The organism is Streptomyces sp. 11x1, from assembly GCF_032598905.1.
GTDB lineage: Bacteria > Actinomycetota > Actinomycetes > Streptomycetales > Streptomycetaceae > Streptomyces.
Genome location: NZ_CP122458.1, coordinates 965,097 through 1,426,469, shown reverse-complemented (window position 1 = coordinate 1,426,469; position 461,373 = coordinate 965,097). Strand labels below are relative to the sequence as shown.

331 protein-coding genes, 3 tRNA genes, 17 pseudogenes and 2 riboswitches (2 of these 353 running past the window's edge) are annotated in these 461,373 nt (G+C 71.8%); of the genes and pseudogenes, 194 read left to right on the top strand and 157 right to left on the bottom strand.

The genetic code is table 11. The annotated features are described in order from the left end of the window. Positions 1 to 1,139: the 3' portion of an APC family permease gene (locus P8T65_RS06400; RefSeq protein ID WP_316724398.1), read on the top strand. It extends 340 nt beyond the left edge of the window; 1,139 of the gene's 1,479 nt are visible here — the last part of the coding sequence; its start codon lies off the left edge, out of view; the stop codon is at positions 1,137 to 1,139. 68 nt (positions 1,140 to 1,207) lie between these two features. Next, positions 1,208 to 3,121, top strand: coding sequence for a primary-amine oxidase (locus tag P8T65_RS06395; RefSeq protein WP_316724397.1), 1,914 nt, complete (start codon positions 1,208 to 1,210; stop codon positions 3,119 to 3,121). A 27-nt stretch (positions 3,122 to 3,148) separates the two neighbouring features. Here the strand turns inward: P8T65_RS06395 and P8T65_RS06390 are convergent, their stop codons facing one another. Next, the gene (locus tag P8T65_RS06390; protein WP_316724396.1) at positions 3,149 to 3,856 is read right to left on the bottom strand and encodes a helix-turn-helix domain-containing protein; all 708 of its coding nucleotides are present in this window, start codon (positions 3,854 to 3,856) and stop codon (positions 3,149 to 3,151) included. A gap of 140 nt (positions 3,857 to 3,996) precedes the next feature. On the opposite strand from P8T65_RS06390, the gene P8T65_RS06385 reads away from it, so the two are divergent. Together P8T65_RS06385 and wrbA are read left to right on the top strand one after the other, a co-directional pair. Then, positions 3,997 to 5,496 carry an aldehyde dehydrogenase family protein gene (locus P8T65_RS06385; RefSeq protein WP_316724395.1) on the top strand — a complete coding sequence of 500 codons (1,500 nt, stop codon included), beginning with the start codon at positions 3,997 to 3,999 and terminating at the stop codon, positions 5,494 to 5,496. A 92-nt stretch (positions 5,497 to 5,588) separates the two neighbouring features. Beyond that, entirely contained in the window at positions 5,589 to 6,194 is a 606-nt protein-coding gene (wrbA, locus tag P8T65_RS06380; protein WP_230213850.1) for an NAD(P)H:quinone oxidoreductase, read from the top strand. A gap of 129 nt (positions 6,195 to 6,323) precedes the next feature. On the opposite strand, the pseudogene P8T65_RS06375 reads toward wrbA, so the two are convergent. The 3 genes and pseudogenes from P8T65_RS06375 to P8T65_RS06365 all read right to left on the bottom strand — a co-directional run. Beyond that, positions 6,324 to 6,543: pseudogene (locus tag P8T65_RS06375) on the bottom strand (TerD-family protein); the annotation flags it as partial. A gap of 165 nt (positions 6,544 to 6,708) precedes the next feature. Then, entirely contained in the window at positions 6,709 to 7,329 is a 621-nt protein-coding gene (locus tag P8T65_RS06370; RefSeq protein WP_316724394.1) for a TetR family transcriptional regulator C-terminal domain-containing protein, read from the bottom strand. A 68-nt stretch (positions 7,330 to 7,397) separates the two neighbouring features. Beyond that, the gene (locus P8T65_RS06365; RefSeq protein WP_316724393.1) at positions 7,398 to 8,579 is read right to left on the bottom strand and encodes a Glu/Leu/Phe/Val dehydrogenase dimerization domain-containing protein; all 1,182 of its coding nucleotides are present in this window, start codon (positions 8,577 to 8,579) and stop codon (positions 7,398 to 7,400) included. Between the two features lie 131 nt (positions 8,580 to 8,710). Between P8T65_RS06365 and P8T65_RS06360 the strand changes: the two genes are divergently transcribed. From P8T65_RS06360 to P8T65_RS06315, 10 genes are all read left to right on the top strand, one after another. Next, entirely contained in the window at positions 8,711 to 9,889 is a 1,179-nt protein-coding gene (locus P8T65_RS06360) for an MBL fold metallo-hydrolase (RefSeq protein ID WP_316724391.1), read from the top strand. 386 nt (positions 9,890 to 10,275) lie between these two features. Next, complete coding sequence (locus P8T65_RS06355; protein WP_316724390.1) at positions 10,276 to 12,591, top strand: ATP-binding protein; 2,316 nt, start codon at positions 10,276 to 10,278, stop codon at positions 12,589 to 12,591. A gap of 83 nt (positions 12,592 to 12,674) precedes the next feature. Next, positions 12,675 to 13,106: a roadblock/LC7 domain-containing protein gene (locus P8T65_RS06350; protein ID WP_184902050.1), complete on the top strand. Its 432-nt coding sequence runs from the start codon at positions 12,675 to 12,677 to the stop codon at positions 13,104 to 13,106. A gap of 2 nt (positions 13,107 to 13,108) precedes the next feature. Next, entirely contained in the window at positions 13,109 to 13,480 is a 372-nt protein-coding gene (locus P8T65_RS06345; RefSeq protein ID WP_239760658.1) for a DUF742 domain-containing protein, read from the top strand. Continuing rightward, a complete protein-coding gene (locus tag P8T65_RS06340; RefSeq protein ID WP_045556838.1) occupies positions 13,458 to 14,057 on the top strand; it encodes an ATP/GTP-binding protein in 600 nt (199 codons plus the stop codon). Before P8T65_RS06345 ends, P8T65_RS06340 begins: the two co-directional genes overlap by 23 nt. Further along, positions 14,054 to 14,611, top strand: a complete 558-nt coding sequence (locus tag P8T65_RS06335; RefSeq protein ID WP_316724388.1) for a GAF domain-containing protein — start codon at positions 14,054 to 14,056, stop codon at positions 14,609 to 14,611. Before P8T65_RS06340 ends, P8T65_RS06335 begins: the two co-directional genes overlap by 4 nt. A gap of 216 nt (positions 14,612 to 14,827) precedes the next feature. Continuing rightward, positions 14,828 to 15,856 (top strand): L-threonine 3-dehydrogenase, encoded by a 1,029-nt coding sequence (gene tdh / locus P8T65_RS06330; protein ID WP_316724387.1) that lies wholly within the window; start codon positions 14,828 to 14,830, stop codon positions 15,854 to 15,856. Positions 15,857 to 15,906: 50 nt separating this feature from the next. Further along, positions 15,907 to 17,106: a glycine C-acetyltransferase gene (locus P8T65_RS06325; RefSeq protein ID WP_316724386.1), complete on the top strand. Its 1,200-nt coding sequence runs from the start codon at positions 15,907 to 15,909 to the stop codon at positions 17,104 to 17,106. 82 nt (positions 17,107 to 17,188) lie between these two features. Beyond that, entirely contained in the window at positions 17,189 to 18,088 is a 900-nt protein-coding gene (locus P8T65_RS06320; protein ID WP_184902062.1) for a LysR family transcriptional regulator, read from the top strand. 107 nt (positions 18,089 to 18,195) lie between these two features. After that, positions 18,196 to 18,555: an MmcQ/YjbR family DNA-binding protein gene (locus P8T65_RS06315; protein ID WP_184902064.1), complete on the top strand. Its 360-nt coding sequence runs from the start codon at positions 18,196 to 18,198 to the stop codon at positions 18,553 to 18,555. Positions 18,556 to 18,582: 27 nt separating this feature from the next. Here the strand turns inward: P8T65_RS06315 and P8T65_RS06310 are convergent. Together P8T65_RS06310 and P8T65_RS06305 are read right to left on the bottom strand one after the other, a co-directional pair. Continuing rightward, positions 18,583 to 19,493, bottom strand: a pseudogene (locus tag P8T65_RS06310) (transketolase). Positions 19,494 to 19,586: 93 nt separating this feature from the next. Then, positions 19,587 to 20,158 (bottom strand): annotated as a pseudogene (locus P8T65_RS06305) (transketolase); the annotation flags it as partial. 122 nt (positions 20,159 to 20,280) lie between these two features. Between P8T65_RS06305 and P8T65_RS06300 the strand changes: the two are divergent. After that, a tRNA-Pro gene (locus tag P8T65_RS06300) sits at positions 20,281 to 20,354 on the top strand. A 206-nt stretch (positions 20,355 to 20,560) separates the two neighbouring features. Here the strand turns inward: P8T65_RS06300 and P8T65_RS06295 are convergent. After that, positions 20,561 to 20,941, bottom strand: a pseudogene (locus P8T65_RS06295) (zinc-binding dehydrogenase); the annotation flags it as partial. Positions 20,942 to 21,162: 221 nt separating this feature from the next. Here P8T65_RS06295 and P8T65_RS06290 point away from each other — a divergent pair. Next, positions 21,163 to 21,813: a TetR/AcrR family transcriptional regulator C-terminal domain-containing protein gene (locus P8T65_RS06290; RefSeq protein ID WP_316724385.1), complete on the top strand. Its 651-nt coding sequence runs from the start codon at positions 21,163 to 21,165 to the stop codon at positions 21,811 to 21,813. A gap of 146 nt (positions 21,814 to 21,959) precedes the next feature. Beyond that, a complete protein-coding gene (locus tag P8T65_RS06285; protein WP_316724383.1) occupies positions 21,960 to 22,949 on the top strand; it encodes an NAD(P)-dependent alcohol dehydrogenase in 990 nt (329 codons plus the stop codon). Positions 22,950 to 22,999: 50 nt separating this feature from the next. Here P8T65_RS06285 and P8T65_RS06280 read toward each other — a convergent pair whose 3' ends face one another. Together P8T65_RS06280 and P8T65_RS06275 are read right to left on the bottom strand one after the other, a co-directional pair. After that, positions 23,000 to 23,854, bottom strand: coding sequence for a peptidoglycan recognition family protein (locus P8T65_RS06280; protein ID WP_316724382.1), 855 nt, complete (start codon positions 23,852 to 23,854; stop codon positions 23,000 to 23,002). Between the two features lie 39 nt (positions 23,855 to 23,893). Then, positions 23,894 to 24,292 carry a peptidoglycan-binding domain-containing protein gene (locus P8T65_RS06275; protein ID WP_316724381.1) on the bottom strand — a complete coding sequence of 133 codons (399 nt, stop codon included), beginning with the start codon at positions 24,290 to 24,292 and terminating at the stop codon, positions 23,894 to 23,896. A 375-nt stretch (positions 24,293 to 24,667) separates the two neighbouring features. Here P8T65_RS06275 and P8T65_RS06270 point away from each other — a divergent pair, with 375 nt between their 5' ends. Continuing rightward, complete coding sequence (locus P8T65_RS06270; RefSeq protein ID WP_316724380.1) at positions 24,668 to 26,128, top strand: tetratricopeptide repeat protein; 1,461 nt, start codon at positions 24,668 to 24,670, stop codon at positions 26,126 to 26,128. A 79-nt stretch (positions 26,129 to 26,207) separates the two neighbouring features. On the opposite strand, the gene P8T65_RS06265 is transcribed toward P8T65_RS06270, so the two are convergent. The 7 genes from P8T65_RS06265 to P8T65_RS06235 form a co-directional block, all read right to left on the bottom strand. Continuing rightward, positions 26,208 to 26,735 carry an NUDIX hydrolase family protein gene (locus tag P8T65_RS06265; RefSeq protein ID WP_184902079.1) on the bottom strand — a complete coding sequence of 176 codons (528 nt, stop codon included), beginning with the start codon at positions 26,733 to 26,735 and terminating at the stop codon, positions 26,208 to 26,210. 123 nt (positions 26,736 to 26,858) lie between these two features. Then, complete coding sequence (locus P8T65_RS06260) at positions 26,859 to 27,542, bottom strand: GntR family transcriptional regulator (RefSeq protein ID WP_316724379.1); 684 nt, start codon at positions 27,540 to 27,542, stop codon at positions 26,859 to 26,861. A 10-nt stretch (positions 27,543 to 27,552) separates the two neighbouring features. Continuing rightward, a complete protein-coding gene (locus P8T65_RS06255) occupies positions 27,553 to 28,554 on the bottom strand; it encodes a proline racemase family protein (RefSeq protein WP_316724378.1) in 1,002 nt (333 codons plus the stop codon). 25 nt (positions 28,555 to 28,579) lie between these two features. Further along, positions 28,580 to 29,476 (bottom strand): dihydrodipicolinate synthase family protein, encoded by an 897-nt coding sequence (locus P8T65_RS06250; protein WP_316724377.1) that lies wholly within the window; start codon positions 29,474 to 29,476, stop codon positions 28,580 to 28,582. Positions 29,477 to 29,640: 164 nt separating this feature from the next. Then, positions 29,641 to 31,083 (bottom strand): NAD(P)/FAD-dependent oxidoreductase, encoded by a 1,443-nt coding sequence (locus P8T65_RS06245; RefSeq protein ID WP_316724376.1) that lies wholly within the window; start codon positions 31,081 to 31,083, stop codon positions 29,641 to 29,643. Then, complete coding sequence (locus tag P8T65_RS06240; protein WP_316724375.1) at positions 31,073 to 31,372, bottom strand: (2Fe-2S)-binding protein; 300 nt, start codon at positions 31,370 to 31,372, stop codon at positions 31,073 to 31,075. The genes P8T65_RS06245 and P8T65_RS06240 overlap by 11 nt, the downstream gene beginning before the upstream one ends. Then, the gene (locus tag P8T65_RS06235; RefSeq protein WP_316724374.1) at positions 31,369 to 32,535 is read right to left on the bottom strand and encodes an FAD-binding oxidoreductase; all 1,167 of its coding nucleotides are present in this window, start codon (positions 32,533 to 32,535) and stop codon (positions 31,369 to 31,371) included. Before P8T65_RS06235 ends, P8T65_RS06240 begins: the two co-directional genes overlap by 4 nt. A 684-nt stretch (positions 32,536 to 33,219) precedes the next feature. Here P8T65_RS06235 and P8T65_RS06230 point away from each other — a divergent pair. After that, a complete protein-coding gene (locus tag P8T65_RS06230) occupies positions 33,220 to 34,653 on the top strand; it encodes a glycoside hydrolase family 43 protein (RefSeq protein WP_316724373.1) in 1,434 nt (477 codons plus the stop codon). Positions 34,654 to 34,938: 285 nt separating this feature from the next. On the opposite strand, the gene P8T65_RS06225 is transcribed toward P8T65_RS06230, so the two are convergent. Further along, complete coding sequence (locus tag P8T65_RS06225) at positions 34,939 to 35,265, bottom strand: hypothetical protein (RefSeq protein WP_316724372.1); 327 nt, start codon at positions 35,263 to 35,265, stop codon at positions 34,939 to 34,941. Between the two features lie 392 nt (positions 35,266 to 35,657). Here P8T65_RS06225 and P8T65_RS06220 point away from each other — a divergent pair, with 392 nt between their 5' ends. Both P8T65_RS06220 and P8T65_RS06215 read left to right on the top strand, forming a co-directional pair. Then, the gene (locus P8T65_RS06220) at positions 35,658 to 37,523 is read left to right on the top strand and encodes a glycoside hydrolase family 15 protein (protein WP_316724371.1); all 1,866 of its coding nucleotides are present in this window, start codon (positions 35,658 to 35,660) and stop codon (positions 37,521 to 37,523) included. Positions 37,524 to 37,854: 331 nt separating this feature from the next. Further along, a pseudogene (locus P8T65_RS06215) lies at positions 37,855 to 38,536 on the top strand (glutathione S-transferase C-terminal domain-containing protein); the annotation flags it as partial. 194 nt (positions 38,537 to 38,730) lie between these two features. Here the strand turns inward: P8T65_RS06215 and P8T65_RS06210 are convergent. Genes P8T65_RS06210 through P8T65_RS06200 form a run of 3 tightly spaced genes read right to left on the bottom strand, consistent with a single transcriptional unit; the run spans position 38,731 to position 40,354 of the window. Next, complete coding sequence (locus P8T65_RS06210) at positions 38,731 to 39,213, bottom strand: DNA starvation/stationary phase protection protein (RefSeq protein ID WP_316724370.1); 483 nt, start codon at positions 39,211 to 39,213, stop codon at positions 38,731 to 38,733. Between the two features lie 14 nt (positions 39,214 to 39,227). Then, positions 39,228 to 39,503 (bottom strand): WhiB family transcriptional regulator, encoded by a 276-nt coding sequence (locus P8T65_RS06205; protein ID WP_316724369.1) that lies wholly within the window; start codon positions 39,501 to 39,503, stop codon positions 39,228 to 39,230. Between the two features lie 41 nt (positions 39,504 to 39,544). Next, positions 39,545 to 40,354 carry an alpha/beta hydrolase gene (locus P8T65_RS06200; protein ID WP_316724368.1) on the bottom strand — a complete coding sequence of 270 codons (810 nt, stop codon included), beginning with the start codon at positions 40,352 to 40,354 and terminating at the stop codon, positions 39,545 to 39,547. Positions 40,355 to 40,517: 163 nt separating this feature from the next. On the opposite strand from P8T65_RS06200, the gene P8T65_RS06195 reads away from it, so the two are divergent. Continuing rightward, complete coding sequence (locus tag P8T65_RS06195) at positions 40,518 to 41,291, top strand: sulfite exporter TauE/SafE family protein (protein WP_316724367.1); 774 nt, start codon at positions 40,518 to 40,520, stop codon at positions 41,289 to 41,291. A gap of 41 nt (positions 41,292 to 41,332) precedes the next feature. Here P8T65_RS06195 and P8T65_RS06190 read toward each other — a convergent pair whose 3' ends face one another. Then, positions 41,333 to 41,848, bottom strand: a complete 516-nt coding sequence (locus P8T65_RS06190; RefSeq protein WP_316724366.1) for a DUF309 domain-containing protein — start codon at positions 41,846 to 41,848, stop codon at positions 41,333 to 41,335. 99 nt (positions 41,849 to 41,947) lie between these two features. On the opposite strand from P8T65_RS06190, the gene P8T65_RS06185 reads away from it, so the two are divergent. Continuing rightward, positions 41,948 to 42,021 (top strand) — tRNA-Pro (locus P8T65_RS06185). A 212-nt stretch (positions 42,022 to 42,233) separates the two neighbouring features. Here the strand turns inward: P8T65_RS06185 and P8T65_RS06180 are convergent. The 13 genes from P8T65_RS06180 to P8T65_RS06120 all read right to left on the bottom strand — a co-directional run bounded on the left by P8T65_RS06180 (position 42,234) and on the right by P8T65_RS06120 (position 63,024). Continuing rightward, on the bottom strand, positions 42,234 to 43,055 hold the full coding sequence (locus P8T65_RS06180) for an NAD-dependent epimerase/dehydratase family protein (RefSeq protein ID WP_316731501.1): 822 nt from the start codon (positions 43,053 to 43,055) through the stop codon (positions 42,234 to 42,236). A gap of 127 nt (positions 43,056 to 43,182) precedes the next feature. Next, positions 43,183 to 43,341, bottom strand: a complete 159-nt coding sequence (locus P8T65_RS06175; RefSeq protein WP_316731958.1) for a hypothetical protein — start codon at positions 43,339 to 43,341, stop codon at positions 43,183 to 43,185. Positions 43,342 to 43,760: 419 nt separating this feature from the next. Beyond that, entirely contained in the window at positions 43,761 to 43,967 is a 207-nt protein-coding gene (locus P8T65_RS06170; protein WP_316724365.1) for a hypothetical protein, read from the bottom strand. Positions 43,968 to 44,036: 69 nt separating this feature from the next. Continuing rightward, positions 44,037 to 45,284, bottom strand: coding sequence for an aromatic ring-hydroxylating dioxygenase subunit alpha (locus P8T65_RS06165; protein ID WP_316724364.1), 1,248 nt, complete (start codon positions 45,282 to 45,284; stop codon positions 44,037 to 44,039). 47 nt (positions 45,285 to 45,331) lie between these two features. Continuing rightward, a complete protein-coding gene (locus P8T65_RS06160) occupies positions 45,332 to 48,031 on the bottom strand; it encodes a PEP/pyruvate-binding domain-containing protein (protein ID WP_316724363.1) in 2,700 nt (899 codons plus the stop codon). A 22-nt stretch (positions 48,032 to 48,053) separates the two neighbouring features. Next, positions 48,054 to 49,145, bottom strand: a complete 1,092-nt coding sequence (locus P8T65_RS06155) for a class I SAM-dependent methyltransferase (protein ID WP_316724362.1) — start codon at positions 49,143 to 49,145, stop codon at positions 48,054 to 48,056. Continuing rightward, positions 49,133 to 50,026 carry an alpha/beta fold hydrolase gene (locus P8T65_RS06150; RefSeq protein WP_316724361.1) on the bottom strand — a complete coding sequence of 298 codons (894 nt, stop codon included), beginning with the start codon at positions 50,024 to 50,026 and terminating at the stop codon, positions 49,133 to 49,135. The genes P8T65_RS06155 and P8T65_RS06150 overlap by 13 nt, the downstream gene beginning before the upstream one ends. Further along, positions 50,013 to 51,077: an NAD-dependent epimerase/dehydratase family protein gene (locus tag P8T65_RS06145; RefSeq protein WP_316724360.1), complete on the bottom strand. Its 1,065-nt coding sequence runs from the start codon at positions 51,075 to 51,077 to the stop codon at positions 50,013 to 50,015. The genes P8T65_RS06150 and P8T65_RS06145 overlap by 14 nt, the downstream gene beginning before the upstream one ends. A 3-nt stretch (positions 51,078 to 51,080) precedes the next feature. Further along, a complete protein-coding gene (locus tag P8T65_RS06140) occupies positions 51,081 to 58,175 on the bottom strand; it encodes an aminotransferase class I/II-fold pyridoxal phosphate-dependent enzyme (protein WP_316724359.1) in 7,095 nt (2,364 codons plus the stop codon). Positions 58,176 to 58,196: 21 nt separating this feature from the next. Beyond that, on the bottom strand, positions 58,197 to 59,819 hold the full coding sequence (locus P8T65_RS06135) for a D-alanine--poly(phosphoribitol) ligase (RefSeq protein ID WP_316724358.1): 1,623 nt from the start codon (positions 59,817 to 59,819) through the stop codon (positions 58,197 to 58,199). After that, a complete protein-coding gene (locus P8T65_RS06130; RefSeq protein ID WP_316724357.1) occupies positions 59,816 to 61,687 on the bottom strand; it encodes an aminotransferase class I/II-fold pyridoxal phosphate-dependent enzyme in 1,872 nt (623 codons plus the stop codon). The genes P8T65_RS06135 and P8T65_RS06130 overlap by 4 nt, the downstream gene beginning before the upstream one ends. Then, positions 61,684 to 61,947: an acyl carrier protein gene (locus tag P8T65_RS06125; protein ID WP_316724356.1), complete on the bottom strand. Its 264-nt coding sequence runs from the start codon at positions 61,945 to 61,947 to the stop codon at positions 61,684 to 61,686. Before P8T65_RS06125 ends, P8T65_RS06130 begins: the two co-directional genes overlap by 4 nt. Positions 61,948 to 62,004: 57 nt before the next feature. After that, positions 62,005 to 63,024, bottom strand: a complete 1,020-nt coding sequence (locus P8T65_RS06120) for a beta-ketoacyl-ACP synthase III (protein WP_316724355.1) — start codon at positions 63,022 to 63,024, stop codon at positions 62,005 to 62,007. 425 nt (positions 63,025 to 63,449) lie between these two features. On the opposite strand from P8T65_RS06120, the gene P8T65_RS06115 reads away from it, so the two are divergent. From P8T65_RS06115 to P8T65_RS06090, 6 genes are all read left to right on the top strand, one after another. Next, positions 63,450 to 63,692: a phosphopantetheine-binding protein gene (locus P8T65_RS06115; RefSeq protein WP_316724354.1), complete on the top strand. Its 243-nt coding sequence runs from the start codon at positions 63,450 to 63,452 to the stop codon at positions 63,690 to 63,692. Continuing rightward, a complete protein-coding gene (locus tag P8T65_RS06110) occupies positions 63,689 to 64,915 on the top strand; it encodes a beta-ketoacyl-[acyl-carrier-protein] synthase family protein (protein ID WP_316724353.1) in 1,227 nt (408 codons plus the stop codon). Before P8T65_RS06115 ends, P8T65_RS06110 begins: the two co-directional genes overlap by 4 nt. A gap of 50 nt (positions 64,916 to 64,965) precedes the next feature. Then, a complete protein-coding gene (locus P8T65_RS06105; RefSeq protein WP_316724352.1) occupies positions 64,966 to 65,856 on the top strand; it encodes a DUF6206 family protein in 891 nt (296 codons plus the stop codon). Beyond that, on the top strand, positions 65,843 to 66,652 hold the full coding sequence (locus tag P8T65_RS06100) for a 4'-phosphopantetheinyl transferase superfamily protein (protein WP_316724351.1): 810 nt from the start codon (positions 65,843 to 65,845) through the stop codon (positions 66,650 to 66,652). Before P8T65_RS06105 ends, P8T65_RS06100 begins: the two co-directional genes overlap by 14 nt. Before the next feature lie 32 nt (positions 66,653 to 66,684). Next, entirely contained in the window at positions 66,685 to 67,869 is a 1,185-nt protein-coding gene (locus P8T65_RS06095) for a RedV protein (RefSeq protein WP_316724350.1), read from the top strand. Between the two features lie 232 nt (positions 67,870 to 68,101). Continuing rightward, a complete protein-coding gene (locus P8T65_RS06090) occupies positions 68,102 to 68,758 on the top strand; it encodes a response regulator transcription factor (protein ID WP_215458148.1) in 657 nt (218 codons plus the stop codon). Between the two features lie 72 nt (positions 68,759 to 68,830). Here P8T65_RS06090 and P8T65_RS06085 read toward each other — a convergent pair whose 3' ends face one another. The 4 genes from P8T65_RS06085 to P8T65_RS06070 all read right to left on the bottom strand — a co-directional run bounded on the left by P8T65_RS06085 (position 68,831) and on the right by P8T65_RS06070 (position 73,999). Further along, the gene (locus P8T65_RS06085; RefSeq protein WP_316724349.1) at positions 68,831 to 69,166 is read right to left on the bottom strand and encodes a RedY protein; all 336 of its coding nucleotides are present in this window, start codon (positions 69,164 to 69,166) and stop codon (positions 68,831 to 68,833) included. Positions 69,167 to 69,185: 19 nt separating this feature from the next. Further along, complete coding sequence (gene redW / locus P8T65_RS06080) at positions 69,186 to 70,358, bottom strand: L-prolyl-[peptidyl-carrier protein] dehydrogenase (protein ID WP_316724348.1); 1,173 nt, start codon at positions 70,356 to 70,358, stop codon at positions 69,186 to 69,188. Then, positions 70,355 to 73,138: a polyketide synthase gene (locus tag P8T65_RS06075; RefSeq protein WP_316724347.1), complete on the bottom strand. Its 2,784-nt coding sequence runs from the start codon at positions 73,136 to 73,138 to the stop codon at positions 70,355 to 70,357. Before P8T65_RS06075 ends, redW begins: the two co-directional genes overlap by 4 nt. Positions 73,139 to 73,276: 138 nt before the next feature. Continuing rightward, a complete protein-coding gene (locus P8T65_RS06070) occupies positions 73,277 to 73,999 on the bottom strand; it encodes a BTAD domain-containing putative transcriptional regulator (RefSeq protein WP_316724346.1) in 723 nt (240 codons plus the stop codon). A 255-nt stretch (positions 74,000 to 74,254) separates the two neighbouring features. Here P8T65_RS06070 and P8T65_RS47200 point away from each other — a divergent pair, with 255 nt between their 5' ends. Further along, positions 74,255 to 74,863 (top strand): hypothetical protein, encoded by a 609-nt coding sequence (locus tag P8T65_RS47200; RefSeq protein ID WP_399102990.1) that lies wholly within the window; start codon positions 74,255 to 74,257, stop codon positions 74,861 to 74,863. Here P8T65_RS47200 and P8T65_RS06060 read toward each other — a convergent pair. From P8T65_RS06060 to P8T65_RS06050, 3 genes are all read right to left on the bottom strand, one after another. After that, a complete protein-coding gene (locus P8T65_RS06060) occupies positions 74,835 to 77,609 on the bottom strand; it encodes an AAA family ATPase (protein WP_316724345.1) in 2,775 nt (924 codons plus the stop codon). The two genes, P8T65_RS47200 and P8T65_RS06060, sit on opposite strands and share 29 nt — an antisense overlap. An 84-nt stretch (positions 77,610 to 77,693) precedes the next feature. After that, a complete protein-coding gene (locus P8T65_RS06055; protein ID WP_399098424.1) occupies positions 77,694 to 78,797 on the bottom strand; it encodes an arylcarboxylate reductase in 1,104 nt (367 codons plus the stop codon). Beyond that, entirely contained in the window at positions 78,794 to 79,756 is a 963-nt protein-coding gene (locus P8T65_RS06050) for an ACP S-malonyltransferase (RefSeq protein ID WP_316724344.1), read from the bottom strand. The genes P8T65_RS06055 and P8T65_RS06050 overlap by 4 nt, the downstream gene beginning before the upstream one ends. A 263-nt stretch (positions 79,757 to 80,019) precedes the next feature. On the opposite strand from P8T65_RS06050, the gene P8T65_RS06045 reads away from it, so the two are divergent. From P8T65_RS06045 to P8T65_RS05960, 17 genes and pseudogenes are all read left to right on the top strand, one after another. Next, a complete protein-coding gene (locus P8T65_RS06045) occupies positions 80,020 to 97,446 on the top strand; it encodes a type I polyketide synthase (protein WP_316724343.1) in 17,427 nt (5,808 codons plus the stop codon). Positions 97,447 to 97,460: 14 nt separating this feature from the next. Next, positions 97,461 to 112,475 (top strand): type I polyketide synthase, encoded by a 15,015-nt coding sequence (locus tag P8T65_RS06040; protein ID WP_316724342.1) that lies wholly within the window; start codon positions 97,461 to 97,463, stop codon positions 112,473 to 112,475. A gap of 81 nt (positions 112,476 to 112,556) precedes the next feature. After that, positions 112,557 to 124,310: an SDR family NAD(P)-dependent oxidoreductase gene (locus tag P8T65_RS06035; RefSeq protein WP_316724341.1), complete on the top strand. Its 11,754-nt coding sequence runs from the start codon at positions 112,557 to 112,559 to the stop codon at positions 124,308 to 124,310. 49 nt (positions 124,311 to 124,359) lie between these two features. Continuing rightward, on the top strand, positions 124,360 to 139,302 hold the full coding sequence (locus P8T65_RS06030; protein WP_316724340.1) for a type I polyketide synthase: 14,943 nt from the start codon (positions 124,360 to 124,362) through the stop codon (positions 139,300 to 139,302). Between the two features lie 36 nt (positions 139,303 to 139,338). Then, positions 139,339 to 145,500, top strand: a complete 6,162-nt coding sequence (locus P8T65_RS06020) for a type I polyketide synthase (protein ID WP_399098420.1) — start codon at positions 139,339 to 139,341, stop codon at positions 145,498 to 145,500. Then, positions 145,487 to 146,374, top strand: a complete 888-nt coding sequence (locus P8T65_RS06015; protein WP_399098418.1) for a 3-hydroxyacyl-CoA dehydrogenase family protein — start codon at positions 145,487 to 145,489, stop codon at positions 146,372 to 146,374. Before P8T65_RS06020 ends, P8T65_RS06015 begins: the two co-directional genes overlap by 14 nt. Beyond that, positions 146,371 to 146,649, top strand: a complete 279-nt coding sequence (locus P8T65_RS06010; protein WP_316724338.1) for an acyl carrier protein — start codon at positions 146,371 to 146,373, stop codon at positions 146,647 to 146,649. Before P8T65_RS06015 ends, P8T65_RS06010 begins: the two co-directional genes overlap by 4 nt. Further along, the gene (locus tag P8T65_RS06005) at positions 146,642 to 147,757 is read left to right on the top strand and encodes an acyl-CoA dehydrogenase family protein (protein WP_316724337.1); all 1,116 of its coding nucleotides are present in this window, start codon (positions 146,642 to 146,644) and stop codon (positions 147,755 to 147,757) included. The genes P8T65_RS06010 and P8T65_RS06005 overlap by 8 nt, the downstream gene beginning before the upstream one ends. Continuing rightward, entirely contained in the window at positions 147,754 to 148,932 is a 1,179-nt protein-coding gene (locus P8T65_RS06000) for an HAD-IIIC family phosphatase (RefSeq protein WP_316724336.1), read from the top strand. Before P8T65_RS06005 ends, P8T65_RS06000 begins: the two co-directional genes overlap by 4 nt. Before the next feature lie 312 nt (positions 148,933 to 149,244). Then, positions 149,245 to 150,498 (top strand): glycosyltransferase, encoded by a 1,254-nt coding sequence (locus P8T65_RS05995; protein WP_316724335.1) that lies wholly within the window; start codon positions 149,245 to 149,247, stop codon positions 150,496 to 150,498. Positions 150,499 to 150,853: 355 nt separating this feature from the next. After that, complete coding sequence (locus tag P8T65_RS05990) at positions 150,854 to 152,356, top strand: NDP-hexose 2,3-dehydratase family protein (protein WP_316724334.1); 1,503 nt, start codon at positions 150,854 to 150,856, stop codon at positions 152,354 to 152,356. Continuing rightward, positions 152,356 to 153,405: a Gfo/Idh/MocA family oxidoreductase gene (locus P8T65_RS05985; protein ID WP_316724333.1), complete on the top strand. Its 1,050-nt coding sequence runs from the start codon at positions 152,356 to 152,358 to the stop codon at positions 153,403 to 153,405. The genes P8T65_RS05990 and P8T65_RS05985 overlap by 1 nt, the downstream gene beginning before the upstream one ends. Next, positions 153,405 to 154,148 (top strand): NAD-dependent epimerase/dehydratase family protein, encoded by a 744-nt coding sequence (locus P8T65_RS05980; protein WP_316724332.1) that lies wholly within the window; start codon positions 153,405 to 153,407, stop codon positions 154,146 to 154,148. The genes P8T65_RS05985 and P8T65_RS05980 overlap by 1 nt, the downstream gene beginning before the upstream one ends. A gap of 407 nt (positions 154,149 to 154,555) precedes the next feature. After that, on the top strand, positions 154,556 to 156,508 hold the full coding sequence (locus P8T65_RS05975) for a carbamoyltransferase C-terminal domain-containing protein (RefSeq protein ID WP_316724331.1): 1,953 nt from the start codon (positions 154,556 to 154,558) through the stop codon (positions 156,506 to 156,508). Between the two features lie 474 nt (positions 156,509 to 156,982). Further along, the gene (rfbA, locus tag P8T65_RS05970) at positions 156,983 to 157,891 is read left to right on the top strand and encodes a glucose-1-phosphate thymidylyltransferase RfbA (RefSeq protein ID WP_316724330.1); all 909 of its coding nucleotides are present in this window, start codon (positions 156,983 to 156,985) and stop codon (positions 157,889 to 157,891) included. After that, positions 157,888 to 158,868 (top strand): dTDP-glucose 4,6-dehydratase, encoded by a 981-nt coding sequence (gene rfbB / locus P8T65_RS05965; protein ID WP_316724329.1) that lies wholly within the window; start codon positions 157,888 to 157,890, stop codon positions 158,866 to 158,868. The genes rfbA and rfbB overlap by 4 nt, the downstream gene beginning before the upstream one ends. 252 nt (positions 158,869 to 159,120) lie before the next feature. Then, a pseudogene (locus P8T65_RS05960) lies at positions 159,121 to 159,282 on the top strand (IS30 family transposase); the annotation flags it as partial. A gap of 43 nt (positions 159,283 to 159,325) precedes the next feature. Here the strand turns inward: P8T65_RS05960 and P8T65_RS05955 are convergent. From P8T65_RS05955 to P8T65_RS05945, 3 genes are all read right to left on the bottom strand, one after another. Continuing rightward, a complete protein-coding gene (locus P8T65_RS05955) occupies positions 159,326 to 159,994 on the bottom strand; it encodes a class I SAM-dependent methyltransferase (protein ID WP_316724328.1) in 669 nt (222 codons plus the stop codon). 117 nt (positions 159,995 to 160,111) lie between these two features. Next, positions 160,112 to 160,435 (bottom strand): hypothetical protein, encoded by a 324-nt coding sequence (locus P8T65_RS05950; protein ID WP_316724327.1) that lies wholly within the window; start codon positions 160,433 to 160,435, stop codon positions 160,112 to 160,114. 20 nt (positions 160,436 to 160,455) lie between these two features. Beyond that, a complete protein-coding gene (locus P8T65_RS05945) occupies positions 160,456 to 161,241 on the bottom strand; it encodes an alpha/beta fold hydrolase (protein WP_316724326.1) in 786 nt (261 codons plus the stop codon). Between the two features lie 203 nt (positions 161,242 to 161,444). Here P8T65_RS05945 and P8T65_RS05940 point away from each other — a divergent pair, with 203 nt between their 5' ends. The 5 genes from P8T65_RS05940 (at position 161,445) to P8T65_RS05920 (ending at position 167,644) form a co-directional block, all read left to right on the top strand. Continuing rightward, entirely contained in the window at positions 161,445 to 162,269 is an 825-nt protein-coding gene (locus P8T65_RS05940) for a metallophosphoesterase family protein (protein ID WP_399098412.1), read from the top strand. Then, the gene (locus P8T65_RS05935; RefSeq protein WP_316724324.1) at positions 162,266 to 162,946 is read left to right on the top strand and encodes a 4'-phosphopantetheinyl transferase superfamily protein; all 681 of its coding nucleotides are present in this window, start codon (positions 162,266 to 162,268) and stop codon (positions 162,944 to 162,946) included. Before P8T65_RS05940 ends, P8T65_RS05935 begins: the two co-directional genes overlap by 4 nt. Before the next feature lie 171 nt (positions 162,947 to 163,117). Then, complete coding sequence (locus P8T65_RS05930) at positions 163,118 to 165,166, top strand: BTAD domain-containing putative transcriptional regulator (RefSeq protein WP_316724323.1); 2,049 nt, start codon at positions 163,118 to 163,120, stop codon at positions 165,164 to 165,166. Positions 165,167 to 165,395: 229 nt separating this feature from the next. Then, on the top strand, positions 165,396 to 166,784 hold the full coding sequence (ccrA, locus tag P8T65_RS05925) for a crotonyl-CoA carboxylase/reductase (RefSeq protein ID WP_316724322.1): 1,389 nt from the start codon (positions 165,396 to 165,398) through the stop codon (positions 166,782 to 166,784). Beyond that, on the top strand, positions 166,781 to 167,644 hold the full coding sequence (locus tag P8T65_RS05920; protein WP_316724321.1) for a 3-hydroxybutyryl-CoA dehydrogenase: 864 nt from the start codon (positions 166,781 to 166,783) through the stop codon (positions 167,642 to 167,644). Before ccrA ends, P8T65_RS05920 begins: the two co-directional genes overlap by 4 nt. Here the strand turns inward: P8T65_RS05920 and P8T65_RS05915 are convergent. After that, positions 167,632 to 168,982: pseudogene (locus P8T65_RS05915) on the bottom strand (ABC transporter ATP-binding protein); the annotation flags it as partial. The gene P8T65_RS05920 and the pseudogene P8T65_RS05915 overlap by 13 nt on opposite strands. A 383-nt stretch (positions 168,983 to 169,365) precedes the next feature. Here P8T65_RS05915 and P8T65_RS05905 point away from each other — a divergent pair. Beyond that, positions 169,366 to 170,751: a DUF5685 family protein gene (locus P8T65_RS05905; protein WP_316724318.1), complete on the top strand. Its 1,386-nt coding sequence runs from the start codon at positions 169,366 to 169,368 to the stop codon at positions 170,749 to 170,751. Between the two features lie 47 nt (positions 170,752 to 170,798). On the opposite strand, the gene P8T65_RS05900 is transcribed toward P8T65_RS05905, so the two are convergent. Together P8T65_RS05900 and P8T65_RS05895 are read right to left on the bottom strand one after the other, a co-directional pair. Then, positions 170,799 to 171,650, bottom strand: coding sequence for a YhjD/YihY/BrkB family envelope integrity protein (locus tag P8T65_RS05900; RefSeq protein WP_316724317.1), 852 nt, complete (start codon positions 171,648 to 171,650; stop codon positions 170,799 to 170,801). Between the two features lie 7 nt (positions 171,651 to 171,657). After that, positions 171,658 to 172,524: an oxygenase MpaB family protein gene (locus P8T65_RS05895; protein ID WP_316724316.1), complete on the bottom strand. Its 867-nt coding sequence runs from the start codon at positions 172,522 to 172,524 to the stop codon at positions 171,658 to 171,660. A gap of 148 nt (positions 172,525 to 172,672) precedes the next feature. Here P8T65_RS05895 and P8T65_RS05890 point away from each other — a divergent pair, with 148 nt between their 5' ends. From P8T65_RS05890 to P8T65_RS05880, 3 genes are all read left to right on the top strand, one after another. After that, positions 172,673 to 173,365, top strand: a complete 693-nt coding sequence (locus P8T65_RS05890) for a class I SAM-dependent methyltransferase (RefSeq protein ID WP_316724315.1) — start codon at positions 172,673 to 172,675, stop codon at positions 173,363 to 173,365. A 106-nt stretch (positions 173,366 to 173,471) separates the two neighbouring features. Beyond that, positions 173,472 to 174,569, top strand: a complete 1,098-nt coding sequence (locus tag P8T65_RS05885) for a hypothetical protein (protein WP_316724314.1) — start codon at positions 173,472 to 173,474, stop codon at positions 174,567 to 174,569. 2 nt (positions 174,570 to 174,571) lie between these two features. Continuing rightward, positions 174,572 to 175,681: a hypothetical protein gene (locus P8T65_RS05880; RefSeq protein ID WP_316724313.1), complete on the top strand. Its 1,110-nt coding sequence runs from the start codon at positions 174,572 to 174,574 to the stop codon at positions 175,679 to 175,681. Between the two features lie 19 nt (positions 175,682 to 175,700). Here the strand turns inward: P8T65_RS05880 and P8T65_RS05875 are convergent, their stop codons facing one another. Continuing rightward, positions 175,701 to 176,552: a class II glutamine amidotransferase gene (locus P8T65_RS05875; protein ID WP_316724312.1), complete on the bottom strand. Its 852-nt coding sequence runs from the start codon at positions 176,550 to 176,552 to the stop codon at positions 175,701 to 175,703. A gap of 192 nt (positions 176,553 to 176,744) precedes the next feature. Then, positions 176,745 to 178,595, bottom strand: a complete 1,851-nt coding sequence (locus P8T65_RS05870; protein WP_399098407.1) for a helix-turn-helix domain-containing protein — start codon at positions 178,593 to 178,595, stop codon at positions 176,745 to 176,747. 182 nt (positions 178,596 to 178,777) lie between these two features. Between P8T65_RS05870 and P8T65_RS05865 the strand changes: the two genes are divergently transcribed. The 10 genes from P8T65_RS05865 to P8T65_RS05820 all read left to right on the top strand — a co-directional run bounded on the left by P8T65_RS05865 (position 178,778) and on the right by P8T65_RS05820 (position 188,577). Further along, positions 178,778 to 180,556 carry an FAD-dependent monooxygenase gene (locus P8T65_RS05865; protein WP_316724311.1) on the top strand — a complete coding sequence of 593 codons (1,779 nt, stop codon included), beginning with the start codon at positions 178,778 to 178,780 and terminating at the stop codon, positions 180,554 to 180,556. An 18-nt stretch (positions 180,557 to 180,574) separates the two neighbouring features. Next, positions 180,575 to 181,471: a dioxygenase gene (locus P8T65_RS05860; RefSeq protein WP_316724310.1), complete on the top strand. Its 897-nt coding sequence runs from the start codon at positions 180,575 to 180,577 to the stop codon at positions 181,469 to 181,471. A 5-nt stretch (positions 181,472 to 181,476) separates the two neighbouring features. After that, positions 181,477 to 182,544 (top strand): maleylacetate reductase, encoded by a 1,068-nt coding sequence (locus tag P8T65_RS05855; protein WP_316731497.1) that lies wholly within the window; start codon positions 181,477 to 181,479, stop codon positions 182,542 to 182,544. A gap of 69 nt (positions 182,545 to 182,613) precedes the next feature. Next, positions 182,614 to 183,525: a YceI family protein gene (locus tag P8T65_RS05850; RefSeq protein WP_316731496.1), complete on the top strand. Its 912-nt coding sequence runs from the start codon at positions 182,614 to 182,616 to the stop codon at positions 183,523 to 183,525. Positions 183,526 to 183,589: 64 nt separating this feature from the next. Further along, positions 183,590 to 183,766, top strand: a complete 177-nt coding sequence (locus P8T65_RS05845) for a hypothetical protein (RefSeq protein WP_399098404.1) — start codon at positions 183,590 to 183,592, stop codon at positions 183,764 to 183,766. A 47-nt stretch (positions 183,767 to 183,813) separates the two neighbouring features. Next, positions 183,814 to 183,887: transfer RNA gene (locus P8T65_RS05840), tRNA-Pro, on the top strand. A gap of 208 nt (positions 183,888 to 184,095) precedes the next feature. Continuing rightward, positions 184,096 to 185,424: an ABC transporter substrate-binding protein gene (locus P8T65_RS05835; protein ID WP_316724309.1), complete on the top strand. Its 1,329-nt coding sequence runs from the start codon at positions 184,096 to 184,098 to the stop codon at positions 185,422 to 185,424. Positions 185,425 to 185,494: 70 nt separating this feature from the next. Beyond that, positions 185,495 to 186,454 (top strand): sugar ABC transporter permease, encoded by a 960-nt coding sequence (locus P8T65_RS05830; RefSeq protein ID WP_316724308.1) that lies wholly within the window; start codon positions 185,495 to 185,497, stop codon positions 186,452 to 186,454. Further along, positions 186,454 to 187,287 (top strand): carbohydrate ABC transporter permease, encoded by an 834-nt coding sequence (locus P8T65_RS05825; protein ID WP_184902218.1) that lies wholly within the window; start codon positions 186,454 to 186,456, stop codon positions 187,285 to 187,287. Before P8T65_RS05830 ends, P8T65_RS05825 begins: the two co-directional genes overlap by 1 nt. A gap of 96 nt (positions 187,288 to 187,383) precedes the next feature. Further along, entirely contained in the window at positions 187,384 to 188,577 is a 1,194-nt protein-coding gene (locus tag P8T65_RS05820) for a sn-glycerol-3-phosphate ABC transporter ATP-binding protein UgpC (RefSeq protein WP_316724307.1), read from the top strand. Positions 188,578 to 188,654: 77 nt separating this feature from the next. On the opposite strand, the gene P8T65_RS05815 is transcribed toward P8T65_RS05820, so the two are convergent. Together P8T65_RS05815 and P8T65_RS05810 are read right to left on the bottom strand one after the other, a co-directional pair. After that, positions 188,655 to 189,542: a peptidoglycan-binding protein gene (locus tag P8T65_RS05815; protein ID WP_316731495.1), complete on the bottom strand. Its 888-nt coding sequence runs from the start codon at positions 189,540 to 189,542 to the stop codon at positions 188,655 to 188,657. Between the two features lie 189 nt (positions 189,543 to 189,731). Continuing rightward, positions 189,732 to 189,935, bottom strand: a pseudogene (locus P8T65_RS05810) (helix-turn-helix domain-containing protein); the annotation flags it as partial. Positions 189,936 to 190,203: 268 nt separating this feature from the next. Between P8T65_RS05810 and P8T65_RS05805 the strand changes: the two are divergent. Continuing rightward, positions 190,204 to 190,746, top strand: a complete 543-nt coding sequence (locus P8T65_RS05805) for a peptidoglycan-binding domain-containing protein (protein WP_316724306.1) — start codon at positions 190,204 to 190,206, stop codon at positions 190,744 to 190,746. Positions 190,747 to 190,802: 56 nt separating this feature from the next. Here the strand turns inward: P8T65_RS05805 and P8T65_RS05800 are convergent, their stop codons facing one another. Then, entirely contained in the window at positions 190,803 to 191,837 is a 1,035-nt protein-coding gene (locus P8T65_RS05800) for a glycoside hydrolase family 43 protein (RefSeq protein ID WP_399098401.1), read from the bottom strand. 112 nt (positions 191,838 to 191,949) lie between these two features. On the opposite strand from P8T65_RS05800, the gene P8T65_RS05795 reads away from it, so the two are divergent. Continuing rightward, a complete protein-coding gene (locus tag P8T65_RS05795; RefSeq protein ID WP_316724305.1) occupies positions 191,950 to 192,933 on the top strand; it encodes an aldo/keto reductase in 984 nt (327 codons plus the stop codon). Positions 192,934 to 193,143: 210 nt separating this feature from the next. On the opposite strand, the gene P8T65_RS05790 is transcribed toward P8T65_RS05795, so the two are convergent. Then, positions 193,144 to 193,623, bottom strand: coding sequence for a transcriptional regulator, SarA/Rot family (locus P8T65_RS05790; protein ID WP_316724304.1), 480 nt, complete (start codon positions 193,621 to 193,623; stop codon positions 193,144 to 193,146). A gap of 225 nt (positions 193,624 to 193,848) precedes the next feature. On the opposite strand from P8T65_RS05790, the gene P8T65_RS05785 reads away from it, so the two are divergent. Next, positions 193,849 to 194,817: an alpha/beta hydrolase gene (locus P8T65_RS05785; RefSeq protein WP_316724303.1), complete on the top strand. Its 969-nt coding sequence runs from the start codon at positions 193,849 to 193,851 to the stop codon at positions 194,815 to 194,817. Positions 194,818 to 194,920: 103 nt separating this feature from the next. On the opposite strand, the gene P8T65_RS05780 is transcribed toward P8T65_RS05785, so the two are convergent. The 3 genes from P8T65_RS05780 to P8T65_RS05770 all read right to left on the bottom strand — a co-directional run bounded on the left by P8T65_RS05780 (position 194,921) and on the right by P8T65_RS05770 (position 199,659). Then, positions 194,921 to 197,140, bottom strand: coding sequence for an NADP-dependent isocitrate dehydrogenase (locus tag P8T65_RS05780; RefSeq protein WP_316724302.1), 2,220 nt, complete (start codon positions 197,138 to 197,140; stop codon positions 194,921 to 194,923). Between the two features lie 205 nt (positions 197,141 to 197,345). After that, on the bottom strand, positions 197,346 to 198,428 hold the full coding sequence (locus P8T65_RS05775) for a mechanosensitive ion channel family protein (RefSeq protein WP_316724301.1): 1,083 nt from the start codon (positions 198,426 to 198,428) through the stop codon (positions 197,346 to 197,348). Positions 198,429 to 198,696: 268 nt separating this feature from the next. After that, a complete protein-coding gene (locus P8T65_RS05770) occupies positions 198,697 to 199,659 on the bottom strand; it encodes a lysylphosphatidylglycerol synthase transmembrane domain-containing protein (RefSeq protein ID WP_316724300.1) in 963 nt (320 codons plus the stop codon). A 149-nt stretch (positions 199,660 to 199,808) separates the two neighbouring features. Between P8T65_RS05770 and P8T65_RS05765 the strand changes: the two genes are divergently transcribed. Both P8T65_RS05765 and P8T65_RS05760 read left to right on the top strand, forming a co-directional pair. After that, complete coding sequence (locus tag P8T65_RS05765) at positions 199,809 to 201,707, top strand: ABC transporter ATP-binding protein (protein ID WP_316731493.1); 1,899 nt, start codon at positions 199,809 to 199,811, stop codon at positions 201,705 to 201,707. A 52-nt stretch (positions 201,708 to 201,759) separates the two neighbouring features. Continuing rightward, entirely contained in the window at positions 201,760 to 203,037 is a 1,278-nt protein-coding gene (locus P8T65_RS05760) for an IS701 family transposase (protein ID WP_316723451.1), read from the top strand. 301 nt (positions 203,038 to 203,338) lie between these two features. On the opposite strand, the gene P8T65_RS05755 is transcribed toward P8T65_RS05760, so the two are convergent. The 6 genes from P8T65_RS05755 to P8T65_RS05730 all read right to left on the bottom strand — a co-directional run bounded on the left by P8T65_RS05755 (position 203,339) and on the right by P8T65_RS05730 (position 207,187). Next, a complete protein-coding gene (locus tag P8T65_RS05755) occupies positions 203,339 to 204,028 on the bottom strand; it encodes a DUF6766 family protein (RefSeq protein ID WP_316724299.1) in 690 nt (229 codons plus the stop codon). Positions 204,029 to 204,115: 87 nt separating this feature from the next. Then, positions 204,116 to 204,379 carry a hypothetical protein gene (locus P8T65_RS05750; RefSeq protein ID WP_316724298.1) on the bottom strand — a complete coding sequence of 88 codons (264 nt, stop codon included), beginning with the start codon at positions 204,377 to 204,379 and terminating at the stop codon, positions 204,116 to 204,118. Positions 204,380 to 204,656: 277 nt separating this feature from the next. After that, entirely contained in the window at positions 204,657 to 205,412 is a 756-nt protein-coding gene (locus P8T65_RS05745) for a metallophosphoesterase (RefSeq protein ID WP_316724297.1), read from the bottom strand. Continuing rightward, positions 205,409 to 205,855 carry a BON domain-containing protein gene (locus P8T65_RS05740; RefSeq protein WP_316724296.1) on the bottom strand — a complete coding sequence of 149 codons (447 nt, stop codon included), beginning with the start codon at positions 205,853 to 205,855 and terminating at the stop codon, positions 205,409 to 205,411. Before P8T65_RS05740 ends, P8T65_RS05745 begins: the two co-directional genes overlap by 4 nt. After that, positions 205,839 to 206,456, bottom strand: a complete 618-nt coding sequence (locus tag P8T65_RS05735) for a nucleotidyltransferase family protein (RefSeq protein ID WP_230222395.1) — start codon at positions 206,454 to 206,456, stop codon at positions 205,839 to 205,841. Before P8T65_RS05735 ends, P8T65_RS05740 begins: the two co-directional genes overlap by 17 nt. A 203-nt stretch (positions 206,457 to 206,659) precedes the next feature. Further along, positions 206,660 to 207,187 (bottom strand): beta/gamma crystallin domain-containing protein, encoded by a 528-nt coding sequence (locus P8T65_RS05730; RefSeq protein WP_316724295.1) that lies wholly within the window; start codon positions 207,185 to 207,187, stop codon positions 206,660 to 206,662. Positions 207,188 to 207,477: 290 nt separating this feature from the next. On the opposite strand from P8T65_RS05730, the gene P8T65_RS05725 reads away from it, so the two are divergent. After that, a complete protein-coding gene (locus P8T65_RS05725; RefSeq protein WP_316731492.1) occupies positions 207,478 to 207,741 on the top strand; it encodes an SHOCT domain-containing protein in 264 nt (87 codons plus the stop codon). 52 nt (positions 207,742 to 207,793) lie between these two features. Here P8T65_RS05725 and P8T65_RS05720 read toward each other — a convergent pair whose 3' ends face one another. Together P8T65_RS05720 and P8T65_RS05715 are read right to left on the bottom strand one after the other, a co-directional pair. Then, complete coding sequence (locus tag P8T65_RS05720; RefSeq protein WP_316724294.1) at positions 207,794 to 207,991, bottom strand: hypothetical protein; 198 nt, start codon at positions 207,989 to 207,991, stop codon at positions 207,794 to 207,796. Continuing rightward, positions 207,988 to 208,566, bottom strand: coding sequence for a hypothetical protein (locus P8T65_RS05715; protein ID WP_316724293.1), 579 nt, complete (start codon positions 208,564 to 208,566; stop codon positions 207,988 to 207,990). The genes P8T65_RS05720 and P8T65_RS05715 overlap by 4 nt, the downstream gene beginning before the upstream one ends. Before the next feature lie 627 nt (positions 208,567 to 209,193). Here P8T65_RS05715 and P8T65_RS05710 point away from each other — a divergent pair. Both P8T65_RS05710 and P8T65_RS05705 read left to right on the top strand, forming a co-directional pair. Beyond that, positions 209,194 to 212,034 (top strand): carbohydrate-binding protein, encoded by a 2,841-nt coding sequence (locus tag P8T65_RS05710; RefSeq protein ID WP_316724292.1) that lies wholly within the window; start codon positions 209,194 to 209,196, stop codon positions 212,032 to 212,034. Between the two features lie 29 nt (positions 212,035 to 212,063). Further along, a complete protein-coding gene (locus tag P8T65_RS05705) occupies positions 212,064 to 213,770 on the top strand; it encodes a ThuA domain-containing protein (RefSeq protein ID WP_316724291.1) in 1,707 nt (568 codons plus the stop codon). 184 nt (positions 213,771 to 213,954) lie between these two features. Here the strand turns inward: P8T65_RS05705 and P8T65_RS47195 are convergent, their stop codons facing one another. The 4 genes from P8T65_RS47195 to P8T65_RS05690 form a co-directional block, all read right to left on the bottom strand. Continuing rightward, a complete protein-coding gene (locus P8T65_RS47195; RefSeq protein ID WP_399098394.1) occupies positions 213,955 to 214,071 on the bottom strand; it encodes an RICIN domain-containing protein in 117 nt (38 codons plus the stop codon). A 206-nt stretch (positions 214,072 to 214,277) separates the two neighbouring features. Further along, positions 214,278 to 215,603 (bottom strand): ricin-type beta-trefoil lectin domain protein, encoded by a 1,326-nt coding sequence (locus P8T65_RS05700; RefSeq protein WP_316724290.1) that lies wholly within the window; start codon positions 215,601 to 215,603, stop codon positions 214,278 to 214,280. Positions 215,604 to 215,636: 33 nt separating this feature from the next. Further along, complete coding sequence (locus P8T65_RS05695) at positions 215,637 to 217,118, bottom strand: arabinofuranosidase catalytic domain-containing protein (RefSeq protein ID WP_316724289.1); 1,482 nt, start codon at positions 217,116 to 217,118, stop codon at positions 215,637 to 215,639. Positions 217,119 to 217,190: 72 nt separating this feature from the next. Beyond that, the gene (locus tag P8T65_RS05690) at positions 217,191 to 220,739 is read right to left on the bottom strand and encodes a ThuA domain-containing protein (RefSeq protein WP_316724288.1); all 3,549 of its coding nucleotides are present in this window, start codon (positions 220,737 to 220,739) and stop codon (positions 217,191 to 217,193) included. 584 nt (positions 220,740 to 221,323) lie between these two features. Between P8T65_RS05690 and P8T65_RS05685 the strand changes: the two genes are divergently transcribed. The 6 genes from P8T65_RS05685 (at position 221,324) to P8T65_RS05660 (ending at position 229,292) form a co-directional block, all read left to right on the top strand. Then, on the top strand, positions 221,324 to 222,835 hold the full coding sequence (locus P8T65_RS05685) for a sugar ABC transporter ATP-binding protein (protein WP_316724287.1): 1,512 nt from the start codon (positions 221,324 to 221,326) through the stop codon (positions 222,833 to 222,835). Next, positions 222,832 to 223,803, top strand: a complete 972-nt coding sequence (locus P8T65_RS05680; protein WP_316724286.1) for an ABC transporter permease — start codon at positions 222,832 to 222,834, stop codon at positions 223,801 to 223,803. Before P8T65_RS05685 ends, P8T65_RS05680 begins: the two co-directional genes overlap by 4 nt. Position 223,804: 1 nt before the next feature. Next, on the top strand, positions 223,805 to 224,776 hold the full coding sequence (locus P8T65_RS05675) for an ABC transporter permease (protein ID WP_316724285.1): 972 nt from the start codon (positions 223,805 to 223,807) through the stop codon (positions 224,774 to 224,776). Positions 224,777 to 224,798: 22 nt separating this feature from the next. Continuing rightward, positions 224,799 to 225,971: a substrate-binding domain-containing protein gene (locus P8T65_RS05670; protein WP_316731491.1), complete on the top strand. Its 1,173-nt coding sequence runs from the start codon at positions 224,799 to 224,801 to the stop codon at positions 225,969 to 225,971. 4 nt (positions 225,972 to 225,975) lie between these two features. Continuing rightward, on the top strand, positions 225,976 to 226,854 hold the full coding sequence (locus P8T65_RS05665) for a sugar phosphate isomerase/epimerase family protein (RefSeq protein ID WP_316724284.1): 879 nt from the start codon (positions 225,976 to 225,978) through the stop codon (positions 226,852 to 226,854). A gap of 137 nt (positions 226,855 to 226,991) precedes the next feature. After that, positions 226,992 to 229,292, top strand: coding sequence for a ricin-type beta-trefoil lectin domain protein (locus P8T65_RS05660; RefSeq protein WP_399102984.1), 2,301 nt, complete (start codon positions 226,992 to 226,994; stop codon positions 229,290 to 229,292). Positions 229,293 to 229,399: 107 nt separating this feature from the next. Here P8T65_RS05660 and P8T65_RS05655 read toward each other — a convergent pair whose 3' ends face one another. Beyond that, a complete protein-coding gene (locus P8T65_RS05655) occupies positions 229,400 to 230,170 on the bottom strand; it encodes a FadR/GntR family transcriptional regulator (RefSeq protein WP_316724283.1) in 771 nt (256 codons plus the stop codon). Between the two features lie 159 nt (positions 230,171 to 230,329). On the opposite strand from P8T65_RS05655, the gene P8T65_RS05650 reads away from it, so the two are divergent. The 12 genes and pseudogenes from P8T65_RS05650 to P8T65_RS05595 all read left to right on the top strand — a co-directional run bounded on the left by P8T65_RS05650 (position 230,330) and on the right by P8T65_RS05595 (position 244,877). Then, a complete protein-coding gene (locus P8T65_RS05650; RefSeq protein WP_316724282.1) occupies positions 230,330 to 231,601 on the top strand; it encodes an extracellular solute-binding protein in 1,272 nt (423 codons plus the stop codon). Between the two features lie 184 nt (positions 231,602 to 231,785). Further along, entirely contained in the window at positions 231,786 to 232,586 is an 801-nt protein-coding gene (locus P8T65_RS05645) for a sugar ABC transporter permease (protein ID WP_316731489.1), read from the top strand. Then, positions 232,586 to 233,413, top strand: coding sequence for a carbohydrate ABC transporter permease (locus P8T65_RS05640; RefSeq protein WP_316724281.1), 828 nt, complete (start codon positions 232,586 to 232,588; stop codon positions 233,411 to 233,413). The genes P8T65_RS05645 and P8T65_RS05640 overlap by 1 nt, the downstream gene beginning before the upstream one ends. Positions 233,414 to 233,416: 3 nt before the next feature. Then, positions 233,417 to 234,619: a mandelate racemase/muconate lactonizing enzyme family protein gene (locus P8T65_RS05635; protein ID WP_316724280.1), complete on the top strand. Its 1,203-nt coding sequence runs from the start codon at positions 233,417 to 233,419 to the stop codon at positions 234,617 to 234,619. Beyond that, on the top strand, positions 234,616 to 234,873 hold the full coding sequence (locus P8T65_RS05630) for an SDR family oxidoreductase (protein ID WP_399098389.1): 258 nt from the start codon (positions 234,616 to 234,618) through the stop codon (positions 234,871 to 234,873). Before P8T65_RS05635 ends, P8T65_RS05630 begins: the two co-directional genes overlap by 4 nt. A 115-nt stretch (positions 234,874 to 234,988) precedes the next feature. Next, positions 234,989 to 235,978, top strand: coding sequence for a sigma-70 family RNA polymerase sigma factor (locus P8T65_RS05625; protein ID WP_316724279.1), 990 nt, complete (start codon positions 234,989 to 234,991; stop codon positions 235,976 to 235,978). 430 nt (positions 235,979 to 236,408) lie between these two features. Continuing rightward, positions 236,409 to 237,890 carry a ricin-type beta-trefoil lectin domain protein gene (locus tag P8T65_RS05620; protein WP_316724278.1) on the top strand — a complete coding sequence of 494 codons (1,482 nt, stop codon included), beginning with the start codon at positions 236,409 to 236,411 and terminating at the stop codon, positions 237,888 to 237,890. 224 nt (positions 237,891 to 238,114) lie between these two features. After that, entirely contained in the window at positions 238,115 to 241,036 is a 2,922-nt protein-coding gene (locus P8T65_RS05615) for a glycosyl hydrolase family 95 catalytic domain-containing protein (protein WP_316724277.1), read from the top strand. Beyond that, the gene (locus P8T65_RS05610) at positions 241,033 to 242,352 is read left to right on the top strand and encodes a ricin-type beta-trefoil lectin domain protein (protein WP_316724276.1); all 1,320 of its coding nucleotides are present in this window, start codon (positions 241,033 to 241,035) and stop codon (positions 242,350 to 242,352) included. Before P8T65_RS05615 ends, P8T65_RS05610 begins: the two co-directional genes overlap by 4 nt. A gap of 279 nt (positions 242,353 to 242,631) precedes the next feature. Continuing rightward, on the top strand, positions 242,632 to 243,543 hold the full coding sequence (locus tag P8T65_RS05605; protein WP_316724275.1) for a universal stress protein: 912 nt from the start codon (positions 242,632 to 242,634) through the stop codon (positions 243,541 to 243,543). Positions 243,544 to 243,593: 50 nt separating this feature from the next. Next, positions 243,594 to 243,887: pseudogene (locus P8T65_RS05600) on the top strand (universal stress protein); the annotation flags it as partial. Between the two features lie 102 nt (positions 243,888 to 243,989). Further along, positions 243,990 to 244,877, top strand: coding sequence for a universal stress protein (locus P8T65_RS05595; RefSeq protein ID WP_316731488.1), 888 nt, complete (start codon positions 243,990 to 243,992; stop codon positions 244,875 to 244,877). 462 nt (positions 244,878 to 245,339) lie between these two features. On the opposite strand, the gene P8T65_RS05590 is transcribed toward P8T65_RS05595, so the two are convergent. Next, the gene (locus P8T65_RS05590; RefSeq protein ID WP_316724274.1) at positions 245,340 to 245,501 is read right to left on the bottom strand and encodes a hypothetical protein; all 162 of its coding nucleotides are present in this window, start codon (positions 245,499 to 245,501) and stop codon (positions 245,340 to 245,342) included. 95 nt (positions 245,502 to 245,596) lie between these two features. Between P8T65_RS05590 and P8T65_RS05585 the strand changes: the two genes are divergently transcribed. From P8T65_RS05585 to P8T65_RS05565, 5 genes are all read left to right on the top strand, one after another. After that, positions 245,597 to 247,207 carry an ISL3 family transposase gene (locus P8T65_RS05585; protein WP_316724273.1) on the top strand — a complete coding sequence of 537 codons (1,611 nt, stop codon included), beginning with the start codon at positions 245,597 to 245,599 and terminating at the stop codon, positions 247,205 to 247,207. A 333-nt stretch (positions 247,208 to 247,540) separates the two neighbouring features. Then, the gene (locus P8T65_RS05580) at positions 247,541 to 248,422 is read left to right on the top strand and encodes a universal stress protein (protein ID WP_316731487.1); all 882 of its coding nucleotides are present in this window, start codon (positions 247,541 to 247,543) and stop codon (positions 248,420 to 248,422) included. 2 nt (positions 248,423 to 248,424) lie between these two features. Beyond that, positions 248,425 to 251,343, top strand: coding sequence for a cation-translocating P-type ATPase (locus P8T65_RS05575; RefSeq protein WP_316724272.1), 2,919 nt, complete (start codon positions 248,425 to 248,427; stop codon positions 251,341 to 251,343). Between the two features lie 311 nt (positions 251,344 to 251,654). Next, complete coding sequence (panD, locus tag P8T65_RS05570) at positions 251,655 to 252,074, top strand: aspartate 1-decarboxylase (protein ID WP_184902292.1); 420 nt, start codon at positions 251,655 to 251,657, stop codon at positions 252,072 to 252,074. Positions 252,075 to 252,146: 72 nt separating this feature from the next. Further along, positions 252,147 to 252,491: a GNAT family N-acetyltransferase gene (locus tag P8T65_RS05565; RefSeq protein ID WP_316724271.1), complete on the top strand. Its 345-nt coding sequence runs from the start codon at positions 252,147 to 252,149 to the stop codon at positions 252,489 to 252,491. A gap of 507 nt (positions 252,492 to 252,998) precedes the next feature. Here the strand turns inward: P8T65_RS05565 and gndA are convergent. After that, entirely contained in the window at positions 252,999 to 254,438 is a 1,440-nt protein-coding gene (gndA, locus tag P8T65_RS05555) for an NADP-dependent phosphogluconate dehydrogenase (RefSeq protein ID WP_316724270.1), read from the bottom strand. A 335-nt stretch (positions 254,439 to 254,773) separates the two neighbouring features. On the opposite strand from gndA, the gene P8T65_RS05550 reads away from it, so the two are divergent. After that, entirely contained in the window at positions 254,774 to 255,919 is a 1,146-nt protein-coding gene (locus tag P8T65_RS05550; protein ID WP_316724269.1) for a transglycosylase family protein, read from the top strand. Positions 255,920 to 255,952: 33 nt separating this feature from the next. Here the strand turns inward: P8T65_RS05550 and P8T65_RS05545 are convergent, their stop codons facing one another. Continuing rightward, positions 255,953 to 257,134 (bottom strand): DMT family transporter, encoded by a 1,182-nt coding sequence (locus tag P8T65_RS05545; protein WP_316724268.1) that lies wholly within the window; start codon positions 257,132 to 257,134, stop codon positions 255,953 to 255,955. A gap of 228 nt (positions 257,135 to 257,362) precedes the next feature. On the opposite strand from P8T65_RS05545, the gene P8T65_RS05540 reads away from it, so the two are divergent. From P8T65_RS05540 to P8T65_RS05520, 5 genes are all read left to right on the top strand, one after another. Continuing rightward, positions 257,363 to 258,103, top strand: coding sequence for a (2Fe-2S)-binding protein (locus tag P8T65_RS05540; protein ID WP_316724267.1), 741 nt, complete (start codon positions 257,363 to 257,365; stop codon positions 258,101 to 258,103). 96 nt (positions 258,104 to 258,199) lie between these two features. Next, positions 258,200 to 259,351: a glycogen synthase gene (glgA, locus tag P8T65_RS05535; RefSeq protein WP_316724266.1), complete on the top strand. Its 1,152-nt coding sequence runs from the start codon at positions 258,200 to 258,202 to the stop codon at positions 259,349 to 259,351. A 55-nt stretch (positions 259,352 to 259,406) separates the two neighbouring features. Further along, entirely contained in the window at positions 259,407 to 260,627 is a 1,221-nt protein-coding gene (gene glgC / locus P8T65_RS05530; protein ID WP_230222519.1) for a glucose-1-phosphate adenylyltransferase, read from the top strand. Positions 260,628 to 260,827: 200 nt separating this feature from the next. Further along, positions 260,828 to 262,174 carry a wax ester/triacylglycerol synthase family O-acyltransferase gene (locus tag P8T65_RS05525; protein WP_316724265.1) on the top strand — a complete coding sequence of 449 codons (1,347 nt, stop codon included), beginning with the start codon at positions 260,828 to 260,830 and terminating at the stop codon, positions 262,172 to 262,174. A gap of 305 nt (positions 262,175 to 262,479) precedes the next feature. Continuing rightward, complete coding sequence (locus tag P8T65_RS05520; protein WP_316724264.1) at positions 262,480 to 263,982, top strand: SDR family NAD(P)-dependent oxidoreductase; 1,503 nt, start codon at positions 262,480 to 262,482, stop codon at positions 263,980 to 263,982. Here the strand turns inward: P8T65_RS05520 and P8T65_RS05515 are convergent. Next, positions 263,961 to 264,458, bottom strand: coding sequence for a hypothetical protein (locus tag P8T65_RS05515; RefSeq protein WP_316724263.1), 498 nt, complete (start codon positions 264,456 to 264,458; stop codon positions 263,961 to 263,963). The genes P8T65_RS05520 and P8T65_RS05515 overlap by 22 nt on opposite strands. Before the next feature lie 495 nt (positions 264,459 to 264,953). On the opposite strand from P8T65_RS05515, the gene P8T65_RS05510 reads away from it, so the two are divergent. Further along, positions 264,954 to 265,127 carry a hypothetical protein gene (locus tag P8T65_RS05510; protein WP_316724262.1) on the top strand — a complete coding sequence of 58 codons (174 nt, stop codon included), beginning with the start codon at positions 264,954 to 264,956 and terminating at the stop codon, positions 265,125 to 265,127. A gap of 49 nt (positions 265,128 to 265,176) precedes the next feature. Next, positions 265,177 to 265,659: a GNAT family N-acetyltransferase gene (locus tag P8T65_RS05505; protein WP_316724260.1), complete on the top strand. Its 483-nt coding sequence runs from the start codon at positions 265,177 to 265,179 to the stop codon at positions 265,657 to 265,659. Positions 265,660 to 265,714: 55 nt separating this feature from the next. On the opposite strand, the gene P8T65_RS05500 is transcribed toward P8T65_RS05505, so the two are convergent. Then, the gene (locus P8T65_RS05500; RefSeq protein ID WP_316724259.1) at positions 265,715 to 267,091 is read right to left on the bottom strand and encodes an amidase; all 1,377 of its coding nucleotides are present in this window, start codon (positions 267,089 to 267,091) and stop codon (positions 265,715 to 265,717) included. Positions 267,092 to 267,238: 147 nt separating this feature from the next. Beyond that, positions 267,239 to 268,663, bottom strand: coding sequence for a lipase maturation factor family protein (locus tag P8T65_RS05495; protein WP_316724258.1), 1,425 nt, complete (start codon positions 268,661 to 268,663; stop codon positions 267,239 to 267,241). Between the two features lie 88 nt (positions 268,664 to 268,751). Here P8T65_RS05495 and P8T65_RS05490 point away from each other — a divergent pair, with 88 nt between their 5' ends. Together P8T65_RS05490 and P8T65_RS05485 are read left to right on the top strand one after the other, a co-directional pair. Then, complete coding sequence (locus P8T65_RS05490) at positions 268,752 to 270,842, top strand: SpoIIE family protein phosphatase (protein WP_316724257.1); 2,091 nt, start codon at positions 268,752 to 268,754, stop codon at positions 270,840 to 270,842. Between the two features lie 256 nt (positions 270,843 to 271,098). Continuing rightward, the gene (locus tag P8T65_RS05485; RefSeq protein WP_316724256.1) at positions 271,099 to 271,968 is read left to right on the top strand and encodes a DNA-formamidopyrimidine glycosylase family protein; all 870 of its coding nucleotides are present in this window, start codon (positions 271,099 to 271,101) and stop codon (positions 271,966 to 271,968) included. A gap of 84 nt (positions 271,969 to 272,052) precedes the next feature. Here P8T65_RS05485 and P8T65_RS05480 read toward each other — a convergent pair whose 3' ends face one another. The 4 genes from P8T65_RS05480 to P8T65_RS05465 all read right to left on the bottom strand — a co-directional run bounded on the left by P8T65_RS05480 (position 272,053) and on the right by P8T65_RS05465 (position 274,720). Beyond that, on the bottom strand, positions 272,053 to 272,712 hold the full coding sequence (locus tag P8T65_RS05480) for a hypothetical protein (RefSeq protein ID WP_184902321.1): 660 nt from the start codon (positions 272,710 to 272,712) through the stop codon (positions 272,053 to 272,055). Positions 272,713 to 272,916: 204 nt separating this feature from the next. Next, positions 272,917 to 273,429, bottom strand: coding sequence for a hypothetical protein (locus tag P8T65_RS05475; protein ID WP_316724255.1), 513 nt, complete (start codon positions 273,427 to 273,429; stop codon positions 272,917 to 272,919). Positions 273,430 to 273,584: 155 nt separating this feature from the next. Next, positions 273,585 to 274,130: a sigma-70 family RNA polymerase sigma factor gene (locus tag P8T65_RS05470; RefSeq protein ID WP_230222548.1), complete on the bottom strand. Its 546-nt coding sequence runs from the start codon at positions 274,128 to 274,130 to the stop codon at positions 273,585 to 273,587. 128 nt (positions 274,131 to 274,258) lie between these two features. Further along, positions 274,259 to 274,720, bottom strand: a complete 462-nt coding sequence (locus tag P8T65_RS05465) for a universal stress protein (RefSeq protein WP_316724254.1) — start codon at positions 274,718 to 274,720, stop codon at positions 274,259 to 274,261. Between the two features lie 146 nt (positions 274,721 to 274,866). Here P8T65_RS05465 and P8T65_RS05460 point away from each other — a divergent pair, with 146 nt between their 5' ends. Next, positions 274,867 to 275,757 carry a polysaccharide deacetylase family protein gene (locus tag P8T65_RS05460; protein ID WP_316724253.1) on the top strand — a complete coding sequence of 297 codons (891 nt, stop codon included), beginning with the start codon at positions 274,867 to 274,869 and terminating at the stop codon, positions 275,755 to 275,757. 57 nt (positions 275,758 to 275,814) lie between these two features. On the opposite strand, the gene P8T65_RS05455 is transcribed toward P8T65_RS05460, so the two are convergent. Beyond that, on the bottom strand, positions 275,815 to 276,486 hold the full coding sequence (locus P8T65_RS05455) for a class F sortase (protein WP_316724252.1): 672 nt from the start codon (positions 276,484 to 276,486) through the stop codon (positions 275,815 to 275,817). A gap of 345 nt (positions 276,487 to 276,831) precedes the next feature. On the opposite strand from P8T65_RS05455, the gene P8T65_RS05450 reads away from it, so the two are divergent. Further along, the gene (locus P8T65_RS05450) at positions 276,832 to 277,323 is read left to right on the top strand and encodes a hypothetical protein (RefSeq protein ID WP_316724251.1); all 492 of its coding nucleotides are present in this window, start codon (positions 276,832 to 276,834) and stop codon (positions 277,321 to 277,323) included. A 122-nt stretch (positions 277,324 to 277,445) separates the two neighbouring features. Here the strand turns inward: P8T65_RS05450 and P8T65_RS05445 are convergent, their stop codons facing one another. The 3 genes from P8T65_RS05445 to P8T65_RS05435 all read right to left on the bottom strand — a co-directional run bounded on the left by P8T65_RS05445 (position 277,446) and on the right by P8T65_RS05435 (position 279,116). Continuing rightward, positions 277,446 to 277,964, bottom strand: a complete 519-nt coding sequence (locus P8T65_RS05445) for a hypothetical protein (protein WP_316724250.1) — start codon at positions 277,962 to 277,964, stop codon at positions 277,446 to 277,448. A 242-nt stretch (positions 277,965 to 278,206) separates the two neighbouring features. Further along, complete coding sequence (locus tag P8T65_RS05440) at positions 278,207 to 278,971, bottom strand: hypothetical protein (protein ID WP_316724249.1); 765 nt, start codon at positions 278,969 to 278,971, stop codon at positions 278,207 to 278,209. Between the two features lie 16 nt (positions 278,972 to 278,987). Next, positions 278,988 to 279,116: a hypothetical protein gene (locus tag P8T65_RS05435; RefSeq protein WP_316724248.1), complete on the bottom strand. Its 129-nt coding sequence runs from the start codon at positions 279,114 to 279,116 to the stop codon at positions 278,988 to 278,990. A gap of 754 nt (positions 279,117 to 279,870) precedes the next feature. Between P8T65_RS05435 and P8T65_RS05430 the strand changes: the two genes are divergently transcribed. The 3 genes from P8T65_RS05430 (at position 279,871) to P8T65_RS05420 (ending at position 284,096) form a co-directional block, all read left to right on the top strand. After that, positions 279,871 to 280,884: an SCO0930 family lipoprotein gene (locus P8T65_RS05430; RefSeq protein WP_230222564.1), complete on the top strand. Its 1,014-nt coding sequence runs from the start codon at positions 279,871 to 279,873 to the stop codon at positions 280,882 to 280,884. A gap of 258 nt (positions 280,885 to 281,142) precedes the next feature. Next, on the top strand, positions 281,143 to 281,955 hold the full coding sequence (locus P8T65_RS05425; protein WP_316724247.1) for an SAM-dependent methyltransferase: 813 nt from the start codon (positions 281,143 to 281,145) through the stop codon (positions 281,953 to 281,955). Beyond that, on the top strand, positions 281,952 to 284,096 hold the full coding sequence (locus tag P8T65_RS05420) for an EAL domain-containing protein (RefSeq protein WP_316724246.1): 2,145 nt from the start codon (positions 281,952 to 281,954) through the stop codon (positions 284,094 to 284,096). The genes P8T65_RS05425 and P8T65_RS05420 overlap by 4 nt, the downstream gene beginning before the upstream one ends. Before the next feature lie 146 nt (positions 284,097 to 284,242). On the opposite strand, the gene P8T65_RS05415 is transcribed toward P8T65_RS05420, so the two are convergent. Continuing rightward, positions 284,243 to 285,127, bottom strand: a complete 885-nt coding sequence (locus P8T65_RS05415) for a LysR family transcriptional regulator (RefSeq protein WP_184902347.1) — start codon at positions 285,125 to 285,127, stop codon at positions 284,243 to 284,245. A gap of 147 nt (positions 285,128 to 285,274) precedes the next feature. Between P8T65_RS05415 and P8T65_RS05410 the strand changes: the two genes are divergently transcribed. The 6 genes from P8T65_RS05410 to P8T65_RS05385 all read left to right on the top strand — a co-directional run bounded on the left by P8T65_RS05410 (position 285,275) and on the right by P8T65_RS05385 (position 291,671). Then, entirely contained in the window at positions 285,275 to 285,946 is a 672-nt protein-coding gene (locus P8T65_RS05410; RefSeq protein WP_316731486.1) for a succinate dehydrogenase, read from the top strand. A gap of 2 nt (positions 285,947 to 285,948) precedes the next feature. Beyond that, the gene (locus P8T65_RS05405) at positions 285,949 to 287,907 is read left to right on the top strand and encodes a fumarate reductase/succinate dehydrogenase flavoprotein subunit (RefSeq protein ID WP_316724245.1); all 1,959 of its coding nucleotides are present in this window, start codon (positions 285,949 to 285,951) and stop codon (positions 287,905 to 287,907) included. After that, entirely contained in the window at positions 287,904 to 288,653 is a 750-nt protein-coding gene (locus tag P8T65_RS05400) for a succinate dehydrogenase/fumarate reductase iron-sulfur subunit (RefSeq protein WP_316724244.1), read from the top strand. The genes P8T65_RS05405 and P8T65_RS05400 overlap by 4 nt, the downstream gene beginning before the upstream one ends. Before the next feature lie 197 nt (positions 288,654 to 288,850). Continuing rightward, positions 288,851 to 289,876: a hypothetical protein gene (locus P8T65_RS05395; RefSeq protein WP_316724243.1), complete on the top strand. Its 1,026-nt coding sequence runs from the start codon at positions 288,851 to 288,853 to the stop codon at positions 289,874 to 289,876. 156 nt (positions 289,877 to 290,032) lie between these two features. Then, complete coding sequence (locus P8T65_RS05390; RefSeq protein WP_316724242.1) at positions 290,033 to 290,803, top strand: GNAT family N-acyltransferase; 771 nt, start codon at positions 290,033 to 290,035, stop codon at positions 290,801 to 290,803. A gap of 4 nt (positions 290,804 to 290,807) precedes the next feature. After that, positions 290,808 to 291,671 carry a lysophospholipid acyltransferase family protein gene (locus P8T65_RS05385; protein ID WP_316724241.1) on the top strand — a complete coding sequence of 288 codons (864 nt, stop codon included), beginning with the start codon at positions 290,808 to 290,810 and terminating at the stop codon, positions 291,669 to 291,671. Here P8T65_RS05385 and P8T65_RS05380 read toward each other — a convergent pair. The 6 genes from P8T65_RS05380 to P8T65_RS05355 form a co-directional block, all read right to left on the bottom strand. After that, the gene (locus P8T65_RS05380) at positions 291,635 to 292,645 is read right to left on the bottom strand and encodes an LLM class flavin-dependent oxidoreductase (RefSeq protein ID WP_316724240.1); all 1,011 of its coding nucleotides are present in this window, start codon (positions 292,643 to 292,645) and stop codon (positions 291,635 to 291,637) included. The genes P8T65_RS05385 and P8T65_RS05380 overlap by 37 nt on opposite strands. A 234-nt stretch (positions 292,646 to 292,879) precedes the next feature. Next, positions 292,880 to 298,078 (bottom strand): family 43 glycosylhydrolase, encoded by a 5,199-nt coding sequence (locus P8T65_RS05375; RefSeq protein ID WP_316724239.1) that lies wholly within the window; start codon positions 298,076 to 298,078, stop codon positions 292,880 to 292,882. A 247-nt stretch (positions 298,079 to 298,325) separates the two neighbouring features. Beyond that, positions 298,326 to 299,285 carry a GNAT family N-acetyltransferase gene (locus P8T65_RS05370; protein WP_316724238.1) on the bottom strand — a complete coding sequence of 320 codons (960 nt, stop codon included), beginning with the start codon at positions 299,283 to 299,285 and terminating at the stop codon, positions 298,326 to 298,328. Between the two features lie 263 nt (positions 299,286 to 299,548). Beyond that, positions 299,549 to 300,271, bottom strand: coding sequence for an FAD:protein FMN transferase (locus tag P8T65_RS05365; protein WP_316724237.1), 723 nt, complete (start codon positions 300,269 to 300,271; stop codon positions 299,549 to 299,551). 4 nt (positions 300,272 to 300,275) lie between these two features. Continuing rightward, positions 300,276 to 301,004 (bottom strand): FMN-binding protein, encoded by a 729-nt coding sequence (locus P8T65_RS05360; RefSeq protein WP_316724236.1) that lies wholly within the window; start codon positions 301,002 to 301,004, stop codon positions 300,276 to 300,278. 27 nt (positions 301,005 to 301,031) lie between these two features. Next, positions 301,032 to 302,375 carry a ferredoxin reductase family protein gene (locus P8T65_RS05355; RefSeq protein ID WP_316724235.1) on the bottom strand — a complete coding sequence of 448 codons (1,344 nt, stop codon included), beginning with the start codon at positions 302,373 to 302,375 and terminating at the stop codon, positions 301,032 to 301,034. Positions 302,376 to 302,522: 147 nt separating this feature from the next. Here P8T65_RS05355 and P8T65_RS05350 point away from each other — a divergent pair, with 147 nt between their 5' ends. The 3 genes and pseudogenes from P8T65_RS05350 to P8T65_RS05340 form a co-directional block, all read left to right on the top strand. Beyond that, positions 302,523 to 303,212 carry a response regulator transcription factor gene (locus P8T65_RS05350; RefSeq protein WP_316724234.1) on the top strand — a complete coding sequence of 230 codons (690 nt, stop codon included), beginning with the start codon at positions 302,523 to 302,525 and terminating at the stop codon, positions 303,210 to 303,212. Beyond that, complete coding sequence (locus tag P8T65_RS05345; RefSeq protein WP_316724233.1) at positions 303,209 to 304,669, top strand: HAMP domain-containing sensor histidine kinase; 1,461 nt, start codon at positions 303,209 to 303,211, stop codon at positions 304,667 to 304,669. The genes P8T65_RS05350 and P8T65_RS05345 overlap by 4 nt, the downstream gene beginning before the upstream one ends. A 395-nt stretch (positions 304,670 to 305,064) precedes the next feature. Then, a pseudogene (locus P8T65_RS05340) lies at positions 305,065 to 305,244 on the top strand (DNA-binding response regulator); the annotation flags it as partial. 59 nt (positions 305,245 to 305,303) lie between these two features. Here P8T65_RS05340 and P8T65_RS05335 read toward each other — a convergent pair. Together P8T65_RS05335 and P8T65_RS05330 are read right to left on the bottom strand one after the other, a co-directional pair. Next, on the bottom strand, positions 305,304 to 306,761 hold the full coding sequence (locus P8T65_RS05335; protein ID WP_316724232.1) for a DUF1996 domain-containing protein: 1,458 nt from the start codon (positions 306,759 to 306,761) through the stop codon (positions 305,304 to 305,306). Between the two features lie 586 nt (positions 306,762 to 307,347). Continuing rightward, positions 307,348 to 308,115 (bottom strand): SDR family NAD(P)-dependent oxidoreductase, encoded by a 768-nt coding sequence (locus tag P8T65_RS05330; RefSeq protein WP_316724231.1) that lies wholly within the window; start codon positions 308,113 to 308,115, stop codon positions 307,348 to 307,350. 260 nt (positions 308,116 to 308,375) lie between these two features. Between P8T65_RS05330 and P8T65_RS05325 the strand changes: the two genes are divergently transcribed. The 9 genes from P8T65_RS05325 (at position 308,376) to P8T65_RS05285 (ending at position 316,342) form a co-directional block, all read left to right on the top strand. Beyond that, positions 308,376 to 309,215: an SDR family oxidoreductase gene (locus tag P8T65_RS05325; RefSeq protein WP_316724230.1), complete on the top strand. Its 840-nt coding sequence runs from the start codon at positions 308,376 to 308,378 to the stop codon at positions 309,213 to 309,215. Between the two features lie 122 nt (positions 309,216 to 309,337). Next, positions 309,338 to 311,185: an NAD(P)/FAD-dependent oxidoreductase gene (locus P8T65_RS05320; RefSeq protein ID WP_316724229.1), complete on the top strand. Its 1,848-nt coding sequence runs from the start codon at positions 309,338 to 309,340 to the stop codon at positions 311,183 to 311,185. Positions 311,186 to 311,202: 17 nt separating this feature from the next. Beyond that, positions 311,203 to 311,580 carry an EamA family transporter gene (locus P8T65_RS05315; RefSeq protein WP_399098371.1) on the top strand — a complete coding sequence of 126 codons (378 nt, stop codon included), beginning with the start codon at positions 311,203 to 311,205 and terminating at the stop codon, positions 311,578 to 311,580. A gap of 98 nt (positions 311,581 to 311,678) precedes the next feature. Beyond that, entirely contained in the window at positions 311,679 to 311,945 is a 267-nt protein-coding gene (locus tag P8T65_RS05310; protein ID WP_316724228.1) for a hypothetical protein, read from the top strand. 87 nt (positions 311,946 to 312,032) lie between these two features. Beyond that, positions 312,033 to 312,683 carry a GntR family transcriptional regulator gene (locus P8T65_RS05305; RefSeq protein ID WP_316724227.1) on the top strand — a complete coding sequence of 217 codons (651 nt, stop codon included), beginning with the start codon at positions 312,033 to 312,035 and terminating at the stop codon, positions 312,681 to 312,683. Between the two features lie 80 nt (positions 312,684 to 312,763). Beyond that, entirely contained in the window at positions 312,764 to 313,519 is a 756-nt protein-coding gene (locus P8T65_RS05300; protein WP_316724226.1) for a PIG-L deacetylase family protein, read from the top strand. Further along, a complete protein-coding gene (locus tag P8T65_RS05295) occupies positions 313,519 to 314,229 on the top strand; it encodes a 4-carboxy-4-hydroxy-2-oxoadipate aldolase/oxaloacetate decarboxylase (RefSeq protein ID WP_316724225.1) in 711 nt (236 codons plus the stop codon). The genes P8T65_RS05300 and P8T65_RS05295 overlap by 1 nt, the downstream gene beginning before the upstream one ends. Before the next feature lie 67 nt (positions 314,230 to 314,296). After that, positions 314,297 to 315,355, top strand: coding sequence for a 4-oxalomesaconate tautomerase (locus P8T65_RS05290; protein ID WP_399102978.1), 1,059 nt, complete (start codon positions 314,297 to 314,299; stop codon positions 315,353 to 315,355). Positions 315,356 to 315,391: 36 nt separating this feature from the next. Continuing rightward, positions 315,392 to 316,342 (top strand): catechol 2,3-dioxygenase, encoded by a 951-nt coding sequence (locus P8T65_RS05285; protein ID WP_316724223.1) that lies wholly within the window; start codon positions 315,392 to 315,394, stop codon positions 316,340 to 316,342. 107 nt (positions 316,343 to 316,449) lie between these two features. Here the strand turns inward: P8T65_RS05285 and P8T65_RS05280 are convergent, their stop codons facing one another. Further along, the gene (locus P8T65_RS05280) at positions 316,450 to 317,406 is read right to left on the bottom strand and encodes an alpha/beta hydrolase fold domain-containing protein (protein WP_316724222.1); all 957 of its coding nucleotides are present in this window, start codon (positions 317,404 to 317,406) and stop codon (positions 316,450 to 316,452) included. Between the two features lie 84 nt (positions 317,407 to 317,490). Between P8T65_RS05280 and P8T65_RS05275 the strand changes: the two genes are divergently transcribed. Beyond that, positions 317,491 to 318,000 (top strand): MarR family transcriptional regulator, encoded by a 510-nt coding sequence (locus tag P8T65_RS05275; protein WP_316724221.1) that lies wholly within the window; start codon positions 317,491 to 317,493, stop codon positions 317,998 to 318,000. A 210-nt stretch (positions 318,001 to 318,210) separates the two neighbouring features. On the opposite strand, the gene P8T65_RS05270 is transcribed toward P8T65_RS05275, so the two are convergent. After that, positions 318,211 to 319,308 carry an FAD-dependent oxidoreductase gene (locus tag P8T65_RS05270; protein ID WP_316724220.1) on the bottom strand — a complete coding sequence of 366 codons (1,098 nt, stop codon included), beginning with the start codon at positions 319,306 to 319,308 and terminating at the stop codon, positions 318,211 to 318,213. A gap of 137 nt (positions 319,309 to 319,445) precedes the next feature. Here P8T65_RS05270 and P8T65_RS05265 point away from each other — a divergent pair, with 137 nt between their 5' ends. Next, on the top strand, positions 319,446 to 319,934 hold the full coding sequence (locus P8T65_RS05265; RefSeq protein ID WP_316724219.1) for an HAD family acid phosphatase: 489 nt from the start codon (positions 319,446 to 319,448) through the stop codon (positions 319,932 to 319,934). A gap of 21 nt (positions 319,935 to 319,955) precedes the next feature. On the opposite strand, the gene P8T65_RS05260 is transcribed toward P8T65_RS05265, so the two are convergent. From P8T65_RS05260 to egtA, 5 genes are all read right to left on the bottom strand, one after another. Then, entirely contained in the window at positions 319,956 to 320,171 is a 216-nt protein-coding gene (locus P8T65_RS05260) for a dodecin (RefSeq protein WP_184902405.1), read from the bottom strand. A gap of 236 nt (positions 320,172 to 320,407) precedes the next feature. After that, positions 320,408 to 321,370 carry an L-histidine N(alpha)-methyltransferase gene (gene egtD, locus P8T65_RS05255; RefSeq protein ID WP_316724218.1) on the bottom strand — a complete coding sequence of 321 codons (963 nt, stop codon included), beginning with the start codon at positions 321,368 to 321,370 and terminating at the stop codon, positions 320,408 to 320,410. Next, positions 321,367 to 322,176: an ergothioneine biosynthesis protein EgtC gene (gene egtC / locus P8T65_RS05250; protein WP_316724217.1), complete on the bottom strand. Its 810-nt coding sequence runs from the start codon at positions 322,174 to 322,176 to the stop codon at positions 321,367 to 321,369. The genes egtD and egtC overlap by 4 nt, the downstream gene beginning before the upstream one ends. Beyond that, complete coding sequence (gene egtB, locus P8T65_RS05245) at positions 322,176 to 323,522, bottom strand: ergothioneine biosynthesis protein EgtB (RefSeq protein WP_316724216.1); 1,347 nt, start codon at positions 323,520 to 323,522, stop codon at positions 322,176 to 322,178. The genes egtC and egtB overlap by 1 nt, the downstream gene beginning before the upstream one ends. Further along, entirely contained in the window at positions 323,519 to 324,793 is a 1,275-nt protein-coding gene (egtA, locus tag P8T65_RS05240) for an ergothioneine biosynthesis glutamate--cysteine ligase EgtA (protein WP_316724215.1), read from the bottom strand. Before egtA ends, egtB begins: the two co-directional genes overlap by 4 nt. Positions 324,794 to 325,101: 308 nt before the next feature. Between egtA and P8T65_RS05235 the strand changes: the two genes are divergently transcribed. Next, on the top strand, positions 325,102 to 325,995 hold the full coding sequence (locus tag P8T65_RS05235; protein WP_316724214.1) for a TIGR02452 family protein: 894 nt from the start codon (positions 325,102 to 325,104) through the stop codon (positions 325,993 to 325,995). Here the strand turns inward: P8T65_RS05235 and P8T65_RS05230 are convergent. From P8T65_RS05230 to P8T65_RS05205, 6 genes are all read right to left on the bottom strand, one after another. Then, positions 325,992 to 326,438 (bottom strand): type II toxin-antitoxin system PemK/MazF family toxin, encoded by a 447-nt coding sequence (locus P8T65_RS05230; protein ID WP_316724213.1) that lies wholly within the window; start codon positions 326,436 to 326,438, stop codon positions 325,992 to 325,994. The genes P8T65_RS05235 and P8T65_RS05230 overlap by 4 nt on opposite strands. A 133-nt stretch (positions 326,439 to 326,571) precedes the next feature. Then, entirely contained in the window at positions 326,572 to 327,984 is a 1,413-nt protein-coding gene (locus P8T65_RS05225) for an SPFH domain-containing protein (protein WP_316724212.1), read from the bottom strand. Between the two features lie 160 nt (positions 327,985 to 328,144). Further along, positions 328,145 to 328,369, bottom strand: coding sequence for a hypothetical protein (locus P8T65_RS05220; RefSeq protein WP_033528430.1), 225 nt, complete (start codon positions 328,367 to 328,369; stop codon positions 328,145 to 328,147). A gap of 34 nt (positions 328,370 to 328,403) precedes the next feature. Then, the gene (locus P8T65_RS05215; protein WP_316724211.1) at positions 328,404 to 329,828 is read right to left on the bottom strand and encodes an amidase; all 1,425 of its coding nucleotides are present in this window, start codon (positions 329,826 to 329,828) and stop codon (positions 328,404 to 328,406) included. A 151-nt stretch (positions 329,829 to 329,979) separates the two neighbouring features. After that, positions 329,980 to 331,017: a helix-turn-helix domain-containing protein gene (locus P8T65_RS05210; RefSeq protein WP_316724209.1), complete on the bottom strand. Its 1,038-nt coding sequence runs from the start codon at positions 331,015 to 331,017 to the stop codon at positions 329,980 to 329,982. A gap of 183 nt (positions 331,018 to 331,200) precedes the next feature. Beyond that, positions 331,201 to 332,208, bottom strand: a complete 1,008-nt coding sequence (locus P8T65_RS05205) for an alpha/beta hydrolase (RefSeq protein WP_316724208.1) — start codon at positions 332,206 to 332,208, stop codon at positions 331,201 to 331,203. A gap of 503 nt (positions 332,209 to 332,711) precedes the next feature. Between P8T65_RS05205 and P8T65_RS05200 the strand changes: the two genes are divergently transcribed. Beyond that, on the top strand, positions 332,712 to 333,746 hold the full coding sequence (locus P8T65_RS05200; protein ID WP_316724207.1) for a LacI family DNA-binding transcriptional regulator: 1,035 nt from the start codon (positions 332,712 to 332,714) through the stop codon (positions 333,744 to 333,746). A gap of 36 nt (positions 333,747 to 333,782) precedes the next feature. Here the strand turns inward: P8T65_RS05200 and trxA are convergent, their stop codons facing one another. Beyond that, positions 333,783 to 334,169, bottom strand: coding sequence for a thioredoxin (gene trxA, locus P8T65_RS05195; RefSeq protein WP_184902431.1), 387 nt, complete (start codon positions 334,167 to 334,169; stop codon positions 333,783 to 333,785). 130 nt (positions 334,170 to 334,299) lie between these two features. Here trxA and P8T65_RS05190 point away from each other — a divergent pair, with 130 nt between their 5' ends. The 4 genes from P8T65_RS05190 (at position 334,300) to P8T65_RS05175 (ending at position 341,176) form a co-directional block, all read left to right on the top strand. Beyond that, positions 334,300 to 335,766, top strand: a complete 1,467-nt coding sequence (locus P8T65_RS05190; RefSeq protein ID WP_316724206.1) for an NAD(P)/FAD-dependent oxidoreductase — start codon at positions 334,300 to 334,302, stop codon at positions 335,764 to 335,766. 854 nt (positions 335,767 to 336,620) lie between these two features. Next, positions 336,621 to 336,887 (top strand): AbfB domain-containing protein, encoded by a 267-nt coding sequence (locus P8T65_RS05185; RefSeq protein WP_316731485.1) that lies wholly within the window; start codon positions 336,621 to 336,623, stop codon positions 336,885 to 336,887. Positions 336,888 to 336,930: 43 nt separating this feature from the next. Continuing rightward, positions 336,931 to 339,237 carry a beta-L-arabinofuranosidase domain-containing protein gene (locus P8T65_RS05180; RefSeq protein ID WP_316724205.1) on the top strand — a complete coding sequence of 769 codons (2,307 nt, stop codon included), beginning with the start codon at positions 336,931 to 336,933 and terminating at the stop codon, positions 339,235 to 339,237. A 292-nt stretch (positions 339,238 to 339,529) separates the two neighbouring features. Beyond that, positions 339,530 to 341,176, top strand: coding sequence for a ricin-type beta-trefoil lectin domain protein (locus P8T65_RS05175; RefSeq protein ID WP_316724204.1), 1,647 nt, complete (start codon positions 339,530 to 339,532; stop codon positions 341,174 to 341,176). Positions 341,177 to 341,377: 201 nt separating this feature from the next. On the opposite strand, the gene P8T65_RS05170 is transcribed toward P8T65_RS05175, so the two are convergent. After that, a complete protein-coding gene (locus tag P8T65_RS05170) occupies positions 341,378 to 342,037 on the bottom strand; it encodes a peptide deformylase (RefSeq protein ID WP_316724203.1) in 660 nt (219 codons plus the stop codon). Positions 342,038 to 342,234: 197 nt separating this feature from the next. Between P8T65_RS05170 and P8T65_RS05165 the strand changes: the two genes are divergently transcribed. Then, positions 342,235 to 343,644 carry a PepSY domain-containing protein gene (locus tag P8T65_RS05165; RefSeq protein ID WP_316724202.1) on the top strand — a complete coding sequence of 470 codons (1,410 nt, stop codon included), beginning with the start codon at positions 342,235 to 342,237 and terminating at the stop codon, positions 343,642 to 343,644. Between the two features lie 9 nt (positions 343,645 to 343,653). On the opposite strand, the gene P8T65_RS05160 is transcribed toward P8T65_RS05165, so the two are convergent. Further along, on the bottom strand, positions 343,654 to 344,103 hold the full coding sequence (locus P8T65_RS05160) for a MarR family transcriptional regulator (protein WP_316724201.1): 450 nt from the start codon (positions 344,101 to 344,103) through the stop codon (positions 343,654 to 343,656). Then, positions 344,100 to 344,615, bottom strand: a complete 516-nt coding sequence (locus P8T65_RS05155; RefSeq protein WP_316724200.1) for a MarR family transcriptional regulator — start codon at positions 344,613 to 344,615, stop codon at positions 344,100 to 344,102. The genes P8T65_RS05160 and P8T65_RS05155 overlap by 4 nt, the downstream gene beginning before the upstream one ends. 155 nt (positions 344,616 to 344,770) lie before the next feature. Here P8T65_RS05155 and P8T65_RS05150 point away from each other — a divergent pair, with 155 nt between their 5' ends. The 11 genes and pseudogenes from P8T65_RS05150 to P8T65_RS05100 form a co-directional block, all read left to right on the top strand. Further along, positions 344,771 to 345,736, top strand: a complete 966-nt coding sequence (locus P8T65_RS05150) for a pirin family protein (protein ID WP_316724199.1) — start codon at positions 344,771 to 344,773, stop codon at positions 345,734 to 345,736. Between the two features lie 625 nt (positions 345,737 to 346,361). Continuing rightward, the gene (locus P8T65_RS05145; RefSeq protein ID WP_316724198.1) at positions 346,362 to 347,585 is read left to right on the top strand and encodes a cation:proton antiporter; all 1,224 of its coding nucleotides are present in this window, start codon (positions 346,362 to 346,364) and stop codon (positions 347,583 to 347,585) included. Positions 347,586 to 348,307: 722 nt separating this feature from the next. Next, positions 348,308 to 349,387: a TerC family protein gene (locus P8T65_RS05140; protein WP_316731484.1), complete on the top strand. Its 1,080-nt coding sequence runs from the start codon at positions 348,308 to 348,310 to the stop codon at positions 349,385 to 349,387. Between the two features lie 773 nt (positions 349,388 to 350,160). Further along, positions 350,161 to 350,367, top strand: coding sequence for a DUF2180 family protein (locus tag P8T65_RS05135; protein WP_316724197.1), 207 nt, complete (start codon positions 350,161 to 350,163; stop codon positions 350,365 to 350,367). 77 nt (positions 350,368 to 350,444) lie between these two features. Then, positions 350,445 to 352,394, top strand: coding sequence for an NAD-binding protein (locus P8T65_RS05130; protein WP_316724196.1), 1,950 nt, complete (start codon positions 350,445 to 350,447; stop codon positions 352,392 to 352,394). 206 nt (positions 352,395 to 352,600) lie between these two features. Beyond that, on the top strand, positions 352,601 to 353,116 hold the full coding sequence (locus P8T65_RS05125; protein WP_316724195.1) for a hypothetical protein: 516 nt from the start codon (positions 352,601 to 352,603) through the stop codon (positions 353,114 to 353,116). A gap of 119 nt (positions 353,117 to 353,235) precedes the next feature. Continuing rightward, positions 353,236 to 354,669 carry an SPFH domain-containing protein gene (locus tag P8T65_RS05120; protein ID WP_316724194.1) on the top strand — a complete coding sequence of 478 codons (1,434 nt, stop codon included), beginning with the start codon at positions 353,236 to 353,238 and terminating at the stop codon, positions 354,667 to 354,669. Between the two features lie 144 nt (positions 354,670 to 354,813). Continuing rightward, entirely contained in the window at positions 354,814 to 355,167 is a 354-nt protein-coding gene (locus tag P8T65_RS05115) for a hypothetical protein (RefSeq protein WP_316724193.1), read from the top strand. 436 nt (positions 355,168 to 355,603) lie between these two features. After that, positions 355,604 to 356,482, top strand: a complete 879-nt coding sequence (locus P8T65_RS05110; RefSeq protein WP_316724192.1) for a hypothetical protein — start codon at positions 355,604 to 355,606, stop codon at positions 356,480 to 356,482. 21 nt (positions 356,483 to 356,503) lie between these two features. Further along, complete coding sequence (locus P8T65_RS47190; protein ID WP_399098356.1) at positions 356,504 to 356,800, top strand: hypothetical protein; 297 nt, start codon at positions 356,504 to 356,506, stop codon at positions 356,798 to 356,800. Next, positions 356,718 to 356,972, top strand: a pseudogene (locus P8T65_RS05100) (FG-GAP repeat protein); the annotation flags it as partial. The gene P8T65_RS47190 and the pseudogene P8T65_RS05100, both read left to right, overlap by 83 nt. Positions 356,973 to 357,026: 54 nt before the next feature. On the opposite strand, the pseudogene P8T65_RS05095 reads toward P8T65_RS05100, so the two are convergent. Beyond that, positions 357,027 to 357,431: pseudogene (locus tag P8T65_RS05095) on the bottom strand (thiamine pyrophosphate-dependent enzyme); the annotation flags it as partial. A 282-nt stretch (positions 357,432 to 357,713) separates the two neighbouring features. Between P8T65_RS05095 and P8T65_RS05090 the strand changes: the two are divergent. Beyond that, positions 357,714 to 358,385 (top strand): response regulator transcription factor, encoded by a 672-nt coding sequence (locus tag P8T65_RS05090; RefSeq protein WP_316724191.1) that lies wholly within the window; start codon positions 357,714 to 357,716, stop codon positions 358,383 to 358,385. Further along, positions 358,382 to 359,491, top strand: coding sequence for a histidine kinase (locus P8T65_RS05085; protein WP_184902514.1), 1,110 nt, complete (start codon positions 358,382 to 358,384; stop codon positions 359,489 to 359,491). Before P8T65_RS05090 ends, P8T65_RS05085 begins: the two co-directional genes overlap by 4 nt. Positions 359,492 to 359,995: 504 nt before the next feature. On the opposite strand, the pseudogene P8T65_RS05080 reads toward P8T65_RS05085, so the two are convergent. Then, positions 359,996 to 361,791 (bottom strand): annotated as a pseudogene (locus P8T65_RS05080) (ABC transporter ATP-binding protein). A gap of 76 nt (positions 361,792 to 361,867) precedes the next feature. Then, on the bottom strand, positions 361,868 to 362,083 hold the full coding sequence (locus P8T65_RS05075) for a hypothetical protein (protein ID WP_316724190.1): 216 nt from the start codon (positions 362,081 to 362,083) through the stop codon (positions 361,868 to 361,870). Positions 362,084 to 362,296: 213 nt separating this feature from the next. Here P8T65_RS05075 and P8T65_RS05070 point away from each other — a divergent pair, with 213 nt between their 5' ends. Beyond that, entirely contained in the window at positions 362,297 to 363,565 is a 1,269-nt protein-coding gene (locus tag P8T65_RS05070; protein WP_316724189.1) for a DUF418 domain-containing protein, read from the top strand. Positions 363,566 to 364,031: 466 nt separating this feature from the next. Here the strand turns inward: P8T65_RS05070 and P8T65_RS05065 are convergent, their stop codons facing one another. Both P8T65_RS05065 and P8T65_RS05060 read right to left on the bottom strand, forming a co-directional pair. Beyond that, positions 364,032 to 364,724 carry an SIMPL domain-containing protein gene (locus P8T65_RS05065; protein ID WP_316724188.1) on the bottom strand — a complete coding sequence of 231 codons (693 nt, stop codon included), beginning with the start codon at positions 364,722 to 364,724 and terminating at the stop codon, positions 364,032 to 364,034. Between the two features lie 4 nt (positions 364,725 to 364,728). Continuing rightward, positions 364,729 to 365,172 (bottom strand): hypothetical protein, encoded by a 444-nt coding sequence (locus tag P8T65_RS05060; protein ID WP_316724187.1) that lies wholly within the window; start codon positions 365,170 to 365,172, stop codon positions 364,729 to 364,731. A gap of 237 nt (positions 365,173 to 365,409) precedes the next feature. Here P8T65_RS05060 and P8T65_RS05055 point away from each other — a divergent pair, with 237 nt between their 5' ends. The 5 genes from P8T65_RS05055 to P8T65_RS05035 all read left to right on the top strand — a co-directional run bounded on the left by P8T65_RS05055 (position 365,410) and on the right by P8T65_RS05035 (position 371,656). After that, positions 365,410 to 366,264, top strand: coding sequence for a helix-turn-helix transcriptional regulator (locus P8T65_RS05055; protein ID WP_316724186.1), 855 nt, complete (start codon positions 365,410 to 365,412; stop codon positions 366,262 to 366,264). Between the two features lie 307 nt (positions 366,265 to 366,571). Beyond that, on the top strand, positions 366,572 to 367,195 hold the full coding sequence (locus tag P8T65_RS05050; RefSeq protein ID WP_399098352.1) for a (2Fe-2S)-binding protein: 624 nt from the start codon (positions 366,572 to 366,574) through the stop codon (positions 367,193 to 367,195). Then, the gene (locus P8T65_RS05045; RefSeq protein ID WP_316724185.1) at positions 367,195 to 368,172 is read left to right on the top strand and encodes a xanthine dehydrogenase family protein subunit M; all 978 of its coding nucleotides are present in this window, start codon (positions 367,195 to 367,197) and stop codon (positions 368,170 to 368,172) included. The genes P8T65_RS05050 and P8T65_RS05045 overlap by 1 nt, the downstream gene beginning before the upstream one ends. 66 nt (positions 368,173 to 368,238) lie before the next feature. Further along, on the top strand, positions 368,239 to 369,384 hold the full coding sequence (locus tag P8T65_RS05040; protein WP_316724184.1) for an XdhC/CoxI family protein: 1,146 nt from the start codon (positions 368,239 to 368,241) through the stop codon (positions 369,382 to 369,384). A gap of 10 nt (positions 369,385 to 369,394) precedes the next feature. Further along, a complete protein-coding gene (locus tag P8T65_RS05035; protein WP_316724183.1) occupies positions 369,395 to 371,656 on the top strand; it encodes a xanthine dehydrogenase family protein molybdopterin-binding subunit in 2,262 nt (753 codons plus the stop codon). A gap of 531 nt (positions 371,657 to 372,187) precedes the next feature. Here P8T65_RS05035 and P8T65_RS05030 read toward each other — a convergent pair. Then, positions 372,188 to 373,132, bottom strand: a complete 945-nt coding sequence (locus P8T65_RS05030) for an SDR family oxidoreductase (protein WP_316724182.1) — start codon at positions 373,130 to 373,132, stop codon at positions 372,188 to 372,190. Positions 373,133 to 373,217: 85 nt separating this feature from the next. Further along, positions 373,218 to 374,171 carry a LysR family transcriptional regulator gene (locus P8T65_RS05025; RefSeq protein WP_316724181.1) on the bottom strand — a complete coding sequence of 318 codons (954 nt, stop codon included), beginning with the start codon at positions 374,169 to 374,171 and terminating at the stop codon, positions 373,218 to 373,220. 171 nt (positions 374,172 to 374,342) lie between these two features. On the opposite strand from P8T65_RS05025, the gene P8T65_RS05020 reads away from it, so the two are divergent. Both P8T65_RS05020 and P8T65_RS05015 read left to right on the top strand, forming a co-directional pair. Next, entirely contained in the window at positions 374,343 to 375,464 is a 1,122-nt protein-coding gene (locus tag P8T65_RS05020; RefSeq protein WP_316724180.1) for a PrpF domain-containing protein, read from the top strand. A gap of 108 nt (positions 375,465 to 375,572) precedes the next feature. Beyond that, positions 375,573 to 376,826, top strand: coding sequence for an SLC13 family permease (locus P8T65_RS05015; protein WP_316724179.1), 1,254 nt, complete (start codon positions 375,573 to 375,575; stop codon positions 376,824 to 376,826). A 35-nt stretch (positions 376,827 to 376,861) separates the two neighbouring features. On the opposite strand, the gene P8T65_RS05010 is transcribed toward P8T65_RS05015, so the two are convergent. Together P8T65_RS05010 and P8T65_RS05005 are read right to left on the bottom strand one after the other, a co-directional pair. Then, positions 376,862 to 378,814: an RICIN domain-containing protein gene (locus P8T65_RS05010; protein ID WP_316724178.1), complete on the bottom strand. Its 1,953-nt coding sequence runs from the start codon at positions 378,812 to 378,814 to the stop codon at positions 376,862 to 376,864. A gap of 305 nt (positions 378,815 to 379,119) precedes the next feature. Further along, positions 379,120 to 381,771 carry an RICIN domain-containing protein gene (locus P8T65_RS05005; RefSeq protein WP_316724177.1) on the bottom strand — a complete coding sequence of 884 codons (2,652 nt, stop codon included), beginning with the start codon at positions 381,769 to 381,771 and terminating at the stop codon, positions 379,120 to 379,122. A 404-nt stretch (positions 381,772 to 382,175) separates the two neighbouring features. On the opposite strand from P8T65_RS05005, the gene P8T65_RS05000 reads away from it, so the two are divergent. Further along, positions 382,176 to 383,597: a non-reducing end alpha-L-arabinofuranosidase family hydrolase gene (locus P8T65_RS05000; RefSeq protein ID WP_316724176.1), complete on the top strand. Its 1,422-nt coding sequence runs from the start codon at positions 382,176 to 382,178 to the stop codon at positions 383,595 to 383,597. Positions 383,598 to 384,436: 839 nt separating this feature from the next. Here P8T65_RS05000 and P8T65_RS04995 read toward each other — a convergent pair. Both P8T65_RS04995 and P8T65_RS47185 read right to left on the bottom strand, forming a co-directional pair. Then, positions 384,437 to 384,841, bottom strand: coding sequence for a type II toxin-antitoxin system PemK/MazF family toxin (locus tag P8T65_RS04995; protein ID WP_316724175.1), 405 nt, complete (start codon positions 384,839 to 384,841; stop codon positions 384,437 to 384,439). Between the two features lie 133 nt (positions 384,842 to 384,974). After that, the gene (locus P8T65_RS47185) at positions 384,975 to 385,157 is read right to left on the bottom strand and encodes a hypothetical protein (protein WP_399098347.1); all 183 of its coding nucleotides are present in this window, start codon (positions 385,155 to 385,157) and stop codon (positions 384,975 to 384,977) included. A gap of 72 nt (positions 385,158 to 385,229) precedes the next feature. Here P8T65_RS47185 and P8T65_RS04985 point away from each other — a divergent pair, with 72 nt between their 5' ends. The 4 genes from P8T65_RS04985 (at position 385,230) to P8T65_RS04970 (ending at position 388,160) form a co-directional block, all read left to right on the top strand. Beyond that, positions 385,230 to 385,625 carry a MerR family transcriptional regulator gene (locus P8T65_RS04985; RefSeq protein ID WP_316731482.1) on the top strand — a complete coding sequence of 132 codons (396 nt, stop codon included), beginning with the start codon at positions 385,230 to 385,232 and terminating at the stop codon, positions 385,623 to 385,625. 106 nt (positions 385,626 to 385,731) lie between these two features. Further along, the gene (locus P8T65_RS04980) at positions 385,732 to 386,655 is read left to right on the top strand and encodes an NADP-dependent oxidoreductase (protein ID WP_316724174.1); all 924 of its coding nucleotides are present in this window, start codon (positions 385,732 to 385,734) and stop codon (positions 386,653 to 386,655) included. A 194-nt stretch (positions 386,656 to 386,849) separates the two neighbouring features. After that, complete coding sequence (locus P8T65_RS04975; protein WP_316731481.1) at positions 386,850 to 387,389, top strand: GNAT family N-acetyltransferase; 540 nt, start codon at positions 386,850 to 386,852, stop codon at positions 387,387 to 387,389. Positions 387,390 to 387,524: 135 nt separating this feature from the next. After that, the gene (locus P8T65_RS04970) at positions 387,525 to 388,160 is read left to right on the top strand and encodes a TetR/AcrR family transcriptional regulator (protein WP_316724173.1); all 636 of its coding nucleotides are present in this window, start codon (positions 387,525 to 387,527) and stop codon (positions 388,158 to 388,160) included. Between the two features lie 2 nt (positions 388,161 to 388,162). Here the strand turns inward: P8T65_RS04970 and P8T65_RS04965 are convergent, their stop codons facing one another. The 6 genes from P8T65_RS04965 to P8T65_RS04935 form a co-directional block, all read right to left on the bottom strand. Continuing rightward, on the bottom strand, positions 388,163 to 388,345 hold the full coding sequence (locus P8T65_RS04965; RefSeq protein WP_316724172.1) for a hypothetical protein: 183 nt from the start codon (positions 388,343 to 388,345) through the stop codon (positions 388,163 to 388,165). Further along, positions 388,317 to 389,234, bottom strand: a complete 918-nt coding sequence (locus P8T65_RS47180) for an LmeA family phospholipid-binding protein (RefSeq protein ID WP_399098344.1) — start codon at positions 389,232 to 389,234, stop codon at positions 388,317 to 388,319. The genes P8T65_RS04965 and P8T65_RS47180 overlap by 29 nt, the downstream gene beginning before the upstream one ends. 107 nt (positions 389,235 to 389,341) lie before the next feature. Beyond that, on the bottom strand, positions 389,342 to 389,968 hold the full coding sequence (locus tag P8T65_RS04950) for a helix-turn-helix domain-containing protein (protein ID WP_316724171.1): 627 nt from the start codon (positions 389,966 to 389,968) through the stop codon (positions 389,342 to 389,344). 459 nt (positions 389,969 to 390,427) lie between these two features. Then, positions 390,428 to 391,330 carry a geranyl diphosphate 2-C-methyltransferase gene (locus P8T65_RS04945; protein WP_316724170.1) on the bottom strand — a complete coding sequence of 301 codons (903 nt, stop codon included), beginning with the start codon at positions 391,328 to 391,330 and terminating at the stop codon, positions 390,428 to 390,430. Positions 391,331 to 391,350: 20 nt separating this feature from the next. Beyond that, complete coding sequence (locus tag P8T65_RS04940; protein ID WP_316724169.1) at positions 391,351 to 392,709, bottom strand: family 2 encapsulin nanocompartment cargo protein terpene cyclase; 1,359 nt, start codon at positions 392,707 to 392,709, stop codon at positions 391,351 to 391,353. 172 nt (positions 392,710 to 392,881) lie between these two features. After that, complete coding sequence (locus P8T65_RS04935) at positions 392,882 to 394,297, bottom strand: family 2B encapsulin nanocompartment shell protein (RefSeq protein WP_316724168.1); 1,416 nt, start codon at positions 394,295 to 394,297, stop codon at positions 392,882 to 392,884. Between the two features lie 398 nt (positions 394,298 to 394,695). Here P8T65_RS04935 and P8T65_RS04930 point away from each other — a divergent pair, with 398 nt between their 5' ends. The 4 genes from P8T65_RS04930 to cobM all read left to right on the top strand — a co-directional run bounded on the left by P8T65_RS04930 (position 394,696) and on the right by cobM (position 401,096). Continuing rightward, entirely contained in the window at positions 394,696 to 396,489 is a 1,794-nt protein-coding gene (locus P8T65_RS04930) for a VanW family protein (protein ID WP_316731479.1), read from the top strand. A gap of 362 nt (positions 396,490 to 396,851) precedes the next feature. Then, positions 396,852 to 398,933, top strand: coding sequence for a SpoIIE family protein phosphatase (locus P8T65_RS04925; protein ID WP_316724167.1), 2,082 nt, complete (start codon positions 396,852 to 396,854; stop codon positions 398,931 to 398,933). 121 nt (positions 398,934 to 399,054) lie between these two features. Further along, a complete protein-coding gene (gene cbiE / locus P8T65_RS04920) occupies positions 399,055 to 400,350 on the top strand; it encodes a precorrin-6y C5,15-methyltransferase (decarboxylating) subunit CbiE (RefSeq protein ID WP_316724166.1) in 1,296 nt (431 codons plus the stop codon). Beyond that, entirely contained in the window at positions 400,347 to 401,096 is a 750-nt protein-coding gene (gene cobM / locus P8T65_RS04915; protein ID WP_316724165.1) for a precorrin-4 C(11)-methyltransferase, read from the top strand. The genes cbiE and cobM overlap by 4 nt, the downstream gene beginning before the upstream one ends. A 187-nt stretch (positions 401,097 to 401,283) precedes the next feature. Here cobM and P8T65_RS04910 read toward each other — a convergent pair whose 3' ends face one another. Continuing rightward, the gene (locus P8T65_RS04910; protein ID WP_316724164.1) at positions 401,284 to 402,435 is read right to left on the bottom strand and encodes a cobalt-precorrin-5B (C(1))-methyltransferase; all 1,152 of its coding nucleotides are present in this window, start codon (positions 402,433 to 402,435) and stop codon (positions 401,284 to 401,286) included. Between the two features lie 18 nt (positions 402,436 to 402,453). Here P8T65_RS04910 and P8T65_RS04905 point away from each other — a divergent pair, with 18 nt between their 5' ends. Continuing rightward, positions 402,454 to 403,236 (top strand): cobalt-precorrin-6A reductase, encoded by a 783-nt coding sequence (locus tag P8T65_RS04905; protein ID WP_316724163.1) that lies wholly within the window; start codon positions 402,454 to 402,456, stop codon positions 403,234 to 403,236. A 157-nt stretch (positions 403,237 to 403,393) separates the two neighbouring features. On the opposite strand, the gene P8T65_RS04900 is transcribed toward P8T65_RS04905, so the two are convergent. From P8T65_RS04900 to cobG, 3 genes are all read right to left on the bottom strand, one after another. Further along, on the bottom strand, positions 403,394 to 404,884 hold the full coding sequence (locus tag P8T65_RS04900) for a precorrin-2 C(20)-methyltransferase (protein ID WP_316724162.1): 1,491 nt from the start codon (positions 404,882 to 404,884) through the stop codon (positions 403,394 to 403,396). After that, the gene (locus P8T65_RS04895; protein WP_230222843.1) at positions 404,881 to 405,513 is read right to left on the bottom strand and encodes a precorrin-8X methylmutase; all 633 of its coding nucleotides are present in this window, start codon (positions 405,511 to 405,513) and stop codon (positions 404,881 to 404,883) included. The genes P8T65_RS04900 and P8T65_RS04895 overlap by 4 nt, the downstream gene beginning before the upstream one ends. Before the next feature lie 120 nt (positions 405,514 to 405,633). Further along, a complete protein-coding gene (gene cobG / locus P8T65_RS04890; RefSeq protein ID WP_399102973.1) occupies positions 405,634 to 406,953 on the bottom strand; it encodes a precorrin-3B synthase in 1,320 nt (439 codons plus the stop codon). Between the two features lie 80 nt (positions 406,954 to 407,033). Further along, positions 407,034 to 407,175: riboswitch (cobalamin riboswitch) on the top strand. 69 nt (positions 407,176 to 407,244) lie between these two features. Between cobG and cobN the strand changes: the two genes are divergently transcribed. Next, positions 407,245 to 410,877 (top strand): cobaltochelatase subunit CobN, encoded by a 3,633-nt coding sequence (gene cobN, locus P8T65_RS04885; RefSeq protein ID WP_316724160.1) that lies wholly within the window; start codon positions 407,245 to 407,247, stop codon positions 410,875 to 410,877. A gap of 72 nt (positions 410,878 to 410,949) precedes the next feature. Here the strand turns inward: cobN and P8T65_RS04880 are convergent. Beyond that, a pseudogene (locus P8T65_RS04880) lies at positions 410,950 to 411,099 on the bottom strand (sugar phosphate isomerase/epimerase); the annotation flags it as partial. 142 nt (positions 411,100 to 411,241) lie between these two features. On the opposite strand from P8T65_RS04880, the gene P8T65_RS04875 reads away from it, so the two are divergent. Further along, positions 411,242 to 412,108: an AraC family transcriptional regulator gene (locus P8T65_RS04875; protein ID WP_316731478.1), complete on the top strand. Its 867-nt coding sequence runs from the start codon at positions 411,242 to 411,244 to the stop codon at positions 412,106 to 412,108. An 84-nt stretch (positions 412,109 to 412,192) separates the two neighbouring features. Further along, positions 412,193 to 412,420, top strand: coding sequence for a hypothetical protein (locus P8T65_RS04870; protein WP_316724159.1), 228 nt, complete (start codon positions 412,193 to 412,195; stop codon positions 412,418 to 412,420). A gap of 55 nt (positions 412,421 to 412,475) precedes the next feature. Here P8T65_RS04870 and P8T65_RS04865 read toward each other — a convergent pair whose 3' ends face one another. The 4 genes from P8T65_RS04865 to P8T65_RS04850 form a co-directional block, all read right to left on the bottom strand. Then, positions 412,476 to 413,273 carry an ABC transporter ATP-binding protein gene (locus tag P8T65_RS04865; RefSeq protein ID WP_316724158.1) on the bottom strand — a complete coding sequence of 266 codons (798 nt, stop codon included), beginning with the start codon at positions 413,271 to 413,273 and terminating at the stop codon, positions 412,476 to 412,478. Beyond that, entirely contained in the window at positions 413,270 to 414,397 is a 1,128-nt protein-coding gene (locus tag P8T65_RS04860; protein WP_316724157.1) for an iron chelate uptake ABC transporter family permease subunit, read from the bottom strand. The genes P8T65_RS04865 and P8T65_RS04860 overlap by 4 nt, the downstream gene beginning before the upstream one ends. After that, on the bottom strand, positions 414,394 to 415,446 hold the full coding sequence (locus P8T65_RS04855) for an ABC transporter substrate-binding protein (protein ID WP_316724156.1): 1,053 nt from the start codon (positions 415,444 to 415,446) through the stop codon (positions 414,394 to 414,396). Before P8T65_RS04855 ends, P8T65_RS04860 begins: the two co-directional genes overlap by 4 nt. 67 nt (positions 415,447 to 415,513) lie before the next feature. Further along, positions 415,514 to 415,700: riboswitch (cobalamin riboswitch) on the bottom strand. A gap of 45 nt (positions 415,701 to 415,745) precedes the next feature. After that, complete coding sequence (locus P8T65_RS04850; protein WP_316724155.1) at positions 415,746 to 416,411, bottom strand: DUF6215 domain-containing protein; 666 nt, start codon at positions 416,409 to 416,411, stop codon at positions 415,746 to 415,748. A gap of 361 nt (positions 416,412 to 416,772) precedes the next feature. Between P8T65_RS04850 and P8T65_RS04845 the strand changes: the two genes are divergently transcribed. Beyond that, on the top strand, positions 416,773 to 417,792 hold the full coding sequence (locus tag P8T65_RS04845; RefSeq protein ID WP_316724154.1) for a Gfo/Idh/MocA family oxidoreductase: 1,020 nt from the start codon (positions 416,773 to 416,775) through the stop codon (positions 417,790 to 417,792). Positions 417,793 to 417,982: 190 nt separating this feature from the next. Then, on the top strand, positions 417,983 to 420,199 hold the full coding sequence (locus tag P8T65_RS04840; protein WP_316724153.1) for an alpha-L-fucosidase: 2,217 nt from the start codon (positions 417,983 to 417,985) through the stop codon (positions 420,197 to 420,199). Positions 420,200 to 420,206: 7 nt separating this feature from the next. Here the strand turns inward: P8T65_RS04840 and P8T65_RS04835 are convergent, their stop codons facing one another. Together P8T65_RS04835 and P8T65_RS04830 are read right to left on the bottom strand one after the other, a co-directional pair. Then, the gene (locus tag P8T65_RS04835; protein ID WP_316724152.1) at positions 420,207 to 421,247 is read right to left on the bottom strand and encodes an L-idonate 5-dehydrogenase; all 1,041 of its coding nucleotides are present in this window, start codon (positions 421,245 to 421,247) and stop codon (positions 420,207 to 420,209) included. A gap of 26 nt (positions 421,248 to 421,273) precedes the next feature. Beyond that, positions 421,274 to 421,615: pseudogene (locus P8T65_RS04830) on the bottom strand (SDR family oxidoreductase); the annotation flags it as partial. A gap of 211 nt (positions 421,616 to 421,826) precedes the next feature. On the opposite strand from P8T65_RS04830, the gene P8T65_RS04825 reads away from it, so the two are divergent. Next, a complete protein-coding gene (locus P8T65_RS04825; protein ID WP_316724151.1) occupies positions 421,827 to 422,603 on the top strand; it encodes an SDR family oxidoreductase in 777 nt (258 codons plus the stop codon). Positions 422,604 to 422,901: 298 nt separating this feature from the next. Here P8T65_RS04825 and katG read toward each other — a convergent pair whose 3' ends face one another. The 4 genes from katG to P8T65_RS04800 all read right to left on the bottom strand — a co-directional run bounded on the left by katG (position 422,902) and on the right by P8T65_RS04800 (position 426,557). Continuing rightward, complete coding sequence (katG, locus tag P8T65_RS04815; RefSeq protein ID WP_316724150.1) at positions 422,902 to 425,115, bottom strand: catalase/peroxidase HPI; 2,214 nt, start codon at positions 425,113 to 425,115, stop codon at positions 422,902 to 422,904. A 24-nt stretch (positions 425,116 to 425,139) separates the two neighbouring features. After that, positions 425,140 to 425,583, bottom strand: coding sequence for a Fur family transcriptional regulator (locus tag P8T65_RS04810; protein WP_184902585.1), 444 nt, complete (start codon positions 425,581 to 425,583; stop codon positions 425,140 to 425,142). A gap of 137 nt (positions 425,584 to 425,720) precedes the next feature. Next, positions 425,721 to 425,870: a hypothetical protein gene (locus P8T65_RS04805; RefSeq protein WP_316724149.1), complete on the bottom strand. Its 150-nt coding sequence runs from the start codon at positions 425,868 to 425,870 to the stop codon at positions 425,721 to 425,723. 30 nt (positions 425,871 to 425,900) lie between these two features. Then, positions 425,901 to 426,557 (bottom strand): hypothetical protein, encoded by a 657-nt coding sequence (locus P8T65_RS04800; RefSeq protein WP_316724148.1) that lies wholly within the window; start codon positions 426,555 to 426,557, stop codon positions 425,901 to 425,903. A 100-nt stretch (positions 426,558 to 426,657) separates the two neighbouring features. On the opposite strand from P8T65_RS04800, the pseudogene P8T65_RS04795 reads away from it, so the two are divergent. Continuing rightward, positions 426,658 to 427,089, top strand: a pseudogene (locus tag P8T65_RS04795) (uracil-DNA glycosylase family protein); the annotation flags it as partial. A gap of 126 nt (positions 427,090 to 427,215) precedes the next feature. On the opposite strand, the gene P8T65_RS04790 reads toward P8T65_RS04795, so the two are convergent. The 6 genes from P8T65_RS04790 to rhaI form a co-directional block, all read right to left on the bottom strand. Continuing rightward, positions 427,216 to 427,875, bottom strand: a complete 660-nt coding sequence (locus tag P8T65_RS04790) for a lactate utilization protein C (protein ID WP_316724147.1) — start codon at positions 427,873 to 427,875, stop codon at positions 427,216 to 427,218. Beyond that, positions 427,872 to 429,350, bottom strand: coding sequence for a LutB/LldF family L-lactate oxidation iron-sulfur protein (locus P8T65_RS04785; protein ID WP_316724146.1), 1,479 nt, complete (start codon positions 429,348 to 429,350; stop codon positions 427,872 to 427,874). The genes P8T65_RS04790 and P8T65_RS04785 overlap by 4 nt, the downstream gene beginning before the upstream one ends. Continuing rightward, complete coding sequence (locus P8T65_RS04780) at positions 429,347 to 430,102, bottom strand: (Fe-S)-binding protein (RefSeq protein ID WP_316724145.1); 756 nt, start codon at positions 430,100 to 430,102, stop codon at positions 429,347 to 429,349. Before P8T65_RS04780 ends, P8T65_RS04785 begins: the two co-directional genes overlap by 4 nt. A 163-nt stretch (positions 430,103 to 430,265) precedes the next feature. Then, a complete protein-coding gene (locus P8T65_RS04775) occupies positions 430,266 to 431,759 on the bottom strand; it encodes a rhamnulokinase family protein (RefSeq protein ID WP_316724144.1) in 1,494 nt (497 codons plus the stop codon). Continuing rightward, positions 431,756 to 433,795 (bottom strand): bifunctional aldolase/short-chain dehydrogenase, encoded by a 2,040-nt coding sequence (locus P8T65_RS04770; RefSeq protein WP_316724143.1) that lies wholly within the window; start codon positions 433,793 to 433,795, stop codon positions 431,756 to 431,758. Before P8T65_RS04770 ends, P8T65_RS04775 begins: the two co-directional genes overlap by 4 nt. Positions 433,796 to 434,065: 270 nt before the next feature. Beyond that, positions 434,066 to 435,226 carry an L-rhamnose isomerase gene (rhaI, locus tag P8T65_RS04765; RefSeq protein WP_316724142.1) on the bottom strand — a complete coding sequence of 387 codons (1,161 nt, stop codon included), beginning with the start codon at positions 435,224 to 435,226 and terminating at the stop codon, positions 434,066 to 434,068. Between the two features lie 258 nt (positions 435,227 to 435,484). Between rhaI and P8T65_RS04760 the strand changes: the two genes are divergently transcribed. The 11 genes from P8T65_RS04760 (at position 435,485) to P8T65_RS04710 (ending at position 446,901) form a co-directional block, all read left to right on the top strand. Next, the gene (locus P8T65_RS04760; protein ID WP_230222944.1) at positions 435,485 to 437,002 is read left to right on the top strand and encodes a sugar ABC transporter ATP-binding protein; all 1,518 of its coding nucleotides are present in this window, start codon (positions 435,485 to 435,487) and stop codon (positions 437,000 to 437,002) included. Further along, the gene (locus P8T65_RS04755; protein WP_316724141.1) at positions 436,999 to 438,039 is read left to right on the top strand and encodes an ABC transporter permease; all 1,041 of its coding nucleotides are present in this window, start codon (positions 436,999 to 437,001) and stop codon (positions 438,037 to 438,039) included. The genes P8T65_RS04760 and P8T65_RS04755 overlap by 4 nt, the downstream gene beginning before the upstream one ends. After that, positions 438,032 to 439,063, top strand: coding sequence for an ABC transporter permease (locus P8T65_RS04750; protein WP_316724140.1), 1,032 nt, complete (start codon positions 438,032 to 438,034; stop codon positions 439,061 to 439,063). The genes P8T65_RS04755 and P8T65_RS04750 overlap by 8 nt, the downstream gene beginning before the upstream one ends. 68 nt (positions 439,064 to 439,131) lie before the next feature. Beyond that, entirely contained in the window at positions 439,132 to 440,214 is a 1,083-nt protein-coding gene (gene rhaS / locus P8T65_RS04745; RefSeq protein WP_316724139.1) for a rhamnose ABC transporter substrate-binding protein, read from the top strand. A gap of 51 nt (positions 440,215 to 440,265) precedes the next feature. After that, entirely contained in the window at positions 440,266 to 440,586 is a 321-nt protein-coding gene (locus P8T65_RS04740; RefSeq protein WP_030043960.1) for an L-rhamnose mutarotase, read from the top strand. 81 nt (positions 440,587 to 440,667) lie between these two features. After that, entirely contained in the window at positions 440,668 to 442,092 is a 1,425-nt protein-coding gene (locus tag P8T65_RS04735) for a BNR repeat-containing protein (RefSeq protein ID WP_316724138.1), read from the top strand. Positions 442,093 to 442,227: 135 nt separating this feature from the next. After that, positions 442,228 to 443,253: a LacI family DNA-binding transcriptional regulator gene (locus P8T65_RS04730; RefSeq protein ID WP_316724137.1), complete on the top strand. Its 1,026-nt coding sequence runs from the start codon at positions 442,228 to 442,230 to the stop codon at positions 443,251 to 443,253. A gap of 145 nt (positions 443,254 to 443,398) precedes the next feature. Continuing rightward, on the top strand, positions 443,399 to 444,700 hold the full coding sequence (locus tag P8T65_RS04725) for an alpha/beta fold hydrolase (RefSeq protein ID WP_316724136.1): 1,302 nt from the start codon (positions 443,399 to 443,401) through the stop codon (positions 444,698 to 444,700). A 36-nt stretch (positions 444,701 to 444,736) separates the two neighbouring features. Then, positions 444,737 to 445,240, top strand: coding sequence for a GNAT family N-acetyltransferase (locus tag P8T65_RS04720; RefSeq protein WP_316724135.1), 504 nt, complete (start codon positions 444,737 to 444,739; stop codon positions 445,238 to 445,240). A 9-nt stretch (positions 445,241 to 445,249) separates the two neighbouring features. After that, positions 445,250 to 446,002 (top strand): PIG-L deacetylase family protein, encoded by a 753-nt coding sequence (locus P8T65_RS04715; RefSeq protein WP_316724134.1) that lies wholly within the window; start codon positions 445,250 to 445,252, stop codon positions 446,000 to 446,002. Between the two features lie 59 nt (positions 446,003 to 446,061). Next, positions 446,062 to 446,901: a pentapeptide repeat-containing protein gene (locus P8T65_RS04710; RefSeq protein ID WP_316724133.1), complete on the top strand. Its 840-nt coding sequence runs from the start codon at positions 446,062 to 446,064 to the stop codon at positions 446,899 to 446,901. Here P8T65_RS04710 and P8T65_RS04705 read toward each other — a convergent pair. Continuing rightward, positions 446,869 to 448,431, bottom strand: coding sequence for a cytochrome P450 (locus tag P8T65_RS04705; protein ID WP_316724132.1), 1,563 nt, complete (start codon positions 448,429 to 448,431; stop codon positions 446,869 to 446,871). The genes P8T65_RS04710 and P8T65_RS04705 overlap by 33 nt on opposite strands. Positions 448,432 to 448,548: 117 nt before the next feature. Between P8T65_RS04705 and P8T65_RS04700 the strand changes: the two genes are divergently transcribed. Together P8T65_RS04700 and P8T65_RS04695 are read left to right on the top strand one after the other, a co-directional pair. Beyond that, positions 448,549 to 449,157 carry a TetR/AcrR family transcriptional regulator gene (locus P8T65_RS04700; protein WP_316724131.1) on the top strand — a complete coding sequence of 203 codons (609 nt, stop codon included), beginning with the start codon at positions 448,549 to 448,551 and terminating at the stop codon, positions 449,155 to 449,157. A 163-nt stretch (positions 449,158 to 449,320) separates the two neighbouring features. Continuing rightward, the gene (locus P8T65_RS04695) at positions 449,321 to 450,046 is read left to right on the top strand and encodes a DUF2470 domain-containing protein (protein WP_316724130.1); all 726 of its coding nucleotides are present in this window, start codon (positions 449,321 to 449,323) and stop codon (positions 450,044 to 450,046) included. Here the strand turns inward: P8T65_RS04695 and P8T65_RS04690 are convergent. From P8T65_RS04690 to P8T65_RS04675, 4 genes are all read right to left on the bottom strand, one after another. Further along, complete coding sequence (locus P8T65_RS04690; RefSeq protein WP_316724129.1) at positions 450,014 to 451,267, bottom strand: lactonase family protein; 1,254 nt, start codon at positions 451,265 to 451,267, stop codon at positions 450,014 to 450,016. The two genes, P8T65_RS04695 and P8T65_RS04690, sit on opposite strands and share 33 nt — an antisense overlap. 156 nt (positions 451,268 to 451,423) lie before the next feature. After that, positions 451,424 to 452,611, bottom strand: coding sequence for a GyrI-like domain-containing protein (locus P8T65_RS04685; protein WP_316724128.1), 1,188 nt, complete (start codon positions 452,609 to 452,611; stop codon positions 451,424 to 451,426). A gap of 44 nt (positions 452,612 to 452,655) precedes the next feature. Continuing rightward, a complete protein-coding gene (locus P8T65_RS04680) occupies positions 452,656 to 453,912 on the bottom strand; it encodes an aromatic acid exporter family protein (protein ID WP_316724127.1) in 1,257 nt (418 codons plus the stop codon). Between the two features lie 105 nt (positions 453,913 to 454,017). After that, positions 454,018 to 454,512 (bottom strand): FBP domain-containing protein, encoded by a 495-nt coding sequence (locus P8T65_RS04675; protein ID WP_316724126.1) that lies wholly within the window; start codon positions 454,510 to 454,512, stop codon positions 454,018 to 454,020. Between the two features lie 177 nt (positions 454,513 to 454,689). Between P8T65_RS04675 and P8T65_RS04670 the strand changes: the two are divergent. The 3 genes and pseudogenes from P8T65_RS04670 to P8T65_RS04660 form a co-directional block, all read left to right on the top strand. Then, positions 454,690 to 454,949, top strand: a pseudogene (locus P8T65_RS04670) (hypothetical protein); the annotation flags it as partial. Between the two features lie 68 nt (positions 454,950 to 455,017). Further along, positions 455,018 to 456,052 carry an aminoglycoside phosphotransferase family protein gene (locus P8T65_RS04665; protein ID WP_316724125.1) on the top strand — a complete coding sequence of 345 codons (1,035 nt, stop codon included), beginning with the start codon at positions 455,018 to 455,020 and terminating at the stop codon, positions 456,050 to 456,052. An 81-nt stretch (positions 456,053 to 456,133) separates the two neighbouring features. Then, a complete protein-coding gene (locus tag P8T65_RS04660; protein ID WP_316724124.1) occupies positions 456,134 to 456,394 on the top strand; it encodes a hypothetical protein in 261 nt (86 codons plus the stop codon). A gap of 124 nt (positions 456,395 to 456,518) precedes the next feature. On the opposite strand, the gene P8T65_RS04655 is transcribed toward P8T65_RS04660, so the two are convergent. The 3 genes from P8T65_RS04655 to P8T65_RS04645 all read right to left on the bottom strand — a co-directional run bounded on the left by P8T65_RS04655 (position 456,519) and on the right by P8T65_RS04645 (position 459,899). Beyond that, on the bottom strand, positions 456,519 to 457,547 hold the full coding sequence (locus P8T65_RS04655) for an SDR family oxidoreductase (protein WP_316724123.1): 1,029 nt from the start codon (positions 457,545 to 457,547) through the stop codon (positions 456,519 to 456,521). 531 nt (positions 457,548 to 458,078) lie between these two features. Continuing rightward, positions 458,079 to 458,744, bottom strand: a complete 666-nt coding sequence (locus P8T65_RS04650) for an HAD family hydrolase (protein ID WP_316724122.1) — start codon at positions 458,742 to 458,744, stop codon at positions 458,079 to 458,081. Between the two features lie 111 nt (positions 458,745 to 458,855). Beyond that, the gene (locus P8T65_RS04645; RefSeq protein WP_316724121.1) at positions 458,856 to 459,899 is read right to left on the bottom strand and encodes a PHP domain-containing protein; all 1,044 of its coding nucleotides are present in this window, start codon (positions 459,897 to 459,899) and stop codon (positions 458,856 to 458,858) included. 139 nt (positions 459,900 to 460,038) lie between these two features. Between P8T65_RS04645 and P8T65_RS04640 the strand changes: the two genes are divergently transcribed. Beyond that, positions 460,039 to 460,275 (top strand): hypothetical protein, encoded by a 237-nt coding sequence (locus tag P8T65_RS04640; RefSeq protein WP_184902644.1) that lies wholly within the window; start codon positions 460,039 to 460,041, stop codon positions 460,273 to 460,275. Here the strand turns inward: P8T65_RS04640 and P8T65_RS04635 are convergent. Next, positions 460,256 to 460,975, bottom strand: a complete 720-nt coding sequence (locus P8T65_RS04635) for a VanZ family protein (RefSeq protein ID WP_316724120.1) — start codon at positions 460,973 to 460,975, stop codon at positions 460,256 to 460,258. The two genes, P8T65_RS04640 and P8T65_RS04635, sit on opposite strands and share 20 nt — an antisense overlap. Positions 460,976 to 461,267: 292 nt before the next feature. Continuing rightward, on the bottom strand, positions 461,268 to 461,373 hold the end of the coding sequence (locus P8T65_RS04630; protein ID WP_184902648.1) for a DUF4230 domain-containing protein. It continues 551 nt past the right edge of the window; only the last 106 of its 657 coding nucleotides appear in the window; its start codon lies off the right edge, out of view; its stop codon occupies positions 461,268 to 461,270.

The following is a 461,373-nucleotide window of genomic DNA, read 5'->3' as shown; positions in this document are numbered from 1 at the left end:
CGTCGACCTTCCTCGTGCTGGGCGGACTCACCCAGACCTGGCTCCTCAACTCGCTCTCCGTCGACGTGCCGTGGTGGCCCCTGTCGCTGGGCTACGCCGCCCTCGTCGTCGCCCTTCTCGTGGTCGGCGTCCAGGTGTCCATCCGGGCGCAGCTCTTCCTCGCCCTGGTCACCATGGTCGTCGTCCTTGTGTTCTCCCTGGTCATCGTCTTCCGGGTCGGCGGCAGCAGCCAGGGCCTGTCCGTCGAACCCTTCGACCCGTTCTCGGTGGGAGGTCTGGACCTCCTCTACGGCGTGCTCTACGGCATCAACATGTTCATCGGGTTCGAGTCGGCGGCCAACCTGGCCGAGGAGACCGAGAACCCCAGGCGCCACGTGCCCCGCGCGGTCATGTGGTCGATCAGCATCGTCGGGGTCTACTACCTGATCGTGGCGTACGCGCAGGCTCTGGGCTTCGGCCTCGACGCGCAGGCGTGGAAGGACAGCGTCTTCCCGCTGGAGGCCCTGGCCTCCGGCAAGGAGTACGGGTCCGACGGCTTCGGGACCTTCATGGGGATCCTGATCATCTTCGACGTCCTCGCGGTGGCGATCGGTGTCGGCGTCGCGTCCAGCAGGGGGATGCTCTCCATGGCCCGCAGCGGCCGACTGCCCTCGGAGCTGGCGAAGTTGCATCGCCGGTTCCTCACCCCCGTATGGGGCTGCGCCCTGTTGGGTGTGTTCGCTTGTGTGGCCATCGTCGCCGTCCGTGTCGGCGACGGCATCTTCCCGCGCGAGACCGCTCAGCCCGGTGTCCTGCAACCGCAGTGGTCGCCGGCGTTCACCTGGATGGCCGGCTTCGGCGGCACCGGCCTCGCGCTCATGTACATGATCGTCGCCGCACTCGGCGTGAAGGGCCTGTGGCCGTACGTCAACCGTGCCAAGCTCCTCGTCGCCGGCAGCGTAGGGGCCCTGGTGGCGGCAGGCGCGGTGTTCGGCGCCGTCTACAAGGCGCAGAGCCCCCTCGACACCGTTCCCTGGGCCCTTCTCGCCTGGGTGGCACTCGGCGCGGTGTGGTCCTTCTTCATCCACGGAAGGTCCTCCCGGCAGGGAGGCGTCGCCGACGAGCCGGCGCGCAGATCGAGTGAGGTGACCACAGGATGACGGCGCCCGCATCCGCCACCCCGCCCCATCCCGCGCATCCAACCCCCCGACCGGCAGGAGGAACGGCAGTGACCACCACGACGTCGCACCCGTACGATCCGCTCAGCTCCAAGGAGACGGAGCAGGCGGTCGGCGTGGTGCGCGCCGCTCAGGCGGAGCGGACCGCGATCAGGTTCCCGCTGATCCGGCTGGACCTTCCCGACAAGCAACAGGTACGGGAGTACGACCCCGCGCAGCCGATTCCCCGGGTGGCCTTCCTCGTCGTCTACGACCCCGAGGCCGGCGCCATGTTCGAGGCGCGGGTCGATCTCACCGACGACAGCCTGGTCTCCTGGGAACATCTCCCCGGCAGGCAGCCCCCCATCATGATCGACGAGCTGATGGCACTCGACGAGATCATCAAGAACGACCAGGCCGCGGTGGAGGCCCTGGTACGGCACGGTGTCGACGATCTCTCGCAGGTGCAGTTCGACCCCTGGTCGACCGGCACGTTGCCGATCGAGGGGGTGGACGCACGACGACGAGTGATCCGGGCGACCGCGTACGTCCGCCACTTCACCGAGGACAACGGCTACGCCAGGCCCGTCGGGAACCTCGTCTTCGTCATCGACGGCGACGCCCGTTCGGTGGCGGCCATCCAGGAGGGGGATCCGCTGCCGCTTCCGCCGGAGAGCGGGAACTACGACCCGGCCAGTGTCGGTCCGTTGCGCGACGACCTCCGCCCCATCGAGATCACCCAGCCCGAAGGCCCCTCCTTCACGGTGTCCGGCCATGTGATCGAGTGGCAGCGGTGGCGGCTGCACGCCCACATCGACGTGGTGGAGGGGCTCGTCATCAGCGATGTCTCCTACCAGGACGACGGGCGCCGACGCCCGATCCTGCACCGGGCCGGCATCAGCGAGATGGTGGTGCCCTATGGCGACACCAGCGACGACTTCTTCTTCCGGAACGTCTTCGACGCGGGTGAGTACAGCCTGGGCAAGACGGTCGGTTCGCTCAGTCTCGGCTGCGACTGCCTCGGCGAGATCCGGTATCTCGACGCCGTGCTCTCCGACGAGTCGGGCACCGCGCACACCGTCACCAACGCCATCTGCCTCCACGAGGAGGACTACGGGATCCTCTGGAAGCACTGGGACTTCCGCTACGTCCCGCAGGCGGAGGTCAGGCGTTCCCGGCGGCTGGTCGTGTCGTCGATCCACACGATCGGCAACTACGAGTACGGCTTCTTCTGGTACTTCTACCTCGACGGGACGATCCAGTTCGAGGCCAAGCTGACCGGTATCGTGCAGACCCGGGCCGTCGCCCCCGGCGAGAAACCCGCCTACGGCACGCTCGTGGCGCCCCAGCTGGACGCGCCCAACCACCAGCACCTGTTCAACATGCGCCTGGACATGGAGGTCGACGGGCCACGCAACACGGTGGTGGAGGTCGACGCGGTGGGTCTGCCGATGGGGCCGGACAACCCGTACGGAAACGCGATCGTCGCCCGCCGGACCGAGATCACCAACGAACGCGACGGCCGCCGCATGTGCGACCCGTTCACCGCACGCACCTGGAAGATCACCAACCCCGGCGTACGCAACCGCTTCGACGAGCCGGTCGCCTACAAGCTGGTGCCCTTCGTGGGGCCGACCCTGCTGGCCGCCCCCGAGAGCGATCTGGCGCGGCGCGCCGAGTTCGCGCGGGCGCACCTGTGGGTGACCCGGTACAGCCCGGACGAACTGCACGCGGCCGGCGACTACCCCAACCAGCACCCCGGTGACGGCATCGGCACCTGGATCCGGCAGGAGCGTGATCTCGTCGACACGGACGTGGTGTTGTGGCACACCTTCGGCACCTCGCACCTGCCACGCCCGGAGGACTGGCCCATCATGCCCTGCGACTACGTCGGATTCGCGCTGAAGCCGGTCGGATTCTTCGACCGCAACCCCTCGCTGGACGTACCGCCCCCGCCGGGGCACGGGAGGACGCACTGCCACTGACCGGGGCGGCCGCGGGGTCGGGGGGTGTCAGCGCCCGACGGCCTCGGGGCCGGCTGTGCCGACCAGCTGCGTCGCGGCGGTCCCGGCCGCCTCCGTCACCAGATGCGGGACCCGGTCGTCGACGAGCTTGAGGCCGAGCTGCACCACTCCGAGGCTCGCCGTCGACCAGTCCGAGACCCGGATGGGGGCGGCGATGCCGATCGCGCCCTCCTGGATCGAGCCCACGCTGACCGCGTAGCCCCGGCGGCGGGCCTCGCGGACGTGCTCGGTGTCCGCCTCGGAGTCCGGCCGGCCGGCGAGGATGGCGATGCCGTCCGCGCCGACGGTCAGGGCGTGCCGGGCGCCCTCCCGCATGGCGAGGTGCATGGTCGAGTTCGGTGGTTCCGCCGTCAGCAGGATCAGGGCCTGGTCGCCGTCGGCGACACTCAGCAGTGCCGTGCTGTTGGTCTGCTCGCTGAGCCGTCGCAGGATCGGCAGGACGGTGGCCTGCAGCCGTGGTTTGAGCTGTCCGGCCAGTTCGGCCACACCGAATCCGAGGATGTACCGGGTGCCGAGGCGGGCGACGAGGTTGTGCGCCTCCAGAGTGCGCAGAAGACGGTAGACGGCCGCCCGGGCGATCGTCAGCTGCTCGGCGAGCTCCGCCGCCGTGAGGCCGTCGGCGTTGCGTGCGAGCAGCGACAGCACCGTCAGCCCGCGGTCAAGAGTCAGGGACGTTTCCCCGCCGGTCGCCGCCACGATCTTCTCTCTCCTCCTGCTACCGAGTGCCGCACATCATGTCACGGCGCCGGGAACGGCTCGGTGACGCCGACCCCTTGACCCGGCGTCACCCTCTCCCTATGGTTTCGAATATCGTCCTCATAGAACGGTAATCGTACATGCTCATGCGCGCAGAGGCCGAACGGCTGGTCACCACCGTTCCCACGGAGCCCTACCTCGCCGGGCGATGGGACAGCAGTCAGAGCACCGAAACCTTCGACGTGATCGACCCGGTCACCGAACGCCGGCTCACCACCGTGGCCGCGGCGGGGGCCCGTGAAGTGGAACGGGCCGTGTCGCACGCCCGGACCGCGATGGACGAGGGAGAGTGGGGGAGGACCGAAGGAAGCGTCAGGGCGGTCCTGCTGCACCGCCTGGCCGACCTGATCGAGGCCCGGAGCGAGGAGTTCGCGACGCTGGAGTCGCTGGACATCGGCAAGCCCGGTTTCGAACCGCGGGCGATCGACCTCCCCCAGACGATCCAGACGTTCCGGTACTTCGCCGGCTGGGCCGACAAGGTGGAGGGCCGCTCAGTCCCGACGTCCTCCTACATGGGACGGCCCACACACAGCTACACCGTCCGCGAGCCGGTCGGGGTCGTCGCGGCCATCACGCCCTGGAATTCACCGACGATGATCGGGGCGTGGAAGATCGCGCCCGCGCTCGCCGCGGGCTGCGCCGTCGTCCTCAAGCCTCCGGAGGACGCGCCCCTCACCTCCCTCCTCCTCGCGTCGCTGATCGAGGAGGCAGGCTTCCCGGCCGGGGCGTTCAGCGTCCTTCCCGGACTCGGCGCGGTGACGGGGCAGGCGCTCATCGACCACCCCGGCGTGGACAAGATCTCCTTCACCGGCAGCCCCGAGACGGGACACAAGGTGGCTCTGGCCGCCGCGAAGGGGTTCCGGCGCACGACCCTGGAACTCGGCGGAAAGAGTCCCCAGATCGTCTTTGCCGACGCGGATCTCGACGAGGCCGCGCAAGGGGTGACGGTCGGCATCTTCGCCAACCAGGGCGAGGTGTGCGCCGCGGGCAGCCGCATCCTGGTCGCTCGTTCCGTGTACGACGAGTTCCTGGAGCGCCTGGTGGAGCGGGCCCGTGCCACCAAGGTCGGCGACCCGTTCGACGAGGGCACCACGATGGGCGCGCTGATCAACGCCCGGCAGCTGGGCAGGGTCTCCGAGTACATCGCGGCCGGGGTCGACGAGGGCGCCCGCCTGATCACCGGGGGCGGCCGGCCGCACTCCAGGGGCTTCTTCGTCGAGCCGACCCTGTTCGCCGACGTGGACAACGCCATGATGATCGCCCGGAGGGAGATCTTCGGGCCCGTGGGCGCCGTGATCCCGTTCGACACGGAGTCCGACGCGATCACAATGGCCAACGACAGCGACTACGCGCTGGCCGCCACCCTGTGGACCGCCGATGTCAGCCGGGCCCATGTGGTCGCTCGTCAGGTGAAGGCGGGTGCCGTCGCGATCAACGGCTGGGCGCCGCTCGACCCCCGCGTGCCCTGGGGCGGTTCCCGGCTCAGTGGCCAGGGGCGGGAACTGGGCTGGGCCGGCATCGAGGCCAACACCGAGGAGAAGACGGTCACGGCCGTCCTCTCGTACACGCCCGACAAGTGAGAGCGCGCTCCTCCGCGCGCCTTCCCCTGACCGTCCGCCCTGTCACCGTCGACCGCCCTGTGGTCGTCCACTGCCTCCAGGAGGGGTTCTCCGTGTCAGCTCATGTCTTGGTCGTGTACTACAGCGCGACGGGGTCCGTGCATCGGCTCGCGCGAGCGGTGGCCGAAGGCGCCGAGTCGTCCGGTGCCGAGGTGCGGCTGCGCAGGGTCGCCGAACTCGCGCCCGACGAGGCGATCGCGGCGAATCCGGACTGGGCGGCGCATCACCGGGAGACGGAGTCGACCGTTGAGGTGGCCGAGCTCGCCGATCTGGAGTGGGCCGACGGATACGCCTTCGGCACCCCTACGCGGTACGGCGCTCCTGCGGCGCAGCTGAAGCAGTTCATCGACACCGCCGGAAGTCTCTGGCAGGAGGGGAAGCTGGCGGACAAGCCGGTGACGGCCTTCGTCTCCTCGGCGGAGCGGCATGGCGGCCAGGAGTCGACGATCCTGTCCCTGAACAACGTCTTCTACCACTGGGGCGCGGTCATCGTCCCGCTCGGCTACACGGACGACGCCGTCTACGCGTCGGGCGGCAACCCGTACGGAACGTCATGGCCCGCCGGCTTCCCCTCGATTCTCCCGGACGAGACGGCGCTGGCCTGCGCCCGCTTCCAGGGCGCCCGGCTGGCCCGGTTCACGACCCTACTGGCGGGCTGACCCCGCCCACGGCCCCCGGGCGGTGGTCCGACCTTCCGCAGCGGGGCCCGTCCCGCCCTGAAGGCGCAGCCGCTCCCCGGCCACGGCTGCCCCGGCCCGACAGCGCCTGCAACGCTGTGTGGCCCCTCACTGGCTGTGCCGGGACATGTTGATGGAGCCGTCCGGTGAGCGGCTGTCGAAGTGGACGACGTACACCGGCCGCCCGTGGGGCGCGTCCGCCGAGTACGTCGTGGCGATGATGTCGAGATGATGAGGTGACTGATTCCAGGGGACTCGGGTCCCACTTGAGCCGCACTTCGGCCTTCCTCACGCCCCGGCTGTCGCTCACCGGATTGCAGCCTTTCCCCATGCCGGGCCATCGCGGGCCGACCCCTCATGGTCAAGTATGGCTCTCGGTCGACCTGTTGAAGCCCTGTGCGGCACGTTCCTTCGGGCTCCGTGGGCGGCGTTCTGTCCGTTGTGGTTCCTCGCGCAGTTCCCCGGGCCCCTTGCGGGGCACGGGTGTTCGCCGTGTTCAGCGGGGCGCCGTCGTCAATGAGTCGGGGTCCAGGCCCAGTTCGTGGGCCAGGGCCCGGTCGGCCCATTCCTGGGCCCTGGTGCGGGAGACGGCTCCTTCGTAGGAGGTCATCTGCACCGCCAGGCCGTCCAGGAGAGCGGTGAGGCGAAGGGCGGACGCCGTGGGGTCCGGGCAGTGGAACTCCTCGGCGGCCACACCCGCCTCGATGACCTCGGTGAGAGCCGCCTTCCACTGGCGGTCCAGATCGCGGGTGACCTCGCGCAGCGCGGGGTCGCGCAGGGACGCGGCCCACCCCTCGATCCACAGCCGCCAGCCCTTGGCCTGGCCGGTGGGGGCGTACCAGCGGACGGCCGCCCTCAGGCGGCGCAGGGCCGTGGTGCGGCGGCCCAGGAGCTTGCGGAGGTGGGCCAGGTCGTCCTCGGCGGCATGGCGGAAGGCCTCGGCCACCAGGCGTTCCTTGGTGGAGAAGTGGTAGAGGACCAGGGCGTTGCTCACCCCGAGGACGGCGGCCACGTCGGCGATCCGTACCGCCGCGACGCCCCGCTCCTCGATCTGTTCGATGGCGGCCCGGAGCAGCTCCGCACGCCGCTCGGCCACGCTCAACCGCACCCTGCCCACGTGGCAACCCTACCCAGGCCTCCGAGTGCCGCCGCAGGCTTCGAGCCACGCCGGCGCGGGCGGGGACGTCAGCGGTGCCAGCCGAAGCGGTCCGTGATCGCCGGGACGCGGTCGGCTGCGATGGCGTGGGCGGCGGCGCGGGGCGTGATGCCCTCGGTCTCGGCCCGGGTGAGCATCAGGTCGACGAGGGCGCGCATGGAACGGCGGGTGTGCGTGAACGCCTCGTCGGCGGTGGGGCCGATGTCGCCGAAGAGGGTCCACCACCACCAGGCGTTCGTACCGGAGTTGACCACCACGTCGGGCAGCATGGTCACACCGCGGGAGGTGAGCGCCTCCTCGGCCTCGGGCAGCACGGGCATGTTGGCCGCCTCGACGATCAGCCGGGCGGTGACGAGGTGGTGGTTGGTGGTGTCGATCGCGTAGGAGACGGCCGCGGGGACGAGCACGTCGGCCTCGGTGGCCACCCAGGCGTCGGCGGGGGTCTCCCGGTCGCTGGGCCGCAGCGCGGCGCGGTCGATCGTGCCGTACGGGTCGCGCGCGGCGAGCAGGGCCTCGACGTCCAGTCCGGCGGGGTTGGTGACGGTGCCCTTGATGTCGGCGACCGCGACGACCGTGAGGCCGGCGCGGGCGAGGAAGCGGGCGGTGGCGCCGCCCATGGTGCCCAGGCCCTGCACGGCGACCCGGGTCCCGGCGTGCGGCGTACCGGTCCGGTCGAGGGCGGTGAGCACGGACTCGGCGACACCGCAGCCGCCCACCAGTTCGTCGAGGCCGATGCCGTCCACCTGGACGGCGAAGGCGTCCGCGAGGCGTCGCCGGGCCGATCCCTCGTCGTCCAGGAGGGGGTACACCGCCTGGACCGTCGACACCAGGCCCGCCTCGCCGGCCGCGCGGTCCACCAGGTCCTGGGCGAGACCGAGGTCCTCGCCCGTGGTCCAGAAGCTCTCGATGTACGGGCGCATCGCGCGCAGGTAGCGCACCAGGACGCCGTAGGCCTCCGGGTCCCGGGGGTCGCAGTCGATGCCGCCCTTGGCGCCGCCGAGCGGGACGTACCGGCCCTCGGGGGCGTAGTGCAGTGCTTCCTTCATGGTCATGCCGCGCGCGAGCCCGGCGACCTCGTCCAGCGTGCAGCCGGGGCGCATCCGCAGGCCACCGCTGCAGACCCCGCGCACCAGCCGGTCCACGACCAGGAAGCCCCGTCGGCCCGTTACGTGGTCGGTCCAGGTGAGCGACATGAAAGGGCTGATGGTCATGGGGCTCCCCGGGAACAAAAGGATCTACTGAATAGTTGGTCAGTATTGCATCGCGCGGGGACAATCGGACCCGGCGCGGTCGGAGGGGCGGACCATAATGGGATGCCTGAGCGAATCCACCTGGAGGTGCCGTGTCCGGTTCCGGATCCCGTTCTCTGAGCTCGGGGCTGCGCGCAGTGCGGCCCGCCGCCTTCGGCGCGGATCCGAGCGGCGCCCGATTGGAGCGGATCCGCAGATCCCCGCATTTCGCGAACGGGGTCTTCGTGAACCCCGACGGCGCCCAGGTCCGCCCCTCCGGGGGTGCCGCCGTGGAAATGGCGAAGAGCTACTTCCGCAAGGACGAGAGGGTGCGGCGGGCCCCGGCGGGGCTGATCCCCGTGCACTCCACGACCCTCGCCGACGTGGCCAGGCCCCCGGCGAGCGGGCTGCGGACCACCTGGATGGGACATTCCAGCGTGCTCGCCGAGATCGACGGCCACCGGGTGCTCTTCGACCCGGTCTGGGGTGAGCGCTGCTCCCCGTTCGCCTTCGCCGGGCCCAAGCGGCTGCACCCCGTGCCGGTGCCGCTGGCCGCGCTCGGCCCGGTCGACGTCGTCGTCATCTCGCACGACCACTACGACCACCTCGACATGCCCTCGATCAAGGAATTGGCGGGCACGGACACGCTCTTCGCCGTGCCCCTGGGCGTCGGCGCCCATCTGGAGCACTGGGGGGTCTCCGCGGACCGGATCCGCGAGCTGGACTGGCACGAGGACACCAAGGTCGGCGGCCTCACCCTGACCGCGACCCCGGCGCGGCATTTCTGCGGCAGGGGCCTGCGCAACACCCAGCACACGCTCTGGGCCTCCTGGGTCGTCGCCGGTGAGGAGCACCGGATCTACCACAGCGGCGACACCGGGTACTTCGAGGGCTTCAAGGACATCGGCGCCGCGCACGGCCCGTTCGACCTCACCATGATCCAGGTGGGTGCCTATTCGGAGTATTGGCCCGACATCCACATGACCCCCGACGAGGGACTGCGGACCCACCTCGACCTGCAGGGCGGCGAGCCCGGCGGGGTGATGATGCCGATCCACTGGGCGACGTTCAACCTGGCGATGCACGCCTGGGCCGAGCCGGGCGAGCGCATGATGTGGGCCACCCACGACGCGGGGGTCACGATGGCCGCGCCGCGGCCGGGGGAGCCGTTCGAGCCGAAGAACACCCCGCCGGTGGATCCGTGGTGGCGCGCGGTCTCCCAGCAGCCGGTCGGCGGCTGGGCCGCCTGGCCCCCGGTGGGGGAGCGGCTGGACCTGGTGGCGGAGGGCTGAGAATCCGGTCGGGAATTCTCCCGACAGGGTGATTTTTCGATGGACGCAGAGGGCCGGGGAGCACTGTGCTCCCCGGCCCTCTGCGTCTCTTACCGACCCATTCTGAGCGACTCTGATCGAAATTCGAGCGGAAAAGGAATCCGACAGGAACAAGCCTCCGAAGAATTATCGGACTTTCGCGCGAAGCCTCATACCAGAGCGGGACGCATTACGGCGGTCTTTGTCAACTGCGCACCGCACATGACGCGTTGGCGACTACTGTGAGTTGCCGTCGGGCGACGCTGTGCCGAATTCTTCGACTCTCGCGACCGACACGCGAGGGCGCACGCCCGAGTCGCCCGGACGCGGCACCCCCCACACCCAGACGGACCAGTACGAGGACGCTGATGTCTCACCTTCGCGCACCGGCCGCCCGCGCAGACCGCCGTGAGGGCGGGCGGCACGGGCGATCGGCCACCCGCGCCGCCGTCCCCTCACTGCCCGAGATCCACATACGGCCACAGCTGGTGCGCCTCGCGGTCCTGCCCCCCACCGCGGTCGCCCTCAGCGCCTGCGCCGCCGTCCTCTTCACCTTCCGCGCCGGCGGCGCCCGCCCCAGCCTCACTCTGTGGGCGGTCCTCGCCGGAGCCGCCGCCGTGGCCCTCGCCGGCATCGCGATCGGCGCCGTGGCCGCCGGGCGCACCGCCAAGTCCGTCCGCGAACGGCTGGGCGCCCTGCGTGAGGCCAGCAGCAAGGGCGAGGACGACCTGCGCTCCCTGGTCGACGCGCTCCGGCGCGGCGACCAGCCGCCCGCGCGCGGGCCCCGCGTCAGAACCGCCGCCGGCGCCGACGACTTCGAGCCGCTCGCCGCCGACCTCGCCCGCGCCCACGACAGCGCCGTCACCGCCGTCGTCCAGGCCTCCCAGCTCTCCAGCCACGCCGGCAGCGAACAGAAGCTCGAAGTCTTCGTGAACCTGGCCCGCCGACTCCAGTCCCTCGTCCAGCGCGAGATCTCCATCCTCGACGACCTGGAGAACGAGATCGAGGACCCGGACCTGCTCAAGGGCCTCTTCCACGTCGACCACCTCGCCACCCGCATCCGCCGTCACGCCGAGAACCTCGCCGTCCTCGGCGGTGCCGTCTCCCGCCGCCAGTGGAGCAACCCCGTCTCCATGACCGAGGTGCTGCGCTCCGCGATCGCCGAGGTCGAGCAGTACTCCCGGGTCAAGCTGGTGCCCCCCGTCGACGGCACCCTGCGCGGGCACGCCGTCGCCGACGTCATCCACCTCCTCGCCGAGCTCGTCGAGAACGCCACGGTCTTCTCCGCCCCGCACACCCAGGTCCTGCTCCGCGCCAATCTCGTCACCTCCGGCCTCGCCGTCGAGGTCGAGGACCGCGGTCTCGGTATGCCCGTCACCGAGCAGAACAAGATGAACGCCCTGCTCGCCGACCCTGACCAGGTAAACGTCGCCAGCCTCCTCCAGGACGGCCGCATCGGACTCTTCGTCGTCTCCCAGCTGGCCCGCCGCCACGGCATCCAGGTCCGCCTCCAGAGCAACATCTACGGTGGCGTCCAGGCCGCGTTCGTCGTCCCTCAGGGCCTCCTCGGCGGCGAACCCGACGACCTGCCGCACACCCACGCCGTCCCCGAGCAGAGCACCGGCACGCGCAGGCCCGCCGGGCCCCACCAGGCACCGGCCACCCCGCCCCAGCGGGCGTCCGCACCCGGCCCCGCCGACCGTCCGACGGCCGGCGGCCCCGCCCGCGCCGCCGACGCGCACGAGCGATCCGGCCGCCCGGCCCCCGCGCAGCCCGCACGTCCCGAGACCGGCCACCGCGCGGCGCCGAGCCCCGCACGCGCCACCGTGCCCCGACAACAGGGCCCCGGCCGGGGCGGCGTCCGGCAGGGCTCGGGCAGAAGCGGCACCGGACCGACCCCGCTGCCGGTACGCGGCGCCCGGGAGGACCGGCCCAACCCGGCCGAGGCCGTGCCCGGCATCCGCCCGGACGACCGGGGGACGGTCGCGGACAACGCCGGCACACCCCCGACCCCCCGGGTCGGCGGCGCCGTCCGCGGGACCATGGGCAAGCCCCAGCTGCCCCGCCGCCGCGCCCAGCAGCACATCGTGCCCCAGCTGCGCGGCGGCCCCGCGCCCACGCCCCGGCAGGACCCCGACCACTACATCGGCCACGACCCCGGGCTGATGGCCGCCTTCCAGCGCGGCATCGGACTCGCCGAGGCACGCCAGATGGAGAGCTCGGACTGGGACACCTCCACCCTGGACACGCCGCAGGTGGACATCGCCACTCCCACCGACTTCGGTTCCCGCGCGGACAGCGCTTCGCCCGCCGACTTCACCTCCCGCGCGGACATCGCTTCCCGCCCCGACTTCGCTTCGCGCGCGGACGTCGCCGCCCCGGGCGACTTCGCGTCCCCCGCGGACTTCTCACCGCCCGCCCCCGACGCCGCGTCCCGGATCGACACGGGACAGACGCGCACAGTCTCGAACACCGGCTACCCAGTCCCGGCCCCGCACGACGGCACGGGCGGCGCCGACGCACTCCACAGGGAGCTGGCCCACATGGACGCACCCCACAAGGACGCCGCGCAACCCCTGGGCGGACACCCCAGGGGCGGCGCCCCCATAGCCGTACCGCCGTCCGCCCTCGACGCGGCACACGACCTCACACCCCGGCAGGACGGGAGCACACCGGCCGGATGACCACCCCCCTCACCACCCCCACCACCACGGCCCCCACCCCCTGCGCTCCCGCAGACCAACGCACCCCAAGGAGTCGATCCACCATGGCGAGCGATGCGCCGACCGGCCATGTATCCGACCTCGACTGGCTGATGAGCGGCCTCGTCCAGCGTGTACCGCACACCACGAGCGCGGTGCTGCTCTCCTGTGACGGGCTGGTGAAGTCGGTCCACGGCCTGGACCCGGACAGCGCCGACCACATGGCGGCCCTGGCCTCCGGCCTGTACTCCCTCGGACGCAGCGCGGGCGTCCGCTTCGGCGACGGCGGCGACGTCCGCCAGGTCGTCGTCGAACTCGCCTCGACCCTGCTGTTCGTCTCCACGGCCGGTTCCGGCACCTGCCTCGCCGTGCTCGCCGGACGCGAGGCCGACGCCGCCGTCCTCGGCTACGAGATGGCGATGCTGGTCAAGAGCGTCCGCCCGTACCTGGTCACCCAGCCCCGGCAAGCCGTCGAACCCTCCGCGATGAGGCCTTGACCGTGCCCGCGGCCGGCGACGGACCCTTGTACGACGACGCCGCCGGGCGTCTGGTGCGCCCCTACACCGTCATCAACGGCCGGACCCGGCCGACCACCGCGCTCGATCTCCTCTCACAGGTGATGGCCACCGGGGCGACCCCCCTCGGCTATCTGGGCCCCGAGCACGCGACCGCACTCGACCTGTGCCGGGCACCCGTCTCGGTCGCCGAGATCGCCGCCCACCTCAAGTTGCCGGCGACGGTCACCAAGGTGCTGCTGTCCGACCTCGTCGACTGCGGAGCCCTCACCACCAAGCCCCCGGTTTTCCACCACAACCCGACAGACCGGTCTCTTCTGGAGGCAGTGCTCGATGGACTACGACGACAGCTCTGACCCCTTCCCCACCGCACTCAAGATCCTGGTGGCGGGAGGGTTCGGGGTCGGCAAGACGACCTTCGTCGGCGCGGTGAGCGAGATCGCGCCGCTGAGCACGGAGGAACTGCTCACCACCGTGAGCGCCGCGACCGACAATCTCGACGGCATCGAGAACAAGGTCGAGACGACCGTCGCGATGGACTTCGGCCGCATCACCCTGGACCCGCGCCATGTGCTCTATCTGTTCGGCACCCCCGGACAGCAACGGTTCTGGTTCATGTGGGACGAACTCTCCGAGGGCGCCCTCGGCGCGGTCATCCTCGCCGACACGCGCCGCCTGGAGGACTGCTTCGCCGCCGTCGACTTCTTCGAGCAACGCGGCCTCGGCTTCATCGTCGCCATCAACGAGTTCGACGGCTCCTACCGCTACGACGCCGACGAGGTGCGCGCGGCCCTCGACCTCGACCCGGAGATCCCCGTCGTCTGCTGCGACGCCCGGATCTCCAGCTCGGGCGTCCAGACCCTGCTCACCCTCGTCCGGCACCTCCTCGCCCACACCCCGGCGCAGCTGCCGAGCCACGGAGCCCACACGTGACGTACGACCCGCCGCGTCCGGTCGGACGGCTGCTGCTCACCCCCGACGACCCGGGCGCCCCCGAGCGCGTGGCGCGGCTGCGGATGCTGGGGATCGGCGCCTACGTCGAACCGGAGTTCGACGCCTTCGCGGACCGGCTCGCGGAGGTCGCCGCGGTGCCGTACGCGACGGTCAACTTCATCGACGAGGAACGACAGTTCTTCGCCGGCCTGCATGTGTCGGCGCAGCCCACGGCGGACACCACGGTGCTCGGTGTCGATCGTCGTCTCGCCCGCGACCACGGGTTCTGCCCCTATGTGGTGGTGCGCCGCAAGGGGCTCGTCCTCGAAGACGTCCGCGAGTACCCGAAGTTCGCCGGCAACCCCGTCGTCGACGACCACGGCATCCGCTCCTACCTCGGCGCCCCCCTCCTCGACCGTACGGGCATAGCCCTCGGCACGGTCTGTGTCATGGACGTCCAGCCGCGCTCATGGGGCACGGCGGGTCTGGAGACCATCAAGGCGATGGCCGCGCAGCTCGCCGCCCGGATCGAGGGACGGGAGGCGTTTCCGTAACGCCCGAGGGGAGGGCACTTCATGGCGGATCGGCGGTGCGGTCCACGGCGGATCGCTGCCGCGGGTGTGAAGGAAAGCTGCGGCGGAGCTTAAGAAAAGCTCGATGGACCCGGGGTATCGGTGTGCGGCAGATTGATCGGCGATTCCACCCCTCTCCCCGGTACGGGTCCGTTCGTCATGGGCCGTACCGGGGGCGCACCCACAGGAGCCGTAGCGTTGAAGGCGCTGGTCAAGGAGAAGGCGGAGCCCGGGCTGTGGCTCGTCGACGTCCCGGAGCCCGAGATCGGCCCCGGTGACGTCCTGATCAAGGTCCTGCGGACCGGGATCTGCGGCACCGACCTGCACATCCGGTCCTGGGACGGCTGGGCCCGGCAGACCATCCGCACCCCGCTCGTGGCCGGCCACGAGTTCGTCGGTGAGGTCGTGGAGACCGGCGGTGCCGTCACCGACATCCGGGTCGGCGACCGGGTCAGCGGCGAGGGCCACCTGGTGTGCGGCAAGTGCCGCAACTGTCTCGCAGGCCGCCGCCACCTGTGCCGGGCCACCGTCGGCCTCGGCGTCGGACGCGACGGCGCGTTCGCCGAGTACGTGGCCCTGCCGGCGAGCAACGTCTGGGTGCACCGCGTCCCCGTCGACCTCGACGTGGCCGCGATCTTCGACCCGTTCGGCAACGCCGTGCACACCGCGCTCTCCTTCCCGCTGGTCGGCGAGGACGTCCTGATCACCGGGGCGGGCCCCATCGGGCTGATGGCCGCCGCCGTCGCCCGGCACGCCGGGGCCCGCCATGTCGTGGTCACGGACGTCAGCGAGGACCGGCTGGAACTCGCCCGCAAGATCGGGGTCAGCCTCGCGCTCGACGTGCGGGAGTCGACCATCGCCGACGGCCAGCGGGCCCTCGGTCTGCGGGAGGGCTTCGACATAGGTCTGGAGATGTCCGGCAACCCCGCCGCGATGCGCGACATGATCGCCAACATGACGCACGGCGGCCGGATCGCCATGCTCGGACTGCCGTCCGAGGAGTTCGCAGTCGACTGGGCCCGCATCGTCACCTCCATGATCACCATCAAGGGGATCTACGGCCGGGAGATGTTCGAGACCTGGTACGCGATGACGGTCCTCCTGGAGGGCGGCCTCGACCTGGCCCCCGTCATCACCGGCCGCTACGGCTACCGCGACCACGAGGCGGCGTTCGCGGACGCGGCGAGTGGTGCCGGCGGCAAGGTCATCCTTGATTGGACTGCGTGAGCCACCGGCTTCCGGACCGCGTAGTCACCTGCTTCTTCTAGGAGTTCACGATGTTCGACTCCGTGCGCGACGACCTGCGCACCACCCTCGACGAGATCCGTGCCGCCGGGCTGCACAAGCCCGAGCGCGTCATCGGCACCCCGCAGTCGGCGACCGTGGCGGTCACCGCCGGCGGCCGTCCCGGTGAGGTCCTCAACTTCTGCGCCAACAACTACCTCGGCCTCGCCGACCACCCCGAGGTGATCGCCGCCGCCCACGAGGCCCTCGACCGCTGGGGCTACGGCATGGCCTCCGTGCGCTTCATCTGCGGCACCCAGGAGGTGCACAAGGAACTGGAGGCGCGACTGTCGGCGTTCCTCGGCCAGGAGGACACGATCCTCTACTCCTCCTGCTTCGACGCCAACGGCGGCGTCTTCGAGACCCTGCTCGGCCCCGAGGACGCGGTGATCTCCGACGCCCTCAACCACGCCTCGATCATCGACGGCATCCGGCTCTCCAAGGCCCGCCGCTTCCGCTACGCCAACCGTGATCTGGCCGACCTGGAACGCCAGTTGAAGGAGGCCACCGAGGGCGGCGCCCGCCGGAAGCTGATCGTCACCGACGGCGTGTTCTCCATGGACGGCTATGTGGCCCCGCTCCGCGAGATCTGTGACCTCGCCGACCGCCACGACGCCATGGTCATGGTCGACGACTCCCACGCCGTCGGCTTCACCGGCCCCGGCGGCCGCGGCACCCCCGAGCTGCACGGCGTCATGGACCGCGTCGACATCATCACCGGCACCCTCGGCAAGGCCCTCGGCGGCGCCTCCGGCGGCTATGTCGCCGCCCGCGCCGAGATCGTCGCCCTGCTGCGCCAGCGCTCCCGCCCGTACCTCTTCTCCAACACCCTCGCGCCGGTGATCGCGGCGGCCTCCCTGAAGGTGCTCGACCTCCTGGAGTCGGCCGACGACCTGCGCGTCCGTCTCGCCGAGAACACGGCGCTGTTCCGCCGCCGCATGACCGAGGAGGGCTTCGACATCCTCCCCGGCGACCACCCGATCGCCCCCGTCATGATCGGCGACGCGGCGAAGGCGGGGCGCCTGGCGGAGCTGCTCCTGGAACGTGGCGTCTACGTGATCGGTTTCTCCTACCCGGTCGTCCCGCAGGGCCAGGCCCGCATCCGCGTCCAGCTCTCCGCCGCGCACTCGACGGCGGACGTGCACCGGGCGGTGGACGCGTTCGTGGCGGCACGGGCGGAGCTGGAGACCTGAGCGGAGCGAAGCGGGTCGGCCGGGGCGGGGGCCCGATGCGGGCGGCTCCGGGGTAAAGCGGGCATTTGAGAGAATCGATCCCATGATCGAAGCGCGGCGGCTCCACATCCTTCGTGCGGTGGCCGACCACCGTACGGTGACGGCGGCTGCCGCCGCGCTGTATCTGACGCCCTCCGCCGTCTCCCAGCAGCTCACGGCCCTGGAACAGGAGACGGGACACCGTCTGGTCGAACGGGGTGCCAAAGGCGTACGGCTGACCCCGGCCGGCGAGATCCTGCTCGGCCACACCAACGCCGTGCTCGCCCGGCTGGAACTGGCGGCGGCGGAACTGGCCGCGTACAGCTCGGGCGAGGCCGGCACCGTCACCGTCGCCTCCTTCGCCACCGGGATCGCCCAGGTCGTGGCACCCGCGCTGGCCCGTCTCGCCGTGTCCGCGCCCGGCATCAGCCTGCGCGTTCAGGATGCCGAGGGCGACGCGAGCCTGCCGATGGTCCTGGACCGGCAGGTCGACATCGCCGTGGCCGTCGAGTACCGGGGCGCGCCGGCCGCCGACGACCCCCGCCTGACGCACGTCGCGCTGTACGCCGAGCCGTTCGACGCGGTCGTGCCCGTGGGCCACCGTCTCGCCGACTCGGCCGAGGTGCCGCTCGCCGAACTGGCCAAGGACCCCTGGATCGGCCCCTACCCCGGCAACCCGTGTCATGACGTCGTCGTCCTGGCCTGCGAGAACGCCGGCTTCCAGCCCCGTCTCGAACACTCCTCCGACGACTTCCGCGCCGTGGTCGCCCTCGCCTCCGCCGACGCGGGAGTAGCCCTCGTGCCCCGCTCCGCGCTGCGCGGCACGGACCTCACGGGTGTCGTCGTACGCCCCGTCGACGGCGTGGCCCCCACCCGCCGGGTCTTCGCCGCCGTGCGCCGTGGCGCGGAGGGGCACCCGCTGATCCGGCCGGTGCTGGAAGCGCTGGGGGAGGCGGCCGGGTGAGCGGGAGCGTTCTCCAGGCGGCGGACCCGCACGGGGCGCTGCGGCCGACGTCGATCTACTACAAGCGGCCTCGGTGAGTGTCAGTGGTCACCGCTACCGTGCGTTCCATGCCCGATGCTGAAGACGTACGACGAGTCGCCCTCTCCCTGCCCGACAGTACGGAGAAGATCGCCTGGAGCATGCCCACGTTCCGGGTGGCGGGGAAGATGTTCGCGACGCTGCCGGAGGACGAGACGTCCATGGCCGTGCGGTGCCCCAAGGTCGAGCGGGACGAGCTGGTCCTCGCCGAGCCCGGCAAGTTCTGGATCGCCGACCACGAGGCCGGGTTCGCCTGGGTGAGGGTGCGACTCTCCGCCCTGGAGGACGAGGCCGAGCTGCGCGACGTCCTCGCCGACTCCTGGCGCCAGTCGGCACCGACCCGACTCCTCGACGCCCACCCCGAGTTGGGGCTCCCGGCCGCCGACTGAGCTGCCCGGGCCCGCCCGTGCCGCTACCTACCGCAGGAACCCCGTGATCCGCTCCCGCAGCGAGGCCGCGTCCAACCCGTGCGCGGCCACGTGCTCATCGAGCTGCCCGTAGCGGCGCAGCTCTCGCCGACCCACCCCCAGCCCGAGGACCCGGTGCGGCACTTGAGCGAGCGCGTCGTTGGCGGCAGCCCTCGTCGTGCCCGCCAGGTAGGGCTCGACGAGGACGACGTCCGTCCCCGCCGAGTCGGTGGCCCGGCGCAACGCGGCCGAGTCGAACGGGCGCACGGTCGACGCGTACAGCACCGTCGCATCGAGCCCCTCGGTCGCCGCGAGGACGGCGTCGAGCATGGGCCCGACGGCGACGGCGACGACGACCCCGCGGCGCCCTCCCGCACGGTGCGGAACCGCTGTCCGTCCACCGCGAGCGCCGACCCGTTGGACTGCGCGGACAGCCGTACGTACACCTTGTCGTCCTTGCCCTCGCCCGCGCCGACCGCGTGCCGGATCAGCGTCTCGGCCTCGTCGGGGTGCCCCGGTACGTGCACGGTCCACCCGTCGAGTGTGTGCAGGACGGCCACGTCGCCGGGTGCCATGTGGGTGAAGCCGCCCGCGGGCCAGTCGTGGGTCGCGGCGGCGCTGACCAGCACCGCGCCCACGTCCTGGTGCCCCAGATCCAGTTTCACCTGCTCGAAGGGCCGTTCCACGAGGAAGCTCGCGAAGGTGTGCACCACGGGCCGCATCCCGGCCAGCGCCAGGCCCGCGCCCGCGCCGATCAGCAGTTGCTCCCGGATGCCGACGTTGATCACCCGGTCCGGATGGCGGCGCGCGGCCTCCACGAAGCCGTCCCGGCCGATCTCGGCGAGAACCACCGTGACCCGGGGGTCCTCGTCGAGCAGACCGGAGACGACGGTGGCGAGGCGATCACGCATGGTGTTCATGAGGTCGTGCGTCCTTCCAGGGTGGTTGCGGAACTCTTGGGGTCGCGTCGGGTCGGGGCGCGTCGGGCTGGGCTCAGGCGGTCGGGCCTTGATTCAGGCGTTCTTCGGCTCGACACGGGCCACCACGGCCCGGGGCCGCCCCGGGTGCGGCGCGGTGAAGGCGGCGTGCAGCGCCTCGTGGTCGCGCCCGTCCACGGTTTCGGTGGACCAGCCCGCCACCTCGAACCGCGCGGCGATACCGCCGGGCAGCGCGTGACCGGCGGAGGAGTTGTCGATCACGACGGTGTGGAGCCGGTCGAGGCCGGCGGGACCGGCGTACGCGATCGCCTCGTGATTGCTGCCCTCGTCCAGCTCCGCGTCCCCGATCAGCACCCACACGGCCGGGGCGAGCCGTCCCTGGGCCCGCAGCCCGAGCGCCGTCCCGATCGCGATCGGCAGGCCGTGACGAGCGACCCGCTGCCGATCTCCGCGCCCGGCACCGGCACCCGGTCCGGGTGGTGGCCGAGCGGCGAGTCGTAGGAACCGAAGCCGGGCAGCCAGTCGACCGGCACGAAGCCCTTCGCGGCGAGTACCGCGTAGTACGCCATCGGCCCGTGCCCCTTCGACAGCAGGAACCGGTCCCGGTCCCGGTCCTCCGGCCGCCCCGGCCCCACCCGCAGCACCCGGCCGGGGGTGCGAGGGTGCCTCCCCTCCCTCGCGGCGAAAAACGCGTGCGCGACCACCGGCCCGAGTGCGGTATTGTTTCCGTGCACGTTCAGCCAGGGGAAACCCCAGGTCAGACGGGCACCGGGACGTGGCGCAGCTTGGTAGCGCACTTGACTGGGGGTCAAGGGGTCGCAGGTTCAAATCCTGTCGTCCCGACTCGAGAGAGTCGTAGGTGGAGGGGCTGTACCGGAGTGATCCGGTACAGACCCTTCCGCGTATCGCCCGGCGGCCGGGCCCGTACGGCCGCCGCGACGTTCACCAGCTGCCACGCGACGTCGGGCTCGGCCTGGCCGCGTCGAGACCGTCGCGCTCGCGCACGACGGGACGCTCGCCGTCACGCCGTGCTCGGTCCCGGTCCGTCAGAGCCGCGGGCCGGTCAGGTCGCCGTTCGCCGTGGTGGCCCACGGCCAGCAGACGGCCACCTGGCTGTCCACGTTGAGCATGGTGAACACCGCGTCGGTGACCGTACCGCCGAGGTTGTCGAAGTAGCGGTCGACCCTGTCGGGGGCGGCGAGCAGCAGCGCCTGCCGTACCTTCTCCGCGTCGTCGGCCCGGTCGTGGAGCACCACCTCGTCGAAGCCGAGCTCCCGCAGGTACTCGGCCTTGCCCGGCGAGGAGGTCGTGCCGACGATCCGCCCGGCACCCGCCCGCCGGGCCAGCCGGCCCACCGGCGAGCCGACCGCGCCGGACGCGCCGCTGATCACCACGGTGACGCCGGGGCGCACGGCCAGGAACCTAATCAGAAACGGGCGAAGTCATCCGATAAGCGGCAGTGGAAATCCCGCCGGAGAGTGAGCAGATTCGGCCACCGGGTTCAATGGTGCGATCATCCGTCGGCCAGAGTGGGGGCGCTGTACCGTCGACGACGGGAAGGCGGTGCCTCCGGGCGGCGACCTCGCCCGTACGAGAGGGGATCGTGGAGACGAGCACGCCGGCGGGCTCCGCCGCACAGTCGCGAACGCCCTTGAGCAGAGGGCGCGTTCTGGGTGCCGCTGTCGCCCTGGCCGACGAGGGCGGGGTCGACGCGCTGAGCATGCGCAAGATCGCCCAGGCGCTCGGCGTCGTGCCCATGGCGCTCTACAAGCACGTGGCGAACAAGAACGAGTTGCTGGACGGCATGATCGACGTCCTCGTCGCCGAGATCGACCCGCCGGTCGCCGACGTCGCCTGGAAGACCGCCATCCGCAGCCGGGTCCTCTCGGCCCGCCGCATGCTGCTGCGCCACCCGTGGGCGCCCGAGGTGATCGAGTCGCGCATCAAGGCACGGACCACTCCCACGCCCGCGGTCATGGAGTATCTGGACTCGATGATCGGGATCTTCCGGGCCGGGGGTTTCCCGATCGACCTGACGCATCACGCGATGCACGTCATGGGCAGCCGCCTGCTGGGTTTCTCCCAGGAGTTGTTCGAGGACTCCTCCGGCCGCGAGCCCGACCCGGACGCCCTGCCGCCCGAGGAGATGGCCGTGCGCTACCCGCACATCGCCGCGTTGGCCGCGGCGGTCGTCCACGACCGCGATTCGGTCGTCGGCTCGGGCTGTGACGACCAGTTCGAGTTCGAGTTCGCGCTGGACCTGACGCTGGACGGCCTGGAACGACTCCTCGGCGCGCGCTGATCGGGCGACGAACGCCCTGGCTTTCCACGGGACTTGCCGCGAGCTCGACTGAACCGCCCCCTTGACGGGTGTACGGCGTACACCTACTTTGCCCTTGAAGAGGTGTACGCCGTACACCTGGTGGTGGCGAGGTGAGGGGGAGACCGATGAAGGCGATCGTCCAGGAGCGGTTCGGCCCGCCTGACGTCCTGCGACTGGCGGACATCGACCGTCCGGAGGTCGGAGCCGACGGGGTGTTGGTGCGGATGCGCGCCGCCGCGCTCAACCCGTACGACTGGCACATGCTGCGTGGCGACCCTTACGTGGCGCGGCTGTCGGGAGTCGTCGGGCTGACGCGGCCGAAGTGCCGGGTGGCCGGGATCGACGCCGCGGGCGTGGTCGAGGCGGTCGGCGACGGCGTGCGCGGGCTCCGGCCCGGCGACGAGGTCATGGGATTCTGCCCCGGCTCCTTCGCCGAATTCGCGTGCGCCAGGGCGGACTTCCTGGTCCGCAAGCCCGCGAACCTCACGTTCGAGCAGGCCGCGGCCGTACCGATGGGGGCGGTGACCGCCCTGCGCGGCATCCGGACCGTAGGTCGGGTGCGGGCCGGGCAGCGGGTGCTGGTCAACGGGGCGGGCGGTGGCGTGGGTACGTTCGCCGTACAGATCGCCGTCGCCCTGGGGGCCGAGGTGACCGGGGTGTGCAGCGCCCGCAACATCGATCTCGTGCGCTCGCTGGGCGCCGCGCACGCCGTCGACTACGCCCGGGAGGACTTCACCGGCGCACGTACGCGGTACGACGTGATCCTGGACAACGTGGGCAACCACCAGCTGGCGCGTCTGCGCCGGGCGCTCACGCCTGCGGGGACCCTGGTCGCCAACGGTGGCGGCTCGCCCGGCCATGTGTTCGGTGCGATGGGCTCCATGCTGCGCCGGGGTGTGGCCGACCTGTTCACCCGCCGACGGCTTCGGCCCATCCTGCCCTCGCCCCCGTCCGGCCCGGTCCACGACGACCTGCTCGCCGTCACCGCGCTCATCGGGACCGGTGAACTCACCCCGGTCGTCGACCGGACGTACCCCCTGGCCGACACGGCCGAGGGTGTACGTCATGTGGAGCGGGGCCACGCCCGGGGAAAGGCGGTGATCACCGTGCGGTGAGCGTCCCCTCGACCGACCGTGCGGCCTACGGTGCGAGCGGGCCGACCGTGTCACCCCATCAGGGCCGCCACGTCCGAGCGGATCGCCGGTAGCTGGGAGTGCAGTACGCCGCCGGGGCAGTCGGTGGCCACCCAGTCGCGGTGGCCGGAGATGGCGGGGCCGTCCCACATGACGCCGCTGACGGGGTTGACGTAGACCACCTTCTGCTGAAGGGGGTTGATGGAGTGCCGTGTGGCGAGTTCCGCCAGCAGTTGGACGAGCGCGCCGCGCGCGGCGGCCGTGGGCGCGACGGCGCTGAACGTCCCCAGCAGGGCGATCCCGACGTTCCCCGTGTTGTACGTGCTGATGTGGGCGCCGGTGACCAGCCGTCCCGCCGCGTTGTGCGCGGGGTCCCCGTCGGTGCCGGACCACCGTCCTTCGTAGACCCGTCCGTCCGCGTCGATGAGGTAGTGGTAGCCGATGTCGCCCCAGCCCTGACCGACCGTCTGGTCGCGGTAGATCGTGCGGACCCGGGCCGCGGGGTTGGCCTCGCCGTTCGCGCTGCCGGTGTGGTGCACGGACAGGGTCTGTACCGGGTGGTAGTCGGGCGGCCAGGTCTCGCTGCCGTCCGCGCCGAAGCGCAGGCTCTCGTCCGCGCCCCAGGACTGCCGGGACAGCAGGACGTAGGCGGCGGAGCGGGAGCCGGCGGACGGGGAGCCGGCCGTGGGGGAGCCCGCCGCCGCGGCCGGGCGGGAGACGGCTCCCGTCACGGCGACGGCGCCGAGGGCCCCCAGCAGCGCGCGCCTGGGTAACGCGCCGAAGGTGGCGGGCGCGCCGGGCGAGGCGGAGGAGGCTGGGGAGTTGGTGGAGCCGCAGGAGGCTGTGGGGTCGGTGGAGTCGGACGGAGACGTGTGCCTCGGATGCATGGCTGTCCTTCCGGAGCGGCGGTGGCCGGCGAGTGGGGGTCAGGGCAGGTCGAGGTCGCAGACATAGCCCGAGCTGTTCGCCCAGGAGCGGAGCAGGGGCCAGGTGACCGGGCCGATGGCTCCGTCGTCGTCGATGCCGGCGCACTGCTGGAAACGTACGGTCGCCAGGCGCGTGTTGGGTCCGAACCTGCCGTCGACCGTCAGGTTGTCGCCCGACATGGAGAGGTTCAGATAACACTGCCCGAGCATGACCGCGGACGGGCTCGTCGTGTCGACGTCGCCCTGGACGATCTCCGGAGGGGGCCAGCTCGTGTCCCAGTAACCGCCGCAGTGGTCGGCGGCCGTGGGCGCGGCACTCGCGGCCCGGACCCCGTCGATCCCCCCGGCCAGCAGCACGGCCGTGGCGGCGACGACCACCGCGATCCTGTTGCTTCTCATACGGATGTCACTCCAGACGTCGGTACGCGCATACGGAGTCGTTCCGGTGTGACTCGATGGTGCCGGTGGTGCGCGACGGCTGTCACGCTCGTTCGACCCTGCCGAAAAGACGCAGGCGGGGGTGGGTGGCGGGCGGAGAAACGGAGGCAATGGTTCCAAGTCCCCGCGAGGGGAGGGGAGGGGTGCACAGGGCGCCACATCCGGCGCGCGGTGGTGATCCGGGGCGTGTCGGGGGTGCGCGGTGGACTGGGCGGTGGCTGGTCGGTTGGATGGGGACCCGGGCTGTGCCGCGGTGTCGTCGCCGACGACCGCGGTCCGGCCGACGACACTCACACTCGATACGCGACACCCGACACGCGCCGGAGATGAGCTGCGATGGTGAACGACCGGTACGGAAACCGCCTCCACGAGTGCGACGTCGAGGGAGCGGGGCATCTGGACCGGGCCGTGGAGGGGCTGTTGTTCTTCCGGCCGGATTTCCCGACCGCCGTCGCGGACGCCGTGGCGGCGTGCCCCGGATCGCCGCTGGCCCAGGCGTTCGCGGCGTATCTGGGGGTGCTGGGCACCGAGTCCCGGGATGCCGAGGAGGCGGGCCGTCGGTTCCGGGAGTTCAGCGCCGGGCTGGACCATGCGGCGCTGCCCCGGCGGGAGCGGATGCACATGGCCGCGGCGGGAGCCTGGCTCGACGGCGATCTGGGTCTGGCCGGTCGGATCCTGGAGGACCTGGTCGTGGAGTGCCCGCGTGATCCGCTCGCCCTGGCGGTGGGCCACCAGCTCGACTTCTTCACGGGGGACGCCACGCGGCTGCGGGACCGGATCGGCGGAGCCCTGCCGGCGTGGGACACGGACGACCCCCACCGCGGGCCGCTCCTGGGCATGTACGCGTTCGGCCTGGAGGAGTCGGGCCACTACGACCGGGCCGATGAGGTGGCCCGTGCCGCCGTCGAGCGGAACCCCCGTGACATCTGGGCCATCCACGCCGTCGTCCATGTGCACGAGATGCGGGGCCGGTTCGCCGAGGGGCTCGACTTCCTCGACGCTCGCCTCGACGACTGGGCGAGCGGCAGCCTGCTGACGGTGCACAGCTGGTGGCACTACGCCCTGTACGCGCTGGAGGCGGGCGACACCGCCACGGCCCTGCGGATCTACGACGCCGTGCTGCACCACGAGAACTCGTCCGGGTTCGTCATGGAACTCCTCGACGCCGCCTCGCTGTTGTGGCGGTTCCTCCTGGACGGCGTGGACCAGGAGGCCCGTTGGCGGTCACTGGCCGACGCGTGGGCCGCGCGCGAGGACCCGCCGTTCTACGCCTTCAACGACGTGCACGCCGTCATGGCGTTCGCGGGAGCCGGGCGGCTGGACACCGCGGACGAGTTCGTCGCCGACCGGCGGCGCTGGCTGCGGGCGGCCCAGGAGGACGGGCGGCCCCGCACCAACCGCGCGATGACCGCCGAGATCGGGCTGCCGGTGTGCGAGGCGCTGGTGGCGTTCGCCCGTGCGGACCACGCGACGGTGGTGGACCTCCTGTGGCCGATCCGCCGCCGACTGCACACCTTCGGCGGCAGCCACGCCCAGCGGGACGTGGTCCAGCGGACCCTGCTGGAGGCGGCCCTCCGCGCGCGCCGGGACGACCTGGCCCGGCTCCTGCTCGGCGAACGCACCGGTCTGAGCCCGCACAGCCCCTACAACTGGCTCGGCCGGGCCCGTCTCGCCGAGGCCCTCGGGGAAGCGGGCCGCGCCGCCGTCGCCCGCGCCACGGCGACCGAACTGGCGGCCCCCGCCGCGGCGAGGCTCAGCGGGAACCCGCACGCCGCCTACCTCGGACCGAAACCCTGAGCCCCGGCCGGTGCCACCCGCCTTCCGTGCCGCCCCCGCCCCGTCAGGGCGGACAGCCCGGTCAGGGCGGGCATCCGTGTCAGGACAGGCAGCCCACATGCGCCAGGGCCTGCTTCAGGAGGACGCCCTGGCCGCCCGGCATCTCGCTCTGGACGGAGGCCGACGCCGCGTCCTGGGGGCTGAACCACACCAGGTCGAGCGCGTCCTGCCGGGGTCGGCAGTCACCGGCCACCGGGACGATGTAGGCGAGGGAGACCGCGTGCTGCCGCGGGTCGTGGAACGGGGTGATGCCCTGCGTCGGGAAGTACTCCGCGATCGTGAAGGGCTGGAGGGCGGACGGGACACGGGGCAGCGCCACCGGACCGAGGTCCTTCTCCAGGTGACGCAGGAGTGCGTCCCGGACCCGCTCGTGGTGCATCACGCGGCCGGAGACCAGATTGCGGCTGACCGTCCCGTCCGGGCCGATGCGCAGCAGCAGCCCGATGCTGGTGACTTCGCCGCTGTCGTCGACGCGCACGGGCACGGCCTCGACGTACAGGATCGGCATCCGGGCGCGCGCCGACTCGAGCTCGTCGGACGGCAGCCAGCCGGGCGTGGTTTCGGTCATGTCAGACATTGGCCGATCATACTTTCAACGTCAGTCGAAGCGCGCGTCGCTCCGATCACACCTGTCAGAGATGCCCCGGCTGCTCCGCCCGCATGCGCGGCGCGGACGATCAGGCGCGGACGTTCAGTCGTGCGCGGCCCACAGCCCGCGCACATGACCGAGGTGGCGGGTCATCACCGCGCGTACGGCCTCCTCGTCGCGGGCGAGCAGCGCGTCCAGCAACTCCAGGTGCTCCTGCGCCGAGGACAACAGCCGGCCCGACTCGGCGAGTGCGGTCAGGCCGTAGAGGCGGGCGCGTTTGCGCAGGTCACCCACGACCTCGACGAGGTGCGCGTTGCCCGCGAGGGCGAGCAGGCCGAGATGGAAGCGGGTGTCGGCTTCGACGTACGCGATGAGGTCCCCGGCGGCCGCGGCGGCCACGATCTCCCGGGCGGCGGGCCGCAGCGCCTCCAGGGAGATCTGGTCGGCGGTCCGGGTCAGGCCGGCCGTGGTCGGGATCTCGATGAGCGAGCGGACATGCGTGTACTCGTCCAGCTGCTTCTCGGTGACGGCGGTGACCCGGAACCCTTTGTTGGGCACGGGGTCGACCAGCCCCTCCTTGGCCAGATCCAGCATGGCCTCCCGCACCGGCGTCGCCGAGACACCGAAGCGGCCGGCGAGCGCGGGCGCGGAGTACACCTCGCCCGGCCGCAGCTCACCGGCGATCAGCGCGGCCCGCAAGGCGTCGGCGACGCGCTCGCGGTAGCTGCTCTTCTTGCCGCCGAGCACCGGCAGGGCGGGGCCGGCGGCGGGGGCTGACAGGGCCATCGCACCTCTCCTAGAGGACGAACCCGGCCGGGAACGGGTCGGTCGGGTCGAGCAGATACTGTGCCGTGCCGGTGATCCAGGCGCGGCCGGTGAAGCTTGGCAGTACGGCGGGCACACCCGCCACCTCGGTCTCGCCGAGCAGTCTGCCGGTGAAGTGGGTGCCGATGAAGGACTCGTTCACGAACTCGGTGTGCAGGGGGAGTTCACCACGCGCGTGGAGCTGCGCCATGCGCGCGCTGGTGCCCGTGCCGCAGGGGGAGCGGTCGAACCAGCCGGGGTGGATGGCCATCGCGTGCCGCGAGTGCCGGGCGGTGGCGCCCGGGGCGTACAGGTGGACGTGGTGGACGCCGTGGATCGACGGGTCCTCCGGGTGCACGGGCTCCCCTTCGGCGTTGATGGCCTCCATCAGGTCCAGGCCCGCCCGCAGGATGTCGTCCTTGCGGTCGCGGTCGAAGGGCAGGCCGAACTGCTCCAGCGGCAGGATCGCGTAGAAGTTGCCGCCGTACGCGAGGTCGTAGGTCACCGTCCGGCCGTCGGCCAGCGTGGCCTTGCGGTCGAGGCCGACGGAGAACGACGGCACGTTCCGCAGGGTGACCGCCTTCGCCGCGCCGTCCTCCACCGCCACCTCGGCCACGACGAGGCCCCCCGGGGTGTCGAGGCGGATGGTGGTGACCGGTTCGACGACCTCGACCATGCCGGTCTCCACCAGCACGGTCGCCACGCCGATCGTGCCGTGACCGCACATGGGCAGATAGCCGGAGACCTCGATGTAGACGACGCCCCAGTCGCAGTCCGGGCGGGCCGGCGGCTGGAGGATCGCGCCGCTCATCGCCGCGTGCCCGCGCGGCTCGTTCATCAGCAACTGCTTGACGTCGTCGCGGTGTTCACGGAACCACAGGCGGCGTTCGTTCATGGTCGCGCCGGGGATCGTGCCGATCCCGCCGGTGATCACCCGGGTGGGCATGCCCTCGGTGTGCGAGTCGACGGCGTGCAGGACGAGTTTGCTGCGCATGACCGGCCCTCCCTTTCTGCTGTGGTTACGCGAGCCCCGCCGCGACGGCCTTCTCGGTGGCCGCGCGGATCACGGCCTCCTGCTCCGGCAGCAGTTCCACGCGCGGCGGACGGCAGCGTCCTCCGGGCCGGCCCACGATGTCCATCGACAGCTTGATCGCCTGCACGAACTCGACCTTGGAGTCCCAGCGCAGCAACGGGTGCAACTGCGCGTAGAGGTCCTTGGCGGTGGCGAGGTCGCCGTCCACCGCCGCGTGGTACAGCTCCACCGTCGCTGCGGGCAGCGCGTTCGGGTAGCCGGCCACCCAGCCCTTGGCGCCGGCCAGCGCCAGCTCCAGCAGGACGTCGTCCGCGCCGATCAACAGATCGAGGTCCGGAGCGAGTTCGGCGAGCTGGTAGGCCCGGCGGACGTCGCCGGAGAACTCCTTCACGGCCCTGATGTACCCCTCGCCGTGCAGCTTGGCGAGCAGTTCGGGGACGAGGTCGACCTTGGTGTCGATGGGGTTGTTGTACGCCACGACCGGGACGCCGGCCTTCGATACCTCGGCGTAGTGCGCGAGCACGGACCGCTCGTCGGCGCGGTAGGCGTTCGGCGGCAGCAGCATCACCGCCGCGCAGCCCGCGTCCCGCGCCTGCTCGGCCCAGCGCCGGGACTCGGCGGACCCGTACGCGGCGACACCCGGCATCACCCGCGCGCCGCCGATCGCGGCGACGGCCGTCTCGACGACCTTGGCGCGCTCCTCGGGCGTCAGCACCTGGTACTCGCCGAGCGAGCCGTTCGGTACGACACCGTCACAGCCGTTCTCGACGAGCCAGGCGCAGTGCTCGGCGTACGCGTCGTGGTCGACGGAGAGATCGTCGCGGAGGGGGAGCGCGGTGGCGACGAGGACGCCGCGCCAGGGACGGTTCTCGGTGGTGGCCATGAGTGGGATGCCCTCTCCATGAGGTGTGACATATCACTGGTGTGCGGTGGTGCGGTGGTGCGGTGGTGCGGTGGTGCGGTGGTGCGGTGGTGCGGTGGTCGGGTCGGGTCAGGTCCGACGAGGGGCGTCGGTGATGGGGCGCGCGTGCGCGTGTCGCGCGGGGCTCAGGGCGGGGCGCCGCCGTCGGAGTCCTCCCCGTTCTCGCCCGCCCGCGCCAGTACGCCCAACGGCACCGGCTGGGCGAACGGCCTTCGGGCGACGCCCGGTTCGCACCCGGCGATCCCCGCGACGGCGGGCCCGCACATCCGGCCCTGGCACCAGCCCATCCCGGCTCGGGTGAGCAGCTTCACCGTCCGGACGTCCCCGGCGCCCAGTTCCGCGACGGCCTGGCGGACGGCTCCGGCGTCGACCTCCTCGCACCGGCAGACGACCGTGTCGTCCGTGACCTGCTCGGTCCAGTGCGCCGGCGGGACGTACACGGAGTCGAGCACGGCGAAGAACTCCCGCAGTGCGGCACGGGACTTGGCGGCACCCGCCCACGCGGCCGGGTCCGGCACCCGCCCCCGGAGGCGGTCGGCGGCCGACCGTCCGGCGATGTGCCCCTCCGCGAGGGAGAGGACCGCGCCGCCGATCCCGGTGGTCTCGCCCGCCGCCCAGACGCCCGGCACATCGGTGCGCTGCTCCTCGTCGACCCACACACGTGGGCCGGTGGACTCGATCCGGCAGCCGAGCGCCTCGGCGAGGTCGGTGTGCGGGAGCAGGCCGTGCCCGACGGCGAGCGCGTCGCAGGGGACGCGCCGGCCCGTCCCGCGCCGGACCCGGCCCTCGGCGTCGAGCGCGGCGACGGTCACGGCCTCCAACCGGTCAGCGCCGTGCGCCTCGACGACGGTGTGCCGGACGAGGGTCCGTACCCGGCGGCGCAGCAACTCGACCGCGTACCCGGCCCCTTCGGCGAGTTTGTCAGCGCGGCCGGCCAGCGCCCCGGCCCGTCGTGCCAGGGCCTTGGGGTCGGCGGACTCCACCAGCGCGGCCACCGTGACTCCCGCCGCCGCGAGCCCGGTCGCCACCGGCAGCAGCAAAGGGCCGGTCCCGGCGACGACCGCCGTACGACCCGACACCGCGAGCGTGCCCTTCAGCATGGCCTGCGCGCCCCCGGCGGTGACCACGCCCGGCAGGGTCCAGCCGGGGAAGGGCAGCACCTTCTCGTAGCTTCCGGTCGCGAGCAGGACGGCGTCCGCGCGCACCTCCACGGGCCGCTCCCGGTCGGGCCCGAGCAGCGCGTGCACGGTGAAGCGCCCAGGGCCCTCGGAGCGCCGCTCCACGCACCACACATGGTGGTCCGGGAGGTGGGTGACGCGTCCGGCGGCCACCTCCCGGGCGAGGCCGTCGCGCAGCCGCTGCCAGGTGCGCCACTGATGGTGCAGGGCCTGCGGGCGCCGGGCGCCGAGCCCGGCCGAGGGCTGCCGGTAGAACTGGCCGCCGGCTGCCCGTCCGGCGTCGACCACGGTGACCCGCACGCCTCGACTCGCCGCCGCCAGGGCCGCGGCGAGGCCCGCGGGGCCGGCGCCGACGATCGCCAGCCGGGGCGGCCCGGGTTCAGTGCTCATGGCCGGTGCCCTCCTGGGTGCGGATCGCGTCGCCCGGCCGGACCGGAACCAGACAAGCCCGTTGATTGGGGCGCTCGTTGACGGTGACCAGGCAGTCGAAGCAGACACCGATGCCGCAGAAGATCCCGCGCGGTCGCCCCGCGCCCCTCGTGCTGCGCCAGGACGTCACGCCGGCGGCCCAGAGCGTGGCCGCGACCGTCTGGCCCGGCAGTGCCTCCAGCTCACGCCCGTCGAGGGTGACGGTGAAGGCGGGCCCCGGTTCCGCCCGGGCCAGTTCCCGTGGGTTCACGCCACGTCCCCCTCGTGCTCCGCGAACCGGTCCGGGCGGAACGGCGCGAGATCCAGCTCGGGCGTCCCGCCCCCGAGCACCTGGGCGATCAGTTGCCCGGTCCCGGTGGCGAGCCCGATCCCGGCACCCTCGTGCCCGCAGGCGTGGAACAGGCCCGGCACCCGCGGGTCCGGCCCGATCGCGGGCAGATGGTCCGGCATGTAGGGCCGGAAGCCGACGTACGTCCGCATCGCGCGCACCTCCTCCAGGAACGGGAACAGCCGGGTGGCGCCTGCCGCCAGGGCCCGTACGACGGGGAGCGAGAACGACCGGTCGAAGCCGACCCGTTCGCGGCTCGCGCCGATCAGCACGGGTCCGGCGGCCGTGCCCTCCACCACGGGGGAGGTCTGGAGCGCCGCCGAGTCGCTGGCCACGTCGGCCACGTAGTCGGCGGCGTACACCTTGTGCCGCACCATCGGCGGCAGCGGTTCGGTGACCAGCACGAAGCCGCGCCGGGGGAGGACCGGCAGGCGCACGTCGGCGAGTGCGGCCAGTTCGCCGCCCCAGGTGCCGGCGGCGTTCACCACCGCGGGGGCGTGGACGTCTCCCCGATCGGTCCGCACGCCGCGCACGGCACCGGACCGTGTGCGCAGCACCTCGGTGACGGTCCTGCCGGTGAACAGCCGGGCCCCGGAGGCCCGTACGAGGTGGGCGGCGGCCAGGGTGGGCATGACCTGGGCGTCCTGGGGGTAGTGGATGCCGCCCGCGAGGCCGGGTGCCAAGTAGGGTTCCAGATCGGCCAGTTGTGCGTCGGTGACGGTGAACGCCGCCACCCCGGCCGCGCGTTGCCCGGCGGCGAACCGCTCCAGCGCGGCCAGGTCCTCCGGCGCGGACGCCACGACGACCCCACCCTTGGCCTCGTACTCGAACGCCTTTCCCAGACCCGGCTCGGCGGCCAGCTCGGCCCACAGGCGGTTGGACAGCAGTGCGAGTTCGAGCTCGGGTCCGGGTTCCTTGTCGGAGACCAGGATGTTGCCCTCGCCGGCGCCGGTCGTGCCGCCGGCCACCGGGCCGCGGTCCATCACGACGACGTCCAGACCCGCACGGGACGCGTACAGGGCGCAGGCCGCGCCCACCATTCCCGCGCCCACCACCACGACGTCGCAGGTCAGTCGCTCGGTCACGCCAGTACTATGTCACATGGTGCTGTGGGGCGGTATGCCCCGGCAACGGGTCCCGGCCGCCGATGAGTGAGCAGTCGATTTCCCTGGTGGGCGGCGCCATGTCGCCCATCGCCCTCGCCTTCGGCGTCCTGGAGGCCACCGACGGTCCGGCCTGGCCGGCCGCGGTCACCACTGCGGCCCTGGTCAGGATGGTTGCGGCGCTACTTCTTGGCGGAGGTGTCGCGGACCGCCACCTGCGCGACACCGTTCTCCGCCTTACCGGCTCGGGTGCCGGCCTCACCCAGGCAGGCGTCGCCTGCGTGCCGCGTCCGCGGCCTGGGACGAGCCGGCGGGCAGGACGGCGGCCGCGACCTACGCCAGCAGCGCGGCGAGCGGTATGTCGAAAGTATTGACGCGTCCAGTTCCCCCCATTTAACGTCTGCCCGATCCTGCGAACATCGTTCGATTTTTCGGACAACCGACGTCGCTCGGAAGGATTGGCTACGAGGCGTCCCCCCCCGGCCGAAGGACCGCAGAAGCAGAAGTCCCACGAGAACAGCACGCCGGCACAGCACTGCCTTCCGCGTCGGGCGGTGACCGCGCCCGTCCCGCCGACGCCGAGAGCGCGCTACCGCCACCACCCCCGCTGGGGGCACCCGCAGAAGGCACCCGCAGAAGGCACCCGCAGAAAGACAGGAAACGTACATGCGCACGCTTCTCTCCCGGCTGCCGGCGCTACTGGTCGCCGCCTGCCTCCTCTTCACAGGCCAAGTCCTGGCCGCACCCGACCGGGCAGCCGCAGCCGACCCCGGCTACCTGATGGTGCACTTCACCGGGGAGGGCGCGACCAACCAGCAGATGTACCTCTCGCACAGCGCGGACGGCGTGCACTGGAACGACCTCAACGGCGGCGGCATGGTCCTGCGCTCCACGGTCGGTACGAAGGGCGTGCGCGACCCCGCACTGGTGAGATCCCCCGACGGCAGCAAGTACTGGATCATCGCGACCGACCTGTGCATCGCCTGTGGGCAGACCTGGAGTCAGTCCATCAACAACGGCAGCCGCAACCTCGTCGTGTGGGAGTCCACCGACCTGGTCACCTGGTCAAAGCCGTGGCTGCTCAACGTCGCCGGCGCGATCCCCGACGGCCGCAACGCGTGGGCACCCGAAGCCATCTGGAACCCCGAGACCAACGACTACGTCCTGTACTGGGCCACCAACGTCCCCTTCAACGGCGCCACAAAGCACCGCATCTTCTACGCCCGCACCAGCGACTTCCGCACCATCAGCACCCCGCAGATCTACATCGACCGCCCCGGCACCCAGGAGATCATCGACACCCAGATCATCGAGGTTCCGGCCGGCGTCGGGAACTACCGCTACGTGCGGGCCTCCGGCGACGGCCAGATCACCCTGGAGGGCAGCAACTCCATCCTCGGGACGTGGACCAGGCTCGGTGACCTCTCCGGCATCGGTCTGACCGGGTCGATGGTCGAGGGCCCGATGTGGATGAAGTTCAACGGCACCAACAAGTGGGCGCTCTACCTCGACCAGTACGCCACCAACCGCGGCTACATGCCGGTCACCACGACCGACCCGTCCAACCCCGCCGCCTACCAGCAGTTGGCGTCGACCAGCTACAACATGGGCGGCACCAAGAAGCGCCACGGCTGGATCATGAACCTCACGGCCGCCGAGGAGAGCCGCGTACTCGCCCGCTGGCCCAACACGCCGGCGCAGCGGCTCCAGTCGTTCAACTTCCAGGACCGCTACGTACACCACACCAACTTCGACGTGCGTATCGATCCGAACGTCAGCCCCGTCGAGGACTCCCAGTTCCGGCTGCGGCCCGGCCTGGCCGGCACCGGCACCGTCTCCTTCGAGTCGGTGAACCACCCCGGCTACTTCCTGCGGCACTTCAACTACGACTTCCAGCTCGTGCACAACGACGGCAGCAGCCAGTTCGCCGCGGACGCGACCTTCCGGCAGGTCGCCGGGCTCGCAGACTCCACCTGGTCGTCGTTCCAGTCGTACAACCACCCCGACCGCTACATCCGCCACTACGCCTACCAGTTGCGACTCGACCCGATCACCACCGCGACCGGGCGCAGTGACGCCACCTTCCGCGTGACGAGCTGACCCGACACCGACAGGGATGCCGGCGTCTCCAGGGAGAGCGCCGGCTCCTTCCGGAGGAATCCTGGCATCCGTACGGGCAGCCGGGAGTGTTGGGATGCGATGGTGCGCCGGGGCCTCGCAGTGGAAGCCCAGCATCGCTTGGGGCACCGCCAGGGTCACCAGTTCGGCATCGGTCAGGCGCGGCGGACGCCCACGCCACCGCAGGCTCTGGCTCTTCAAACGGTCATCGTCTCCCCGGCCGCCGCCTCAGCGTCACGGCGGGGAGCGTAGCGGCCGGAGCGGCGATCAGAGCCCGAGCCCCTGCACCATCTCGTCCACGACCACCTGGCAGCGGGGCAAGGGCCGCCGGTCCCTTCGGGCCGGTGCCGCGTCGTCACCGGAGGCCCGGTCGGCTCGGTCGGCCCGGTCCGTTCGGTCCGTTCGGTCGGTCCGGTCCGTCGGGACCGTGGGCGCCGCCACCGGGATCTCCCGCAGCCACTGCCGTACGACCGCCACGGGCAGGCCGTGGCGGTGCGCGGCCTCCCGCGCCGTGATCCTGCCGGAGAGGACGTCCGCGAGGGTACGGATCCGCTCGGTGGGGGAGATCTCCGAGGCTTTCGCGGAAGCGTTCAAGAGCCGGTCCTTTCCGTGGACGTCCACCCATGTCGCGGTCGAGCCGCCGGTGCTTCGTACGTGCTGCCGGTGCTCCGTACATGCCGCCGGCGCTCGACCGTGGTGCGACGGGACTCCGTACGCGGTGCGCGGTGCTCGGAACAGGGTCGTGTGCAGCTTCCGGCCGTGCGGGGGCGCGGTCCTTGCCGTCGCGTGGCCCGCGACCGTCCGGCAGGTGAAGACCCTCGGTCACCCCCCACCGCCCGCCCCACGCCCGGTCACCCTTCCGGCCGAGTACCTGGCTGGACCCTCGGTACTCCTCCCGCGCGCAAGTCCGCCACGACGGGAACCCGCGGGAACTCGAACGCCCCACCCCGCATGCCGCGCGCCCTCGGCCCCCCGACACTGACCCCATGCCAGGACAGCCCAGCCGCATCGAGGACTACGCCCTCATCGGCGACCTCCTCAGCGCCGCCCTCGTGGGCAAGGACGGCAGCATCGACTGGCTCTGCCTCCCCCGCTTCGACTCGCCCGCCTGCTTCGCCGCCCTGCTCGGCGACGAGGACAACGGACGCTGGCGCATCGCCCCCGCCGACGAGAACGGCCCCTACGCCCGCCGCCGCTACCGGGACGACACGGCGATCCTGGAGACGGAGTGGGAGACCACCGCCGGCCAGGTCCTGGTCACCGACTTCATGCCGTGCCGCAAGACCGGCGCCCCCAGTGTCGTACGCATCGTCGAAGGTCTCTCCGGAACCGTCGACATGCGGATGGACCTGCGGCTCCGCTTCGACTACGGCCGGGTCCTGCCCTGGATGCGCCGCCGCGGCGGCGCGCTGACGGGCACCGCCGGACCCGAGTCGGTGTGGCTGCGCACCCCCGTGCGGCCGGTCGGCCACGGCACGGCCCACACCGCCGTGTTCCCGGTCGCGGCGGGCGAACGGATCCCCTTCGTGCTGACCTGGCACCCCTCCCACCTGTCCGCACCACACCCGGTGGACCCCTTCGAGGCACTGCGCAGCACCGAGTCGTACTGGCGCCGCTGGCTGCGCAGGCTCACCTACGACGGGCCCTACCGTGACGCCGTCGCCCGCTCCCTGATCACGCTCAAGGCCCTGACGTACCAGCCGACCGGCGGCATCGTCGCCGCGCCGACCACCTCCCTGCCGGAGGAGATCGGCGGCGTACGGAACTGGGACTACCGGTTCTGCTGGCTGCGGGACGCGGGCATGACGCTGGAGGCCTTGCTGCGCAGCGGTTTCAAGGCCGAGGCCGACGCCTGGCGCGCCTGGCTGGAGCGGGCTGTGGCGGGGCGGCCCGAGGACGTGCAGATCATGTACGGCATCGCGGGGGAGCGGCGCCTCACCGAGTGGGAGGTCGACTGGCTGCCGGGCTACGAGGGGTCGCGCCCGGTCCGGATCGGCAACGCCGCCGCCGGGCAGCAGCAGCTCGACGTGCCAGGTGAGGTGATGGACGCGATCCATCTGTCGATCGGCTGCGGGCTGCGCCCCCGCAAGCATCTGGTGTCGCTCCAGGCGGTGTTCCTGGAGCACCTGGAGCGGGCCTGGACCGAGCCCGACCAGGGGCTGTGGGAGATGCGCGGCGCCCCCCGTCACTACACGCACTCCAAGGTGATGTGCTGGGTCGCCTTCGACCGGGCGGTCCGGCTGGCGGAGGCGCACGGCCGGCCCGGTCCGGTGGAGAGATGGCGCGAGGTCCGTGACCGTATCCACCGTGAGGTCTGCGAGCGGGCCTACGACCCGGAGCGGAACACCTTCACCCAGTCGTACGGCTCCCGGGAGCTCGACGCCGCGCTGCTGCAGATCCCGCAGACCGGGTTCCTGCCGCCGGACGACCCGCGGGTGATCGGCACCGTCGAGGCCGTGCAGCGCGAACTCCTCTCGGACGGGCTGGTGGCCCGTTACTCGGCGGGTGCCGCCGACTCGCCGGACGGCCTCGTCGGTGGCGAGGGCGCCTTCCTCGCCTGCTCCTTCTGGCTCGCGGACGCCCTGCTGGTGATCGGCCGGGAGGACGAGGCCCGCGCGCTGTACGAACGGCTGCTGGAACTACGCAACGACGTCGGACTGCTCGCCGAGGAGTACGACCCCCGTGCCCGCCGCCAACTCGGCAACTTCCCACAGGCGTTCACCCACGTCCCGCTGATCCGGGTCGCCTACGAACTCGACCTGCACGCCCCGCACGCCCGCCGCGAGGACCCGAGGAAACCCCAGGATGTCCACTCCTCGGACGACGCGAACAATTCCCGGGCAGCCTCTTGACGCGAGGCGTGGGCGGCCCCCACTCCAGGTGGGGTATTTCCTAGTGAACGGGTAGGGAATGATGGGGCGTCTGGAGCCGGTGGTCACTCGTGTGCCGCGCACGCGCCGGCAGCCCCTTCTGCTGACCTCCCGCCTCCCTATCGATCTGCTGCGCGTCTGCAGCGCAGGAAGCCCCTCTCCGATCTGACCGGGTCGACCGAGCCGACCCGCGTCGAGCCGAGTCGCCGACGTGGCACGCCACAGCGCGCGCGTCCGTGTACTCGCGTCACCACCGCTTTCTCGCGTCGTCGCGTCACCGCGCCGCCACGCACCAGAACCCCCGGGGAGACACATGTCCGCCATGCCCGTCCACGCCCTGAACGCCGTCCCGTCGCCGCGGCTCCCTGCCCTCCTTCCGGGGCAGGATCGGCTACGACGCGCGCAGTGGCCACTACGCCGTGCCGCGCCGCTACCGGCTCCATCTCTCGCTCTCCTGTCCGGGCGCCCTGTGCATCGCCGTCGTCCACAGCCTCCTCGGGCTCGCGGACGTCTGTCCCGTGACCCTCCTGCCCGCCGTGCCCGACGGTCCGGACGGCGAACACTCCGCGCTGCGCCCGCTGTACGAGGCGAGCGCCCACCGCTACCCCGGAGCGGCCGTGGCGCGCGTGCTCAGCGACGACTGGTCCGGACGAACGTCAGCACCCATGCCCCCGACATCATGCGCGACCTCGCCCGTCGCTTCGGCGCCGACCGCCCCACGCTCTACCCGGAGGGTGCGGAGGCGGAGACCGAGGGGCTCACGCGCCTCTGCGAGCAAGGCATGGACGGGGCGGCGCAGCGCGCCGGACGGGCCGACGCCGACGACCTCGAACGCCGTGACGCGCTCGGCTCCCTGCTGCGCACCCTGCGCTCCGGAGGCCCGGCTCGCCGGGCAGGAGTATGTACTCGGTGATCAACTCTCCGTCGCCGACGTCGAGTTGTGGGTGGCTCTGGTGCGGCTCGACACCGTGCACCGCTGGCACCTGGATGCCTCCGGCCGCGCGACACCACGGGACACTACGGGACACGCGACATGCGACGCGCCGGGCCGCCGGAGCCCCCGACCGCTGCGAGGCGGTCGGGGGCTCCGGCGGCCCGCGGTCCTCGACGGGGCACTGGTGTGCCCGACGTCGTATGTCGGATGTCGGGCGTCGTACCCGATGTCAGTCCTTGCGGTCGGTCCACACGGTCAGTCCTCGCGCGGCCAGTTCTCGGCCTCGAACATCCAGCGCTGCTTCTCCAACTCGTAGGTGAGCGAGATCAGCAGGTCCTGGGTGACCTTGTCGGCCTCCTCGGCCGCGTCGATCCGCTTCCGCAGCCGCCCGATCGCTTCCTCCAGCGCCCCCACCAGCAGCCGTACGACCTCGGTGTCCCGCAGCCAGCCCTCCTTCGGCTCCCGCAGATCGAACCGTGCCGCGACGGTCTCCGGTCGGCCGTCCGGGGAGACCCCGAGCGCGGCGGCGCGTTCGGCGACCTGATCGGCGTAGGACCGTGTCGTGGACACCACCTCGTCGAGCTGCAGGTGGATCGAACGGAACCTCGGCCCCACGATGTTCCAATGGGCCTGCTTGCCGATCAGTGAGAGCCCCAGCAGATCCACCAGGCTCTCCTGCAGCGCGTCGCCCGCGATCCGGCGGGCGGGCTCGGGCAGCGTGCTCCTCACCACCGTCATCTACGCGTCACTCCTCATCGCTTCGTACCGGCGAGAGCCTCGTGCCGGGCGGCGTCGGCGCTCCCGGTTCTGCGGAGCAGGTCGGTGCGTTCCTCCTCGCCCATGCCGCCCCACACGCCGGCCGTCTGCCCGTTGCCGAGCGCCCACATGAGGCACTCGCGGCGCACCGGGCAGCGGCCACAGACACGTTTGGCGGCGGCGACGTCGTCGAGCGCCGGTCCTGTGGTGCCCACGGGGAAGAACAGGTCGGGGTCCTCTCCCACGCAGGCCGCTCTCCGCAACCACTCCATGCGGGGCCGGGTGCCCAGCGCGGAGGACGGAAAACGCGGGTTCAGCTACCCAGCACGCCGTCCACGAACTCCGTGACGTCCGCGAGCACTTCGCTCCGGTTCGTCTCGTTGAACACCTCGTGCCGGGCGCCCGGGTAGACGCGCTCGGTCCACTCGGTCCCGCGCAGCTCCTCGATCCCCGTACGGCTGCCGGGCAGCGGCACGATCCGGTCGTCGTCGCCGTGCAGCCACAGCAGCGGGAGCGGACCGATGGACCCGCCCTTCGAGATCGCCTCCAATGTGCGGTCGATCGCCTCCAGCGTCGGCCGCTTGAACGGGCCGTGCCACACCAGCGGATCGTTCGCGTACGCGGCGCCGACGGCCATGTCCCGCGACAGCAGCTTCGGGTCGAGCGGCACCTCGGGGACCCGGGGCGGCGTGAGCAGCGCCCGCAGGGGCCCCCAGATCCCGATCAGCGGCCCGGACAGGACGAGCGCCGCGAGTCCGGAGCCGTAGCGCTGGGCGTACCGCGCGCCGATCAGACCGCCCATGGAGTGACCGATCAGCACCACCGGCAGCCCCGGGTACGCGGCCCGCGCCAGCACCTCCACGGCGTGCACATCGGAGACCACGTCCTCGAAGTCCTCGATCAGCACCCGCTCGCCCGCCGACCTGCCGTGCCCCAGATGATCGGGACCGAACACCACCGCGCCGTGCCGCACCAGGGCGTCGGCCACATGCTCGTAGCGGCCGATGTGCTCCCCGTACCCGTGCACCAGGAGCACGACGTACCGCGCGCTCTCGCACGGCCACTCCCGCGCGGTGACACCGCCCCGCGTACCGGCGAAGCTGTGCTCGCGCGAGTCGGCCATGACTCCTCCAACTACGTCGGTGAAGGTACCCGGGGGATCTTGCCAGCCCGTCGGACGATGGTCCATGGGCCGTCCGGGGCCAAAGCGCCGAGCCGGGCGGCAGGGCCGACTGGCGAGACGGTTCTGCCGCGCGCCGATAGGTGCGCATAGCATCGGTCCCCGCATGAACACGATGACTCTCTGGCACCTGTCCACGGCCGGGTTCGCGGCCCTCGCCTTCGCGGCCCTGCTCGTCGGCTTCTCGAAGACCGCCGTGAGCGGTGCCAACACGGTCAGCCTCGCGATCTTCGCCGCCGTGCTGCCCGCGCGCGCCTCGACGGGCGTCCTCCTGCCGATCCTGATCGTCGGCGACGTCCTCGCGGTGCTCACCTACCGCAGGCACGCCCACTGGCCCACCCTGTGGAAGCTCTTCCCGGCGGTCGGCGCCGGTGTGCTCCTCGGCACGCTGTTCCTGGTCTGGGCCGACGACCAGGTCGTCCGCACCTCCATCGGCGCGATCCTGCTGCTGATGACGGCCGTCACCATCTGGCGCCGCCGTACGGTCGACAAGGACGACGAACCCGACGCGATCACCACCCGCGCGGGCCGCGTCAAGGCCCGCTCGTACGGCGTACTCGGCGGTTTCACCACCATGGTCGCCAACGCCGGCGGCCCCGTGATGTCGATGTACCTGCTCTCGGCGGGCTTCCGGAAGCTCGGCTTCCTCGGCACGTCGGCGTTCTTCTTCCTCATCGTCAACGTCTCCAAGGTCCCGTTCAGCGTGGGTCTCGGACTCATCGACGCGCACTCGCTGCTGCTGGACGCCGCGCTCGCCCTGTTCGTCGTCCCCGGCGCGTTCCTCGGCAAGTGGGCGGTGAACCGCATCAACCAGAGGCTGTTCGAGCAGCTGGTGATTGCGGCGACGATCGTGGGCGGCCTGCAACTACTGCTCCGCTGAGCCCTTCGCCCCGTACCGCGCCGAGTCCGGGGCCTGCGCTGTCAGCCCCGCAACCGCGGCGCCCACGCCTCCGCGTCGACCGCGGCCCCCTCCCGCTCCACGACATCGGCCAGCCGCCGGGCCCACGCGCCCACCCCGGCCAGATCGACGCCGTACGGATGCGACCGCCCGCTCCCGGCGCCCCATTCCTCCACGGCACCGGCGCCGCGCCGCAGCAGCCGTGCACCGCCCTTGACGTTCCCGCGCGCCGAGTGCGTGAGCCCCACCGCGAGCTGGGCGAGGCCACGCCACAGCGCCCGCTCCTCGTCGGGGCCGGACTTCCAGGCGTCCTCGAAGACCTCGTGCGCATGGAACGGCTTCCCCGCGTCCAGCAGCGCCTGCGCCTCGGCGACCGTCCGCTCGGGGTCCCGCACCACCCCCTCGGGCTGCCGCTCCACACCCGGCGCCCCGTACGGCAACGGGCGCCCCAACCCGTCCCGGGGCCGCGCGCTCCGCGCCCGCCCCTCCTCGTCCCGGTCCCGCTCCGGCGCCGTCCCGTCCTCCGCTGTCCCGCTCATGCCCCGATTGTCCCTCGCCGCTCACCGGCCACCGGGCAGTGGCCGACGTACGGTAAAGTTCTCAGTGCGCGATCACGCGGTTCTCCGCGGACAGCGCACCGGGACGTGGCGCAGCTTGGTAGCGCACTTGACTGGGGGTCAAGGGGTCGCAGGTTCAAATCCTGTCGTCCCGACTTTACGAAGTCGCGGATCAGGGGCCGTTTCAGAGGAGATCTGAAACGGCCCCTTGATCATTTTTGGGGAACGGTTGGGGGCCAGCGCACTTGACGGTGCTGAAGCGCACCTTGACCCGGTCAAGGTGCGCCAAACGGTCCGTTGACGTGCGCCGGCGTTCTCGCTCCACCCGCCTCAGGCGCCGCTCAGCCGGGGCTCTCTCCGGCGGTTCTCACGGGAGAGCGCGGGCGGAGTGGGGCAGGCCGGAGGCGGTCTCGCGGAACCAGGCCACAGTGTGCTTGAGACCGGCCTCGACGGAAACGGACGGCTCCCAGGCGAGTTCCCGTCGGGCCAGGGAGATGTCGGGACGGCGCAGATCCGGGTCGTCCTCGGGGCGGTCGACGAACACCAGGGGAGATGTGGAACCGGTGAGTTCCCTGAGTAGAGTGGCCACCTCCAGGACGGTGAGTTCCTCGGGGTTTCCCAGGTTCACGGGTCCGGCGACATCCGACCGGAGCATACGAACGATCCCCGACACCAGATCGTCCACATAGCAGAGGGGCCTGGTCTGCGTACCGCGGCCGGTGATCGTCATGGGCTCGCCGGAAAGTGCCTGAGTGATGAAGGCGGGAATCGCGCGGCCGTCATCCCGCCGCATTCTGGGGCCGAATGTGTTGAAGATGCGGATGATGGCAGTGTCGACTCCGTGCGTGCGGCGGTATGCCATGGTGAGTGCTTCGGAGAAACGCTTGGATTCGTCGTACACGCTGCGCGGTCCGACCGGGTTGGTGTGCCCCCAGTAACTCTCGGGCTGCGGATGGACCTGCGGATTTCCGTACGTTTCGCTGGTGGACGCGAACAGGAAGCGAGCCTTGTAGTCCGCCAGGGATGCCGGGGAAGCGAGGTGGAGCACCGCGTCGACCGGACCGGATATGTCACAGCTCTCCGCCACGTCGAGCGACTCCACCTGGAGTCTTCCGGAGGAGAGGGAAGACTTCAGATTCTCCCTGCGCCCGGAGCTGAAATTGTCGACGCAGACCACTTCCGTGCCCAGGCCGGTGACATAGTCGCACAGGTGTGATCCGATGAACCCGGCGCCACGGTAATGACTATCCGACTGAATCCCATTGCCCCACTTCCGGTCATCACATTGGTTCCATGAGCGGCCACCGTAAAGATGCTCAATGGCCTCCGCTCGGTGAAGGGGCAGAACCGGTCTGATAAGCGGCGGCCTGCAGACCGTAGAGTTCCGCGTAGTGGCCGCCCGATGACATCAGTTCCTCGTGCGTGCCGACCTCCACCAAGTGTGAGCCGTCGAGAACGGCGATGAGGTCGGCCATCCTGGTCACCCATCTGGAGGAACTGGCGGCCTGGAAGCCGGTCGAGGAGGAACAGCGGTGCGGCAGCGATTCCTGGCAATGGCAGGACACCATCCGCGAGCTCAGGCGCAAGGGCGCACGATGTCGTGCCGTGACAGGCCCTGGCGGGTCGGCCTCTTGACCCGGCGGCGACCGTTGGACGCGCGTCACGGACATGCCCCATGGGGACCAGTTGGGGACCGGACGGTGTCCGCGCACCTGAACGGTACGCGCGGCGCCGTACGCCACGCTCCTTGATTTCTCGCCGTATGTGCAGACAAAAAAGGATGACCCCTGCTCCTGGGGGTCAAGGGGGCGCAGGTTCGAATCCTGTCGTCCCGACTCGATGGAGTCGTAGGTCAGGGCCGGTTTCGGAGGCATCCGAAACCGGCCCTCGATCGTCAAGCGGCGAGGTCACTGGAGTGGCCTGGAATCCGGCAACTCGACTCCATGGAACCCGGATCGACGCCGTCGGCGAGGCCGAGCCCGGTGCGGAGAATCTCCTGCCATGCCGCTCCCAGCCTGGCCGCGCCGCAGCCGGACGAGAACGCCCGGGCCGCGCCGCGCGCCTGCGGCATGTCGTCGATCGGTACTTCGTCTTCTGTCACGCTCGCCGTTCCCCTCGTCTGTGTGCGCGGAAGGCGGCGCCGCGGCGGCCCCTGGCGGGCGGGGTGGGCTCACCCTGCCGCGGCACCGGACCAGGTCTCGACCTCGTCGCTCGGGGGCACGGTGGGGGCGGAGTTACCGTTGAGCTTGCCGTTGCCGTTGCCGTTGCCGTTGCCGTTGCCGTTGGCAGAGGACGGCGCGTCCCGTACGTCCAGGTCCTCGGCCATGTCCATCCCGCCGACCATGCCGTCGCCGGTGTCGTGGACCGTCTCCTGGCGGCGCTCCCCGGCCTCCCGCAGCAGCCGGGCGCGGGTCTTGATGAACTTGGCGTTCATCTCGTCCACCGGGATGAACTTGTTGACGCCGCCGCCGCTGATCCGGGGCTCCTGCTTCGCCATGATCTTGAAGTCCTGCGGGTCCTGGACGAACTTCTCCAGGTACACCTGGAGTGTGGACATCAGGCGCCGCAGCGCCGGCAGTCGCAGGATCGGCTTCAGTTGCGGGAACTCGTAGACGCGGAAGATGTGCTGGGTGTGTTCCTCGTCCACCGGCATGAACCAGGACGTCGTCTCGAACGCCTCGGTCTGCACGTGCACCATGCAGGGGAACGAGAACGTGATGACGTAGTGGATGCTCTTGCTCGGATCGTCCTCCTGGCCGTGGTCGAACGAGTACCGGAACGTCATTCCGTCGTCGTCCGTCTCCACATGATGGTTGTGGATCATGGTGGCCTTGAGGAAGTTCTGCTTCCCGTCCAGGCCGAACTTGCGCAGCGTCCCGTACAGGAAGTTGAAGTCCAGGTAGTTCAGCCAGTGATCCCGGTGCACATAGGTCACGTGGTAGAACTCCTGGACGCTCTCGATGTACCGCGTGTAGTGGACCGGCTTCTCCCACGAGATCGTGGAGTAGAGGCCCTCGTGCTCCCGGATCTCGCGGGGCGCGATGATGTCCGGACGCTCGTCCGCCGGGCGGTCGTCGCCCCACCACATCCAGATCAGGCCGTGACGCTCCTGTACCGGGTACGAACGGATCTTGAGCGACCCGGGTATACGGGCGTTCCTGCCCATCGCCGGGGTCAGCGTGCACGTGCCCTCGGAGTTGAACAGGAAGCCGTGGTACGGGCACTCGACCGCGTTGCCCTTCAGACGGCCGTCACCCAGGTCGGCCCCTTTGTGCGGGCACCGTGCGTCCTGGACGACGACGTTGCCGTCCATGTCCCGCCACAGCACCAGCTGCATGCCGAGGCGGCGCAGGCTCGTGGGCTTCTTCGTGTTGACATCCGTGGATATGGCGATCGGGTACCACAGGTCGGGGATCATCCGTCTCTCCTGTCTCGGGTGCGTTGTCTCCTGGTGCAGAACCGCCCTCAGGGGCCCGCGGGTTCGACGACCTCCACCGTTCCGGCGTCGCCGTCGACGGCGATGAGGTCGCCGGTGTGGATGATCTGAGTCGCGTGCTTGGTGTTGACCACCGACGGAACGTTGAACTCCCGCGCGACGATCGAGCTGTGCGAGAGCATCGAGCCGATGTCGGTGACGACACCGCCGGCGATGGCGAACAGCGGGGTCCAGGTCGCGTCCGTGAAGCCGGTCACGAGGATCTCCCCCGCCTCGAACTCGTCCGCCTGCCAGACCAGGTCCTCCACGATGCGGGCCCGGCCCACCACGCGTCCGGGGCTGGAGCCGAGGCCCTCCAGGCGCGCACCGTCCGGCGCCCGCCGCACCGCCGTGGCGGGGTCGTGGTGGCCGATGAAGGTGAGCGGCGGTTCCGGGAGCCGCTTGTGGTACTCGTGCACGCGGCGTGCCTCCTCGATCCGGGCACGAGCGAAGGCTGCCGTCTCCGTGGCGTCACCGGCGAGATAGTCGCGTACGTCCTCGAAGTCGAGGTACATGACCTCGTCCAGCGAGGTCAGCACGCCGGCCTCCACCAGTCGGCGCCCGACCTCGTAGACCACGCTCCGGACCAGCCAGATCGACGTGATCATCGACATCCGGGTCGCTTCGCGCAGTTCACTCGTCCCCTCGTACAGGGAGATGACGCCCTCCAGCACCCTCCTCTTCAGGAACGGCAGACGGTCCAGCACGTCGCGGGAGTCGTCGTGGTAGCCGCTGCTGCGCTGCATGAGGTCATCGGCGGAGAAGCCGTCGGCGGCGTAGCGGCGGATCATCTGGAACAGGTACGAGGGGTCGTCCACCCAGCGCGGATGGGTCAACTCCATCTCCTGGGGGCCACGGGTGCCGTTGGCGCGCAGGAAGGACTCCATGTGCAGGTCCCAGTAGGCCCGGCCCTCCTCGTCCGCGCGCAACGTGGCTTCCAGGGTGCCCAGCGGCTCCTGCTCGATGATCTTCAGGACCCGAGGCGACTCCTTGGCGGCCTGGGCGAGGGACCAGATCTCCTTGGCGCATCCGACGGTTCGCAGGTTCGACATGTCCGTCTTGACGCGGTTCTGGAGGTTGGCGCCGTCCGTGCCCAGCCAGAGCGAGCACAGCTCGGTCAGCACGCCGTAGAACCCGAACGCGTTGATGTAGTACGGCATGTAGCCCACGTGCATGTCATGGAAGTAGCCGAGCCGCCGGTTCAGTTCCATGTGCAGTTCGCGGCGTGTCATCCGGGTCAGGTCCAGGCCGCGGGCCCGGTCGAACTCGTACAGGCGGGAGGCGACCATCTCCTTGGACCGGGGCTGTGCCCGGGCCATCTCGGTGGCGGTGGTGCGCACCCAGAAGGCGAGCGACAGGAGGTCCTGCGTGCCGGACGGGAAACTGCCGAAGGGGTTTTCGTAGCCCGTGGTGTCGAGTTCCTCGCTCACGAAGCGGTTGGTGAAACGGCTCTGGTCGCGGGTGGGCAGCGCCTGCTGCATCACGTAGGCGCTGTAGGAGATGTTGAGGTAGACGTGCCCCTGGACGTAGCCCATGGGCAGATCGGGGTCACCGGTGGTGCGCACGCCGAGCGCGGCCGTGCAGTCCAGGTGGACGTGCTGCTGGTAGTACTTGGCGAAACTCACTCCCAGCGGTGTCATCAGACCGACGAAGATCTCGCCGATGTCCATGCGCGACCACAGGGTGCCCTGCTCGATGGGGTCCGGCTGCGGCGTGACGTACGTGCCGGGCGCGGCCCGATCCGCCTTCTTGCGGGTGGTGACGGGGCGGGCCTGGAAGACGTGGAAGGCGCCGTCGCGCATGCCCCACTCGATGTCCTGCTCGTGGCCGTAGTGCTCGCGCACTCGCAGGGCCAGGCGCGTCAGTTCGGCCAGCTGGTCATGGGTCAGGCAGGGTGCGTGGCGCGCGGTGCCCTCGACCTTGGTCACGCCGATACGGCCGGGGGCGATCGGGGCGCACTTGGTGACCTTGTGGCGCACCCGCTCCTCGACGACCTCCAGGGTGCGGTCGTCCACGACGAAGTAGTCGCTGGAGACCCGGCCCGCGACCAGCCCTTCCCCGAGGCCGACGCACGCCTCGATCACGATCCGGTGCTCGCGCGCGCTGACCGGGTCGACGGTGAACAGGACGCCACTGACGTCGGTGTGCACCATCTCCTGCACCACCACCGCGATGGAGCCCGGCAGTTCTCCTTCCTCCCGGTAGGCGGCGGCCCGGTCGGACCACAGGGACGCCCAGCACTGCCGGACCGCGTCCAGGAGGTCCTCGTCGCCCGCCACGTCGAGGACCGTGTCGTGCTGGCCGGCGAAGGACTGGACGGTGGAGTCCTCCTTCTGCGCGGAGGAGCGCACCGCCACCCGGGGCCGCCCCAGGGCGGCGTACGCGGCGAGCACGGCTTCGGCGATCGGGGCGGGCACCGGTGTGGCGAGGACCAGTTCGCGGGCGGTGCGGCTGTCCACGCCGGACAGCGCGCGGGCCAGGCCCGTCTCGTCGAGGAAGGCGTCGAACAGTTCCGTGGTGAGGCAGAAGGCAGGCGGCACCGGAAGGCCGGCGGCCGTCAGTTCGGCGAGCCGGGCCGCCTTGCCACCGAGGACGTCGAGGACGTCGGGGAGGGCGGCGGGCTCGGAGCCGAGCAGCACGATCCGCTCGGACAAGGGCGTGGAATCCGTGTCGGGCGCGTGAACGGTCATGGTGAGATCTCCTGGACGACGATCAGGGCTGCACGGGACGGACGCTGGTGCCCACGAAGGCCCGGAACTGCTCGCCCGGGATGAGCCGGGTGGCCTCCACGTCGACGAAGCCGGCCTGCTCCATCTGCTCGACGAGTTCGTTCTCGACGGGAAGCGGGCCGCCGAAGTCGGCGTTGGCGAACCAGAGGTTCAGCACCTCCAGGCCGATGTTGCCGCCCTGGCAGCTCGTCGTGAGCAGCAGCTTGCCGTTCGGGGCGAGCAGCGAACGGACCCGGCGCAGTACCGCGGTCCGCTCGGCGACCGGGAAGTAGTAGATGTTGTTGTGCAGGGTCACGAGGTCGAACTGGGGCTCCAGTTCGAGGGTGCGCAGATCGGCCTGCCGGGTCTCCACACGGTCGGAAAGACCCCACTCGGCCATGTTCGCGGCCGCCTGGTCGGCGACGTCCTGCTGCAGGTCGACGGCGAGGGCGGTCAGCCGTGGGTTGAGTCGCGCGGCGTGACGCACGTAGACGCCGCTGCCGCAGCCGACCTCCAGCAGCCGCACGGGCAGGGCACGGTCGAGGTTCCTGGAGACGGCCTCCTCCACGAAGGGCTGCACGACCCGGGTGGAGCGGGCGATGACGGCGCCGTCCTGGTCCCCGAGGCTGAAGCGCCGCCCGTCGCGCGGCATGACGGGGCCGTCGAGCAGCGCGGGCACGTGGAAGCGGGTGACCTCCTCCAGCATGGCGGCTGTCGCGTCGTTCCCGGGCCTGGCCAGGGCCCGGGCCGGCACGCTGCCGAGCCGGTAGCAGCCGTCGACCGTGGTGCGCAGGTCGCCGAGCCGGACGCCCAGGTCGAGCCAGGCCCGCAGGCGGTCCCTCTCCTGCGGCGGCACCCCCAGCCAGTCGGCGAGCGAGACCACGTCGCAGGGGCGGTGGGCGAGACGGGCGAGCACGCCGGAGCCGGCGGCGGAAGCGAGGAAGGAGACCCGGTAGACGGGCTCGACGACGCCCTTGGACAGGGCGAGCAGCAGCGGCAGCCGCGGATTGCCGAGCAGCCTGGCGACCGTGAGGATGTCGGTGAGCGGGTCCCCCACTCGCTGGTAGGCGTTCTTGGCGAGGCTCAATATGCCCATGCTGAGTTCCTTGACGGGGTGAGGGGCCGCGCGGCGCAGCCGGGGCCGGGGCCGGAGGGGGTTCTGCCGAGCTCGGCCCGCACCTCGCGCAGCAGCACGGAGCGCGCGGGACCGTTGAGGAAGAAGTGACCGCCCGGCAGGTGGCGGCGCAGGAACGATCCGGAGGTGTACGGGCGCCAGGCCTCCACGTCGGACTCCGGGGCCAGCTGGTCCTCGGCTCCGGAGAAGGCCGTCACCGGGCACGGCAGCGGAGGGCGCGGCTGCCAGCGGTAGCCGTCGCAGGCGCGCAGATCCGCGCGGAGCGTCGGCAGCCGCTGGCGGAAGTAGGCGCCGCCGACCGACGGTTCGGGGCCGAGGCCGCCGAGGTCCGCGACGAACCGGAACAGCTCGTCGTCGCTCAGACCGTGGTCCGCGCGGTTCCCGTACAGGTGCGGGGCGCGGCTGCCGGAGACGAACAGGTGCCGTGGTGCGGCCGCGCCTCCGCGGCGCAACGCACAGGCCACCTCGTAGGCGAGCAGCGCTCCCATGCTGTGTCCGAACAGGGAGTAGTCGCAGGGAAGAAAGCGGTCCGCCACGGCTCCGGCGACGGCCTCGCTCAGCTGCCGCATCGAGGTGTACGGCCGTTCGCGCAGGCGCAGCCCGCGGCCCGGCAGCTGCACCGGCACCACCCGGCCCCGCCAGCCGAGGGTGGTGAGCTCCCGCTGCCAGCCGCGGTAGACCGACGCGGTGCCGCCCGCGTAGGACAGGCAGATCAGGTACGGCCCGTTGTCCGGACCCCCGTCGTGGGAAGCGGGCCCGGACGCTTCGGCGGTGTGGCCGGCCCGGGAGCCGAAGGCGGGAAACCAGCCGGTCCCGCCCGCGTGCGCCTCAGCGGGCGACATGGCGGCGCCCTTCGTCCGAGTCGAGCCACGTGAGGGTGCGGCGCATGCCCTCCGCGAAGTCCACCTCGCTCTTGAAGCCGAAGTCCTCCTGCGCACGGCCGATTCCGTACGACTGGTCGCGGTCGAAGAGGTGGACGGCGTGCCGGGTCAGCACCGGCCTGGACGTGACGCCCAGCAGGCCGTACAGCCGTTCCGAGACGACCGCGACGGCGGTGGCCAGCGGCGTCGGCAGACTCAGCTTCGGCTTGCCGCTGCCCAGCCCCTCGGCGAGCGCCTCGACGAACTCGCGCCAGGTGGTCCGCTCCGGATCGCGCAGGTTGTAGGCGCGGCCCACGGTCCGCTGCGACAGCGCCGCCGCGATCATCGCGTCGACCGCGTTGTCCACGTAGAGCAGGCCGGCGGGAACCTCGCCCTTCCTGATGTAGATCATCTGGTTCTTCAGCAGCAGACCGGCGATCTCGATCACGAAGTCCTTGCTGGCGGGCCCGTAGATGGACACCGGCCGGACGATCGTCACCGGCACGCCGGTGGCTTCGGACGTCTCCAGGACCGCGCGCTCACCGAGGATCTTGCTCCGGTTGTACGGCAGTCCGATGTCGTGCGGGGGCGCGCTCTCGTCGCAGGGCCTTCTCGGGTAGCCGTACACGTCGGTGGTGCTGACGTGCAGGACGCGGGCCACGGATCCGGCGTGGTGCGCGGCCTCCACGACATTTCGCGGTCCCTCGACGTTGGCGCGGCGGAACTCCTCCCAGGGGCCCCAGTCCGCCGACATTCCGGCGCAGTTGTAGACGTGGGTGACGCCGGCGGTGGCCCGGCGCAGACTGTCGGCGTCCTCCAGGGAGCCGGTGACCACATCGTCGGCGGTCTCGGCGAAGGGCGAGCGGTCGCTGCCGGAGCGGGCGAGGACCCGGACCCGGTGCCCACGCTCGGCCAGCCTGCGGACGAGATGACGGCCGAGGAAGCCGCCGGCTCCGGTGACCAGCACGTCGGGCGTGTGGCCGGAAGCGGGTGCCTCGGGGGCGGTGGCGGACTCGTTGCTGTTCGAGGTCATGGATCACACCAGAAGGTCGAGGGAGAGTTCGAGGTCGGCTTCGCTGTGCTCGGCGTTCACGAAGAAACGCAGCCGGGACCGGTCGCGGGGCACGGCCGGGTAGCCGATGGGCATCACGTTCACGCCTTTGCCCAGGAGGGTGTTGGACAGGGCGATGGTCCGCTCCCAGTCCCCGGTGATCACGGGGATGACCGCGGAGGCCCGCGAGACCCCGATGTCCAGGCCGCGGGCGCGGGCCTCGGTGCGGAAGAACTCGGCGAGCTCCCGGACCCGCGCCACCCGCTCCGGCTCGTCGCGCAGCACCCGGATCGCTTCCAGCGCGGCCGCCGTGTTGGCCGGTGAGATACCGGTGCTGAAGATGTGCAGCGGCGCGGTGTACCTGAGGTAGTCGACGAGCGGGGCGCGGCCCGCGATGTACCCGCCGAGGCTGCCGATGGCCTTGCTGAGCGTGCCCATCCACAGCTCGACATCGGCGGGGTCGCTGTCCCAGTGCTCGCCGATGCCACGGCCGGTGCGGCCGAGCACGCCGAGCGAGTGCGCCTCGTCGATCATCAGCAGTGCCCGGTGACGCCGCTTCACCTCGATGAAGCGCGGCAGGTCGGGGATGTCACCGTCCTGGCTGTAGGCGCCCTCGATGACGACGAGCGCCCGGCGGTACTCGCCGCGCGCGGTGGCGAGGATCCGGTCGAGCGTCTCCCAGTCGTTGTGCGGGAAGGGGCGGCGCCGCGCGCCGGACAGCATCGCGCCGCGCACCGTGCTGTCGTGGATCCACTCGTCGTGCACGATCAGGTCCTCGGGGCCGAACAGATGGCCGACCGTGGCCACGTTCGTGGCATGGCCGCCGGCGAAGACGACCGCGTCCTCGGTGCCGAGGAACGAGGCGATCTCGGCCTGGAGTTCGTGGTGCAGCGGGGTCTCGCCGAACAGCAGCGGGGTCGCCGAACTGGAGGTGCCGTACCGGTCGATGGCCGCCCGCGCCGCCTCCCGCACCCGCGGGTGGTGGGAGAGACCCAGGTAGTTGAACGAGGCGAAGTTGACGACCTGCTCCCCGCCGACCTGCGCGACGGCGCCGTTGAAGCCCTCGTGGACGCGCCCGTAGGGATTCGCGGGCCCGCTGCCGACCTGCCGCAGGCGCCCCAGGTGCGCGGCGTACTCGGGCCACTCCTCGAACGCGTACTCCTGCCGTACCGGAACCGCCCGAGGGGGCTGCTCGCCCGTGGCCGGCGGCGCGGACCGCGGGTCCGGGGCGGACGTGGTTCGCCCGGCGAGCAGGTCGGCCACGTCCTGCACCGTCGGGTCCTCGGGCAGCCCGTGCCGCAACCGCTCCGCCTCGTGGGGGAACCGGGCGGCGATCCGTCGCTGGAGGTCGGTCCGCATCAGCGAGTCCAGACCCAGATCCGCGCCGAGCCGCGCGTACGGCGCCACCCGGTGCGTGGGGAACCCACAGACCAGCGCCGTGCATTCGCGTATGTACGACAGGAAGTCCGCCCCCGGCGCACCGCCGCCGCTGGGGGACGACGACGGCGCGCCGTGGACGCCAGGTACGGGATATGCACCGGGCACCGCGCCCGGTGGACCGGCGGCCGGGTGGGGGAGGGGCGCCAGCGGGGGCCCACCGGCGTACGGGACGAGCACGTACGGTGCGGGGGCGTACGGCATACCGGCCGGCGCGTACGGCATTCCGGCCGTCGGGTACGGGACGCCGCCCCACAGGGGGTAGGGCATGCCGGGCCCGGGCCAGGGCACGACGGGCATCGGGTGGGGCGCGGCGGCCATCGGGTGGGGCGTGCCGGGAAGCGGGTGCGCGGCATCGGGGGAACCGGACGCGGTCGCCGGGGTCGGTGCGGCGCCGGGACGGGCCGCCGTGTGCGCGCCCGGGGCGGGTAGGGCCGCGGGGTCCGCGGCGGACAGGGTGTGCGGTCGGCCGTCCTCCGGCGCGGCCTCCGGACGGAACCAGTACCGCTCGCGCTCCAGGGGGAGGTGCGGAAGCGGGACCCGCGCGGTCGGCGCGTCCCGGTCGAGGCCGGACCAGTCGGCCTCACCGCCTGCGCAGTGCAGGCGGCCGAGCGACCGCAGGAACGTCTGCCAGCCGCCGCCCTGTCGGTTCAGCGAGGGCAGCAACAGCGGTCTGCCGCTCTCCTGGTCGGCGCCGCCCTGGGAGGCGACGATGCTCCGGCACAGGTTGATCAGCGTCGGGTGCGGGCCGATCTCGACGAAGGAGTCGCAGCCCATCCGCCGGAGCTCGGTGAAGCCCTCCAGGAACCGCACCGGGGAGAGCATGTGCTGTGCCCAGTGGCCGGCGTCCACGCGCTGCGCGGGTCGGCCCGTGAGGTCGGAGATCCAGGGGATGCTCGGCGCGGCGAAGTCCAGCCTGCCCGCGGCCGCGGCCAGTGGTGCGGCGGCGCCGGTCATCAGCGGGGAGTGGAAGGCGTGGGACACGGCCAGCGGCCGTACCGTGACGCCGCGCTCCGCCAGCGGCCCGCGCACCCGGCCGATCTCCTCGGCAGCTCCGGAAAGGACGAGGTGGTCGGGGGTGTTGACGGCGGCCACCGCGACGGAGGCGAACTGCTCGGCGACCGCCCGGACGGCCTCCGGGTCACCGACACACGAGATCATCGCGCCGTCTCCCGGCTGTCCGGCCATGAGCCGGCCCCGCTCGGCGGCGAGGACCAGCGCGTCCTCGAAGGACAGCACCCCCGCCACGCAGGCCGCGCCCAGCGCGCCGACGCTGTGGCCGAGAACCGCGGTCGGGCGCACGCCCACCTCGGCCCACAGCCCGGCCAGGGCGACTTCCAGGGCGACCAGAGCGGGCTGGCAGTTGCGCGTGCCGCGCAGGGCTTCCTCGTGCGCCGGGTCGAAGAGCAGGTCGAGCAGGGGGACTTCGAGGTGGGGGCGCAGGATCTCGGCGGCCCGGTCGAGGGTGGCGGCGAAGCCCTGGTGGCCCTCGTAGAGCTCCTTGCCCATGCCGGTGTGCTGGGTGCCCTGCCCGCTGAAGAGAAAGGCGGTGCGGGGCGCGGGGGCGGTGGCCGTGTGGCCGCGCAGCACCGCCGGGGTGGGTTCGTCCCGGATCAGTGCGTCGAGGGCCGTGTCGAGCTCGGTGGCCGAGGAGGTCGAGGAGGTCGCGGCGACCGTCAGGACCGCGCGGTGCGGCAGATGGGCGCGGCCGGTGTTCGCGGCGTGGCAGAGGTCCGCCACGGCGACGTCGGGGTGCGCGGCGAGGTGGGTGCGCCAGGAGCGGGCGAGCGCGGTCAGCGCGGTCGGAGTGTGGGCCGACAGGCACAGTGCGTGCACCGGCCGGGGATGCGTCACGGCGGGGGCCTCCCGTGGGGGCGCGGGTGGGGTTTCGAGGATCACGTGGGCGTTGGCGCCGCCGAATCCGAAGGAGCTGACCGCGGCACGGGCGGTGCCGCCGTCGGGCAGCGCCCGGCGCCGGGTGGGCACGGACAGCCCGGAACCCGCCCAGTCGAGGTGGCGGTTGGGCCGGTCGAGGTGCAGCAGGGCCGGGACCTGGCGGTCCCGCACGACCAGGGCCGCCTTGATCAGCCCGGCGATGCCGGCGGCCGCCTCCAGATGCCCGATGTTGGTCTTGACCGAGCCGATCAGACAGGGCGCGTCGGCAGGTCGCCCGCGGCCGTACACACCGGCCAGGGCCTCCCACTCGACCGGATCGCCGAGCGAGGTGCCGGTGCCGTGCGCCTCGACGTGGTCGACCTGGTCGGCGCGGAGCCCGGCGCGGGCGAGCGCCTCGGCCATGACCCGTTTCTGCGCCGAACTCCTGGGCGCGGTAAGGCCGTTGCCGCGGCCGCCATGGCCGAGCGCGGAGCCCCGGATGACGGCATGGACGCGGTCGCCGTCGGCCAGCGCGGCGGTCAGCGGCTTGAGCAGGACGAGGCCGGTGCCTTCCCCGCGTACGTACCCGTCGGCGCCGTCGTCGAAGGTGCGGCAGCGGCCACGGGGACTGAGCATGCCGCCGGAGGCGAACGCCACCGACAGAGCGGGGGTCAGCATCAGAGAGACACCGCCGGCCAGCGCGACGCCGCACTCGCCTTCCCGCAGAGCCCGGCAGGCCATGTGCACCGCCACCAGCGACGAGGAGCAGGCCGTGTCCACGGCGAGGCTCGGGCCGTGCAGGTCGAAGACGTACGAGAGCCGGTTGGCGGCGATCGACTGGGCGTTGCCGGTCGCCGTGTACACATCGACGCTGTCGAGCCGCGGCAGCTGCACCTGCGCGTAGTCCTGGCTGCTGATCCCGACGAAGACCCCCGTGCGGCTGCCGGCCAGCCGCGTCGCCGGGATCGCGGCGTCCTCGAAGGTCTGCCAGGCGGTCTCCAGGAGCAGGCGCTGCTGCGGGTCCATCCGGTGGGCCTCGCGGGCGGAGATCCCGAACAGGGCGGCGTCGAACTCGTCGGCCCGGTCGAGGAACCCGCCGTGGCGCGGTGCGGCCACCTCGGCGCTGTCCCAGCGGCTGGGCGGCACCTCGCCCACGGCGTCCCGGCCGTCGAGCAGCAGCCGCCAGTAGCTGTCGACATCCGGTGCGCCCGGGAACCGGCAGCCCATGCCGACGACGGCGATGGGTTCGGCGGGGTCCGCGGCGGCGGTCGTGGCCGTGGCGAACACGGCGGGGGCGGGTTCCGACGGCGCGGGCCCGGTGCCGAAGCGGGCCGCCACCGCGCTGATGGTGGGGTGGTCGAAGACGGCGGCGGCGGGCAGCTCCCGGCCGAGCAGGCCACCGAGTTCGGTGCCGAGGGCCACCGCCTGCCTGGAGTCGAGGCCGAGCGAGACGAACGGGCGCGTGACGTCCACCGCGGTGACCGGAAGGCCCAGCCGGTCCGCGACACGGGCGCGCAGCCAGCCCTCCAGCGCGGCCGCGGAACGGGCCGGGTCCGGCGCCTCGCCGAGAAGGACGTGCCGCTCGCGCGCGGAGGGCGCCGGCTCGATGCCGGGGCGGTTCGCCGCGCTGACGGAGGAGTGCCGCTCCGGTGCACCATCCCGAGCGTCGGCCTCCTCGCCGAGGCAGAGCTCGACGAGCCGGCCGGCGTGCGGGCGGACGAGCAGTTCCCCGACGGGGATCCGGACGCCGAGCCGCGCCTCAAGGGTGCCCACGGTGTCGAGGAGCCGGGGGTAGTCGAGTCCGAGTTCGGCCAGCGGCCGGGGACCGTCCGCGTCGGCGGCGGTGATCTGCCGTCCCGTGCCCTCGGTGAGGGCCAGGGCCACCGCTTCGGCCACCCGGGTACGGCGCCCTACGGGTGACAGACCGGTGAGGCCGAGCGGGTCCCTGGCCGCGGCCCCGGGTTCCAGGTCGGTCGTGGGCACCACACTCGCCGCCACGACCGGCAGCGCCAGCGAGAGCAGCGCGGCGCGGGCGCCCTGACGTTGGATCTTGCCGCTGGTGGTCTTCGGTACGGCGGAGTGCCGGACCAGGGCGATGGTGTGCGGCGCGACCTCGTGCTCCTCGGCGAGGGCGGTGCGCAGCGCGGCCAGTACGGCACCGGGGTCCTCGGCGCCGGGGCCGCCCAACTCCTGGACCAGGGCGAGCTGTTCGCCGTCCGGGGCCGGGACGCCGAAGGCAGCCCCGCTGCCGGGCCGCACGGCCTCGCTGGCACGTTCAGCGGTGAGTTCGACGTCGTGCGCGGCGAAGTTGCGCCCCTGCACCACCACGACGTCCTTGAGGCGGCCGGTCAGGTGCAGCCGGTTCGCCCGCAGGAAGCCGAGGTCACCGGTGCGCAGCCAGGGGGTGTCCCGCTCACCCCTGATCCGCGCCTCGAACGCCTCTCGGCCGGCCTTTCGCTTCCCCCAGTAGCCCTGCGCCACGCTGGGGCCCGCGAGCCAGACCTCGCCGATCGTGTGCTCGTCGAGCCGCCGCTCGGTCCTGGGGTCGACGATGGCCACCTCGACACCGGGGACCGGGGAGCCGCAGTCCACGACCCGGCGGGCCCGCGCCGTGTCCGCCCCGGTCGGCTCGACCGGTTCGGCCACGCCCGCCTCCAGGCCCGCCGCGCTGAACAGACCCGCTTCGGGAGCCTCGTGCGGTCCGACCCCGGTGGCCATGAGGGTGCCCTCGGCGAGCCCGAAGCAGGGCATGAGCGCCGTGCGTGCGAAGCCGGCCGGGGCGAAGTAGGCGGCGAACCGGTCCAGGGTGTCCGCGCGCACCGGTTCGGCCCCGTTGAGCGCCAGGCGCCAGTTGCGCAGGTCCAGAGTGTCCCGCTGCTCGGGAGTGATCCTGCGCAGGCACTGCTCGTAGCCGAAGTTGGGGGCGGCGCTGAGGGTCGCGCCGGTGCGGGAAAGGGTGTCGAGCCACAGCAGGGGACGCTGCACGAAGGTCTTCGGGGCCATGAGGTGGGCGGGGAAACCTCCGTACATCGGATGCAGGATGGCACCGATGAGTCCCATGTCGTGGTACGGCGGCAGCCACGAGACCATCTGCGCGTCCGCGCCGTGCTCCAGCCAGGTGTGCATCGCCCGCAGGTTGTGCATCAGGTTGGCGTGGGTGACCACGACGCCTTTGGGTGTCGAGGTCGAGCCGGAGGTGTACTGCAGGAAGGCCGCCGCCTCGGTCGCGGTGTCGGGTTCCCGCCAGCCGTCGGCGATGGCGAGCGCCAGCTCCTCGCTCGCCGTCCACCGCAGCCCGGCGAGCCCCGCGACGCTCGGCTCGGCCTGGTCGGCGCGGACCGTGTCGAGGACCGCGCGTGTGGTCAGGGCGTGGCGGGCGCCCGAGTCGCGGACGACGGCGGCCAGCCGGGAGGCGGTGCGGCCGGCTCGGGTGCGGTCCGGTGGGTAGGCGGGCACGGCGAGGGCGCCGGCGTACAGGCAGCCGAAGAACGCCGCGATGTAGTCGAGGCCCGGCGGGTGGAGCAGCAGCACAGGTCGGCCGGCGACCCCCTGGTCCTGCAGGTGTGCCCCGACGGCGCGTGCGCGTGCGTCGAGTTCACGGTAGGTCAGTGACGTGTCGGTGCCGGCGCTGTCGGTGAGGAAACGGTAGGCGAGCGCGTCGGGACGCGTGTCGGACCACTGCCTCAGCAGCGCGGCAACCGTCGGCGCGGCAATCGTCTGCGGGGCGCCGCCGTCCTGACGCGGGGTGCCGGTCGGTGCTGCTTTCACGATGTTCCCCTCTTCCGCCGGTCACCGGCCGGTGCCGGCGCTCCCCGCGGTGGACCGGTTCGCGGCCCCGCCGAGTCTGCGGTGGTCGACCTTGCCGTTGGCGTTGTGCGGCATGGCGTCGAGACGCCGTGCGAGGTGCGGGACCATGTAGGTGGGCAGCAGGGCCGCACAATGCCGCTTGAGCTGGATCAGGCCCGGTGCCTCGGCGCCTTCGCGGAGGGTGTAGTAGAGCGTGAGACGGCCGCCGCTGGGACCTTCGGTGACGAGGACGGCCGCCTCGGCCACCGACGGGTGCTGCTGCACGGCCGCCTCGATCTCGCCGAGTTCGACCCGGTAGCCGGAGAGTTTGACCATGCGGTCCTTGCGCCCCCGGTAGACGAGCAGCCCGTCCTCCTCGTAGCTGACCAGGTCACCGGTGGGGTGCAGACCCTGGCGGTGCAGATCGGCCACCGGGTCCGCCGTGCGCCGCCAGTACCCCGGTGTCACACAGTCGCCGCCCACCACGAGTTCACCGATCGCGCCGGGCTCCGTGAGGGCGCGGCCCTGCTCGTCCACGACGTGCAGCAGGGCGCCGGGGACGGGGCCGCCGATGGGTACGGGTGCCGTGCGGTGCAGGTCCTCGGGGCGGACGCGGTGCCAGGCGCACACATTGGTCTCGGTGGGGCCGTAGAGGTTGTACAGCGTCGCCTCTTCGGGCAGCAGCCGGGCAAGGGCGCGCAAGCGCGGCATCGGGAACACCTCGCCGGCGAAGAGTACGTTCCGCAGGCTCTTCGCCCCGTCACGGGTGAGCGCACCGGAGGAGGCGAGCAGGCCGAGTGCCGAGGGCACCGAGTACCAGACGCTCACCCCGTGCTCCCGGATGCCCCGCGCCAGCGCCGTCACGTCCTTCGCCTCGTCGTCCGGGACGATCCAGAGGGCGGCACCAGAAGTGAGTGCGACGAACAGGTCGAAGGTGCTCAGGTCGAAGCTGAACGAGGCGTGGTTGGACAGGACGTCCCCGGGTCCGACGCCGAACTCCTCACGGCACCAGCTCACGAAGGAGATGAGGTTGCCGTGCGAGATCCGCACACCCTTGGGTGTGCCGGTGGAGCCGGAGGTGTACAGCAGCGCGGCCAGGTCGTGCGGGCCCGGTGCGGGCAGGGTGCCGACGAGGCGCACGGCCGCCCCGGCGAAGCCGGACCAGGTGTGCACCGGGACACCGCCGACCGTGTCGGGCAGGTCCTCGCCCGCTGCCACGACCGTCCGGACCGAAGCCGGGAGCGGCCCCCGACCGAGCAGCTCCAGGTGGCGCCGGTCGGTGAACAGCACCACCGGCTCGGCATCGGCGAGGATGGTCCGCACCCGGGCGACGGGCTGCCCGCCGTCGAGCGGAACGTAGGCGCAACCGGCCTGGAGGGTGGCCAGGATCGCCTCCGCACAGCGCGGATGCTTGTCCGTCCAGAGGGCGATCCGGTCGCCGGGACGCACCTCCAGCTGGTCCACGAGACGGGCCGACACCGCGTCGACCCGGGCCCGGACCTCTCCGTACGTCGCGGCTCCCGGCCCCACGAAGGCGGGACGTGTCTCCGATCCGGCACTCTTCGGCGGCAGGCGGAGGGCCACCCGGGACGCATCCGCTCCTGCGCGTGGCTCGCGGGTGCTCATCGAGCCTCCGGCAGGACACCGGTCTCGCGGGCGGCGTCGGTGAAGATCTCGGTGGCCAGGTCCAGGTCCTGCCGGGTGTGCTCGCAGGTGACACTGACGCGCAGCCTCGCGTCGCCGAGGGACACTCCGGGAAAGACGACGGTCTGGCAGAACAGACCGCGGGCACGGACCGCGCGGCCCATCTCCATCGCCCTGCGTTCGTCGCCGATGACGATGGGCAGGATCGCGCTCTGCGAGTGCTCCAGGTCGAAGCCGGCGTGCAGCAGGTTGCCGCGCAGCACCTCGATGTTGGTCCAGAGCTGCTTCAGCCGTTCCGGCTCGGTCTCGATGACGTCGAGGGAGGCGATGAGACCGGCCGCGACGCCTGCCGGGATGTTCGCCGCGAAGACGTAGGAGTTCGCGTAGTAGCGCAGGTACTCGATCACGTCCTCGTCACCGACGACGAACCCGCCCATGCCGGCCAGCGCCTTGCTCATGGTGCCGAGTTCGAGATCGACCTCGCCCTTGAGGCCGAAGTGCTCGGCGGTGCCGGAGCCGCGGGCCCCGAGGACGCCGGTGGAGTGCGCGTCGTCGATCAGCACACGGGAGCCGTACGTCTTGGCGAGCCGGACGATCTCGGGCAGGTCGCAGATGTCGCCGTGCATGCTGAACACGCCGTCGGCCACGACGAGGGTGCCCCCGTCGGACCGATCGGCGGTACGGGCGAGGATTCGCTCCAGGTCCGCCATGTCGTTGTGCTGGTAGATCTTGCGGATGCCGCCCGACAGCCGGCCGCCGTCGACGATGCTCATGTGGTTGAGCCGGTCGACCACGAGGGTGTCGTAGTTCTTGACCAGGGCGGAGACGGTACCGAGGTTCGCGGCGTAGCCGCCGGGGAAGACGATGCAGGCGGAACGCTGCTTGAAGGCCGCGAGCCGCCGTTCCAGCTCCTTGTGCAGCATGTTGGTGCCACCGATGAAGCGCGAACCGGTGTGTGTGGCCCCGTAGACGCGGGTGGCGTCGCACACCGCCTCCACGACCCGCGGGTGGTTGGCGAGGCCCAGGTAGTTGTTGGAGGCGAACATGAGGAACTCGCGTTCCCGGCCGGTCAGTTCGTCGAAGATCACGGCTCGGTTGCTGCTCCGGGACCGCAACGGCATGCCGTACCAGTACAGGTGCTGCTGTTCCCGCCCTCGCAGGTAGGACCGGAAGCTGCGGGTCTTGGCGAACAGGTCCGGGTCGCGCTGCTCGACGAAGTCCTTGGTCGAACGGGAGTCCCATGCGCCGTCATGGGCACCGGGTTCGGGTTCGGGGGCGGTCGTGCGGCGGGCCGAGGCCAGCACGGTGACGAGTTCGCGCAGCGTCGTGGCCTGCACCGGGCCGAGCAGCGATCCGTCCAGGCCGAGAGCGTCGGCGGTCTCGGCCACCACGGAGGCGAGGACCACGGAGTCGATGCCCAGCTCGCTCTCCAGCGCGGTGTCCAGGCCCAACTGGTCGCTGCGGTAACCGGTGTGGTGCAGGGCGGCCGTCAGCACGGCGGCCAGCGCCGGGTCCTCGGGCGGCGCGTCGGTCTGTCCGGTGACTGCCGTGACCGCCGTGTCCGCCGGTGCGCGTCGATCGGTCTCCGGCAGGTGCAGGACGCGGCCGAGCGCGTCGACGAGTTCCCCGACGGTGGCCGACTCGGCGAGCGGTCCGTCGGCGGTACCGAAGCGCTCGCGAACCGTCTCCAGGATGGACTGGAGCGTGATGGAGTCGATGCCGAGCTCTGCCTCGAAGTGACTCTCCGGCAGCAGATAGGACCTGTCGTAACCGGTGTGGTCCGCGATGATCTCCACGACCCGCTCATACAGCCGGGCGGTGTCGAGCGGGTCGTCCGTGCCATGCGTCATGCCGCGTTTCCTCCTTCACCTTTCCGGAGACGGTCGACCAGTTCGGCGATCGCATTGACGGACCGGAAGTTCTTCGGCGATATCTCCTGGACGGGAATGCTGATCCGCAATTCGCTCTGCAGGTAATGGACAAGATCGAAGATGCCTGCGGAATCGATGATGTTCAGTTCCGTGATCGGTGTCTCCGGCTCCAGGCTTTCGGCGTCGCCGTCCATCCAGACGTCGACGATGTAGTCGGTGATCAGTTCCCGAGAGGTCATTGCCGTCCTTGGTTCGGTCCTGCGGTGGCAGGGCTGTCGAGCCGGATCCCGCCGCCCTCAGCCCCGGTCGACGGCGGGCCAGGTGAGCGTGACCGCCCCCCAGGTGAGCCCGCCGCCGAAGGCGGCCAGCAGCACACGGTCGCCGGGACGCAGGGCGCCTTCGGCATGCGCGTGGTCCAAGGCCAGCGGCAGGGAGGCCGCGGCGGTGTTGCCCACCTCGGCGATGTGGCTGTAGCTGCGCTCACGCGGCAGCCCGATCTCGTCGGCCAGCCGCAGCAGGATGCGGAGGTTGGCCTGGTGGCCGACGAGCCGGTCGATGTCGTCGATGCGCAGCCCGGCCCGGTCGAGGGCGGCCCGGATGCTCTGTCCCATCCGCTGCACGGCGAGCCGGAAGACCGTCCTGCCCTGCATCGTGAAGTAGTAGCCGTCGGTGGCCGTCTCCGCCGTCTCCGCCGTCTCCGCCGTCTCCGCCGGTGCCGGCGGGACGCCGCGCGGCACGGTGATCAGGTCCTGGCCACTGCCGTCACTGCCGAGTGCGAACGGCCCGAGGGCGCCCGGCTCTTCGGGATGTCCCGCACGCAGCACGACGGCGCCGGCTCCGTCGCCGAAGATGACGGAGGTGGCGCGGTCGGCCGGGTCGAGGATCCGGGAGAACGTCTCCGCCCCGATCACCAGTACGTGCCGGGCCGTACCGGATGCGATGAGGCCGGACGCGGTGGCGAGCGCGTAGAGGAATCCCGTGCACACCGCCGAGACGTCGAAGGCGGCCACCTGCCCGAGGCCCAGCTTCTCGGCCACGGTCGGGGCGGTGGCGGGGCAGGGGCGGTCCGGTGTGGTGGTGGCCACCAGGACGGCGTCGACCTGCGCGAGGCCGGCCGACTTCAGGGCGAGCGCTCCGGCTCCGGCGGCCAGGTCGGAGGTCAGCAGCCCCTCGGGGGCGACGTAGCGCTGCCGGATACCGGTCCGGGTGCGTATCCATTCGTCGGAGCTGTCGAGCCGGGCCGCCAGTTCGTCGTTGGTCACCAGCCGGGGCGGCAACTGGCTGCCCAGCCCGGCGAGAACGGCTGCCGGGGTCATCGGTCGTCTCCGGTAGGGGGTGTTTTGAAAGTCCTGTGCGGTGCCCGCGGTGTTCGGTGCGTGGCCTCGGCGTGCCGGATGAAGGCCCTCGTAGCGGAGCTACTTGGGTCTTTGGCCGGTGCGGCGAGGGTGCGTGCCGGGCGCCGTGGGTGCTGTGCGGGACTTTCAAAACACCCCCTGGGGGCGGCGGCTCGGCGGGGCGTGCGAGCACGGCGGCAGGCGGCCAAAAGTGTGACTCCTCGCAGAGCGGTACGGCCGAAAAGGCCCTGACCGGTTGGAGTCTTCCGGCCAACGCTGACCGTCCGCTGACCGACGCCTGACGGGACCACTGGTCAGGTATCGGTCAGCGGACGGTCAGCGGGTGTGGGGATAGTTTCCGCCAGATGTCGCATCCCACTCACCCAGCGGAAAGGCAGAACACCTTCATGGGCGCTGTGTACGAAAAGCTGGTCGACCTGCTCGTCAATCACTTCGCGGTGGCGCGGGCGCAGATCAGGCCGGATGCCACGTTCGAGGAACTCGACATGGATTCGCTGTTCGTCGTCGAACTGCTGCTCGTGATCCAGTCCGAGTTCGACGTGGAGATCCAGGACGACGCGGTGGGCCGGGCCGACAGCATCGGGCACCTGGCCGGCCTCGTCGAGTCCGGGGTCGGGGTCGCGCCGTGACGTCCGGTGACAGCATCGCCGTCACCGGACTCGGTCTGGTCACCGCGGCCGGTATCGGCACGGACGTGACGTGGAAGGGCGTGTGCGACGGCCGGTCGAAGGCCACCAGGAACCCGATGCTCGCCGATCTGCCGATCGACATCTCCTGCACCGTGCCGGACCTCGACCCGGCCCGGCACGTCGGACCACGTAGCCGGCTGACCCACGACCGCTTCATCCAGCTGGCGATCGTCGCCGCCCGTGAAGCCGTCGCGGACAGCGGCCTCGACCCGCTCACCTGGGACGGCGCCCGGGTCGGTGTGGTGATCGGCTGCGGGCTCGGCGGCATCACGACCTTCGAGAAACAGCACCGCCGACTCCTGGAGAAGGGGCCCCAGGCGGTCTCCGCCCTGCTGCTTCCGATGCTGGTGCCGAACATGGTCGCGGGTCATCTGGCGATGGACCTGGGCACCACCGGCCCCAACTTCGTGACCGCCAGCGCCTGTGCCTCCGGGGCCACGGCCATCGGCACAGCCGCCGGGCTGCTGCGGGAAGGCGTCTGCGACGTGGTGCTCACCGGTGGCACCGAGGCGAACGTCAGCCCTCTCATGGTGACGGGGTTCGCACAGATGGGTGTGCTCTCCCGCCGGGTGGACGATCCCACCGCCGCCTCCCGTCCGTTCGACGCGGCCCGCGACGGCTTCGTCATCGGCGAGGGCAGTGGCGTACTCGTGCTGGAGCGCGAAGCGGATGCCCGGGCGCGTCGTGCTCCGGTGCGGGCCCGGCTGGCCGGGTACGGTGCCTCCGCCGACGCCCACCACATCACCACTCCCGAGCCCGAGGGGCGCAGTGTCCGGCGCGCCCTGCGGGACGCGCTGACGCAGGCCGGGGTGGGGACCGACGAGGTGCGGCACGTCAACGCGCATGGCACCGCGACCAGGATCAACGACGCGATCGAGGCACGAACCCTGCGTGCGGTGTTCGGCGACGGTGTGGCCGTGACCTCCACCAAGGGGGTCCTGGGCCACACTCTCGGCGCCGCCGGCGCCATCGAGGCCGCCCTGACCGTGCTCGCCGTCCAGCACTCCACCGTTCCCCCCACGGCGAACCTGGAACAGCAGGACCCCGACCTCGACCTGGACGTGGTCTCCGGCACGGCCCGCCGGACGAAGGTCGATGTGGCCGTCAGCAATTCGTTCGGATTCGGGGGACAGAATGCCGTGCTCGTCTTCACCGCCGCGTAAGCGCTGCTTCGGCCACCGCCGCGTCAAGGCGGGGGAGGTGACGGCGTCCCATGTCCTTCGTTCTTCCCGAGCGGGACATCGCCGCGCTTGAGAGGCGCGTACAACGCGCCCTCGACACCGCCGATCCCTCGGCGCTGGCCGTTCTCGGATTCGGTGAGGTCACCCTCGTCCTGCGCCTGGACACCCCGGACGGCTCGTTCGCGTGCAAGCGGCTGCCGGTCTTCCCCACCTACGAGAGCTTCAGGCGCCACGAGTCGCTGGTCGGTGAGTACGTCGAGCAGCTGGAGAAGGCCGGCGTGCGCGTCGCCGACACCCGGCTGTGGCACACCCGGACGCCCTCGGGCAAGGTCGTCGGGTACTGCGTGCAGGAGGCTCTGCCCGGCGACCGGCTGTGCTCCCGGCTGCTGCACACCGAGGGCCACGCATGGGCCGGCGACTTCTACGCGCGCTTCCTCCCCCTGGTCGAGAAAGCGGTGACCCCCGGCGTCGGGCTGGACGCTCAGGCGTCCAACTGGATGGATCTCGACGGGGAACTGGTCTACCTCGATGTCACCACCCCCCTGCTGCGAGACGCACGGCGGCGCGAACGGCTCGATGTGCGGCTGTTCTTCACCTCGCTCCCCTGGATTCTGCGCGACGCCGTGCGGGTGTCCCAGACCCGGGCGATCTTCGACAAGTACTACGAGCCGCGCGGCGCCGTCCTCGACTTCCTCGGCAATCTGCACAAGGAACGGCTGTCGCGGCTGGTTCCGGGTTTCCTGGCGCAGAGCGAGGGCCGTTTCGACGCCCCGGTCACCGCCGACGAGGTGGCCGGCTACTACCGCGAGGACGCCCGCATGTGGGAACTGATCCAACGCCTGCGCCGGGCGGACCGCTTCTGGCACCGCAGGATCCGGCGGCGCACGTACCCGTTCCTGCTGCCGCCCGATGTCGACCGCTGAGGCCGCGGCGGCACCCGGCGAGCTCCGGCCCCGGACGGACACCGGCCCACTCGTTCTCGATCGGGACGTGCCGCTGCGGGTGCTCCGGCCCGCGCCGGGGCTGGCCCTGAGCGTGGTGTCGCTCGCCTGGCTGCGCGCCGCCGGGGACGACGTCCGCGCCCGGCTGACGTCGTGGCACCTGGGACCGGAAGAGGCGTCCTACGTGGGCACGCTCGCTCTGCGGCGTCGGCGCGAGGAGTGGCTGGCGGGCCGGATGGCGCTCAAGTACGCCGTGCGCGCCCACCAGGAGCACTCGGGGAGCACGCCGGTCGCCTGCCGTGACATCCGCATCGGACGCGTGACGCAGGGCTTGCGCGCCGGGAAGCCCGTGACCGACCTGCCGGTGGAGGTGGGCCTGACGCACTCCGGCGACTATGCCGTCGCGGTGTGCGGGCCGGGCGCGGTCGGAGTGGACCTGGAGCGTCCGCGCACCGTCTCGCCCCCGCTGGCCCGCATCCTCTCGGCTGACGGCGAGAGCGCGGGTGCGGACCTCGCCGGGCAGCGCCTGCGCGTCATGCCACTGCTCCTGCGCTGGGTGTGCAAGGAGGCCGTCCTCAAGTACTACGGGTTCGGTCTGCGCGTCGACACGCGCGAGGTGCGCCTCACCGGGTGGCACGAGGACGGGCGCTTCGCCTGGCGGCCGGGCCCGGAGCTGCTGCGACACGCACCCGTCGGCGGCGGCGAGTTGCGAACCCGGGCCTGCGAGCTGGACGGCTACCACCTGGCCCTGGTCTGGAGTGACCCTGCGAGCACGTAGTCGACAGTCGACAGAAGGTGAGGACCGCTGCCGTGACACGTCCGTCCGTCGCTCCTGCACGGCGGTTCGAAGAGGCGCTGGCCGACGCCACCGCGCTGGCCTCGCTCAGTCCTTCCTCCCACAACTGCCAACCCTGGAGGCTCGCCCGGGCGGACTCGCCGGAGGCCCGGCAGGCCGCCGCCCGATTCCTCGGCATGGGCGACGAAGCGGGCACCGAGTACGTGATTCTCGCCCTGGACCGCTGCCGTGAACTGCGCGCTCTGGCCGCGCACGCCATGGAGATGCATGTCAGTTGCGGAGCGTACTGGCGGCTGCTGCGGCGGGCGCTGGCCGCCGAGGGGTGGGCGGCGCTGCAGGTGCGCGCCGTCGAGGTGCTGCCCGGACCGGTCCGGTTCGCCGCGCGGTGGCCGTCGGACTGGACTCCGCTGTGCGTGGCGGCGCTGCGGCGCGACCGGTCCTCGGGGGAAGGGATCGACGAACTGTGGGCGCTGGCCCGCGGGCGGCGCACCCACCGTGGGCCGTACCGGAACACCGCTCTCGACGACGGGACACTCGGGGAGCTGGCCCGCACGGTCGCCGTCCCGGTCCGGGCCGACGACCCGCAGGGGGCCGAGAAGGGCGGTGTGACGGTCCGGCACCTGACGTCGAGTCCGGAAAGGTCCCTCTTCGCGGACTTCCTGGCGTCTCACGCCGGGCGCGACTTCAGCCACCCGGCGGCCTGGCGGGAGACCCATGCGTACGTGCGGTGGAACGCCGCCGAGGCGCGTCGGCACGGAGACGGCTTCACGGCAGCTCAGCTGTTCGGACCGCTCACGCCGCTCCAGTGCCTGGGCAAGCGCCTCACGTTGGCCCCACCGGTGATGCGGCTCCTGTGTCTGGCCGGCTTCCACCACCGGCTCGCCGCGGAGCCGGCCGGGCACGTGCGGCTTCGGACGCCCGCCGTGGTGGTGCTCGGATTCACCAGGGAATCGCCGGGTGTGGCCGGGCAACTGCGGGGCGGCGAGCTGCTGCTGGACTACTGGCTGGCCGCCACGGAGGCAGGGCTGGCACTCCATCCCCTCAGCATCGTCGTGCAGCACGACGACCTGCGCCGCGATCTGAAGGCTCTGCTGGGCCTGACCGGACGCCCCTTCTTCGTCAGCCGTCTCGGCGTCCCGTCCACCCCGGCGCCCGCGTCCTTCCGTCGCCCGGGTTCCGCTGGATTCCGCTCAATTTGAACTGTCCGGTGTTTGTGCGCGCCGCACGGTGGGAACTTGGGCGCATTCGATGCTATCTCGGCGATATGCAGGCTCCTTCTCATCGGCGTGTGGTCGTGATACCGTGCCATTGAAAGTGCAATATTAAAGGTTGTGATACTTAAGGGGAACAAGTGTCGACGGCCGTTCCGTTGAATATCATTCTTCAGTTCTTGCTCCGTCGTTCCGCTCATGGTCTCCTTTGTGTCGCATCATGAGTATCAGATTGCTGGTGTGCTGCGACAATGCCATCGTCGGAGCGGGAATTCAGGCACTGCTGGGGCGTTATCACCTCGATGTCACCGTGGAGACATCGGTGCGCCGTGCCCTCGCCGTGGCCGCCGAGGCGTCCCCCGAAGCTGTCATCGTCATTTCGCCCCTGCTCACCATCGACGACCGTCAGGAACTCGCCGAACTGGCCGAACTCAGCAAGGTGATCCTGCTCTGCCCCCCTCAGAACACCCATCGCGCGCTGGAAGCCCTCCGGGTCAGTGTGCGTGCCGTGCTCTCCGTGGAGTCCTCGGTGGAGGACCTCGTCCACGTGATCAGAACGGTCACCACGGTCAACGTCCTTGTCCTGCCGGACGAGGTCGGCAGGTCGCTGGCGCTCGCCGACGTGCACCTCACCCTGGTGCCGGCCGGGGCGGGTCCCATGCTCACCCGGCGCGAGCGTGAAGTGATGCTGCTGCTGTCCCGGGGCAAGTCCAACGCCGAGATCGCCGAGCGGCTGACCGTCTCGAACGCGACCGTGCGCTCACATGTGCATCACGTCCTGCAGAAGCTGCATGCGCGGACGCGCACCCAGGCGGTCGCCATCGCCTATGAGTCGGGCCTCATCAGCAGGATCGCGCAACAGGTCAGCATGTCCTGACGAAATCGACGGTCCGGGGAGAAAAGGTGCCGGGGACGTCCGATCCCGGCACCCGTTCATGATGCGCACGCCTCAGTCCGCGGAGTACCCCGGTTCGATCCGCTCCCCGGAGATCTCGTCCACGACCGAGGCCATGGTGTCGAAAGCGGCGACCAGGCGCCCAAACGTGTCGGTCGCCATATCCCGCTCGAACTCCTCCGGGCTGGTCACCGAGATGACCTCGAAGTATTCGTGGGGCGCATTCGTATTCGCATTCGCGTCAGCATGTGTCGAGATGCGGTGCACTGCAAAGGAATGCAGGCTTTTGAGGTCGGCGGCAGCGCGGTAGTCGCTTTCCCGCACCCAGGTCTCGAACCGGGCGGGGTCGACGCCCTCGTGGAGCCGGATGCGGTGAACGATGACATGCATGATGTCCTTGCCTCTCTGCTCAGCGCCTGTTTTCTCGGTGGCGACTGCCCAGGCGCAGTTCGCGGGCGATGTTGTTCTTCTGGATCTCGTTCGTCCCGGAGAAGATCCTGGCCGGCAGGGCATCACGCAGCAGGGTCTCCGCCTCGCCGTCCAGAAGGCCCAGCGCGCCGCGCAACTGGATCGCGTCGAGGCCCAGTTGCACCGCGGCCTCGCTGACCGCGAGTTTGGCGAGGGCAGGGCCGACAGTGCTCTCGCTTCCCGCGTCGATACCGCGCGCCGACCGGTACAGCATCAGCCGGGCCGACTCGTACCGCGCCAGCATGTCGACGATCCGGTGACTCACCGCCTGGAATCCGCCGATGACCGTGCCGAACTGCTCCCGCTGCCGCACGTGATCGATCGTGGAGTCAAGGACCCGCCGCATCACGCCCAGATAGATGCCGAAGAGACAGGTTCGCTCCCATTTCATCGACGTGGAGAAGACGACCGCGCCCGAGCCCTCCGAACCCAGCACCTGGGCCGCGGGCACCACGCAGTCCGTGAAGCGCACGTCCGCCATCGGCGATCCTCGTAGCCCCACCTTGTCGTAGGTCCGCCCGACGGTCAGGCCCGGAGTGTCGGCGGGCACCAGGAAGGTGGTCAGGCCGAAGAAGCCGCCCCCGGCCCGGGTGGCTGCCTGCACCACGAAGAGGTCCGCCACCGGGGCGTTGGTGATGAAGCACTTGCTCCCGTTGAGCAGGTACTGGCCCCCGTCGCGCAGGGCGGAGGTCTCCAGGTTCAACGCGTCGGAACCGGCCGCCGGCTCTGTGACGGCATGGGCGGCGATCGATTCCCCGGAACACAGGGCCGGCAGCCAGCGGTTCTTCTGCTTCTCGCTGCCGAACTCCACGACGGGCATGACGGCGGCGAACAGGTGTGCTGCCATCGAGAAGGCGAAGCCGGTGTCGCTGCTTCCCTCACCGAGCGCCTCCATCATCGCCGCCGCCGCGACGGCGTCCAGACCGCTGCCGCCGTACTCGACCGGGACACTGCTCCCGGCCAGTCCCTGCTTGCCGGCCAGCTGCCAGCGGCGGCGGAATTCGTCCGGGTCGGCGGTGGCCGGCCCCGCGAGTTCACGGCGGGCGAACCGCACCACCATGTCGCGCATCTCCCGTGTCTGCGGGTCGAGTTCGGGGTCGAAGTACACGTTCATCGTGGCCTGCCCTGGTATTCCTCAAGGAGAAGGTGGTAGTTGATGCCGCCGGTGCCGAAGGAGCTCACGGCAGCCCGCCGCGGACGTCCGTCCGGGGCCTCCCAGGGCGCGGCACCGGTGCGGATACGCCCGGGAACGCGATCGAGGGCCAGTTCGGGACTGAGGGTGCGCAGACCGGTGTTGGGTGGGACGGTCGCGGTACGCACCGCGTGCAGCGCGCGCAGCAGTCCGGCTCCGCCGGCCGCCGCGAACGTATGACCGAAGAACGACTTGGCGCTGCCGATGTCCAAGGGGCGCCGACGCGGTACGGCACCGTAGACCAGGGCCACCGCCGCGATCTCCACTCGGTCGCCGACGCGCGTGCCGGTGCCGTGCGCCTCCAGATAGTCGACGTCGGAGGGTTCGAACTCGACCTGGTCGAAAGCCTGGAGCATGGCCGAGGCCTGGCCCGTGATGTCCGGAGCGATCAGCGACCTCGCGTCGTTGGAGGCGCCGATGCCGCGCAGCAGGCCGTGAATCGGGTCGCCGTCCCGGAGCGCGTCGTCGTACCGCTTGAGCAGGAACAACGCGCAGCCGTCGCCGGGTGAGAAACCGTCGGCGGCCTCGTCGAAAGGGGTGATCCGCCCGTGCGACAGCAGGCTGAGCGAGGAGCACAGCACCATGTCACGGGCGTTGCAGGGCAGTTCCACACCACCGGCCACCGCGTAGTCGACCGCCCCCGAGCGCAGTCTGCCGACGGCCAGGTCCAGCGCGGCGAGTGACGAGGCGCACGCCGCCTCAACCGCCACGGGCACGGCGTCCAGGGCGAACTCGTTGGCGATCAGTGCCGCGACACCGCTGGCCAGGCAGCCGTCGAGCGCGTGCGTGAAGTCCGCGTCGGCCACGGTCCGGTCCCTCACGAGCCGCAGCACTTCCCGTCTGGCCCGCGCGGACAACGCGCCGAGGGTGTCCAGGCCGTCGGCCACTTGCTCCAGCACATCGACGCAGAGCAGGGAGTTGAGGCGGCGCTCGTTGTGCAGCCCCAGGTTGCTGCCGACCGCCACCAGACCGGAGCCCGGCGGGCCGCCGGGCGCGTAGCCACGCCGGGCGAAGAGTTCGGCTGCGACGTCGAGCGCCACCCGCTGGGCCGCGTCCAGCGCGGCGTAGCGGCTCGGTGGGAGACGCAGACCGGGCGGCGGTCCGTCCGGCACCGGCACGAACGCACCCTGGTCGGTGTAGGAACGGTCGAGGCTGAGGGCTCCCGGCGCGTAGAAGATGCTCCGGTCGAAGACGTCGTCCGGCACCGGACCGACCATGCTGTGACCCGCGAGCGTGCGTGCCCAGAACGCTTCGGCATCCGGGCAACCGGCGAAGCGTCCGGCGAAACCCACCACGGCGATCGGTATCGGCCCGTCCCTGCTCACCGTCCCGGCCCCGGTGACCGCCCGGAGACCCTCGGCCGACGCACCGCCACCGCTGTGCGGGGCGCCGTACTCCTCCATGACGACATGGGCCACGGTCCCGGTCAGCGACGAACCGACGAGCGCCGCCCGGCGCGGCCCGCCGCCGGACGGCGCGGGCCAGTCCTCGGTCCCGGGCACCGTGCGCAGGGCACCGCCGTGCGGAATCCGCGACCGCGTGCCACCGCCGGGCAGCCTGCGGTGATGCAGCGCCAGCGCGATCTTGCTGAGGCCGGCGAGTCCGGCGTTCGCCAAGGTGTGCCCCAGTCGGTCCCGGACCGAACCGACCGCCACGGAGCCGGGCGCCGCGCCGGTGAACGAGGCAGTGAGCGCCCGCTGCTCGGCATGCGACTCGCCGGCGACGCCGGACCCCGCCGCTTCGACGTACTGCACCGCCTCGGCCGCCGCCGCACAGGTCGTACGTCCCGCGACGGCCGCCTCCTCCCACAGCCCGTCCCGGTCCGGATAGCGGAAGGCGCCGGGGCGCCCCTCGTGCCGCAGGACGCACGACCGCACGGTGGCGTACACACGGTCGCCGTCCTGTTCGGCGGACGAGAGGCGTTTGAGCAGCAGTGCCCCGACACCCTCGCTGAACGGGCCCGTGTCGTACGGTGCCGCGGCACCGGTGGCCTCCTCCTGCCCCAGCCCCTTGGCGGCGAAAGCACGTGCGACGAAGGGGCCCTCGTGGCGCTGCCCGGTGATGAGCAGGACGGCGTCCGACGTACCGGCACGCAGGCTGTCCATGGCGTACGCGAGGCCCACGTACGACGTGACATCGGCGGACTCCAGCGCCAGCGTCCTCCCACGCAGCTTGAAGGCGGACGCGACCCGCGCCGGGATGGAGCTGACGAGCTCGCTCACCCTGTCGTGCGGCGACGCGCCGAGCCGCCCTATCAGCGCGGCGCGGAACTCCTCGGTGGTGTCCGCGTTCGCGTCCGACGCGTGGCCGCCGTGCTCCGCGAGCGTCCGCCCCAGTTCGACGGCGTAGCGAGCGCCCTCTATCCGCAAGGCGTTGGCGTACTGGCGGTCCAGGCCGAAGCAGGTGCCCACCGTCACATCGACACGGTCCGACGGCAACGGTCGCCGATCGTAGCCCGCGTCCTGAAGACACTGGCGGGCCGCCTCCAGGGCCAGGAGCTGCATCCGGGACATCGTCCCCGTCTGAGCGGGTGGAATCCCGAATCCGGCGACATCGACCTCGATGTCGCCGAGCCCGCCCGCGGCGGGAGCGGGGGCGCCGTCGGTCGCCGGGGCGGTCAGCAACCGCCAGTACTGCTCGGCCCCCCGAGCAGCCGGGTACAGCGCCCCGATGCCGACCACGGCGATCGCCTCGGGAATCACCGAGGGACCGCGCCCTTCGGAACGCACACGCGACCCAGAGGCCATGACGAGACTCCCACTCTCTGTTCCGCAGGACGCGGCGCTCAGGCGCCGTCGATGCGCCGCCGACCGCGGGGGGCGGCGCGGCGTGCCGGCCGCTCACACGAGGCCGGCATGCGCCAACGCGGGATCCTGCGCCAGGATCTCCGCGTGCCGGCGCTGGAGCAGTTCCCCGGGCCTGATGCCCAGTTCCTCGTCGAGACGCTGCCGGGCCAGCCGGAACTGCTCCAGGGCGTCGCTCTGGCGCCCGACCTGGTACAACGCCAGCATGAGCAGATCACAGAAATGCTCCCGCAACGGGAACTGGGCCACCAGCCGGTGCAGTTCGGCGATCGCCCGAGCGTGGTCTCCGAGCATGATGCGAGCCCGCACCTGATCCGCCAGGGCGGAGAGACGTCTCTCCTCGAACAGCCGGGCGGCGCTGCGGCAGCGCAGCCCGTCGCCCGCGTCCAGCAGGGCCGGACCACGCCACAGGAGCAGCGCGGAGTCCAGCAGACGAAGTGCCCGTTCGGGGGCGTCGGCCAGCGTCGTCGCGGCCTGGGACGCCAGGTCGAGAAACCGATGCCCGTCGATGTGCTCGCGCGGGACGTCCAGGACGTAGCCGTTGGGTACGGAGCGCAGCACGGTGGTCCCCGAGCCGCACCGCCCGCCCTCGCCCTTCAGCACCCTGCGTACCCGGGTGGCATGTGCCTGCATGGCGTTGCGGGGATTGCGGACGGTGTCGCCCGACCAGAGTTCGTCCGCCAGATCAGTATGGGAAACCGCCTGGCCCGCTTCCAGGGCGAGGACGGCGAGCATGGTCCGGACTTTGCTGGATCCCACGCCGTGCGGATGACCGTCCGTGAACACGGATATCGGACCGAGAAGATGGATAGCCACAACGTCCCCTCGCGTGCTGGTACGTGATTTCATCGGCGATGGCCGACCATGCATCCCTCTCGCGACTACTGACCCGCAGTCAGCGAGTCATTCACAGCCGCTCCATCGTCGCAGGGCGCTCGGACCAAGGTCATCGGTCGACCGGACCGATTCGAATCTGCACGGAAGAATGAGGGAGCAGGCGTGTGTCGACTCTTCATGGAGGGATGCGCCCCCATCTCAACAGAAGATGTAGACGGACGCGTTCCGCTTGGAGGGCTTCGGCGAGCAGGCGGGTACCGAGCGCCGCCACCCCTACGTCCTCGCCGAGCTGCACCCGCCAGGACGACGAGGCATTCCAAGCGGTGGCCGGCCGAACTGAAGCTGGAGAGTGCGGAGTTCAGCGAGTTGTGGGAGCGGCGGGACATCGAGGAGGCCGGGCAGATCCGCAAGGAGATGAACCACCCGGTGCTCGGGCTGCTGTGCTTCGAGTCCGGCGTGTTGCGGCTGTCGGCGCGGCCGGACCTGTCGATCGTGCTGCACACGCCGCTTCAGGAGGCGGACACCGCGGGCAAGCTGGAGTGGCCGGCGTTGCCGGAGGGGCGGCGCGGGGCGATGTACCCCGTCGCGGGGCAGCGGCGGTGCCGCTTCGTCGGCGCGTGGCGTGATCGACGGCAACCACAGCCGTGCCCACCACCTGCCCTCTCAGCGCCTGGCGCCGTGGTGAGCCGGCGCGACCGGCGCCAGGGGCTCCGCGAGACTCGGCGGCGCCCGTCATGGGGAGTGTGGCGCGGTTCGCTCAGATGGATCCGACGGTCAGGGTTTTGAACTCTCTGGGGAGATCTGCGCGCCTGGTGACGTTGAGCTTGCGGTAGACGCGGGTCAGATGCTGTTCCACCGTGCTGATGGTGACGCACAGTTGGTCGGCGATCTCACGGTTGGAGTTGCCCAGGGCGGCCAGGGACGCCACCCGTCGCTCCGCCGCGCTGAGGGGATCGCGTGGAACGGTGCCCGGGTCGGGCGGTGTCTCCTCCCTGCCGCGCGGCGCCAGAGAGGGCTGCAGATGTTCGGCGCCGCACACATCGGCCAGGTGCAGCGCCTGGTACAGCGCTCGCCTTGCCTGTTCCGCCTCACCGATCGCGCGCTGCGCGGAACTCAACGCGGCCAGTGCCCGGGCCAGTTCGAGCCTGTCCCCGGTGAGCCGCAGGACACTGACTGCTTCCAGCAGCAGGCTCGCCCGGCGCCGCGGTTCGGCTATCTCGGCGAGCAGGCACATGGCGACGCCGCGGCTGCGGGATTTGGCGCTGCCGGGGCGGGCCAGCTCCGCGTCCGCGAGTCGGCGGACCTGGTCCCGCTGCCCGAGGCGCAGATGCGCGGCCGCCGCGCCGCTGCGCCAGGGCAGGAAGGACGGCAGATCCATGTCCCAGGCGCGGGCCTGGTCGCCGCAGCGCAGAAAGTCGTCCAGGGCCGCGTGCACCCGGCCCGCGGCCAGATGGTGATGGCCCCGGGCGTAGAGATACTGCAGGCCGTACCGTGACTCGGAGATCGCCTCCGGTACCGAGTGCCGCAGGTACTCCTCGGCGACGTCGTCCGCCCCCATGGCGGTCGCGGCCAGGACGAGCGTGCTCAGCGGCGCACCGACGGCGACTCCCCAACTGCGGGGCGAGAGATGGGTCATGGCGGAGCGGGCGAGGGTGCAGGCCTCGTTCAGATCGCCCTGTCGCAGGGCCAGTTCGGCGCGGATCGCGGTGAGCTTCGCCTGCCAGGTGGGTGCCTGCCGGGCGGTGGCCTTCTGCAGGAGCTTGGCCGACCAGACGGAGGCCTGGCCGAGCCGGTCCGCGTAGACGAGCGAGAGCAGCGCGGACTCCAGCGCGTACAGACTGCTGTCGTCCAGGGGACAGGAGCGCAGCACTTGTTCGGCGCTCCAGGCGCTGGACTCGTCGCCGCCGTTGCGCAGTGTCGAGCCGAGGACGGTCTCGGCGAGCAGGACGGGTCTGGCGGCCGCGGGTTCCCTGCTGTCGCGGATGCCCGGGCCGTCCTCGGCGGCGGGGAGGAGAGGCACCATCGTGGGGTAGCGGTTCCGCAGCCACTCCCTGTTTTCCGTGAACAGGCCCTGGGGGCCCGGGACCTTCGGGCCCAGCGCGCGGATCACCTCGGCGGCCTCGTCGAAGCGCCCGTGCCACAGCAGGGCACGGGAGAGCGGCACGGCCAGCTGGGCGGGCAGGACGCCCGTCAGCAGCGCTTCGGACAGCGGCCCCAGACGAGGCATCACCATGGAGGGGTTGAGCTGCCACTCCAGCCGCGCGAGCATCATCGTCGTGAGCGCCTGCTCGCGTGCGTCGTCGGAGCCGGAGAGCGCCAGTTCCAGGCACTCCAGGGCGAAGCCGACATCGCCGCTTCGGCGCGCCTGCTCGGAGGCGTCCATCAGCACGGGGACTGCCCAGCAGGGTGGCACGTGTCGCGCGGCGACAAGATGCCGGGCGACCGTGGGAGTCGGAAGTCCCTCATGGTGGAGTAACTCCGCGATGTCGACTCGCTGTTGGGAGAGAACGCCCCAGGGTATGTCGTCCAGGACGGCCGACCGTGCCGCCGGATGACGGAAACGGTTGCCGTCGACGAGCCCAGCGGCCTCCATGTGCCGCAGCGCGTTCGCCACCGAGGACGGACCGAGCTGGAGCAGGCGGCCTATGCGGTCGGGGGAGGAGCAGGAGTCCAGCAACGCCATCGTGCGGGCCACGCCGAGGATGTCCGGCTCCCGGCCGTGCAGACAGGCGAGCACCGCTTGCGCGAACTCCTCTCCCGCGGGCGGGACTTCGGACCCGGCGTCGCCGTCACCGGCACCGTCCACCCGGTCGCGGTGGTCCCTCAGCAGGGCGTGGACGAGCAAGGGGTTGCCGCCGCTCAGGGAGTGGTAGGCGGGGCCGAGGGCCTGTGCCTCCTCCGTGCCCAGGGCCGTCTTCGTGAGCTCGGTCGTGCCCTCCGGGGACAGGGGAGCCAACCGGACACGCCGGTAGAAGGGATGGCGGAGCAGTTCGGTGCTCAACAGCGGGGGACAGTGGCGGGCACTGTCCGGGCGGCTGAACACCAGCATCACAGGGGCGGATCTGGTGTGCGGGAGCAGTTGGAGCAGACAGCTCAGGGAAGCGGAGTCGGTGTGTTGAACGTCGTCGACGCAGAGCAGCAGGCCGCCCGCCCCGGCCGCGTGCAGCAGCGCGCGGCACAGGCCGCGGGCGACATGGGCCTGCAGGGCGGCCGACTCATGACGGGCGGGCGGCTCGGAGGCGAAGCTGTTCTCCAGGACGGTCATCCGCGTACGCAGCGGGGCGGGCAGCGGAATGTCCCGGACGAGTTGATGGACGATACCGAACGGGACGTCGCGCTCCTCTTCTCGACCGACGGCTCGCAGGACCTCGGAACCGGTCGCGGACGCCTCCTCGGCAAAGGCATAGAGCAACTCGGACTTGCCGATGCCTACGGAGCCGCTGACGAGGACGACGTGTCCATTGCCGCGACGGCTGGCCGCGAGGAATTCGTGTAACGTGAACAGTTCGTCTTTGCGGTCGATCAGTATCATGCGTGTACTCTTTGCAGTACGTCGGAACTCTATTCGTAAACCGGTGAGTAAATGTCCGGAGGCCTGAACTTTCTTTGCGGAGTCTTAGTAGAGCCCCTCGGGAGCCGACGAAGTGGTCTGTAGCGGAGTCACATTCGCGACCCCGTCGGACGGCCATCTCGAGCCGGTGTCGTAACGCAGCGCCTGGTCGCGTTCGAGGATGTTGGGAAGGAACAGGTCTTCGTGCAGCACGGTCAGTCGAACCTGTCCTACGGTGCCGTATTCCACCGCCGTTGACCAGTCCTCTTTGCGTACGACATTCATTGTCACCTGCGGGTAATTCGGAACATAGGGCATGAGTTCGGCGTTCTGCTCGACGGGCAGGCCCGCCGCGTTGCCGAAAGTGTTGCCGTAGCTGCGACCGCAGATGCCGTCGTCCATCGCGGCCTCGAAGCCGCGGTACATGTCCGGGCTCAACTGCGTGCCGCTCAGCCGCACCCCCCGCAGCGGTGCGACCAGGTCGGGATGGCGGCGCACCAGCGCCTGGAAGAGCGCGGGGGTGGTGTTGAGGTAGTCGATCCGGCCGTGGGTGAGCACGTCGGCGACCTGCTCCAGCAGGTGGGTGGTGTACTCGGCCGCGTCCGCCAGTCGGCCGGCCCGGATGAGTCGCTTGACCCAGCGCGGGTCCATGTCGACGGCGTACACCTGCCCGGCGTACAGATCCGACACCTCCCACACGCCGTTGCCGATCAGATGCGGTCCCGTGGGGGTCGCCTGGAGCCAGGTCCGCCCCTGGGCGAACCCCTCGGTGACGAAGGACCAGCGGCGCCACGCTCCGCGGTGCAGCAGCATGGCGGGCGTGTAGAAGACCCGGCAGGGTGTGCCGGTGGTGCCGCCGGTGTCCCAGACGCGGCCGCTCAGCGGGCGCGGTACGTCGAGCGGCACGAGGTCCGTCGGGTCCTGGGAGCGCAGGATGTCCACCGGAAACGGACCGAACGCCGTGAGCTGCTCATAGCGGGTGATGTCCCGTGCGTCGAAGTCGAGTCGGGCGGCGCGCCGCAGCCAGTACGGGCTGCCGGTCTCCGGGTGGAAGTGCCGCCCCACCACCTTCCGTGTCCACGCGTCGAGGTCGGTTTCGAGCCAGTCCTCGATCAGCGTGTCGCACTCCGTGCCCCGCACGGCGGGCGACACGTCGGCCGGCGCGCTCACCGGGCCCGCGCCGGCGAAAGGTCTATGCCGAACTCGTACACACTCGTCAGCACCTGCTGGATGTGCTCCGGCTTGTCGACGTGCACCACCGGGAACGGGAACCTGAGAATGCCGTCCGGGATCGAGCCGCCCATGATGAGGCCGAGGCGCACGCCCTGGTCCTTCATCTCGTCGCAGACGTCCACCAGGCTGATCGGGTCCGTGGGGTTCCGGTCGAACAGATCCCGTACGTCCTCCGCCGTGGTCAGGGTCTTGCGCTCCAGGCAGGAGACCAGCGGCAGTTCGGGCGCCTTGAACGGCATCGCGTCGATGTGCGGTGCCATGAACTCGCGGCAGTGACCGCGCAGCGGCGAGTGCACGGCGATCGGCCGGTCCGGCAAGGGGGCGACGGTGCCCGGCGGAAGGTCGGCCGCCAGCGCGTCCAGTGCCTTCCGCTCGCCCGACAGCATCAGGATCCGCATGGCCCCGTCGGCCGTCGGCCCGAAGTCCCCGGACAGATGCACCCCGGCCCGGCCCTCGCCCCGGTACGCCGCCGCCAGGGCGCTCTCGGCCGGTGCGAACGCCAGCGCGAGGCCCTGCTCCGGCTCCTCGGCGGACAGTTCGGGTGTGTGACGGGCGTGCGCCAGCATCTCGAAGAGTTCCCGCCGCCCGATCGAGCCCGCCAGACAGCTCGCCGTCATGGCGCCGAGGCTCAGTCCGCCCAGCACCGCCGGGCTGAGCCCCTGCTCCGCCAGCACGTCGTGGATGCCGAGGGCGAGTGCCGTCTCACGGATCGTCCCGGCGCTCTGCCGCTCCTCCTGGGGCTCCGGCAGCTCCCCCTCGAGGATCTGGCCCACCGTGAGACCTGTCCATTGCGAGACCTGCTCGTACAGGTCCCACATCACGGGATGGGCCTCGTACATCTCCAGACCATGCACTTCCGTGCCGACTCCGCCGCCGAACAGAAAGCCCAATGTCATGGCCGACTCCCGCGTATCTCGAACAAGAAAAGACGTGAACAGGACATGATGCACTCGGTGTGCCAACTGCGCGACAAGGCCGCCGAGACCACTGATGCGCAGCTACCGTACCCATCGCCCGGCCCCGCGAAAAGAGTCATCTGACTCTGTTTCGAGCCACTGTCTGATGTCGCGGGCCGCGCTATCGAAACGCTATGCGGGACTGTCAGAGTTCTTCCGTGGCCCGAGTAATTCCTCTTGCCCGGATGGCCGGGAAGCCGGAAATGGAAGAAATGCCAAACAAGGACGACGGGGATCCCCGCACGCCGATTGCGGTCGTCGGATACTCCTGCCGACTGCCCGGCGCGCCCGACCCGGAGACGTTCTGGCGGCTGCTCGCGACGGGCCGGCACGCCATCACCGAGGCGCCGTCCGACCGCTGGGACGCCGACGCGATCATGTCGGCCGGGGCGGCACCGGACGCCGAACGCGTGCGGTGGGGCGGCTTCCTCGACCGGGCCGACCTCTTCGACGCCTCCTTCTTCGGGATCTCCCCGCGCGAGGCCACCGCCATGGACCCCCAGCAGCGCCTGGTGCTGGAACTCGGCTGGGAGGCCCTGGAACACGCCGGCATCGTCCCCGGCACCCTGGCCGACAGCCCGACCGCCGTCCTTGTCGGCGCCGCCACCGACGACTACGCGACCCTGCGCGCCCGCCTGGGCGCCGCCGGCATCACCCGCCACACGGCCGTCGGCACCCAGCGCACCATGATCGCCAACCGGCTCTCCCACGCCCTCGACCTGCGGGGGCCGAGCCAGACCGTCGACAGCGGCCAGTCCTCTTCCCTGGTCGCCGTCCAACTGGCCTGCGAGAGCCTGCGCGCCGGCGACTGCACGGCCGCCCTGGCCGGCGGCGTCAACCTCAACCTCGCCCTGGACGGCGCGCTCGTCGCCGCCGGCTCCGGCGCCCTCTCGCCGGACGGGCGATGCCACACCTTCGACGAACGCGCCAACGGCTATGTACGCGGCGAGGGCGGAGCCCTGGTCGTCCTCAAGACCCTCGACCGGGCCATGGCCGACGACGACCGCATCCGCTGCCTGATCCTCGGCGGCGCCGTGAACAACGCCGGCAGCGCCTCCTCAGGGCTGACCGTCCCCGACGAGAGCGCCCAGCGCGAGGTGATCCGGCTCGCCCACCGGCGCGCCGGGACCCGCCCCGACCAGGTGCAGTACGTCGAACTGCACGGCACCGGAACGAAGGCAGGCGACCCCGTCGAGGCCGCGGCACTCGGTGCGGCACTCGGCACCGCGAGGACACCCGGCAGGCCCCTGGCCGTCGGCTCCGCCAAGACCAACGTGGGCCATCTGGAGGCCGCCGCCGGTGTCGTGGGCCTGCTCAAGGTCATCCTGTCCATCGAGTACCAGGCCCTGCCACCCAGCCTGAACTTCACCGCCCCGCCGCCCTCGGTGCCCCTGGACCGCCTCAATCTGACGGTCCAGCGAGAACTCGCGCCCTGGCCCCACGACGACCTGCCGAGGACCGCGGGAGTGAGCTCGTTCGGCATGGGCGGCACCAACTGCCATCTGGTGCTGTCGGACTGGCGCGGCCGGGGCACTCCCGCGGCCCCCGACCCGTCGTACGCCCCGCTGCCCGCCCCCGTCGCCCTCTCCGGCCGCGACGAGCCCGCCCTGCGCGCCCAGGCGGCACGCCTGCTCGGCCATCTCGCCGACCGCCCCGAACTCGGGACCGGCGAGATCGCGTACTCCTGCGCCACGACCCGTACCCACTTCGCGCGGCGCGCGGTCGCCCTCGCCACCGATCGCGACGACCTCCTCGCGTCGATCACGGCCCTGGCCGAAGGCCGCCCCGCGCCGCGCCTGGTGGAGGGCACCGCACGCGAGGGCGGCCTCGCGTTCCTCTTCACCGGGCAGGGCAGTCAGCGGCCCGGCATGGGCGCGGCGCTGCACGCCACCTTCCCCGTCTTCGCGGACGCCTTCGACGCGGCGTGCGAGGAGATGGACCGCCACCTCGACCGGCCACTGCGGGACCTGGTCCTCGACAGCGGCGGCACCCCTGACGCGGCCCTGCTCGACCGGACCGGCTACACCCAGCCGGCGCTCTTCGCCTTCGAGACCGCGCTCCACCGGCTGCTCGAACACTGGGGTCTGACGCCGGACGCCGTACTGGGCCACTCCGTCGGCGAACTGGTCGCGGCACACGCGGCCGGCGTACTGGACCTGCCGGACGCCTGCTCGCTCGTCGCGGCCCGAGGCCGTCTGATGGACGAACTGCCGGGTGGCGGCGCCATGGTGTCGGTCCAGGCGTCCGAGGAGGAACTCGGCCCCGACCTGGCCGAGTTCGCAGGCCGGGTCGCCGTGGCCGCGCTCAACGGACCGGCCTCGACCGTGCTCTCCGGCGACGAGAGTGCCGTGCTGCGCCTCGCCGGACGCTGGCGCGACCGCGGCCGCAGGACCAGACGACTGCGGGTGAGTCACGCCTTCCACTCACCGCACATGGACGGCATGCTCGACGAGTTCCGCCAGGTCGCCGAGAGTCTCACCTACCGCACACCGCACCTCCCCGTGGTCTCCAACCTGACCGGCCGGACCGCCACCGAGGACGAACTCCGCTCTCCCGACCACTGGGTCCGCCACGCCCGCGACGCTGTCCGCTTCCTCGACGGGGTCAGGACCCTGCACTCCCGCGGTATCGTCCTCCACCTGGAGATCGGGCCGGACGCGGTGCTCTCCACCATGGCCCGCGACTGCGCGCCCGACGGCGCCGACCAGCTCTTCGTCCCCGCCGTGCGGAGGGACCGCGACGAAGGGTCCGCGCTTTTCTCGGCGCTCGCGGAACTCCACGTGGGCGGCGCCACCGGGACCCTGAACCAGCTCTTCGCCTGCTCCCGAGCACGCCGCGTCGCCCTGCCCACCTACGCCTTCCAACGGCAGCGCTACTGGCTCGGCTCCCCCGGCACATCGTTCCCGCAGGGCCCGGCCGCCCCGGAACTCCCGTCGCCGGAACCCGAGACGGCCTCCCCGACCGACCCCGGCGACCGCCGACCCGCACCGGCGGAGCTGGTGCGCGCACACGTGGCCCACGTCCTCGGCCACGGCTCGCCCGACGCCGTGCCGATCGGTACCACCTTCAAGGAACTCGGTTTCAGCTCCCTCATGGGCGTCGAACTGAGCGACCTCCTCGGCAGATCGACGGGCACACGCCAGCCCAGCACCCTGATCTACGACCACCCGACACCCGAGGCCCTGATCCGGCACCTCGGGAACGCGCCGGACGGCGACACCCCGGCCCCGGAGGCCCTCACCCAGGCGGGTGTGGGGGAGCCGGTGGCGGTGGTGGGGATGGCGTGTCGGTTGCCGGGTGGGGTGGTGTCGCCTGCGGGGTTGTGGGAGTTGGTTGCTGAGGGTCGGGACGGTGTGTCGGGGTTTCCGGTGGACCGGGGTTGGGATGTGGAGGGGTTGTTCGATCCGGATCCGGATCGGCCGGGGACGTCTTATACGCGGCATGGCGGGTTTTTGCATGATGCGGCGGAGTTCGATGCGGAGTTCTTCGGGATCTCGCCGCGTGAGGCGTTGGCGATGGATCCGCAGCAGCGGTTGTTGCTGGAGTCGTCGTGGGAGGCGGTGGAGGCGGCGGGTATCGATCCGCACGCGTTGCGCGGCAGCCGCACCGGAGTCTTCGCCGGAATCATGTACCACGACTACGGACCCGCACTGCACATACCCGCCGGAGGCGTGGACGGCCAGCGGCTGACCGGCGGTGCCGGCAGCGTTCTGTCGGGTCGGGTGGCGTTTTCGTTGGGGCTTGAGGGTCCTGCGGTGACGGTGGACACGGCGTGTTCGTCGTCGTTGGTGGCGGTGCATCTGGCGGTGTCGGCGTTGCGGGCGGGGGAGTGTTCGCTGGCGTTGGCGGGTGGGGTGACGGTGATGTCGTCGCCGGGGACGTTCGTGGAGTTTTCGCGGCAGCGTGGGTTGTCGGTGGATGGGCGGTGTCGGTCGTTCGCGGCGTCGGCGGGTGGGACGGGGTGGGCGGAGGGGGTGGGGCTGCTGGTTCTGGAGCGGTTGTCGGATGCGCGTCGCCATGGGCATCGGGTGTTGGCGGTGGTGCGGGGGAGCGCTGTCAATCAGGACGGTGCGAGTAATGGGTTGACGGCGCCGAGTGGGCGTGCGCAGGAGCGGGTGATCCGGGCGGCGTTGTCGTCGGCGGGTGTGAGTGCTGCCGATGTGGATGTGGTGGAGGCGCATGGTACGGGGACGCGGTTGGGTGATCCGATCGAGGCGCAGGCGTTGCTGGCGACGTACGGGCGGGAGCGGTCGGCTGATCGGCCGTTGTGGCTGGGGTCGTTGAAGTCGAACATCGGGCATGCGCAGGCGGCTGCGGGTGTGGCTGGTGTGATCAAGATGGTGATGGCGCTTCAACGGCGTGCGTTGCCGAAGACGTTGCATGTGGATGAGCCGACGCCGTTGGTGGACTGGGCTTCGGGCGGGGTCGAGTTGTTGACGGAGCAGCGGGAGTGGGAGGCGGTCGAGGGGCGTCCGCGCCGGGCGGGAGTGTCCTCGTTCGGGATCAGCGGGACCAATGCCCACCTCGTGCTGGAGGAAGCGCCTCCCGCTCCGGAACCGGAAACGACCCCCGAGCCGTCGCCGGAGACCCACCCCGACACCTCCCCGGTGCCCCTGGTGCTCTCCGGCCGTACCCCGGACGCGCTGCGCGACCAGGCACGTCGCCTGCTGCCCCTGCTTCGGGACACCGCCGGGCCCGCCGCCCGCGACCTCGCCTTCTCCTTGCTGACGTCCCGTTCGCTGTTCGACCACCGTGCCGTGGTCGGCGGGGACCGGCGGGCATGGGAGGAAGGGCTCGCGGCACTGGCCGAGGGCACGCCCGGCGCGGATGTGGCGCACGGCGAGGCCTCCGCCACCGGGCCGGTCGTGTTCGTCTTCCCCGGTCAGGGTTCGCAGTGGGTCGGCATGGCGGGGGAGTTGCTGGCGGAGTCGCCGGTGTTCGCGGCTCGGATGGAGGAGTGCGAGCGGGCTCTGGCGCCGTTCGTGGACTGGTCGTTGCTGGACGCCGTGCGCTCGGGGCAGGCGTGGGACCGGGTCGATGTGGTCCAACCCGCTCTCTTCGCGGTGATGGTGTCGCTGGCGGAGGTGTGGCGGTCGTTCGGTGTGGTGCCGGACGCGGTCGTGGGTCACAGCCAGGGTGAGATCGCCGCCGCCGTAGTGGCGGGCGCGCTGTCCCTGGAGGACGGGGCCAAGGTCGTGGCCCTGCGCAGCCGGGCGCTGGGTGTGCTGGCCGGACGCGGCGGCATGGTCTCCGTGGCCCTCGGGCACGACCGCCTGGCCGAGCTGCTGACCGACCGCCCTGGACTGTCGATCGCCGCCGTCAACGCCCCCTCCGCCGGGGTGGTCTCCGGCGACCCCGACGCCCTGGCCGCGTTGCTCGCGCACTGCGAGGCCCAGGGCGTACGGGCCCGGCGCATCGACGTCGACTACGCCTCGCACTCCGCCCACGTGGAGGAGATACGCGAGACGCTTCTGCAGGCCCTGACCGGACTGCGGCCGACGGCCGCCCACGTGCCGCTGTACTCCACCGTGGAGGGCGGCTGGCTGGACACCGCTCGGATGGACGCCGACTACTGGTACCGCAACCTGCGGGCCACCGTCGGCTTCGCACCCGCCGTCCGCACCCTCGCCGAGTCCGGGTACACGGGGTTCATCGAGGTCAGCCCGCACCCCGTGCTCACCATGGGCATCGAGGAGACCGTCCACGAGGCGGGCTGCGAGGCCGTCGTGCTCGGTACGCTCCGGCGCGACGAGGGCGGGCTGCGGCGCCTGCACCACGCGCTCGGCGAAGCCTTCGTACGCGGGCTCCCGGTCGACTGGAAGCCGGCCCTCGCCGGCACCGGTGCCCGCCTCGTGGACCTGCCCACCTATCCGTTCCAGCGCCGCCGCTACTGGCTGGAGGCCCCGCGGGCTTCGGACTCCGCCGCCCCGGCCGACGACGGACTGTGGCGGGAGATCGAGTCCCAGGACTCCGCGGCCCTCGCCGACACCCTGGGGGTCGACCCCGGGGCGGTGGGCGAGGTAGTGCCCGCCCTGTCCACGTGGCGCTCCGAACGGATACGAGGGCGGCGCGCCGACGGTTGGCGTCACCGTGTGGGGTGGCGTCCGCTGACGCTCGCGCCGAGGGCGTCGCTGTCCGGGCGGTGGCTCGTCGTGCTTCCGGCGGCCGACAGCGGTGCCGATGTGCTGGCCGCGCTGACGGCGGCCGGGGCCGTACCGGTCCCCGTCGTCGTCTCCGCCCCCGACCAGGACCGGGAATCCCTCGCGACCTCCCTGCGTGCCGCGTCGGGCGCGGAGCCCGTGGCCGGCGTGTTCTCGTTGCTGGCCGAGGAGACGCGCCCGCACCCCGCCCATCCCGACGTGCCCGCCGGGCTGTCCCTGACCCTCGCCCTCGTCCTGGCGCTCGGCGACACCGGGACGGACGCCCCGCTGTGGTGCGCGACCCGGGCCCTGGCGGCCGTGGGCGGCGGCGAGCGGCCGGGAGCGAGTGCGCAGGCCGCGGTCGCCGGACTGGGCCGGACCGTCGCCCTGGAACGGCCCGACGCCTGGGGCGGCCTCGTCGACCTGCCCACCGTGCTGGACGAGCGGGCCGCGGACCGGCTGGGCGCGGTCCTCGCCGGCGTCACCGACGAGGACCAGGTCGCCGTGCGCTCCTCCGGCGTGTACGGCCGCCGCCTGCTCCCGGTCGGTCCCGGCCGTCCGGCCGAGGCCCGCCACAGCCCGAGCGGCACCGTCCTCATCACCGGCGGCACCGGCGGGATCGGGGCCCAGGTCGCCCGCGAACTCGCCGAGCGGGGAGCGGCCCACCTGCTGCTGCTCAGCCGCCGCGGACCCGACGCCCCCGGCGCGGACGAACTGCGCGCCGAACTCACCGCGCTCGGCGCGCGGGTGACCGTCGCCGCCTGCGACGTCGCCGACCGCGCGCAGCTGACGGCGGTCGTCGCCGCGATCCCCGAGGAGCAGCCGCTCACCACGGTCGTGCACGCCGCCGGGGTCCTCGACGACGGCACCCTCGACGCCCTCGACCCGGCCCGTCTCGCCACCCTGATGCGCGTCAAGGTCACCGCCGCCCGCACGCTGCACGAGGTCACCGACGGCATCGGCCTCGCCGACTTCGTCGTGTTCTCCTCCTTCATGGGCGTCCTCGGCAGCGCCGGCCAGGGCAACTACGCCGCCGCCAACGCCGCGCTCGACGCCCTGGTCGCCGAACGCCGGGCCGCCGGGCTGCCGGGCACGTCCGTCGCCTGGGGCGCCTGGGCCGGCGGCGGCATGGTCGACGACCGGATCGCCGACCGCCTCCGCCGCCTCGGCATCACCCCCATGGAGCCCCGGGCGGCCGTCCGGGCCATGACCGCCGCCCTCACGGACCACGACGAACTCTGCGTCGTCGCCGACGTGGACTGGCAGCGCTTCCGCGAGGCCGCCGGACTGCGCGCCACGGCGCTGCTGAGCAGCCTGCCCGGAGCCGCCGGCGCGCGGACCCCGGCACAGGCCGGACCCGCCGAGCAGGACGGGCAGGACGGGCAGGTGCGCGGGCAGCTCGCCGCGCTCCCCGCCGCCGAACGGTCCCGCCACATCACCGACCTCGTGCGCACCCACGCCGCGACGGTGCTGCGCCACGGCGCGGCCACCGACATCGCCCCCGGCCGGGCCTTCGCCGAACTCGGCTTCGACTCCCTCACCGCCGTGGAACTGCGCAACCGGCTCGGCACGGCCACCGGACTGCGTCTGCCCACCACCCTGCTCTTCGACCACCCGACACCGCAGGCACTCGCCGCCCATCTCCTCGCCGAACTCGGCCCGTCGGGCCCAGGGACCGAGGAGGCCGACGCGGCCCTCCCCGGGGGGACGGTCGCCGTGGACGACGACCCGATCGCGATCATCGGCATCGGCTGCCGCTTCCCCGGCGCCGCCCACGGTCCGGACGCCTTCTGGCAGCTGCTCACCGAAGGACGGGACGTCATCGCCGACTGGCCCGCGGACCGGGGCTGGGACGCCGACAGGCTCTACGACCCCGACCCGGACCGGCCCGGCACCACCTACAGCCGACGCGGCGGATTCCTCCACGACGCCGGCGGCTTCGACGCCGCCTTCTTCGGGATCTCGCCCCGCGAGGCCCTGGCCATGGACCCGCAGCAGAGGCTGCTCCTGGAGACCTGCTGGGAGACCGTCGAACACGCCGGTATCGACCCCACCGCACTGCGCGGCCGCCCGGTCGGCGTGTTCGTCGGCACCAACGGCCAGGACTACCCCGGCGTCCTCGACGGCGCGCCCGGCGTCTCCGAGGGCCACGTCATGACGGGCAACACCGCCAGTGTGATGTCGGGCCGGATCTCGTACGAACTGGGCCTCGACGGGCCCGCGCTGACCGTGGACACCGCGTGTTCCTCCTCGCTGGTGACCCTGCACCTGGCGGCCCAGGCCCTGCGCCGGTGCGAGTGCGCGCAGGCCCTCGCCGGGGGTGTCACCCTCATGACCACGCCCAAGCTGTTCGTCGAGTTCAGCCGCCAGCGCGGACTCGCCCCGGACGGCCGCTGCAAGGCGTTCGCGGCCGGCGCCGACGGCACGGGCTGGGCCGAGGGCGTCGGCATGCTCCTCCTGGAACGCCTCTCGGACGCCCGCCGCCACGGCCACCGGGTGCTCGCGGTGCTCAGCGGCACCGCCGTCAACCAGGACGGCGCCAGCAACGGCCTGACCGCGCCCAGCGGACCGGCGCAGCAGCGCGTCATCCGGGCCGCGCTCGCCGATGCCCGGGTCACGGCCGCGGAGATCGACGCCGTGGAGGCGCACGGCACCGGCACCCGGCTCGGCGACCCCATCGAGGCCCAGGCCCTCCAGGCCGTGTACGGGGCCGGACGGACCAGCGACGAGCCGCTGTGGCTGGGGTCGGTCAAGTCCAACATCGGCCACACCCAGGCCGCCGCCGGCGTCGCCGGCGTCATCAAGATGGTGCTCGCCATCGGCCACGGCGAACTGCCCCGGACCCTGCACGCCGACGAGCCCAGCACCCACATCGACTGGGACACGGCGGGCCTACGGCTCCTCGGCGAGCCCACCCCGTGGCCCCGGACCGGGCGCCCGCGTCGCGCCGGCGTCTCCTCGTTCGGCATCAGTGGAACCAACGCACACGTGATCGTGGAACAGGCACCCGACGCGGACGATGCGGAGGGCACGGGCGAGGCGGACGGCACGCCCGCAGAGACCGCGACCGGCGGCGTGGGGCGGACCCGCCCCTCCCCGGCCCGGACGCTGCCGCTGCTCCTGTCCGCCCGGACGCCCGCCGCGCTGCGCGCCCAGGCCGCCCGACTGCTCGCCCACCTCGACACGAACCCCGGCACGCCGCTGCCCGACGTGGCCCTGGCGCTCGTACGCGGACGGGCCGCGCTGGAGCACCGGGCCGCCGTGCCCGGGGACGACGAGACGGCCGCGCGTCGCGTGCTGGGCGCCCTGGCCGTCGGGACGTCCGACCCGGACCTGGTCACCGGCCAGGCGGCACCCGGGCGTACCGTGCTGCTCTTCCCCGGTCAGGGAAGCCAGCGGGCCGCCGCCGGAGCCGCGCTGTACCGCGACGAGCCGGTGTTCGCCGACGCGCTGGACGACGTGCTCGCCCACTTCGCCCCCCACCTCGACCTGCCGCTGCGCGACATCCTGTTCGCCGCCGAGGGCGACGAGCGGGCCCCGCTGCTGGACCGCACCCGGTACACCCAGCCCGCGCTGTTCGCGCTGGAGGTGGCGCTGTTCCGGCTGCTGGACCACTGGGGCGTCGTCCCGGACCTGCTCATCGGCCACTCGGTCGGCGAGCTCGCCGCCGCGCACGTCGCCGGAGTGCTGGACCTGCCCGACGCCTGCGCCCTGGTCGCCGCCCGCGGCCGTCTGATGGACGAACTGCCCGGCGGCGGCGCCATGGTGGCGGTCGAGGCCGGTGAGGACGAAGTGCTCCGGGTGCTCGGCGACCTCGGCCTCCTCGCAGAGACCGCAGACGGCACGGTCGGCATCGCGGCCGTCAACGGACCGGCGGCCACCGTCATCAGCGGTGACGAGGACGCCGTCCTGCGCGCGGCCGAGGAGTTCCGCCGCCAGGGCCGCCGGACCCGGCGGCTCACCGTGAGCCACGCGTTCCACTCCGCCCGGATGGACGACATGCTCGACGCCTTCCGCGAGGTGGCCGAGGGCCTCACGTACGCCGAGCCCCGCATCCCCGTGATCTCCAACCTGACCGGTGAGCTCGCCCCCGCCTCCGAGTTGTGCTCCCCGGAGTACTGGGTGCGGCACGTGCGCGGCGCGGTGCGGTTCATGGACGGCGTGCGGCGTCTGGTGGCCGAGGGCGCGACGACGTTCCTGGAGGCCGGGCCGGGGGGAGTGCTCTCCGCCCTGGTGCCGGCCTGTCTGCCGGAGGACGGGCCCGGGGAGCCCGGCGTGACGGCGATCCCGTTGCTGCCCAAGGGCCGGCCGGAGGCGGCCTCGGTCGTCGCGGCCCTCGCCCGCCTGCACGTCCGTGCGGTCGCCGTCGACTGGACCGCGGGGCACGAGGGCACCGCCGCCCCGCATGTCGACCTGCCCACCTACCCGTTCCAGCACGAGCGGTTCTGGCCGCGCCCGGCCGCCGGGAAGGACGCGGACCGCGCCACCATGGGCTCGGACCCCTTCTGGGACCTGGTCGGCACGGTCGACGTGCCGTCGGTCGCCTCGCTGCTGGGACTCGACGAGCGGGCGCCGCTCGGTGACGTACTGCCCGCGCTGTCCGCCTGGCGCGCGCGTCGGGACCAGGAGTCGGCCGCCGCCCGGCACCACTACCGCGTCGACTGGCAGCCGCTCGCCCTGCCTGCCCGCATCCGGTTGTCCGGCTCGTGGCTCCTCGCGGTGCCGGACGACCCCGCGGTCACGGAGACGGCCGCGGCCGTCGAGCGAGCCCTCGCGGAGCACGGCGCCGAGACGACCGTCGTGCGGATCGCCGTCGGCGCCGGACGCGCGGAACTGGCCGAACGGCTCCCCGCCGGGCTCACCGGTGTGCTCTCCCTGCTGGCCCTGACCGACCTCCCGCACCCGGACGACGCGCCGCTCGGGGCGGGGCTCGCCCTCACCCTGACCCTTCTCCAGGCCCTCGGCGACACCGGCAGCCCCGCCCGGCTGTGGTGCGTCACGTCCGGCGCGGTCGGGGCGGGCCAGGACACGCCGCCGTCGCCCGCCCAGGCCCGCGTGTGGGGACTCGGCAGGGTCGCCGCCCTGGAACACCCCGACCGCTGGGGCGGCCTGGTCGACCTCCCCGAACGGCTCGACCCCGCCGCCCTGCGCGGGCTGTGCGCGTGCCTGGGGGGCGTGGACGGCGTCGACGCCGGTCATGGCGACGGTACGACGGACGGGCTCGCCGGTGAGGACCAGATCGCGGTACGCCCGTCCGGCCTGCTCGGCCGACGGCTGGTAGCCGCCCCGGAGGGCCTCCCGGCCGCCGGCGGCCGGGTCATCCCCGGCGACGATGCCGCCGCCACCGGCGACGATGCCGCCGCCACCGGCGACGATGCCGCCGCCACCGGCGACGATGTCACCCCCGACCGCCAGGTCACCCCCGGCGCCGTACCAGCCCCCACCGGCGCCGTAGCGGCCCCCACCGGCTGGCGCCCCCAGGGAACCGTTCTGGTCACCGGCGGCACGGGCGGTATCGGCCGGCACGTCGCCCGCTGGCTGGCCCGGGAAGGGGCCGAGCACCTCGTGCTGGCCGGTCGGCAGGGAACGGCCGCCCCCGGCGCGGCGGCGCTCGTCGCCGAGCTGGAGCAGACGGGAGCCCGGGTCACCGTGGCCGCCTGCGACCTCGCCGACCGGGACGCGACGGCCGCGCTCGTCGAGCGGCTCCGGGCGGCCGGGGACACACCGCGCGCGGTCTTCCACGCCGCAGGCACCGTCTCCGACACCCCCACCGAGCAGTGCACCCCCGCACGACTGCACGCCGAACTGGCCGCCAAGGCCGACGGAGCCGACCACCTCGACGCACTCCTCGCCGACGAACCGCTCGACGCCTTCGTGCTGTTCTCCTCCATCGCGGGCACCTGGGGCAGCGGCGGCCAGGCCGCGTACGCCGCCGCCAACGCGCACCTGGACGCCCTCGCCGCCCGGCGCAGGGCCCACGGGCGCACCGCGCTCTCCGTCGCGTGGGGGCCCTGGGAGGGCACCGGCATGGCCGAGGGCGACGCCGGCGCCGGACTGCGCCGGCACGGCCTCGTCGGCCTGCGGCCCGAAACGGCGCTGACCGCACTCCGCCAGGCGCTGGACACGGGGCACACCGAGGTCGTCGTCGCCGATGTGGACTGGCGGCGGTTCGTCCCCGTCTTCACCTCCGGACGCCCCAGCAGGCTCTTGGGCGCACTGCCCGAGACCGCCGGGGCGCCCGGGGCCGCAGAACCCTTCGAGGGCGGGCCCGCGGCCGGCACCGCCCTGCCCGAGGACCACGCCGGCGGGTGGCGCGACCGGCTCACGGCCCTCCCCGAGGCGGAGGGCGACCGGCTCCTCGTCGAACTGATCACCACCGAGGCGGCCGCGATCCTCGGCCACACGTCGGCCGGGCGGGTCGACCCCGAACGCCCGCTGCGCGACATCGGCTTCGACTCCATCACGGCCGTCGAACTGCGCAACCGGCTCGTCGCCGCCACCGGGTTCCGCCTGCCGGTCACCGGCCTCTTCGACCACCCCACGGCGACCGGCCTCGCCCGGCACATCCGTGAGGGCCTCACGGGCGCCGCACGGCCCGCCGACGGCCCGGACACCACCGCACCCCCGGCCCCGCACGCCACCGATCCCGCCGACGACCCGCTCGCCGTGGTCGCGATGGCCTGCCGCTTCCCCGCGGGCGTGCGCGCCCCGGAGGACCTGTGGCGGCTGGTGGCCGACGAGGTGGACGCCATCGGCGCCTTCCCCACCGACCGGGGCTGGGACCTGGACTCCCTGTACGACCCCGACCCGGACCGGCCGGGCACCTTCTACAGCTCCGGCGGCGGATTCCTCGACGGGGCGGGCGACTTCGACGCCGGCTTCTTCGGGATCTCGCCCCGTGAGGCGCTGGCCATGGACCCGCAGCAGCGGCTCCTCCTGGAGACCTCCTGGGAGGTCCTGGAACGTGCCGGGATCGACCCGCTGTCGGTCCGCGGCAGCCGCGGCGGCGTCTTCGTCGGCGTGGCCTCCCAGGGCTACGGCACCGGGCCGGGCACGTCGTCCGACGGCGTCGAAGGGCATCTGCTGAGCGGCAACGTCACCAGCGTGGCGTCAGGCCGGATCGCGTACACGCTCGGCATCGAGGGCCCGGCCGTCACCCTCGACACGGCCTGCTCCTCCTCACTGGTCGCCCTGCACCTCGCCGGTCAGGCGCTGCGCGCCGGTGACTGCTCCTTCGCGCTCGTCGGCGGCGCCGCCGTGATGGCCGCCCCGGACGTGTTCGTGGAGTTCAGCAAGCAGGGCGGTCTCTCGCCCGACGGCCACTGCCGCTCGTTCGCCGACGGCGCCGACGGCACCGGCTGGGGCGAGGGCGCCGGCATGATCCTCGTCGAGCGGCTGTCCGACGCCCGGCGTCTCGGGCACCCCGTGCTCGCCCTGGTCCGCGGTACGGCGGTCAACCAGGACGGCGCCAGCAACGGCCTCACCGCCCCGAGCGGCCTCGCCCAGCAGCGGGTGATCCGCGAGGCGCTCGCCCACGCCCGCCTCACCACCGCCGACGTCGACATGGTCGAGGCGCACGGCACCGGCACCGTCCTCGGCGACCCCGTCGAGGCCCAGGCACTGCTGGCCACCTACGGCCAGGGCCGCCCGGCGGACCGGCCGCTCTGGCTGGGCTCGCTGAAGTCCAACCTCGGCCACACCCAGGCCGCGGCGGGCGTCGCGGGACTGATGAAGACCGTCCTGGCCATGGGGCATGCGACGCTGCCCAGGACCCTGCACGCCGACGACCCCACCTCCCGGGTCGACTGGTCCGGCGGAGCCGTCCGGCTCCTCGACCGGGCCCGCCCCTGGACGGCCCCGGGCCGCCCCCGGCGCGCCGGAGTCTCGGCGTTCGGCATGAGCGGCACCAACGCCCATGTGGTCCTGGAGGAGGCGCCCCCGGAGCCCGCCGCCCCGGAGCCGCCCACCGCCGCTCAGGGCACCGGTGCCCGGCCCGACGACCACGCGTCGCCCGCGCTGCCCTGGCTCCTGTCCGCCCGCTCGCAGCCGGCCCTGCGCGAACAGGCCGCGCGGCTGCACGCCCACCTCACCGAACGGCCCGAACTGCGGCCGGCCGACGTCGCCCACGCGTTGGCGACCACCAGGTCCGCCCTCCCGCACCGGGCCGTCGTCGTCGGCACCGGCCGCCGTGAACTGCTGGACGCGCTGGCCGCCCTCGCGGACCGGTCGGCCGCGTCCGGGGCCGTCGAGGGACAGGCCCGCAGCGGCGGCCGTACCGTCTTCGTCTTTCCCGGTCAGGGTTCGCAGTGGGCGGGGATGGGGTCGGCTCTGCTGGATGCGGCTCCGGTCTTCGCGGAGCGGGTGGCGCAGTGCGAGCGGGCGCTGTCTCCGTACGTTGACTGGTCGTTGACCGGTGTGCTGCGCGGCGAGCCGGGTGCGCCGTCGCTGGACCGGGTGGATGTGGTGCAGCCCGCGTTGTGGGCGGTGATGGTGTCGCTGGCCGCGCTGTGGCGGTCCTGCGGTGTGGAGCCGTCGGCGGTGGTCGGGCACAGCCAGGGGGAGATCGCGGCCGCCGTGGTGGCGGGGGCGTTGTCCCTGGAGGACGGGGCCAAGGTCGTCGCCCTGCGCAGCCGGGCCCTCGTGGCGCTGGCCGGGGCCGGCGGCATGGTGTCCCTCGCCGTCTCCGAGGACCGGGCCCGCGCCCTCCTGGCACCCCACGGCGACCAGGTCTGCGTGGCCGCCGTGAACGGCCCCGACGCGGTGGTGGTGGCCGGCCGGCCGGATGCGCTCACGGACCTCCTCGCGGCCTGCGAGAGGGACGGCGTACGGGCCCGGCGCATCCCCGTCGACTACGCGGCCCACTCGGACCAGGTGGCCCGGGTCCGCGACGACCTGCTCGCCGCGCTGGCCGACGTGACGCCCCGCACGGGCGGGACCCCGCTGTACTCCACGGTCACCGGTGAACCCCTCGACGGATCGCTGCTGACGGCGGACTACTGGTACCGGAACCTGCGTGAACCCGTCGAGTTCGCGCGTGCCACCGAACGGCTGCTGGACGCCGGCTTCGACCTCTTCGTCGAGACGAGCCCGCACCCCGTGCTCACCGCCGGAGTCGAGGGAACCGCCGAGCGGGCGGGCCGGACCGTCACCACCGTCGGGACGCTGCGGCGCGACGACGGCGACCCCGCGCGGTTCCTCGCCTCGCTCGCCGAGGCCTGGACCACCGGAGCCCCGGTGGACTGGCCGGACGTCGTGGCCGAGGCCGCGCCCGGCGCCCGACCCGTCCCCCTGCCCACCTACGCCTTCCAGCGCACCCGGTTCTGGCTGCCCACCCCTGGCCGCACCGCTCCGCCGGCCGGCGCGGCCGACGGCGGCGCCGCACAGGACCGCTTCTGGGCGGCCGTGGACAGCGGCGACCCGGCCGGGCTGGCCGCCGCCCTCGGCGCGGACGCCGACGCCACACCGGAGGGCTTCGCCCCGGCGCTGCGCGAGGTGCTGCCGGTGCTGTCCGGCTGGCGTCGCGCCCGGCTCGACCGGGACGCCGTACGGTCCTTCGGCTATCGCGTCCGCTGGCAGCCGGTGGCCGACCCGCCCGCCGCGCCGCTCGACGGCGACTGGCTTCTCGTCGTACCGAAGCAGCACACCGACGACCCACTCGTCGGCGCGTGCCAGGTCGCGCTGCGGCTCGGCGGCGCGCGGGCCCGTACCGTCACCGTCGACGCGGGCGACGCGGCCCGGACCGCGCAGGACGTCGCCGACGCCGTCGCGGACGCGGCCCGGCCGGTCTCCGGCGTGCTGTCCCTGCTGGCCCTGGACGAGCGCGCGACGGCGGAAGGGGCCCCGGTGCTCGCCGGAACCGCTGCCACCCTCGAACTGCTCAAGGCCCTGGACACCCTGGGGATCGACGCCCCGCTGTGGTGCGTGACCGGCGGCGCGGTCGCCGTCCACCCCGACGAGCGGCTCACCCGTCCGGGCGGGGCCCAGCTGTGGGGACTCGGCCGGGTCGTCGGCCTGGAACAGCCGGGGCGCTGGGGCGGCATCGCCGACCTGCCGCCGAGCCCCGGCCCCGACGAGGCGCGCCGCCTCGCCGCCTTCCTCGCGGGCGGCCACGAGGAGGACCACCTCGCCGTACGGCCCACCGGCGCTCACGCGCGGCGACTCGTCCACGCCCCGGCCCCCGACGCCTCGACGGGCCGCGACTGGACGCCGGCCGGAGGCACCGCCCTGATCACCGGCGACACCGGGGTGCTGGGCGCGGACATCGCCCGCTGGCTGGCCGGTCGTGGCGCCCGGCATGTCGTCCTGGCCGGGGACCGGAGCGCGGACCAGGTGGCCGTGGCCGCCCTGCGCGACGAACTCGCCGAACTGGGCGCCGAGTTGACCGTTCCCGACGATGGGGACCCCTTGGCCGGCCCGCCCGGCGGGGCACCCCTGACCGTCGCCGTCCACCTCGCCCGCGCCCATGACCCCGGCGCCTCGCTCGCCGAACTCACCCCCGAGGATCTGGAGGGCGCCCTGCGTTCCGCTCTCGGCCCGGTGGCCGACCTCGACGTGCTGCTCGACGGCCACCCGGCACCGGACTCCGTCGCCCTCGCCGTGCTGTTCCCGCTGAGCGGTGTCTGGGGGGCCGCCCGGCGGGGCGCCGCCACCAGCGCGTACGCCGCCCTCGAAGCGCTGGCCCGCGACCGCCGCGACCGGGGCAGCCGCTGCGTCACCCTCGCCCTCGGCGGCCAGGAACCCGCGCCCGCCGGATCCGACGCGGTGGAGCGCCCCCTGGATGCGGACACGGTCCTCGCCGCCCTGCAGCAGTCGCTGGACCACAACGAACCCGCCGCGATCCTCGCCGACGTCCGCTGGGATCGCGTCGTGGCCGCGGTGCCCGACCCCCGCGCGCTGCGGCTGCTCAGCGAACTGCCCGAGGCGGCCTCCGCCCCGGGCGACGCCACGCGGGACGACGAGGACGACGCGGCCGCCGAACTCGCCCGCCGGCTCGAACCGTTGGACGAACCCGCGCGACGCCGGCTGCTGCTCGACCTGGTGTGCGACCACGCGGCCGCGGTCCTCGGCCACACCGGCCGCCAGGCCGTCCCGGCCGACCAGGCGTTCTCCGCCGTCGGGTTCGACTCGATGCTCGCCGTGTCCTTCCGCAACCGGCTGCGCACGGCGACCGGCGTCCCCATCGCCGCGACGGTGGTGTTCGACCATCCCACCCCCACCGCCCTCGCCGACCACCTGTACGACGGGTTGTGCGCCCGTCCCGGACCGGCCGTTCCCGCGCTCGCCGAACTCCGGGCGCTGGAGGCGGCCCTGACCTCCGCCGACCCCCGCGCCCAGGGCGCCGACGAGCTCGGCGCGCGCCTGCAGGACCTCGTACGGACCTGGGCCCGGCGCACGGCGCCCGACACCGGCCCGGCGGACACCGACGCGATCGGTTCGGCCAGCGCCGACGAACTGTTCGACCTGCTCGACAACAACTTCGGAATGGCCTGAGGAGCACCGCGAAGATGCCGGACGAACAGAAGCTTCTTGAGTACCTCAGGCGGGCGACCGCTGACCTCGGGCAGGCGCGCCAGCGGCTGCGCGAGGAGGAGGACGCCAGGCACGAGCCCATCGCGATCGTCTCGATGAGCTGCCGCTACCCCGGTGGCGCCGACGACCCCGAGCAGCTGTGGGACCTGGTGTCCTCCGGCACCGACGCCATCTCCGAATGGCCGGCCGACCGGGGCTGGGACACGGCCGCCCTCTACGACCCGGACCCCGACCGGCCGGGCACCTCCTACACCCGGCACGGCGGATTCCTGCACCGGGCGGGGGAGTTCGACGCCGCGTTCTTCGGCATGTCACCGCGCGAGGCCCTCGCCACCGACCCGCAGCAGCGGCTTCTCCTGGAGACCTCCTGGGAGACACTGGAACGCGCGGGCATCGACCCGGCGGCCCTGAAGGGCACCCCGACCGGCGTCTTCGTCGGCGCCATGACCAACGGCTACGGTGACGGCTCCCGAGACCAGTCCGACGTCCAGGGCCTGCTCCACACCGGCACCGCCGGCAGTGTGATCTCCGGCCGGATCTCCTACACCCTGGGCCTGGAGGGCCCGGCGGTGACGGTCGACACCGCCTGCTCGTCCTCGCTGGTCGCCCTGCATCTCGCGATACGGGCGCTGCGCTCCGGCGAGTGCTCCCTCGCCCTCGCGTGCGGTGTCACCGTCATGCCGCACCCGGACCCCTTCGTCGCGTTCAGCCGCCAGCGCGCCCTGGCACCCGACGGCCGCTGCAAGGCCTTCGCGGCCGGCGCCGACGGCACCTCGTGGTCAGAGGGCGCGGGGGTGCTGCTGCTGGAGCGGTTGTCGGACGCGCGCCGCCACGGTCGTCGGGTGCTGGCGGTGGTGCGGGGCAGCGCGGTGAACCAGGACGGGGCGAGCAACGGTCTGACGGCACCGAACGGTCCGTCGCAGCAGCGGGTGATCCGGGCCGCGCTGGCGGACGCGCGGCTGCTGCCGGGTGATGTGGACGCGGTGGAGGCGCACGGCACGGGAACCCGGCTGGGTGACCCGATCGAGGCGCAGGCGCTGCTCGCGACGTACGGCCAGGACCGTGAAGAGCCGCTGTGGCTGGGGTCGTTGAAGTCGAACATCGGGCACTCCTCGGCGGCCGCCGGGGTGGGTGGCGTGATCAAGATGGTGCAGGCGATGCGGCACGGGGTGCTGCCCCGGACGCTGCACGTGGACGCGCCCTCCCCGCAGGTCGACTGGTCCTCCGGCGCGGTCCGGCTGCTGACCGAACAGCGTTCCTGGCCCACCGGCCCCGAGCACCCCCGCCGCGCCGCCGTGTCCGGATTCGGCGTGAGCGGCACCAACGCCCACGTGATCCTGGAAGAGGCACCCCCGGCGGAGGACTCCGCCCCCGCCACCCCCACCGAGCCCGACGAGACCGTCAGGACCACCGAACCCGACGACACCACCCGGGCCACCGAGTCCGGTGACCCGACGCCACTGCCGCTGGTGCCCTGGGTGCTCTCCGCCCGCAGCGAGGAGGCGCTGACCGAACGGGCACGGCAGCTGCTCCCCCTCGTCGACCTGCTCGACGCGGACCCCGGCCTCCGTCCCGGCGCCGTCGCACGGGCCCTCGCCACCGGCCGGTCGGCGTTCGAGCACCGCGCGGTGGTCGTCGCGGGCGACCCGGACGGCTTCCGTACGGGACTCACCGGCCTGGTGACCGGCGGCGAGGCCGCGGGGGTGGTCCGCGGTGTCGCGGGACCCGCGGGCCGCACCGTGTTCGTCTTCCCCGGCCAGGGCTCCCAGTGGACCGGCATGGCACTCGGCCTGCTCGACTCCTCGCCGGTCTTCGCCGCCCGCATGGCCGCCTGCGAACGCGCCCTCGCCCCGCACGTGGACTGGTCGCTCGCCGCCGTCCTGCGCGGCGACGCCGGCACCCCGCCGCTGGACCGTGTCGACGTGGTCCAGCCCGCGCTGTGGGCCGTGATGGTCTCCCTGGCTGCGCTGTGGCGCTCGGCCGGTGTGGAACCGGACGCCGTGCTCGGCCACTCCCAGGGCGAGATCGCCGCCGCCGTGGTCGCCGGAGCCCTGTCCCTTGAGGACGGAGCCAAGGTCGTCGCCCTGCGCAGCCAGGCACTGACCGCCCTCGCCGGACGGGGCGGCATGGCCTCCGTGCCGCTGCCGCCCGAGGACCTGACCGACCGCCTTGGGCAGTGGGACGGCAGGCTCTTCGTGGCCGCCGCCAACGGCCCGGCCGCCACGGTGCTGTCGGGCGACACCGAGGCGATCGACGGCGTGGTGGCCGAGTTCCAGGCCGAGGACGTACGGGCCCGTCGCATCCCCGTCGACTACGCCTCCCACTCCGCGCACGTCGAGGAGATCCGCGAACGGCTTCTGGAGTGCCTCGCGGACATCGAGCCGACAGCCGGCCAGGTGCCGTTCTTCTCCACCGTGGACCTGAACTGGCAGGACTCCGGCGCGCTGGACGCCGAGTACTGGTATCGCAACCTGCGGCAGACCGTGCGGTTCGAGGAGGCCACCCGCACCCTGCTCGCCCAGGGCTTCCGCTTCTTCGTCGAGTCCAGCGCCCACCCGGTGCTCACCGTCGGCATCAGCCAGACCGCCGAGGCCGAGGAGTCCGACGCCGTCGCCGTCGGCACCCTCCGCCGCGAGCAGGGCGGCCTGGACCGGTTCCTGCTCTCCCTGGCCGAGGCCCACACCGGCGGACTCGCGCCGGACTGGGACACCCTGCTCGCCGGGCACCCGGGCGACACCGTCGACCTGCCCACGTACCCCTTCCAACGGCGCAGGTACTGGCTGGAACGGCCTTCGGCCGACGCCGAGGACACCGCCGCCACCGACCCGGCGGACGCCGCCTTCTGGGAGAGCGTCGGCGGACAGGACCTCCCGGCGCTCACCACGACGCTCGGCGTCCGCCCCGAGGATCCACTGACCGTCGTCCTGCCCGCCCTGGCCGACTGGCGCAGGCGGCGCGACGAACGCGCGACTGTGGACTCCTGGCGCTACCGGGTCGACTGGCGGCCCCTCGCCGACGCCCCGGCCGGCCGCACCGCCGACGCCCCGACCGGCACCTGGCTGGTGGCGGTCACCGACGGCACGGAGGGCGACCCGGCGCGGGACGCCGTGGTCCGGGCGCTGCGCGAGGCCGGCGCTGTCCCCGTGCCCGTCGTCCTGACCGAGGCCCACGCCGACCGGGCCGCGCTGACCGCGCACCTGGCCGAGGCGAGCACCGGCCCCGTCCACGGCGTCCTCTCCCTGGTCGCCCTCGACGAGCGCCCCCACCCGAGCCACCCCCACCTTCCCCTCGGCCTCGCGCTCACCCTGACCCTCGTGCAGGCCCTGGGCGACGCCGGCGTCACCGCCCCGCTCTGGTGCGCCACCCGGGGGGCGGTCACGACGGGCCGCGACGACGCGGTGACCAGTCCCGGACAGCACATGGTCTGGGGCCTCGGCCGGTGCGCCGCGCTGGAGCACCCGCAGCGCTGGGGTGGTCTGGTCGACCTGCCCGACACGCTCGACGAGCGGGCCGCCGGCCGGCTGTGCGGCGTCCTGGCCGGCCGGGACGACGAGGACCAGGTCGCCGTACGCCACTCCGGCGCGTACGGCCGGCGGCTGGTCCGCGCCCGGCCCGCCGACCCCGCCCGCGCGGACGCCTGGCAGCCGCGCGGCACGGTCCTGGTCACCGGCGGCACCGGCGGCGTGGGCGCGCACCTCGCGCGCTGGCTGGCCGAGGGCGGTGCCGAGCACCTCGTGCTGGTCGGCCGCCGGGGCGCCGACACCCCCGGCGCGGCCGACCTCACCGCCGAGCTGACCGCGCTCGGCACCCGGGTCACCGTCGCCGCCTGCGACGTCGCCGACCGCGACCGGCTCGCCGAACTGGTGGCCGGGCTCGAACAGGACGGCACCCGGATCAGGGCCGTCATCCACGCCGCCGGCACGGGCCTGCTCGTGCCGCTGTCCGACACCGACCCCGACGAGTTCGCCGACATCCTCTACGCCAAGGTCGCCGGCGCGGAGAACCTCGACGCCGTCTTCGACCGGGACGACCTGGACTCCTTCGTCCTGTTCTCCTCCATCTCCGGCGTCTGGGGCAGCGGCGACCACGGCGCGTACGCCGCCGCCAACGCCCACCTCGACGCGCTCGCGGACCGGCGCCGGGCCCGGGGCCGCACCGCCACCTCCGTGGTGTGGGGCATCTGGGACCCCGAGGGCGGCGCGGGCATGGCCGCCAACCTCGTCGAGGAGCAACTGCGCAGCCGGGGCATCCCCTTCATGGCCCCCCAGGTCGCACTGACCGGGCTCCAGCAGGTCCTGACCGACGACGAGACCGTCGTCCTCGTCACCGCCGTCGACTGGGACCGCTTCGCGCCCGTGTTCACCTCGGCCCGGCCCAGCCCGCTCATCGGCGACCTGCCCGAGGTCCGCCGCGCGCTCGCCGAGGAGACCGCGCCCGGCCAGGACGGCGACGACACCGCCTCCTCGCTGCGCGACCGCATCGCGGACCTGCCCCCCGCCGACCGCGACCGCCTGCTCACCGACCTCGTACGCGGCCACGCGGCCGCCGTGCTCGGCCACGGCTCCGCCGATGCCATCGCTCCCGAACGCGCGTTCCGTGAACTGGGCTTCGACTCGCTGACCGCCGTGGAGATGCGCAACCGGCTCAACGCCGCCACCGGTCTGCGGCTCCCGCTCACGGTCCTCTTCGACTACGCCTCGGCCGACGCGCTCGCCCGGCATCTGCGCGAGGAACTCCTCGGCCCCGACACGGCCGCCCCGGCCGTGCCGGCCGTGCCCGCCCATGTGCTCGCCGACGCCGACGACCCGATCGCCATCGTCGGCATGAGCTGCCGCTACCCCGGTGACGTCCGCACCCCGGAGGACCTCTGGCGGCTCGTCGCCGAGGGCCGGGACGTCATCTCCGCACTGCCCGCCGACCGCGGCTGGGACCTGGACGGCCTCTACGACACCGACCCCGACCGGCCCGGTACGACCTACAGCTCCGAAGGCGGATTCCTCTACGACGCGGGGCAGTTCGACCCCGCCTTCTTCGGGATCTCGCCGCGCGAGGCGCTGGCCATGGACCCGCAGCAGCGGCTGCTCCTGGAGACCTCCTGGGAGGCCCTGGAGCGGGCCGGCATCGACCCCGCCTCCCTGCGCGGCGGACAGGTCGGCGTGTTCGCCGGCGCCGCCTACCAGGGCTACGGCGGCCTGAGCGACGTACCCGAGGAGGTGGAGGGGCACCTCATCGCCGGTATCTCCACCAGCATTCTGTCCGGCCGGATCGCCTACACCCTCGGCCTCGAAGGACCGGCGGTCACCGTCGACACGGCCTGCTCGTCCTCGCTGGTCGCCGTGCACCTGGCGGCCCAGGCCCTGCGCTCCGGCGAGTGCTCCCTGGCGCTCGCGGGCGGTGTGACCGTCATGGGCACCCCGCTGTCCTTCACCGGCTTCAGCCGACAGCGCGGTCTCGCCGCGGACGGCCGCTGCAAGTCCTTCGGCGCCGACGCCGACGGCTTCGGCATGGCCGAAGGCGTCGGACTGCTGCTCCTGGAGCGGCTGTCGGACGCCCGCCGCAACGGCCACCGTGTGCTCGCCCTCGTGCGGGGCTCGGCCGTCAACCAGGACGGGGCCAGCAACGGGCTGACCGCCCCCAGCGGCCTGGCGCAGCAGCGGGTCATCCGCAGCGCGCTGGCCGGCGCGGGCGTGGCCCCGGCCGAGGTCGACGTCGTGGAGGCGCACGGCACGGGCACCCGGCTCGGCGACCCGATCGAGGCGCAGGCGCTGCTCGCGACGTACGGCCAGGACCGCCCCGCGCACCGGCCGCTGCTGCTCGGCTCGCTGAAGTCCAACATCGGGCACAGCCAGGCCGCCGCGGGCGTCGCCGGGATCATCAAGATGGTCGAGGCGATGCGCCACGACGTACTGCCCCGCACCCTGCACGCCGAGGAGCCGACCCCCAACGTCGACTGGTCCGTGGGCGCCGTGGAACTCCTGACGGAGCCCCGGCCGTGGACCCGCAACGGCCACCCGCGCCGCGCCGGCGTCTCCTCCTTCGGGCTCAGCGGCACCAACGCCCACGTGATCATCGAGGAGCCGTACGGCGAGGAGCCGGGGGAGGCGCCCGAGGGCAACGCCCCCGGGGCCGTCGTGCCGTGGCTGCTCTCCGGCCGGACCCCGGAAGCGCTGCGCGAGCAGGCCGCGCGGCTGCACGCCCATCTGACGGACCGTCCGGAACTGCGGCCCCACGACGTCGGCCTCACCCTGGCCACCGCCAGGTCCGCCTTCGAACACCGTGCCGTCGTCGTCGGCACCGACCAGGCCACCCTGCTCACGGGCCTGGCCGCACTCGCCGCCGGACAGAACGACCCCGCGGTGGTCCACGGCACCGCGGCCACGCCGGGCCGTACCGTCTTCGTCTTTCCCGGTCAGGGTTCGCAGTGGGCGGGCATGGCGGTGGAGCTGCTGGACTCGGCCCCGGTCTTCGCGGAGCGGGTGGCGCAGTGCGAGCGGGCTCTGTCGCCGTACGTGGACTGGTCGTTGACCGATGTGCTGCGCGGGGAACCCGACAGCCCGCCGCTCGACCGGGTCGACGTGGTCCAGCCGGTGCTGTTCTCGGTGATGGTGTCGCTGGCCGCGCTCTGGCGGTCCTGCGGTGTCGAGCCGTCGGCGGTGATCGGGCACAGCCAGGGGGAGATCGCCGCCGGCGTGGTGGCGGGGGCGATCTCCCTGGAGGACGGCGCCAGGATCGTCGCCCTGCGCAGCCGGATCCTGACCACGCTGGTCGACCGGGGCGCGATGCTCTTCGTCGCGCTCCCGGACGACCAGGTGCGCGAGCGGATGGCGCCCTGGGACGACCGGCTGTCCGTCGCCGCCGTGAACGGGCCCGCCGCCGTGACCGTCTCCGGCGACCCGGAGGCCCTGGAGGAGTTCGGCGACCGGCTGTCCGAGGACGGCGTCATGCGCTGGATGATCCCGGGCGTCACCTTCGCCGGGCACTCGCCCCAGGTGGACGGGTTGCGCCGGGAACTGCTGGACGCCCTCGCCGGGGTGACACCGCGCCGGACCGACATCACCTTCTACTCCACCGTCACCGGCGGCGCCCTCGACACCACGGCCCTGGACACCGCGTACTGGTACCGCAACCTCCGCGAGCCCGTGGAGTTCCACCGCGCGGTCGCCGCGCTGATCGACGCCGGCCATGACACCTTCGTCGAAGTCAGCCCGCACCCGGTGCTGGCGGTGTGGGTGGAGAAGAGCCTGGAGGCGGCGGAGGTCGCCGGGCTCGTCACGGGCACGCTGCACACCGACGACGGCGGCCCCGGCCGGTTCCTGACCGCGCTCGCCGGGCCGCACGTCCACGGTGTCCCGGTGGACTGGCGGGCCGTGTTCGCGGGCACCGACGCCCGCCCCGTCGAACTGCCCACCTACGCCTTCCAGCGCCGGCGGTACTGGCTGGAGCCGACGACGGCACCCGCTGTGGGGGAGGGCGGTGCCCAGCCCGCCGACACGGCCTTCTGGGACGCCGTCGAACGGCACGACCTGCCCGCCGTCGCCGCCGCGCTGAACCTGCCGGACGAGGACGCGACCGCCCGTGCCTCCCTCGACGGGGTGCTCCCCGCGCTCGCCGACTGGCAGCGCGGCCGCCGCGGTCGCACCATCATCGACGGCTGGCGCTACCACGTCACCTTCAAGCCCCTGCACCTCACCCCCGGCACCCCCGCCCTCACCGGCACCTGGTGGGTCGTCGTACCGACCGGCGCCGCCGGCCACCCCGTCGCGGCGGGCGCGCTGCGCGCCCTCGAACGGCACGGCGCCACCGCCGTACCCGTCGAGATCGGCACCACCGGCACCGACCGGGCCGAACTCGCCGCCCGGCTGGGCGCCGCGACCGCCCCGGACGGCGGCGTGCTCTCGCTGCTCGCCCTCGCCGAGCAGCCGTACACCGACGGGACGTCTCTGCCGACCGGGCTCGCCCTCACCACCACCCTCCTCCAGGCGCTCGGCGACGCCGGGATCAACGCCCCCCTGTGGTCCGCGACCTCGGGCGCGGTGTCCGTCGGACGCTCCGACGCCCTCACCGCACCCGCCCAGGCGACTTTGTGGGGACTCGGCGCCGTGGCCGGCGTGGAGTACCCGGAACGCTGGGCCGGAATGCTCGATCTGCCCTCAGACCTGGACGAACGCGCCGGCACCAGGCTGGCCGCCGTACTGGCGGATCTCGACGGCGAGGACCAGATCGCGATCCGGCCCTCGGGCGTCTACGGCCGCAGGCTCGTCCGGGCCCGGCCGGCCGAGGAGACGACGGCGGACGCCTTCGAGCTCGACGGCACGGTGCTGATCACCGGCGGCACCGGCGCCCTCGGCGCCCACGTCGCCCGCCGGCTCGCCCGTTCCGGCGCCCGGCACCTGCTGCTCACCGGCCGCCGCGGCCCCGACACGCCCGGTGCGGCGGAACTGGTCGCCGAACTCGCCGGCCTCGGCGCCGAGACGACGGTCGCCGCCTGCGACGCCGCCGACCGGGACGCCCTCGCCGCCCTGCTCGCTGACATCCCCGACGACCGCCCCCTGCGCACCGTCGTGCACGCCGCCGGCCTCCTGGACGACGGCGTCCTCGACACCCTCACCCCCGAGCGGGCCGCCGGGGTCCTGCGCCCCAAGATGGACGCCGCCCTCAACCTGGACGCCCTCACCCGCGACCTGGACCTGACCGCGTTCGTCCTGTTCTCCTCGCTCGCCGGCACCCTCGGCGGCACCGGACAGGGCAGCTACGCCGCGGCCAACGCGTTCCTGGACGCCCTCGCCGAGCAGCGGCGCTCGCTCGGTCTGCCGGCCACCTCCGTGGCCTGGGGCCTGTGGGCGGGGGACAGCGCCGCCGACTCGGCCCGCGAACGGCTGGTGCGCAACGGGCTTCCGCCGATGGACCCGGAGTTGGCGGTCACCGCCCTGGAACAGGCCATGGGCCGGTCCGAGCCCAGGCTGGTGCTCTGCGACTTCGCCTGGGACCGCTTCGTGCCGGCCTACACCGCCCTGCGGCCCAGCGCCGCCCTGCGCGACCTGCCCGACGCCCGCGACATCCTGGCCGCCGGCGGCGCCGACCGGCAGGAGACGGAGGCGGACTCCCTCGCCGCCCGCCTCGCGGCCCTGTCCGCACAGGAGCGGCAGGAGGAACTGACCCGCCTGGTCGCCACCGAGGTCGCCGCCGTCCTCGGCTACCCCGACCCCGCCGGCATCGACCCCGACCGGGTCTTCAAGGACCTCGGCTTCGACTCGCTCACCGCGGTCGACCTGCGCAACCGGCTCTCCGAGGCCACCGGACTGCGCCTGTCGGTCACCCTGGTCTTCGACCACCCCACCGTCACCGCCCTGGTGGACCACGTACGGTCCGAACTCGGCGGTACGGCACCCGTACCGGCCACCGCATCCGCGCCGGCCGCGGTGGCCGACGACGACGCCATCGCCGTCGTCGCGATGAGCTGCCGCTACCCCGGCGGCGTCACGACCCCGGAGGACCTGTGGCGGCTGGTGACGTCGGGCTCCGACGCCATCACCGAGTTCCCCACCGGCCGGGGCTGGGACCTCGACGAGCTGTACGACCCCGACCCGGGGAAGGTCGGCCGGACGTACGCCCGCCATGGCGGCTTCCTGCACGACGCGGACCACTTCGACCCGGCGTTCTTCGGGATCTCACCGCGTGAGGCGCTGGCGATCGACCCGCAGCAGCGGCTGCTCCTGGAGATCTCCTGGGAGGCGTTCGAACGGGCCGGTATCGACCCGGCGTCACTGAAGGGCAGCCGGGCCGGGGTCTTCGTGGGCTCCAGCTACCGCGACTACGGCTCCCGCGTCCAGCAGCCCACCGAGGAGATCGAGGGCTACCTCGGCATCGGCAGCGCGGGCAGCGTCGCCTCCGGCCGGATCGCCTACACCCTCGGCCTCGAAGGACCGGCGGTCACCGTCGACACGGCCTGCTCGTCCTCGCTGGTCGCCGTGCACCTCGCGGCCCAGGCGCTGCGCGGCGGCGAGTGCTCGCTCGCCCTCGCGGGCGGTGTCACGGTGATGTCCACCCCCGGCGCGTTCATCGAGTTCAGCAGGCAGCGCGGGCTCGCCGCCGACGGCCGCTGCAAGCCCTTCGCCGCCGCGGCCGACGGCACCGCCTGGGCCGAGGGCGCCGGCATGGTCGTCCTGGAACGGCTCTCCGACGCCCGGCGCAACGGCCACCCGGTGCTCGCCCTGGTGCGGGGCTCGGCGGTCAACCAGGACGGCGCCAGCAACGGTCTCACCGCCCCCAACGGCCCTTCCCAGCAGCGCGTCATCCGCCAGGCCCTCGCCTCCGCAGGGCTCGACAGCGCGGATGTCGACGCGGTGGAGGCGCACGGTACGGGCACCCGGCTCGGTGACCCGATCGAGGCGCAGGCGCTGCTCGCGACGTACGGCCAGGACCGCCCCGCGGACCGGCCGCTGCTGCTCGGCTCGCTGAAGTCCAACATCGGGCACGCCCAGGCCGCCGCCGGCATCGCGGGCCTGCAGAAGATGGTGCTGGCCATGCGGCACGGAGTCCTGCCGCGGACCCTCCACGTCGACGCACCGACCCCGTTCGTCGACTGGTCGGCGGGCGCCGTGTCGCTGCTCACCGAGGACACCCCCTGGCCCGACCACGGGCGACCGCGCCGGGCCGCGATCTCGTCCTTCGGCGTCAGCGGCACCAACGCGCACACGATCCTGGAACACGTCCCGGACGAGCACATGCAGGACGGCGTGACGGCTCCGGTGGGCGCCGACGAGCGGCCCGCCGGGGAGCAGGACGAGCCCGGCGACGGCGACGGCGCGGCCGCCGTGGTGCCGTGGCTGCTGTCGGCGCGCAGCCGGGTCGCCCTGCGGGCCCAGGCCGGGCGGCTGCTGGAGCACGTCGACGCCCGTCCCGCCCTGCGTCCGGCCGACGTCGCACTCACGCTGGCCACGGGCCGCAGCGCCTTCGAGTACCGGGGCGCCGTCGTGGGCGACAACCGCGAGGCGCTGCTCGACGGCCTCAAGGCGCTCGCCGCCGCCGGCGGCGCGCCCGGCGTCACGCAGGGCACGGCCGTGGTGGGCCGGACCGCGTTCCTCTTCGCCGGGCAGGGCAGCCAGCGCGCCGGGACGGGCGCCGAACTGTACGCCCGCCACCCGGTCTTCGCGGACGCCTTCGACGCGATCTGCGCCGAGTTCGCCCCGCTGCTCGACCGGCCGCTGCGCGAGGTGGCCTTCGCCCCCGCCGGGTCGCCCGAGGCGGCCCTGCTGGACCGCACGGAGTACACACAGCCGGCGCTCTTCGCGATCGAGGTCGCCCTCTTCCGTCTCGTAGAACACTGGGGCGTGGTGCCGGACCTGCTGTTCGGGCACTCGATCGGCGAACTGGCGGCCGCGCATGTGGCCGGGGTGCTGTCGGCGCCCGACGCCGCCGCACTGGTCGCCGCCCGGGGCCGGCTGATGCAGGCACTGCCCGAGGGCGGCGCCATGGTCGCGCTGACCGCCTCCGAGGAGGACGCCGCCGGACTGCTCGCCTCCCACGAGGGCCGGGTCGCGGTGGCCGCCGTCAACGGTCCGGCCTCCGTCGTCGTCTCCGGCGACGAGGACGCCGTCCTGGACATCGCCGAGCAGTGGCGCGCACGCGGCGGCAAGGCCCGGCGGCTCACCGTCAGCCACGCGTTCCACTCGCCGCACATGGACGGCATGCTCGACGAGTTCCGGCGGGTCGCCGAGCGCCTGGACCTCCGGGCGCCGCTCATCCCCCTGGTCTCCGACGTCACCGGTGAACTGGCCACCCCCGAGCAGCTGATGTCGCCCGAGTACTGGGTGCGGCACGTTCGTGAGACGGTGCGCTTCCACGACGGCATGCGGCGGCTCGCCGCCGAGGGCGCCGTCACCTACCTCGAACTCGGTCCCGACGGCTCGCTGACCGCCATGGGACGCGACTGCCTCGCCGAGAACCCGGCGGACCTCGCGGACCCGTCGGCCGCGGGCGCCCTGGTGCCGCTGCTGCGCAAGGACCGGCCGGAGTCCCGTGCCGTGACCGACGCACTCGCCCACCTCCACGTCCGGGGTACGGCGGTGGACTGGCCGACGGTGCTGGACGCCGGCGCCACCGGCACGACCGGGCGCGTCGACCTGCCCACCTACGCCTTCCAGCGCGAGCGCTACTGGCTGGAGGCCACCGCACCGGCCGGCGGCATGGCCGCCGCCGGGCTCCTCCCGGCCGATCACCCGCTGCTGGGCGCGGCCGTCCCGCTCGCCGACACCGACGGGGTCCTGTTCACCAGCCGGCTGTCGGTACGCACCCACCCGTGGCTGGCCGACCACGGCGTCTACGGCACCGCCCTCCTCCCGGCCACCGCCCTGCTCGAACTGGCGGTACGGGCGGGTGACCAGGTCGGCTGCGGCCAGGTCGAGGAACTCACCCTGGAGGCCCCGCTGGTGATCCCCGCGCGCGGCGCGGTGGTCCTCCAGCTCTCCGTCGGCGCGCCGGACGCCTCGGGCGCCCGGCCGGTCAGCGTCCACACCCGCGCCGAGGACGCCTCGTCCGCCGACCAGCCGTGGACCTGCCACGCCCGGGGGCTGCTGGTCCCCGCCACCGAGGAGGCACCGGGGGGCGACCCCGTGACATGGCCGCCGGCCGGCGCGGAGCCCGTGGAACTGGACGGGCTGTACGAGCGGTTCGCCGAAGGCGGCTTCGGATACGGACCCGCGTTCCAGGGGCTGCGCGAGGTGTGGCGGCTCGGGGACGAGGTGTACGCGGAGGCGAGCCTGCCGTCCGAACAGCAGGCCGAGGCCGCGCGGTTCGGGCTGCATCCCGCACTCCTCGACAGCGCCCTGCACGCGCTGATCTTCGGCGTCCTCGAAGGCACCGAGCAGGGGTGGCTGCCGTTCTCCTGGAACGGCATACGCCTGCACGCCTCCGGGGCCCGCGCCCTGCGCATCCGACTGACCCCCGCGGGCAACAGCGCGGTCTCCGTCCAGGCCACCGACACGGCCGGGCAACCGGTCGCCTCCATCCGGTCCCTCGTGCTCCGCCCGGTCTCCCCGGACCAGGTGCGCGCCGCCCGGACCGCGCACCACGACGACCTGTACCGCCTCGAATGGCCGACACTGCCCCAGTCGGCCGACGCCGGCTCCGACGCCTGGGCCGTCATCGGCGCCGAGGCACCCGACTGGGCGGCTCACCGCATCACCCGCTCCGCCACCGACCTCAAGGCGCTCTCCCGGGAGATCGCCGAGGGAGCCGCCCGGCCCACGGCCGTCCTCGCCCATGTCCCCGCCGCACCGGAGGGGCTGGGCAGGGCCGACGCCGTACGGCACGTCACCGGCCTGACCCTCACCCTCGTACAGGACTGGCTGGCCGACGACACCTTCGCCGACGCCAAGCTGGTGCTCGTCACCCGGGGCGGCGTCCCGACGAGCGCCGACGGCGACGCGCCGGACCTGACCCACGCCGCCGTACGGGGGCTGGCGCGGTCCGCGCAGACCGAGAACCCCGGCCGTTTCGTCCTCGTCGACCTCGACGGGACGGAGGCCTCCAGGGACGCTCTCGTCGCCGCCGTCGCATCCGGCGAACCCCAACTGGCGTTGCGCGAGGGCCGTGCGCACATCGCCCGGCTCGCCCGCGTACCCGCGGCCGAGCAGTCGGAGACACCCGACTGGGGACGCCCCGGCACGGTCCTGATCACCGGCGGCACCGGCGCCATCGGCTCCGTCCTCGCCCATCACCTGGTCGCCGAACACGGCGTGAAGCGCCTGCTGCTCACCAGCCGCCGGGGCCCCGCCGCCGAGGGCGCCGCCGAACTGGTCGTCGACCTCGCCGCACTCGGCGCCCACGCGGAGGTCGTGGCCTGCGACGCCGCCGACCGGGACGCACTGGCCCGGCTGCTCGGCTCGCTGCCGGAGGCCCACCCGCTGACCGCCGTCGTGCACGCGGCGGGGACCATCGCCGACGGGGTCGTGGACGCGATGACGCCGGCCCGGCTGGACACCGCCCTGCGGCCCAAGGTCGACGCGGCCTGGAACCTCCACGAGCTGACCGAGGGCATGGACCTGTCGGCGTTCGTGGTGTTCTCCTCCATCGCCGGGATCTTCGGTGGCATGGGCCAGGGCAACTACGCGGCGGCCAACGCCTTCCTGGACGCGCTGGCCCACCACCGCCGGGCGAACGGCCTGCCGGCCGCGTCGCTCGCCTGGGGCCTGTGGGCGAACAAGGGCGGCATGAGCGGAGGCCTCGACGAGGCCGACTTCCGGCGCATCGCCCGCGGCGGCATCGTCGCCTTCTCCCCGGCCGAGGGCGCGGCCCTGTTCGACTCGGCCAACGCCACCGGCGAACCCGTCGTCCTGCCGCTGCGGCTGGACACCGGGGCCCTGGCCGCCCAGACCGGCACCGGCGGCGTTCCGGCGCTGCTGCGCGGACTCATGCGCCCGCCCGCCCGCCGTAGCGCGGCGGTCGGCGAGGCGGCCCCGGACGCGGCCGACACCCTGCGCCGCACCCTGGCCGGCCAGCCCGAGCAGCGGCGCGAACGGACCTTGCTCGACCTGGTGCGCGGGCACGCCGCCACCGTGCTCGGCTACCCCGGCCCCGCCTCGGTGGACGCCGAACGCGGCCTGCTGGAACTGGGCTTCGATTCGCTGACCGCGGTCGAACTGCGCAACCGGCTCGGCGCCGCCACCGGCCTCAGGCTGCCCGCCACCCTGCTCTTCGACCACCCCACTTCAGCGGCCATCGCCCGCCAGCTGTCCGTCGAACTCGCTCCCGAGAGCGCCGGACCCGATCTCGCCGCCGACACCGCGGGCCTGGCCGAACTCGGCCTGCTGGAAGGCGCCCTGGACAACGGCACGGCCGGGCCGGAGCTGCTCGGCCGGCTCGAGGAACTGATCAGCAGGCTGCGCCCGGGAACCGGTGGCGCGGCGCAGGACCGCCTGGAGGAGCGGATGGACACGGCCAGCGACGACGAGCTCTTCGAGTTCATCGACAACGAACTCGGCATGTCGTGAACCCCCTGCCCCCATCCGCGCGACGGCGGCTCCCCACGCCCGGCCCCTCCCGCACGAAGGCCCCGAAGGTGACGGTGCACAGTGACTGACGGCACACTCAACGACGACAAGCTCCGCGACTACCTCAAGCGGGTCGCGGCCGACCTGCACCGCACCCGGCGCCGACTGCAGGAGGTGGAGGCCCGGCAGCAGGAACCCGTGGCCATCGTCGGCATGGGCTGCCGCTACCCGGGCGGCGTCGTCTCCCCCGAGGAGCTGTGGCAGCTCGTCGCCTCCGGCACCGACGCCGTCGCCGGCTTCCCCGCCGACCGAGGCTGGGACCTCGGCGCCCTGCACGACCCCGACCGGGAACGCCCCGGCACGACCTACGCCGCCGAAGGCGGATTCCTCACCGACGCCGCCGACTTCGACCCCGGCTTCTTCGGCATCTCGCCCCGCGAGGCGCTCGCCATGGACCCGCAGCAGCGGCTGCTGCTGGAGACCACCTGGGAGGCCTTCGAACGAGCGGGCCTCGACCCGGGCGCGCTGCGCGGCAGCGACACCGGGGTCTTCGTCGGCGTGATGTACCAGGACTACGGACTACGGCTGCGCCAGGTCCCGGACGACATCCAGGGGTACATCGGCAACGGCAACTCCGACAGCGTCGCCTCCGGCCGCCTCTCCTACACCTTCGGCCTGGAGGGCCCGGCGGTGACGGTGGACACGGCCTGCTCGTCCTCCCTCGTCGCCCTGCACCTGGCCGCACAGGCCCTGCGCCGCCAGGAGTGCGGGCTGGCGCTGGCCGGCGGCGCCATGATCATGTCGACACCGGTGCCGTTCGTCGAGATGAGCCGGCAGGGCGGGCTCGCCGCCGACGGCCGCTGCAAGTCCTTCGCCGCAGGGGCCGACGGCACCGGCTGGGGCGAGGGCGTCGGCATGCTCCTGCTGGAGCGGCTCTCCGACGCCCGCCGCAACGGTCACCCCGTGCTCGCCCTGGTACGCGGCACCGCCGTCAACCAGGACGGCGCGAGCAGCCGCCTGACCGCCCCCAACGGGCCCGCCCAGCAGCGGGTCATCCGACGGGCGCTCGCCGACGCCGGGCTCACCCCCGCCGACGTCGACGTGGTCGAGGCGCACGGCACCGGTACGCCGCTCGGCGACCCCATCGAGGCACAGGCCCTGCTGGCCACGTACGGGCAGGACCGGCCCGCCGACCGGCCCCTGCTGCTCGGCTCGCTGAAGTCCAACATGGGCCACACCCAGGCCGCGGCGGGCGTCGGCGGTGTCATCAAGATGGTGATGGCGATGAGCCGGGGCGTCGTGCCGCCCACCCTGCACGCCGAGCGGCCCACCCCCACCGTCGACTGGTCCTCGGGCGCGGTGGAACTGGTCACCGAGGCGGTGCCCTGGCCGGAGACCGGTGCACCGCGCCGGGCGTCCGTGTCGTCCTTCGGGATCAGCGGCACCAATGGACACGTCGTCCTCGAACAGGCCGAGCCCGAGTCCGAGCCCGAGTCGGCCACGGCCCCGGGAACCGAGCCCGACACCATCGACGAGCCCGATGCCACCGACGAGTCCGGCCGCCCGACCGCCTTCCCCTGGCCCGTCTCCGCCCGCAGCCGCGAGGCCCTGTGCGCCCAGGCCCGCCGCCTCGCCGCCCACCTCGACACGCACCCCGGACAACGGCCCCTCGACATCGGCCACGCCCTGGCCACCACCCGGGCCGCCCTCGAACACCGTGCCGTCGTGGTCGCCGCCGACGAGGAGGGGTTCCTGCGCGGCCTGCGGGCCCTGGCCGAGGACGCCCCCGAGCCGGGACTGGTCCGCGGGACCGGCGCCCCCGGAGCCGACACCGTGTTCGTCTTCCCCGGCCAGGGCTCGCAGTGGACCGGCATGGCAGCCGAACTCCTCGACACCGCCCCCGTCTTCGCGGAGCGGATCGCCGACTGCGCACGCGCCCTGGCCCCCCACACCGACTGGTCCCTGACCGACGTACTGCGCGACGCCCCCGGCACCCCGCCGCTGGACCGCGTCGACGTGGTCCAGCCCGCGCTGTGGGCCGTGATGGTGTCGCTTGCCGCGCTGTGGCGGTCGTACGGTGTCGAGCCGTCCGCGGTCGCCGGGCACAGCCAGGGCGAGATCGCCGCCGCCGTGGTCGCCGGGGCGCTGTCCCTGGAGGACGGCGCCAAGGTCGTCGCGCTGCGCAGCAGGGCCATCGTCGCGCTCGCCGGGGCCGGCGGCATGGCGTCCGTGCCGCTGCCGGTCGACGAGGTCCGCGCCCTGCTGGCCAACGGGGACGACCGGCTGTCCGTCGCGGCCGTCAACGGGCCCGCCTCCGTGGTCGTCTCCGGCGACCGGCCGGCGCTGGACGACCTGATCGACCGGCTCACCGCCCGCGACCTCAGAGTCCGGCGGATCCCCGTCGACTACGCCTCGCACAGCGCCCACGTCGAGCGCATCCACGACGAACTGCTCCGGCTGCTGGCCGACATCACCCCCCGCCCCTCCGACATCCCTTTCTACTCGACCGTCACCGGCGAGCCGCTCGACACCACCGGCCTCGACGCCGGCTACTGGTACCGCAACCTGCGCCGGACCGTCGAGTTCGAACAGACCACCCGCGCCCTGCTGGCCGCCCGCCACCACGTCCTCGTCGAGGTCAGCCCCCACCCGGTGCTCACCGTCCCGATGGAGGAGACCGCCAGGGCGGCCGGGGCCGACGAGGCGGTGGTCATCGGCACGCTGCGTCGGGACGACGGCGGCCGGGCCAGGTTCCTCGCCGCCGTCGGCGAGCTGTACGTCCACGGCGTACGCGTCGACTGGCGTGCCGCCTACGCCGGATGGCGCACCCGCCGGGCCGACCTGCCGACGTACGCGTTCCAGCGCCGCCGGTACTGGCTGGAGGACTCCGCCGCGCCCCAGGGCGACATGGCCTCGGCCGGGCTCGCCGCCGCCGACCACCCGCTGCTCGGTGCGGTCGTCGCCCTCGCCGACGGGGACGGACTGCTCCTCACCGGCCGTCTCTCCACCCGCACCCACCCCTGGCTCGCCGACCACGCCGTCCGTGCCGCCGCCCTGCTGCCCGGCACCGCCTTCCTGGAGCTGGCGGTCCGCGCGGGCGACCAGGTCGGCTGCGGCCAGGTCGAGGAACTCACTCTGGAGGCCCCGCTCGTCCTGCCCCCGGAGGGCGGCGTCGCTGTACAACTCGCCGTCGGCGCCCCCGACCGGGACGGGCGTCGCCCGCTGAGCCTGCACGCCCGCCCGGACGGCACCGACGACCTGCCGTGGACGTGCCACGCCCGGGGGCTGCTGGGTCCCGCCACCGAGGAGGCGGCCCCGGGCGATCCCGCGGTGTGGCCGCCGGCCGGCGCGGTCCCCGTGGAACTGGACGGGCTGTACGAGCGCTTCGCGGAGGGCGGCTTCGCGTACGGGCCGGCGTTCCAGGGGCTGCGTGCGGCGTGGCGGCTGGGGGAGGAGGTGTTCGCGGAGGCGAGCCTGCCGTCGGAGCTGCAGGCCGAGGCCGCACGGTTCGGGCTGCATCCCGCGCTCCTCGACGGCGCCCTGCACGCGACCGGCCTCGGCGAGGCCGCCGAGGGCCGGATGCCGTTCGTCTGGACCGGGGCCGTCCTCCACGCGCAGGGCGCGACCGGTCTGCGGATGCGCATCACCCCGGCCGGTCCCGACACGGTGACACTGCGCGCCCTCGACCAGGCCGGACGGCCCGTCCTGACCGTGGCGGGCCTGGCCCTGCGGCCGGTCGGCACCGGGAGTTTCACGGCTCCAACCGCCGGACGCCACCACGACTCCCTGTTCCGCCTCGGCTGGACGCCGGTCCGCCCGGTGCCCGGCCCCACGGCGGCCTCCTGGGCGGTCCTGGGCCCCACCGAGGACACCCGGGGAGTCGCCCACCACGCGGACCTCGCCGCGCTCCGCGACGCCGACGGGCCCCTGCCGGAGTTCGTCCTCGCCGACCTCGGCGCGGCCCCGGACGACCAGGCCGACGGGCTCGCCGACACCACCCGCACCGCGGTGCACGACGCCCTCGCCCTCGTCCAGGACTGGCTCGCCGACGACCGGTTCACCGGGGCACGGCTCGTCCTGGTCACGCGCGGCGCGATCGCCGCCCGGCCCGGCGAGGACGTGCCGAACCTGCCGCACAGCGCGGTGTGGGGGCTGGTGCGCTCCGCGCAGACCGAGCACCCGGACCGCCTGCACCTCGTCGACCTCGACCCGGACGCCGACCTGCCGGCCGCCCTCGCCGCCGTGCTCACCGCCACCGGCGAGACGCAGTTCGCGGTGCGCGGCTCCGAGGTCCTCGTCCCCAGGCTGGCCAGGATCCCCGTACGGGACGACGACGCGGCCCCGCCCCTGGACCCCGACGGCACCGTCCTGATCACCGGCGGCACCGGTCTGCTCGGCGCCCGCGTCGCCCGTCACCTCGTCACCGGACACGGCGTACGGCACCTGCTGCTGACCAGCCGCAGTGGCCCGGACGCCCCCGGTGCGGCCGAACTGCGCGACGAACTGGCCGCACTCGGTGCGGAGGTGAGCGTCGTCGCCTGCGACGCGGCCGACGCGAAGCGGCTCGCCGAGGTCCTGGCCGGCGTACGGCATCCGTTGACGGCCGTCATACACGCCGCCGGAGTGCTCGACGACGGAGTCGTCTCCTCGCTCACCCCCGAGCGGGTCGACGCCGTCCTGCGGCCCAAGACCGACGCGGCACTCAACCTGCACCGGCTCACCGCCGGCCTGGACCTCGCGGCGTTCGTGCTCTTCTCCTCCGCCGCCGGTACCTTCGGCGGCCCCGGACAGGGCAACTACGCCGCCGCCAACGCCTTCCTGGACGCCCTGGCCCACCACCGCAGGGCCCAGGGCCTGGCCGGGCGGTCCGTCGCCTGGACGCTGTGGGAGCGGCGCAGCGCCATGACCGGGCACCTCGGCGACGACGAGGTCCGCCGTATCGCCCGCTCGGGCCTGCCGCCGCTGACCGACGCGCAGGGCCTCGCTCTTCTCGACTCCGCGCTCACCGTCGACGAACCGCTGCTGGTGGCCCTCAGGCTGGACACGGCCGCGCTGCGCGCCCGCGCCGAGAGCGAACCCGTACCCCGTCTGCTGCACGGCGTGGTCCGGCTGCCCGCCCGCCGCCAGGCCGCCCCGGCCTCCGCGACCGACGGTGAGGGTGACCGGGGCCCCCTGGCCGAGCGGCTCGCCGCCCTGGACGCCCCCGGCCGCCGCCGCGAACTCCTCGACCTGGTCCGGGGTCAGGTCGCCGCCGTGCTCGGCCACCCGTCGCCCGAGGCCGTCGAGGCGGGCCGCGCCTTCCGGGACCTCGGCTTCGACTCGCTGGCCGCCGTCGACCTCCGCAACCGCCTCGGCAACGCCACCGGACTGCGGCTGCCCGCCACCCTCGTCTTCGACCACCCGACCCCCGAGGTTCTCGCGGCCCACCTCGGCGGCGAACTGCTGGGCGCGGACACCGGCCGCGTGCCGACCTCCGTCACGGCCGCCGGCGGCGGCGGAGCGGCGACCGACGAGGACCCGATCGCCGTCGTCGCCATGGGCTGCCGCTACCCCGGCGGCGTCCGCTCGCCCGAGGACCTGTGGAACCTGGTCTCCACCGGCACCGACGGCATCGCCGCCTTCCCGGCCGACCGCGGCTGGGACCTGGACGCCCTCTACGACCCCGACAGCGAACGCCACGGCACCTCGTACGCGCGCGAAGGCGGCTTCCTGTACGACGCGGCGGAGTTCGACGCGGGCTTCTTCGGCATCTCGCCCCGCGAGGCCCTCGCGATGGACCCGCAGCAGAGGCTCCTGCTGGAGACCTCCTGGGAGACGCTGGAGCGCGCGGGCATCGACCCGGCGACGCTGCGCTCCACCGCGACCGGCGTCTTCGTCGGCGTCATGCACCAGGACTACGCGGCCCGGCTCCTGCCCCACATCCCCGAGGAGGTCGAGGGCTTCCTCGGCGCCGGCAACTCGGGCAGTGTCGTCTCCGGCCGCGTCGCCTACGTCCTGGGCCTGGAGGGCCCGGCGGTGACCGTCGACACGGCGTGCTCGTCCTCGCTGGTCGCCCTGCATCTTGCGGTGCGCGCGCTGCGCTCCGGCGAGTGCGGACTCGCCCTGGCCGGTGGCGTCACCGTCATGTCCAGCCCCGAACTGTTCGTCGAGTTCAGCCGCCAGCGTGGCCTTGCCTCCGACGGCCGCTCCAAGCCCTTCGCCGCGGCCGCCGACGGCGTCGGCTTCGGCGAGGGCGTGGGCATGGTGCTGCTGGAGCGGTTGTCCGACGCCCGCCGCAACGGCCACCGGGTGCTGGCCCTCGTGCGGGGCAGCGCGGTCAACCAGGACGGCGCCAGCAACGGGCTCACCGCGCCCAACGGTCCCTCGCAGCAGCGCGTGATCCGCGCGGCGCTCGCCGACGCCCGGCTCTCACCCGGTGACGTGGACGCCGTCGAGGCGCACGGCACCGGAACCCGGCTCGGGGACCCGATCGAGGCGCAGGCGGTGCTGGCCACCTACGGCCAGGACCGGGAACAGCCGCTGTGGCTGGGGTCGTTGAAGTCGAACATCGGACACACCTCGGCGGCCGCCGGCGTGGGCGGTGTCATCAAGATGGTGGAGGCGATGCGGCACGGGGTGCTGCCCCGGACGCTGCACGTGGACGCCCCGACCCCGCAGGTCGACTGGTCCGCCGGGGCGGTGGAACTGCTCACCGAGGAGCGCTCCTGGCCCGCCGGCCCCGACCGGCCCCGCCGCGCCGGAGTCTCCTCCTTCGGCATGAGCGGCACCAACGCCCACCTGGTGCTGGAGCACGTCGACGAGGACGTCACGGAGCCCGCGCCCCCCGAGGAACCCGCCGTCCCCTGGGTCCTCTCCGGCCACACCCCCGAAGCCCTGCGCGCCCAGGCCGAACGGCTCGCCGGCCACGCCGACGCCCACCCCGGGCACGCCGCCGCCATCGGCCTGGCCCTCGCCACCACCCGCACCCGGCACGACCACCGGGCCGTCCTCGTCGGCGACCGCGAGCAACTGACCGCCGGACTGCGGGCCCTGGCAGCCGACGCACCCCTCGCCACCGTGGCCCGGGGCACCGCCACCGCCGTCGGGCGCACCGTGTTCGTCTTCCCCGGCCAGGGCGCCCAGTGGACCGGCATGGCACTGGACCTGCTCGACTCCTCGCCGGTGTTCGCCGCCCGCATGGCCGCCTGCGAACGCGCCCTCGCCCCGCACGTCGACTGGTCCCTGACCGGGGTCCTGGCCTCCGCCACGGACCTGGAGCGGGTGGACGTGGTCCAGCCCGCGCTGTGGGCCGTCATGGTGTCGCTGGCCGAGACCTGGCGGTCCTTCGGCGTCGAGCCGGACGCCGTACTCGGCCACAGCCAGGGCGAGATCGCGGCGGCTGTCGTCGCCGGGGCGCTCACCCTGGAGGACGGCGCCAAGGTCGTCGCCCTGCGCAGCAGGCTGCTGCGCGCCGTCGCCGGGCACGGCGGCATGGCCTCGGTGGCGCTGCCCGCCGACCGCACCCGCGAGCTGCTGGCCGGCTGGGGCGAGAGGATCTCGGTCGCCGCCGTGAACGGCCCGCGCTCCACCGTGGTCGCGGGCGAGAGCGTGGCCCTCGCCGAACTCCTCGCCTCCTGCGAGAAGGACGGCGTACGCGCCCGCCGCATCGAGGTCGACTACGCGTCCCACTCCGCCGAGATGGACCCCCTGCGCGCCGAACTGCTCGACGTCCTCGCCGACATCACCCCCGCCACGGCGGGCACCCGGATGTTCTCCACCCTGGAGGCCGACTGGATCGAGGGGCCCGAACTCACCGCCGACTACTGGTTCCGCAACCTGCGGGGCACGGTCGAGTTCGAGCCCGCCGTCCGGGCCCTGACCGGCGCCGGATTCACCACCTTCGTCGAGTCGAGCCCGCACCCCGTGCTCGCCCCGGCCGTCCAGGAGGTCCTGGAGGACGGCGCCGTCACGGGCGTGGTCGTCGGCTCGCTGCGCCGCGACGACGGAGGCCGGGACCGGCTGCTGCTGTCGCTGGGCGAGGCCCATGTCCAGGGCGTGCCCGTCGACTGGCCGGCGGCCCTCGGCCGCACGAGCCGGCCGGCGGACCTGCCGACCTATGCCTTCCAGCGCACCCGCTACTGGCTCGACGCCCCCGTCCGCACCGGGGACGTGTCCGCCGCCGGGCTGGGCGCCACGGATCACCCGCTGCTGGGCGCCAGCGTCGATCTGGCCGACTCCGGGGAGCGGCTCCTCACCGGGCGGCTGTCGACCCGGACGCACCCGTGGCTGGCCGACCATGTCGTCTCCGGGACGAACCTGCTCCCCGGCACCGCCTTCCTGGAACTCGCCCTGAGCGCCGCCGACGAGGCCGACAGCGCCCTCGTCGACGAACTGACCCTCCAGGCCCCGCTGATCCTCCCCGAGCGGGACGCCGTCCACGTCCAACTGCGCCTCGGCCCGCCCGACGACGGCGGCAGGCGAACCCTCGGCCTGTACTCCCGGGCCGAGACCGACCCCGGCGCGGACTGGACCCCGCACGCCACCGGCACCCTCGCCCCCGGCGACGGCGCCGACGGCCCGTCCGCGCCCGCCACCTGGCCGCCGGCCGGCACCGAGCCGGTCGACCTGGACGGCGTGTACGACCGTTTCGCCGAGGCCGGCTACCGCTACGGCCCCGCCTTCCAGGGGCTGCGCGCCGCCTGGCGCGACGGCACCGACGTCTACGCCGAGGTCGCGCTCGAACGGCAGTCGGACAGCGACGGTTACCTCGTCCACCCGGCCCTGCTGGACGGCGCCCTCCAGGCGTCCGCCCTCCTCGACGACCGGCCCGGCCCCGCCCGGCTGCCCTTCTCCTGGAACGGCGTCACCGCCCACGCCACCGGGGCCGCGGCACTGCGCGTCCGGATCGGCCCGGCCGGGCCCGACGCCGTGAGCCTGGACGCCTGGGACCCGACCGGGCAGCCGGTGCTGTCCGCCGAGTCGTTGGTGCTGCGCCCGCTCTCCCCGGACCTGCTGGCGGCGGCCGCGGCGGGCCGGGACGGCCTGTACCGCCTCGACTGGACACCGGCCCCCGGCATCGGAGCCACCGCCCCGCTCACCGGCTGGGTGGACCTCGACGACACCGGCTCCGGCGCGCAGCCCACGGCGGTCGTCTGGAGCTGCCCCACCGCCACCGGCCCCGACGAGGCCGCCCGCGTCCGGGACACCGCGGCCGCCACCCTCGCGGTCGTCCAGCGGTGGCCGTCCGACCCCCGCTCCGGCGAGGCCCCCCTGGTGGTCGTCACCCGGAACGCGGTCGCGACCGGGAGCGGCGGACACCCCGCCGACCCGGCACAGGCCGCCGCCTGGGGACTGGTCCGGGCAGCCCAGACCGAACACCCGGACCGCTTCGTCCTGCTGGACCTGGACGACACCGCCGAGTCGGCGGAGGCCCTGTCCCACCTGCTCGGTCTGGCCCTCGCCACGCGGGAACCGCAGCTCGCCGCCCGCGCGGGAAACCCGCTCGTACCCCGGCTGGCGCGGGCAGGGCGGCCCGGCACGCTGACACCGCCGGCCGGCGAAGCGCTCTGGCGGCTGGACACCACCGGTGAGGGCAGCCTCGACGCCCTCGCGCTCGTACCGTCCCCGGAGGCGGGTGCCCCGCTGGCCCCCGGCGAGGTCCGGGTGGCCGTCCGGGCCGCCGGCCTGAACTTCCGGGACATCGCGGTCTGCCTCGGCCTCGCCCCCGACCAGCGGATCCTCGGCAGCGAAGGGGCGGGCACCGTCCTGGAGACCGGCTCCGGCGTGACCGACCTCGCCCCCGGCGACCGTGTGTTCGGTGTCTTCGGCGGCGCCTTCGGCCCCGTCGCGGTCGCCGACCGGCGCACCCTCGCCCCGATACCGCCCGGCTGGTCCTACGCCCAGGCCGCCACCGTGCCCATCGCCTTCCTCACCGCCCACTACGGACTGTTCGACCTCGGCGGCCTGAAAGCGGGGGAGACCGTCGTGGTGCACTCCGCGGCCGGCGGTGTCGGCATGGCCGCCGTCCAGCTCGCCCGGCACGCCGGGGCCGAGGTGTACGGCACCGCGAGCCCCGGCAAGTGGGACGTCCTGCGCGGCCTCGGCCTCGACGACACCCACATCGCCTCCTCCCGCACCCTCGACTTCGCCGACCTCTTCCTCGACGCGACCGGCGGACGTGGCGCAGACGTCGTACTGGACTGCCTGGCACGGGAGTTCGTGGACGCCTCCCTGCGGCTGCTGCCGCGCGGCGGGCGCTTCCTGGAGATGGGCAAGACCGACATCCGCGACGCCGACACCGTGGCCGCCGCCCACCCCGGGGTCCGCTACCGGGCGTACGACCTGGCGGAGGCGGGCCCGGAACGGATCGCGCAGACGCTCGACCTGATCCTCGGCCTGTTCCGGCAGGGCACGCTCTCCCCGCTGCCGCTCACCTGCTGGGACGTACGGCGGGCTCCCGAGGCGTTCCGGTACGTCGGCCAGGCCCGGCACACCGGCAAGAACGTGCTGCTGCCGCCCGCCGCCCCGAACCCCGACGGCACCGCTCTGATCACCGGCGGCACCGGCACCCTCGGCCGTCTGGTGGCCCGTCACCTCGTCGCCGAACACGGGATACGGCACCTGCTGCTGACCAGCCGCAGCGGCCCCGACGCCCCCGGCGCGGCCGAGCTGTGCGAGGAACTGGCCGCGCTCGGCGCGGAGGTGAGTGTCGTCGCCTGCGACGCCGCCGACCGCGACCGGCTCGCCGAGGTCCTGGCCGGCATACCGGCGGAGCACCCGCTGACGTTCGTGGTGCACGCCGCCGGTGTGCTCGACGACGCCGTGGTCTCCTCCCTCACCGCCGACCAGTTGGAGCGCGTACTGCGTCCGAAGACGGACGCGGCGGTGAACCTGCACGAGCTGACCCGGGACCACGACCTCGCCGCCTTCGTCCTGTTCTCCTCCGCCGCGGCCCTGCTCGGCGGTGGCGGGCAGGCCAACTACGCGGCCGCCAACGCCGCCCTGGACGCGCTCGCCGCACGCCGCCGCGCCGAGGGCCTGCCGGGCCTCTCCATCGGCTGGGGCATGTGGGAGGAACGCAGCGGTATGACCGGCCATCTCGGGGACGTGGACCTACGGCGGATGAACCGCAGCGGCGTCACCCCCCTGACCTCCGAGGAAGGGCTGGCCCTCTTCGACGCGGCCCTGCGCGGCGAGGACGCCTATCTGCTGGCCGCGCGACTGGACACCGCCGCGCTGCGCGCCGGCAGCGGGCAGGACGTACCGGCGCTGCTCAGCGGACTGGTCCGGGCGCCGCGTCGGCGGGCCGCCGCGGCGAACGGCGACGGCGGCGGCCGGGCCGCAGGCCTCGCCGAACGGCTCGCCGGGCTGTCCGAGGCGGACGCCCACGCCGCGCTGCTGGACCTGGTGCGCGGCCACGCGGCGGCCGTCCTCGGCCATCCCTCGCCCGAACTGGTCCAGCCCACCCGGGCGTTCAAGGAACTCGGCTTCGACTCCCTCACCGGCGTCGAGCTGCGCAACCGGCTGTCGGCCGCGACCGGAGTCCGGCTGCCGGCGGGCATGGTCTTCGACCACCCCACCCCCGACGTACTGGCCCGCCACCTTGCGGTCACCACCGGCCGGCCCGGCCCGGCCAAGGCGTCCGCGCCGCTCGCGGAGCTGGACCGGTTCGCGGAGCTGGTCGCCGGCCTCGCGCCGGACGCCCCCGACCGCGACCGGCTCTCGCAGCGGCTGCGCGAGGTGCTGGCCCGCCTCGAAGCCACCGAACCCGCCGGCCAGGTCACCGCGGACCACATCGAGTCCGCCTCGCACGACGAGATCTTCGACCTCATCGACAACCAGCTGGGCATCTCGTGACGCCCCGGATCCACGTACAGCCGTTTCCAGGAGAAGGCGAGAACGCACAGTGAGCGACCGGACCGAGCAGAAGCTCCGCGACTACCTCAACCGCGTCACCATCGACCTCCAGCAGACCCGGCGACGGCTGCGGGACGTCGAGGAGCGCAGCCGTGAGCCCATCGCCGTCGTCGCGATGAGCTGCCACTTCCCCGGCGGGGTGCACAGTCCGGAGGACCTGTGGGAGCTGGTGGCGGACGGCCGCGACACCTACACCGGGATCCCCGCCGACCGGGGCTGGGACACCGCCGGGCTGGCCGGCTCCGGCGTCCCCGTCACCGGGGCCTTCCTGGACGAGGCAGGCGGCTTCGACCCGGCCTTCTTCGGCATCTCGCCCCGCGAGGCGCTCGCCATGGACCCCCAGCAGCGGCTGATGCTCCAGACCTGCTGGGAAGCCGTCGAACGAGGTGGCATCGACCCCGTGTCGCTGCGCGGCAGCCGTACCGGCGTGTTCGCCGCCTCCATCGACCAGGGCTACATGTCGCTGGCCGACGGGGCGCCCGAGGGCGTCCAGGGCTTCCTGATGACCGGCAACGCGATCAGCGTCATGTCCGGGCGCGTCTCCTACGTCATGGGCCTGGAGGGGCCGTCGGTCACCGTCGACACCGCCTGCTCCGCCTCGCTGGTGGCGCTGCACCTCGCGGCGCAGTCCCTGCGCAACGACGAGTGCTCGCTCGCGCTCGTCGGCGGCGTCAACGTGATGGCCCTGCCGGGCGCCTTCGTGGAGATCTCCCGCCAGGGCGGCCTCGCCGCCGACGGCCGCAGCAAGCCCTTCGCGGCGGCGGCCGACGGCACCGGCTGGGGCGAGGGCGTCGGCGTGCTGCTCGTGGAGCGCCTCTCCGACGCCCGCGCCAACGGCCACCCGGTCCTCGCGGTGCTGCGGGGCAGCGCCATCAACCAGGACGGCGCCAGCAACGGACTGACCGCCCCCAACGGTCCCTCGCAGCAGCGTGTGATCCGCGCCGCGCTCGCCGACGCCCAGCTGACAGCGGCCGACGTCGACGCCGTCGAGGCGCACGGCACCGGCACCCGGCTCGGCGACCCCATCGAGGCCGACGCCCTGCTCGCCGCCTACGGCCAGGACCGCGCCGAGGACCAGCCGCTGTGGCTCGGCTCCATCAAGTCCAACATCGGCCACACCCAGGCCGCGGCGGGCCTGGCCGGTGTCATCAAGGTCGTCATGGCGATCCGGCACGGCGTCCTGCCGCAGACCCTGCACGTGGACGCGCCCACCCCGCACGTCGACTGGAGCTCCGGCGGCGTGCGGCTGCTCACCGAGCGGCGCGACTGGCCCGTGGCCGACCGTCCGCGCCGCGCGGGCGTCTCCTCGTTCGGCATGAGCGGCACGAACGCGCACGTCATCATCGAGCAGGCACCTGAGCCCGAGCAGCGGCCCGCCGACGAGCAGGCGCCCGAGGACGGCCGGCAGGGCGCGGCCGAGCCGATACCAGGTGACGAGACACGTACCGCGCCTGACGCCGGGTCCGGTTCCGTGTCTGGCGCTGCACCCCTGCCGGCCGCCGTGCCCTGGCCGCTGTCCGGCCGCAGCCCCGAGGCGCTGCGCGACCAGGCCGCCCGGCTCGCCTCCTGGCTCGCCGACCGGCCCGGACTCCGCCCGGCCGATGTCGGTCACTCGCTCGCGACCACCCGCTCCGCCTTCGAGCACCGGGCCGTCGTCGTGGCCGACCGGCCCGAGGGCTTCCTGCGCGGGCTCGCCGCCGTCGCCGCGGGCACCAGCGCCGCCGAGACGGTCACCGGCCGCACCGGCGCGGGCGACGGCAGGACCGTCTTCGTCTTCCCCGGCCAGGGCTCGCAGTGGGCGGGCATGGCACGGCGCCTGCTGGACGAGTCACCGGTGTTCGCCGCCCGCATGGCCGAGTGCGAACAGGCCCTCGCCCCGCACCTGGACTGGTCGCTGTCGGCGGTCGTGCGCGGCGAGCCCGACGCGGCGCCGCTGGACCGCATCGACGTCGTCCAGCCGGTGCTGTTCGCCGTGATGGTCTCCCTCGCCGCCGTGTGGCGGTCGTACGGGGTCGAACCCGACGCCGTCGTGGGCCACTCCCAGGGCGAGATCGCCGCCGCGTACGTCGCCGGCGCCCTGTCGCTCGACGACGCCGCCCGCATCGTCGCCGTACGCAGCCGCGCCCAGCTGGAACTGTCCGGCACCGGTGGCATGGCCTCCGTGGCGCTGCCCGCCGACATCCTGCGGGACCGCCTGCGCGCCTGGGAGGGCCGTCTGTCGGTCGCCGCCGTCAACGGCCCGGCCTCCGCGGTCGTCTCCGGGGATCCCGAGGCTCTGGAGGAGTTCCTCCGCCAGTGCGAGGAACGCGAGGTGCGGACCCGGCGGGTCGCCGCCGACGTGGCGGGCCACTCCGCGCACATGGACCGGCTGCGCGACGGCATGCTCGACGCGCTGGCCGGCGTCCGGCCCACCGCCGCCACGATCCCGTTCTGCTCGACGGTGACCGGCGGATCCCTCGACACGACCGGCCTGGACGCCGGCTACTGGTTCCGGAACATGCGGCAGACCGTCGAGTTCGACGCCGCCGTGCGCGACCTCGTCCGGCGCGGCCACAGCGTCTTCGTCGAGATCAGCCCGCACCCCGTGCTCACCGTGCCGACGCAGGACACCCTCGACGACCTCGCCGACCCCGACGCGGCGGTCCCGGCCCCGCCGACCCTGGTCACCGGCACCCTGCGCCGCGACGAGGGCGGCCTGCACCGGGTGCTCACCGCCCTCGCCCAGGTGCACGTGCACGGCGTGCCGGTGGACTGGGCGGCCGTGTTCGCCGGACACCGGCCCGAGCGGGTCGAACTGCCCACGTACGCCTTCCAGAACCGGCGCTTCTGGCTGGAGCCGCAGACCCGGCCCGGCACCGCGCAGGAGACCGCCGACCCCGCGGACGCCGCCTTCTGGGCCGCCGTGGAACGCGAGGACGTCGCCGCGGTCGCCGCCACGCTCGGCGTCGAGGCCGCCAGTTGGAGCGATGTCCTGCCCGCCCTCTCCGCCTGGCGCCGTGACCGCCGTGACCGGGCCGTCCTCGACGGCTGGCGCTACCACATCTCCTGGCAGCGGCTCACGGCCAAGGCCGCCGCACCGCTGCAGGGCCGCTGGCCGATCCTCGTCCCGGACGGCCACACCGCCGACGCGGCGGTGCCCCGCGCCGTCGAGGCCCTGCGCGAGCGCGGCGCCGACCCCGAACTCGTCGTCCTCGACCACACCCACACCGACCGGTCCCGCCTCACCGACCACCTGCGCGAGCTGCTGGCCACCGGTCCCGGCACGGCGACCGCCCCCGCCGGAGTGCTGTCCCTGCTGGCCCTCGACGAGCGGCCGCACGAGGGCCTGCCCGCCCTGCCCGTCGGCCTGGCGCTCACCACCGCGCTCATCCAGGCGCTGGACGACCTCGAAGTCCGGACCACGGTGTGGTGCGTCACCTCCGGTGCCGTCCCGGTGCACCCGTCCGAGCCGGTGCCCCACCCGGTCCAGGCCCTCGTCTGGGGCTTCGGGCGCACGGCGGCACTGGAACACCCGAGCCTGTGGGGCGGTCTGATCGACCTGCCCGAGCAGTGCGACGAACGCGCCGGACACCTGCTCGCCGACCTCCTGGCCGGAGCCGGCGACGAGGACCAGATCGCCGTACGGTCCTCCGGGGCGCACGCCCGCCGACTCGTCCGTGCCACCGCCTCCACCCCCGCGCCGTCGGCTCCCTGGCGGCCCTCCGGCACGGTCCTCGTCACCGGCGGCACGGGCGGGCTCGGCGCGCACGCCGCCCGCTGGCTCGCCCGGGGCGGCGCCGACCACCTGGTCCTCGTCAGCCGCCGGGGCGCCGACGCCCCCGGCGCCGACGAACTGGCGGCCGAACTCACCGCCCTGGGCACCGGTGTGACCCTGGCCGCCTGCGACATCACCGACCGCGAGGCGCTCGCCGCGCTCGTCGACCGGGTCGCCGCCGAGGGCCACCCCGTCCGAGCCGTCCTGCACACCGCCGCGGCCGCCCAGCTGTTCCCCGTACGCGACGAGAACCCCGCGAGCATGGCCGCCACCCTGGCCGCCAAGGTCCAGGGCGCCGCCAACCTCGACGCCGTCTTCGCCGACACCGACCTCGACGCGTTCGTCCTGTACTCCTCCGTCTCGGGTGTGTGGGGCAGTGCGGACCACGCCTCCTACGCGGCGGGCAACGCCTACCTCGACGCCCTCGCCGCCCACCGACGCGGCCGGGGCCTCGCCGCCACCTCCGTCGTCTGGGGCATCTGGAGCGCCGAGGGCGGCGGCCTCGCCACCAGCGACCTCGAACGCGCCCTCCTCGAACGCGGCATCCCCTTCATGGACCCGCGGCTGGCCGTCGGCGGGCTCCAGCGCGTCCTGGACGACGACGAGACCGTCGTCGTGGTCGCCGACGTCGACTGGGCCCGCTTCGTGCCCGTCTTCACCTCCGTACGGCCCAGCCCCCTCATCGCCGACCTCCCCGACGTCCGCGCCCTGGCCACCGCCGAGGACCGGACCGAACCCGACCCGGACGACGCCGACGGCGCCTCCGCGCTGCGCCGCACCCTCGCGGGACTGGCCGAGCCGGAGGTCCGCCGGACCCTGCTGGAACTCGTCCGCACCAACGCCGCCGCGGTCCTCGGCCACGAGTCCGCCGACGCCGTCCTGCCCGACCGGGCCTTCCGTGAACTGGGCTTCGACTCACTGATCGCCGTCGAACTGCGCAACCGGCTCAACCAGGTCACCGGCCTGCGGCTGCGCGCCACCGTCGTCTTCGACTACTCCTGCGCCGCGCTCCTCGCCGAGCACCTGCGCACCGAACTCCTCGGCGACACCGCCCCGGCCGCGGCCACGACGGCCGTCGTCCCCGTCGCGGACCCCGACGAGCCCATCGCCATCGTCGCGATGAGCTGCCGCTTCCCCGGGGGCATCGACACCCCGGAGCGGCTGTGGCAACTGCTCGTCGACGGCGGCGAGGTGCTCTCCGGCATGCCCGCCGACCGCGGCTGGCCCCTGGACCGCCTCTACCACCCCGACCCCGACCACCCGGGCACCTCCTACGTCCGCGAGGGCAGCTTCCTGCACGACGCGGGCGACTTCGACCCGGCCTTCTTCGGCATCTCGCCGCGCGAGGCCGTCGCCATGGACCCGCAGCAGCGGCTGCTCCTGGAGACCTCCTGGGAGGCGTTCGAACGGGCGGGCATCGACCCGGCGTCCCTGCGCACCACCCCGACCGGTGTCTTCGCCGGCGTCAACTACCAGGACTACACCTCGCTCGCGGGCTCCTCGCCGGAGGGCGGCGAAGGACATCTGGTCGCGGGCGGAGCCGCCAGCGTGGTCTCCGGGCGCGTCGCCTACACCCTCGGTCTGGAGGGCCCGGCGGTCACCGTCGACACCGCCTGCTCCTCCTCGCTGGTCGCGACGCACCTCGCGGCGCAGGCCCTGCGCGGCGGCGACTGCTCGCTCGCCCTCGCCGGCGGTGTCGCCGTGATGGCCACCCCGGGCGTCTTCGTCGGCTTCTCCCGGCAGCGCGGCCTCGCCGCCGACGGCCGCTGCAAGGCGTTCGGCGCCTCCGCCGACGGCATGGGCCTCGCCGAAGGCGTCGGCGTGGTGCTCCTGGAGCGGCTCTCGGACGCCCGCCGCAACGGCCACCCGGTGCTCGCCGTGCTGCGGGGCAGCGCCGTCAACCAGGACGGCGCCAGCAACGGCCTGTCCGCCCCCAACGGCCTCGCCCAACAGCGGGTCATCCGCCAGGCCCTCACCAACGCCGGGCTGACCGCGGCCGACGTCGACGTCGTCGAGGCGCACGGCACGGGCACCACCCTCGGTGACCCCATCGAGGCGGACGCCCTGCTCGCCACCTACGGGCAGGACCGCCCGCACGGCCGCCCGCTCCGGCTCGGCGCACTCAAGTCCAACATCGGCCACACCCAGGCCGCCTCCGGAGTCGCCGGAATGATCAAGACCGTGCTCTCCCTGCGGCACGGCGTCCTCCCGCGCACCCTGCACGCCGACGAGCCCTCCCCGCACGTCGACTGGGCCTCCGGCGAGGTGGAACTGCTCACCGAGGCACGCGACTGGCCCGACACCGGCGCACCCCGCCGCGCGGGCATCTCCTCCTTCGGCTTCAGCGGCACCAACGTCCACGCCATCCTCGAACAGGCACCACCCGCCTCCGAGGAGACCGAGGCCGGGACCGAGCCCGAAGCCGGGCCGCGGGACGTGCCCTGGGTGCTGTCCGCCAAGTCGTCGCAGGCCCTGGCCCACCAGGCCCGGCGTCTGCGCGACCGCCTCGCCCAGGCGGATGCCCCCGGCCCGCTCGACACCGGCTACTCCCTGGCGGCAGGCCGTACCCCCTTCGAACACCGTGCGGTGCTCCTCGGGACGGAGGGCGGCGCCCCGTCGGCCGCCCTGGACGGCCTGGCCGTCGGTGAGGACGTCCCCGGACTGATCCGAGGCACCGCCGACACCGACGGCCGCCGCGTGTTCGTCTTCCCCGGCCAGGGCGCCCAGTGGGCCGGCATGGCGGTGGAACTCCTGGACACCTCACCGGTGTTCGCCGCCTCCGTCGCCGCCTGCGAGCAGGCACTGGAGCCGTACGTCGACTGGTCGCTCGACGCCGTACTGCGCAGCGCCCCGGACACGCCCCCCTTCGAACGGGTCGACGTCGTCCAGCCCGCCCTGTGGGCCGTGATGGTGTCACTGGCCGCCCTGTGGCGCTCCTGGGGTGTCGAGCCCGACGCCGTCCTCGGCCACAGCCAGGGCGAGATCGCCGCCGCCGTGGTCGCCGGAGCCCTCTCCCTGGACGACGGCGCCAAGGTCGTCGCCCTGCGCAGCCGGGCCATCCTCGCCCTCGCCGGGCACGGCGGCATGGTCTCCGTGGCCGTCCCGCGCGAGCGCGCGGCCGAGCTCGTCGCCCGGTGGTCCGGGCGGCTCTCCCTCGCCGCCGTCAACGGACCGTCCGCCGTCGTCGTCTCCGGCGACGCGGAGGCGCTGCGCGAGTTGATCGCCCACTGCGAGGAGGCAGGCGTACGGGCCCGCACCATCGCCGTCGACTACGCCTCCCACTCCGCGCACGTCGAACGCATCCGCGACGAGCTGTCCGAGGTGCTGGCCGGTATCGAGCCCGTCGCCGGACAGGTGCCGCTGTTCTCCACCCTCACCGGGGACTGGCTCGACACGACCACGATGGACGCCGGGTACTGGTACCGGAACCTGCGCGAGACCGTCGAGTTCGACGGTGCCGTGCGCGCCCTCGCCGACCAGCGCCACCAGGTCTTCGTCGAGGTCTCGCCGCACCCGGTGCTCACCATGTCTGTCGAGGACACCCTGGAGGCCGTCGAGGCCCCGCAGACCGTCGTGACCGGCACCCTGCGCCGTGACGAGGGCGGCCTCGCCCGCGCGCTCACCTCGGCCGCCGAACTGTGGGTGCGTGGCGTCCCCGTCCAGTGGCCGGTCCTCTTCGAGGGCACCGGCGCCCGCCGCGCCGACCTGCCCACCTACCCGTTCGAGCACAAGCGCTACTGGCTCCAGGGCGCCGAACCCACCGCCCGGGCGGGCACCGGGGACGAGGCGGACTCCGAGTTCTGGCGGATCGTCGAGCGCGGCGATGCCGAGGAGGCCGCCGGAAACCTCGCCGTCGACGCCGAGACGCTCGGCACGGTCCTGCCCGCCCTGAATGCCTGGCGCCGCAGGCAGCGAGACGGCGCCGCCGTCGACAACTGGCGCTACCGCGTCGACTGGCAGCCGGTCACCGACCCACCCGCGGCCGCCCTCTCCGGCACCTGGCTCGTCGTCCTGCCCGAAGGCCACCAGGACGACCAGCTCGTACGGGACGCCCTCCTGACCGTCACCGAAGCCGACGCCGAGGCCGTCACCGTGCTCCTCGCGGATTCCGACGTCGACCGGGTCGGCCTCGCGGACCGGCTCGCCGTCGCCCTGGACGGCCGCACCCCGCAGGGCGTCCTGTCGCTGCTGGCGATCGCCGGACGACCGCACCCCGACCACCCCGCCGTCTCCGCCGGTTCGGCCCTCACCCTCGTCCTGGTCCAAGCGCTCGGCGACCTCGGCGTCGAGGCCCCGCTGTGGTGCGCCACCCACGGCGCCGTCTCCACCGGCGACACCGACACCCTCACCGCCCCCGACCAGGCCCTGATCTGGGGCACCGGCATGGTCGCGGCGCTGGAGCACCCCACCCGCTGGGGCGGCCTCGTCGACCTGCCGACGGACCTGGGCTCCCGCTCCCGCGACCGCCTCCGCGCGGTCCTCGCAGGCGCCACCGGCGAGGACCAGCTCGCCGTCCGCTCCACCGGACTGCTCGCCCGCCGTCTGGTCCGCGCCCCGCGCCTGCCCGGCAACCGGCCCGTCTGGAAGCCCCGGGGCACCGTCCTCGTCACCGGCGGCACGGGCGCCCTCGGCCCCCACGTCGCGCGCTGGCTCGCCCGCGGCGGCGCCGAGCACCTCGTCCTCCCCGGGCGGCGCGGCGCCGACGTCCCCGGAGCCGACGAACTGCGGGCCGAACTCGCCGAACTGGGCACCGAGTTGTCCCTGCCCGCGTGCGACTTCGCCGACCGCGACCAGATCGCCGGACTCCTCGCCGGACTGGAGGAGCAAGGCACACCGGTCACCGCCGTGTTCCACGCCGCCGCCTACATCCAGCTGGCCTCCCTGGACGACACCCCGCTCGACGCCTTCGCCGAGGTCGTCGCCGCCAAGGCGGACGGCGCCCGGCACCTGGACGAACTCCTCGACCACGAACTCGACGCGTTCGTCATGTTCTCCTCCATCGCCGGCGTCTGGGGCAGCAGCAACCACGCCGCCTACACCGCGGGCAACGCCTACCTCGACGCCCTCGCCGAACACCGCAGGGCCCGGGGCCTGAGCGCCACCACCGTCGACTGGGGTGTCTGGTCGGCCGCCAACCCGTGGACCGTCCGCGACACCGTCGACGACTCCGACTTCTACCGGGTGCAGAAGCAGGGCCTGCCCCTCATCGAGCCCGACCTCGCGCTCACCGGCCTCCAGCAGGCACTCGACGACGACGAGACGGTCATCGCCCTCGCCAACGTCGACTGGGAGCAGTTCGCGGACGTCTTCGGTTCCGTACGCCCCAGCCGCCTGCTCACCGGCGTACCCGAGGCCAGGCGGCAGCTGGAGGAGGCCGCCGCGCCCGGCACGGACGCCACCCCGGCCGCCAACGTGCTGCGCGAGCGCCTGACCGGGCTCGCCGAGGCCGAGCAGCGCCGCGTCGCCCTGGACCTCGTCCGCACCCACGCCGCGGCCGTCCTCGGCCATGACTCGCCGGAGGAGCTGCGGCCGGGCAGGGCGTTCCAGGAACTCGGCTTCGACTCGCTGACCGCCGTCGAACTGCGCAACCGGCTCCGCACCGCCACCGGCCTCCCCCTGCCCGCCACCCTCGTCTTCGACTACCCGTCCGCGACCGTGCTCGCCGACCACATCCGCGCCGAGGTACTCGGCGAGCACCGGACGCCCGCCACACGCGAGCCCGCGCCCGCCGGCACCGGGGGGGCCGACGAGCCGATCGCGATCGTCGCGATGAGCTGCCGCTTCCCCGGCGGGGTGCAGACCCCCGAACAGCTGTGGCGGTTGCTGGAGGAGGGCGGCGACGTCGTCTCGGAGTTCCCGACCGACCGCGGCTGGCCGCTGGAGTCCATGTTCGACCCCGACCCGGACCAGCCCGGCACCAGCTATGTGCGGCACGGCGGATTCCTCTACGACGCCGGTGAGTTCGACGCCGACTTCTTCGGCATCTCCCCGCGCGAGGCGGTCGCCATGGACCCGCAGCAGCGACTGCTCCTGGAGACCTCCTGGGAGGCCTTCGAACGCGCCGGTCTCGACCCGGACCGCCTGCGCGGCACCGACACCGGCGTCTTCACCGGCGTCAACTACCAGGACTACGGCGCCTCCGTGGCCCAGACCCAGGAGAACGAGGGCCACCTCCTCACCGGCAGCGCGGCCAGCGTGATCTCCGGCCGGATCTCCTACACCCTCGGCCTGGAGGGCCCCGCCGTCACCGTCGACACCGCCTGCTCCGCCTCCCTCGTCGCGGTGCACCTGGCCGCACAGGCGCTGCGCGCCGGGGACTGCTCGCTCGCCCTGGCCGGGGGCGTCGCGGTGATGTCCAGCCCGGGCGCCATCATCAGCTTCGCCCGCCAGCGCGGGCTCGCCGCCGACGGCCGCTGCAAGGCGTTCTCCGACGCCGCCGACGGCATGGGCATGGCCGAGGGCGTCGGCGTGATCCTCCTCGAACGGCTCTCCGAGGCACGACGGAACGGGCACCCCGTGCTGGCCGTGCTGCGCGGCAGCGCCGTCAACCAGGACGGCGCCAGCAACGGCCTGACCGCCCCCAACGGCCCCTCCCAGCAGCGGGTCATCCGGGCCGCCCTCGCCAACGCCCGGCTCTCGGCGGCCGACATCGACGTCGTCGAGACCCACGGCACCGGCACCACGCTCGGCGACCCCATCGAGGCCCAGGCCCTGCTCGCCACGTACGGCCAGGAACGCTCCGACGGGCGCCCCCTGCTGATCGGCTCCCTGAAGTCCAACATCGGCCACACCCAGGCGGCCGCGGGCGTCGCCGGTGTGATCAAGACCGTCCTGGCGCTCCGGCACGGGCAGGTGCCGCGCACCCTGCACGTCGACCGGCCCTCGACCCAGGTCGACTGGACGGCCGGTGCCGTGGACGTGGTCAGCGACACGACCCCGTGGCCGGCGACGGGCCGCCCGCGCCGTGCCGGGATCTCCGCGTTCGGCATGAGCGGCACCAACGTGCACGCGATCGTGGAGGAAGCTCCCGAGGAGGCTCCTGAGCAGAGCCCGCAGGAGACACCCGACGAGGTGACGGCCGGGACCGTCGCCTGGCCGCTCTCCGCCAAGTCCCCGGACGCCCTGCGCGGCCAGGCCGAGCGGCTGGCCGCCCACCTGGCCGACACGCCGGGCCTTCCGCCCGCCGGCATCGGCCGGGCCCTGACCACCCGCACGGCGTTCGAACACCGCGCCGTACTGGTCGGCGACGGCACACGGCTCCCCGCCGCGCTGACCGCGCTCGCCGACGGAGGCACCGCCCCCGACCTCGTACGCGGCGTCGCCGACGCCGTGGGCCGTACGGTCTTCGTCTTCCCCGGCCAGGGTTCCCAATGGGCCGGTATGGCACGGGAGTTGCTGGACGAGTCGCCCGTGTTCGCGGCCCGCATGGAGGAGTGCGAACAGGCTCTGGCACCCTTCGTCGACTGGTCGCTGCTCGACGCCGTGCGCTCGGGCAGTGCCTGGGACCAGGTGGACGTCGTCCAGCCCGCGCTGTTCGCGGTGATGGTGTCGCTGGCCGAGGTCTGGCGGTCGCTCGGTGTCGTACCGGACGCCGTCGTCGGCCACTCCCAGGGCGAGATCGCCGCCGCCGTCGTGGCGGGCGCGCTGTCCCTGGAGGACGGGGCCCAGGTGGTCGCCCTGCGCAGCAAGACCCTCGACGCGCTGGCCGGTCGCGGCGGCATGGCCTCCCTGTCCCTCCCCGCCGACCAGGCCGAGGCCGCCCTCGCCCCCTGGGCCGGCGCCCTGTCGGTCGCCGCGCTGAACGGCCCCGCCACCACCGTGGTCGCGGGCGACTCCGAGGCCCTGGCGGCCCTGCTCGCCCAGTGCGAGGCCCAGGGCGTACGGGCCCGGCGCATCGACGTCGACTACGCCTCGCACTCCGAGCACGTCGAGGAGATCCACGGCATCCTCATGGACGCCCTGGCGGGCATCAAGCCGCTGCCGAGCGAGGTCCCGCTGTACTCCACGGTGGACGGCCGCTGGCTCGACACCACCGGCATGCACGCCGGTTACTGGTACCGCAACCTGCGGCAGACCGTCGGCTTCGACCCCGCCGTCCGCATCCTGGCCGCCGAGGGGTTCACCTCCTTCGTCGAGGTCAGCCCGCACCCCGTGCTCACCATGGCCATCGAGGAGACCACCGAGACCGTCGGACGCGAGGCCGTCGTCCTCGGCACCCTCCGCCGCGACGAGGGCGGCCTGCGACGCGTCCTGCTGTCGGCGGCCGAACTGTGGGTGCGCGGAGGCACGGTCGACTGGACCGCCGCGTTCCCCGGCGAGAGCGCGGCCGAGCTGCCGACGTACGCCTTCCAGCGCCGCCGCTACTGGATCCAGCCGCCCGCGGCGACGCCCCGCGGGCCCGGTGCCACCGGTCACCCGCTGCTCGGCACGGCCGTCGAGGTCGCCGACACCGGGGACCTCGTGCTCACCGGCAGCCTGTCGACCCGCACCCACCCCTGGCTCGCGGACCACGCGGTCTCCGGTGTGGTCCTGCTGCCCGGCACCGGCTTCGTGGAACTGGCCGTACGCGCCGGCGACGAGGCGGACTGCCCCAGGGTCGAGGAACTGACCCTCCAGGCACCGCTGGTGTTCGACCGGGACGCCGCCGTCCAGATCCAGGTGCGGGTCGGCGCGCCCGACGACTCCGGGCGGCGCACCCTCGGCGTGTTCTCCCGGGGCGAGGACGGCGTCGGCACTCCGTGGACCGGGCACGCCACCGGTGTCCTCGCCCCCGCCGGGTCCACCGACGAGGCGACCCACCCGTACGGCGCGGCCTGGCCGCCCGCCGGGGCGGAACCCGTGCCCGTCGACGGCCTCTACGAGCGGTTCGCGGACGCCGGCTACGGCTACGGCCCCGCCTTCCACGGCCTGCACGCCGCCTGGCGCCTCGGCCAGGACGTCTACGTGGAGGTCCGGCTGCCGGAGGACCAGCACACCGGGGCCGCCGGCTTCGGTCTGCACCCCGCGCTGCTGGACGCGGCCCTGCACGGTCTGTGGCTGGCCGCACCGGACGGCGCCGACCAGAACGACGCGCCCGGCACCGCCAGGCTGCCCTTCTCCTGGGAGGGCGTCCGCCTGCACGCCTCCGGGGCGACCGAACTGCGCGTGCGGCTGAGCTACGACGACACCGGTTCGGTGGCGCTGGCCGCCGCCGACCCGGCCGGCCGGCCGGTCGCCGACGTGGCGGCGCTGGCCATCCGGCCCATCGCCGTCGACGCCCTGCGCGGCGCCGCGGCGCAGGGACGCGACTCGCTGTTCACCCTGGCCTGGACCGCCCTGCCCGCCACCACCGAGCCGCCCGTCGGCCGGTGGGCCGCGCTCGGCACCGGGCAACTGCTGCCCGAGACCCACGAGAACCTCGACGCGCTCACCGCCGCCGTGGACGGGGGCGCCGCCGTGCCCGACGTGGTCGTCACGCTCTGCCCGCCCGGCGGGAACAGCGCGGACGCGGCCCGTACCGCGCTCGCCGGCACCCTGCGTCTGCTGCAGACCTGGCTGGCCGACGACCGCTGGGACGACACCCGTCTGGTCCTCGTCACCCGGGGCGGTGTCGCCACCGCACGCGGCGAGGACATCGGCGACCTGGCGGCCGCCGCCGTGTGGGGGCTCGTGCGCTCGGCGCAGTCCGAACACCCGGACCGTTTCGTCCTCGTCGACGCCGAGGACCCGGCCGAGGCGCTCAAGGCCCTGCCCGCCGCGCTGTCCGCGACGGAACCCCAGCTCGCGGTACGCGACGGACGGACCCTCGCACCCCGCCTGACCAGGACCCCGCCGACGGATGCCGAGGCCGTGGCAGGCAAGCCGTGGGACCCGGAGGGCACGGTGCTCGTCACGGGCGCGTTCGGCGTCCTCGGCGGCCTGGTGGCCCGTCACCTGGTCACCGAGCACGGGGTACGCCACCTGCTGCTGACCGGGCGGCGCGGCGCCGACACCCCCGAGGCGACCGCCCTGGTCGACGAGCTCAGCGCCCTGGGCGCCCAGGTGGAGACCGCCGCCTGCGACACGGCCGACCGGGACGCCCTGGCCGGGCTCCTCGCGGGTGTCCCCGACACCCACCCGCTCACCGCCGTGGTCCACTCGGCCGGCGTCCTCGACGACGGGGTCATCGGCTCGCTGACCCCCGAGCGCCTCGACCACGTCCTGCGCCCCAAGGCGGACGCCGCGCTCAACCTGCACGAACTGACCCGCGACCTGCCGCTGGCCGCGTTCGTGCTCTTCTCGTCCGCCTCCGGCACCGTCGGCAGCTCCGGGCAGGGCAACTACGCGGCGGCCAACGCCTTCCTGGACGCGCTCGCCCAGCACCGGCGCGCCCAGGGCCTGCCGGCGCAGTCGATCGCCTGGGGCATGTGGGCCGAGCGCTCCACCCTGACCGGCACCCTCGACGAGGTCGACCTGCGGCGCATCGCCCGGGGCGGCGTGGGGGCACTCACCTCCGACGAGGGACTCGCCCTGTTCGACGCCGCGCTCGAACGGGACGAGGCGGTCCTGGTCCCGGTCCGGCTCGACCTGGCCAGGCTGCGCGCCAGGGCAGGCACCGGTGCCGTACCCGCCCTCTTCCGCTCACTCGTGCGCGGCGCCGCCCGCCGGACGGCCGCCACCGGCGGCGCCGACGCGGCGGACACCCTGCGCGGGCGGCTCGCGGGCCTGGCCGCCGACGACGCCCGCGCCGTCCTCGCCGACCTGGTGTGCGCGCACGCCGCCGACGTGCTGGGGCACGCCGGAGCCTCGGCCGTCGACCCCGAACGCGCCTTCCGGCAGCTCGGCTTCGACTCGCTGACCGCGGTGGAACTGCGCAACCGCCTCAACGCGGCGACCGGACTGCGGCTCCCCGCCACCCTGGTGTTCGACTATCCGAGCCCGGCGGCCGTCGCCGGGTACTGCGCCGACCGTCTGGCCCCGGCCGGCCCCCCGCGGGCCGCGGCGGCGCCGACCCCGGCCGACGACGAGATCACCCGCGCGCTGTCCACCATCCCGCTGGACAGGCTGCGCGACTCCGGCCTGCTGGAGGCGCTGCTGCGCCTGGCCGGACCGGAGAACCGGGACGGCGGCACACCGGCGTCGCCCGAACGGACGTCCGGCATCGAGGAGATGGACGTGGACGGCCTCGTACGGCTGGCACTGGGGACCGAGAGTGCCTGACCGCGTACCGGCCCGGAACGGGATGTGAGGAGAAGGATGTCCACGGACAAGGTGGTCGAGGCGCTGCGCGCCTCCCTGCTGGAGAACGAGCGGCTGCGCGGCGAGAACACACGGCTGCGCGACGAGTCCCGGGAACCGGTCGCGATCGTCGCCATGAGCTGCCGCTTCCCGGGCGAGGTCCGCACCCCGGAGGACCTGTGGCGGCTGCTCGCCGAAGAACGCGACGCGGTCAGCGAGTTCCCCGCCGATCGTGGCTGGGACGCCGCCACACTGTACGACCCCGACCCCGACACCCCGGGGACGTCCAACACCCGGGAGGGCGGCTTCCTGCACGACGCCTGCGGCTTCGACGCCGGCTTCTTCGGGATCTCGCCCCGTGAGGCCCTGGCCATGGACCCCCAGCAGCGGCTCCTGCTGGAGACCTGCTGGGAGGCCGTCGAGCGCGGCGGCATCGACCCGCTGTCCCTGCGCGGTAGCCGCACCGGCGTCTACGCGGGCGTCATGTACAACGAGTACGGCGCCCGGCTGGCCCGGATACCGGAGGACGTCGAGGCGTTCATCGGCACCGGCACCGTGCCCAGCGTGGTCACCGGACGGATCGCCTACATCCTCGGTCTGGAGGGCCCGGCGGTCACCATCGACACCGCGTGCTCGTCGTCGCTGGTCGCCCTCCACCTCGCCTGCCAGGCGCTGCGGGCGGGGGAGATCTCCCTCGCCCTGGCGGGCGGTGTCACGGTGATGTCCACCCCGAGCCTGTACGTCGGGTTCAGCCGCCAGCGCGGCCTCGCGCCCGACGGCCGCAGCAAGTCGTTCGCCGCGGCCGCCGACGGCGCCGGCTTCGGCGAGGGCGTCGGCGTGCTGCTCCTCGAACGGCTCTCCGACGCCCGGCGCAACGGCCACCCCGTGCTCGCCCTGGTCCGGGGCTCGGCGGTCAACCAGGACGGCGCCAGCAACGGCATGACCGCGCCCAACGGCCCTTCCCAGCAACGGGTGATCCAACAGGCCCTGGCGGCGGCCGGCCTCTCGCCGGCCGAGGTCGACGCGGTGGAGGCCCACGGCACGGGCACCCGCCTCGGCGACCCCATCGAGGCACAGGCGCTGCTGGCCACCTACGGCCAGGACCGCCCGGCGGACCGGCCGCTGCTGCTCGGCTCGCTCAAGTCCAACCTCACCCACACCCAGGCCGCCGCCGGGGTCGGCGGCGTCATGAAGATGGTGCTCGCGATGCGCCACGGCCTGTTGCCCCGCACCCTGCACATCGACCGTCCCACCCCGCAGGTCGACTGGACCGAGGGCAACATCGCCCTGCTCACCACGGCCACCCCCTGGCCGGACAACGGGCACCCCCGCCGCGCCGGCGTCTCCTCGTTCGGCGCCAGTGGCACCAACGCCCACACCGTTCTGGAGGCGGCGCCCGCCGACATACCGGCCGAGGACGAGGTACGCGACGAGGCACCCGGCCCCGTGGCCTGGGCGCTGTCCGCGAAGGGCGAGGCGGCACTGCGCGGACAGGCCGCCGCCCTGCACGCCCATCTGACCGGCACCCCGGGGGCACACCCCCTGGACGTGGGCTTCTCGCTGGCCACCGCCCGGTCCCGGTTCGCCGACCGCGCCGTCGTCGTCGGCGACGACCGTCCCGCCCTGCTGTCCGGCCTGGCCGCGCTGGCCGCCGGACGGCCCGACCCGGCGGTCGTCTCCGCCCGCGCCCAGCCAGGCCGCAAGGCCGTCTTCGTCTTCCCCGGCCTCGGCTCGCAGTGGCCCGGCATGGCCGCCGAACTGCTCGACGAGTCACCCGCGTTCGCGGCCCGGATGGCGGACTGCGCACAGGCGCTCGCCCCGCACATCGACTGGTCGGTCACCGACGTCCTGCGCGGCGCGCCGGGCGCGCCGTCGCTGGACCGGGTGGACGTCCTCCAGCCCGCGCTGTTCTCCGTGATGGTGTCCCTGGCCGCGCTGTGGCGGTCCTACGGCGTCGAGCCCGCCGCCGTCGTCGGCCACAGCCAGGGCGAGGTCGCCGCCGCCTGTGTCGCGGGTGCTCTCACCCTGGAGGACGGGGCCCGCGTGGTGGCGCTGCGCAGCCGGGCGCTGGCCGGACTCGCCGGTGGCGGCGGCATGGCCACCGTCGTGCTCTCCGCGGCCGAACTCGGCCCGTACCTGGAACGCCGCTCGGGCAAGGTCACGGTCGCCGCCGTCAACGGCCCGCGCGTGCTCGTCGTCGCCGGACCCGGCGACGAGGTCGGCGCCCTCGTCGACGAACTCTCCGCCGAGGGCGTCATGGCCTGGCGCATCCCGGTGGACTACGCCTCCCACTCGGACGACGTGAGCACCGTACGGGACCGGCTGCGCGAGGACCTGTCCTCGCTCGTTCCCAAGGCCCCGGCCGTGCCCCTGGTGTCCACGGTGGACGCCGACTGGATCGGTGCCGGCGACCTCACCCACGAGTACTGGTACCGCAACCTCCGCCAGACCGTCCGCTTCCACGACGCGATACGCCTGCTCCTCGACGCCGGGCACCGCACCTTCGTCGAGGTGAGCCCCCACCCGCTGCTCACCTACGGCATCGGCGACACCGCGGCCGACGCCGGCGCGGACGACGCCGTGGTGCTGGGCACCCTGCGGCGCGACGAGGGCGGTCTGCAGCGGATGCTGCTGGCGCTCGGAGAGGCGCACGCGAACGGCGTGGCCGTCGACTGGCGGCGCGCGTTCGACGGCACCGGGGCCCGCCTCACCGACCTGCCCACGTACGCCTTCCAGCGCACCCACTACTGGCTCGACGTCCCCGCACACGTGGGGGACCCCGAGTCGGCCGGCCAGACGGAGACGCGGCACCCGCTGCTGACCGCCGCCGTGGATCTGCCGGACGGCGACGGAGTGCTCTTCACGGGACGACTCTCGCCGCGCACCCATCCGTGGCTGGCGGACCACGCGGTCTCCGGCACGGTGCTGCTGCCAGGCGTCGCCTTCGTGGAGATGGCCGCCCACGCCGCCGTCCACGTCGGCTGCACCACCGTCGAGGAACTCACCCTGGCCGCACCCCTGGTGCTCGCCCCCGACGAGACCCGGCGGCTCCGCCTGACCGTGGACGCGTCCGACCCCGAGGGCCGCCGGGCCGTGGCGCTGTACTCCCGCCCCGACGACCCCGAGTCCACCGAACCGTGGGTACGCCACGCGGGGGGCACCCTGGCCGGGACGTCCGCCTCCGCGCCGGGTGACCCCGGCCGGTGGCCGCCCGGCGACGGCGCCGAACGCCTCGACCTCGACCACCTGTACGCGGACTTCGAGGCGGCCGGGGTCCACTACGGCCCGCTCTTCCAGGGCCTGCGCGCCGCCTGGCGGGTCGGCGACGAGATCCACGCCGAGGTGGCTCTGCCCGAGTCGGTGCCGGGGACCCGCGAGAGCGGCTTCGCCGTCCACCCGGCCCTGCTCGACGCCGCGCTCCAGACGGTGGCCCTGCGCCCCGACGGCACCCGCGACACGGACGCGCGTACGGGAGGCGTGCCGCTGCCCTTCTCCTGGCACGACGTGACGGTCGCCCCCGCGGCCGACCCGGTCCTGCGGGTGGTTCTGAGCCCTGCCCCACAGGGTGGTGACGCCGTGTCGGTACGGATCACCGACCGCACCGGGCGCCCGGTCGTCACCGTCGGCGCGCTGACCCTGCGGGCGGCGGCGGGTGCTCCGGCCGCCGCCGAGCGGTCCCTGTTCCGCCTCGACTGGACCCGGCTGCCCGGCACCCAACCGTCCACCAGCGCCTGGGCCACGCTCGGCACCTCCGGCGCCGGCCTCCTGCCGGCCGGCTTCTGCGCCGACCCGTGCCCTGCCCTCGCCGACGTGCCCACCACGTCCGACGCCGTGCTGGCCCTGTGCCCGCCCGCCGAGGGCGCGGGCCCCGAAGCGGCCCGCGTCACAGTGGGCGCCGTACTGGACCTGCTCCAACGCTGGCTCGCGGAGCCGAAGTTCTCCGAAACCCCCCTGGTGCTGCTCACCCGTGGCGCGGTCGACCTCGACGGCGCCCCTGCGGACCTCGGGGGCGCCGCCGCCTGGGGGCTGCTGCGCACCGCCCAGCTGGAGCACCCCGGCCGCTTCGTCCTGCTGGACACCGACGGCGGCGACGGCCTCGAAGCGGCCCTCGCCACCGCCCTGGCCGAGGGCGAGCCCCAACTGGCCCTGCGCGACGGCACCTTGTACGCACCCCGCCTGGTCCGCCCGTCCGTCGCCGACCAGCCCGCCGACTTCGACCCGGAGGGCACCGTCCTCGTCACCGGCGGCACAGGCACCCTGGGCGGACTGGTGGCCCGTCACCTGGTCACCACTCATGGCGTACGGCATCTGCTGCTGCTCGGCCGCCGGGGCGCCGCCGCCGAAGGCACGGCCTCTCTCATCGAGGAGCTGAGCGCGGCAGGAGCCGAGGTCACGGTCGCGGCTTGCGACGTGGCCGACCGGGAGGCGCTTGCGGGCTGCCTCGCGGCGATCCCCCCGGAGCACCCGCTGCGCGCCGTGGTGCACACGGCCGGCGTGCTGGACGACGGGCTGTTGACCGCCCTCACCCCCGGGCGGCTGTCGGCCGTCCTGCGCCCCAAGGCGGACGGCGCCTGGAACCTGCACGAGCTGACCAGGGACCAGGACCTGACGGCCTTCGTCCTGTTCTCCTCCTCCGCCGGTGTCTTCGGCAGTCCGGGCCAGTCCGCCTACGCTGCCGCCAACGCCTTCACCGACGCCCTGGCCGTCGCTCGCCACCGGGCAGGGCTGCCCGGCACCTCCCTGGCCTGGGGCCTGTGGGAGCAGCGCACCGCTCTCACCGACGGCCTCGGCGACACGGACCTGCGGCGGATGGCACGGAGCGGGGTGCGCGCCCTGCCCACCGAGGAGGGCCTGGCACTGTTCGACGCCGCACTGGCGGGCGACGACCCCGCCCTCGTCCCGGTGGGCCTCGATCTGCGGGCCCGGCCCGGCGGTCCGGTGCCCCACCTGCTGCGGTCGCTGATCCGGACCCCCGCCGTACGCCGGCGCGGCCCGCAGACCGACGTGTCGCTGCGGCCCCGGCTGGCCGCTGTGCCGGAGGCCGAACAGGGCGAGATCCTGCTGCGGCTGGTGCGGACCCAAGCGGCCGAGGTGCTCGGCCACGCCGACCCGGACGCGCTGTCCGAGGGCGACGCCTTCCTGGAGAGCGGGTTCGACTCGCTGACCGCCGTCGAGTTGCGCAACCGTCTCGCCGCCGCGCTCGACCTGCGGCTGCGCCCCACCGCCGTACTCGACTCCGGGACCCTCGCCCGGCTGGCCGAGCACCTGCGGGCGGAACTGACCCGGAGCACCGCTCCCGGAGCCGGGCGACAGGCCGGTGAGCCGTCGCACGACCCGGTCAGCGCCCTGTTCCGGCAGGCGTGCGAGGTGGGCCGGATCCACGAGGGCATCCAGATCCTCCAACAGGCCGCGAAGCTCCGCCCCGACTTCGGGTCCGGCCCCGAGCTGCTGAACTCGCCCGGACGGCGTCCGGAGCTGCTGCGGCTGCACATCCGCGACGACGCGCCCGAACTGGTCTGCTTCGCCTCGGTGGTGGCGCTCGGCGGAGCCCACCAGTACAGCCGCTTCGCGTCCGCCTTCGAGGGTCGCTACGGCGTCAGCGCGCTGGACGCGCCCGGCTTCGCCCCCGACGAGCCACTGCCCGCCGACATGTCCTCCCTGCTGGACTTCCAGACCGAGGTCCTCCTGCGGCGCCTCGGCGACCGGCCGAAGGTGCTGCTCGGCTCCTCGTCGGGCGGCACCCTCGCCCACGCCGCCGCCGCCCGCCTGGAAGCGCTCGGGGCCGGCCCGGCCGCCGTGGTGCTGCTGGACACCTATCTGTCCGGGGACGAGGCGATGACCCAGTTCGACGACGTACTGGTCAGCGGCATGTTCGAGCGCGAGGATCGGGCCGCCCCGATGGACGGCACCCGGCTGACCGCCATGGGCCGCTACTTCCAGCTCCTGGACGACTGGGTGCCGCCCCCCGTCGAGGCGCCCGTGCTGCTGGTGCGCGCATCCAGCCCCCTGGCGGAGCCGGCACCGGACAGCGACGTCGACTGGCGGGCCTCATGGCCGTCCGCGCATTCCGTCCTGGACGTTCCGGGAAATCACTGGTCGATGATGGAACAGCATCTCAAAACGACGGTCGAAGCCGTCAGTGGATGGCTCGGCAGAACTGTGAAAAATGAAGGGAAGTGAAATGTCGGAAAACAATGCTGGTGGTACCGAAAAGGCGCCTCGCCTCACTGTCCTGGGCGCAGGCGTCATGGGTGTCGGCATCACCACGCTGGCGGTCGGACACGGTGTGCCGGTGACGCTCGTCGACGTCGACCAGGCCAAACGTGCGGAGGCGGAGGCCCGCATCGCCCACGAACTGCGGCTCGCGCGGTTGATGGGCGCACTGCCGGACGACCTTCCACTCGGGGAACTCGTCATCAGTGATTCCGTGTCCGACGCGGCCGGATCGACCGCTGTCATCGAGGCCGTCACGGAAATAGCGGAAATCAAGGAGAAAGTGATCGCGGAGGTTTCCGCGGTCGTTTCCCCTGGTACTGTCCTGGTGTCCAACACATCGTCCATTCCCATTGACGAACTGGCCTCGGCCGCCGCGCGTCCGGCGGAACTCGTCGGCACGCATTTCATGAACCCGTCCTATCTGATCCGCACGGTCGAGGTCATCCGCGGCGCCCGCACCGGCGAGGCCGCCATGGACTCCGTACGGGCCCTGCTCACCACCTTGCGCCGTCAGCCCGTCGTGGTCCGGGACGCCCCCGGCTTCGTGACCAGCCGGGTCCTGCACCCGATGATCAACGACGCGGCCCGGGTGGTGCAGGAGGGGACCGCGACCGCCGAGGACGTCGACGCCCTGATGCAGGGCTGCCTGGGGCACGCCACAGGTCCGCTGCGCACCGCGGACCTCATCGGCATCGACAACCTCGTCGACTCGCTGAACGTGCTGTACGAGCGCACCGGTGACAGCGGCTGCCGTCCGTGCGACCTGCTGCTGGAGAAGGTGCGGGCGGGCGACATCGGCCGGAAGTCCGGCCGTGGTTTCTACGAATACGAAGGATGAAAGCCATGACCATGCCATCCGAGGGCACCGTGGAGAAGGAACTCCTCGACTTCCTGCATGTACGCACCAAGACCGTCTGGGAGGAGGACACCGACCTCTTCGCGGCCGGCGGGCTCTCGTCCCTGTTCGCCATGGAACTGGTCGTCCACCTGGAGAAGTCCTACGGGATCGCGATCCGGGGCGCCGATCTGCGGCTGGACAACTTCCGTACCGTCATGGGAATGGCGGCACTGGTCCGCCGTCTGCGCGCGGCAGCCGGGGACGGCGGTGAGTGAGGCCCTCGCCGAGGCGACGGCCTCGGTCACCGGCCTCGTCGGTGACCGGGCCGGTGACTGGGACCGCTCGGGCCTGCTCCCCGCCGAGCTGCTGAGAAAGCTCGGCGCCGCCGGGCAGTTGTGCACCGGTGTGCCCACCGAGTACGGCGGCCTCGGCTGGGACAGCCGCACCGGCGGCGAGTTCACCGCCCACGTCGGCAGCCTGTGCAGCTCCCTGCGCAGCGTCATGACCTCCCAGGGCATGGCCGCCTGGACCGTCGAACGGCTCGGCGACGAGGCGCAGCGCCGCACGCTGCTGCCCCGCCTCACCTCGGGCGAACTGGCCGCCGTCGGCTTCAGCGAGAGCCAGGCCGGCAGCGATCTGTCGGGCATCGACACCCGGATCACCGTCGACGGCGACACCGTCGTGGTCGACGGCCACAAGGTGTGGATGACGGCTGCCCACTACGCCGACCTGCTCATCGTCTTCGGACGGATGGGCGACGGCGCCGCCGCCGTGGTCGTGCCCGCCCGGGCGCCGGGCGTCGACGTACGGCGGGTGGCCGACCCCCTGGGCTGCCGCGCCGCCGGACACGCCGAGGTCCGCCTCGACTCCGTACGCCTCCCCGCCGACAGCGTGCTGGGCGGCGAGGGCCTGTCCCTGCCGCTGCTCGTGACCACCGCCCTGGCCTACGGGCGGATGTCGGTCGCCTGGGGATGCGTCGGCATCCTGCGCGCCTGCCTGACCGCGACGACCCGGCACGCCGCGTCCCGCGAACAGTTCGGGCAGCCGCTGGCCCGTCACCAGCTCGTCGCCAAGCACCTCGCCGACCTCTTCGTCGCGGAACAGGTCGCCTCCCGCGCCTGCGAACACGCCAGCCACCGCTGGGACAACGGGTCCCCCGACATGGTCGTCGCCACCATCCTCGCCAAGCACGTCAGCGCCGGCCATGCCGCCCGCGGGGCCGCGTCCGCCGTACAGGTCATGGCGTCGGCGGGAGCCCAGGACGGTCATCCGGTGGCCCGCGCCTACCGGGACGCCAAACTCATGGAGATCATCGAGGGCAGCAACGAGATGTGCGAACTCCTGCTCGCCCAGCACGCGTTGACAAGTGTGGAGCCGACATGAGCGACAAGACCGGCGCCGACGCGCCGGCCCTCGTGAAGTGCCTGGTCTGGGACCTGGACAACACCCTCTGGCAGGGCACGCTGCTGGAGGACGCGGAGGTACGGCTGCCCGACGCGATACGGGCGGCGATCGTCGAACTCGACTCGCGTGGCGTCCTGCAGTCCGTCTGCAGCCGCAACGACCACGACCTGGCTTGGGCACGTCTCGAAGAGCTGGGCGTCGCCGAGTACTTCGTGCTGCCCGAGATCGGCTGGGGACCCAAGTCCGAAGCGGTCCGGCGGATCGCCGAGGGACTGAACTTCGCCCACCGGACCATCGCCTTCATCGACGACCAGCCCGCCGAACGGGCCGAGGTCGCCTACCACCTCCCGGACGTCCGCTGCTATCCCGCCGAGGAGGCGGTCACCCTCACCGGCCTGCCCGAGTTCAGCCCCGCCGTGAGCACGGTGGACTCCCGGCGCCGGCGCGAGATGTACCAGGCCGGCTTCCGCAGGGAGACCGAACGGTCCGCCTACGAGGGCCCCGACGAGGAGTTCCTCCGCTCCCTCGACCTGGTCATGCGCATCGGGCGGGCCACCGAGGAGGAGATCACCCGGGTCGAGGAACTCACCCTGCGCACCAGCCAGATGAACGCCACCGGAGTGCACTACTCGGACCGGACGCTGCGCGAGCTGTCGGCGGACCCCGGCCACGAGGTCCTGGTCACCACCCTCACCGACCGGTTCGGACCACACGGGGCCGTCGGCGTCACGCTGGTCGAGAAGCACCCGGCCGTGTGGCACCTGAAGCTGCTCGCCACCTCCTGCCGCGTGGTGTCCTTCGGCGCCGGATCGGTCATCCTGAACTGGCTCGTGGACCAGGCCGCCGCGGCCGGCGTCCATCTCGTGGCCGACTTCCGGCGGACGGACCGCAACCGCATGATGGAGGTCGCCTACCGGTTCGCGGGCTTCGACGAGGAACCCTGCGCCTGCCGCGACGCCGTGCGGACCGCGCCGGCACGGGCGGCGGAGGGACCGGCACAGGCGGCGGAGGAAGCGGAACAGCAGGAGTCGACGGAGGTCGAACGGCTGCATCTCGTCGCCGCACCCCGGCCCCCCTCCACGACCGTCCGGCTCATCGCCCCCGACCTCACGGCGGGGCCCCTCGCGGACACCTCGGTCGTGGCCCCGGCGTGAGGGTCCCCCTGCCGAGGACAGCTCACGACGGGCTCCCGGACCACCTCGTCCGGGAGCCCGCCGAGGACTCGTACGACGTGGCAGTGGCCGGTCCGCCGAGAGGAGAACGGCAGCGTGCTCGTGGTTGCCGGGTTCCGCTGTCCGGCGATATTCGGACGCTATTCGTCCCGCCTAGGCTCGGCCCGGCCGGGACTGCTCGATGGCGGGCGGGCTGTCAGCTCATCGACGGGCGAGGACCACTGGCAACAGCGGTACCTGACGCTGACCCCGGCCTGACGCCCGTCCGGCGGAGTGACGGACTCGAGGAGAACGATGCGGATCGTCCTGCTGACCATTGGTTCGCGCGGTGACGTGCAGCCGTTCGTGGTGCTCGGCGTTGAGCTGAAGGCTCGTGGGCACGAGGTGGTGCTGGCAGCCGGGGCGGAGTTCAGGAGCATGGCCGACCGGGCCGGTCTCGGCTTCCGGGCTCTCGAAGCGCTGCCCGCCGGGTACGCCGACTCGGTGCTGCGCGATCCGAAGGTGCGGGCCGCCTTGCGGCGTGGGCCGTCGATGTACCGGATGGCCATGGCGGCGCCACGGCTGACCGGTGCCCAGCAGCAGGCCCTGATCGACGAGATGGTGGCCGCCGGCGAGGGCGCGGACATGGTCGTCAACACCACGCTGACCCGGATCGGCGCGCTGGGCCGGCCGGACGTGCCGTGGTGTTCGGTCGCGTCCTGGCCGGTGACCGAGACCGCCGCGTGGCCCGCGCTGGGCGCGCCGGAGCTGTCGCTGGGCGGCGGTTACAACCGGTTCACCCACCGGGCCATGGGCGCGCTGGAGTGGCTGGTGTACCGGCCCAGCGTGAACCGCGGCCGGACCGCCGCCGGGCTGCCGCGACTCGGGCTCCGCTCACCCTTCCGTGACGACGGGGTCACCCGGCCGCTGCTGTACCAGTTCAGCCCGCACGTGGTCGCGCCGCCCGCAGACTGGCCGGAGCACTGTCACATCACCGGGTACTGGTCGGACAACGCGCGTTGGGACAATCCGGCGGAGGTGACCGAGTTCGTCGAACGCGGCGATCCGCCGCTGGTGGCCACCTTCGGCAGCTCCTGGGCGGTGGACGGTCCCGGCCTGCTCGCGGCGAGCGTGGCGGCAGCGGCGGCGACCGGACACCGGCTGCTGGTCGTCGGCGGCCCGGACGGCCCGCTGCCCGCCGGCGTCGAGGCGATCCGGACCGAAAGCGCCGACTTCGTCTGGCTGCTGCCCCGCGCCGCCGCCGTACTGCACCACGGCGGCCAGGGCACCACCGCGGCCGTGGTGTCCGCCGGTGTGCCACAGGTCGTCGTACCTTGCTATGCGGACCAGCCGGTGTGGGCGAGCCGGATGGCCACGCTGGGCGTCGCACCGCCGCCGGTACCGTTCTCCCGGTTGACCGGCGACCGGCTGGCCGCCGCCGTACGAACCGCCGTCGACGATCCGGCGATCGCCACTCGGGCGGCGGCGCTGGCGGCGGCGGTGCGCGCTGATCGAGGCGTGGCCGCCGCCGCAGACGTCATCGAGAAGCACGCCGTCACCTGGCGCTGACGGCTTCCGGTGGCAGCCCCTCCCCAGCCGGAACTGGAGGAACCTTGACCGCTCGCCTGGCTTCGGCAGGAAGATCCGACCCTCGCGAGTCGCACTTTCTGCTTCACGGGCGGTGGTCGACCCGCTTTCACGGCGATGGCCGGAGTGCCGGCCATCGGTCTTGCACGAGCTCCACAGTCTTCATCCCCGCCGGCCCGGTGGTGGGCCGGTCCGCAGCTCGGTTTCACCCCGGAGCGGCTGACCGAACGCACACGACGCTCGTTCGCCCTTCGGGTGAACCGCGTTTCTGGTCCTGCTCCGCAGAAGTTCGTTCTCTTCCCGGCCCGAAGGCCGGGGTATACACGAAGGAGTCCGAATGACCGCATCCCCGGTCACCCCCGGCGGTCTACTTCGGACCCACGACCCGTCGGCGGCGCTGCGTGTCGTCCGATCAGCACGGTCCACCCAGGGCACCGTGACGGCCACACCGGACTTCCGGTCCTGGTTCGCCGAACGGCTGGCCGTGGCCAGGACCACCACGGTCGCCGGTATCGACTTCGCCGACCTGGTCGGCTGGCGTTTCGCTGACGACACCGGCAACCTGGTGCACGACAGCGGAAAGTTCTTCGCCATCGAGGGCCTGTCGGTGGCCGCCGCTCACGGCCCGGTGGCGAGCTGGTCGCAGCCGATCATCAATCAGCCGGAGACCGGCGTGCTGGGCATCCTGGTCAAGGAGTTCGACGGGGTGCTGCACTGCCTGATGCAGGCCAAGATGGAGCCGGGCAACTGCAACGTGCTGCAACTGTCCCCGACCGTGCAGGCCACGCAGAGCAACTACACCGCGGTGCACCGCGGCCGCCCGGTGCCCTATGTGGACATGTTCCTGTCCGCGCCACCGCAGTCGGTGCTCGCCGACGTGCTGCAGTCCGAGCAAGGCTCGTGGTTCTACCGCAAACGCAACCGCAACATCGTCGTGGAGGCCACCGCGGACGTCGAGGTGCTGCCCGGCTTCTGCTGGCTGTCACTGGGCCAGGTGCACGCGCTGCTCGCCGAGGACCACCTGGTCAACATGAACACGCGCACTGTGCTGTCCTGCCTGTCCTTCTCCGGACCGAACCTCGTGGGCGAGCTGGGCTGTGGCGCGTCCGGGTTCCGGGCGGCCCTCGTGCGGTCGATCGGAACGGAGTGGGGCGCACTGCACACCGACGGCGAGATCCTGAGCTGGATCACCGACCTGCGGTCCCGCCGCGAGGTCGAGGCCACCCCGATCCCGCTGTGCGACGTGCGCGGCTGGCGCCGGCAGTCCGACCGGATCACTCACGACACGGGCGTCTTCTTCGACGTCCGCGCGGTCGCGGTGGACGGCGGGGGCCGCGAGATCGACAGCTGGACGCAGCCGATGATCGCCCCGCACGGGCTCGGCGTCGTGGCGTTCCTGGTCGCCCGGTTCTCCGGAGTGTTGCACATACTGGTCGGCGTCCAGGTGGAGCCGGGGCTCGTGGACTTCGTCGAGCTGGCGCCGACGGTGCAGTGCACGCCGGACAGCTACGAGCACCTGCCGGCCGAGGCCAGGCCGCCGTTCCTGGACGACGTGCTGGCCGCGCCGGCCGACCGGATCCGGTTCGACAGCGAGCTCTCCGAGGAGGGCGGCCGGTTCTTCCACGCCCGTACCCGGCACGTGATCGTCGAGGTCGACCCGGTGGTGGCGCACGGCGCAGGACCGGCCCGGCACCGGTGGATGACCATGGCCCAGATCGTCGGGTTGCTACGGCACAGCCACTACGTGAACGTGCAGGCCCGCAGTCTGGTGGCGTGCCTGCACAGCCTCGTGGCTCGCCTCGATGACGACGGTCCGCTCGCGCAGGGTGGGGGCGCCTGATGGTCCGGCCTCTCGCGGAACCCGCCCCCGGAGCGGACTTCGACCCGGCGGCGACGGTGCGGATCGGTGTGCTGGGGGCGGCATCCGTCGCGTGGCGGCGCATGCTACCCGCTCTGACCGGTACGGCCGGGGTGTCGGTCGCGGCCATCGCGAGCCGGGATCGGTCCAGGGCCGCGGCGTTCACCGAGCGGTTCGGCGGCGAGCCGATCGAAGGGTACGCGGCGCTGTTGGAGCGCGCCGACATCGACGCCGTCTACGTCCCGCTGCCGAACTCCCTCCATCACGAGTGGGCTGCGGCCGCGCTCGCGGCCGGAAAGCATGTCCTGGCGGAGAAACCGCTGACGACGTGCGCCGCCGACACCGCTGATCTGGTGCGCCTGGCCGAAGTGAACAACCTCGTGCTGCGGGAGAACTTCACGTTCCTGCACCACCCGGTGCACGCCGTCGTGCGGAACCTGGTGACCGCCGGTCGAATCGGCGAGCCTCGGCACTTCACCAGCTCGTTCTGCTTCCCGCCGCTTCCCGTCGCCGACGTGCGTTACCGGCCCGAACTGGGCGGCGGGGCGTTGCTGGACGCCGGTGTCTACCCGATCCGGGCGGCACAACTGTTGTTCGGCAACGAGATCGAGGTCGCCGGCGCGGTGCTGCAGGTGGATCCGGTCACCGGAGTCGACGTGTCCGGCAGTGCGCTGCTCACGACCGGCGACGTGGTCGTGACGGCCGAGTTCGGCTTCCGGCACGGCTACGGTTCCCGCTACCGGCTGTGGGGCTCGTCCGCCCAGCTGCTGCTGGAGCGCGCGTTCACCCCACCCGCGACCCATCAGCCGGTGCTGCGCATCGACGAACAGGACCATGCCGAGGAGATCGTGACGCGGGCCGCCGACCAGTTCGCCCGAGCGGCTGCCGCATTCACCGCCGAGGTCCGGGCCCGCCGAGTCGGCGTGCCGAACTCGACAGCGGCGTCCAACGCCGACACCCTGTGCACCGCCGAACTTCTTGACGCCATCAGGGCATCCGCTCGCGTCGTCACCGTGTCCGGAGGACACTGATGCTCGTCATCGGCCGGGGCTTCATCGCAAGCCACCTCAGCACGATCGCCGACCGGCACCCGCACGCTGTGGTGGTGGCTGCCGGTGTGTCCAGCACACGGGTGACCGATCCGGCGGAGTTCGCCAGGGAGCGGGCGCTCATGGCCGATGTGACGCAGCGCTGCCTGCGAGAGAACCTGACCGCGGTGGTGCTGTCGACCGCGTCGCACGCGATGTACGGCTCGACCGACCACATCGTGGAGGAACGGGAACCCGTCTCGCCGAGTTCGCCCTACGGGCGGCACAAACTCGGGCTGGAGCGTCAGGTGGCGGACTCGGGCGCGAACTGGCTCGTGCTGCGGCTGACGCACGTCGTCGGCGCACGACAGCGGCCGCACCAACTGCTGCCCGCGTTCGTCGAGCAGGTGCGTTCGGGAACCGTCCGACTGTACCGGGACACCTACCGAGATCTGGTCGACGTGCGCGACGTCGTGTCCATCGTGGACGGTCTGCTGGCGGCCGGCGTGCACGGCGAGGTGGTGCACGTCGCCTCCGGCACACCGGTTCCGGTGACCGCGATCGCCGCCGGGGTGCGGGCTCGGATGTGCCTGCCGGCCCGGCTCGAGGTCGTCGACGCCCCGCCGGTGCGCACGACGGTCTCCACCGCCCGGTTGCGGGCCCTGCTGCCGACCGCCGTCCTGCCGGGCGGCGCCGGCCACCTCGATCGGCTCCTCGACCGGTACGTGGCCGACTACGCCGGCTGAGCTCGCGCCGGGTATGGCGCGCCGAACTGCTTGTCGAACTCGGCGAGGCCGAGTTCCGCAGCCTCGAGAGCGGGGGCCGTGCGGATCGCCTTCATGGCCACCCTGTCGGCCACCGACGCCACCGCGAGCCCTGAGCCTGCGGTATCGGCTTCCGCCGCCGCGCACCGGCTTGTCGTCCTGACCAGGTGCTTCCGGTCCAGCCGTCGGCGATATTCATCCGCTATCCGTCCCGCCTAGGCTGCTGCAGAACTCCCAGGGCCCGCATCCACTCAGTGTCGTGGTCCGGCAGGGGCCGCAGCCTGACGGCAGGCGGATTGTCAAGTCAACGACGAGTTGGGGTGGTCACCATGTTGGTGCTCGGGTTGAGTGGAAACTTCTCCGCGCGGGACTCGGATCTGGTCCCCCTCATGCCGGACCAGTTGTTCCACGACTCGGCTGCGTGTCTGGTGCGGGACGGCGAGGTGATCGCCGCCGTCGAGGAGGAACGGTTCAACCGGATCAAGAAGACCACCAAGTTCCCGGTCAACGCGATCCGCGCGTGCCTGGATGTGGCGGGGGTGACGGTCGACCAGCTCGACGGCGTGGCGTACTACTTCCCTGAGGACTTCGTCGACACCACGCTCAACTTCTTCTACACCGTCCACCCGAAGGTGCCCACGGTGTACTGCCGCCAGCTGATCAAGCAGTGGTTCGCCGAGGAGTTCGACTGGGATCTCGGCGACGACAAGCTCGTCTTCACCCCGCACCACGACGCGCACGCGATAGCGGCGGTGGCCCGGTCCGGCATGCCGGAGTCGCTGGTGCTGGTCCTGGACGGCCGCGGCGAGGAGAACTCCGGCACCGTCTACCGGGCGGGCGGGGGACAGCTGGAGAAGCTGGCCGACTACCCGGTCTTCAAGTCACTGGGCATGCTCTACCTCAACGCCACCCAGCTTCTCGGCTACGGCTTCGGCGACGAGTACAAGGTGATGGGCCTGGCACCCTACGGCGACCCGGCGACCTTCCGCGATGCCGTCAGCTCGCTGTACCTGTTGGGCGACAAGGGCGACTACAACCTGCTGCCGAACATGACGGTGCCCGACCTGGTCGGCCCGTCGATGCTCGCGAGGGGCATCACGCCGCGCCGCAAGGGCGAGCCGTTCACCCAGCAGCACAAGGACCTCGCCGCCGCGACCCAGGAGGCGCTGGAGAAGATCGTGCTGCACGTGCTGACGCACTGGGCCGAGTCGACCGGCCTGTCCCGGCTGTGCTTCGGCGGCGGCGTGGCCCACAATTCCACCCTGAACGGCAACATCCTGCGCTCCGGACTGTTCCGCGAGGTGTTCGTGCACCCGGCGTCGCACGACGCCGGCGCGAGCGAGGGTGCCGCTTTCCTCGCGGCCGACCAGCTGGGCGGTGCGGCCCGGCCGGTCCGTCGGTCCCGCACCGCGAGCTCGGGCCCCGCGCTGGGTACCGAGGCGGAGGTCCGCGACCGCCTGAGCGCGTGGGGTTCGGCGCTCGACTTCGAGCGGCACGAGGACATCGTGCCGGTCGCGGCCGGACTGCTGGCCGACGGCGCGGTCCTGGGCTGGGCGCAAGGACGTTCGGAGTTCGGCCCGCGGGCGCTGGGCAACCGGAGCATCATCGCGGACGCCCGGCCGGCGGAGAACCAGACCAGGATCAACGCGATGGTGAAGCAGCGGGAGAGCTACCGGCCGTTCGCGCCCGTGGTCACCGCCGAGGCCGCCGCCGACTACTTCGACCTGCCCGCCACCGAGGCGAACTACGACTTCATGTCCTACGTGGTTCCCGTCCGCGAGGAGCGCCGGCCGGAACTGGGCGCGGTCACCCACATCGACGGCACCGCGCGAGTGCAGGTCGTCGACCCGGTCGCGAACGAACGGTTCCACCGGCTCGTCGCGGCCTTCGGCGAGCGCACCGGGACACCGGTGCTGCTCAACACGTCCTTCAACAACAACGCAGAGCCGATCGTGCAGACCATCGACGACGTGGTGACGTGCTTCCTCACCACCGATCTGGATTACCTGGTGGTCGAGGACTTCCTGGTGCGCCGGCGTTCGGCGGACCCATCGGCCGACCTGGACGCACTCGTTCCCCGGTTGCGGCCGGTGACCAGGCTGGCGCGCCGGCTCGGCACCGGGGCCGCCGCAGCAGGTCCCGCCTGGCACGAGATCTCCCTGGACTACGCCGGAGCTCCGGTGACCAGGGTGTCGGAGGAACTGTTCACACTGCTCAGCGTCGTGGACGGCGTGCGCTCCGTCGGCGAGCTGGCGAAGGAGGCCGGCGTCGTCCCCGACGAGGTGCGTGCCGAGCTGTACGAAGTCTGGCAGCAGCGGTACCTGACGCTGACCCCGGCCTGACGCCCGTCCGGCGGAGTGACGGCCTCGAGGAGCGCTGCCCGCAGGGTTCGCCGAGTCGGTGCTGCGCGATCCGATGGTGCGGGCCGCCCTGCGGCGTGGGCCGTCGATCCGAGCAGACGCACGCACCGGGAATCGGTGCGGCTCCCGTGCCGTCATGGACGCCCTCGGTCAGCAGGGCATGGGTGACGATGTTCGGGCAGGCACGGTCTCGCTCGGTTCTCATGGGTCTTCGACAACCACATGATCACCGGCGCCGTGCCATCTGCCTGCCCGGGGAACATCCGTGCCAAGAACGGGACATGACGTCACGTCATGTACGAGACCGGCGAACCGGACCGATCCCGACCATGCAATGACCCTGCTCGAAGTCCCCCGCGCTGGTCGTCGGCCCCGCCCCCCAGGACGCGCATGAGAACGGCTCAGGACGGGCCCCCGACGATGCCCGAACACCGATCACGAGGGAGCGTGGAGCGCATGAAGGGGATCATTCTGGCGGGCGGCAACGGCACCCGCCTGCAGCCCCTCACGTTCGCGGGTTCCAAACAACTCGCGCCGGTCTACGACAAGCCGATGATCTACTACCCGCTCTCCATGCTCATGCTGGCGGGCATCCGGGACATCCTCATCATCACGCGTCCTGCCGACCTCCCCGCCTTCCAGGCGCTTCTGGGCGACGGCCGGCAGCTGGGGCTGTCCCTCGACTACGCCACGCAGGACGAGCCGCGCGGCATCGCCGACGCCTTCCTCGTGGGGGAGAACCACATCCGCGGCGAGCAGTGCGCGCTGGTCCTCGGCGACAATCTCTTCCACGGCGCCAACCTGCCCATCATGCTGCGGCGTACCGCGCTGAAGATGGGTGGCTGTGTGCTGTTCGGCCACGAGGTGGCCGACCCGGAGCGGTTCGGAGTCGCCGAGATCGACGCGCAGGGTGAACTCGTCTCCATCGAGGAGAAGCCCCGCAATCCGCGCTCGAAGCTCGCCATCCCGGGGCTGTACTTCTTCGACGCCCAGGTCACGGACATCGCCAGAGAGCTGGAGCCGTCCTCCCGGGGCGAGCTGGAGATCACCGACCTGCTGCGCGTCTACCTGGAGATGGGCACCGCCGAACTGGTGTGGCTCAGCAGGGGCGTCACGTGGCTGGACACCGGCACCCATGAATCCCTGCTCGAAGCGGGCACTTTCGTGAGGGACACGCAGCGCAGGCAGGGCACCCGCCTCGCCTGCATCGAGGAGATCGCCATGCACATGGGATACATCGACCCGGACGACTGCCAGGCGCTGGGTGCGAGCATGGGCAATTCGCCCTACGGCGAGTACGTCATGGAGCGGGCGCGCCTGTGCAAGGCGGGCATGCTGCTTCCCCTTCCTTCGGAGGGGCTGTGAATCTGCTGGTCACCGGCGCCGCCGGCTTCATCGGCTCCGCTTATGTACGGATGCTGCTCGCGGGCGACACCGCACAGCGCGGCGGGGTGTCCCAGGTCACGGTGCTGGACAGCCTGACCTACGCCGGGAGCCTGGACAATCTCGATCTCGGCGATCCCCGGCTGACGTTCGTCCGGGGCGACATCTGCGACGCCCCCCTCGTCGACAAGCTGATGCAACAGGCCGACCAGGTGGTGCACTTCGCCGCCGAGTCCCATGTGGACCGCTCGATCGCCTCCGCCGACGCTTTCGTGCGCACCAACGTCACGGGCACCCAGACCCTGCTGGACGCCGCGCTGCGACACGGCGTCGACCGCTTCGTGCACGTGTCCACGGACGAGGTCTACGGTTCGGTGGAGAGCGGCTCCCGCACCGAGCGGGACCCCCTCGACCCCAACTCCCCCTACGCCGCCTCCAAGGCGGCCTCGGACCTTCTGGCCCTGTCGTACCACCGCACCCACGGCCTCGACGTGCGGGTCACCCGGTGCAGCAACAACTACGGGCCGCGGCAGTTCCCCGAGAAGATCATCCCGCTGTTCCTCACGACGCTGCTCGACGGTGGTGACGTCCCGCTGTACGGCGACGGGCTCAACCGGCGCGACTGGCTGCACGTCGAGGACCACTGCGCGGCCATCGAGCTGGTCCGCGCCGGCGGTGTCGCGGGCCGTGTCTACAACATCAGCGGCGGTATCGAGCTGAGCAACCGGGAACTGACCGCGCGGCTGCTCGCGGCAGTCGGCGCGAACTGGGCGCGCGTACGGCAGGTACCGGACCGCAAGGGCCACGACAGGCGCTATGCGATCGACTGCACCAGGTTGCGGACCGAGTTGGGCTACCGCCCGCGGCACGACTTCGAGTCCGGGCTGGCCGAGACCTTCGCCTGGTATCGCGACAACCGGGACTGGTGGGAGCCCCTCAAGCGCCGGCAGCCCGCCTGAGAGCGCGTGGCCGGCGTGCACCGGCGCCGGCCACGGGGCCACTGGGCGCTCTGCCCGATGAGTGCGACTCGCTGCCCGCGGCCCCCCGTGCCGACGCCGGTGCGACGGCTGCCCCGCCAGGATCTCCTCGGCCGCGCTGTCGGGCGTGACGAGCACCCACTCGTCGAGATCGACCCCCGCGTGCGATGCGGCACTGTGCCACCGCCGCATACGGCCGATCGGCACGGCGAGCCGCTGGGTCGGCTCGGTGCCCTGCCCGCCATCGGCACCCTTATGGCGTTACTGGCCTGGGACCAGGGCTCGGAGATGGCAGCCCACAAGGCGTTCACCATCGCCACCGGCATCCCGGTCCACCTCTGCGACCCGGCCAGTCCCTGGCAGCGGGGATCGAACGAGGATACGAACGGCCTGCTGTTGCTACGACCCCTCGAATTCCCCCCGACCGGAGCCGGCGCCGTCAGGCGTCCTTGCGCCGGGCGAGCGTGATGCCGTCGGCCATGGTGAGCATGCTCAGGTCCACCCGGTCGTCCGCGCACAGGCGGGCATTGAGTTCACGGATGCCCGCGGTGTCGGCGTCCGTGAACTGCGGATCGGTGACCCGGCCGAAGAAGAGCGTGTTGTCCACGACGACGAGGCCGCCGGGTGCGAGCAGTTCCAGGGACAGCTCGTAGTAGCGCGGGTAGTTCGCCTTGTCCGCGTCGATGAACACCAGGTCGAAGACGCCCTGGCCCTCGTCGGCGAGCAGCTTCTCCAGGGTCTTTGCCGCGTCGCCCACCCGGAGGTCGATCAGGCCGTCCACCCCGGCCCGCTTCCAGAACTCCGCGCCGATCGACGGCCAGCGATCGGTGATGTCGCACGTCACCAGTCGTCCGTGGGTCGGCAGGGCGCGGGCCATGCACAGGGTGCTGTAGCCGGTGAAGGTGCCGATCTCCAGGACGGCGGCCGCCCGGGTGAGCCGGACCAGCAGCGCGAGCAACTGCCCTTCCTCCGCGGGTACCTGAAGGGCCACGCCGCCGGGCAGCCCGGCCGTCGCTTCGCGCAGTTCCAGCAGGATGTCGTCCTCGCGCAGCGAGGTCTGCCTGACGTACTCGAGAAGCTGTGGCGTCATGCCGAGCTGCTCAGCCATGGGGGATCTCCGTCCCGGTGGGAGTCGGTGTGAGCGGCACGCCGGGCGGCGGGGGAGCGCCGGACGGCGAGCCGTGCGTGCTCGGGTACGGACCCGCCTCGGCGTCGTTCCGCGCGGTCAGAGCCCGGCGGGCCCGGGGGTGGGGGAAACCTGGCGGCCGTGGCCGCCCACGCCCTCGTCGTCCGCGCCGTGCCACAGCCTGGCGTCGTAGGGAATGTCGGACACGGCAATGGTGGCTCGATCTCCGGCCGGCGGGCGGGCCGACACAGCGTCGGCCGATTCACCGACGAGCGTGCGGACATGGAGGCGCAGCCGTTCCACATCGTCGGCCAGTCTGGTGAGCGCGGGAGGCTCGCCGAATCCGGAGGACCGCAGTGAGTCGACGCAGTGCGCCAGCCGGTCGACGGTACCGAGCAGTTCTCTGATGGCGGCTGGGGGCATCGAGCTTCCTCCGAGTCTGCCTAATGAGTGCCCGCGCCGAAGACCGGGAGCGAGCTCAGGCGATCGCGGACCGTGCTGTGCACCGCGTCCGGATGATCATTGAGAAAGAAGTGACCGCCCTTGAACACCTGCGTGGTGAACGGCCCCTCCGTGTACTCGCGCCACGCCTCGACCTCCGCCACGGCCGCACGCGGGTCGGCGTCCCCCGTCAGCGCCACCACCGGGCAGCGCAGTGGCGGCCCGGGCACATGTACATAGGTCTCCGCCGCGCGATAGTCGCCGCGTATGGCGGGCATGACCATCTGGAGGATCTCCGGGTCGGCCAGTGCCACGGCGCCGGATCCGCCCAGCAGCTCCAACTCCCGCAGAATTCCCTGGTCGTCGCGCTGGTGGATGTACTCACTGCGCTCGAAGCGCGGCGCCCGGCGCCCGGAGAGGAACACGGTGACCGGGCCGTTCGCCCCGCCCTCCCGCTCCAGTCGGCGCGCCACCTCGTAGGCGAGGGTGGCGCCCATGCTGTGCCCGAACAGCGCCAGCGGCCGGTCGTCGGCCGATGCGGTCAGGACCGACACCAGCCGGTCGACCAGCTCCGGAACGTTGTCGACGCACTTCTCGGCCCGCCGGTCCTGACGGCCCGGGTACTGCACGGCCAGCACCTCCGCCGTGGGCGGCAGCGCGTTCGCCATGGCGTGGTAGGCACTCGCCGATCCGCCGGCGTGCGGGAAACAGACGAGTCGTGCCTGGGCCCGGGGGGCGGCCACGAAGCACCGGAGCCACAGGTCCGGTTCCTCGGCGCTTCGATCCATCGTCCGTCCTTCGCCCTGGTAGGTCATGTGCCTGCCGGCAACGTAACGGAGGTTAGGCAGCCCGAATCGGTGGCGGCCACCCCTAGCCACCCCCTACAACCCCCAGAGATCCTTCCAGCCACCCCAGATCCGCTGCCTCGGCGCGGGGAGCAGCCGGTAGAAAGTGCTGCATGAGATCTTCCGGACGGGTATCAGGCAGGCTCATGGCAACAAGTGATCTTCATGTGGCCTATCCGGAGAACCGGCACATCGTGGCCGGCATGCGTCCCCAGTCCGACGACGACTGGCTCATCGTGGCTGGCGACGTCGGTGAGATTACCGAGGACTTCACGTGGGCGCTGACCCTGTTGCGAGAACGATTCGACACTGTGATCTGGGCACCGGGGAACCACGAACTCTGGACCCCTCCCAGCGACCCCGTTCAGTTACGCGGGGAGGAACGATACCGCCATCTCGTGGACATCTGCCGCGGGCTCGGCGTCCTCACCCCGCAGGACCCGTACCCCGTGTGGGACGGACCGGGCGGCCCCGTCACCGTCGCACCCCTCTTCGTCCTCTACGACTACAGTTTCCGCACTCCCACCGCCGCGACCAAGGAGCAGGCGCTCGCCCAGGCCTACGAGGCCGGTGTGGTGTGCACCGACGAGATGCTCCTGCACCCCGACCCGTACCCGAGCCGCGAGGCGTGGTGCCACGCCCGGCTGGTGGAGACCGAGCGCCGGCTCGCCGAGCGCGATCCCGAGCTGCCGACCGTACTGGTCAACCACTTTCCCCTGGTACGGGATCCGACAAGGGTCCTGTACCACCCGGAGTTCGCCCAGTGGTGCGGAACCGAACAGACCGCCAAGTGGCATGTGCGGTTCGACGCCAAGGTCGTGGTCTACGGACATCTGCACATCCCCCGCACCACCTGGCACGACGGAGTCCGCTTCGAGGAGGTCTCGGTCGGCTACCCCCGCGAGCACCGGCAGCGCGGCATGCCCCGAGGCGTCCTGCGCCAGATCCTTCCGGCGGTGACCGCCCCGTGATCGACCAGTTGCTGCCCCCCACGGTCGCCTCCGCCTGGGCCCGGGAGGATCTCCCCGACACCCGACTGTTCCCCGAGGAGGAAGCGGCACTCGGCGACGCCGTCGACAAACGCCGCCGCGAGTACACCACCGTGCGGGCCTGCGCCCGCAGGGCCTTCACCCAACTCGGCATGGAACCGGCCCCCGTCGTCCCCGGGCGCCGCGGGGCGCCGCGGTGGCCGGACGGGCTGGTCGGAAGCATGACGCACTGCGCCGGCTACCGTGCCGCCGCCCTCGCCCGGGCGTCCGACGCCCTCGCCCTGGGGATCGACGCCGAGCCCCACCAGCCCCTGCCGGAGGGGGTCCTCGACGTCGTGGCCCGGCCCGAGGAACGCTCCTGGATCGCAGGGCAGGGCGGTGGTACCGGAGTGCGGTGGGACCGGCTGCTGTTCGGCGCCAAGGAAGCCGTCTTCAAGGTCTGGTACCCACTCACGGGCCGCGAACTGGACTTCGACGAGGCCGTCGTCGATTTCCGTCCCCGGGAAGTCGCCCCGGGCCACGCGTCGGGTGTCTTCGACGCCCGGCTGCTGGTGCCCGGTCCACGCATGCTCACGGAACTCTCCGGCCGCTGGCTGGTGCGGGACGGCCTGTCCGTCACCGCGATCGTCCTGCCCGCTCGGCCACCCGTACACGGGTGACCGCTGCGGAAAGGGTTCCACCCACTGTCGCGTCGCGTGGTGCGCCTCCAGCGTGCCACGGGGGACCTCGCGATCGACGGAATCGCATCATGTTTTCGTAGGGGTGAGGCAGTTATGGAGTTCTTGTTGCTAGGTCCCCTGGTCATCCGGTCGGGCGGGAACGAGTTGAGAGTGCCCGCCGCGAGGCAGCGGGTGATTCTCGCCGCCCTCGTGCTCAACGCGAACCGAGTGGTCCCGGTGGACAACATCGCGAGCTTTGTCTGGGACGGCACCCCGCCGCCCAGCGCCGTCGCCACGATCCGCACCTATGTCATGCGGTTACGTCAGGTCCTGGGCATGGACGGGAGGGCAAGGATCACCACCCGAGCGCCCGGCTACCTGATCGAACTGGAGGAGGACGAGACCGACCTCGGACGGTTCACCGCCCACCGGAAGACCGCCGACGCCCTCGTCCAGGCGGGCCGCACCGCGCAAGCCGCCGAAGAACTCCGCAGAGCGCTCGCCCTGTGGCGGCACGACCCGTTGATGGACGTACCCTCGCGCACCCTCCAGGACATGGAGGTCTCTCATCTGCAGCGGCTCCATCTGCAGACCCGCATCTGGTGCGTGGACCTCGAACTCGATCTGCAGCGCCATGCCGAGATCCTGCCCGAGCTGTGGCAGCTGGTGCGGGAGAATCCGCTCCACGAGGGGCTCATCGGCCGTCTCATGCTGGCGCTGTTCCGCTCGGGCCAGCAGCCGGAGGCCCTCGACCTGTTCCAGCGGACCCGCGCCGCGCTCATCGACCAGCTCGGCACCGAGCCCGGCTCCGAACTACGGGCCGTCCAGCGGCGTATCCTGCGCGCCGAGGACGAGCCGCCGCGGCACCGGGCCGCGTTCGAGGAGCGCCCCGAGGTACACGGCGGCCCCGGCCGGCCCTGGCCCGGCTGGCCGCCCCCCGCCCAACTGCCCCAGGGCGTCACGGACTTCACCGCCCGATGCCGGGAGACCGCCGCGCTGGGACGGCTGCTGCGCGGCAAGGCGCCCGCCGCGGGGCCGGCCGCCACCGTCGTGATCAACGGTGCCGCCGGCATCGGCAAGACCGCTCTGGCACTGCACGCGGCCCACTCCGTCCGCGGTGACTTCGCCGACGGACAGGTCTACGCGGACCTGGAGGGCAGCACGGGGAACCCCGCACAACCCGCCGAGGTCCTGGCCCGGTTGCTCGTCGGTCTCGGGGTGCCCGATGTCGCGGTGCCGAGGACGATGGTCAACCGCACCTCCCTCTTCCGGTCCCTGGTCGCCGACCGCCGCATGCTCATCGTGCTCGACGACGCCATGAGCACCGCCCAGGTCCGCCCCCTCATCCCCGGCAGCGGCGGAAGCCGGGTGATCGTCACCAGCCGCCACCGGCTCGCCGACCTCGAAGGGGTCCACGACGTCACCCTGGACGCGCTCGACGAGGAAGCCTCGCTGCAACTGCTGGAACGATTCGTCGGCCGTTCCCGCATGGACGCCGAACCTGCCGCCGCACACCGGCTCGTCGAAGCGTGCGCCGGTGTGCCGCTGGCCCTGCGCATCGTCGGCACCCGGCTGCGCTCACGACCCCGCCGCAGCCTCGGAGCCCTGGCCCACCGCCTGCTCGAACAGCGGCGCCTGCTCGACGAACTGCACATCGGCGACCTGTCGGTCCGCACCGGACTCGACGCGGGATACGCCGCCCTGCGCGGCCGGTCCGTGCACGGCATCGATCTCGCGGCGGCGTTCCGCAGACTGGGCGCGGGCAACATGCCGTACGTCCGCGGCGAGACCGCGGCGGTGCTGCTGGGCTGCTCCCAGGAGAACGCCGAGGACGTGCTCGACGTGCTGGTCGACGCACACCTGCTGCGGGAGCACGACCACTCCCGCTACCACCTCGACGCCCTGGTGCGCGCGTACGCCCGTGAACGCGCCGACGCCGAGGAGTGTCCGGAGTACCAGGTGGAGACACTGCGCTGCCTGCTCCGGTGGTACCTGCACACCCTCTTCCGGAGCGTTCGCCCAGGCCGGACGGGGGAGCCGCAAGGGACGTACCTACTGCGCCCGCCGACCGTGAACTGGACGGACGACGACCGCGCCGGACTCGTCGAGGCCCTCGCCGAGGCGGAGCGGACCGGCGTCGACCTGGTCGGCCGCCGACTGGTGGGTGAACTACGGGTACGGCTGCCGCCGGTCGTGGCACCCCGGGCCGCGTCCGGGTGAACCCCGGGCGGCCGCAGACCGCCGCCCGGCCCGTCCCCACCCAGACGTCGCCGCCGTCCCCCTCCCCAGCCGTCCCCCTCCCCAGCCGTACGCCGTCCCCTCTCCCCAGCCCCCCGCCGTCCCCCTCCCCCCAACCTCCCGCAGCCGGCCTCTCCGTGCTGCCGCCCCCCCCTCGGCCCGTCCGCGCCCGTCCGTGGACCGCCCAGTGACCACGATTCAGGAGCCCCCCATGGACCCCTTGACCGAAGCGGTGCTCGCCGGCGCGCCCCCCGACCGGCTGGCGAAGGAACCCCTGCCCACCGAGTACACCGCCGCCCATCTGCGCGCCGAGGACGTGAACGTGTTCGGCGACGCCGCCGACCGGGACGTACGCCGCACCCTCCGGGTCGGTCCCGTACCCATGCCCGAACTGGCCGTGGACGAAGTGCTGATCGCCGTGATGGCCAGCTCCATCAACTACAACACCGTCTGGTCGGCGACCTTCGAACCCGTACCGACCTTCACCTTCCTGCGCAGACTGGGCCGCCAGGGCGGATCCGCCGCCAGGCACGACCTGCCCCGGCACGTCGTCGGATCCGACGCCGCCGGAGTCATCGTCCGCACGGGTGCCGGGGTACGGCGCTGGCAGGTGGGCGAGCACGTCGTCGTCAGCTGCGTCCAGGTGGACGACCAGGAACCCGCCACCCACGCCGACGGCATGCTCGGTGCCGAGCAGCGCATCTGGGGTTTCGAGACGAACTTCGGCGGACTGGCCCACTACGCGGTGGTCCGGGCCAGCCAACTGCTCCCCAAGCCGGCCCACCTCACCTGGGAGGAAGCCGCCTCGACGATGCTGTGCGCCGCCACCTCCTACCGGATGCTGGTCAGCGACCGGGGCGCCCGGATCAAACAGGGCGACATCGTGCTGATCTGGGGCGCCACCGGCGGACTCGGCGCCTACGCCGTCCAGCTGGTGAAGAACGCCGGCGGCATCGCCGTGGGTGTCGTCAGCACGCAGGAGAAGAGCCGACGGGCGCGGGCGCTCGGCTGCGACGTCGTCATCAACCGCGCCGACATCGGCCTGGACGGCGATCTCGCAGACGACCCGGACGCGAGCATAGAGGCCGGCAAACGCCTCGGCAGGATCATCCGCGCCGAGACCGGCGAGGACCCGCACGTCGTGTTCGACTACATAGGCAGGGCCACGTTCGCCATCTCGGTCTTCGTCGTCCGCCGCGGCGGCACCGTGGTCACCTGCGGATCCAGCACCGGCTATCAACACCGTTTCGACAACCGGTACTTGTGGATGCACCTCAAACGGATCGTGGGCAGCCACGCCGCGAACCTCCAGGAACAGGCCGAGTGCAACCGGCTGTTCCGGCTCGGCCACCTCGTTCCGGTGCTCTCCGCCGTCCACCCGCTCGCCGAGGTGGCGGAGGCCGCCCGGCTCGTACAGACCAACCGGCACACCGGCAAGGTCGGCGTCCTGTGTCTTGCGCCCCGGCCCGGTCTCGGGGTGACCGACCAGGTCCTGCGGGACCGCGTGGGCGAGGATCGGCTGAACCTGCTGCGCGACGCCGCTCCGGCGACCCCCGCGCCCGAGCCGGTGGTCGCCGGACGAGGGGGGACCGGGCGATGAACGCCATCCAGAAGGTCGGAGTCGTGGGCTGCGGTGTCATGGGCTCGGGCATCGCGCACGTCTGCGCCCTCGCCGGAGTCGACGTCGTGGTCGCGGCATCCTCGCCCGACTCGCTCGTCAGGGGCAGGGCGCGGCTCACCGGCTCGCTCGACCGGGCGCTGGGCAAGGGCCGGATCACCGACCGGGACCACGAGAACGCCCTGGCCCGAGTGTCGTACACCAGTGACCTGGCCGAACTGGCCGACCGGCAGCTGGTCATCGAGTCGATCAGCGAGGACGAGCAGGCCAAGCGCGACCTGTTCGCCAGGCTGGACCAGGTGCTCCAGGACCCCGAGACCGTCCTCGCCTCCAACACCTCCTCCCTCTCGGTCCTCAGACTGGCCCGGGCCACCGCCGACGGCGGCCGGGTGCTGGGCGTCCACTTCTTCAACCCGGTGCCCGCCCTGCCGCTGGTCGAGCTGGTCCCCACCCTCCTCACCCGGGAGAAGACCGCGGTACGGGCCGAGGAATTCGTGACGGACACGCTCGGCAAGCGCGTCATCCGGTCCCCGGACCGCGCCGGCTTCACGGTCAACGCCCTGCTCATTCCGTACCTCCTGGCCGCGGTACGCATGGTGGAGGCGGGCCACGCGTCGGCGGAGACGGTGGACGACGCCATGACGCTGGGCTGCTCCCACCCGATGGGCCCGCTGCGGCTCGCCGACCTGATCGGGCTCGACGTGGTCACCTCCATCGCGGAGGCCCTCCACGACGAGTTCCGCGAGCCCCAGTACGCCCCGCCACCGCTCCTGCGGCGCCTGGTAGAGGCCGGCATGCTGGGCCGCAAGACGGGCAGGGGGCTCTACGACTACGCCCCTTGACCGCCCGCCCGGAGCATCTGGCTCGCGGCGAGCTCGCGATAGAGGGCACTGCCGGCCGACAATTCCTCGTGGCGTCCGGCGGCTGTGCGGCCGTCCTGGAGCACCACGATGTGGTCGGCGTGCTGCACGGTGGACAGACGGTGGGCGACGACCAGCAGGGCGCACTCCTGGGCGATGTCCTTCATGACGGTGGTGAGCGCCGATTCGTTGATCGCGTCGAGGTGGGAGGTGGGCTCGTCCAGGAGGAGCAGCGCGGGGGCGGCCAGCAACGCGCGGGCGAGGGCGACACGTTGACGTTCTCCGCCGGAGAGGGTGCCGCCGCGTTCACCGATGACGGCGGCAAGGCCCCCGGGCAGCCGCTCGACGACCTCTTCCAGCCGGGCCAGTTCGACGATGCCCTGGCGACAGGCGCCACGGGTGAGTTCGGTCGCGGGGCGCCCGTCGAAGAGCAAGGTGCCCGCATCCGGCTCGCAGAACCTCGCGGCCAGGGCGAACACCGTGCTCTTGCCGGCGCCGGACCTGCCCACCAGGGCCACGTGCCGGCGCTGTGGGACGGCGAACGCGACACCGCGCAGGACCGGCCGCTCCGGGGCGCAGCCGAAGTGGACGTCGCGCAGGGCGAGGACGGGCTGTTCGCGGGTGCCGGACGGCCCGGTCGGCCGCGGTGCGGGCGCCGGGCCCTTCGGGTTCTGGGGCGCCGTGGGCTCCACAGGGAGGCGGAGTACCTCGTCGATGCGCTGGTAGGCGCCCATCCCGCGTTGGACGAGGCCCATGGCGCGGAAGACGGAGGGCAGCGGCAGGACGAGGTAGGAGGCGTACAGCAGGAACGCGACGAGGTCACCGAGGGAGCCCGCATGACCGCCCACGCGCAGGCCGCCGACGACCAGGACGATGAGGAAGGATCCCTGGACGGCGGGTTCGACGGCGGATCATCATGGAGGCGAGCTTCGCGGTGCGCACTCCCGCGCCGTAGGCCGCGTCCACACGGGCGCCGATGCCGGCCGCTTCGCGCTCCTCCGCGCGGTGCACACGCACCATCGGCAGGGCGCCCAGGACGCGTTCCATGTCGGCGGCGACGGCGCCGACCGAGCCCTGCATGTGTTCGGACGCGTTCCTGATGCCGGTGAGCAGCGAGGCGACCGCCACGGCCGCCGCTGCCACGGTGACGGCGACCAGGAGCAGCAGCAGAGGGTCCAGCCACACCATGAGGGCGATCGCCCCGGCGGCGACCAGGCTTCCCGTCATGAGATCGACCAGGGCCTGCGAGACGACCTCCCGCAGCAAGGTGGTGTCGGCCGTCACCCGGGAGGTGAGGTCGCCGCCCCGGTGGCGGTGGTATGGGAACTTTGAATGCCCTGCGTCATCGGCGCAGTATTGCTGTGCGGCCCGGGTGTACACATGCTCGAATGAACGTTTTGGCATGCCGTCTGGCACTTGCTCACCGCACCTGCCAGGGCGTGTCCGGCGGCGGCCCCGGGTGGGGCGCCGCCGGGGCGCGCTCACGCGCTCGACAGGCTCCTCCTCACCTCCCCGCGGCCTCCCGGAAGGCATCGAGGGCTCGCCTCCTCCCGGCGTGGTTGATCTCGAACAGCCCCCTTCTCCCCTCTCTGGACATTCTTCCGAATCGACCCTCTAGGATGTCGGCCGCACATCACGTCACCTGCGGTGACGTCCGGTCCGTCCGGCGGTGGCCGGGGCGGTGGCCACGGGGGAGATCTTCGGTGTTCGGAATCATCAGGCCATGCCGTCATCGCCTGGGCGAGGGCATGCGCACCGAGTGGATGGCGCATCTGTGCGGGCTGTGCCTGGCGCTGCGCGGAGAGTACGGGCAGTTCGCGCGGGTGGCCACCAACTACGACGGTCTGATCGTCTCGGTGCTGACCGAGGCGCAGTCGGAGCGCACCGGCGACCGGCGGCGGGGCGCCGGTCCGTGCCCGCTGCGCGGGATGCGGTCGGCGGACGTGGCGCAGGGCGAGGGCGCGCGGCTGGCGGCCACGGTGTCGTTGGTGCTGGCGGCGGCGAAGATACGTGACCATGTGGCCGACGGCGACGGTCTGTTGGGGCGCCGCCCGGTGACGCTGGCGGCACGCCGCATCGCCCACGGCTGGGACCGCGCGGGCGCCGCGGGCGGCCAACGGCTCGGCTTCGACACCGCGGTCCTGCTCGGCGCGGTCGAACGCCAGTCGGAGATCGAGCGGTCGACCGGTCCCGGCGGCTCGCTGCTGGCGGTCACGGAGCCCACGGAGACGGCGACCGCCGCCGCCTTCGCGCACACCGCGGTGCTCGCCGACCGCCTGGGCAACGCCGAACCGCTGGCGGAGGCCGGCCGTCTCTTCGGTCGCCTGGCGCACCTGCTGGACGCGGTGGAGGACCTCGACGCCGACGAGGCCTCCGGCGCGTGGAACCCGATCGCCGTGACCGGTGCGGACCGCGCCGAGGTACGCCGGCTCTGCGACGACGCCGTCCACGGGATCCGACTTGCCCTGTCCGACGCCGAGTTCGTCGACGGGCGGTTGGCCCGGGCGCTTCTGGGCGACGAGTTGCAGCGTGCCGTCGACCGTGTCTTCGACCCCCGGCACCGCCACCACCGGCGCCGCCACCAGGCGCGGGGCCCGCGCATGCTGCCCTGGCTGGGAAGCCGAAGGACGACGGAGCCGCCCTCGGAGACCGCAACCGGAACCACCTGCGGCGTCGGTGCGCTCGCGGGCGCGGCCCCGGAGGGCGCTGCGATGGTGTCGGACCGGCCACGGGAAGGGGAGTGCCGGCGCTGTGGCCGCTGGCGCCGGCTGTGCGGCCGGTGCGGGCTGTGCCTCAGCTGCTGCACCTGCAACGACGACGACGGCGGCCCCGACGAGGGAGAGCCCTGGCAGTTCGGCGAGGGCAATCGCGGCGGCGGCTCGGGACAGAACGGCTCCGGGGGTGACGGCTGGTTCGGAGGCTCGGGTGGCGGCCACTCGGGCGGATCCTCCGGTGGTTCGGGCGGCTCCGGCGGCTCCGGCGGGCCGAGTGGCTCCGGCGGTTCCGGTGGTGGTTCGGGTGACGGCTGCGGCGGCGGTGGTGGCGGCTGCTGCAACCCGTGCAAGTGCTGCTGCGACTGCTGCGACTGAGCGGCCGACGAACGGGACCGGCCCCGGAGCAGCGGTTGGCCCGTCGCCTACGGAGACAGACTGTCGTGTCGACCGTGCCGACCCCGCCTCTCGTGCACATGGCGGCCCAGCAGCGCGCCGCCGAACACCACGAAGCCGACGCCGATGAGCCAGGACTGGATGATCAGAACGGTGCCGACCGCCCCGTAGGTGATCGCGTTGCTCACGATCAGCGGTGAGAACACCTGGTCCGAGAACCAGCGCAGGCCGCCCAGGCCCGCCACCGTGGCCAACGCGCCCGGGAACAGGGCGCCCCACGGCACCCGCTCACCCAGCAGGAAGTGCTGGCCCCACCAGAAGAACAGCACCCCGAACAGCAAGGCGAGGACGACGCGTACGGCCGACTGTGCGAGCCCGTCCCGCAGTACCGCCCCGCTCCGCGTCTCGGCCAACAGATATCCCAGGAGCGCGGCCAGCCACACGACGCGGCGCCACGCATGGTGCCAGGGACCGGCGGGCACCTCCCAGATCCTCTCGTAGCCGTTCTGCACACTCGCGGCGAAGCTGACGCCGAACAGCGCGACGAGCAGCCCACTGAGGAGGCTGGTCGCGCTCAGCACCTTGCGCGGTGCGGCGAACAGGTCGAGCACCACGTCGGCCGGACGCCCGGACAGGCTCATCGCGTCGATCACCCACAGGGCGAAGCTCCGCTCCTGGAAGGGCAGCGCCGCAGCCACGACGATCAACAGGGGAACCAGCGTCACCAGGCCGAACGCGGAGAAGCCCATGGCCCGGTGCAGCAGTTCCAGTTCGCTGCCGTGCCGCCAGAGCCGTCCGGCGGCCGAGTCGTGCCACCGGGACCGCAGTCGGTGGTGGTGGGGCGGCCGCGGCTCCCGCGCGGAGCCGGAGGGGTCCGTCACGTGCGCCTCACTTCCCGGCGCGCCCGGACGGGCGGGACGGGGCCATGGCCCAGCGGATGGTCCGCGTCACGGCCTGGCCGGTGGGGCGTACGGCGAGGTTCTCGACGACCGGCACGCGGGGCAGCCACAGCATGCCGCGGGCCCAGTGCGGGAGCAGTGCGACGGCGTTCACGGCCAGGGCGCCGTAGAAGGGCCGTACCACGAGGGGCAGGGGAGGCTGGAACAGCAGGAAGCGGGCGGCGGCCCAGGCCTCGGGCGTGGCCCGCAGCTCGGGCCGGTAGGCGCACAGGCGCTCGGACAGCTCGTGGCGGTCACGCGGCGGGTCGGTCACCCCGAGCGCCTCGGCGACGCGCGCGGTGTCGGCGACATAGGCGTCGTAGCCGACGGCATCCAGGGGACGGGCTCCGTAGTGTTCGTGGGCGCGCAGGAAGCTCTCCGTCTCGGCGGCGTGCACCCAGCCGAGCAGATGCGGATCGGCCGCGTGATAGGGCACCCCCTCGGCGGTGGTCCCCCGGATCCGCTCGTGGATCCCGCGGACGCGATCGACCGCCCGCTGGGCGTCCGTGGCGGTGCCGTAGGTGGTCATGGCCAGGAACGTGCTGGTGCGCTGCAGCCGGCCCCACGGGTCGCCGCGGTAGCCGGAGTGCCCGGCCACCGCCGCCATGGCGAGCGGGTGGAGGGACTGCAGCAGCAGTGCGCTCAACCCGCCGATGAACATCGAGGCGTCACCGTGAACCGTGCCGATCGGGCGGTCGGGCCCGAACCAGCGCGGCCCGGGGGTGTCGTGTATGCGAGCCCGCACCGCCGGTCCGTCGGGTCCGGCGACACGGCGGAACAGGGCCTGGCTCAGTTGGTCACGGACTACGGTCAGCACGCTCGGCCTCCCCTCTCCTACTGCCCAGTGTCCGGCATACCATCCTCAAACCGGCATAAAGGTGCATTCTGTCAACGGGGGGCGTGTGTCGAGGGGGAGCGGCTGCCGACCCATGCGACGGGGAGGGCAGGGGGCTAACGTCGCGCGCATGGTCGAACACGACGCTCCTCATCTCGATGATCTCCGCCTCGATGATCTCCGTGCCACCCGCGAGGCCTACGACGCCGCCGCCGTCACCTACGCCCAGCTGTTCCACGACTCACTGCGCGATCTCCCTCTGGACCGCGCGATGTTGGGTGTCCTCGCCGAGGTGGTCCGCGCGGCCGGGGACGGCAGGGTCGCGGACCTGGGGTGCGGGCCCGGCCATGTCACCGCTCACCTGGCCGGGTCGGGGCTGGAGGCGTTCGGGGTCGACGCCTCTCCCGCGATGATCGAGTTGGCTCGGCAGGCCCATCCCGAGCTGCGGTTCGAGGTGGGTTCGATGACCGCGTTGGACATCCGCGACGGCGAGCTCGACGGCGTACTCGCACGATGGTCCGTCATCCACACTCCGCCCAGCCAACTTCCCGTCATCCTGGGCGAGTTCCATCGGGTGCTCGCGCCCGGCGGCCATCTGCTGATCGGCTTCTCGGCGACCGACGGCCCGGCCCACCCGACGCAGGTCTTCGACCACGCCGTCGCGCCGGCCTACCGGTGGTCGCCCGATCGTCTCGCCGCGCTGCTGCGCGAGTCCGGGCTGACCGAGACGGCCCGGCTGGTGCGCGAGCCGCAGCCCACCGACCGGCGGCAGTTCAAGGAAGTCCACCTGCTCGCCCGCAAGACCCCGGCACCGCCCGCCTGACGGAGGCGGCGGGCCTCCAGCGGGGCCCGTGTTCGGCCGGATGCGGTCTGTGCACGGTGGGGCGTACCCCAGTGGTCGGTGCGACCGTCGCGTCCTGGGGGGTCTCGTGAACGGTCTCCGTGCGGTCATGGTCTGTCTCGTGCTCACGTGCGTCGCGGCGACGTCACCGGCCGTCGCGGCATCACCCGCTGTCGCCTCACCCTCGGCCTCACCCGCCGTGGCTGCGAAGCCGGCCTGGTCGGAGCTGGCGGTGCCGGCGGCGGCCCCACCGGTGGCCGTGGCCGATCTCGCCGCCCGGGGGCCCCGCGAGGCCTGGGCGACCGGCTCCGAGCAGACCGTCGACGGCCCGCGGCCCACGTTGTACCGGTGGGACGGCACGGCATGGAGCCGTGACACCACCTTCCCCGGCGCCGACGCGACGGGCCGGCTCGGCAAGGTGCGGTTCGTCGACGACGAGGTGCGGATCCTCCACGTACGCGACGGGGCGGGGGAGATCCTGTGCCGGTCGGCGGCGGGCGCGTGGAGTGCCGTACCGCTGCCGCGGGAGCTGCGCGTCCATCAGGACTCCACCGCCGTACCCGGCGCGGCGTGGGTGGTCGGGGAGGACGACACCGGCCTGAAGGCGCTGCGGTACGACGGCTCCGGCTGGACCGCGCAGCCCACCCCGGACGGTGTGCTCCACCTGATGGGGATCACCGCGCGTGCCGCCGACGACGCCTGGGCCTGGGCGGACACCACCACCGGCACCACCGTCCTGCGCCGGGACGGTACGGCCTGGCGGGACGCGAACGTGCCCCTGCCGCCGGACGGCAACGTGCGCACGGTCCTGCTCGAACCGTCGGGGCGGGTCACGATCGGCGGCACCCGGTACGCCGACGGCGTGCCCGGCACCTACCTGATGACCTTCGACGGACACTCCTGGCGCACCAGCCACCCACCGCTGGGCGACACCCACACCGCGGGCAGGGTGCGCGGCCCGGACGGCGCACTGTGGCTGCCGGTGCGCAGCGACCGCGCGTTCCGGTCGACGTACGCGCGGGTGGACGGTCGCCGCACCACCTACTCCTACGGCCCCGAGCGCACGAACGCGATCGACGTCCGACCGCGGGCCCTGGCGAAGGCCGGGACCTCGCTGCTGGCCTTCGGGACCGTCGAGATCTACGGCTCGAAACCGAACCTGATGAGCGAGCGGCTGGGAGGCTGACCATGGCACGCCGACTTCTCGTCACGGCTCTCGCCGTCACCATGGCCTTCCTGACCCTCATGACCGGGGCCGCGGCGGACACCCTGTCCTGGAGACACGTCCCGGTCCCGGCACAGGTGCGCCCGCAGGCCGGACTGAACGAGGCCGTGGCGCTCGGACCGGACCATGCGTGGGCCGTGGGCGCCGACGCCGTCGGCCGGGAGGCGCCGGGCTTCCCGCTGGTACTGCGCTGGGACGGAACCGCGTGGCAGCGCCACACGCTGTCCGGCGTCGGGTGGCAGGGAGAACTGCTCTCCGTCGCCGCCGTCTCGTCGACCGAGGCCTGGGCGGTCGGCCGCGACGCGGCGGGCGGTGCCCGTCTACTCCGTCACGACGGCACCGTCTGGCGCGAGAGCCGCGCCCCGAGCGGTGTCGCCCTGACCAGGGCCGTCGCCGGCGGCGGCGAGACCTGGCTGATCGGTTCCCGGGACGGCGCACAGGTACTGCTGCGCCGGGACGGGCGCGGCTGGCAGGACATGCCGGTACCGCCGGGATCGGTGTACGGGCTGCACATCCTGGCGGTCGACGACGTCTGGGCCGCGGGCGCCTCCGGCTCGGGCGCGGCCGTGTCGCACTGGGACGGGCGGACGTGGCGGCAGACGATCGTGGACGGCTTCCCGCGCTCGGCCGTCGGCAGTGTGCTGGCGGTCTCGCCGACGGAGGTGTGGGCGGGCGGCACCGCCGGATTCATCGGTGGCCCGGCCGGCCGCCCGATACCGCCGCTGCTGGTCCGCTTCGACGGGCGGACGTGGAACCGGGTGACCGTCCCCACCGACTTCGGCGGGATCACCTCACTCACGCCCACCAGGTCCGGTGTGCTGGGCTGGGTCGCGGTGTCCCGTTCGCAGAAGTGGGGCCCGCCGCCGAGCAGCCCGCCGCTCGTCTCGGGCCCCGACTTCCTGCACCGGGACGGTCAGGCGTTCACCGGGTACGACGAGCCGACGGTGGCGGGGGAGGGCGAGTCCTCGGTGCTGCGGCTGGCGCCGGTGCAGGGCACCGGGTCGGTGTGGTCGGTCGGCCGGGCCGCCGGACCCGAGGGCACCTTCGCGCCCCGCGTCCTGCGCTTCGGCTGAACTCCCTCACGAGACCCGGTCACACCCGAGTTCTGCCTGCCAGAGGCTGCGGGGCGAAGGAGCGCAGCAGGTCCGCACCGGGCCGGACCATGCCGTAGCTGCTCTCGGGGACCTCGTTCCAGGCACCGGGCAGATCGCCCAGGGGTTCGGAGACGATGAGGCGGGTCTCGTCGGAGACCTCGCGCAGGAAGGCCAGGTCGGGGTGGAGCGAGCGCAGCGTCTCCACGCGGGTGCTGTAGAACAGCGAGCGGGACGTCTTCTGGCTGGAGTAACGGAAGGCCCACACCGACTCGCCGTCCGTGACGGCCACCGTCATCTGCAGCGGGTACTCCACCCCGTGCTCGTGACCGACCTGTTCCACCAGACCCGCCATCCGCGCGACGGCACCCGGAGGGTCCTCCTCCAGGCCGTAGGTCAGCGCCAGCCGGAACATCAGCTCGGAGTCGGTGGACCCCTCGATGCCGGCGAAGAGCTCCGGGTCCACGGCCAGGGAGAGATCCCGCCGGACCAGATGGAAGTCGGCGATCGCCCCGTTGTGCATCCACATCCAGCGGCCGTGCCGGAACGGATGGCTGTTGCTCTGCTGCACCGCCGTACCGGTCGAGGCCCGGATGTGGGCGAAGAACAGCGGGGATTCGACATGGTCGGCGATCTCCCGCAGGTTGCGGTTGCTCCACGCCGGACCGATGTCGCGGAAGATCGCCGGGGTCCGCAGACCCGGCGAGTACCAGCCGACGCCGAACCCGTCACCGTTGGTGGTCTCCACGCCCAGTCGTGAGTGCAGACTCTGGTCGATGAGGGAGTGCGCGGGCCTGTAAAGAATGGTGTCGAGGAGGATGGGCGTTCCCGAGTAGGCGAGCCACCGGCACATCGACCAACCACCTCCTGCCGAGCGGGTAACCAGCATTCCCATGGTGGTGCGGCCGTCCGTTGATCGCCACACGACGGGACACGTGACGAACGTACGACGGGACATGCGCCGGGGCGTACGGCGGGGCACGCGCGGAACGGGTGGGCGCGGTCGGTGCCCCCGCCGGCGCATGCGGCATCGCTGCGCGCACCCTCAGCTCCGATAACCCCGCAGCTTCCGGTACAGCGTGGCGCGGGCGATGCCCAGGGCCGCCGCCGTGCGGGCCTTGTTGCCACCGTTGCGGCGCAGGGCCTCCAGGATGGCGGAGCGCTCGGCGTGCTCCATGGGGCTGAGCCGCCTGGCTGCCGGGCCCTCACGCACGTGGTCCGGCAGTTCGGCCCGGCGGACGGGCCCCGACACACGCCGTTGCTCGGCCAACGCCCGGACGACGTGGACGAGCTCGGTGACGTTGCCGGGCCACGTGTGCCGTTCCAGGGCGCGCAGGGCGTCCAGTGTCCAGGTGAGCGGAGGCTGCCCGGGCGCCGGCTTCGGGGCCAGGGCCGTCAGCAACTCCCTGATGTCCTCAGGGCGTTCACGCAACGCGGGCAGACTGACCGAGCGGGCGGCCAAGGTGTCCAGGAGTCGCTGGAGGCAGGGACCCGGGGGCGCCCCGGGCGTGTAGGTGGCCAGCAGGGGGGCGCCCGGGTGTGCTTCGAGGAGTGAGTTGAGCGTCGCGGTGTCGGGCTGCGTGAGACGCTCCACATGGCGGATGAGGAGCGCGTGCCCCTCCTTCAACACCTCGACCGCGGAGCCGAGTTCGCCCTCCGCCGCGTCGACGACCAGCGACTCGGGGGCGAGTTCGTGGGCAAGTGCCGTCTTTCCGGTGCCTCGTTCGCCCACCAGCAGCAAATGCTCCGGCGACCGGGCCAGCTCCGTGGCCCGACCGACCGCGTGCCGCCACGGCACCGAGCTTCCCGCCAGCGCCACGGCACCCCGGTCGCCCTGCCCGGCCCGCCCGCCCCGCCCGACCGGCGTGACGGCCTCGGCACGGAGCGGCTCCAGGACGGCCACCGCGCCGATGACCGCCCCACGGTGCGAGACCGGGGTGACCGTCGCGGAACACCGGACGTCCTCCGGCAGCCGGACCCGCCACGCGTCCGAGGCCGCACCGGTCCCGAACAGGGCCTCGCCCCACGCCGGTGCACCCCCAAAGGCGGGTGCCGCCCTGTCCGCCCCCTCCCGCAGCAGCGCGACCACACCCCGCTCCAGCGCCTCCAGCCCCTCCGGTGACAACAGCCGACCCGCGGCCTCGCTCACCAGCCGGTTGCGGCCGTCGAGGGCGACCACCGCCCGCCCCCGCGCGGCCCGCAGATACGCGTCCAGCAGCACTCGCTCGGCCGGCCGCGACCGCGCAAGGAGCTCCGCCTCCACGGCACCGGCGGCCGCCTCGGCGAGGGAGGCCCACGGATGCGGGGAGCACGCGGCGCACAACTCGGAGGTGACCGTCACGGTGCCCACGGTGCGCCCGGTCTCCGGCCCGAGCACGGGCACGCTGACCGCGGACATGTCCTGCCACAGATCGAGGAAGTGTTCCGGGCCGTGCACCTCGGCGCGCCGGCGGGTGCGCAGCGCCAGTGCCGCGCTGTTGTGGCCGACCACCTGCTCGGAGAGGTCCTCGTGACACGGATCGCCGGGCGCGCGCCCGGTCGCCCACAGGACGCGCAACCGCTCGTCGGTCAGCAGGAGCGCCGTTCTCCCGGTGCCCACGGCCGGGGCGAGCCGTTCGAGCACGGGCCGGGCCGCCGCCAACAGGTCCGACTCGTCCGCGAGTGCGCCGCCGAGGCCACCGCCGTCAGGCACTGCGCCGCCGCACTCATCGTCAGACCTCACGGCGCCATGCCGTACGGCGTCATGCCGTACGCCGAAGAAGCGGGCGCGCTTCCAGGCGGCGACGATCTCCTCCGGCACCCCGTCCGGCAGCCGGCGGCCTTCGAGGAACGACTCACGGGCCCTGCGCAGCGACGCCATGGCAGGGTCGACGGGGAGATGCTCTGCGGTGGTCACGACCCACTCACCGTACCCGCCATGATTGAAGGAGCAACAACCACCCCGAACACCACCCCGAGCGCACCGCACGCACCGCACGCACCGCACGCACTGTCTCGTATTGAGACACCCACGCTCCCGCACCGCCCTCCATGATCTTGAACGGTCGGTGCCTGTCCTCATTCCCTGGAGCGTCTCCCGTGCACACCGTCGAGCCGGTCGCAGAGCCGGATGTCGTGACCGACGTCCTGATCGTGGGCAGTGGCCCGGCGGGCGCCTCCGCCGCGCTCGCCCTGAGCACGTACGGCGTCCCGAACATCGTGGTCACCCGCTACGCGAGTCTCGCCGACACGCCCCGGGCCCACATCACCAATCAGCGCACCATGGAGGTGCTGCGGGACCTCGGCGTCGAGGACGAGGTCGTCGCGAAGGCCACCCCGCAGGGGCTGATGGGCGACACGACCTTCTGCACCAGCCTCGCGGGGGAGGAGCTGGGCCGGATCCGCTCCTGGGGCAACGACCCGCTCGTCCAGGCCGCGCACGAACTGGCGAGCCCCACCCGGATGTGCGACATGCCGCAGCACCTGATGGAGCCCGTCCTCGTCGACGCGGCCGTCGCGCGCGGCACGAACCTGCGCTTCAGCACGGTCTACAAGTCCTTCGTCCAGGACGACGACGGCGTCACGGTCACCGTCGAGGACCGGCTGCGCGGCGACGAGTACACCATCCGCGCCAAGTACCTGATCGGCGCCGACGGCGGCCGCTCCCAGGTCGCCGAGGACGCCGGGCTGCCGATGGGCGGTCAGATGGGTGTGGCCGGCAGCATCAACATCGTCTTCGACATGGACCTGTCGAAGTACACCGCGCACCGCCCGTCCACCCTCTACTGGGTACTGGCCCCCGGCGCCACCGTCGGCGGCATCGGCGCGGGCCTGGTGCGGTGCGTGCGCCCCTGGAACGAGTGGCTGATCGTCTGGGGCTACGACGTCACCGCGGGCGCCCCCGACCTGACCACCGAGTACGCCGAGTCGATCGTCCGCAGGCTGGTCGGCGACGACGAGATCCCGGTGACCGTGAAGTCGTCGTCAGCCTGGACCGTCAACGAGATGTACGCCGAGACCTACTCCCATGGGAGGGTCTTCTGCGCCGGCGACGCCACCCACCGCCACCCGCCGTCCAACGGCCTCGGCTCCAACACCTCCATCCAGGACTCCTACAACCTGGCCTGGAAGCTCAAGCTCGTCCTCGACGGCACCGCGTCCCCCACGCTGCTCGACACCTACACCGCCGAACGCGCCCCGATCGGCCGGCAGATCGTCACCCGCGCCAACAAGTCCATCGGCGAGACCGCCCCCGTCTTCGAGGCCCTCGACGGGCTCTCCCCGCAGACCCCCGACCAGTTGTGGGCCAACATCGCCGCCCGCAAGGATGACACCGAGGCGGCCGAGAAGCAGCGGGCGCGGCTCCGGGAGGCGATCGCGTTCAAGGTGTACGAGTTCAACGCGCACGGCGTCGACCTCAACCAGCGGTACTCCGCCGAGAGTTCCACGGCGGTCGTCCCCGACGGCACGCCGGACCCCGGCTTCGCCCGCGACCCCGAGCTGTACCACCAGCCGACCTCCCGCCCCGGAGCCAAGCTCCCGCACGCCTGGATCACCTCCGGCACCCGCACCCTCTCCACCCTCGACACCGTCGGCCGCGGCCGCTTCACCCTGCTCACCGGCATCGGCGGCACCCACTGGCTCCGGGCCGCGGAGGACCAGGACCTGGAGATCGCCACCGTCGTCATCGGCCCCGGCCAGGAGTACGAGGACCCGTACGGCGACTGGGCCCGGCTCAGGGAGGTAGCCGACGGGGGAGCGCTCCTCGTACGGCCGGACGGTTACGTCGCCTTCCGCCACGCGACGCCGACCGCGACCCCGGAGGACGCCGAACGGCTGTTGACCGGGGCGGTGCGGCGCATTCTCGGGCACGGCTGACCGGGGGATCCTTCAGACATGACCACCGAATTCACCACCCGCGTCACGGAGGCCGTCGTCGCCAGCCTCGACGGCACTGCCGATCCGCGCCTGCGCGAGCTGCTGACCGCCCTCACCCGGCACCTGCACGCCTTCGTCCGCGAGACCGAACCCACGACGGCGGAGTGGGAGCGGGCGATCGCCTTCCTCACGGCGACCGGGCAGGCCTGCACGGACACCCGGCAGGAGTTCGTCCTCCTGTCGGACGTCCTCGGCGTCTCGATGCTCGTCGAGACGATCAACAGCGACGAGCGCGGCGGCGCGACGGAGTCGACGGTCCTAGGCCCCTTCCACATGACCGAGTCCCCGGTCCGGGAACTCGGCACCGACATCGACCTGGTCGGCGGCGGCGAACCGTGCGTGATCAGCGGCCGCGTGCTGTCCGGCGACGGCACCCCGCTGCCCGGCGCGACCCTCGACGTCTGGCAGGCGAACGCCGAGGGCTACTACGACGTCCAGCAGCCCGACGTCCAGCCGGCGGGCAACGGCCGCGGACTGTTCACGGCGGACGACGAGGGCCGCTTCTGGTTCCGCACCTGTGTGCCGAGCCCGTATCCCATCCCCACGGACGGCCCGGTCGGCGACCTCCTCCGGGCGACGGCCCGGCCCTCCTACCGCCCGGCGCACATCCACTTCATCGCCTCGGCCGAGGGACACACCCCCGTCACCACACACATCTTCGTGGCCGGCAGCGAGCATCTCGACACCGACGCGGTCTTCGCGGTCAAGGAGAGCCTCGTCCAGGACTTCAAGGAGACCGACGACCCGTCATTGGCACGGCGGTTCGACATCCCGAACCCGTTCCGCCACGCACGCTTCGACCTCGTGCTCAACACGTCGGACGCACCGGCCGAACGCCACCCGGAGCGCTCGTGACGGCGATGGACTTCGTGTACGAGGCCCAGCCGGTCCGGGTCGTGATGCGCCCCGGCGCATCGGTGACGGCGGTACCGGGGGAGGCCGAACGGCTCGGTCTGCGCGCCCTGTTGGTGGTCTGCGGCCCGAGGGGCGCCGAGACCGCGGGGGCTGTCGCGCGGGCGCTCGGCGACGCGTGCGCCGGGGTGTTCGCGCGGGCTCGCCAGCACGTACCCGTGGAGGTGGCCGACGAGGCGGTCCGGGCGGCGCGGGACGCGGGCGCGGACGGCCTCGTGGCGGTCGGCGGCGGCTCGGCGATCGGACTGGGCAAGGCGATCGCGCTGCGCACCGAACTCCCGCTGATCGCCGTACCGTCGACGTACTCCGGCTCGGAGATGACCCCGGTCTGGGGCCTGACCGAGCACGGCGCCAAACGCACCGGCCGTGCCCCGTCGGTCCTGCCGCGCAGCGTCGTCTACGACCCCGAACTCACCCTCACCCTCCCGGTACCCCTCTCCGTGACCAGCGGCATCAACGCCCTCGCCCACGCTGCCGAAGCCCTGTACGCGCCGGACGCCTCGCCGCTGGTGTCGCTGACGGCGGAGGAGGGCGCCCGGGCCATGGCGGGCGCGCTCCCCGGCGTGGCGTCCGACCCCGGGGACCTGGAGGCGCGCGGCCGCGCCCTCTACGGCGCCTGGCTCTGCGGCACCGCGTTGGGCTCGACCACGATGGGCCTGCACCACAAGCTGTGCCACGTCCTCGGCGGCACCTTCGGCCTCCCGCACGCCGAGACCCACACGGTCGTCCTCCCGTACGTCCTCGCCCACAACGCCCCGGCAGCCCCCGAAGCCATGACGGCCCTCGCCCGGGCGCTGTCCACCGACAACGCCGCCGAAGCCCTCTGGGACCTCGCCGGCAGCCTCGGAGCCCCCCGCTCGCTCGCTGAACTCGGTCTCGAACAGGCTGACTTGGCGACGGCCGCGGCCCAGGTGACGAGCCAGGCGTACCCCAACCCACGCCGGACCTCCACGGCGGAAGCCCTGGAAATCCTGAGAGCGGCGTACACCGGCGACCGCCCTCAGACATGGTCCTGACCACGCCCCGCCCAGCGCCCGACGCACGCACGACTGACGGCCGACGACGAGACTCGAAAGGTGAACACCATGCCCCTCGGACTGCTCCGGCGGCGACGCGGAAATGCCCCCGGGGGCGCCGCGGGCGCCCCGTTCCCGGTGCCGGACGGCGCGGGTGTCGTCCTTCGTGAGGTGCTGGACCCAGTGAACCAGCCCATGGCCGCGGCGGACGTGACAGTGACGGAACTGCGCAGCCACCGCGTGGCGGCACGCGGCGCGACCGACCCGTACGGCTTCTTCACGGCCGTTCTGCCGCCGGGCACCTACAGCGTGCTGATCATGGCCGAGGGGCTGGAACCGCACCGGGAGACGGTCGAGGTCAGCGCGGACACCGGTGTCTCCCGGGAACGGGTGTGGCTCCAGTCGGCCCGCGCGCTCGAACTCCCGCCGCCCGGCACCTGGCTCTTCGACCCTCCGCACACCGCGATCCGCTTCATCGCCAAGCACGTCGGCATGGCCCATGTGCACGGCCGCTTCGAGCGCTTCGACGGCGGCCTCGTGGTCGACCAGGACATGACGCGGTCACGCGTCCACGTCCGCATCGACGCGTCCAGCGTCAACACCGGCAACAACACCCGTGACACGCACCTGCGTTCAGCGGACTTCCTCGACGTCGAACGCTTCCCGTACATCGACTTCACCAGCACCCGCTTCGCCTACCGCGGCGGCAGCAAGTGGACCCTCCAGGGCAGCCTCACCATGCACGGCGTCAGCCGCTCCGTCGCCCTCGACACCACCTACCTCGGCACCGTCAACGGCGGCTACGGCGAGGAACTCCGCTGCGCCGCCCTCGCCAAGTCCGAACTCCACCGCGAGGACTACACCCTGAACTGGCGCTCCATGCTCGCCCGAGGCATAGCCGTCGTGGGCCCCACCATCCAACTCGAACTGGACGTCCAGGCGATGTACCGCACCCACGACACACCTACGCCGCCGGAGTAGGGCGACCTGGGGCGTGGTCGTCCGGCGTTCACTCGGTGGTCGCTCGTATGTCTGAGAGCGGCGGGTGCAGGGTGGGACCACGCTCTTCGCCCACCGGTACGCCGCCGGCAGCGGCTTCCGCAATCCGTCCGTGTACTGCGCCGACCTGGCCGCGCTGATCCTGCACATCCGGGACCGGGTCCGAGCCGATCTCACCGGGACGACACGGGGGCTGCCCGAACTCGGCGTCAGGGGTACGTAGGGTAGGGTTTACCTGCGCGTTCACACGGAACACCGTGCCGAGCGCGACGGGACGTGGCGCAGCTTGGTAGCGCACTTGACTGGGGGTCAAGGGGTCGCAGGTTCAAATCCTGTCGTCCCGACTTGTGAAGCAGCAGGTCAGAGGTCATTTCCGATGGATCGGAGGTGGCCTCTTCGCCGTTTCCGGGGACCGAAGCTGATGGACCGAAGCTGATTTCTTGCGGCATATGTGCTTGATATTCCCTTATGTCCTCTTTAGTGTTCGCCCGGGAGGGAGACGTTGCGAGGTTCCAGTCCCGTGCCACAGTCCGGAAGCGAGGTGTGGAGCGCGTGCACGCGAGGTACGGCTGTCGGCCCGTTCCGGGGCGGAAGGGCCGCAAGGGCCCCGAGGGATGCCGCGGACGGACGCGATGGCTGCGGGCGTTCGCCGTACTGCCGTTGCTGGCGTCGGTGCTCGCCGCCTGCGGCGGTGACGAGAGCTCCGGCAGGCCCACCCTCGACTGGTACAACTTCCCGGACGACTCCGGTGCGCTCCAGAAGGCGGCCGACCGGTGCAGCCAGGCGTCGGGCGGCCGCTACAGGATCAGCTACCACAAGCTCCCGCGTGCCGCGGACGGCCAGCGCCAGCAGCTCGTCCGCAGACTCGCCGCCGAGGACGACTCGCTCGACATCCTGGGCCTGGACGTCACCTGGGCCGCGGAGTTCGCCGAGGCACGCTGGATCCGGGAGTGGACGGGGGCGGCGAAGCGGCAGGCCGTGGAGGGCACCCTGCGCGTACCGCTGCAGACCTCGACGTGGAAGGGCAAGCTGTACGCGGTCCCGTACAACACCAACACCCAACTCCTGTGGTATCGCAAGGATCTGGTGCCCACCCCACCCAGGACCTGGGCCGAGATGCTCGACATGGCCGAGGTCCTCGCCAGGCAGGGCCAACCGCACTTCGTGGAGATCCAGGGCGCCCAGTACGAGGGGCTGACCGTCTGGTTCAACACCCTGATCAACAGTGCGGGCGGCTCCATCCTCAACGCGAGCGCGACCGAGCCCTCGCTCGGTCCTCCCGCCGTGCGTGCCGCCGGGATCATGCGCGATCTGGCGAAGTCCCCGGCTGCGGACCCATCCCTGCCCAACCAGATGGAGGACCAGAACCGCCTCGCCATGGAGTCGGGGACGGCCGCGTTCGAGCTCAACTACCCGTTCGTCTATCCGTCGATGAAGGCGAACAACCCCGAGCTGTTCAAGAACTTCCGCTGGGCGCCGTACCCCCGGGTCGACGCCGGCCGCCCGGCCCGGCCCACCATCGGCGGCATCGACCTGGCCGTGAGCGCCTACTCGCGCCACCCCGACCTGGCCTTCGAGGCGGCGCTGTGCCTGCGCAACCGGGAGAACCAGCTCGCCGCCGCGCTCGAGGGCGGTCTGCCGCCCACCTTGCGAGCCCTGTACGACGAGCCCGCGTTCATGAAGGAGTACCCCTTCTCCAAGGACGTGCTGGCCGCGCTGGAGTCGGCGAGCGTGCGCCCGATCACTCCGGTCTACCAGAACGTGTCGATCGCGGTCTCCCACACCCTGTCGCCGCCGTCCGGGATCGAACCGGAGAGCTCCGTCGACACCATCGGGGAGCAGATCGACGATGCCCTGCGATCCGAGGGTGTGATCCCGTGAACCACTGCCCACCGCACCACTCCGCCGGCCCGCGCCGCACCGCGCGGGCGTCGTCCCCGGGCGGCCGGACATGAGCACGCGGGCGCGACCCGCCGGAGCACCGACGCCCCCCGGGTCGGAGACGGGGCGGGTGAAGGCGGACCGGGCGGCGCTCTCGGCGGGTGCCAGACAGGAGCGGCGGCTCGGCTGGCTGCTCTGCGCGCCCGCGGTCGTCGTCATGACGGCGGTGACCGCCTACCCCATCGGGTACGCCGTCTATCTGTCCCTCCAGCGGTACGACCTGCGCTTTCCCGGACGGGCGGAGTTCGTGGGCCTGGACAACTACGGGGCGGTGCTCTCCTCGCCGTTCTGGTGGGACGCCTTCTGGGTCACGCTGTTCATCACCGCCGTGTCGGTGGCGATCGAACTGGTCCTCGGAATGGGACTCGCCCTGGTGATGCACCGCACGATCTTCTGGCGCGGCGCCGTCCGCACGGCGGTCCTCGTCCCGTACGGGATCGTCACCGTGGTCGCCGCCTTTTCCTGGCAGTACGCCTGGACCCCGGAACTCGGGTATCTCGCCGAGCTGTTGCCCAGCGGAGAGGCTCCGCTGACCGAACAGTGGTCCGCCCTCTGGCTGATCATCCTCGCCGAGGTGTGGAAGACGACGCCCTTCATGGCCCTGCTGCTCCTCGCGGGCCTCGCTCTGGTCCCCGAGGAGACCCTGAAGGCGGCCATGGTGGACGGGGCCACCGCCTGGCAGCGGTTCACCAAGGTCATGCTGCCGCTGATGAAACCGGCGATCCTGGTGGCGCTGCTCTTCCGCACACTGGACGCGTTCCGGATCTTCGACAACATCTACATCCTGACCGCGGGCGCCCAGGGGACCGGGTCCCTGTCGATCCTCGGGTACGACAACCTGTTCACCGCGCTGAACCTGGGCATCGGGTCGGCGATCTCCGTCCTCATCTTCATCTGCGTCGGGATCATCGCCTTCGCCTTCGTCAAGATGTTCGGCACCGCGGCCCCGGGCTCGGAGGTGCGGAACTGATGGCCGAGGCGGGAAAGACGCATGCCGCCCGATGGGGTGTCATCAACCTGGTGGTGGTCCTGTATGCCCTGTTCCCGGTGTGGTGGATCGCCGCGCTGTCGTTCAAGGACCCCGCCACCCTCACGGACGGCGACTACATCCCCAGGGACTGGACCCTGGAGAACTACCGCGGCATCTTCGAGACCTCCGAGTTCACCCGTGCGCTGATCAACTCGATCGGCATCGCCCTGATCGCCACGGTGATCGCGGTGGCGCTCGGCACCATGGCAGCCTACGCGGTGGCCCGGCTGCGCTTCCCCGGCAAGCGGGTGCTCATCGGTATGTCCCTGCTGATCGCCATGTTCCCGCCGATCTCCCTGGTGTCACCGCTGTTCAACATCGAGCGGATCATCGGGATCTTCGACACCTGGATCGGGCTGATCATCCCGTACATGACCTTCTCCCTGCCGCTGGCGATCTACACCCTGTCGGCGTTCTTCCGGGAGATCCCCTGGGATCTGGAGAAGGCCGCCAAGGTCGACGGGGCGACGCCCGCGCAGGCGTTCCGGATGGTCATCGTGCCGCTGGCCGCGCCGGGCGTGTTCACCACGGCCATTCTCGTGTTCATCTTCTGCTGGAACGACTTCCTGTTCGCGATCTCCCTGACGTCCACCGAGTCCGCGCGCACCGTACCGGCCGCGATCGCGTTCTTCACCGGAAGCTCCCAGTTCCAGCAGCCGACAGGCTCGATCGCCGCAGCCGCTGTGGTCATCACCATCCCGATCATCGTTTTCGTCCTGTTCTTCCAGCGGCGGATCGTCGCCGGACTGACCTCCGGGGCAGTCAAGGGGTGAACGGGATGACCGCGGCGGACGGGCCCGGTCCGGGACACCGGACACCGGACGGCGGTACTCGGACCCGGAAGGCATGAAGGCAAGGAGGCACCATCCATGGCCGAGATCATCCTCGAGGGAGTCACCAAGCGTTTTCCCGACGGGGCCGTCGCCGTGCGGGACGTGGACCTCGAGATCGCCGACGGCGAGTTCGTGATCCTGGTCGGTCCGTCGGGATGCGGCAAGTCCACCACCCTGAACATGATCGCCGGACTCGAGGACATCACCGAGGGCACCCTGCGCATCGGCGACCGAGTCGTCAACGACCTGGCCCCCAAGGAACGCGACGTCGCCATGGTGTTCCAGAGCTATGCCCTGTACCCGCACATGAACGTCCGGGAGAACATGGGCTTCCCGTTGCGTCTGGCCAGGGTGGACAAGGACACCATCGACGCCAAGGTGACGGAGGCCGCCCGCATCCTCGACCTCACCGATCACCTGGACCGCAAACCCGCCAACCTCTCGGGCGGACAGCGCCAGCGGGTGGCCATGGGGCGGGCCATCGTCCGTGATCCCAAGGCATTCCTGATGGACGAGCCACTGTCCAACCTGGATGCCAAACTCCGGGTACAGATGCGCACTCAGATCTCCCGGCTGCAGCGGCGCCTCGGCACGACCACTGTGTACGTCACCCACGACCAGACCGAGGCGATGACGCTCGGCGACCGCGTCGTGGTCATGCGACAGGGACTGGTCCAGCAGATCGGCACGCCCGCCGACCTGTACGACCTGCCGCGCAACATCTTCGTCGCGGGCTTCATCGGCTCCCCGGCGATGAACTTCCTGAACGCCACCCTGGAGGGCGGTGCCCTGCGCTCGTCCCTGGGCGACCTGACCCTCGACGACCGTACGAGGCAGGCGCTGGAACGTCAGGACGCGCCCCGCGAGGTCATCGTCGGGCTGCGGCCGGAGGCATTCGAGGACGTGGCCCTGTCACATGGCCAGGACCGGACGGGGCCGGTCTTCACCGCCACCGTGGACGTGATGGAGTCACTGGGCTCCGATGTGTACGTCTACTTCAGTGCGGAGGGCGGCCCCGCGACGACCACCGAACTGGAGGAGCTCGCCAAGGACTCGGGGCTGCGCGACACCGGCGCCGACACGCAGAACATCGTGGCCCGACTGGACGCCGCCACGCGTGCCCGCGAGGGCGAACCGCTGGAGCTGCGGGTCGACATGGCCAAGGCTCATGTGTTCGACCCGGCGACCGGAGCGAACCTCACGCATCCGATGAGGGAGAGCGCGGACTGACGACGCGGAAGGCGGAAGACGGCGCGCGGCGGCAGGCCCGAAGCCGTACCGGTGCGACCGGTACGGCTTTCTCCGTTTCAGGCGGAGGGCTCCGAGGCGGAGGGTTTCGAGGAGGAGGACTCGGTGTACGCGCGCTCGCAGTAGGGCCAGTCGCCGAAGTCGCCCGCGCGTTTCCACAGGCGGTGGGCCGCCTGGATGTTCCACTCCGGTTCCAGGGCCTTGCGCGGGGTGCCGCCGAGTTCGCGCAGCCGGGTGTCGGAGATCTGGAAGACGCCCCAGTTCCTGGTGCCGTTGGTGTTCGGCAGGATGTGGAGAGGGTCGAGGAAGGACTGGCAGTCGGCGATCGCGACCGCGTGGTCGGGGTCCTCCGCGAACACCTGCCGGACGCGTTGGCGTACCTTCTTCGGCGACCAACTCCGTATACGCGCCTTCGGTTCGTAGAGCGCCCGCTTCGTCTCGGTGCCGACCACGCCGTCCGGGTCGAGGCCGTGCAGCACCTGGAACGCGGTGACGCGGCGCAGGGTCTGCGGTCCGAAGGAGCTGTCCACGGAGATGTCCGCGCCGACCGCGGCGAGCAGTCGCTGCACCTCTTTGACGCAGGTGTCGTGCTGGCCCATGCCGACCGGTTCCGCGCACGCGGCGGAGAACAGCAGCCGTCCGTCGTCCGCGTCCTCGGTGGCGGCCTGCTGACGGGTCGCCAGCGTGATCCAGGTCCCGCAGGCCACCAGGAGGAGAAAGCAGAGACCGAGGATCGGCAGCGCACGTCGGCGCCAGGGGGTGACTGCCACCGCTCCGGCCAGCGCCCCGGCCTGTGCCCCCGCCCTCCCGTCCGCCGTAGGCACCGTCCCGGCCGTGGTGGCCGCGCTCCCGGCCGCCGAAGGGTCGGTCTCGGCCGACGACGCCACGGCCCCGGCCGTCGACAGCACGGTCCCGGCCGCCGCCGTCGACACGGGTTCCGCCGTCATCGACCCAGGTTCCGGGACCGCCGTCGGAGCCCGTTCCGTCCCGTCCGGTCTCGTGGCGGGCCGACCCGCTTTCGGAGCCTGCCCCTCCCCTTCCGCTTTCCCTTCCCCCTCGGCTTCCCTCTCGCCTTCCCCCTCGGCGCGCATCCGGCTCATGTCGGCCACTGCCCAGAGCCGGTGGAGTTCTCGCAATTCGGTCGGGGAGGCTCCGCAGATCAACGCGAAGCGGTGCACAGGGCCGTAGTCCGGCGGCACGTACGAACCCGAGCAGTAGCGGTGGAGGGAGGATCTGCTGCTGCCGGTGCGTTGGGCGAGCGCCTCGTAACTCAGGCCCGACCGCTCCTTCAACGACCGCAGGAACGCCGCGAATCGTTCGGGATCGACGGTGGCTCTCACAAGTTCCCCTAGTAATCGGTCAGTTGGAGATCGGACCCTAGAGCATTTTCACCCCGTGCGCATCTTGTGTTCGCCGTGTGCGTATTTGGTGCACGCCTCACCGATGTCCCACCGGCGTCCCAGAGGCACGGGAAACGCCCAGGCAGCGCGGACGACGGCATCCCACTCTCCCATGACCTGCGGTTTTCCTTGCCGCGCCGGCTCCCTCGTCGCCAGAGTCTGCGGTGCTCGCCGGGCAACGGTCCGGTGGCTCGAAGAGAGGACTCCCATGAGCTTGCGCACGCGATTCAAGCTGGCCGCCTGCACCGTCGGCGTCGTGGCCACGGCCACCCTCGCGCTCGGGACCACGCCGGCCGCCGCGAGCGGGACGTACAGCGGGCTCGCCTACGTCTACGGTGCCGACAGCTACACCGACGACTGGGGCAACGAGGGCATCCTGTCGACCGGCACCAACACCAACTCCAACGCCACCTGCCTGTGGCAGAAGATCCTCTGGGCGGACGGGTTCCTCGACTCCGCCGCGCACATCGACGGCAAATTCGGCCCCAGGACCAAGGCCGCGACCGAGGACCTCCAGAGGTACTTCGCCCTCGGTGTCGACGGATCGGTCGGCCAGGAGACCTTCGGCCACATGGACAAGTGGCTCTACTTCGTGTCCGGCAGCACCGCCGACGGTCACACCGCGAACCTGCGCTACGACGGGATCGTGCGCGACTTCAACCTCAGCCGCAACGCGGACGGCAACTACAGCTTCCCCGACGGCGACGGCAACACGCGGCTCGCCGGCTACAACTACCTGTCCTGCACCTGATCCTCCTGCGCGTCCGGCGGCGCCCGACCGCGGCCAGGGGGGTGTCGCGGTCGGGCTCAACCGCCTCCGTCGAGGTCGTCACGGCGGCGCAGCACGCTGAGTTCGTCGCCGTCGAGCCGCATCTCGTAGAGCTTGCCGCGGGCGTTCTCGAAGGGGCGGTGGAGGATCATCATCAACCGGCCGTCGAAGGTGTGGAACAGCATGCCGTGGCCGCTGTCCTCCCGGACCAGCGGCCGCCGTTGGTCCCACGGCCCGGTGAGGTCGCCCGACCTGGAGACCGCGTAGGTCTGTACGTAACCGCCGCTGATCGTGCCGTCGTCACCAGCCACGTTCTTCTCGTACGTCGACCACAGCATCAGCAGGGAGCCGTCGGGCGTCCGGTACAGCTGGGGGCCGTCGGTGATGTACGGCGCGAGCTGGTGCGGCACTCCGCCGGGGATCTGGTCGGTGAGCCAGGACGCGTCGGAGGCCTTGAACAGGAAGACCGGGTTCTCGAGAGTGCGGGCCAGATCCGGGGCCAGCCGGATCGCCTCCATCGTGCCGTCGACGGTCTGCAGCCACTCGTGCGCGTACACCATCCAGGGCTGCCCGGCCGCGTCGACGTACAGCGTGCCGTCGAGGGTCATGAGGTGCTCGGGCAGGGTGGGACGCGTGGGGTCCACGACGGTGAACGGGCCCAGCAGCGAGTCGGACACCGCGGTGACCGTGCCGCGCATATGGTTCGGGAGCTGGAAGGGCGTGCCGTACCGGCCGGCCGGTGGCACCTTGAGCGGCTTCCCCTCGTCGTGCAGCGTGGTGAAAAGGTAGTACCTGCCGTCCCACGCGTGCACCTCCGGCGCCCACGCGCCGTCCGTCGCCCAGATTCCCTCCTGCTCCTCCGTCCGGAACACCACGACCGGCCGCGTCCAGTCCCGCAGATCGGTGCTGCGGTAGACCATCGTGCCGGTCCCGTCCACACCCGAGACGGCAGGATCATTGGACGTGTAGAGGTGATACGTACGGGTCTCGGCGTCGGCGACGACGAACGGATCGTGCAGCGGCATGTCGGGAAGCCGCAGGTCCGCGAGGCGAATGGGTTCGGTTTCGGTCACGGCCGAAGGATAGTGACCGGAGATCGGCCGACGAAGGGCGTTGACTTCGCGTGCGCTTCAAGTTGAAGACTCCCTTCGGGCCCGAGAGCCGGGCGGAACGGGAGACGGCAGCATGAAGTACCGCACGATAGGCAGTGATCCGGCGACCCGCCGCGAGGTGAGCGTGCTCGCGCTCGGCTCGATGCTGTTCGGCTCGCGGACGGACGAGAAGACCTCCTTCGCCCTGCTCGACCGCTATGTCGAGGCGGGCGGGAACTTCATCGACACGTCCGACAACTACGCGTTCTGGATCGACGGCGGACAGGGCGGCCAGAGCGAGGAACTGCTCGGCCGGTGGCGGCGCAGCCGGGGCGTCGGCGAGGAGATCGTCATCGCCACCAAGCTCGGCGCCCGCCCCCTCGCACCCGGCACCGGCTACGTCGACAACGCCGAGGGCCTGTCGGCGAAGGTGATCCGGGAATCGGCCGAACGCAGCCGGGAACGCCTCGGCGTGGAGCGGCTGGACCTGCTCTACGCCCACATCGAGGACCGTACGGTGACGGCGCGGGAGACCGTCGAGGGGTTCGCGGAACTCGTCGCCGAGGGCGCGGTCGGACTGCTCGGCGCGAGCAACCACGCCGTCTGGCGGGTGGAGCGGGCCCGCGCCCTCGCCGCTGCGGCGGGGCTGCCCGGCTACGAGGTGCTCCAGTACCACCACAGCCATCTGCGCCCGCGCACCGACGTCCCCAGCGATCTCTGGGCCGACGGCACCCTCGGCGCGGCCACCGCCGAACTGCTGAGCTATCTGGAGGCCGAGCCCGGCCTCACCCTGGTCGCCTACTCGCCCCTGCTCAAGGGCGGTTACGTACGGCCGGACACCCTTGCGTCGGACTACGACCACCCCGGCACCCCCGCCCGGCTGAAGGTGCTGGGCCAGGTGGCACGGGAGACCGGCGCGACGGTCAACCAGGTCGTGCTGGCCTGGCAGTTGAGCGGCCGGTTCCCGATCGTCCCGCTGGCGGGGGTGTCGTCGCTCGACCAACTGGAGGAGAACCTGGGCGCGGTGGAGCTGGAGCTGACGGAGGAGCAGCGGGCCCGGCTGGACGCCGCACACTAGGCCCTGTCGTCACATTCCCGCCTGCCCCGCGACGCCATGCACGCGCTCTCGACGCGCCGGGCACTGACCCGAGTACGTCCAGTACGCGAGTCAGCGCCCGGTACGCCGAGAGCACGCTCCCCCGGTCTCGGCTGCGCTCGACCGGGAGGTACCCCCACGACGCCGCCAGGCCGCCCTTCGGGCGACGACGGGAATGTGACGACGTCCGGGTCAGCCCTGGCTGACGTTGGCCGTGAGCAGCCGCAGCAACTGCTTGGCCATGGTGTGCTGTTCGGGGGACAGCCCCATGGCCTCGCCGATGTCCACGGGGACGCTCCGGGCCCGCTCCTCCAGCCGGGCGCCGGCGTCGGTGAGGCGGATGGAGACGGAGCGCTCGTCGTCCGTACGGCGCTCGCGGCGCAGCAGGCCGCCGGCCTCCAGGCGCTTCAGGAGCGGGGAGAGGGTGCTGGACTCCAGCTGGAGCGCCGTGCCCAGGTCCCGCACGGAGATCGAGTCCTGCTCCCAGAGCACCAGCATGACCAGGTACTGCGGATAGGTCAGCCCCAGCTCGTCCAGCAGGGGCCGGTAGCGGGCGGTCACCGCGCGCGAGGCGGCGTACAGGGCGAAACAGAGCTGGTCGTCCAGGAGCAGTGTGTGCCCCCGTGTCGATTCCGCCCCGGCAGCGGTCGCGATGTCGCCGGCTGTGCTCACGGTGTCGCTCCTCGGTCCCGTGCTCTCGCATGACGATCTCCCACCCTACCCGCGGGTCATCCCACTCTATCGGGCACTAAGGGATCGAGCGACAGTGAATTGTGCACATATTAGTTGTGCGCGATGTAATCGAGCGCTACTGTCTTGGTTGTGCCGCCCAACCGGCGAAGGGCATCTCCCCAACCTGCCCGCCGCACCCGTCGCACCTCTCGCGAGGAGATCGTCATGACCGAGACCACCGACCCCCGTCCCGTCCTCGAACCCGCCGCCGCGGCCTTCGTCGAGGCGACCGCGAACCCGCCGTACCTCTTCGACCTCGGGCCGGTCGAGGGCCGCAAGGTCGTCGACGAGGTGCAGTCGGGCGACATCGCGAAGCCGGCCGTGGACGAGGAGTGGGTGACCGTGTCGGGCGGGCCCACCGGCGAGGTCAAGGCCCGTGTCGTCCGCCCGGCGGGCGTCGGGGGCGTGCTGCCGGTGATCCTCTACATCCACGGCGCGGGCTGGGTGTTCGGCAACGCCCACACCCACGACCGGCTGGTGCGCGAGCTGGCCGTGGGCGCGGGGGCCGCGGTCGTCTTCCCCGAGTACGACCTCTCGCCCGAGGCCCGCTATCCGGTGGCCGTCGAGCAGAACTACACGGTGGCCCGCTGGATCGTCGCCGAGGGTGCCGACCGGGGCCTCGACGCCACCCGGATCGCCGTGGCCGGTGACTCCGTCGGCGGCAACATGACCGCTGCGCTGACCCTGATGGCCAAGGAGCGGGGCGATGTGCCCCTGGTCCAGCAGGTGCTCTTCTACCCGGTCACCGACGCGGCCTTCGACACCGGTTCCTACCGCCGCTTCGCCGAGGGCTACTTCCTGCGGCGCGACGCCATGCGGTGGTTCTGGGACCAGTACACGACCGGCGAGGAGGAGCGCGCCGAGATCACCGCCTCACCGCTGCGCGCCACGGCGGAGCAGCTGCGGGGGCTGCCGCCGGCCCTCGTGATCACCGCCGAGGCCGACGTCCTGCGCGACGAGGGCGAGGCGTACGCCGACAAGCTCCGCGAGGCCGGGGTGCCGGTGACCGCCGTGCGCTACCAGGGGATCATCCACGACTTCGTCATGCTGAACGCCCTGCGCGGGACGCACGCAGCCGAGGCCGCCATCGGCCAGGTGATCGCCACCCTGCGCGCGGCGCTCGGCACGGTCTGACCGTCGTACGCCCCCGCGACAGCACGCCGCCCCGGCCGGGAGTGATCCCGGCCGGGGCCGCGGTGTGCGGACGGGAGGGTCCGCACGGGGGGTGCGGCGAGGCTCAGGCGAAGTTCGCCAGCGCCTCGTTCCAGGTGGCGGACGGGCGCATGACCGCCGCGGCCTTGGCCGGGTCGGGCTGGTAGTAGCCGCCGATGTCGGCCGGCCTGCCCTGGACGGCGATCAGCTCGTCGACGATCCGCTGCTCGTTCGCCGTGAGGGTCTCGGCGAGCGGGGCGAACGTCTTGGCCAGGTCGGCGTCGTCGGTCTGGGCGGCCAGCTCCTGGGCCCAGTACAGGGACAGGTAGAAGTGGCTGCCGCGGTTGTCGATGCCGCCGACGCGACGCGAGGGGGACTTGTCCTCGTTGAGGAAGGTCGCCGTGGCGCGGTCCAGGGTGTCGGCGAGGACCTTGGCCTTGGTGTTGCCGGTGGCCGTGGCGTACTGCTCCAGGGACGGGACCAGGGCGAAGAACTCGCCGAGGGAGTCCCAGCGCAGGTAGTTCTCCTTGACCAGCTGCTGGACGTGCTTCGGGGCGGAGCCGCCGGCGCCCGTCTCGAAGAGGCCGCCGCCCGCCATCAGCGGGACGACCGACAGCATCTTGGCGCTGGTGCCCAGTTCCAGGATCGGGAACAGGTCGGTGAGGTAGTCACGCAGCACGTTGCCGGTCACCGAGATGGTGTTCTCGCCGCGGCGGATGCGCTCCACCGACAGTTCGGTGGCCTCGACCGGGGCGAGGATGCGGATGTCCAGGCCCTCGGTGTCGTGCTCCGGCAGGTAGGCGTTGACCTTGGCGATCAGGTTGGCGTCGTGCGCGCGGGTCTCGTCCAGCCAGAACACGGCCGGGTCGCCGGTGGCGCGGGCGCGGGTGACGGCCAGCTTGACCCAGTCGCGGATCGGGTCGTCCTTGGTCTGGCAGGCGCGGAAGATGTCACCGGCGGAGACCGTCTGCTCGATGACGACGTTGCCGGCCTGGTCGACGAGGCGGACCGTGCCGGTGGTCGGGATCTCGAAGGTCTTGTCGTGGGAGCCGTACTCCTCGGCCTTCTGCGCCATGAGGCCGACGTTCGGGACGGAGCCCATGGTCGACGGGTCGTAGGCCCCGTTGGCGCGGCAGTCGTCGATCGCGACCTGGTAGACACCCGCGTACGAGGAGTCCGGGAGCACCGCGAGGGTGTCGGCCTCCTGGCCGTCCGGGCCCCACATGTGACCGGAGGTGCGGATCATGGCCGGCATCGAGGCGTCGACGATGACGTCGGACGGCACGTGCAGGTTGGTGATGCCCTTGTCGGAGTCGACCATCGCCAGGGCCGGGCCCTCGGCGAGCTCGGCGTCGAAGGAGGCCTTGATCTCGGCGCCCTCCGGCAGGGCCTGAAGGCCCTTGTAGATGCCGCCCAGACCGTCGTTCGGGGACAGACCGGCCGCGGCCAGCGTCTCGCCGTACTGCGCGAAGGTCTTCGGGAAGAAGGCGCGCACGACGTGACCGAAGACGATCGGGTCGGAGACCTTCATCATCGTGGCCTTGAGGTGCACGGAGAACAGGACGTCCTCGGCCTTGGCGCGGGCGACCTGCGCGGTCAGGAACTCGCGCAGCGCGGCGACGCGCATCACGGAGGCGTCGACGACCTCGCCCGCGAGGACGGGTACGGACTCGCGCAGCACGGTGGTGGAGCCGTCGTCGCCGACCAGCTCGATCTTCAGCGAGCCGGCCTCGGAGATCACCGCGGACTTCTCGGTGGAGCGGAAGTCGTTCTCGGCCATGGTCGCGACGTTCGTCTTGGAGTCGGCGGACCAGGCGCCCATGCGGTGCGGGTGGGTCTTGGCGTAGTTCTTGACCGAGGCGGGGGCGCGGCGGTCCGAGTTGCCCTCACGCAGGACCGGGTTCACGGCGGAACCCTTGATCTTGTCGTAGCGGGCGCGGATCTCCCGCTCCTCGTCGGACTTCGGGTCGTCCGGGTAGTCCGGCAGCGCGTAGCCCTGCCCCTGCAACTCGGCGACGGCGGCCTTGAGCTGCGGGATCGACGCCGAGATGTTCGGCAGCTTGATGATGTTCGCCGCGGGCGTCTTGGCCAGCGCGCCCAGCTCCGAGAGGGCGTCGGGGATGCGCTGGCCCTCCTCCAGGTACTCCGGGAAGACGGCGATGATGCGCCCGGCCAGCGAGATGTCACGGGTCTCGACGGAGACGCCGGCCTGCGAGGCGTACGCCTTGATCACGGGCAGGAACGAGTGGGTCGCCAGGGCGGGCGCCTCGTCAGTGTGCGTATAGATGATGGTCGAGTCAGTCACCGGGTGCTCCGCTCCACGTCTGCAACATTGCTCGACATCAAGATATCTCGTGCGGGGGCGGTACTCGACAGGGGGCGGGGAGAGGGGCGCGTTGTCGGGTGCGGGGGCGCCGGGGGTGGAGAAGCAGGGGGCGCAGCCCCTGCTTCTCAGGGGCGCGGGGAACTGCGCGGGAAGCCCCACCGGACCCGCACCCGACACCCGTCCCCTACGACGCGACCTCGACGGAGGGCTCCCGCTGATGGGGGATCTCCACGCTGCCGCCCCCCGTCTGGAGCGTGATCGCCCGCCGCGGAACCGGCACGCTGATCCCCTCCGCCCGGTACCGCCTGTGCAGCCGCTTGATGAACTCGTGCTTGATCCGGTACTGGTCGCTGAACTCCCCGACCCCCAGGATCACGGTCATCCCGATGCGCGAGTCGCCGAAGGTGTGGAACCGCACGGCCGGCTCGTGGTCGGGAACGGCGCCCTCGACCTCCTTCATCGTCTCGGCGATGACCTCGTTGGTGACCCGCTCGACGTGCTCCAGGTCGCTGTCGTAGCCGACACCCACCTGCACCAGCAGGGTCATGTCCTGCTCGGGCTGGTTGAAGTTGGTCATGTTGGTGCCGGCGAGCTGACCGTTGGGGATGATCACCAGGTTGTTGGAGAGCGACTTGATCGTCGTCTGCCGCCAGTTGATGTCGACGACATAGCCCTCCTCGCCGCTGCTCAGCTTGATGTAGTCGCCCGGCTGGACCGTCTTCGAGGCGAGGATGTGGATGCCCGCGAAGAGGTTGGCGAGGGTGTCCTGGAGGGCCAGCGCCACCGCGAGACCGCCGACACCGAGGGCGGTGACCAGCGGGGCGACCGGGATGCCCAGGGTCTGGAGGATCACCAGGACACCGATCGCGAGGACCGTGACCCGGGTGATGTTCACGAAGATCGTGACCGAGCCCGCGACACCGGCCCGGGACTGGGCGAGGGTGCGCACCAGTCCGGCGATCACCCGGGCCGCCGTGACCGTGGCGACGAGGATGAAGAGCACCGTCAGCGACTGGTTCACGTTGTGCTGCACGGTCTTCGTCAGCGGCAGCACCGCTCCGGCGGCCGCCGCCCCGCCGACGAACGCGCTCCAGGGCACCAGCGAGCGCAGCGTGTCGACGATGACGTCGTCACCGCTCCAGCGGGTCTTCGTCGCGTGGCCGCCGAGCCAGCGCAGCAGCAGCCGCAGCAGGAACGCGGCCAACAGGCCCGCGACCAGGATGATTCCGGCCACGAGACAGTCGTCGAGGGTGAGGGTCCGGGTCATCGCTCGCCTCCCGTGGGACGCGGGGAGCGGCCGGGGAACCGTATGTCGTGTCCCGAGGGCCGTATGTGATGTGTCGTCAGCTTGCCACCTGCTCGAATCAAGAGTGCGTGTTCTCGCCCGCCCGGACGCGTGTACGGCGTCGGGCGCGACCGCTCATCCTGCCGTATCCGCACGGCTGATCGGCACCGGACCTGCGCGGATCGGCCGACGAGGGCCCCGCGCCTTGAGGGAATGTCCGGATGTGCTCGGCGGTACGACGGCCTCCTCTTCAGAGCACCTTCAGCCGGACCAGCGCACCGAGCGTCAACGCCCCCGGCAGCAACGGCAGCCAGACCGTGACGATCCGGAACGCCAGCACCACCGCGGTCGCCACGGCCACAGGGCCACCGGCCGCCACCAGCGCGACCACGAGCGCGGCCTCCACCGAACCGAGGCCCCCCGGCGTCGGGACGAGGGCGACCGCGACGGTGGCGGCGAGATAGGCGAGCGCCATGTGCGTCACCGGGATGTGCAGCCCCAATGCCAGCCCCACGGTGACCAGTACGCCCGCCTGGAGCGCGGGGAACGCCAACGAGCCGCCCCACAGAGCCAGCACCCGCGCCGGTCGCGCGTGCACCGCGCGGGCCTCGCGCAGGGCCGTGCGTACGAAACCCGACACGGCCGCACGTAGCCGCCGTACCAGGAGAACCGCGGCCACGGCCCCGCACCCCACGACAACCGCCGTCACCAGCAGGGGAGTCGACGTGCCGACGGGCAGGAGCGGACCGAGGCGCAGGGCCCGGGGGAACGCCGTCAGCAGGGCCAGCAGCAGGCCGACCCGGGCGACGGACTCCGCCAGCAGATACAGCGCGAGCGCCGCCGACGAACGGGACAGGGGCACCCCGCACACCGTCATGAACCGCAGGTTCACCGCGCTCGCGCCCAGACCCGTCGGCAGCAGATGGTTCGCCGCGCCCGCCGCGAACTGGGCGGCCAGCAACCGCCCGGCGGGCAACCGCTCGACGAGCGCCCCCTGCCGCGTCACGGCCGCCGCGACCCAGGTCAGACAGGTCACGCCGGCCGCCGCGACCAGCCATGGCCACCGCGCGGTCGCGAGACGCTCGAAGCCCTCGACGAGTACGGAACGGTGCCGCGCGGCGACCACCAGGACCAGCGCGAGGGGGAGCAGGCAGAGGATCCGCCGTACCGGAATGCGTGCGATGAGCGGCCGTGGGAGCTGTGTCGCTGTCACACCGGGAGAGACTCTCCGGGCCCGGCCAACAGAGGGTTGCGGGCGCGCGGACGGCGGTCGACCGGCGGCGGACTTCACCGCACCCCGGCGTGCGCCGAAATACGGTTGACCTCAACTTTGGTCGAGGTCCTAGCTTCTTCCCCATGAGTATGGAGACCACCGCCTGGACCCAGCTGCAGGGCATGATGACAGCCCAGCGGAACAGCCGCCCCCTCGCCCGGACCACGCTACGGCGCGTCGGTGCCTTCGCCCGTCCACATCGTCGCCGTATCGCGTGGTTCGTCGGCATCGGCGTCGTGACCGCGCTGCTCGCCGTGGCGACGCCGGTGCTCGCGGGGAACGTCGTGGACGTGATCGTCTTGGGCGGGGACGAGAACCACGTCGTCCGCCTTGCCGTGCTCATCGCCGTCATCGCCGTAGCCGAGGCGGCGCTCGGACTCCTGGGCCGACGCCTGTCGGCGACGCTCGGCGAGGGTCTCATCCTCGATCTGCGGACCGCCGTCTTCGATCATGTGCAGCACATGCCGGTCGCGTTCTTCACACGTACTCGTACGGGAGCGCTCGTCAGTCGTCTCAACAACGACGTCATCGGCGCGCAACGCGCGTTCAGCAACACCCTGTCCGGAGTGGTCGGCAACCTGGTCACGCTGCTGCTCACCCTCGCCGTGATGCTCACGCTCTCCTGGCAGATCACGCTGCTCTCGCTCGTCCTGCTGCCCGTCTTCGTGGTCCCCGCCCGGCGGATGGGCCGGCGCATGGCCCGGCTCCAGCGGGAGGCGGCCGACCTCAATGCCGCCATGGGCACCCGGATGACCGAGCGCTTCTCCGCACCCGGCGCCACCCTGGTCAAGCTCTTCGGCCGGCCCGACGACGAGTCCGCCGAGTTCGCCGAACGGGCCCGCCGGGTACGGGACATCGGCATCCGCACGGCGATGGCGCAGTCGGCGTTCATCACCGCCCTCACCCTCGTCTCGGCCCTCGCGCTCGCCCTGGTGTACGGCCTCGGCGGCTGGTTCGCGCTGCGCGGCACCCTGGACGCGGGCGCGATCGTGTCCCTGGCCCTGCTGCTGACCCGGCTGTACGCGCCGCTGACCGCGCTGGCCGGGGCGCGCGTCGAGGTCATGAGCGCCCTGGTGAGCTTCGAGCGCGTCTTCGAGATACTGGACCTCAAGCCGCTCATCGCGGAGAAACCGGACGCCCGCGAGGTGCCCGAGGGCCCGGTGGCCGTCGAGTTCGACGACGTCCGCTTCGGCTATCCCTCCGCCGACAAGGTCTCCCTCGCCTCGCTGGAGGAGGTCGCCTCGCTCGACACCCGGGGCGGCACCGAGGTCCTGCACGGCGTCTCCTTCCGCGCCGAACCCGGCCAGACCGTCGCCCTCGTGGGCTCCTCCGGCGCCGGCAAGTCCACCGTCGCCCAACTGCTGCCCCGCCTCTACGACGCGGACGCCGGCACGGTCCGGATCGGCGGCGTCGACGTACGCGACCTCAGTGCGGCGTCGCTGCGCGGCACCCTCGGCATGGTCACCCAGGACGGCCACCTCTTCCACGACACCGTCCGCGCCAACCTGCTCCTCGCCCGCCCCGACGCCGGCGACGACGACCTGTGGGACGTCCTGCGCCGGGCCCGGCTCGACGACCTGGTGCGCTCCCTGCCCGACGCACTCGACACCGTCGTCGGCGAGCGCGGCTACCGCCTCTCGGGCGGTGAACGGCAGCGCATGACGATCGCCCGGCTGCTCCTGGCCCGTCAGCGCGTCGTCATCCTCGACGAAGCCACCGCGCACCTCGACAACACCTCGGAGGCCGCCGTGCAGGAGGCGCTCACCGAGGCGCTGGAGGGCAGGACCGCCGTGGTCATCGCCCACCGCCTGTCGACCGTGCGGACCGCCGACCAGATCCTCGTCGTCGAGGCGGGCCGGATCGTGGAGCGCGGCCGGCACGAGGAACTGCTCGCGGCGGGCGGACGGTACGCGGAGCTGTACCGGACGCAGTTCGCGAGGTCGACGGACCACGAGCCCGGCGAGGAAGCACCGGTGGCGGCGGCCTAGTAGGGCTCCGTTACGTCTGTCTGTCGGTCCTGTTTGGGGGAACGCTGAAGGTGTGGACGCACATGAAGTGAACCGGGCTCGGGCGACGTTGGCGTTGTTCGTGGCTGACGTGTTCGCGTCGGTGCCGCGTAAGGATCAGCGGGCGAAGGGCGACTGCTACCTGCGGGGACTGATGCTGGACGGACGGCGGAAGTCGATCCAGCCGATGGCGGAACGGCTGCCGGACGGCAACGAGCAGAACCTGCAGCAGTTCGTGAACCAGTCGACGTGGGATCCGGTGCCGGTGCGGCGGCGGATCGCCCAGCGGATGGTGCCGAGAATCGGCCCGGAGGCGTGGGCGGTCGATGACGTGTCGTTCCCCAAGGACGGGAAGATGTCGGTGGCGGTCGCGCGCCAGTACTGCGGGGCGCTGGGCAAGCGGGCCAACTGCCAGGTCGCGGTGAGTGTGCACGCGGTCTCCGACACGGCGTCCTGTCCGCTGCAGTGGCGGATGTTCGTGCCCGAGGAGTGGGCGGACGATGCGGTGCGGCGGCAGAAGACCGGGATACCGCCGGAGGTCGGGCACCGGGAGAAGTGGCGTCTGGCCCTGGACATCCTCGACGAGCTGGCCGGGTGGGGGCTGGTTCCGCCGGTGCTGGTCGCCGACGCCGGCTACGGGCAGAACGCCGACTTCCGCGACGGTCTGAGCGAGCGGGGCATCGGCTATGTCGTGGCGGTCCGTTCGGACGTGACGGTCCACCCGCACGACGTGCGGCCCACCGCCCCGGCGTGGTCCGGGAACGGTCGCAGGCCGCAGCCCCGCTACCGGGACAAGCCGTCCTCGGTGGCAGCGCTGGCTCAGGAGCACGGACGGCAGGCGTTCACCGAGGTGACCTGGCGTGAAGGCTCCCGCGGGCCGATGCACTCACGCTTTCTGGCGCTGCGGGTGCGGCCGGCCGGGGTGAGGGCCCGCCGTCTGGCCCAAGCCGCCGCCACTGCCGAGCACGGCCACTGGGACGGTGTCCTGCCCGAGGTGACGCTGCTGGTCGAATGGCCCGCCGGCGCCGAAGCACCCACCGACTACTGGCTGTCCAACCTGCCCGCCGACACACCGATCACCGAACTGGTCCGCCTGTCCAAGATCCGCTGGCGCATCGAGCACGATTACCGGGAACTCAAGCACGGCCTCGGCCTGGACCACTTCGAGGGCCGCTCCTGGAACGGCTGGCACCACCACGTCACCCTGGTCACCGCCGCCCACGCCTTCCTCACCGAACAGCGCCTGTCCCCAAAAGCCGATACAGCGGACTCACCCTCTACCAGATCCTCGACGCCATCCAGGACCTGCTGAACTGCTGGACCGGCACCTGCACCACCTGCCACCGCCCCCTGCCCAGAACATCCACCACCAGCCAGAACCCAAGAGCCAGAGCAACCTAACGGAGCCCTACTAGGAGACCGCTGAAGATCTTGCTCTGGCCGCCCGACTCACCCTGGATTGCCGGTAAATATCAATCGCCATCAAGTAGGGCAAGCCGGGCGCATTTTCAAGATCTTCAGGACGCTTCTAGGCCCTGTCGTCACATTCCCGTCGTCGCCCGAAGGGCGGCCCCCCGGCGTCAGGGCCTAGGGACCGTGCGGTCTCCCGGGGTTCAGCCGCCCTCGCCGCCGGTCGTCGCGTGGGCGGCCCCGACCGGTCTGGATTCCGGGGAACCGCGCTGGCGCAGATAGATCGAGAGGATCGCCATGGAGGCGATGGCGAGGAACTCGGACTGCCAGTTCTGCAGCGTACGGTTCCAGAAGTCGGCGGAGACGACGTACTCGGACCAGCTGTCGGGCGCCTGCAGCTCCCGCAGCTGTTCCTCGTTGTACGCCGCCACACCCGTGATCGACTGGGCCAGCCACGACAGCACGAACACGACCCCCATGACATACCCCAGCGAACTCGCGTACAGCTTCAGGCGCAGGCCGCCGGCCGCCGCCCAGCGGAGGGAGTCGGAGCGCGCGTGCGGTCCCACCCGCTGTTCCTCGTCCGACTCGACCCCGATGCCGTCCGGGGGCTTGGACTCCGGTGAGCCGCGCTGCACCAGCCAGACCGTCAGGAAGACGTACAGGAAGAACTGCAGGTACTCGGACTGCCAGTTCTCCATCACGTCGACCGCGAAGTCCGACGACGTCACGTACTCGCCGAGCGAGATCCGCTGGAGCTCCTCCGCCGCGAGCCGGTTGTCGAAGTCGGCGTGACCGGCGAACGCCTGGCCGACCAGGGCGAGGGCGAACAGCGTCAGGAAGGTGAGCCCCAGGCCGTTGTCCCGGAAGAACCGCCGTACGGATCCGGTCATCGGTGCAGCACCCCCAGCGTGACGCAGTAGGCCAGACCGCCCGCGATCACCAGCAGGCACAGGGCGAACATGACGCGCACGACGTCCTCACCCACCCTTCAGCAGACACTGGTAGGGCCGCTCGGGACGCGGGGTACACCCGGCGGCGAGGACCTTCCACCCGTCGGAGAACCGCGACAGGAACAAGGTGTCCGCCGAGAACTCCACCCGGGCCTGGCGTCCGGCGACATCGACGCCCTCGACCTCGTCCTCGGCCGCCGCGACGAACGGAACGGCCTCCTCCAGGACGGCGTCCTCGCACGGCGTCCCCGAGGACTGTTCGAGCTCGTCCCGGACCCCAGGTGCCAGCACCGCGCACGGCGACCCCGTCCTGCGCCCCCAGCGTCCGCTCGAAGCCGACGGCCGCGTCCCGGGCCGCCGTACGCCGCTGCTCGACCGATCCGCAGCCGGCCGTCAGCAGCACCACGGCACCCGCCGCGACCCCCCACCGCCACCGCCAGGGCATCCGGGACCTCCCGTCCGGCCGTCCGCACGCATGTCGACGGACGGTAACCCCGCCGCCGGACCCGCGCCCGGGTGCCGCGCGACGGCCCCGGACCGCTGTCCCCCCCGGCCGGGGCAACCGGCGCTACGAACCCTCCCCGCCCGCGCCGCGCTCCCCGTCCACCGGCAACCGGTACACGGCGAAGGCACGCCGGATCACCGGCTGGGCCACATTGCGCACCCGCACCCCACCGCTGGTGATGCCGTGCTCGGTGCCCAGATGGGCGTGGCCGTGGACGGCGAGGTCGGCACCGGACTCGTCCATCGCCTCGGCCAGCAGGTAGCTGCCCAGGAAGGGATAGATCTCCAGCGGTTCACCGACGAGCGTGTCCGGTACGGGGGAGAAGTGGGTGAGCGCGATACGGACCGCGCAGCCGTCCTCGGCCAACTCGTCCAGCGCGCGACGCAGACCGTCCGAGAGCCCCCGGGTGTGACGGACGAAGGCCTTCATCTCGGGTTCGCCGAACTCGCTGCCGCTGCGCCCGGCGAAACCGCCGCCGAACCCCTTTGTCCCGGCGACCCCCACCCGTACGCCGTCGACCGGAACGACGGTGCCCTCGCCCTCCAGCACGGTCACCCCCGCGTCCCTCAGCACGGCCGTCACGTCCTCGGGGCGCTCGGAGTGATGGTCGTGGTTGCCGAGGACGGCGATCACCGGCACCGGCAGCCCCGCCACCTCGTCGGCGACGACCCGCGCCTCCTCCGGTGTGCCGTGCCGGGTCAGGTCCCCGGCGAGCAGCAGCAGGTCGGCGTGGTCGGGCAGGGTGTCGAACGCCGGGCGGAGCAGGCCCCGGCTGTCCGGCCCCAGATGGATGTCCCCGACGGCCGCGACCCGGATCACGACAGCTCCTCGGGACGGTCCGGGGCGGTGACGTCGGCCAGCGTGATGTCCGCGCGTACGGGCACGCCGGGCAGCTCCTCCGCCGCCAGCCGCAGGATCGCCTCGCGAACGGCCGCGGTGGACGCCGTGCCGGTGATGTGCACGGCGTCGCCGCGCGCCTCGATCCGCATCCCGAGCTCGGCCAGATCACTCCGGGCGAGCCGCTCCTCCAGGTGGGCTATGCGGTACTCGCTGTGCGCCGGCGGGTGCACGGCGGGGTGTTCCCGGCCGCCCGCCGATGGTGGTGCGCCGCCGTCGCCCGGTGGGTGTGGGGCGCGGTGCCCCGGCCCGTCCGCCGGTGGTGGTGCGGCGGGGTGTGTCGGGTCGTCCGCCGGTGGTTCTGTGGCGCGGCGTCCTGGGCCGTTCGGGCCGTTCGTCCGCGGGTGGTCATGTCCTGTCGCCATCGCCGGTCTCCTCCGGCTCGATCACGTTGAGGCGCTCCAGCAGGAAAAGGAAGGCCGCCGGCATCGGCTCGCCACCGCACTCCTGCCGCACCCGGCCCCAGTCGATCTTCTCGCGCAGGGTCCGGGCGAGCGGCAGCACGGCACCGAAGTCGCAGTAGTGCTCGGAGAACGCCAGGAGACGCCCGATGAGCAGATCCGTCACCGCCAGCACGGGCATCCACACGGACTGGACCGACAGCACCTCCGCCCGGTCCAGCAGCTCACGGCTGACCGGAGCCCGCGACGGCCGGAAGATCAGGTCGACCTCCTGGCCCTGGCTCCGGGTCTTCACCAGCCAGTCCTCGGGCGGCTCGACCACGGTCAGCCCGGCCGCCTCCAGCGTGCCGGTGACCGCCTCGACGTCCTCCGGCAGTACGCAGAAGTCGACGTCGTGCTGGAGCGTCCCGGGACCGCCATGGGCGTACACCGCGACGCCGCCCGCCAGCGCGAAGGGATGCCCACCGGCCTTGAGCAGCGAAGCGACCTCCTTGGCCGCTTCGAGGATGGCCTGGGTCCGATCGGGAGGGAGCCCGTCGTCGTCCGGGCCGGCGAGATCGCCCATGCCCTCCACGATAGTGCGACCGGGGCCGACGGCCAGATGCGCGGGTGCGCGACCTGAAGCCGCTGGTGACCACGTACTGGGAGGGGCCACCGACCTGGATCTCGCTCTCCCTTCAAGAAACTTCTCCGTACGTGTGTGCGAGTGGGCTCTCGATCGTCACGAGCCTGCTTCGGTCGGGGTCCCGTCGTCCGGCGGCCGGTGCCTCAGAGGATCCTGACCTTGTTGATGCGCACCCCACCGGGATGGTTCGGCCCGGAGCAGACGGTCCACCTGTCGATGGCCTGGGCGGGCTGCCACCTGCCGTCCCCGTACCACTGGACGCGGTTGTCGCCGGTCGAGATCCGCGTGACCCACCAGTTCGTGGAGAGCAGGTCGGCCTCTCCGGCGTTCGCGTAACACCGCATCCGCGAGGTCTCCCAGTCCGCCGTCTCGATCCGGGCGGGCTCGGCCAGCGGTATGACGAGCATGGTGACGGTCAGCCGGAGCGCGTCGGGATCCTCACCGTCCGGGGGATACGCGAGGCACCCCACGTACACCGGATGGCGACCCGCGGGAACGCGATGGCTGAACCCGCCCTCGGTGCGCCACGGGGTCTCCCAGGTGATGGGGCCGTCCACCACGACGAGTTCACCGGCGTGGTCGAACCACGTGGGCCGGGCCGCGACGGAGTACGTCGGTGGGGCGGGCGCGTACTCGTCGGCCGAGCGCCACAGAAGCGGCTCCACTTCCATCGTCGTTCCCTTCCATGTCGACGGTGCGCCCTGACGGACCTCGACGCCGTCGGGGGGGTGCAGCCGCCCCACACGTCACCGCCACCCGTTGTACTCCGTCCGCCTCCTGGCAGCCGCCACCCGGCCGCCCCTGCCCGGTAGTGGCTGAACGGCCCATCCGGTCGGGACGTCCGGCCCCAGCGCGCCGCCTCCCGGCCGAGGGACGATGCCCCTGAGGACACAGGCTCCCCAGGGCGCCGGGCTCCGGGCCCGCACCCGATCGCCGAACGATCCGAAGCAGGTGCATGGCGATGTTCTGGTACGGCCACGACGTCAGCGGATGGGGCTGGTTCGCGATGTCCGCCAGCATGATCCTTTTCTGGGCGCTGGTCATCACGGCGGGTGTGCTGCTCTTCCGCGCTCTGAACCGGCCCCAGGAACACACCCACGGTCCCGCCGCGCCGCAGACACCCGAGGAGGTCCTCGGACAGCGGTTCGCCCGGGGGGAGATCGACGAGGAGGAGTACCGGCGCCGCCTGAACGTCCTGCACGCCGGCCCTCTCGCCAAACCCTGAACGCCGCCCGCTCCGGCTGCGGCCCCTCCGCTCCGCGGATCGCCCGGTCCCCTCAGCGAGGGGAGAGCTCGGCGTCATGCCCGCGCGCACTTGAAGCCGCGGTGTGCGGATCCCCGGCCGACGGGCCGTCGATCCGCAGATGACGCAGCATCGGAGCGGCCGGCACCACGGCCACGCACATCACTCCGGCCGCCGTGCCGGAGGAGATCCGCATGCCCTCGGTGAACGCCTCCCGGCTCGCCGCCGTCAACAGGAGTCCGGAGAGGTCCGCCGACAGCTGTCCGGCGACCTGGACGGCCCCGCCCAGCGTCTCGTGCGCGACCTCGCGCGCCGCCTCGGGATGCCCGACGGCATGTCGTCGTCCATGGACCGCCGGTACACGGCGGCACCGATGCTGCCGAGGACCGCGATACCGAGAGCGCCGCCGAACTCGGCGCAGGTCTCGGACAGTCCGGAGACGGAGCCCGCGCGCTCCGGTGGCGCGGCGACGATGATCAGGTCGGTGGCGAGCGCAGTACGACTCCGAGACCGGCCGCGGCGAGCAGGACGGCCGCGGATGACGCACGCCGGGCGGATCCTCCGCACGAGGACGGCCGCGAGGGGCGCGCCGACCATCGTCGCGCCGGCCGCCGGCAAGGTCCACAGACCGGTGCCCCACGGCCGCAGACCGTACACGAGTTGCAGGTACTGCGAGGTGAACAGGCCCGAAGCCGACCATGGCGAACATTGCCAGGAAGTTGGTGACGAACGCGACGCCACCAGCGGCCCGACGCCGGTCGCCGCCGACGGCACGGCCTCCACATCGTCCTCGGGGTTCTTCTTCATGCCGTCAGCGCAGCGAGGCTGATCCACTCGACGACGTCGATGCGGCGCCTCCCGGCGTCTACTCCGGGACGGTCGGCGGGCCGGGGTGTGAGCCCTGGAACGCGTGCGGACCGCTGACCGTGCACGTGAATCGCTGCAGTCTCCAGAGGGCGCCCTTGACCTGCAGAAAGCAGGCAGGGAGCAGACCATTCGGGAGTGGTTCCGTGCTGCCTCCAGGTCGGCAAACGGTCAGCGTCTGTGGGAGAGCGCCGTGACGCTTCCTCGGCCTCCAACTCGCCCGTCCTCGCCGGTGGCTGACGGCCACGATCTGCAGAACGTGGTGAGTCGCTCGGGCCCTTCGTGACCGGCTCCACAACAGTCCAATAGCCTGGCTGGTCCGGAGGGAAGTATGGACGCGGTGGGCTGAAGCCCTCTAGCCTTGTCGGTGTACCGTCACGGTCGTCGATGTGACCCGACAGCGCGGTAACCATCGACTTCTCCTGTTTCCGAGCCGTTGCCCCTGCTCGGCGTAGTGGCCTGCTGAAGCACACCCAGCGGGCCGAAGCGACGCATCCCGCTACGGCATCGGCGCGGCAGCGCGCGCCCCAAGCCTGGCAGCCACCTGTTCAGGAAGGGGACCGCATTGTCATGTTCACGAAAATAAAGAGGGCTCCCGCGCGTTGGCCGGCCATCGGTTCGGCTCTGCTCCTGATCGCGGCCGTTCTCACAGCGGCCTTGTCCAGTGCGACCCCGGCCTCGGCACACCCGATCAACGCCGCCGACTTCCAGCAGGTCCAACTGGCCCGCGGGGTCGCGGAGGTCGGTGAGCCTATGTCGCTGGCCGTACTCGCCGACCGGTCGGTGCTGCATACCGCTCGCAACGGGACCGTGCGCCGCACGGACGCGGGCGGCACCACCACGGTGATCGGCAACATCCCCGTGTACGCGCACGACGAGGACGGCCTGCAGGGCATCGGCATCGACCCGGGCTTCGCCACCAACCGGCACATCTACCTCTACTACGCCCCGCCGCTGTCCACGCCGGGAGGCGACGCACCGACCACCGGCAGCAACTGGTCGGCGTGGCAAGGCGTCAACCGGCTCTCCCGGTTCACGCTCAACGCCGACTTCACGCTCAACCAGTCCAGCAAGGTGGACATCCTCGACGTGGCGGCCGACCGGGGTATCTGCTGCCACGCCGGCGGAGACATCGACTTCGACGCGGCGGGCAACCTGTACCTGTCCACCGGCGACGACACCAACCCGTTCGAGTCCGCCGGATACTCCCCGATCGACGAGCGGACCAACCGCAACCCGGCGTTCGACGCGCAGCGCACCGCCGCCAACACCAACGACCTGCGCGGCAAGATCTTACGGATCAAGGTGAACGAGAACGGGTCGTATTCGATCCCGGCAGGCAACTTGTTCCCGCCCGGCACGGCCAGGACCCGCCCGGAAATCTACGCGATGGGCCTGCGCAACCCGTTCCGGATGAGCGTGGACAAGGCCACCGGCATCGTCTACGTCGGCGACTACGGCCCCGACGCCGGCTCCACCTCGGCGCGCGGGCCGCAGGGACAGGTCGAGTTCAACCGCGTCACCGGCCCGGGTAACTACGGCTGGCCCTACTGCACCGGCACGAACACGAACTCCGAGACGTACGCCGAGTGGGACTTCGCCGCCAACTCGGCGGGCGCGAAGTACAACTGCTCGGGCGGTCCGACGAACAACTCGCCCCGCAACACCGGCCTGAGCGTGCTGCCCGCAGCGAAGCCCGCCTGGATCCGGTACGGCGGCGACGCCGGCAGCCCGTCGGCGTTCGGCGGCGGCTCGGAATCGCCGATGGCGGGCCCGGTGTACCGCTACGACCCCGCCGTCACCGCGCCCACGAAGTTCCCCCAGTCGTTCGACGGGCAGTTCTTCGCCACGGAGTTCGGTCGCGGCTGGATCAAGCCGATCCACCTCAACACCGACGGCACCCCGGGGACCATCGACAGCTTCCCCTGGACCGGCAAGCAGGTGATCGACTCGGCGTTCGGACCGGACGGCTCCTACTACGTGCTGGACTATGGCTCCGGGTTCTACCAGGGCGACCAGTACTCCGCCCTCTACCGCTTCGACTACGTCGGCAGCGGCAACCGCGCGCCCACGGCGATGGCCGGCGCCAACCGGACCTCCGGCACGGCACCGCTGACCGTGACGTTCTCCTCGGCCGGCTCGTCCGACCCCGAGGGCGGGGCACTGACCTATGCGTGGAACTTCGGTGACGGCACCAGCTCCACCGCCGCCAACCCGACCAAGACGTACAACACGAACGGCGAATACACGGCCACGCTGACCGTGCGCGACCCGCAAGGTGCCACCGGCACCGCCGATGTGCGGATCACCGTCGGCAACACCGCGCCGACCGTGAAAATCAACAGCCCCGCCGCGGGCGAGATCTTCGCCTTCGGTGACACCGTGCCGTTCAGTGTCACCGTGACGGATCCTGAGGACGGCACGGTCGACTGCGCCAGGGTCAAGATGACGTACATCGTCGGTCACGACAGCCATGGCCACCCGATCACCTCGAAGACCGGTTGCTCCGGCACGATCACCATCCCGGTCGACGGTGAGCACGACGACGCGGCGAACATCTTCGGGGTCTTCGACGCCGAGTACACCGACGACGACGGGCTCACCACACACACGCAGCACACCCTGCAACCGAAGCACCGGCAGGCCGAGCACCACAAGACATCGTCCGGCGTCACCACCTACGACAAGTCGAGCGCCGAGGGCGGCAAGTCCGTCGGCGACATCGAGAACGGCGACTGGATCGCGTTCGAGCCGTACAAGCTGAGCAACGCCACGTCGTTCAGCGCCCGGGTGGCGTCAGCCGGTGCGGGCGGCACCCTTCAGGTCCGGGCAGGCTCGCCGACCGGCACCGTCCTCGGCTCCGCCACCGTCCCGGTCACCGGCTCGTGGACGACCTTCACCACTGTCAACGGCACGGTCTCCGGGGCGCCGGCCGGCACCACGACGCTCTACCTGACCTTCGTCGGCGGTTCCGGATTCCTCTTCGACGTCGACGCGTTCACCTTCGAAACCGGCGGCGGCCCGATACCTGGCGGGGGTCCGATCACGGGGCTGGCGGGCAAGTGTCTGGATGTCCGGAACGGCAGTTCGGCGGATGGGACGGCGGTGCAGATCTCGTCGTGCACGGGTTCGGCGGGGCAGCGGTGGACGGTGTCGCCGGGGTCGACGGTCAAGGCCTTGAACAAGTGCCTGGACGTCAGTGGCAACGGCACGGCGGACGGCACGAGCGTCGTGCTGTGGTCCTGCAACGGGGGCGCCAACCAGAACTGGCAGGCGAACGCGGACGGGTCACTGCGCAACCCGCAGTCGGGCAAGTGCCTGGACGTGACCGGTGCCAACTCGGCGGACGGCACCCTCGTGCACCTGTGGTCCTGCAACGGCGGAGCCAACCAGAAATGGACCCTGCCGTGATCCCTGTCACCGAGAAGAGAGCGACGGACATGCGCAGAAATCCCCGATCCCTGCTCGGTGGGGCGGTCGCGGCACTCGCCGCCCTGGCCCTCCTCGGGCAGCCCAGCCCCGTCCATGCCGCCGACACGGCCTACGACGTCCTCGTGTTCTCCAAGACCGCCGGGTTCCGGCACGACTCGATCCCGGCGGGGACCCAGGCCATCCGCGACCTGGGTGCGGCGAACAATTTCACGGTGACGGCCACGGAGGACGGCAACCAGTTCACCACCGCCAACCTGAGCCGCTACGAGGCGGTGATCTTCCTCAACACCACCGGCGACATACTGAACGACGCCCAGCAGTCGGCGTTCCAGTCGTACATCGGCGCGGGCGGCGGCTTCGTCGGCGTCCACTCGGCCGCGGACACGGAGTACAACTGGCCGTTCTACGGTGAACTGGTCGGCGCCTACTTCGCCCAGCACCCCGCTGTCCAGCAGGCCAACATCAAGGTGGAGGGGCGGGCGCACGCGGCGACCGCCCACCTGCCGCAGACATGGACCCGCACCGACGAGTGGTACGACTTCCGCACCAACCCCCGTACCACCGCGCGCGTGCTCACCACGCTCGACGAGTCGTCGTACTCGGGCGGCGTGATGGGCGCCGACCACCCGCACAGCTGGTGCAAGACCTTGTCGGGAGGCCGGTCCTTCTACACCGGCGGCGGGCACAGCCAGGCGTCGTACGCGGAGCCGGCGTTCCGGGCGCACCTGCTCGGCGGCATCCGGTACGCGGCAGGCCGGACCAAGGCCGACTGCCGGCCCGAGACCGGCTACACGGCCCTCTACAACGGCTCGACCACCGGCTGGTCGCAGGCCGGTCCGGGCGGCTTCACCAACTCGGATGCCACCCTCGCCTCCTACGGCGGCATGGGCATGCTCTGGCACAGCGCCCGGCAGTTCACCAACTACTCGCTGAAGCTGGACTGGAAGATGCCCGGCGACGACAACTCCGGCGTGGTCGTGGGCTTCCCCCCGACGACCGATCCGCAGTCGGCGCTGGACAACGGCTACGAGGTCCAGATCGATGCCACCGACGCGCCCGACCGCACGACCGGCTCGATCTACGCCGTCAAGGGCCCGGACACGGCCGCCCGGGACGCGGCGCTCAACCCACCGGGCGAGTGGAACACCTTCGAGTTGCTGGTGGAGGGCGAGCGGCTCCAGGTCTGGCTCAACGGCGTGAAGATCAATGACTTCACCAACACCGACCCCGCCCGCTCACTCGCCGGCCACATCGGCATCCAGAATCACGGCACGGGAGACGACGTGTCCTTCCGCAACATCCGGATCAAGGAGCTGGGCGGCGGCCCGACACCTGGCGTGGGTCCGATCGCGGGGCTGGCGGGCAAGTGTCTGGATGTCCGGAACGGCAGTTCGGCGGACGGGACGGCGGTGCAGATCTCGTCGTGCACGGGTTCGGCGGGGCAGCGGTGGACGGTGTCGCCGGGGTCGACGGTCAAGGCGCTGGGCAAGTGCCTGGACGTCAGTGGCAACGGCACGGCGGACGGCACGAGGGTCGTGCTGTGGTCCTGCAACGGGGGCGGCAACCAGAACTGGCAGGCGAACGCGGACGGCTCGCTGCGCAATCCGCGGTCGGGCAAGTGCCTGGACGTGTCGGGCGCCAACTCGGCGGACGGCACCCTCGTGCAGCTGTGGACCTGTAACGGCGGAGCCAACCAGAAATGGTCCCTGCCCTGAGCTGACGCGGCACGACGGAAGGGCCACCGCCCAGTGGGCGGTGGCCCTTCCGACGCCCCAGGCCGGGACGCACGGCGCAGCGAACGCCGGGTCCCGGCCGACGGCCAGGTCGGTGTGTGGCTGGAGGGCCCATCAGCGGCCCGGGTACCGCCGACGCGAGCGAGCAGAAGGACGGCGCCGCCGCTCAACGACGGCTCCACTGCTGGTCGGTGCCGCCGTTGCAGGACCAGAGGGTGGCCCTGGTGCCGTTGGCGGTGCCGGCGCCGGGGACGGTCGGTGCGGGTGATACCGACCGGGTCACTGTCTCCGCCGCGCCGCAGCGTCTGTGGCGACGCGACGTCCCAGCACTTGCTGCTGCGCGTCACCGACGGGTGGATCACGATGTAGCCGTACCGGTCCGTCGGCGAGGCGACCACGACGGGTGGCCCCGCCGCCGGGCGGTCCGGCTCGCCACGGAGGGAGCGAAGGCGGCACGTGACATGTCACGTACCGCCTTCACTCGTGCGCCTATGCTCGCGTCCAGAGCTGGTTGGCGCCGTCGTGGCAGTTCCACACGATGACCGCGGAGCCGCCCGTGGTGCTCGCGCCGTTGACATCCAGGCACAGGCCGGTCTGAGCGTTGCGGATCGTGCCGTTGCTGTTGAAGACCCACTGCTGGTTGGCGCCACCGTCGCAGTCCTGGACCTGTACCCGCGTGCCGGCGGCGGCGCCGGGCGGGACGTGCACGCACTTGCCCAGCACCTGCAACGCCGCACCGTTCTGGGTGAACTGCTGGTTGGCGTTGCTGTGGCAGTCCCAGATGATCAGCGGTGTGCCGTTGGCGGCGTTCGCCCCGTCGACGTCCAGGCACCGGCCCGCACCCTCGTTGCGCAGCCGGAACGTGGTCGGGATGGGCGTCGTGTCGTCGAACTGCGTGAAGAAGTTCCACACCACCGCCCGGGTCCACGACCGCTCACCCGGTTCGTAGTCGCCGGCCGACCCATCGACAGGACCGGGGGTATGCCCCGCGTCGAACGCGGCCCATGCCACGGGGTAGCCGGCGCGGCACCCCGAGTAGGTCGTGACGACATGGGTGAGGCTGCCCCGCGCCGGCTCCGGCGGGTTCTGGGGAGTGCAGCCGTTGTTCCGCACGAACCTGTCACGCAGCGAACGTCCGGTGGAGATCGGGAGCACCGGGTCCCGCAAACCATGCAGTCCGATGTACGCGACCGGCTGGGTGCCGCCGTTGCACCCGCTCAACTGCCCGCCCGCGTAGACGGCGACCGCGCGGAACACGGTCGGCCGGGCGCACGCGAGGGCGAAACTCATGCCGCCTCCGTAGCTGAAACCCCCGGCGAAGCGCTGGTTCGTGTCGACGCACAGGCCCGCGTCGATCTGCCTGATCATGTCGTCCACGAAGGTCAGATCCTCGCCGCCTGAGTTGGCCCAGCCATTCCCGAGGCCCTGGGGCGCGACGAAGATCGTGCTGTTGTTCGAGAGGGCTCGCAGGCCGTAGTACGACCAGGGGTATCCGCTCGTTCCACCCGAGTCGACGTCGCCCGCGGTGCCGCCGTTCCAGTGGAAACCGAAGACCAGGCGGTACGGGCGGTTGTTGTCGTAGTCGGCGGGCACCCGCAGGATGTAGTTCCGCGTCTTGCCGCTGCTCTGGATCGAGCGGGGACCACTCGACAGGGTGGGGGGCTTGCCGCATCCGGCGCTCCCGGCGACGGAGCGGGCGTCGTCGGCGGCGGCGGGCGTCGGCGAGATGCCGCTGATGCCGAACGCGGCGAGTAGGAGCGCGGCGGCCACGGCGATCGGCGTGCGCCATCGGTGACGGTTCCTGCCTTGTCGCATCACGTTTCTCCCTTCCTTCATGAATGGCGCGACTCAGCGGTAGCCGGCGGCGACGATGCTGGCCTGTACCGCGCTCTCGGTCGCGTCGGACGGGTATCCGGACACCATCGCGCCCTCGTAGAACGTGCCGGCGCTGAGATTCGCGCCGCCGCCCGGCTTGCAGCAGTCGCCACCGCTGCCGAGGATGATGGCGCCCTGCTTCTTCATGGGGCTGTAGCCGGGCGGAAGCGCGCCGTCCCAGAGCGTGGTCAGGCTTCCGGTCTGGGCGTTGCCCCCCTTGAGCGCGAAACGGCTCGTCCCGTTGTTCTTCAACATCGCCGTCACGAACTTGCTGGTGAAGGCCCGCTGGTTGGGGTTCCAGGTCTGACTGCCACCGGAGTAGAGCCCCCATTCGAGGTCGGCCTGGACCCATGGGCCGGTGCCGACGCACCCGCCGAACCAGCACTGGGTGCTGAAATTGATCGCGTCCATCGCCCCGGCCGCGTCGGCCGCCCGGGTGGTCTCACTGTTGCCGTAGTCGAAGCAGCAGCCGCTGTTGACATGGGTGCCGCTGGTCACCATGTACATGCCTTCGGGTGCGCTGCCGGTCGGCACGCCGGTCAGGTGGCCGTCCCGCCAGTAGCTGTTGCCCGGGTTGATGTAGAGCGAGTAGGCCTTGCTGCCGCCGACCGCCAGCGACTCCGACGTCGCGACCGCCGGGCGGCTCTGGGGGGAGCCGGGAACCACACTCGATCCCTGGTACCACAGGTCGTTTCCGCGGCCGGACTGGTCGTAGACGACGGTGATGACACAGGTGGTCCCCGCGCAGAACGAGTCCTGCGTCGTCGCGTCGGCGGCACCACCCGCGCTCAGGACCCCGATGTTCCGGGTCGTGCTGTCGGACGAGCGCCGGACCTGGTAGAGGTTGCCGTTGTAGGTACCGTAGAGCGCTCGTACGGTGCTGTGGGCGGCGATGCAGGGGGTGCCGCCCGAGGCGTAGATGTCGCACGTGCCCGCGCCGCCCGGCACCGGCGGGGCCGGCGAGTTCCACTGCTGGTTGGTGCCGCCGTTGCAGGACCAGAGGATGATCCTGGTGCCGCCCGCGGTGCCGCCGGCGTTGGCGTCGAGGCACAGTCCGGAGTGGACGCCGGTGATGGTGCCGTTGGGGTTGACGTTCCACTGCTGGTTGTTCTGGCCGTTGCAGTCCCAGACGATGACGGCGGTGCCGTTGGTGGTGCCGCGTCCGCTGGCGTCGAGGCACTTGTCGCCGCGGACGGTCAGTTGTTTGCCGGCGGTGTAGGTCCAGGTCTGGCCCGCTGCGTCGGTGCAGTCCTGGAGTTGGGTCTGGGTGCCGTTGGTGGTGCCGGCGCCGGGGACGGTCAGGCAGCGGCCGGACTGCACGCCCACGACGGGGGCGCTCTGCCCGGGCTCGATCGGTGCCGCCACCGCGGTGGCGCCGACGGCGACAAGCACCAGGGCGGCGCCCAGTGCAGACAGCCGTCCGTACCGGCGGGGCCGAATTCTCCTGAACACCATGGCGGTTCCTCACCTGTTCGTAGGGAGGGATGCCCGGAGCGCGACCGCGCCCGGCATCCCGTCCGGACCGGGCTACAGGGCGGTGAACCGCCACTGTTGGTTGGTGCCGCTGTGGCAGCTCCACTGCAGGAGCCGTGCGCCGTCGGCCGTCGAGCCGCCGTTGACGTCGACGCACAGTCCACTGGGCAGGCTTTTCACCGTGTACACGCCCGCCGTGGTGGTCGGTGTGACGACGAACTTCTGCGCATTGCCGCTGTCGCAGGTGGACTGCTGCAGGAACGCGCCCTGGGCGGTGGACCCGCCCACGACGGCGAGGCACTTGTCGCTGTGCGCCGCCTTCAGGTGGACGGCGCCACCACCGGCGTCGACGGCCTGCCACTTCTGGTTGTCGGCGCCGGTGGCCGGCCACTGGACGATCTGGGCGCCGTCGGCGGTCGAGGCGCCGTTGACGTCCATGAATTTGCCGCTGTGCTGTGCTGCGACCGTCCAGGTCCTTCCGGCCACGCCACCACCGCTGCCCGGTTCGCCGACCCCGTTGCCGCCGAAGGTGAGCGAGTCCAGGTCGAACCAGTTGTTCGAGGTGCCCCTGAACACCAGGTAGAGCGGGTGCGAGCCGGCGAGATCGGAGGTGTTCACCGCCGGCGTGGACTGGTAGTTGTTCCAGCCGCCGGTGCTCGGCACCGGTGTCGTGGCCAGGAGCGTGCCGGTCGGGGAGTCGGCGCGCAGTTCGACCGATCCGCCGCCGCTCGGCGACGACAGGCGGTACTTCACGCTCGTGACGCCCGACAGGCTCATCGGTTTGAACGCGATCCAGTCGCCGTCGGAGATGTTGCCGACCCGCTTGCCGCTCTCCGCGCCGGACTGCTCGACGATCTGCACACCCGATTGGTCCGTGTAGAACTCGGCCTGCTTGTGCTTGGGCTGGAGGATCACTTGGGCGTACCCGGTGAGCGGGTTCGCACCGCCGGGGCCGCCGTCGTCGGTGTAGCGGGCGTTGAGGACGTAGTACAGGTTGGCGCCGTCGGGGTGCCCGCCCAGCAACGTCGTGTCGATGGTGCCCGAGCACCCCGGATGGTCCGTGGTCTCGTGCTGGTGGTCGTCGTGGCCGAGGGCGGGGTTGACGAACACCTTGGCGCAGTCGACGGGCGCGCCGCCGGGATCCGAGACGGACACCTTGTACGGGACGCGGTCGCCGAAGTCCAGCATCCCGCCGTTGGACGGAAGGGTGAGGGTGATGGTCGGTGCGGTGTTGCCCACGGTGATCGGCACGTTGGCGAAGGCCGTCCTGCCGGTGTTGTCGGTGACTTCGAGCTGGGCGGTGTAGTTGCCGTTGGCGGTGTAGGTGTGTGACGGGTTGGCCGCCGTGGACGTGGTGCCGTCGCCGAACGTCCAGTGGTAGGCAAGCGTGCTGCCGGGATCCGGGTCTGTGGACCCCGCGCTGCTGAACTGTACGTTCAGTGGCGCGTTCCCGTTGGTGGGCGTTCCGGTGGCTTTGGCGATCGGCGACCGTCCGCCGTGGTTGTAGTCGATGCGGTAGAGACCCGAGTCGTTGTTGCCGCCGGAGAAGTTGTTGCCCCATTCGAGCAGGTACAGCGAGCCGTCGGGCCCGAACTCCATGTCCATCGGCTTGAGGAACTTGGCGGCGGGCATGAAGGGGTTGGTCCGGGTGACCGCGGTCGCGGAGTCGAAGTGGACCTCCTTGACGGTGTGCCGCGACCACTCGTAGAAGAAGTGGACCCCGTCGTAGTACGGCGGGAACTTCGTCTCGGACGGGTTCGCGGCGTCGTAGCGGTACACCGGTCCGCCCATCGGTCCCGAGCCGCCGGAGCCGAGTTCGGGGAAGTTCGGTGAGACGCCGTAGCCGTACCACATGTTCGGCGCGACGATCGGCTTGAGGCTGGTCAGGCCGGTGTTGTTCGGCGAGTTGTTGACCGGCGCGTTGCAGTTGAACTTGGCGCCGACGACGCCGGTGCTCGGGTTGTAGGGCGCGTAGGCCTGGTTGTCGCCGTGGCAGAACGGCCAGCCGTAGTTGCCCGGGGCCTTGATGACATTGAGCTCGACGAGCCCTTCGGGGCCGCGGTTCGTCGCGGGCGGGTTCCGGTCCGGGCCGTAGTCGGCGAGGTAGACCCACCCGTTCTCCGGGTCGATCGAGAAGCGGAACGGGTTGCGGAAGCCCATCGCGTAGATCTCCGGCCGGGTCTGCGCCGTGCCCGGCGGGTAGAGGTTGCCGGCCGGGACGGTGTAGCCGCCGTCGGCCGACGGCCGGATGCGCAGGAGCTTGCCCCGCAGGTCGTTGGTGCTGCCGGCGGTGCGGGCGGCGTCGAGGTTGGCCTTGCCCTGCCGCCAGTCCAGCGGGGCGTAGCCCTGCCAGTTGGAGTCGAGGTTCGGCGGGACGTCGTCCCCGGTGCCGATGTAGAGGTTCTTGTCGGGGCCGAACTCGATGTACCCGCCCGTGTGTCCGGGCTCGGCGAAGGTGCGGTCACGGGTCGCGGGGATGTCGATGATCGTCACCTGGCTCGACATGTTCAGGGTGTCGCCGGTGAGCGTGAACCGGGAGACCCGGTTGATGTCGTTCGGGACTCCGGCCGGGGAGTGATACAGGTACACGTAGCCGTTGTCGGCGAAGTCGGGGTCGAGCGCCAGGCCGGTGAGGCCGTCCTCGCCGCCGGTGTAGACGCTGAGCGTGGCGGCTGTCACGGTCCTGTTGGTGGTCGGTTTGAAGATCTTCAGCTGCCCGCCCCGCTGGACGTAGAGCACCCGCCCGTCCGGGGCGACCGCGAGGGCCATCGGGTCCGCGGTGTTGTCGTCGAGGGTGCGTTTCTCGAAGTTGCTCCACACCGTGCCGCCGCAGTCGCCGGGTTCGGCGCCGGCCGCCCACTTGACGCCCCCGAGGACGTGGTTGCGGAAGTGGGTCTCGCTGTAGGCCGCACCGGTGTGCCCCATGCCGGTGGCCCACACGCGGCCGCCGCCGGTGTTGCGGCACCAGGAGATGGGGTGGTCCGGCCCCATGGCGCGGGGGCCCGGGTTGTACGTGCGCTCGTCCGCGGTGACCAGGACATGGACGTCGCCGCGGGGATTGCGGTCGAAGTTGTACCACTCTTCGCTGCGGTTCCACCGGTCCGGCAGGCCGGCCGTCGACGGGTGCTTCTTGTCCGCGACGATGGCGGTGCCGCCCAGCACGCCGGGGGAGTGCTCCGGCATGTGCGCTCCGCCGTTGATGGTCTGGTCCCACCACGGGTACTCGTTCTCGATGCCCATGTCCGTGGCGTTGTGGATCGCGACGATGCCCTTGCCGCCGGCGAGGTAACCCTCCACCGCCTGACGCTGGGCCGCCGTGGTCCACACCATTCCCGAGGTCTGGAACATGATGAGCACGTCGAAGGTGGCGAGGTTCGCCGGGGTGAAAACGCTCGAATCCTCGCTGTGGACCAACTCGAAGTTGTTGGCCGCGGCCTGCTCCCGGAACATCGTGAGGCCGGCGGGGATCGAATCGTGCCGGTAGCCCGCGGTCTTCGTGAAGACCAGGGCTCGGAAGGCCGGCGCCGCTGACGCCGGTTGGGCGACGACGAGCGACAGGAGCACGCTCGCGATCACCCCGAAGACAAAAATGATGCGACGCATGCCGTCTCCCATTTCGGCGGAGCAACGATGGCATGACCACGGGCACGCGCCGGCCGCACCTCCGATGCGTCAGAGTGCCCGAGCGCGTCGTAGGCACATGCGTGCCGTCAGCTCGTCGTCCGTCCGCCGTGACGGACAGTCAAGTCCCTACGGAAGCAAGGGGAGTCACACCAGATGCGACCGTCTCCCGTGGTCTGCGGGCCAGCATGCAGCGGCGTGTCGCAACAGTCAATATGAATCGGGTGCGTCCGATTCCATAACACATTTTGCGCATCAATCGTGGTCGGTTCGGCGCGCGACTGCCGTCGGGTAGATTCCATAACGCATTTTGTGCATCGGTTTTCGTGGTTCGGTGTGCGACTGCGGACGGGCCGATTTGATAACAGATTTTGGCGTATCAATCGCTGCCGACTGATCGCGGGTCCGCATTGAGCAGTTCGAACGGCGAATATCCTGCTGCGATGTCCGGTGGTATTGCCAGGTGCTGATCGAGGCATTTACCCTCGGGGCCGCGATGTCGCCATCGCGGCCGGCGAAAGTTCGCGGTTATTCGACCTGACGACGCGAATGCAGAGGTTTCCACGATGTCTGGCCTGCTGCCGTCGCCGCTGCTCGCTCTGCGAGGCATCGGCAAGTCGTTCCTCGGCGTGCGAGTGCTCGACGGCGTCGACCTCCAGGTCCGGCCGGGCGAGGTGCACGCGGTCGTCGGCGAGAACGGCGCCGGCAAGTCCACGCTCATGAAGGTGGTGTCCGGCGTCCACCAGCCCGACGAGGGAACGGTCGAGTTCGCCGGCGCGCCGCAAACCTTCCGCAGCCCGCGTGAGGCCCAACAGGCCGGTATCGGCATCGTCCACCAGGAACTGACCCTGCTGCCCGAGCGCACCGTCGCGGAGAACGTCTGTCTGGGCCGCGAGCCCCTGCGCCGCGGGCTCGTCGACCGCAGGGCGATGCTCAGCCACACCGCCGAGCTCCTCGCCTCGATCGGGGAGGGCTCGATACCGCCCGACACACGCGTGGGACGACTCGGAGTGGCGCAACAACAGGTGGTCGAGATCGTCAAGGCGCTCGCCCTCGACGCGCGGCTGCTCATCATGGACGAACCCACCGCGGCGCTCGCCGACCACGAGGTCGACCAGCTCTACGCGCTCGTACGGCGGCTGCAGGCGCAGGGGATCGGCGTGCTGTACGTCTCGCACCGCCTCAAGGAGGTCTTCGACCTGTCCAGCCGGATCACCGTGCTCAAGGACGGCCGGGCGGTGGCCGCATTGGACACCGCGGACACCGACGCGGATCAGCTGGTGCGCCACATGGTCGGCCGCGAGCTGTCGAGTTACTACCCCGACCGGGCGAAGCCGCAGGAGCTGGGCCCGGTGCGGCTTACCGTCCGGGGCGGAGGCAACCGGAAGCTGCGCGGCATCGACCTGCGGCTGCGCGCCGGCGAGGTGCTCGGCGTAGGCGGCCTGCAGGGGTCCGGCCGGTCGGCGCTGGCCCGCGCACTGTTCGGCGCCGCACCGTTCGGCACCGGCCGGGTGACCGTCGACGGTGCGCCGGTCCGGCTGCGCTCGCCCCGCGCCGCGATGCGGGCCGGTATCGCCTACGTCTCCGAGGACCGCAAGGGCGAGGGGATCGTCGCCGAGCATTCGGTGCTCGACAACGCGCTGTTGGCCGGCCGCGCCGTCCGCCCGGCCTGGGTCGGCCGCGGTGCCCGAACCGCGCGAATCCGGGAGCTGCTCGCGGCCGTCGAGCTTCGCGCCGCAGGGGAGGACCAGGAGATCCGTTTCCTGTCCGGAGGCAACCAGCAGAAGGTCGTGTTGGCCAGGTGGCTCGCGCTCGCCCCGGGGATCCTGCTCTTCGACGAGCCGACCCGCGGCATCGACGTGGGCGCCAAGTCGGCGATCCACGATCTCGTCCGTCGACTGGCCCGCGACGGAGCCGCCGTGCTGATGGTCTCGTCCGAGCTGCCCGAGCTGCTCGGCATGAGCGACCGGATCATCGTCATGCGCGACGGCCGGATCGCCGGCGAGCTACCCGCCGGCGCGAGCGAGGAGGGTGTCGTCGCCCTGGCGGTCGGCACCGCGCGGGAGGCGGCCGGATGAGCCGCGCGTTGTCCCTGCCGACCCGGCGGACCCCGCCCGGCGTGTTCGTCGCGCTGGTCCTCACCCTGGCGATCGGCTGGATCGTCGTCACGGTCGACGGCGGCCGGCTGTTCAGCGTGCCGACGACAGTGAGCCTGCTGCACGTCGCCGCCGGTCTGGGCCTCGTCGCGGTCGGCCAGACGCTGGTCGTCGTCGGGGGCTCGCTGGATCTGTCCGTGGCGTACGTGGTGAGCCTGAGCACCCTCGTCGCCGCCGAGACCATGGCCGGTGACGACGGTGCGCTGCTGCCGGCGATCGGCCTGACGCTCGCCGTCAGCGCCACGATCGGCCTCGTCAACGGCCTGCTCGTCACCGCGGCGCGGATCAACCCCTTCATCGCGACCGTCGGCGTCGGACTGCTGTTGAAGGGATATCTCGACAACGGATACGACGGCCCGGCCGGCAAGACCGCACCGGCCCTGGTGCAGGGCCTGGGGTACCAGCGCCTCGGCCCGGTGCCCCTGTCGTTCCTGCTGCTGCTCGCCGTCGCCGCCGCGGCCTGGTTCGTGCTGGCGCGCACCCGCTTCGGCCATCACCTGATCGCCGTGGGCGGTGACCCGGAGGTCGCCCGGCTCTCCGGCGTGCGGGGCGGCCGGGTCCTCGTCACCGCCCATGTGCTGTGCGCCCTCTGCGCCGGCCTCGCCGGGGTCTACCTCGCCAGTCGCCTCGGCGCCGGCGCACCGAGGGTCGGCACCGAGGGACTGTACGACCTGGAGTCGATCGCCGCGGTGGTGCTCGGCGGCACCGCCCTGGCCGGCGGGCGCGGCGGCGTGGCCGGCACGGTCGGCGGCGTGCTGCTGCTCGCGAGCATCGACGCCATCTTCAACCAGCTCGAGGTCGACGTGTTCTTCAAGCAGGTGATCCGTGGCGTGATCATCATCGCGGCGGTCGCCGTCTACGCCCGCCGGGCGATGCGAAAGGCGTCATGACATGCGGATCGCGCGCCCACTGAGGCTCCTTGAGTTCCGCTCCGGCAGTCTCGCACCGATCATCGTGATCCTGGCGGTGTTGCTGGTTCTGCTGACCGCCCGCCAGCCGGACTTCCTCTCGCCGCCGTCGCTGATGTCGTTCCTCGGCCGCTCCGCGCCGGTCGTGCTGCTCGCCGCCGGCCAGTACTTCGTGATCGTCTCCGGCGAGTTGGATCTGTCCGTCGGCTCTCTGGTCACCGCGCAGGTGGTCGTCGCCGCCCGGCTGATCGACGGTGATCCATCGGCCGGCTGGCCCGTCGTGGTACTCCTGCTCGCGTTCGGCATCGCCGTCGGCCTCGTCAACGGCCTCGTCACCACGTGGCTGCGGGTGCCGTCGTTCATCACGACCCTCGGGATGTTCCTGATCCTCGTCGGTGCCGTGTACCTGTGGTCCGACGGTGCCCCGAAGGGCGGCCTCTCCGAAGGGTTCCGCCGGCTCGGCCGGTCGGCGTTCGAGGATGTGCCCGCGCTGGGCCGGATACCGTACGCCTTGGTCGTCCTGCTGGTGGCGGCCGCCGCGGCGCTGGTGCTGACGCGTTCGGACTTCGGCCGCACCCTGGTCGCCGTCGGGGGCAACCCGCGGACCGCCGAGCTGAGCGGCGTGCGCGTGTGGCGCGCCAAGACCCTGGCGTTCGTCCTCAGCGGGCTCGCCGCCACGCTCGCGGCGGTCCTCATCGGCGGGTACAGCGGAGTGTCGTTCCAGGCCGGTGCCGGCCTCGAGTTCGGCGCGATCACCGCGGCGGTCCTCGGCGGTGTCGCTCTGGGCGGGGGCCGAGGTTCGGTCGTCGGCGCGATGCTGGGCGCGCTGACCCTCGAGACGCTCTTCACGCTCATGAACTTCTACGGCGTCTCCGGCGCCCTCGAACCGACCGTCCAGGGCGCGATCATCCTGTTCGCCGTGGCGGCGGCGTCCTTCCGTTTCCGGTCCGGATAAAGGGGATTCAGTGAGGCATTCCATGACGGTGCTGGCCGTCAGCACCTTACTGGTGCTGGCCGGCTGCGCCACCGACGAGCCCACCACCGGCGCATCGGGTTCGCCCTCCGCGGGCACCGGGTCGGGCACCGGGAAGCAGTCGAAGTTCTTCGTGCGCGCCGACTACGACAAGCAGCTCGCACTCCTGGACTCCAGGCCCACCGGACCGGCCGGCAAGCCCTGGGAGCAGGCGCTCGACCCGGAGATGGTGCGGACCGCGAAGTTCAAGAAGCCCGGACCGTACAAGATCTGCTTCTCCAACGCGGGGCTGAACAACCCGTGGCGCCAGGTCGGTTTCAAGACCATGCAGGCCGAGGTCGACACGCACCGCGGCCGGATCGCCGAGTTCGTCCACGTCGATGCCGAGGGCAAGGACCAGAAGCAGATCGCCGACATCAACGACCTGCTCGGCAAGGGCTGCCACGCGCTCATCGTCTCGCCGAACACCACCGCGACGCTCACCCCGGCCGTGGAGGCCGCCTGCCAGAAGGGCCTGCCGGTCATCGTCTTCGACCGCGGCGTCGACACGACCTGCCCGGTGACATTCATCAACCCCATCGGCGGCTACGGATTCGGCCACGTCGCGGCGGAGTTCGTCACCCAGAAGATGAAGCGGGGTGGCAAGGTGCTCGCGCTGCGCATCCTGCCCGGCGTCGACGTGCTGGAGACCCGTTGGTCCGCGGCGAAGGTCGCCTTCGACAAGGCGGGCGTCGACGTCGTCGGCGTCGAGTTCACCGACGGCGACCCGGCCAGGACCAAGAAGATCGTCAACGACTACATCCAGCGGTACGGCACGATCGACGGCGTCTGGATGGACGCGGGGGCGGTCGCGGGCGCGGCGGTCGAGGCGTTCGAGGACGCCGGCAAGCCCGTGCCGCCGATCAACGGCGAGGACCAGCTCGACTTCCTGAAGCTGTGGAAGGACAGGAAGCTCACGGCGATCGCCCCGACCTACCCGACCTACCAGTGGCGCACCCCGATCATCGCCGCGCTGAAGATCCTCGACGGCGAGCAGGTGCCGAACCCGTGGAAGCTGCCACAGCCGACCATCACCCAGGACAACCTGGACGAGTACGTCGACCCCGCCATGCCGCCGCTGCACTACGCGATGTGCGGCTGCACCGACCTGCCCGGCTACCCCAAGCGCTGGAAGTAGCCCGGTGTACAGCATCGGTGTCAACCCGTGGGTCTGGGCCTCGCCGGTCGACGACGAGGCCTTGGCCGAACTGGTGCCGCGGATCGCCGCGTTCGGTTTCGACGCGGTCGAGCTGCCGATCGAGCGACCCGGCGACTGGGACCCGGCCCGCACCCGGGACCTGCTGGCGGCGTACGGCCTGCGCGCGGTCGGCGTCTGTGCGGTCACCTCGCCCGGACGTGACCTCGTGAACGCTCCGCCGGAGGATGTCGCCTCCACCGTGGCGTACCTGAAAACGTGTGTGGACGGTGCGGTGGCCGTCGGCGCGCCCTGTGTCGGCGGCCCGGTCTACGCCGCGGTGGGGCGGACCTGGCGCATGTCACCACCTGAGCGCGCGGCCTGCTACGCGGATGTCCGCCGCGCCCTGCGGCCCGTGGCCGACCACGCGGGGGAGCGGGGCGTGAGCATCGGCGTGGAGGCCCTCAACCGCTATGAGACGAGCGTCGTCAACACGGTCGAGCAGGCGGTGCAACTGATCGACGGCCTGCCCGCGAACGTCGGTCTCATGATCGACACCTATCACATGAACATCGAGGAGGCCGACCCCTACGAGGCGCTCGTCACGGCCGGCCCGCACATCAAGCACGTCCAGGTCAGCGGCACCGACCGCGGCGCCCCGGGCGCCGACCACTTCGACTGGCCACGCTTCCTCGCCGGCCTGGCCACGACCGGTTACGGCGGCGCGGTGTGCATCGAGTCGTTCACCGCGCAGAACGAGGCCATCGCCACCGCGGCCTCGATCTGGCGGCCGCTCGCCCCGTCGCAGGACACCCTCGCCCGTGACGGGCTGTCCTACCTCCGAACTGTCCTCCGCGGACTGGAAAACGCTCCCTCGACCGGGTGATGGGGATGGGGTCGCTCCTGTCGTCATCCCCTTCGGCCCGGGAACCGCCATAAGGAGAAAACGTGTTCACCACTCTCACGCTACGAAGGCGGCTGCTGGCCGGAGCCGCCACAGCCGGTTTGACCGCGACCGCCGTACTGGCGTTCCCCGCGCCCGCATCCGCGGCTCCCCGCACTGTGTACGCCTCGCCGTCCGGCACCGGCACCGACTGTTCCAGCGCGCAGCCGTGCTCACTGACAGCCGCGCAGGCGGCGGTGCGATCGCTCAACGACGCCATGTCGGACGACATCGTGGTGCAGTTGGCCGACGGTGTGTACCGGCTGGCCCAACCCTTACGCCTGACGGCGGAGGACTCCGGCTCGGGCGGCCACAGGGTCGTGTGGCAGGCCGCCCCGTCGGCGCGTCCGGTGATCACCGGTGCCCGGGCGGTCACCGGCTGGACGGTGGCCGACGCCGGCAAGAACATCTGGAAGGCCGACATCCCTGCCGGCCTCGATACCCGCCAGCTCTACGTCGACGGCGCCGTCGCCACCCGGGCCCGCACGCAGGCCAACAGGGCGGACTTCACACCCTCCGGCACCGGAATGAGGTTCTCCAGCGGTGCGTTGAGCTATCTGAACAACCTGGCGAACCAGAGCCGGATCGAGGTGGAAGGCGTCAACTCCTTCACCGACCGGTACTCGCCGGTGCAGAGCATCAGCGGGAACTTCATCACGATGCAGCAGCCTGCGTGGAACAACAACAACTTCGGCTACGACACCCTCATGCGGCCGCACCGGGCCGGTCCGTTCTACCTGTCCAACGCATACGAATTCCTGGACGCGCCCGGCGAGTGGTATCTCAACCCCACGACCAGATCCCTGTACTACATCCCCCTGGCCGGGCAGAACATGAGCACCGTCAGTGTGGAACTGCCGACGCTCCAGTCGCTGGTGAACCTCGGGGGCACGTACAGCGAGCCGGCGCACCACCTCACGTTCAGCGGGATCACCTTCACCGGTACGAGCTGGCTGGGCCCCAGCAGCAACCAGGGTTACGTGGACCAGCAGACCGGCGCGTACATCGCCGGCAACTGGAGCTGGCCGAGCTTCGACTCCTGCCACAACGGCTGCACGCAGTTCGAGGCCGCCCGGCCGCACTGGCAGCAGATGCCGGCCGCCGTGCAGATCTCGGCCGCCAACACCATCACCTTCAGCGATTCCCGGTTCGTCAACCTGGGCCAGACGGCCATCGGTATCGGCAACGACGCAGGCGCGCACGCAAGCGGCGTCGGCCTGGGCGCCGCCGACATCACGGTGACCAGGTCGGAGATCGCCCGGAGCTCAGCCGGCGGCATCCTCGTGGGCGGCGTGCGCGCCGACGCCCACCACCCCGGCGACCAGCGCATGGTCAACAGGGACATCACGATCAGCAACAACCGCATCCACGACCTCGGGGCGGACTACCGGGGCATCGTCTCCGTCCTGACCACGTACGTCACGGGCAGCACAGTCGCCCAGAACGAGGTCTACAACATGCCGTACTCCGGCATGTCGATCGGGTACGGCTGGGGCGCCAACGACGCGGGCGGCAGCAACCACTACGCGGGCCGCGGCCTGTACAACTACCAGCCGCGCTACACGACGCCGACCACCGCGTCCGACAACCGGCTCATCGGCAACTACATCCACGATGTCATGCAGCAGATGAACGACGGCGGCTGCATCTACACGCTCGGATGGAACCCGGGCGCGCAGATCAGCCGGAACCACTGCCTGCGGACCAACGGCTACTTCGGGGTGTACTTCGACGAGGGTTCGAAGTACTACACGGCCACCAACAACGTCTTCTCGAACACCGGTACGTGGGCGACGGCCAACTACTGGGGTGGCGAGAACATGGGGAACTGGACCGTCACCAACAACTGGTCGACCAACGGCAGCACGAACATCACCAACGGGGACCGCGGCAACGTGGTGTCCGGCAATGTCACGGTCACCAACGGCAACTGGCCTTCAGGTGCCCAGGACGTGATGGCGTCCGCCGGACCGCAGGGCACGACCCCACCGCCCACGGGTCAGCAGATCGTGGGCGTGCAGTCCGGCCGCTGCCTGACCGTCCCCGGCGCCGGCACCACCAACGGCACCCAGACCCAACTCCAGGACTGCACCGACGCAGCGGGCCAGACCTGGACCTACACCGCCGGCAAACAACTGACCGTCCGCGGCGACAAGTGCCTCGACGCCAGCGGACGCGGCACCACCAACGGCACCGCCGTCATCGTCTGGGACTGCAACGGCCAGAACAACCAGCAGTGGAACGTCAACCCCAACGGCACCATCACCGGCGTCCACTCCGGACTGTGCCTCGACGCCAACGCCGGCGGCACCGCGGGCGGCACCAGGATCATCCTCTGGTCCTGCAACGGCGGCACCAACCAGCAGTGGGCACTGCGATAGCGCACGCTCGGTCTCGCTCGCGGCAGGACCCGTAAGCCGCGAGCGGGGCTCGCCTGTAGGGCCCTTCTGATGGATCTCCGCGGCCACGGAGATCCATCAGAAGGGCCCTAACGCCGCAGCCAGGTCGGCTCGCCCGGCCCGCTGCGGCGTACCACCCACGCCTCGGTGATGTGGGTGAACATCGCCTCGGCCGCACCCTTGGGGTCGTGCGCGGCGATCCGCTCGTAGATGCGCCGATGGCCGTGGTTGGACGCGACGCAGAAGGCGCGGCCGGTTCGGCCCGTGTAACGGGCGGAGTTGATGACCTGCCGCTCCAGCGAACGGACCACGGCACGGCCGATGCGGTTCCCCGACGCCTGCATGACGGTGTCGTGGAAGGCCCGGTCCTCTTCGTGGTACGAATCGGGGTCGTCGACGAGCTCGTCCATCCGCTCCACCAGTCTGCGCAGCCGGTCGATCACCTCGGCGTTCGCCAGGCGGGCGGTGACGTTGGCCATGTCGGACTCCAGCACGCGGCGGGTCGCGACGAGGTGGTCGAGGATGGCCAGGCTCTCGTCCTCGGCGATGGTTGCGCCGAGGACCAACTCGTCGAGCATGTTCCACATCGCCGGCGGGGTGACCATCGTGCCGGCGCCCTGGCGGACCTGCACCAGCCCCTTCTCCTGAAGGATCTTCACCGCCTCGCGGACCACGGTGCGGCTGACCGAGAAGGTCGCGCAGAGCACGGGCTCGGGGGGGAGCGGCGAACCGGACGGATGGACTCCACTGACGATCCGCTCCACCAGCTCAGCCGTGACGGCGGCGGCAAGGTTCGCCGGGCGCCGGCTCCAGGCGGGGGCCTCGGAGGCCTCTGCGGATGACTGCGGTACTGCCGTCATGACACCCCCCGGGGGCCGTGCCGTACCACGGATGCTCGCCAACTATACGGCATATCTGTTGACGTCATACGTCATACGAGTTACATACGTCATACGAGTTGCGTTCCTCCTCAACCTCAATTGCCGGACAGCCGGCCACCTCAGGAGAGCGGGGCAGCAATGAAGCAGCGAACACTGTGGTCGGCGATCCCGGTTGCCGGGCTCGTTGTCTTGGCCGGCTGCGGAAGCGCCGCCGACCCGGATGCGGCGTCCGGTGGTTCGAAGGGCAAGCTCGTCGTCTGGGACTGGAAGTCCGGCGATGCCGCAGCGTCCACCTACGTCAAGAAGGCCAAGGCCGACTTCGCCGAGCAACACCCCGGCGTGACGGTCGAGTTCGTCGCGCAGCCGTTCGAGCAGTACTACACCCTGCTCGGGGCCGCCATCCAAGCCGGCAAGGGGCCGGACGTCATGCTCTTCAACGGCGGCGGGCAGATCCGTGACCGCGCGGACTCCCTGCTGCCGTTGGACGAGTACGTGCGTGACGACAAGAAGCGGCTGGCCGGGTGGGAGGCCTTCACCAAGGACAGCAAGACCTACGCCGCTCCGGTGACCTTGCAAGGCCACCCGATCTACTACAACAAGTCGCTCTACCGGAAGGCAGGGCTGGACCCGGAGCAGCCGGCCACCAGCTGGGACGAGTTCGTCGCCAACTGCCGGACCATCAACGAGGCGACCGGTGCCAGATGCTTCGCGCAGGGCAACAAGGAAGGCATCGGCATCCAGTTCTTCCTGTCCGGGCTCGGCTCGGGCGTCCTGTCGCCCACGGAGTACGACGACTGGATCGCCGGCGAACGAGACTGGTCTTCACCGGCGGTCAAGCGGGTCTTCTCGCTCTGGAAAGAGGCCGACGCCAAAGGCCTGAACAACGACGGGGCGAACTCGACGGCGATGTTCAACGACGCGTTCGCGGTGTTCCAGTCCAACAAGGCCGCCCACGTCATCGGGTTGATGTCGGACATCGGGCACTGGAAGGACTTCGCCGAATTCCTCGGCCCCGACGATGTAGGCGTCATGAAGTCGCCGATCGTCACGGCCGGCGCCAGGCCGAGCCTTCCCTACGACGGCGGCATCGGCTACGCCGTCGCGAAGCGGACCAAGGACCCCGAGGCCGCCGCCGACCTGGTGCGCTCCCTGACCTCGGCCGACGCACTGAAGTCGTTCCACGCCGACGCGGGCGCCATCGCGGCCGACCGCACCGTGGACGTCTCGAGCGCCGGCCCGGCGGTCGCCACCATCGTGTCCGAGATCGACCGTGGCAAGCCCGCCCTGCACGTGGCCCTGCCGTCCAGGACCGTAGACCTGATGGGGCGGCTGTCTCAGCAACTGCTGAGCGGATCGGTCACGGTCGACGCGGCGGTCGAGCAGCTGGCGGCGTCCGACCAGGCGGGCTGAGGCCATGTCACCCATGGGTTCACCGGCCCGCGCTGCTCAAGCAGAGCGGCCCGACGGGGCACGAACAGGCGAGGCGGTAGGTGACCGCGGCCCCGCGCCGACATCTCCGCGAGTCCGTAGCAGCCGGCGCGCCGAACGCCTCGCCCCCTACGTCCTGGTCGCTCCCGCTGTCCTGATCATCGTGCTGCTCCGGCTCTGGCCGCTGGGACTGGGCGTCAACTTCTCCTTCACCGGTGACGGCGAACACAACGGTGCCACGGTGGGGCTCGGCAACTACGCCGAGCTCATCGACGACCCGCTGTTCCGCACCGCGCTGGGCAACGTCGGACTGCTGGTGCTGCTGCTGCCGGTCGCGGTCGCCATCCCCGGACTGCTCGCCACCTTCATCTACCTGCGGGTGCCGGGACACCAGGTCTTCCGGAGCGTCTACTTCTTCCCGGCCGTGCTCTCACCGGTGATCGTCGGCGCGATCTTCAACCTGCTCCTGGCCTTCGACGGACCGCTGAACGCCGTGCTCGGCGGCTCGGGGCTCGGCCCGGTGGACTGGCTCGGCGATCCCGACGTAGCCATGTTCACCGTCGTCGGCGTGCACATCTGGGCGACGTCAGGGATGGCGCTGGTGGTGTTCCTGGCCGGGTTCTCGACCCTGGACCCCGCGCTCCTGGACGCCGCCCGGGTCGACGGCGCCTCGCTCGCGCGGACGATCTGGCACGTCATCATCCCGGGTCTGTCCCGCACCATCCAGTTCGTCGTCGTCACCACGATGATCGGGATGCTGACCTCGATGTTCGGGCTGCTCTACGTCATGACCAGTGGTGGCCCGGAAGGGTCGACCTACCTGCCGGAGTACTACATCTGGGTCCAGCAGGGGCAGATGAGCCGCCCGGCGCTCGCGTCGGCCGCGTCCACCCTCCTCTTCCTCATCATGCTGGTCGTGGGCCTGCTGCAGGTCGGCCTGCTGCGCCGGGCGGGGAGGGAGGACTGATGTCCCGCCTGGGACCGAGCAGATGGCTGATCGCCGTGCCGATGGCGCTCCTCGCCCTGGCGACGATCTACCCGCTGCTGTTCACCGCCAACGTCGCGATGAAGACCCGCCGGGAGTACATCCTCGACCGGTTCTCCCCGGCAGGCACTCTGAGGTGGGACAACCTCGGCGCGGCGTGGAACAGCGACGGCATGGGGCGGTACTTCCTCAACTCCGTGATCGTGGTGGCCTGCGCCGTGGCGCTGCTGCTGCTCTTCGGGTCCATGGCCGGGTTCGCGCTGGCCCAGGTGCGGTTCCGCGGCTCGTCCGCGCTGACTCTGGTCTGCCTCGCGGCACTGTTCATCCCCTTCCAGGTGATCATGGTGCCGCTGGCCAGGATCATGGCCGACGGCGGTCTCATCGACACCTATCCGGGGCTGGCCCTCGCCTACGTCGCGCAGTTCCTGCCGTTCACCGTCTTCCTGATGACGAGCTACTACCGAGCGGTGCCCGCCGAACTCGTCGACGCCGCACGGATCGACGGCAACACCCTGTACGGCGTCTACCGGCGGATCATGCTGCCGATGGGTGCCCCGGCACTGCTGTCGGTGGGCATCCTCGACGCGCTGTTCTGCTGGAACGACGTGCTCATCTCGCTGCTGATGATGCCGTCGGCCGACCATCGCACCCTGATGGTGGGCATCACCGCACTGCGCGGCCAGTACTCCGCCGACATCCCCACCTTCGCAGCCGGCGTCCTGATCGCCGGGCTCCCCGTGTTGGTGACCTACCTGTTCCTGCAGCGCCAGATCGCCGACGGCGTGACGGCCGGCGCGACGAAGGGATGACGCATGCGCATCACCGGGTACAGAACCCTGACGACGGCACAGCGATGGGGCCGACCTGTCGGTGACGCCAACGGCGTCTACACCGACGGCGTCGTGCCCGTGCCGGTCGTCATCGTCGAGACCGATGAGGGGATCACCGGAGTCGGCCTGGGACCGCACGTGGAAGCCGAGGCGATCTTCGCCGCCATCGACGGCCGGGACCCGCGCGCGGTGACCGCGCTCTACGACCGCATGCTGCGGCACACCTTCAAAGCCGGGCATGCCGGCGTGGTGTTCGGCACGATCGGCGCGTTCGACACGGCGTTGTGGGACATCAAGGCACAGGCCGTGGGCGAGCCGCTGTGGCGGTTGCTCGGCGGCAACGACCGCATGGTCCACGCCTACGCCTCCGGCCTGGACATCGGCCTCACCGACGACGAGCTCGTCGCCACCTACCAGGCCTATGCCGAACGCGGTCTGAGGGCGGCGAAGCTCAAGGGCGGCCTGGACATCGAGCGCGACCGGCACCGACTGTCGCTCGTACGCGAGGTACTGACCGAGGCCGCGCACGGGACCCGGCCAGGGCTCATGCTGGATGCCAACGAGTCCTGGAGCCGCAAGCAGGCGGTACGCCACGTCGGTGAACTGGAACGCACACTCGACCTGACCTGGATCGAGGAGCCGGTCCGGCGCTGGGACGCCGACGGCCTGGCCGTGGTCAGCCGTGGCGTACGGACGGCGGTCGCCAGCGGGGAGAACCTCACCGGCCTCGAACAGTTCCGCCCGCTGATCGCTGCCGGAGGCGTCGACATCGTCCAGACGGCCGCGGTCTGGGGAGTCACCCACTTCCTGCGTGTCGCCGCGCTGGCGCACGCCTACGACCTGCCGGTCAGCCCGATCGGCAACACGCCTGTCGCGCTGCTGCACGCCGCGACCTCGGTGCCCAACCACCTCGTCAGCGAACTGCAGGGCCTACAGCCGCCGCTCGGCGTCGCGATGGACCTGCACGTCGAGGACGGCGCCTTCGTGCTCGGCGACACGCCGGGCCTGGGCATCCGGATCGACGAAACGGTGATGACCGGGGCCCGTCAGCGAACGGCACACGCACCCGACGGACCGCACATACGGCCGGAGCAGGCCGGCCGACGGCTGCTCGCGGTCACCCCTGGACCATGCCGATCCACCGCGGAAGGGACGTTCGACACCATGAGGCTGGAGGACCGATGAAAGCGGCTGTCCACCGCCGGGCCCACGCCCTCGACGCCGACGCCGTCGCACCGGGCTGCATCGCCACCGACGACACCGAGGTGTCACGCGCGGACCCCCAGCGCGACCGGGCGATCCTCGGCCGGATCCCGGCCGGTCGCTGGAAACCCGCCGACGATCTCGCCGGGGCCACGGTGTTCCTCGCCTCCCCGGCGTCGGACCATGTCGACGGCGTCGCTCTTCCCGTCGACGGCGGATGGCTGGGGCGATTATGAGCCGCCGAGCATTACCAGCCGGTCACGCCCGCGACGATCGTGCGTGCGAACCCGAGGGTGGCGACGTGCGCGGCACCTGGGCGGCCCTGCCCGCGGCACCATGTACGGACTCGTGATGCGAGCCGGCCGAGTCGACGAGACGAGCCTGGTCGTCGCCGCACAGGCCGGCGATCCACGAGCGCTCGACGACCTGGCCGCGACGTACCTGCCGCTGGTGTACGCGATCGTGCGCAGGGCACTGGGTGAGCTTGCGGACGTCGACGACGTGGTGCAGGAGACGATGCTGCGGGCACTTCCCGAGCTGCGCACGTTGCGCGCCCCGGAGTGCTTCCGGCCCTGGCTGACCACGATCGCCACACGACAGATCAGCACCCATCTGCACCGGCGGCGGACGGACGCCGAACGGACGGCCTCCCTCGACGAGATGACCGACCCGCCGGACGCCGACGCCGACGCCGAGAACCTGGCGCTGATCCACGTCGAGCTGTCCGGTCATCGCCGCAAGACCGTACGCGCCAGTCGATGGCTCGACCCGGGCGCCCGGGCGCTGCTGTCGCTGTGGTGGCTGGAGACCGCGGGCCGGCTGACGAGGGCGGAGCTCGCGGCGGCGCTGGGAACGAGCGTGGCCCACGCGGGTGTGCGCGTCCAGCGGATGCGCAACCAGCTGGAGCTGAGTCGGTCACTCGTCGCCGCGCTGGAAGCCAGCCCCCGGTGCCCACAGCTGACCGCCGCGCTGGCGGGCTGGGACGGCGTACCGAGCACGCTGTGGCGTAAGCGCATCACCCGGCACACCCGATCCTGTGCGGACTGCGGCCTGGCCGCCGACGAACTGGTACCCCTCGAGCGGCTGATCGTCGCCTTGGCGCTGCTCCCCGTCCCACTCGCGCGGCAGACCACGGTGCTCGACGAACCCGCGCGCGCCGGGGCGACCGACAATGCCGTCGTGAGGGGAGCCGAGTCGGCACCCAGGTCATCGCGTTCGGCGACGGCACCGTGCTTTTCGACGCTACGGCGACTGCGACTGTTCAAGCCGATCGCCGATAACGAAAACTGCCCCGATATACACGCGTCCTTCACTCAAATTCGCCGCCTGGAAACGTTATGAGAGGAGGCCGTCAATAGTCCCGCTTCTCCGGTTGCTTGTACGACGGCTCAGGCCGATATATATATCGACGATTCCCTCTTGAATAGGCCATGGCAATCTGTCAATCTTCTAGTCGTTCGACGCGTGACGTTCCCCATTCATGACCTGTGAAAGCGGAATCCGAAATCGATCTACGGATTGCGATTCGCGGTTTCCGTACCAGGGCATGGACCCCGACGCCGGCGGCGGAGATCCGGGCGAAGCCGGGGAGCGAGGCTTTCCAGGCGCCACGGCAGCGGCATGACGCTGACATGCTCGCTGCGCGAGCGATCTGGGAGGGGGCCGGCGCGGAGAGGGCAAGCTCCGCGCCGGCTCGGCCGGCTGCCGGCAGGCGTCAACAGATCCCGCACAGCGCAGACGTGACCACACCGCCGACCGGGGAGACACGACCATGCCCCACACCCATCGCCGACGCTACCTCGCCCGGGCGCTCGCCTGCGTCCTGACCGCGCTCGGCGCGCTCGCGGTCGTCGAGCCCCAGAGCGCCTCGCCGGCCGCCGCCGACACCGCCCAGTTCCGTGGTGTCAACTGGGCCCGGCTCGGTGACAACTTCCACGGTGGCCCGCTGGTCCTGCACGGGTTGAGCGGCTCCGACAGCTACCAGACGGTCGTGGCGAAGGCCAACGCCGTCTACACCGGCTTCGAGAACAACCTCGGCGCCAACACCGTTCGGCTCCCCATCAACACCTACACAGTCGGGACGAGCTGGTGGAGCGCGTACACAGGCGCGATAGACGCGGCCACCGCGAAGGGAATCAAGGTCGTCCTCTCCTACTGGGAGGACGGGGTGGCCGCCCGCGGCGGTCGCATCGTCGACCCGAGCGCCTTCGACACCATGTGGAACACCGTGCTCGCCCGGTACGGCACCAACAGCCTCGTCCACTTCGAGCCGATGAACGAACCGGCGGGGCACAGCGCCGGTGAGTGGGCGAACCTGGTGAGCAGCTGGATCAGCAGCCACCCGTCGATTCCGCGGAACCGTATCTTCGTCAGCGGCGCGGGCCTGAACACCGACATCAAGTCCATGTGCGCCGACCGCCGCCTCGACGGGACGTTCCTGTCGCTGCACCACTACACGTTCTTCAGCGGTGCGAAGACCTACGACCAGTGGGTGGCGTATCTGCGGAACGCGATCGGCTCCTGCGCCGACCGCACTGTCGTCGACGAGTTCGGCGCGCCGATGGACACCGGGCTCAACTACCACGACGCCGGCAGCTCCGACAACTTCGTGCGCTACTTCCGGGCCACCACCACGGTGCTCCGGGAACTGCGGATCGGCTCCGTCTACTGGCCCGGGCTGGGCGGAAAGATACGCGCCGGCCAGGGTGACGACTGGTATGCCATGCAGAAACTGCACGGCACCGGTACCGACCTCACGCTCAGCACCCCCAGCGCCAGCGGCCGCGAGCGCCTCCGGTACGGCTGGGGCCTGGACGGCGACGTCCCGGCCCCGACGAGCTTGCTGCGCAACGTCGGCACCGGGCGCTGTCTGGACATCCCCGGCGGGACCGCGGCGAACATCCAGGTCCAGGTGGAGACCTGCGCCGACACGGCCGGTCGGCAGTGGACCTTGACGCCCGGCGGACAGCTCACCGCACTGGGGGGCCAGAAATGCCTGGATGCGTACGGCAGCGGGACGACGAGCGGCACCGTGGTCGGCACGTGGGCGTGCAACGGCGGCGACAACCAGAGGTGGACGGTAAGCACTGACGGCACCATCCGCGGCATTCACTCCGGCCTCTGCCTCGACGTGAACACCACCACCTTCAAGGTGCAGCTGTGGGCGTGCTGGGGCGGCGACAACCAGAGATGGCAGATCCAGAACACTGACGCGCGACGCGACGCCCGACTCGGCGGACACGGTGAACGGTGACCGCCGGCCGCGGCGCGCTCCGCGTGGAGACCAACGGGCCGCTCCCAGTCGAGTGGGCGGACGCCGGCACGGACCGGCTGATCCGAGCGCCCGAGGCTCCGGCGTTCGTCCGGAAGCCGGCGCCCGACGCGCCGGCCGCCCCGCGTACGGCCGTCGCCTTCCTCACCGGCGGTTCGTCATCACCCAAGTCAATGACCTGCTCCAGTCCGTGAAGGGAGTACGACATGTCCGAGGTGACACGCAGACGGTTCCTCGCCGCCGGGGCGGCGGCTGGAGCAGGGATCGTGCCGGGTGGGTGGACGGCCGTCGCCAGGTCCGGCTCGGCCGCGCCGCCGGAGGTTCTGGCCGCCGACGACCTCGCCCTGTGGTACGACAAGCCGGCCGGCGCGGACTGGCTGCGGGCACTGCCGATCGGCAACGGACGCCTCGGCGCGATGGTGTTCGGCAACGTCGACACCGAGCGGCTGCAGCTCAACGAGGACACCGTCTGGGCCGGCGGCCCGTACGACTCCGCCAACACCCGCGGCGCGGCCAACATCGCGGAGATCCGGCGGCGGGTCTTCGCGGATCAGTGGGGACCGGCGCAGGACCTGATCAATCAGGCGATGCTGGGCAGCCCGGCCGGGCAGCTGGCCTACCAGCCGGTCGGAAACCTTCGGCTCTCCTTCGGCAGCGCCACCGGTGCGTCGCAGCACAACCGGACGCTCGACCTCACCACCGCCACGGCCACCACGACCTACGTGCTGAACGGCGTGCGGTACCAGCGTGAGGCTTTCGCCAGCGCACCCGACCAGCTGATCGTGACCCGGCTGACGGCCGACCGCGCCAACTCCCTGACCTTCACCGCCACCTTCGACAGCCCACAACGCACCACGGTGTCCAGCCCGGACGGGGCCACGATCGCCCTCGACGGCACCTCCGGCACCATGGAAGGCATCACCGGGCGGGTCCGATTCCTTGCCCTGGCCCACGCCGCCGTGACAGGCGGCACGGTCAGCAGCTCGGGCGGCACCCTGCGGGTCTCCGGCGCCACCAGCGTGACGGTGCTGGTGTCGATCGGCTCCAGCTACGTCGACTTCCGCAACGTCGGCGGCGACTACCAGGGGATCGCGCGGCGCCACCTCGACGCCGCCCGCAACGTCGGCGTCGACGAACTGCGCCGCCGGCATCTCGCCGACTACCAGGGGTTGTTCAACCGGGTGTCGATCGATCTGGGCCGTACGACGGCGGCCGACCAGCCGACCGACGTACGGATCGCGCAGCACGCACAGGTCAACGACCCGCAGTTCTCCGCCCTGTTGTTCCAGTTCGGCCGGTACCTGCTCATCTCGTCCTCGCGGCCGGGCACCCAGCCGGCGAACCTGCAGGGCATCTGGAACGACCAGATGGCTCCGTCCTGGGACTCGAAGTTCACCATCAACGCCAACCTGCCGATGAACTACTGGCCCGCCGACACGACGAACCTGTCCGAGTGCTTCCGCCCGGTCTTCGACATGATCGACGACCTGACGGTGACCGGCGCCCGGGTGGCCCAGGCGCAGTACGGTGCCGGCGGCTGGGTGACGCATCACAACACCGACGCGTGGCGGGGGGCCTCGGTCGTCGACGGAGCGCAGTGGGGGATGTGGCAGACCGGTGGCGCGTGGCTGGCCACCCTGATCTGGGACCACTACCTGTTCACCGGTGACATCGACTTCCTCCGCTCCAACTACCCGGCCCTGAAGGGCGCCGCCCAGTTCTTCCTCGACACCCTCGTCGTCCACCCGACGCTCGGCCACCTGGTCACCAACCCGTCGAACTCTCCGGAGCTCCCTCACCACGCGAACGCCACCGTCTGCGCCGGGCCCACCATGGACAACCAGATCCTGCGCGACCTCTTCAACAGCGTCGCCCGCGCCGGCGAAGTCCTCGGCGTGGACGCCGCCTTCCGCGCTCAGGCACTGGCGGCCCGGGACCGGCTGTCGCCGACGCGGGTCGGCTCCAGGGGCAATGTCCAGGAGTGGCTGGCCGACTGGGTGGAGACCGAGCGGACTCACCGGCACGTGTCCCACCTGTACGGTCTGCATCCGAGCAACCAGATCACCAAGCGCGGGACACCCCAGTTGCACGAGGCCGCGCGGCGGACGCTGGAGCTGCGCGGTGACGACGGGACGGGATGGTCGCTCGCGTGGAAGATCAACTTCTGGGCCCGGTTGGAGGAGGGCGCCCGGGCCCACAAGCTGATCCGGGACCTGGTGCGGACGGACCGGCTCGCGCCCAACATGTTCGACCTGCACCCGCCGTTCCAGATCGACGGCAACTTCGGCGCCACCTCGGGCATCGCGGAGATGCTGCTGCAGAGCCACAACGGCGAACTCCACGTGCTGCCGGCGCTGCCGGCCGCCTGGCCCACCGGGCGCGTGAGCGGACTGCGCGGCCGCGGCGGACACACCGTCGGCGCCGAGTGGAGCAGCGACCGGATCGAGTGCGTCGTCACACCCGACCGAACCGGTGCCGTCCGGGTGCGCAGCCGGATCTTCGCCGGTGACTTCACGCTGCGGGACGAATCGAGCGGCGATTCCGTCCAGCCGAAGCGGCTCGAGACCGATCTCATCGAGTTCGCGGGCCAGGCCGGCCACACCTACCGCGCGTCCGCACGCAGGTCGGGGCCGGTGGAGACCGGCGTGGCCTATCGGCTGGTGGCCCAGCACAGCGGCAAGGCCGCCGACATCAGCGGTGCGTCCACGGCCGCCGGTGCGCGGCTGATCCAGTGGCAGATCACCGCCGGTCTCAACCAGCACTTCGAGTTCCTGCCCTCCGACGGCGGGCACCACAAGATCCGGGTTGGGCACAGTGGGCTGTTCCTGCAAGCCGCCGGTAGCGGCAGCGGCGCCGACATCACCCAGCAGCCGGACACCGACACCACCGGCCAGCAGTGGCGGACAGTCGACCACGGCGGTGGCGTGGTCAGTCTGGTCAACCGGCAGAGCGGCCTCGCCCTGGACGTGTGGGAGAGCTCCACCGCCGACGGGGCCCGCATCTCCCAGTGGGCAGCCACCGGCAGCACCAACCAGCGATTCCGACTCGACCGCGTCCAGCCCCAGGGCCTACGGCGGCAGGACCGACCTGCCAGCGCCATGTCACCGAGCAGCGAGGGAGCCGCATGATGTCGATCCACAGATGGTTGTTCGGGCGAGCGGTGTTGGCGGCCCTGCTCGTTCTGGCCATGGCCGGCGGGGCAGGAGTCAGCGTTGCGGCCGACACGTCGCCCACCGCCGGGGCCACCCTTGCGGGGACCCCCGGATGCGGACGTGCCCCCACACTGACCAACGGCACGCACACGATTCAAAGCGGCGGCAAGAGTCGCTCCTTCATCCTGAGCATCCCTGAGAACTACGACAACACCCGCCAATACCGACTGGTCTTCGGATTCCACTGGTTGGGTGGCACCGCCGGGCAGGTCGCCGGCGGCGGAAGCGACGGCGATGTCTATGCCCACTACGGACTCCGGCGACTGGCGAACAACAGTGCGATCTTCGTAGCTCCGCAGGGCCTCAACAACGGCTGGGGCAACTCCGGCGGCGAGGACGTGACCTTCGTCGACGACATGATCAGGCGTATCGACAACGACCTCTGTGTCGACACCACGCAGCGCTTCGCCCTCGGCTTCAGCTACGGCGGAGCCATGAGCTACGCACTCGCATGTGCCAGGCCGAACGTCTTCCGCGCGGTCGCCGCGATAGCCGCGCCCGGGGGGATCAGCGGGTGCAGCGGAGGCACCCAGCCCTTCGCGTACATGGGAATCCACGGCATCAACGACAACATCGGCGCCGGTCGCGGGATGCGGGACAGGTTCGTCAGGAACAACGGCTGCGCTCCCCAGAACCCGCCGGAGCCCGCGTCGGGTAGCCGCACCCACATCACCACCGCCTACTCGGGCTGCCGCGAGGGGTATCCGGTCGTCTGGGCCGCGTTCGACGGAGGTCACCAGCAAGGCCCCGTGGACGGGTGCGCGGGCTGCGAGAGCGGCGCCAGGAGTTGGGTCAAGCATGAGGTCTGGAGCTTCTTCACGGGTGCCGACCCGAACCCGAATCCCCCGGACCCGACCACATTCCGGCTGCGGAGCCAGTCCGCCGACCGATGCCTGGACGTCAGCGGTGCCGACTCGTCCAACGGCGCCCAGATGGTCATCTGGGACTGCCACACCGGCACCAACCAGCAGTTCACCCAGACCGGACAGACCCTGCGGGTGATGGGCAGATGCCTGGACGTGCCGAGCAACGCCGCCTCCGGCACCCGAGCGCGGATCTGGGACTGCACCGGCGGTGCGAACCAGCAATGGAATGTGAGCGCCGACGGAACCGTCAGCAACGTCCAGACCGGACTCTGCCTGGACGTCAACGGCGGCAGCACCGCCAACGGCGCTGCGGTGATCGTGTGGAGCTGCCACACCGGCGTCAACCAACGCTGGGCCCGAGCGTAAGCAGAGGTGTGAAGGCGGCCTCGGTAGTCGCGGCCGCCTCCATCTCCAGCCGCGCCGGCCCTTCGGAAGTCCGTCTAGCCCTGACCGCACGCGATCATCCATTCACCTCGGCAGTCACCCGGACCGGTGTCCGCCTCCGCGGCGCCGGAGCGTGGTGCGGGGGTGCCGCTGGGACCGATGGGGCCGGTCGGCTCCGCACCGGGGACCTGCGGTACCTGCACCCGTGGCTTCCCCCGCCACCACCCTGGCATCGCAACCCCGACACAGGAGGTGGACAGCATGTCCCGCAATGTCACCGTGGGCCTCGACGGCTCAGCAGAGAGCCGCGCGGCTGCCGAGTGGGCGGCCCGGGAGGCGAAGCTGCGCGGCCTGCCGCTGCGGCTGGTGCACGTCTGGGAACCCGTCCCGGAGCCTTTGGCGCAGGCACAGGCCCCGCTGCTCGGCGCCGAGAAGCTGCGGCACTGGGGCGAACGGATTCCGCGCGAGACGGCAGAGGGCCTGCGTCGGCGCCACCCCGGCGTGCAGGTGGAGATCGAGCCGATCCCCGGCAGGCCGATGGACGCGTTGCCCAAGGCGGCGAAGGACACCGAACTCCTCGTCCTCGGCTCGCGTGGGCTGAGCGGGATCGGCGGGTTCCTCGTCGGGTCGGTGGGCGCGGCTGTGATCGCGCACACCGACACCCCCGTCGTCCTGGTGCGGGCCGGGGAACAGGCCGCCGACGAGCACGAGATGGACCCCGCCGGCATCCCGTCCGCCGCCACCCCGTATCGGCCCGTCGTGCTCGGCCTCGACCCCGCCCACCCCGACGACACGGTGATCGCCTTCGCCTTCGAGGCGGCAGCCCGCCGCGACACCGCCCTGCGGGTCGTGCACGGCTGGAACCTCCCGCCCTACGTGGCCTACGGTCTGCCCGCCGACGCCGAGCTCGACTCCGCACTCGGCCGGCAGGAGGCCGCCGCCCTCGCCGCGGTGCTGCGGCCCTGGCGGTACAAGTACCCGGACGTCGAGGTCTTCGAGGAGACCCCCTCCGGCAGCCCTGCCCACCACGTCATCGACGCCTCCCGGGACGCGTCCCTGGTGGTCGTCGGCCGCCGGGTCCGCCGCAGCCCGTTCGGCGTCCACATCGGTCCCGTCACACACGCGGTACTGCACCACGCCGCCGCCCCCGTGGCCGTCGTCGCGCACGACTGACCACGCTCTAGGTGTATTGACCCGCAGACGAGCGAGCCCTCGGCGGGCCCCTGGTCGTTGGCGTCGACGGTTTCGAGCCGAGCCTGCGCGCTGCCGACCGGGCCGCCGACGAGGCTGCCCTGCGCGGGGCGCCACTGCGGGTGGTGCACGCCTGCCTGTGGCAGCGGTACGAGGGCGCCGCGCTCACCCGGGACATCGGCAAACCGACCGAACTGCCCCTGCCTCAGGACGTGGTGGGCGCCGCTGCCGAGCGTGTACGCGCTCGGCCCCCGGGGCTGTGGGTCACAGCCGGCGTCGTGTTCGAGGAGCCGGAGCACGGGTACGTCGCCGCCGCGAAGGAGTGCCGGTCGGCCCTGGCCGTGGCGCCATCAGGCCCATGCACACGGGGCGCGGCCGGGGGGAGTGTGGCGGGTGAGCGTACTGGCGTACTGGATGTGGGAGGCACGATGAGCGGTGTGGTGGTAGCCGGTGTGGACGGGTCGGCGTCGAGTCTCGCGGCGGTCGAGGAGGCGGCACGGGAGGCGCGGTCGCGCGGGGCGGGGCTGCGGGTGGTGCACGCGTTCATCTGGCCCGCGCTGCACGTGCCCCTGGGCCCGCCACCGTCGGGTCCGGCCGGAGGCGGACTCCGGAACCTGGCCGACCGTGTGGTGGCCGAGGCGGTCGAGCGGGCGCGCGCCGCGGCGCCGGAGGTCGAGGTCAGCCATGCCGTGGTGACGGGTGAGCCGCTGACGGTGCTGGAGGCGCAGTCGCGTGCGGCCGAGCTGGTGGTGGTCGGGTCCCGCGGCATGGGCGGTTTCGTCGGGCTGCTGGTCGGGTCGACGGCCGTCCATCTGGCGGCACACGGCCGGTGTCCGGTGCTGGTCGTGCGGGAGCAGTCGAGTGCGGAGGGCCCGATCGTGCTGGGCGTCGACGGTTCGGCGGCGGGTGGGCCGGCGGTGGACTTCGCGTTCGCCGAGGCCGAGCTGCGGAAGGCGCCGTTGGTGGCGTTGCACGCCTGGACCACGTGGAACGCGCCGATGCCCGCACCGCAGGATGTGTCGATGCCGTACGCGAACCCGCCGGGCGCCCTCGTCGGGGAGGAGGAGCGCCTGCTGTCCGAGGCGCTGGCCGGACACCAGGAGCGGCACCCGGGTGTCGTGGTGGAGCATCGGGTCGTGCACGGCGGGACGCGGGAGGCGTTGATCGAGGCGAGCCGGTCCGCCCAGCTGGTGGTGACCGGTGCCCGCGGCCGGGGCGGCTTCGCCGGGCTGTTGCTCGGCTCGGTCAGTCAGGCCCTGCTGCACCACGCCCACTGCCCGGTCGCGGTGGTGCGGGGAGCGGAGGCGCGGCACTGACCTCGTGCGGTGGGCGGTCCCCTGCCCTGTCCCGCGCCGCGGGACAGGGCAGGGGACCGTCTGCCGGGTGGGCGTGAAGCGGGTGAGGAGCGGGCCGCAGACGCCGAGGAGCATCACGTAGGTGGTGACCAGTGCCGCCAGGCGGCCCTGCCCGGGGGCGGCCAGGCCGATGATGACGACGGAGAACTCGCCGCGGGCGATGAGCGCGGTTCCCGGCGCGGAGCCTGCCGCGGCGGCCGGCGCCCTCGCGGCGGGCCGCGTACCAGCCGGAGGTGACCTTGGTGGGCGGCCGTGACCACGGCCGGCGCCGCGGCAGCGGGCAGCGTCGGCAGCAGGTCGCCCGGGGGCTCCCGGTTGCCCAGTCGGCGCAGGTCGCCGAGGCAGGCGGGCGACGATGCCGGAGGAGGAGACGTAGGTGGCGCCCGTGAGCGCCAGGATCCCGACGGCGTCCAGGCCGAGCAGTCAGCCGGCCACGGCGCCGGGGGCGGCGTTGAGGACGAGGTCGACGGCGGCGGAGGAACGGTGCCGACGGAGGCTGACGGTGAACTCCCGGAAGGTGAACTCCCGGACGGTGAACTCCCGGACGGTGAAGTCCAGGCCGAGGACCAGGAGCAGCAGGATCACACCGATGGCGGCGCCGATGTCGGTTCTGACAAGATTTTCGTGGGGTGTTGAGGGTCTTTCGGCCGCTGGCGTGGCGTCAGGTGTGGTGCAGGCTGGTGGTGTGTGAGGTCTCGTTGACGACGCTGCTGCCGCATCTGGCCGCGGTACAGGTCGAGGAAGTGGTGGCCGGAGAGGGGCTGTTGCGGATCACCGCGCGCACGTGCGGGGGCCCAGTGGTCTGTCCGGACTGTGGGGTGGCCTCGCGGCACGAGCACAGCCGGTATGTGCGGCATCTCGACGACTGCCAGGTGGGCGGGCGCCCGGTGGTCGTCGACTTGTCGGTGCGCCGCTGGTACTGCGGCAACCTCCGGTGTCCGCGGGCGACGTTCGTGGAGCAGGTGGAGGGGCTGACGGTGCGCTACCAGCGACGCACCCCGCAGCTGCAGCAGCTGATGGAAGCGGTCGCGCTGGCCCTGGGCGGGCGGGCCGGGGCCCGGCTGGCGGCGCGATTACACCAGGCGGTGAGCTGGGTCACGCTGTTGAATCTCGTGATGCGGCTGCCCGATCCGCCGGCTGCGGTGCCGACGGTGCTGGGGGTGGACGACTTCGCGCTGCGCCGGGGGCAGGTCTACGGCACCGTCCTGGTCGACTGCGTCACGCGCAGGCCGGTCGACCTGCTGCCGGATCGGGAGGGCGCGTCGCTGGCAGGGTGGCTGGCCGGGCATCCGGGTGTGGAGGTGATCTGCCGGGACCGCGCTGAGGCCTACGGGGAGGGTGCCACGGCCGGGGCGCCCCAGGCGGTGCAGGTCGCTGACCGCTGGCACCTGTGGCACAACCTGGTCCAGGCCGCCGAGCGGTGCGTGCGCCGCCACCAGGGCTGCTGCAAGGAGCCCGGGCCCGACGGGCCCGTGGACGCGGTGCCCACCCCGGCCGAGCAGATCAGCCTGGCCGGCCAGGTCCGCCCTCCGAAGGAGCCCGAGGGCCGGTACGCCGACCGCACCCGCGCTCAGTACGCGGCCGTGCACCAACTGCGCGAACAGGGCTACGGGATCCGGGCCAGCGCTCGCCGGCTGGGGATCACCCCGCGCCGGGTCCGGGTGCTGCTGCGCGCTGCCACCTGGCAGGAACTGGTCGTCGACCGCTGGCAGGGGCGCCGCAACCGGCTGGACCCGTTCAAGGAGTACCTGCACCAGCGGTGGGCCGAGGGGCAGACCAACCTGGTTCAACTGCACTCCGAGATCCAAGCCCAAGGCTACCCGGGCAGCTACAACAGCCTGTGCGCCTACTTCCGGCGCTTTCGCCAGGTCAAGGGGCGTTCACCCGCCCGCGCGGCCCCACCGGGCATCCGCGAGATCACTGGCTGGATCACCCGGCACCCCGACACCCTCGACGACGGCGAAAAGCGGCAGCTGAAAGCGATCCTGGCCCGCTGCCCGGAACTGCAGGCCCTGTCCGGACACGTCCACACCTTCGCCCGGATGCTCGCCGACCTGTCCGCGCACCAGCTCCCCGACTGGCTCACCGACGTCCGCCAGGACGAGCTGCCCGATCTGCATTCCTTCGCCCGCGGCATCGAGCACGACATGGACGCCGTCACCGCCGGGCTGAGTCTGCCGTGGAGTTCAGGCGTCGTGGAGGGCCACATCAACCGGATCAAGATGCTCAAACGGCAGATGTTCAACCGGGCTCGCTTCCCGCTCCTACGCAAGCGCGTCCTGCTCGCGTGATCACAACCACGCTCTACACGACACCACGAAAATCTTGTCAGAACCCCGATGTCGACGAAGTCCCGGGCGGCGTGGTCCCGGCCCGTCGTGAAGAATCTCGGCAGGCGTCGCGGGGTGCTCAAGCCGTCGTACAGGATGTACAGCAGGGGGCGGGGCAGCGTGGCAGATGATCCGTGTCGTGCGCTCGCCGGGGTGTCCGACAGGGCCGAGTGGCCCCTGGGCACGGACTGACGGCCCCTGGGCGTACCGGCTCGCCGCGCCGAGGCTGGGAACCGAGGGTCCGCGCGTCGGCGACGGTCCGGATGGGAGTATCCAGTGAGTGACCGTGACACGGTGAGTGATCCGGTGATCGTGGGCGTGGACGGTTCCGCCTCCAGCAATGCCGCGGTCGAGGTCGCGGCCCGTGAGGCGCAACTGCGCGGGGTGGGGCTGCGGATCGTGCACGCCTTCGGCCAGGTGCCCGGACACCGGCCGGCCGGTGCGCCACCGTGGGACCCCGCCGGCCACGGCCTGCAGTCGATGGTGCGGGGTGCACTGGCCCACGCCGAGGAGCGGGCGCACGCGCTCGCGCCGGGCATCGAGATCACCCGGTCGGTGGTGGCCGGGGAAGCGCTTGAGGTGCTGGAGATCGAGTCACGGTCGGCGTCGCTGGCGGTGGTCGGCAGCCGGGGCCTGGGCAGCTTCTCCGGGCTGCTGCTGGGCTCGACGGCGGTGCATCTGGCCGCCCATGGCCGGTGCCCGCTGATGGTGGTGCGGGGCCGCCCCGATCCGGCCGGTGCGGTGATCCTGGCCGTGGACGGCTCCGAAGCCGGCGAGGCGGCGGTGGGGTTCGCGTTCGCCGAAGCGGCGCTGCGCAAGGCGCCGCTGGTCGCCCTCCATGTGTGGAACACCTTCAGCGAGCGTGCCTACGAAGGCCCCGGCGACCCCCTCACCGCAGTGGTGGCGGACATCGACCGTATTCGCGAGGCCGAGCAGCACCTGCTGGACGAGACGGTGGCCTCCTGGCGGAAGGTCCATCCCGAGGTCGTGGTCGAGCGGCGCCTGGTGCGTTCCCGTATCCGCCCCGCCCTGATCGATGCCAGTCGCGGCGCGCAACTGGTGGTGACCGGCGCCCGGGGCCGGGGCGGCTTCACCGGGCTGCTGCTCGGCTCGGTCAGTCAGGCCCTGCTGCACCACGCCCACTGCCCCGTCACCATCGTCCGCGGCAAGGAGTGACCGTGCCTGAGCAGCAGTCCACGGCCGGGAAAGACACCCGGCCCGAGCGGCAGCCCACGGCCGGGAGTCACACCCTGTCCGAGCAGACCCCGGCCGCACGTCATGCCCCGCCGGTACGGACGTCCCCGCAGGCGGACGCCTACCGGCGCGACGCCGCCGAAGTGGCGGGCTTACTGGCGGTGGTCCCGGCCACGGGCCTGAGCACGGCGGACGCCGAGCAGCGGGCCGCCGCCTGGGGCACCAACGTACTGGCCGAGCCGGTGCGCCGGCCGCAGTGGCTGCGTCTGCTGGACCAGTTCCGCAGCTGGCTGATCGGCATCCTGCTCGCCGCGGCCGTCGTCGCCGGAATCATCGGTGAGATCAAGGACGCCCTCGTCATCACGGTCGTCCTGCTCATCAACGCCACCATCGGCTACCTGCAGGAACGCCGTGCCGAGCGCAGTCTGGAGGCGCTGCGCCAGATGCTGGTCCCCACCGCGCGCGTGCGCCGGGACAGCCAGGTGAAGGTGATCCAGGCCGATGCCCTGGTCCCTGGCGACATCGTCCTTCTGGAAGCGGGCGACCGTGTCCCGGCCGACGGGCGCCTGGTGGTCGCCGAGTCGGTCGAGGCCGCCGAGGCCGCGCTGACCGGCGAGTCCCAGCCCGTCGCCAAGACGACCGCGCCCACCGAGGCCGACGGTGCCGAGCCCGTACCCGTTGCCGAGCGCACCGGCATGCTCTTCATGAACACCGCGCTGGCCCGCGGCCGAGCCGAGATGATCGTCACGGCCACAGGTATGCGCACCGAGGTCGGCGCGATCGCCGAGGCACTGCGCACCGGAGCGGAACCACCCAGCCCGCTGCAGGTCCAGATGGACAGCCTGGGTCGGCGTCTGGCCCTGGTCAGCGGCATAGCTGTGGCCGCCTACACGCTCGTGGCCCTCCTGCGCGGCGAGGAGCTCGCCGACCTCGCGCTGCGCGCGGTGGCCCTGGCCGTCGCCGCGATTCCCGAGGGTCTGCCGGCCGTTCTCGCGCTCACGCTGGCCCTGGGCGTCCACCGCATGGCCCGCCGCGGCGCCATCGTCAAACGCCTGGCCTCCGTCGAGGCACTCGGCTCGGCGACCGTGGTGTGCAGCGACAAGACCGGCACCCTGACCCTGAACGAGATGACCACCCGAGCCCTGTGGGCCGCCGGGCGCGTGTATGAGGTGACCGGGGAGGGCTACGACACCGTCGGCGCCGTCCGCCTCACCGACGAGCGGCACGGCCGGGACCCGCACGATGCGGCCCTGCCTGACGCGGCCACCCGCGATATGACGCCGCATGACGCGCCCGCGTATGACGCGGCTCCGCCTGCCCTGCGCGACGCGGTGCTGCCGTTCGCGTTGTGCAACGACGCCCGGATCACCCCGGACGGCGTCATCGGAGACCCCACCGAGGCCGCCTTGGCCGTACTCGCCGCCAAGGCCGGTCTCGATGCCGGACTCCGCGACCGCACGCCACGCACCGGTGAGATCCCCTTCGACCCTGACGCCAAGTACATGGCCACCTTCCACACCGACGCGGACGGCCGCGTCCGGGTCCACGCCAAGGGGGCCGTCGACGCCCTGCTGGACCGCTGCACCCACGTCCTGACCGCTCAGGGCTGCGTCCCCCTCGATGCCGAGCGGCGCCGTGAGGTCACCCACGTTGCCCGGGGAATGGGTGGTCAGGGCCTGCGGGTCCTCGGGGCGGCCACCGCCACCACCGACCGGCCGAACCCCCGGGAGGTGACGGGACTGACCCTGACCGCGATCGCGGGAATAGCCGACCCCCCGCGTCCTCAGGTCCGCGACGCCGTCGCCCTGGCCCAGGCCGCCGGCGTCACCGTCAAGATGATCACCGGTGACCATGCGGACACGGCCGCCGCCATCGCCCGCGAACTCGGCATCACCGGTGACGTCGTCACCGGCACCGAACTGGTCCGGATGAGCGAGCGGGAGCTCGCGGACCGTATCGAGGACATCGGTGTCTTCGCCCGCGTCGCCCCCGAACACAAGGTGACCGTCGTCCGCGCGCTCTCCGCGAAGGGCCACATCGTGGCCATGACCGGAGACGGCGTCAACGACGCCGCGGCCCTGCGCGCCGCCCACATCGGCGTCGCGATGGGCATCACCGGGACTGACGTGGCCAAAGAGGCCGCCGACATGGTCCTGACCGACGACGACTTCTCCACCATCGTCCGCGCGGTGCGCGAGGGCCGCTCGATCTACGACAACATCGTCACCTTCGTCCGCTTCCAGCTGTCCACCAACATCGGCGCCATCCTCACCCTGCTCGCCACCGTGCTCGCCGGCCTGCCCGCGCCCATGTCCGCGATCCAGCTGCTGTGGGTCAACATCATCATGGACGGGCCGCCCGCCATGGCTCTGGGCATCGACCCTCCGCGGGACAACGTGATGAGGCGTCCGCCCCACCCGCCCGGCGAACGTATTCTGAACGCCCGCCGCCTGACCGCCATCACGCGGTCCGGCGCGGTCATGGCCGCAGGCACTCTGGCCGTCTTCGCCGGCGCCCGCCACCTCACCGACCCCGCGACCGCCGCCACCATGGCCTTCACCACGTTCGTGCTCTTCCAGCTGTGCAACGCCCTGACCGCGCGCGGCGAGGACGGCCCCGTCCTCGGCCGCCACCAACTGCGCAACCGCACCCTGTGGATCTGCCTGGCCGCCGTCCTGATCCTCCAGGTCGTCGCCGTGCAAGTGCCCATGGCCCAGGGAGTCTTCGACACCGTGTCGCTCAGCCCCGCACAGTGGGCGATCTGCCTCGTCACTGCCTCCACCGTGCTGCTGACCGAGCACGCCTGGCGCGTCGGCCGGCAGCTCGGCCGCCCCGCGGACGCACCCCGCAGAGCGTCTCGTGGTCGCGGGTCAAGACGGCGGTGGAGCATCAGTCGGCCGTAGGTCCGCACATTCTGGGAGGACCGGGCGAAGCCCCGGGGCGACGGGGTGGGTTGACTCGCCCGACTTGTCGTCAGGCAAGTCGGTATCCGGTCGGCATCGGTGCTCGTGCATTCCGACACCGGTGTCGGAACAGGTGCTTGGTCGGCGACGGCATGACAGCCGGGTTCGCGCGGAATCGCAGGCTGGGAGCCTGCTCGTCAGAGCGAAGCGATGTTCCTCACAATCACCGACTCCGACGCGTGCCCGTGTAGAGTGAAAACCGCCTTTGACCTGCACAAAGCAGGCAGGGAGCCGTCTTTCAGGAGTCCAAAATGCTGCGTACGATGTTCAAGTCCAAGATCCACCGCGCCACCGTCACCCAGGCCGACCTGCACTACGTCGGGTCCGTGACCATCGACGCCGAGCTGCTCGACGCCGCCGACCTGCTGCCGGGCGAGCTCGTGCACATCGTCGACATCACCAACGGCGCCCGGCTGGAGACCTACGTCATCGAGGGCGAGCGGGGCTCCGGCGTGATCGGGATCAACGGGGCCGCGGCCCATCTCGTCCATCCCGGGGATCTGGTGATCATCATCAGTTACGCTCAGGTCTCCGACGCCGAGGCCCGCGCCCTGGAGCCCAGGGTCGTGCATGTGGACCAGGACAACCGGATCGTGGCGCTGGGCTCGGACGCCTCCGAGCCGGTGCCGGGTTCGGACCAGCGGCGCAGCCCGCAGGCCGTCACCGTCTGAGGCCCGGGGGCGACCATCGTCCGAGACCTCGGGCAGGCGACCGGCGTCCCCGATCCGCACGCGAGGAGTGCCATGAGCGACGTAGAGATCCGTGACGACCGGGCGGCCGGCCGACTGGAGGCCTTCGCCGGCGGCGAACTGGCCGGTCACATCCAGTACTTCGTCCTCGCCTCCCCGCGGGACGCGCTCGTCCCGGTCCACACGATCGTCGAGCCCGCGTACGAGGGGCGGGGCATCGCGGGCTCACTGGCCCGGGAGCTGTACGGCATCGCGGCCCGCGAGGGCGTCGTGGTCGCCCCCCTCTGCCCGTACGTCGTGAAGTGGGCCGAACGCCACCCCGAGGAGGCCCCGGCCGCCGATCCGGAGCTGCTGCGGGCCGCGAAGGACTGGTTGATCGCCCACCCCGAGGGCTTCTGAGGGACCCGTCGGCGGGCGCGGTCGCGCCTCGCCCGCCGACCGGGTGACTGCCCGTGCGGGCGACGGGTACCCGTGGCATCTGTCCATGGCCGACGTATCCCTGGCTGGAGGACGCGATGACGCATCCCGACCCGGACCCCGTGAAGCCCGGCCCCACTCCGGGCCCGGGCCCCGACCGCCCGGAACCCTTCCCGGAGCCCCCCTTCCCCGACCCCGTCCCCACCCCCGATCCCCGCCCCACCCCGGAACCGGACCCCATTCCCAACCCTCCGGGCCCGGATCCGGTCCCGGGCGAACCCAGGCCGGGGCCGCTGTCGTAGCGGAGTGGTGTGGACAGAACAGTGGCCCGGCGTGAGCTGCTCACACCGGGCCACATCAACGAGCTTCAGGGGCGCGGGGCTGTGACATGTGTGGCTCCGCCGCGCGGGCGCCACCAGCCGCAACCGAGCTGCGGCCGCCAACCGGTCAGCACCCCGACCCCCTCGCGCGGTCCTCGGTCAGTCGGCCTCAGGCCTCGACCTCACCGCGGCCCTGCCCCCACAGCGTGTGGAACGACCCCTCCCGGTCCACCCGGCGGTACGTGTGCGCCCCGAAGAAGTCCCGCTGCCCCTGCGTGAGCGCCGCGGGCAACCGCTCGGCGCGCAGCGCGTCGTAGTACGCCAGCGCCGCCGCGAACCCGGGCGTCGGCACACCCTGCCGCGTCGCGGCGACCAGCACCTCGCGCCAGTCGTCCTGCGCCGCCGCGATCTCCTGGGCGAACGTCTCGTCGGAGAGCAGGCTCGGCAGGTCGGGCCGGGCGTCGTAGGCCGCGCGGATCCGGTCCAGGAACGCCGCCCGGATGATGCAGCCGCCACGCCAGATCGAGGCGACCTTGCCCAGGTCGATGTTCCAGTCGTACTCGTCGCGCGCGGCGTCGATCTCGTGGAAGCCCTGGGTGTACGACACGATCTTGGAGGCGTACAGCGCCTGCTCGACCCGGTCGGCGAAGGCGCCCGCCTCGGCCGCGCTGAGCGGGGCGGCCTTGGGGCCGGCCAGCGAACGCGAGGCGTCGCGCAGCGCGGCGTGACCCGACAGGGAGCGCGCGAAGACGGCCTCGGCGATACCGGACACCGGAACGCCCAGGTCCAGCGCGATCTGGACGGTCCAGCGGCCGGTGCCCTTCTGCTCCGCCTGGTCGACGACCACGTCCACGAACGGCTTGCCGGTGGCCGCGTCCACGTGCGCCAGCACCTCGGCCGTGATCTCGATCAGGTACGAGTCGAGGCGCCCGGTGTTCCAGGTGCGGAAGATCTCGGAGATCTGCGCGGGGGTGTAGCCGGCCACGTCGCGCAGCAGCTGGTACGCCTCGCCGATCAGCTGCATGTCGGCGTACTCGATGCCGTTGTGGACCATCTTCACGAAGTGCCCGGCACCGTCGGGACCCACGTGCGTGACACAGGGCGCGCCGTCGGCGGCCTTCGCGGAGATCTTCTCCAGCATCGGGCCGAGGGAGTCGTACGACTCGACCGGGCCGCCGGGCATGATGCTCGGTCCGTTGAGCGCGCCCTCCTCGCCGCCGGAGATGCCGGCGCCGACGAAGTGGATGCCCTGCTCGCGCAGCGCGGCCTCACGGCGGCGGGTGTCGGCGAAGTGCGCGTTGCCACCGTCGATGATCATGTCTCCGGGCTCCAGGAGCGGCGCGAACTCCTCGATCACCGCGTCCGTCGGGCCGCCCGCCTTCACCATGACGACCAGGCGCCGGGGGCGCTCCAGCGCCTGGACGAAGTCCTTGGCGGTCTCGGCCGCGATGAAGTCGCCCTCGTGCCCGTGCTCCTTGATCAGCGCGTGGGTCTTCGCCGCGGAGCGGTTGTGGACCGCGACCGTGTAGCCGTTGCGGGCGAAGTTGCGGGCGAGGTTGCTCCCCATGACCGCGAGGCCGGTGACGCCGATCTGGGCTGAAGTGCTCATACGGTTGGCTCCTATGGATCCTGATTTCGGTGGTGCCGTTCCTGCCCGCCAGTATTGTCCTTCCGGCCATCCTGACGTGCACCGGCCCCGTCCGCACTGCGCGGCCTGCCGGGCTTGAGTACGCAGGAAGAGCCCTACCTGCCTCAATGGGGCGCGCAACCCGATGCGTTGCGCGCCGTCCCTGGTCACTCGCGCGCCGGACGGGAGCACTTACGCGCCGGATCAGGTCGCTTACCCGCCACACACGGGACGGGAGCGGCTGAATTTTCGTCTTGTCCTGGCCGGTTCGCTGCGCTTACTTTTGCGGCTCACTGCATAGGCGAGGGGGATACTCCATGGCCGTACGCGGTCGGCACCGGCGGTACCAACCGAACAGGATCAACCGCGCCTCGCTCACCGTCACGGCGGGCGGCGCGGGGATGGCGCTCCCGCTGATGGGCACCGGCGTCGCGGAAGCGGCCGATGTCGAGACCTGGGACAAGGTCGCGGCATGTGAGTCCACCAACGACTGGAACATCAACACCGGCAACGGCTACTACGGCGGCCTGCAGTTCAGCCAGTCCACGTGGGAGGCCTTCGGCGGTACGGCGTACGCCGCCCGCGCGGATCTGGCCACCAAGGAACAGCAGATCGCGATCGCCGAGAAGGTCCTCGACGGCCAGGGCCCCGATGCCTGGCCCGTCTGCTCGCAGCGCGCGGGCCTCACCCGCGGCGGCGACGGGCCCACCCGCCAGATCGAGGACGTGAAGCCCCAGACCACGCCCCAGTCGCAGGCCGGCAAGGTCGAGATGTACACGGTGGTCCGTGGCGACACCCTCTCCGAGATCGCCGGCTCCCAGGACGTCAGGGGCGGTTGGCGCAAGCTCTACGAGGCCAACCGCAGGACCATAGGGTCCGACCCGGACGTGATATTCCCTGGCCAGCGCCTGAGCCTGCACACGGCAGGCCAGAAGAAGGAACAGAAACAAGATCGGAAGAACGAACAGAAGCAGGAGAAGAAACAGGAAAAGAAGCAGGAAAAGAAGCAGGGCCAGAAGGGGCAGAAGCAGCAGGCGTCCGACAAGCGGCAGGAGTCGGCGTCCCTCGTCGCTCCTGTGAGCGCTTCCCTCGGCACCCCCTACCGCGCCTCCGGCTCTTCCTGGTCGAAGGGCTACCACACGGGCGTCGACTTCCCCGTGTCGACCGGTAGCACGGTCAAGTCCGTGGCTGCGGGGGAGGTGGTCACCTCGGGCTGGGGCGGCTCCTTCGGCTACCAGGTGGTGATCCGGCACGCCGACGGCCGGTACACGCAGTACGCCCATCTGTCGGCGATCTCCGTGAAGGCCGGGCAGAACGTGAGCGCCGGCCAGCGCATAGGCCGGTCCGGTTCCACGGGCAACAGCTCGGGCCCGCATCTGCACTTCGAGGTACGGACGGGGCCCGGCTTCGGCAGCGACATCGATCCGATCGCCTATCTACGGGCGGGAGGGGTTCGGATCTAACGTGGTGCGGGAGGCCCGGTCCGGGCCTCCCGCTCAGGATTTCACGCGGTCACGATGCCGGTCCAGGAGTGCCCTCGGCACGTACGGCCCGCCCTGGAAGGGCAGCGGCAGCAGGTTGCCGGGCAGGGCGTCGCCCTCGTACTCCGGCTTGTACTCCGGCATCCGCCCGAGGAACGGGGCCGGTACGACCACGGACTTGTCCAGGTCGATCGAGCCCTCTACCCTCTCCGGCGCCCCGAAGGTCTGGTGCGGCAGCCCCGCGAGCAGCTTCTCCACGGTGAGCGACTCCGGGTCGACACCGGCCGTCGCCCGCCCGGAGATCGTCGCCGCCGGTTGCCCGACGGACGGGACCGGCCGTCGCTCGTCGTCCCGCTCCGTCCGCACCTCGTCGCCGAGCCGCTCGATGGTCAGCAGGATCAGACCGCCCGCCGCGACGACACCGCAGCCCAGGGCGAGCAGGGTGCCGGTCGTGCCGTAGCGGAACGTCTCGCCGAACATCGTGATGCCGACCGCGGCCGCCACCACCGGGTTCACCACGGTCAGGGTGGCGAGCGGGGCCGCCAGGCCGCCGCCCCGGTAGGCGGCCTGGGACAGCAGCAGACCGGCCGTCGCGAAGACGCCGATGACCGCGAGGGTCGACAGGTCGGCGAGCGCGACGCCGTCCGTCCAGTCGACGGCGACCGTCTTGGTGAAGACCGAGGACATGCCGAACGCGACACCGGAGGCGACCGCGAGCAGGATGCTGCGGACCGCCGGGTGCCGGTGCGCGGCGCGTGCCGCCACCATCAGCGCGGCCACCGCGCCCCCGCTGCCCACGCCGACCAGCACCCGCTGGATGTCGCCCAGCGACTGGGCGTCGGCCGAGCCGACCAGGGAGAGCAGACCCGCGAGACCCACCGTCGCCATGATCGCGCCCCGCCAGGCCGTCGCACCGGCCCTGCGGCCCACGAAGAGCGCCGCCATGGGCAGGGCGAAGACGATGGTCAGCGCGCCGAGCGGCTGCACCAGGCTCAGCGGGCCGTAGGCCAGAGCCACCACGTGCAGCAGCCCGCCGAGGCCGTTGAGGCCGACGGCGGCCCACCACGCCGGCCGGCGCAGCGGCGCGTAGGACTGGCCGGGCAGGGACACCGCGACGCGCTCCTGGACGATCGCCCCGCCCGCGTAGGCCACGGCGGAGACGAACGACAGCAGTACGGACAACGCGAGGGCGCTCATGCGCGGCTCCTCAGCGAGGCGCGGGGGCTCCAGCCCCGGCGTGGTGAACGCTCGGCTCTCATAGTGACCACGATGCCTCGGATGGGCGTCGGCGTCGTCGTACCTCAGCACTCAATTGGTCCTACTGCCGTTGGAGTACGAGGGGCCCGTCGTCATCCCTGAGGGGGGCGACACGGGGTGCACTCCACCGGCTGGACAAGGACCCGGCCCCTGGTACTACTCGTCCTCGTGGATCACGACCCCGGCCTCGGCGCCCTCTCGTCCCTCGGCGGCTTCTTCGTACTACGCACGGGGCGACCACCGCACGACGGTCCGCCGACGCTCGCGGAGGCCTACGCGGCACGGGATGCCGATGTGGAACCGGAGGTTTACGCGAATCCGGTAATTTTCCGTGTCCGCAAGGTCGCCCGCAGTCTCCGGGCGCCCGAGCTCCGGGTGGCCGCGTCCATCGCCCACCTCGGCTTCACCGCCCGCCTGTGGTCGGTGGCCCTGGGGTCGGCCGCCCTGTACGGCCGCGTCCCCGACCTCGACCCCCGTCTCCTGCGCTGGGACGCCGACGCGAGCGCCCCCGACGAACTGTGGCTGGCGGAGGTGCGCGGCCTGCCCGCCGAGCGGATCGGCGAGGTCGTACGGGAGGGCCATCTGGTACCGCTGGCGGCGGCCCTCCGTGCTCAACTGCCGCTTTCCGAGCGGCTGCTGTGGGGGAACGCGGCCTCCGCGCTGATGGGCGCCGTGCGTCAGATCGACCGGTGGGCGGCCGTCAACGGCCGTACCGAGGTGGCGAGTCGGGCACGGGCATGCGCCGCCGAGCTGTTCGCGCACCCCACCCTGGCCGGCACGCTCGACCCGGCCACCCGTCGCCGCCGCAGCTGCTGCCTCTACTACCGGCTGCCCGGCGGCGGACTGTGCGGCGACTGCTGCTTCGACCGGCCGCCCGGTACCGACGCCCGCCCCGGCCCTCGCTCCTGACCCCGGAGCGTGCGCCCGCGCGAACGTCGTGGTCTTCCCCAACTGACCCTTCTGGGTGACCATGTGGGAACCAGCCGCTGAGACAGGGGGTTCCGGGTGCGAGTCGGCCTGCTGACCCGGGAGTATCCGCCCGACGTCTACGGCGGCGCGGGCGTCCATGTCGAGTTCCTCGCCCACGAGTTGAGATCCCTGGTCGATCTCGACGTGCACTGCTGGGGAGAGGGCGCCGCCGGTGGTGTCGTGCGCCACCGGCCCTGGTCCGCGCTCGACGGCGCCAACGACGCGCTGCGCACCTTCTCCGTGGACCTCTCCGTCGCCGCCGGCCTCCGGGGCCGCGAACTGGTCCACTCGCACACCTGGTACGCCAACCTGGCCGGCCACCTCGGCAAACTGCTGCACGGTGTCCCGCACGTGATGACCGCCCACTCGCTGGAACCGCTGCGCCCCTGGAAGGCCGAGCAACTCGGCGGCGGCTACGCCCTGTCCAGCTGGGCCGAGCGCACCGCGATCGAGTCCGCCGACGCGGTGATCGCCGTCTCCGGCGCCATGCGCGACGACATCCTCGGCTGCTACCCCGCCCTGGACCCGGCGCGGCTCCATGTCGTGCACAACGGCATCGACACCTCGCTCTACCGGCCGGACCACGGAACGGACGTCCTCGACCGCCTCGGCGTCGACCCCGACCGTCCGTACGTCCTGTTCGTCGGCCGTATCACCCGGCAGAAGGGCGTGCCCCACCTGCTGCGCGCCGTGCGGGACATCGATCCGGCCGCGCAGGTCGTGCTCTGCGCGGGCGCCCCCGACACTCCGGAGATCGACCAGGAGTTCCGCGACCTCTTCGCGGAACTGAGCCGCGTGCGCAAGGGCCTGTTCTGGATACCGCAGATGCTGCCCCGCCCGGACGTGATACAGCTTCTCACCCATGCGGCGGTGTTCGTCTGCCCGTCGGTGTACGAGCCGCTCGGTATTGTCAACCTGGAGGCCATGGCATGTGGCACGGCCGTGGTGGCCTCGCGGGTCGGAGGTATACCGGAAGTGGTGGAGCACGGTGTCACGGGCCTCCTCGTACCGACCGAGGACGACTTCGAATACGGACTGGCCCGGGCCCTGGACTCGGTGCTCGCCGACCCCGCGACGGCCGCCCGGATGGGTGAGGCCGGCCGGGAGCGCGCGGTGCGGGAGTTCGGCTGGGACGCGGTGGCCCGGCGGACCGTCCGGCTTTATGAGGAAGTCCTCGAACAGGGGTAGTCACAGAGCAGTCAGGAACAGCGTTCGGCACGACCGGGCGTAGAGGGGCGGCGGCATGCGGCGCGGTGGACCTTCGGTGCTGGGAATCGTACTGGCGGGCGGTGAGGGCAAGAGGTTGATGCCCCTCACGGCCGACCGCGCGAAACCAGCGGTGACCTTCGGCGGTACGTACCGCCTGGTGGACTTCGTCCTGTCCAATCTCGTCAACGCGGACATCCTGCGCATCTGCGTGCTCACGCAGTACAAGTCGCACTCGCTGGACCGGCACATCACCACGACCTGGCGGATGTCGAGCCTGCTGGGCAACTACGTCACCCCGGTCCCGGCCCAGCAGCGGCTCGGCCCGCGCTGGTACCTGGGCAGCGCCGACGCCCTCCTGCAGTCCCTGAACCTGGTCCACGACGAACAGCCCGAGTACGTGGCCGTTTTCGGCGCCGACCACGTGTACCGCATGGACCCCCGCCAGATGCTGGCGCAGCACATCGAGGGCGGCGCGGGTGTGACGGTGGCCGGTATCCGGGTGCCGCGCGGGGAGTCGTCCTCCTTCGGAGTGATCACGCCCGGCTCCGACGGCCGGACCGTCGAACGCTTCCTGGAGAAGCCCGCCGACCCGCCGGGCCTGGTCGACGACCCCGAATGCGTGTTCGCCTCGATGGGCAACTACATCTTCACCACCAAGGCCCTGGTGGAGGCGCTCCAGCGGGACGCGGAGGACGAGGACTCCGTCCACGACATGGGCGGCTCGATCCTGCCCCAGCTCACCGAGCGGGGGGAGGCCCAGCTGTACGACTTCAGTGCCAACCACGTGCCGGGCGAGACCACCCGTGACCAGGGCTACTGGCGGGACGTCGGCACCCTCGACGCCTACTACGACGCCCATATGGATCTCATCGCCGAGCGCCCCGCCTTCAACCTCTTCAACCGCAGCTGGCCCATCTACACCAGCTCCGGCCAGCTCTCCCCGGCCCGTTTCAACGCGGGCGGGATGGCGAGTGAGTCGATCATCAGCGCGGGCTGTCTGATCCGTGGCCAGGTCACGCGGTCGGTGCTCTCCCCGGGGGTCGTCGTGGACCCGGGCGCGGTCGTCCAGGGCTCGGTCCTGCACGACAACGTCCACATCGGGCGGGGTGCGGTCGTCCGGGGAGCCGTGCTCGACAAGAACGTCCAGGTGCCTCCGGGCGCCACCATCGGAGTCAACCCCGAGCGGGACGCCGAGCTGTACACCGTCTCCCGGGGCGGAGTGATCGCGCTGGGCAAGGGCCAGCAGGTGTCCTAGCGAGGGCCGGCAGGTGTCCTGGACGGGGCACCTAGCCCTTCAGGGTGACCGTAGTGCACACAGATGTCCCATGGGTCCCGCCTTTTCTCGGAGGCGGGACTTAACCTGTTGTTAACTGTGCGTAGCTTGATCGTACTTGACCGTAATCGGGCATCAGCGATTGACTACCGACTCACCCGTCGTCGACGCGAGGCAAGCCATTGACTTCTGACCTGCTCGCCCCCCTCGACCTTGCGTTCTGGAACATCGAGTCCGCCGAACACCCCATGCACCTGGCCGCCCTCGGCGTCTTCACGGCGAACTCGCCCACCGCGGGCGCCCACGCCGCCGAACTGCTCGCCACGCGGGCCGCCGCGGTGCCCGCGCTGCGGATGCGGATCCGGGACGTGTGGCTCCCGGACGTCCGGCTGCCCCTGGCGTTCGGCGGCGCGACCCGGGAGCCCGTCGCCGACTTCGAGCCCTTCGACCACGTGCGGCTGCACGCGCCGGCCGCCGACTTCCACACCGTGGCCGGACGGCTGATGGAGCGCCCGCTGGAGCGCGGCCGGCCGCCCTGGGAGGCGCATGTGCTGCCGGGGGAGGACGGCACCTCCTTCGCCGTGCTCTTCAAGTTCCACCACGCCCTCGCCGACGGACTGCGCGCGCTGACGCTCGCCGCCGCCGTCATGGACCCCATCGACATGCCCGCGCCCCGGCCCCGCCCCGCCGAGCCTCCCCGCGGCCTCCTCGACGACGTACGCAAACTCCCCGACCTGGTCAGGGGCACCCTCTCCGACCTCGGGCGCGCCCTCGACATCGGCGCCTCCGTCGCCCGCACCACGCTCGACGCGAGCCTCGGCGCCCGGTCCCCGGCCGCGCTGACCTCCGGGGCGAGCGGCACCCGCCGTACCGCCGGGGTGCTCGTGGACCTGGACGACGTGCACCGGATCCGCAAGACCGTCGGCGGCACCGTCAACGACGTCCTCATCGCCGTGGTGGCGGGCGCGCTGCGCCGGTGGCTGGACGAGCGCGGGGACGGCAGCGAAGGGGTCGCGCCCCGGGCGCTGATCCCCGTCTCCAAGCGCCGGCCGCGCACGGCGCACCCGCAGGGCAACCGGCTCTCCGGGTACCTGATGAAACTGCCGGTGGACGATCCGGACCCGCTGCGCAGGCTGCGTACGGTGCGTGCGGCGATGGACCGCAACAAGGAGGCGGGGCCCAACCGGGGCGCGGGCGCGGTGGCCCTGCTCGCCGACCACGTGCTGCCGCTCGGTCACCGGCTCGGAGGGCCGCTGGTCAGTCAGGCCGCGCGCCTCTGGTTCGACATCCTCGTCACCAGCGTCCCCCTGCCCAGCCTCGGCCTCCGGCTCGGCGGCTGCCCGCTGGCCGAGATCTACCCCCTCGCTCCGCTGGCCCACGGGCAGTCCCTCGCGGTGGCCGTCTCCACGTACCGGGGGAGCGTCCACTACGGGCTGGTCGCCGACGGGGAGGCCGTCCCGGACCTGGAGCGACTGTCCGCGGCGGTCACGCGGGAGGTGCGGGAGCTGTTGGTGGCGTGTGAGGTGTGACGCATGGGGGTGCGTTGTCGGATGCGGGTGCGTGGGGCTTCTCGCGCAGTTCCCCGCGCCCCTGAAAACCCAGGCCCTGCGGGCCTGAAAGACCACGGCCCTGCGGGTCTGAAAGACCACGGCCCTGCGGGCCTGAAAAGCATGGGGCGCAGCCCCTGCTTTTCAGGGGCGCGGGGAACTGCGCGACCAGCCTCCACCGGACCCGCACCCGAAGTTTGGTCACCACAGCCTCCGCTCCGTACAATTCCCCGTTCGACAGCGGATGCGGCCGGCGCGCCGCACGTGATCAGGGAAACGGCAGCGCGATGACGGTGACAGAGGACGGCCCCGCGACCACGGACGAGGTCGTGTACGGCCCCGGCATCGACCCGGACCGGCTCGCCGTGTGTCTCAGCGTGCTGGAGGAGCTCGACAAGCTGGACGTCGACCACCCGGACGCGATCGCCGTGCGCCGGGCGACCGCCGGCGTCTACCGCACGGTCAAGCAGCGCCGCCGCCAGGAACGCCGCGCCGCCAAGACCGCCCACGACAAAGCGGTCACCGAGGCCACGGCGACCGGCTCCGCCCAGCGCATCGACGACGAGACCGAGGGCATCCTGCCGTCGTCCGTCACGGAGGCGGGGAAGATCGCGGGGATACTCCAGCGCCCGCGCTCCTGCTACACCTGCAAGACCCGGTACGTGGAAGTCGACTACTTCTACCACCAGCTCTGCCAGGACTGCGCTGCCCTGAACCGCGCCAAGCGCGACGTCCGCGCCGACCTCACCGGCAAGCGCGCCCTGCTCACCGGCGGCCGGGCCAAGATCGGCATGTACATCGCCCTGCGCCTGCTGCGCGACGGCGCGCACACCACGATCACCACCCGCTTCCCCAAGGACGCCATCCGCCGCTTCAAGGCCATGGACGACTCGGGGGACTGGATGCACCGGCTGGAGGTCGTCGGCATCGACCTGCGCGACCCGGCGCAGGCCGTCGCCCTCGCCGACCAGATCGCCGAGGCCGGCCCCCTCGACGTCCTCATCAACAACGCGACCCAGACCGTACGCCGGCTGCCCTCCGCGTACGCCGCCCTGGTGGACGGGGAGAGCGCCCCGCTGCCCGCCGGGGAGCTCCCCGCGCACCACGTCATCGGCGCCTTCAACTCCGGCGCCGTCGGTGATCTCGGCGGGCCCGCCGCGCTGCCCCTCGGCACCAGCGGCCTCGACGCGCAGCAGGTCGCCGACCTCGCCCTGGTCGCGGGCAACGCCAGCGTCGCCCGGCACCTCGACGGCACCGCCATCGACGCGGGCGGTCTCGTCCCCGACGTCGTCGACACCAACACCTGGGTGCAGACCATCGAGCAGATCTCGCCGGTGGAACTGCTGGAGACCCAGCTGTGCAACTACACGGCACCGTTCATCCTGATCAGCAAGCTCCGCCCGGCCATGGCCGACGCCGCCCGCAAGGCGAGAAGCGGACGCGCGTACGTCGTGAACGTCTCGGCGATGGAAGGCGTCTTCGGCCGTGGCTACAAGGGCGCGGGGCACCCGAACACCAACGCCGCCAAGGCCGCGATGAACATGGTCACGCGGACCAGCGCGCAGGAGATGTTCCAGACCGACGGCATCCTCATGACCTCCGTCGACACCGGCTGGATCACCGACGAGCGCCCCCACTTCGACAAGCTGCGCCTCGCCGACGAGGGCTTCCACGCCCCGCTCGACCTCGTGGACGGCGCGGCCCGCGTCTACGACCCCGTCGTCCGCGGCGAGCAGGGCGAGGACCTGTACGGCATCTTCCTGAAGGACTACGTGCCCGGCAAGTGGTGAGCCGCCCTCGCCCGGTCCGCCACCAACTCCAGCACCGTCCGCCAGTCCTCCAGGACCCCGGCCTCCATGCCGGGGGTCCACCCCGCCTCGTCCGCGTGCCGCAGGGCCAGCACGTCCTCGACGAGCGTGGCGTCCGCCCACCCGCCCGCGTGCAGCCGCACCAGATCGTCCGCGCCGAGGGCGTGCAGGCGTACGAGCCGGGCCACCCGCTCGCCGAGCAGGGGGCGCACCGTGTCGGCGGCCAGGTCGGCGTGGCCGGTGTCGTCACCCGGACGGAGCAGCCGTCCGATGGCGTGCACCAGGCCCGCCACCTGCAGTTCCTTGTCGGCGGGCCGGCCTCGGCGCAACAGCGCGGCGGTCTGCAGCGCGTGTTCGTACGGATCGACCGCGGCGCCCCCGCGGCGGTCCGCAGTCGGGCCGCCGCCCCGGCAGGCGTGCAGCAGGTCCATCAGCTCCTCGACGCCGCGCAGTTCCATCCGCCGGTCCTCCCGAGTCCGCCCGCGAGAAATGCCGTTGCGACACATGAGCAGATCATGGTCGGCTTGCGATTCGGCCAACAGGACCTGAACTGCGTACCGGGCACGGCGATCCGATGGGTTGTCGGAACGGTGCGGGGGTCGAGTACTGAGCCGAACGAGTGATGAGAAACCGAACAAATGGGGCAACTTGCCCTAGGGTGGGGCTTGCTGGGCACTGAACGACTCAAGACAGTTACCTCGTGTTTTCAGCCCCATCGAGCGGCCACCCGCTCATTTGGTTACTCTGTACCGGACGGACAGCCTTATATGGGTCCCACCCGCACCCACGGTCCGTCCCGGGACAAGCCGGTCACCACGGCCTGCTCTCATCTCCAGGCAATCCGGCGCCACCGCGTCCGAACTGACAACGACTCAGACCCGGGCGGACGTCAGGCGCACAGCGGCAGGCTGGGCCGACGTCCCGAGGGTGACCCGACACATAAGGAGTGCGCGGTGACACCAGAGAAGACGAATCGCGAGCCACGCCCCGAGGAACACACCGAGGGCAGCGGCCGGTCGAAGAAGGAACTGGGCAGCCTGGACGTGTGGGCCAGGTCCGCCCCGATCCGGCTGGCGGGCTACGAGGACGACCTCGCCGAGCCCCACATCCTGCCCAGCGTGGACTGAGCGGGAGCATCGCGATCGCCGTCTGCATGGGCGTGCCAGACTCACGCCCATGCAGATCAGAGAAGCCACCGCCGACGACTGGCCCGGCATCTGGCCGTTCTGGCACCGCGTCGTCGCCGCGGGCGAGACCTACACCTGGGACCCGGACACCTCCGAGGAAGCCGCCCGCGCCCTGTGGATGGCCCCCGCCAAGCGCGTGTACGTCGCCGAGGACGAGACCGGAACGCCGGTCGGCTCCGCCTACCTCACCCCCAACTACGGTGGCCCCGCGGCCCATATCGCCAACGCGGGCTTCATCGTCGACCCCGACCACGGCGGCCGCGGTATCGGCCGCGCCCTCGCCGCACACGTCCTCGCCGCGGCCGCGGCCCAGGGCTTCCGGGGCATGGTGTTCAACGCCGTCGTCGAGACCAACCCCGCCGTACGGCTCTGGACCTCCCTCGGCTTCACCGTCCTCGCCACCGTCCCGGACGCCTTCGAGCACCCGAAGGACGGCCTGGTGGGACTGCACATCATGTACAAGGCGCTGTGACGAGACCGATCACGTCCCCCGGAAGGCGGTGTGACACGGCCGGTTCCGGGTGCCTCTACCGATCCGGCCGGTCGAGCGGTGCCGTCCGTGACCAGGGGTTGAGTTCCTCCAACCGGCCCGCCACCGACAGGAGTTCGAGTTCGCGGCCCGGGCGGCCCACCAACTGAACCGCGCACGGCGCCCCCGAGGGAAGCGTGCCGAACGGCACGGACATCGCGGGCCGACCCGTGAGGTTCCACGGCGGGGTCAGCGGTGCGTAGTTGGTGTTCACCAGCAGATTGCGCAGCCACCCCCGCTCGTGCCAGTTCGCGGCGCCGGGCCCCCGCCGGGCGAGCGCCGGGGTGAGGAGCACGTCGTGCTCGGCGAAGAACGGCTCCATGCGCCGGCGCAACTGCTCCCGGCGGTCGCCCGCGCGCACCCCCTTCAGGAAGCGCCGCCCCACGGCCGCGTGCACCCGCGTGCGCCGGGTGAGCAACCGCGGATCGAGGCCCTCCGCGTCCATCGCCGTCCCCGCGGTCCAGTGCGCCAGCGAGGTCGTGCCCAGCCAGAGAGGGTACGGCGGATCGGCCCGCCGCACCGTCAGCCCGGCCCCGGCGAGCAGCTCGGCGGCCCGGCGCGCGGCATCGGCGTACGCGCGCGTGACGGTCACGCCGACCAGGGGGCTACGCACGGACACTGCGATGCTCGGCGCGGGCGGCGCGGATCCGGACGGTGCGGATCCGGGCGGGTCCGTGGCGGCCGTGTCCGCCAGTATCCCGAACATCAGCCGGGCGTCCTCGACCGTCGTCGCCAGCGGCCCGTTCTCGGACATGCCGAACCAGTCGCCGTGCCCGATGTCCGCCGGGACGACACCGAAGCCCGGCTTGAGGCCGAGGACCCCGCAGTTCGCGGCCGGTATCCGCAGCGAGCCCATGCCGTCGTTGCCCAGGGCCAGCGGCACCAGCCCGGCGGCGACGGCGGCCGCACTGCCGCCCGAGGAGCCACCGGTGGTGCGCGCGGTGTCCCAGGGGTTGCGGGCGGTGCCGTGCACGCCGTCGGTGGTGCCGAAGACACACAGCTCGGGCACGTTCGTGAGCCCCACGACCACCGCGCCCGCCGCCCGCAGCCGGGCCACGGTCACATGGTCCTCCCCGGCCGGCGCCTCGGAGGTCGCTGCGGACCCGTTCCGGGTGGACTCGCCCCGCACGGCGAGGTTGTCCTTGATCGCCACCGGCACGCCCGCCAGGGGCAGTTCGGCCAGATCGGCCCGGTCGGCCACCTCGTCGGCCTCTGCCAGGGCCGCCTTGGCCCGGACCGTGCGGAACGCCCCGACCCGCCCGTCCAGGGCCTCGATCCGCGCCAGATGCTCCGCCACCACCTCACGCGGCGTGGTCCGCTTCTCCCGTACGGCGGCGGCTATCTCGACGGCGGTCCGGCCGACCCAGCTGGTCACGGGCGCTCCCTGGCGGTGTCGTGCGCGTCGGTTCGTACGCGACGGCGAGGCGTACTCGTGAGTAGTGATCGAGTACGCCCAGCACTGTGCCCTGTGGGGCGGCCCCGCGTCGAGAGGCCGCCGTGAAGAAGTCCGTGCCCGGCCCGGTCAGGGGTTGCGCGCGGGCGACGCGGCCAGCCGCGTCGGGGGCAGGAACTCCCGTACGTACGTCCGCTCCCAGCACGCTCCCGTCTCCCGCAGCTCACGCCAGGTCGTGTAGCGGTAGCGGAAGAGGCGGGCGCGGACGAAGCGCGGCGGGGCGTCGGCGGGGAAGGGGGAGCGGCGCAGCAGGCGGAGCGTGTCGCGGTCGTTCTCCAGAAGGCGTTCCACCAGGGCGCCGAACCAGGAGCCGGCGTACGCCGGGGAGAGTGCGGCGAACCACATCAGCCAGTCGAGCCGCAGATGGTACGGGGCGAATTGACGGGGCCAGCGCCGCGGATCACCCGGCTTGCCCCGGAACTCGTACTCCCGCCACTCGGAGTCCTCGCGCGGTACGTCGTCCGCCGTGCCCTCGACCACCACCTCGTACCGCACCCGGCTGACGCTGCCGAACGCCCCGTAGGTGTTGACCAGGTGCAACGGGTCGAAGGAGCGGTTCATGACCTGGCGGCGGGAGATCATGTTGCGGACCGGGTGGTAGCTGAGCCCGAGGATCAGCGCGGCGACGGCGAACACGATGACCGTGTACCAGAGGGGCGGGCCGGGGGTGTCCCGCGTGCCCGTGCCGAAATCGACGGCGGACAGGGCCAGCACGATGGTGATCCAGTTCAGCCAGGAGAAGTTGCCGGAGAGCACCAGCCACAGCTGTGTCGCGATCATCAGCGCGGCGGCGGCCGTCGCGATCGGCTGCGGGGTGAAGAGCAGGAACGGGACCACGAGCTGGGTGACGTGGTTGGCGGCCACCTCGACGCGGTGGAACGGCTTGGGGAGGTGGTGGAAGAACCAGCTGAGCGGGCCGGGCATCGGCTGGGTCTCGTGGTGGTGGTCGAGGCAGGTGAGCTTCCGCCAGCACTCGTCGCCGCGCATCTTGATCAGCCCGGCCCCGAACTCGACCCGGAAGAGCACCCAGCGCAGCAGGAACAGCACGACGACCGGCGGCGCCACCTCGTCGTTGCCGAGGAAGACGGCCAGGAAACCGACCTCCAGCAGCAGCGACTCCCAGCCGAAGGAGTACCAGGTCTGGCCGACGTTCACGATCGACAGGTACATCGCCCACGGCACGAACCACAGCACCATGCCCGCCCAGAGCGGCAGCAGCGAGTCCAGCCCGGCGACCAGCGCCACCGACACCGCGCAGCCCGTCCAGGCCCACGCCGCGAAGAAACGGTCCGAGTAGTGGCGGTGGAACACGCTCGGCGCATGCCGGAACGGCACCCGCTCGACGAAACGGGGTACCGGCAGCATGCCCCGCTCGCCGATCAGTGCGCGGAACTGCAGGGCCGCTCCCAGGAAGGCGACCACATAGATCACGGCCAGGGAGCGCTGGAAGAGCAGTCGGCTCAGCCAGAGGTCGGGTGCGGTGAACCAGTCCACGCCACCGACGATAGTGAGCGCGTCGAGGTCCGGTCCGATATCGATCCCTCCACTCGAATAATCAGGCAAATGCTGTCAAAGTGGCCCCATGGTTGATCGGGGAGCGAGCAACTCGGACGTCCCGGACGACTGGCTCTCCCACCCGGACCCCGTCCTGGCGCTCAACCTCATGGGCACCTTCGACTGGGACCTCGACGCCGGTGCGTTCCACATGGACGCCAAGGCCCACGAGATCTTCGACGTGCGCCCGGAGGAGTACGACGGCAGACCCGAGAGCCTTTCCGGGCGGGTGCCCCCGATGGAGGGTTACAGACTCGACGCCATGGTCTCGCAGGCCCTCAAGGACGGCAGCGAGAACTACGGCGCCTACTTCCGCATCCGGCTGCGCGACGGAACCCTGCGCTGGACGCACACCCAGGGCTACATCCGCCGCGACGCCACGGGGCGCCCGTACCGGGTCATCGGCATCGTGCGCGACGCCACCCGCGAACTGGACGAGATCAGCTCCCGCACCGAGCAGGCCGCCCTCGACGAGGTCCGCCGCAGACAGGCCAACGTCGTCCAGGTCGTCACGGCCGCCCTGGCCCACGCGCGGACCGTGCAGGACGTGATCGACGTCCTGGAGGACACCGACGGACTCACCCACCTCGGCGCGACCAGCCTCGTCATGGGCCTGGTGGAGGCCGGACGCGTCCGGATGGTCGCCGCCGGCCCCGAGGACAGCTATGTGCCGGGCACCCGGATCACCCGCCTCGACGTGAAGTACCCGATGAACGAGGTCGTACGGCACCTCGCCCCGCACTTCATCGAGTCACCGGAGGAGTTCGCCGAGTCCTATCCGCTGTTGTGGCCGCACATCACCGACCTCAAGATCACCTCGGCCGCCTATCTGCCGCTGATCGTGCAGGCCCGCCCCATCGGGGCCATGGGACTGCTCTACAACGACCGGCGCGGCTTCACCTCCGAGGAACGCGACATCCTCATCGCGCTCGGCAGCAGCATCGCCCAGAGCCTCCAGCGGGCCATGTTCTACGAGCAGGAGAAGGACCTCGCCGAGGGGCTCCAGCAGGCCATGCTGCCCCGGTCCATCCCCAGCGTCCCGGGCGCCGACATCGCCGTCCGCTACCGCGCCGCGTCCTTCGGGGGCTCGCTCGGCCGGGACATCGGCGGCGACTGGTACGACCTGATCCCCCTGCCGGGCGGGCGCGTCGGCGCGGTCATCGGTGACGTCCAGGGGCACGACACGCACGCGGCGGCCGTCATGGGGCAGCTGCGCATCGTCCTGAAGGCCTACGCCACCGAGGGCCACACCCCGGCCACCGTGATGGCCCGCGCCTCCGCCTTCCTCCACGAACTCGACACCGACCGCTTCGCGACCTGTCTGTACGCGGAGGCCGACCTGTCCACCGGGGTGGTCCAGGCCGTCCGGGCAGGCCACATCGACCCGCTGATGCGGCACACCGACGGCTCCTGCCACCGGGTCACCGTGGAAGGAGGGCTGCCGCTCGGGCTGTCCGCCGAGTTCGGCGGCCTGGAGTACCCCGTCACCACCCTCGAGATGTTCCCCGGACAGACGCTGCTGCTCTGCACCGACGGCCTCATCGAACAGCCCGGCGCCGACCTCGACGACGGCATGCGGACGCTGAGGACGCTGATCGCCACCGGCCCCGACGACGTCGACGATCTCGCGGACCGGCTGATCGACGTGGCGGAGGAACGGGGCGGCGACGACGACGTGGCCCTCCTGCTGCTGCGCCGTCGCAGCCGCACCGCGGAGCCCGGCGGGCGGCTCCAGCAGCATGTCGCGCCGGGCGACCCGGAGGCGCTCACCGAGGCGCGGCACATGATCGGCGCGGCGGTCCGCACGTGGGGCGCGCGGGATCGGGCCGACGAGATCGAACTCGTCGCCGACGAGCTGATCACCAACGCGCTCATGCACACGGAGGGCTCCGCGATCGTGACGCTGCGGGCCCTAGCGGGATCCGAACGGCGGTTGCGGGTGGAGGTCGAGGACTCCTCCAGCGCGCTGCCGCGGCGGAGGGAGGCGGGGGAGGCGGGGGTGTCGGGGAGGGGGTTGCTGTTGGTGGACCGCTTGACGGATGTATGGGGGGTGGAGGCGCGGGGTGGGGGCAAGTGCGTGTGGTGCGAGTTCGTGCTGCCGGGCGCGGGCGCCTCATAGCTCGGGGGTGCCTGTTTCGTTGGCGGGTGCGGCTCAGGTGGGGCTTCTCGCGCAGTTCCCCGCGCCCCTGAAAGACCAGGCCCCCGGGGCATTGAAGGCAACCGGCGGCGGGCATGAAGAGCACGGGGCGCAGCCCCTGCTTTTCAGAGGCGCAGGGAACTGCGCGAGAAGCCCCACCGGGCCGGCGGCCGTCCACGCGTCCCCACCCGCCCCCACCCCACCCGCACCCGGCGGAGCCGCATGGCACTCTGGACGTATGCCTGAATTGCCCGAGGTGGAGGCTCTCCGGGACTTCCTGGTCGGCAAGATCGTCGGTCATGAGGTCGTCCGCGTGCTGCCCGTGGCCATCAGCGTGCTGAAGACGTACGACCCACCCTTGAGCGCCTTCGAGGGCCGGGAGGTCACCGGCGTACGCAGGCGCGGGAAGTTCCTCGACCTCGCGGCGGACGACGGCGAGCTGCACCTCGTCACGCATCTGGCGCGGGCCGGCTGGCTCCAGTGGAAGGACCGGCTGCCGGACGGACCGCCGAGACCCGGAGGCAGGAGCCCGCTCGCGATGCGGGTCGCCCTGGAGACCGGCGAGGGCTTCGACCTCACCGAGGCCGGGACGCAGAAGCGGCTCGCGGTCCACCTCGTACGGGACCCGGCGGAGGTGCCGGGCATCGCCCGGCTCGGCCCGGACCCGCTCGCCGACGATTTCGACGTGACCCGCTTCGCCGGGCTGCTCGCGGGGGAGCGGCGGCAGATCAAGGGCGCGCTGCGGGACCAGAGCCTGATCGCGGGCATCGGGAACGCGTACAGCGACGAGATCCTGCACGCCGCGAAGATGTCGCCCTTCAAGCTGGCCTCGTCGCTCAGGCCGGAGGAGGTCCGCCACCTCCACGAGGCGCTGCGCGTCACGCTCACCGAGGCCGTCGAGCGCTCCCGGGGGCTGGCGGCCGGAAGGCTGAAGGCGGAGAAGAAGAGCGGGCTCCGGGTCCACGGCCGTACGGGGGAGCCGTGCCCAGTGTGCGGTGACACGGTCCGGGAGGTCTCCTTCAGCGACTCCTCGCTGCAGTACTGCCCGACCTGTCAGACGGGAGGCAAGCCCCTCGCCGACCGACGGTTGTCCCGGTTGCTCAAGTAGTCCTGATCGACCGCTCGAACAGCCCGGAACCGGCGTCGGTCATGATCCGCAACCATTGAAGGTACGGACCAATGCGGGCCTGGTTCAGCGCCAGGCCGGGGCCTCGATCGTCACCAGGAGTTCGCCGTCCTGGCTGCGCACCTCGAAGTGGCTGATGTCCTCGCGCTGCATGGCGGTTCCCCCTACCATCTCGGAGGCCTTGTCGGCGCCCTCGGGGGACTTCCAGTTCGCGGCCGTCTCCTCGGAGCCGTCCTTGCCGATCACCACGAGGCGGCAGGCGTGGACGCCCTCGGCCTCCTTGACCTTCAGCTCGATGTCACTGCCCCAGAGCCGTTCCTCGGCCTTGACCTCGGCCCAGACGCCCGTCTTGGAGTCGGTGGCGGCGACGGTGTCCGGAGCCTCGCCCGGACCTGCGAGAACGGCCACGGCGGGGCCGCCGACGGCGATGACCACGGAGGCCGCGAGGGCGAACAGCCAGCGCCGGCGCTTCGCCCGGTGGCGGGCGGCCACCTCGTCCAGCAGCCGTCCGAGCATCCGGGGGCCGGGCGCCGCGAACGGGTGTACGGAGCGCGGGGTCGCGTTGCGGTACAGCATCAGCTGCCGGGCAGCCGGACGGAACTCGGTGACCTGTAGCGCGCACTGCGGGCAGCCGCGGACATGGTCCTCGAAGTGGAACGAATCCACCTCGTCCAGCACGCCCAGCGCGTACGCGCCGACGTCGTGATGACGATCCTGGGACCACATGGCGATTCCTCGGGCCGGTGTGCGGTGGGGGTTGCTTCCTGCCCCCACCGGTACGGACCAGACCGGCGAATCACTCAAGCCTCACGACAATGCCAACCAAAAGATTCGGAGCCGTCCGCGGGGCGGATTGGTCCCGGACGGAAAAAGTTGGTCGGGCAAGGCCGGGACAGGTGGCGGTCGACACCCGGCCCCGGGGTACGCCGGCTAGAAGAGGTGGATCGCCAGGTGCCCCAGCGGCAGACCGAGCCGCCAGGCCGGCGTCCAGACCTTCGGGCCGTCGTCCTCTCCCAGCACCGCGCCGCCGGGCACCGCGTCCAGGTCGGGTGCGAGCAGCTCGGTCTCCTCCAGCCAGCGCCACGCGGCGGCCGCCAGCTCCAGATCCGGGGACGGGCCGCCCGACTCCAGCGCCTCGGCGGTGAAGTCCGCCATGCGCTCGCACACCCAGTCCTGCCACGGCTGGTCGTACGCCGTCAGCGACATCCAGGTCTCCAGCTGTGTGACGACCCGGATGCCGGAGAGCTCACCGCCCGCGTCCGAGAGGAAGATGGTCAGCGCCAGGGCGTCCCGCCCCGCACGGAACTCGAAGGACGTCGGCGGCATCAGGTCGCCCGTCCGCAGCAGTTCCTCCGCGATGTACTCGGCGTAGAACCACGCCATCGGGACGGCCAGTTCGCCGCCGCCGGCGCCGTCCGTGCTCTCGTGCCCTCTGTGCAGCATCCCTTCCTGCCTTCCTCCGGTGCGTGCGCGTCGCCCGACCCCGGGCCTGGAGACCAGGCCCCGGCCCCCATCCGGAACACGGATAGAAGACAGCTGATTGCTCAACAGGGGTCCTCAGCAAGGCGCTTTACGGAGGTTTGACTCGGCCATGGGTTTCACTGCAGGTCGGCCGCGTATCCCGGAAGCACCCGGCGTAGGGCGCGCAGTGCGTAGTACGCGCGAGACTTCACCGTACCGGGCGGGATCCCGAGGGCTTCGGCGGCTTCCGCCACACTCGCCCCCTGGAAGTACACCTGCACCAGTACTTCGCGGTGCTCGGGAGTGAGTGTCTTCACAGCTTCCCGTACATCGAGCGTCGCCACCGACCGATCGGCGTGATCGGTCATCACTCGGGCGTTCTCCAGCACCGCGTCCCCCACCTCCGCGGGGCGCGCCTGCCGGGCCCGCCGCGCGTCTATGGCGAGTCGCCGCCCGACGGTGAGCAGCCAGGGGCGTACGGAGTCGAAGTCGTCTGCGCGCAGCGCCTCGGGGTGTTGCCAGGCGCGCACGAAAGTCTCCTGCACCAGGTCCTCGGCGCGATGGCGGTCCCCGTCGGAGAGCCGCAGCAGCAGGGCGAAGAGGGGGCGGCCGTGTTCGCGCTGGAGCTCGGCCAGCTCGTGTTCGGCGGTCGTCCCGTTGGTGATCGTGGTTCCGGCCGTCATGGCCGTATGGGAACGCGGGGCGCTGCGCGGGGACAGAGGCCGGTCACGGATGTGCGGCGGGCGGTCGAACCTGTCGACGAACGGTGCGACGAACGGTCGGCGGACCCGGACCACCACCACCGGCGAACCTACGGCACCACCGTCACCGGCCAGCGGCCCGCCTTCACCAGGCGCAGGGCGACCGAGCCGACGATGCGGTGACCGGCCTGCTGGGAGGCGCCCACCACGACCGTGTCCGCCTTCAGCTGATCCGCCGCCGTCACCAGACCGCTGTACGGGTCGCCCCGGAAGGTGTGGAACTCCCAGCGCACCTCGAAGACGCCCTTCACCTGCTCGGCGGCCTCCCGGATCTCCGCCACCAGCTGCTCGGCGATCTCCTCGGTCGTCCCCGCCACCGGCATCCCGAGCGCCGCGCTCGTCGCCAGCAGCGGCTGTACGTACACGATGGCGAGCAGCGCGTGCTGGCGGCGGGCGAGACCGGCGGCGTAGGACACCGCGCGCAGGGACGTGTCGGAACCGTCCAGTCCGACGAGGACGACCTTGGGGCCGTCGGTGCCGCGTTCGAACCGGTGTGCTTGCTGATCGGTCACGCTCGCGAGGCTATCCGAGCACCCGGCCCCCGGCGTGCGCCGGGCGGTCGTCAGGGGCGCGGAAAACTGCTCTCATCGTGTGATTCCATGCCGCCACCCCGGTGTCGTGGTGGTGCGCCGCCCTCGCCTTGGTCGACTGATGAGTCATGACGAAGGATCAGACGCTCACAGGGCGCCGCCTGTTCACGCGCCGCCTGTTCACGCGCCGCCACCTGCTGACCGGTACGGCCGCCCTGCTGGGCGCCGCCGGCACAGCGGGCACCGCCGCCCTGCTCGTCGGCGACGGGGCCCCCGGCCCGGCACCGGCCAGAGCCCTCGCCCCGGCCGCCGGTCCGCCGGGTCGGCCCGCGCTCCGACCCTCCGCGTACCGTCTGGAGCCCATCGCCGGGTACGGCCCGCGCACCCGCCGTCGCACCCTCGTCCGGGCCGGAGTACGGCGCGAACCGTATCTGCGGGTGGACGGACGCGGCCGGAGCATGGTGCTGACCTTCGACGACGGCCCCGACCCACGCTTCACCCCGGACATCCTGCGCATCCTGCGCCGGCACGACGTCCGGGCGATGTTCTTCGTCTGCGGGGAGATGGCGGTCCAGCACCAGGATCTGCTGCGCGAGATGGCCGACGACGGCCATGCGGTCGGCAACCACACCTGGTCCCACCCGCTGCTCACCACCCTCCCCCGCTCCAGGGTCCACACGGAGATGGCCCGCACCAGCGAGATCATCGAGAAGGCTTACGGCGAACCGCCGCTGTGGTTCCGTGCGCCCTACGGTGCCTGGAACCGGGCCGCGTTCCGGTTCGGCGCGGAGCTCGGCATGGAGCCGCTCGGCTGGACCGTGGACACCCTGGACTGGCGCAGGCCGGGCGCGCACTCCATCGCCGAGCGCGTGGCGGACGGCGCGGGCCCCGGGGTCGTCGTGCTCTCCCACGACGCGGGCGGCGACCGCTCGCAGAGCGTGGCGGCCCTGCGCGACTATCTGCCCGAGCTGCTGGACTCCGGTTACCGCATCACCGTGCCGCAGCGGCAGTACGTATGAGGCCCCGATCGAGGCCCCGATGACGGTCGTGGGCGTTCGCCCGCCGGCCGGGAGCGCTCAGCGCACCTCGACCAGGCGGGCGAACACGACGACGTTCCCGTCGTAACCGTTCTGCTTGGAGAAGCCGCCCCCGCAGGTGATGACCCGCAGTTCGGGAATCCCGCTGTTGCCGTAGACCCGGTCGCCCGGGAAGTTGTTCTTGGCGAAGACCTCGACGCCGTAGGTCTCGAACACGGCGACCCTGCTGTCCGCGCGCCGGATCTCCACCTTGGCGCCCTTCTTCAGCGCCCCGAGCCCGTAGAACACGGCGGGGCCCTGATCGTTGTCGACATGGCCGACGACGACGGCCGTGCCCTTCTCCCCGGGGGAGACCGCGCCGGTGAACCAGCCCGCGAGGTTCGGGTCCCGGGCCGGGGGCGCGTCCACCCAGCCCTGCGCGTCCAGTCCGACGGCCACCGCCGGCGCGTCGACCCGGATCGACGGGATCCGCACCCGGTCGACCATGGCGTACGGCAGCGGGTCCGGGGCGTGCGCGAAGGTGCCGTGCGGGGTGCCGCCGCTGTCGGCGGCCGCCGCCGACGCCGGCTGCGGCGGACCCACGTCGAACTCGCCCGAGCCATTGCGAATGAGAGCGAGACCGGTGAGCAGGACAAGCGCTATCACGCCCCATGGAGCACGCTTCTTCCGCCGCTCCTCCCACTCGGCCTCGGCCGGTGCCGACGAAGACATTCGCCATCCCCTCTCGACACGGCCGTCGCCGTGTGCGTCGCACGTACGAAAACGCTAAGCGCGCCGCAACGCGACGGCGACGGGGGCGGGTACGAACGGGTGGTGGCACGGCGGAGCCCTGCGCCATCCGAGTACGCCGCCGGGAGGATTTTTCTGACGGTCCGTGACCTGCGGTGATATCCGATCGTCCGGAGATATGCCCGGCGTGTCCCCTCACCGGGACTCACCAGGACGGACCAGCCCCGAAATGCGGCCCCGCGCACGGCAACTGAGGGTCTATCCGGGAGACGCTTTCTCGCCGATCGACCGGGGACGGGACCCGGGGCGTCTTCCGCGGAGGATCACATGCGTACTACTCGTGTCCTGGCGGCCTCGGCCGCCGCGGCCGCCCTGGTCGGTGTCGCCGCGCCGACGGCCGCCGCCTGGGACCAACCGAGCTCGGTCACGGCCGCCCCCAACGTCATCGCCCGCGGCGGGCCGCTCGTCCTCACCGTCAAGGGCGGTGACGCGTGCGCGACCGCCGGCAGCACGATCAGCTCGAACGCCTTCCCGACGACCAACCTCGCCTCCATGGGCGGTACGACCGCCACGGCCACGGTGCGGGTCAACTCCGACGCCACTCCCGGCTCGTACAGCGTCACCACCCACTGCGAGGGCGAGCGCAAGACGTTCACCGGTGTGTTCACCGTCCTCGGCGGTGTCCGCGGCGGGCTCGGCGGCGGCAGCTCCACCGGGGCCACGACCACCGACATCGCGATCGGCGGCGGACTGGTGACGGCGGCGGTCGTCGGCGGGGGCGTCTTCTGGATGCGGCGCCGCTCCGAGAACAAGGCCTGAGCCCGCCGAGCTCCGAGAACAGGGCCTGAGCCGAACGGCAGGCCCCGCCGCACAGCCCTACGCCCCGGAACCCGTAACGGTCCGGGGTGAAGGGCTGTCGGGGGTGTCGCGCCGAGCGGCGGTCAGGAGTGGCCGTCGCCCTCGGGGCGGCGGCGCGACCAGTGCCAGGCCGCTCCCATCGTGCCCGCGACGAGCGCGGCGCCGAGACCGATCTCCGAGAGGTCGAAGCCCGCGACGGTGCCGCCGGCCCCGGCATGGGAGCCCCGGGTGGGGTGGTGCGTGGGGTGATGGGTCGGACGGTTGCCGACGATGGTGAGATCCGTCCGGCCGCTCTCGTCGCCGCACTGGAACGTCACCTCGTACACGGTCCCGGGCCGGGCGTCCCGATCGACGGTCGCCGTCGCCGAGGAATGGCCCCTGGGGATCATGACGGCGTCGAAGACGCCCGAGGAGACGGTCGTCCGGTGGCGGCAGCCGTCCACGCGCAGGATCACCTGCCCGCCGGGGGCGACGGCCGAGGGCGTCACACTGAAGCCGAACGACGTGAGGTCACTGACCCGTGCCGCGTGCGCGGCGGGAGCGGAGAGGGAGAGGGCGGTCACGCCCAGCAGAGCGGCCGAAGCGACGCGTATCGCGCGCATGGTGGAGCCTCCGGGTCCCCGAGGAGCCTGCTGCGGACCGTTTCCGCCTGCGCCTGAAATGCACCTCGATGACGGAAACGCTAAGAAGGCGCGCCCGGTGGCGCGATCGCAGTCGCGCGAATGGGGCACGGGTGTGCTCCGCCCAGGGGACCCGCACGCGTACGGCCGGGGGACGGGCGCAGCGCGGCCCCCGGCCCCCGGCCGTGGACCGGGCCCCTCGGTGGATCGGGCCTGAGGGACCGTCACCCGCCCGCGTTGGGGAACAGGGCCAGGAACGGGTCCGCCGTGGCCGACAGCCCCCGGCTGTAGGGCGCGTCGAAGTCCCAGACCAGGAACAGCAGGAACGCGATGAGGGCGGAGAACAACCCGGCGAGGATCAGTTCGCGCGGCGTGCGCCGGATCTGCAGGGCGAACACCATGCCGACCGTCACGACGGCGCCGATGATCAGGCCGAACCACACCACGCCCGGCATCGTCTCGCCGGTGGAGTCCGCGCGGCTGCCGCGCGCGGCGTCGGCCGTGGCGACCTGGTCCAGCAGGGGCTGGTAGGCCTGCGCCTCGAAGTCGCTGCGGGGCTCGTAGTCGGTGACCTCGTGGCGCACGGTGTCGAACAACTCGGTACCGCGCTCGGTCACCTCGCCCTTCTCGGCCATGACCTTCCACTCCGTGGTCACCACGTGGTCGACGTAGGCGTCGATGTCCGCGCGGATCCGGTCGCGCACGTCCGCCGGGTACACCCGCACCCGTTCACTGATCTCGTGCAGGGCCTGCGCCTCCGTCTGTACCTGGTCCTGGGCCGCGCTGCGGGCCTCCCAGACACCGGCGATCGCCAGACCCAGCACGATGGCGTACACCACGCCGATCATCATGGTGATGTACTCGATGACGTCCGGGGTCTCGGACGGGTCCTCGTCCGCGGGTGCGGCGTGATGCCGTACTACGGCCACGATGAGGACGACCAGACAGGCCACCCCCATCGCGAGGGTGAGAACAAGCCATTCCGACAAGAGGTTCCTCCAGGAATCAGCGCGGACGCAGGGCGGCGGCGGCGAACACCGCGGGCACGGTGACGAGCAGGGCGAGCGAGACGAGCGACGGGCCGGAGGGCTTGGCGCGCGCGTGGGACGGGGGCTGGTACGGCGGGTAGCTCACCGGGGTCGGCGACACCTTCGGGCGGGGGCTCGGCGTGGGTTTCGGCTTCGGCGGGGGAGTGGGGGCGGGGATCGGGCGGGGCGCCTCCCTCACGGGCGGCGGTGGCGGTGGCGGCGGCGGTGCGGGCCTCGGAGGCGCTGGCGGTGTCGGTCTCGGGGCGGGCGGGGGGTCCGGAGCGGGCTCCGGGGTCGGGGTGGGCGGCTTCGGCCGCGGCGGAGGCGTCGGGGTGGGCGTCGGCTCCGGCGGACACGACGGAGTCGGCGTGGGCGGCGTGGGGGTGGGCGTGGGGGTCGGCTCGCAGGAGCCGGTGTTCCCGATCGCCACGGCGACCCGGCCTCCGCCGTCCGGGCCGACGATGCCGTACGCGCAGGCGTCGGCGACCGCGGTGCCGCTCGGAGTTCCGGTGAGGAGCCAGGTCAGTGCGAGCAGGGCCGACAGCCGTAGGGCGAGAGCGGATCGGGTCCGCTGGGGTCCTTGCACGTCGGAGATCATCCGTGCTCGCGCTCCCGCGTACGCGGGAGCACGGAGTGATTGCTCCAAAGGAGCGAAAAACGGGCCCCGAATGTTTGAGTGCGGACGCCCGGTGCTGACGCCTCTTTCGATACCGCCGCAGGCCGCGCCGCGGAACCGCGCCACAGACTTCGGAAAGAAATTCGTGCCACGTTGAACACAGGAGCCACTCCCACCCGTACCTAGGACCAGCAAGCGGCGCAGTAGGGCGCTGCGACACCCACCGGATACACGGGGAGTTGGAATGAAGACCTCCTGGCGGAGCGCCTCACTCGTAGCGACAGCTGCGGCTGTGCTGGTGCTGACGACGGCGTGCGGTCAGGAACAGGGGTCGACGTCCTCGCAGAACGTGGGCGCCGCCTCGACCCCGACGCTGGGTGCCGGCGCCATCGCGGGCACCGGTACCGGAACGGCCGGCGCCGGCGCGGCCGGTTCCGGTACGTCGAACCAGGCCCAGTCCACCACGGCGGCCTCCGCGGGCCAGTTGACCGTGTGGAACAGCGACGAGTACGGCAAGGTCCTCACGGACAGCGCCGGTCGCACCCTGTACCGATTCGACAAGGACTCCTTCGAGCCGCCGAAGACGACCTGTGAGGGCGAGTGCGCCACCACCTGGCCGCCGGTGCCCGCCGCGGGCGCCACCGCCGCCCAGGGTGTCGACAAGGCCCTGCTCGGCGAGGTCAGCCGTCCCGACGGCACCAAGCAGCTGACGGTGGGCGGCTGGCCCATGTACTACTTCGCCAAGGACACCAAGGCCGGTGACATCAAGGGCCAGGGTCTGAAGGGCACTTGGTTCGCGTCCGCTCCCAACGGCAAGAAGGCCTCCACCAAGGGCGGCGGAGCGGCCACCGGCGGCACGGGTGGCGAGGCCGTCGAGCAGGTCGGCCTGTCCACCCGTAAGGACGCCAAGCTCGGCGAGATCGTCGTCGACAAGAACGGCATGACGGTCTACCGGTTCATGAAGGACACCCAGTGGCCGATGTCGACCAAGTGCGTGGGCGACTGCCTCGACAAGTGGCCCGTGGTCGCGCCGGTCGACGCGAAGAACACCAAGGGGATCAACCTGCAGGGGTCCACCGCCAACCGAGGCTATGTCGTCTTCGACCGCCCCGACGGCATCAAGCAGCAGACCATCGACTGCATCCCGCTCTACACCTTCGCGAACGACAAGGCCCCCGGCGACACCAACGGCCAGGGCGTCGGCGGCACCTGGTTCGCGATCAACGGTGACGGCGAGCCGATCGGCGCCGACAAGTAGGCCGCGCCTTCCCCACGCACCGCACCAGCGCGGCCGATCCAGGTCCGCCCCCTCCGTACCGCACCGGAGGGGGCGGACCGCTTGGCATGCCCGGGTTCGAACAGGCATGGTCGGGGCGGTGGTTGGGCATGTGGCACCGGCAGCGGTTTTGAACGGACGGTCAATTTCCGTTTTCGCTCGCTCCTTCGGCGGACGATCAGTAGCCTCAGCTCGAACACCGGATCGCCTTCGCCACCCCCGACGCGTTGGAGAACACTGATGGAGCGTCCCGCCTGGGCGCCGCGGAGCATCGACATCTCGATGCCGTCCGTGGCCCGCATGTACGACTACTACCTGGGCGGTTCGCACAACTTCGAGGTCGACCGCGAGGCGGCCCGCCGGGCCATGGAGTTCGTGCCCGGCCTGCCCAAGATCATGCAGGCGAACCGCGCCTTCATGCGCCGTGCCGTCCGGTACGCGGTCGACCAGGGCGTCACCCAGTTCCTGGACATCGGATCCGGGATACCCACCTTCGGAAACGTGCACGAGGTCGCCCAGGAGGCCAGCCCCGGCGCACGGGTCGTGTACGTCGACCACGACCCCGTCGCCGTAGCACACAGCCAGGCCGTTCTCGAGGGGAACGACGACACGGATGTGGTCGCGGCCGATCTCCGCAAGCCCCGCGACATCCTCGAGAGCCCCCGCGTCCGGCGACTGATCGACCTGAACCGGCCGGTCGCGCTGCTTCTGGTTGCCATACTGCACTTCGTGGAGGACAAGGACGACCCGTACGCAGCGGTGGCGGAGCTGCGTGACGCACTCGCGCCGGGCAGTCTGCTCGTCGTCTCGCACGCCTGCCGCGAGGGAATCCCGCTGCCCGAGGAGCGGGCGGCGGGCGTGGTGGACGTGTACAGGAACATTCGCAATCCGCTGACCATGCGCTCGTCCGACCAGGTCGCGCGGTTCTTCGAGGGGTACGACATGGTGGAACCCGGGGTGGTGCCGATGGCGAAGTGGCGGCCCGACACGGCTTCCGAGGACGACGATCCGTATGCCTATGCCCAGTTCGCCGGCGTGGGGACCAAGGCGTGAGGGCGGAGCCGGACGGGCCGGAGGACAGACTCCGCAGGTTCGCGACGATCTGGAGCCGGGCGGTCTACCCCGCCACCTCCACCTCGCTGACCCGGCCCGAGTTCGAGGAACAACTCCTGCCGCTGGCCCGCAGACTCAGCGAGGCACTGCGGGCCAGGACGTACGACGCCGAGGAGGGCAGGGCCGTCGGCGCCGCTCTCGTGGCGGCGCACTGCACCGAACCCGAGGCGCTCAGCCAGACCCTGGACTGCGTCGAGGCCTATCTGGTGCTCTACTGCGGCGGCGACGGCCCCCAGGAGGACCTGCGGGCGCGCGCCGCGCGGCTGCAGTCGGCGATGGCCGCCGGATACGCCGAGGCCCTGCGGCAGCGCACCCTCGCCGAGCAGGAGGCGATCGCCCGCGCCGCGCTGGAGGCCCAGGGCGCGGTCGCCCGCGCGCTGCACGCCACGGAGGCCCGCTTCCGCGCGGTCTTCGAGGGCGCCGCCATAGGCATCGGCATCGCCGATCTCGACGGCAACGTCCTCCAGGTCAACGGCGCGCTGCTGCGCATGTTCGGCATCACCGAGCAGACGATGCGCGGGCGGCCGGTCCCCGACTGGAGACACCCCGACGACGCGCCCCAGGTGTGGCGGCTCTACGACGAGCTGGTCCGTGGCGAGCGCGAGCACTACCACACCGAGAAGGCGTTCTCCCGCCCCGACGGAACGGTCCTGTGGACCAACCTCACCGTCTCCCTGCTGCGGGACGCGGACGGCCGGCCCCAGTACCAGCTGGCTCTCATGGAGGACACCACCGAGCGCCGGCTGCTCAATCTGCGCCTGCGCTACGAGGCCACCCACGACGCGCTCACCGGACTGCCCAACCGCACCCTGTTCTTCGAGCGGCTGGAGAAGGCCCTCGCGGCGGCCGACGGCCAGCGCTTCGGCCTCTGCTACCTCGATCTGGACGGCTTCAAGGCCATCAACGACAGCCTGGGGCACGCGGCCGGCGACCGGCTGCTCGTGGAGGTCGCCGACCGGCTGCAGTCCTGCGCGACCGCGCCCGGTGAGATGGTCGCCCGGCTCGGCGGCGACGAGTTCGTGGCGCTGACCACCGGCACCGACACCGAACGCGAGGTCGACGAACTCGCCGACCGCATCATGAACGCGCTGGTCACCCCCGTCCGCATCGACGGCCGGGAACTGCTTGTCCGCGGCAGCATCGGCATCGTCGAGGGCCCGGCGGGGGAGCGCGGCCCGGCGGAGGTGCTGCGCAGCGCCGACATCACGATGTACCGTGCCAAGTCGGCGGGCGGCAACCGCTACGAGATGGCCGACGCGGAGGCCGACGCCCGTGCCATCACCCGGCACGGACTCACCACCGCACTGCCCGCCGCCCTGGACCGGGGCGAGTTCTTCATCGAGTACCAGCCGCTGGTCCACCTCGGCGACGGGACCGTGCGCGGTGCCGAGGCCCTGGTCCGCTGGCTGCATCCGCAGCACGGTGTGCTGGGACCCGACCGGTTCATCCCGCTCGCCGAGCGCACCGGACTGATCGTGCCGCTCGGCCGCTGGGTCCTGGAGCAGTCGGTGCGCCAGGCCCGGGAGTGGCAGGAGCGACAGGGCGGCACCGCGGCCGCGGGGCCGCTGCGGGTCAACGTCAATCTGTCGCCGTGCCAGTTGACCCACCCGGGGCTGGTCCAGGACACCGTCGACATCCTGGAGCGCGCGGGCCTCGAACCCGACGCCCTCTGCCTGGAGGTCACCGAGTCCGCTCTGATCGGTGCCGACGACGACCTGCTCAAACCCCTGCGCAGGCTCTCGGAGATGGGCGTCGACATCGCCCTCGACGACTTCGGCACCGGCTACTCCAACCTCGCCAATCTGCGCCGACTGCCGGTCCGCGTCCTGAAGTTGGACCGGTCGTTCACCCAGAGCATGCAGCAGTTCCCGGCCGACCCCGTCGACCTGAAGATCGTCGAGGGGATCGTCTCCCTCGCCCACAGCCTCGACCTCGCGGTCACCGTCGAGGGCGTCGAAACCGGCGCCCAGGCCGAGCAGTTGCGGATACTCGGCTGCGACACCGCCCAGGGCTGGTACTACGCCCGCCCGGGCCCACCGGACCGCCTCCACGAACTGGCGTTGGTGGACGCGACGGGATAGGGGGCCTTCTCGACCGCCGGGCTTCTTCGGGGGCGCGCGCAGCGCGCCCTCAAGGGGCGCGGGGAACTGCGCGACCAGCCACAGCGCACCCGCAGACCCGAACGGCGCGCACCACCCACGACGAGACCGGGCACCACCGCACCCGCTCACCGCTCGACCAACATCCGCTGCAACTCCCGCGCGGCCCGAGGCGGAGCCACATCGCTGCGGTGGGCCAGGGCGATCGTGCGGTGGAGGCCGGGCCGGGCCAGCGGGGTGACCCTGAGGCCCCGCCCGGAGCGCGTGGCGACCATGCGGGGGACGACGGCCACCCCGAGGCCCGCCCGGACGAAGCCGAGGACTGCGTCCATTTCCCCGCCCTCGACCGCGAAGTCCGGCTCGAACCCCGCGGAGCGGCACGCGGCGACGGTGAGTTCCCGCAGGTCGTAGCCGTGCCGGAACATGACCAGACGCTCGCCCTCCAGATCGGGGACGCGCACGGTACGGCGGCCGTTGCCGGGCCTGGGCGCGTCGGGGGAGGAGACCACCACCAGGTCCTCGCGCAGCAGTTCCACCGTGGTGAGCGCGGGGGAGGGCGTGGGCAGTGGGAGGACCACCAGCGCCAGATCCAGCGCGCCGCGCGCGAGCTGGCGTACGAGGTCGTGGGAGCCGCCCTCCTCGATCAGCAGCCGGATGCCGGGATAGCGGTCGTGGAAGGCGCGCAGCACGTCCGGGAGCAGGCCGGTGCACAGGCTCGGCGTCGCGCCCAGCCGGACCCGGCCCCGCCGCAGCTGTGCCAGCTCCTGCACCTCGTGCCGGGCGGTGTCCGTGTCGGCGAGGATGCGCCGGGCCAGCGGCAGCAGCGCCTCGCCGGCGTCGGTCAGCGTGATGTTGCCACGAGCCCGCTGGAAGAGGTCGGCCCCCAACTCCCTCTCCAGCGCCTTGATCTGCTGCGACAGCGACGGCTGCGCCACATGGACCAGCTCGGCGGCCCGGGTGAAATGCCGGGTCTCCGCCACCGCCACGAAGTACTGGAGCTGCTGGAACTGCATCCCTCCACGATACGGGACGATAGTTTCCGGCTATCGAAACGAGCTGTTTCATGTCTTGGACCGATGGGGTGGCGCGGTTCTAGCGTCAGGGGCATGGCTCTGGCAACGCGGACGGAACGGGCGGAACAGCAGGGACGAAAACCGCCCCTGGCGCGCTCGGTGTGGGACAGCTCCCTCGGCAAGAAGACGGTCATGGCCGTCAGCGGACTGATCATGCTGGCGTACCTGGTCGTCCACATGCTCGGCAACCTCAAGATCTTCTTCGGCTCCGACGAGTTCAACGGCTACGCGCACTGGCTGCGCACCCTCGGCGAACCGTTCCTGCACTACGAGTGGGCCCTGTGGATCGTCCGTGTGGTCCTCGTCGCCGCGGTCGTCGCCCACGCCACGGCCGCCTACCAGCTCAGCCGCCGTGACCTCCGGGCCCGGTCGACCGGTTACGTCCACAAGAAGCGCCGGGCGAGCTACGCGACGCGCACCATGCGGTGGGGCGGCGTCATCCTCGGCCTCTTCATCGTCTGGCACATCCTCGACCTGACGACCGGCACCGTCCACCCGGGCGGCTTCGAGGCCGGACACCCTTACCAGAACGTGATCGACACCTTCTCCACCTGGTACGGCAATGTCATCTACCTCGTCGCGATGCTCGCGCTCGGCCTGCACATCCGCCACGGCTTCTGGAGCGCCGCGCAGACCCTCGGCGCCGGTAGCCGCACCCGCGACCGCGCCCTGAAGACCACCGCGAACGTCCTGGCCCTGGTGCTGACCGTGGGCTTCGTCTCCGTACCCGTCGCCGTCATGACCGGAGTGGTGAACTGACCATGACCACGTCCTCCGAGTACGCGGACTATGTGACCGGTGCCCCGGTCGTCGAGGGCAAGGCGCCCGAGGGCCCGATCGCCGAGCGCTGGGACAGGCGCCGCTTCGAGGCGAAGCTGGTCAACCCCGCCAACCGCCGCAAGCACACCGTGATCGTCGTGGGTACGGGTCTGGCCGGCGGCTCGGCCGGTGCCACGCTCGCCGAACAGGGCTACCACGTCGTCCAGTTCTGCTACCAGGACTCCCCGCGTCGCGCCCACTCGATCGCCGCCCAGGGCGGCATCAACGCCGCCAAGAACTACCGCAACGACGGCGACTCCGTCCACCGGCTGTTCTACGACACCGTCAAGGGCGGCGACTTCCGGGCGCGGGAGTCGAACGTCCACCGCCTCGCCCAGATCTCCGTCGAGATCATCGACCAGTGCGTGGCACAGGGGGTGCCGTTCGCCCGGGAGTACGGAGGTCTGCTCGACACCCGCTCCTTCGGCGGCGTCCAGGTGTCCAGGACCTTCTACGCCCGGGGGCAGACGGGACAGCAACTGCTGCTCGGCGCCTACCAGGCCCTCAGCCGGCAGATCGCCGCCGGAAACGTGGAGATGCACCCCCGCACCGAGATGCTCGACCTGATCGTCGTCGACGGGCGGGCACGCGGGATCGTCGCGCGGGATCTGATCACGGGGAAGATCGACACGTACTTCGCCGACGCCGTGGTGCTCGCGAGCGGCGGGTACGGCAACGTCTTCTATCTGTCGACCAACGCCATGAACTCCAACGCGACCGCCGTGTGGCGGGCGCACCGGCGGGGCGCGTTGTTCGCCAACCCGTGCTTCACCCAGATCCATCCGACGTGCATCCCGCGCACCGGCGACCACCAGTCGAAACTGACGCTGATGAGCGAGTCGCTGCGCAACGACGGCCGGATCTGGGTGCCGAAGGCCCAGGGCGACACCCGTCCGGCGAACAAGATTCCCGAGGACGAGCGCGACTACTACCTGGAGCGGATCTACCCCTCCTTCGGCAACCTCGTCCCCCGTGACATCGCCTCCCGGGCCGCGAAGAACGTCTGCGACGAGGGCCGCGGGGTCGGCCCCGGCGGGCAGGGCGTCTACCTGGACTTCGCCGACGCCATCGCGCGGATGGGGCGCAGGGCCGTGGAGGCCAAGTACGGCAACCTCTTCGACATGTACCAGCGGATCACCGACGAGGATCCCTACGAGGTGCCGATGCGGATCTACCCGGCCGTGCACTACACGATGGGCGGACTGTGGGTCGACTACGACCTCCAGACCACCGTCCCCGGCCTGTTCGCGATCGGGGAGGCCAACTTCTCCGACCACGGGGCCAACCGGCTCGGCGCGTCCGCGCTGATGCAGGGCCTCGCCGACGGGTACTTCGTGCTCCCGGCCACCATCAACGACTATCTCGCCCGGCACCCGAGCCAGGGCGGCATCGACCGCGAACACCCCGTCGTGCAGGAGGCGCTGGCCGAGACGGAGGACCGGCTGAACCTGTTGCTCTCCGTCGACGGCGACCGTACGCCCGACTCCTTCCACCGTGAACTCGGCGAGCTGATGTGGGAGTTCTGCGGCATGGCCCGCACCGACGGCGGCCTGCGCAAGGCCCTGGAGCGGATCCCGCAGATCCGTGAGGAGTTCTGGCGGCGGATCAAGGTGCCGGGGACCGGCGAGGAGTTCAACCAGTCGCTGGAGAAGGCCAACCGGATCGTCGACTACCTCGAACTCGCCGAGCTGATGTGCCTCGACGCGCTGCACCGGAGCGAGTCGTGCGGCGGTCACTTCCGCGAGGAGTCCCAGACGGCCGACGGCGAGGCGGAGCGCCGGGACGAGGAGTTCTCGTACGCCGCCGCCTGGGAGTTCACGGGGACCGGCTCGGCTCCCGTCCTGCACAAGGAAGACCTCGTCTTCGAGTACGTCCATCCCACCCAGCGGAGCTACGCATGAGGCTCACCCTGCGCGTATGGCGGCAGCAGAACGCCGACGCAGACGGCGCCATGTCCACGTACGAGGTGGACGACATCTCGCCCGACATGTCCTTCCTGGAGATGCTCGACACGCTCAACGAGGAACTCATCCTGCGGGGCGAGGACCCGGTGGCCTTCGACCACGACTGCCGGGAGGGCATCTGCGGGGCGTGCTCGCTGGTCATCAACGGGGACGCGCACGGGCCGGAGCGGACGACGACCTGTCAGCTGCACATGCGGTCCTTCTCGGACGGCGACACGATCGATGTGGAGCCGTGGCGGGCGTCGGCGTTCCCGGTGGTCAAGGACCTGGTCGTCGACCGGTCCGCGTTCGACCGGATCATCCAGGCCGGCGGATACATCACGGCGCCGACCGGGGCCGCGCCGGAGGCGCACGCCACGGCGGTGCCCAGGCCGGACGCGGACTTCGCGTTCGAGCACGCGGAGTGCATCGGGTGCGGGGCGTGTGTGGCCGCGTGTCCCAACGGGGCGGCGATGCTGTTCACCTCGGCCAAGATCAACCATCTGAACGTGCTGCCGCAGGGGGCGCCCGAGCGGGAGACACGGGTGCTGGACATGGTCGCGCGGATGGATGACGAGGGGTTCGGGGGGTGCACGTTGGCCGGTGAGTGCGCCACGGCTTGTCCCAAGGGGATCCCTCTGGTGTCGATCACGAGCATGAACAAGGAGTGGTTGAGGGCCACGAGGAAGGCCGGGAAGCGGTAGCGCCGTCGGGTGCCTGTTGATTGCGGGGTGCGCGTGCTCTGTGGCTGAGCGCGCCCACGCGGCGGAGCCGCACATCGGCACAGCCCCGTGCCCCTTCGGGGGCGCTGAACGTTCGCCGAATCGTGCGGACGGGCGGGGTCGGGAGTGGTGCTCAGTCCCGGCCCCGTCTGGATTTTCTGTGTAGGTAGGCTGCGCTCATGATGTTCGGGCGGAGGGGGAGGCAGCGGTTCCTGGAGGCCGTCGCCGGCTTCGACGCCGCTGTGCGGGAGCGCGACGGCGCCCGGATCCAGCGCGCGTACCAGGAGATGCACCGGCGGTTCGAGGGCGCGGCGGAGCACGAGATCGCCCAGGCGGCGCCCCGGCTGGTCGCGTTGCTGCCGGAGCTGCCCGCCGGGCCCGACACCATGGTCGCCATCGTGATCGGCGCCTGCGTCGAACGGGGCGCCGACCCGGCCGACTGCGCGCCGGCGATCTTCCACGGGCTCGACTGGGCGCTCGGCGCCGCGGGGAAGTTCTGCGAGCGCTGGTCGGCCACCGGCGGCGGTGACTTCCCCGAACCCGACCACGGGGACCCCGACCCCTCGATCGTCGAACGGGTCGGCATGGAGGCGGCCCTCGGCTGGTGGCTGCTCTCGCGCTGGGAGATGGCGGCCGTCGCCCTGCTCAACCGTCCCGCCGTACGGACCGGCCTCGGCGCCGTGACCCGCGCACGGGTGTTCCGGGCGCTGCGGACCGTGGAGCAGGCGTCCGGGCACGACTTCAAGTGCCTCGCGTACGCCCTGCTCGTGCTCGACGACGAGCCGCTGGTGGTGCTGCACCGGCCCAGCGGCACCGGGTACGCGATGCGGATGAGCGGCATCGGGGACAACTTCCAGCTCCACACCCTGCTCGCCGGGGTGCTCGTCGGCGGTGGGCACGTCGACGGGCGGGCGCCGTCCGAGAGGGAGGTCGCCGTCTGCCGGGACGCGCCCGGCCAGGTACCGACGACCGGGGCCTTCAACCTCGTCACACCCGGCGGAGAGTGGGTGTGGAACGAGGGCACCCCCAGCGACATCCCCGTCGTCGACGGCGTACGGCTGCTGGTGCTCGATCCACCGCCGTACGAGCGGACCTGGCCCGCCGGGCGGTTCTTCCCCCGGATGACGGGCGAACTCGTCCTGGAGCGGGTCCTCGACGCCGATGAAACCCGCGCGTGGCTCGGGGGTTGCGCCCCGGCCAGGTGACGTCCACCGGGACCGTTCCGTTCAGCAAGCGCACATCCAGGCTCCCGCGACCGGACACGCGCGTGTCAGCCGGTGTCGGAAGAACTGGGGCGGCGGACCGCACGTCCCCAGGTCCGCCTCTGACGCCGCCGAGTCGGCCCGTGACCGGGAGAAGCCATGACCGCCTCCACACTCGACAGCCCGCCCCAGTCGGCCACCCCCACCCGCTACATCGTCACCCTGGCCGGCAGCGAGGAGGACGTCCGCGCCGCGCAGCGGCTGCGGCACGAGGTGTTCGCCGGGGAGATGGGCGCCCTGCTGGCGTCGCCGCAGCCGGGACTGGACGTCGACCCCTTCGACGCCTACTGCGACCACCTGCTCGTCCGGGACACCCTCACCGGACAGGTTGTCGGCACCTACCGGCTGCTGCCGCCCGAGCGGGCCGCCGTCGCCGGACGGCTGTACTCGGAGGGCGAGTTCGACCTCGGCGGGCTCGACGCGATCCGCCCCTCGCTGGTGGAGGTCGGCCGCTCCTGCGTCCACCCCGACCACCGCGACGGCGCCGTGATCAGCCTGATCTGGGCAGGGATCGCCCGCTACATGGTCCAGGGCGGCCACGAGTGGCTGGCCGGCTGCTGCTCCGTCCCGCTCGGCGACGGCGGGGCGCTCGCGGCGGGCACCTGGGACCGGGTGCGGACCAGGAACCTCGCGCCGGAGGAGTACCGGGTACGGCCGCTGCTGCCCTGGGTCCCCAAGGACGAGGCCCCGCAAGGCCGTACCGAGCTGCCGCCGCTGCTGCGCGGCTATCTGCGGCTCGGCGCCTGGGTCTGCGGCGAGCCCGCGCACGACCCGGACTTCGGCGTCGCCGACCTCTACGTGCTGCTGTCGATGCGCCGGGTCGACGCCCGCTACCTGCGCCACTTCCTCTCCCTCGTCCCGGCGGCGTGACCCGGTGAGTGTCTGGCTGCCGAGCGCGCCCTGCACCCCCGGGGCCTGCGTGGAGACGAGGACGTCCCGCGCCGCCGTGCCCCGGGCCGCCGTCCGGTTCGCGGCGGTCGTGGCCCTGGTCCTCGTCGGGGTGCTGGTGAGCCTGGTCGGCCTGCGGCCCCCGGCCGGAGCCGTACGGCGATGGTCCCGGTGGGTCGTGCGGGCGTCGGGGGTGCGGGTACGGATCTCCGGCGCCGCCCCGCCCACCGGCGGGCTTCTCCTCGTCGCCAACCACGTCTCCTGGCTGGACGTACCACTGCTCGGCGCGGTACGCCCGGCGCGGATGCTCGCCAAGGCGGACATACGGGCGTGGCCGGTCGCGGGCGCTCTCGTGGCACGCAGCGGGGTGCTGTTCATCGAACGGGACCGCATCCGCGCGCTGCCGGACACGGTCACCCGTATTGCCGACGCCCTGCGCGGTGGCGCGGCCGTCGTCGCCTTCCCCGAGGGCAGCACCTGGTGCGGCCGTGGGCAGGGACGCTTCCGGCGGGCCGTGTTCCAGGCCGCGCTCGACGCCGACGTGCCCGTACAGCCGGTCCGCGTCCGCTACCGGCTCGCCCGGGGCGGACCGAGCACGACGCCCGCCTACGTCGGGGACGACTCGCTGCTCGCCTCCGTGTGGCGGGTGGTGACGGCACGTGACGTCGTCGCCGAGGTGGACGTACGGCCCGTCGTCCGCCCGGCCGACCATCTCGACCGGCGGGCGCTGGCGGGGGCCGCGCAGACGGCGGTGATCGACATGGCGGCCATGGTCGCGCACGTGCCCGAAGTGGGCGGCGGGTGCCTGCCTGCTCAGCCGAGTCCCGCGATCCGGGCCAGCCTGGTGTAGGAGTCCAGCAGCGCCTCGCGGTCGTACGTGCTGGTCGTCACCAGGACCTCCTGGGCGCCCGTCTCCTTGATCAACGACTCCAGCTCGTGCGCCACCTGCTCCTGGGTGCCGTACACCTGACCGGTCAGCCCGGCCTCGTAGAAGCCCCGCTCCCTGGCTGTCATCGTCCGCCGCTCGACCTCCTCCGCCGGGGCGAGCGGCGGGAACGTGCCATGGGTGCGGGAGTGGGCCATGGCCCAGGCCTCGGGGAGCAGGATCCGGTGCGCCTCCTCCGGGGTGGCGGCGACGGCGATCGTGCCGGAGACGACGACGTACGGCTCCTCGGCCCACGCGGACGGACGGAAGCCCGCGCGGTAGCGGTCGATGCCGCGCCGCATCCGCTCGCGGTCGCGGAGGTCGCCGATCACCATCGGCAGGCCCGCCCGGGCGGCGATGTCGGCGCCCTCGCCCATCGCGAGCACGAACGGGGGGACGGTCAGGCCCTCCGACGGGCGGGCGTGCACGCCGGTCGGGGAGGTGCCCCGGAACCAGGAGAGCAGCTCCTCCAGCTGGCCCGCGAAGTCGTCGGCGTCGTCCTTGTCCCGGCCCAGCGCCCGGCGTACGCCGTCCGTGAAGCCGACGGACCGGCCGAGGCCCATGTCGATCCGGCCCGGGAACAGGGACGCGAGGACACCGAACTGCTCCGCGACGATCAGGGGGCGGTGGTTGGGGAGCATGACGCCTCCGGTGCCCACGCGGATGGTGCGGGTGGCGGCGGCCACGGCGGCGGCCAGGACGGTGGGGGCGGAGCCGGCCACTCCGGGGACGCCGTGGTGTTCCGACACCCAGAAGCGGTGGAATCCGAGCCGTTCCGCGTCCTTTGCCAGCCGGACGGTGTCCCGCAGGGCCTCGGGGGTGGGGTGGTTCTCGCGGGTGCGGGAGCGGTCGAGGACGGAGAAGCGGGTGGAGGCGGTGGAGGGGAGGGCCGGGGTCATATGGGGTTCAACGTTCTGGGGGTGGTGGGATTCCCGGCGGGTGCGGGTGCGTCGTGGCTGGTCGCGCAGTTCCCCGCGCCCCTTGAAAGCATGGGCTGAGCCCGGGTTGCACAGGGGCGCGAGAAGCCACGACGCACCCGCAGCCGACCACGCACCTCTCACACCCCACACAAGACCGAGCCGCGCCCGGAAAAACCGGACGCGGCTCGCTCCAGGTGTCGCCAGGACAACGGGTCACTTGCGACCGATCGTGATCCCCTTCGTCTTCGCGGCCGACTTGTTCTCGTAGACGACCGCCCCCGTGGACTTCTTCCAGATCTTGATCTTGAAGGTGTCCGGGCCGTCCGTGGCCGTGATGCGGAAGGCGTACCCGGTCTTCCCGTTGACCGTGCCGGAGCCCTGGTAGACCGCCTTCGAGCCGGTGACGACCAGCCAGTCCGAGCCCGTGGAGCGGAACTTCAGCCTGGCCTTGGCGAAGTCGAGCGCGGCCTTCCCGGACGGCTTGGTGGCGTTCTTGCCGTACTTGGCGGTGAAGGAGAAGCCGGCCGTGCCGGTCAGCTTCGGGCCCGCCGGGAAGGCCCCGGCCGACGAGGTGAAGCTGCCCTTTCCGGTCGCGGAACCCGCGGCCCGGTCGTAGACGATCAGCGCGGGGAGCGCGCTGCGCGCCGAGGCGCCGTCGTCGTCGGTGACGGTGATCACCGGGCGGAAGATGCCGGCCTTGCGGTAGGTGTGCTCCGCCTTGCAGACACCGAGGGAGATCTTGCCGGCGGTGGGCTTGGTGCCGTCCTTCCAGTCGACCTTGCAGGTGTGGGTGTCGCGGGTGCCCGGGTCGGTGAACTTCGCCGTGACCGAGGTGCCCTTGCCCGCCGCCACCGGGGACTTGGGGCCGGTCGCGGAGGTGATCTTCGGGGCCGCGTTGGTGACGGTCACCTTCGCCGTGTCGCTGCTGCGGCCGCCGGTCAGGGTGACCTCGTACGTGCCGTTGTCGACGCAGGTGACCGTGGTCTTCGCGGACTTGGCGTCGGCGAAGACGCAGGGCACGTCGTTGCCGATCGTCCACTGGGCGGTGCCCGCGCCGGAGACCGTGCCGTTCAGCTGGATCTTGGCGCCCTCCTTGCCGGAGGCGTCCGCGCCGGCCCGGGCGATGGTGACCGGGTCGATGCTCTCCAGGGTCGGGACGACCTTCTTCAGCAGGCCGTCGGCGTCGAACTCCAGCTTGTCGATGGTGGTTTCGCGGTGGGTGCCGTCACCGCCGGGGATGGCGAAGCGGTGGTAGGCGATGTACCAGTCGTCGGTGTTCGGGACGTGGACCACCGAGTGGTGGCCGGGGCCCTTGATGCCGAGCGAGAGGTCCTTCTCCAGGATCACGCCCTGCTTGGTCCAGGGACCGGTGGGTGAGGAGCCGGTGGCGTAGGCGACCCGGTAGTTCTCGTCGCGGGTGTCGTTCTCCGACCACATGAAGTAGTAGGTGCCCTTGCGCTTGATGACGAAGGTGCCCTCGTTGTAGCCGCTCGGCGTGATGTCGGTGACCTTCGAGGCGTCGAACGACACCATGTCGTCGTTCAGCGGGACCGCATAGGCGCGGCCGTTGCCCCAGTAGAGGTACGACTTTCCGTCGTCGTCCGTGAAGACGGCCGGGTCGATCATCTGGCCGGGGAGGGCGCCGGCCTTCAGCAGCGGCTTGCCGAGCGCGTCCTTGAACGGGCCGGTGGGCGAGTCGGAGACCGCGACACCGATGTTCGCGTCGGCGCAGAAGTAGAAGTAGTACTTGCCGTTCTTCTCCTCCATGGCCGGCGCCCAGGCCCTGCTGTCCGCCCAGGAGACGTCCGGACCGAGGTCCAGGATGACGCCGTGGTCGGTCCAGTTGACCAGGTCCTTGGAGGAGTACGCCTTGAACTGCGTACCGCTCCAGCCCTCGAAGCCGTCGGTGGTCGGGTAGATGTAGAAGGTGTCGCCGAAGCGGACGATGTTCGGGTCGGCGTTGAGACCCGGCAGGACCGGGCTCTTCATGACCGCCGCCGACACGGTCCAGGTGCGCTTCTTCCCGTCCGAGCCCGTGACCTCGTAGGTCACCGGCTTGCTGAAGTCGCGCAGAGTGCCGGAGGCGGGGCTGACGCTCGCGCCGTGGGCCAGGGTGAACTCCGGTGCCAGGGCGGTGACATCACTGCCCGGGGTGAGCGGCAGGACGACCCTGCTGTCCCTGTCGGTGATGATCGCGTCGGTCTTGAGCGCCGGGTGGGTCACCGCGGCGATGCCGGTGGTGTTGCCGCCCAGCTCCAGGACCTCGGCGGGCGTCAGGGCCCGGTTGTAGATCCGGAAGTCGTCGACCTCGCCGCCGAAGTACGGGTCGGGGGAGTACAGGGACTTGCCGATGTAGCCGGAGTGGTCCTTCGCGGAGTCGTACAGGTCGGACGGTTTGATGGTGACCCCGCCGACCCGGGCGACCTCGGCGCCGTCCACGTACAGGACGGCCGTCTCGGTCGCGCCGTTCAGGGTGACGGTGAGGTGCTTCCACTCGCCCGGGGTGAGCCGGGAGCCGCCGATCATCTGCTTCTCACCGGACCAGGTGGCCTTGGTGATCGCGGAGAACAGCTTGCCGCTGCCGTTGGAGGGCGTGGCGAACAGGTACTTGTCGCTGTCTGGGCCGAGCCCGAACAGCCACTGGAAGTTGTCGCCGCCCTTCCACTTCACGTACGTGGAGACGGTGACGCTGTTCGTGTCCTTCAGGACGCCGTTCGGGATCTTGACGTACGGCGAGCCGGAGCCGCTGTTGCCGCCGGACATCTTGAACGAGCCGCCGTCCACGCCGGTCCCGAAGTCGGGCGTGCGGACGTAGGTGCCGTGGTAGCCGTGGCCGCTGGAGTCACGGGCGATGCTGCCGCCGGTCTCGTCGAAGTCGTAGCGCAGCAGCAGGTCGGCGGGAACGTCGGGGCCCTCGGCGGAGACCGTGACCTCCGCGGTGACCTCGATCGCCGAGTCGCCCGCGATGTCGCCCTTCACCGTGAAGGTGCCGGCCTGCGCGTACTGCGACGCGTCCACGGTCTCCCAGGTGACTGCGACGGGACGCTTCACACCGTCCGCCGACTCGGCGATGACGGTGGCCGGCAGGACCGGGGCGTCACCGACACGCGTCTCGACCTTCACGTCCTCGACGTCGGTGATGATCTGGTCCGGCTGGTAGGTCTGCAGCAGCCGGTCGTACTCGGCCTGGGTCACCGGCAGCACGGTGCCGTGCCGGGGCTTGGACGGCAGGTCGTAGCCGGTGGACGGGGTCCAGACGCCGGAGGCCAGGTCCGTCGTCTCGAAGGGGATGTAGCCGCGCCCGCCGAACTCGTCCAGGAACGCGTACCACTTCTCCTCGGTGTTCGACTTGAACACCAGCGGGCCCTCGGCTGCGCTCATCTCGCCCTTGCCGATGCCCTCGGCGACCGCGGTCCAGGAGAGGTTGCGCAGCGTGTCGCTCTTCTCCTCGAAGATGAACTTGCTGTTGGGCGTGGAGGAGCTGTTGTTCCGCTCGTCCTTGGAGAGGCGGAAGTACTCGCCGTCGTGCCGGATGACCGTGGAGTCGATGACCGAGTAGCCGCGATCGATCCAGACCTTGGGCTCGCTGAACGTGTAGAAGTCACGGGTCGTCGCGTACATCATGCGGTTGTACGTGTCGCCGGAGTGGGCCTCGTTGTCGTACAGCTTGGACGCCCAGAACACGACGTACTCGCCGCGCTCCTCGTCGTAATAGGCCTCCGGGGCCCAGGTGTTGCCGGCCGAGTCGGGGGAGACCTTCACCAGGCGCTGGTTCGTCCAGTTCACCAGGTCGGTCGACTCCCAGACCATGATGGACTTGCTGCCGGTGCGCTGCGAGGCGTCCCAGTCGCCGTTGCCGTAGATCTTGAGGTCGGTGGCGATCTGGTAGAACTTGTCGCCCTCGGGAGAGCGGATGATGAACGGGTCGCGCAGACCCTTCTCGCCCAGCGTGGACGTCAGGACCGGCTTGCCGTCGTTCAACTCCCGCCACTTCAGCGGGTCGTTGCCCTTGCTGAGGGCCGCGTAGAGCTGCTCGCCGTCCGAGGTGCCCTCGCCGGTGAAGTAGCTGAACATATAGCCCTTGAGGGCTTCCTTCTTCGGCAGCTCCGGCACCTTCGCGGTGAAGGACCGGGTCTTCTTCGCGTCGCCCTTGGTGACGGTCGCGGTCAGCTCGACGGTGGTGGCGCCGTCGCCGTCTTCGGGACGCTTCACCACGCCCTCGGCGGAGACGACGTCCGGGTTCGCGGAGGACCAGGACACCTTCGTGGCGAAGTCGCCGGACGTCGGGAGCGTCAGGTTCCCGCGTGCGTCGTCGATGTTGTGGACGGTCAGCGCCTCGGTGGCCTGCTCGACGGCGGTCGTGTCGTCGAAGGCGGGCAGGACCGTGACCTCGAAGGTCTTGGTGGCGCTCGCGGGGCCCTTCTTCAGGGTCGCCGTCAGCGTGGCGTGGCCGTCCGGCTGACCGGCCGCCGGGCGGGTCACCGCGCCGGAGTTCGAGACCACGTCCGTGTTGTCGCTCGCCCAGGTGATGGTCGAGCCGCCGGCCGCGCCGGTCTTCGGCAGGTCCAGGTCGGCGGTCACCGCGCTGGTGTCACCCAGGGTGAGGGCCGCCTTGTCGGCGGCGACGCCCTCCGCGGCGATCGGGAGCGAGAGCTGCTCGACCTCGGAGCCGGCGAGGGCCCGGTCGTAGACCCGGAAGTCACGGATCTTGCCCTTGAAGAGCTTGTCGCCGGTGTAGACCGACTTGCCGATGTTGTTGGCGGTCGTCGTGCCCGAGCCGATGGAACCCGGGGTTGTGGTGACCGAGGTGTTGCGGCCGACCTCCACGCCGTCCTCGTACAGCACGCCCGTGGTGCCGGTCTGGGTGTAGGTGAGCTGCTTCCACACCGAACGGGTCAGGTTGTGCGAGTCGGAGGGCCGGGTGTTCTGCTCGGTGGACCAGTTGCCGGACGCGATGGCGGTGCGCAGGGAGTTGCCGGTGGCGAAGAGGTAGCCGTTGCCCGTGCCGTTGCTGCTGTTGCCGAAGCCGTAGATGAAGTACGGCCCGGACTGCGACTCGTCCATCAGTACGTCCATGGAGACGCTGATCGAGTTCATGCCCTTCATGACGTCGTTCGGCACCTTGATGTAGGTGTCCGAACCGTTGAAGGCGAGACCCTGACCGTTGCCCGTCCAGCCGGCGGTGCCGTTCACCGTGCCGTCACGGCCGTTGCCGGAGGCGTCGGTGACCGTGGTGCCCGTGGTGGCGTCGAGTTTGTACCAGAGGGCCAGACCGTCGGTGAGGTCGGAGTCGTCCGCGGTGGCCGGGGCGGCGGGCCCGGCGAGGCCCAGAAGCAGTGACGCGGCGGTCAGTCCGGCGAGCGGACCCGCCCAGCGTCTCGCGCGGCCGCGCAGACGTGCGATGTACGTCATGTGGAGTATCCCTGCTGAGAGCACGGCTGATGAAGAGGTGGCGAAGACAACGGGATGGCACGTGGGAGGGGTCGGGAAAGGGCGGGAACCCTCGCCCCGGGTGTCCCGCTGTTTCGGCCGTGTGACGTCGTGTTGCGAGAGTGTCAATCGGCGTGTGGTGAGGCGTCAAGAGGTTTCGAACAATGTCCGACAGGCCGAACGAAGAGCCCCCGTCCTCGATGGAGAACGGGGGCGCTGGGGGCGGTGCTTACCGGACGGGGCGTATCAATTCCCACGTGTCGACCGCGAAGTCCCGCTGCATACCGTGCCGTTCGTACAGGGCGAGGGCTCCGGTGCTGTTGTCGGTGTCGATGCCGAGGCTGACGCGGTCGCGGCCCAGGGCCGCGTAGTGGCCGAAGGTGTGGCGGAGCAGCAGGCTGCCGAGGCCGCGGCCGCGCGCCTCGCGCAGGACGCCGATGCTGGAGATCCAGGCCGCGGCGGAACGGTCGTTGCGGGACCGCAGGCCCGCCACGTCCCCGAGGCCGTCGACGTGGGCGATCCAGACCAGCGACCAGTCGACGTTCTCGGCGTCGATGTCGTCCAGCCACTGCTCGTACGTGCGCGGCTGGAAGTCGAAGTGGTCGGTGAAGGCCGTCTGCAGCAGCAGGTGCGCCTTCCTGCGGTCGTCCTCGGTGGCACAGGTGCGCAGGGTGACGCCGGGAGGCGGCGTCGGCAGGGGCTCGGCGGGGGAGAGGGGCCGGGCCATGACGTTGTAGCGGCGGACCGTGCGCCAGCCGCGTCCGCGCAGCGCGTCCAGGTCCATCGTGGGCGTGATGTTGAGGTGCATGTGCACGACGGCCCGGTCCGCGCCGTTGGCCGCCGCGCGCTCCGCCGCCCGGGCCTCCATCAGGTCGAACAGGTGCAGCGCGCCGAGGGGTTGGTCCGGCAGCGTGTAGTGGTCCATGTCGATGCGCTCACCGCCGGACTCGTCCCACTGCAGGCCGTACGCGAGCAGGCGGTCCCCTTCGAACAGCAGCCAGGAGTCCCGCTCCAGGTCCGCCTCCGGATGCTTCAGATCCGCCTGCACCTCGACGAGTTCGGTCTCGGCACGGCCGATCTCCAGCAGGTCGATCTCGTTGAGCAGCGCGCACACGGCCTCGGCGTCGTCGAGCGTCGCCGGGCGTACGGTCAGGCCGGGTGGGAGGGGGGTGGGGTGGGTCGTGGTCATGGGGGCCACTGTCCGGGGGCGGGGACACGGCCGCAACGGGATTTCTGCGGACGGGCGTCCGGTGGGTCGGCGCGAGAGGTGCTCTCCACCGGGGCGTGGCGGGGGGTGGGGCGCTTGTCGGCGCTGACAGGGTGCCGCTGGGCCCGTGGCAGCCGGGGCCGGCCCTTCAAGGGGCGCGGGGAACTGCGCGATCAGCCATGTACTGGCCGCAGTCGCCGAACTACCCGCACCCCGAGCTATCAGGCGCCCTCACACCCGCACCCTCACGCGGCCACCGGCAACCCCGGCGTCCGGAACACCCTTTGGCGGGCATCGACCGCGAACACCTCGCACCCCTCCCTCGACGCGGCCCACTCGATCCCCTCCGCGCCCATCGCGAACGCCGCCGTCGCCGTCGCGTCGGCCTGGGTGAGGGTCGGCGCCACCACCGTGAGGCTGAGCAGGCCCGTCGCCGGGCGACCGGTGCGGCCGTCGAGGATGTGGTCGCCGCGCTCGTACCGGGCGGACGTGGCGACCGCGCCGTCCGCGACCGACAGGACCGTACAGAGGCGGTCCGCCCGCTCCGGGTGGCGCACCCCCACCCGCCACGGCCCGCCGGTCGCCGCCACGTCGCCTCCCGCGTTCAGGCACAGGCGCTTCGCGCCCAGCCCGGTCAGCATCTCCGCCGCCCGCTGCACGGCCCAGCCCTTCACCATGGCGCAGGGGTCGAGCCCGCGCCCCGGCAGCCGTACGTCGAACGCGCCGCCCGTCGACACCCGGTACTCCTCGCACAGAGCGAGGACCTCGGTCAGGTCCGGGCTCAGCTCGTGCGGTGCCAGCTCGCCCCGGTCCAGCCGCGACACCTCGCTGTCGGCGCGGAAGGGGCTGAAGCGCGCGTCGACCTCGCGCAGCCAGGCGAACGCCGGCTCAGCCGCCTCGGCGGTGGCCTCCTCGTCCTCGATCAGCAGCGAGATCGGGAACCCCATGATGTGTTCGACGCGGCGCACCGGCTCAGGCCTTCGCGTCGATGGCGGCCTGGAGGGACTCCCGGTAGCCGTCGCTGGTGATGGTGGCGCCGGAGACGGTGTCGATGTCGGCGCTCTGCGCCGCCAGGGTCTCCTTGATCAGTACCGGTACGGCGGCCTCGGTCTGCGGGTGGTTCGGCTGCTTCAGCATCTCCACGGCGGTGATCTTCTCGCCCTCGAAGGTCACCTGGACCTGGACGTCGCCCTTGGAGGTGCCGACCGTCGAGCCCGCGACGGTCCGGCTCGCGCTCTCCTTCGTGGCCTCGGAGTCGCCCGAGGCCGATTCGTCCGAGGCCGAGTCGGACGACGAGGCCGACTTCGCGTTCTCGTCGATCACGGCCTGGAGGGACTCCCGGTAGGCGTCACTGGTGATCGTGGCGCCCGAGACCGTGTCGATGTCGGCGCTCTGCGCCTGGAGCGTCTCCTCGATCAGCACCGGCACCGCGGCCTCGGTCTGCGGATGGTCCGGCTGCTGGAGGAACTTCACGGCGGTGATCTTCTCGCCCCGGAAGGTCGCCTGGACCTGGACGGGTCCCTTCTCGGTGTCGATCGTCGGGCCCGTGACCACGGTGGAGCCCGACGACGTGGACGCGGAGGCCGACGGGGCGGGTTCGGCGGTCGTCGTCGTGGACGTCGTGTCGGTCGAGGGGGCGTAACGCCAGACGGGCACCAGCGCGGCGGCGCTCAGGACCAGGGCGGGTATGGCTCGTTTCACAGTGCTGTCCTCGTGTCCCGGTGTCCCTCAGCCGGCCAGGCTGAAGCGTTCGAAGTGGATCTGCGGCTTGGGCACGTCCAGCTCGCGCAGGCTGCCCAGGACCGCGTTCATCATCGGCGGCGGCCCGCACAGGAACACGTCCCGGACGGCGATGTCGGGCACCATCCGCAGCAGCTCGCGCGGGGCGAGCAGATCGGGGCTGGCGGGACCGGAGACCAGGTGCAGCTCGGCGCCCTTGTCGAACGCGAGCCGCTGCAGCTCGTCGTAGAGGACCGCGTCCTGCTGGGTGGCGACCCGGTAGATGACCACCGCGTGCCCCTCGATCTCCTCCAGCAGGGCCCGGATCGGGGTGACACCGACACCGCCGGCGATGAGCACGGACTCGGGCCGGGTGCGGTGCATCGCGGTGAAGGCGCCGTAGGGGCCCTCGGCGAAGACGCGGGTGCCGACCTTGACGTGGCGCAGGGCGGCGGAGCCCGCGCCGGCCGCCTTGGCGGTGAGCCGCAGCTGGGTGCCGTCCGGCGCGGCCGACAGCGAGAACGGGTTGGCCTGCCACCAGCGGTCACGGGTCAGGAACCGCCACAGGAAGAACTGGCCGGCCCGGGCGGGCATCCGGTGCAGGTCGCGGCCGGTCATGTAGATCGAGACGACGTTGTCGGCCTCGGGGACGACCGCCGTGACGCGGAGCTGGTGACGCCAGTTGCGCCACAGCGGGAGCACAAGACGGCCCACGAACACCGAGGTCAGGGCCACGCCCCAGAGCCCGTACCAGTAGGCCGTCGCGACCTTCGACGACGCGAACGACGTCCCCGCCGCGACCTGGTGCGTGAAGGCCAGCACCACCGCGACGTAGGTGTACAGATGGATGAAGTGCCAGGTCTCGTAGGCCAGCCTGCGGCGGGCGAAGCGGGCCGAGACCACGCCGATCACGATGATGATGCCGAGCGCGACGATCGAGCGCAGCACGCCCTCGACGGTCTCGGCGAGGTCCACCAGCTGGCTGAGCGGGTCCAGGTCCGAGGACTGGGCGTAGCCGAAGGTGATGAACACCCCGTGCGCGACCAGCAGCCACAGCACCGAGAAGCCGGTCCAGCGGTGCCAGGAGGTCAGCCGGTCCATGCCGATGCGCCGGTCGAACCAGGGCAGCCGTGCCACCAGCACCAGCTGGAAGGCCATCAGCAGTGCACCGTACAGACCGGCCAGGCGGCCCAGCACGATGAGGGCGTTCGAGGCGAAGCCCGCCTGCACGAAGAAGAAGGTCACCAGTGCGACGTTCGCCGCCAGCACCGCGTACAGACCGGTGCGGGCGACCACTTTGGGGCGCGCTCCCGAGCGGCTGACCGCCGCTGGGGGGTGTTGGACAGTGGTCACGGGGAGACTCCTTGATCGAGTGGGGGATACGAGCTTCTCCGGTGGCTGCTGTCGTTTTGCTGTCGGACAACTTTCAAGTATTTATCGATCGGCCGCCTGACTGTGAGCGGCTATGGCGGGACGCGATCGGTAGCGCAGTATGAGCACGTGGAAAAAGTGCGACTGCTCGTGGTGGACGACGACCCGCCGATCGCGGACCTGGTGGCCACCGTCGCCCGCTACGAGGGCTGGGACGCCGTCACGGCGCACTCCGGGGAGGAGGCGCTGCGACAGGCGGCCGAGTTCCGTCCCGACATCGTGGTGCTGGACCTCATGCTGCCCGGTGTGGACGGTTTCGGCGTGCTGGACCGGCTCCGCCGATCCGGGATGATGGTGCCCGTGGTGTTCCTGACCGCCCGCGACGGTGTCGCCGACCGGGTCGCCGGCCTCACCCGGGGCGGCGACGACTACCTGGTGAAACCGTTCGCCGTGGAGGAGCTGATGGCCCGGCTGCGCACCGTGCTGCGCCGCAGCGCCGGGCCGGCCTTCCAGCGGTCGGTGCTCCAGGTCGCCGACCTGACGATGGACGAGGACACCCGCGAGGTCCGCCGCGGCGACAAGCTGCTCACCCTCACGCCCACCGAGTACGAGGTCCTGCGCTACCTCATGCGCAAGTCCCCGACGGTCCTCACCAAGGCGCAGATCCTCGACCACGTCTGGGAGTACGGCTTCGGCGGCCGCTCCAACGTCGTCGAGCTGGTCGTCAGCCGACTGCGCCGCAAGCTCGACGACACCGGCGAACCGCTGATCCACACCGTCCGGGGATTCGGCTACGTCCTGCGGCAGGCCAGCGAGTGATCGCCCGATTCCGGCAGAGCTATCGCGACATGCGCCTCGGCACCCGGCTGGCCCTCGGCCTCGGCGCCCTGGCGCTCGTCGTGTTCGCCGTCGTCGGCAACACGCTGACCATGTACATGCGCGACTATCTGTCCGCGCAGCTCAACGAGCAGCTCAAGATCGCCCAGATAGCCCAGTCCAAGAGCATCGCGGACGACGGCACCCTCGCCGGGAAGAAGTACTACCGCTGGTACTACGCCGTGTACGACACCTCGGGCGGCACCCCGGTCCTCCGGAAGCCCGAGGACCCCGGCGACCTGCCCGACGACATCGACGACTTCACCCTCGTGGCCAAGGCATTGACCATCGAGGACACGGAGGTCACCCGCACCGAGCACATCGAGGGCCACGGCCAGTACCGGCTGCGGGCCTGCGAGGTGGAGCCCGGGGTGGTCCTGGTCAGCGCCGCGCCCATGGACGTCATCGATGACACGGTCGGCCGGCTGATCACCGTCCAGGTCGTCACCTTCGCCCTCGCCCTGATGGCGCTCGTCGTCTTCGGCCGGGCCATGCTGCGGCGCGGGCTGAAACCCCTGAGCGACATGGCGCACACCGCCCGCGGCATCACCTCGCACGACCTGACGGACTCGGCACGGCTGCCGGTGCGCCACGACAACCGCGACGGCGGCCACGAGGTCGAGGAGCTGCGCACCGCCTTCAACACCATGCTGGAGCACATCGACGACGCGCTCGCCGTGCGCACCGAGGCCGAACAACGCCTGCGCCGCTTCGTCGCCGACGCCTCCCACGAACTGCGCACCCCGCTGATGTCGGTCCGCGGCTACGCCGACCTCTTCCAGTACGCCGCCGCCCACAGCCCCGAGGAACGCGACAAGCACCTGGCCCGGCTGCGCGCCGAGGCGGCCCGGATGGGTGTCCTCCTGGACGACCTGCTGATGCTGGCCCGTCTCGACGCGGCCGACGTGGAGACACCGCTGCGGCTGGAGGAGGCCGACCTGGTGGAACTCGTGCGTCAGGCGGCGGACGGCTTCCGGGCCGGGCACCCCGACCATCAGCTGACCGTGGCCACGGGCGCCGCGCCGGTCCGGCTGCGCCTCGACCCCCTTCGCCTGCGGCAGGTCCTCGACAACCTCCTCACCAACGCCGCCGTGCACACCCCGTCCGGTACGAAGGTCTCCCTGGAGGTCGCCGCGGCGTCCGGCACGGCCGAGGTACGGATCACCGACTCGGGGCCCGGTATCCCGGCCGACGACCAGGAGCGCGTGTTCGACCGCTTCTACCGCGTCGACAAGGCCCGCAGCCGCGACCGGGGCGGCAGCGGCCTGGGCCTCGCCGTGGCCCACTCCCTGGTCCGTGCCCACGGCGGCACCATCACCCTGACCAGCGAGCCGGGCACGACCACGTTCACGGTCCGGCTGCCCCTGGCCGGAGCGGGGGCGGAGGCCGGCACCCCCTAGGAGACCGCTGAAGATCTTGCTCTGGCCGCCCGACTCACCCTGAATTGCCGGTAAATGTCAATTGCCATCAAGTAGGGCAAGCCGGGCGCATTTTCAAGATCTTCAGGACGCTTCTAGGCCCTGTCGTCACATTCCCGCCTGCCCCGTGACGCCCTGCACGTGCTCTCGGCGTGCCGGGCACTGACCCGAGTACGTCCGGTACGCGGGTCAGTGCCCGGCACGCCGAGAGCACGCTCCCCCGGTCTCGGCTGTGCTCGACCGGGAGGTACCCCCACGACGCCGCGGGGCCGCCCTTCGGGCGACGACGGGAATTCGACGACAGGGCCTGGCGCCGCAAGGACGGGCGGGCCAGGCTCAGTTGGGTGTCGCCGTCGCTCAAGGACCGCGTCGGCCGTCGCGAGGTGCTGAAGCTGATGGCCGAGGGGCACGACAACGCCGGCATTGCCGCCGGGGCCTTGGTGGTCACCGAACGCGCCGTCAGCAAGTACATCGGCAACGTCCTCCTGGAACCCGGCCTGCCCACCGGCGACAGCGGCCACCGCAGGGTGCTGGCCGTGCCGGCGTGTCTGAACAACAAGCAGGGGCGCCGTCAGCCAGGACGACGCCCCTGCTACCTACTCCTGCCGAACCGGACTCAGCTGCACTTACGTCCGGTGTTGATGCACTGCACCGCCTTGTTCATCAGCTTCTTGTCGAAGACGTTGATGAAGTCACCGTGATCGGTGACCGGCTTGTGCTGCTGCTCGGGGAAACCGTCCAGAGAGTAGAACGGACGGGTCTTGCCGTTGTCCTTCACACTGGGCGCGTCCACGTCGTACACCAGCCGCTGCACGAGCTGCGGGATGGCCTTGAACCCGGCCTGGCACTTGCCGTTCGCGTCGGCGAAGGCCACGTGCGTGCGGTGGTTGGCGCTGTCGATGTTCTTGCCGTCCCAGCAGCTCTGGAACTTGAAGGTACGCACCACGTCGCTGCCCGAGGGGCAGAGCGGGTACTTGTCCTTCAGCTGCACCTTGTTCTCGAAGCCGGTGCAGCTCCAGGAGGCGTTGGCGTTGGCGTTTCCGTTGACGAACGCCTTGGCGTCACCGGTGATGATGCGCAGGAACTTGGGCATCGCCACCACCTTGCCGCGGGGGCTGCCCACGAAGTTCAGGGTGGCCTTCTTGGCCGTCAGGATCCGGCCCGTGTTGCCCTCGGCACCGCCGCCCTGCAGGGCGGCGTCGAACTCCTTGGTGCCGTCCTGGAGCCGCAGCACCGGCCAGTAGTACGACGACTTGTCGCCCTTGTTCCGGCAGCTGGTCCCCGCCTTGGCGAAGTCCTGGTCGCTGGAGAAGGCGTCGTTGTCCTGGTTGCCGATGTAGTCGTGCATGTGGTGCGCGCCGTTGGTGACACCCGGCGCGACGATGATGTTGTCGCTGTTGTACAGCTTGTTGGCGTTCACGCCGCACTGGGTGACGAAGACACCCTTCGACGCCCGCGCCGACCGGGCGGGCGTGCGGACGTTGGGCCTCACCTTGGTGATGTCCACGAAGTCGGCGGCGACGGGACCGTTGCCGGCCACACCGGCATTGGGGTTGTTGCCGCCCTGGTTGGCTCCGCCGCTCGGGGCGGGAGCGGGCTGGTTCCCGGTGGGGCGCAGTGTGCACGCCGCCAGGGCGTCGAGGCCCTGCGGCTTGGCCGCCACCCGGCCGATGGCGATGGCGATCCGGTCGATCGTCGCCTTCCGCTTGTCCTTCAGAGGATTCACGATCGCGTTCTGCGCGAAGCTGGGGTCCTGCTGAATGGCCCGCTGCGAGGTGGAGAGGCGCTGGTACGCCTCGGAGATCTGCTTGTCGAGCAGGGCCAGTTCCCTGTCGACCTGAGCCTTCGCCTGGGCCGGCACCGACGTCAGCTTCTGGCCCACGTCAGGACAGTCGATGGTGGACGATCCGGCTGCGAGCACCTGGTTCTGGGCGGAGCCCTTGGAAGCGCCGGTCTCGCCTGCCGAGGCGTAGATGTTGACCGCCACCAGTCCGCCGGCGCCGATGGCCACAGCGGCTGCCGCACCCACCGCTCGGCGGGCGGTGTTCGATCTCTTTCGCGTGTTGCGTCTCATCTTGCCTCTCAAGGACAACTCCGGAGCCGGCGGGACATCCGGCACGGGTCATGCGCGTCCTTGTCTACGTAAGGGGTACACGGAACACTCAGCGGATCCTCAGATTCGGAGGATCCTCCAGGCGTGAAGCGCTCATGTGCACTCAATCCGGACCGAGTTGGCGGCTCGCGGGACGCGGAGAGACGGCCGGGGCCTGCCGCCCGGCGGCAACCGGCGGCAGGCACCCGTCACTTGGGACCGTCGATCTCTACTCGTCGAACGTCACGGCCGCCTTCTCCGCCGCCCCTGCGTCAGCGCCGGCCTGAAGACCCGGTCGACGTCGGTGGCGGGCACCCGGTGGCTGATGAGCCGGGCGAAGCGCTCGTGGTGCTCGACGATCCCGGGGGGCGACCCCGAAGATCTCGGTGGGGTAGCCGTGGGAGGCGATCAGGGTCGGCTCACTGCGGAGCATGGTGCCGAGGTCGATCTCCGACCCCTTACTTCTGCACGGCGACCATGACCGGCTTCGCGCCCCCTCGGCCGAGCCCGCCACGGTGTTGAACACGGCCGGCGCCCCGGCCGTGTCGAGGGGGCGGGACGCCGGCCGTCAGACGGCGGCCCAGGCGTCGTCGACGGGCAGTACCACGCCGTTGACGAAGGCGGCCGCGTCGGAGGCGAGGAAGACGATGGCGTCGGCCTGTTCCTCGGCCGTGCCGAGCCGGCCGATGGTGGCGCCGATCAGCCCGCCGATGACCGCCGGGCCGTGCGCCTGCTGGTCGGCGTCGACCTGGATGTTGGTCAACGTCGGGCCGGGGGCTATCGCGTTGGCCCGGATGCCCTGCTTGCGGTACATCACCGACAGGCTCTTCACCAGGCCGACGACACCGTGCTTCGACGCCGTGTACGCGGCACCGGCCGCGCTGCCGCGCAGTCCCGCCTCGGACGCGGTGAAGACGATCGCGCCGCGTTCCGCCTTCAGCATGTGCGGCAGGGCGGCCCGGGTGAGCAGGAACGGCGCGGTCAGGTTGACCCGGATCACCCGCTCCCACTCGCTGTCGTCGACATCGGCGAGGGCGGACATCCGGTCCATGATCCCAGCGTTGTTCACCAGGACGTCCAGCCCGCCGAAGGTCTCCACGGCACGTGCGACGACCTCGTCCACGACCACATGGTCACTGAGATCGCCGACGACCGCGACGGCGCTGCCGCCGGCCGCCGTGATCACCTCGACGGTCTCCCCGGCGGCCTTCTCGGCGATGTCGGCGACCAGCACCTTCGCACCCGCCGCGGCGAACTTCAGGGCCGCCGCGCGCCCGATGCCGGAACCGGCGCCCGTGACGACGACACCGCGGCCGTCGAGACCGTCACTGCTCATGGAATCCCTCTTTCATGGGGTGAGCCGATCGCCCGGCTGCTCCTCGCCTTGCTTGAGTGAGGCAAGCACGTGGGGCTTACTTGAGTCAAGCAATGAGAGCGGTAGGCTGCTGTCCACGACACCCCGCCCTCCCGTGAGGAAAGAGCGCGGTCGGCATGCCGCCCAGGGCGATCCGGCCGTGGCTGCAGGCCATCGCATCCGCCGCCGGATGGCACGGGACGATCCGTCGGAGACGCCGGCGGCACGACAGGAGGTCGATCATGGCGGAGCAGCGGTCCGGCCCGTCGCGTGACGTGGTCGTCGTCACCGGCGCGGGGGGCATGGGTGTGGCGATCGCCCGCCGGACCGGCAGCGGACGCACGGTCCTGCTCGCCGATGCCTCGCGCGGTCAACTCGACCGTGCGGTCGGCGTGTTGAGCGATGAGGGCTATGCGGTGAGGGGCGTCCCGACCGATGTGTCCGACCGCGGGTCCGTCGACGGGCTCGTGGCGGAGGCCGCCGCCGAGGGCCGGGTGGCCGTCGTCGTGCACACCGCCGGAGTCTCCGCCGCCCAGGGGTCCGCCGAGACGATCCTGAAGGTCAACCTGCTGGGCACCGCCCACGTGGTCGACGCCTTCGAGGCGGTGGCCGGACCGGGGGCGGCCATGGTCTGCGTCTCCAGCATGGCCGGCCATGTCGCCGCCCTCGGCCGCGAGGACGAGGCCGCCCTCGCCACGGCCCCGGCGGAGCACCTCCTTGGCCTGGCAGCGGTGAAGGCCGTCGGGGACAGCGCGACGCGGGCGTACATCGTCTCCAAGCGGGCCAACCAGGTGCGCGTCGAGGCCGCCGCGCTCGCCTGGAGCCGGCGCGGCGCCCGGATCAACAGCGTCAGCCCCGGGGTCGTCGCCACCGCCATGGCGAAGGCGGAGGCCGAGGGCCCGAGCGGCGCGCACATGCTGTCCATGCTGGAGGCGAGCGGAGCCGGCCGTACCGGCACCCCGACGGAGATAGCGGACGCCGTGGCCTTCCTCATCGGCCCCGAAGCGCGTTACATCACCGGCACGGACCTGCTCGTCGACGGCGGCCAGGCCGCCTGGCTGCGACACCACCGGCAGGCCTGACACCACGGCTCACGCACGTCACCGCACACGTCACGACGACGTCCGCACCACAGGCTTCACGACGGCAGCGTGCGCTGCGACCGCACCACCACACACGTCCACGGACCGCAGAGAGGACCCCGATGTCCACCCCCCACACTTCCTCCGGCCCCCCGTTCCTCGACCCCGAGGAACTCGGCTTCGAGGCGCTCGGCTTCGACCCGGACGCCCTCCGCGCCCGCTACCGCGCCGAGCGTGAACGCCGGATCCGTCCGGACGGCGGCCAGCAGTACCAGCGGATCGCCGGCGAGTTCGGGCACTACGACGACGACCCTTACGCCGACGGGGAGTTCACCCGCGAGCCGCTGACCGACCGGGTCGAGGCGGTCGTCGTCGGCGGCGGCTTCGGCGGGCTGCTCGCCGGGGCCAGACTGCGCCAGGCGGGCGTCGAGTCGATCCGGGTGATCGAGAAGGGCAGCGACTTCGGCGGCACCTGGTACTGGAACCGCTACCCGGGCATCCACTGCGACATCGAGTCGTACATCTATCTGCCGCTGCTCGAAGAGCTGGGCTACGTCCCGCGGTGGAAGTACGCCCCGGGCGAGGAGATCCGGCAGCACTCCCGGGCGATCGGCCGCCACTTCGACCTCTACCGGGACGCCGCCTTCCAGACGGTCGCCACCGAACTGCGCTGGGACGAGACCGAGTTGGAGTGGATCGTCTCCACCGACCGGGGCGACCGCATGCGCGCCCGGTATGTGGTCGTCTCCAGCGGCGCACTCAGCCGGCCCAAACTCCCCGGCATCCCCGGCATCGAGACCTTCAAGGGCCACACTTTCCACACCAGCCGCTGGGACTACGACTACACCGGCGGCGACGCGAACGGCGGTCTCACCGGCCTCGCCGACAAGCGCGTGGCCGTCATCGGCACCGGCGCCACCGCCATCCAGGTCGTCCCCCACCTGGGGGCCGACGCGGCCCACCTCTACGTCTTCCAGCGCACCCCCTCCACGGTGGACGTCCGCGGCAACGGGCCCACCGACCCGGAGTGGGCGAGGACGCTGGCCCCCGGCTGGCAGGCCGCGCGCATGGACAACTTCCTGAAGACCGTCACCGGCGTCCGGGCCGGGACGGACCTGGTGAACGACGCCTGGACCAGCAGCGCCCGTCTCCAGGAGAAGCTGATCCCGACCGACGCGTACGACGACGTCCCGCCGGACGAGCGGGAACGGGCCTACGAGATCGCCGACTTCCAGAAGATGAACGAGCTGCGCGACCGCGTGGCGACGATCGTCGAGGACCCGGAGACCGCCGAGAAGCTGAAGCCCTGGTACCGCTACATGTGCAAGCGGCCCACCTTCAGCGACCACTACCTCCAGACCTTCAACCGGCCCAACGTCACCCTCGTCGACACGGCCGACACACACGGCGTCGAGCGGATCACCGAGAAGGCCGTGGTGGTCGGCGGGGTCGAGTACGAGGTGGACTGCGTCATCTTCGCCACCGGCTTCGAGGTCGGTGTCTCGGGTCTGCTCTCCGGCCGCCTCCCCGCGTACGGCCGGGACGGCGTCGGCTTGCTGGAGACCTGGATGGCGACCGGCCCGAAGACCCTCCACGGCTTCTACAGCCATGGCTTCCCCAACCTCTTCCAGCTCGGCCCGCTGCAGAACGCCAGCGCCGTCAACTACGTCCACATCCTCGACCAGCAGTCGATCCATGTGGGCGAGGTCGTCGCCGAGGCCCGCAGGCGCCGAGCCCGGTACGTGGAGCCGAGCGCCGAGGCCCAGGACTCCTGGGTCGCCACCATCCGCGAGAAGGCTGCCGACCTGTACAAGTTCCAGGCGGAGTGCACCCCCGGCTACTACAACAACGAGGGCCGGCCCAGGGAGCGCAGCGAGTCGTACGGCGACGGACCCGTCGCCTTCCACGAACTGCTCCGGCGATGGCGTGCGGACGGCGGCTTCGACGACGTGCTCGTGGGCGCCGAGTGACGCGGGCGGGAGGAGGCATGGCCAGCCCGGGAGAGGACGGGGGCGAGCGGCCCAACCGGTACGACGCGAGCTGCGAACTCCGTACCACCAGCGCCCGTTGGGAGACGCGGCGGCTCAACCCGCCCAACCCGCTGTGGGGTTCCCGCCCACCACGGGGGCCGTCGGTTACGCGATCGCGGCCGGTTCTCGCCTCGGCCGTGCCGTACCTCGCGGACGTCTTCACCCTGCGCCGCGTACCCGCCCAGGTGTTCGGGCTCTTCATGGGCGTCAACCCCGTCCTGGCCGCGCTCGCGGGCTGGTTCATGCTCGGTCAGCACCTGGGCGGGATCGAGTGGACGGCGATCGGCGCGGTCGTCGCGGCGAACGCCCTCAGCATGCTCGTACCGCGCCGCTGAATGCCGGGCGATGATTCCGCGCATGACGGAGTCGGCGCTGACCCTGGAGTTCCTGCGCGCGGACGCGATGTCTGCAGACGACGTTCGGCTGGGGCGCGATGATGGCCAAGCAGGAACGCCCGTTCGCGATGGTCCGTCAGCCCTTCGAGCTGAAGCGCGTCCGCCGTGCCCTCGACACCCTGCCGCTCGCCGACGCCGATCTCGCGGCCACCGGGCGGCGCTCCCCGTGCATCGAAGCCGTCCGGTTGTGGTCGATCGCCCACCGCTTCCGGCGCGGCCGGCGCATCAGGGTCCAGGTCTCCGGCCGCCCGGAGCACCCCTCGGCCGTGCTGCTGCCGGTGCGGGCTGCCGCGCAGGCCCACTGACCCGTGGAAACCCCGTGAGAACAGAATTGTTGACAATTTTGTTGGCCTAGATTTACGTTCGACAGGCACTCACTCAGGGAGGGCACGATGCAGGAGGAAGCCCGTCCGGGCACCGGGGAGCAGGCCAAACAGCTCGCGCTGGCGAAGCTGCGGCAGGCGATCCTGCGAGGCGAGATGGCACCGGCCCAACGGCTGGTGGAGAACGAACTCGCCGAGCAGTTCGGTGTGACACGGGCCAGCATCCGCGCGGCACTGATCGATCTGGAGGCCGAAGGGCTGGTCGAGCGCATCCGCAACCGCGGCTCGCGGGTGCGGGTGGTGACCGTGGAGGAAGCGGTCGCCATCAGCGAGTGCCGCATGGTGCTGGAAGGGCTGTGCGCGGCGAAGGCGGCCACTGTGGCCACCGACGACGAGCTGGCCGAACTGGCCGACATCGGCACGGCGATGACCAAAGCCGTGGCCGACGGAGAGCCGGTGACGTACTCCGAGCTGAACCAGCGGCTGCATGCCCGCATCCGGGAGATCTCCGGCCAGCGGGTGGCCGTGGAACTGCTGGAACGGCTCAACGCCCAGCTGGTCCGCCACCGCTTCCAGCTCGCGCTGCGGCCGGGACGGCCCCAGCACTCCCTGGGTGAACACCTGGCCATGATCGAGACGATCACGGCGAGGGACCCGCGGGCGGCCGAGGAGGCCGTCCGCGTCCACCTCACGAGCGTGATCGCCGCGCTGCGCGAATAGCGCGCCGCCTCCCGTGCGCTCCGGGGTGGGCCGACAGGCCTGATCGGCCTGTCCGTTCCGTCCACCAGGGAGACCATCAGATGACCGACGGCACGACGTCCGACGCCGCCCCACCACGATCGACACTCGTCATCACCGCGCACGCGGGGGACTTCGTGTGGAGGGCCGGCGGCGCCATCGCCCTCGCGGCCTCGCGCGGGGAGCGGGTCACCATCGCCTGCCTCACCTTCGGTGAGCGCGGCGAGTCCGCCAAGGCCTGGCGCGAGGGCCGGACCCTCGACGAGATCAAGGCGATCCGCCGCGAGGAGGCCGAGAAGGCCGCCGCGACCCTCGGCGCCGGGATCGTCTTCTTCGACGCCGGCGACTACCCGCTGACCGGCACCCCGGAGCTCACCGACCGGCTGGTCACCGTCTACCGCGCGGCCCAGCCGGACGTCGTCCTCACCCACCCCCTGGAGGACCCCTACAACGGCGACCACCCGGCCGCCTCCCGCATGGCCATGGATGCCCGGGTCCTCGCCCAGGCCATCGGCTACCCGGCCGAGGGCGAGATCATCGGAGCCCCGCCGGTGTTCTTCTTCGAGCCGCACCAGCCCGAGATGTGCGGCTTCAAGCCCCAGGTCCTGCTCGACATCACCGAGGTCTGGGAGACCAAGCGCATGGCCATGGAGTGCCTGGGCGCACAACGGCACCTGTGGGACTACTACACCGACCTCGCCGTACGCCGGGGCGTCCAGCTCAAGCGCAATGCGGGCCCCAACCTGGGCCTCGCGCACCGGACCATGGCCGAGGCCTACATGCGCCCCTACCCGCAGGTCACGGGGGTGCTGGACTGATGGGCGGCGTGATCGTCACCAACCCGCCGAAGGCGGACCCCGCGGACGTCGAGGCGATCGGCCGGTACGGCGTCGCCACCGTCCACGAGGCGATGGGCCGCACCGGCCTGCTCGGCACCCACCTCCGTCCGATCCAGCGGGACACCCGGATCGTCGGCACCGCCGTCACCGTCCTCTCCTGGCCCGGCGACAACCTCATGATCCACGCGGCGGTCGAGCAGTGCGGCGAGGGCGACATCCTCGTCGTCACCACCACCTCGCCCTCCACGGACGGCATGTTCGGCGAACTCTTCGCCACCGCCCTCAGGCGGCGTGGCGTACGCGGCCTGGTCATCGACGCCGGTGTGCGGGACACCGCGGAGCTCCGCGCGATGGACTTCCCCGTCTGGGCCGCCGCCGTCAGCGCCCAGGGCACGGTGAAGGCCACCGGCGGGTCCGTCAACGTGCCCGTGGCCGTAGGAGGCCGGCCCGTCCACCCCGGTGACGTGATCCTCGCCGACGACGACGGCGTGGTCGTCGTCCCCCGGTCACGGGCCCGCCGGACGGCCGAGGCCTCCGCGGCCCGCGAACGCAGGGAGGCCGCCTCTCGCGCCGCCTTCCTCGACGGCCAACTGGGCCTGGACCGCTACGGGTTGCGCGAGACGCTCGCAGGCCTCGGGGTGACCTACCGGTCGTACGAGGACCACGAGAACGAGAGCGCCGAGTCGTGACGCCGAGCCCCCTGTACGTCGGCGGAAGGGCCCGGCGGTGACCGGGTGGTCCGACGGGGTCCGCTGCATGCTGATGCGCGGCGGCACCTCCAAGGGCGCCTACTTCCTCGCCGGGGACCTCCCCGCCCGCGCGGCCGACCGGGATGAACTCCTGCTGCGCGTCATGGGCAGCCCGGACCCGCGCCAGATCGACGGCCTGGGCGGGGCCCACCCTCTGACCAGCAAGGTGGCCATGGTGTCCGTGTCGGCCGACCCCGAGGCCGACGTCGACTATCTGTTCCTCCAAGTCGGCGTCGACGCAAACGAGGTGAGTGATCGTCAGAACTGCGGCAATCTGCTCGCGGGCGTCGGCCCGTTCGCCGTCGAACGTGGACTGGTGACCGTCGGCGAGCCGGAGACCTCCGTCCGGGTCCGCATGCTCAACACCGGTGACCTCGCTGTCGCCACCTTCCCCACCCCCGGCGGCCGCGTCGCGGTCACCGGGGACGCGGAGATCTCCGGGGTGCCGGGGACGGCCGCGCCGGTGGTGATCGAGTTCCCGCCGGGCGGCAGGCCGCTGTTGCCCACCGGCAACGCCCGTGACCTGGTCGCCGGCACCGAGGTGACCTGCGTGGACAACGGCATGCCCACCGTGCTGATACCCGCCGCCGCCCTCGGCGTCACCGGTCACGAGACGCCCGAGGCCCTGGAGAGCGAGGTCGCCCTGACCGGCCGGCTGCACGAGATCAGACGCGCGGCCGGGCCGCTGATGGGACTCGGCGACGTCGAACGCACCACCGTGCCCAAACTCAGTCTGCTCGCCCCGCCCCGGTGCGGCGGCGCGGTCACCACCCGTACCTTCATCCCGGTCCGCTGCCACCCCTCCATCGGGGTGCTCGGCGCCGCGAGCGTGGCCGCCGGCCTGCGCGTCGCCGGAGGAGTGGGCGAAGGAATCGCCCAACTCCCTGCTACGGGCGACCGATTGCGCATCGAACACCCGACGGGCTTCCTCGACATGGAGACCCGGGTGACCCACGGCCCCGACGGCGCTCCCTCGGCGCGCCGCACGGCCGTCGTCCGCACCGCCCGAAAGATCTTCGACGGCACGGTGTTCCCCCGGCCCGCAGGCCCCGCCGCCCGCCCCTGACCCGCGGCCGTCCCCTCGCCCACTAAGGAGTCACCGATGGCCCCGCCGCTCGGCGACATCGCCCATCTCGGCCATGTCGAACTGCTCACCCCCGACCTCGACCGCAGCCTCTGGTTCTTCACCGAGATCCTGGGCCTGACGGAGAACGGCCGCTCCGGCGGCTCGGTCCACCTGCGGACCTGGGACGACTACGAACACCACAGCCTCACCCTCACCGCCCACTCCACGAGCGGCATCCGCCGCACCGCGCTGCGGACCTCCAGCGAGGAGGCCCTGCGGCGTCGGGTCGGGGAACTGGAGAGCACCGGCCGCGCGGGCCGCTGGGTCGAGGACGAACCGGGCATCGGCCCGCTGTACGTCACCACGGACCCCGACGGCCACGAACTCGCCCTGTACTGGGAGAGCGAGTGGTACGACGCGCCGGCCGACCTCCGGCCCGGCCTGAAGAACCAGCCCCAGGCCAAACCCGGGCACGGGGTCGGCGTACGCCGCCTCGACCACGTCAACTTCCTCGCCTCCGCCGTCGGGGCCAACGCCGCCTTCACCCGCGACGTCCTCGGCGCCCGCGCCACGGAGCAGATCGTCCTCGACACCGGGAAGGTCGCCGCCCAGTGGCTCACCTTCACCAACAAGTCGTACGACGTCGTCTACACCGAGGACTGGACCGGCTCACGCGGCCGACTGCACCACATCGCGTTCGCCACGGACACCCGCGAGGACATCCTGCGGGCCGCCGATCTCTGCCTCGACCAGGGCGTGTTCATCGAGACGGGCCCGCACAAGCACGCCATCCAGCAGACGTTCTTCCTCTACGTCTACGAGCCGGGCGGCAACCGGATCGAGCTGTGCAACCCGCTCACCCGGCTCGTCCTCGCCCCCGACTGGCCGCTCGTCACCTGGACCCAGGCGGAGCGCGCCAAGGGCCAGGCATGGGGTCTGCGGACCATCGAGTCGTTCCACACGCACGGCACCCCGCCGGTCGACTGACGAGTTCGTCCCCCTGGGGGGCCTGCGCCGAGCCGGACACGCGCCGGCAGGCCGAAGCCCGGCCCGCGGAGGGCGGGCTCCCACCCGGAGGACCCGTCGGCCCGGCCCTACACCATCTCCTCGCCCGCCCCCGTGGCGAAGGCCTGTCGTACGCGGGCGGCGATCAGCGGGTACACCTCACGGGCCCGGGCCTCGTCGCCGGTGTCGTAGCCGTGGTCGGCGCCGACCACGTCGTGGTGACCGACCAGCGACCCGGCCGTGCGGAGCCGGTCGGCGTAGGCGACGGCCTCGGCCTTGAGCAGGTCGAACTCGGCGGTGACGACGAAGGCCGGGGCGATGCCCCTGAGGTCGGCCGTGTCCGAGGGGTGCGCCGGAGAGGCAAGGCGGTCGGCCCGCCGCTCCGGGTCCGGGATGTACGCGCTGTCGAAGACGTCCGCCATCCACGGCCGCAGCATCGGCCGGGCGATCGCGGCCCGCTTGTCGCGGGCGGCGGTGGCGAGGTCCAGCGGCGGATAGTGCAGGACCTGGAGCGCGATCGAGGGGCCTTTCTCCTCCAGGGCCTGACGGGCCACCGCCGCCGCGAGGCCGCCGCCCGCGCTCTGGCCGCCCACCGAGAGCCGGTCGCCGTCCCAGCCGTGCTCGCCCCCATGTCCGGCCACCCAGCGCACGATCTCGTACGCCTGCCGGGGCGGTGCCGGGAACGGGTGCTGCGGGGCGACCACGTAGTCCACGTTGAGCACGGCCGAGCCCGCCTCGACGGCTATGCACCGGCACAGCGCGTCGTCCAGCTCGATCTGGGGCAGGACGTAGCCGCCGCCGTGGAAGTTGACGTGGACCGGCGGGGGAGAGGTGCCCTCACCGGTCGGCAGGTACAGCACGGCACGGGCCGGGCCGTACGCGGTGGGGACCGTCAACTCGCGGGAGACGCAGGCGTACTCGGGAAGGCGGGCGCGCCACTCGGCGGCGGAGCCCCGCCCACCGGCCCGGCGGCTGGCCGCCGCCGAGATACGCTGCATCGCCTTGGCCGCGAAGGCGGCCACCGCCGGGCGGGCGAGAAGGGACATGGGGCTCCGTTCGGACGTGGGAGCGGGGGCTACTCGTGCGATGAATTTACTTGAGTCAGGCAACAAGATGGTAAAGTAGCTCCCATGTCCCCATCACCGCCACCCTCCGACCCCGCCTCGGCGGAAGTGATCGAGATCGAGCGAGCACTCACCCGCATCACCTACCTCAGCACCCGGGCGCGGGCCCACGAGCGCCTGATGAGCCTGGCCGGGGTGCCGCTGGACCGTGCCGCCGTGGCCCTGCTGCGGCAGATCGCCGACTCCGAGCCGTTGCGCCCGGGGGAGTTGGCCAACCGGCTCGGCGTCGAGGCCTCCCACGTCACCCGCCAGGTCCAGCAGCTCCAGAGGAGCGGCTACGTCACCCGCGTCCCGGACCCGGACGACCGCCGGGCCCAGCGCATCGAGCTGACGGCGGCCGGCCAGGACGCCATGGGCCGCATCCGCGAGGCCGGCGTCCGCGGTATGCAGGTGGCGCTGTCCGAGTGGTCCCCGGAGGAACTGCGGCAGCTCGCGGGCCTCTTCCACCGGATGGTCGACGACTTCCTCGCCCACGCGAACGACCTGGTGGGCCAGGAGGCGGCGCGGGCCGAGTGAGGCGGGGGTGCGGAGTGGGGTGCGTTGTCGGGCGCGGGCCCGGTGGGGGCTGGTCGCGCAGTTCCCCGCGCCCCTGAGAAGCAGGGGCTGCACCCCATGCTTCTCAGGCCCGCAGGGCCTGGTCTCTGTCTTTCAGGGGCGCGGGGAACTGCGCGAAAAGCCCCCACCGGGCCCGCGCCCGACCACGCACCCCAATCCGCCCCGACCCCCTCAGTACCCCAACTGCTTCCGCACGTACGGCGTCATCAACGTCTTCGCCTTCGCCAGCGTCGACGTCCGAGCCCCCAGCACCGCCGTCTCACCCCCCGGCACCGGCAGCAGCGTGACCCCGTCGGCCGGACCGAAGGGAATGATCAGCGGGGTCCGGCGGATCGGCCGGTACAGTCGCGGTTCCTTGCGGTGCCTGCCCGAACTCTCCAGGTAGGCGCGGATGTTGTGCGCGGCGAGGTCCGCCTGGGCGAACGCGACGGGCGAGACCTTCAACTCGCTCACATCGTTCACGTCACCGACCGCGAACACGTCGAGCCGCCCGTCGACCCGCAGCATCCGGTCGACCTTGACGTGCCCGTCCGCGTCCAGCCACGCCCCGTGCCCGGCCAGCCGCAGCCAGAGCGTGTTCGGGGTGGTGCCATTGGCCCAGAACGACAGGTCCGCCTCGATGAGCCCACCCCGGCCGTCCCGATAGGTGCCGAAGTCGGGTCCCTGGGAGACGAACGAGTCGAGGCGCACCTCGACGTCGTGCGACTCCAGCCAGGACAGAGCCCGTCGTCCCGCCCACTTGCTGCCGGTGGAGCTGAGCAGTTCCGGTCCCGCATGCGCGAGGGTGACCCGCGCGTCCGGCCGGGCCAGCCGGATCTCGGCGGCGAGCTCCACGCCGCCGGGCCCGCCGCCGACGATCAGGACGTGCTCGGCGGCGGCCACGCTCCCCTGGTGCGCGGCGAACGTCTTGCCCGCCTCCTCGGTGGTGGTGCCCAGGAAACGCGCCGGCTCGGGATAGTCCGCACCGGTCGCGATCACCACCACGTCGTACGGCAACCGCTCACCCGTGGCGAGTTGCACCTGTCGCTCGCCGGTGTCGATGTCGACCGCTTTGCCCACGACCACACGGCCGTGGCGCAGCAGTCGGTCGTAGGGGATGAAGGGGGTGGTCGTCCATGCCTCGTGCACGCCCGCGCGCAGCGCGGCGATGCGGTGGAAGAAGACCTCCTTGCGGTCCACGAGGGTGACCCGGGCTATCTCGTCCAGCTGTTTGGCGAGGCGGATGCCGCCGTATCCGCCGCCGATCACGATCACTTCGCCGTCAGGCACGCCGATTCTCCTGTGCTGTGGGGGGGGAGAGAGATGACGACCTTAACGTTTGAAACCTCAAGCTACTGGCGGGGTTCGTGGTTGTTGTGTGAAGCGACAGCGGACGACACGAGTCAGCGGCTGCCTAGGCTGGTGCCGTGACCGACAACGACCGGCCCCTCGCCGTCTTCGACCTGGACAACACCCTCGCCGACACCGCGCACCGGCAGCGGTTCCTGGAGCGCGGCCCGCGCGACTGGGACAGGTTCTTCGCCGCCGCCCCGCAGGACCCGCCCCTGGCCGAGGGCGTCGCGCTCGCGCGGGAGAGCGCGGAGGAGTGCGAGGTGGTGTACCTGACCGGGCGGCCCGAACGCTGCCGCCGTGACACCGTCGACTGGCTGGCCGCGCAGGGGCTGCCGGAAGGGCGGATCTGGATGCGCCGCAACAACGACCGCAGGCCCGCCCGCCGCACCAAACTGGAGATCCTCCGCGAACTCGCCCGGACCCGTGAGATCCGCGTCCTCGTCGACGACGACGAGCTGGTCTGCGAGGACGCGGAGCGGGCGGGCTTCACGGTCGTACGGGCGCGCTGGGCCGCGGCCTCCGCCGCGCTGAAGGTGGCGCAGGAGCGGGAGGGCCGGACCTGAGGGCCCGGCCGGCCCGGTCGGTCAGTCGGTGTCGTCCAGCCGGAAGCCGACCTTGAGGCCGACCTGGTAGTGCGCGATCTGCCCGTCCTCGATGTGCCCCCGGACCTGTGTCACCTCGAACCAGTCGAGGTTGCGCAGGGTCTGGGCGGCGCGGGCGACGCCGTTGCGGATGGCGTGGTCGACGCTCTCGCCCGAACTGCCGACGATCTCGGTGACCCGGTACACGTGGTCGGTCATGCGGGTTCTCCTTGTCGCGTGCTCCACCGGTGGCCGATGCGCCACATCCCTCCACGGTGCCTCAGGCTCCGCCGGTTCGCGAGGCAGGCGGAGTGGGGAAGGGAGCGCTGTGGGGTGCGGGTGGGCGGGGCTGGTCGCGCAGTTCCCCGCGCCCCAGAAAAGCAGGGGCTGGATCTTTTAGGGGCGCGAGAAGCCCCACTCACCCGCACCCGACAACGCACCCCCCCGGCCGCCCGCTACCCCGCTCGACTCAACGACAGCGCGAACCGACCCTCCTCATCCGTCCACCACAGCGTCAACTCCAGTCCGACAGAAGCCAGTTCAGCCCGCACCCCGTCCCTCCTGAACTTCGCGGACACCTCCGTCCGCAGCTCCTCCCCGGCCTCGAAATCCACCGCGAGGTCCAGCGCAGGGATCTTCACCGTCTGCGCCGTCCGGGACCGCAGCCGCATCTCGATCCACTCGCACTCCGCGTTCCAGAGGGCGACATGGTCGAACGCGTCGGGGTCGAAGTCCGCCCCCAGCTCCCGGTCCACCACGTTGAGCACGTTCTTGTTGAACTCGGCCGTCACCCCGGCCGCGTCGTCGTACGCGGCGACCAGCACCGCCTCGTCCTTGACCAGGTCCGTACCCAGCAGCAGCGTGTCCCCCGGCGCCAGCAGGGCCCGTACGGCGGCCAGGAACGCCACGCGCTCCACGGGCACCAGATTGCCGATCGTGCCGCCCAGGAACGCCACCAGACGCGGCCCCGGCGTCGGGGGCAGTTCGAGCCCGGCGGTGAAGTCGGCGATCAGGGCGTGCACGTTCAGCCCCGGCCGCTCGGCGACCAGCGCCTCGCCGGCCTGCCGCAGCGCGCTCTCGCTCACGTCGACCGGCACGTACGTGTGCAGGCCCGGCATCGCGTCCAGCAGATGCCGGGTCTTGTCGGAGGAGCCGGAGCCCAGCTCGACGAGGGTGCGCGCCCCGCTCGCCGCCGCGATCTCACCGGCCCGGCCGACGAGGATCTCCCGCTCGGCACGGGTCGGGTAGTACTCCGGCAACTCGGTGATCCGCTCGAACAGTTCACTGCCGCGCGCGTCGTAGAACCACTTCGGCGGCAGCGTCTTCGGGGTGCGGGTCAGGCCCTGGAGGACATCGGCGCGCAGGGCCGCGTCGGTGGCGTCCTCGGGCAGGGTGCGGGTGAGAAGGAACGGGCTCACGCGGAAGGCTCCTTCGGTGCGGCGGAGGCGGACTCGTCGTGTGGACTGCTGGGTTCGTCCAGTTCCTTGAGCGGAGTGAGCAGGACGTCCGTACGGCTCGCCGCCAGCAGCGTGCGGTCCGGAACCTCCACCCAGTGCGGATCGTCGTCGTAGGGCTCGGACGCCACGACCGCGCTGCGGCCGGGCTCGGAGAGGTACCAGAGCGTGTCGCCCCAGGCGGTCGCGGCGATCGCCTCCCCGTTGGTCAGCAGCAGGTTGAGCCGCGAGCCGGGCGCCGCCCGGGCGACGTCGAGGACCGTGTCGGCCAGCGCCTGCCCCTCCTCGTCGCCCGCGCGCAACCGGTTCAGGATCAGCGCCCACACGAGCGCGGAGTCGTTGCGGGCCTCCATCGACAGCAGTTCCACGGCGGGCAGACCGTCCGCGAGGTGCCCGAGCGACCGGGGCCACCCGGCGACCGCCCCGTTGTGGCTGAACAGCCAGGGCCCGGCGGCGTACGGCGCCGCGGCGGCCTCGTTGTCCGCCCCGGGCACCGTGGCGTCCCGTACGGCGGCCAGCAGCGCCCCGGAGCGGACCACCCGGGCGAGGTCGGTGAAGGACAGGTCCCCCCAGATGGGACCCGACCGGCGGTACCGTCCCGGCACCGGGTCGCCTTCCGCGTACCAACCGACTCCGAAACCATCGGCGTTGACCGTCCCGTGCCGCTGCCGCCGGGGTGCCCACGACTGCCGGAACAGGCTGTGCGGCGGATCCACCAGCACCCTGCCCAGCGCCGACTCCGGCCCGAGATAAGCGAGATGACGACACATCAGACGACCTCCGGGGAGGCGTCACGCGCCGTTCGGAAGCCGCTGAAGATCTGCCGCCGGATCGGGTAGTCCCAGTTGCGGAACGTCCCCCGGCACGCCACCGGGTCCACGGCGAACGCGCCACCGCGCAGCACCTTGTACTCCGGGCCGAAGAACACCTCCGAGTACTCCTTGTACGGGAACGCCGTGAACCCCGGGTAGGGCAGGAAGTCGCTCGACGTCCACTCCCACACGTCACCGATCAACTGCCGTACACCCAGCGGTGATGCGCCCGCCGGATAGCTGCCGGCCGGCGCCGGGCGCAGATGCCGCTGCCCCAGGTTGGCGTGCTCGGGCCCCGGATCGACGTCGCCCCACGGGTAACGGCGGGAGCGGCCGGTGACCGGGTCGTGCCGGGCGGCCTTCTCCCACTCGGCCTCCGTCGGCAGCCGCCGCCCCGCCCAGCGGGCATACGCGTCGGCCTCGTACCAGCACACGTGCAACACCGGTTCGTCGGCCGGTACGACCTCGGTGACCCCGAAGCGCCGCCGCAGCCACTGCCGGCCGTCACGCCGCCAGAACAGCGGCGCGTGGATGCCGTGCGCGCGGATGTGGTCCCAGCCCTCGGCCGTCCACCAGCGCTCGTCGTCGTAGCCGCCGTCCTCGATGAACGCCTGGTAGGCGCCGTTCGTCACCGGCGTGGTGTCGATGTGGAACGCCGGGACGACCCGCCGGTGCGCCGGCCGCTCGTTGTCCAGCGCCCACGGCTCGGTCGAGGTGCCCATCACGAACTCCCCGCCAGGCACCAGGACTTCGGGCGGTCCGGTGTGCAGTGGGACCGGCTCGGGATCCGGCGCCGAGAGCACGGCGGGCCCCTTGCGGAGCTGATGGGTGATCAGCATCGTCTCGTCGTGCTGCTGTTCGTGCTGGGCGATCATGCCGAAGGCGAAGCCCGCGTCGGTGAGCCGGGTGCCGTGGAAGTCGATGCTCTCCAGCACGTCCAGCGCCCGGCCGCGTACCTCGTGCAGATACTGCCGGGCCTCCTCGGGCGGCAGCAGCGGCAGCGAGGGCCGCTCGGCGCGCGGGTGCTCGAAGGCGTCGTACAGCCCGTCGATCTCGGGCCGCATCGCCTCCCGTCCGGCGACGTTCCGCAGGAGCCACAGCTCCTCCTGGTTGCCGATGTGGGCGAGGTCCCAGACCAGGGGCGACATCAGCGGCGAGTGCTGCGCGGTGAGATCGGGTTCGTCGACGGCGGTGGTGAGGAGCGCGGTGCGGGCCCGGGCCGTGGTCAGCGCCGCCAGCGCGCGCTCCCGGAGTATGTCCGGGTCGGCGTCGGCCGTCGGAGCCGGCGTCTCGGGTGCGGTCATGCGGGGAGGTCCTTCCCGTGGAACAGGTCCAGCAGATCGTCGGCGGGGCAGCGGCCCCGGGCCACATGGCGGTCGGTGTACGCCACGACCGCGTCCAGCACCTCGGAGCTCGCCCCGAGTCTGGGCAACGCCTCCGCGGCCGCGGCGAAGCAGATGACCGCCGCCTCCCGCAGTTCCGGATCGGTCAGCCCGTCCCGGGCGGCCGCCTCCCACAGCGGATTGCGCGGTGGCGGTTGCGAACCGGCCCGCTCCGCGAGGGGCTTGACGGTCCGGTAGGCGGTCTCGGCGGCCGCCGGGTCCTCGAACAGCGCCGCCGTCACGGCGAGCGGCACGATCCACCCGTCCTCGCCCGGCTGCGCGTCGATCATCCGGAACTCCAGGTGGCCACGCGGGCGCACCGGCGGGAACAGTGTCGTCAGGTGGTAGTCGAGGTCGGCCCGGCTCGGCGGGGTGTCGGACCGTGTCCACTCCCGGAACGTCATCGCTCCGGGGACACCCCAGGGGCCCTCGTCGGCGCGTACGCACATCACGGGCGCGTCCAGCACCAGCCGGGCCCACGCCTCGCGCGGGTCGCCGTCCAGCGACGGCGCGTCCGTGCGGCCGGGGTCCATGGCGGCCCACAGTGCCTGCCGGGTCGAGCGCCAGCCGGTGACCCGGCCGCGTGCCAGCGGGGAGTGCGCGAACGCCGCCACCAGGACGGCGCCGAGCTGGTGCGACAACCACCAGCGCCGCTGGTGACCGAGGGGGCCCGGCTCCTCGTACCCGGCGTCGAGACACACCTGCACCGACGCGGAGGAGCACATCATGGCCCGCCCCTCGGGTCCGAAGCGGTCGAGATAGATCTCCATCGCGTCGTAGCGGGGTTCGTGGAGGTAGCGGGTCGGGGGGTTCCAGGGTTCGTGGCCGAAGCCGCTGATGCCGAGATCCAGCTCCCGCAGCGTCGCGCGGACGGCGGTGAGGTCGGCCGAGACGGACCCGACGCACTCCATCAGGGAGGCGGCCGGTGCCGAGCTGAGCTCCAGCTGGCCGCCGGGTTCGACGGTCAGGGGCGAGTTCAGGGTCAGGGTCCGCACTGCGGCGTAGGCCGCTTCGAGTCGTGCGGGTGTTGCCGGGAGCCGTGGGTCACTCAGCTCGTGGACGTGCCATTCCAGCTCGACACCGAGGGTGCGGGGTGGACCGGTCTTGAAGCAGATGCCCCGGACCAGGGCCTCGACCTCCGCCTCGGTGACCGGGGAGCGGTGCTCCGTACAGCCACTCGTCGAATCTGACATGTCGGGATCCTCCTGAGATGCCATCTCGTCAGCCAAGCCGCCGATCGCCGCCCGGTGGGGCCGGACCGACAGCGCTCGTCCCACCCAAAACCCTCGCGCCGCTTTCGCACAAGGGGGCACATCGTGGCAATGCGGATCGGCGATCTCCGTCTTCGGGGACTCCTGGCACCTCTTCCCGTACCCGTAGCGGGTTATTCACACGAGGAAACTCCGTTGCGGACACTCCCCAGCATCGCCCAGGATGCGCCCATGAGCACGACGGGGGAGTACGCGCGGGCGGCGCTCGCGCAACACACGGGGGTGACGCGATGAGCGCCCGCCTGCGGGGAATCGCGCAGGAGACCGAGCGGATCGTCGAGGCGGGCGGCTACCGCGCCCCCGCCGGCCACGAGGTCTCCCTCGCGGCGGAGATCGAGGCCGCGCGGTCCGCCACCCGCCTGTACGGCCCGGCCCCGGTGCCGGTCCCGGCGGTCGATCCCGTGCCGTCGACCGTCGAGGTCACGGGCGAGAGCAGCCTGGAGGCCGCCCACCGCCTGACGGCCACCGGCACCACTCCCGTGGCCGTCCTCAACTTCTCCTCCGCGCGCAACCCCGGCGGTGGCTATCTCAACGGCGCCCAGGCCCAGGAGGAAGCCCTCTGTCGGGCCTCCGCCCTCTACACCTGCGTCCGCGAGGCCCGTGCCTTCTACGACCACCACCGCACCCACCGCGATCCGTTCTACACGGACCGTGTCATCCACTCACCCGCCGTCCCCGTCTTCCGGGACGACCGGGGAACCCTCCTCGACACCCCGTACACGACCGGCTTCCTGACCTCGGCCGCCCCGAACGCGTCGGTCGTCCACCGTACGACGCCGGAGCGCGCCCCCGAACTCCCGCGCGCGCTCGCGGTACGCGCCGAGCGCGTCCTGGAGACGGCGGCGGCGCACGGCTACCGCCGCCTGGTCCTGGGCGCCTGGGGCTGCGGCGTCTTCGGCAACGACCCCACGCAAGTGGCGACAGCCTTTCGTGCGCTGCTCATGGACGGCGGCGGTCGTTTCGTCGGTGCTTTCGCGCATGTCGTGTTCGCCGTCCTGGACCGCACGAGGGGAACGTCAACCCGAGTCGCCTTCGAACGAGAGTTCGCAATAGTCGCGCCCCGCCTGGGGCGCGGGGAACTGCGCGACCAGCCACGCACGACCCGCACCCGGCCTACGACCTAACGCCACCCGTACCGCTCCCGCAACCGCTGCACTACGGAGTTGAACCGCATCCGGTCCAGCGCGCACGCCTCCCGCCGCATGCCCGCCTCGTGCAGCCGCAGCACCCGGTCCACGTCCACCCACGAGTCACGTCCCGACCGGTCCCACGGCCCGCTCCCGATCGGCACCCACTCCCGGTCCCCGACGTGCCGCTTGCTCGACAACTGCACGGCGAGCAGGGTCCCTCCGGGCTCCCGGGCCACGACCAGCACGGGCCGGTCCTTCCCCCGCCCGTCGTTCTCCTCGAAGGGCACCCACGTCCAGACGATCTCCCCGGGATCCGGGTCCCCGTCGTACGCGGGCGAATACTCGGTCCGCACCCGCCCGACCTCACGGGGATCGGCTTCGGTGGTGGCGGTGGGCCCGTATCGCCCTGGTACGTCCTGCTCGGCAAAGGAAGTCACGCCCTCACGCTAGCCGTAGCGTGGACCCGCGCCTCGTCAGGGGTGTGGGTCCGTGTCGATCTGCGGCTCCGCCGCGTGGGCGCGATCAACCCCCTACCACCCGCAGTCGACCACTGCAGTCGAGGCCACGGCGCTACGCATCCTTGTCGACCTGCACCTTCTCCACCTTCTCCACCGGCACACCACTGACCCCGGCCGAGCCGCCGGCAGGCACCCCGTTCTGGTTCATCGAGGCCAGCAACTGCCGCGCCAGCCCCAACCCCGTCCCGCCCATCGTGAGCGCCTTGGCGAACATGTCCGCCATCCCGTCGGCCCCGTTGAGCAGCACCATGTTGTCGACGTTCCCGAACGCGGACGCCCCCGCCTGCACGATCTCCGGCCACCGCTCGGCCAGTTGCTGCGCAATCACCGCTTCCTGGTTCTCCGCCAGCGCGGCGCTCCGCGCCTTGATGCCCTCGGCCTCAGCGAGCCCCTTCGCCCGTGTGGCCTCGGCGACCGCGAGCCCCTTGGCCTGCCGGGCGGCGGCCTCGGCCTCACCGGTGACCTGCGTCGCGGTCGCCTCGGCGGCGGCCGCCAGTTCGGTCTCCTTGGCCTTCGCCTGCGCGGCGGAGATACGGGCGTCGCGCTCGGCCTCGGCGAGGGTCCGCTTCTCGTAGGCCTTGGCGTCGGCCGGCTTGCGGACGTCCGCCTGGAGCTGCTGCTCGCGCCGGGACGCCTCCAGCTCCGCGACCCGGGTCTCCTGGACGACGACCTCCTGCCGGGCGGCGGCCTCGGCCAGGGGGCCGGCCTGCTTGGCCTTGGCCGAGGCGTTGTCCCGCTCGGCCTGGTAGCCGGCCTGGAGGATCTCGCTGTCCCGGGTGGCCTCCGCCATGCGCGCGGCGGCCTGCTGCTCGGCCTCGGTGGCGAGCCGGTTGGCCTCGGCCTGCGCGATACGGGCGTCCCGCTGGACGGCCGCCGCGTGCGGCATGGCCAGGTTCTTGATGTAGCCGGTCGGATCCTCGATCTCGTGGATCTGCAACGAGTCGACGATCAGACCCAGTTTCTCCATCTCCGTACCGCACGCGGCCCGCGTCTGACCGGTCAGCTTCTCGCGGTCACGGATCATGTCCTCGACCGTCAACCCGCCCACGATGGACCGGAGATGACCGGCGAACACGTTGTGCACCCGCTCCGAGACCCGTTTCTGCTGGCCGAGGAATCGGCGTGCGGCGTTGGCGATGGACACGAAGTCGTCGCCCACCTTGAAGATGACCACGCCCCGGATCTTCAGCGGAATGCCCTGGAAGGTCACACACTCCACGGCCAGCTCGGTCTGGTTGAGGTCGAGCGACAGCTTGCGCACCGCCTGCATCCCGGGCAGCACGAGCGTGCCGCGCCCGGTGACGATACGGAAGTTCATGCCCTCCGTCAGGCCCTCCATCTTGTGCTTGGAGCCGGAGATGATCAGGGCCTCGTTCGGTTCGGCGACACGCCACATGAGTTTGAACAGAGCGATCAGTACCAGAGCCACCGCTGCGGTCGCCCCCGCGATGATGCCGACGAACATCGGCGCACCCCCCTCGGCCTGGTGCCCTTTCGGCACCGAACGTCGGGAGTGTCCCGCGTGGTTCAGCGGGGGTACAGGTACCGGGAGACCGTTGTTGCAGTCCTGATGCCAACCGGTTCCCGAAAGCCGACAGAGCACGGTCCGAGCACCTCACGGACCGTCAACTGTCGTACGCCGCCGACACATACACGGTGCGCGGCGGCAGATACTCCATCACCGTCACCAGGGTCCCCGGTTCGATCCGGTCCTTCGCGGAGGCGGGGTAGGCGAGGAAATGCTCGGCGCCGCCCCGCACCCGGACGATCACCTCGCCGACGAGCCCGGGACCGACCGCACCGGTCACCCGTCCCATCAACCCGACCATCGACGCTTCGTCCATGGTCACAGCCTACGGGGCATGTCCCGGGCTCCGAACCCGCTCAGACGGCGGGCGAGTTCGCGGCTGTGTGCTCCGGCGGCCACAGTTCGTGCCAGCGCTGGTCCGCCTCCAACTGCGCGGCCAGCGACAGCAGGAGGGGCTCACTGTCCGCCGGCCCCAGCAACTGCGCGCCCACCGGCAGCCCTCCCTCCACGAACCCCGCCGGCACGTTCACCCCGGGCCAGCCCAGCACGTTCCACGGCCAGGCGAACGGGCAGGCCGCGATCATCGCCCGGTCGGTGCCGAGCCCGCCGAGGTTCAGCATGGCGCCGACGCGGGGTGGGGGAGCGGCGGTCGTCGGGGCCAGCAGCACGTCGTACGACGAGAAGAGCGCGCCGATCCGGCGGTGCAGCGCGACCTCCGCGCGGCGGGCCAGCCGCAGCGGCGCTCCGCCGAGCAGCCGGCCGAGGCGGGCGGCGTCGAGGGTGCGCCGGTCGAGGAGGCCCTGCTCGGTGATGGCGCCGACCCGTTCGGCGATACCGGCGGTGGCGCGCGGGACGAACGTCAGCCCGATCTGCCCGTACCGGGGCTCCGCCTCCTCCACCACGTGCCCGAGCGCGGCGAGGCGCTCCGCCACCGCCCGCACCCGCTTCTCCACGCGAGCGTCGAGCCGTGCGGGCAGCGCGGTGAACGGCGGCTTCAGCGACAGAGCGATCCGGAGCCGGCCCGGATCCCTCCCGACGGCCGCGGAGGCGTCGATCGCGTCCGGCCGGTGCAGGTCGCCCTGGTGGTTGCCGCTCGCCGCGTCGAGGAGGAGTGCGGCGTCGGCGACGGTGCGGGCGAGGGTGCCGTTGACGGTGATGCCCTGGAAGGACTCCGCGAGCGGCCAGGTCGAGATGCGGCCGCGCTGCGGCTTGATGCCGACGAGATGGGTCCAGGAGGCCGGGATACGGACCGAGCCGGCGCCGTCCGAGCCCAGCGCGGCCGGTACCAGCCCGGCGGCGACGGCCGCCGCCGAGCCGCCGGAGGAGCCGCCCGGGGTGTGGTCCGGGTGCCAGGGGTTCCGGGTGGCGCCGAAGGCCGGCCCCTCGGTGAACGGCCACTGGCCCAGCTCGCAGGTGTTGGTCTTGCCGACGACGATCGCCCCGGCCGCGCGCAGCCGCCGTACGGCCTCGCCGTCCTCCGGCAGCGAGGGGAACTCGCCCTGGCAGCCGAACGCGGTCGGCTCCCCGGCCACGTCCATGTCGTCCTTCACGGCCACCGGGACACCGAGCAACGGCCGCCGCCCGCCCTCCGCCAGCTCCTTGTCCGCCGCCTCCGCCTCCACGAGCGCCGCCTCGGCACGCACCCGCCGGAACGCGTTCACGGTCCCCTGACTCGCCTCGATCCGCGCCAGCGCCACCTCCACCAGCGCCCGCGACGTCACCTCCCCGGCGGCCAGCGCCCGAGCACACTCCACGAGACCCGGCGCACGGTCCACACCCATACGGAACACCTCCGGAAGCAGGATTTTCTACCGAACGGTAACGTCCAGTCGGCCACGGCGGTACGGGGAACACGCGATGAGCGGCGGGGGCCGCGATTCTCGGGGAGGCGGCGAGGTGCCGCGCTGTCGCTGCCGCCGCCCCGGGGGTCGCTCAGCCGCGGGCCAAGTGGCGCATGGTGAGGGCCAGATGGAGGCGGAGGCGGCCCTGGGGGGTGCGGACCGGCCAGCCGAGGAGGGCCTCGGCGTGGATCAGGCGGTCCTGGAGGGTGGAGTGGTGGACGTTGACGGCGGTGGCCGCGGACCGCAGGCTGGCCGTCGAGGCGACCGCGTGGAGTGTCGCCAGCATCCAGGGCGAGTCCGCTGCCGCCCGCTCCAAGTCCCGTACGTCGGGCGGGGGTTCGGCTCCGGGGACGATCAGTTCGGCGAGAAGGGCGATGCCGCCGAGGTCGTCGGCGCGCACCACCCGCTCACCGGGATCCCGCGCGGAGCCCTCGGCCGTGAACCGCAACGCGGTCCGCGCGCCGTCCCAGGACCCGGGCAGCCCGAGCACCGGCACCGCGGGCCCGACCCCCACCCGTCCGTCGGGCAGCCCGGCCCCACCGGCCGCCCCCGCGTCCCGCGCGTCCCCGCGTACGCGCAGGATGCGGGGACGGCCCCCGAGGGGAGCGACGGCGCGGGCCAGGGCCGTGGGGTCGTCGGGATCGAGGCAGAGGCGTCGGGCGGCGTGGAGACGGTCCCGCTCGGTGACGGTGGGATCGAGGACGGTCTCGACGAGCGCCGGGTCGTCGGTGGGGGAGACGGGAGCGCGCCCCCGGGTCCGGTCCAGCACCAGCCGCAGGGCGCCGGCCGCCCGCTCCAGGATCACCGCGTCCACCACGCTCGGCTCGGCGCCCCCGGCCCGCTCCAGCCAGAGCGCGGGCGCGCCGCCGGGGACGACCGCGGCGGACGGCCAGGCCGGGTCCGGCGGCAGATCACTGTCCTGGCGCCGCCCGTCGGGCTCCACCCGGACCCGTACGCGCCGCTCGGCGTCGACCAGCCGCGCGGGACACCCCGCCAGTACGGCGGCCCCGCGCACCAGCGCCTCCAGCCCGGCCCGCGCCTCGGCCAGCGTGTCGAAGTAGGCGATGACCCGCACGGCCGCCCCCGCATCCGGATCCACCGCGGTCAACCGCCCAGCGAGCTCTTTCATGAGCCCATAGTGCGGCATGGCTCCGCCGGTGGACCGGCTCGTCCGACTGCGGCCGAGTGGCCGCAGGCCCTCAAGGGGCGCGGGGAACTGCGCGGCCCGCCCCCACCGGACGGACGCCTGGGGGTCGAAGGGGCGCAGCCCCTCGCGTGGATGGGACGGGTAGGGGCGGCGGGGGCGAGAAAGCTACTCCCCGATCAGCCGCCGCAACCACCGCACATGCGCCTCCCGACAGTCCCGAGACACCGCCGCCTGCGGAGCCAACCCGTCGAACCCATGAAATCCCCCCGCCCAGACGTGCAGCTCCGCCACCCCACCCGCCTGCCACAACCGAGACGCATAGGCCACCACCTCGTCCCGGAACGTCTCCGCCGACCCCACGTCCAGAAACGCCGGAGGCAACCCCGACAGATCCTCCGCCCGCGCCGGCGCCGCGTACGCGGACACCTCCGGCCCACCCCGCCGCGCCCCCAGCAGCGCCGTCCATCCCGTCTCGTTGGCCGTCCGGTCCCACACCCCCAGCCCCGCCATCTGGTGCACGGACGGCGTGTCGTTGCGGTCGTCGAGCATCGGGCACATCAGCACCTGCCCGAGCGGCCGGGGCCCCTTCCGGTCCCGCGCGAGCAGCGCGAGCGCGGCGGTCAGCCCACCGCCCGCGCTCGCTCCCGCGATCACGATCCGCCCGGCGTCGCCGCCGAACTCGTCCGCGTGCTCGGCCGTCCACAGCAGCCCCGTGTAGACGTCCTCCACAGGCGCCGGGTGCGGATGCTCGGGTGCCAGCCGATACTCCACCGACACCACGACCGCGCCCAGCTCCCGGGCCCAGGTCAGTGGTTCGTCGACCCCGACCCGGTTGGTGCCGACGACCATGCCGCCGCCGTGGACGTGGTAGATGACCGGCAGCGGACCCGGCTTCGCGGGGGCGGCGGGGCGGCAGATGAGCAACGAGATCTCCGGCGCGCCCTCGGGCCCCGGCACCAGCCGGTCCTCGACCTCGAAGAACCCGTCCATGGTGAGGTCCAGCCGGGCGAGCATCTCGATGCCCGGCCCCTGGCGCATCAGGGGGATGTCCTCGATGCTCAGCTCGCGCGGAACCATGTCCTTCAACGCCTCCAGAGCCGCGGCGAGCTCCGGGTCGAAGGGGGGGGCGGGATCATGGTCATGGGCTTCTCCTCGTGCGGGTACCGCGGCCACGGTGCGTACCGCGACGCGCGCGGGCGGTTCGTACCGTGATGATGGGCGTCGCGGCGGGGCACTTGGACGCCGTCGTACGGCGGAGCTTGCCCGCCGATCGGCGGGTGGCCGTGGGGGGTCCGGAGCGGCGTCGCACCCATGGCCAACACATAGTTCACGCCATAGCTTTCGGGCTTCATCGCCACAGGACACCCACACGGGTGACCGAAGAGTGGACGGGCAAGAGGCGCCCAACCGCACTGCCGCGCACCGGTCATACGCCTTTGGCCAGGCACGGCGTCACCCGTCGGGCGCGCGGGCCGACAGGTCGTACGTGTATGCGGGGTGGCCCTCGGCCCGCCCAGGTGGAGATGGCGCGAAATGGCTGCCGGGTTGCACAGATTTCGAACAGATTCGCCAAACTGCCCTGCCACAAAGATCGGTGGCCCGAACCCGAGCTCCCGCATGGCCGGCACGCCCCCGGCCGGAACGACCTTCACCGCTTCTGCAAGGATGCCGTCCTCATGGTGCAGATACCGAAAGAGCCCGCCCCGCCCTCGCCCCTGCAGCGATCCGTGCCGACCAGCTCCGACGTGGCTCGACTCGCGGGTGTCTCACGCGCGACGGTCAGCTACGTCCTGAACAACACCAGCGCGGTCCGGATCAGCGAACCCACCCGCCGTCGGGTCCACGAGGCGGCCAAGGAACTCGGCTACGTACCCCACGCGGCGGCCCGCAGCCTGCGCGCCGGCCACAGCCGCCTGGTCCTCATGCCCACCCCGAACGTGCCCATCGGCCCGCTCTACAGCCAGTTCATCAACGAGATCCAGTGGGCCCTGAGTCGGCTCGACTACACCGTCGTACAGCACGGCGGCATCGGCCTGCGCGGTGACGACGCCGCCCGCGCCTGGGCCGAACTGCGCCCGGTCGCCGTGATCGTGCCCGGTGTCGGTATCGGCCCGCAGGGCGTGGCCGTCCTCAAGCGCTCCGGAGCCAAGGCCGTCGTCACCCTCACCCCCGAACCCGTCGAGGGCGCCCACGCGTTGATCCTGGACCACACGGGCGTCGGCCACAGCGCGGGACGGCACCTGGTCGAGCGCGGCCGCCGCCGGATCGGGGTCGTCGTTCCCGAGGAGCCCGGCTTCGGGGCCTTCTCCCAGCCCCGCCTCGCCGGCGTACGACGCGCCGTGCAGGGCACGGAGGCGACGGTCACCGAGCTGCCGCTCGCGTACGACGAGGCGGCCGCCGCACGGCTCGCCCGTGACTGGCGGTCCCGCGGGCTGGACGCGGTGTTCGCCTACAACGACGAGTACGCGATGCTGCTGATGCGGGCCCTGCAGGACGAGGGCATCGGCATCCCCGACGAGACGGCCGTGGTCGGGGCCGACGACCTGATGATCGGACGGCTGCTGCGGCCGCGCCTCAGCACCGTCCACCTGGAACTGCCGTCCGGGCGCGACCTCGCCGAACTGGTCGACCGCGTGGTGCGCGACCCCACCACGATCCCCACGACGCACGACGTACTGGCCGCGAGGATCGTCCACCGTGAGTCGAGCTGAACGCGCCCGGGTGACGAATCCGGGCGACGGGTCCGGCTACTGACCGTTCTGCTCGACCTGAGCCTGCTGCTCGGCGACGGCCTTGCGGACCTCGTCCATGTCCAGCCTGCGGGCCTGCCCGATGACGTCGGTCAGCGCCGCCTCCGGCAGCGCGCCCGGCTGCGCGAACACCGCGACCTGGTCACGGACGATCATCAGCGTCGGGATCGACTGGATACCGAAGGCCTGCGCCAGCTCCGGCTGGGCCTCGGTGTCGACCTTGCCGAACACCAGGTCGGGGTTCTCGTCGGCCGCCTTCTCGTAGACCGGGGCGAACTGCCGGCACGGCCCGCACCAGGACGCCCAGAAGTCGATCAGGACGAACTCGTTGTCGGTGACCGTCTGGTCGAAGTTCTCCTTGGTGAGCTCCACGGTGCTGCTCATGGCGTGCATCCCTCTTCCTGGTCTCTCTAGGTGCTCGGGCGAGCCGCTCTCGACAACGCCACCCCGCGGTGGCGTATTCCGCGCGCGTACCCGTGTGGCCACGGCGCACACCACCAACCAGACTGGCCCCATGACGGATACGGAAAACATCGGAACCACCGAGAGCGCGGCTGAAGCGACGGCGATCGAGTACGACGTCGTGGTGCTCGGTGCCGGACCCGTGGGGGAGAACGTCGCCGACCGCACCCGCGCCGCCGGACTGTCCACCGCGATCGTGGAGAGCGAGCTGGTCGGCGGCGAATGCTCGTACTGGGCGTGCATGCCCAGCAAGGCCCTGCTGCGCCCCGCGATCGCCCGCGCCGACGCCCGCCGCGTCCCCGGCCTGCGTCACCTGGTCGACGGCCCGCTGGACGCCGCCGACGTGCTCGCCCACCGCGACTACGAGACGGCCCACTGGAAGGACGACGGCCAGGTGGGCTGGCTGGAGAGCGTCGGAGCGACCCTCTACCGGGGGCACGGGCGCCTGGCCGGACCCCGCCGCGTGGTCGTGGACGCCCCCGACGGCGGCCGCCACGTCCTCACCGCCCGGCGCGCGGTGGTCGTCTCCACCGGCAGCCGCGCCCTCCTGCCCGACCTGCCGGGAATCGCGCAGGTCCGGCCCTGGACCAGCCGGGAGGCCACCAGCGCGCAGCAGGTGCCCGGCCGGCTGATCGTCGTCGGCGGCGGTGTCGTGGCCGTCGAGATGGCCACCGCCTGGCGCTCCCTCGGCTCCGAGGTCACCGTCCTCGTCCGCGGCAAGGGACTGCTGCCCCGGATGGAACCCTTCGCCGGCGAACTGGTCGCCGAGGCGCTCACCGAGGCGGGCGCGGACGTCCGCACGGGTACGTCGGTGAAGGCGGTGTCCCGCGAGAACGGGACCGTGGTGGCCCTGACCGACACAGGCGACCGACTGGAGGCCGACGAGATCCTCTTCGCCACCGGTCGCGCCCCGCGCACCGACGACATCGGCCTCGACACGATCGGCCTGGAACCGGGCTCCTGGCTGCCCGTCGACGACAGCCTGCGGGTGACGGGCAGCGACTGGCTGTACGCGGTCGGAGACGTCAACCACCGCGCGCTCCTCACCCACCAGGGCAAGTACCAGGCCCGGATCGCGGGGGCCACCATCGCCGCCCGTGCGGCCGGCGTCCCGCTCCTGGAGAGCGATCCGTGGGGTGCCCACGCGGCCACCGCCGACCACGCGGCCGTCCCCCAGGTCGTCTTCACCGACCCCGAGGCCGCCGCCGTCGGCCTCTCGCTGGCCGAGGCCGAACAGGCCGGCCACCGCGTCCGCGCGGTCGACGTCGAGTTCTCCTCCGTCGCGGGCGCGGGCCTGTACGCCGACGGCTACCGGGGCCGCGCCCGCATGGTCGTCGACCTGGACCGTGAGATCCTCCGCGGCGTCACCTTCGTCGGCCCTGCCGTCGGCGAGCTCATCCACTCCGCCACCATCGCGGTCGCGGGAGAGGTCCCGATCGACCGCCTCTGGCACGCGGTGCCGTCGTACCCGACGATCAGCGAGGTGTGGCTGCGGCTGCTGGAGGCGTACCGAGGCTGAAACGCGGAGCGGGGCGATCGGGACGATCGGGGCCGCGCGGCCGGCCGGGCGCCGTTCGGTGGGGGCGCGCGGTCGGCGCGCCGACGTCGGCGTCGGCCGGCCGAGAAGGAGACCCGCACCCGCGAACGGGTGAGTCTCCCAGTACCGGCGGTGCCATGCCCTGCCAACTCCACGCCCACGAGGGAACGAGGGTGGCACGGTGACCGAGTTCCTGTTGTTCCTCCTAGCTGACCGCTGAGCGGTCCATCGGGACAGCCCGGACGACGTGATCGGCACCTTGCGCAGCCGCGATGTCCTCGCCCTGGATCTCCAGGAGCGCCTGCTCGCCCCTGTCGCCGACCTGGTCACGAGCCTCTGCCGGCCCCGGACATCCTGCCGGCCGACCGACTCTCGGCGTCCTCGCCCGCCGAATCCACCGAGAGCGGATTCAGCACTCTGGGCGGCTATATCCCCCTTGTCCCCCGAACAGGCATGCCATGTCTGACGAAACTGAAGGCATACCCGTCAGAAACATTGACGTCATCACGCCCCAAATCTATTTTCTGCTCGAACTACCGCACGTTGTTCGCAATATCGAACGAGGGGAGGTCTCGCTACAGCGATCGGCCAAGCGGACCGGCCAAGCCGGAGGAAGAGTTGAAGAGACCCGTGAGAACGCTGCTCGCCCTGCTGGGGCCGCTGCTGCTGGTCCTGCTCTGCGTCCCCGCCCTCCACGGCACCGCCGCCGCGGCCGTCCCGCCGGCCGGGCAGGTCACGCGGCACACGATGACCGCGTTCACCAACTCCAGTGAGTCGAACCCGTACAGAAGACGGTCCCCGTCGGTGTCACTCCGCCCACGAACCCCACCAGGTGGCTGCGTTCGGTCAACCACCCCGACCGGTACGCCGCCGTCCGCACCGACAGCCTCGGCCACATCGACCCGGTGCGCGCCTCCAGCATCACCGCCGTCAAGCAGGGGGCCGCTCCCACCGTCGTGCCCGGCCTCGCCGACGCCAACCGCTACACCTTCCGCGACTCCTGCGCCCGCCCTCTCCGCTACCTGCGCCACCACGTCCACGCGCTGCGTCTGAGTTCCTCCAGAACACCGACACCTTCCGCGCCGACAGTTCCTTCACCGTAGTCACCCCTTGGACCTGGCCACTTCCGCTCACCGAAAGGTTCAGATGTCTTCCTCCCTCAGTAGACGGCGCCTCCTGCAAGCAGCCGGGGTCACCGTCGTCGCCTCTGTCACCGGGCCCCTCGTCGGCGCATCCTCCGCCCGTGCGGTCGTCCTTCCCGCCAGGGCCGACATCGGGGTCTCGGCCCACCCCTTCGAGATCGGCCAGGTCCGGCTGACCGCGAGCCGCTGGCTGGACAACCAGGACCGTACGCGGAACTACCTACGGTTCGTCGACGTGGACCGGCTGCTGTACAACTTCCGCGCCAACCACAAGCTGTCCACCAACGGCGCGGCCGCCACCGGCGGCTGGGAGGCGCCCAACTTCCCCTTCCGCACCCACGTTCAGGGCCACTTCCTCACGGCATGGGCGCAGCTGTACGCCGTGACCGGGGACACCGTCTGCCGGGACAAGGCCACGTACATGGTGGCGGAGCTGGCCAAGTGCCAGGCCAACAACAGTGCCGCCGGTTTCAACGCCGGGTACCTCTCCGGCTATCCCGAGTCCGACTTCACCGCTCTTGAGCAGCGGACCCTGACCAACGGCAACGTGCCGTACTACACCATCCACAAGACCCTCGCCGGCCTGCTGGACGTGTGGCGCCTCATCGGCAGCAACCAGGCCCGTGACGTTCTGCTCGGCCTGGCGGGGTGGGTCGACCTGCGCACCGGCCGGCTGACCGACCAGCAGATGCAGGCCATGCTGCAGACCGAGTTCGGAGGCATGAACACCGTGCTGACCGACCTCTACCAGCAGACCGATGACGCGCGATGGCTCACCGTCGCCCAGAGGTTCGACCACGCCGCGGTGTTCGACCCGCTGGCGGCCAACCAGGACAAGCTGGGCGGACTGCACGCCAACACCCAGGTACCCAAGTGGACAGGGGCCGCGAGGGAGTTCAAGGCCACCGGCACGACCCGTTACCGGGACATCGCCACCAATGCCTGGAACTTCACCGTGGACGCGCACACCTATGCCATCGGCGGCAACAGCCAGGCGGAGCACTTCCGCGCCCCGAACGCCATCGCCGGCTACCTGAACAACGACACGTGCGAGAGCTGCAACACCTTCAACATGCTCACCCTCACCCGTGAGTTGTTCACGCTGGACCCGAACCGGTCCGAGCTCTTCGACTACTACGAGCGGGCGTGGCTGAACCAGATGATCGGCCAGCAGAACCCGGCCGACGACCACGGTCACGTCACCTACTTCACCCCGCTCAAGCCGGGCGGCCGGCGCGGTGTGGGCCCGGCGTGGGGCGGCGGCACCTGGAGCACCGACTACGGAACCTTCTGGTGCTGCCAGGGCACGGGCCTGGAGATGCACACGAGGCTGATGGACTCCATCTACTTCCGCACCGACACCACCCTCATCGTGAACATGTTCGTGCCCTCGGTACTGAACTGGACCCAGCGCGGCATCACGGTCACCCAGACCACCTCGTATCCGACCAGCGACACCACGAACCTGCAGGTCACCGGAAGTGTCAGCGGTACCTGGGCGATGCGCATCCGTATCCCCGGCTGGACCAACGGGGCCACCGTCAGCGTCAACGGTGTCAAGCAGAACATCGCCACCGACCCCGGCAGCTACGCCACCCTGAGCCGTTCCTGGACCTCCGGCGACACGGTCACCGTCCGCCTGCCCATGCGGGTCGTGATGCGAGCGGCGAACGACAACGCGAACGTCGCCGCGATCACCTACGGCCCGGTCGTCCTGTCGGGCAACTACGGTGACACCGCGCTCAGTTCGCTGCCGACGCTGAACACGTCCTCGATCACGCGGACCAGCAGCAGTTCGCTCGCCTTCACCGCCACCGCCAACGGTTCCACCGTCAACCTGGGCCCGTTCCACGACGCGCACGGCCACAACTACACCGTCTACTGGAACACCACCGGCAGCGTCCGTCTGGTCAACGCGGCCAGTGGTCTGCTGCTGGGCATCCAGAACATGTCCACGGCCGACGGCGGCCGCGCTCTGCAGTGGTCGGACAACGGCACCGCCGACCACGACTGGTACATGATCACCGACGGGAGCGCGGTCCGCTTCCGCAACGCCCACAGCGGCAAGGTGCTCGGCGTTCTGAACATGTCCACCGCGGACGGCGCGACGGTCCTGCAGTGGTCGGACAACGGCACCGCCGACCACCGGTGGAGCCTGCTCGACCAAGGGGACGGCACCTACAAGATCCGCAACGCCAACAGCGGCAAGCTGCTCGCCATCGCGGGCAACTCCACCGCCGTGGGCGCGTTCGCGGTCCAGGACGCGGACGACGGCACCGCCGACAACCGGTGGCGCATCGTGCGGAACTGAGTGCGCCGCGGAACCGGGTTCCCATCGCTCCCTGCCTCCCATCGGCTGCCCGATTCCCCGAAGATCCGCGTCGACGCCGACCGGACCAGGACCATCGGCCCGTGCAACCTGCACTTCCTCCACCAGGGCCGGGACACCGGCGTGAGCACCCCCCCCGACTACCTGAAGCTGCCGTACCGGCAGGGCCTGCTCACCCTGCAGCGCCGACCGGGCGCGTCATCCCGAGCTCGTGACCATGCCCCCAAGGCCCGCACAGCGGCCTCCGCTGTGCGGGCCAGGAAGGACCCCCCTCATGGCCCCCCTGCACACACGACTGCTACGCCTCCTCACAGCCGCCGCGCTGACGCTCACCGCCTGCGTCACCGCCTCCGCCGGTTCGGTCGCCGAGGCCGCACCGGGCAGCCCCGCGCTCACCCCGCCCCTGGGCTGGAACAGTTGGAACAGCTTTGGATGCGGGATCACCGAGGCGCAGGTCCGCCAGGCCGCCGACGCGATGGTGTCCTCCGGTATGAAGGACGCCGGCTACCAGTACGTCGTCGTCGACGACTGCTGGTTCGACCCGCAGCGTGACAGCGCGGGCAACCTCCGGGCCAACCCGACCAAGTTCCCCAGCGGCATGAAGGCGCTGGGCGACTACATCCACAGCAAGGGCCTGAAGTTCGGCATCTACCAGGCGCCCAACGAGAAGACGTGCGCCCAGGGCGTGGGCACCTACCCCGGCTCCACCGGCAGCAAGGGGCACGAGGCACAGGACGCCGCCTCGTTCGCCTCATGGGGCGTGGACTACCTCAAGTACGACTGGTGCTCCGGCAGCGGCACCCTCAGCGAGCAGATCGCACAGTTCACCACCATGCGTGACGCCCTGCGCGCCACCGGACGTCCGATCGTCTACAGCATCAACCCCAACAGCTTCCACGCCCCCACCGGCGCCTCCTACGACTGGGGCCAGGTCGCCGATCTGTGGCGGACGACGGAGGACCTGCTCGACATCTGGCAGAACAACAACACCAACAGCTATCCGATGGGTGTCGGGAACGTCCTGGACATCACCGCGCCGCTGGCCGCGCAGTCGGGCCCAGGCCACTGGAACGACCCGGACATGCTGGTCGTCGGGCGTCCCGGGCTGTCGCTGACCGAGGCCCGCTCCCACTTCGCCCTGTGGTCGCTGCTCTCGGCTCCCCTCATGGCCGGCAATGACATCCGTACCATGTCCGCCGACGTGAGCGCGATCCTCCGCAACCCCCGCCTGCTGGCGGTGAACCAGGACTCGCTGGGCGCGGGCGGGCGCCGGGTGCGCGACGACGGCGCCACCGAGGTCTTCGCCAAGCGCCTGTCCGACGGCTCGGTCGCCGTGGGCCTGTTCAACCGGGGTGACAGCACCGCCACGATCACCACCAACGCCGCACAGGTCGGCCTCACCGGAGGGCCGTTCACCCTCACCGACCTGTGGACCGGCGGCACTTCCAGCACGTCCGGTCAGGTCTCGGCGAGCGTCCCGGCGCACGGTGTCGCCGTGTTCAGGATGAGCGGCGGCAGCCCGCTGGCCTCCACCACCGCCCGCCTGCGCGGTACCGGATCCGGCCGCTGTCTGGATGTGGAAGGCGGGAGCACCGCGGCCGGGACAGCGACGCTGATCTGGGACTGCCACACCGCCGCCAACCAACTGTGGACCACCTGGGCCGGTGGTGAGATCCGCGTCTTCGGCGACAAGTGCCTGGATGCCAACAACCAGGGCACCACCAACGGCACCCAGGTCATCATCTGGCCCTGCAACGGCCAGAACAATCAGAAGTGGACCACGCAGGCCGACGGCTCGATCCGCAACGTCAACGCCGGGCTGTGCCTCGACGCCAACGGGGCCGCCACCGCGAACGGGACCCGACTGATCCTGTGGACCTGCAACGGCCAGAACAACCAGAAGTGGACGTCTCTGGCGTAACCAGCCCCCGGGTGCGCGGGGAGACCTCCCGGCAGGGCAGACCCGGCGGGAAGGGGGCAGCCCCACTGCAGTGCGCCTCGTGCCGCGCTGCGGGGGCTGCCCTCCTCCACCGGAAGGAGGTGTGTACGGGCCTGGCCACCTGCGGGCGCCCCCTGCCCAGCCCTCGGAGACGCCGCAGACGGTCCACGACCTGACGAAGCATTACTGGTCGGGCAGGAGGAAGCCCAGCTCGCGTGCGGCCCTGGCCGGGGTCGGGTCGTTCCAGCGGTCGGCCATCGTCTGGTTCGAGGAGAGGGAACGCAGTTCGGCGTGGTCGAGGTAGAGCGTGCCGTTGAGGTGGTCCGTCTCGTGCTGGACGATCCGGGCGGGCCACCCCGCGAACTCCTCGTCGACCGCCCGCCCGTGCTCGTCGAGCGCCCGTAGCCGCACCTTGGCGTGCCGGGCCACCACTGCCTGCCAGCCCGGCACGCTCAGACAGCCCTCGTAGAACGCGTCACGGAACGACCCGACGGCCTCGTACGCCGGATTGACCAGGACGCGGAACGGTTGCGGCACCCTGCCCCGAGCCAGCCGTACCTCCTCCGGAACCGGCGCGGGGTCCTCGATCACCGCGATGCGCAGGGACACACCCACCTGGGGTGCGGCGAGGCCGACGCCCGGTGCCGCGTGCATGGTGGCGCGCAGGGCGGCGACGAAGCGGGCGAGGAGACCCGCGTCCAGCTGGCCGTCGAAGGGCTCGGCGGTGCGGCGCAGCACCGGGTCGCCCGCGGCGACGATCGGCAGCGGCCCCTCGTGGGCGAGGAGTTCCTCGACCCGGTCGCTCAGGGGGCGGGACTCGGGGCGGTCACGTTCGGAAGCCATCGGGCCAGGATGCCAACCGGGTGCGCGCGACGCGAGGCGGCTCTCGCACGGCTGCCCGCGCGACCGCCCTGATCGGCGGCGGCCCGACACCGACACCCTCCTTGTGACCCACGTCACAGAGGAGGCGGGGAACTCGGAGCCCGCACGCCCCGACTACTGAACCGCCACGACGTCCCCGCATCCCGGAGCATCCGCCGATGACCATCGCCCCCTCGACCGAGACGGACGAGCGCCAGAAACCCCTCGCCAAGCCGGACCCCTCGCCGAGGGGCTGGGCCGCGCTCCGGCCGCTCGTCCTGCGGCTGCACTTCTACGCGGGCGTCCTCGTCGCCCCGTTCCTGCTGGTCGCCGCCCTGACCGGCGGGGTGTACGCCGCCTCGTTCTCCGTCGAGGACATCGTCTACGCGGACCGGACGACCGTCGCGAAGGTGGGCGGGGAGAAGCTGCCGATCTCCGAGCAGGTAACCGCCGCCCGCGAGGCGCACCCGGAGGGCGAGATCGCCGCCGTACGGCCGTCCTCGGAGGACGACGCGACGACCAGGGTGATGCTGACGGGCGTCGAGGGCATCGACGAGGCCAACACCCTCGCGGTGTTCGTCGATCCGTACACGGCCCAGGTGCGCGGGGCGTTGGAGCAGTACGGCTCCACGGGCGCGCTGCCGGTGCGGACCTGGATCGACAAGTTCCACGCCAATCTCCACCTCGGCGAGCCCGGCCGCCTCTACAGCGAGCTGGCCGCCAGTTGGCTGTGGGTCATCTCGGGCGGCGGCCTGGTGCTCTGGTTCGCCCGCAGCCGCGCCCAGCGCAAGGTGCGCGGCACCTCCGGCCGCCGTCGCGCCCTGGGTCTGCACGGCACGGTGGGCGTCTGGGCGGCCCTCGGGTTCTTCTTCCTCTCGGCGACCGGCCTGACCTGGTCCACGTACGCGGGCGCCAACATCGAGGTCCTGCGTACCGAACTCCATCAGGCGACGCCGGCCGTGTCCGTCGCGGCGGGCGACCACGGCGACCACGGGGGCGGTTCGACGGGCGAAGGGACGGCCGCGGAGGGCGACCTGGACAAGATCCTGGCCGCCGCGCGTGCCGAGGGCCTCGGCGACCCGGTGGAGATCGTGCCGCCCGCCGACGCGTCCTCGGCGTACGTGGTCAAGCAGGTCCAGCGCAGCTGGCCCACCAAGCAGGACGCGGTGGCCGTGGACCCGGCGACCGCCGAGGTCACCGACACCCTTCGGTTCGCCGACTTCCCGATCCTCGCCAAGCTGTCCCGCTGGGGCATCGACGCCCACACCGGCGTCCTGTTCGGCCTCGCCAACCAGCTCCTGCTGATCGCGCTCGCGGCCTCCCTGGTCGTGCTGATCGTCTGGGGCTACCGCATGTGGTGGCAGCGCGGCCGTGCCTCGTCCTTCGGGCGCCCGCTCCCGCGCGGCGCCTGGCAGCACGTACCGCCCCAGATCCTCGTCCCCGCCCTCGCCGTCATCGCGGTCCTCGGCTACTTCGTGCCCCTGCTCGGCATCCCGCTGGCGGCGTTCATCGCGATGGACGTCGTCCTGGGCGAGGTGGCCCACCGGCGCGGCAAGCGGTCGTACGGCGGCCGGGTGGAGACGAAGTAGCGGTCGGGCTCACTTCATCGCGGCCAGCTCGGCGTTGGCGCGTTCGGTGATGAGGGCCAGCGTGCGACCGGCGGCGGCCAGTTCCTCGGCCGGGATGTCGGCGTAGATCCGGGCGGAGACGGGTGCCGTCTCGGCGACGGACCTGCTGTGGGCCTCCTGCCCGGCCTCCGTGATCCTGAGCCGGGACGGCCGCGTGGGGTCCGCCTCCAGCAGTCGCGCGGCGACCAACTCCTCGACCACGGCCCGTATCTCGGCCTTCTCGGCCTTGAGCGAGTCGACGACCTGGTCCACGAGGGCCTCGCGGTCGAGGGGTTCGTCGGAGCCCGCGACGGCCCGCAGGGCCAGCGACTGCTGGAACGTCAGACCGTGTCGGGCCAGGACCTTCTCCAGCACCCCGCGGGCGGCGTAGTGGGCGAGGCCGACGACCCGGGAGTTGAGGACGGGGGCGGTGGTGGTCATGGTTGCTCCTTCTCGTGTTTCTGTGCGGTGGACGGGACGAGCGATACGTCGAGCGTTGGTATGTCGAGCGGTACGTCGAGCAGGGTGGTCAGCTCGCGGGTGAACTCTCGGGTCCGGGCGCCGTCGAGCCCGCCGAGCGGTTCCAGCAACTGATCCATCAATGCCTGGACGACCTCGATCGCGCGCCGGGTGACCTCGCGTCCCTGCTCGGTGAGAGCGAGCTGCACGGCGCGGGGATCGCGGGGGTCCCGGGTGCGTCCGAGAAGTCCGGCGGTCTCCAGGGCGCGGGCCAGCTTGGAGACGTACAGGGCCTCCAGGCCGGTGTGGTCCGCGAGTTGCCGCTGACTGGGCCGCAGTCCGTCCCGGTGCATGCCGTACAACGACGCCACCAGCGCGTACTGCGCGTGCGTCAGCCCCAGCGGAGTGAGCGCGCGGTCGACCGCGACCCGCCACTTCATGGACAGCCGCCAGACGAGAAACCCGGGCGTCGCGCCCTCGATGACCGAACTCATGACAGATACTGTACTTGGCTACTATAGCCATGGCTAGTAAATGTGCCTGCCTTGCGGGGAGGCGGCCGTACGGTCGCCGCGGTCGGCCCTGCCCGCGTCCATGGAGTGCCGGGGGACGACTGACGGCGTGAGCCGGACGGGGCTAGGTTGGGGGCATGAGCAATCTTGATCGCGAGGCGGTGCCCGCGGTGTGCGGCGGCCGGGGCTTCGTGGTGGCCGAGCCGGTTCGTGAACTCCTCAGCCCCCGCCGGGTGAAGCTCGGCGAGTCCACCGAGGTGCGGCGCCTGCTGCCGAACCTGGGCCGCCGCATGGTGGGCGCGTGGGCCTTCGTCGATCACTACGGCCCCGACGACATCGCCGACGAGCCCGGCATGCAGGTGCCGCCGCATCCGCACATGGGTCTGCAGACGGTCAGTTGGCTGCACCAGGGCGAGGTGCTGCACCGCGACTCCACGGGCAGCCTCCAGACCATCCGCCCCCGCGAGCTGGGCCTGATGACCTCCGGCCGGGCGATCAGTCACTCGGAGGAGAGCCCGAAGTCGCACGCCCGCTTCCTGCACGGCGCCCAGCTCTGGGTGGCGCTGCCGGACGGCCACCGGCACACCGACCCGCGCTTCGAGCACCACGCAGAACTGCCCGTCGTCACGGCGGCCGGCCTGAGCGCGACCCTCATCCTCGGCAGCCTGGACGGCGCGACCTCGCCCGGTACGACGTTCACGCCGATCGTCGGTGCCGACCTCACGCTCACGCCGGGCGCCGACCTGCGCCTGCCCCTCGAACCCGACTTCGAGTACGCGGTCCTGTCCATGTCCGGCGAGGCCCACGTGGACGGCGTCCCCGTCCTCCCCGGCTCGATGCTCTACCTCGGCTGCGGCCGCACGGAACTCCCCCTGCGCACCGACACACACGCCTCTTTGATGCTCCTCGGCGGCGAGCCGTTCGAGGAGGAGCTGATCATGTTCTGGAACTGGATCGGACGGTCCCAGGAGGAGATCGAACAGGCCCGCCGGGACTGGATGGAAGGGACGCGGTTCGGAGAGGTGAAGGGGTACGACGGGGCGCCACTGCCCGCACCGGAACTGCCGCCGGTGCCGTTGAAACCGCGGGGAAGGGTGCGTTGACCTGCAGGAATGGTCTGAAGTTGCGCGGTTGACGAGCGTGAGGCGGTCGGGTCCTGCTTCCCGCTCTTGGATCGCTGGCGGGAGCGCGGCGAAGCGGGTCTCGGAAGTGGTATTGGGTGGTGGACGATTCCACAGTGTGGCTGTCTGTGGGCGGCTGCGGCGGGACGTTTGCTGACCTGATGCTTGACTTTGCTGACGCCCCGTCAGGCCCGAGCGGGGGGCTCCTTTCCCAGGTGCGCGGCTTTCGGAGACGTTTGCAGGTTCGGTGGCGTCCGGACCGATGCTGACCTGGCTGGCGGTCGAGTCAGGCGTTGTGGAGAGACGGCGTCGCTCACGCTGCCTCCTTGTTGAGGTTCCACAAATTCCGTTGTCGCCGCTGTCTCCCGGCAGCGCCGCTTGCGTCCGATCCGAGTATCACGCCTGCTGACCTGCAAAAGGAGGGGGACAGAGCCGGCCCGCAGTGCGTTGGCCCGTGACGTCCGTTCCGGTGTCGGATCGGCCTCCTGCGTGGCGCGGGGTGGGGAGCGAGGTCGGCCGCGGTTTGGACGGTGTGCGCGGGTTCGTTCGGTGATGTGACGGAAGGAAGGCGGAGCGAGCGACGATCGCCGACGCGGTGTTCGCGTGTGTGGGAGCGCTGCTGGCGGCGGTGCTGCCCCGGTTGGTGGCTGGACGGCCACTGTCGCTGCCTCTGGTGTTCCTGGTGGCCGGCATCGGCGTGTATCTGCTGCCCTTGCCGCTGCCTGTGATCGATCCGGTGGACGACCGGCTGCTGGCGGAGCACGTCACCGAGATCTGCGTGATCATCGCGCTGATGGGCGCGGGACTGGCGCTCAACCGACCCGTCGGCCGACGTCGCTGGGCCACGACATCGCGGTTGCTGGGCGTCACGATGCCGTTGACCGTCGTGGTCACCGCTCTCGTGGCGTGGTGGCTGCTGGACTGGCCGCCGGCCGCCGCGCTGCTGCTGGCCGCGGTGCTGGCGCCGACCGATCCGGTGCTCGCCTCGGAGGTGCGGGTGGGGGAGCCCACCGAGGACCCCCACGACGAGGACGAGGTGCGGTTCGCCCTCACCAGTGAGGCGGGCCTCAACGACGGGCTCGCATTTCCTTTCCCGTACGCGGCTGTGGCGCTGGCTGCTGCCGCGGGCAGTGACTGGTCGACCGACTGGGTCGGCGCGTGGGTCGTGGAGGACCTCGCGTTCAGGTGCACGGTCGGTGTACTGGGCGGGTTGCTCGTCGGCCGACTGCTGGGCCGACTGTTCTTCCAGGCCCGATCGCCCGTTCTGCGGCTGTCCGAACACCGCGAGGGCTTCGTCGCGCTGGGCGCCACCTTCCTGTCGTACGGGCTGACCGAACTGCTGGGGGGCTACGGCTTTCTCGCCGTGTTCACCACCGCGTGCGCGATCCGGGCAGCTGAGCGCGCTCACGGATTCCACAACGTCCTGCACGACTTCGTGGAGCAGATCGAGCGCCTGTTGACCGCAGCGGTGCTGTTCCTGTTGGGGGCCTTCATCGCGCTGGTGTTGCTGGTGGTGATCCGGCCGCTGTCCGGGTGGGTGGGGCTGCTCGGGGGCCGCTCGCGGGGCCAGGAGCGCCGGGTGGTCGCCGCCTACGGCATTCGGGGCATCGGTTCGTTGTACTACCTCGCCTACGCGCTGGGACAGCACGACTTCCCGGTGCCGGACCGGGCACTGTGGGCGGTGGTGACGTTCACCGTGCTGACTTCGGTCGTGCTGCACGGTGTCACGGCGGGACCGGTGGTGGCCCGACTCGACCGGTCACGGACTGCCCGGCCCCCGCAGCAAGAGGGCACGGACGAAGCGGGCCGCGCCGGGCGTGGTCGGCGATGAGCCGCTCGGCAAGGGCGGGACGCGATCTGGGAGCGCAGCTGGACCTCCACTCGGCCGTGGCGCCTGCGCGCCGACGTTTCCTCCACAGATACGCAGGGGGACCCTGCTATCGGGACGAGGATCCGTGCTGAGTGCCACGGCTCGCGCCGCTTCGCCATTGCCACGTCTCCGGCTGAAGACGGAATGGGGACCAGGGTCTTGGTCGTATCGGTCAACGAAGCGGTCGGCAGGCAGCTTGAGCACGACTCCTTGATCGACACCCCCTCTCTGCGGCGAGGACCGACCGGAGGCGGCACGCCCGTTCACCGCGCGCATGTCGTTGTCAGCAGCCTGTGGCCATGCAGCCGACCTCGGTGACGCGGGCGGCAGAGGGCACCGATCCCGCTCGGCGTGTTCCCCGACCTTGGCCACTCGCCGTCCCGCACTGCGCCCCCCTGGCCGGCCACGGCGCTCTCTCGGTAAGAACTGACCGAGTTCCACTTGCTGACCGACAAGCGCCGACTGACCGAGCGCGTCTCCCCCGCACGGCGAGAGGCAGGCAACCAAACACACACGTCGGCCGCCACGGTAACCGGGGCACTTCAGGCCGGCCCGTTGTGGCACAGGTGCTTCGGCCGGTCACCGGGCGGACGGCGCGGCCTCTGGGTAGCTCTCCGCGGTGAGATGCCACAAACTCAGTAGGAGGGCCTGCGTCGGTGCAGGCCACGGAGAGGGTGACCGGCGTGCTGGAGGTCCCGCTCTGGCTTTGGGTGGTGTTCGCCGCGACGGTGGTGGTGTCGCTGGCGGTGGATCTGCTGGCCCATCGTGCCGCGCACGTCATCGGCTTCAAGGAGGCGGCCTCCTGGAGTGCACTATGGGTGGGCCTCGCTCTCGTCTTCGGCGGTCTCGTCTTCCTGGTCCTCGGTACGACGGCCGGCACCGAGTACACCACCGCGTGGCTGCTGGAGAAGAGTCTGTCGGTCGACAATCTTTTCGTCTTCGCCGTGATCTTCGCCTACTTTCGCGTGCCCCGCGCCTACCAGCACCGTGTCCTGTTCTTCGGCGTGATGGGCGCCCTGGTCTTCCGCGGGATCTTCCTCACCCTCGGCGTGGCCGTCGTCAGCCGCTTCACCGCGGTGCTGTTCGCCTTCGCCGCGGTGCTCTTCTACAGCACCTACAAACTCCTCAAGGGCGACGAGGAGGGCTTCGACCCCGGCAAGAGCTTCACGCTGCGGGTGCTGCGCAAGGTCATCCCGGTTCGGGACGAGTACGCGGGCATGAGGTTCACCGTCAAGGAGGCCGGGAAGCGCGTGGCCACCCCGCTGCTCGCGGTCGTGGCCGCCATCGAGGCGGCCGACCTGGTGTTCGCGGTCGACAGCGTGCCCGCAGTTCTCGCAGTGAGCGACGACCTCTTCATCGTCTACACCAGCAACGCGTTCGCCATTCTGGGTCTGCGCGCCTTGTATTTCCTGCTCGCGGGGCTGCTCGACCGTTTCCACTACCTGAACATGGGCCTGGCGGTGATCCTCGGCTTCATCGGCGTCAAGCTGGTCTTTCAGGCGGCTCACAAGACGATCAGTCCCAGCGTCCCGGAGATCCCTTCGCCGATCAGCCTCGCGGTCGTCGTCGTTGTGTTGGCCGGATCCGTCGTTCTCAGCCTGCTACGGCCCGCCGCGCCCTCTCAGGCTCCTGAAGCGCAGGCGGACGCGGCGACACCGTCGGACACGGCTGCCGATGACCCGGGGCCGACCGGTTCTCGGCATGGGGAAGCGGATCGGCCTGTCCGCCCGGAAGGGTCCGCAGGGCGCGCGGACGATGGCTGAGTACGCGGCCGGTCTGCTTTCTGTGACCAGGCGCTCTATGGTTAAAGGATGAGTAAAACCGAGCATGAGACTGGCCCTCAGAGGATGCCGGTGTGCCCGGCCTGTCGGCAGCCCCTGAACATGACCGTCACGAGACGGCACAAGACCTTGGGAGTGTTCGTCCCCGTGTGGGGCCCGGCCCCCTGCCACAACCCCCACTGTTCCGAGTACATGGCGGAGCCGGAGCCCGGCGACCACCCGCGGAGGCGTTGACAGCCACGCACCCGCCACCGGGTCACAGGCCCCCGTGCGGGCTGCCCTCCTCGCGGCACTCGCCGGCCATGTCCAGATGCGGAAGAGCGCAGGCAACACTGCACGCGCTCACGACCGCCGGTGTGCCGCTCACCCTCATCGGCGCGGTGATGTGGGTGCTTCCAGGCCCCGGCCCCCGCTCTTCTGACCGGGGCGATCTGCCTGGCGGCTGTGTGCGTTGCGCGACTGACCGGATTCGGTGGCTTCGCCGACGGAGTCCCCACCGTCCAGGTGGTCCACGAGTCAGCAGATACGCAGGCATGTGCTCTCAGCTTCTCGCGTCCCGTCGGGTGAGTCAGGAAGTCGAAGTGGATGGCCCACGGGCAGGACGCGCGTGGGCGGGGGCTGCGAGAAACGAGGCATTTCGCCCGCCTCGCCGTCGGCCGAGGCGCCTGGTGAGGTGTTTGGGTCGCGGCCGCGAGGGGACCTGGGGAGCGGAGCCGGGGACGTGTGACGCGGGTTTCGGCTGAAGGGCTCTGGTCATGAACTGTTACGAGTGTGCTCAGCAAGGCCGTACGGCGGCCGCCGTCGCTGTGTGCTGCGTGTGCGGAGCGGCTGTGTGCGCCGATCACGTGCGTTCCGAGAGCCAGGTGCTGCGCGGGCCTGCCAGTCCCGGGAAAGTGACGCACGACCGGGCAGCCCGTCAGCTGACCTGTCCGGTGTGCCGGGCGGCGGAGCAATCCGTGTGAGGGCCCGGTCCCATCGCCCTCCTCACCTCGAACGCGGGCATGGAAACTGCTGCCGGGCTGCGGCAAAATGATCTTTCATGTCTTCCCTCCCGCGCCAACTGCGGCCCCGCAGCGGGCACATGATCGTCTGCGGTGATGACGGACTGGCTCACCGGCTGTCCGGCGAACTGCGCGAGGTCTACCGCGAGCAGGTCACGCTCGTCGCTCCCGCCCACGCCGGTGTTGCTCCGGGCGCGTCGCCCACCGGCCGGGAACGGGCCACGGCGCTCTTCGGGCGGGTGTCCTGGGCGATGACGTGGGCCGCGGGCACCGGGCCGGACGCCGCCGAGGACGTGCAGAGGCTTGAGGCGTCGGAGCTCACCGACGAGGTGCTGGCCGCGGCCGGTGTGGCAGGAGCCGTCGCGGTCGCCCTGGTGCACGAGGACGATGAGGTGAACATCCGCGCGGCCTTGATCGCCCGGCGGCTCAACCCGCAGGTGCGGCTGGTGATCCGGCTCTACAACCGCAAGCTCGGCCAGCAGCTGGAGGAGCTGTTGGACCAGGCCGCCGTGGTCGCCTCGCCGGGGCTGGACCCGGTGGCTCTGGACACCTCCACCACCGTCCTGTCCGACGCGGACACCGCTGCACCGGCACTGGCCGCCACCGCCGTCGCGGGCACCAGCAAGGTCGTCCAGGCGGACGGGCTGCTGCTGCGCGCGGTGGAACGCACTCCACCGCGCCGCGGTGAGGTCGCCGACCCCGGCCTGTGCACCTTGGCTGTGCTGTCGGCGACCGCCAACGACCCTGCGGGGGCGGAGGGTTCCGATCGCAGCGGGACCGAGGCTCCCCGGCTCCTGCCGGACGAGGAGGCGGTGACCGCGGCGACCGGGCACGGCACGGTGGTGCTGGAAGCGGTTTCGTACAGCGGACCGGTACTGCCCGCCGGTCGTCTGGCCGGCCGGGGTCCCTCACTCGGACAGTTGTTCTCGCGCCGGCTGCGCTGGTCGCTGTTCGGCCTGATCGCCTGCGTCCTCGGACTCGCCGTCGCCTCCTGGCTGACCACCGATGACGATCTCGTGCACGCCACCTACCTCACCCTTCTGGACCTGTTCGCCATCGACGACCCGGCGCTGGGTGAGCCGCTGAGCCGCCAGATCATCCAACTTCTGTCCGGCTTGGCCGGGTTGTTGCTGCTGCCGGTGATGACCGCGGCCGTGCTGGAGGGCCTGGGCACCTTCCGTGGCGCGTCCGCCCTACGCCGCCCACCGCGCGGTCTGGCCGGGCATGTCGTCCTGTTGGGCCTCGGCAAGATCGGGACCCGTGTGCTGGCCCGGCTGAAGGAACTCGACATCCCGGTCGTCTGCGTGGAATCGGACCCCGAGGCGCGCGGCATCCCGCTCGCCCGCCGCCTGCGCATCCCCACCGTCATCGGAGACGTCACCGAGGAGGGCGTCCTGGAGTCCGCCAAGGTCCACCGCGCGCACGCCCTGCTCGCCCTGACCAGCTCCGACACCATCAACCTCGAAGCCGCCCTGTATGCCCGCTCCGTCAAGTCCGACCTGCGGGTCGCGCTGCGGCTGTACGACGACGACTTCGCCACCGCCGTCTACCGCACCCTGCGGGCCGCCCACCCGCAAGCCCTCACCCGCAGCCGCAGCGTCTCCAGCCTCGCGGCCCCCGCGTTCGCCGGTGCGATGATGGGCCGCCAGATCCTCGGCGCCATCCCCGTCGAACGCAAGGTGCTGCTGTTCGCCGCCCTCGTCGTCGCCGGGCACCCGCAGCTGGAGGGCCGCACGGTCGCCGGAGCCTTCCGTCCTGGTGCCTGGCGCGTCCTGGCCCTGGACGCCGCCGCTCCCGCCGACCGGCGCCCCGACCTTGCCGCGGCACATCCGGCCGACGGCGACGACAGGCCTCCCGGGTTGGTCTGGGAACTGCACCCCGGATATGTCCTGCGGCCCGAGGACCGTGTCGTCCTGGCGGCCACCCGGCAGGGTCTGGCCGAGCTCCTCGGCCGCCATCCCCGGTCGGCCGATCCCGCCGCACCCTAGAAACCGGTCGCCCCACACCGCCGACCCGCTCCCGTGAGCCGAGCGCCCTGACCCCGGGGCAACTATCGCGCCGCGCGAGGGCGGTGCGTGGCACCGGCATCAAGGGAGCGTAAAAATTGCCGGAACCTGGCAGTGTTTTGCCGTCGCCTGTATGTGAGGATGCGGTCGCCGGCGCGTTGACAGTGGGGGAGAGGCGGTGAGCGCGGATGACCTGGTTTCTGGGTCTCGGCATCGCAGGAGTCGTACTCCTCGTCCTGTCCCTCGTTTTCGACGGTGTCCTTGAGGGCCTCTTCGGCGGCGTCGACGCGATGGACGGCATCTTCGACGGCTGGTTGTCGCTCCCGGTCATCGCCGGTTTTGTATCCATGCTCGGCTTCTCCGGCGCGATCGTCATGGGCGCCACCGGACTCGGCGCCGTCGGTGCCACCGCGATCGGCGTGCCCGCCGGGGTCGCCACGGGCTGGCTCGCGTACCGCCTCAGCCGCGCACTGCTGAACGACCGGGCCGGTGCCGCACCGCGCGACGACGACCTGATCGGTGCGGCGGGCTCCGTGGTGACGGCCATTCCGGCGGGCGGCTACGGCGAGGTGCTGGTCCACCGGGCCGGGCAACCGGTGAAGCTCGCGGCCAAGAGTCCGGCCCCGGTGGCGCGAGGCGCCGAGATCTGGGTGGAGGAGGCGCTGTCGCAGACGGCGGTCTCCGTACGCCCGGTCGAACGCTGACCCACCGCCCCGCGCCGCACACCGGGCACCGAAACAGCCGAGACATCGGCGCGCTTGCATCCACCACATGAACCCATATCGATCTGCCGTCCCCTGGGAGGGCTGAGGGGAAAGACATCATGAGTCAAGTAGTCATCGCCGTGACAGGAGTCGTCGTACTCCTTGTCCTGCTCGGCCTCGTCGTGGTCACCCGCTACAAGGTGGCGGGTCCCAGCGAGGCATTCATCGTCACCGGGCGACGTGGCAAGCAGTCCACCGATCCGGAGACCGGGCGGGTGTTCACCGACAACAGCGGGCAGAAGGTCGTGGTCGGCGGCGGGGTGTTCGTCGTGCCGTTCGTGCAGCAGAAGTTCACCCTCGACCTGTCCTCCCGGCACATCCCGATCGCGGTCCGGGGCGCGGTCACGCTGCGGGGTGTCAAGGCGCACCTGGAGGGTGTCGCCATCGTCAAGGTGGGCGGGACCGAGGACTCGATCAGGGCTGCCGCGCAGCGGTTCTTGATGCAGCAGGACGGCATCGTCGGCTTCACGCAGGAGGTGCTCTCGGGCGCGTTGCGGGCCATAGTGGGCCGGATGTCGGTGGAGGACATCATCCGCGACCGGGCGGCGTTCGCCGGTCAGGTCGCGGAGGAGGCGGAGGCCAGCCTGTCGGGGCAGGGCCTGGTCCTGGACGCCTTCCAGATCCAGGACATCTCCACCGAGGGCTCCTATCTGGAGGACCTGGGCCGTCCGGAGGCCGCGCGGGCCAAGCAGGAGGCGGACATCGCCGAGGCCGTCGCCCGCCGTGCCGCCGAGCAGGCCCGGCTGAAGGCGGAGGAGGAGATCGCGATCGCCCAGCGGACCTTCTACCTCAAGCAGGCCGAGATCAAGGCGGAGACCGACGAGGCCGCAGCCCGTGCGGCAGCCGCCGGCCCGCTGGCCGAGGCGGCCCGTCAGCAGGAGGTGCTCAGCGAGCAGGAAAAGGTCGCCGCACGTCAGTCCGCGCTGACCGACCGAGAGCTGGACACCAAGGTCCGCAAGCCCGCCGACGCCGCCCGCTATCAGGCCGAGCAGGAGGCCGAGGCGCGCCGTGTCGCGCTGGTCAAGGAGGCCGAGGCCACTGCTGAGCGGGCCCGGCTGACGGGTGAGGGCGAGAAGGCGCAGCGCGCCGCGCTCGCCGCGGCAGTACGCATCGAGGGTGAGGCGGAGGCCGCCGCCATCGGTGCGAAGGGGGCCGCCGAGGCCGAGGCGATGCAGAAGAAGGCCGACGCGTTCGCTCAGTACGGCGACGCGGCCGTTCTACAGATGCTGGTGGAGGTGCTGCCGCAGGTGGTCGCCAAGGCGTCGGAGCCGCTCAGCGCCATCGACAAGATGACGGTGATCTCCACCGACGGCGCCAGCCAGCTGTCCCGTACGGTGGCGGACAACGTGGCCCAGGGCCTCGAACTGCTCGGTTCCACCACCGGAGTCGACATCGCCGAGCTGCTGAAGGGCATCACCGGGCGTGTCGGTGGCGCCCAACCCGCGCCGACGGCGCCCGCTGAGGCCAACGGGAAGGTCGAGATCACCGGCTGACGCCGGCATCGAAGCGAGAAAGGCCCGGGCGGCCCTGCGACCAACCGCCCGGGCTTGTGCGAGAAGGCGCCGCAGCTGTCCGGAATCGCACCGGAGCATGGATTCTTCGCAGTCGGCGCGACTTTCCGTACGGGGGAACGAGTGATGTTTCTGTGGCTCTGGCTGATCGGCTGGTCGGCATTCGCTCTCCCCGTGGCCGTCGCCTCGCTCCGGGGCTGGGCGCCGAAGCGAGTCCGCAGGCGTACGAGCCCCTGGGCCATCCGCGTCCGGGGCGTCGCACTGCTGGTGATCTGGCTCGGCGGGCTGACGGGCCCGTTGCTGCGGTGGAGCGACCTGGACTCAGCGGACGCAAGTCTTCTCGCATCCGTGGTGCAGGGCGGACTCCTCGTGTTCGCGGGAGGGCTGGTGGCCGGCTCGCAGCTGGGCGAGTGGTTCTACCGGCGGGCCGTGCAAGCACAGACGGTAGACCGGACTGAAGGCGCCGGCGGACGCCTGTGACCCTGACCCTGACCCTGGTCGACGGCCTCGGCGCGATCCTGCCCACTTTGCGGGACTTCGGTATCGGCGGAGTGGAACGGTGTACGCAGTTGTCGCGGTCGTGGAGGTGAGTCGTCGCGTGTCACGCGTCAGGGAGGTTTCAGGAGCTGATACCGGCGCGCTTTTCGCAGCGTGCGGCTTTCGGGGCACTGCCGTCTGACGCAGCCTCGGGGAACCACGGCCCCTTCAGTCATATTTTCATCACGAGACGTTTTCGTTCCTTGCTCATGGCGAAACTTGCGCCAAGCAATTGTCATGGCTTGGTCGTGAGTACGGGGGCTGGATCGTGAGTTGGAGACGGGGGCGCCGCGTTGTCGGCGTGCACGGAAGACGGACGCGGACCCTGGGGTCCGCTGTGACCGCTGTGGCGGTCCTTGCGGCACTGTCCGCAGGAGCGATGCCGAGTTCTCCAGCAGTGGCGGACGAGGCGGACCACCCGCTGTCGGAGGGGCGGAGGGCGCTGGCAGAGGCCCAGGAGTCGGGCAAGCGGGTCGAGGTCGTAGGGGAGCGTTCGGAGCGTACGACGGTCTTCGCCAACCCGGACGGCTTCACCTTCACGCTTGAGGAGTCCGCAGTCCCCGTACGGGTGCCCGCGGCCGACGGAGGCTGGCAGGCGCCGGATGCCACCTTGGAGGTCCGGGCGGACGGAACGGTGGTTCCCGAGGCGGCGGCGGTGGAAATGGAGTTCTCGGGCGGCGGGGCGAAAGATCCGCTGGTGAAGATCTCCGACACCGGACGCTCGCTCCGGATCGGCTGGCCGGGCGAACTTCCCGAACCGGAGCTGGACGGGGCCAACGCGGTGTATCCGGAAGTGATTCCGGGCGTCGACCTGAGGATCACTGCGTCCGTGGAGGGCTTCCGCCACGTGCTGGTGGTCAAGTCCCCCGAGGCCGCCGCGCAGGAGGAACTCAAGGAGATCGACTACACGCTGAAGACGGCCGGCCTGAGCCTGCTCAAGGGCAAGGCGGGCAACCTCACCGCGATCGACGACGACGGCAACCGGGTCTTCCGGGCCCCGCCCGCCCAGATGTGGGACTCCGCCGGCGCGGCATCCGGCGCGCAGGCCATGTCCCTGACGGCAGCCTCGGCGGGTGCCACCGAGGACGAGGGCTCGGATCCCGCAGAGACGGGCGCGGCCTCCGTGGAGGGCGCGGAATCCGGGGCGGGGGACACCGTCACCACCATGCATGTGAAGGTCTCCGACGACGCGCTCACGATGATCCCGGACGCGGAGATGCTCTCGAGACGGGGTCTGTACGCTCACCGGTGTAATTGATGATCATGGAAGAGACATCAAGTGACTGACACCGTGACCGAGTCCGCGACCGCCGATGACCAGGCGGAACCGTCGCTGGAGAGTGCGGCGGTCGAGCAGAAGCTCATCGAGCAGCTCGTCGCGCAGGCCCGGAGCAAGGGTCTGCAGCTGACCGGCGTGGGCGGGCTGCTGCAGCAGCTGACCAAGACGGTTCTGGAGTCCGCCCTGGAGGGCGAAATCGGCCTGGCCACGGCCGCGGCACCGCGCCGGGGTACCCGGAGTCGCCGAGAACGACGACCAGTTCGGCGCGAGCAGCGCGCTGCTGGACGTCGACGGTGACGGCCACGCCGACCTCGCGGCCGGTTCCCTGGCCGAGAACAGCTGGAACGGCGCGGTCTGGGTGCTGCGCGGCACGGCGACCGGTCTCACGGCCACGTCGTCCCTCGCGTTCGGCGCCGGCGACCTCTCGGCGCCCGCCACGGGCGCCCGCTTCGGCGCGCTCCTGCGCTGAGCGAGCCGATCGGGCAACGGGGGTTCGGTGGGGCGGCCCGGTGCCGCCCCACCGTCATGTCCGGCCGGGGCGAGCCGGCTTCGGCCGAGGTGCGCGGGCCGCCTCACCGCCTTGGTCCATGCGTACGCCGGGGACGCCGAAGGACTCCGCGAGCGCCACGAAGTCCGGGCGGGACAGCTCGGTCGCCATGGACCGGCCGAAGGCGTCCGTCATGTACTCGCGCAGGATGCCGTAACCGCCGCCGTCGACGATGAGCAAGGTCACGGACGGCGGTTACGGCTTCAGGTCGTGCTGCCTGGCGGTGGCCAATTCGGCGATGGAGCACAGTGCGCCGCCGTCGCCGGAGACCGCGAGGACCGGCTGGGTGGGGTCGGCGACCGCGCCGCCGATCGCCGCCGGGAAGGCGCAGCCGGGGCCGCCCGCGACCTGCGCGGAGTGCATGGTGTTGGGGCGGCGGGCTGGGCGGCGCAAGCGGTCCCTCCACCGTGTGCGTGGGCCTACCCGAAGACGGGGTGTCGGCCGGGAGCAGCGCGGAGTCCGGGTGATGGGGCATGGCCCTCAGACTGGAGGCCGGGCCGATCACGGCCCGACCGGCAGAAGGCTGCCGTGGCCCTGCCGAGTGGTGGGTGCTACCCCGCCGTGTGGCTGGAGCTGCAGCTCAGCGGGCCGCCGGGACCGATCGGGGCTTTAGGGTCGAGTCGGCATGGGCCGGACGGTATGAACGAAGGGTAGGGGGATCGCGTGATCCGGGTAGTGGTGGTCGACGACGAGGCTCTGGTCCGCTCGGGCTTCCAGCTGATTCTGGGCGCGTCCGAGGACATCGAGGTCGTCGCGACCGCGAGTGGCGGCGAGGCGGTCGCCACGGTCAGCCGGGAGCGTCCCGACGTGGTGCTGCTGGACATCCGGATGCCGGACGTCGACGGGCTCACCGTGCTCCGAGAGCTGCGCACGATGCCGGACCCGCCGGTGGTGGCGATGCTGACCACGTTCGACGCCGACGAGTACATCCTCACCGCCCTGCACTCCGGCGCGGCCGGATTCCTGCTCAAGGACACCGAGCCCGAGCAGCTCGCCCACCTGGTGCGCACCCTGGCCGCGGGCGGTGTGGTGCTGTCCCCCAAGGCGTCGCGGACGCTGCTGCACAGCCACCCCGGCACCGGGACGGCCGTCGACGAGGAGGCCGCCCGGGTCCGGCTGCTCACCGCGCGGGAGCGCGACGTCCTCGTCCTGGTGGCGGAGGGGCTGTCGAACGCCGACATCGGGGCGCGTATTCACCTGGGGGCGGGCACGGTGAAGGACCACGTCAGCGCCATCCTGACGAAGCTTCGCGTGGCGAGCCGCGTGCAGGCCGCCCTGCTGGCGCAGCGGGCCGGGCTCCTCGACGAGCGCCTGCGGTCGGAGCTCGGCGGATGAGCCGTGCACGCGCCCTGTGGCAGCGGGTTCCCGCGCCGGTCATCGACCTCGCCCTGGTGGCCGCGGCGGCCGTGGACGTGCGGCTGAACAACTGGGAGCCCACGCGCCTCGAGGTCGCGCTGGCGGCTGTCGGGTGCACCGCGCTGGCCTTCCGGCGCCGGTTCCCGCTCGTCGTGTTCCTGCTCACCCTGCCCGTCGCGCTGATGCAGGATGTCGCCGTCGCCGTGCTCGCGGCGCTGTTCACCCTGGCCGAACGCTCCCGCAACCGCCGTCTCCTCGCCGTGTGCGTCGCCCTGGCCGCCGTCGCGAGCAGCACTCCGTGGCCCCTGGCCGAGGTCGACCGGACCATGACAGCGGTCTTCTTCGTGTACGGCCTGGCCACGGCCGCGGCACCGGTCCTCTTCGGCCAGCTTCTCCAGGCACAGCGGGACCTGGCGCGGCGGTTGGCCGAGATCGAGGAGGCAAGGGAACACGAGCGGACCCTGCACGCCCAGGCCGTCCTCGCTCGCGAACGCGCTCAGCTGGCCCGGGAGATGCACGACGTGGTCTCCCATCAGGTCAGTCTGATCGCCGTACGGGCCGGGGCGTTGCAGGTCGCCACCCGGGACGTGGACGCCAAGGAGGCCGCTCACACGATCCGTTCGCTGAGCGTCACCACGCTCGACGAACTGCGCACCATGGTCACCCTGCTGCGGGCCTCCGGCGGCGACGCCACCGAGCTGACGCCTCAGCCCACCCTTGCCGACCTGCGTAAACTCGTGGAATCGAGCGGCACTCACGTACAGCTGACGGGGGAACTGCCGCCCACGGTGAGCACACCCACCCAACGCGCCCTCTACCGCACGGTTCAGGAAGCGCTGACCAACGTCCGCAAACACGCACCTGGCGCCACGGCCAGCGTCGAATTGTGGCAGGACGGCGACGGTATCGGAGTGACCGTCACCAACACCCCGTCCACGCGTCCTTCCCTGTCCCTCCCCGGCTCCCAGCAAGGCCTCGTCGGACTGCGCGAGCGCGCCGACATCCTGCACGGCACCCTGGACGCGGGCCCGACCACGGAAGGCGGCTACCGGGTGCGGCTGCGGATCCCGCTCAGCGCGGAGTGAGTTGTTGCTCAGGGCAGGTATCCGCCGGATGCGGGGGCGCAGGCGTCAGGCCATTGCGACAAGTTGCCGCGTCACTTCAGCAGCGTGCTGACCAAGGCGACGGCCACTCCCAGGATCGCGTCGGCACAGCCGATCCTGAGAGCTCGTCCCATGTGCTGCCCGCGGCCCGGGAAGCCGGCACGCCCCAGCCCAGCAGCAGGACGGCGTTGATGCCGAAGGGGACGTACTCGATGCGTGCCGAGCGCTACCAGCCAAGGCCCGCCCCCAGCAGCAGTGCGTAACCATGGGCCAGGGCCGAGACGAGGGCGGTGAACAGGACGGCCCGTACACGCCGCCGAACAGCGCGGTCGGCTGCGCCAGCCGGCTCCACACCGCACGTCTGTGACCGATGGCGGACTCGGTGTGCATGGGGGGCCTTTCGCGGTCTTGGTCTGCGTGGGTGTGGGTGGTTGTCCGGTCTGGCGTGGGGCAGTGGCCGACCGGACTACCTCGCATGTGGTGGGGTCACCGGGCGGGGGTCAGGAGCTGGGTGGCCGCCAGTTGTGCGCACAGCGGGTCCTCGGCCACCAGCTCGTCATGGGTGCCGACGGCGCGGAACCGGCCGGCGTCCATGACGACGATCCGGTCGGCGCCGGTCACCGTCGACAGGCGGTGGGCCACCACCAGCACGGTGGTCTCCCGTGCCACCTCCGTGAGGACGTCCCGCAGCGCCGGCTCGTTGACGGCGTCGAGCTGTGAGGTTGCCTCGTCCAGGAGCAGCAGGCGGGGCCTGCGCAGCAGGGCGCGGGCGATGGCGATGCGCTGCCGCTCACCGCCCGACAGCTTCGAACCGCGGTGTCCGACCGGGGTGTCGAGGCCGTGAGGCAGGCGCTCGACCAGGGCGTCGAGCCTCGTCCGGGCCAGGACGTCACGGATGTCGTCGTCACTCGCGCCGGGCGCGCGAAGACCAGGTTCTCGCGGAGCGTGCCGGCCGGCACCGGGGCGTCCTGCTCGACATAACCGATCGTGGCCCGCAGCCGGCGCAGCGACCAGTGCCGTACGTCCTCTCCGTCGACGAGGACCCGGCCGCCGGCGACCTCGTGGAACCGCTCGATGAGCACGAACACCGTCGACCTGCCCGCACCGGAGGGCCCTACGAAGGCGGTCGTCCCGGCGCCCGGCACCTCGAAGCTGACCTGGTGGTGGACGTACGGCAGACCGGCTCGGTGGTGGCAGGACACCTCCTCGAAGCGGACCGACGCCGGGCCCGGCACCGCCGCCTCCTGGCGGGGCGGGGTGTCCTGCCGCCCGATGACCGGCTCCGTCGCCAGACGTTCCACTGCCGCGATCCGGGAGAGGGCGGCCGACCCCTCCTGGTAGGAGGACGCGGCGTCGACCAGCCGGGACACCGGCTCCATCAGATGGAAGAGGTACAGCAGGAAGGCGATGAGGGCGGAGACCGGGATCTGCCCGGACGCCACGCGCGCCCCGCCGACGGCGAGCACCGCGAGGAAGGCCAGCTGTACGGCGAGTTCGTCGGCCGAGCCCGCCGCGGCCTCCCACTTCGCGCTCTTCACACCGTGCCGCCAGGCCCGCCGCGCCGCCGCCTCCACCCGCGCGGTCTCCCGGCCCTCGGCGCCGGACGCCTTCACCGTACGGAACGCCCCGAAGGCCCGCTCCAGCGCGACGGAGATCTCCCCGACCGCCTGCTGCGACCGTTCGGTGGCCCGGGCGATCCTCGGCATCACCAGCGCGACGGCCCCGCCGACCAGCACGGCCACACCGAGCGTCACACCCAGCAGCACCGCGTCCAGGAACGCCATCATCACGATCGCCGCGACGAACGCGACCGCGCCCGTGGCCGCGGAGACGACCGCCTACGTGCTGACCGCCCGCAGCAGCGTCGTGTCCGAGGTGACGCGGGACATCAGATCACCCGGCGGGATCCGCTCGAACTCCGCGATCCGCAGCCGCAACAGCCGCCCCACCACGGTGCGTCGAGCGGCCAGGACCACCGACTCCGCCGTCCGCCCCAGCACGTATGCGCCGAACGCCTCGACCGCCGTGCCCACCACCGCGAGCACGGTGAGCCCGATCAGGATCCCGGTGATCGTCCCACCAGAGGCCATCCGGTCCACCAACGCCTTCGTGGCCAGCGGCTGCAACAGCGCCCCCGCGGCCCCCACCAGGGCACACAGCAGGCCGAGGGCGACGGCCCACCGATGGGGCCGGACATACGCGTACAGCGCCCTGACCGTCTCCCGGGCGGACAGGGACGTCTCGGGGGACTCCTCCGTCGTCGGAGCGGATGCGGTGTTCAAGCATTCCTTCCTTCTGCGGTCCGCCCGGCACCCGCATGGACGGTGCCGGGCGGACCGGGCGTGATGGTGTGCCGGCTCAGCGGACGAGTCCGGCTGTGCTCGAGGAAAGGGCGCGCACCAACGCTTCCGCTGCCTCAGGGCGTACGACGACCAGGACGAGGGCGCCCGCAGCCAGCACCAGGCCGAGGAACTCCAGGAAATCGCCCCTGCGAGGGACCACGTCATGCCCCGGTTCGTCGGCTGGTGAGGCGAGGGAGGTGCCGAGCTCCTTGTGCCGCGCACGGTGTGTCATGCCTCCACCCTGGAAGCCCGGCCGCCTCGCACCCATCCGGCAACCGTCTTGTCCACCCCCGCCGAGTGGCTGGACAAGACCACCGCCCGGTCGCATCGGACCGGGTCGGGGATGGGTTCCGCCGGTCGGCAGGGCGGTACCCGCCGGTCGGCGGGGGCGATACCGAAGCCTGCCGGATGGCCCGCCCCCTGAGCTCCCCGCGAGGTTTGCCGTATGACACAGACACAGCCGCCGCAGGAGACGTCAGCTCTCCCGGAGAACTCACCTCCGCCGCCCCGAACCTCCTCCGAGTCCGCCGTGCCGGCCTCGGCCGGTCCCTCGATGGGACGCCTCGTCGGGGTGGACCTGGCCCGCGCGCTGGCGGTGTTCGGCATGTACATCGTGCACATCGGCCCCCCGCTGTCCGCCACGACCGGCGTGGCGAGCTGGATCCGCTACCTGGCGGACGGCCACTCGTCGGTCCTGTTCGCCACTCTCGCCGGGTTCTCGCTGATGCTGATCGCCGGCCGCCGCGAGCCGAAGACGGGCCTGGCGGGCCGCCAGGCGAAGGCCCGGATCGCGATCCGGGCCGTGGTCCTGCTGGCACTGGGCACCGTGCTGGCGATGGAGTACGGGGGAGTGATCATCCTCGGCTTCTACGGGGTCTACTTCCTCCTGGCCCTGCCCCTGGTGCGACTGCGTGCCAGGACCCTCGCGATCATCGCGGCCGCGTGCGCCCTCGTCACACCGCAGTTGGCGTTCCTGCTGAACTCGCTGTTGACGTCCTCGGTCCAGGAGAGCATCAACGCCTACGACCCGCTCCGCCGCCTCAGCGAGGTGGGAGTGCTCGACCTGCTGCTCACCGGCTTCTACCCGGCGCTCACCTGGATGTCGTTCGTGATCGCGGGCATGGCCCTGGGCCGCCTCGACCTGTCCTCCCGCGCCGTCCAGAAGCGCCTTGCCGCGCTCGGCGCCTCCTTGACCGTGGCCGCGTACGGCATGTCCCTGCTGCTCGCCGGATCGGGCGCGTTGAGGAGCATGGCGGAAGACGGGTCGTCGTCCGGCAGCTCCGGTTCGATGCCTCCCCCCGGCGGTTCGATGCCCCCGGACGGGGGGTCGTTCCCCGATATGCCGGCGTCGTCGCTCCTGGCGGCCGGGCCGCACAGCGGGACGACGTTCGACATCATCGGCAGCGTGGGCGTCGCGATCCTCGTGATCGTGGGCGCGACCGTGCTGATGGACCGCCTGCCTCGACTGCGCCGCCTGGCGAAGCCGGTCATCGCCGTGGGCACCATGTCCCTGACCGCCTACGTCGGCCACTTCCTCGGCCAGTCCGCGCTGTCCGTGCCCGCCGGGACCGGCTCCCAGCAGTCATGGGTGCCGCTGATCATGTTCGTCCTCGGGGCGATCGTGTTCGCCGCGATCTGGTCCCGCTTCTTCCGCCGAGGCCCCCTGGAATACCTCCTCAACGCCGCCACCAAGCCGGCGAAGCACATCCGATGAGACCCGGCCGGGGTGGGACGCCCCCTCGCTCCACCCCGGCACCGAGATGCCCGGACGCCTTCTCATCTCCACCAGCACCGACGGCACGAACTGCACCCAGGTAGCCTCCGGCACCTGGGCCGGCAACCAGACCCTCACGGTGGCCGAATGGCCCGCCCTGGCCATCGGCTTCGTGCGGCACAGCGGCAAGGCCGCCGACGTGGAGCACGGGGGCACGGCGAACCGCACCAACTGCTCAGGTAAAGGGCTCGAGGGCCTGTACACGGCAACAAAGGCAGGAAGGGCTGACGCCATGAAGTCCGCGGCCGCCGCCGTACCCGGGTGGTTCACCGCGATGCCGTGCCGGTCGTACGGGACGTACGGTGCTTGCCCATTTCGACCATCTGACCGGGGGCGTGAGTGCTTCCCGCGTGGCCTTGTACAGTGCGGGCCCTCTTGTGTGCGCAGGAGAGCGGAGCGCCTTCGGTCACAGTCGCGGTGGGGTCATGACGAAATGGGCTTCGACTTGGGCGGTGACGATCTGTCGTGCGGGCTGCAGGTGTATGGCGTCTGGCGGTTCGGCTCCGTCGAGGCCCTCGGTGCCGACAGCGCCGTACGGGCCGTGATCGGCTGACACCGGGGCGTTGAGGCTGCTGTCGGAGAGTTCGACGAGGGCGACAAGTGTGGCGTCCAGGGCTTCGGCGTATGCGCGGGCGCGGCGGACGGCGTCGTGGACGGCGGTGCGATGTGCTGCGCGGTGGACGGGGGAGTCGGGGCGCAGGGCCCACCAGGGACCGTCGACGCTGGTGAGGTCGAGCTCGGCGAGGCGGGTGGTGAGTTCGCCGAGGGCGGTGAAGTCGGTGAGTTCGGCGGTGATGCGGACGTGGCCCTGGTAGGCGCGGACGCGTTCGAGGCGGCCGCGTTCGGTGAGTTGGGGACTGACGGAGAGCGTGCCGGTCTCCAGGCGTTCGACAACGTCGCCGTAGTTTCTGACGAGGTCGAGGGCGGCGGTGCTCCGGTGGGTGAGGTCGCTGAGGGTGCCGCCTCGATCGGTGCCGCGGGCGGTGACGGTGATGCCGATACGGGCGAGGTCGGGGTCGACTTCGAGGTGGGCTTCGCCGCGGACGGCCACACGGGGTGCGGTGGGGGTGCCGTAGGGGCGGGACGGTTGTCCGGTCATGTTGTCAGCAGGTCCCGCCGCCGCCGCTGACGAGGCGGAGGGTGACGGACGGGCCGGCCGACGGTGTCCCGTGGAGCGTTGTCTCCCAGGTCCGGCCGAGCGGATCCCCGCCGAGCAGGGTCGCGATGCTCGGGTAGTACGCGTGGCCCATGTTGCTCACGCTGCTGGACCACCTGAGGAGGAGTTCGTCGTCGAACGCCGCGTGCATGGAGGAGAACCGCTCGAGGGTGATCCTGGCGGTGAACTTTCCGACAAGAGGATTGGCCTTGGTGCGGTTGAGCGGGGCGAAGCAGGAGCCCTTGGCGCTTCGGACGGCCCTGGTCGCGTTGGTGATCTTGCCGGTCAGTTCCCCGTCTACCGGTGACTTGGCGAATGCGATGCGGATGGGGAGGGTCGCGTCGGAGGCGTAGTCACCCTGTCGGGTGCGGACACCGATGGTGCCCTCCATGGCCCGGCCCGCGAAGGCGGCACGAAGGACGGCGTTCTCCTCGATGTCCGCGACCGGTTTGATCTTGGTGACGGCGCCCTTGGAGATCGTCGCGAGGTAGGAGGCCCGTCGACCGCCGCCCTGACGCGGCGACGCGCGTCGTAAGGGGGGATCGACAGGCCGTGGATACGCGCATGCGCGGGCGATAGAAAGTGAAGCAGCACGGAGAATCGAGCAACTCTCAGAAGGGGGAGCGTCGTGATCGATCGCACAGGGCTGGCCGGCTTTCTCCGCAACCGTCGCGAGGCACTGCAGCCGGAGGACGTTGGCATGCCTCGGGGACGGCGCCGCAGAACCAGCGGGCTACGGCGCGAGGAGGTCGCGACGCTGTGCAGCATGTCGGCCGACTACTACTCCCGTCTGGAGCGCGAGCGTGGTCCGCAGCCGTCACCGCAGGTGCTCGCCTCGATCGCTCAGGGGCTCCATCTGTCCATGGACGAGCGTGACCATCTGTTCCGGCTGGCCGGGCACAACCCACCGCCCCGTGGCAGCTCCAGCGAGCACATCAGTCCCGGGCTGCTGCGCGTTCTCGACCGACTGCAGGACACGCCCGCGGAGATCGTCACCGAACTCGGCGAGACCTTGCGGCAGACACCGATGGGCGTCGCCCTCACCGGCGACACGACGCAGTACACCGGTCCTGCCCGCAGCATGGGCTACCGGTGGTTCACCGACCCGAGCGCCCGCGATCTGTACGCTCCGGAGCAGCACGCGTTCATGACCCGGATGTACGCCGCAGGCCTGCGCGGGATCGTCGCCCTCCGGGGTCCCGGCTCCCGAGCCGCGTATCTGGCGGATCTGCTCCTGGACTCCAACGAAGAGTTCCGGCGGGTGTGGGACGACCACGAGATCGGGATCCGCCCGCGCGAGGTCAAGCACTTCGTTCACCCCGAGGTCGGTGCCCTGGAGCTGAACTGCCAGCGCCTGATCGACCCGGACCAGGCCCACTCCCTGATGGTCTACACCGCCGTCCCCGGCACGGAGAGCTACGAGAAGCTGCAGGTTCTGACTGTGATCGGCGCACAGACGCTGCAGTCAACTACTCGGCCCTGAAGGCAATGCCGCGTAGTTAAGTGAACCTGAACCGGACCGTTTCTGCCGTCCCGACGCGCGGTGCGTCACATGAGGCCGTGTCATATGAGGTCGTGTCACATGAGGCCGATCCCGCATCATGCCGCGGACCCGGATCGGCGCCCGCTCCAGCCCCTTCAGCTCGATCTCAGCCTGGGATCGGCAGAGCCTGGATGATCCTGCTCCCGACGGCCAGCCTTGGAGCAGCGCTTGACCCGGCGGCCACATGGATGGTCGCGCGACGTCGGCCTGCCCCTGCCCCGACTTGCGACCAGCCAGGAGGCACTTGATGAACGAAGAGAACGATGGGGGAGGCGCCCGTTCGGGTGTGTCCCGGCGCAACTTTGTAGGTGGGAGCCTCGTCGCCGCCACCGTGGCGCCGCTGCTGACCGGACAGGCCGAGACGGCAGAAGCTGCCTCGGCAGCCACCGTCGACGGTGTGACGCCGGTGACGGTACGGGCAGCCGTCAACGGCGATCCGGTCACCCTGCGGGTGGACCCGCGGGCCACCCTGCTGGACACACTCCGCGAGCGGCTCGACCTCAAGGGCACCAAGAAGGGCTGCGACCGGGGACAGTGCGGTGCCTGCACCGTGCACATCGACGGCCGGCGCGTGCTGTCGTGCCTCACGCTGGCCGCCACGGCGAGCGGCCACCAGGTCACCACGATCGAGGGGCTGGCCGACGGCGACCGGCTCCACCCCATGCAGCAGGCCTTCGTCGACCACGACGGTCTGCAGTGCGGCTTCTGCACCCCGGGGCAGATCATGTCCGCGGTCGCCATGGTCGACAACGAAGGCCCCGCCCGCTCCGACGACGAGATACGTGAGCGCATGTCGGGCAACATCTGCCGGTGCAGCGCCTATCCCCGCATCGTCGACGCCATCCGGGAAGCGCAGCAGGTGATGCGCTGATGCGGCCCTACATCTACGCCCAGGCACGGACGGTCCGTGAGGCCGTGCGGGGCGCCGGGCCGGACACCGCGTTCCTGGCCGGTGGCACCACCCTCGTGGACCTCATGAAACTCGAGGTGATGTCGCCCGACCGTGTCGTGGACATCAACCGGCTGCCACTGGACGGCCTCACTCTGGACCACAAGGGTCTGCACGTCGGCGCGCTCGAACGAATGAGTGACGTGGCCGCCGCACCCGCTGTGCGACGGCACTACCCGATGGTCGCGCAGGCGCTGGAGCTGAGTGCCTCGGCCCAACTGCGCAACATGGCGAGCATCGGCGGCAACCTGCTGCAGCGCACGCGGTGCGGCTATTTCCGCGACGTCACGACCCCGTGCAACAAGCGCGAGCCGGGCAGCGGCTGCTCAGCACTGAATGGGATCAACCGCAACCACGCCGTCCTGGGCACCAGCCACGCGTGCATCGCCACCCATCCCAGCGACCTCGCTGTCCCGCTGGTGGCGTTGAGCACGACCGTGCACCTGGCCTCGGCACGCGGCGCGCGCTCCGTACCCCTGGACACGTTCTACACCCTGCCCGGTGCCACCCCCGACATCGAGAACGTGCTGCGGCCGAACGAGCTCATCACCGGGATCACCGTGCCCCGCTCGCCCTGGGCGGCGCACTCGCTGTACGTGAAGATCCGCGACCGGCAGTCGTACGAGTTCGCGCTCACCTCCGCCGCCGTCGCCCTCCAACTGCGCGGGCGCACCATCGTGAACGCCCGGATCGCCGTCGGCGGAGTGGGGACCAGGCCATGGAGACTGACGGCCGTCGAACGGGCCCTGGCGGGCAGGCCCGCCACCTCCGCGACATTCGAGGCGGCCGTCGCCGGTGCCGCCGAGGGCGCCCGACCACGGGAGCACAACCGGTTCAAGCCCGCGCTGCTGCGTCGCACCCTGGTACGCGCGCTGACCGAACTGCACGAGAACCGGTGAGCGGCCGGCGTACCCCTGCCCGGCCTGACGCCGTCGAGGCAGACGGTCCCCGATCTGGCGGCGAGCATGCTTGAAATCGCCGCTGACCTTGTCGAACGTGTCCGCCGTGAGACGCCGTTCGTGGCCGCCACCGTCACGAGCGTGGCCGGCAGCGCTCCGCGGCAGCCCGGCTCGTCCCTGGTCGTGAACGCGGACGGCACCGTGCTGGGCAACGTGTCGGGCGGGTGCGTCGACGCCGCTGTCCACGACGCGTGTCGGGAGATGCTGGCCGGGGACCACCGACCCAGGGCCCTGCGGTTCGGATACAGCGACGCCGACGCGCTGGACGTAGGTCTGACCTGCGGCGGCACCATCGAGCTCCTCCTGCGCCACCACGACCCGGGCGCCGAACCATGGCTCGAAACGGTTCTGGCCGATGCCGCGAGCGGCCGGGCGGTGGCCGTGGCCAGGATCGTGCGCGGTCCGCAGACCCACCTCGGCCGAACGATCGCCGTGCGGCCCGGGCGGCCCATCGCGGGAACGCTCGGGGACGAACTGCTCGACCAGGTCGCCGAGGCACAGACCACCGGCGCCCTGCACGCCGGGCAAACGGGCACGCTCGAGCTCGGGGTGGCCGACAGCTACTGCCGGGAGCCCATGACCCTGCTGGTGGAGTCCAGTTCCCCACCGCCCCGGATGCTGGTCTTCGGCGCCATCGACCACGCCGCCGCGCTGGCCCGGCTCGGCTCCTTCCTCGGGTACCGGGTGACTGTCTGCGACGCCAGGGCCACGTTCGCCACCCCGGAACGATTCCCGGACGCGGAGGTCGTCGTCGAATGGCCGCACCGTCATCTCGGGTCCCAGGCCGAGGCCGGGCTGCTCGACCAGCGCACCGTCGTGTGCGTGCTCACCCACGACCCCAAGTTCGACCTGCCGCTCCTGACCGCCGCGCTGCGCATGCCGGTTGCGTATGTGGGGGCCATGGGGTCCCGCCGCACCCACGAGGAACGCCTGGCCCGGCTCCGCCACGCCGGTCTCACCAGCGGCGAGCTCGATCGCCTGCACTCGCCCATCGGCCTCGATCTCGGGGCACGTACCCCGCAGGAGATCGCGCTGTCGATCGCCGCGGAGATCGTCGCCCACCGGCACGGCGGCTCGGGGGCACCCCTGAGCACCGGCGTCCCCATCCACCGCAGTGCCCCGTCGACCGGCGCACTCGCATCCAGCAGCTGAAGGATTCACGATGCTTCGTTCCCCAGTCGGACGCGAGACCGAGCGCGTCGACGGCAGGCTGAAAGCCACCGGCGCGGCCGAGTACTCCGGTGACTATCGCGCCGCCGACCTCGCACACGCGCATCTCGTCACCAGCACCGTCGCGCGAGGCACTCTCACCGGGATCGACACCGCGGCCGCGCTGGCCTCACCCGGTGTCCTGCGCGTGTACGCCGCGCCGGACCCCCGCCTGGGCCTGCATCCCATCACCGGCCCGCTCGCCGGCTTCGTCGAGAACTACGTCCCGCTGCGCGACACGGAGGTCCGCTTCCACGGCCAGGCCATCGCGATGGTCGTCGCCGAGACCCCCGAGCAGGCACGCGACGCCGCCGCGAGGGTCACCGCGACCTACGACACCCAGCCACCGCGCACCTCGATCGCGGACGAGCCCCACGTTCCGGCCGGCCCCACCATCAGTGGGTCACCGAGCAGCCTCACTGTCCTGGCGCCCGGCGTCGCCTCGATCGACGCCGCGCTCGCCGCCAGCGACGTCGTCGTGGAGGCCGAGTTCCACCAGCACATGCAACACCACGTGGCGATGGAGCCCCACGCCATGCTCGCCGTCTGGAAAGGTGACCGGGTCACCCTCCACGCCGGTGCGCAGGTCCCCTCGGCGTACGCACTCGGGATGGCCCAGCGTCTCGGTGTCCCGCCCCAGAACGTCCGGCTGATCACGAAGTACGTGGGCGGCGCCTTCGGCGCCCGCGTCATCCTGTGGAGCGACACCCCGCTCGCCGCCGCCGCGGCCCGGGAGATCGGCCGCCCGGTCCGGCTCGTCCTCACCCGCGAGCAGATGTTCACCCTCACCGGCCACCGGCCCCAGCTCACGCAGACCGTCCGGCTGGGCGCCTCCCGCGACGGTGTCCTCAACGCCGTCAGCCACCAGAGCGTCTCCGAGCGCCCGACCACCGTCACCTTCCCCATGACTCCGGCGCACGCCACCACCGACGCGCTCTACCGCACGCCGAACCTGCATGTCGACGCACAGCTGGCCGTCCTCGACATCCCCGGGAGCCGGGCGATGCGCGGCCCCAACGAGGCACCCGGGGCCTTCGCCCTGGAGACGGCGATGGACGAGCTGGCCATCGCCACCGGCGTCGACCCGGTGGAGCTGAGGCTACGCAACTACGCCACCACCAGCCCTTCCACGGGCCTGCCGTGGTCGAGCAAACACCTCGAGGAGTGCTACCGCGTCGGCGCGCGGCGATTCGGCTGGTCGGCCCGCAGCGCCACGCCCCGCTCACGCGTCGACGGGCAGTGGCTGTACGGCACCGGCATGGCCACCGCCATCTACCCGGCGCACCGCCGGGCGGCGAGCGTGCGGGTCCGGTTGATCGACGACGACACCGCCGTGGTCTCGACCGGGATCTCGGACTTCGGCACCGGCGGGGCGACCATGGTGGGGATCTCCGGCGCCGACGCCCTGGGGATCCCGTTGACGCGAGTGACGGCTGAGATCGGCGACACCCTGCTGCCGCAGGGCGCGCCCGCCGCCGGGTCCAGCGCCACGCACGCCACCGTGCCGTTGATCGTGAACGCCGCGCGCGACGCGATCAACGAGCTCAAGTTGCTCGCCGTCACCGACGACAGGTCGCCGTGGCACGGCGCGAGCGCCGACGACCTGCGCTACGAGCGCGGCATCCTGCACGGCCAGGGCCGGTCGATGACCTTCGGCCGCCTGCTGGCCGCTGTCGACTCACCAGGCATCACTGCCCTCGCCGAGTCATCCGGCGACGCCGCCCCGGGGTACGTGCACCACAGCTTCGGCGCTCACTTCTGCGAGGTGCGGGTCAACCGGTTCACCGGCGAGACCCGCGTCACCCGGTTCACCACCGTCGCGGACGTCGGCCGTGTCATCAACTCCCGGGCCGCCCGGAGCCAGCTCGTCGGCGGCGTCATCTTCGGCATGGGGCACGCCCTGCTGGAGGAGAACCCGTTGGAACTCGACACCGGGCGCCTGGCGTCCAGCACGCTGGCCGACTATCTCGTGCCCGTGAACGCCGACGTCCCCGACATCGACGTGCACCTGCTCGGCCGGCCCGACCCTGTCCTCACCGGCCCGCTGGGCGACGGCAGCGAGGACGTCGGGACCAGGAGCCTCGGCGCCCGCGGTCTCGGGGAGATCGGCACGGTGGGCTCGGCGGCCGCGATCGGGAACGCCGTCCACAACGCCACCGGGATCCGGGTGCGCAACGTGCCCATCACCCTCGACAAGCTGATCGAGTACCTGTGATCGGTGAACGCTCGTCCACGCCGAGACCATGCCTCACTGGGTGTCGTCGGAGCTGCGCACTGGCGCAGCCTGGCCTTCTCCGGTGGTTCGCTGGCGCACACCTACAGGTCCCCGGCATCGCACGACTGCTCGTGGGCACGGGCCGATTGGCCTCGACGGCTTCGCGCAGGCTCGCCGCGAGCGGGCTGTGGAACGCTTCCGCGATCCTTCCCGGCGGCCTCCGGCACGGTGCGTCCGGCTACGTGCAGACCCTTCAGGTCCGGCTGTTGCACGCACGTGTGCGGGCCTCGGCCATGTCGCACGGCTGGGACGCCGGGCGGTGCGGAGAGCCGATCAGCCAGGCAGTCCCGCATGTGCCGTTACTGGTGGTACGTGGGCCATCTGCTGGGCCTCGACGAGCAGTTCCTCGACATCGAGGACCATGCGCACGCCGGTGAGCTGCTCGACCTGCCGGACTCGACTACGGCCCCGCCGGACGCGAGCAGCCGCGCTCTCGTCGGGGCCCTGTTCGACGCTTCTACGTCGTCCCTCTCAGACGCCACCGATAGTCGTCTTCGTCAGCTGCTCGGAGACTTCCCAGACGCGTGCGGCTTCGTCCGTGCTGCGCAGTCGCGAGTAGAGCTTCTGCTCGGCGGGAGGCCCCCCGACGCGTCCAGGCCACCGCGGACCGTAGAAACCTCCGGGCTTGGCGTCGGGGTCCGTGGCGGCCATGAGTGCGGGCAGCTTTGCTGTTTCGACCGTCCCGATCAGGATGCCCTTTCCGGACAGGAGGCGAATCATCCTTCGGCCTGCCACCTCCTTGTCGCGGCCCAGTTCGGGACGCGCCGCGAGCAGGTTGGTCGGAGCGAGTCCCGGCTGTGAGAGGTTGCTGGTGATGCCCCATCCGCCCGCGTGGCTGCGTCGGTCGAGTTCCAGACCGAACAGACCGAATGCGATCTTTGACTGGCTGTAGGCGCGCGAACCGACGTAGCTGCTTTCCCAGTTCAGGTCGTCCCAGTTGATGGAGCCCTGATTGGCGGCGATGCTCACCTGCGAGGTGACCCGCGCTCGGCCGGCCCGCAGCAGCGGCATCAAGTGCGCAACGAGCGCGAAGTGACCCAGGTGGTTCGTGCCGAACTGCAGCTCGAACCCGTCGGCTGTGGTCTGTCGGTCCGGTGGGGTCATGACGCCCGCGTTGTTGATCAGGAGATGAATCGGTCGTCCCTCTTCGCGCAACGTGTCACCGAGTGCGGCAACGGACGTGAGCGACGACAGGTCTAGGTTTCGCAGCGAGACCTTCGCGACGGGCACGGAATCCCGGATCGCAGCGATCGCGGTCTCCCCCTTGCGCAGGTTGCGCACGGGCATGATCACTTCTGCACCTGCCTGCGCGAGGCGTGCGGCTATCCCCAGACCCATGCCGTCGCTGGCGCCGGTTACGACAGCGAGCTTTCCCGACAGGTCGGGGACGGTGATGTCGATGGGTGTGTGTGACATGGGCCCACTCCTAGAGGTCAGGTCGTCGGTTCAACTGTCGTGGAAGTGGACAGCGTTATTCAGGGCCTGACGATCCGCCCTTATGTCAGCTGCGCCGGACCGCTCCGAGCTGGGTGCGGTGCAGGTCCGGGGCGGTGAATCGCTGCGCCACCGCGCGCAGGACGCGGGCCATCGCCTGGGCGGGTGGGGTGGCGGGGCGTGCCGCGGCGCGTGCGAGGAGGATGCGGCGGGTGGGGGCCGGGACGTCGGAGGCGAGCGGCAGGAGGCGTACGTCGCTGCGTCGGCTGGTGAGGGCCAGGCGGGGTGCGAGCGCGATACCGAGACCGGCGGCGACCATGGCCTGTGCCTCCTGGTAGTCGTGCGACGAGTAGGCGATGCGCGGCTCGAACCCCGCCTGGCGGCAGCTTCGGCGCAGAACGTCGGCGACGGGGTGGTTGTCGGCGCGGATGATCCACTCCTGGTCGGCGAGGTCGCCGAGGCGCACGGACGGATGTGTGCGCAGGGGTGAGTCGGCGGGGACGACCAGCACCGTGGGGTCGTCCAGGAGGTGGGTGAGGGTGAGCGCCGGATCGTCGAGGCGGTTCCATTCGTAGTCCCAGAGCAGGCTCTGCTCCACCTCGCCGGTGTGCAGCATCTCCCTGAGCCCCGCAAGGACTCCGGCGCGCACCTCGATGCGGATTCCTGTGTGGCGGCGGCGGAAGCGGGTGAGCGCGAGCGGCAGCAGGGACGCACTCGCCGTGGGGAAGGAGCCGAGTCGCAACGTGCCCTGGTCGAGGGCCCTGAACGAGTCCAAGTCGGCTTGCGCTGCGCGCAGTTCACGGCGGATGGCCTGACCGCGTTCGGCCAGCGCGGCACCCGCCGGGGTGGGGCGGATACCGCGTGGCAGCCGCTCGATGAGGGGCTGCCCTGCTTCCTGCTCCAGCAGGGACATCTGTTGGGATGCGGCGGAGGTGGTCATGCCGAGGGCTTGAGCCGCGGCAGTGAGCGAACCGCGTTCGGTGGCCTCGGTGAGCAGCAACAGACGGCGCACGTTGAGCATGCAGACGACTTTAGCTCAGCTAAACCCAGGTGAAGCGAACTGCGATTGTTCCGAAGTCATGCCTCTGCGAAGGTCTCCGCAATCGCCGAGCGGTCACCGGCCCGCCATGCGCCCGTAACCGCTGCCTCGGCGCTTCTCCCTATCTCCGTTGATCCAGGAAGAGCCTCAGACGTGCACATTCCCGCGACCCTGGTGCGTGGCGGCACAAGCAAGTGCTGGCTGTTCAACCAGGTCGAAGTCCCTGCCGACCGTGGCGACCTCGAAAGGCTGCTGGTCGCCGCGTACGGCGCCAACGATCCCGTGGAACTGGACGGGGTGGGCGGGGCAACCCCCACCACCTCGAAAGCGGCCGTGGTCAGCGTTTCACCACAGCCCGGCGTCGACATCGACTACCTGTTCGCTCAAGTCGGCATCGGGACAGGCTCGGTGGAGTGGACGAGCAACTGCGGCAACTGCGCCACCGGTGTCGCCCTGTACGCGGTGTCCAAGGGAATGGTTCCGGTCACCGGCGACCGGACGCGCGTGGTGATGCACAACACCAATACCGGCGCGGTCCTCGAAGGGATCGTCGACACCCCCGGAGGCGTGGTGCACCACTTCGGACGCCAGACGGTACCCGGCACCCGTGCCGGCGGGGTCTCGGTCGGCCTCACCTTCCGCGACCCGGCCGGTGGTGCCACCGGCTCGCTGCTCCCCACCGGCCGGGCCGCACAGGACCTGCGGGTCGGCGCCGGCGAACCGGTACGCGTGAGCATGGTGACCGCAGGAGCTCCGGTCGTCCTGGTCGACGCCGCCAGTGCCGGGCGTACCGGTGCCGAGTCAATGGAGCGGATGAGCGCGGACGTCGCCTGGCTGCGCACCGTCCGTCATACCGCTGCATCGCTGATGGGGCTGCTCCAGCTCGGTGAGGAACCGGGGGACGCGGTGCCCAAGGCGGGCCTGGTCGGCCCGCCGGTGCCGTACACCACCACCCTCGGTGAACCGGTCGCCGCCGAGGACTACGACGTGTCGGTGCGCATGCTCAGCATGAACGCCCCGCACCCCGCGATCGGCCTGACCTCCGCCGTCGCCGTCGCGGCGGCCGGGCTGCTGGAGGGGTCCGTGGTCTCCCGGACCACGGGCGGCCCGACCGACGAGTGGTTGCGCCTCGGCACGCCCGCCGGCGTCGTCGCGGTCCGCTGCACCGATGTGAGGGACGGCGTGCCGCACCGGGTCACCGTGCAGCGCGCGGCCCGTCTGCTCGCCGACGCCCGAATCTACGTACCGCAAGCAGGCAGCCCGCAAGCCGCCTGAGCCGCGACGAACGTCACCTCGGTCAGGCCGGCCCCCCAGTCGTCCACACCGGGATACCCTCGCGCCCTCGGGGCGCGCCACCCCGTCCCCACCGCACCAAGGACAAAGATGTCTGCTGAAGTGATCTCCATAGGCGCCCTGTTGGTGATGTTCGTGGTCGGCACCGTACTGCCGATCAACCTGGGCATCCTCGCCTTCGTCGCCACCTTCGTGGTCGGAACCGCCTCGCTCGGCCTCACCGAGGACGAGATCTTCGAGGGGTTCCCGGCGAAGCTCTTCGTCACCATCGTCGGCGTCACCTACCTGTTCTCCGTCGCCCGCCGCAACGGCACCATCGACTGGCTCGTCGGGGCCGGGGTGCGGCTGGTACGTGGCAAGGTCGCGCTGATCCCCTGGGTGCTGTTCCTGGTGGCCGCCCTGCTGACGGCGTTCGGTACGTTCACCCCGGCCGCGGTGGCGATCCTCGCGCCGATCGGCATGAACTTCGCCTACCGCTACAAGCTCAACCCGCTGGTCGTCGGCATGATGGTGATCAGCGGCGGGCACGCGGGTGCGTTCTCCCCGCTGGCCGTCTCCGGTGCGCTGGTGCTCGGCCTGGTCGACAAGACCGATCTGCAGGTCTCCGCCGCGGCGCTGTTCAGCGCCAGCTTCGTGATCAACTTGCTGCTCTCGCTCCTCACCTACGTCCTGCTCGCCAAGCGTCCCGCGCCGCTGGCCGAGGGCGCCGCGGAGGCAGCCGACGACGAGGACCTCGCCGTCTCCGGCAGGCCCGACTGGCGGCAGTGGCTCACCCTCGCCTCTCTGGTGGCCCTCGTCGTCGGCGCGCTCGGCTTCCACCTGGAGATCGGCTTCCTCGCGCTGGCTGCCGGCGCCCTGCTGGCCCTGGTGGACATGAAGCGACAGGAAAAGGCGGTGGACGGCGTCAGCTGGTCCACCCTGCTCCTGGTCGCGGGCATGATGACGTACATCGCGATGCTGGAGAAGGCCGGCATCATCGAGGAGATCTCCGAACACGCCGCCGGCCTGGGCGCCCCGCTCGCCGTCGCCCTGCTGCTGTGCTTCACGGTGGCCATCACTTCCGCCTTCGCCTCCTCCACCGCGATCCTCACCGCGATCATCCCCATCGCCGTACCGCTGCTGCTCTCCAGTCATCTCAGCGCCGTCGGACTGATCGCCGCGCTCGCCGTCTCCACGACGATCGTCGACACCTCTCCCTTCTCGACCAACGGAGCACTCGTCCTCAGCAACGCCCGTGGTGTGGACGCGCGCCGCTTCTATCGCCAGGTCATCGGCTACACCGGCGGAATCGTCGCCCTCGGCCCCGTCGTCGCCTGGGGCGCCCTGGTCCTGCCCTGGTCATAGCGCAAAGACCGACGAAGGCACCGCCCGTTGCGGTGTCAGAGGGCGATGATCCGCCACTGCTGCTCGGGTGCGCGGGTGTAGGTGAGCTGGTTGACATTGGCCCCGTCGGCGGTCGAGCCCGAGTCGACGTTGAGCGACAGCCCGCTGAACCGGTTGGTGAAGTAGTGGTAGCCGTCGCCGGTGGGCGTGACCGCCCAGTGCTGCTGGGGAACGTTGCTGTCCGCGTAGATGGAGACGTTGCCGCCGTCCACCCGTGAGAGTCCGGCCACCTCCATCAGCTTGCCGCTGTTCACGTTCTTGATCTCGTAGTAGCCGTCGCCGGTGGAGGCGAAGGTCCACTTCTGGGCGGTGTTGTTCAGCCACGGCCACTGCTGGATGTTGGTGCCGTTGGCGGTGCCGAAGTCGAACACGTCGACGACCTTGTCGCTCTTGCGGTTGACGATGCGGTAGACCGTGCCGTCCCCCGGGAGGACCCTCGACACCAGGGCCGGCTTGGCGGTCCGGCCGCCGATGTGGAGGCCACCGATGTTGGCGTAGCCGCCGGTGGCCGCGTTGGCCTGGATCCGTACGAAGCCCACGTTCCGGGCGGGCCACTCGACCACCTTGGGGGCGCGTCCGTCGGCCCAGGTGCCGGTGGCGACCTGGGTGAAGTTCGTGCCGTCGGTGCTGGTGGAGATGGTGTACGAGGTGATGTCGCCGTCGGTGGTGTTGGTGCGCCCCCACTGCTTGGGCAGGTACTCCAGGGTGGAGACGTTGCTCCACACCCCGCCCAGGTCGATCGTGATCGAGTGGGGCAGGGCCGGGGACAGGCCCCAGGTCGACCAGCAGCTCTCGTAGTTCCTGTCGCTCAGTCCGTCGATGGCGTGGAGCGGTCCCTCGCCGGTGCGGAATGCGGTCGCGTAGGCGCTGACCGGTGTGACGGGGTGCTCGGCGCGCAGCATCTGCGTCGGCAGTGGCGGGCGGGAGGTGTCGGGGCTCCAGGCCGCGCCGACTTCGGCGAGCCGGTTGACGATGTTGGTGTCGAGCCTGCCGCTGCGGTTGGGCGGGCAGTTGAGGATGAAGGAGGTGTACTTCGGTTCCAGGTCCGCCAGGTGGGACAGGATCGCGTCCTTGCTCATCAGGCTCTCGGTCGGTGTGGCCGGATGCCAGAACCAGCCGTTGCTGATCGTCTGCCCCTGCGTGGCGGCGTACGTGTTTCCGGCGGGCGCGCTGACGCCCAACGGCTCCTCGAAATAGATCGCGTCACCGAGGAACGGCACCGACAGGGCACCGTGGTCGATCATGACGATGTCCGGCTGGAGCGACTTCACGTGCTCGCGGATCCGCTGGTAGGAAACGGCCTGCTGGCCCATCTGCCACGCGTAGCCGTCGGTGATGAACATGTCGATGGTGCCGTAGTTGGTGAGCAACTCGGTGATCTGGCCGAGCATGAAGGTCATGTCGCCGGGCTGGATGGCATCCGTGATCTCGAGGCCGGACACCTTGTGCCGGCTCTCCCACGCCTCGACGCCGAAGGTGCGGTCCCATACCGAGTAGTAGAGTCCGACCCTCAGTCCCTTGGCCCGGAAGGCGTCGCAGTACGCCTTCACCACGTCCTGCTTGTAGGAGCTGTTGGCGACGTTCTGGGTGCCGTAGGCGCTCGGCCACAGGGCGAAGCCGTCGTGGTGCTTGGTCGTCAGGATGCCGTAGCTCATCTTCGCCGCCGCGGCGGCGTCCGCCCACTGGGCACAGTCCACGGCTGTGGGGGCGAACAGAGCGGGGTTCTGGTTCGGCTCGGCCCACTCCTGGTTGGTGAACGTGCCCAGATTGAAGTGGTTGAACATGCCGAACCGCATGTCGACCAGCTTCTCCAGGTTGGTCTGCGGGTCGGCGGCCGCCGCCTGGGACACCAGGCTCGAGAAGGCGGGCGCGACGGGCAGCACCGTGGCGGCGGCAGCGCCGGTGGCGGCCCCCAGGAAAGTGCGGCGGGACAGTCTTCCTGACGACATGGGTGTACTCCCGGTCGGGGGGCGGCTCTCCGGCCGGACTCCAAAGCGCCGGATGTCACGCATGAAGGTCAGTCACATAGCTGCCCTGTGTCAACAGGTGAACGGATGAAAGTGCTCATGCGCAGAGCGGAATGGGAGCCTTGCTTCCCTCAAGTACCTTTTCATCCGCCCTAGACATTCCATGTTCCACAGAAGTCGGAGAGCGACCAGAAGGAGCTCGTGCAGGACGAAGCGAGTTCTTTCAACCACGGCGGGGCCGCAGGCAGTTGTGCCTGCGGCCCCGCCGCGTGAGTTGGGGACTGCGATCAGGACGGGTCGCCGTACTGGAGGCCGCGTCCGTTGGTGCCGATGTAGACGCGTCCGTAGGTGTCGGGGTCGCCGGTGATGACGCCGAGGCTGCCGATGGCGCCCCACTGGTGGGCGTCGTCGTTGATGCGGAGCCAGGTGGCGCCCTTGTCGGTGGAGCGGAAGACTCCGGTGACGTTGTCGACGGTGCCGAGCAGGTAGAGGGCTTGGTAGTCGGTGCCCGTCTTGGCCTTGCCGAAGCCGAGGGCGGAGGCGGACTTCACCGTGGTGAGCGTGGTGAAGGTGCGGCCGCCGTCGGTGGAGTGCAGCAGTCCCTTGTCACTGCCGGCGATCCACAGGTCTCCGGCGATGCCGGGGACGGCGGTGAGCCGGCCGGAGGGCAGGCTGGTGGCGCGGGCGGTGAAGGTCGCGCCGCCGTCGGTGCTGGCGAAGAGCTTGCCGCCGGACAGGGAGTAGAAGGTCTTGGCTGTGGAGCGGTCGGCGACGACCACGGCGTCGGTGCCCAGGCCGCTGACCTTGGACCAGCTCGCTCCGTTGTCGGTCGAGCGGTAGGGGGCCTGGCCTGCTTGGGTCCACACGATGGTGGAGCCGTCCGCGGCGAGCGCGATGCGGCCGCTGCTCGCGTCGGCGACCGGTTCTGCCTTGAAGGCGTTCCAGGTGCTGCCGCCGTCGGTGGAGTAGCCGCCGTCGCCCGTGTCGCCCGTGCCGACGCGGACCATCACCGAGGGCTTGGACTGGGCGAAGTCGATGTCGGTGCTGTTGTTCATCAGCGGGCTCTTCAGCCGCCCGGCGGGCACCTCGGTCAGGGAGTCGTGGCGGAAGCCGCCCTGGTCGCCCATGGAGGTGATGACGGTGGCGCCGCCGGGCGGGGCGATCGCGTCCATCAGCGAGGTCTCCTCCAGCCCGCGGGCCCCGGAGACCCAGTGGCTGGTGCCGCCGCTGTCGGAGGCGTTGGCGTCCTTGCTGCGCCAGATGGCGTTGCCGGTGCCGTACAGCACGTGCCCGGAGTCGAAGGGATCGATGGCCAGGGCGGTCATCCAGTGCCCGGTGTGGGTGCCGACGTACGGAGCGCCGGAGGCGTTCCGGGTCGACTTGTCGGCCAGGGCCTTCCAGGTCGTGCCGCCGTCGGTGGTGCGGTAGATCTCGTCCTCGGGCCACCACCGGTCGAGGGTGGTGACCATCACCGTGGAGGGCTTCTGCGGGTCGACGGACAGACCGGAGAACCCGTAACCGCCCTGGGAGGGGGAGATGTTCTTCCACGCGCCGCTGGACGGCGTGTACTTCCACACCGAGCCCGCCGTCGCGTCCATGGGGCCGATGCTGTTGCTGTAGGACAGGTACAGCGACCCGTCACCGGAGATCACACCGTGGTGCGGCATCTGGCCGGTGGGCTGCCCGGAAACGGCCTGCCAGCTGCTGCCGCCGTCGGTGGAGCGGTACAGGGAGGTGGACTTGTCGTTGACACCGACGTAGACCGTGTTGCTGCCGGCCTTGCCGTACGTCACGAACGAGATGCCCGCGCCGCTGCCCGCCCCGTCCTTGACCGGGAACGAGGAGACCTGCTTCCAGGTCGCGCCGTGGTCGGTGCTGCGCCACAGGCCGTTCTTGCGGGTGCCCAGCAGCAGGGTGCTGTTGTCCGCGGGGTCGACCACGAGCCGTTCGCCCGTGCCACGGCCGGGTTCGTTGGCGCCCAGCTTGAACGGCAGATCGGTGCGCTGGAAGGTGCGGCCCTGGTCGGTGGAGCGCAGGATCGCGCCGTTGCCCGCCCACTCGTTGGTGTAGGTGCCCGTCCCGAGGTAGAGCCGCTTGGGGTCGACGGGGTCGGTGGCCAGCGAGTCGATGCCCAGCAGGTTCCAGTCCTTCTCACCGAGCCAGTCGGTCAGCGGGATCCACTGCTCGGCCCCGGTGTCCCAGCGGTAGGCGCCACCCATGTCGGTACGCGCGTACAGCAGACCCCTCTCCTTCTGGTTGAACACCAGACCGGTGACGTAACCGCCACCCACCACCTGGGCGTTCTTCCACACATACGGCCCGGCCGCGGCCGTCGTCTGCTCCCCGCCGGCCCTGGACGCCTGGGCCTCGGCGACCTTCACCAGCTTCCACTGCTGGTTGGTGCCGCCGTGGCCCGGATACTGGATGACCGCCGCGCCCTGGGCCGTGGAACCCCCGGAGACATCCAGGGCCTGACCGCTCCTGCGGGAGGTGAGGGTGACGGCCTCGGAACCGCTCACCTCGTCGACCTTCCACTCCTGGGAGGTCGCGGAGCTGTCGGTCTGCTGCTCGGCGGCGGCCGCCCGATCGGTGGAATTGCCTGCTATGCCCAGCACCTTGCCGCTGTTGCGGTTCACCAGCTCGAAGTACCCGTCCCCGACGGGCTTCAGCTTCCACTGCTGGTTGGCGGTGTTCTGGTCGGTCCACTGCTGGATACGGGTGCCGTCGGCAGTGGAGAAACCGTTGACGTCCAGGACCTTGCCGCTGCGCACCGAGACCAGCCGGTAGTAGGCGCCTGAGTCGATCGTCGCGGCCTGCGAGTCCTCCTGCGCGAACAGGAGATACGGCACGACGAGAGCGGGGGCGCCGAGCAGCAGACCGGTCGCGGTCCAGCGACGGCGATGACGCCCGCGGCGCCCGCCGTTCGTGGGGTTGTCCATGAGGGAGAGGTTCTCCTTGCACGCTGTTCATCGGAGGAAATCCGGATCCCGGGCCACCGGAACTGACCGGATCCGCTCTCTTGTTGTCACAGGCCCCGCAAAGGGTTGCCGCGAACCGGAGAAACTTTCAGGGCACTTCGTGGTGCGGCAGGCGCTGGTCAGCGTCTGGGCGGACCGATGCCACGCACCCCCACGCGGGGGAGTCGTGGCGACGCGCGGCCCGGGCCGCGAATCGTGTGAGAAGTATTGACGCCGTTCGTCCGTTCTCTCATTATCTCACCTTGATCGACATTCCGACCCGAGTTCGACATGTCGAACATGTGCCAGAGTCGCATCGCATCGGCAGTCGCACAGCCTCCGTCGAAGGCCACCAGAACCGCTTACTCGAGGATGACGAGGTCCCCATGCGCAGACGTACCTCCCGCCGCAAACCTCTGTCCGTAGTACTCACCGCCACGGCCGCGGCCCTGGCCTTCTTGGGCGCGGTGCTCGTCGCCGGCCCGGCTCAGGCAGCCACCACCAGCGCCGTGCGAGGCGTTGCCTCGAACCGATGTCTCGATGTGTCGGGCGCCGGCCAGACCGACGGCACGAACGTGCAGATCTGGGACTGCCACGGCGGGACCAACCAGCAGTGGACACTGACGGACAGCAACCAGTTGACCGTGTACGGCAACAAGTGCCTGGACGTCCCGGGTCACGCCACCACGGCCGGCACCCGCCCGGTGATCTGGTCCTGCAACGGCGGCACCAACCAGCAGTGGCGGGCGAACCCCGACGGCACGATCGTCGCCGTGGAATCCGGGCTGTGCCTGGACGTGTCGGGCAACGCCACGGCCAACGGCACGGCGGTGCAGCTCTGGAACTGCACCGGCAGCGACAACCAGAAGTGGACCGGCCTGGCCGGCGCGTCCAACTCGTGCGCTCTTCCCTCGACGTACCGGTGGAGCTCGACCGGCCCACTGGCGCAGCCCGCCAACGGGTGGCTCGCGCTGAAGGACTTCACCACCACGACGTACAACGGCAAGCACCTCGTCTACGCGACGTACTCCGACGGCAACTGGCGCTCGATGGGGTTCAGCCCCTTCACGAACTGGTCGGACATGGCGTCGGCCGGACAGACCAGCATGAGCCAGGGTGCGGTGGCTCCCAAACTGTTCTACTTCGCGCCCAAGAACATCTGGGTGCTGACCTCGAACGGGTGGGGCACCCAATGGCCCTTCGTCTACCGCACCTCCAGCGACCCCACCAACCCCAACGGCTGGTCCGCGGCGCAACCGCTGTTCACCGGCAGCCTCCCCGACGGCAGTGCGATCGACCCGACCATGATCGCCGACGGCCAGAACATGCACATGTTCTTCGCCGGTGACAACGGCAAGATCTACAAGTCGACCATGCCGATCGGGAACTTCCCGGCCAGCTTCGGCTCGTCGTACACGACCGTCATGAGCGACACGGTGAAGAACCTGTTCGAGGCACCCGAGGTCTACAAGGTCCAGGGCCAGAACCAGTACCTCATGATCGTCGAGGCTCGGGGGGCGACCGAGCAGCGCTTCTTCCGCTCGTTCACGGCCTCCAGCCTGAACGGTCCGTGGACCCCGCAGGCCGCCACCGAGTCCAACCCCTTCGCCGGCAAGGCCAACAGCGGAGCCACCTGGACCAATGACATCAGCCACGGCGACCTGGTCCGCAACAACCCCGACCAGACCATGACCATCGACCCCTGCAACCTGCAGTTCCTCTACCAGGGCCTGTCCCCCAACACACCGCCGGGCACCCCCTACGTGGAACTGCCGTACCGGCCGGGCCTGCTCACCCTGCAGCGCTGAACCGCCCGAGCCGCGGTGATCACGGTGTGGTGAGCTCCGCCGACGTGTAGGTGAGCCGTTCACCACGTGGGCCAGTCATCGGCTTCCTGAGGGAGCCGGTCCACTTCAGCCCGACGAAGAGGACGAACGCGCCCCCGTCGAAGAGACTGGGGCGCGTTCGCGCTCAGCGCCTACTGGAGCGCTGTACCGCCCGAGTTGTCACGGCCGCCGAGGCGGCGGCAGCCAGGCGGCTACCTGGTCCTGAACCGGTCCGGACCGACGAAGTCCAGGCCTTCGACGGTCTGTTGGGCGAGCGCCTCGTGTGCGGCGATGTGGCCATGGCCGGTGGCCATTTTGAAGCCCTTTCCGGAGAATCCGGTGGCGCAGTAGACCCTGCTGTTCTCGTCCAGCCGACCGAGGAGGGGATGCCTGAGAGTTCCCTGGACGCGGAGTCCGGGGCGGCGGTATCCCTTCCGTGCCCGTCCAGCGGCCCGTCCACCGATGCCTTGACCGTCACGCGGTCGACGGCGGGTGCGCCGTCATGGAGCGATCACCGTAAAGTCGGCTGAAGACGAGGAAGTTCTCCGGCGAGAACAACCCGCGGAGGGAGAACGGCGGGCTCCAGAGAGCACTGGTCGATCTGCCACCGGGGTGGCCTTCGGCGAAGATGCCCGCGGATCACTCGGGAGGAGCACACGCGATACGCATGGCCCCACGGGAGCGTCCGAGCGCGTGATCGTCGGGCTCGGAAACGGTCGCGCGTGCGTTTCCAGGTGCCGTCAACGGCCCATCTCATCAGCCGTCTTGGGTGGTCCGGAACGGTCCAGCTCTGCGGGCAGCGGCGTCCGTCCCTTGACCGCTCACTCCAGTCCACCGAGGCGGAGGGCATCCTTCATCTCGCTGAGCTTCGCGGCTGCCGTCTCGGTCCATTCCTGCGGCTGTCCAGCAATGCGGAGGGCGTCCTCGATCTCGCTGAGCTTCACGGAGGACAGCACGCCTGCCCGCTCGATCAGGTCGTCCCGGGAGACGGTGGTCAGCCACGTGCACGGGGTGAAGCCTGGACGCGGGAGCGCGAACCGCAGCACGCCTTCGAAGGGCAGTCCTTCCGCGGCGCCGACGGCCACTTCCACGCCCAGACCACTGATGTCGACGCCCGCCGGAGCGACGACCTGCATCGCCCGGAACCGGGACGCCTCGTCTCCCGGCAGCAGCACGACCGGCCGTCGCTCATCAAACTCGACCCACCAGACTTCGCCGTGTCGCATATGTCCTCCTGGCGCGATCTGCGGTGAGGGGGCTGTGAAAACGGGCGCGGCCACCGTTGATCATCGGTGTGTGAAGACTGGAGATCATGCGGTGGCCGAAGGTCACAGCGTAGACCGGGCCGGCCGGCCGGAGTCATTCGAGGGCCTGATCCAGCGGATCGCGGGCCGCTTCGCGCGGGTCGAACCCCGGCGCCGGGTGCGGGACTTGTTCCTTGGGCTGCTCTCGGACCTGTCGTAAGAACAGCACCTGCTCGGGCGGGCAAAGTGGGACGCCGACCTGGTCCGCGACGGCCTGCGCGGCTACGTGCTGGAGCATCCGACGGATGGGCAGGCCATGCTCGTGGTGGACACGACCGGCGACCTGAAGAAGGGGCGTAGGCTCTCAAGGATGCGGATAGGCGAGTTGTCCAAGCGTACGGGCGTGAGTCCGCGCTCCCTGCGGTACTACGAAGAGCAGGGCCTGCCGACCAGTTCACGTTCCGACGCGGGACAGCGTCACTATTCCGATGCCACCGTCCAGCGCGTGTCGCTCATCCGACAGCTGTTCGACGCGGGTATGTCCAGCCGGGTGATCGCGACCGTGCTGCCGTGTGTGGACGTCCCGGGTGGCCTGGGCGTCGCCGAAGAGACGTTCACGGCGATGATGCGCGAGCGCGATCGGATCGACGCCGACATCGCGCACCTGATCGAGACCCGGGATGCACTCGACGTGCTGGTCAGGGCCAACAGTCGGCACCGGGCGGAGCTGTCCACGGGCCCGGAGCCGGTGGCGCGGACGGCCTGATGCTGTGATCTGCGTCTCAGTCGGTTGCCCTTTACGTCAATGTCAGAGGTGAGGATGACGACAACGCCCGGAATCACCGGGTCGGTCGTACGAGAGGCGGCGGAAGATGGGGCAGGCGTGGGGTTTCGACGGGTATGGCGGGCCCGAGGTGCAGGAGTTCTTCGATCGTCCGGACCCCGTCCCCGGTCGCGGCGAGGTGCTGATCCGGGTCGAGGTCGCCGGCGTGAATCCCCTCGACCATTTTCTGCGCTCAGGTCTGGTCGACGGGCTCGGCGGCGGGCGTCCGTTTCCCCGCGCGCTGGGCATGGAAGCAGCCGGAACCGTTCTCGCCCGAGGCGAGGACGTCGACGGGCTCGAGGTGGGTGACGCGGTCTTCGGCTTCGCGCTCACCGGTGGCGGCACCTACGCCGAGACGACGGTGCTGTCCGCGCCGAACACCGCACGCATCCCGGAGGGCCTGTCCGCGACCGTGGCGGCAACGCTGCCAGTGGCCGGGACGACCGCGGTGGACGTGCTCGACCAACTCGGTCTCCCGGCCGGTGCCACGGTCCTGGTCAACGGGGTCGGGGGCGGGGTCGGCCTCGCCGTCGCCAGGCTGGCTGTCGGGCGCGAGCTGAGTGTGATCGGCACCGGAAGTGCCGCCAAACGCGAGCACGCCGAGGCCATCGGGGTGCGGTTCATCGACTACACCGCCGAGGACGTCACCGCCGCGGCACGCGAGCTGGTTCCGGACGGCGTCGACGGGATCGTCGACCTGGTCGGAGGCGCCTCGCTGCGGACGGTCGCTCCGCTGGCCCGGGATCCCCGCAACGTCATCGCTGTGGGTGATATGTCTGTGCTCGATCTCGGTGGGCGTTTCGTCGAGCGTCGTGTCGACCGCGAGAACCTGGAGCGGTCGGCCCGGCTGGCCCTCGACGGAGTCCTCGCGCCCGTCATCACGGCCGTCCATCCGCTTTCCGACGCCCCGGCCGCCCTCGCCACCGTCGAGAACGGTCACACCTCGGGCAAGGTTGTCATCAAGGTGGCATGAGAAGTGCCCGGCTGCCTGACGCCGTCGACGGCCCGTTGCGCACCGACGAGAACCCGTGGGTCAGCGCGTCATCGACTGAGCACGTTCACCGGCACGTGGTTGAGCATGTTCAGGCGTACGCCGACACCCGGGCCGGTGGCTTGATCGGTCTGCGAGTCTTGATCGCTGCCGAGCGTGCTGATTGGCTGGCCGACATGACTGAGCTGGGACCCGTCGCCTGGCCCCCTGCGCCGATCAGGACCGAGAGGCTCGTGCTCCGTGAGTCCGAGGCCCGGGACCGTGCGGCGTTCATCGAGCTGCACGCCTCGCCGGAGGTGCACACCTACCTCGGCGGCCCGCGCCCGCGTGACGAGCTGGAGCGCGAGATGCCCGAGGTGCCCGGGCGGCGGCCGGGGATTTTCGTTGTTGATCTTGATGGGGTGATGGTCGGCCAGGTCCTGCTCAGGAGAGCACCGGAGCACAGCCGCCCGGTTGCTGCGGGGAAGGTCGATCTCGGCTACCTGTTCCTGCCGTGTGTGTGGGGATTCGGATACGCCGCCGAGGCGTGCGCTGCGGCACTCGACTGGTTCGACGGCGTCCTTCCCGGCGAACCGCTGGTGCTCCACACCCAGACTGCCAACGTCGGCTCGATGGGCCTCGCGGCGAAACTGGGGTTCACCGAGGTGGAGCGGTTCCATGCCTGGGATGCCGAGCAGTGGCTGGGCATGCGGCCCGCTGTCATGTCCGCTGATTGAGCTCGTGCTCGACAGTTCTGTGGTCTCGTCCTGACCGCGCAGCGGTCACGACGAGACCGAGCGGTGCAACTTGGCAGGAAATGATGAGTTCATCAGGACTGTGATCCCCGTCGTCCCGGCGGTTAGACTCTGCGCATGTCTACGTCAGCCCTTCCCGGCAACCGGTTCGAGCGGCGTCGCGCGGAGACCCGCAGGGCTCTTGTGCGAGCGGCCCGGCAGATACTCGCCGAGAGCGGTGACACCAGCGCGAGCATCCAGGCGATCGCCGAGCGCGCGGACGTGGGCTTCGGCTCCTTCTACAACCACTTCGACTCCAAGGCGGAGTTGTTCGAGACGGCGGTGGTGGACGCCCTGGAGGAGTTCGGCCAGGCCTTCGACGAGCGTCTGGCGGGGATCGACGACCCGGCGGAGCTGGTCGCAGCGGGCTTCCGGCTCAGCGCCCGGATGGCCGACTCGCACCCGGAGCTGATGCAGGTCCTGCGCCACCGCGGCCTCGGGTACATCCACTCGGACAACGGGCTGGCCCGACGCGCCTTGCGTGATCTGCAGGTCGGCATCGCCTCCGGCCGCTTCACCACTCCCGACCCGGTGGTCGCCCTGTCAGCACTGGGCGGAACCCTGCTGTCCCTGGTGGAGCTGCGGTTCACCCACCCCGAGGTGGACGGCGACGAGGCCGCGGTGCATCTCGCCGAGATGGTCATGCGCATGCTGGGCCTGTCGGCGGACGAGGCCCACGAGGTCGCCCGGCGCCCCTTGCCCGGCCTGGACTGACCTCACCCGGACGACGAGTCCGGGCGGAACGTGAGCGAGCTGCCCGTGAAGCGGGCGTCGATCCCGTCCTCGGTGGTGGTGACCGACCGCAGACGGAGCCCTCCGGGCACGTTCTGCAGCGGAACGGGCTCGTCCAGGGCCTTGTCGAGCAGGCTTTCAGCGGGGGGCGGGGGGAAGCAGTTCACTCTGCTCCGCACGTACATCCGTGAAGCCGACGCGATTGCCGTTCGCCGCCGAGACCGCCGCGCTCACGGTCACATCGCCGACGAGCGGCAGACTCGCGGTCGCGTCGATCCGGCCGGACTCGTCACCCTGCGACACCTGCACGCCGAGCGCGCTCGACACGTCCGCGTGGGACAGGTGGGCGGTCGCCCGAACACTCCGGGCGTGTGCCTCGCCGGCGCTCCCCGAGGTCCTCGGCCCGTCCATCCCGACCGTAAGCCTCGTCACCGGCAGGGGCCGTGTCGTGCTGTTCGCGGGGATGTCGTGGGCGGTGAGGTCGACGTGATCCAGACGTCCCTCGGCGAGCTGGGGCAGCACAGGGAAGCCGCTGACGTGAACCGATGGGCGATCGACGGTTCCCATGCCGTCCTGAAAAGGCCTTGGCCGTACGACTCCCGCGCGACCCGCGGCGATCCGGTCGACCGCGACGGCGCCGATCAGCAACGCCCCCAAGGACGCGGTGTGATGATCGGACGCCGCCTCGTCCGGGTCGGGGCACTCACATACCTGCGCGGACTGGTAGCGGTACGCGGGGGCCTTCGTCAGGGCCCGCAGGACGATCGCGTCGACCCGCGGGCCGACCTCGGGATGGTGGAGACTCGGCGGTTGCGGTTCCTCCCCCATCGCCTGCTCCGGGGAGAGGTACCGCGCGGCGCCGATTACCAACTGCGCCCCGTAGAAGAGGTGTTCACCCGTGTCGTAGACGGGGGCGATGGCCGGGTGGTTGAGCGAAGCGATGGACTGGGCCTCCCGCCGGAACCGCTCCTGGAGTGCCGGATCGTGGGCGAGGTCGGTGCGCGGTGTCTTCACCGTGACGCCCCGGTCGAGCCGGAGATCGTGCGCGAGATGCACCTCGGCCGTGCCTCCGGAGCCGAGCAGAAGCCGCAGTTCCGTACCTGTCGCCGAGGACCGCCACCGGCGCGTTTGCGCCGGGGTCGCGTCGAACTGTGTGTGCGGCCTCAGCCCTCGGCGGCGGCCACTTCGTCGACGACGATCCGCGCACGCTTCTCCGGCACACCGGCCGCGATGAGCGTGGTGACGGCAACCCGGGTGCCGTCCTCCTCCAGCGCCCCGGCGTTGACTTCTTCCAGGAGGGCGACCGTCATCGCCTCCAGGCCGGCGCTCAGCACCGGCGCCGGCAGGTGGGAGTGGAAGACGCCGTCCCGCTGTCCCCGCTCCACGATGGCCGTGACCCTGACCCGGGCGGGCTCCAGGATCCCGGCGACACGGTCCATGCCGAGGTCCCGTCGAGCCAGCGCCAGGAGCATCCGATAGCGATCGCCCACGGGCCACAGCGACAACGTGAAGTGTGCGAGCGCCCGATCGGCCGGTTCCGTCGCCCCCGCCCCGACCGCAACGGCGGCCTGAAGCGCCTCCGAGGCCTCGTCGGCCAGAGCCTCGAGCAGCGCCGCCCGTCCGGGGAAGTGCCCGAACAGGGTGCGCCGTACGACACCGGAGGCGCGGGCCAGCTCCTCCAGGGTGATGTCGGGATTCCGCCCCAGCTCCTGACGCGCGGTGGCCAGGATGCGCGCCCGGTTGGACCGTGCGTTACGTCGCTGGGGCACACGGCCGACGGGCTGGGACACGGCGGAACCTCGAAGAAACCGGGACGGAGAACGGACTTCTCCATTCTGGCACGCGGATCCCGACCGATCCGCGGCCGCATCCTGAAGCCCAGCGGGCGGTGGGCCTCCAGGGCGTGCCAGGGCTGAAGGAGAGCACGTACGTCGTCGGCGTAGCGGCGGCGGGCGTCGCTGCAGGCGTCCTGTGCGGGAAGGCGCAGCACGGCCACGGTCCGGTGCGGTGACAGTTCCGCGGCAGCCCTGATCATCTCGTTCCGTACATGATCGCCCGGACAGGACCTGGTTGTTGCGGGTCAGGACGTTGTCGACCGTGGGAGCGCTACGCGGGGCCGGTGGCGGTCAGGCCCGTGTGCTGCGGCTGTTGCGCTGCTTGTGGCGCGCTCTGCGACATCGGCGGGGCCGCGGCGATGACTATCGCGGGGCCGTCCGTAGGGAAAACGGGTTCGGCCCCGCGAGGGTGGGTCATACGCGGTCGGCGGCGATCAGGACGTATTGGAAGGAGCCGTCCCGGTAGGACTCGATGAACGCCTCCTCGATCCCCGTGACCAGGGAGGACGTGGCCCGCAGCTCCCAGTAGGGCAGCGTCTGCGGGGTGAGGTCGATGATCGTGTGCGGTACCAGCCGGTTGTCGGACATGGCGCGCAGGTACTCACGGCGGGAGTGGATGTTGCACTCGAAGTGGGCGTTGATCTGCGAGACCCACTTCGACGGCTGGCCGTAACGGGGGTTCCAGCAGCCGGTGATGGTCACGTACCGCCCGCCCGGCCTCAGGATGCGGGAGTGCTCGGCGAACAGATCGTGGAGGTCGACGTACATGGTCGACTCGTTGTTCCACGAGGCCGCGATGCTGCCCTTCTCGAACGGCGTGTCCAGCATGTTGCACACGCGGGAGCGGACGTGGTCCTCGATACGCAGTTCCCGCGCGCGCCTGTTGCCGAATTCGGCCTGGGTGGCCGACAGCGTGACGCCCTCGACCTTGCTGCCGAAGCGACGGTGGGCCATGACCATGGACCCGCCGCGCCCGCAGCCGGCGTCGACGAGGGTGTCTTCGGGGCCGACGGTGCCGAGGTGGTCCATGAGGAACTCCGCCTGGGCCGACTCCAGTCGGTGCAGCTCCGCGATGAGCTTCTTCTCGTACTCGCTGTCCGCCGGGTCCCCGAGCGCGGCATGGTCGACGGCGCCGATGCCGTAGTGGTGGTGGTAAAGGCCGTCCACGTCACCGAGTCGGAGGTTGACGGGGCGCGCCTCGTTGTTCCAGTAACGGGCGATGTCCTCCTGGTACGGGGTCGCCGGGGCCGGGATCTTCGCGGTGGCCGTGGTGGTGACGGTGGCGGAGGAAGGGGTGGAGGTCGTTTCAGTGGTCATAGACATATCCGTTCTTCTCATTACCAGAAATCGGGCAGGCTGTAGCGGTAGGTATTGGTGCGGTGCCAGTCGTGGTTTCCGTCGACCCAGGCGGCCACGCCTTTGAGGAAACGCAGCACGGTCGGCACGGGGCAGGCCTGCGCGAGTTCCGCCGCGGCGGCCTCGAAGGCGTGCTGGAGTTCGTTGTGGACCTCGACGGCCTTCAGATAGGCGTCTCGCTCGGAGAGCCGCTCGCGTTCCGCCAGCACCACCGGCAGGTTCAGGTGATGGCCCGGGCTGTCGAGTTCCTTGGTGTACGAGTAGAGGTCGTTGACGATGGTGGTCGCGTTGCCGGCCAGGGCGATGACCCGTTGCATGTCCGGCCGGGCGTGCAGGTCCGCGGGCAGTTCGTAGCCGCCGACGGAGTCGGTGATCGTGGGGCAGGGGCGGAAGTTGTTGAACTGGCGCATCGCCAGGTACTCCCACACCTCCGGAACGTGACCGGTCTGCGCCCAGGCGGCCTCGGCGAGGTAGCCCATGTGCAGCCGGGCCATGTCGTGCCGGTAGCGGTCGGCCTGGGAGGGCGTGGCAGCGCGGACGAAGTAGTCCATCGCGCTGTCGTACGCCCGGCGTGGGGCGTCCGAGGCGAGGGATTCCTGCCACGCCGGCGCGTACTCCGCGGTGGTGTGGAAGTGGTCGAGCGCGGTGTGCGCGAGGAGGAGGCGCCCGCCGAGACCGACGGGCGACCCGCCGTGGTCCTCGCAGTAGCAGTCGTCCACCGCGTTCTCCGCGACCATCAGCCGCGTGGCGAGCATCAGGTGGTCGACGGTGGGGGCGTCCGGGTGGCAGCCGACCATGTAACGGCCGACGGAGAAACCGTCGAACTGCCCCTCCCACTCCTCGGGATAGAGCTGGACCTCGTCCTCGGCCCAGCGCTTGATCCGGCGGCTCACCTCCTCGACGCGTGCGGGATCGGGCTCCGGGACGGGGTGGTGGTAGAGGCCGGGGACCGCGCGCCCCTCGGCGGACGGAGCGGGTGCCGGGGGCTGCGGATGCGGGAGTGGCGGGCCGTACCGTCCGGCCACGGCGAGCGAGGCCGTGCCCGGCCCGGTCGGCCCCCGTAGGACCGCCCGGAGGGCGGAGCCGGGGTCGGCCGCCGTCGTGGCAGGCACCTCCGGTACGGCGCCGGCGGGCGCCGGAGCCGGGGAGGGCGGAGACACTGGCGTCGGCGGTGGCGGGGAGGGAAGCGTGACCGGCGGGTGCAGTGATGCCAGAAAGCCGGAGGGGGTCGGTGCGACCGGAGGGTCCGTGACCACCGGGACGGGGGCGTCCGGCACAGCTGTGGGCGGTGACGGCCGCTGCTCAGGGGGTGATGATCCGAGGGGCCCGGAGTCGGGCATCGGTGGCTCCTTGCTGCGGTGGGGTGGGTGCTCCGACTTGCGGGCGTATGGGCGCGAGGGCATGCGGGTGATGGGCGTATGGGCGTGCGGGCGTATGGGGGCGTACGGCGGCCGGACGCGGGCGGGGTGGGCGTAGAACCGCGGACGGGCGTGGACCGGCGTGGAACCGGACTCAGCGCGGCCCGGCCGCGATCTGGACGTTCTCCAGCACGCCGAGGGCGTCGGGCAGCAGCACCGCGGCGGAGAAGTAGGTGCTGACGAGGTAGGAGATGATCGCCTGTTCGTTGATGCCCATGAACCGCACGGAGAGGCCCTCTTCGTACTCGTCCGGGAGCCCGGTCTGCCGCAGGCCGATGACGCCCTGGTTCTTCTCACCCGTGCGCATCGCGATGATGGAGCTCGTCTGCTCCTTGCTGATCGGGATCTTGCCGCAGGGCAGGATGGGCACTCCGCGCCAGGCGGGCACGGACTGCCCGCCGAGGTCGACGTGGTCGGGGTGCAGACCGCAGGCGTTCAGGCCGCGCCCGATGGCGGCGATCGTCCTGGGGTGGGCGAGGAACAGTTTGGTGCCGCGCCGTCGGCAGAGCAGGTTGTCCATGTCGTCCGGCGTCGGCGGGCCGGAGCGGGGCTGGACGCGCTGCTTGAAGTCGGCGTTGTGGAGCAGCCCGAACTCACGGTTGTTGATCAGCTCGTGTTCCTGACGTTCCCTCAGTGCCTCGACAGTGAGCCTGAGTTGCTCCTCGCTCTGGTTCATCGGACCGTTGTAGAGGTCACCGACCCGGGTGTGGATGCGCAAAATCGTCTGTGCGACGGAGAGTTCGTACTCGCGCGGCTCCAGTTCGTAGTCGACGAAGGTGCCCGGCAGGTCCGCCTCGCCGACGTGACCGGCCGACATCGCGATCTCGGCCTCACCGTGCTTGTTCTGCCGCCGTCGCGCGCGGGAGCCGAACGTGTCGACGTGGGTCCGGAGGTGGGGCGCGGAGTCCTGGACGGCGGCGAAGTCGGCACGGGAGAGGGTGAGGAGGGTGCCCGCGGTCTCGGCGGTGAACGTGCTGTCGTGGCGGACATCGGAGTCCGTCAGCGCCTTCTCGCCGAAGTGGTCGCCGTCCGCGAGCACCTCGACGGCGACCTCTTCGCCGTACCTGCCCTCGGAGGTCCGGCTGATCCGGCCGTGGGCGATCAGCTGGATCCCGTCTGCGGGGCTGCCGCGCTCGGCGAGGACTTCGCCCGCCGCGAAGTCGCGCTGTGCGCAGCGGTCGGCGAGTGCGGTGAGGACGTCCGTGTCGTCGAATCCGCGCAGAAGGGCCAGCTCGCCGAGTTCCCGGGGGATCACCCGGACCGTGGCGCCCTCCTGGACGAACTCGACGCGCCCGTCGCCGAGGGTGTGGCGCAGCCGTCGGTTGACCCGGTAGGTGCCGCCTGCGGCCTCCACCCAGGGCAGCATCCGCAGCAACCAGCGGGAGGTGATCTCCTGCATCTGCGGAGCGGACTTGGTGGTGGTGGCGAGATTGCGGGCGGCGGCGGTGCTCAGGGACTGCCGTGGCGCGTCGGGTGGGGTCCGAGCTTCCGGGACGCTGTCGACGGACATCGGGGGCTTTCTCCTTGCGCGACGGGTCGTCCGGCGCACACGGGTGCGCCGACCGGGAGACAGGGAGGGGCGGGCAACGAACGGGACGGATCACGGCGAATCCGTTCACCTGCGAAAAACCTAGCTCCCGGATCGGCAGCAGCCACCGGACGGACGAGATGCTTACCTCGAAGCAGTGACAATCAGTGCGAGGGTGTTTATCGCTCCGTGATGTGTCTTCGTTGCGACGGAGGGTGGGTGGCCCGGGCCGGGTCCAGGAAAGGTGCGCGTGATCTGCGACATATGATCCGATCGCACGTTATGGGTAGCTTGAGGTGCTTGCCCCGTCCGCGGCGGTGTGCCGCCGAGCCCACCGCCCGCCGCCCTCAGATCCCCGGCCCGGGAGACCCATGCGCCCCATGCGCCCTCGAATAGCCTCCGTACCGCCCCTCGCCCTGGCGGGCGGTGCGCTGACTGTCGGTGTCGGCGGCCTGTATCTGGCCGGCCTGCTCGTCATGGGGGGTGAGATCGAGGCGGGTACGACCGTGAGCGGCGTGGACATCGGGGGGCTCAGCCGCACGGAAGCCATCCGCAAGCTGGACGACCGTCTCACGGCGGCCGGCTCGCGGCAGCTGCCCGTGAAGGTCGGCGACCGCGGCGCGACCCTCGACCCCCGGCAGGCCGGACTCGCCTTCGACGTCGAGCGGACCGTCGACCGGGCGGCGCGCACCGCCGGCGACCCGGTCGGCCTGATCGGCGGTCTCTTCCGTACGGGCGGCGACATCGAGCCGGTCGTACGCGTGGACGAGAGCAAGGCCCGCGCCGCTCTCGGGAAGCTGGCGAGGACCCTCGACCAGCGGGCCCGCGACGGGGCCGTGACCTTCGAGGACGGCCGGGTCGAGCAGGTCGCTCCGCACCGGGGCTACGCACTGGACGTGGACGATGCGGTCGGCACCCTGCGGACCTCGTTCCTGCGCGGCGCGGCGGACCCGGTCGGCGCGGCGGACCCGCCCACGGCACTGCCCGCACGTGTGACCGAGCCGAAGGTGGAGGCGGCGGAGGTGCGGCGGGCGGTGCGCGAGTTCGCGCGGCCGGCCATGTCGGCGCCCGTCACCCTCACCGCGGGCGGCAGCCGGTTCACGGTCGCCCCCGCCGTCGTGGGCCGGCACCTGACGATGCGGCCGGACGACTCCGGCAAGCTGGTCCCGAAGCTCGACGGCAAGGGCCTGCGCTCCGCCCCGCCCGTGGCGGGCCCCCTGGCCGGCGTCACCGCCACGGCAGAGAACGCCGTACTGGGGCTGGACGGTGACCGGGTCGTGGCGGCGAAGGACGCCCGGCCCGGCGCAGAGGTCACCGACCAGGCGCTGAGCGGCGCCGTGCTGCCGCTGCTCACCGAGACGGGCGCGGCCCGTACCGGGGAAGTGGCCGTACGGCGGATCCAGCCGGACGTGACCCGGGAGAACGCGGCGCGGCTGGGCCTGACGGAGAAGATGTCGTCCTTCACCGTGAACTTCGAGAAGGCCCCGTACCGCACGAAGAACATCGGCCGGGCCGCCGAACTCATCAACGGCTCCCTCGTCAGACCCGACGAGACCTGGAGCTTCAACCGCACCGTGGGGCAGCGCACCGAGGCCAACGGCTTCGTCGAGGGCGTCATGATCCTCGACGACCAGTTCAGGAAGGCAGCCGGCGGCGGTGTCTCCGCCGTGGCCACGACCATGTTCAACGCGATGTTCTTCGCGGGGGTCGAGCCGGTGGAGTACGGCGCCCACTCCTTCTACATCGAGCGCTACCCGGAGGGCCGCGAGGCGACGGTCGCCTGGGGAAGCCTCGACCTCAGGTTCACCAACGACTCCGGCAAGGCCCTCTACATCCAGGCCGAGTCCACCGACACCTCGGTGACCGTCACGTTCCTCGGCACCCGGAAGTACGACGAGATCAAGTCGGTGAAGGGCCCCCGGACCGACGTGAAGCCGCCGGCCAAGAAGGTCAGCACCGACGAGAAGTGCGTGCCGCAGACGCCGCTCGAAGGGTTCGACGTCACCGTCGAGCGGGTCTTCTACGACGCCGGCAAGGAAGTGAAGCGGGAGCCCTTCCGCACCCACTACACCCCGCGCGACGAGATCACCTGCGAAGTCCCTGAGAAGAAGGAAGCCCAGGAGAAGGAAGCCCAGGAGAAGAAACCGGAGGACGACCGGCCCGACAACGGATAGGCGAGGGCTGGCCTGACGACGGGAGGGGCGTCCGTGGTGGCCTGAAAGCGGATGCGTTGGCGGCCGGCCTGAGGGGGCGGGTGGTGGCGGTCGGCCTGAGAACGGGGACCGGCGGCCGCCCCCCCCCGCGACGGAACAGTCGCTGCCCGGCGCCACCCCGGCGGAGGGTCCGTGGCCGTCGATATGGCCGGCCCGCGGCCGTGGTCGCTGCGGACGGCGGTTCACGGGCGCCGGCTGCCGTGGGGGACGGTTCCGGCGTGTCCGTGCGGGCGTGCGGTCTCCCGTTCCGGGAGGTATGACTGACAGGGAGCCCGGCGGACGGGGTGAGCGCACCCTGTGCTGCCGCCGGAAGGAGCCCCGGTATGCCTGAGGAAGAAACCCGGAGCGGGAGCGGTGGGCAGGAACCCGTCACCGCCGCGCCGGGTGGGCTGCTGGATGTGCTGCGGGTGGCGGCCCTCGTCCTCGGCAGTGACGGCCGGATCGTGCTGTGGAGTCCCGAAGCCGAGTCCCTGCTCGGCTTCAGCGCCGAGGAAGCGCTGGGACAGGACGCGGGCGCTCTGCTGGTGGACCCCGAGCACCGGTCCCTGGCGCACGACCTGTTCGACCGCGTGCGCACCGGCGCGCGCTGGGCCGGTGTCTTCCCGGTGCGGCACAAGGACGGCTCCACCCGGCGGGTGGAGTTCCGCACCATGCAGCTGCGCGACGCCCGGGGCGACATCCACGCCCTCGGCCTGGGCACCGATGCCGACACCGTTCGCGACGTGGAGCGGGACCTGGCCCTCTCCCACATCCTGGTCAGCCAGTCGCCCGTCGGCATCGCGGTCTTCGACACCGATCTGCGGTGGGTGCGGGTCAACCCGTCACTGGAACGCATCAACGGCGTCCCCGAGAAGGCCGTGCTGGGCCGCCGCGTCGGCGAGGTGCTGCCCGCCCTCGACGTGGAGGCCATCGAGTCACGGATGCGGCGGGTCCTGCGCACCGGCGAGCCGCTGCTGGACCAGCAGACGGTGGGCCGGACGGCCGCCGACGGCGAGGAGCACGCCTACTCGGAGTCGTACCACCGCATCCAGGACGCCAACGGGCGGGTCCTGGGTCTGGCGATGGCGATCATCGACATCTCCGAGCGGCAGCGGGCGACGACCGAGGTGGCGAAGGCCCGCGAGCGCCTGGCGGTGATCGCCGACGCCGGCGTCCGCATCGGCACCACGCTCGACCTGTGCCGGACGGCACAGGAACTCACCGAGGTGGCCGTTCCCCAGCTCGCCGACCTCGCGACCGTCGACGTACTGGACTCCGTGGTCAACCCCGGCGGCACGGCCGCACCGCGCACGGACGGCTCCCTCGACTTCTGGGCGCTCGCCCTCAAGGCGAACCCTCCCACCGACGCGACCGAGGCCCCGGACCCGGTCGGGGAGCCCGCTCACTACGGCCCCACCCGGCTGGTCACCCAGTGCGTACGCGAGGCGCGGCCGATCCTGCTGGAGCGCGTGGACGACGCGGCGATCCGGCGTATCGCCCGGGACGAGGACGCGGCGCAGGTGTTGCGGCGAGCCGGTGTCCACTCCTGTCTGGTGGCCCCGCTGATGGCGCGCGGCGAGGTCCTGGGCACGCTCAGCCTGTACCGCACCGCCGGGCCCCGGCCCTTCGACGACCAGGACCTCACCCTCGCCACCGAGCTGGCCACGCGCGCCGCCATCTGCATCGACAACGCGCGCCTGTACGGACGCGAACGCGACATCGCGCTCACCCTCCAGCGCAGCCTGCTGTCCCAGGAGCCGCCGCAGCACGGCGGCATCGAGGTCGCCTCCCGCTATGTGCCCGCCGTCAGCGAGGTGGGCGGGGACTGGTTCGACGTGCTGCCGCTCAAGGACGGCAAGGTGGGCCTCGTCGTCGGCGACGTGATGGGCAAGGGCGTGCACGCGGCGGCGATCATGGGCCAGCTCCGTACGGCCACCCGCGCGCTCGCCCGGCTCGACCTGCCGCCGGCCGAGCTGCTGCACCACCTCGACGGCCTCGCCACCTCCCTCGGCGACCCCGACACCCTGGCCACCTGCCTCTACGTCGTCTGCGACCCCCGGCACGGGCGGTGCGAACTCTCCCGCGCCGGCCACCTGCCGCCGGTCCTGGTCGACCCGGGAGGGAGAGCCGAGCTCCTCGACGTCGCCGGCGGGGTGCCGCTCGGAGTCGGCGGTGTGCCGTTCACCGTAGAGGAGCGGGAGCTCGCCGAGGGGGCGTTGCTCGTCCTGTTCACGGACGGTCTGGTGGAGAGCCGCGTGACGCCCGTCGGGGCTGGGCTGCAGCGTCTGCTCGGACTGCTGGACGACGCCGGACTCCCTCTGGAGCAGACCTGCGACATGCTCCTCGGCGCCCTGGACCGCGAGCGCAACGACGACGTGGCACTGCTCCTCGCCCGCCGTGGGGGCCCGTGCCCTCCGGTCACGTGAGGAGCCCGGCCCCACGGGCGCGTCCGACGAACCCCCGGGCAGAGGCGCGCAGGTCACCGCCCAGTAGAGTGCGCCTCTGTCGTCCCCGAGAGCCGCCCACGAACCGTCGAGGTACCCCGCAGTGACCCCCGCACGACCAGGACCGCCGTACGCCGTCACCGTCGTCGGGCTCGGCGCCGACGGCTGGCGAGGCATCCCGGACGCCTCCCGGGCCGCCCTGCGCGATGCCGAGGTCCTGATCGGGGGTCCACGCCAGCTCGACCTGCTGCCCCCGGAGTGCGCGGGCGAGCGGATCGCCTGGCCCTCGCCCCTGCGTCCCGCCGTCCCCGCCCTGCTCGCCGCACACACCGGCCGCCGCATCGCCGTCCTGGCCAGCGGGGACCCCATGTTCTACGGCATCGGCCGCGCCCTCGCCGAGGAGGCCGGTGACCGGCTGCGCGTCCTTCCGCACCCCTCCTCCGTCTCGTACGCGGCGGCCCGCCTCGGCTGGCCCTTGGAGGACGTCGAGGTCGTCACGCTCGTCGGGCGGCCCACGGCTCGGCTCGCCGCCGCCCTGCACGACCGACGCCGGCTGCTGGTGCTGAGCGCGGACGCCGGGACGCCCGCCGACGTCGCCGCCCTGCTGCGGGACCGCGGCTTCGGCCCCAGCCGGATACGCGTCCTGGAGCAGCTCGGCGGAGAGAAGGAACGGACGGGCGAGGTGAGCACCGCCGACGACTGGGTGGTACGCGCGCATCCGCCCGGCGACCCCCTCAACCTCGTCGCCGTCGAATGCCGTCAGAGCCCCGACGGCCTCCGGCTCGGTGCCGTCCCCGGCCTGCCGGACGAGGCGTACGAGCACGACGGACAGCTCACCAAACGGTATGTGCGCGCCGCCACGCTGGCCGCGCTCGCCCCGGCCCCCGGTGAACTGCTCTGGGACGTCGGAGGCGGATCCGGCTCGATAGCGATCGAGTGGATGCGCACCCACCCCTCCTGCCGGGCCGTCACCGTCGAACGCGACCCCGTACGGGCCGCACGCATCACCCGCAACGCCGACCGGCTCGGCGTGCCCGCACTGCGGGTCGCCACCGGTGCCGCGCCCGCCGCCCTGGCCCAACTGCCGCCGCCGGACGCCGTGTTCATCGGCGGCGGCCTCACCGCGCCCGGTCTCCTCGACGCCTGCTGGGCCGCGCTGCCCGCCGGGGGGCGGCTGGTCGCCAACACCGTGACCCTGGAGTCCGAGGCGCTGCTCGCCGACGCCCACCGCCGCCGCGGCGGGGAGTTGGTACGGCTCGCGGTGGCGCAGGCCGTGCCCGTCGGCGGTTTCACCGGGTGGCGGCAGGCCATGCCGGTGACCCAGTGGGCGGTACGCAAACCCTTCGCCCCCCTCGATCCTCGCGACACCGTCCACACCGCTTCGGAGGCAGACAGATGACCGTGTACTTCATCGGCGCCGGCCCTGGGGCCGCCGACCTGATCACGGTCCGCGGCGCGCGCCGGCTGGCCGACTGCCAGGTCTGTCTGTACGCCGGCAGCCTCGTCCCCCGTGAACTGCTGGCCGAATGCCCGCCGGACGCGCGGCTCGTGGACACCGCCCGGCTCGACCTCGACCAGATCACCGCCGAACTGGTCCGTGCGCACGAGGAGGGCCACGACGTGGCCCGGCTGCACTCCGGGGACCCCTCCGTGTTCAGTGCGGTCGCCGAGCAGATGCGGCGGCTGGACGCGGCCGGTGTGCCGTACGAGGTGGTGCCGGGGGTCCCCGCGTTCGCCGCGGCGGCGGCCTCCCTGAAGCGCGAGCTGACCGTGCCGACGGTCGGTCAGACCGTCATCCTCACGCGGATCGCGCAGCGTGCCACGGCCATGCCGGACGGCGAGGACCTCGCCACGCTCGGGCGCAGCGGGGCGCTGATCGTGCTGCACCTGGCCGCGCGGTACGTGGACCGTGTCGTCGAGGAGCTGTTGCCGCACTACGGCGCGGACTGTCCCGCGGCGGTCGTCGCGTATGCCTCGCGGCCCGAAGAGGTGATCATCCGGGGCACGCTGGACGAGATCGCCGGGCGGGTGAAGGAGGCGGGTGTGCTGCGCACGGCTGTGATCATGGTCGGGCGGACGCTGGGGGCTTCGCAGTTCCGGGACAGCCACCTGTACTCGCCGGGGCGGGACCGGCATGAGTGCTGAGGAGAGGGGGCGGGTGGGGTGCGTCGTCGGGTGCGACCCGGTGGGGATTCCCGCGCAGTTCCCCGCGCCCCTAGAAGATCAGGCCCTGCGGGCCTGAAAAGGCTGGGGCGCAGCCCCGGCTTTTCAGGGACGCAGGGAACTGTGCGGGAAGCCCCACCGGGCCCGCAGCCGACAACGCGCCCTTCCCTCAGCGCACCCCACTACGCCCCACGACCGTCCCTGCGCGGTCGACGCAGATGACGTCGACCGCGACCGGCGCCCCCCGCAGGACGGAAAGCGCCTCCTCACGCGCCGCCGTCGCGACCAGGTCGCCCAGTGGTACCCTGGCCGCCGCGCACAACTGCAGCGCGGCCAGCCCGGTGTTGGCCCCGGCCACCTCCGCGGCCAGCGCCTCGTCCGCGCCGCCCCGCCGCGCGAGGTCCGCGAGGAACCCCTTGTCGACCTGGGAGCGGGCGGAGTGCAGATCGAGATGCCCGGCGGCGAGCTTGGAGAGCTTGGCGAACCCGCCGCAGATGGTCAGCCGGTCCACCGGGTGACGGCGCACGTACTTCAGGACCGCCCCCGCGAAGTCGCCCATGTCCAGCAGCGCGTCCTCCGGCAGCGCGTACTCGGCGACGACCGTCCGCTCCGACGTGGACCCCGTGCACCCGGCGACATGCCTGCGCCCGGCGGCCCGCGCCACGTCCACGCCCCGCCGGATGGAGTCGATCCACGCCGAGCAGGAGTACGGCACGACGATCCCGGTGGTGCCGAGGATGGACAGGCCGCCGAGGATGCCGAGACGGGGGTTCCAGGTGGACCGGGCGATCTCCTCGCCGTTGTCCACGGAGACCGTGATCTCGACGTCGCCGCTGCCCCCGTGCCGGGCCGCGACCTCGGCGACGTGGTCCCGCATCATCTGCCGGGGCACCGGGTTCACGGCCGGTTCCCCGACGGGCAGGGGCAGACCCGGACGGGTGATCGTGCCGACCCCGGGGCCCGCCCGGAAGACCACGCCGGACCCGGCGGGCAGCGGACGCACCGTGGCCCGGACCAGCGCGCCGTGCGTGACGTCCGGGTCGTCGCCCGCGTCCTTCACGATCCCCGCCATCGCACTGTCGCCGGTCAGCTCCTCGGCCGCGAGTGCGAACGCCGGGGTCTGGCCCTTCGGCAGGGTGATGGTCACCGGGTCCGGGAAGTCGCCGGTCAGCAGCGCGGTGTACGCGGCCGTCGTGGCCGCCGTCGCACAGGCACCGGTCGTCCAGCCGTGCCGCAGACCGGTGTGCTTGAGTTGGGCCGCGCGACCGCCCCGCGCCCCGTCGCCGGTCCCACCGGCATCCCGTACTTCGTCACCGCTCATGAACGGACCCGGACTCCCATGCACGTACTGATACTCGGCGGGACCACGGAGGCCCGCCGCCTGGCCGAACTGCTGCACACCACCCCAGGCGTCCGGCTGACCAGCTCCCTCGCCGGACGCGTCGCCAGCCCCCGGCTGCCCCCGGGCGAGGTCCGCGTCGGCGGCTTCGGCGGGGCCGAGGGGCTGGCCGCCTGGCTGCGTGAGCACGGGGTGGACGCGTTCATCGACGCCACCCATCCTTTCGCCGGGACCATGAGTTTCCACGCGGCACGGGCGGCCGCCATGACCCATGTTCCCCTGCTCGCGCTGCGCCGGCCCGGCTGGGTGCCGACCGCCGGCGACGATTGGCACGACGTCGGCTCGCTGGCGGAGGCCGCGCGGCTGCTGCCCACGCTCGGGCGGCGGGTGTTCCTCACCACCGGGCGCATGGGCCTGGCCGCGTTCGCCGACCTGGACGACCTGTGGTTCCTCGTACGGTCCGTGGACGCGCCCGAGGCCCCGCACCCGGCCCGGATGGAGGTGCTGCTCGACCGGGGCCCGTTCACCCTCGCGGGGGAGCGGGACCTGCTCGGCCGCCACCACGTCGATGTCGTAGTCACGAAGGACAGCGGGGGAGCGGCGACCGCGCCGAAGCTCACGGCCGCGAGGGAGGCGGGGCTGCCCGTGGTCGTGGTGCGCCGACCGCCCGTGCCGGAGGACGTGCCCGTGGTGCCGGATCCGAAGACGGCGGCGCATTGGGTCCACGGGCTCCTCGACGCCCGCCGAGCCGGGCGGGCCGAAGAGCGCCCCGACGGCCGCTGACCCCGCCGGGCCGACACACGCGTCACCGTGCGGCGCCTCCAGGACTGGCGGGTCTGGGCGCGGCCGCGTACCCGTCGGCCCCGGGACCCGCGGACACGCGTGTGTCTCCGCGCCGGCCCACCCGGCCGCCGCCGCTCGCGGCAGCGCCCCGGCCCGCTCATCCCTCCGGATACCGGCGCGGCGTCCAGACGATCTCCTCGCCGTCCCCGCGCCGGACCGCCCGGGTCTGCGAGGAGCCGACCAGCAGGATCGTGCGCATGTCGACCTCGGCCGGGTCCAGCTCCGCCAGCCGTACGATCCGCACCCGCTCGCCGGTGCCGCCCACGTCGCGGGCGACGACGACCGGGGTGTCCGGCGCCCGGTGCTCCAGCAGCAGCTCGCGCGCCTTGCCCACCTGCCAGGTACGGCTGTGCGAACCGGGGTTGTAGAGGGCGAGCACCAGGTCCGCCGAGGCCGCCGCGCGCAACCGCTCGGCGATGACCTCCCACGGCTTGAGCCGGTCGGACAGGGAGATCGTGGCGTAGTCGTGGCCGAGCGGGGCGCCCGCGCGGGCGGCGGCCGCGTTCGCGGCGGTCACCCCCGGCAGCACCCGCACCGGCACGTCCGCGTACTCCTCCTGCGAGGCGACCTCCAGCACGGCCGTCGCCATGGCGAAGACCCCCGGGTCACCGCCGGAGACGACCGCGACCCGCCGCCCGCGCCGGGCCAGGTCGAGGGCGAACTCGGCGCGCTCCGACTCGACCCGGTTGTCCGAGCCGTGCCGCACCTGGCCCGCCCTGCGCGGCACCCGGTCCAGATAGGTGGTGTAACCGACGAGGTCGTCGGCGGCGGCGAGCGCGCCCCGCGTCTCGGGCGTCAGCCACAGCGGACCGGCCGGACCGGTCCCGACCACCACGACCTCGCCCCGCTCCCGGGCCTCGGGCCGCTCGACGTCGACCTGGCTGGGCAGCACGGCCACCGAGAAGTACGGCACCGACTCCGGGTCCACGTCCGCCAGTTCGCCGATGCGCTCCCCGGACATGGTCGCCCGCTCGACATAGCGGGCCTCGGCGAGCCGCCCCGAACTCTCCAGCGCGCTCCGTACCTTGGTGAAGGTCCGGCCCAGCTTCATCACCACTGCCACGTCGGTCGCGGCGAGCCGTGCGGTCAGCTCCTCCTCGGGCAGGGTGCCCGGCAGGATCGTCAGCACCTCCTCGCCCTCGACGAGCGGGGTGCCCAGGCGGGCCGCGGCAGCCGACACGGACGTGACACCGGGGACGACCTCGGTGTCGTAGCGGTCCACGAGCCGCTTGTGCATGTGCATGTAGGAGCCGTAGAACATCGGGTCGCCCTCGGCGAGGACCGCGACCGTGCGCCCGGCGTCGAGATGTGCGGCCAGGCGGGCCGACGCCTCCTCGTAGAAGTCCTCCATCGCGCCCTTGTAGCCGCCCGGGTGATCGGTGGTCTCCGTCGTCAGCGGATACATCAGCCGTTCCTCGATGTGGTCGTCGCGCAGGTGCTTCGCGGCGATCGAGCGGGCGATGGAACGGCCGTGCCGGGCGCAGTGATACGCGATCACGTCCGCCTCGGAGATGACCTCGACGGCCCGGACGGTCATCAGGGACGGGTCACCGGGGCCGAGCCCCACCCCGTACAGCTTGCCGCTCACTCTTCCTCACTCGCGATCGCGTTGAGCGCGGCGGCGGCGATGGCGCTGCCGCCACGACGGCCGCGCACGACGAGGTGCTCCAGGCCCGAGGGATGCTCCGCCAGCGCGTCCTTGGACTCGGCCGCGCCGACGAACCCGACGGGCACCCCGATGACGGCGGCGGGCCGGGGCGCGCCCTCGTCGATCATCTCCAGCAGCCGGAACAGCGCGGTGGGCGCGTTGCCGACGGCCACGACCGAGCCCTCCAGCCGGTCCCGCCACAGCTCCAGCGCGGCGGCGCTGCGCGTGGTGCCCAGCTTCGCCGCCAGCTCGGGGACCGCCGGGTCGGAGAGCGTGCACAGCACGTCGTTGTCGGCGGGCAGCCGCTTGCGGGTCACCCCGCTGGCCACCATCCGCACGTCGGTGAAGATGGGCGCCCCGGCACGCAGGGCCTCACGGGCGCGGGTCACCACGTCGGGCGTGTACGCCAAGTCCCGTACGAGGTCGACCATTCCGCAGGCGTGGATCATCCGGACCGCGACCTGGCTGACGTCGGCGGGCAGGGCCGCGAGGTCCGCCTCCGCGCGGATGGTGGCGAAGGACTGGCGGTAGATCGCCGGGCCGTCCTTCTCGTAGTCGTAGGTGGTCACGGTGGTCTTCTCGCTGCTCTCGGTCGGCGTACGGGGGTCGTTCGTGCGGGTCGTGCGGTTCGTGCGCGTTGTGCGGGTTGTGTGCGCCATCGGGTCCGTGTCGTGCGGCTTCTCGGTGGTCTAGGGGGTGATCTCCCCCAGGGCGGCGGCGAGTCGGGACGGGTCCGCCATGGGGGCGGTGCGCGGGCTTCGGCCGGGGACGGTGCGGGAGAGCTCGTAGCCGCCGCCCTCCACCGCCACCACGTCGATCCGTTCGCCTCGGGGGTGGCCGCAGCGGCGCTCACAGCCGGACCAGTACAGGGGGAGCCCCGCGCGTCCTGCCGCCGTCAGGCTCTCGGTGGCGTCCGCCCGTACGTCCGCCAGGGACTTCGCGCAGCCGGGCCGTCCGATGCAGGCCCCGACACGTAGCCAGGGGGAGGCCGGATCGGTGACGAGGCCGGTGACCGAGAGCCGGCCGAGCGCGTCGGCCGCCTGCTCCTCGCTCAGGCCCGGTACGGGTACGACGACGCCGCGCCACGGCGTCAGCCGCAGTTCACGGGACGGTGTCGCGGCCGCGAGGGCGCTCAACTCCCGCCACTGGGGAGGTGTGAGACGACCGAGGGGGGCGTGCACGCAGAGGGCGTCGCCGACGGTGCCCGGGACCGGGCCGCCCTCGGCTGCGGTCGTCGTCCCGCTCTCGTCTCGCACCCGGCCCACGGAGTCGACGCCGACGGCGGTCAGCCGGTCCCGGACCTGCTCGAGCAGCCCGTCCTGGAAGGGGAGTTCGGTCACACGCCAGACCCGGGCCCCGCTCTCCCGCGCCGCCTCCAGGAAAGTCTCGGCGGCGGTCAGCGCGGCACGGGCCGCGTCCTCGCCGGGAAGCGCCAGGCTCTCCCCGGCCGTCCCCAGGCTCAGCAGCGCGCCACCGTCCTCGGCCGCCCGGACGGTCACATCGGCGTCCAGCGCGGTCACATCGCCGCGCCCGTCGTCGAGCGCGAACAGGAACCGGCCCGACAACCCCCGCGCCGCCTCGCTCGCGCACAACGCGGTGTCGAGGGCGGACAGCCAGGGCCGTACGTCGCGCAGACCGCGTCCGTCGAGACCGGACAGGGGCGAGGCGACGATGTTGCGCACGCGTTCGTGCCCGGCGGACGGCAACAGTCCGGCCGCGTCCAGCGACTCGGCCAGCTCGCCCCCGCAGCCGTCGGCCAGCCCACGCAACTGGACGTTGCCGCGGGAAGTGAGGTGAAGATCACCGTCGCCGAGCCGTCGCGACGCCTCCGCGAGCGCCTCCGCCTGGCGGACGCCCAGCACACCGCCGGGCACCCGGACCCGGGCCAGCGCCCCGTCGTCCGCCGTATGCAGCCGCAGCGTCCCCGGGCAGGCGTCGCCGCGGTCCCGTGTGACCGCTGTGGCCTGGGACGATGAACGCAGGGGAGGCGTGGACATGGCGGCGAGCATACCCACCGGCACAACGGACGTATCCTCCGCCCTTTTGAGGCGACCCTTACTATGCTGATCGGTGGATCATCCGATCCATCGACGCCACCCACGGCGCTAGGGTCTGCCGTCACATTCCCTAGGGGAGGAAGCCCGGTGTGAGTCCGGCGCGGTCCCGCCACTGTGAGCCCGTCCCAGGAGGGTCGGGCGAGTCAGGAACTCCCTTCCCCGTACCGCTCGGTCCGCCCGGGCCGGGGAGACTTCGAACCGACACCGCCCGGGGCGCGGACCCCGAGGAAGGCCAGCAGCCGCATGCAGCCATCGTCCGGGGAGCGCTCCGCGCAGCCCCGCATCCTGCTCCTGTCGACCTCCGACACCGACCTGCTCAGCGCCCGCGCGGCCGCCGGCCCGGTCCCCTACCGCTTCGCCAACCCCTCCCGCCTCGCGCTGGAGGACCTCCCCGCGCTCCTCGACGGCACCGACCTGGTCGTCGTACGCCTGCTCGGTGGCATCCGTGCCTGGCAGGACGGCCTCGACCTGCTGCTCGCCGACGGTCGCCCGGTCGTCGTCCTCACCGGTGAACAGGCCCCCGACGCCCAGCTGATGGCCGCCTCCACCGTCCCCGTCGGCATCGCCGCGGAGGCCCACGCCTATCTCGCGCACGGCGGCCCCGCCAACCTGGAGCAGTTGGCCCGCTTCCTCTCCGACACGGTCCTGCTCACCGGCCACGGCTTCGACGCGCCCGCGCCCGCGCCCTCCTGGGGCCCGCTGGAGCGCACCGCCCGCGCCACCGCCGACGGCCCGACCGTCGCCGTGCTCTACTACCGCGCCCACCACATGAGCGGCAACACCGCCTTCGTGGACGCCCTGTGCGGGGCGATCGAGGACAAGGGCGCCCGGGCGCTCCCGCTCTACGTGGCGTCGCTGCGGGCCCCGGAACCCGAGCTGATCGAGGAACTCCGCGCCGCCGACGCCATCGTGACCACCGTCCTCGCCGCGGGCGGCACCAAGCCCGCCGAGGCCTCGGCCGGCGGCGACGACGAGTCCTGGGACGCGGGCGCCCTGACCGGCCTCGACGTGCCGATCCTCCAGGCCCTGTGCCTGACCGGTTCGCGGTCCGTCTGGGAGGAGAACGACGAGGGCGTCTCCCCGCTCGACGCGGCCAGCCAGATCGCCGTCCCCGAGTTCGACGGCCGCCTGATCACCGTCCCGTTCTCCTTCAAGGAGATCGACGAGGACGGCCTCCCGGCCTACGTCGCCGACCCCGAGCGCGCCGCCCGCGTCGCCGGGATCGCCGTACGCCACGCGCGCCTGCGCCACATCGCCAACGCCGACAAGCGCCTCGCGCTCGTCCTCTCCGCCTACCCGACCAAGCACTCCCGCATCGGCAACGCGGTCGGCCTCGACACACCCGCCAGCGCCGTCGCCCTGCTGCGCCGACTGCGCGAGGAGGGCTACGACTTCGGGACCGACGCCGAGGTGCCGGGCCTGGCCTCCGGCGACGGCGACGAGCTGATCCGCGCGCTGATCGAGGCGGGCGGCCACGACCAGGACTGGCTGACCGAGGAGCAGTTGGCCCGCAACCCGGTCCGTATCCCGGCCGCCGACTACCGCCGCTGGTACGCCGAACTCCCCCAGGAACTGCGCACGGCCGTCGAGGAGCACTGGGGGCCGGCGCCCGGCGAGATGTTCGTCGACCGCAGCGCCAACCCGGAGGGCGACATCGTCCTCGCGGCGCTGCGCTTCGGCAATCTGCTGATCCTCATCCAGCCGCCGCGCGGCTTCGGCGAGAACCCGATCGCGATCTACCACGACCCGGACCTCCCGCCCTCGCACCACTACCTCGCCGCCTACCGCTGGATCGCGGCCCGCGCCGACGACGGTGGCTTCGGCGCCGACGCGATGATCCACCTCGGCAAGCACGGCAACCTGGAGTGGCTGCCCGGCAAGAACGCGGGCCTCTCGGCGGCCTGCGGCCCGGACGCCGCGCTGGGCGACCTGCCCCTGGTCTACCCCTTCCTGGTCAACGACCCGGGCGAGGGCACCCAGGCAAAGCGCCGCGTCCACGCCACGCTCGTCGACCACCTCGTGCCGCCGATGGCCCGCGCCGACTCCTACGGCGACATCGCGCGCCTGGAGCAACTCCTCGACGAGTACGCCCAGATCTCCTCCATGGACCCGGCGAAGCTCCCCGCGATCCGCGCCCAGATCTGGACCCTCATCCAGGCCGCCAAGCTCGACCACGACCTGGGCCTGAACGACCGCCCCGAGGACGACGGCTTCGACGACTTCCTGCTGCACGTCGACGGCTGGCTGTGCGAGGTCAAGGACGCCCAGATCCGCGACGGCCTGCACGTCCTCGGCACCCCGCCGGGCGGTGCCGACCGCGTCAACCTGGTCCTCGCCATCCTGCGTGCCCGCCAGATCTGGGGCGGCACCCAGGCTCTGCCCGGCCTGCGCGAGGCACTCGGCCTCGACGAGTCCGCCGCGACCCGCACCACCGCCGACGAGGCGGAGGCGAAGGCCCGCGCCCTGGTCGAGCGGATGGAGGAGCTGGGCTGGGACCCGGACTCCGTACCGGACGAGCACGGTGAACAGGTCACGGCCATCCTGGAGTTCGCCGCCCGCGAGGTCGTCCCGCGGCTGCGGGCCACCACCGCCGAACTCCACCACACCGTGCACGCCCTGAACGGCGGCTTCGTCCCGGCCGGCCCCTCGGGCTCCCCGCTCCGCGGCCTGGTCAACGTCCTGCCGACCGGCCGGAACTTCTACTCCGTCGACCCCAAGGCCGTCCCCTCCCGCCTCGCGTGGGAGACCGGCCAGGCCCTCGCCGACTCCCTGCTGGAGCGCTACCGCGCCGACAACGGCGAATGGCCCACCTCCGTCGGTCTCTCCCTGTGGGGCACCAGCGCCATGCGCACGGCCGGCGACGACGTGGCCGAGGCCCTCGCCCTGCTCGGCGTCCGCCCGGTCTGGGACGATGCCTCGCGCCGGGTGACCGGACTGGAGGCCGTCCCGGCCGAGGAGTTGGGCCGCCCCCGGGTCGATGTCACCCTGCGCATCTCGGGCTTCTTCCGAGACGCGTTCCCGCACACCATCGGGCTGCTGGACGACGCCGTACGGCTGGCCGCGTCGCTCGACGAGCCGGCCGAGGTCAACCACGTCCGGGCCCACGTCCAGGCCGACCTGGCGGCCCACGGGGACGAACGCCGGGCCACCACCCGGATCTTCGGCTCCCGCCCCGGCACGTACGGCGCCGGACTGCTCCAGCTCATCGACTCCCGGGACTGGCGCACCGACGCCGACCTCGCCGAGGTCTACACGGTCTGGGGCGGCTACGCCTACGGCCGGGAGCTGGACGGGCGCCCGGCCCGCGAGGAGATGGAGACGGCGTACAAGCGGATCGAGGTGGCCGCGAAGAACACGGACACCCGCGAGCACGACATCGCCGACTCCGACGACTACTTCCAGTACCACGGAGGCATGGTGGCCACGGTCCGCGCGCTGCGCGGCACGGCCCCCGAGGCGTACATCGGCGATTCCACCCGCCCGGAGACGGTCCGCACCCGCACCCTGGTGGAGGAGACGTCCCGGGTCTTCCGGGCCCGCGTCGTCAACCCCAAGTGGATCGAGGCGATGCGCCGCCACGGCTACAAGGGTGCCTTCGAACTCGCCGCCACCGTCGACTACCTGTTCGGCTACGACGCCACCACGGGTGTGATCGCCGACTGGATGTACGACAAGCTCACCGAGACCTACGTCCTGGACGAGACCAACCGAGAGTTCCTCCAGCAGGCCAACCCCTGGGCCCTGCACGGCATCGCCGAGCGGCTCCTGGAGGCGGAGTCGCGCGGCATGTGGGAGAAGCCCGACCCGGCGGTGCTGGAGGCGCTGCGCCAGGTGTACCTGGAGACGGAGGGCGACCTGGAGGGCGGCGACAGCTGACGACGGCGCGGGGGTGCGGGGCGGTGGACCGCCCCGCACCTGTGTCTCGGCAATCTGCCGGCCCGTACCGAGAGCGGTGGCCACCCCGTCGAAGTCCGGCTCGCGCAGGGTGCCGAAGAACGCGTCCCAGTCCACCTCGCCCTGGCCGATGTCCAGGTGCTGGTGGATCCGGGCGGTCGTACCGGGCGGGTTGAGGATGTAGCGCAGCCCGCTGGAACCCTCGGCGGTGTGCGGTCACCGACTCGGCGGAGCGTCGGCGCGCGGTGCGGTGCGTGGTCACCCACCCGACCGGAGCGGGCACAGGATGTCGGGTGGGGTGGCGTGGCCGCTTCCTAGCGTGGTGGTCGAAAGGAAGGAGGCCGGGGTGCTGGAGCGGCTCAACCAGGCCATGGAGCACGTCGAACGCCATCTCGATCAGCCGATCGAGGTGGCGGACCTCGCACGGGTCGCGGTGACGTCGGAGTACCACCTGCGGCGGCTCTTCTCGGCGCTCGCGGGCATGCCGCTGTCGGAGTACATCCGACGACGGCGGCTGACCGTGGCCGGTGCCGAGGTGCTGGCCGACGAGCGGACACTGCTGGAGATCGCGGTGCGCTACGGCTACGGCTCCGGAGAGGCGTTCGCACGGGCGTTCCGCGCCCTGCACGGCGTCGGTCCCGGTGAGGCCCGGCGGACCGGCGCGAGCCTGCGGTCGCAGCCCCGGATGTCCTTCCGCCTCGTCGTCGAAGGGAGCAGCAGCATGCGATACCGAGTGATGGAGAAGGAGGAGTTCCGGGTGGTCGGGAGGAAGGCCCGGGTCCCGCTCGTGCACGAGGGGATGAACCCGGCGATCGCCGAATTCATCCGGGGCCTGGGAAAGGAGACGCTCGACCGGATCGAGAGCCTGTCCGACCAGGAGCCGAGGGGGATCGTCGCGATCAGCGACAATCTCGACGCCAGTCGTGCCGAGGGCACCGAACTCGACTACTTCCACGGAGCGGTGACGCGAGCAGCCGCCCCCGAGGACATGGACGAGCTCGTCGTCCCGGCCGGAACATGGGCGGTGTTCGAGAACTCCGGGCCCTTCCCGCAGGCGCTGCAGCATCTGTGGCGGGACGTGTTCACCCAGTGGTTCCCGTCCAACCCGTACCGGAGCCGTCCGGGCCCCGAGATCCTGCGGACCAGGCTCTCGCCCGACGCGGCGCGGGCCGACGCGGAGCTGTGGATCCCGGTGGAGCGGGCCTCGCTCTGAGCGCCGGCGCGCGGCGACTTCACGCCGTCGCGCGCCCGCCCCCGCCTCTCGTCCGCCGGTGGCATGGAACGCCGTCGACCTGAGATGGGGCCACGAGGCGATCGTCGTGGGGCGGGCCTCGGCGGACTCGCGGGCACGCTGGACACGGCCCGCGCGCAGAAGGTGCTCGCGGGAGAGCTGCCCTTCGTGGAGGAGGACGTGGCGGACCACTGGGCGTCGGGCATGGCTCCGCGCGAGGCCGTGGCCGGACTCCGCGGACCCGTCGAGGCGCCGGCCGAGCCGGGCAAGGACCGGCCCGCGCGGGCGACTTGAGCGACCTGGGCCGCGGGCCCCGGTCGGTCCTCCCCGCCCGTCGGAGCGCCACGGCCTAGGGCAGCGGGCCCAGGAAGCGGATGTGGGGTCCTTCGTCGGGGCCGGTGGCGGTGACGGTGGCCCGTACGCCGTAGACGTCGGCGATCAGGGACTCGGTGAGGACGTCGTGCGGGGTCCCGGCGGCCACCACGCGGCCCTGCCGCAGCACGACGAGCTGGTCGCAGTACATGGCGGCGAGGTTCAGGTCGTGCAGGGCGACGACGCTGGTCAGACGGAGTTCGCGGATCAGGGTCAGCAGGGCGAGCTGGTGCTGGATGTCGAGGTGGTTGGTGGGCTCGTCCAGGAGGAGTTCGTTCGGCTCCTGGGCGAGGGCGCGGGCGATCTGGACCCGCTGGCGCTCACCGCCCGACAGGGTGTGCCAGGACCGGCGGGCCTTGTCGGCCAGACCCGTGCGGGCCAGGGCCGTGCGGACGGCCTCCTCGTCGGCTCGCGAGGCGGGCGACCACGCTCGGCGGTGCGGGACACGGCCCAGCCGTACGACGTCCTGGACTGTCAACTCGACCTGGGTGTCAGCCTGTTGGGCTACAACAGCGATCCGTCGGGCGACCGCCCGGCGGCCCACCCGGTCCAGTGGACAGTCGTCGAGGGTGACGACCCCCGAGGCGGGCGCGAGGACCCCGGCGAGCAGACGCAGCAGGGTGGACTTGCCCGAGCCGTTGGGGCCGAGCAGACCGGTGACGGTGCCGGGCCGGGGCGCCACGCTGACCCCGTCCAGGATCAGCGTGCCGTCGGCGGTCCGGGACACCCGCTCGGCGCGCAGCCCGGGGGAGGCGCTGGGGGCGGTGTCGGTCATCGGGCGCTCCTGGTCCGGTACATGATGGCAACGAACGCCGGGACGCCGATGAGGGACGTCACCACCCCGACCGGCACCTCCTGCGGGTCCAGGACGGTACGGGCGAGGGTGTCGACCCACACCAGGAATACGGCCCCGGCCAGTGCGGAGGCCGGCAGGAGCCGACCGTGGCCGGAGCCGGTCAGTGCGCGTGCGGCGTGCGGCAGCACCAGGCCGACGAAGCCGATGGCCCCGGCCGAGGCGACCAGGGCGGCCGTGAGCAGGGCGGTGGCGCACAGCAGGACGAGCCGGACGCGGGCCACGGAGACGCCGAGCGAGGCCGCCGCGTCGTGCCCGAACGCGAACGCGTCCAGCGCGTGGGTGTGCCCCAGGCAGACCAGTAGCACCGCCACCAGCACCACCAGGCACACCGTCACATCCGTCCAGTCGGCACCGCTGAGCGAGCCGAGCAGCCAGAACAGCACCGCGCGGGTCGTCTCCGCGTCGGCCGCGGTCATCACGATGAAGGAGGTGAGCGCGGAGAACAGTTGCATGGCCGCGACCCCGACCAGCACCACCCGGTCGGTGGTGCCGCCGAGGGTGTGGCTGAGCAGCAGCACGAGGCCGAAGGAGGCCACCGCGCCCAGGAACGCGCCGCCGGAGACCGACAGCGCGCCGCCTCCCGCGCCGAGCACGACGACCACGACCGCGCCGGTCGACGCGCCGGAGGAGACGCCGAGCACGAAGGGGTCGGCGAGCGGGTTGCGCAGCAGGGACTGCATCACCGCGCCGCACACGGCCAGTCCGGCCCCGCACACGGCGGCCAGCAGGGTGCGCGGCAATCGTAGGTTCCACACGATGCCGTCCCGGATGGGCGTCAACTCCGTGTGCCCCCAGCCGAGATGGGCCACCACCGTGGACCAGACGTCGACCACATCGATGTCGGCCGGCCCGATGGTGATCGCGAGGGCGACGGACAGACACAGCACCGCGCCCCCGGCCGACCAAGCCGACCCCCACCACAGCCCTCGACCGACGGCCCTCGCCGCAGCCGCCCGCCGTCCCTTGGCGGGGGCCGACGTTCCGGTCACCTGGTCGGCCACCGGGCTCGTGCCGGGCTCCGTCTCGGGTTCCGGGGCCGTCATCCCGTGAGGCCGTACTCGCGCAGCGCCGTCGCGAGCTTCTCCACGCCCTCGACGGTGCGGATCGTGGGGTTCATGGCCTGGCCCGGCAGCCTTACGTACCGCTTCTCGCGCACCGCCGTCATGTTCCGGGTGACCGGGTCGGACTCCAGGAACTCGATCTTCTTCGTGGCAGTCTCGGCCGTCTGCTGCTTGCGGACCAGGTCCCCGATGACGAGGACGTCCGGGTCGCGGTCGGCGACGGTCTCCCAGTTGACCTGGGGCCACTCCTCGTCGGTGTCGTCGAAGACGTTCTTCGCGCCCAGTTCACGGGTGATGATCCCGGGGGCGCCGCAGCACCCGGCGAGGTACGGGGATTGGTCATTGGCGAACCAGTACAGGACGGTGACCCCACGCGCGTCGAGTCCGGCGGTCGCCCTCCTCACCCGGGACCTCAGCTCGGCCACCAGCTTCTCGCCGCGCTCCTCGACCCCGAAGATCCGGGCCAGATCGCGGACTTCGCCGTAGACCGTCTCCATGGTCAGCGGCTCGGTGCGGACGCCGTCGCCGTCCCCGCTGTTGTCCTTGCCCACACAGTCCGACGGCGACAGATACGTGGGCACGCCGAGCTTCTCGAACTCCTCCCGGGTCGCCACCCCGCCCTTGCCGAGCGTGGAGGCGAACGAGGAGACGACGAGGTCGGGTTCGGCGTCGAGGACCTTCTCGAAGGAGGGCGCGTCATCGGCGAGCCGGGGCACCTTCGCGTTGGCCTTCCCGAGCCCCTTCGGCAGCGGATCGGTCCAGGTGGCGGTGCCCACCACACGGTCGGCGAGCCCGAGGGAGAGCAGGATCTCGGTCGTGCCCTGGTTGAGGGAGACGGCGCGCTCGGGCGGGCTGTCGACCCGCACCTCGCGCCCGCAGTTGTCGAGCGTCACCGGATGACCGGCGGATCCGCCGGGGGCCGGACCGCGGTCCGGCGACGCTGGGGAAGCGGAGCCCCCGCAGCCGGTCAGCGCCAGGGCACCGGCGGTCAGGAACAGGACGGCATGGCGGACGGGGCGTGCGAGCGGCACGGGACTTCCTTCGGCGTCGAGGGCTCATGCGCGAAGCCCGGTCGTACGGTGCTTCCCCGGGCACCCCTCGGTGCCGGGGACCGCCAGCAGGTCTTCGGACTCGGGGTCACCCGGACGAGACGCCTTCCCGGACCGCGATCGTGACCGCCGTCCAGTGGCCGTTGTCCCGCCCGTCACCCTCACCGCTGCGCGTCAGCTCCGGATTCACACCGGATTCCCTGACCCGTACGCGTACTGCCGTGTGCGCACATGGGTTCGACTGGCGTCGGCAAGCTATCACACGCGCTTCCGAGGACCCGTCAGGTCGCGGGCTTCCAGCCCGGGAGCGTCGGCAGGACCTTCTCGGCGACACGGAACAGCGCCGCGTCGTCCGGAATCTGGGAGTCCTGGCGGTAGATGACTAGTTCGAAGGTGCTGCCGCTGTCCTTCGGGTCGGTCGCGACCAGCAGCTGCCGGGCGACGCCGCCGGGAGCGGACTCCGGGTCGCTGCCGTCGAGGCGGAACGAGATGCCGATGGTCCGGCCCGAGTACAGGGCCGCCGTGTGTCCGAGGACCCTCCTGGTCTCGGCGCCGGAGCCCAGATAGCCGACCGCCTCGGCGACCGGGAGGTCCTCGTACGACGCCGAGAGCTCCACGGTGTACGTGTCGAGTTCGACGGTCGCCTCGGGGGTGACGGTCTTGGTGCCGTCGAACCAGGTGGACTCGTTCTCGCTGCCCGAGGCGATGACCGCCTGCTCGGTGGGCGTCCCGAGGAGCTCCGGCAGGTCGGCGCGGTTCAGCGCGGCGCACAGCTGTGCGCCGGAGACCTTGCCTCGTGCCGCCGGAGTGGGGTCGGCCGACGACGAGCAGACGGCCGGCTCCCGGGTCTCGGGGGTCGTGTCGAGGAGGTCGCCCAGCAACCACACCCCGCCCAGCAGCACGCCGACGGTCGCCACCGCCGAGACCACCTGGCCGCCCGTACTCATCTCCTTCGCCGAGCCGCGTCGCGCACCGCCCCCGGGACCCGGTTCCGGATCCGCCCCGCGCCCCGTTTCCGGATCGGCCCCCACGCCCGCCCCCGGATCCGCTGCCGAGTCCGTTTCCGTTTCCGCTCTCGAACCCGCTCTCGAACCCGCTCCGGAATCGGCGAAATCGTCGGCCATGTCCCCCGTGCCCCCACCTTGATGTGCACACGCCTGACGTGCGCCGGGGGAGCCTAGCCGGTGATCGTCGCGAGGGGGAAACGATATTCCGCGCAGGCGTGAAGCAGGGCTCCCGAGGGGAGACCGAGACCCGGTGGGCCCCCTGCCCCGGGCGCCGTAGCGGTCCACGAAAGGAAGGAACGCCATGTCCGTGCAGGACTCCCTCGGTGTCGCCGTCGTCGGCACCGGCCGGATGGGCGCCGACCATGTGCGCAGGATCTCCGAGGTGATCAGCGGCGCCCATGTGGCGGCCGTCGTCGACCTCGACACCGACCGGGCCCGGGCGATCGCCGAAGGCGTCGAGGGGTGCGCGGCCTACGGCGACACCGCCGAGGCACTGGCCGCACCCGGCGTAGACGCCGTCCTCGTCGCCTCGCCGGGCCCCGCGCACGAGGCGGACGTGCTCGCCGCCCTCGCCCACGACCTGCCCGTGCTGTGCGAGAAGCCCCTCACCCCGGACCCCGCCGCCGCGCTCCGGCTGCTGGAGGCGGAGCAGCGGCTGGGCCACCGCCGGGTCCAGGTGGGCTTCATGCGCCGCTACGACCGCGAGTACGTCAAGCTGAAGGCCCTGCTGGACAGCGGCGACCTGGGCCGGCCGCTGCTGCTGCACCACCGGCACCGCAACGCCGAGGCCCCGCCCGGTTTCACCGACGCCATGGCCGTCAACGACTCCGTGGCCCACGAGACGGACGTCACCCGCTGGCTGCTCGGGCAGGAGATCACCGCCGTCACCGTGCTGCGGCCCCGGCCGTCCGCGCACGCCCCCGAGGGCCTGAGCGACCCGCAGTTCGTCGTCTTCGAGACCGACGGCGGCGCGGTGGTGGACGTCGAGATCTTCCTCAGCGCCCGCTACGGCTACCAGGTGCAGGCCGAGGCCGTCTGCGAGGACGGCACGGCCCGCATCGGCGACGGACACGACATGCTCGTCAACGCGGCGGGCCGCTGGGGCGGCACGGTCACGCCGAGCTACCTCGAACGGTTCGAGGACGCCTACGACCGACAGGTCCAGGCCTGGGTGGACGCCACCCGGCGCGGCGAGGTCACCGGACCCGGAACCTGGGACGGGTACGCCGTCGCCGCGGTCTCCGAGGCGGGCGTCCGCGCCCAGACCGAGGGCGTCCGCACGGAGGTGGAACTCGTCGAACGCCCCGCCCTCCACCGCTGACCGTCGGAGCGCCGACCTCCGCCCTCAGGGGAGAACGACCAACGCCATCACTGTCGCAGACATGTGATGTATCACCTTGGGTGAACAGGTATTTAGTGCCTCAAAGCAGACAAATAACATTGCCCTGCGGGGCTATTCATCACTGTGTGACCGTTGACAGTGATGGTCCGCATGCCTGAGGTTCGTGGTTATGTCGCAATCGATCAGCAGGCGCACGTTGATGGTCGGTGCCACGGCCGTCGTCGCGGCCACCGGGGCCGACGACGCGTTCGCGGCCGGGGGTTCACCGACCGCCCCGAGGGCCTACACCCCGACCTGGGAGTCCGTGAACCGGCACCCTGCCGCCCCCGAGTGGTTCCGGGACGCCAAGTTCGGCATCTACTTCCACTGGGGGGTGTTCAGCGTTCCGGCGTACGACAGCGAGTGGTATCCGCGCAACATGTACAACCCTGACGAGCGGGCCCATCGGCACCACGTCGCCACGTACGGGGACCCGGCCGACTGGCCGTACCACCGGTTCATCGACGGGGCCGACGATCTCGCGGGCCGCCATGTGGAGTTCGCGCCGAAGCTCAAGTCGGCGGGCGGGAACTTCGACCCCGACGAATGGGCCCGACTCTTCGTCGACGCGGGCGCGCGGTTCGCCGGACCGGTGGCCGAGCACCACGACGGCTACTCGATGTGGGACAGCCGGGTCAACGAGTGGAACTCCGTGGCCAAGGGGCCGCACCTGGACCTGCTGAAGCTTTTCACCGACGCCATCCGCGCCAGGAAGCTGAAGCTCCTGGTCGCCATGCACCACGCGTACAACCACACCGGCTTCTTCGAGTTCGCGCCCCCGCAGTCCGACCCGAGCCTCAAGAAGCTGTACGGGCAGTTGAGTCCGGAGGCGGAGAACCAGCTCTGGTACGACAAGCTCAAGGAGGTCGTCGACCGGTCCCGGCCCGACATCCTGTGGCAGGACTGGCGGCTCGACCACATCGACGAGACCCAGCGGCTGAACTTCCTGTCGTACTACTTCAACCAGGCCGACAAGTGGGGCAAGGAGGTCGTCGCCACCTACAAGGACGGCTTCAACAGCCATGGTTCGGTGTTCGACTACGAACGCGGCGGCCCCGCCGACCTCACCGCGCCCTACTGGCTGACCGACGACAGCATCTCCGACTCCAGCTGGTGCTACACCGAGGGCATCGGCTACTACTCGCTCGCGCAGATGCTGCACTCGTTCGTCGACCGCGTCAGCAAGAACGGCACCGTGCTGCTCAACATCGCCCCGCAGGCCGACGGCACCATTCCGCAGGGCCAGCGCGACCTCCTGCTCGGCATCGGCGACTACCTGAAGCGCTTCGGCGAGTCGATCTACGGCACCCGCGCCTGGACCGCGTACGGCGAGGGGCCCACCAAGATGGGCGGCGGCTCCTTCACCCGGCCCACCGCCGGCACCCCGCAGGACATCCGCTTCACCCGGAACAAGGCGGGCACCGTCCTGTACGCGACGGTCCTCGGCTGGCCCGGCGGTTCGCTGACGCTCAGGACGCTCGGCTCGGACCGGATCGACCTGGCCTCGCTGGCCTCGCTGCGCCTCCTCGACGCCACGGCCGGTACGTACATCGACCTCGACACCCCGGTGCAGGGACCGACCGGACTGAAGGTGACCCTTCCCCCGACGGCCCCCTTCGAGGCCCCCGCCTACGTCCTCAAGTTCCGCTTCTCCGGCCGGATCCCGGTCCTGCGGCCCGCCACCGGTGCCCTGGTCTTCGGGGACACCCGCTACCGCGGCGACAGCGCCGTCCTGGCCCTCGGCGACCACACGGCCGAACAGCTCGGCCTGGCCGGCCTGGCGCCGGGCGCACTCTCCGCCCTGAAGCTCGCCCCGGGCCACGAACTGGTCGGCTACTCCGGCGACGACTTCACCGGCACGTCGTGGACGTTCACCGAGGACACCGCACGGGTCCGGAACCGGATCACCTCGCTGAAGGTGATGCTCGCTCCGTCCGCCTGGTTCCGGATCACCAACGTCACCAACGGACTTGCCCTGGACGGCGGGGGAGACGTCCCCGCCGGCGCCGACCTGAAGCAGGGGACGTGGGACGGCTCCACCGGCCTGCAGTGGCACGCCGTGTACGTCGGCGACGGCTACTACAAGCTGGTGAACCGGGCCAACGGGCTCGTCGCCGACGGCCGCGGCGCCACCGGCGACGGCGCTCCCGTGAAGCAGGCGGCCTGGCACGGCGGCACCGACCAGCAGTGGCTGATCACCCACCGCGGCGACGGCCGCCACTCCCTCGCCAACCGCACCACCAAGCTCGTCCTCGACGGCGGCGGGAACGTCTCCTCCGGTTCGCTCGCCAAACAGTGGACCTGGGGCACCAGCACCAACCTGCTGTGGACCTTCACCGAGGTCTGACGGCCGCTCACGCCCGGTCGGACAGATCCAGCAGCACCTTGGAGGCGACCGTACGGTCCCGCGCGGTCTCGAAGGCGGCGACGGACGCCTCCAAGGGGAAGGTGTGCGTGACGACCGGATCGACAGGGAGGCCCTGGGCCAGCAGGGACAGGGCCTCGTCGAACTCGGTGTCGAAGCGGAAGGAACCCCGCAGCTCCAGCTCACGGGTGACCGCCACATTGCCGAGCAGCCCGATCTCCCCGGGCGGCAGCAGCCCGAGCATGACCACGATGCCGCCGCGCCGCACCCGCTCCACACAGCTGCGCAGCCCGGTGGGCGCCCCGGACGCCTCCACGGCGACGTCGAAGACCCCGGCCCAGCCCGGGTCGTCGGGCCGGTCCGCCCGTGCGGTGGCGGTCGCGCCCACCTCGGTCGCGATCCGCAGCGGCCCCTCGTGCAGATCGCAGGCGACGACCTCGGCGGCGCCCGCGTGCCGCAGGGCCGCCACGACCAGGCAGCCGATCGGACCGGCCCCCGTCACCAGGACCCGCCTGCCCCGCACCTCGCCCGCCCGGCGCACGGCGTGCAGCGCCACCGCCAGCGGCCCGGCGAGCACGGCACGGCGCAGGTCCAGCCCGGGAGGCAACTGCCGGATTTGGCCCGCCGGCACGGTGAGACGCTGCGCGAAACCGCCCTGCACATGCGGGGTGTGGGCCGCGCTGCCCAGATAGCGGGTGTGGGCGCAGACGTTGCGGGCGCCCCGCGCGCACTCGCGGCAGACCCCGCAAGGGGTGGCCGGATGGATCGCGACCGGCGCGCCGACCGTCGGGGCGTCCGGCCCTCCGACCCCCGGCCCGAGCGCGGCGACATGGCCGACCACCTCGTGCCCGAGCACCATCGGCTCGCTCACCGCGAAGTCGCCCACCCGGCCCCGGTGGTAGTAGTGCAGATCGGACCCGCAGATCCCGCCGAGCGCCACGGCGACCGCGATCTCGCCGGGCCCGGGACCGTCGTACGGCCGCTCCTCGACCCGGAGGTCACCGGCTCCGTGGACAACACACGCGTGCATGGGGGCTCCTTGGGGGATCGGCGGGGTCACAGCACGGACAGCATGCCGCTGTCGACGTACAGCAGTTGGCCGTTCACGAAGTCGGAAGCGGGGGAGGAGAGGAACAGCAGGGCACCGACCAGGTCCTCCACCCTGCCCCAGCGTCCGGCCGGCGTCCGCCCGCGCACCCAGGAGCTGAACTCCTCGTCGGCGACCAGCGCGGAGGTCAGCTCGGTGTCGAAGTAGCCGGGGCCGATGCCGTTGACCTGGATGCCGTGCGGCCCGAGGCCGGCGCACATGCCCTTGGTCAGCATCTTCAGGCCGCCCTTGGCCGCCGTGTAGGGCGCGACGCCGGGGCGTACCGCCTCGCTCTGCAGCGAGCAGATGTTGCGCCCCGACGGCACCGTCTTCGCCGCCCTGTCCACCGCCGCGCGCCCGCCTTCCGCCGCAGCATGGACGACCTGGTCGCCATGGTGCCGCCGCTGCGGTCGGCGGCGGCCGAGCTGGGCTTCCGGCTACCGATCCGTTGACCGGAGCTCCCCGTCCGGGGTGAACTGCCTTGCGGCGGCGGTGAGTTCACGGCGGAGAGGGCTGACGGACATGGGAGAGCCGGACCGGAGGCGCACAGGACCGCTCGACGGGAGGACCGCGCTGGTCACCGGGGCCGGCACCGGCATCGGCCGGGCGACCGCCCTGATGCTCGCCGAGGAGGGCGCGACCGTGGTCCTGGTCGGACGACGGCCCCATGTCCTCGCCGAGGTGGCCGCCGTCGTCGCGGACGCCGGGGGCACGGCGTTCGCCCGCCCGGCCCACGTCGAGGACGCCGACGAGGTGCGGGAGCTGATCCGCTGGACCCGGGACACGGCCGGCCCCGTGGACGTCCTCGTCAACAACGCCGGTGCGGCCGGCCGGGTCGGTGACGTCCGCCGGCTCGGCGAGGACGAGTGGCACGCCGTGGTCGACGTCAACCTCACCGCGGTCTACCTGCTCACCCGGGCCGTCCTCCCGGACATGCTGGAGCGCGGGGGCGGCTCGATCATCACGATCTCCTCGCTCGCCGCCGTACGGCCCACGCCCCTCGGCGGAGCCCCCTACGGCGCGGCGAAGGCGGGCGTGCGCAACTTCATGGCCTATCTGCGCAACACCTACGGCGACGACCTGGTCCGGGCCACCTGCGTCCTGCCGGGCGAGGTCGACACCCCGGTCCTGGACAGCCGCCCGGAACCACCGAGCGCGGAGCGACGGGCCGCCATGGTGCGGCCGGAGGACGTGGCCCGCGCCGTCCTGCTGTGCGCCACGCTCCCCGCGCGCACGGTCGTCGAGGAACTCGTCATCGCCCCCACGCGGTCGGGGCGGCCGGCGGGCCGACCGGGGTGAGGGTCGCCGCGGCCGTCTTGAACATCGGCTGCTCAGGGGCCGAGTCCCAGGCGGTGAGGGTGGTCTCGTTCGCCGGACGGGGCGGTGACTTCTCGTCCGGGTCGATCCCGGAGGGCGTGTCCCAGTAGCCGTAGCGGAACGGTGCTCCGCGGGCGGGCGCCCGGGCACGGGGTCGGCCAGCGGCCGGAGTGCACGCGAAACGACCGGGCCGGCCCCGTGAGGAGCCGGCCCGGCCGCTGCGCTCGGGTCGATCGGACCAGGTCGATTCAGAGGGCCTGGTCCGATCGGATCGGGACGATCAGACCAGGTCGAACCGGTCGAGGTCGGAGACCTTGGCCCACGCCGCGACGAAGTCCTTCACGAACTTCTCCTTGGCGTCGTCGCTCGCGTAGACCTCGGCGAGGGCACGGAGCTCGGAGTTGGAGCCGAAGACCAGGTCGGCGCGGGTGCCGGTCCACTTGACCTCACCGGTGTCCGCGTCACGGCCCTCGAAGAGGGTCTGGTCGGCGGAGGTGGACTTCCAGGTCGTGCCCAGGTCGAGCAGGTTGACGAAGAAGTCGTTGGTGAGCACGCCCGGGGTGTCGGTGAAGACGCCGTGCGTGGACTGGGCGTGGTTGGCGCCCAGGACGCGCAGACCACCGACGAGGACTGTCAGCTCGGGGGCGCTCAGCGAGAGCAGGTTCGCCCGGTCGATCAGCAGGTACTCGGCGGGCAGGCGGTTGCCCTTGCCCTGGTAGTTGCGGAAACCGTCGGCCGCAGGCTCCAGCGCCGCGAACGACTCGGCGTCCGTGTGCTCCTCGGTCGCGTCCACCCGGCCCGGGGTGAAGGGCACCTCGACCGGGTACCCGGCGTCCTTGGCGGCCTTCTCGACCGCGGCGGCACCGCCGAGGACGATCAGGTCGGCCAGGGAGACCTTCTTGGCGCCGGAGTTGAACTCCGCCTGGATGCTCTCCAGGACGCTCAGGACGTGACGCAGGTCGTCCGGGTTGTTGACCTCCCAGCCGCGCTGGGGCTCCAGGCGGATCCGGGCACCGTTGGCGCCGCCGCGCTTGTCGCTGGAGCGGAAGGTGGAGGCCGACGCCCACGCGGTGGACACCAGCTGCGAGACCGACAGACCCGAGGCGAGCAGCTTGGTCTTGAGCGCCGCGATGTCGGCGGCGTCGATGATCTCGCCCTCGGCCGCCGGCAGCGGGTCCTGCCAGATCAGGGTCTCCGCCGGGACCTCCGGGCCGAGGTACAGCGACTTCGGGCCCATGTCACGGTGGGTGAGCTTGAACCAGGCGCGGGCGAAGGCGTCCGCGAACTGGTCGGGGTTCTCGTGGAAGCGCTTGGAGATCTCGCCGTAGACCGGGTCGAAGCGCAGCGAGAGGTCGGTGGTGAGCATCGTGGGGAGCTTCTTGGCGTCGCTGTGGGCGTCGGGGATGATCGCCTGCGCGTCCTTGGCCACCCACTGGTTGGCGCCGGCGGGGCTCTGGGTGAGCTCCCACTCGTAGCCGAAGAGGATGTCGAAGAAGTCGTTGCTCCATTGGGTCGGCTTGGTGGTCCAGGTGACCTCCAGGCCGGAGGTGATGGCGTCGCCGCCCTTGCCGGTGCCGTACGTGGACTTCCAGCCGAGGCCCTGCTGCTCCATGGTGGCGGCCTCGGGGTCGTCGCCCACGTTGTCCGCGGGGCCGGCGCCGTGGGTCTTGCCGAAGGTGTGGCCACCGGCGATGAGGGCGACGGTCTCCTCGTCGTTCATCGCCATGCGACGGAAGGTCTCACGGATGTCGCGGGCCGCGGCGAGCGGGTCCGGGTTGCCGTTGGGGCCCTCCGGGTTGACGTAGATCAGACCCATCTGGACGGCGCCGAGCGGGTTCTCCAGCTCGCGGTCGCCCGTGTAGCGCTGGTCGTCCAGCCAGGTGGTCTCGGGGCCCCAGTAGACGTCCTCGTCGGCCTCCCACACGTCGGCGCGGCCGCCGGCGAAGCCGAAGGTCTCGAAGCCCATCTGCTCCAGGGCGACGTTACCGGTGAGGATCATGAGGTCGGCCCAGGAGATGGCCTGGCCGTACTTCTTCTTCACCGGCCACAGCAGACGGCGGGCCTTGTCCAGGTTGCCGTTGTCCGGCCAGCTGTTCAGCGGCGCGAAGCGCTGCTGGCCGCGACCGCCACCGCCGCGGCCGTCGTGGATGCGGTAGGTGCCGGCGCTGTGCCAGGCCATACGGACCATCAGCGGGCCGTAGTTGCCGAAGTCGGCGGGCCACCAGTCCTGCGAGGTGGTCAGCACCTCCGCGATGTCCTGCTTCGCGGCCGCGAGGTCGAGGTTGTTGAACGCCTCGGCGTAGTCGAACGACTCACCGAGGGGGTTCGCGACGACCGGGTCCTTGGCGAGGATCTTCAGGTTGAGCCGCTCCGGCCACCACTGTCGGTTCCCGCCGCCCTGGGTCGGGTGCGCGGCGCGCCCGTGAGCGACCGGGCAGCCTCCCGTCTCCTCGGGCTTCGCGTCCGTGACGATCGCGTCGTGGTTCTCAGTCATGGGAGTCCTTCCGGAACTGGTGGATCACGGTGCTGAACTGCTGGCTTCGGAACATGGGGGGCACAGGCCCCAGTAGATGACCTCGGCCTCGTCGATCGCGAAGCCGCGGTCGTCGGAGGCGGTCAGGCACGGGGCGTGCCCGACCGCGCAGTCGACGTCGACCACGACACCGCAACTGCGGCACACGAGGTGGTGGTGGTTGTCCCCGACGCGCCCCTCGTACAGGGCCGGGCTGCCGGGTGGTTCGAGGCGGCGTACGAGCCCCGCGCCGGCGAGCGCGTTCAGGGCCTCGTACACGGCCTGGAGCGAGATGTGGCCCACGCGATCGCGCACGCCCGCGGCGATCGCTTCGACGCCGAGGTGGTCGCCGTCCCGGACGGTCTCCAGCAGCGCCACGCGCGCGGCCGTCACCCGCAGGCCGGCACCGCGCAGCTCCTCGGCGGTGTTCGGGGGCTGGGATGCGGTCATGGCGACCAACCTACCCTGCTAAACACGAACTATTCAAGAAAGTGAACCATCCAAGTTTCAGTGGTGCGCCGGCCACCGTCCGTAGCCGCTCAGGCAGGGCCCCGGAACCCCGCCCACCTGCGGCTGGGGCGATCGAATCAGCCCAAGGTGAGCAGCAGGATCGCGATCACGGCTCCGACGAGCCCTGCCGTCTGCCGGAAGTTCACCCGTTCGTGGAGCAGGGTCAGTCCGAGGACCGTGGGCACGGCCGGATACAGGGACGCCAGGACGACCACCACGGACGCCATCTGCCGCTGGGCCGCCCCAGAGATAGAGGATCAACGCGAGGGCGGCCCCCGCCCCGGTCGCGGCGGCCGACACCCACACCGCCGCGGGCTGCCGGAACCGCCCGGCCCGCCGCCACAGCCCCGGGGCGAGCAGAAGCGCCGCCGCCCGCCCCGCCACCACCGGCCACACCCCGCTGCCCGCACCCGCCTGGGCCGGCCCGAGGTACTGCACCGCCACCCCCAGGCCGGCGACCAGCCCGCCCAGGGCCGCCCCGGCCGGTTCCGCCCGGTCGTCGGGCCCTCCGCCGTACGACACCAGCCACAGCGCCGGCACCGTGACGCAGATGCCCAGCCACGCAGCGGCGGCGGGCCGTCACCGAGGAGGACGACCCCGCACAGCACGGACAGCGCCACCCCGGTGAGCGCGCTGACCGGCACCACCACGGTCATGGCGCCCCGGCTCAGCCCCCGGTTGAGATACGTCATCGCGATCCCGCTCCCGACCCCGGAGAGCGCACCCCACAGCACGTCCGGGAGCCGTAAGTCCGGCGCCGGTACGGCGCACGCCACCACGAGCGCCGGCAGCAGACCACCCGCATGGCCGAGCAACGTGACCACGGCGAAGTGCGCCCGACGGGACAACAGTCCGCCGGCGAAGTCGACGATGCCGTACAGCGCGGCGGACGTGAGCGCGAGAAAGGCGGCCATGGGTCCGTGGGTGCCCGAAGGGAGCCGGTCCATGGTGCATCGCGACGGCAGGAGGGGTACTCGGAAGCGGTCCCGGTTCCGCCCGAGGAGGTGTCCCCGGATGAGCCCGATCGAGCACGCGAGCCCCACGAAGGCCCGCTCCCCGGGCCCGCGGGCCTACGACGCCGAGCCGTTCCTCCCGAGTCGCGGCGGGCTCCCCGCCCACCGCAGGGCCGCGGCCGACTGCCGGGGCTGTCCCCTGTACGAGGACGCCACGCAGACCGTCTTCGGCAAGGGGGACGGGTCCGCCCGGCTCCTGCTCGTCGGTGAGCAGCCGGGGGACCAGGAGGACCGGCAGGGCGAGCCCTTCGTGGGCCCCGCCGGGCGGCTGCTGCGGCGCGCCCTCGACGAGGCCGGGATCGACTGGGACACGACCTATGTGACCGACGCGGTCAAGCACTTCAAGTTCACCCGGCCCCCCGGCGGCGGCAGACGCCGGGGCGACGCCATGCACGTGCTCTCGACGCACCGGGCACTGACCCGAGTACGTCCGGTACGCCGGTCAGTGCCCGGCACGCCCAGAGCACGCTCCCCCGGTCTCGGCGTGCCGGACCGGGAGGTACCCCCACGACGCCGCGGGGCCGCCCTTCGGGCGACGACGGGAATTCGACGACAGGGCCTAGTCCAGGCTGCCGTCCCCGGTCACCAGGACCACCTCAAGGGTGCGCGGACCGTGCACGCCCTCCACCCGGTCCAGTTCGATGTCGCTGGTGGCGGACGGGCCCGAGATCCACGTCAACGGGTGGGCCGGGTCGAGGAGTTCGAGCGCCTGCGGCACCGACGACACGACCTGATCCGGTACACGGACGACGCAGACGTGATGGTCGGGCACGAGCGTGATCCGGCGGCGGCCCTGGTCGGGGGAGCCGTCCAGCACGATCGTGCCGGTCTCGGCGATGGCGAGGGCGCAGGCCGTGACGACACTGTCGACCCGGTCCAACTCGTGCGCGGTGCTCTCGCCCCGGTCCGGTACCCGCGTCAGATCGGTCGCCGACAGCCAGTCCTCGCGCAGCCCCGACGGCACCAGCACAGACCTGGAGCCGTGCGCGCGCAACAGCCCGGCGATCACCTCCGCGAGCCCGGCCGCGTCGGTGCGGTGCACGAGCGCCCGGTAGTCCGCCAGGTTCTCCGCCAGCAACTCCACCGTCTCGTCGGCGCTCAGCCCGCCGTGCTCACGGAGATAGTCCCGTTGCACGGCCCGCTCGTACGGAGTGTCGTCCCGTCGTACGTCGGCGAGGGCGCGTCGCACCCGGCCCAGGATCAGATCCCTGCTGCTCATTTCACGTCCTCCTTGCCGCCGTTGGTCCGCTGCCACCAGTCCCTAAACGGCTCGGCGGGCAACGCGGGAAGGTCCCGGGTGCCGCTCCAGGCCCTGCCGGCGCCCGGCAGAGTACGGGGGTGGAAGCGGCGCGTGCGGGACGCGAGCCGCTGCCCGGTGCGCAGCGCGCCGGGGTGGCTGAACGCCCACCGGGCCGCGCGCATCGCCGCCCGCTCGGCCGCGTGCCCCTTCGCGGGCTTGAGCACGACCTTGTTGCCGCCTTCCGTCACCGGGCCGCCCTGCGCCACCCGTTCCCGCAGGTGCACCAGCACCTCCGGGATGTCGATGGCGACCGGACACACCTCGTAGCAGGCGCCGCACAGCGACGAGGCGTACGGCAGCGAGGAGTCGATCTCGCTTCCCGTGCCCCGGAGTTGGGGGCTGAGGATGGCGCCGATCGGGCCCGGGTACACCGAGCCGTAGGCATGGCCGCCCGCCCGCTCGTACACCGGGCAGACGTTGAGACAGGCCGAGCAGCGGATACAGCGCAGGGCCTGCCGGCCGACCTCGTCGGCGAGCGTGTCGGTGCGGCCGTTGTCGATGAGCACGAGGTGGAAGGTCCCCGGCCCGTCCTCGTCGGTGGTGCCCGTCCAGGTCGAGGTGTACGGGTTCATGCGCTCGGCCGTGGAGGAGCGGGGCAGGGTCTGCAGGAACACCTCCAGGTCCTGCCAGGTCGGCACGATCTTCTCGATGCCGACGACCGAGATCAGGGTCTCGGGGAGGGTGAGGCACATCCGGCCGTTGCCCTCGGACTCCACGACCACCAGCGTGCCCGTCTCGGCGACCATGAAGTTGGCGCCGGAGACACCGACCTTGGCCCGCAGGAACTTCTCCCGCAGATGCAGCCGCGCCGCCTCCGCCAGCTCGGCGGGCGTGTCGGACAGACCCTCGGGGGCCGGGCGGCCCCACTCGCTCATCTCGCGCGTGAAGATGTCCCGGATCTCGCCCCGGTTGCGGTGGATCGCAGGGACCAGGATGTGCGAGGGCCGGTCCTTGCCCAACTGCACGATGAGCTCGGCGAGATCGGTCTCGTAGGCGTGGATGCCCTCGGCCTCCAGCGCCTCGTTCAGCCCGATCTCCTGCGTGGCCATCGACTTGACCTTGACGACCTCGCTCTCGCCGGTCGCCTTGACGAGATACGTGACGATCCGGTTGGCCTCGTCCGCGTCGGCGGCCCAGTGGACCGTGCCGCCCGCCGCCGTGACCGACTCCTCCAACTGCACGAGATATCGGTCGAGATGACGGAGCGTATGGTCCTTGATCTGTTTGCCCGCCTCGCGGAGCGCGGCCCAGTCGGACACCTCCGCGACCGCGTTGGCGCGTTTGGCGCGGATGGTGTGGGTGGCGTGGCGCAGATTCCCGCGCAGGGTCTCGTTGCGCACGGCCTCGTGCGCCGCCTTCGGGAACGCCGGCATCCCGAGATACGTCCCGCTCATACCAGCGGCTCCTCTTCAGTGCTCGCCAGGATCTCCGCGATGTGGACGGGCCGCAGCTCCGTCCGCAGCCGGGTCATCGTGCCGCCGAGGTGCATCAGGCACGAGTTGTCGGCCGCGCACAGCACCTCCGCGCCCGTCGACTCGGCGTTGCGCACCTTGTCCGCGCCCATCGCCGCCGAGACATCGGAGTTCTTCACGGCGAACGTGCCACCGAAGCCGCAGCACTCGTCCGCGCCGGGCAGCTCCACCAGTTCCAGCCCCTTGACGGCCTGCAGCAGCCGCCGGGGCCGCTCGCCGAGACCGAGGCTCCGCAGCCCGTGGCAGGTCGGGTGGTAGGTCACCTTGTGCGGGTAGTACGCGCCGACGTCCGTCACGCCCAGCACGTCCACCAGGAACTCGGTCAGCTCGTACGTCTTCGGCACGACCGGCGCCAGCGTCCGCGCCAGACCGTCCCCGCGCCCCTCGGCCCGGGCCCGCTCACCCATGCGCGGATACAGCTCCCGCACCATCGCCCCGCACGAGCCGGACGGCGTCACGATCGCCTCGTACTCCCGGAATACATCGGAGAACTGCCGGGCCAGTGGCTCGGCCTCCCGTCGGTACCCGGTGTTGTAGTGCGCCTGTCCACAGCAGGTCTGACCCATCGGGAAGTCGACGTCCACACCCATCCTGGTCAGTAGTTTCACCACGGCGCGGCCGGTGTCCGGATAGAGCGTGTCGTTGACACAGGTCAGGAACAGGGCGACACGCATCGCGGCTCCTTGAGGGTCGATCATCGGATGAGTGCAGAGTACGACGCGCGAACGCGAAGGGCGAGAGTCCCCGCGTGACGATCGGCGGACACGGGGCCGCCGCGAGGCGGCTGAGCCGCGCGCCGATCGTCGCCGGCGGAGTTCCCGCCGGCGGAGGACCCGCTCACCTGCCGGCGAGCCGGTCCTCCGCCGCGCGCCAGGCCGCCGGGTCGCCCTGCGGCTCGTACCGCACCAGCGGCTGGGTGCGGGCGAGGAGTCGCCGCATCGAGGCCCGGTCGCCGACCAGACCGTGGGTGCGGGCCTGGACGAGGACGTTGCCGAGGGCCGCCGCCTCCGCCGGTCCCGCCACCACCGGCAGCCGGCAGGCGTCGGCGGTGAGTTGGCAGAGCAGCGCGTTACGGGTGCCACCGCCCACGATGTGGACGACGTCGACGGGGTGGTCGGCCAGCGCCTGGGCCTCGGCGACGGCCCGCCGGTGGGCGAGGGCCAGCGAGTCGAGGATGCACCGGGTGATCTCGGCGGGTGACTCCGGGACGGGCTGCCCCGACTCCCGGCACGCCTCGGCGATCCGCTCGGGCATCCGCCCGGGCGCGAGGAACGCCGAGTCCCCGGCGTCCACCACCGACCGCAACGCGGGCACCGTCGCGGCCTCCCGCAGCAGTTCGCCGAGGTCCGGGTCCCCCCACTCCCGTACGCACTCCTGGAGCAGCCACAGCCCCATGATGTTCCGGAGGTAACGGACCGTGTCGTCGAGCCCCAGCTCATTGGTGAAGTTGGCCGCCCGGCTCGCCTCGGTCAGCACCGGGGCCTGAAGCTCCAGGCCCGCCAGCGACCAGGTGCCGGTGCAGATGTACGCGAACCGTTCCCCGGTTGCCGGCACGGCCGCCACCGCCGAGGCGGTGTCGTGCGAGCCGACCGTCGTCACCGGGACCGGACCGGAGAGCCCCGTGGCCTGAAGCACCTCGGGCCGCAGCAGGCCCGCCGGATCACCGGGCCGCCGCAACGGTGCGAACAGGCCGAGGTCGATGCCGAGCCGGTCCGCGACGTCCCGCGACCAGTCACGGGTCCGGGGGTCGATCAGCTGGGTGGTGGACGCGTTGGTCAGCTCGGTGCCCGGCTCCCCGGTCAGCCAGTACGTCAGCAGATCCGGGACGAGCAACAACCGCTCGGCATGGGCGAACTGCGCGGACGACCGGGCGGCGACCAACTGGTACAGCGTGTTGAACGGCGCGTACTGCAACCCGGTCGCCGCGTACAGCTCGGCGGCGGGCACGGTCGTCCACACCTTCTCCGCGACACCCTCGGTGCGGGCGTCCCGGTAGTGCACCGGATTGCCCAGCAGGGCACCGTCCGCGTCCAGCAGCCCGTAGTCGACGGCCCAGCTGTCGATGCCGACGGAGTCGACCCGTCCATCGCTGACGACACCGGCCGCCCTCAGCCCGTCCAGGACGCCCGCGTACAGCGACAGCACGTCCCAGCGCAGCCCCTCGGGCGTTCGCACCGGCCGGTTCGGGAACCGGTGCGCCTCGACCAGCTCCAGCGAGTCCCGCCCCGCGCGGCCGACCATGACACGCCCACTGGAGGCACCCAGGTCGACCGCCGCGTACGACTTCACGGCCCCGCTCGCCGGAGTCCCGCCCATGGCGTGCGTGCTCATCGGAGGAAGGCGGCGGCCACGCCGGCGTCGACCGGGACATGCAGCCCGGTGGTGTGCGTCAGCTCCCCGCCGGTCAGCGCGAACACCGCGTTCGCCACGTGCTCCGGCAGCACCTCGCGCTTGAGGATGGTCCGCTGGGCGTAGAACTCGCCGAGCTTCTCCTCCTCGATGCCGTAGGTCGCCGCGCGCTGGGCACCCCAGCCGGCCGCGAAGATCCCCGAACCCCGCACCACACCGTCGGGGTTGACCCCGTTGACGCGGATGCCGTGCTCACCCAGCTCGGCGGCGAGCAACCGCACCTGGTGCGCCTGGTCGGCCTTGGTCGCGGAGTAGGCGATGTTGTTGGGGCCGGCGAAGACGGCGTTCTTGGAGGCGATGTAGACGATGTCGCCGCCCAGACCCTGCGCGATCATCACCCGCGCCGCCTCGCGCGACACCAGGAAGGACCCGCGGGCCATGATGTCGTGCTGCAGGTCCCAGTCCTTGGCCGACGTCTCCAGCAGCGGCTTGGAGATCGAGATGCCCGCGTTGTTGACGACGAGATCGACACCGCCGAAGGCCAGCGCGGCGGCCTTGAAGGCCTCCCCGATCTGCCCCTCGTCCGTCACGTCGACGGTCACGGCGACGGCCCTGTCCGCCCCGCCCAGCTCCTCGGCGACGGCGGCGGCGTTCTCGGCGTTGAGATCGGCGACGACCACACACGCGCCCTCGGCCACGAGCCGGTGGGCGATCGCCTTGCCGATCCCGCTGCCCGCACCGGTCACCAGCGCCACCCGGGTCGCCAGCGGCTTCGGCTTCGGCATGCGCTGGAGCTTGGCCTCCTCCAGCGCCCAGTACTCGATGCGGAACTTCTCCGACTCCTCGATCGGCGCGTACGTCGACACCGCCTCGGCGCCCCGCATCACGTTGATCGCGTTGATGTAGAACTCGCCGGCCACCCGCGCCGTCTGCTTGTCCTTGCCGAAGCTGAACATGCCCACGCCCGGGATCAGCACGATCGCCGGGTCGGCGCCGCGCATCGCGGGGGAGTCGGGCTCGGCGTGCCGCTGGTAGTAGGCGGCGTACTCCTCGCGGTACTCGGCGTGCAGTTCCTTCAGCCGGGCGATCGCCGCGTCGAGGTCGGCGCTCGGCGGAAGGTCCAGCACGAGCGGGCGGACCTTGGTCCGCAGGAAGTGGTCGGGGCAGGAGGTGCCCAGGGCGGCGAGGCGGGGGTGCTCGGCGGCGGCCAGGAAGTCGAGGACGACCTCGGAGTCGTCGAAGTGCCCGACCTGAGGCTTGTCCTGCGAGGCGATGGCCCGGATGTGCGGTGCGAGGGCCGCGGCCCGCTCCCGGCGCTGCGCGCCGTCCAGCGCGGTGTACCCCTCGACGACGGACCCGAACGGCTCGGTCTTCCCCTTCTCTTCCAGGAACCGCTCGGCCGTGCGAATGATGTGCAGCGAGTTCTTCTCGCACTCCTCGGCGGTGTCGCCCCAGGCGGTGATCCCGTGCCCGCCGAGCACACAGCCGATGGCCCCCGGGTTCTCCCGCTTCACGGCGGCGATGTCCAGACCCAGCTGGAACCCGGGCCGCCGCCACGGCACCCACACCACGCTGTCCCCGAAACACTCGGCGGTCAGCTTCTCCCCGTCGGCCGCGCAGGCCAGCGCGATCCCGGAGTCGGGATGCAGGTGATCCACGTGGGCCGCGTCCACCAGCCCGTGCATCGCGGTGTCGATCGACGGCGCCGCACCGCCCTTGCCGTGCAGGCAGTAGTCGAACGCGGCCACCATCTCGTCCTCGCGGTCGACCCCCGGATAGACGTCGACGAGCGCCCGCATCCGGTCCAGCCGCAGCACGGCGAGCCCGGCCTCGGTCAGCGTGCCCAGGTCGCCCCCGGACCCCTTCACCCACATCAGCTCCACGTCACCCCCGGTGACGGGATCGGTGTCGGTCCCCTTGGCGGACGCGTTGCCGCCGGCGTAGTTGGTGTTCCGCGGATCGGCACCGAGCCGCCGGGACCGGGCGAGCAGAGCTGCGGCTTCGGGATGGGTTGCCATGTGCGATCAATCCTTACGGTGAGATTGGACAGGGGGTTCAGCTCGGGGGTCGGGGGGGGGCGTCGCCGAGTGCGGGTGAGTGGGGCTTCTCGCGCAGTTCCTCGCGCCCCGGAAGGACCCGGGGGCCGCAGGATGAAAAGCACGGGGCGCAGCCCCTGCATTTCAGGGGCGCGGGGAACTGCGCGACCAGCCACGAACCGGCCCGCAGCCCGCATCCGACGGAACTCGGCAGACGAAGCGCGGCATCGGCTTCAGCTCTGCGCGCGGCGGTCACGCTCCCCAACCCGCCTGCTCCCCACCGACCCGCTCCTCGACGATCTTCGACGCCCACCCGGACCGCCGGTACGCCCCCAGAGGATCGGGGTCCAACCCCATCTCCTCCCGCACTTCACGAAGCAACGGCCGTACATCCGTGTTGTACGCGTCCATCACGACCGCATTCGCCTCCAGCACATCCCCCTCCCGCTGAGCAACAGCAAGGGCCCCCCGGTCCACCAGGAGCGCCTTCGCCGTGGCCTCCTGCACGTTCATCACCGAGCGGATGATCGCGGGGATCTTCGCCTCGATGTTGTGGCACTGGTCGAGCATGAACGCGACCTCGGGAGTGAACCCGCCCCCACGCACGACCTCGTACATGATCCGGAACAGCTGGAACGGGTCCGCGGCGCCCACCATCAGGTCGTCGTCGGCGTAGAACCGCGAGTTGAAGTCGAACGCGCCGAGCTTCCCCTCGCGCAGCAGCGTGGCCACGATGAACTCGATGTTGGTCCCCGGCGCGTGGTGGCCCGTGTCGACCACGACCTGCGCCTTCGGCCCGAGCTTGAGGCAGTGGGCGTAGGCGGTGCCCCAGTCCGGCACATCTGTCGTGTAGAAAGCGGGCTCGAAGAACTTGTACTCCAGCAGCATCCGCTGGTCGTCGCCGAGCCGCTCGTAGACCTCGGCGAGCCCCTCGGCCAGCCGGTCCTGGCGTCCGCGGATGTCGTCCTGGCCGGGATAGTTCGTCCCGTCCGCGAACCACAGCTTCAGATCGCGCGACCCGGTCGCGTCCATGATGTCGACGCACTCCAGCAGGTGGTCGACGGCCTTGCGGCGGATCGCCGCGTCCGGGTGGCAGATGCTGCCCAGTTTGTAGTCGTCGTCCTGGAAGGTGTTGGAGTTGATGGCGCCCAGCTTCACGCCGCGCTCCTGCGCGTGCTTCGCCAGCGCCGCATAGTCCTCGACCTTGTCCCAGGGGATGTGCAGCGCCACGGTCGGTGCCACGCCGGTGAACTCGTGGACCTTGCCGGCGTCGTCCAGCTTCTCCCAGGGATTGCGGGGGACACCCGCCTGGGCGAACACCTTGAAGCGGGTTCCGGAGTTTCCGTACGCCCACGACGGCGTCTCGACGGCCTGTGTCTTGAGGGCGGCCTTCACCGCGGCGAGCTCGGTCACGTCAGGGCTCCTACCGGCTTTGTTGTCTGAAACGATTCAGCACCGGAAACTATGAGCGGCTCGCCGGACTGTCAACCCCCCAAGTCAACACCATTCTCCGTGACCGGGTCGTGACCTCTTCTACCGAAAGAATTTCGACCGGAACCCATTGACGTGACCTGCGTGTGGTGCCTAACGTCCCGGCAACCTAGTTGAAACCTTTCACGACGCCGTGGCGCAGCCCCTCAGCCAGCCACAGGCCGTCGTCGAGGAGCCCCCATGACCCACCCGTCCGACACGGGTCCGGCCCCCGTTCTCGCGCTGAAGGGCGTTTCCAAGTCCTTCGGCGCCGTACGCGCCCTGCGGGACGTGTCCCTCGAACTGTTCCCGGGCGAGGTGCACGCACTCGCCGGGGAGAACGGCGCGGGCAAGTCGACCCTGATCAAGAGCCTCGCCGGGGTGCACCGACCGGACTCCGGCCAGGTGCTCCTCGACGGCGAGCCCACCGTCTTCCACGGCCCTGCCGACGCACGGGACGCGGGCATCGCCGTCATCTACCAGGAGCCCACGCTCTTCCCCGACCTCTCGATCGCCGAGAACATCTTCATGGGCCGCCAGCCGCGGCGCGCCTTCGGCCGCATCGACCACAAGGCCACCCATGCGGCCACCCTGGCGCTGATGCAACGGCTCGGTGTCGAGCTCGACCCCGACCGCCCCGCGCGCGGCCTGTCCATCGCCGACCAGCAGATCGTCGAGATCGCCAAGGCGCTCTCCTTCGACGCCCGCGTCCTGATCATGGACGAGCCGACGGCGGCCCTCACCGGCAGCGAGGTGGCCCGGCTCTTCGGTGTCGTCCGCACCCTGCGCGAGCAGGGCTCCGCCGTCCTCTTCATCTCCCACCGCCTGGAGGAGATCTTCCAGATCTGCCAGCGCGTGACGACCCTGCGCGACGGCGCCTGGATCTCCAGCGAACCGCTCGACGGCATGACCGAGGACGACCTGGTCCGCCGCATGGTAGGCCGCGACCTGGACGAGCTGTACCCCAAGCAGGAGGTCGAGCCGGGCGAAGTCGCGCTGAGCGTGCGCCGGCTGACCCGCGAGGGCGTCTTCACCGATGTCTCCTTCGAGGTCCGCCGGGGCGAGATCGTCGGCCTGGCCGGCCTTGTCGGCGCCGGCCGTACGGAGGTCGCACGGGCCGTCTTCGGCATCGACCGCTGGGACGCCGGCGAGGTCGACATCGACGGCAAGGCGCTCACCAACGGCGCCCCCTCCACCGCCATGGCCGCCGGGCTCGCCCTGGTCCCCGAGGACCGCCGCGCCCAGGGCCTGGTGATGGACATGTCCATCGAGCGCAACATCGGCCTCACCGGACTCCGTACGACCGTCAGGGCGGGCCTGATGGACCGGGGTGCCGAGCGCAGCCGTTCCCTCGACTGGGCGGTCAAGCTCCAGGTCAAGTACGCCCGGATCGCCGACACCGTCAACACCCTGTCCGGCGGCAACCAGCAGAAGGTCGTCCTCGCCAAGTGGCTCGCCACCGGCCCCAAGGTACTGATCGTCGACGAGCCCACCCGGGGCATCGATGTCGGCACCAAGGCCGAAGTGCACCGCCTGCTCAGCGAGTTGGCCGCCGACGGTGTGGCCGTGCTGATGATCTCCTCCGACCTGCCCGAGATCCTCGGCATGGCCGACCGCGTGCTCGTGATGCACGAGGGCCGGCTCACCGCCGAGATCCCTCGCTCCGAAGCCACCGAGGAATCCGTGATGGCCGCAGCCACCGGGAGGGCCGCCGCATGACGGTGACCACCCCTCAGAACGCCCCCGTCGCCGAGGTGCCCAAGTCCAGCGGCACCCGGCTCGTGGACCGCGTCTTCAAGATGCGCGAACTCGCCATCCTGGTCGTCTTCCTGGTGATGATCGTCGTCACCCAGCTGGGCAACAGCGAGTTCCTCACCGAGCAGGGCATCAAGGACCTGCTGCTCAACGCGACCATCCTGGTGCTGGTCGCCGTCGGTCAGTCACTGGTCGTCATCACCCGCAACGTCGACCTGTCGGTCGGCTCCACCCTCGGCATCAGCGCCTTCGCCGCCGGTACCTACCTCCAGGGCGGCGGCAACGCGGTCGTGGCCGTGCTCCTGGCGGTCCTGACGGGCGTCGGCTTCGGCCTGCTGAACGGTCTGCTCGTCAGCCTCGGCCAGGTGCCCGCTCTCGTCGTCACCCTCGGCACGCTCTACATCATCCGCGGCATCGACTCCATCTGGGTCGGCTCCCGGCAGATCGTCGCCTCCGGACTCCCGGACGGGTTCGTCGACTTCGGCTCCGGCGGCATCTACGCCGTGCCCTACCTCGCCCTGATCGCGGTGGCGGTGCTGGTGGCCACGGCGTACTACCTGAAGCACTTCGGCAGTGGCCGTGAGCTCTACGCGCTCGGCTCCAACCCGGAGGCCGCTCGCCTCGCCGGCATCCCGGTCCGCAAGCGGATCCTGGTCGCCTACACCTTCTGCGGCGCCCTCGCCGGCCTCGCCGGCGCGCTCTACCTGGCCCGCTTCGGCAACGTCGACTCCAGCACGGGAAACGGCTACGAACTCACCGTCGTCAGCGCGGTCGTGGTCGGTGGTGTGGTCTTCACCGGCGGCTCCGGCAGCGTCTACGGCGCGGCGCTCGGTGCCCTCCTGCTGACCTCCATCAACAGCGTGCTGCCCGCCCTCGGCGTCAGCTCGGTGTGGGTGCTCGCGATCAACGGCATCCTGCTCATCCTCGCCATCGCCGTGGACCGCGTGGTCGCGGTCCGGGTGGCGACCGCCCTGAAGAAGAGGAACGCCCGCCATGGCTGACTCCACGCTGTCGCGTGCTGTGCGCTGGTCCGCCTTGAAAAGGTGGGATTCCGCCGTCGGTGCCCTCCTCATCGCCGTGCTCCTGCTGTCCTTCACCACCGTCGACGGCTTCGGCAACGCGCTCAACCTGTCCTTCCTCATCGGCAACACCCTGCCGATCGCGCTGGTCGCCCTCCCGATGACCCTCCTCGTGGTCTCCGGCGAGATCGACCTGTCGGTCGCCTCCACCGCCGGTCTCTCCGGCGCGGTGATGGGCGCCCTGTGGAACCAGGGCATGACCATCGAGACGATCATCCCGATCTGTCTGGCCCTCGGTGTGGTCTGCGGACTGATCAACGGCCTGCTGGTCACCAGGCTCGGCCTGTCCTCCCTCGCCGTCACCATCGGCACCCTCGCCGCCTACCGGGGCATCGCGCAGATCGTCCTCGGCTCCGACGCGGTCACCGACTTCCCCACCCAGTACCTGGACTTCGCGGCCGGCCGGATCGGTGACAGCTTCGTCCCGCAGGCCTTCATCCCCTTCCTGGTCCTGCTCGTGATCGCCGTGATCGCCCTGCACGCCACCCCCTTCGGCCGCTCGGTCTTCGCGACCGGAGCGAGCGAGGAGGCCGCCCGGTTCGCCGGCATCCGGGTCAAGCGGCAGAAGCTGATCCTCTTCACGGTGACCGGTCTGATGGCCTCCCTCACCGGCATCTTCTGGGCCCTGCACTACGCCAGCGCCCGCTACGACAACGCCACCGGCCTCGAACTCTCGGTCGTCGCCGCCGTACTGCTCGGCGGTATCGACTTCGACGGCGGCAAGGGAACGCTCGGCGGCGCGATCGCCGGCGTGTTCCTGCTCGGCACCCTGCAGAACGTCATGAGCCTGAAGGACGTCTCCGCCCAGTCGCAGATCGTCGTCACCGGCGTCCTGCTCGTCCTCTCCGTGCTCGGCCCCCGGGTCGCACGCCAGATCTCCGCCGCCAGGGCCGGCCGCAGAGCCGCCTCGGTGCCGGCCACCAAGGCGCCCACACCAGCCCCGTGAACGGCTGGACCCCCACCGCCGAACCCGTACCGCCCAACCGCCCGCCCCTCCGTATCAAAGGACCTCTCATGCGCAAGGCAACCCTCCGCCGTTCTTGTGCGGCTCTCGCCGCCGTCACCTCCTTCGCCCTCGCCGTCACCGCCTGCGGCGGCACCACGAAGAGCGACGTCAAGGACGACTCCGCCTCGGCCGCGGCCACCGGCAAGGCCGACCCGAACGCCGAGCTGAAGAAGGGCCTGACCGTCGGCTTCCTGCCGAAGCAGGTCAACAACCCCTACTTCACCTCCGCCGACAAGGGCGGCGAGGCTGCCCTCAAGGAGCTGGGCTCCAGCTACAAGGAGGTCGGCCCCTCCAGCGCCACGGACACCTCCGGCCAGGTCAACTACGTCAACACGCTCACCCAGCAGCAGGTCGACGCCATGGCCGTCTCCGCGCAGGACCCGGGCGCCCTGTGCACCGCGCTCAAGCAGGCCATGAGCAACGACATCAAGGTCGTCACCTACGACTCCGACACCAAGCCGGAGTGCCGCAACGCCTTCGTCTCGCAGGCCGGCGCCGAGGACCTGGGCCGCACCGAGGTCCAGCTGCTCGCCGAGCAGATCGACTACAAGGGCGAGATCGCGATCCTGTCGGCCGCGCAGACCGCGACCAACCAGAACACCTGGATCGAGTTCATGAAGGACGAACTCAACGACCCCAAGTACAAGGACATCAAGCTCGTCAAGGTCGCCTACGGTGACGACGACGCCCAGAAGTCCTTCCAGCAGACCCAGGGCCTGCTCCAGGAGTACCCGAACCTGAAGGGGATCATCTCCCCGACCACGGTCGGCATCAAGGCCGCCGCCCAGTACCTGTCGGGCTCCAAGTACAAGGGCAAGGTCAAGCTGACCGGCCTCGGCACCCCCAACGACATGCGCAAGTACGTCAAGGACGGCACGGTCGAGGGCTTCGAGCTGTGGGACCCGGCCAAGCTCGGCGAGCTGGCCGCCCGTACCGCCGTGGCGCTGGTCTCCGGCCAGATCACCGGCAAGGAGGGCGAGACCTTCACCGCCGGTGACATGGGCGAGTACACCATCGGCAAGGACGGCGTCATCAGCCTCGGCAAGCCCACCGTGTTCAACAAGGAGAACATCGACAAGTTCAACTTCTGATCTCCGCCCACGCGTTACAGCCACCCCCCTCACCCCCAGGAGCGGTATCTCATGCAGCGCGTCTGCTTCCTCCTCAAGGTCCGCCAGGACCGGATCGACGAGTACCGCGAGCGGCACGCCGCCGTGTGGCCGGAGATGCTCGAAGCACTCTCGGCCACCGGCTGGCACAACTACTCTCTCTTCCTGCGCGACGACGGCCTGCTGGTCGGCTACCTGGAGACCGAGGACTTCCAGGCGGCGCTGGCCGGCATGGAGGCCGCCGAGGTCAACGCCCGCTGGCAGAAGGAGATGGCCCCGTTCTTCGAGTCCCTCGACGGCGCCCGTCCCGACGAGGCCATGAAGCCGCTCACCGAGGTCTTCCACCTCGCCTGAACCCCTCCCGCAAGTCCCTCTCGCAATCCTGTTGCCAGCCCTTCCCGTACCCCTTCTCGTTCGACGACGGAGTCCCCCGAGATGAAGAGACGAACGCTGCTCGGTGCCGCACTCGCCGGCGCCGTGGTGACCCCCTCCCTCGGCGCCGCCACCGCCCGTGCCGCCGACCCCGGCCCCTCGGTCACCCAGACCGGCAACACCCTGCTGGACAGCCAGGCCATCTACTTCGTCTCCTACGACGGACTGGTCAACAACAACGCGTTCCAGAAGAACGCCCTGCTCACCTACAAGGGCTACCAGTACGCCGTCTGGTACACCGCCGACCGCAACGCCGTCGTCGGCCGCCGCGCTCTCGGCTCCGGCACCTGGTCCACCGTCAAGGTCGGCCACACCCTGCGGTACAACGACTCCCACAACGTCATCTCCATGGGCGTCTCCAAGGTCGACGGCCGCCTCCACCTCAACATGGACTCGCACAGCGACGGCTTCACCTATGTCAAGTCCGTCGCCGGCCTCATGGACGATCCGGCCGGCCTGAGCTGGACCACGAGCCGCTTCGGCGCCCCGCAGCCCACCCTCGACGGGCTCGGGCTCACCTCGCAGTTCACCTACCCGCAGTTCGTCTCGATGCCCGACGGCAAGCTCCAGCTGAGCTACCGTGCCGGCATCTCCGGCAACGGCCGCAACGCGCTCGCCGAGTACAACGGCACCTCCTGGACCAACCTCGGCGAGTGGACGTCCTCCACCGGCACCTACACCAGCGAGCACGGTTCCTCGACGGCCCGCAACATGTACCTGCACGGCATCGACTACGACCGCAACGGGCGCCTGCACGCCCTGTTCACCTGGCGCGAGCAGAACAACGCCGTGATGTGCAACAGCGGCGGCATCACCAACCACGACACGGGCTACGTCTACTCGGACGACCTGGGCCGCACCTGGCGCAACAACGCGGGCGCCGTCGTCGGCACCACCGGCGGCTCCGACCGGGTCTCCGTCACCGACGCCGGTCTCGTCGTGGACGCGCTCAACCCGGACCACTCCCTGATGAACCAGGAGAGCCAGTGGACCGACTCCGCCGGCCGACCGCACGCCATCATCAGCTACGTCCCCGGCCGCTTCGGCCAGTGCACCACGAACTACGTCGCCGACCGCACCGCCAACGGCCGCGCCTTCCTCGTCCGCAAGAGCGCCTCCGGCGCCTGGACGAAAACCGAGATACCGGTGCCGCTGAACTCCAGCCAGCGCACCAAGCTGGTCATGGACAAGTACAACAACGCCTACGCGCTCTTCCCGTTCGGCCGGATCGCCGGAGCCACCGCGGCCTCCGGGCACACCGACTGGAGGATCCTGTTCGACGGTTCGGGGCTCAACGCCTTCGGCGAGGTCGTGTTCGACGAGAGCCGGATCGCCCAGGACAACGTCCTGTCCGTGATGTACCAGGTGAAGTCGAGCGGCACCACACCGTCGGCGCTCCGCGTGATCGACTTCGCGCTGCCCGCCTGATCCGTCGTACCCCCGTACTCCCATACTCCCGTACGCCGGGAACGTTCCGCCGCTGACCGGGTCATTTCCGCTGAGGCCCGGCGGTAATGTGACCGTATGCCCGCCGCTCCGTACCTTCCTGGAGGTCCCCGTCCGATGTCGCAGTCGGTGGGTATCAAGGACGTCGCCGCCGCCGCCGGAGTCTCCGTCGGCACGGTCTCGAACGTCATCAACCGGCCCGACTCGGTGGCCTCCGGCACCCGGGCCCGTGTGCTGGCCGCCATCGACCGCCTCGGCTATGTCCGCAGCGAGTCGGCGCGCCAGTTGCGGGCCGGGCGGAGCCGCATCATGGGGCTGCTCGTGCTCGACATGGGCAACCCCTTCTTCGTCGACGTCGCGCGCGGTGCCGAGCGGGCCGCGCGCGACGCCGGACTCGGCGTGATGGTCTGCAACAGCGCGCAGAGCGCCGGCGAGGAGTCCGAGTACCTCTCGCTCTTCGCCGAGCAGCGGGTGCGCGGGGTGCTGCTGACCCCCGCCGACGCCACGGGACGCAACATCGAGGCGTTCCGCCGCCACGGCATCCCCTTCGTCCTCGTCGACCGGGTCGCCGAGGGCACCACCGAGTGCTCGGTCTCCGTCGACGACGTGGCGGGCGGCGCCCTCGCCGTACGGCATCTGGTGGACGCGGGCCACCGCTCCATCGCGTACGTCAGCGGACCGGCGGGCCTCAACCAGGTCCGCGACCGCCGTACCGGCGCCCTGGGCGCCCTGCAGGAGGCGGGACTCGGCCCCGAGGCCCTGCGGGAACTGCCCACCGAGCGCCTCGACGTGGCCGCCGGCCGAGACGCGGGCGCCCGCCTCCTCGGCCTCGCCGACCGTCCGACCGCCGTGTTCTGCGCCAACGACCTGCTCGCCCTCGGCGTGCTCCAGGCCATGTACGCGGCCGGGGTGAGCGTCCCCGACGACCTCGCCATCGTCGGCTACGACGACATCGAGTTCGCCGCCGCCGCAGCCGTCCCCCTCACCTCCGTACGGCAGCCCGCCGTCACGATGGGTGCGCTCGCCGCCGAGCTCCTGCTGGAGGAGACCGAGGCCGAGACCGCGCCCGTCCCGCACGAGCACCGGCGGGTCGTCCTCCAGCCGGAACTGGTGGTGCGGCGCTCCAGCCTCGCGGCGCGCTGAGTGCCCGTTCAGTAGGCGCGTACGAGGGCGGCCGTCGTGCTGATCCCGGGTTCAGCGACAATTTCTTGATCCACGGGGTCGGCCGGGCGGAGAATCTGTGCTGGACTGGACCACGGCCTGGAATCCGTCCGCTCAGGGAGCCCCGTTGTCCGTCAGCTACCGGCAGCCCGGTGTCGTCCTCACCGACCGCCGCTTCACCGTCCCCCTCAAGCACGACGACCCGTCGGGTGAGCGGATCGAACTCTTCGCACGCGAGGTCGTCGCGAGCGACAAGGCGGACGCCGAACTGCCCTGGCTGGTCTATCTGCAAGGCGGCCCCGGCTTCGGGGCGAACCGTTTCGTCGGCCGCGAGGCCTGGCTGGGACGGGCCCTCGACGACTACCGCGTGCTGCTCCTGGACCAGCGTGGCACCGGCGCCTCCACCCCCGCCAACCGCCAGACCCTCCCGCTGCGCGGCGGCCCCGTCGAACAGGCCGACTATCTGGCCCACTTCCGCGCGGACTCCATCGTCCGCGACTGCGAGGCCATCCGCCCCGAGATCACCGGCGGCGCCCCCTGGGCCGTCCTCGGCCAGAGCTTCGGCGGCTTCTGCGCGGTCACCTATCTCTCCGAGGCACCCGAGGGTCTCAGCCGGGTCGTCATCACCGGCGGACTGCCCTCCCTCGACGCGACCGCCGAGGAGGTCTACCAGGCCGCGTTCCCGCGCATCGAACGCAAGGTCGCCGCGCACTACGCCCGCTACCCCCAGGACGTCGAGCGGGCCCGGCAGATCGCCGAGCACCTGCTCCAGCAGGACGTGGTCCTGCCGAACGGCCACCGCTTCACCGTCGAGGCGTTCCAGTCCCTCGGCATCCTCCTCGGCCGCGGCGACGGCAGCCACCGCCTGCACTTCCTGCTGGAGAACGCCTTCGTCCCCACTCTGCGGGGCCCCGTCCTCTCCGACTCCTTCCAGGAGGAGGTCCAGGGCCTGCTGTCGTACGCCGGTCACCCTCTCTACGCCCTCCTGCACGAGGCCATCTACGGCCAGGACCCGGGCCCCACGAGCTGGGCGGCGGAGCGGGTGCGCGGGCGGCTCCCGCAGTTCGACGCCGCCAAGACACTGACCGGCGACGGACCGCTGCTGTTCACCGGGGAGTCCGTGCACCCCTGGATGTTCGACAACGACCCCGCCCTGCGGCCCCTGCGCGAAACCGCCGAGGCTCTGGCCGAGGAGCGGGGCTGGCTGCCCCTGTACGACCCGGAGCAACTCGCCGCCAACGAGGTCCCGGTCGCCGCCGCGATCTACCACGACGACATGTACGTCGACACCGCCCACTCCCTGCGGACGGCCCGCTCGATCCGGGGCCTGCGCACCTGGGTCACGGACGAGTTCGAACACGACGGCGTACGCGCGGGCGGGCCGAGGGTGCTGGACCGCCTGCTGGCGCTCACGCGGGACGAGGTGTGACGTCGGCGTTCGGCGTCACCGCCTAGCATGTAATGCATGCCTGGTAATAGTGACCCTTACGACCTTTGTGGCCCGTACGAACTGAGTGTCGGCGTGCCCTCCATCGAGGTCTTCCGCCGTCTGCGCACCGATGCCGGTCTCTCCGACAAGGACCCCGAAGCCGTGGCCCTCGCCCTCCCGCACACCTGGCACGGGGTGATACTCCGGCACGCGGGGGAGCCCATCGGGATGGGCCGGGTCATCGGCGACGGTGGCACCGCGTTCCAGATCGTCGACATCTGCGTCCACCCCGCCCACCAGGGCCGCGGCCTCGGCAAGCGCATCATGGCCGCGCTCACCGGCGAGCTGGAACGCCGGGCCCCCGCCACGGCGTACGTCTCCCTGATCGCCGACGGCCCCGCCCGCTTCCTCTACGAGCAGTTCGGCTTCGCCGACACTGCCACGCACGACTCGATCGGCATGTATCGCGTGATGAAGGGGGGTTCGGGGGGCGGTGGGAGCGCGGATCCGCTTCGTGCGGGGCCGGCGCCCAGGGTCTAATGTGCCGACATGACCGCCCCCCAGAAGGTTCAGCCGGAGCAGCTCGCGCCCATGCCCGAGGACTGGCGGCGTGCTCTTGCCGTCGTGGCCCATCCGGACGACCTCGAGTACGGGTGCTCGGCGGCGATCGCCGCGTGGACCGACGCGGGCCGTGAGGTCGCCTACGTCCTGGTGACCCGTGGCGAGGCGGGCATCGACACGCTGGAACCCGCGCGGTGCGGCCCGCTGCGGGAGCGGGAGCAGCGGGCGAGCGCGGCCGTCGTGGGCGTGTCGGAGGTCGAGTTCCTCGACCACGCGGACGGCGTCGTCGAGTACGGGCCCACGCTGCGCCGAGACATCGCGGCCGCCGTCCGCCGCCACCGACCCGAACTGCTCATCACCCTCAACCACCGCGACACCTGGGGCGGCGTCGCCTGGAACACACCCGACCACGTGGCGGTGGGCCGCGCGACCCTGGACGCCGCCGGGGACGCGGGGAACCGCTGGATCTTCCCCGAACTCGTCGAACAGGGGCTGGAGCCCTGGAACGGCGTCCGCTGGGTCGCCGTCGCCGGTTCCTCCAGCCCCACCCACGCCGTCGACGCCGGCCCCGGCCTCGACCGCGCCGTCGCCTCCCTCCTGGAGCACCGCACCTATATCGAGGCACTGACGCAGGAGGACCCGGAGACCTACGCCCGCGCATTCCTGACCGGGTACGCCCGCGCCACGGGCGAGCGGTTCGGCGGGCGGCCCGCGGTGGCCTTCGAGGTGTTCCCCCGGTGACGTGCGGGGCTCGTGGTGCACGGCGGACCCCTCGGTGAGTTCTCGTTAGGGTGAGCCGTATGGAACAGACATCCGGTGCGGCCCGCCGCGCGCCCGACCTGCGTGATCTGCGCGCGGACTGCGGCAGTTGCTTCGGCCTGTGCTGCGTCGCCCTGCCCTTCGCCCGCTCGGCCGACTTCGCCGTCGACAAGGCCGCGGGCCGGCCGTGCGGCAACCTCGCGGAGGACTTCCGCTGCGGCATCCACGACCGGCTCCGGGGCGAGGGGTTCACCGGCTGCACGGTCTACGACTGCTTCGGCGCCGGACAGAAGGTCTCGCAGGGCACGTTCGGGGGTGAGAGCTGGCGCACCGGCGGTCGCGAGCACGCCCGGCGGATGTTCGATGTCTTCCCGGTCGTGCGTCAACTCCACGAACTCCTCTGGTACTTGACCGAGTCGCTCACCCTCCCCGCCGCCCGTCCCGTGCACGCCGACCTGCGCCGCGCGCTCGACGAGACCGAGCGGCTGACCGGGGGGACGGCGGAGGAACTGGCGGAGCTGGACGTCGCCGCGCACCGGCAGCGTGTCAACGTGCTGCTGCTGAGGGTCAGCGACCTCATGCGCGCCGGCGCCGGACGCGGGCGCAACCGGCGGGGGGCCGACCTCATCGGTGCCCGCCTCAAAGGGGCCGACCTCAGAAAGGCCGACCTGCGGGGTGCCTACCTCATAGCCGCCGACCTGACCGGCGCCGATCTGCGCGGTGCGGACCTGATCGGCGCCGACCTCCGCGACACCGACCTCACCGACGCGGACCTGACCGGCGCGTTCTTCCTGACCCAGCCCCAGCTCAACGCGGCCCGCGGCACCGCCTGCACCCGGCTGCCGACCTCAGTCACCCGCCCCGGTCACTGGACAGCGTGACGGCGACGCCGGGGGCGGCGGTGACGGGTGCTCTGCGGTGGCCCGTCCCACCACCCCTTTCCGTCGCTCCACGTTCAGCCGCAGCCCCTCCGGCATCAAGGTCAGCCGTTCCGCCACCCGCAGCCGGTACCCCGGCTCCGGGCTCAGCTCGTACCGGCGCAGCAGCAGGCCCAGCACCAGCGTGGCCTCGTGCAACGCGAACTGGCGGCCGATGCAGGCCCGGGCCCCCGTACCGAACGGCTTGAACGTGTGCGGTGCCCGCGAGCGCACCGCTGCCGCCTCGAAGCGGTCCGGGTCGAACCGGTCGGCGTCAGCGCCCCACACCGCCGGGTCGCGGTGCAGCATCGCCGTCAGCAGCAGCGCCCAGGCGCCGCGTCGCATCGGATGGACCCCGCCCAGTACGGTGTCCCCGCGGGCCTCCCGGGAGAAGGCGGGCGCCGTCGGCCACAGCCGCAGCGCCTCGTCCAGCACCCGGCGCACGTACCGCAGTCTGGCCACCTGCTCGTAGCCCGGCCGTACGGTGTCGCCCCACACCCGGTCCACCTCGGCGCGGGCGCGGGCCGCCAGGTCCGGGTGCCGGGCGAGGTAGTGCAGGGCGAAGGACAGGGCGCCCGAGGTGGTCTCGTGCCCGGCGACCAGGAAGGTGATGACCTGCCGTCGTACGTTCTCGGCGGACAGCCGCTCCCCGGTCTCCGGATGCGCCGTCTCCAGCATCCGGTCGAGCAGATCACCGCTCCCGGCCCCGGCGCCACGGACACCGAGTCGGCCCCCGGTGCCGGCGGAGGACCGCCGCGCCCGCACCACCGCGTCGACCGTCTCGTTGAGGTGGGCCATGTCCGCCCGGTTGTGCCGGGCGGCGTCCCGCAGCAGCAGGGGCACCAGCGGGTCGGGGACGACGTTGCGGCGCTGGGCGTAGGTCAGGGTGCCGACCATCGCCTTCACGAAGGGGTGCGGCCGGGAGCGTTCGAAGGAGCCGAAGTCGTGGCCGAAGCCGGTGCGGGCGATCGTCTCCAGCGTCAGCTTGGTCATGTCACCGGGCACGTCCACGGTCTCGCCGGCCTCGCCCGCCCGGTCCCAGTGATCCATCAGCCGCTCGGCGACGTCGAGCATCAGTGGGTGATACCCGGCCATGGCCTCCCGGCTGAAGCCCGGGGCGAGGACGTCGTGGGCGAGCTGCCAGTTGGGCTCGTGGTTGTAGGCCGTGAAGAGCCCGTCCCCGGCCACCGGGCGCAGATTGGCGACGCCCACCCCCACGTGCTTGGCGAACCGTGACTCGTCCGCCAGTTCGGCCGCGAGGTCCGCGCCCCCGACGAACACGATCTCCTTGGTGAACGCCTTCCGCCGGAAGATCGGCCCGAGCCGCCGCCCGAGCCGCAGGGACTCCTGGACGGGCGTCCGCAGGTTCGTCCCGAGGGCGTCGCCGATGACGGGGATCCGGTACGGCGGGTGCGGTATGCGGTGCAGCTCGGGCCAGCCCAGCTCCGCGCTGCGGAAACCCTTGGTGGTCGTGGTTCCCGTCGTCGCCGTCATGACCACCTCTCCCTCGCGCGCACGCCGTGCCGGGGCCGCCGCGACTTGTTGTACTCAGGTTCAATAGCTGTCCCAGTCTCGTCCCGCTGTTGAATCCACGTCAAGTAAAGTGACGGCATGGCAGCCAGGCAGGGTGAGCGCCCCCGTCGCCGGCTCAGCACCGAGGAGCGGCGGGAGCAACTGCTCGCGGTCGGGGCCCGGCTCTTCTCGGAGAGCCCGTACGACGACGTGTGGATCGAGCAGGTCGCCGAGATCGCCGGTGTCTCCCGGGGGCTGCTCTACCACTACTTCCCGAACAAGCGGGTCTTCTTCGCGGCCGTGGTGGAGCGCGAGAGCGAGCGGATGCTGCGGATCATGACCCCCGCGCCCGGCGGCTCGGCGCGCGAGCGGCTGGCCAACGGGCTCGACGCGTTCCTCGCGTACGTCGAGGACCACGCCCACGGCTTCCGGGCCTTCCATCGCGCCGACGCCACCGGGGACCAGACCGTGCGCAAGGTCTACCAGCGGGCGCTGGCCGCCCAGGAGGCCCAGATCCTGGCGGCCCTGGCGTCGGACGCGGAGTTCGCGGCGGCCCTCGACGGGCGGCCGGAGATGCGGCTCGCCGTGCGGGGCTGGCTGTCGTTCACGACGGCGGTCTGTCTGGAGTGGCTGAGGGGCTCGGAGTTGTCCCGGGAACGGGTGCGCGATCTGTGTACGCGGGCCCTTTTCGGGGTTCTCGTTCCCTGAGTTCGGGGTTCCCGTCCCCTGGCCGGCACCCGGTCGGCGCCTCGGCCGGTTCGTCGCGGCGAACGGAAAGTCCACGGAGAAAGTCCACAGGCTGTCCCGCGGTGGTTGGCGTACACCCCGATCTTCGGTAGCTTAGGCAAGCCTTACCTAAGGGAGGTTGGGGATGGGTGACCGTCACACCTGGACGGCCGCGCCGGCCGCGGCCGAGCGTGCCCGCTCGGTGCTCGCGGCGGCGTGGTCCTGCGCGGTGACCGCCGAGGGCGGCCGCGAGGAGTTCGTCGGCGCGCACAGCGTCACGGAGGACGGCCGGGTGATCCTGAGCGTCCCCGAGGACAGTACGCTCGTCGCCGCCGCGATCTGCGCCCCGCGCGGCGAGCCGTCCGCGGTGCTGGAGTTCGCCGATGTCGCGCCCGTCCCCGTGCGCAACCGCATCCGGGCCCGGCTGTGGATCGTCGGCTGGTTCGCGCCGAAGGACGGCGACCTGGAGTTCAAGGCCACCCGCATCGTGCTGCGCGAGCCGTCCGGCGCGGTCGTGGTCGACCTCGACGAGTTCGCCGCCGCCGCACCGGATCCGCTGGCCGCGGCCGAGTCCCGGCTGCTGACCCACCTCGCCGACGCCCACCCGGACGCCGTCGAACGCCTCACCCGGCTCGTACCGCACGACAGCCTGCACGGCGCCGTACGCGTCCAGCCGCTCGCCGTCGACCGGCACGGCCTGACCCTGCGCATCGAGCGGGCCCGCGGCAACGGCGACGTACGCCTGACCTTCCACAAGCCCGCCGACGACATGGCGCAGCTCACCGAGCGGATGCACATCCTGCTCTCCCAGGCGGGCACCGCGTCCTGCCCGCGCGCCCTACAGCGGCAGCGCACAGACGGCGACGGGTGACGCGAACGGCGCGCCCGCGCGCCGCAGCCCACCGCTGTCCGCGTCGACCTCGAAGACGCTGACCGCGCTCGACCGCTGCAACGCGGCGAAGAGCAGGCCCCCGTCGGGCGAGAGGGCGATCTGGCGCGGGAAGTCCCCGCCGACCGGAACGGTGTCGAGCAGCCTCAGCCGTGCGCCGTCCGCCTCCACCGCGTAGCGCGTCAGGCTGTCGTGCCCCCGGTTGGCGAGATAGGCGTACGAGCCGCCCGGCGTCACGACCAGCTGCGCCGGGTAGTTGGTGCCCGCACCCGTGCCCGTGGGCTGCGGCGGGCCCGGCGTGAGCCGCCCCCGGTCGGGCTCGTAGGCGCAGACCACGACCGTGTTGTCCACCTCGTTGGCCAGATAGGCGTACCGCCCCTCGGGATGGAAGGTCAGGTGCCGGGGCCCCGCACCCGCTCGCAGGCGCGCCCGGGACACTTCGGTGAGCGTGCCGCGGGACTCGTCCAGCCGGTAGGTGTAGACGGTGTCGGTGCCCAGGTCGACGGCGAGGACATGGCCGCCGTCGGGGCTCGTGACGATCTGGTGCGCGTGCGGCCCGTCCTGGCCCGGCCCAGGCGCCGGACTGCTGTGCACCACCAGGTCCGTGCGCTCGCCCAGCGCGCCTGACTCCTCGACGGGGTGCACGGCGACACTGCCCGAACCGTAGTTCGCGCTCAGCAGCCACCGCCCGCTCGGGTGCACCGACAGGTGGCAGGGCGCCTCGCCGCCACTGCTCCGGGTGCCCAGTACCTTGCGGTCGGAGAGCCGTACGGCGGTCACCCCGCCCTCGGGCCGCTCGTTCACGGCGTACAGCGTCCGGCCGTCCGGGTGCACGGCGAGGTACGACGGGTCGCCGACCCCGCCGATCGTCCCCTCACCCGTGACACGACCGCTCCGGGGGTCGTACGTCGCCACCCCGATGCCGTCGCCGCCCTCGGCGGAGGTGTACGTGCCGATGTAGAGCGGCTGGGGGCCGGTGCGGGCGGGGGAGGGCTCGGCCGTCGCGGACTCGGTGCCCGACCCGGCCCCGGCCTCCGCCGACGGAGCCGTCGGGGCGTTCGTCGCGGGGGAGGGCGACGCGGAACCGGTCGTCCCGTCGGACCCCGCGCAGCCTGCCAGGACGGCCGGTACGGCTCCCGCCAACAGCCCCAGGGCGCGGCGCCTGCTCCAGCCGCCCCGGTTGCCAACCGCCTCGCTCGTCATTCGTCGCACCTCGGGTGTCGCTTCTCTCGGCCGTCACCACCTTGACGGGTCCGAGCACCCCGGCGCAAAGGCGAAGGCGGGCGTCGCGCGCCATGCGACGCCCGCCGTTCGTCCGCGGGCGGTCGGTCGTGGCCGACCTCGGGTCCTCGCCGCCGGCTACCAGTCGCCGTCCTGGATCGGCTTGCCCGGGGCGTCACCCAGCGGCTTGACCTGGCCGGGAGCGGGTGCCTGCCACGGATCGAGGTCGTCGCCGAGCCAGTCACCGACGGGTTTGACCGTGCCTAGGGCGTCGGCCGGGTCGAGATCGTGGGCGTCGTTGTCGTAGTACTCGAACCACGGGAGCCCGGCCCGCGTGTACGCCGCGCGGTCCACGGGCGACGGCGGCGGGGCCTCCCCGGTGATCCGGCGCCACTCGGGCGGGGTCACCAGATGCACGAAGACCCGCCCGGACGGCCGCTCCGCCCAGCTGCCGCGCGGCCAGGTGTCCCGGTAGACCTCCTGCCGCATCGACCCGCCGACCCCGAGACCCATCGCCGCCGGAGCCCGGGGCGGAGCCGCGGGACCGCTGCGCTGCGGGGCCGCGGCGGGCGCCGCCATCGGGTACGCGGCACCCGGCGGCATCGGGCCGCCGCCCGGTGCGGGCGGCAGGGGGGCACCGCCCGGCGCGGGGGGCAGCGGGGCTCCGGTGGCCGGGGGCGCCATCGGCACGGCACCCGGCGGCGGCATCGGGACCGGGCCCGTGCCGGCGAAGAGGGTGGTGGTACCGAGCGCGGCGAGGTCGCGCTCCCGCTCGGCCCTCAGCCGCTCCTCCTCCCGCCACACCGCCAGCTGCTTGTCGTTCAGCGGGAACGACTGCAGCTGCACCCCGCCGAACACCTCCTCGCCGGTGACCTGACCCTCGACCGTGGCACCGAGGCCGAGAGGCACGGCCACGAACTGCCTGACCGTGCCCTTGCCGGAGTTGATGCCGTCCAGCCAGGGCTGCCGGGGGAGTACGACGTAGTTCTGCGGATCGCGGGCGAGCGCGCCGGTCCACGGCTTGCCCGACACCGCGCACACCTTGCCGACCCCGACCTGGAGCGCCGCCGGTTCCGTGGAACCGCCGAAGTGCAGCCACATCGCCTCGCGCAGATACACGGGGAGCATCACCCCGCCGCGCGCCCGCATCTCGGCGGGAGCGGTGTGCGGATGGTCCTCGACCCGGCGGATCGGGAAGTCGCCCAGTCCGGGCGGGAGTTGGTGCGTCCCCGTCTCCGGCAGACGCAGGGTGCGGATGAAGCGCACCCGCACCCCGCCCGGCAGATGGAGTGTGGTCCCGTCGATCCGCACGGTGCCTTCGGCCATTCCGTACGCTCCCCTCGTCGTCGCGTCGCGCCTTGTACTCGGCGTCACTTAGTACGTCCGACGGGGCCGGACCGGTTCCGCCGACGGGGGCGAACGATGCGTACGCGGTCGCGCAGGCGCGTGAGCCGGGGGGAGCGCTCGCGCTGTTCACGGGTGCAGCGGTCGAGCTCCTCCAGCAGTCGCTGGGAGCGGTGCTCGGTGTCCAGCTCGTCCAGCATGCGGTTGACCTCCGTCAGCACGGCGCCGTGCAACTGCCAGTGGCTCGGGTCGCGCTGGACGTCCTCCAGGAGCAGTTGGGCGAGCTTGTCGCGGGTCGCGACGGCGGTCGACAGCTCGGCGGCGAGCCGGTCCTCCGCGGACTCGGCGCTGCGGGTGACGTCGGTGGTGACCAGCACCGCGAAGCTGACCACCGCGTCGCCGATCTCGGCCAGCAGCCGCTCGATGGCGGCTCCCGCCTGCGCCGAGAACAGCGGACTCGGTTCCCGCTCCTTGGCGAGGTCGGTGAGGGTACGGGCCAGCACCCGCAGCACCACCGTGCAGATCTCCAGCGTGTCCAGGCCGGTGCGCAGCACCACCCGGTGCAGCAGGCCCTCCCGTACGCGCGGATTGAGCTTCAGGCTGTCCTCGGCCTGCTTGAGGGCCGCGTCCACCTCGACGATGTCGAAGTCCAGCTCCCGGGCCTCGTGCAGCCGGGCCGCCGCGGCCTCCGCCGGAGTGCGGCCCGCGGCCTGCTCGCCGACCCGTATCATCAGCCGCCGCATCCGCCGGGCCAGGTCCTCGATGGACTCACCGGCTGCCTCCACCCAGACCGGGGGAGCGAGCAGCAGGTTGAAGGCGAGTCCGACGACCGCGCCGATCAGGGTCTCCAGGATCCGTGCCCAGGCCGTGTCGCCGACCCTGGTGACGCCGAGCACCAGCATCGCGCTGATGGCCACCTCGGGCACGAACTCGCTCACCCGCACCAGATGACCCACCGCGAGCGAGGCCAGGATGATCAGGGCGAGGCTCCACCAGGTGAGGCCCACCAGGACACTGAAGCCGATGGCGATGACGACGCCGGCGACCACCGAGTTCACCCGGCGGATACCAGTGGTGAGGGTGGAGTAGAGGGTCACCTGCACGACCAGCAGGGCGGTCAGCGGAGCCGTCAGGGGCGCCGCCTCCGTGCTGAGTTGCAGCGCCACCACATAGGCCACCGTGGCGGCCGCCGCCGACCGCACCGACTGGACGATCACCGGGTCCTGTTGCCACTTCGCGACCCGTGTGTCGATCAGGCCCCACACTTCACGTACGTCTCGCATCCTTGCGCTGTTCCCGTTCCACTGGCGCCCCGAACTCCTGACCGAGGACAGTAGTCACCTGGGTGATCGCACGGGAGGACGGAAGACCACAAGGTCAGGGCGGGTTCAGTCGTACAGCTTCACCAGGAACGCGGACAGATTGCCCACCGTCCGGGCGATCTGTTCCTCCACGGTGAGGCTCTCCTCGAAGCGGCTCCCGCTCGCCAGGGCCTTCTTGCCGCGCACATAGAGCGAGCACGCCAGGTCGGCGCACATGTACACGCCGACCGAGTTCCCCTCCCGGCCGGCCGCGCCCGCCTTCCGTGCCGTCATCAGGGAGACCCCGCCGCCCGGATGCGTCGTCAGGCACAGCGAGCACATGCTGCGGTGCAGGAACCCGCGCCGCGCGGAGGGGAGCCGCAACGCGACACCGGAGAATCCTCCCTCGCGCTCCGCGACCAGATAGCTGCGGTCGGGCGCACCGGGATCCCGCCAGCCGAGGAAATCGAGATCCGCCCAGGGCCGCTGCTCCAGATCGCGCGGCACGAAGATCCTCTTCGCCTCCCCCTTCGAGCAGTTGACGAAGGAGGTGCGGATGTCCTGCTCGGTGAGTGTCTTCATGACGGCCTGTTCTCCGGTGAAGTGAAGCGGGTGATCGTCTTGGAACCTAGGGATACTAGGTTTTCGCCTAAGGTACGCGGACTTCCGGAGAGGGGCCAATGGTTTTTGAGGTGGCTGGAGCCGGCTACTCCGTCGGTGGGTGCGGCGGTCGGGGGGCCACACGCCCGGAGGAGAGCACCTGCACGGGCGGCGGCCCCGGCCGACGGTGCCGCCTTCGTCCAGCACCGGATCGCCGCCGAGGCCGACGAGGTGTGGGAACTGCTGGCCGCCGGCGCCGGGTGTACGTCTGCGGCGACGGCTCCCCCATGGCACCTGGCGTCCGCGGGGCCCTCCGCACGATCCACGCCGAGCGGAACCCCGGCGCGGACTCGGGCCCCCGGCTGGACGAGCTCATCGCCTCGGGCCGCTGTGTGGAGGACGTCCACGCGGCCGGATGAGCGGTGTGATCGTGGGTGCCCACCTGGCAGAGTGGGCCCCCACGCGCAGGCCGACGAGGGGGATCGCAGTGGACGAGCAGGAACGTGCGCGGCTGGCACTCGCGGCGGCGGGGCTGCCGCCGGAGAGTCTCGCCGAGCGCCGGCCGCTCACCGGCGGCACGTACAACACGGTCGAGGAACTGCGCCTCGCCGACGGTACCCGGCTCGTCCTCAAGGTCCCTCCGCCGCCCACCACGCCCGGCCTGGCCCACGAGCGCGAACTCCTCGCCGCCGAGGCCGAGTTCTGCCGGGCCGCCGCGACCGTCGACGTCCCCGCTCCCCGCGTGGTCGGGGCCGCCTTCGACGAGAGCGCGCCGGCGGGCCGCCACCTCCTGCTCACCCACTGCCCCGGCACCGGCTGGGACGGGCCGCCCACCGGCCGAGAAGCGGCGCTGCGACGGGAGCTGGGCGGCCTGGTCGCCCGGCTGCACCATGTCACCGGCCCCGGCCCCGGCCCCGGCCCCGGCCCCGGCCCCGGCCCCGGCCCCGGCCCCGGCCCCGGCCCCGGCTACGGCTATCCCAGCGGCGCCCTCGGCCCTCTCGCCCTCGACTGGCGCACCGCGTTCACCGCCATGTACGAGGCCGTCCTCGACGACGCCGACCGCTTCGGCGCCTGGCTGCCCCGCCCCCTGGACGAGGTGGCCCGTACGGCTAAGCTCGCGTACGACGCCCTCGACGAGGTGACCGTGCCGCGCCTGGTCCACTTCGACCTGTGGCCGGGCAACATCCTCGTGGAGCACGGCGATACCGCGCGCGTGGGCGGACTGATCGACGGCGAGCGCATGTTCTGGGGCGACCCCGTCGCGGACTTCGTCTCGCTGGCGCTGCTGGAGGATGTCCGGGAGGACACCGACTTCATGACCGGATATCAAGAGGCGGGTGGTGTCGCCGAGTTCACGCCGTCGGCCGCCCGGAGGTACGCCCTCTACCGCAGCTACCTCGACCTGATCATGCTGGTGGAGACGGTGCCGCGCGCCATGGGCGGCGACGACCTCGCCTGGCGGCGGGAGCGGGTGGCCCCGCATCTGACGGCCGCCCTGGACGAGCTGGCCGGGGGCGCCTGACACCTCGTGGACACCGCGTGGTTTGAGCCGATCGGGCCGAGGTACCCGCGCGCGGTGCACGACAGCAGGAAGGAGCGCGCCGTGGACGATCACCGCCTGGAGGGTCCCGGCGAGCACACGGACCCCATACCGAGGGACATGCCCGACCAGCAGGCGACCGCGGGCGAGGACCCGTGGGAGGCGGCCCCGACGCGTGCCGCCGCCGACGAGCGTGACGGAGGTGCCGCCGACGAGGCCACCGACGTGCCCGACACGGACGAGGCCGGTACCGGACGGCAGGGCGCCCCGCGGTCGGGCTCCGCCAACCCCGAGCAGCCCGTACCCGACGAGCCCTCCGGCTGACCCACGTCGCCCGACCCTCGTAGGTCGGCTCTCGGCCCCTCGCTCCCTGGCCCCTGCAGAGACTCGGCGCCTCCCCGGTGGGACCCGGGGAGGCGCCGTCGTGTCCGGGCCGCGTCCGGCGTGCTCAGCCGACCTTCCGGCCCCGCAGCGGTTCTGTCTCCGCCCCGGCGCCGTGCCGCAGCCCCTCCAGGAACTCCTCCAGCACCTCCACCGACGTGCGCTCGGGCCGCCAGCGCAGCTCGTCGCGGGCCTTCGAGCAGTCCATCAGCGGCAGCCGCAGCACGGCGTCGAAGAGGTGCGGCGAGGCGGGCAGCAGCCGCAGGTTCCACGCGGCGGCGATCGCCGAGCGGGCCGCGACACGGGGCAGCCGCACCGGACGGGACCCCAGCACCTCGCTGAGCAGCGCGGCGTCCACGGGTGACTCCGCCGCGATGTTGAAGGCACCACGGGCGTCGGAGTGCAGGGCCAGCCGGTACGCGCGGGCCGCGTCGTCGGTGTGCAGGGCCTGCACCTTCAGCCCGGGGATGTCGGGCAGGAACGGCAGGAGATCGGGCCGGGCCAGCTGCCCCGGCAGGAAACGCCCGCCGAAGATACGGCGCTGCTCGCTCGCCGACTCCCGTTTGAACAGGATCGCGGGCCGCATCCGCACCACCCGCACCCTGGGGTGCTCGTGTTCGAAGGAGTCCAGGGCCCGCTCCAGATACGCCTTCTCCCGGCAGTACGCGGCGTCCGGCCAGCCATGCGTCGGCCACGACTCGTCGACCGCGCGGCCCTTCGGCCCGGGGGAGTAGGCGCCGACGGACGAGGCGTGCACCAGTGTCGGGACCTCGGCCTTCGCCACCGCCTCGAAGACCCGGATGCTGCCCAGCACATTGGTCCGCCAGGTGGCGGCCGGGTCGTGTGTCGGCTGGAACGCCCAGGCGAGATGGACGACCGCGTCCGCCCCCTCGAACTCCTTGACCAGATCGGCCTCCTCGGACCCGACGTCCACGGCCGACCAGTCCGTCTTCGCCGGGGACCGGTCGGGGATCCGCCGGGCCAGGCCCCGTACCCGGTCGACCCGCGCGTCCTCCGCGAGCAGCCGCACCAGACTCGTCCCCACATTGCCGGTGGCGCCGGTGACCACGATCCTGCCGCCGGATTCTCCGTTCACCGCAGACTCCTCTCGCGCACTTCGATCCCTCCGGAGCCGCCCACGAGTACCCGGGCCCGGAGGATGCACGCGGCCACTACCGGCCACACGGGACGCGGCGCCGCCCGCCGACTCCGCCGATCCCGCCCGGGTCAGTCGCTCGGCGTACGTGGCCCGGATGCGAACCCGCAGGAGAGTGACGGCGCCCGCCAGACGGGAGCGGACGGCATGTCCGCCGAGGCCCGCGCCCACCGGGCAGCGTTCGGTGCCTGATCACCCCGGGCAAGGAGAAGCCCCGACCGGGACGGGGGAATCACGGTCGGGGCGGTCTGTGTGTGGGTGCGGATGGCCGTCGCCTCTCGGCGAAAGGCTCCACAGGGCTTCAGCCGAACGATCGTCCCTGTGGGCAAAAGGTGAGGCCCGGGGACACTGTCCCATCCACACCCACGGCTGGTTCAACGGGAAACTACCAAGGGGTGTTCCTTCCGGTCCGGACAATGGCGGTGATCTGTGTCACGTTGTACCGGGCTGCCCACAGCGGCTGTCACCAGGTCATTCCTCCCGGCCCAGCGGACTCTCCTCCAGGGCGGCCAGCAGATGGGCCGGATTCCGGAACACCGCCTCCGCGCCGGCCGCCTCCAGTTCGGGCCGTGGGATGCCTCCGGAGAGCACGGCCACACAGCGCACCCCGGCCCGGGCGCCGGCCCGCATGTCCCAGACGGTGTCCCCGACGAACACCGACAGCTCGGCCTCCGCCCCCGCCAGCTCCAGGGCCTGCTCGACGGGGTCCGGCGCCGGCTTCCCCTGGGCCACGTCGTCGGCGCTGGCCGTCGCCGCGATGGCGTCGTCGGCCCCGATGGCCCGCCGCAACGCGGCCAGCTCGGCCCCGCCCGCCGAGGTCGCCAGCACCACGCTCCAGCCCTGCCCGTCGAGTCGCCGCAGCAGCCGCCCCGCGTCCGGCAGGGCGGGCAGCCGCTCGAAGTACGTCCCGTACAACGCCTTGTGCGCGGCGCTCAGAGCGTCCTTCTCCGCCGGATCCCGCTCCTCACCCAGCAGCTGCGTGATCAGGTCCCCGGACGGCAACCCCACCGCCCGATGGACGTCGTGCATGGCCACCTCGTGCCCACCCTGGCGAAACGCCTCCCACCAGGAGACGACATGCAGATGATTGGTGTCGACGAGGGTCCCGTCGACGTCGAAGACAGCAGCTTTTCCCATGGCTCACCTTTCTCGAAGACGATCACATCCGCGCCCCTCAAGGGGCGCGGGGAACTGCGTGACCAGCCACAACCCCACCCGCGCCCGCCGACGCGCCGAACCCCCGAGCTCTCAGGCACTCACCACTCCCTCCGGCACCTCCCGATCACGCGCCCACCTCACCACCTCATCCACCCCCCACGTCGTCACCACCCGCTCGGCCGGCACCTCGCACTCCTCCGCCCGAGCACACCCGTGCACCTGCCACGTCAACTGCCCCGGTGCGTGCGCGTCCGTGTCGATCGAGAACAGCACCCCCGCCTCCACGGCCCGCCGCAGCAGCCGCCGCGGCGGATCCAGCCGCTCCGGCCGGGAGTTGATCTCCACGGCCGTCCCGGTCTCCGCGCACGCCGCGAACACCGCGTCCGCGTCGAACTCCGACTCCGGGCGGCCCCGCCCGGTGACCAGCCGCCCCGTGCAGTGCCCGAGCACGTCCGAATGCGGATCACGTACCGCGGCGACCATCCGCCGGGTCATCGCCCGGGCGTCCATCCGCAGCTTGGAGTGGACGGACACCACCACCACGTCCAGCCTGTCCAGCAGCTCCGGCTCCTGGTCCAGCGAGCCGTCGTCGAGGATGTCGCACTCGATGCCGGTGAGGAGCCGGAACGGCGCCCAGGTCTCGTTCAGCGCGGCCACCACGTCGAGCTGCTCCCGCAACCGCTCCGGGGACAGGCCACGGGCGACGGTCAGCCTGGGGGAGTGGTCGGTGAGCACCGTCCACTCGTGGCCGAGGCGCGCGCCGGTCCGGCCCATCTCCTCGATCGGGCTGCCGCCGTCCGACCAGTCGGAGTGCACATGGCAGTCGCCCCTGATCAGCTTCCTCAGCTCCGCGCCCGCGTCACCCTCCGTGAGCGGAGCCTCGGCCCCCTGCTCCAGTTTCCGCAGGTAGCCCGGCACCTCCCCGGCCAGCGCCTCGCGCGCCACCTGCGCGGTCCTCGGCCCGACCCCCTTCAGCGACTCCAGCGAGCCCGCGGCCGCCCGCTCGGCGACCTCGTCGGCCGGCAACGCGCCGAGCACGGCGGCGGCCGTACGGAACGCCCGTACGCGGTAGGTGGGGGCCCGGTCCCGCTCCAGCAGGAAAGCGATCCGGTCCAGGGCCTCGACGGGATCCATGGCACCTCCAGCCTCCCGCTTCCAGCGTCACCCAGGCCCCGGGTACCCGCACGACGGCCGGACGATCACAGGCGCCGTCGGACCGGCCCGTCCCGTCCTCACCCCGTCACCCGCCGCCGGACCGCTCTACCCTCGAAACATGACCGAAAGCGCGAGCCCCTACATTTCCCATCCCCGGGTCCTGGTGCTCGGGGTGCAGCCCGGTACGCCGCCGTTCCGGATCGTGGAGATCGACGGCCAGGTGGTCGGCGAGGCGAAGCGGCTGACGGACGTCCTCCAGACGGCCGCCGCATACGGAGTCGTCGTGCACGACCTCGACGATCCCGACCAGGTCCGATGGGTGGGCGGCGACAAGTTCACCTGGACGCCGCGCTAGCCCGCCCGGACGCCGGACCGGCCTCCTTGCGCCGGCCCACCCGCAGACGCCGGCCCCAGGCGCCGCGCGGCCCCTTCGGCTGGCCCGTCCCCTTGCCCTGAGCAGTTCCCTTGCCGCGAGGCGCCCCCGTGCCCCGCGCCGGTGTCCCGCCCCGAGCCGGTGCGGGCTTCGGCTCTCGCGGCGCCCTGGCGTGTACGGCGCGGCCGAGGCGCCGGCCCAGCAGCAGATAGCCCAGCAGCGCGCCCGTGGTGTTGAGGATGACGTCGTCGATGTCGAACGCCCGTCCGGTGACCAGCGCGCCCTGCACCAGCTCGACCAGCAGCATCATCAGCGCGGTCAGGGCGGGCACCCGCAGCAGACCGCGCGCGCCGGGCGCCAGCACCGGCAGCAGGATCCCGAACGGCAGGCCCAGCACGATGTTCCCGCCGATCTGCTTGAGCGCGTCGCGCGCGTCGGGGTGGTGCCAGTACAGCTCCAGCGAGGCGCCGGGGCGGAGGTTGCTGTGGGTGAGCGCCTCCGACGCCGGGGACGGCTGGAGGGTGAGCCCGGCCAGTACCGCGCCGAACGCCACCATCGCCAGGAAGGCCAGGGCCATCGCCAGCAGCCGCAAGGGCAGCGGGAGCGGTCGTGGCCCGCGCTCGGCCGCCGCGGAACGGCGGCCGGAGGTGGTGGAACGGGAACGTGACGTGGTGCCGGCCATGCGACCCTCCCGATTTCAACTTCCTTCTGTACCAGGCCTGTTACCCCCGAAGTGGTCCGCGATGCCCACCTGCGCGCCGTGTGCGGGAAGTCGCCGACCGGGCCCCGCCGGGTTTCGGCCCGCCCCTCGCGGGCATCCGGATCGCGAGTGACAGGGGCCCGCTCCCGTTCGAGGGACGCCGTCAGGCGCCCGGGAGCGGAGGGGCGTGGGAGGGCGCGCGGGTACGCCGGCCGCGGACGGGCCGTCGTACGGCGTGCCCTCCCCGCGGTGCGGGGAGGGCACTGATTTCCGGTCACGACCCGTACGTCACCTTCACCTCCTCGAAGCCGAGCGACTTCAGCAGTCCTTCGAGCATGTCGGTGGTGTTGGCCTCGGCCCGCTCCGTGAGCTTGCTCTCC

What these genes read in the sequence shown, in the direction of transcription:
- P8T65_RS05875 (WP_316724312.1), bottom strand. Translation starts at nt 176,552, where the DNA reads ATGTGCCGGTGGCTCGCCTACTCGGGAACGCCCATCCTCCTCGACACC.
- P8T65_RS05215 (WP_316724211.1), bottom strand. Translation starts at nt 329,828, where the DNA reads ATGGGTGTGGACCGTGCGCCGGGTCTCGTGGAGTGTGCTCGGGCGCTG.
- P8T65_RS04755 (WP_316724141.1), top strand. Translation starts at nt 436,999, where the DNA reads ATGACGGTGACCACCCCTCAGAACGCCCCCGTCGCCGAGGTGCCCAAG.
- P8T65_RS06130 (WP_316724357.1), bottom strand. Translation starts at nt 61,687, where the DNA reads ATGACGCATGGCACGGACGACCCGCTCGACACCGCCCGGCTGTATGAG.
- P8T65_RS06205 (WP_316724369.1), bottom strand. Translation starts at nt 39,503, where the DNA reads ATGGAGTGGTTGCGGAGAGCGGCCTGCGTGGGAGAGGACCCCGACCTG.
- P8T65_RS06280 (WP_316724382.1), bottom strand. Translation starts at nt 23,854, where the DNA reads ATGCATCCGAGGCACACGTCTCCGTCCGACTCCACCGACCCCACAGCC.
- P8T65_RS05695 (WP_316724289.1), bottom strand. Translation starts at nt 217,118, where the DNA reads ATGGTGTTCAGGAGAATTCGGCCCCGCCGGTACGGACGGCTGTCTGCA.
- P8T65_RS04925 (WP_316724167.1), top strand. Translation starts at nt 396,852, where the DNA reads ATGCCTGAGGAAGAAACCCGGAGCGGGAGCGGTGGGCAGGAACCCGTC.
- P8T65_RS04835 (WP_316724152.1), bottom strand. Translation starts at nt 421,247, where the DNA reads ATGCACGCGTGTGTTGTCCACGGAGCCGGTGACCTCCGGGTCGAGGAG.
- P8T65_RS05480 (WP_184902321.1), bottom strand. Translation starts at nt 272,712, where the DNA reads ATGTGGTCCCAGGATCGTCATCACGACGTCGGCGCGTACGCGCTGGGC.
- P8T65_RS05475 (WP_316724255.1), bottom strand. Translation starts at nt 273,429, where the DNA reads ATGCTGCACAGAGGGCACGAGAGCACGGACGGCGCCGGCGGCGGCGAA.
- P8T65_RS05155 (WP_316724200.1), bottom strand. Translation starts at nt 344,615, where the DNA reads ATGAGTTCGGTCATCGAGGGCGCGACGCCCGGGTTTCTCGTCTGGCGG.
- P8T65_RS05135 (WP_316724197.1), top strand. Translation starts at nt 350,161, where the DNA reads ATGAACTGTTACGAGTGTGCTCAGCAAGGCCGTACGGCGGCCGCCGTC.
- P8T65_RS05115 (WP_316724193.1), top strand. Translation starts at nt 354,814, where the DNA reads ATGTTTCTGTGGCTCTGGCTGATCGGCTGGTCGGCATTCGCTCTCCCC.
- P8T65_RS05995 (WP_316724335.1), top strand. Translation starts at nt 149,245, where the DNA reads ATGCGGATCGTCCTGCTGACCATTGGTTCGCGCGGTGACGTGCAGCCG.
- P8T65_RS04695 (WP_316724130.1), top strand. Translation starts at nt 449,321, where the DNA reads ATGGGTGACCGTCACACCTGGACGGCCGCGCCGGCCGCGGCCGAGCGT.
- P8T65_RS05015 (WP_316724179.1), top strand. Translation starts at nt 375,573, where the DNA reads ATGTCTGCTGAAGTGATCTCCATAGGCGCCCTGTTGGTGATGTTCGTG.
- P8T65_RS06220 (WP_316724371.1), top strand. Translation starts at nt 35,658, where the DNA reads ATGCCAGGACAGCCCAGCCGCATCGAGGACTACGCCCTCATCGGCGAC.
- P8T65_RS05010 (WP_316724178.1), bottom strand. Translation starts at nt 378,814, where the DNA reads ATGTCGTCAGGAAGACTGTCCCGCCGCACTTTCCTGGGGGCCGCCACC.
- P8T65_RS05190 (WP_316724206.1), top strand. Translation starts at nt 334,300, where the DNA reads ATGACGGATACGGAAAACATCGGAACCACCGAGAGCGCGGCTGAAGCG.
- P8T65_RS06385 (WP_316724395.1), top strand. Translation starts at nt 3,997, where the DNA reads ATGCTCATGCGCGCAGAGGCCGAACGGCTGGTCACCACCGTTCCCACG.
- P8T65_RS04690 (WP_316724129.1), bottom strand. Translation starts at nt 451,267, where the DNA reads ATGACGAGCGAGGCGGTTGGCAACCGGGGCGGCTGGAGCAGGCGCCGC.
- P8T65_RS04680 (WP_316724127.1), bottom strand. Translation starts at nt 453,912, where the DNA reads ATGCGAGACGTACGTGAAGTGTGGGGCCTGATCGACACACGGGTCGCG.
- P8T65_RS05630 (WP_399098389.1), top strand. Translation starts at nt 234,616, where the DNA reads ATGAAAGCGGCTGTCCACCGCCGGGCCCACGCCCTCGACGCCGACGCC.
- trxA (WP_184902431.1), bottom strand. Translation starts at nt 334,169, where the DNA reads ATGAGCAGCACCGTGGAGCTCACCAAGGAGAACTTCGACCAGACGGTC.
- P8T65_RS05040 (WP_316724184.1), top strand. Translation starts at nt 368,239, where the DNA reads ATGCTTGAAATCGCCGCTGACCTTGTCGAACGTGTCCGCCGTGAGACG.
- P8T65_RS05565 (WP_316724271.1), top strand. Translation starts at nt 252,147, where the DNA reads ATGAGCGACGTAGAGATCCGTGACGACCGGGCGGCCGGCCGACTGGAG.
- P8T65_RS04825 (WP_316724151.1), top strand. Translation starts at nt 421,827, where the DNA reads ATGGGAGAGCCGGACCGGAGGCGCACAGGACCGCTCGACGGGAGGACC.
- rfbA (WP_316724330.1), top strand. Translation starts at nt 156,983, where the DNA reads ATGAAGGGGATCATTCTGGCGGGCGGCAACGGCACCCGCCTGCAGCCC.
- P8T65_RS04640 (WP_184902644.1), top strand. Translation starts at nt 460,039, where the DNA reads ATGACCGAAAGCGCGAGCCCCTACATTTCCCATCCCCGGGTCCTGGTG.
- P8T65_RS05380 (WP_316724240.1), bottom strand. Translation starts at nt 292,645, where the DNA reads ATGACCCCGGCCCTCCCCTCCACCGCCTCCACCCGCTTCTCCGTCCTC.
- P8T65_RS04910 (WP_316724164.1), bottom strand. Translation starts at nt 402,435, where the DNA reads ATGAGCGGTGACGAAGTACGGGATGCCGGTGGGACCGGCGACGGGGCG.
- P8T65_RS05335 (WP_316724232.1), bottom strand. Translation starts at nt 306,761, where the DNA reads ATGAGACGCAACACGCGAAAGAGATCGAACACCGCCCGCCGAGCGGTG.
- rhaS (WP_316724139.1), top strand. Translation starts at nt 439,132, where the DNA reads ATGCGCAAGGCAACCCTCCGCCGTTCTTGTGCGGCTCTCGCCGCCGTC.
- P8T65_RS04845 (WP_316724154.1), top strand. Translation starts at nt 416,773, where the DNA reads ATGTCCGTGCAGGACTCCCTCGGTGTCGCCGTCGTCGGCACCGGCCGG.
- P8T65_RS06010 (WP_316724338.1), top strand. Translation starts at nt 146,371, where the DNA reads ATGAAAGCCATGACCATGCCATCCGAGGGCACCGTGGAGAAGGAACTC.
- P8T65_RS05275 (WP_316724221.1), top strand. Translation starts at nt 317,491, where the DNA reads ATGTCCCCATCACCGCCACCCTCCGACCCCGCCTCGGCGGAAGTGATC.
- P8T65_RS05320 (WP_316724229.1), top strand. Translation starts at nt 309,338, where the DNA reads ATGTCCACCCCCCACACTTCCTCCGGCCCCCCGTTCCTCGACCCCGAG.
- P8T65_RS06100 (WP_316724351.1), top strand. Translation starts at nt 65,843, where the DNA reads ATGTCGACCGCTGAGGCCGCGGCGGCACCCGGCGAGCTCCGGCCCCGG.
- P8T65_RS05620 (WP_316724278.1), top strand. Translation starts at nt 236,409, where the DNA reads ATGCCCCACACCCATCGCCGACGCTACCTCGCCCGGGCGCTCGCCTGC.
- P8T65_RS04970 (WP_316724173.1), top strand. Translation starts at nt 387,525, where the DNA reads ATGTCTACGTCAGCCCTTCCCGGCAACCGGTTCGAGCGGCGTCGCGCG.
- P8T65_RS05390 (WP_316724242.1), top strand. Translation starts at nt 290,033, where the DNA reads ATGACCGCCTCCACACTCGACAGCCCGCCCCAGTCGGCCACCCCCACC.
- P8T65_RS05490 (WP_316724257.1), top strand. Translation starts at nt 268,752, where the DNA reads ATGGTTGATCGGGGAGCGAGCAACTCGGACGTCCCGGACGACTGGCTC.
- P8T65_RS05305 (WP_316724227.1), top strand. Translation starts at nt 312,033, where the DNA reads ATGCAGGAGGAAGCCCGTCCGGGCACCGGGGAGCAGGCCAAACAGCTC.
- P8T65_RS05700 (WP_316724290.1), bottom strand. Translation starts at nt 215,603, where the DNA reads ATGCGACAAGGCAGGAACCGTCACCGATGGCGCACGCCGATCGCCGTG.
- P8T65_RS06085 (WP_316724349.1), bottom strand. Translation starts at nt 69,166, where the DNA reads ATGCATGTCATCGTTCACCGCATCCGGCTCCACGAGGGCGTCGACCCC.
- P8T65_RS05290 (WP_399102978.1), top strand. Translation starts at nt 314,297, where the DNA reads ATGCTGATGCGCGGCGGCACCTCCAAGGGCGCCTACTTCCTCGCCGGG.
- P8T65_RS04930 (WP_316731479.1), top strand. Translation starts at nt 394,696, where the DNA reads ATGCGCCCTCGAATAGCCTCCGTACCGCCCCTCGCCCTGGCGGGCGGT.
- P8T65_RS05920 (WP_316724321.1), top strand. Translation starts at nt 166,781, where the DNA reads ATGAACGCCATCCAGAAGGTCGGAGTCGTGGGCTGCGGTGTCATGGGC.
- P8T65_RS06245 (WP_316724376.1), bottom strand. Translation starts at nt 31,083, where the DNA reads ATGAGCACTGAACCCGGGCCGCCCCGGCTGGCGATCGTCGGCGCCGGC.
- P8T65_RS04730 (WP_316724137.1), top strand. Translation starts at nt 442,228, where the DNA reads ATGTCGCAGTCGGTGGGTATCAAGGACGTCGCCGCCGCCGCCGGAGTC.
- P8T65_RS06060 (WP_316724345.1), bottom strand. Translation starts at nt 77,609, where the DNA reads ATGATACTGATCGACCGCAAAGACGAACTGTTCACGTTACACGAATTC.
- P8T65_RS05690 (WP_316724288.1), bottom strand. Translation starts at nt 220,739, where the DNA reads ATGCGTCGCATCATTTTTGTCTTCGGGGTGATCGCGAGCGTGCTCCTG.
- P8T65_RS04865 (WP_316724158.1), bottom strand. Translation starts at nt 413,273, where the DNA reads ATGACCGACACCGCCCCCAGCGCCTCCCCCGGGCTGCGCGCCGAGCGG.
- ccrA (WP_316724322.1), top strand. Translation starts at nt 165,396, where the DNA reads ATGGACCCCTTGACCGAAGCGGTGCTCGCCGGCGCGCCCCCCGACCGG.
- P8T65_RS05180 (WP_316724205.1), top strand. Translation starts at nt 336,931, where the DNA reads ATGTCTTCCTCCCTCAGTAGACGGCGCCTCCTGCAAGCAGCCGGGGTC.
- P8T65_RS06115 (WP_316724354.1), top strand. Translation starts at nt 63,450, where the DNA reads ATGGGCGCTGTGTACGAAAAGCTGGTCGACCTGCTCGTCAATCACTTC.
- P8T65_RS05830 (WP_316724308.1), top strand. Translation starts at nt 185,495, where the DNA reads ATGAGCACGCGGGCGCGACCCGCCGGAGCACCGACGCCCCCCGGGTCG.
- P8T65_RS04805 (WP_316724149.1), bottom strand. Translation starts at nt 425,870, where the DNA reads ATGGCGTCCGTGGTGGTCGTCCTGGCGTCCCTGTATCCGGCCGTGCCC.
- cobN (WP_316724160.1), top strand. Translation starts at nt 407,245, where the DNA reads ATGCAGCCATCGTCCGGGGAGCGCTCCGCGCAGCCCCGCATCCTGCTC.
- P8T65_RS47200 (WP_399102990.1), top strand. Translation starts at nt 74,255, where the DNA reads ATGGAGGGATGCGCCCCCATCTCAACAGAAGATGTAGACGGACGCGTT.
- P8T65_RS05615 (WP_316724277.1), top strand. Translation starts at nt 238,115, where the DNA reads ATGTCCGAGGTGACACGCAGACGGTTCCTCGCCGCCGGGGCGGCGGCT.
- P8T65_RS05085 (WP_184902514.1), top strand. Translation starts at nt 358,382, where the DNA reads ATGAGCCGTGCACGCGCCCTGTGGCAGCGGGTTCCCGCGCCGGTCATC.
- P8T65_RS04985 (WP_316731482.1), top strand. Translation starts at nt 385,230, where the DNA reads ATGCGGATAGGCGAGTTGTCCAAGCGTACGGGCGTGAGTCCGCGCTCC.
- P8T65_RS04770 (WP_316724143.1), bottom strand. Translation starts at nt 433,795, where the DNA reads ATGGCAACCCATCCCGAAGCCGCAGCTCTGCTCGCCCGGTCCCGGCGG.
- P8T65_RS06260 (WP_316724379.1), bottom strand. Translation starts at nt 27,542, where the DNA reads ATGGCCCTGTCAGCCCCCGCCGCCGGCCCCGCCCTGCCGGTGCTCGGC.
- P8T65_RS05755 (WP_316724299.1), bottom strand. Translation starts at nt 204,028, where the DNA reads ATGACCGGATCCGTACGGCGGTTCTTCCGGGACAACGGCCTGGGGCTC.
- P8T65_RS06315 (WP_184902064.1), top strand. Translation starts at nt 18,196, where the DNA reads ATGCCCGATGCTGAAGACGTACGACGAGTCGCCCTCTCCCTGCCCGAC.
- P8T65_RS06120 (WP_316724355.1), bottom strand. Translation starts at nt 63,024, where the DNA reads ATGACCCCGGCAGCCGTTCTCGCCGGGCTGGGCAGCCAGTTGCCGCCC.
- panD (WP_184902292.1), top strand. Translation starts at nt 251,655, where the DNA reads ATGCTGCGTACGATGTTCAAGTCCAAGATCCACCGCGCCACCGTCACC.
- P8T65_RS04750 (WP_316724140.1), top strand. Translation starts at nt 438,032, where the DNA reads ATGGCTGACTCCACGCTGTCGCGTGCTGTGCGCTGGTCCGCCTTGAAA.
- P8T65_RS05125 (WP_316724195.1), top strand. Translation starts at nt 352,601, where the DNA reads ATGACCTGGTTTCTGGGTCTCGGCATCGCAGGAGTCGTACTCCTCGTC.
- P8T65_RS06195 (WP_316724367.1), top strand. Translation starts at nt 40,518, where the DNA reads ATGAACACGATGACTCTCTGGCACCTGTCCACGGCCGGGTTCGCGGCC.
- cobM (WP_316724165.1), top strand. Translation starts at nt 400,347, where the DNA reads ATGACCGTGTACTTCATCGGCGCCGGCCCTGGGGCCGCCGACCTGATC.
- P8T65_RS04870 (WP_316724159.1), top strand. Translation starts at nt 412,193, where the DNA reads ATGGGGCCACGAGGCGATCGTCGTGGGGCGGGCCTCGGCGGACTCGCG.
- P8T65_RS05860 (WP_316724310.1), top strand. Translation starts at nt 180,575, where the DNA reads ATGACCACCGAATTCACCACCCGCGTCACGGAGGCCGTCGTCGCCAGC.
- P8T65_RS06285 (WP_316724383.1), top strand. Translation starts at nt 21,960, where the DNA reads ATGAAGGCGATCGTCCAGGAGCGGTTCGGCCCGCCTGACGTCCTGCGA.
- P8T65_RS04705 (WP_316724132.1), bottom strand. Translation starts at nt 448,431, where the DNA reads ATGACGGCGACGACGGGAACCACGACCACCAAGGGTTTCCGCAGCGCG.
- P8T65_RS05715 (WP_316724293.1), bottom strand. Translation starts at nt 208,566, where the DNA reads ATGAAGAAGAACCCCGAGGACGATGTGGAGGCCGTGCCGTCGGCGGCG.
- P8T65_RS05430 (WP_230222564.1), top strand. Translation starts at nt 279,871, where the DNA reads ATGAAGACCTCCTGGCGGAGCGCCTCACTCGTAGCGACAGCTGCGGCT.
- P8T65_RS05175 (WP_316724204.1), top strand. Translation starts at nt 339,530, where the DNA reads ATGGCCCCCCTGCACACACGACTGCTACGCCTCCTCACAGCCGCCGCG.
- P8T65_RS04850 (WP_316724155.1), bottom strand. Translation starts at nt 416,411, where the DNA reads ATGAGTACGGGCGGCCAGGTGGTCTCGGCGGTGGCGACCGTCGGCGTG.
- P8T65_RS06015 (WP_399098418.1), top strand. Translation starts at nt 145,487, where the DNA reads ATGAAGGGAAGTGAAATGTCGGAAAACAATGCTGGTGGTACCGAAAAG.
- P8T65_RS04975 (WP_316731481.1), top strand. Translation starts at nt 386,850, where the DNA reads ATGACTGAGCTGGGACCCGTCGCCTGGCCCCCTGCGCCGATCAGGACC.
- P8T65_RS05300 (WP_316724226.1), top strand. Translation starts at nt 312,764, where the DNA reads ATGACCGACGGCACGACGTCCGACGCCGCCCCACCACGATCGACACTC.
- P8T65_RS06255 (WP_316724378.1), bottom strand. Translation starts at nt 28,554, where the DNA reads ATGCGCAGCAAACTCGTCCTGCACGCCGTCGACTCGCACACCGAGGGC.
- P8T65_RS05685 (WP_316724287.1), top strand. Translation starts at nt 221,324, where the DNA reads ATGTCTGGCCTGCTGCCGTCGCCGCTGCTCGCTCTGCGAGGCATCGGC.
- P8T65_RS05165 (WP_316724202.1), top strand. Translation starts at nt 342,235, where the DNA reads ATGACCATCGCCCCCTCGACCGAGACGGACGAGCGCCAGAAACCCCTC.
- katG (WP_316724150.1), bottom strand. Translation starts at nt 425,115, where the DNA reads ATGACTGAGAACCACGACGCGATCGTCACGGACGCGAAGCCCGAGGAG.
- P8T65_RS05110 (WP_316724192.1), top strand. Translation starts at nt 355,604, where the DNA reads ATGCCGAGTTCTCCAGCAGTGGCGGACGAGGCGGACCACCCGCTGTCG.
- P8T65_RS04945 (WP_316724170.1), bottom strand. Translation starts at nt 391,330, where the DNA reads ATGACCACTGAAACGACCTCCACCCCTTCCTCCGCCACCGTCACCACC.
- P8T65_RS05405 (WP_316724245.1), top strand. Translation starts at nt 285,949, where the DNA reads ATGACCACGTCCTCCGAGTACGCGGACTATGTGACCGGTGCCCCGGTC.
- P8T65_RS06125 (WP_316724356.1), bottom strand. Translation starts at nt 61,947, where the DNA reads ATGACCTCTCGGGAACTGATCACCGACTACATCGTCGACGTCTGGATG.
- glgC (WP_230222519.1), top strand. Translation starts at nt 259,407, where the DNA reads ATGCGGCGCGGTGGACCTTCGGTGCTGGGAATCGTACTGGCGGGCGGT.
- P8T65_RS06020 (WP_399098420.1), top strand. Translation starts at nt 139,339, where the DNA reads ATGTCCACGGACAAGGTGGTCGAGGCGCTGCGCGCCTCCCTGCTGGAG.
- P8T65_RS05455 (WP_316724252.1), bottom strand. Translation starts at nt 276,486, where the DNA reads ATGTCTTCGTCGGCACCGGCCGAGGCCGAGTGGGAGGAGCGGCGGAAG.
- P8T65_RS06190 (WP_316724366.1), bottom strand. Translation starts at nt 41,848, where the DNA reads ATGAGCGGGACAGCGGAGGACGGGACGGCGCCGGAGCGGGACCGGGAC.
- P8T65_RS04735 (WP_316724138.1), top strand. Translation starts at nt 440,668, where the DNA reads ATGAAGAGACGAACGCTGCTCGGTGCCGCACTCGCCGGCGCCGTGGTG.
- P8T65_RS04940 (WP_316724169.1), bottom strand. Translation starts at nt 392,709, where the DNA reads ATGCCCGACTCCGGGCCCCTCGGATCATCACCCCCTGAGCAGCGGCCG.
- P8T65_RS04710 (WP_316724133.1), top strand. Translation starts at nt 446,062, where the DNA reads ATGGAACAGACATCCGGTGCGGCCCGCCGCGCGCCCGACCTGCGTGAT.
- P8T65_RS05605 (WP_316724275.1), top strand. Translation starts at nt 242,632, where the DNA reads ATGTCCCGCAATGTCACCGTGGGCCTCGACGGCTCAGCAGAGAGCCGC.
- P8T65_RS04740 (WP_030043960.1), top strand. Translation starts at nt 440,266, where the DNA reads ATGCAGCGCGTCTGCTTCCTCCTCAAGGTCCGCCAGGACCGGATCGAC.
- P8T65_RS05485 (WP_316724256.1), top strand. Translation starts at nt 271,099, where the DNA reads ATGCCTGAATTGCCCGAGGTGGAGGCTCTCCGGGACTTCCTGGTCGGC.
- P8T65_RS06045 (WP_316724343.1), top strand. Translation starts at nt 80,020, where the DNA reads ATGGAAGAAATGCCAAACAAGGACGACGGGGATCCCCGCACGCCGATT.
- P8T65_RS05280 (WP_316724222.1), bottom strand. Translation starts at nt 317,406, where the DNA reads ATGTCCCTTCTCGCCCGCCCGGCGGTGGCCGCCTTCGCGGCCAAGGCG.
- P8T65_RS06250 (WP_316724377.1), bottom strand. Translation starts at nt 29,476, where the DNA reads ATGGCCACCACCGAGAACCGTCCCTGGCGCGGCGTCCTCGTCGCCACC.
- P8T65_RS06265 (WP_184902079.1), bottom strand. Translation starts at nt 26,735, where the DNA reads ATGACCGAAACCACGCCCGGCTGGCTGCCGTCCGACGAGCTCGAGTCG.
- P8T65_RS05450 (WP_316724251.1), top strand. Translation starts at nt 276,832, where the DNA reads ATGCGTACTACTCGTGTCCTGGCGGCCTCGGCCGCCGCGGCCGCCCTG.
- P8T65_RS04760 (WP_230222944.1), top strand. Translation starts at nt 435,485, where the DNA reads ATGACCCACCCGTCCGACACGGGTCCGGCCCCCGTTCTCGCGCTGAAG.
- P8T65_RS05775 (WP_316724301.1), bottom strand. Translation starts at nt 198,428, where the DNA reads ATGACCCGGACCCTCACCCTCGACGACTGTCTCGTGGCCGGAATCATC.
- P8T65_RS05785 (WP_316724303.1), top strand. Translation starts at nt 193,849, where the DNA reads ATGACCGAGACCACCGACCCCCGTCCCGTCCTCGAACCCGCCGCCGCG.
- P8T65_RS05650 (WP_316724282.1), top strand. Translation starts at nt 230,330, where the DNA reads ATGAAGCAGCGAACACTGTGGTCGGCGATCCCGGTTGCCGGGCTCGTT.
- P8T65_RS06150 (WP_316724361.1), bottom strand. Translation starts at nt 50,026, where the DNA reads ATGTCGCCCGCTGAGGCGCACGCGGGCGGGACCGGCTGGTTTCCCGCC.
- P8T65_RS05880 (WP_316724313.1), top strand. Translation starts at nt 174,572, where the DNA reads ATGGCACGCCGACTTCTCGTCACGGCTCTCGCCGTCACCATGGCCTTC.
- P8T65_RS06270 (WP_316724380.1), top strand. Translation starts at nt 24,668, where the DNA reads ATGGTGAACGACCGGTACGGAAACCGCCTCCACGAGTGCGACGTCGAG.
- P8T65_RS04810 (WP_184902585.1), bottom strand. Translation starts at nt 425,583, where the DNA reads ATGACCGCATCCCAGCCCCCGAACACCGCCGAGGAGCTGCGCGGTGCC.
- P8T65_RS06325 (WP_316724386.1), top strand. Translation starts at nt 15,907, where the DNA reads ATGTTCGACTCCGTGCGCGACGACCTGCGCACCACCCTCGACGAGATC.
- P8T65_RS05070 (WP_316724189.1), top strand. Translation starts at nt 362,297, where the DNA reads ATGACACAGACACAGCCGCCGCAGGAGACGTCAGCTCTCCCGGAGAAC.
- P8T65_RS05065 (WP_316724188.1), bottom strand. Translation starts at nt 364,724, where the DNA reads ATGACCGGACAACCGTCCCGCCCCTACGGCACCCCCACCGCACCCCGT.
- P8T65_RS04700 (WP_316724131.1), top strand. Translation starts at nt 448,549, where the DNA reads ATGGCAGCCAGGCAGGGTGAGCGCCCCCGTCGCCGGCTCAGCACCGAG.
- P8T65_RS04980 (WP_316724174.1), top strand. Translation starts at nt 385,732, where the DNA reads ATGGGGCAGGCGTGGGGTTTCGACGGGTATGGCGGGCCCGAGGTGCAG.
- P8T65_RS05655 (WP_316724283.1), bottom strand. Translation starts at nt 230,170, where the DNA reads ATGACGGCAGTACCGCAGTCATCCGCAGAGGCCTCCGAGGCCCCCGCC.
- P8T65_RS04675 (WP_316724126.1), bottom strand. Translation starts at nt 454,512, where the DNA reads ATGAAGACACTCACCGAGCAGGACATCCGCACCTCCTTCGTCAACTGC.
- P8T65_RS05260 (WP_184902405.1), bottom strand. Translation starts at nt 320,171, where the DNA reads ATGACCGACCACGTGTACCGGGTCACCGAGATCGTCGGCAGTTCGGGC.
- P8T65_RS05310 (WP_316724228.1), top strand. Translation starts at nt 311,679, where the DNA reads ATGATGGCCAAGCAGGAACGCCCGTTCGCGATGGTCCGTCAGCCCTTC.
- P8T65_RS05610 (WP_316724276.1), top strand. Translation starts at nt 241,033, where the DNA reads ATGATGTCGATCCACAGATGGTTGTTCGGGCGAGCGGTGTTGGCGGCC.
- P8T65_RS05805 (WP_316724306.1), top strand. Translation starts at nt 190,204, where the DNA reads ATGAGCTTGCGCACGCGATTCAAGCTGGCCGCCTGCACCGTCGGCGTC.
- P8T65_RS04860 (WP_316724157.1), bottom strand. Translation starts at nt 414,397, where the DNA reads ATGACGGCCCCGGAACCCGAGACGGAGCCCGGCACGAGCCCGGTGGCC.
- P8T65_RS04775 (WP_316724144.1), bottom strand. Translation starts at nt 431,759, where the DNA reads ATGAGCACGCACGCCATGGGCGGGACTCCGGCGAGCGGGGCCGTGAAG.
- P8T65_RS06145 (WP_316724360.1), bottom strand. Translation starts at nt 51,077, where the DNA reads ATGACCTCGAACAGCAACGAGTCCGCCACCGCCCCCGAGGCACCCGCT.
- P8T65_RS05640 (WP_316724281.1), top strand. Translation starts at nt 232,586, where the DNA reads ATGTCCCGCCTGGGACCGAGCAGATGGCTGATCGCCGTGCCGATGGCG.
- P8T65_RS05415 (WP_184902347.1), bottom strand. Translation starts at nt 285,127, where the DNA reads ATGCAGTTCCAGCAGCTCCAGTACTTCGTGGCGGTGGCGGAGACCCGG.
- P8T65_RS05150 (WP_316724199.1), top strand. Translation starts at nt 344,771, where the DNA reads ATGAGCAATCTTGATCGCGAGGCGGTGCCCGCGGTGTGCGGCGGCCGG.
- P8T65_RS05005 (WP_316724177.1), bottom strand. Translation starts at nt 381,771, where the DNA reads ATGGACAACCCCACGAACGGCGGGCGCCGCGGGCGTCATCGCCGTCGC.
- P8T65_RS06160 (WP_316724363.1), bottom strand. Translation starts at nt 48,031, where the DNA reads ATGACCGTTCACGCGCCCGACACGGATTCCACGCCCTTGTCCGAGCGG.
- P8T65_RS04780 (WP_316724145.1), bottom strand. Translation starts at nt 430,102, where the DNA reads ATGCGTGTCGCCCTGTTCCTGACCTGTGTCAACGACACGCTCTATCCG.
- P8T65_RS05975 (WP_316724331.1), top strand. Translation starts at nt 154,556, where the DNA reads ATGCCGGACCAGTTGTTCCACGACTCGGCTGCGTGTCTGGTGCGGGAC.
- P8T65_RS05375 (WP_316724239.1), bottom strand. Translation starts at nt 298,078, where the DNA reads ATGACGTACATCGCACGTCTGCGCGGCCGCGCGAGACGCTGGGCGGGT.
- P8T65_RS05160 (WP_316724201.1), bottom strand. Translation starts at nt 344,103, where the DNA reads ATGACCACCACCGCCCCCGTCCTCAACTCCCGGGTCGTCGGCCTCGCC.
- P8T65_RS05550 (WP_316724269.1), top strand. Translation starts at nt 254,774, where the DNA reads ATGGCCGTACGCGGTCGGCACCGGCGGTACCAACCGAACAGGATCAAC.
- redW (WP_316724348.1), bottom strand. Translation starts at nt 70,358, where the DNA reads ATGAACGTGTACTTCGACCCCGAACTCGACCCGCAGACACGGGAGATG.
- P8T65_RS05235 (WP_316724214.1), top strand. Translation starts at nt 325,102, where the DNA reads ATGAGCGCCCGCCTGCGGGGAATCGCGCAGGAGACCGAGCGGATCGTC.
- P8T65_RS05815 (WP_316731495.1), bottom strand. Translation starts at nt 189,542, where the DNA reads ATGACGGCGGAACCCGTGTCGACGGCGGCGGCCGGGACCGTGCTGTCG.
- P8T65_RS04905 (WP_316724163.1), top strand. Translation starts at nt 402,454, where the DNA reads ATGCACGTACTGATACTCGGCGGGACCACGGAGGCCCGCCGCCTGGCC.
- P8T65_RS06155 (WP_316724362.1), bottom strand. Translation starts at nt 49,145, where the DNA reads ATGGGCATATTGAGCCTCGCCAAGAACGCCTACCAGCGAGTGGGGGAC.
- P8T65_RS05050 (WP_399098352.1), top strand. Translation starts at nt 366,572, where the DNA reads ATGAACGAAGAGAACGATGGGGGAGGCGCCCGTTCGGGTGTGTCCCGG.
- P8T65_RS05325 (WP_316724230.1), top strand. Translation starts at nt 308,376, where the DNA reads ATGGCGGAGCAGCGGTCCGGCCCGTCGCGTGACGTGGTCGTCGTCACC.
- P8T65_RS05945 (WP_316724326.1), bottom strand. Translation starts at nt 161,241, where the DNA reads ATGGATCGAAGCGCCGAGGAACCGGACCTGTGGCTCCGGTGCTTCGTG.
- P8T65_RS04645 (WP_316724121.1), bottom strand. Translation starts at nt 459,899, where the DNA reads ATGGATCCCGTCGAGGCCCTGGACCGGATCGCTTTCCTGCTGGAGCGG.
- P8T65_RS05225 (WP_316724212.1), bottom strand. Translation starts at nt 327,984, where the DNA reads ATGTTCGTCGGCATCATCGCGGGGGCGACCGCAGCGGTGGCTCTGGTA.
- P8T65_RS04935 (WP_316724168.1), bottom strand. Translation starts at nt 394,297, where the DNA reads ATGTCCGTCGACAGCGTCCCGGAAGCTCGGACCCCACCCGACGCGCCA.
- P8T65_RS05330 (WP_316724231.1), bottom strand. Translation starts at nt 308,115, where the DNA reads ATGAGCAGTGACGGTCTCGACGGCCGCGGTGTCGTCGTCACGGGCGCC.
- P8T65_RS47185 (WP_399098347.1), bottom strand. Translation starts at nt 385,157, where the DNA reads ATGCTCCAGCACGTAGCCGCGCAGGCCGTCGCGGACCAGGTCGGCGTC.
- P8T65_RS06320 (WP_184902062.1), top strand. Translation starts at nt 17,189, where the DNA reads ATGATCGAAGCGCGGCGGCTCCACATCCTTCGTGCGGTGGCCGACCAC.
- P8T65_RS05990 (WP_316724334.1), top strand. Translation starts at nt 150,854, where the DNA reads ATGACCGCATCCCCGGTCACCCCCGGCGGTCTACTTCGGACCCACGAC.
- P8T65_RS06165 (WP_316724364.1), bottom strand. Translation starts at nt 45,284, where the DNA reads ATGATCCCCGACCTGTGGTACCCGATCGCCATATCCACGGATGTCAAC.
- P8T65_RS05130 (WP_316724196.1), top strand. Translation starts at nt 350,445, where the DNA reads ATGTCTTCCCTCCCGCGCCAACTGCGGCCCCGCAGCGGGCACATGATC.
- P8T65_RS05765 (WP_316731493.1), top strand. Translation starts at nt 199,809, where the DNA reads ATGGAGACCACCGCCTGGACCCAGCTGCAGGGCATGATGACAGCCCAG.
- P8T65_RS05955 (WP_316724328.1), bottom strand. Translation starts at nt 159,994, where the DNA reads ATGGCTGAGCAGCTCGGCATGACGCCACAGCTTCTCGAGTACGTCAGG.
- P8T65_RS05315 (WP_399098371.1), top strand. Translation starts at nt 311,203, where the DNA reads ATGGCCAGCCCGGGAGAGGACGGGGGCGAGCGGCCCAACCGGTACGAC.
- P8T65_RS05740 (WP_316724296.1), bottom strand. Translation starts at nt 205,855, where the DNA reads ATGGCGACAGGACATGACCACCCGCGGACGAACGGCCCGAACGGCCCA.
- P8T65_RS05855 (WP_316731497.1), top strand. Translation starts at nt 181,477, where the DNA reads ATGGACTTCGTGTACGAGGCCCAGCCGGTCCGGGTCGTGATGCGCCCC.
- P8T65_RS05025 (WP_316724181.1), bottom strand. Translation starts at nt 374,171, where the DNA reads ATGCTCAACGTGCGCCGTCTGTTGCTGCTCACCGAGGCCACCGAACGC.
- P8T65_RS06135 (WP_316724358.1), bottom strand. Translation starts at nt 59,819, where the DNA reads ATGAGCACCCGCGAGCCACGCGCAGGAGCGGATGCGTCCCGGGTGGCC.
- P8T65_RS05850 (WP_316731496.1), top strand. Translation starts at nt 182,614, where the DNA reads ATGCCCCTCGGACTGCTCCGGCGGCGACGCGGAAATGCCCCCGGGGGC.
- P8T65_RS05825 (WP_184902218.1), top strand. Translation starts at nt 186,454, where the DNA reads ATGGCCGAGGCGGGAAAGACGCATGCCGCCCGATGGGGTGTCATCAAC.
- egtA (WP_316724215.1), bottom strand. Translation starts at nt 324,793, where the DNA reads ATGTCAGATTCGACGAGTGGCTGTACGGAGCACCGCTCCCCGGTCACC.
- P8T65_RS06350 (WP_184902050.1), top strand. Translation starts at nt 12,675, where the DNA reads ATGGCGAGCGATGCGCCGACCGGCCATGTATCCGACCTCGACTGGCTG.
- P8T65_RS04635 (WP_316724120.1), bottom strand. Translation starts at nt 460,975, where the DNA reads ATGGCCGGCACCACGTCACGTTCCCGTTCCACCACCTCCGGCCGCCGT.
- P8T65_RS06340 (WP_045556838.1), top strand. Translation starts at nt 13,458, where the DNA reads ATGGACTACGACGACAGCTCTGACCCCTTCCCCACCGCACTCAAGATC.
- P8T65_RS05890 (WP_316724315.1), top strand. Translation starts at nt 172,673, where the DNA reads ATGGTCGAACACGACGCTCCTCATCTCGATGATCTCCGCCTCGATGAT.
- P8T65_RS06230 (WP_316724373.1), top strand. Translation starts at nt 33,220, where the DNA reads ATGCGCACGCTTCTCTCCCGGCTGCCGGCGCTACTGGTCGCCGCCTGC.
- P8T65_RS05545 (WP_316724268.1), bottom strand. Translation starts at nt 257,134, where the DNA reads ATGAGCGCCCTCGCGTTGTCCGTACTGCTGTCGTTCGTCTCCGCCGTG.
- P8T65_RS05680 (WP_316724286.1), top strand. Translation starts at nt 222,832, where the DNA reads ATGAGCCGCGCGTTGTCCCTGCCGACCCGGCGGACCCCGCCCGGCGTG.
- P8T65_RS05060 (WP_316724187.1), bottom strand. Translation starts at nt 365,172, where the DNA reads ATGGAGGGCACCATCGGTGTCCGCACCCGACAGGGTGACTACGCCTCC.
- P8T65_RS06275 (WP_316724381.1), bottom strand. Translation starts at nt 24,292, where the DNA reads ATGAGAAGCAACAGGATCGCGGTGGTCGTCGCCGCCACGGCCGTGCTG.
- P8T65_RS05395 (WP_316724243.1), top strand. Translation starts at nt 288,851, where the DNA reads ATGATGTTCGGGCGGAGGGGGAGGCAGCGGTTCCTGGAGGCCGTCGCC.
- P8T65_RS04785 (WP_316724146.1), bottom strand. Translation starts at nt 429,350, where the DNA reads ATGAGCGGGACGTATCTCGGGATGCCGGCGTTCCCGAAGGCGGCGCAC.
- P8T65_RS05725 (WP_316731492.1), top strand. Translation starts at nt 207,478, where the DNA reads ATGTTCTGGTACGGCCACGACGTCAGCGGATGGGGCTGGTTCGCGATG.
- P8T65_RS05980 (WP_316724332.1), top strand. Translation starts at nt 153,405, where the DNA reads ATGCTCGTCATCGGCCGGGGCTTCATCGCAAGCCACCTCAGCACGATC.
- P8T65_RS04790 (WP_316724147.1), bottom strand. Translation starts at nt 427,875, where the DNA reads ATGAGCAGCAGGGATCTGATCCTGGGCCGGGTGCGACGCGCCCTCGCC.
- P8T65_RS05400 (WP_316724244.1), top strand. Translation starts at nt 287,904, where the DNA reads ATGAGGCTCACCCTGCGCGTATGGCGGCAGCAGAACGCCGACGCAGAC.
- P8T65_RS06040 (WP_316724342.1), top strand. Translation starts at nt 97,461, where the DNA reads ATGCCGGACGAACAGAAGCTTCTTGAGTACCTCAGGCGGGCGACCGCT.
- P8T65_RS05370 (WP_316724238.1), bottom strand. Translation starts at nt 299,285, where the DNA reads ATGACCACGACCCACCCCACCCCCCTCCCACCCGGCCTGACCGTACGC.
- P8T65_RS04650 (WP_316724122.1), bottom strand. Translation starts at nt 458,744, where the DNA reads ATGGGAAAAGCTGCTGTCTTCGACGTCGACGGGACCCTCGTCGACACC.
- P8T65_RS05940 (WP_399098412.1), top strand. Translation starts at nt 161,445, where the DNA reads ATGGCAACAAGTGATCTTCATGTGGCCTATCCGGAGAACCGGCACATC.
- P8T65_RS05075 (WP_316724190.1), bottom strand. Translation starts at nt 362,083, where the DNA reads ATGACACACCGTGCGCGGCACAAGGAGCTCGGCACCTCCCTCGCCTCA.
- P8T65_RS05170 (WP_316724203.1), bottom strand. Translation starts at nt 342,037, where the DNA reads ATGGCTTCCGAACGTGACCGCCCCGAGTCCCGCCCCCTGAGCGACCGG.
- P8T65_RS05035 (WP_316724183.1), top strand. Translation starts at nt 369,395, where the DNA reads ATGCTTCGTTCCCCAGTCGGACGCGAGACCGAGCGCGTCGACGGCAGG.
- P8T65_RS06200 (WP_316724368.1), bottom strand. Translation starts at nt 40,354, where the DNA reads ATGGCCGACTCGCGCGAGCACAGCTTCGCCGGTACGCGGGGCGGTGTC.
- P8T65_RS05820 (WP_316724307.1), top strand. Translation starts at nt 187,384, where the DNA reads ATGGCCGAGATCATCCTCGAGGGAGTCACCAAGCGTTTTCCCGACGGG.
- P8T65_RS06365 (WP_316724393.1), bottom strand. Translation starts at nt 8,579, where the DNA reads ATGACCATCAGCCCTTTCATGTCGCTCACCTGGACCGACCACGTAACG.
- P8T65_RS05705 (WP_316724291.1), top strand. Translation starts at nt 212,064, where the DNA reads ATGCGCAGAAATCCCCGATCCCTGCTCGGTGGGGCGGTCGCGGCACTC.
- P8T65_RS05000 (WP_316724176.1), top strand. Translation starts at nt 382,176, where the DNA reads ATGCGCAGACGTACCTCCCGCCGCAAACCTCTGTCCGTAGTACTCACC.
- P8T65_RS06355 (WP_316724390.1), top strand. Translation starts at nt 10,276, where the DNA reads ATGTCTCACCTTCGCGCACCGGCCGCCCGCGCAGACCGCCGTGAGGGC.
- P8T65_RS04720 (WP_316724135.1), top strand. Translation starts at nt 444,737, where the DNA reads ATGCCTGGTAATAGTGACCCTTACGACCTTTGTGGCCCGTACGAACTG.
- P8T65_RS05520 (WP_316724264.1), top strand. Translation starts at nt 262,480, where the DNA reads ATGACGGTGACAGAGGACGGCCCCGCGACCACGGACGAGGTCGTGTAC.
- P8T65_RS05735 (WP_230222395.1), bottom strand. Translation starts at nt 206,456, where the DNA reads ATGGGCGATCTCGCCGGCCCGGACGACGACGGGCTCCCTCCCGATCGG.
- P8T65_RS05795 (WP_316724305.1), top strand. Translation starts at nt 191,950, where the DNA reads ATGAAGTACCGCACGATAGGCAGTGATCCGGCGACCCGCCGCGAGGTG.
- P8T65_RS05670 (WP_316731491.1), top strand. Translation starts at nt 224,799, where the DNA reads ATGACGGTGCTGGCCGTCAGCACCTTACTGGTGCTGGCCGGCTGCGCC.
- P8T65_RS06050 (WP_316724344.1), bottom strand. Translation starts at nt 79,756, where the DNA reads ATGACATTGGGCTTTCTGTTCGGCGGCGGAGTCGGCACGGAAGTGCAT.
- P8T65_RS06175 (WP_316731958.1), bottom strand. Translation starts at nt 43,341, where the DNA reads ATGGCCGACCTCATCGCCGTTCTCGACGGCTCACACTTGGTGGAGGTC.
- egtC (WP_316724217.1), bottom strand. Translation starts at nt 322,176, where the DNA reads ATGTGTCGTCATCTCGCTTATCTCGGGCCGGAGTCGGCGCTGGGCAGG.
- P8T65_RS05200 (WP_316724207.1), top strand. Translation starts at nt 332,712, where the DNA reads ATGGTGCAGATACCGAAAGAGCCCGCCCCGCCCTCGCCCCTGCAGCGA.
- P8T65_RS05445 (WP_316724250.1), bottom strand. Translation starts at nt 277,964, where the DNA reads ATGCGCGCGATACGCGTCGCTTCGGCCGCTCTGCTGGGCGTGACCGCC.
- P8T65_RS05295 (WP_316724225.1), top strand. Translation starts at nt 313,519, where the DNA reads ATGGGCGGCGTGATCGTCACCAACCCGCCGAAGGCGGACCCCGCGGAC.
- P8T65_RS05595 (WP_316731488.1), top strand. Translation starts at nt 243,990, where the DNA reads ATGAGCGGTGTGGTGGTAGCCGGTGTGGACGGGTCGGCGTCGAGTCTC.
- P8T65_RS04715 (WP_316724134.1), top strand. Translation starts at nt 445,250, where the DNA reads ATGACCGCCCCCCAGAAGGTTCAGCCGGAGCAGCTCGCGCCCATGCCC.
- cobG (WP_399102973.1), bottom strand. Translation starts at nt 406,953, where the DNA reads ATGCTCGCCGCCATGTCCACGCCTCCCCTGCGTTCATCGTCCCAGGCC.
- P8T65_RS05030 (WP_316724182.1), bottom strand. Translation starts at nt 373,132, where the DNA reads ATGTCACACACACCCATCGACATCACCGTCCCCGACCTGTCGGGAAAG.
- P8T65_RS05675 (WP_316724285.1), top strand. Translation starts at nt 223,805, where the DNA reads ATGCGGATCGCGCGCCCACTGAGGCTCCTTGAGTTCCGCTCCGGCAGT.
- P8T65_RS05985 (WP_316724333.1), top strand. Translation starts at nt 152,356, where the DNA reads ATGGTCCGGCCTCTCGCGGAACCCGCCCCCGGAGCGGACTTCGACCCG.
- P8T65_RS05515 (WP_316724263.1), bottom strand. Translation starts at nt 264,458, where the DNA reads ATGGAACTGCGCGGCGTCGAGGAGCTGATGGACCTGCTGCACGCCTGC.
- P8T65_RS05425 (WP_316724247.1), top strand. Translation starts at nt 281,143, where the DNA reads ATGGAGCGTCCCGCCTGGGCGCCGCGGAGCATCGACATCTCGATGCCG.
- P8T65_RS05635 (WP_316724280.1), top strand. Translation starts at nt 233,417, where the DNA reads ATGCGCATCACCGGGTACAGAACCCTGACGACGGCACAGCGATGGGGC.
- P8T65_RS05710 (WP_316724292.1), top strand. Translation starts at nt 209,194, where the DNA reads ATGTTCACGAAAATAAAGAGGGCTCCCGCGCGTTGGCCGGCCATCGGT.
- P8T65_RS04995 (WP_316724175.1), bottom strand. Translation starts at nt 384,841, where the DNA reads ATGCGACACGGCGAAGTCTGGTGGGTCGAGTTTGATGAGCGACGGCCG.
- P8T65_RS05730 (WP_316724295.1), bottom strand. Translation starts at nt 207,187, where the DNA reads ATGGAAGTGGAGCCGCTTCTGTGGCGCTCGGCCGACGAGTACGCGCCC.
- P8T65_RS05285 (WP_316724223.1), top strand. Translation starts at nt 315,392, where the DNA reads ATGGCCCCGCCGCTCGGCGACATCGCCCATCTCGGCCATGTCGAACTG.
- P8T65_RS04685 (WP_316724128.1), bottom strand. Translation starts at nt 452,611, where the DNA reads ATGGCCGAAGGCACCGTGCGGATCGACGGGACCACACTCCATCTGCCG.
- P8T65_RS04800 (WP_316724148.1), bottom strand. Translation starts at nt 426,557, where the DNA reads ATGGCCGCCTTTCTCGCGCTCACGTCCGCCGCGCTGTACGGCATCGTC.
- P8T65_RS06105 (WP_316724352.1), top strand. Translation starts at nt 64,966, where the DNA reads ATGTCCTTCGTTCTTCCCGAGCGGGACATCGCCGCGCTTGAGAGGCGC.
- P8T65_RS06000 (WP_316724336.1), top strand. Translation starts at nt 147,754, where the DNA reads ATGAGCGACAAGACCGGCGCCGACGCGCCGGCCCTCGTGAAGTGCCTG.
- P8T65_RS04840 (WP_316724153.1), top strand. Translation starts at nt 417,983, where the DNA reads ATGTCGCAATCGATCAGCAGGCGCACGTTGATGGTCGGTGCCACGGCC.
- P8T65_RS05045 (WP_316724185.1), top strand. Translation starts at nt 367,195, where the DNA reads ATGCGGCCCTACATCTACGCCCAGGCACGGACGGTCCGTGAGGCCGTG.
- P8T65_RS05460 (WP_316724253.1), top strand. Translation starts at nt 274,867, where the DNA reads ATGACGAAGGATCAGACGCTCACAGGGCGCCGCCTGTTCACGCGCCGC.
- P8T65_RS05470 (WP_230222548.1), bottom strand. Translation starts at nt 274,130, where the DNA reads ATGACGGCCGGAACCACGATCACCAACGGGACGACCGCCGAACACGAG.
- P8T65_RS06090 (WP_215458148.1), top strand. Translation starts at nt 68,102, where the DNA reads ATGAGTATCAGATTGCTGGTGTGCTGCGACAATGCCATCGTCGGAGCG.
- P8T65_RS05950 (WP_316724327.1), bottom strand. Translation starts at nt 160,435, where the DNA reads ATGCCCCCAGCCGCCATCAGAGAACTGCTCGGTACCGTCGACCGGCTG.
- P8T65_RS05625 (WP_316724279.1), top strand. Translation starts at nt 234,989, where the DNA reads ATGCGAGCCGGCCGAGTCGACGAGACGAGCCTGGTCGTCGCCGCACAG.
- P8T65_RS05210 (WP_316724209.1), bottom strand. Translation starts at nt 331,017, where the DNA reads ATGAAAGAGCTCGCTGGGCGGTTGACCGCGGTGGATCCGGATGCGGGG.
- egtB (WP_316724216.1), bottom strand. Translation starts at nt 323,522, where the DNA reads ATGACCGCACCCGAGACGCCGGCTCCGACGGCCGACGCCGACCCGGAC.
- gndA (WP_316724270.1), bottom strand. Translation starts at nt 254,438, where the DNA reads ATGAGCACTTCAGCCCAGATCGGCGTCACCGGCCTCGCGGTCATGGGG.
- P8T65_RS06210 (WP_316724370.1), bottom strand. Translation starts at nt 39,213, where the DNA reads ATGACGGTGGTGAGGAGCACGCTGCCCGAGCCCGCCCGCCGGATCGCG.
- P8T65_RS05120 (WP_316724194.1), top strand. Translation starts at nt 353,236, where the DNA reads ATGAGTCAAGTAGTCATCGCCGTGACAGGAGTCGTCGTACTCCTTGTC.
- P8T65_RS05505 (WP_316724260.1), top strand. Translation starts at nt 265,177, where the DNA reads ATGCAGATCAGAGAAGCCACCGCCGACGACTGGCCCGGCATCTGGCCG.